The following is a 459800-nucleotide window of genomic DNA, read 5'->3' as shown; positions in this document are numbered from 1 at the left end:
ACGGTTTCTGCCAAAGGATAGTCGCTCTTCCAGTGCAAAAGATACAGGTCCAGATAGTCTGTCCCCAGCCGCTTCAAGCTGGCGGCCAGGCTTTTTTTCTGCTCTTGGGGGCTGGCGTGCCAGGGGTAGAACTTGGAGATGAGGAAGAGCTGGCTCCGGTCCAGGTCCTTAATAGCTGCACCGACCAGGCTTTCGGCCCGCCCTTCCCCGTACATTTCAGCGGTGTCGATCACGTTGACCCCAGCAGACAAGCCATACCTTATGGCCGCGGTTTCCTCCTCCCGCTTGCCGGCATTTTCTCCCATGTTCCAGGTGCCCAGGCCCAGCTGGCTTAGTTTTTCTCCTTTGACGGTCATGTATTTCATGCTCTTGCCTCCATATATTTCCTATTTTTCTGCTTTGCTTTATTGTTTCTTTCTATTTCTTTTTCCCTCTAAGCATAGTACAAGGGCGGCCATTTTTTTGAAAAAAGCACTTGGATTTTAGCAAGTTTTATTGGTCTATACCTTGACAAAAAATCTCCGCGGAACTAAAATGGACTATACCAATATGAGTGAGTAAAAAATCAAGGAGTCGTGATCATCATGAAAGTTATTGTTGTGAAAAACGCCAGTGAATTAGGCAAGCAGGCCTTTGACCTTTTGGCAAAGGCAGTTGGCGAAGGGGCAAAGACCTTGGGCTTGGCAACCGGGTCTTCACCGGTTGAGCTCTACCAGGAAATGGTGGCCAGCCAGCTCGACTTCAGTCAAATGACCAGCGTCAACTTGGATGAATACGTTGGCCTCAGCCCGGAAAATCCGCAAAGCTACCACTACTTCATGAACCAGCATCTCTTCCAGTACAAGCCATTCAAGCAGTCCTACCTGCCGGACGGCCAGGCAAAGGACATCCAGGCAGAGTGCGGCCGCTACAATCAGGTTTTAGCGGAAAACCCGGTAGACTTGCAGGTCTTAGGGATCGGGCAGAACGGACACATCGCCTTCAACGAACCAGGCACGCCCTTTGACAGCGTTACTCATGAAGTGGCTTTGACGGAAAGCACGATCAAGGCCAACGCCCGCTTCTTCGACAGCATTGATGAAGTGCCAAAGAGCGCCATCTGCATGGGGATTGCCAATATCATGGCGGCTAAGGAGATCATCCTTTTGGCCAAGGGAGAAAGCAAGGCTAAGGCTATTCAGGCCATGGTTGAAGGGCCAGTAACTACGGATGTCCCAGCCAGCGTCCTGCAAAAGCACCCGAACGTGACCGTGATTGCCGACCAGGCAGCCGCCAGCTTGCTTAAATAAGAAGTAAAACAGGAGGCTAATTAATTTACTTCGTAATTACAAAATACTAAAATGTAATTACGAGGTGATGGTAATGCAACATTCAATTGGGACGTCTAAACTGTTTAAATCCGGAAATTCGTATGGTTTCAGAGTGACAAAGCACGACAAGGAATTATTGTCTGCCAACGCTGGAGATGTTTTTGATAAAGAAATATCTCCCGATGGTCAAACAATTACTTTTAAAAAGAGAAAAAAGGTTAGTCCTGAAACACTTGCTTTAATTGATAAACTGTTTGACGAAAATCGCGAATTGATGGAGCGGCTGAAAGACGAATGAAATACTTAAGCGCTGAAGAGATAGTAGCGGTTAATAAACGAGTTCTAGAAAGACTAGGGCAGAAAGCAACAGACTTGCAATACCCTCAAGGTTTGTCTGTCGTAGTTGAGCAACCTCAGATGGTTGTTTTTGGCACAGAACTTTACCCGACTATTTGGCTGAAAGCTGCCTACATCATGCAAAAAATAACCAAGAAATATATTTTTGAAGATGGAAATAAACGCACGGCGTATATTAGTACGCTCTTATTTCTCCACAGAAATGGCTACCAATTAAGATTAACTACAGATGAAGCTGAAGCTCTGATCTTACAAATAACATTGTCAGACGATACTGAAGACGAAATGAAGAAAATTGCAACAGTTCTGGAAAGAAACAGCCTGGCTATTATTGATTGATCCGTTTTAAAGACTGTAAGCGAAAAGAAATGATGATATAATGGATAAGAGATATAGTTAACTTGCATAGCATTGGGAGTGATGAAAATGCCTTGGTTTACAATCATGACGGTCATCGTAGTCATTTTAGCAGTCTTTGGCCTAATTGCTTTGGCCAAGTATCTGATCAACTACTCTAAAAAAGGCCGCTAAACAGCATACGCAAAAGGATCTGCCTCAACAGAAGGCAGATATGACCCCCGAAATTAGGACACTAATTTCGGGGGTTATTTTCATGACTAAATACACTAAAGAAATCAAACTTGCTATCTACCACGAATGGGTAGACGACCACAGAAGAGGCACCTACCTCAGCCGAAAATATGGGATGTAGCGTGGAAGAATCCAATATTTGGTAGACTTGATCCAAAAGCATGGCGAAGCCATTTTGGATCGCCCTCAACAGAAATATACTGCTGATTTCAAGCTCGCTGCCATTGATAGAATTCTGCTAGGCGGTGAAGCTCTTAGCCAGGTTTCCTTAGACTTAGGGCTTACGAATCAAGGAATTCTTGCAAATTGGCTTCGCTCTTTCAAAGAAAACGGGTATACTGTCATTACCAAGAAGAAAGGTAGACCACCCAAGAATGCCCAAAAGCAAGGACAAACAGCGGATCAAAGAATTGGAAGAGCAGGTAAAGAGGCTTACAGTCGAGCTTGCATACATAAAAAAATTGGAGGCCTTAATTCAAGAACGGAAGAGCCAAGAAAAGAAGAATTAGCTCATGCAATCAATGAATTAAGGCAAGAATTGCGGCTTAGCGTTAAGTACATTATCGACGTTATCAATGCCAACCCTGGATTGCCTCATATCTCAAGAAGTAACTACTACTACCAAACCCATAAGCTTGATAAGGATTCTGGTAATCAGAAACTGATGGATAAAATCAAAGAGATCTTTCTTGAACACAGACAGCGCTATGGGTACCGGCGAATCTACGGACAGCTTCGCCGGGAAGACTATGAGGTCAACCATAAGAAGGTGCAGAGGCTCATGCAAAAGATGGGCTTGTTCGCCATCTCAATCCGCAAGAAACGCAAATACAGCAGCTATTACGGCGTTCAAGGCAAAATCAAGCCGCTCTGGCTAACAGAGGGATTGATCAGAGTATGTCCAGGTTGGGTAATTCTCTTGATGACGGCTTAATGGAAGGCTTCTTCGGCATTCTTAAGCGGGAGCAAGAACATAAATACACGGACTTAAATGAGCTTGAGCAAGCTATTCACAAATACATCGATTACTACAACAACGTGAGAATCAAGACAGGACGAAAAAACATGACCCCGATTGAATATCGGAATCATGTTTTAACAGCCTTAACGGCGTAATACTAAATTGTCCCAATTTTGGGGGTCACATCAATTTCTCGGAATTGTCTTTTGTTTTTTCTTTCTTTTCGTTTGGACCATTTTCGTTTTACCTCCTTTCCTAATAATTCATCCACTGGCCTTAGTGTTACTTGTTCGAAAAGTAATATAGATCACTGACTGTCTTTGGATTATTTCTATGATTTTAAGTTCTTCTACATTCTCGTACCTCTGAGAATTATTATATCACGCCCCACCGAACAGAATACGAACAAAAGGTAAAGAATTGATTTATTCTGTCAAAAGCAACAGTATGGACTAATTTGACTCAAAATCCTCCATCATATGAAAAAATCTTTTTGGACAAAAAGCTTGCTAAGGCACTATATCTTGCAATAAACTATTAGAGCAACGTAGATCTAGTATAGTATGAATAGAAAGAGTGTGATCACCGTTATTGTCTTAAGTGGCCCAATTGGAGCCGGCAAATCCAGTTTAACCAGTATCCTCGCCAAGCACCTTGGCTCAACAGCATATTATGAAGAGGTCAACAACAATCCGGTTCTGCCTTTGTACTACAAAGACATGAAGCGGTACACCTTCCTCTTGAACACCTACTTCCTGAACAAGCGGCTGGCTGAAATCAACGCTGCCGCCGGCAACCACAACGACGTTTTAGACCGGTCCATCTATGAAGACCTGCTCTTCTTCAACATGAACGTCGACAGCGGTGTGGCCGACCCGACTGAATACCAAATCTACCACGATTTGATGGACAACATGATGGAAGACGTGCCAGGCAATCCGCGCAAGAAGCCGGACCTCCTGATCTACATCCACGTCTCCCTTGACACCATGCTCAAGCGGATCGGCAAGCGGGGCCGGGAGTTCGAACAGCTCGACTCCGACCCGGGCTTGAAGGAATACTACCAGAACCTCCTGCGCTACTACGAGCCCTGGTATGAACAATATGACGTTTCACCAAAGATGATGATCGATGGTGACAAGTACGACTTTGTCGACAACATCGATGACCAGGATCTGGTTCTGGACATCATCGACAACAAGCTGCGCGAAATCGGTAATTTATAGTTAGTTGTTAGAAGGAACGTGATGACCGTTATTGTATTAAGTGGGCCCGTTGGAGCCGGTAAATCCAGCCTAACCGCAATTCTTTCCAAATATCTGGGGACCAAGCCTTTCTACGAAAGCGTCGACGACAACCCTGTCCTCCCGCTTTTCTACAAGGACCCCCTCAAGTACACCTACCTGCTGCAGCTCTTCTTCTTGAACACGCGCTTCCACAGCATTAAAAAAGCCCTCAGCGACGACAACAACGTCCTGGACCGGTCCATCTATGAAGATTCTCTTTTCTTCCATATGAATGCGGACATCGGCCGAGCCAATGACCTGGAAGTCCAGACCTACGATGAGCTGCTGGAAAGCATGATGAAGGAACTGGAGCGGATGCCTAAGCGCCATCCTGACCTCCTGGTCCACATCAATGTTTCCTATGAAACAATGATCAGCCGGATCCAGAAGCGGGGCCGGTCCTATGAGCAGCTCAGCTTCGACCCGACCCTGGAAGACTACTACAAGCGGATGCTCCGCTACTATGAGAAGTGGTACGACGACTACGACTACTCACCAAAGATGATGATCGACGGCGACCACTACGACTTCATGGCCAGCGAAAGCGACCGGACCGAAGTCCTGGACCAGATCACCCAGAAGCTCAAGCAGGTCGGCAAGCTGCCAAAGAACTGGCATGCTGGTGAGATTGCCACTGAATCAATTGAATTTTCTTCTTAAAAAGCTCCCCAAGCGGGGGCTTTTTTATTTAGGTCAAATTCCTTGTTTAGTTATTTTTTGGCCACTCAGAATGAATTATCTTAATTATTTTTGGGTTCTCACTTTAAAAAGGAAATTGGTACCGGTTGCTTTTGGCCGAAGATGAGCTGCATAAAATGAACCGTTTCTTAAAAACGTGATACAATATTGACAATCTGTTTTTTTAGCGAAAGAATTTATTTATGAAAAAGGGTGAAAAGATAATATGCATTTAAAGAAACTTCGCAAACTTCTCCTGCTACCGGTCAGCCTGCTGATCGCCGCGCTGTTCTTAACGGCGCCAAAGGCCCAGGCTGCCAGCAAGAAGACTTACATCATCGGTACCGACCAAACTTTCAAGCCCTTTGAAATCCAAGACAAGGATGGTACCTACAATGGCAAGAACCCGGGGATCGACATCGAAATCCTCCGGGAAATCGCCAAGCACGAAAAGTTCAAGTACGAGCTGAAGATCATGTCCTTCAACGCCGACGTCCAGGCCCTGCAGTCTGGCCAGATCGATGGGATGATCGCCGGCATGAGCGTGACCAGCGAAAGAAAGAAGACCATCGACTTCAGCAACTCCTACTACACTGACGGGGTCTGCCTGGCCGTGGCCAAGGACAGCAAGATCACCAGCTTAAAGGACCTCAAGGGCAAGACGGTCAACGTCAAAACCGGGACTACTTCTGCCATCTACGCCAAGTCCGTCCAGAAGAAGTACGGCTTCAAGCTGAAGTACTACACCAACTCCAACACTTCCTGGGCTGACGTCAAGGCCGGCAACGCTGACGCCTGCTTCGACGACGGTCCGTCCCTACGCTACGGGATTGCCAACGGGACTGGCCTGCGCATCGTCGGCAAGCAAGTGGCCAACGCCCCTCTGGCTTTTGCCGTCAAGAAGGGCAAGAACCAGGAACTCCTCAAGATGTTCAACGACGGTCTGGCCTGGCTGAAGAAGACTGGCCGCTTAAAGAAGATCGTCAACAAGTACACCAGCAAGAAGGCTGTTAAGAGCCAAGTCGTAACTGATACTTCAATTTTTGGCTTGATCAAGGACAACGCCGGTGCTCTTCTGCAGGGTCTGTGGATGACCATCGAACTCTCAATCGTCGGCATCCTGGCCGCCCTGGTCTTCGGTTTGATCCTCGGGATCATGGGGATTGCTGAGCACAAGTTCTGGCATGGCCTGGCCAACGTAATCATCTACATCTTCCGCGGGATCCCAATGATGGTTCTGGCCTTCTTCATCTACATCGGCATGCCGACCCTGCTGGGCCACAAGCTGCCCCTCTTTACTGCCGGCATTCTGACCTTGATGCTGGACGAAGGGGCCTATATCGGGGCTATCGTCCGCGGGGGCTTCGAATCAGTTGACGTGGGCCAGTGGGAAGCTGCCCGGTCCCTGGGTCTGCCTTACTACAAGGCCCTGTGGAAGGTTGTTGCCCCGCAAGGCTTCAAGCTGATGATTCCATCCCTGGTCAACCAGTTCATCATCACTCTTAAGGACACTTCCATCCTTTCCGCCATCGGGGTCATGGACCTGACGCAAACTGGTACCACCTTGATTGCCCAGAACTTCCAGGGCTTCAAGATGTGGCTGATCATCGCCGTAATGTACCTGATCATCATCACCCTGCTTACTTGGCTGTCCAACTACATTCAAAAGAAGATGCAACATTAGTTAAAAGGAGGCTTTTTCCATGGAAGAAAAATACAAGGTTCAGGTAACTGACCTGCACAAGAGCTACGATGGCGTTCACGAAGTCATCAAGGGCGCCAACTTGAACGTCCTGCCCAGCGAAGTAGTCTGCATCATCGGTCCCTCCGGCTCCGGGAAGAGCACCTTCCTGCGCTGCATCAACAAGCTGGAAGAATTCCAAAAGGGCCACATCCTCGTCGACGGGGCCGACCTGGCTGACCCCAAGGCCGACATCAACAAGATCCGGGAAAACATCGGCATGGTCTTCCAGCACTTCAACCTCTTCCCGAACATGACCGTTTTGGAAAACATCACCCTGGCTCCGGTCGAACTGGGCAAGATGGACAAGGAAACGGCCATCAAGGAAGCCCACAAGTACCTGCAGATGGTCAACATGGACGACAAGGCCGACGTCAAGCCGACCACCCTGTCCGGTGGCCAGCAGCAGCGGGTAGCCATCGCCCGGGCCCTGGCCATGAAGCCGGACGTCATGCTTTTTGACGAACCGACCAGTGCCCTGGACCCGGAAATGGTCGGCGACGTTTTGAACGTCATGAAGCAATTGGCCCAAGAAGGGATGACCATGATCGTGGTGACCCACGAAATGGGCTTTGCCAAGCAGGTGGCCGACAAGGTTGCCTTCTTCTACGGCGGCGTGATCAAGGAACTGGGTACTCCAGAAGAAATCTTCGACCACCCGCAGGAAGAAGAAACCAAGAACTTCTTGAACAAGGTTTTGAATATCTAAGCTGAGTTTAGATTTTTTAAAAACAAGTGGAAAATTAAAAGGAAAGCGCTTGAGTTGCCATGCCCAAGCGCTTTTTAGCCCCTTCATTCAGCGGAAGCATACTTTATAATCACTGATAAAATTATGATTCGTATTTACATCCAAGTTATTCCGTGATAAGGTAGAAATATCCCCCTCTGCCGAGGGAAATTCCGAACAATATCTATTGGAGGATCAAATGGAATTTATTAACAAGTATTTCGAGCTCGATAAGCTCGGTTCAAACCCTAAGCGGGAGTTCATCGCCGGTCTGACAACCTTCTTCGCGATGTGCTACATCCTTTTCGTCAACCCTAGCGTCTTGGGCGCCAGCGGGATGGACAAGGGCGCGGTCTTCACGGCAACTGCCCTGGCCAGCGCGCTTGGCTGTTTGATCATGGGTATTTTTGCCAACTACCCGATCGCTACTGCCCCGTCTTTGGGTCTTAACGCCTTCTTCGCCTACACTGTCTGCATCGGCATGAAGGTGAAGTGGCAGACTGCCCTGGCTGCTGTTTTCGTGGCCTCAATCATCTTCATTTTGATTACTGTCTTCAAGCTGCGGGAACTGATCGTTGACAGCATCCCTAACGACCTGAAATTTGCCATCTCCGCCGGGATCGGGATCTTCATCGCCTTCCTGGGCCTGCAAAACGGCAAGCTGGTCGTCAACAGTGCTTCTACTCTGGTAACTATCGGTTCCTTCAAGGACCCGGCTGCCTGGGTAACCATCTTCGGTTTGCTGGTCACCATCTTCTTGATGATCCGGCGGGTTCCAGGCGCGATCTTCATCGGGATCGTCCTGTCATCCATCTTCAGCATTATCGTTGGCCAAAGCAAGATGCCAACTTCTGTCGTTTCCCTGGCGCCAAGCTTGAAGCCAAGCTTCGGCCAAGCCATCTTCCACCTGGGCGACATCAACACGGTGCAGATGTGGACGGTCGTTTTGACCTTCCTCTTGGTGGCCTTCTTTGACACCACCGGTACCTTGATCGGTCTGGCTCACCAGGCTGGCCTGGTTGACAAGGACGGCAAGATGCCAAGAATCGGCAAGGCCATGGCGGCTGACTCAACGGCCATGATGGCTGGTTCCATCATCGGTACTTCACCGGTTGGCGCCTACGTTGAATCTTCATCCGGGATCGCTGCCGGCGGCCGGTCAGGTCTGACTGCCGTTTGGGTTGGTATCTTCTTCCTTTTGTCCATGTTCTTCAGCCCGCTTTTGAGCGTGGTAACGACTACGGTTACGGCCCCAGCCTTGATCATCGTCGGCGTTTTGATGGCGGCCAACCTGGCCAAGATCTCCTGGGACAAGCTGGAAATCGCTGTTCCAGCCTTCCTGATCGTGATCGGCATGGGCTTAACCTACTCCATCGCTGACGGGATGGCCCTGGGCTTGATCGTTTACCCGATCTCCATGACTGCTGCCAAGCGGACCAAGGAAGTCAGCCCAATGATGTGGATCCTGGCTGTAGTCTTCGTGATCTACTTCTTGATCTTGAACGTCTAAACGACAACAATAACAATTTTTGCCAAGCTAAAAAGCCTCGACTGCTGTCGAGGCTTTTTCTTATGCATTTTCAGCTTTACTCTTTGGCTTCCTGCAGGCTGGCCATCTTGTCATAGACCAGACCCCGCTGGTTTTCGTCGATTTCCAAGACTAAAAGGTCGCCGGCTAGCAGCTGGGTATTCCCGTCGGGGATAATGTCCTTTTGCCCCCGGTGGATGACTCTGACCAGGGTCCGGTCCGGCCAGGCGATTTCCTTAACCTGGTGGTCAGCCAGTTGGCTGCCTTCATAAATAGAAACGGTCAGCTGGTCTGCTTCACCGACATAGTCGTTGTCTTCTTTGGTCTGCATCCGGCCGGCCAGGCTTTCATAGATCGGCACCCCGCCCAGCAGTTCGTTGACGACATAAGCAGCAACTGAAACCACGGCCAAAGGCATGAGGTGCAGCAGTGACCCGACCATTTCCGCGATCAGCATGATGGCGGTAAAAGGCGAGCGGACGATGGCTGAAAAAAGCCCAGCCATGGAAAAAATGATCAAGTTGACGACTAATTTTTGGTCCAAAAGGCCCAGGTCAACCATGAACTGGCCATAAACTGCCCCTAAGAGGGCCCCCATGGTCAAGATCGGCAGGAAGATCCCGCCCGGCAGGCCAGAATCGTAAGACACGATGGAAAAACTGATCCGCAAGAGGAAGATCAAGACCAGGACATTTACGGCATGAATTTGGTTCAAGCTCAAAATCAAGTTGTTGCCCCCGCCGACATAGCCCGGGAAGTAGTACATGACCGGCACTAAGATAAGGGCCGGGATGATCCCGTGCAGCCAGCGCGGAAGGACAGTGATTTTTTGATAGACATGGCTGAAATTGAGCAGGCCCCACTGGTAGAAGCGGCCGATCAAGCCCAAAAAAGCCCCCAATAAGAGCAGCTGCCAGTACTGAAGGATGGGGAAACTGTGCTTGTAGTCGATCGCTAAGACTGGAGTCTGGCCAAAGACATTGGAAACCACGAAGTTGGCCATGATAGCTCCGGCTAAAGCGTTCAGCCAGACCCGGGGAGAAAAGTTGTGAAAGACTTCTTCAACGATGAACATGGCCCCGCCCAAAGGCGCGCCGAAGGCCGCGGACAAGCCGCTGGCCGCCCCGGTTGCCAGGAGGACCCGGGAGTCGCTTTTCGAGGCCTTGAAGCCCTGGGCTACCCCCTGGCCGACCGTTGAGCCCAATTGGATTGATGGACCTTCCCGGCCTAAAAAGAGGCCAGACCCGATCGACAGAACCCCGCCGATGAACTTCCGCCAAAGGATCGGCCACCAGGCCAGTTGCAGCTTGCCCTGCAGCTGGAGTTCTACTTCAGGGATCCCGGACCCGCCGGCATGGGGCTGCTGCTTGACTAAGAAGCCGGCTACAATCACGCTGACCAGAACGCCCCCAGCTAAGAGCCACAAGAGGGTTGGGTTAGCGTGCGCTGCCTGGTAGCCCTTTTGCCACATGGCCAGGGTTTGCCCGATCAGCCAGCGGAAGCTGCCGACAACGATGCCAGCCACCAGGCCCACGACCAGGGCTTCAAATAATAAGCGCAGGTTGGATTTGCGCGTTTGTCTGTCTTCACTCTCCATATATTGTTTGCCCACCTTTTTTTGCATATAAAAACAGCATAAACCTTTTAGGCGGACATGTAAAATCCACTTTCACCTGCTTTCCAAAGGCCGCAGCTGGTCTTCGACATAGGCCCGGTACTTCGGTAGCTGCTTGAGCAATTCTTCATGCCGGCCAGCTGCTTGAACTTGGCCTTGATCTAAGAAGTAGATTTTATCGGCATTGGCGATCGTCGACAGACGGTGGGCGATGATGATGACAATCTTTTCTTGGGCAATCCGGTCAACGGCCTGACTGACCTTGGCTTCTGACTCGGGGTCCAGGTTAGCCGTGGCTTCATCCAGGATCAGGCAAGGGGCATCCCGCAAGTAGGCCCGGGCAAGCTGCAGGCGCTGGCTTTGCCCCAAGGACAGCTTCCAGCCGCCCTCTCCTGTCCGGGTGTCCAAGTCCAGTTCCGGCCAAAGGTTGGCAACTTGCAGGGCCTGGATCATGTCCGACCGGCTGACGGATTTTTCCAAGCCAAAGAGCAAATTGTCGGCGACTGTACCGGCAAAAATATTGTTGTCCTGGGCAACCACGCTGAAGAGGTCCCGCCAGGCAGGCAAGCTGCAGCTTTTAGCTTCCAGGTCACCCAGCAGGATCTGCCCTTGATAGCCAGCTTCTAAGCGGGTCAAAAGGTTGATCAAGGTCGTCTTGCCGGCCCCAGATGGGCCAACTAAAGCTGTTTTCGCCCCTTCTTTAAAGTCCAGGGATAAGTCCCGTAAAACCGGGCTCTGGCTGCCTGGATAGGCAAAAGTCAGGTCGCGGACCTTGAGGTCAGCGGCTTTCTTAGGCAGCTCTTGGCCGGGATCAGCTTCATCCGCCTGGGCCAGGATTTCACTGATGGCTTTAAGGGAGCCCCGGGCTTCAGCGTAGCTCATGTAAAAGTTGCCCAAATTATTGATCGGGGAAATAATGCCGAACATGTACATGATAAATGAGCTCAGCATCCCCAAAGACAGGCTGCCATTAGCCAGGCGCTGGCTGCCGTAGAGCAGGATTAGGAGAAAGCCGGCCAGGGTCAAGACCGTCTGCAGGGGTCCAGTCACGCTGAAAACCGCGTCAGTTTTCCGGGACAGGGCAAACAAGTCCTGCAGGTCGCCGCGGAATTTTTGCAAAACGCCGGCTTGGGCATTGGTCAGTTTGATCAGCTTGATATTGGCCAGGTTTTCATCCAAATCAGCAGATACCCGGCTGAGCTTGGCCTGGTTTTGGTAGGCGAAGTGCTCATTGATTTTTCCTAAAGGAAAGGCGCTGCTGGCAATCAAGGCAAAAGTCAAAATGATCACCAAAGTCATTTTAACGTCCAGGCTGAACAAGATTCCCAGGCTGGCAACAACCGTCAAAAGGCTGACCAAGGCTGAAGGCAGAACGCTAACGGTAAAGTCCTTAACCACTGAGCTGTCGTTTAGGACGTGGCTGAGCAGGGAGCCGCGACTGTTTTCTTTATAGTAGTTCCAGGGCAGGCGGAGGAGTTTTTCCTGCAAAAGCAGGCGCAGATCTCTGATCCGCTCGTCTCCGGCCAGGCTGAGCAGGTACTGGCTGCCGGCTTCCAAGAGGCTGGAAATGAGCAGGCAGAAGCCGATCTGGCCCAGGCTGTTTGTCCAGGAAAGCATTTTTCCGCGATCGATCACTTGCTTTAGCAAGAGAGGAATTTTCAAGGACAGGGCCGTGGCCAGGCAGCTCAAGAGGATCGCCAGGACTTGCCGGCGGTCAAGGGAAAACAGGCGGATTTTTCCAGCTTTAATCATTGCTGTGGAAGCAGATGAAGCTGTATCTATGCTGTCTTCTGCGGTGCCGCTTGGCGCTTTTGCCGTCACGTTCCAGGATTTTTTCCATTTCCAAAATAAAATTGAACATTGTTTTTGCTCCTCATCTAATCAACTTACAAGGCAATTGTAGGCCAAGGAGCTGGCCGTAAACGAAAGCCGTCAAATTTGCCGCTTTTCGCGTCATTTTCGTCAGAAAACGGGCAAAAGAAAAAGAGCGAAGCTCACGGATGGAGTCTCGCTCTCTAGAGTTATATTCGCTTTTAGTAGTTGGTTACGGTTGCCTGGCCAACGCCGATGATCTTGAATTGGGCAGCTTGGCTGCTCTTCTTGCCAGCAACTGAGGCAACGACCTTGAAGTTCCCCTTCTTGCCCTTCAGTGACTTGGCTGAGAAGAAGACCTTTTGCTTGTCCTTGGTCAGCTTAGCCTTCTTGACCAGCTTGTTCTTGTAGTAGAAGTTCAAAGTAGTCTTCTTTTTGGCATCGGTCGTGAAGGTCAGCCCCTTCTTGGTCCGGTCAGCCTTGAGCAGGGTTGGCTTAGCGGCAGCGTAGCTGTCCTTGGCCAAAACGTAGGCCTTGGTTACGGCAGCCCCCTTGGCGTTCAAGCCAGTAAGAGTGAAGTCCTTGTAGCCGGTGAACTTGACGGTCGTCTTGAATTGGCCCTTCTTGCTTACCTTGACTGGCTTGAGTGCCTTGGCATTGTAGCTGACAGCCACCTTGCTTGCGCCCTTTGCCTTACCAGTGATCGTCAATGACTTGGTCTTGGCGCTATAGCTGGTCTTAACAGCAGTTACGGCTGGCGTGGTTGCCGCGTTTACATGACCGCTTTGGTCCAGGGTAAATGCCGGCAAAGCCAAAGCTACGACAGCAGCAGAAGTCAACAGTTTTCTCGTTTTCATAATTCCCCCTAAAAATCTGCTAACAGTTGTTTTCTTTTTGATTATAGCACTATAAGAAGTAAGCGGTTGAAATCTTTGCTTATCCGAGAAAAAGTTTGTTTTGTCAGCGTTTACCATTACGATGCAATCAAAAATATCGCCCTCTACTTAATATAAAAAGCAGCCCAGAACTAACGCAAGCGCTTCCCGAAAACGATATAATATTGGTAGAACAGTGTGTGTAATTTCGGAGGTTTTATCATGAAAAAGAAAGCTATGGTTATCGCCTCTGCCTACTTAGGCCTGCTGACCCTGGCTGCCTTCCCGCAGCCGGCAAGCGCGGCCAAGAAGAAAGGCACCATCAAGGTTACCAGCATGACTACAGTTAGGGACAAGAAGGGCAACAGTCTGGAAAAATACCGCGGAAAGAGCGCCAGCCTGCTTTTTGACGAGAAAGCCAAAACCGTCAACTACTACGGCATTCACTATGTCAAAGAAACTCACAAGAGAGTAAGAGCTTACTACTACATTGGCCATGGCGGCTATGTCCCGGCAGACTCTGTCATTTTGATCAACGGCAAGCCGGCAATTGCTTTAAACAGCAACAGCTACGTCTACAATTCAAAGCTGAAGCGGACCGGCAAGAAGTACAAGGTCTACCAGCCTTTGATCTACGCTGGAAAAGTTAAGTACAGCAGCAAAGAAGGCAAGAAGGACAAGTGGTCCTACTATAGCGGCAATACAAAGAAGCCGTATGCAATACCTAAGGTTTATAAGAAAAAGTACCTTAAAATTGGGAAAAACCGCTATATCAAAGCCGTTAACGTTTTCTCTATAAAAAGAGAAAAGTTGACCGTCAAGGGACCGATCACAGCTACGGTTAAAAAGAATATGTATTCCTTTGACTCCCGCTTATATGAAACCAACCATCTCTACAAGAAAGGTCAAAAGGTTAAGCTGGATAAGTGTATTAGTGCCGGCAGTGCCGATAATACCCTTTTCTACTATCGTGTTGCCAAGACCCATGAATACCTTCTTTGGGGTGATACGGATTATTGGGCTGAAACATACGAAGATAGTACCTTCTTCGATGACAGCAACCTGAAAATCAAGCAGCACATGGGTGCTGGCGACTTTTTACCAGGCAAGACCGAATATGCTGTAGCCAAAGACAGAAAAGCTAAGAAACTACAAACATACGATATGACCGGGACCGCCATCAAAGGCAAGAAGATTTTAAACTTATTTGTTCACGTGGATGGGCAAGCTTACCTGCTCAACCCGCAGACTAAGAAGATTGAGCTCTTCTACCACCTGCAAGACCAGCACCTGATCGGCGAGTTCTTCTGGTTTGAAACTCAAGCAGATGACGAAGATTTCAAGGCAACTGATCAATACAATGGCTTCTTAAAGGCCAGCGAATTTAAGAAAGCAAAGCTGCCGACTATCATTTCCAAGAAGGCGGCCAAGACAAGCGACCAGCCGGCCAGCGCAAGCCAGCTGGCAGCCTTGAAGAAGGAAATCGCCAAGGCTGAAGCCGTCCAGAAGAAGACGGTCTACAAGCTGTCATCTTCCTACCGCCGTGACTACCTGGACTACGCGCTCAGCAACGCGCAAAAGGCTCTTTCCGGCAATAAGGGTGAGGTAACTTTTGCCAAATGGCTCTTGGCCAACTCTGAGACTTACCTCAACGGGAAAAAGGCCCCAGTCACCAACATTAACAAGCTCAACAAGGCTGAGTACGAACGCGTGTGGAGAATCGTCTCGGATGCAACGCCAAATGGCTACATCCCGGCCGTTTACTACAAGCGGGCAGATGGCACTTGGCACAGAAGATACAGTTACACTTGGAACAACAAAACCTGCAAATTCGTTTATGTCAACAAGACGACCAAAGAAAAGAAATTCTTGAAGATCAGCGACTTCGCGAAGAACAGCAAGTAATAGTTTACAGATGAAAAGCAGTCAACTTTTTGAAAGCTGACTGCTTTTTTACTCGCTCATTTTTTCTTTAAGCCCGATATTTTGCCAGAATCAAGCGTAGCCACTTTAGTCAAGCTGCCCCTGTACTGATAAAGGCTGCCCTCGTCTGAAAGACCGGCATTGTATTTTAGAAAAGCATAGTAGTCATCGCCAAGCTTAAACAGGCTCAACATCGCGATAGCGTGCTTGCTCCTCTTGGCGATCAGCTTAGTTAGCTTGACCCAGTTTTCATCAGAAGAGACCTGTTTGTTTTTCCTCAGTACTTTCTCGTTTACCGTTAAGTAAATATTGTTTTTCTTGTTCGTATGCTCCACAAAAATTTGTGGAGCTACTTCAATAGGCTTAACAAACTGCTTGTTTTGGCTGGACCTGCTTTTTTCGACCTTCCCGTTATCATAGATGGTCGCGAAGCTAGTTCCAGAGCCATCGTCAGCCGTTATTCTAGCTTCCAAAATCGCGCTAGCGCTGTTGTCGACGTGCTTTAACAGCAACAATGTCCCAAGCAGCAGAACGACAATTAAGCCAGAAATAGCCAGTAGCCTTTTGTGAGATCGAATAAACTCCATAATATGCTCCCCCTACGCGTGGTGCTAGTTGAAGAAGTTGAGTCCATATCTCTGTAGGATGTAGCTGATATTGTAAGTTAGTACGATTATCTCGACGGTTTGTTGGAAACCGTCTGTACTTCTTGCAAGAATATTTTCAATTCCGTAGTACTTTAGTACAGAGAACACACTCTCGATCGTTCGGCGAATTGCCATTAGCTCTCTTTTGTTATGCTGCTTAGCACCTTTCATATTTTTCCGGTAAGGTGTCCACAGTATATAGCCGTTTATCTTGAGAGTATCGTGCAGCTGCTTGCCTATATAGCCTTCATCGCCTAAAATAAAGTGCCCTTCGGGATGGGTAGTGAGAATCAGCTCTTCTGCTTCTTTTGCATCGTGTATTGATGCTTGTGTGATTACATAGCCAAGAACATAACCGTCTTGAGCTACGGCAAAGTGGCCTTTAAAGCCGTAATAGTAAAACTGTTTGGTTGAGTTATAGCCAATGTTGGCAATTCCTTCAAACACTTTAGCTCTGCGGTTTCTGATTGGCTGACACAAAGGCATGGGTAGACTGTCAATGATCATGTACTGATCAGACAGATCGACTCTTGAGTTTAGTTCGTTGACGATCTGAACAGTGATGCCAAGAAGCGCTCTAGCTCTGCGATTGAAACGAGATCTGGAGAGCCCACAAAGTCCCCAACAGCGAGCAAATCTGCGCTGAGAAGATATACCTTCCTCAGCTTGCCAGACAAGTAATGCAATAATTTCGTAGTCTGGAACCTTTACCAGACTGGCATTGCGACGGTGAGTTAACCGAGATGGAGCGTACTTGTAATAAAGTTTCTTGCAGATTTTCGACAAAGTTCGAAATTCCACTTGCAAACGGTGACTATAACGTTTAATCTGTAGTTGGTTCAACATTGTAAGGACTCCTTTCTTTTTTCCAACTAGAGTCTACAATGTTGGACCTTTTTTGTTAAGAAATTGAAACTATATTTCAACTAGCACCACGCGTGCTCCCCCTATATTTTTTAACCGCTTTCAGTATATTTCTGGCAGATTTATTTGTCAACCATATATTTAACATCTATTTTATGAAAAGAACAGTATAAAATAGCCATGGTCAGTTTTTCATTCTAATTATGTAATAGCTTTCCTTAATCCATCTTTTCTGTATCCTGCTTCACTAGCTATGCAAACAAAAAGAGTGAAACTTTCCAACGAAGTTTCACTCTTTTCATCAATACCGTTTGTTATTTTTCTTCATACCATTCAGTGTGGTAAACGCCCTCGCGGTCGTTTCTGTAGTAAGTGTGCGCACCGAAGTAGTCTCTTTGTGCCTGAATCATGTTGGCCGGCAGGCTTGGGTTGAAGATTGATTCCAGGTAGTTCAGAGCCGCGCTGAAGCTTGGAGTTGGCACGCCAGCTTCTGCTGCCAGCTTAACAACCGCTCTCAAGGCTGGCAGGTTCTTTTCCATCACGCCCGCAAAGTATGGGTCTTGGAAAAGGTTGTCCAGTTGCTTGCCGTCAGCGTAAGCATCTTCAATATGATACAAGGTCTTGGCGTGGATGATGCATCCCGCTTCCCAGTTCTGCGCGATCGCCGGGTAGTTCAATTCCCAGTCGTAAGCCTTAGCCGCCATGGTCAACTGCTGGAAGCCTTGAGCGTAAGCCACGATCTGTGCCAGGTACATTGCCTTGCCCAAGTTGTCGATCAAGTCGCTGGCAACTTCGCCCTTGTAAACGACTTCCTTGCCTTCACGGGTCGTTGCCTTGGACATGAACCGAGCCAAAACGGCTTCAGCTACCACCGTAATTGGAGCGCCCAGCTTGATGGCGTCTTCCAGCATCCAGTTGCCAGTCCCCTTGTAGGAAGCAACGTTCAAGATGTGGTCGATCACGTCGTCGTCAGTCAAGTCATCCTTTTGCCGCAAAACTTGTGAAGCAATTTCAATCAAGTAGGCGTTCAAGTCCCCCTTGTTCCATTCGGCAAAAATATCTGCCATTTCCTTGTTGGACTTGTGGGCTACCTTGCGCATGATGTCGTAGACTTCAGAGATTTCCTGCATGATCGCGTATTCCATCCCGTTGTGGACCATCTTGACGTAGTGGCCCGCCCCTTCTGGCCCAATGTAGGACACGCAGGCACGGCCGTCTTCAGTCTTGGCGGCCATCGCGGTTAGGATTGGCGCAGCTTCTTCATAAGCTTCCTTGTCCCCGCCTGGCATCAAGGCCGGGCCGTTCAAGGCACCTTCTTCACCGCCGGACACGCCCATGCCGATAAAGTGCAGGCCGTGCTTCTTTAATTCGTGGTAGCGGCGGTTGGTGTCGTGGAAGTTGGAGTTCCCGCCGTCAATAATGATGTCGCCCTTGTCCAAAAGCGGGATCAGCTTCTGAATGGTTTGGTCAACCGGGTCACCAGCCATGATCTGCACCAGAATCTTGCGGGGCTTTTCCAAAGAATCAACGAATTCTTCCCAAGTGTAGCAAGGCTTCAGCTTGTCGTCCTCGTACTTGGCCAAAGCATCGACTTCCGGCTTGTCGATGGAGAAGCCGGAGACTGAAAAGCCATGATTTCTAACATTGAGGGCTAAGTTCTTGCCCATGACCGATAAACCGATCACACCAAATTGTTGCATTTATTTACCTCCTAGTATGTCTGCCTCTTTTATTATACTTGCAAGCAAGAAAAAAGCGAAACCAAAAGGTTTCGCTTTCTTCTTTATTTATATTTCTCTTAGTGAGAAGCACCTGAAGTAGTGTCTGGTGCGTTTTCAGGAACTGAAGCACTTGAAGTTGCTTGAACTTGCAAAGCGTCAGCCTTGTCTTCTGAGTGGCCGGAAGCACCTGAAGCCGCGTCGATTTCCAAACCAAACTTTTCAGCAAAGTATGAGAATGGGTGCAGAGCTTCTGCGTGGTAGTACTTCACGAATTCTGGGTCGTCCAGAGTGTTAAGTTCAGTTGAGTAAGCCATGTGCTTAGTGTACTTAACGTCGATGAAGGCTGGGCCGTCCATCTTCTTCCATTCTTCTACAGCTGCTTGGAATTCAGCCTTGTCGTGAACAGTGAAGGCCTTCATGTTCATACCTTCAGCAACCTTTGCCCAGTCGTTGTCTGGCAGGATAACACCTGACAGAGGTTGGTTTGATTCGTCACGTTGTTCTGCTTCGATGTAGCCCAAAGTTTCGTTAGTGAAGACAACAGTCAATACGTGCATGTTGTAGCGAGCCAAAGTCAGCAGTTCTTCACTCATCATAGCGAAGCCACCGTCACCGGCCAAGTGCCATACTTCACGGTCTGGGTAAGCAGTTGCGGCTGCAACAGCAGCTGGAGCGCCGTAGCCCATAGTTGCGTGCAAACCGGAAGTAGTCCAGCGTTGCTTGCCGTTCATGTTCAACAGACGTACGTGGTCCATGTTGACGTTACCAACGTCAATAGCGAAGACAGCGTTGTCTGCGGCTTCCTTGTTGATGACGTCCCAGATTGGTTCTTGGCGTACGCGGCCTTCGTCCTTCAAGTGGTCGTCAGCAAATGAAGCAGTCCATGCGTCCCATTCTTCACGGTCAGCCAAAGCAGCCTTGTAAAGTGGTGATTCTTCACGGGCTTCACCAGCGTCGATCAAAGCACGCAAGCTCTTCTTGGCGTCTGCCAGGATTGATACGTCAACTGAGTGACGCTTGCCTTGCTTTTCTGGGTCAACGTCGATTTGGATAACCTTGGCGTTCTTAGGGAACCACAATACTGAGAATGGTGAGTTGTTACCAACCCAAACAACCAGGTCAGTGTGGCCTTGAACTTCGTTAGGAGCCTTAGCGCCGATACGGCCGATCGTGCCAAGGTATGGCTTGAAGCTGTCTTCAACGATACCCTTGCCCAGGTATGAGGACATCATTGGCATCTTGAACTTGTCAGAGAATTCCTTCAATTCGTCAGCAGCGCCTGAAGCACCCAAACCGAAGTAAACAACTGGGTTCTTAGCTTCCTTGATCAACTTAGTTGCGGCTTCAATTGATTCAGCAGTTGGAGCAGCGTAGTTGTCAGCAACGTGGTTGCTTGCGGAAACGCGGTAGTTGTCTTCGATTTCTTGCCAACCGAAGTCCTTAGGAATTACCAAAACAGCTGGACCCTTCTTTGCGTATGCTTGACGGATAGCAGTGTCCATCAAAACTGGCAAAGCTTCCTTGGTCTTGGCTTGGTGTACCCAAACGGCAACGTCACGGAACCATGGCATTTCGTCAAAGGCTTGGAAGAAGTTGATGTCTTGACGAGGAGTTGGAACGTTGGCTACCAGGGCAACCATTGGGGTCTTGTCGTACTTAGCGTCGTACAAGCCGTTCATCAAGTGGATGGCACCAGGGCCGGCTGAACCCATGCAGACACCAAGCTTGCCAGTAAGCTTGTATTCTGCTGAGGCAGCCAAGGCACCGGCTTCTTCGTGACGAACTTCGATGAACTTGATCTTGTCTTGCATTTCGTAGATCGCGTTCATGGTTGAGTCAAAAGAACCACCTGGGAAACCGTAAAGGTGGTCAATGCCCCACTTGTACATAACATCTAAAACGGCGTTTGCGCCCTTAATTTTTGCCATAAGTGAATCTCCTTAAAAATTATTACTTACAGCCCTTTATTAAACCACATTTTTTCACTTTTGCAAGTGCTATCAAAACCTACTATAGCAAGGATTAGCCGCTTTTTAAGCTAGTTAATTCACAAACTTGCTTTTTCCGGATAAAAAGTTTGTGCTATCTTCCCTTTCTTTTTTGTGAAAAAGTAGCTAACTTACGGAGAATATTTTTAGGTAAAGTTTTTATTAATTTTTAAAAAAGTATAAAGGCAGTCGATTATTTCAAGTAAAAAAGCGGTCAAGCCCCTAGGGACTTGACCGCTTGACTACATGAACGTGATAAAATAATTCATTCCGCAAAAAGCAATAATAATGATCACTGCTCCGGCGATGCCGATGTTCCGCGCTGTCCGCCGGTAACCAGCTCTAGCAGCGATGGTCATGATTACGGCTGCAGCGACAATGAAGTTAACAATTATTGTAAAGAACTTAAACTTCCCACTTTTGCAAGTGGGAAGTTTAAGTAACAATGTATTTTTTAGAAGTAGGCGTCATGGAGGATAATCCTCCGTAGCTAATTAATAGATATACTACAGAGATCATACCAGAATTTAGCAACATTTTAAAAATATCAGTATGACGCTACACTAGTTTATAACCTGACTGCCCACTCCTGTATTCCAGTATTTATATAATGATATTGACACGTTCCTGCTCGCGTATTATTATACATATTATAAATAAGTTGTGTTATGAGGTAAAACTATGAAACTAAAAAATATCCTGATTTCTTGTCTAATTGCTCTCGTTCTTGCAACTGCTACTTCTGAAAGTATAACTAGTACTACAGAAATAGCCTTAGCTAAGAGTGAAAAAATTGAGCAGTACAGTTTTTCGAAAAAAGAGGAAAATGTATGCTAAATAAAATGGGTATGGGTGAACTTAAAAATCTAGCAAAAGTAATATTTAAACCTTTAACAGTTAAGTATTTAAAATCACACGCCTGGAAAAAGGCCTCTTCTATAATGGTACGCACAATAACTAAATATGCATCTAAGAAAGTAGCAAGCTTTGCCGTTAAGCGTCTTGCAAAACTTGCTATGCCTGGAATTGGTTGGGGATCTGTAGCTCTTTGGGGCGCCGAATGTGGTTGGGATGAATTTCATTAAAAAGTTAGTCAGTTGGCTTGGTGGATTAGTCTTGATCATTATATTTGGTCTAGTCTTAATCACCCTCTACAATGCCTATTACTGCTTCGGTCCCATGATTTTTGGTGAGCACCTCGCTAGTGCCAGCAGCCAATTCTGGTTTGCAGAGTTGCTGCTTGGCGGTGGCTACACCGTAGTCGTTTTGCTTATCGCTATCGGAACTAAGCTCACTAGAAAGAACAAAAACAATTGAGAATTACTCTCATTTTTTATCCACTCAAAAAAGCCATATGCATCCCCCCACAGCAAAAAAAGGCGAACCCCACCGGGTTCGCCTTTTAACTTACTTCTGAACCTTGGCGTATTTTCCGTTTTGCACGTAGACGCTCAAGATGGCCAAATCGGCCGGGTTGACCCCGGAGATTCTTTCCGCCTGGGCCAGGGTTTCCGGCCGGATCTTGGCGAACTTCTCCCGGGCTTCCGTAGCCAGGCCCTCGATCTGGTCATAGTCGATGTCCTTCGGGATCTTCTTGGCTTCCTGCCGGCGCAGGCGGGCCACTTGAATCTCCTGCTTCTTGATGTAGCCGGCATACTTGATGTCGATTTCCACCTGTTCCTTGACATAGCGGTCCCCGGCCAGTTTCTGCCCGGTCAGGCGCTCAACGTCTTCAACCGTCACCTTTGGCCGTCTGAGGAAGACATCTGCCTTGACCCCGCCGTTTAAGCCAGTTTCGCCTAAACCAGCCAGGTATTCGTTGACGGCAATGGTCGGGTGGACGGTGATCTCGCCCAGCCGGTCCAGGTCTTCCTGGATCAGTTCCTTCTTGGCCAAAAATTCAGCATAGCGATCATCGTCAATCAAGCCCAGGTCATGCCCCTTTTCCGTCAAGCGGAGGTCGGCATTGTCGTGACGGAGGAGCAGGCGGTATTCAGCCCGGCTGGTCAAGAGCCGGTAAGGTTCTTCCGTCCCCTTGGTTACCAGGTCATCGATCAAAACCCCGATGTAGGCTTCATCGCGCCCCAGGGTAAAGGCTGGCTTGCCTTCCGCGCTCAAGGCCGCGTTAATCCCGGCAATCAAGCCCTGGCCAGCGGCTTCTTCATAGCCGGAAGTCCCGTTCATCTGCCCGGCCGTATACAGGTGCTTGATCCGCTTGGTTTCTAAAGTGTGGGTCAACTGCCATGGGTCGACCACGTCGTATTCAATGGCGTAGCCCGGCCGCATCATTTCAACCTTTTCCAGGCCGGCGACCGTGTGCAGCATTTCCAGCTGGATTTCTTCCGGCATGGAGGTTGAAAAGTCCCCGACATAGATTTCTTCCGTCTTCCGCCCTTCCGGTTCCAGGAAGATCTGGTGCCGGTCCTTGTCAGCGAAACGGACGACCTTGGTTTCAATTGACGGGCAGTAGCGCGGCCCTACCCCGACGATGTCACCGGAGAACATCGGTGACCGGTCCAGGTTTTCATTGATGATTTCATGGGTCTTCGGGTTGGTGTAGGTCATCCAGCAGGAAGTCTGGTCAGTCAGGTAGTCTTCATCCTTGCTGGTAAAGGAGAAGTGGCGGGGTTCCTTGTCACCCGGCTCTTCTTCGGTCTTGGAGTAGTCGATGGTGTGCTTGTTGACCCGCGGCGGCGTCCCGGTCTTAAAGCGGCGCAGCTTGAAGCCCAGTCTCTCCAGGCTTTCTGACAGCTTGATGGCTGGAATCGTGTTGTTGGGGCCGGATGAGTAGTTCAGTTCCCCGATAAAAATCCGCCCTCTGGCCGCGGTCCCTGTCGTCAAGACCACGCTCTTGGCCCGGTAGCGGGCCCCGGTGTTGGTCACCACGCCCCGGCATTCCCCGTCTTCAACGATCAAGTCGTCAACGACCGCCTGGCGCAGGGTCAAATTAGGGGTGTTTTCGATGGTCCGCTTCATCTCTTCGTGGTAGTCCCACTTGTCAGCTTGGGCTCTTAATGCCCGGACAGCCGGCCCCTTGCCCGTGTTCAGCATCCGCATCTGGATGTAGGTCTTGTCGATGTTTTTGCCCATCTCCCCGCCTAAAGCGTCGATTTCTCTGACCACGGTCCCCTTGGCCGGGCCGCCGACTGACGGGTTGCAGGGCATAAAGGCCACCATGTCCAGGCCGATGGTCAAAAGCAGGGTCTTCTCCCCCATCCGGGCACTGGCCAGGGCTGCTTCGCAGCCCGCGTGGCCGGCGCCGACCACGATTACGTCATATTCGTTTGAAACATAAGTCTTCATCTTTTTCGTCTTCCTTGCCTTCCTCGCTATTTCCCTAAGCAGAACTGACTGAAGAGGTCATTGATCAATTCATCTGGCGCGCTATCTCCGGTGATTTCGCCCAGGCTTTCCCAGGCTCCGGTAAAGTCGATCTGGACCAGGTCGACCGGCATCCCGTCTTCAATCCCGCTGGCCACGTCGGCCAATTGCTGCTTGGCCTTGGCCAAAAGGCCCGCCTGCCGCTGGTTGGTCACCAGAACCTGGTCGTTGGAGTTTTCGATCCCCTTGAAGAACAGCTTCTTGATCAAGGCTTCCAATTCGTCCAGGTTTTCCTTCATCATGATCGAGGTGCTGATCACTTCACTGCCGCTTTCTTCAGCGATCTCAGACGCGGCCAGCTTCTGACCCAGGTCCGTTTTATTCAGCACGATGATCCGCTTTTTGCCATTTGTCAGATCCAAAAGCTGCCGGTCTTCTTCCGTTAATTCCTGGCTGCCGTCCAGCAAAAGCAGGATCAGGTCCGCCTGGGCAATGGCCTTCTTCGACCGCTCAACCCCGATTTTTTCCACCTGGTCCTCGGTATGGTGAATCCCGGCCGTGTCGATCAACTCCAGCGGCACCCCCTTGACGGACACGAACTCTTCCAGGGTGTCCCGGGTGGTTCCGGCCACATCCGTCACGATCGCCTTGTCGCTTTGGGTCAAGTAGTTCAAAAGAGAGGACTTGCCCACGTTAGGCCGGCCGACAATCGCCGTCTTCAAGCCGTTTCTGAGAATCTGCCCCTCCTGGGCCGTTTCCAAGAGGCGATCAATCTTGCCGCTAACATCTTCCGCGCAAGCCAGCATCTTTTGCGCCGTCACTTCTTCTTCATCGTATTCCGGGTAGTCGATATTGACCTCGACATTGGCCAAAACGTCCAGGATTTCCTGGCGCAGGGCCCGGATTTCCGTCAAGAGGCCGCCGGAGAGCTGCTTGACCGCCACCTGCCGGGCCTTGTCAGTCTTGGCCCGGATGATGTCCATCACGCTTTCAGCCTGGGTCAGGTCGATCCGGCCATTGACGAAGGCCCGCTTGGTAAATTCGCCCGGGTCAGCCATTCTGGCCCCATTGGCCAAGAGCAGCTGCAGGATGTCGTTAGTGACCACGATCCCCCCGTGGCAGTTGATTTCCACGATGTCTTCCTTGGTAAAAGTCTTCGGCGCCAGCATGACGGAGGCCATGACCTCGTCAATCACCTGCCCAGTCGCCGGATCCACGATGTGGCCGTAGTTGATCGTGTGGCTGGGAACTTTTTCCAAGTCCTTGCCCTTAAACAAGCGGTTGACAATGGCGACCGCATCTTCCCCGGAGACGCGGACGATGGAGATCCCGCCTTCTCCCAGCGGCGTTGAGATCGCCGCGATCGTATCAAATTCAGTTAAACGTTGAACCATCTCGTTACCTCGTTTTTTTCCAATAAAAAAAGCGCAATTTCCACCATGAAAAATGATGGATAAAGCACTTTCACTACTTTATCTAAAAAACTTTAGATGAATATTCAATTATTTCCGCTTGATCCGCTTGTAAGCCCGCCGCATCTTGCGCTGGCGCTCGCGTTCAGCTTCTTCCTTGGCTTCCTGTTCCCTGCGGTACTTGAATGGGTTCTGCAGGACCAGGGTCTGGCCAACCTGGAAGAGGTTGGAGATCACCCAGTAAAGGGAGATCGCGGACTGGAAGACGATGGCCCAGATCCCGACCATGATCGCCATGGCATAGCTCATGACCTTGGTCATCGTGGTCTGGGAAGACTTAGGCACCGACAGAGTCGCGATATATGAGGACAGGAAGGTAAATACCGCTGCCAAAACCGGCAGGATGTAGTATGGGTCTGGCTTGCCCAGGTCCATCCACAAGAATTTACCGTTCTGCAGCTCTGGCGTCCGCCAGATGGCCTGGTACAGGGCCCACATAACCGGCAGTTGGATGACCATCGGCAGGCAGCCGGCGTAAGGATTGACGCCCGCTTCCTTGTAAAGCTTCTGCGTTTCTTCATTCAGCTTGTTCCGGGTCTCCAGGTCCTTGCTGGAGTACTTCTCTTGCAGGGCCTTCAGTTCCGGCTGGATCTCCTGCATCTTTCTGGTGCTGTTGATCTGCACCGCGTTCAAAGGCAGGAGGATCACCCGGATGATAACCGTAAAGATGATGATGGCCCAGCCGTAGCTGCCCCCGCAGACTTTGGCAATCCAAAGCACGAACTGGGAGAGGTAGTAAACTACCCAGGCATCCCACCAGTTGCTGGAATTATGGGAGATCGGCGTTGGCTTCTGGGTGGTCTGCGAAGCGCAGCCGCTCAGAACAAGGGCAAAAACCGTCACCAGTGCCAGAGCGGCCAGAAGGCGCTTGGTACTCTTCTTCGATAAAATGTCCTTCACTATTTTTCCTCTTTATTTGGCTCTTCTTCAATGACGTGGGCCAGGTTCAGCGCGTGAAGCAGGTTTTCCCGCGTCTTTTCCCAATCAAAATCGCGAGCGTAGGGTCTGGCAATCACCAAGAAGTCCAGGTCCGGCTTAATCCGATCCCGGTTCTCGGTCAGCACCGCCCTGATGTAGCGCTTAAGACGGTTGCGCACGACGGCCGTGTGACCGACCTTCTTGCCGACAGAGATGCCGACGCGAAAATGCTTATTCTGCTTTCTAGGCAGGACATAGATCACAAAAGCCCGGTTGGCAACTGATTCGCCATTTTCAAAGACGGTCTGAAAATCCTGTTCAGATTTAACTCGATATGACTTTCTCAAAGCTCTTTACACTCTTGCAAATTAAAAAAACCACTGGGATTCAGTGGCTTAAGCAGATAATACTTTTCTACCCTTTGCACGGCGTCTAGCCAATACCTTACGGCCGTTGCTTGTAGCCATACGCTTCATGAAGCCGTGAACGCGTGAACGGTGACGCTTCTTAGGTTGGTAAGTTCTCTTAGTTGACATATATTTGCACCTCCATTTTTTAGTGCTACGTGCACAATTTCTTATCTAGAATAGCACGGAAATCAAAAAAAACCAAGCTTTTTCTTGCAAACTTGCCCGATTTTTTCCTTAGACTGCCTGAAGCTAATCCCCCGCCTGTGGACAGAAAGCAGACCGCGAAAAAATTTTTTTCCCGGCAATCAACAGGCTTTTTTGCAGACTTATCCACAGTCCACACCCTGTCAAAAACTTTTTCAACACCCTGTGGATATGTCTGGTCAAAAGTGGGCTCTCCTTTTGCCACTCTAAGAAAAGTTGTCCACAGGACTTATCCACTTTTGGCCGATTTTGATAAAATTATCAGCAGAGTTCACAGTCATCTTTTTATTTCTTGTCCACAGCCTGTGGATTCTGGATTTCTTTCTTCCACCTGTGGAAAACCTGGTCAGTAAATGCTAAAATAATTTTGCTAAAAAATTTTTTGGAGGGAATGTTTTTTGTTCGATTTAGAAAAATTCTGGGATAGCTTCAACGCTGAAATGCGGTCCGAATTTAACGAAGTATCCTATAATGCCTGGTTCAAAAACACCAAGCCCGTCTCCTTCAACAAGGACACCCATGAATTGGTAATCTCCGTCCAAACCCCCGTGGCAAAGGGGTATTGGGAGCAAAACATCTCCGCTAACCTGATCCAGTCGGCTTATGCCTACGCGGGAATCGACATCTACCCGGTTTTCGTCGTTAAGAACGGCCCGGCAGCCAGCAGCGAAAGAATGCTGGAGCCCCAGCCGCAGGCCAAGCCCGAGAAAGCCCGGCCGCAGGGCCGGGAATTCACCAAGGACCTGCGCTTAAACGAGAAGTACACCTTCGAAAACTTCATTCAAGGCGAGGGCAACAAACTGGCTGCCGGGGCCGCTTTGGCGGTTGCCGACAACCCGGGGACCTTCTACAACCCCTTGTTCATCTTCGGGGGCGTGGGCCTTGGTAAAACCCACTTGATGCAGGCGATCGGCCACCAGATGCTGGCGGAAAGACCAGATGCCAAGGTTGTCTACATTCAAAGTGAGACTTTTGTCAACGACTTCATCAATTCCATCAAGAACAAGACCCAGGACAAGTTCCGGGAGAAATACCGGACTGCTGACCTGCTCTTGGTCGACGACATCCAGTTCTTCGCCAAGAAGGAAGGGATTCAGGAAGAATTCTTCCATACTTTTGAGACTCTCTATAATGATCAAAAGCAGATCGTCATGACCAGTGACCGGCTGCCAACGGAAATTCCCGACCTGTCCGAGCGGCTGGTCTCGCGTTTTGCCTGGGGACTGCAGGTTGAAATCACCCCGCCAGACCTGGAAACCCGGATCGCCATCCTGCGCAAGAAGGCTGAATCCGAAGGCCTGGAGATCGATGAAAGCACCCTGGACTACGTGGCCAGTCAGGTCGATACTAATATCCGGGAGCTGGAAGGGGCCCTGGTCAAAGTCCAGGCCCAGGCCACCATTCAAAAGCAGGACATCAACATTGGCTTAGCCCGGTCGGCTTTAGCTGACCTCAAGCTGGTCCAGAAGAGCAGGGGACTGCAGATTTCCAAGATCCAGGAAGTCGTGGCCAACTACTTCCAGACCTCAGTGCCGGACCTTAAAGGAAAGAAGCGGGTAAGGCAGATCGTCATCCCACGCCAGATTGCCATGTACCTGTCCCGCGAGCTCACCGACGCCAGCCTGCCGAAAATCGGCCAGGAATTCGGGGGTAAGGACCACACGACCGTGATGCATGCCTGCGACAAAATCGCCCGGCAGATCAAAACGGACACTGAAATCAAGTCCGCTGTTTCCGACCTGCGGCAGATGCTGGAAAGATAGGTCCGTTGATAACTTGTGGACAAGTCCTTGATTTATCCACAACTTTTCAACTGGCAAAAGTCCGAATTACCGGGCTTCCGGTTAGTTATCAACAGAATTCACAGGACCTACTACTACAACTATCTATATAATAAATAATTAAATAAAGAGAGCAGCAAACTAACCAAGGAGGATCAGATGAAATTTACTGTACAGCGCAATCTTTTTATCAATGACTTGAATTCCGTTTTAAAGGCAGTTTCCTCAAGAGCCCAGATTCCAATTTTGAGTGGGATCAAGCTGGACTTGACCGAAACTGAATTGATCATGACAGGCAGCAATGCCGATATTTCCATTGAATTGAACCAGCCGGTTTCTGATGACCTGCGGGTTGAATCAACCGGCTCTATTGTCGTGACCGCCCACCTGTTCAGCGAAATTGTCCGCAAGTTGCCGGGCAGGGAATTTACTTTCGAAGTCAAGGAAGGCAACCAGATCCAGATCACCTCTGACAAGGCTGACTACACCATCAACGGCCTGGATGCCAGCGCCTACCCGCGCCTGCCGGAAATTGCCGGAACTTCCTTCAGTCTGCCGTCCAAGACCCTGCGGGAATTGATCACCCAGACTGTTTTCGCCGTATCTACCGAAGAAAGCCGGCCAACTCTGACCGGGGTCAACTTCAGCTTCAAGAACGGGCAGATCAAGGCCGTGGCTACTGACTCCCACCGCCTGTCCCAAAGAATCGTCGACGTTGAAGCCGGCCCAAGCGAAGACCTGTCCCTGATCATCCCGGGCAAGAACCTGCAGGAACTGGCTCAGATCATCGGCGACGCTGACCAGGACATCAAGGTTTACCTGGGCGACAGCCAGATCCGCTTTGAATTTGAAAACCTGTCCTTCTACACCCGCCTTTTGGAAGGAGCCTACCCGGACGTTGACCGACTTTTGCCAACTGAATCAACGACCAGCGTCCAGTTCAGAGTTTCTGACTTGATGCAGACTTTGAGCCGGGCCAGCCTCTTGACGCACGCCAACCGGACCAACGCTGTCCAAATGACGCTGAACGTGGCCGACCAAACCGTCCTGGTTTCCGGTAATTCACCAGAAGTAGGGAAGATTGAAGAAGAAGTCGGCTTCAGCAGCCTAACTGGCCGGGACTTGACCATTTCCTTCAACCCGGACTACATGGCCGCTGCCCTGCGGGCCTCAGTAACTGACTCGGTCATCATCAACTTCACGGAAAGCCTGCGGCCATTCACGGTCGTGCCAAATGACCAGTCAATCGAATTCGTCCAGCTGATCACTCCAATCCGAACTTTCTAAAACAGACTGCCAATAATTTACAAAAGCCACTCTCCGGAGTGGCTTTTTTTCGACCATTTTTTCATACAAGCGTTTTTTACGGCTTTTAGCCCAGAATACTTGCTTTATGTACCACGATACTAAATAGGCAAATGAGCGCTCAGAGGCCCTAAAAATGGCCTTCTTGATTGAGTTTCCTTGGAAAAAAGACTATAATTTATAAGTGGAATACTAGTTTTAGTTTTACATTGTTGAAGGTGAAGACTATCGAAACTTTTGCGATTAATGGTGAATTCATCACCCTCGGTCAATTTTTGAAAGATGAGTGTATCGTTTCCTCGGGCGGGCAGGCCAAGTGGTACCTCAAGGACAATCCAGCCCAAGTCAACGGGGAAGAAGACGACCGCCGGGGCAGGAAGCTCTATCCTGGTGACCGCTTGACCATTGCCGGCAAGGAATACGAGCTGGTTCAGGGGCTTTAATGTACCTGGGCCGGTTTAAGCAGAGCGGTTTCCGCAACCTGGCTCCCCTTGACCTGGAATTTGACCCGCACGTGAACGTTTTTTTGGGTGAAAATGCCCAGGGCAAGACCAACCTGCTGGAAGCAATCTACTTTCTGGCCCTCAGCCGGTCCCACCGGACCAGCAATGACCGGGAGATGATTGCATTCGGCCAGGACTTTGCCAGCCTGGCTGGCCGGGTCCACAAGCGCCAGCTGGACCTTGACCTGCGCATCGTCATCAGCAAGAAGGGCAAGAGCGCCTGGGTCAACCGGGTCGAGCAGGCCCGGCTGTCCAAGTATGTGGGCCACCTTAACGCCATCCTCTTTTCTCCGGAAGACCTGGAACTGGTGAAGGGGGCCCCTTCTTTGCGCCGGCGCTTCATGGACCTGGAATTCGGCCAGATCAACCCGGAATATCTCTATTTCGCCAGCCAGTACCGGCAGCTGCTCCAGCAGAGAAACAACTATCTCAAGCAGCTGGCTCGCCGGCAGGCCAGTGACCAGGTTCTGCTCGGGGTTTTGACTGAGCAGGTGGCCACCGCGGCCAGTGAATTGATCTGGCGGCGCTACCGCTATTTGGCTGACCTCAACCGCTACGCGGCCGAGGCCTACCGGGCCATCAGCGGGCAAAGAGAAGAGCTGCGGGTCCTTTACCGGCCTTCAGCCAAGGAGATTACGGATGAAGACCAGCCGGCCCAGATCAAGCAGAAGCTGCTGGACCGCTTTGCGGAGATTGCTGACGATGAGCTCAGACGGGCCACGACCCAGCTGGGTCCCCACCGCGACGACCTGGAATTCCAGCTGGACGGCAAGAATGCCCACCTGTTTGCCTCTCAGGGCCAGCAGCGGACCATTGCCCTCAGCCTGAAACTGGCGGAAATCCAGCTGATCAAGCAGCTGACGGGAGAAGAGCCGATCCTGCTTTTGGACGACGTGATGAGCGAACTGGACCAGAACCGCCAGGCAGCCCTGCTCAATTTCATCCATGGTCAAACCCAGACTTTTATTACGACAACCGATCTGGATGGTATTTCCCAGGAAATAGTCAAACAGCCGCGAATTTTTTACATCCATTCCGGCCAAATTATAGAAAAAGAGGAAGGATTAAATGGCAGACGAAGATAACAAATTGAAGAAGGCCAAGCAGTTTGAAAAAGAAGCTGACAAGTACAATGCCAGCCAGATTCAAGTCCTTGGCGGCCTGGAAGCCGTACGCAAGCGTCCGGGGATGTACATTGGCTCAACCAGCTCCCAAGGCTTGCACCACCTGGTCTGGGAAATCATCGACAACGGGATCGACGAAGCCCTGGCGGGCTTTGCGACCAAGATCGAAGTCACCGTCAACGAAGACAACAGCGTGACTGTTCAAGACGACGGGCGGGGGATCCCGGTCGACATCGAAAAGAAGACCGGCCGGCCAGCCGTTGAAACCGTTTATACGGTTCTGCACGCCGGTGGTAAGTTCGGCGGTGGCGGATACAAGGTTTCCGGTGGTCTGCACGGGGTCGGGGCTTCTGTTGTCAACGCCCTGTCCACCAAGCTGAACGTGACGGTTATGCGGGACGGCAAGAAGTACCACATTGCCTTTGACCACGGCCGGGTCGTTGAAGAGCTGAAGGAAGTCGGGACCGTGCCTTTGACTGAACACGGGACCATCGTCCACTTCTGGCCGGACCCGAACATCTTCACGGAAACCACGGTTTTTGACGACAAGATCTTGAAGAACCGGATCCGGGAACTGGCCTTCTTGAACAAGGGGCTGAAGCTGACCTTCACTGACAAGCGCAAGGATACGGCGGAAACCGACGTCTACCACTTCGAAGGCGGGATCAAGGAATACGTCTCCTTCCTCAACCGGGGCCAGGAGGTGCTTTTTGACGAGCCAATCTACGTGGAAGGCAAGTACGAGGGCATTGATGTTGAAGTCTCCCTGCAGTACACGACCGGCTACAAGACGACTTTGATGACTTTTGCCAACAACATCCACACCTATGAAGGCGGGATGCACGAGGCGGGCTTCAAGACAGCCTTGACCCGGGTGGTCAACGACTACGCCCACAAGGCCAAGATCTTGAAGGAAAATGACGACAACCTGTCTGGGGAAGACATCCGGGAAGGGATGACGGTCGTAATCTCCGTCAAGCACCCGAACCCGCAGTTTGAAGGGCAGACCAAGACCAAGCTGGGCAACTCCGACGCCAGAACCGCCGTTGACCGGGCCTTCTCTGAAACCTTCTCCACTTTCTTGATGGAAAACCCGCAGGTAGCCCGCAAGATCGTGGAAAAGGGGCAATTGGCCGAAAGAGCCAGAGTTGCCGCTAAGCGCGCCCGGGAAGTTACCCGGAAGAAGTCCGGCCTGGAAATCGCCAACCTGCCAGGCAAATTGGCCGACAACACTTCAAATGACCCGAACATCTCCGAACTCTTCATCGTCGAAGGTGACTCCGCCGGTGGCAGCGCCAAGCAAGGGCGGAGCCGGCTGACCCAGGCCATTCTGCCAATCCGGGGGAAGATCTTGAACGTGGAAAAGGCCTCAATGGACCGGATCCTGGCCAACCAGGAAATCCGGACCTTGTTTACGGCCCTGGGGACTGGCTTTGGGGCAGACTTTGACGTCTCCAAGGCCCGCTACCACAAGCTGATCATCATGACTGACGCCGATGTCGACGGGGCCCACATCCGGACTCTGCTCTTGACCCTCTTCTACCGCTACATGCGGCCGATGATCGACAAGGGCTACGTTTACATCGCCCGTCCGCCTCTGTACCAAGTGCGCCAGGGCAAGCTGATCAAGTACCTGGACACTGACGAAGAACTCCACGACTACCTTGGGTCATTGCAGCCAAGCCCGAAGCCAATCGTGCAGCGCTACAAGGGGCTGGGGGAAATGGACGCTGAACAATTGTGGGAGACGACCATGGACCCAGAAAACCGCCGCCTGGACCGGGTAGATCCGGAATACGCCAAGGACGCGGATGAAGTCTTTGAAATGCTGATGGGCAACGAAGTTGGCCCGCGGCGGAAGTTCATCGAAGACAATGCCCAATATGTTGAAAACTTGGATGCTTAATGGGAGGTAGGAATGGATAACGAAAATCAAGGACAAGACCGGCGGATCAGAAATGTCGATCTGACGCAAACGATGCGGAGCTCCTTTTTGGACTACGCCATGTCCGTCATCGTGGCGCGTGCCCTGCCGGACGTCCGCGACGGCTTGAAGCCGGTCCAGCGACGGATCCTGTACGGGATGAATGAGCTGGGCGTGACTCCAGACAAGCCTTACAAGAAGAGTGCCAGAATCGTCGGGGACGTCATGGGTAAGTACCACCCGCACGGCGACTCCTCCATTTACCTGGCCATGGCTCACATGGCCCAGGACTTCGCCTACCGCTACATGCTGGTAGACGGGCACGGCAACTTCGGTTCCGTCGACGGTGACCGGCCGGCCGCCATGCGTTACACCGAAGCCAGAATGAGCAAGATTGCCGTGGAAATGCTCCGCGACATCAACAAGAACACGGTTGACTGGCAGAGAAACTACGACGACACGGAAAACGAACCGACCGTCCTGCCAGCCAGAATTCCTAACCTTCTGGTCAACGGTTCCAGCGGTATCGCGGTTGGGATGACCACCAACATTCCGCCGCACAACCTGTCTGAAGTCATTTCCGGCATTCACATGCTGATGAAGAACCCGGACGTGACGACCAAGGAACTGATGAAGGCCATCCCAGGGCCGGACTTCCCAACCGGTGGGATCTTGATGGGCCGGGGCGGGGTCCTGCACGCTTATGAAACTGGCAAGGGCAATATCGTCGTCCGGGCCAAGACCGAAATCGAAACGGAAAAGAGCGGGCGGGAAAGAATCATCGTCAGCGAGATTCCTTACCTGGTCAACAAGGCTGAATTGGTTCAGAAGATTGCTGAACTGGCCCGCGACAAGGTGATCGACGGCATTACCGGGGTCCGGGATGAATCCGACCAGAGCGGGATGCGGATCACGATTGACGTGCGCCGGGATGCCAGCGCCAGCGTGGTTTTGAACAACCTCTTCAAGGAAACCCAGATGCAGTCCAACTTCGCCATGAACATGGTGGCGATCGTGGACGGGGCACCGAAGTTCCTGACCCTGAAGCAGATGCTGCAGTACTACCTGGCCCACCAGGAAGACGTCATCACCCGCCGGACCAAGTTCGACTTGGAAAAGGCTGAAGCCAGAGCCCACATCCTGGAAGGTTTGCGGGTAGCGCTGGATCATATCGACGAAATCGTCAGCCTGATCCGGAACTCTGAATCAAGCGACATCGCCAAGGCGGGCTTGATCAGCCGCTTTGACCTGGACGACCGCCAAGCCCAGGCTATCCTGGACATGCGTCTGGTCCGCCTGACTGGTTTGGAAAGAGACAAGGTCGAAGGCGAATACCAGGAGCTTTTGGTCAAGATTGCTGACTACAAGGACATTCTGGCCAAGCCGGAAAGAATCGACCAGATCATCTACGACGAGCTGCTGGATATCCAGAAGCGCTTTGGCGACAAGCGCCGGACCCAGATCACGGCCAGCGAAGTGGTCACGATCGAAGACGAAGACTTGATCGAAGAACAAGACGTCCTTTTGACCTTGACCCACCAGGGCTATGTCAAGCGGATGCTGATCGACGACTTCAAGACCCAGAACCGCGGCGGCAAGGGGATCAAGGGGATGGGCGTCCAAAAGGGCGACTTCATCGAGCACCTGCTCTACTCAAGCACCCACGACTACCTCTTCTTCTACACCAACAAGGGCAAGGTCTACATGAAGAAGGCCTACGAAATCCCGGAATATGGCAGAAGCGCCAAGGGCCTGCCAATCGTCAACCTCCTGCAGCTGGAGAAGGGCGAGCACATCCAGACCGTGGTCAGCGTGCCGCAAGGGCATGACGACGACTACGCCTTCTTCATCACCAAGCTGGGGACGGTCAAGCGGACCAAGATCAAGGAATTTGAAAACATCCGGACCAACGGTCTGATTGCCTTGACCTTGAAGGACGGCGACGAACTGTCCAACGTTCTGACTACTGACGGCCAGCAGAACATCTTGATTGCCACCCACCAGGGCTACGCCGTGACCTTCAATGAAGGCGACGTCCGGGCCATGGGCAGAAGCGCGGCCGGCGTCCGGGGGATCAACCTCCGCGAAGGCGACTACGTGGTTGGTTCCGGGATCTTAAAGCCGGAAGATGAAGTTCTGACCATCTCTGAAAAGGGCTACGGCAAGCGGACCGCGGCCAGCGAATACCCGGTCAAGGGCCGGGGCGGCAAGGGGATCCAGACCGCCAAGATCGGCGAAAAGAACGGTCCTCTGGCTGGCGTGGCCGTGGTTGACGGGCAAAGCGACATCATGCTGATCACCACTGACGGGATCATGATCCGCTTCAAGACCAGCGATGTCTCCCAGACTGGCCGGTCAACTATGGGCGTTCGCCTGATCAAGGTAGCTGACGGCAATGCCGTGGCAAGCATGGCAGTCGTACCGGCTGAAGACGAAGACGAAGCTGAAAGCGAGCCGGAAACGGAAGCCTAAGAAGCAAAAACAAAAAAGTAAGATAAAATAAAAAATTACCAGCATTTTTGGCGTAATAGTTAGTGGGAAGAAAATCCCGGATCACGTGTAAAAAATGTTTGGTAATTTTTTTATTTTGTGCTAAAATTAGGCATTGCGAGTAATTAGATCAATTACTCCTTGTTCTTGATTTTAGCAAGAACCATTTAGTCCAAAAGGAGGTGCAATAGTCTATGACAACCAAGTACGAAATTACTTACATCATCAAGCCAGACGTTGACGATGAAGCAAAGAAGGCCATTATTGACAAGTACACTAAGGTGATTGCTGACAATGGTGGTGAAATGGTTGAAGCTAAGGACTGGGGCAAGCGTCGTTTCGCATACGAAATCGAAAAGTATCGTGAAGGTAGTTACTACATCATGACCTTCACTGCTGATGACGCTGCTGCTGTCAACGAATTTGCCCGTTTGAGCAAGATCGACGACTCAGTTCTGCGTTCAATGACTGTCAAGTTAGACAAGTAATTGTAGTTTTCCGTAATACAGGAATAGGAAGGAAATAAGTATGATCAATAATGTTGTACTTGTTGGCCGTTTAACACGTGATCCTGAATTACGTACTACTGGGAGCGGCATCTCGGTTGCTACGTTCACTTTAGCCGTTGACCGGCAGTTTACCAATGCATCAGGCCAGAGAGAAGCGGACTTCATCAGCTGCGTGATTTGGCGCAAGGCTGCGGAGAATTTCTGCAACTTCACCAGCAAGGGCAGTTTGGTGGGCATCCAGGGCCGGATCCAGACCAGAAACTATGATAACAAGGACGGCCAAAGAGTTTACGTGACAGAAGTCCTCGTGGACAACTTCTCACTGCTCGAATCACGCCGCGAGCGTGAAAGCCGTCAGCAAAACGGCGGGTTTGGCGGCTACGGCCAAGGTCAAAGCCAAAACTCCGGCTTCAATTCCGGATTTGGCGGCGGCAGCGGCTATGCTGGCAATAACGCCTTCGGCAACCCAGCCCAGTCAAACGGGGCTGCTAATGCCGGATTCAATGAAGATAACAAGAAAGACGGCTTTGCCGGCGGAGATACGAACGCCAACCCGTTCGACAGCTCTGACGGTGCAATCAACGTCTCAAATGACGATCTTCCATTTTAAAATTACACAAGAAAGGATCTGAAGACATGCCTCAACAAAGAAGAGGTGGTCGTCGTCGCCGCAAGGTTGACTTCATCGCAGCCAACCACATCGACTACGTAGACTACAAGGATGTTGATCTGTTGAAACGTTTTATCTCAGAAAGAGGTAAAATCTTGCCACGTCGTGTCACTGGTACTAGCGCTAAGAACCAACGCAAGGTTGCTAACGCTATCAAGAGAGCCCGGATTATGGGCCTTCTGCCATTCGTAGCTGAAGACTAAGCAGCAGGATCAATAAGCAAATAAAGAGACCGAAAGGAGCTGGACTCCTCCCGGTCTCTTTTTCTTTTCTGTTTTGTGGCGGCCGGCAATAGGTTATAATGGAGATAGTTTAGTCTGCTTTAAAGATGTGGAAGAATTTTATGAAAAACTTTTTACGCAAACTTGAATTGCCAGAATTCGTCCGGGATTCCAGATTGATCATTGCCTTCTCAAGCGTCGCCTTCTTGACGGTGCTGAGCACGGTTGTGGCTTTCTTCATCAACCGGATCTTCGGGGTGGCGCTGTTGCTGGTCTTGATCGTGGATGTCTTTTGGGTCGTTTTCGGCGTTTACATTCTCGCGAAAAATACCAACAATTACGCGGCCAACCTCTCCTACCGGATCAAGCGGGGGGAGCAGGAGGCCATGATCAAGATGCCGCTGGGGATCCTCCTTTACGACGAATCCCGGCACATCCAATGGGTCAACCCCTACCTGCAGCTCTATCTGGGCGACAAGGACGCCATCGGCAAGACGATTACGGCAGTCGACCGGAAGCTGGGCAAGCTGGTTGAAGAAGCCCTTGAGGCCCAGACTTCTGAAAGCAAGGTGGTCAAGTGGGGGGACCACCAATTTGAAATGGTCGTCCAAGACAGCATCGGGGTCATCTACCTGCTCGACATTACCCGCTATGCTGATTTGGCTGACAAGTACCGGGCTGAGCGCCTGGCTATCGGGCAGATTTTTGTCGACAACTACGACGAGCTCAGCGAGCGGATGCACGACCAGGAACTGGCCAGAACCAGCACCTACCTGCAGACGACCTTGAACGACTATGCCAAGAAGTTCAAGGCCTACCTGAAGCGGATCGATGAGGACCACTTTTTGCTTCTGGCCCACTTGCAGGACCTGGAAGCCATGGAAGAAGACAAGTTTTCAGTTTTAGACAAGATCCGCCTGGAAACCAGCCGGAACAACACTCCTTTGACCTTGTCGGTCGGGATTGCCTACGGGGGCGAGTCGCTGAGAAAGATCGCCAACCAGGCCCAGGCCAACTTGGACCTGGCCTTAGGCCGGGGCGGGGACCAGGTGGTTCTTAGGGAACTGGGCCAGGTGGCCCGCTTCTACGGGGGCAAGTCCAACCCAATGGAAAAGCGCACCCGGGTCCGGGCCAGAATGGTTTCCCAGGCCTTGGGCGAGCTCTTCAAGGATGTTGACCAGGTCTTCGTCCAAGGGCACCAGCGGCCTGATATGGACTCTGTCGGCAGCGGGATCGGGGTCGTCAAGATCGCCCGTCTGCACGGGGTCAAGGCCCACTTTTTGCTGGACACTGCTCACTGCAACTATGACGTTGACCGCCTGGTCAAGAAGATGCAGGCGGCTGACCCCCAGCTGGACCTGTTTGTCAGCCCGGATGAGGCCAACGCGGTCGTGACGGACAACTCCCTTTTGGTCATGGTGGACCACTCCAAGTACTCCATTACTTATGACCAGAAGCTCTATGACCGCTTGAAGAACCGGATCGTGGTGATCGACCACCACCGGCGGGGGGAAGAATTCCCGGAGAACCCGATGCTGACCTACGTGGAGCCATATGCTTCCTCAGCCAGCGAACTGGTGACGGAAATGGTCGAATACCAGCAGCCGGCTGAGGACAACCGGGTCTTGACCAACCTGGAAGCCACGGCCATGCTGGCCGGGATCACGGTCGACTCCAAGGAATTCTCCCTCAGAACGGGGACCAGAACCTTTGACGCGGCCAGCTACCTGCGGTCGATCGGGGCGGACTCCTCGGTGGTCAGCGAGCTGTTGAAGGAAGACATTTCCAGCTTCCTGGTCAAGAGCCACCTGGTGGCCAGCCTGCAGATGCTGCGGCCGAAGATGGCGGTCATGCAGGGGCCGGAGGACAAGGTGATTGACCCGATCCTGACGGCCCAGGCAGCCGATACGGCCCTGGATTTGGAAGGGGTGTCGGCATCTTTTGCCATCACTAGAAGAAGCAGCGACAAGGTCGGGATTTCAGCCCGGTCGATGGGCCACATCAACGTCCAGGTGATCATGGAGAAGCTGGGCGGGGGCGGCCACTTGTCCAACGCTGCGACCCAGATCAAGGACGTGACGGTGGAAGAGGCCTGTCAGCGCTTGCTAGCGGCCATTGACGAATATCTGGAAGAAAACAGTTAAAGAAGAAAAGGAGCTATGAAAGATGAAAGTTATTTTTATGCAAGACGTTAAGGGCAGAGGCAAGCGGGGCCAGGTCAAGGACGTGCCGGACGGCTACGCGCAAAACTACCTGATCAAGCGGGGCCTGGCCAAGGAAGCCAACAAGGGCAACCTGAACACCCTGAAGCGGGTGGAAGCCAACGAAAAGGCTGAATACGAAGCACAAAAGGCAGCTGCCCAAGAGATCAAGAAGCAGCTGGAAGCTGATGAAACTGTAGTTGAACTGAAGTCCAAGGCCGGCAGCGACTCCCGCCTCTTCGGTTCAATCTCCAGCAAGAAGATCATCGAAGGCCTGGACAAGCAGTTCGGCATCAAGCTGGACAAGCACAAGCTGGAACTTCGGGAACCAATCAAGGTTCTGGGCTACACCAACGTGCCAGTCAAGCTCTTCAAGGGTGTTGAATCAAAGGTCCGGGTCCACGTTACCCAAGAAAATTAAGAAGCTGAAAGAAGCCGTGATTGATGGATAATCTTGTCACGCAGCAGATCCCGCATGATTCTGCTGCTGAAAAAGCCGTTTTAGGGGCGATTTTCATTGATCCCGAAGTCATCAACGAAGTCAGCTCGGTCTTAGAGCCGACTGATTTTTATGAACATGCCAACCGCCTGGTCTACAGCGCCCTTTTGGCCCTCTATGACGAGAGCAGGTCAATCGACCTGGTTACCCTGCAAGAGGAGCTCAAGCGGCGGGGACAATTGGAAGAACTGGGCGACATGGCCTACGTGTCAGAGCTTTTGCTGGCAACGCCAACTGCCTTTCACGCCAAGGACTATGCCCGCATCGTTCACCAGAAGGCCCAGCTGCGCAACCTGATCAACGCCAGCCAGAAGATCATCTCCAGTGCCATTCAAGGGTCTGACAGCGTGGATGAGATCCTCAGCAATGCTGAAAATGAGATCATGAACGTCTCCAATGAAAAGGGGAGCGGGGGTTTTCACCAGATTGAGGACCTGGTTGCCGGGGCCTTGGAGCAGATTTCAAATAATGCTCAGAACCAGGACGCGGTTACGGGTCTACGGACGGGGTTTGCCTACCTGGACGAGATGACGACGGGGCTGCATGATGACGAATTGATCATTTTGGCGGCCCGGCCGGGTGTCGGGAAGACCTCTTTTGCCATGAACATCGCCAAGAATGTGGGCGTTACTGAGAAAAAGCCGGTAGCGGTCTTCTCCCTGGAAATGTCTGGTGAGCAGCTGGTGCAGCGGATGCTGGCCTCAACGGGCCTGATCGACTCCCAGCACCTCAGAACGGGGATCCTGGACCAAAAGGAATGGAAACAGCTGGAAATGGCGGGGAATGTCTTGCGGCATGCTCCGATTTATATCGATGACACGCCGGGGATAAAGATCAGCGAAATCCGGGCCGAGTGCCTGGCCTTGCAAAAGGAGCGGGGCGACCTGGGCTTGGTCGTGATCGACTACCTGCAGCTGATTGAAGGGCCAAAGACTGAGTCCCGCCAGCAGGAAGTTTCCGCGATCTCCCGCCAGCTCAAGAAGATGGCCAAGGAATTGCACGTGCCGGTAATTTCCCTGTCGCAGTTGTCGCGGTCAGTTGAGCAGCGGCAGGACAAGCGGCCAATTTTATCAGACTTGCGGGAATCCGGGTCAATCGAACAGGACGCCGACATCGTTGGCTTCCTCTACCGGGACGACTACTACCGGGATGAGGATGACGACGGTGAGGAACCGAAGGACGATCCGGAAAACGTTGAAGTTGAAGTTATTATTGAAAAAAACCGGTCAGGCCGGCGGGGATCAGCCAAGCTGATGTTCTCCAAGCCTTACAACCGCTTCTCCAACCTGGACCCAGGCCATGAGGCCCAGGGGTAGGGGGAAAAGAAAAAGAAGTGCGCAAAAAACGCACTTCTTTTTTAAACTTGCAAAAATAAAAAGAAAACCCTCCGTGTTGAAGGGGGAGGAAATTCATGCCGCCTTAGCATGACCAGGTTTTACCTGCTGAGTGGTTAAATTCGCCATTTTGACATCGGCATAGCGTCGGGTATCGGGCGGCCCATCCTGCTTAGATAGCAGTTAATTAGAAGTCAGATTTGCCTCATTTGTTAACCTACATTTATTTTAGCACAGAGGATTTAAGATGGAAAACTTTAAGTTTAATAGCTATTATGGTGACATCAGAGATTTAGATATTCCTCGAAACTATCATCTTCCTAACAAGAAAGAAATAGATTTATTGAATAGATATTCTAAATCTATTCAAAAGGCAGTAAAATTCTATGATGCTATTTCTGGAAAGAATATGAGGGTAAACTATGCTTTTAAAGACGATAGAGGCATTTCAATTCTTCCAGTTCGCTTTAAAAAAGAGAATTTTGAGCATTTACTTGGACTAAAATATTTGAATATTTCAGCTAGTCAAGTTTTTAAGCGATTCAAAAAGGGTTATACGCCAAGGCGACCACTATGTCTCGAAAACTATGGTTATACATTTGAAAAGTTGGCAGTACTGGATAAGCTAGAGAAAATTACAGATGCAGATACCTTGATTATTACTGACTTGAGCAAAGTTGGACAAGCAAAGACGATCAACTTCAATCGAGCACTGAGGACAGAGGACCGGGATCTCATGCTCGCATTGAAGGATTTTCAAGTTAATCTGTACTCACCTAGAAGTCTGCTGAGCCTTGCTTCTGAACGGGCTAAAGAAAAGTACAGTCATGTTAGGGAAAAAGATTGTGTTATGGTATATAACTCTGAAAAGACCGATAGAGGGGTACGCACTAATGTTATTTCTACAAACCATAATGTGGAAATAGATTTGTCTAAAACAACTGAGTTGATGGTTGCAATCGCCCAACAAGCCGAAAAGGAATTTCAAGAAGAAAACCGGAATAGTTTAGCTAGACGTCGGAAGGGAATCTAGCGAAGACCGGATAGATGAAAGCAGAGGAGTCCTATTTGCGTTGCTTTTATGTACTTTTGTTTGATAAAATAGAGCAAATTTTCATATAAGGAGGAGCATGCAATGTATAACGGCATGATCACGGAGGAAAATCACGCGGCTATAACCAAGATGTTGGTTGAGGCCATGCAAGAAATGGCTTTGTCGCGGAATGACAGTATTGAAAGCCCCGTTTCTCTAAGCTTGTTTTTACTGGAAATGGGGGTTGATGATCCTACGGTAGAGGATAAGCTAGTGAAGAAGACGGTTGATATGGTCTTTTCAGCCGAAGATGCGATGAAGCGGACAACCCAGGACTTTCAAAAGGAATTTGCCAGAATCTCGCCGCTAATCGCGGATGAAGGATCAGTCAAGTATATTGTACGTTGGATCGGCATGTACTTTGTTCCAAAGGTCTATCCAGTATCTTTCAATTTGCTTTAGCCAGCAAAAAAGCGCGAATCGTTGCTGATTCGCGCTTTTTGTTATTCTTGCTTGATGTCGTAGGCCTCAAAGAAGATTGGCCCTTTCTTTGAGTCATTGAAATTAGGCCGGTCCTTGTAGGGATCCTCGCTTCTGTTGAAGGGCAGGGTAAGGCTCTGCCGGGTCGTTTCAATGATGTTGTTAAAAATCTGCCGGAAGATAGTCCGCATTTCCGGATCCATGGCAAAGTATGCCCGGCCAAAGCGGTAGGTGCCGGTAAAACCGCTGATCTGCTTGATCTTGGTGATGTCCAGGCTGCCAAAAGCCTCAAAAAGGGCGGACCACATCTGCCCTCTTTTTTCCGCGGGAATCTGGTGGTTGAAGGCGATCAGGGAGTGGCGGATCACCCGGGCGGTAGCCGTGAGGCCCTCTTGCGCCAAAACATAGCTGTCTCGGCCAACGCTCCAGGTTCTTGGGTCGTGCTGGTTGAGGGCTGGCTGGGTGCACTTGACGACCAAGACGCGCTCAGTATGGTCCAGCATGCAGCCGACAATGGAGCTTTCCGGGATGTAGGTCTTCATCTTTTTGATATTGTCTTGAAAGCCGCTGGTCCCGTAAATCTGGTGCCGGTAGCCAGGCCCGTCAAAACTGTAGGACTTGATGACCCGGGCTTGAATCTGCGGGTCAGCAAAGGCCAGGGCGTAGTGGGCGTAGTTGCCCCCCTTGGAGTGGCCGGTGATATAGATCCGGTCATTTGGGTAGGCCTGACCGATCTGGTTGAGATACTTAGCGGCCAGCTTCTGTCCGGTAATTTCTGGTGTATAATTCATGACCATGTCCTCGCTCCAGCCGATCATGGACTGGTCGGTGCCCCGGTAGGCGACCAGGATGGTCCGGTCGTCCAGGCGGAAGGCGCCAGCGTTGAACTGGATGGGTTCAGGCTCAATCTCCATCTTGTTGACCCAGTCCAGGACGGTCAAGTCAGCCAGGCGGGGAGACTTGGGCAAGAGCAGGAGTTCAGTTTTGTCCAAGCCCTGCCAGTCATGGCCCTCTCGCTGGTAGACGGACTGGCAGACCTCACCTAAGCTGTGGCCAACCGTGCTGCCGTCAAAGGGAAGGTAGGCCAGGGATGCCATTAAGGAAGCATCCAGGCTGTTGAAGGGACAGGTCTGAAAATCCAGATCGCCGCGCCAGCGCAGATAGTCTAATGTTGATGCCATCGCAAAAACCTCCTTAGCTAACATTGTACATTATTGCGCAAAAAGCGGGGCAGGGAAGGCTTTTTATTGATTTGATGTAATTCTTTATTTACAAAAAAGCTTTAAAGGTGTATGATTACGGCATAGAATGAAAAGGAGATGAGACGAATGAAAGTTGTAACAGTTAAGTCAATCTGGCTGACCTTGCTCACGGTCTTGAGCTTTGTCCTGCCATTTTGGGGCTGGCTGCCACTGGTGTACTTGTACAGCCAACGGCAGGATCCGGCCATGCAGGGGATGGAAAAGACACTTAAGCTCGCGGCCGGCGTACAAGTAGCGTACTTGGTGATTTTGGCGGTAATCTTCTACTTCTTTGCCCCGATTCACGGTTAAAAACAGATAATTTCAATTTTTTTGGTAAAAGCTCTGTCAATAACTTGGGATAATGTCCCGTAAAATTTAAATTATTAGCGGGGAATTTTCCCCGCTATTTTTATGTGAATCTGTGATATCTGTGCGCTTTTTTCTGCTGCTCAATGAACGAAGCACGCTTCCAAGGATGGGACATCGGTGGAATATACTTTTTCCGCGGTTTCTTCTTCTTGGTCTCGAAATCAAGATCTGGAGAGACCTTGGCATTCTTCGGAATCTCGGTCAAGGCGTACACTTTTTCGTCAACGGTGACCAATAACTGGCCATCTAACGCTTGGATAACCAGGCATTTAGTGCCTTTGGCAAAGCAAATAAGCTTGTTTGAGGCATCTGTGGCTTGATAATAGTGATTCTTGTAGGAGATAGCCGAGCCGCTGTCAAACGTACGTGGAGACAGTACTGCCAGCGTGTAGTTGATCTTCTCGCCATTAGGGCTGTCGGCGAAAGCTGACTCAAATTTGCGTACATCCTGCCCAAACTTCTCGTTGAATTTTGGTACAAAAACCTCCCGGAGATACTTGTTGGCACCTTCGATTGTTGTTATGTTGTGGAGCCTCAGTTCGGGCTTTAAACGGCTCTGTACGGTCTGATTCGCCCGTTCTACCATGCCTTTGGCCTGTGAGACGCTAGTGGTTACGATGTCTGTTCCGAGAGTCTTGCAGGCATAACCGAATTGCGTAAGTACATCTTTGTGCTCTGCCTTGGTCTTAGCCGTCTCGTAGTTGAAAACAGTCCGATTATCGGTCTTGAATCTAAGAGGGATACCGTAATCCACCAGAATCTGCTCGTAGACGTGATAGTATGCATTCAGAGTCTCCTGCCAGTCGAAGTAGGCGCCGACCAGGTTGCCTGTGGCGTTGTCTATGGCTAGGTGCAGGTGAGCCTTCTTATCGCCAAACCAGAGCAGGGAAGAGGCATCCATTTGAATTTCCTCACCGAAGTACTTACAGCGCTCGTGACGAGGGTGTGCGTCTTCTAAGGCTACCTGGTGGTCGATAACCTCTTCGGAAACTTTGGTTGCCTGCTTTGGGTGATCCCGGTACCACTTCTTTTTGGCCATTTTCCGCTTAGTTTGCCTCCAAGGCTTTGGCGAAAGGATGTAATTGTCCTTAAGCAGGTTATAGACCTTGGTGTAAGAAACAGAGATGTGCTCAATTTCATCAAGTAGCTCAACGAAGTGAGTCAAGTTGCAGTCTTGATATTTGGTGCGATATAGGGTTACAATTTGGTTGTTAATTTCTGTGGTGAGACAATTAACAGGTAAGCGGCCGGCGTTCCCATGAACAAAGGCCGCTTTTCCTTTGCTTCGATATTGGTTGATCCTTCTGTTCAGCTGTCTAACTGAGATCCCCAAGATAAGGGCAGCTCTCTTCTTGTTTCCGCCGTGATCAACCAGTTCTTTGATGATTCTGTATTGTTCTTCGTACTTCATAGTTAACCTAACTTTCTTCATTGTCCGTAACCTCCGATATATGGAGATTATGCCAGACATTTTCCTCTTTGGGACATTTTTCTCTGTTAACACTTAAGACATTATCACTTGTTAAACACAATAATTTCAATTTTTTTGGTAAAAGCTCTTGTCAAGGACACGTTTTTATGGTTTAATTAATAACTGTGTTAAGGCACAAGAGTCGCTGACTTAGCTCAGTTGGCAGAGCACTTCACTAGTAATGAAGGGGTCGGAGGTTCGAATCCTCTAGTCAGCATATATAAAGAAAATGACCTTGTTTAAGCAAGGTCATTTTTTGTTGCATTCAGTTTCAACATGACAGACCGCCGGCGACGGACGGCAACGGAATGGGCAATGCCTTGATCAAAATAGGCGATGCCCTTTTTTTCATCGTAATTTTGCACTGCATCCAGGTTTATCAAGCTTTGCCGGTCAGCTGGGACCAAGCTTGGATACCTTTTTTCATAATCCTTGAGGGTGCCCAGGCAATCGAAGACCTTATTTTTTGCATAAACCCGCAAGGTCTTGTACTTCTTCGGCTGAATACTGATGTAATAGAGGTCGGCAAGTGGAATCTTTTCAACGAAATTGCGGATCTTGCTGTAGGTAAAATAGCTTGTCTGCTTTGCCGAAGTCATGGTCAGCCGGTAGCGCTTATACGCGGTATCAACTGTTTCATAGATTCTGTGCTGGATTTGCGCGGGAGCCGCGTCTTTGGTGATATAGTCCAATGGCTCAACGTGCCGCTCAATGGTTAGCCGCAAGGCCGTCGCGTCGGCAGTAACAAAGACGATTTGGCTTAAAATACCGATATTTTTGATCCGGCTGGCGACTTCAATGCCGTCCAGACTGGTCTTCAGGTCAATATCCAAAAAAGCCAGGTAGTTCAGGTCTTGATGCTCCGCGATATAAGCCAATACGCTGTGAGGATCACCGGTACTCAAGACGACACGGGCATCATAAGCAGCAGGCGTCGGGTTGATCTGGATTCTGTTTTCAATCATTTGCTGAATGATTTCACGTTCAGCGGTATTGTCTTCCAAAATGATGATAGCTAGCATTTTTCTATCCCTTCTGAATAACTAGTTCAAATGAAATCTCACTGGCACTTTGTTCAATTTCCAAGGACAAATAAGGGTCACTGTTGACTATTTCGTTGACATTATCAAGTCCCAGGCCATCATGGTCCTGCTTGCTCGTTACCCTTGGCTTCAGAACTTGGGCAAGATTAACTGGCTGGGAAATCGTATTTTGCACGATCAAGGAGTAATTGTTGCCCGAGTATTTGGTCAGCAGGACGCTGATCTGTCCGTCTGTCTGTGATTGGCAGGCTTCAATCGCGTTGTCCAAAAAAATGCCAACGCAGCGGATGATGTTCACGATATTCACGGGCAAAGAGGCAATTGGCTTGTTGATTTCAACCCTGGTCTTGATGCCTTGGTCTTGGGCCTGCTGCAGCTTGTCGATGATCAAGTATTTCAGTTCCTTGATCTGCAGATTGGCTAGTTCCAAAGTCATTGAGTTGGCCGCTTCTTGCAGGCGGTTGCTGCCTGCGACCAGTTCTTCAAGGTACTTGCTGGCCCCGGCGACATCGTCGGTCAGCAGGTAGCCGTTTAGTGCCAGGAGGCTGTTTTTGTAATCATGCCGCGCCTTGCGCAGGGAGATATTCGCCTCTTCCAAGCGGGAGGAATATTCCTGGATCTGCTGGATTTCCGCTTTTTGAACCCGCGTGGCCATAATTTCCTGGTTCTCTTGAATCGCCTGGTAGAGATTGAAAAAGAGGACCGTGATCAGCAAAAGCACGATAGTCATCAAGCCCAGTTCCACCAAGGGGGCGATATTGAATACCTCAAGCATGACCCAAATCGCGTAGGTGACCAGCAGGAAGGACCAAATGATCCAAACCAGCAAGTTTAAAAACTTGGGATTGCCTTTGACGTCAGCAGCAGTTTTTTCCAGATTTAGGGCGAAGTGCTTTTTCAAAAAGTAAAAGAGCAGGCAGATCAAGATTTCCGGAAGGAAGCAAACTAAGTTGATAGCCACGTGATCAAGCAGGTGGTGAGTAAAAAAGTAGAAGAGCAGCTGGACGATCCAGCCGAAGAGCTCACCCAGGATGGGGTAAAGGATCAAGACCAAATAATAAAAGAAGAGTCTGCTCAGGATTTTACCTTGCCCGCGCGCGAAAAGCTGAGAGATTAATTGCACGGCAATGATTGCCGCCAGGACATATTGGTAGCCAAAGAGTACCGGGAGCAGCAGGAGAGGATAAAGGAGCAGGTCAGACCTTTTTAGGCGGGCAAGGGTAAAGGCTAGAAGGACTGAGAAAAGGTAAGGGTTGAAAGCTAGATTGTTGAACAGGCTGTTGATCATTTTTTCATTTCCTTGAAAATACACGTGTTACAGAACGGTTGTTATTTATCTTAAAGCAGCGTCTGGCAAAGTTCAACGCTGGCAACGCTCAAGGCTAAAAATTCGACGCTCAAAAATTATTTTTACGCGGGAGGCTGGAAAGGCATATAACAGGAGGCATAGATCTTAAGGGAGGAAATAACTATGAATACAGATACTCAAAATTTTCAAACAGAAAATAATCCAGCATTGAATTTACAAGGAATTGCTACAAGTCTTCGGGCTAAAAAGCGGCGAAGCACAAGAGGTGGCAGTCATAGCAATATTAGTATTCTGTGTGATCAGATCCATATCAATATTTGGCCTTAATGATTGAATTAGGACAGAGATTAGAGATCTTAAGGGAGTAAGTACTGATGGGAAATTATATATTGATGATCGAAAAAGAACTGAACCAGGCTTTCAAGGAATTGGAGCAGCCAAGAAGCAAGCATTGGAATTGGCACAATTCCTACAGCCACATCAGCATCATGTGCCCAAACAGCCACAGCCACTTTTCGTTTAAAATCCGTTAAGCCATGAAGCTGCTAAAGATCACGCTGCGCTTGCTCTGGGGCATCCTGCTGAGCATAATTGCCAGTTTGCTGAATTTGTATCTGCCCCTGCTGGTTCGTCATTTTATCAACCTTAAGCAATTTGCTTGGTCAGGCCTTTCTAAAAAAGTCTTGCTGCTGGGCGGGGCGATCCTTATTGGCAATCTTCTGGTCAGCACTATAAGCGACTACTTGATCAGCAGTGAAGGCGACCGCCAAGTCCGCCAGTTGCGCCTGCGTCTCCAAAAGCAGGTCCTGCGCCTGCCGCAGAAATATTTTGATCAGCAGATCAGTGGCAACTTGACCAGCCGGATCATCAACGATGTCAACGTGCTGAGAAGCTTTTTGACCGAAACGATCCCGGCGGTGGTTACGGGCTGCTTGACCATCTTGGGCACGATGCTTATCACCTTCTCTTTAGACTGGAAGCTGCCCCTGCTTATGCTGCTGGTCTTTCCTATTGACGGACTGGTGACCATTCCTTTAGGAAAAATCAGCGAAGTGATCGCTGACCAAACCCAAAGCAGCCTGGCGTCTTTGACCGGGGTCACCAGTGAGAGCATCAAGCAGATCAAGACCGTTAAATTAAATAAGGCGGAAGAAGACGTTTTTGCCAAAAATACCAGGGAGATCAACAAGCTCTACAGCCTGTCCCTTAAAAGCGACCGAATCGCGGCGGTGATTGGGCCCTTGCAGTCGCTGCTGTCTTTTTGCCTAATTATGGCCGTCGTTCTTTATGGGACACTGAGGGTAAAAAGCGGTTCTCTGTCAACTGGGACCCTGGGGGCCTTTATGATGTACTTTTTTCAAATCATCGGCCCGATCAACAATGTCGCGCTTTTTTATTCTGACAGAAAGCAAATGCTGGGCGCCACGCGCAAGATCAGTGAAATCATTAATGAAGCTGCTGAAGAAACGGCTGGCAAGGAGCAGCGGGCAGTCGCGCGAGGCGGCAGCCTGCTCAAGCTTGACCAGGTCAGTTTTGCCTACCAGGAGCTGCCAGTCTTGGAGAAGGTCGATTTGGAAATCAGAAGCGGTGAAAAAATCGCCCTGGTTGGCGCGACGGGGGCTGGAAAGACCACCTTGGCCAACGTCATCACGCGCTTGTATCCGGTCAACGCGGGCCGAATCAGCTTAAACGGCCAGGCAAGCACGGATTTTTCCCTGGAGCAATGGCGGGGCTTTTTCAGCGTCGTGCTGCAGGAAAACACGATTATCTCGGGGAGCATCCGTGATAATTTGACTTTGGGCTTAAACAGAAAAGTGACGGATCAGGAGCTTTGGGATGCTTTGGCCCTGGTGCGTTTGGAGGAATACGCGAAAAAATTGCCGAAAGGGTTAGACAGTCTGCTGGGAGAGAGCGGAAAGCAGCTGTCAGGCGGGCAAAGGCAGAGGCTGCAGATTGCCCGGGCCTGCCTGCGCGACTTTAAATTTTTGATTTTGGATGAGGCAACGTCGAATTTAGACGCGGATACTGAAAAAATCATCATGACCGCCTTGGACCAATTGAAGCGGACCAAGAACTGCGGCCAGATCACGATCGCGCACCGGCTGGCCACGATCGCCAACAGCGACCGGATCTATTTCATCAAGAATAAAACAGTTGTTGCCAGCGGCAGTCATGAGGAACTGCTGGAAAAAGTTCCCGACTACCGCCGTTATGTTCATGAACAGCAGCTCAAGGAAAAGAGGTAGGCAGGCATGTTGGAGGAGCAGATAAAGTATTTGGAGGCGGCCCGGAACAGAGGCAGCCTCTTTTACACCCGGCAAAAAGGGGAGGAAGAGCACTTTTTTACGCTTAAAGACCGGCCGGACGCGGCCTGGCTGGAGAAAAAGACCGCCAATTGGCATTACGTCCTGTATGAACCAGATGAATTGCCGGTTCAGGGCTGGAAGATTCACTTGAGTGCCACGGTTAAGCAGGCCCAGGGGATGCTGGATGCAGTAGCGCCGTGGCTGATCAAGCAGAAAGTTTCTTTCAAGTTTCAAAGCAGCCTGGAGCAATACGTTGAATCTAATTCCAAGTACGCTGACCGCGGCGAAAGCGGGAAGTTTATCACGGTTTACCCGCGCGGCGAGGAGGAATTTGCTTACCTGCTGGCAGAATTGCAAAAGCTGACGGAAACTTTTGCTCTAGGACCATATATTTTGAGCGATCAAAACTGGCGGGAAAGCAATGTTTATTTCCGTTACGGTGGTTTTAAGCCGCTTTATCTGGCCAACACGGCTGGCGAGCGGGTGCCGGCAATATATGACCCGGCTGGAAACAAAGTAGAAGACCGGCGGCTGCCTTATTACCAGAAACCTGATTTTGTCAAAGACCTGCCAATTTTTGGCAAAAATGCTTTTCCAAAGCAGGCAGCTTTCGCCCCTTTAGAGGAGTATCAAGTCAAAGAAGCCCTGCACTTCAGCAATGCTGGCGGGGTGTATTTGGCCTTGCATGAGGGGAAAAAAGTAGTCTTAAAGGAAGGGCGCCGGCAAGCAGGCCTGGATGCCAATCTGAAGGATGGCTTTGTCAGAGTTGAAAATGAAGCTGAAATCTTGCGGCAGTTGGCGGACCTGCCAGGCGTGGTGAATTATCTGGCCGATTTTACCTCATGGCGGCACCACTTTTTGGCCGAGGAATATATTGCCGGGCAAAGCCTGGAAGAGCTTCTGGCCACGGAATTTCCTTTTGTCGTTGGGGATCTTGAAAAAAAGGCCCGCTATAAGGCCAAGGCGAGCAAAATTTTAGAGCAGCTGAAGGAGCTGCTAAAGCAGATTCACGCCCGTGGTCTCGCCGTTGGCGACCTGTCCTTAAGCAATATCCTGGTTACAGAAGATGGGGACGTCCGCCTGATTGACCTTGAAAACGCGGGCAAGGCTAGGGAAAAGTATGTCCCGGGTCTGACGACGGTTGGCTTTGTTTCTCGGGCGGCCAAGACTTACGCGGAAGCTGACGATTTTGCCTTGGCGCGGATTGCCTACTATCTTTTCCTGCCGGTCATTCCAGTTGCTGATTTGGCGCCGGATATAATTGCCAAGCAGGAAAAATGGATTGGGGGCTATTTTGGCCAGGATGTAGTCCAATTTTTACGGAAAATTGCTGGAAACGTGCAGGCGTCCGTACCAATTTTTCTGGAAAAGCCCCTGACTATTCCAGAGAAAGATCTGAGCCGGCAGACCGTGGACTTTTTTAAAGAAGGCTTAACTAGGGGGATCCTGCGGCATTCGCGCTTTGATCAGGTAGGATTAGTGCCAAATTTATATGAGGAAAATGCTGATCCTATGGAGCTGTTGAACTTAGCTCATGGCGCCGCGGGCATTTTATGGGCAGTTGGCCAGAACACGGACCTGCAGGCTTGGGTAGCAAGAAATCAAGGGAAGATAATCAAGATTGCGGAAGAGTCTGCGGCAATTGGCTTGTTCAACGGCACAGCTGGTTTGGCAAGTGTCTTGGAAAAGCGGGATTTTCCGGACTTGGCTAAGCAGATGAGGCAAATCCTGCGACAAAAAGTTGATCTGAATATGGCGGATAATTCGCTGGCCACGGGCTTGACCGGGATTGCCCTGGCCTTGCTGGAAGAGGACCCGGAAGTAAGTAAAAAAATCGCGGAAGAGCTGGCCGGCAGATGGGAGCAGGTGGATTTTGCCAATTTCGCGGATGAGGATGTTGGCCTGCTGACAGGCTGGGGCGGCGTGAGCTGGCTTTTTTGGCAATTAGGGCAAAAAGAAACGGCGGAAGAAATCGTTTCGTGGATTTTGCGGGACCATGCTGAAGAAGCAGAGACTTTGACCATTAGCGATCAATCGCGCGGCTTTGCAAGGCTGCTTCCATATTTGGAAAACGGGAACTTCGGCCTGGCCCTGCTGATGCATAAATTCATGAGGGAGGATCCGGCTTTTAAGCAGAGATATCAGCTCTTGTTTGATAAGCTGAAAAAGTCTTGTTTGACCTATTGCACCTACATGGAGACGCTGGTATCGGGTTATAGCGGCGTGCTTCCGCTGGCCAAGAGTCTGGCTGGCGATGGTGACTATGCGCTGCTGGATTACGCTTTAGCTGCTTTGAACCAGTATTTGGTCGCGGGCAATGACGAAATTTTGGCGCCTGGAAAATATGGCTACAAGCTGAGCTTGGACTTTTCAACCGGGAGCGCGGGATTGTTGACCCTGCTGAAAGATCTGCGGCAAGGCGATGAGTTCAGCTGGTTGCCGCTTTGACAGGCAAGGAGACAGAAGCATGGACAATGTAATTTTGAATTTTGAAAAAATGGTTGAAAGAAATGCTAAGCGACTGTCCCGTAAAGAGATTACGCCTGCCAGCAGTCTCAGCATTCTTTGCACGGGGCATGACGTCAGCAATTTTGGGATCGGTGAGCTTCTTTTCAAGCTGTTTAAGTAGTGAATGAAACAAGATTATTTTTTTATTAAAAATTATTGACTTTCTCATTTTAGGGCGTTAGAATATCAACATAAATAGCAGTGAATAAAATCATTAGAAAGGAGATGTGAAAAATGAGCGTTGAATTTAGCAACAGTGATAGAATCGGTTGGCGTAAGGGCTGTGGTACAAGATAGCTTAGTTTTGAGGCGTCAAGCACTAATTGTGTTTGGCGCTTTTTGTATATGGAGGAGAAAGCATGGATTTACGTATAAAAAGGACCTTACAACCTCTGATCAATGGAGATCAAATTGTATTTGGTATCGGGAATAAAGGATTAATCAGAAAAGTGCCGGATACCGAATTGAATGAAAAAGTCATTAAATACTTAAACGGGGAACTGGACAGAAAAGACTTGAAGATTTCAGATCAAGAACTGATCAATATAATTGAGAAATTTCGGTCTTTAGGCTTAATTACTACTAATTCGTATAGCGATAACTCAAAATATTCCAGAAATATCAGCTTCTTTGAATGGATGGACACGTCGGACAATGTTGATCCAAATATATACCAAGAAAAATTGCAGAAAGCAAAAGTAGCTGTGTTTGGAGTTGGCGGGATTGGATCTGCAATGGCTGAATACCTGGTTAGAGCAGGAGTAAAGGACATAAAACTGGTTGATTTTGATACAGTGGAAGAATCAAATCTCACGAGACAAACTGCTTATGTGGAAAGCGATGTAAATAAAGCTAAGATACTGGCATGTTCAGATTACTTAAAGAAGATAGACAGCACTGTTAATGTGGAGACTGTACATTGTAAGATTACAGGTACGGATGATATCGAAGCGAATATTGATGCTGAAACTGATCTGATTGTAAATTCGATGGATCAACCAGCAGAATTAGACAGCTGGTTTGATGAAGTTGCTAATAAGACTAAAAAAGCTGTGATATTTAGCAGCTACGCTTCAACTGCAGCAAATGTGTATCCTAAAATTCCAGGTGTAACAAGAGATTACAGTGAATTTTTAGGTAAGGAACAGATTACAAAAGACTGCATAATTGACAACAGTTTTCCAATGGCTGCAATTTCATCTGTAACAGCAATGGCAGCGGGCATGGCTAGTTACTACGCAATTATGTTTCTAACTGGAATTCGAATTCCGAAAGATGCTATTCAGATAGATTTTGATGGATGGACAATCTTGAAGATTAATGTTTCTGTAGCGGGATAAGGAGGAGTAAATTGCTAAAATTGTGGCTGAAAGCTAATCGGCCGCGGGCAGCCGTATTGCTGGCGCTGAGCGTTTTGTTTCAAGCTGTGTCAGCCTACAGTCTGTACTTGATCAGCCCGCAGCTGAACAGCTTGATTGGTGGAAAATTTACTTGGCTTTTCGGCCTAGCCCTGCTTAAATTAGCTTTGGATTTGTTTGGCAACCTGCTTTTGGCGGTAAACAACTACTTGTTCAGCCAGCAGAGTCAAGCAGCGAGCGACAGCTACCGGCAAAATTTGCTGCAGGCCTACTATGGCAGCAATGATCAGTGGCCGACAGCTGATCTGCAGAATGACTTGGTCAATAATTTGCAGGTGATCAACCAAGATTATTGGCAAAGCATCTATTATTTCGTCAACAATGTGCTCTACGCCTTTTTTGTCAGTGTGGCAATTCTTTCCTTTAATTGGCAACTGGTTCTTTGTGCTTGGGCAATCGCTATTGTGGCTCTTTTTGTGCCGAAGCTCTTTGAAGAAAAAAGCAGCGCGGCAACTGAAGCCGTGGTTAACCGCAATCAAAAGTATCTGCAGGCACTGGACCAGTGGCTGGCAGCGATTGAGGAACTGCGGCGTTTTTCTTTAAAAAAGGTACTGTGCCGGCAGCTTGGTGAGGAAAGCCAAAAATTGGAGGACGCCCGGATCAAGCGGCAAGCTTGCCTGTCAGTCGCGGAATTCACGCAAGAAATAGTCGACAATATCGGGATCGTGGGAGTCCCTTTTCTGGCGGGAATACTGTACTTTAGAGGCCAGGTGGCTTTCGGGGCAATCATCGCTGCTGGTTATTTAGCCAATGGCGTTTTCAGTTCCCTGCAAGAAGCTTTTTCGGCGTATATTTCAGCAAAATCAACGACTAAGCTGAATGAAAACATGCTCCAGCATTTGCAAGTTCAAGCGACCACGAAGACTGAAGATCCCCAAACGATTGTCGGCCGGGGAATAGAAGCGAACTTGGGCGGGCAAGTGATCAAATATCCTGATTTTACGATCAAGGCAGGGGAGAAGGTCTTGCTTACCGGGCCGAGTGGCTGCGGGAAAAGCAGCTTGCTCAAACTCCTGCTTGGCCAAATTAAACCCAGCAAAGGCCAGTTGACATATTTGGATTCTGAAGGAAAGGAAATCCCAAATCCGGCCCGGTCTTTTGAATATCTGCCGCAGGCTGGCTGGATTTTTCCAGGAACGGTCGCTGACAATATCACCATGTATGATGGCAAAAAGCAAAGTGAATTGGCGGAGGTACTGCAAAAGGTTGGCTTAGACCGGGACTTTCCCAAGGCAGCTGACCTCGGCCGTGAAGTCGGTCCCCGGCAGGCAGACCTGTCCGGCGGGCAGAAGCAGAAGATTTTCCTGGCCCGCGGACTCTTGCGCCATAAAAAAGTATCTTTGATGGATGAACCGTTGAGTGCGCTTGACCAGGCCAGCCGGCAGAAAATTTTGCCACTTCTGCTGGCCCGGAAGCAGACTTTGATTTTTGTTGGGCATAATTTACCGCTCGAAGAGCGGGAGCGATTTGATCAAGTGATCAATCTGAAAGAAGGGGAAGATTTTGCAAATTAAAGATTTGTTTCGGCTAAATCCCGGCCGCTTTCCGGCATTATTGTTGGCCCGGGCATCGACGGCTTTGCTGACGGCATGGGCGGCTTTTGCCTTGACCTGGGAGTTCAGCGCGATAAAAGACCGGCATTTTCAGCAGTTTCTGCTGTTTGCAGCTCTGCAGCTCTGCTTGCTCCTGCTCGGCAGCCTGCTTGACCAAGTGACCGATTATTTCTGGGAACTTCACCTTGAAAAGTATTTTCATCAGATCCGGCAGGAGGTTCTTGCCCACGCTTATGCTGAAGCGGCTGGGACAAAGGAAAATCTGCAAAATGAATTGACTAATGACTTGGAAATGCTGAAGGAACAGTACGCTGATTCTATTGGCGGTATCGTTCATTCGGCCGTCTTGCTGGCCCTGGTTGCCGGTTCTCTGGCATCTTTCCGCTGGAGCCTGCTCTTACTGGTTATTGTCGTAAGCGTCTTGCAGATGTACTTGCCGCGCGTGCTTGATGAGCCGCTGCAAAAAGCTACTGACAAAATTTCGGCCAGCAACCGGAAATATTTGCAGACCCTAGCAGACTGGCTCAATGGCATTGATACTTTGCGCCGCTACGCGGTCGGGGAAAAATTCTTAAGCAGTATTCACGCTGACGCCCGTGAATTAGAGTCTGCTTATGTGAAGCAGCAGAAAGTTGACCAGGAACTGGAATACCTTAATCAAGCTATTTATTCTTTGGGGAACACGCTGATTTTCCTGCTGACTGCTTATCTGGTAGCGCGCGGGCAGCTCGAATTCGGCTTGATTGCCTCGGTAAATGACTTCAGCTTGTACCTGTTTGGCTCTTTGATGAACATTGCCAATTACCGGGGACAGCTGGTTGCCAGCCGCGGCTTGCAGGAAAAGATTCTGGACTTGCGGCAGCCACTGGCTCAAGCAGAAGAAAAGGGGACAGCGCCAGCAGCCTTCTCTGTAAAGGATCTTCGGCTGACTTTTGCCAATGGACATGAAATCAAGTATCCAGACATCCAAGTCAAGCCGGGTGAAAAAGTACTTTTGACCGGGGCCAACGGGACTGGTAAGTCGACGCTGTTTAAGCTTCTGGTAGGGGAAGCAGTCGCCAGCGGCGGCCAGATCAGCTTTTTTGACCAGGCTGGGAAAAGGGTGACGCCTGACCGGACTAAAATCGGCTACTTGCCACAGGAGGCAATTTTATTGCCAAGTAGCGTTATGAATAACATCACTATGTTTGATCCAGATCTTGAGTCAAAGGCAGAGGCCAGCGCGGCCGATGCCCAGCTGGCTGAGGCAGTTGATAGTTGGCCTCAAGGCCTGAAAACGCCAGTTGACTTGGCGGGGGACAATTTGTCTGGCGGACAGAAGCAGAAAGTGGTGATGGCCCGCGCGGAAGTTCATGACAGCCAGCTTCTCTTGATTGATGAAGGGACCAGCGCGATCGACCAAGCAGCTGGCCGGAAAATCCTAGACAAATTGCTTCAATCCAAGCAGACGGTGGTTTTGGTCGCGCACAATCTGACTAAGGAAGAGCGGGACCTGTTTGACCGGGAAATTAAACTGCCCGCCTAAAAAAATCAACTTTTTTCGCGAAAGCTCTTGTCAAGGACACGTTTTTATGGTTTAATTAATAACTGTGTTAAGGCACAAGAGTCGCTGACTTAGCTCAGTTGGCAGAGCACTTCACTAGTAATGAAGGGGTCGGAGGTTCGAATCCTCTAGTCAGCATATTTTAACCGTCACCTGCAGGGTGGCGGTTTTTTCTTGCCTAAAATCCTTCAAGCTTTTATAAAAAATGTTTCATCCGCTTTGGACTATAATGTAAATGTAGTATGAAAATTACAGAAATTAGGAGGAAGAAAATGGCACTCATTGAACTCAAGCAGGTGTCCTACCAGGCTGGTGACCAGAAAATCCTGCAAGACGTCTCCTTTGCGGTGGAGGAGGGGGACTACCTCACCTTGACCGGGCCGTCAGGCAGCGGGAAAAGCACGACTTTGAAGCTGATCGCGGGCTTGATCTCGCCTAATAAGGGGGAGATTTTTTACCAGGGGCAAAATCTTGATAACCTGGACCTGGTCCAGTACCGCCGGCAGGTGTCCTACTGCTTCCAGCAGCCAACCTTGTTCGACGAAACGGTTAAGGACAACCTGGCCCTGCCTTTTGCCATCCGCAAGCAGGACTTTGATGAAAAGCGGGCTAAGGTTGCCTTGCAGCAGGTGGATCTGCCAGCTGACTATCTGGACAAAAAGATTACCACCCAGTCTGGCGGGGAGAAGCAGCGGGTGGCTTTAATCCGCAACCTGCTTTTCCGGCCGGAGGTTCTCCTGTTGGACGAGGTGACGACAGGGCTGGATGAAGAGAGCAAGCAGATCGTCCACCAGCTGATCGCCCGGGTACACCAGGAGGGGACCACGATCGTGCAGGTGACCCACGACCAAGAGGAGCTGGCCGCTTCCAAGCAGCTCCTGCACATGGAAAAAGGAGGAGTGCTCAAATGAAATCAATGGCTGTCAGCGATCTGTCATTAATCTTGTCTTTTGCCCTGGTCCTGGTGTCCGTGGCGATTTCCTGGAAGGAAAAGCTGGGCTTGACCAAGGACATTTTTTATAGCGTGGGCCGGGCTATCGTCCAGCTGGTCATCGTCGGCTACGTCTTGAAGTTCATCATGCAGGTCAACAATGCCATTTTGACCCTCTTGATGACCCTGTTTATCATTTTTAACGCGGCCTGGAACGCTAACAAGCGGGATCCCAACCCGAACCGCCAGCTCTGGCAGTCAATCGTGGCTCTTTTGATCGGGACTTACATCACCCTAGGCGTGCTGCTGCTGACTCAGACGGTGAAGTTGAAGCCGATGCAGATCATTCCGATTACGGGGATGATCGCCGGCAATGAGATGGTGGCGATGGGCCTGTGCTATAAGGCTTTAGCCACGGGTTTCCATGACCAGCGCCAGCAGGTTTTGGAAAAAATTGCCCTCGGGGCTGACGTGAAGACGGCCAGTATGACCATCCTGCGGCGGAGCATCAAGACTGCCATGCAGCCGACGATCGACTCGGCTAAGACGGTGGGGCTGGTCAGCCTGCCGGGGATGATGTCAGGGTTGATTTTTGCCGGCGTGGACCCAGTTTACGCAATCAAGTACCAGATTATGGTCACTTTCATGCTTTTGTCAGCGACTGGCCTGGGCGCCGTGATCGCGGGCTACCTGTCCTACCGCAATTACTTCAACAAGCGGAGCCAGCTGCGGGAAGAGGAGTAGGAGCGATGAGTGCATGACTTGACGCGCATTCAGTAAGAAATATTATAGAGAAGAAAAGCTACATTAACTCACATCACACAGAGTGAGTTAATGTAGCTATTTGTTTAAAAAAATTAGTCGTGCCTTAGCTTCCGGCCAACGGTGCTTTTGGACATGCCAGTCAGAATTGCCATTTCCCGGATAGTGAAATTTTCTTTTTGCAGATCGTGAAGTTCTGGTGAGTGGCCGGTTACACTTTGGTAGATATTTTGCAGGTATTTAGCTGGATCTGCTTGGATGTTGCTGAAGGTTACGGCAGTTTCAACCATCTTTTTCAAGTCACCAGGGAGGGGGATCCTGTCTCCGTATAAAGCAATTATCTTCTTAAACAGCCGGATATTTTTCGCCAGACCCTGGTACTCTTGGTAAACGTTATTCATTATCGCGACAGCTACTTCGGTCAAGTCTTCCTGGCTGTACTGGTCAAAATTGACAATTAACTTAAAATGCAAGCTCAATGGCAGCTTGAAGGACTCAATCGAGTTTGCCGTGGCAATTATAGTAAATCCGGGCAGCAGGTTATCGAGTCCTTTTAGAAAAGCGTCCTGGTCTGAAGCAATTGCATCGATTCCCTCTAAAAGAACGATTATCTGGTTAGGGTAGGGATAGTTGTTGATCTCATAAAAGGCTTGAGCGAGATTTCTTGGAATTTGGCCAGTTTTTTCGCTGATTAAGGATTGGCAGTCAACTTTTAGCAACTTGCGGTTAAGGATCTTGGAGATTGTTTTGGCAGACGAATTTTTTCCAGTACCTGGCTGGCCTTTAAAAAGGAACTTGTTCACGTTCATACTGTTGTAGACCGCGTTAACGATCCATTCAAGCTTGTCAGCAACTTTTTCCGGTAAGGGCAGCTGGCCAACTGGAGTTGATGGAACTTCTTCTAGGAAAGTCAGAGAAGAAGTTTGCGGCACAAAAATATTGGCTTTGGCGACTAAAGTATCTATGTAGTTGCCGAGTTCTTCATCTCCTAATTTCCGAAAGTCATCGGCGATTTGCTGAGCTTTTTCGGTAAAGGCATAATCATTGCATTCTTCGTGATATTTGATTAGATCGACTATGTCCTTCTTCTTCATGTGTACCGCCTCTCGTCTTTGCTTGCTGAACCTATTATATCGCAGGCGGGACAAAAAACACTATTTTGGGACAAGGAGGCTGGAATACTTAAAGACGGTGTACCAAGTCATGACTAGAGTAAAATATGAAGTAGGATGGCAAGGGTAGATAAGTGTCATAGAGGAGTAGCATAATGAGCGATTCAAAGTCGACTTATTCAGAAGCTTCTGAGTATTATGTCAATGTTACCGTGCCGCAAAATGATATTGATCGGGATAGGTATCTCAGAAGCAAGGATCGGGAAAAGAAGTGGAACCAGGATTGGCTTAAGAACAAGGTCAATGTTAATGAGGTTGTAGATCGCTTTGTGCCTAAAGGAGATCCAAATAGGTCATTTCATACAGAGGGTGGAGTGAAATTTGATTTCGAGGGTACCAGATATAAAATCAAATGCGATAAGGTTGCCGGCTACTTGCGCATTTTTGACAAAAAAGTAGGAATGTTTTGTAAATTAGACGGAACACCATCAGATGATTTAAAGGTAACACACTTTAAAATTATTAAGAGAGAGGAAATGTAGAATGAGATTACAAGTTGCGTTGGATGACCGGGCTCTGAAGTACTACAAGGTGCATTATGTTGATGGCGAGCCATCAGTTGAGTATTACTTTGATGAGAAGACGGCTCAAGCTTTGGAAGATGATGGCTTCTTAACTGAGATGTGGCATAAGTTCGATGCCTTGTTTGACTGGGGGGATTACGACTTCTTTGAGCCCGACAAGTGTGTGAAATTTCGTGAATGGTTGCTTGACCGGATGAAGCGGCCAATGAACGATACGGTTCGTCCAGTGTACGAAAAAATGCTGGAGTATGCTAATTTGGCAATTAAATGCAATACCGGGATTGCTTTTAACTTTTAGGAGGCATCAGTGAAGAAGTCATACTCTTTGCTTACGATACATTTAGACCGGCTGCCGATGCCGGCTAAACCACTTCGTTTGGTGTCTAGCGAAACCGCGTCTGATGTTTAAGGGTTAGATAAGTGTCATAGAGGAGCAACATAATGAGTGATTCAAAATCGACGTATTCTGAAGCTTCTGAGTATTACGTCAATGTTACCGTGCCGCAAAATGATATTGATCGCGGCCGGTATATCAGGAGCAAAGATCGGGAAAAGGAATGGAACCAAGATTGGGTTAAGAACAAGGTAAATATTAATGAGGTTGTAGATCGTTTTGTACCTAAAGGAGATCCAAAGAGGTCATTTCATACAGAGGGTGGAGTGAAATTTGATTTCGAGGGTACCAGATATAAAATCAAATGCGATAAGGTTGCCGGCTACTTGCGTATTTTTGACAAAAAAGTAGAAATGTTTTGTAAATTAGATGGTACGCCATCTAGGAACTTAAAAGAGACTCACTTTAAAATTAAAAAGAGAGGAGAGATGTAACATGTGGTTGTTAGTTGCGTTAGATGATCGTGCATTAAAGTATGACGAAGCGTACAAAATCCATTATGTCGATGGTCAGCCAGCGGCTGAGTACTACTTTGATGAGAAGACTGCCCAGGCTTTGGAAGACGATGGCTTCTTGACTGAGATGTGGGATAAGTTTGATGCCATGTTTGACTGGGGGGATTTTGATTTCTTCGAGCCCGACAAGTGCGTGAAATTTCGAGAGTGGTTGCTTGACCGGATGAAGCGGCCGATGAATGATACGGTCCGTCCAGTTTATGAGAAGATGCTGGAATTTGCTAATCTGGCGATTAAGTGCAATACCGGCATTGCCTTTGACTTTTAGGAGGCATCAGTGAAGAAGTCATACTCTTTGCTTACAATACATTTAGACCGGCTGCCGATGCCGGCTAAACCACTTCGTTTGGTGTCTAGCGAAACTGTGTCTGATGTTTTAGAGTTAGGTTCTGTGTACTGTCTGTTTGATTATCCGGTTTGTCAAAGGAAGCTTTCTGCTTCAAAAATGTTGCAGACAGAAAGTTTGCTGAAACTGAGAAATTTGGTTGAAGTTCAGCCGGAATGTACAAATTTAGTTGTTGAGCTGGATCTTAATTGTTATTCAGAGATCATGAATTTGCTCTTTCTCAAACGTTGCGTTCAAGCTATACAGTATTTAAAGACAGAATTTCCTGCCTTGACAGTTTTGCTAGCTTGTCCTCACGAGGACATGAAAATGTGGTCGGATGTGATGGAACAGTTACTTCCGAAGCCATGACTTTTAGTTTTCTGTCTAAAAACTTGTGTAAATAGCCGGCAAAATTAACTCAATATGCTGCGATTAACCATAATCGATGCAATCGAAGCGCGACGATTAGCCATAATCGATGCAATCAAAGCGCGATGATTAGCGAAATCGATGCAATCGAAGTGCGACGATTAACGGAAATCGTGCTAAAATGAATGATATGATTAAGAGAAAAAGTGTCGTTTAAAGTGCTACGATTGGGGTGATATGGATGAAAGAAACACGGACGATGGAGTACAAGGAGAAGGTAACAAATACATTCTTGAAGACGGTCAGTGCTTACTCTAATTACGGAACTGGACAGATCGTCTTTGGCATTAATGACGCGGGTGAAGTAGTAGGCCTTGATGATCCGGAAAAGACCTGTCTGGATGTTGAAAACAAAATCAATGACAGCATTAGTCCAAAACCCAACTATACTTTGCAGGTTACCCCGGAAAAAACTGTTGTTTTAGAAGTAAAAGAGGGTTTGGATAAACCATACTTGTATCGTGGCAAGGCATATAAAAGAAATGATACTTCATCAATTGAAGTTTCCAGGGGAGAATTAAACCGCCTAACCTTGCAAGGGACAAATCAGAGTTTTGACGAGCAAACCAGTAGTGCTGATTCGTTGTCATTTGAGCAGCTGACGCGGGAGTTGCAAGAAAAGGTTGGTATTGAGGCGGTTACCAAGGATATTCTCAAAAGCCTGAATCTCTATTCTGACCGGCGCGGCTATAACCATGCTGCTGAATTGCTGGCAGATGAGAATACTTTTCCCGGCATCGACATGATTCGGTTTGGTAAAAGCATCAATGAAATCATGGATCGCCGCACGATTAAACACTGCTCCCTTTTGACTCAGTATCATGAGGCAATCAAAGAATTTCAAAAATACTATGAGTATGAAGTGATCGAGGGCAGCCAGCGGCAGGTCAAGTGGCTGATTCCGATGACCGCCTTCCGGGAAGCAGTAGCTAATGCCTTGGTTCATCGGGCTTGGGACGTGCCGGCTAACATCCAGATAGCTATGTTTGAGGACAGGATTGAATTGACTTCGCCAGGTGGTCTGCCCTTCGGTATCAATGAAGAAGAATATCTGGACGGCTATGTCTCCGTTCCGCGCAATCCAATTATTGCCAACGTTTTTTATCGCTTGAATTACATCGAGCTGTTCGGAACAGGAATCAGAAGAATTCAGCAAGCTTATGACCAACTGCCCATGCAGCCACGCTTTAAGGTCAGTGGCCAGTCAGTACGGGTCATCTTGCCGTTGGCTCAGCAAAATATGCAGCTTAGCCCAGATGAAGAACTAATTTTGCAAAGTCTGGAGCCTAACCAGCCCCTTGCCAAAAAAGAGCTGGCTGACATGACTGGGATCAACAGCAGCCGTTTGAGCCGCCTTTTGCGCAAGCTGACTGACCGGCATTTGCTGACTAAGGTTGGCGCTGGTCGGGGGACTAAGTATTACCGCTAATTTTCATCATAAAAAAAGCTCTAACTGCCTCTGTGGCAATTAGAGCTTTGTTTGTTTCTAAAATTAATTCGCGGTCCGGCTTACTTCACGTTGGCAGCCTTGATGTAACGGCCGACGTTGATCCGGTAGTAAGTCTTGCCAGCAATCTTCCGCTTGCCGCCGTAAGTGAAGACTTGCTTGCCCTTCTTCAAGGTAGCAACTGACTTCACCCGCTTGCCCTTGCTGTTGTAAGTCCAAGCATTGTGAACCAGCTTGCGGGCAGTACCGTCAACGTTGTTAGCCTTGATGTACTGGTTGGTCCCGATCTTGTAGTAGTTGCTGCTGCCGATCTTGACGATCCCGCCGATCACGTAAACGTAAGTGTACGCGCTCTTGTAAGCACCGGTTCTCTTGCCGGCGGAAGTGTAGACGTAAGACTTAGACATGATCTTCTTCTTAGTCTTGCTTACAGGTGCTTGACTGGCTGGCGTCTTAGATGAGCTGGAGCTTGATGAAGAACTGGATGATGAGCTTGAGCTGATTGACAGAGGCAGAACTGAGATGTTCCCGTCAACGTTCAGACCCTTCCAGTTTTCAGTGAACTGCCAGATGATGACCCCGTTCATTGACGGGAAGTATGAAAAGTCTGGCGCGTCGATCCGGCCTGAGCTGGTGTAGTAGGCTACCCACAGTGAGTTAGGGTAGCTTGCCGTAACCGTGCTCGTGTTGACCGCGTTGTTCAAAAGGTAAGAACCAGAGTAGAGCAATGGCTGGTAGCCGGCGGCCTTGATCTTCTTCATAAAGGCCATGATGGCGCTGGTGTTGGCACTCTTGCTCCCGCTGGTTGAGTTGCCGCTGCTGGTTTCCCAGTCACAAGCCAGGTATGAGCCTGCTGGCAGGCTGACAGCCTTGGCGCTGGCGATAGCGTAGTCCGCTTCGCTCTTGGCTCTGGATGAGCTGGAACCGAAGTTGGCGAAGTGGTAGGCCATTGGCAACAGGTTGTTGGCCTTGGCGCTGGCTACTTGTGCCTTGGCGTTTGGATTCCGGTAGCTGGTGCCTTCGCTGACTTTGACAATGACGAACTGGGCGCCCGCCTTGCTGTACTTGGTCGTGCTGGTTGGCTGGTAGCTTGACACGTCGACCCCATAAGAACGGCTGCTGGCGCTGGTCGTGCTGGCCTGTGCCAGGCCGGCAAAGCTCATGCTGACAGCTGCCGTCAATGTGGAGACTAATGCAAGCAGTTTAAGGTGTTTAAGCTTCATGTAAGGTACTCCCATTAAAAAATTGTGTTGGCTTCAAATGCTCAAAATAAGTGGTTTATTTTGCAACAATTCTCATTATATAACTGTAATGTTACAAAACCTTGACACAGACTTTTCTAATTTTTAAATAATGTTACAGCTTTTTGGTACTGAAAAGGCTTCACTTTAAGCAGATCGTTTGAGCTTGTCCGCCTGTTTATGTAAAATACCCTTTGTCGTTGTCATGAACCAGCAATATAGATAAGGAAGCGATAGGAAATGCAGATCAGAAAAGCAGAACTGAAAGATTTTGACCAAGTGATGGCGATCCTGCAGGACGGGCGCAACCAGTTGGCGGAAAGCGGGATTGACCAGTGGCAGGGGGACTACCCGAACCCTGACCACGTCCGCGAGGACATCGAGAACGGCTACGCTTACTTGGCCAAGGCCGACGATGGGGAAACCGTCGGGACTTTGACCATCATTCCAGCGCCGGACCACGCTTACGACCAGTTGGACGGCCACTGGCAAGTCGACACGAATGACTACGTCACTGTTCACCGGGTAGCTATCCACTCCGACCATACCGGCCACGGCTATGCCTCACAGCTCTACCAGGCCGTGATCAATTACTTTACCAGCGGCTTCAATGACGTCAAGTCCGTCAGAGTCGACACCCATGAGGACAACCTGCCGATGCAGCACTTGATCGAAAAGAGCGGCTTCAAGCGGGTGGGCACCCTGCACGGGGTCTACCGGGAAAGTGAAATCAGCTACGTCTACGAATTAGTCACGGCTTAAATTATACTTACTAAGTAATAAGTAAACAATATAAGCAAACAGTTTAAAAATAATAGTTGTTTTGAAATTCGTAAGGAAAAGATCATAATTCCATCACAACTATCTTGTATATTAGATTCGTAGCTTGAGGTTGTGGAGAGCCGCAAGTTGCAACATCCAAATTTCTTTTATTTTTCTTTCCTCAATGTAACATTGCATTGAATTTTATACATACACAACACATTCCTAACCAAAGTCAGCTGCTCTTCTAAGCAACTGGCTTTTCTTGTGCTCTGAAAATGAAAACGTGCGTGTTATACTAGTTATTACCAGATTAGAAAAAAGTCAGCACGAATTGCTTTCATATTTTTTAAGCAAGCATATAATAGAGCTTACTGAGCAACAAGGAGGGGCCAAAAGTGAAATCAGTCTTGATCAGTCAAGATCTATCCTGCGTTGGTCAAGTCTCGCTGGCGGTCGCCTTGCCCGTGTTAGGGGCCAGCGGCCTGCAGACCGCGGCTTTGCCAACGGCAATTTTGTCTACGCATACGGGCGGATTCGGGGAGAACACCTTCCTGGACCTGTCGGCCAGTCTGCCAGATATTTGGGCGCACTGGGACAAGGAAAATATCTCTTTTGACGCCATCTATTTGGGCTACCTGGGCCAGGCAGCCAGCCGGGTCTGGGAGAAGGGGCTGGAAGAATACAGCCGGCAGGGGAAACTGATCTTGCTGGACCCGGCCATGGCTGACCACGGCCGTCTCTACCGCGGCTTTGATGACAGCTATGTTGTCCAGATGCAGCGGCTGGCCCGGCAGGCAACGATTTTGACGCCGAACTTGACTGAAGCCTTGCTGCTCTTGAATGAGCCGGTCGACTTTACTGAGGTTGACAGCCACCGGGCCTGCGTGATTACCCAGCGCCTGGCCCAGAAGTTTGCCCTGTCCCAGGTGGTTTTGACCGGGGTGCCCCTGGCCGACAACCGGATTGGGGTTTACGGGCTCAGCCGGGGCGGCCGGGTTTGGGAAAGAACCCAGGACCGGATTCCGCGTAGCTATTTTGGTACCGGGGACCTTTTTGCCAGCTGCCTCTTGGCCGGCCTGCTTCACGGGCTGGACTTGGAGCAGGCGGCTGGCGTGGCCGGAGACTTCGTGGCCAAGGCAATCCTGGCGACTGATTTGGACCAGGACCAGCGCTTCGGCCCTAATTACGCGGCGGCCCTGCCTTGGCTCTTGCGGCAGTTGCAAAATTAGTGCATTGATCATCTATTTTTAGGAGGAGAAGAAAAATGCGCGATGAACAGAATTCTTTAAGAGCAGTCGTGATGACCGGCTTGTTCGCGGCCATGATTTATATCGGCATCTGGGTCCTGCGGATCCCGCTGCCGGCAGTCGTGGGCCGGCCTTTCATCCACTTCGGCAACACCTTGACGGCCGTGGCAATTCTCTACCTGGGCTTCCGCAATGGGGCCTTGGCGGGGATCATCGGCCTGGGCGGCTTTGACATTCTCAACGGCTACGCGGCTACCAGCTGGCTGACCATGCTGGAAGTCGTAGTCGTGGCTGCCGTTTTGTCAGCTGTCTACAAGGGCATGAAGTACAACGACAGCAAGAAGAACATCATTATTTTGGCGGTCATCGCCGGGGTAACCAAGATTTTTACCTCTTACGCGACGACGGTCGTGGAGGCCTTGATGGCCGGGACGGCTTTGCAGCCGGCCCTGGTAGCGGCCTTCTTGAGCCTGCTGGCCACGGTAATCAACTCCTGTTCAACCGCGGTTTGCACGCCAATTCTCTACTTTGCATTGAAAGATATTACCGTCCGCGTCATGAAGCGGGCACACTAAAAGGCTTCCCGGCTGGGAAGCCTTTTTAATTGCCAAAAAGCTGGTCGGCGATTTTGGCCGGCAGGGGATCAGGCAGGACCAGGTCCAGGCCAACCGCGCTCTTGCCCTTGAGCTTAACCTCGCGGACCGTGGCAGGATCAATTTTTGCCGAGCCCAGGTAGTAAAACTTCGGGCCGTAGGCATCAGCCCGCTTGACGAAGACTGGAATCCGGGTGACTTGCTGGCCGGATTCCGTGCCCCGCAAGAGCTGCTGGACTTCCGGAGAAGACAGGTGGCGGGGAGTTCTGGTGTACCAGGCCAGGCGCTGGCCGCGGGCTTGGTTGTCGTAGCGGGCGTTTCTTTGCTCCTGGTCAGTTTTTTGATAAGTGATAAAGACCGGGCAGACGTCACCGGTCAGCCGGTAGCCGTACATGGGCCGGCTGACATCTAGCGGCCAGTTGAGCAGGCGGCAGACCTCCTTGCGGTCGTAAGCCGCGTAAAGGGTGAAGTCTTGCGCTGGGTCTTTTTCTTTGGCGAGGAATAAGCCGGTTTTGACCGCGTCTTTAAAAAGGCGAAGGAAGTCCGGACTGCCTTGGACAATTTTGGAGTTTAAAGACCAGCAGCCGTCTTTTAAGCAGGCGACAGGCTCGCCGCCGTACTTGGCTTTTTGGGTAGTCGAACCGCTTTTGACATCATAAAAGTCCAAGGACAGGATGGCTGCTAGAGATTTTTCCAAGGCGGGTGAGTCGTAGGCCCCGTATTTTTGCAAAAGAGCTTGGAAATCAGTTTGCCTGATTTTGCCTTTTTGCAAAAGAACCTGCAAAAGCAAAAGCTCATGCGGCCGTTGACCCGGGGTCAGTTCCTTGGTAACGAAGGAGAGAAGCTGGCTTTCGTAAGAGGACAGCTGGCAGGGCTGACCCATTTTGGCCAGGAAGGCCCCGTAGTGGGGCAGGGACTTGCTGTCCAGCCAGAGGCGGGGCGAGACTTGGCCTTTTTTGGCAAAATCCAGCAAAAGGGGCGGCCGGCCTAGCTGCTGGGCAAGGTCACCGTAGGCTTCTCGCAGCTGCTTGAGTGAGTCCAGCTTGACCTTGTCCAGGGAGGCTAGGATCTCCTGGCTGGCGATCCGGCTGAAGTTGATGGTGGACAGGCCGGCAAAGCTGACGGTTTGCAGCTGGTATTTCAGCTGGTCGCGGGAGAGCTTTTTCCCGGCTAAGGCCAGGGGAATCAAATAGTTGTTTTGGTAGTTGCCGATGAAGTCCAGGACGGTGACGAAGTCTTGGCCCGGGTAGAGGCGCAGGCCCCGGCCCAGCTGCTGGATGAAGACCGTGGCTGACTGGGTGGCCCGGAGCATGACGATTTGGTTGAGGGCGGGAATGTCCACGCCTTCGTTGAAGAGGTCGACCGTTACCAAGTAGTGAAGGCGGCCGTTTTCCAGGTCCTTGACCGCCTGCCGGCGGACAGCTGGAGAATCCAGGTTGGTCAAGGCCTGGGCTGGCTGGCCCTGGTTCGTGAAAGCTTCTGCCAATTGCCGGGCTTCTTCCTGCCGGCTGCAGAAGACCAGGCCGCAGGGGCGGGGACCGCTATAGCCGTAGTAGTCCAGTTCTTTAAGCAGGTAATTGGCCCGCTCTTTTGTGCCCAGCCAGCGGAGGTCGCTGAAGTCATCAGAAGTCTGGCCGTCAATTTCGTAGTCGCGGATGCCGATATAGTGGAAGGGCGTGAGCATTTTGCTTTCCAGGGCATCGGCCAGGCGGATCTCGTAGGCTAAATTGTAGTCAAAGAGAGCAAAAATATCCTGCTGATCCATCCGCTCCGGCGTGGCCGTCAGGCCCAGGCAAAAGACCGGGCTGAAGTGGCTGAGGACTTTTTGATAGCTGGGGGCGGCGGACCGGTGGGCTTCATCGATCAAGATGTAGTCATAAAAATCAGCAGCCTGACTGGCCAGGAACTGGTCCTGGGAAACGGTCTGGATGGTCGCGAAGGTGTAGCGGGCCTGCTGGTGGCTGGTCCCAGTCAAAAGGGCGAAGTCGCTGTCCTTGCCGCCGATGACTTTTTTGAAGGTCTCCAGGGCCTTGCGGGCAATCTCTTCCCGGTGGACCAGGTAGAGGAAGCGGCGGGGGGCAAAGTCTTTGACCGCTAAAGCCGCCAGGTAGGTCTTGCCTGTCCCGGTAGCGGAAACCACCAGGGCCCGGCGGGCGCCGCTTTTGACTATGGCTTGGAGATTTTTTAGGGCGGCTGCCTGCATCTGGTTGGGAACGATCTTTTCTTGTTTCACGTGTAACACAGGCTTGGCTGGTGGCTGCCAGCTTTTTTCATAGTCGGCCAGCCAGAGGCGGGTCAAGGGCTGGCTTTTGGCCATCAAGTCTGCTAAAGCCGCGGCTAGTTGCTGGGTCAAAGCCGAATCGTTTTGAGAGTCGACCTTGAGGCACCATTCCTGGTTGGCCAGAAGGGCGGATCGGGTGAAGTTGGCGCTGCCGATGACGGCGGTCTGCCAGTCCCCGTGGTCAAAAAGATAGCCCTTGGCGTGGAAGGGGCCGTCTACGATCCGGACTTGTAGATTTGGAATTTTTAAGAGTTCGGCGAAAACCCGGGGCTGGTTGAAGGCCAGGTAGGTCCCGGTGATGATGGTGCCCTGGACTCCGCTGGCTTGCAGGTCTTCCATAACCAGTTTGAAAGCTGGCAGCATGTCGGCGGTAATGAAGGCCACGGTCCAAGTGAATGACTGGCAGGTCAGCAGCTGCCGGCGCAGGGTTTGCCAGATGTTTTCTTGCTGATTGCTGACGAGCCGGGGCGGGCTCAAAGGGGAAAGTTCCATGGAATCGACCTCACTGTGGAAAGATTTTTTACCATCATAACATACGCTGGCAGCAGGGCAGATAGGAAAAGAACTATGTTACATGTGAAACAATCAGCGCTATAATAATAGTGAAAATAATAAAAGCTTTTTTACAGAGGAGTGAACAATGAAAGCGAAGGAAATCCGGGCTTTGGCCCGGGAAAACTTGAAGCAGATCCCGAAGAAGGTCTATATGCCGATGGGTCTGCTGCTGATTGTGGCAAATATCATACCGAATGTCGTTGACCAGGCGACCGATTCCAAGTCGGGAGCCGGAGCCAATATCATCTTTTTCCTTTTGGAAATCGCGGCCGCGCTGTTGACGGATAACGGCTACATCTTCTTTGACCGCTGGCGGAATAAGATCCAAAAGGGCGGGGAAGAGCCGAATGCCTGGTGCGGCTTGACCGGCCAGCACATTGCTCGCTTGCTCATTTATGGGGTGATTGAAGCCTTGATCATCGGGACCGGGACCGTGGCAATCGCGGCCGCGGTAGTTGGGTCAGCCATTCCGCAAGTGCCGGTGGTGGCAGGCATCATTCTTTTGATCTTGCTGGTCGTTTTGCTGGTCTGGATCGAGCTGCGGCTGACCTATGTTGTCTACGTGATCGACGAAGACGTCCAGGCCGGGCAGAAGCGGTCAGTCTGGGCGGAAATCGGCGTTGGCTGGAAGCTGACCAAGGGCCGGGTCTGGAAGCTGCTCTGTTTGAACCTGTCCTTCTTGGGCTGGTACATTTTAACCGCCTTTACTCTGGGAATTTTGGGGATCTGGCTGATGCCATACTATAATTTGGCAATCGCGGAAACTTATGAGCTGAGCAAGGATGAGAAATATTAATATAGTTAGGACTGACTCAAAGACGCGCTATGGCGCGTCTTTTTTTACGGGCGGGGAAGAATAGCTTATAATTTTTATAGAAAGGACGTGAGGCAGATGGAACAAGCCCTATATATCAGCGAGGTGCACATGGACCTGAACGAGTACACCAGGATGGCCATGAAGGTGACGGAAAAAAGCCGGCGGCGGATCATCATGATCGCGGAAGCAATCTGGATCGCGGCCGGAGCGGTGGCTTTCGCCTTGAAACAGTACGACTTCACGGTCATGTTTGCCCTGGTGATTGCTTTTTACCCAGCGGCAATCGTCTACCTCTATAAGCGGCGGTTGAAGAAAATCTACGCGGGCATGCCGGCCATCAAGGATGACTACGTGCGCTACGAATTTTACCCGGACCACTTTTTGATTTTGACCAACCGGGGGGACGGGGAATACCGCTATGACCAGATCACCCGCTATATTGAAACTGACGAGGAAATCATCATGATGCCGGCTTCAGACCAAGGCATGCTGCTCTTGAAGAAGAACTGCAGCCCGGAACTGATCGATTTTTTGCGGGAGAAATGCCAGCAATAGTTTCACGTGTAACATGGCAAAAGTGGCAAATCCCGGAAAAAGCTGTTAAGATTAAGAAAACAGGCTTTTTAAAAAGGAGCTGGTAAGAAATGAAATTTTCCCATAAATTGAGCGACGCGGTCCACCTGCTGGCCTATATCGAGATTTTTCCCGATGGCGACCTGTCCAGCCGGGCGATCGCAAGCAGTATCGTGACCAATCCCAGCATGGTGCGGAGCCTGATGATGGACCTGCGCAAGGCAGGGCTGTTGAAGACCAAGCAGGGGAGTGCTGAGCCGGAATTGGCCAAGCAGCCGGAAGAAATCAGCCTCTATGATATTTTCGCGGCAGTCGACATGGATCACCACTTGCTGCACGTTGATGAAGACACGGAGCAGAAGTGCCCAGTTGGCGGCAACATTCAAGGGCCGCTGGCCAAGGCCTACGCGGAAGTGGAAGAGGCAGCTTTTGCCAAGATGCGGGAGATCAGCCTGCAGGAAATCGTCAAGCAGATAAAAGAAGAAGGGCAACTTGCCTAATTACGTCAGCGAAAGCTGGCGTTTTTTTATGGGAAAAGGTGTTGACTTTAAAAATACACGTGCTAGAATAATTGTAGATTTAAAAATAACAAGTAAACAAAACAGAGAAAAAAGAAAACTAACGGAGGCAATTATGAAGTACGCTATTTCAGCGGCTACTGGCAACTTTGGCCAGACCGCGGTCAAGAAGCTGGTCGAAGCAGTTGGGGCAGAAAATGTAGTGGCGATCGTCCGCGATGAAGAAAAGGGCAAGAAGCTTTTCCCGGGCGTGGAAATCCGCCAGGCCGACTACGGCGATGAAACAGCTGTAGAAAAGGCTTTGGACGGCGTGGACAAGTTTCTCTTCATTTCTTCTCAGCCAGGCGGGGCAGTAACTAGAGCTGACCAGCACAAGAACGTGGTAGAAGCTGCTAAGAAAGCCGGCGTTGGCTATGTGGCTTACACCAGCTTCCCGAAGGCCAGCGAAAGCGACAACTGGCTGGCAGCTGACCACAAGCTGACGGAAAAGCTGCTTAAGGAGAGCGGGATCAAGCACTCTTTCCTGCGCGACAACTGGTACTTGGAAAACGATCTGTCATTCCTGGCTCCAGGTCCAGCCAACCGTCTTTACTGGGCAAATAATTTTGCCGGCTGGGCACTGGAAAGAGAATACGCGGAAGCAGCGGTCAAGGTTTTGACTAGTGACGATCCAAAGGAAGTTTATGAATTTGCCGGCCCAAAACGGAGCTACGAGGATTTGGCAGCGGCTTTGAACGCGGCAACTGGTGAAGACACTGCAGCTAAGCAGGTCAGCCAGGACGAATACGTGCAGGTCTTGGAAGGCGTGGGCCTGGATCATGACACGGCGGCAATGTACGCCAGCTTCCAGCAGCCAATTGATGATGGCTCATTGACTGAAGAAAGCAGCGACCTGGAAGAAGTTCTGGGTGGCTTGACTCCACTGGACCAGGCAATCAAGGAACTTTTGGCAAAGTAGCTTTGGCGGGGTGCTTTTTCTGAAAAAGCAGGTATAATGTAGGAAAAGTTACTTGTTTTTGAAAAAAGGAGCAGAACAATGCCATTTGTACACATTGAACTCTTGGCTGGCCGTACGCCAGAACAACTGGAAAAGATGATGAAGGACGTGACCCGGGTGATCTCAGAAGACACTGGCGCGCCAAAGGAACACATCTCTGTTATTGTCAGCGAACTTGGCAAGCAGCAGCTGGCTCAAGGCGGCGAATGGAGAGAACCACAAGCCTAAGAATTTGGACTCACCCAGAGCGGGTGGGTCTTTTTTTCGGGAAAATAACAGGTGGGAAATAATGTGCAAAGTGAATCAAGAGAGGAAAAAGGCTAGAGAAACAAAAGGTGAGGGGACTTTTTTAGAAGAAAAAATCTTAGTAAAATTAGTATAAGAATCAACTAAACTAGATATAAGTTTTATGATAAGATAATAGATGAAAAGTGAGTAGAAAACAAAAACAGCGACTGAGGCGAAAGCGGAAGATAAAACGCAACACAGCACAGCGAAGCCAGCACTGACAAGGAAGGGTCAGGGCTGGCTTTTGTTTTCGGAAAGAAAAGAGGGCTGGCGGCTGCAGCGCTGCCGATTTTCCATTACGACTAAATCGTAATAAACAAGAAATCGCGCCAGACCGGCCTTTTAGCGCTGCCGGCTGCAAAAAAAGTTCGAGACACAGATAATGTGTCTCGAACGGAGGTAGTAAAAATGATTACCAGCATCAAACTTTTGGAAGCCAACCAGATCCTGGCCCAGGTCTTGGACAGCGAGAGGGGCAGTGAGATCAACGTCAAGAAGTTCTGCAAGCTGGCTGCCTGCTCCCGGCCAACCTTTTATGCCCACTATGGCAGCATGCGGCAGCTCAGCGCAGAATTACTATTAAAGAAGCTGGACCAGTACTTGTACTTTGCAAGTGGTGATTACGCCAGCGGCTTAAAGAGACTATTGACCTATATGGAAAAAGACCGTTGTTTCATTTTGAACTTGGTGGCCTTGATTGATGCGGAGAAGGGGAAAGCCAAGGGTAAGGAGTTTGCGGCCCGTTTTCCGCGGAAAGTAGAATGGCTGCTGCGAAAGAAGACAGTTTGCTACGTCGATGCCCATTCCTTAAGCGGGGACTATTCGATTAAGACTCTGAACAATGCAGCTCACATTATCTATGCGATCCTGTACGAGTGGCTGGCTGAAGGACTGCATCTAAGTGCGCGGGATGTTTATGACCGCTGTCAATTGGCAATTGAGATTGTCGAAGAACAGACAAATAAGAAAGCGCTTTTGTAATTCAAAAAAGAAAAAGCAAAAAACTTTTAGAAAAAATATCAGCCAAAAAATCACCTTTTTCCGAACAAAGAAAACAGAAAGAAAGCAAAAATGCCAACTACACTTGATATTGCCGAACGAGATCAGGCTCCACCTTATCACAACTCTGCCGGGTGTTCATAATGTAAACCGGATGAAAAGCTTGATTTGACCTTTCAAAAATAACGAGTATACTAATATTTGTTGTCGCGTGAGACAGGAAGTTCTCGCGGAGGCAAAAAAGAAAATATCGAAAACTTGTTGACAAGAATCAAACAAGCGAGTAAGATATAAAACGTTGCGTCACTTGACGCAAGTTGGTACTTTGAAAACTGAACAAAGTTTCGCAGTGTGCGGGTCAAACATTGTTTGATCCAAACAAATAAGCGAAGTCAATTCGCAAGCAAATAATCTGGAGCAGATTAAAAAGGCTCAATTTTCAAATTGAGAGTTTGATCCTGGCTCAGGACGAACGCTGGCGGCGTGCCTAATACATGCAAGTCGAGCGAGCTGAATTCAAAGATTCCTTCGGGATGATTTGTTGGACGCTAGCGGCGGATGGGTGAGTAACACGTGGGCAATCTGCCCTAAAGACTGGGATACCACTTGGAAACAGGTGCTAATACCGGATAACAACATGAATCGCATGATTCAAGTTTGAAAGGCGGCGCAAGCTGTCACTTTAGGATGAGCCCGCGGCGCATTAGCTAGTTGGTGGGGTAAAGGCCTACCAAGGCAATGATGCGTAGCCGAGTTGAGAGACTGATCGGCCACATTGGGACTGAGACACGGCCCAAACTCCTACGGGAGGCAGCAGTAGGGAATCTTCCACAATGGACGCAAGTCTGATGGAGCAACGCCGCGTGAGTGAAGAAGGTTTTCGGATCGTAAAGCTCTGTTGTTGGTGAAGAAGGATAGAGGCAGTAACTGGTCTTTATTTGACGGTAATCAACCAGAAAGTCACGGCTAACTACGTGCCAGCAGCCGCGGTAATACGTAGGTGGCAAGCGTTGTCCGGATTTATTGGGCGTAAAGCGAGCGCAGGCGGAATGATAAGTCTGATGTGAAAGCCCACGGCTCAACCGTGGAACTGCATCGGAAACTGTCATTCTTGAGTGCAGAAGAGGAGAGTGGAACTCCATGTGTAGCGGTGGAATGCGTAGATATATGGAAGAACACCAGTGGCGAAGGCGGCTCTCTGGTCTGCAACTGACGCTGAGGCTCGAAAGCATGGGTAGCGAACAGGATTAGATACCCTGGTAGTCCATGCCGTAAACGATGAGCGCTAGGTGTTGGGGACTTTCCGGTTCTCAGTGCCGCAGCAAACGCATTAAGCGCTCCGCCTGGGGAGTACGACCGCAAGGTTGAAACTCAAAGGAATTGACGGGGGCCCGCACAAGCGGTGGAGCATGTGGTTTAATTCGAAGCAACGCGAAGAACCTTACCAGGTCTTGACATCCTGTGACAAACTTAGAGATAAGTCTTTCCCTTCGGGGACGCAGTGACAGGTGGTGCATGGCTGTCGTCAGCTCGTGTCGTGAGATGTTGGGTTAAGTCCCGCAACGAGCGCAACCCTTGTCTTTAGTTGCCATCATTAAGTTGGGCACTCTAAAGAGACTGCCGGTGACAAACCGGAGGAAGGTGGGGATGACGTCAAGTCATCATGCCCCTTATGACCTGGGCTACACACGTGCTACAATGGGCAGTACAACGAGAAGCGAACCTGTGAAGGCAAGCGGATCTCTTAAAGCTGTTCTCAGTTCGGACTGCAGGCTGCAACTCGCCTGCACGAAGCTGGAATCGCTAGTAATCGCGGATCAGCACGCCGCGGTGAATACGTTCCCGGGCCTTGTACACACCGCCCGTCACACCATGGAAGTCTGCAATGCCCAAAGTCGGTGGGATAACCATTAGGAGTCAGCCGCCTAAGGCAGGGCAGATGACTGGGGTGAAGTCGTAACAAGGTAGCCGTAGGAGAACCTGCGGCTGGATCACCTCCTTTCTAAGGAAAGACACACAATCAGAGAGTGGGAACACTAATAGACGATTGTGAGTTACGGAAGCACACTGCAAAAGAAACTTTGTTCAGTTTTGAGAGTACCAACTCTCACTTGTACGTTGAAAACTGAATATCTTAATTCCAAGAAAAAACCGAGAATCATTGAGATCAATGAAAACATTGCAAAGCGACCGAGAGAGTTCGAAAGAACAAACTTGCAAGGTCAAGTGAAGAAGGGCGCACGGTGAATGCCTTGGCACTGGAAGCCGATGAAGGACGCGACTAACCGCGAAAGTCTTCGGGGAGCCGTAAGTAGGCTTTGATCCGGAGGTCTCCGAATGGGGGAACCCAGCATGTGCAGACATGCTATTCTTGTGTGAATACATAGCACAAGAAAGGAACACGCAGTGAACTGAAACATCTAAGTAGCTGCAGGAAGAGAAAGAAATATCGATTTCCCAAGTAGCGGCGAGCGAACAGGAAAGAGCCCAAACCGGCAGATTTATCTGCCGGGGTTGTAGGACTGAGACATGGCACTTCAGAGGATAGCAGAAGCGTTTGGGAAGACGCGCCAGAGAGGGTGAGAGCCCCGTAAGCGAAATCCAAAGAAGGCCTATCAGTATCCTGAGTAGGGCGGGACACGTGAAATCCCGTTTGAATCCGCGAGGACCATCTCGCAAGGCTAAATACTAACCAGTGACCGATAGTGAACCAGTACCGTGAGGGAAAGGTGAAAAGAACCCCGGGAGGGGAGTGAAAGAGAACCTGAAACCGTGTGCCTACAAGTAGTCAAAGCCCGTTAACGGGTAATGGCGTGCCTTTTGTAGAATGAACCGGCGAGTTGCGTTAGTCAGCAAGGTTAAGTCAGAAAAGACGGAGCCGCAGCGAAAGCGAGTCTGAAGAGGGCGAGCAGTTGGCTGACGCAGACCCGAAACCAAGTGACCTACCCATGACCAGGTTGAAGGCGCGGTAAAACGCGCTGGAGGACCGAACCCACGTAAGTTGAAAATTGCGGGGATGAGTTGTGGGTAGCGGTGAAATTCCAAACGAACTTGGAGATAGCTGGTTCTCTCCGAAATAGCTTTAGGGCTAGCCTCGCAAAGAGGATGCTGGAGGTAGAGCTCTGTTTGGACTAGGGGCCCGTCAAGGGTTACTGAATTCAGATAAACTGCGAATTCCAGACATTTATGTGCGGGAGTCAGACTGCGAGTGATAAGATCCGTAGTCGAAAGGGAAACAGCCCAGATCACCAGTTAAGGTCCCAAAATTCATGCTAAGTGGAAAAGGATGTGGAGTTGCGCAGACAACTAGGACGTTGGCTCAGAAGCAGCCATCATTCAAAGAGTGCGTAATAGCTCACTAGTCGAGTGACGCCGCGCCGAAAATTTACCGGGGCTAAGCATGATACCGAAACTGTGGATGTGCATTATGCACGTGGTAGGAGAGCGTTCTAGCGGCGGTGAAGCATGACCGAGAGGACATGTGGAGCTTCTAGAAGTGAGAATGCCGGTATGAGTAACGAAAGACAGGTGAGAATCCTGTCCGCCGCAAGACTAAGGTTTCCTGGGGCAGGCTCGTCCGCCCAGGGTAAGTCGGGACCTAAGGCGAGGCCGAGAGGCGTAGTCGATGGACAACAGGTTGAGATTCCTGTACTGCACCGAATCGTTATGAGCGATGGAGGGACGCAGGAGGCTAGCAGCGCGTGGTGCTGGATACCACGTTCAAGCGTCAAGTCTGAGAGCGAGTCAAATGCTTGCTCTCATAAGGACAAGGCGTGATGAGGAGCGAAATTAAAGTAGCGAAGGCTGCGACGTCACACTGCCGAGAAAAGCTTCTAGCCAGAGACGGTGCACCCGTACCGCAAACCGACACAGGTAGTCGAGGAGAGTATCCTCAGGTGAGCGAGAGAACTCTCGTTAAGGAACTCGGCAAAATGGCCCCGTAACTTCGGGAGAAGGGGCGCTGGTCGCAAGATCAGCCGCAGTGAAAAGGCCCAAGCAACTGTTTATCAAAAACACAGGCATCTGCAAAATCGTAAGATGAAGTATAGGTGCTGACACCTGCCCGGTGCTGGAAGGTTAAGAGGAGAGCTTAGCGCAAGCGAAGGTTTGAATTGAAGCCCCAGTAAACGGCGGCCGTAACTATAACGGTCCTAAGGTAGCGAAATTCCTTGTCGGGTAAGTTCCGACCTGCACGAAAGGTGTAATGATTTGGGCACTGTCTCAACGAGAGACTCGGTGAAATTATAATACCCGTGAAGATGCGGGTTACCCGCGACAGGACGGAAAGACCCCATGGAGCTTTACTGCAGTTTAATATTGGGTATCTGTCAAGCATGTACAGGATAGGTAGGAGCCGGAGAAGATAGGACGCCAGTCTTATCTGAGGCGCTGTTGGGATACTACCCTTGCTTGACGGATGCTCTAACTCAGGTCTGTGATCCAGGCCGAGGACAGTGTTTGACGGGCAGTTTGACTGGGGCGGTCGCCTCCTAAAGTGTAACGGAGGCGCCCAAAGGTTCCCTCAGAATGGTTGGAAATCATTCGCAGAGTGTAAAGGTAAAAGGGAGCTTGACTGCGAGAGAGACAACTCGAGCAGGTACGAAAGTAGGGCTTAGTGATCTGGTGGTACCGCATGGAAGGGCCATCACTCAACGGATAAAAGCTACCCTGGGGATAACAGGCTTATCTCCCCCAAGAGTTCACATCGACGGGGAGGTTTGGCACCTCGATGTCGGCTCGTCGCATCCTGGGGCTGAAGTCGGTCCCAAGGGTTGGGCTGTTCGCCCATTAAAGCGGCACGCGAGCTGGGTTCAGAACGTCGTGAGACAGTTCGGTCCCTATCCGTCGTGGGCGCAGGAAATTTGAGAGGAGCTGTCCTTAGTACGAGAGGACCGGGATGGACGCACCGCTGGTGTACCAGTTGTCTTGCCAAAGGCATCGCTGGGTAGCTATGTGCGGACGGGATAAGCGCTGAAAGCATCTAAGTGCGAAGCCCCCCTCAAGATGAGATTTCCCATTTCTTCAAGAAAGTAAGACACCTCAGAGACGATGAGGTAGATAGGCCGGGAGTGGAAGAAGCGTGAGCTTTGGAGCGGACCGGTACTAATCAGTCGAGGACTTGACCAAAAGAGCGAAGCAATGAGGTTTTGACTTGGAAGAGATATTCAGTTTTGAGCGTGCAAGCTCAAGCAAGAGTGCGGTGGCAATGGCAAGAAGGATACACCTGTTCCCATGCCGAACACAGCAGTTAAGCTTCTTAACGCCGAAAGTAGTTGGTGGGAAACTGCCTGCGAGGATAGGAAGCTGCCGCGCGAGACAAGAGTCAGACGGAAGTCTGGCTCTTTTTTGATATATTGAAAACTTTTTAACAAATTTCTGCTGACTTTTTGGCTCTTTTGCTGAATAATTGTTATAGTGGAAAATTAGTTGAGAAGACAAATTTTTTGATTCAAACCGTAAACAGGAGATGAAAGAAATGAGAGAGACCCCGAAATACGTCCTGATCGCCAACCAGCTTAGGCAGGAGATAGCTGAAGGCAAGTACGCTCCAGGCGACCAGTTGCCCCAGGAAATGGCCATTGCCAACGACTTTAACGTCAGCCGGATCACGGTCCGCAACGCCCTGCAGCAGCTGGAAAATGATGGCTTGATCTACCGCATTCAAGGGGCCGGGACCTTCGTCAAGGATTCTGAGACTAATACCGCCAGTCAGCTTGATTATGATGATTTTGAAATCATCGATTTTGACCGCTACCAGGTCAAGCTGCTGGACTTCCGGGTGGCTAAGCCAACCAAGGCCCTGCAGGACAGTCTGGAATTGACCAAGTTCGACCTTTGCTACCAAATCAAGCGGGCAATTTATTATCACAGCGACCTGGTCGGGATTCAGAAGCTGGCCATGCCGGTCAAGGTAGTCCAGGGATTGGGCATGGATGCCTTGACTCAGTCGATCTATACTGTCCTGGAAAATGAGCAGGACTTCAATATCAGCTCAGCTGAACGGGAATATACTCTCGTTGACGCCAATGAAGAACTGGCCAAGGATTTGTCTTGTTCTATCCATGACAAATTGCTGATGGTCGAGCAAAAATCCTACCTGGCCACCCAGCAGATCTTCGAGTATGCTCAAACTTACTTTAAGACCGCTGGTTTCAGCATCAAACGGATTCTCCGCTACAAGCCGACCAAGGCAAAAAGTTAAAGACAAATACAAGAATGCAGAAATTTGTATAACTCCTGCAAACCCTTGAAGGATCAGCCTTCAAGGGTATTTTTTTATCCCTTGGCAAAATATTTGTAATAACAAATCATAAAAGGTATTGACATTATGAAAGGGCTTGCTAGAATATAGAGTGTAAACGTTATCAAGAATTGAATTTGTTAGTACAAATGTTTTTTGGGAGGAATAAGTATTATGACTAAGAAGATTGCGCTTTTCTGCAGCGGTGGTTTTTCAACCAGTTTGGTAGCTAAGAAGATGCAGGACGTCTACACGGCTGAAGGTGCCGACGTCAAGGTTGATGCCTACGACCTGGGCATGGCTGACGAACTTGGCGACGACGTTGATGCAATCGTTCTGGCACCACAAGTTGCCTGGGACGAAGACTCAATGAAGAAGGAACACCCGGACACCAAGGTAGTTGCCTTGACTATGCAGCAATTCGGTTCAATGGATGGGGCAACGATCGTTAAGGCCTTGAAAGAAGAAGGGATCTAATAATGACTGGTTTACAAAAATTCCAGGCCAATTTTACCAAAGTAGCTGGTAAGATCGCGGCCAACAAATTTCTGCTGACCCTGCGTGACTCCTTTATCATCGTAGCGTCCACTTCCATGATCGCTGGTTTCGCGATTATGCTGCAAAACGTCTTCATTGACCCAATCAACGGGCTGATCTTCGGTAAGCAAGGCTTGCAATTGGGCCGGATGATTGCCGGCTCCTGGTCAGCTTGGGAAGCCAATGGCTTCTGCAAGGCTCTGCAGAACTTCGCCAACTTGATCGGCTTGGTCTCAAACGGTTCTTTGAACGTCTTCGCCCTTCTTTTGGTCGTGATCTTCGCCAACACTTTCTCAAGAAAGTACTACCCGAAGTCCAAGGAACACATGACGGACGTCCTCTACGCTTTAGGGGCCTTCTTCATCTGCCTGCCATGGCACTTCTCTTACACGCCAACCGGTTCGAAGAAGGCGATCGATGTTTTGAACTACATCGATACCTCATTCCTGGGTACTAAGGGTGTCTTCGCTGCCCTGCTGATCTCCGCTTCGGCGGTTTGGATCTACAACAAGATGCTGGCCAAGAATATCACCATCAAGATGCCGGACTCAGTTCCGCCAGCCGTTGCCCGCTCTTTTGAATCATTGATTCCGGGGACCGTGACTCTGGGCGTCTACATCATCTTGACTGGCCTTTCAACTACCCTGGCTGGGCAAACCATGCCAGAACTGCTTTTGACGCTTTTGCAAAAGCCGGCTATGGCCATCTCCTCAACTGGTGCCTTCGCCTTTGTTTCTCAAACTACCTGGAGCTTGCTCCAATGGTTCGGGATTCACCCGACTTCCATCTGGGGCCCGATCTTCGGTTTGACCTGGAACATCAATGACACGCAAAACATGCTGGGCCAGGCACACCACATCTACTCAACCCTGTTCATGAACTTCTCAACCATCGCGGCTGGTTCATGTTCAGTAGCCCCAGTTTTGGCCATCAAGCTCTTCTCCAAGAGAGTTGCCGCTAAGAAGATCTCCAACATCGCCTTGATGCCAGCCATCTTCAACATTTCTGAACCAATCACTTTCGGTTTGCCAATCATCATGAACCCGATCTACTTCGTTCCATGGCTGCTTTGCCAACCAGTAGCTTTCTACATCGGTATCTTCTTTACCAAGATCGGCTTCATCGCGCCAATCGTCAACAACGTTCCATGGACGGTGCCAACCCTGATCTCCGGCCTGCTCTACACCGGCAACATCAAGGGCTTGATCGTCCAAGCCATCATCCTCTTCGTATGTACCGCTCTCTACGTGCCATTCGTCAGAATGGACAACCGGCTGAATCCGGACGAGCCAATGGATGAAATGGCTAAGGCTGTTGCTGAATAAGCTAGGAATCAGGATTAATAGAAAAAGAATCAAGAAGGATTTTAATTATGGATGAAAAACAACTTGCCAAGGCAATGCAACTGATTTCTTTCGCCGGCGACTCCAAGTCGGCATCAATCCGGGCCATGAAGGCCGCCGAAGACGGCGACTTTGCCGCCGCTGAAGACTTTTTGAAGCAGGCTCATGACTCCCTGCACCAGGCCCACAACATTCAAACCGCCTGGATGTCAGCTGAAATGGGCGGCGAAGAAGTGGAAAAGTCACTCTTGCTGATCCACTCACAAGACCACTTTATGGCCGCGGACATCATGATGACTGTTGCTGAAAAGCAACTCAATTTGCAAAAAGAAGTCAAAGCTTTGCAGGAAAAACTGCAATAAGATTGCACTAGGTGAAGAAAAATGACGGGCAAACTTTTAGCGGATATTTTTCAAGACGGCATGGTCCTGCCAATTTACAAGGACTTCCGTTTAGGCGGGCAAACCGCCAGCGGAGCAGTAGTTACGGTCAATTTTGCCGGACGCCGCTACCAAGGCAAGGCCGATGAACAAGGCCACTGGCAGCTCCTTCTGCCGGCATATGACAAACAGGAACTGGCTGAACTGACGGTAGTCAGTCACGGGCAGACGCAGACTCTGAAAAATCTGCGCTTTGGCCGGGTGATCCTCCTCAGCGGCCAGTCCAATATCGAATACCGGCTGAAAGATGACGCGGAATTTGCCCAGGCTAAGGCCGCATTAGCAGCTGGAAGCCATCCGAACCTTTACTATTACAACTGCCCGCAGATCGACTACCGTGACCCGGAAACCGGGGCGGTAAAGCCGGATGTGGCTGAAGAAAAATGGCATGAAGTGAATGCCGAAACGGCCGGCGAAATGTCGGCCATCGGCTTTTACTGCCTGGCCAAACTGCAAGAGCTTGACCCAAGCCAAATTTACGCGGCAGTGGACTGCTTCAAAGGTGGTACCTCAGCCTCCAACTGGCTGCCGGTTGACCTTTTGAAGGAAGATCCGGAACTGAAGACGGCCTTTATCGACCCATATGAAGCAGCCGTCAAGGGCAAAAGCTGGGCTGATTTCGACGCTGAAACCGCCAAGTGGCAGGCGGCTGTCGACCAGCACAATGTGGACCTCAAGCAGTACCTGGACCAGCATCCGGAAAGCAGCTTGAGCCAGGCCAAGAATATCGTTGGCCACACGCCATGGCCGCCGCCAATGCGGCCGGACAGCTACCTGCGTCCAGGTGCTCTTTATGAGACGATGGTCAGCCAGATCCAGGATATTACCGTGACCGACTGGGTCTGGTACCAAGGGGAAAACGACACTGACCGGCCAAGATACTACTCCAAACTCCTCAACTTACTGCTTAACACTTGGCGCCGCGTGCTCGCTGACCCCTCTTTGCCAGTCAAGCTGATCCAGCTGCCTGGCTATGCCGACAATCCGGAAAACAGCGTGGCCATGATCCGGCAGACCCAGCTGGAAACAGCTGCCAGCCGACCATACGTTGACCTGGTTTCCATTGCCGACCTGGGCGAGGCCCACAATATTCACCCGACTCACAAGCGGGAAGCCGGCCAGCGGCTGGCCGCCTGCATGTCCGGGGCATCCTACCCGGCAACGCCAACGGCAGTTGCTTTTAAGAAAGAAGCTGGCCGGCTCAGCTTTAAAGTGATCAACAGCTTCCAGCTGGAAGTCACCGGCGAAGTCAAAGTCAGCTTTTTGACCAAGGACAATTGGCAGCCATATCAAACTGTCAAGGTCCAGGTTAAGGGGCAAGAAGTCAGCCTGGATTGCCCAGATGACGCGTTAGGTCTGCGTTATGGCTACGCCAACTATCCGGACTTGGCGGTCTATAATGAACTCGGTGCTCCTTTAGCACCATTTGAAACAAAACTATAAATAAACACTCTAAAACTTTTTCAAGCTAAAGATCCTCGAAAAAACAAAAGACATATTTTTTAAAACTACTAGACATACTCTTTACGCAAGCGTATAATGTGTTTTGTAAGCGATAACACATTATACGTGAAGAGAAGTTCTAGGAGGTAATTAGAATGGCTGAAAAGACGGTTATGCTTTGCTGCTCAGCAGGGATGAGTACCAGCATGCTGGTTAAGAAGATGCAAGAAGCTGCTAAGAAGGACGGCTTGGACTACGAAATCTTTGCTTGTCCAGCAGCTGAAGCTGATTCAAACTTGGAAAACAAGAACATCTCCTGCATCTTGCTTGGGCCGCAAGTCCGCTACATGCTGGCTGACTTCCAAAAGAAGGTTGAAGGCACCGATGTTCCGGTCGATGTCATTGACATGGCTGCTTACGGCATGATGGACGGAGAAAAGGTTGTTCAACAAGCTACTAAGGTAATGAGCAAGTAATGAGCTTTTGCGTTTGTAAATCGAGGAAAAAGTGATGAGTACAGAAACTACAAAGCAGGGTGGATTCAGTGCTTTTGTCAATCAAAAGATTCTGCCACCAATCATGAAGTTTGTTAACACGAAGGCTGTTAAGGCCATCCAAGACGGGATGGTCTACTCGCTGCCATTTATCATTATTGGGTCGATCTTCTTGATCATGTCCAACTTCCCAATTCCGGCAGTTTCCCAGGCCTTGTCAGACAGCGGCTGGTCAGCCTTCTTTAGCCAGGCTTACACGGCCAGTTTCGGGATGATTTCCGTTTGGTCAGTTGTCGGGATTGCCTATGTCTATGTCAAGAATGAAAAAGTTGAGCCTCTTCCGGCTGCTTTGACTGCCCTGTCAGCCTTCCTGCTTTTGCAATTCATGCAGGTTGACAGCCCACTGAAGGCCGCTGAAGCCAGCGGCATCAGCAACGCTGCCGGCAAGGTTGTTTTGTCAGGCTCAGCCGTGGCCCAGAACATCGACAAATTGCCGCATGCTCTGCAGACCTTCCTGGCTTCACCAGTCACTAATGTTTTGAACATTACCTGGTTTGGCGGCCAAGGGATGGTTGCTGCTATCATCATCGGCCTTTTGGTCGGCTGGAGCTACAGCGCCATGATGAAGAAGGGCTGGAAGATCAAGCTGCCAGAACAAGTGCCATCCAGCGTTTCCAAGCAGTTCTCAGCCATGATTCCAGCTGGTGTTGACTTGACTGCCTGCATGCTGCTGTTTGCTGCTTTCAAGACTTTTGGCAACACTGACATGCTGCAATGGATCTACCAAGTTCTGGAAATGCCGATGCAGGGTCTGTCTGACTCATGGGGCGGGGCCATCGTTATCGGTCTGGCCGTACCATTCTTCTGGTTCTTCGGCGTTCACGGCGGTTTGATCGTCGGTTCAGTTGCCGGTGCCTTCCTTCTGCCAAACACCGCGGCTAACGCTGCTTTGTACCACGCGGGCAAATTGTCTGTTGCCCAAGGGGCTCACGTTATTACCAACGAATTCTACAACAACTTCATCAACTTGACCGGTTCTGGTATCACTATCGGTTTGGTTGTCTTCACGGTTTGGTTCGCCAAGTCCCAGCAGATGAAGGCAATTGGTAAGATCGAACTCGTACCGTCAATCTTCAACATCAACGAACCATTCCTGTTCGGTTTGCCACTGGTTATGAACCCATTCCTGGCCGTGCCATTCTTCTGCGTGCCGCTGATCGTCAGCCTGTCAACTTATGGCTTGATCCGTTACGGCATCCTGCCACCGCTTAATGGTGTTGCGGCTCCATGGACCACACCAGCTGTTCTGTCCGGTTTCTTCATCGGCGGATGGAAGATTGCCATCTGGCAGTTCTGCGTTCTGGTAATTTCAACTTTGGTTTACTTCCCATTTGCCAAGCGTTACGACCAAGTTTTGCTGAAGCGGGAACAAGAAAACGCTGAAGCTGAAGCAAAGGCGTAAATCGACGATAATTTAGATTGAAAAAGGTTAAAAATAATGAGTGAAGAAGAACAAACTATGCAGTCCGTCATGGGCTTGATCGTCAACGCCGGCAATGCCCGGGCTTTTGCCAAGGAAGCCATTGACGCGGCTCACGAAGGTGATTTTGAAAAGGCACACGGCAAGCTTAAGGAAGCCAACAACGCCTTGGTAGATGCTCACAACTCGCAAACTGCCATGCTGACCAAGGAAGCCAGCGGTGAACATATCCAGCTGACCTTGCTGGTTGTGCACTCGCAAGACCACTTGATGACCGCGATTACTTACATCGACCTGGCAAATGAACTGGTTTCCGTCTACGAAAAGATGGCAGAAAAGAAGTAAATCCAGCTGGCGACAAGAACTGAAAACATGTGGCTCATAGTTGAAAGATGTCGTCCAAGCTGACCTGGTTAGGCCAGTCATTTAACAAACAAGGTGATCAAAGAATGAATTTAGCAGCAATCGACATTGGCGGCAGCACAATCAAGTTCGCGACCTGGGAAGACGGCCGCTTGCAAAAAGTGCACGCTCTGCCAACCCCGGACAATCTGGAAGACTTCTACAGCCTTTTGGGCGGAGAAGTGGCCAAGATCAAGGCGGAAAGCGCCGTGACCGGGGTAGCCATCTCCTCACCAGGTGCCGTGAACAAGCAAAGCGGGGTCATTGAAGGGGCCAGCGCTCTGCCTTACATCCATAATTTCCAGATCGTGCCGAAATTGGAAGAAATCTTCGGCCTGCCAGTAAGCATCGAAAATGACGCCAACTGCGCGGCTCTGGCTGAACTGGCTGACGGTGCCGGCAAAAACAATTCCTCCCTGGCCTTTATGGTCATCGGTACCGGCGTCGGCGGGGCCATCATCTTCAATCGGCAGATCTGGCATGGAGCCCACCTTTACGGGGGCGAGTTCGGCTACCAGACCACGGCTGAAGCCGGTATGACCTTGAGCCAGGCCGCTTCCCCGGTCCAAATGGCTGAACGTTACAGTGAGGCCAGCGGCCATGAAGCTTCCGGCAAGGAAGTCTACGACCTGGCCAAGGCCGGCGATCCTCTGGCTCTTAAGGAAAGAACCCGGTCGATCAAGGCTTTGGCAGCTGCTATTTTCAACCTGCAGCACGGCTTTGACCCGGAAAAGATCATCATCGGCGGGGCGATTTCCAACAACCCTGACCTGCTGGGCCTTTTGAATGAAGAAATTGAACGAATCCGCCAAGAGGTGGGCATTGCCACCGTCAAGCCGGACCTGGCCGTGTGTGAATACCGCGGTGAAGCCAACTTGCGCGGCTGCGTATATGATTTTGAACAAGAACATGGAGAAGAATAATGCTGAAGTTTCCAGATGATTTTGCCTGGGGGGCTGCCTGCTCAGGCCCGCAGACTGAAGGCCGCTTTAACAAGCGTCACCGTAACGTTTTTGACTATTGGTACGACACTGACCCGCAAGCTTTTTACAATGGGGTCGGGCCGGACACGGCGTCCAACTTTTACAATGACTACAAGAAGGACCTGCCTTTGATGAAGGAAGCCGGCATCAAGCACCTGCGGACTTCAATCCAGTGGTCCCGCTTGATCGCTGACTTTGAGACGGGCGAAGTTGACCCGGACGGGGCCAAGTTCTACAGCGACCTGATCGACTGCATGCTGGAAAACGGCATTGAACCTTACATGAACCTCTGCCACTTCGACATGCCTTATGAACTGCAAAAGAAGTACGGCGGCTGGGAAGACAAGCACGTCGGCGACTTGTTCGCCAAGTTTGCTGACAAGTGCTTCGAGCTCTACGGCGACCGGGTCAAGCACTGGTTCACCTTCAACGAGCCTAAGGTTATCGTTGACGGGGCTTACCTGTACAAGTTCCACTACCCGCTCAAAGTTGACGGCCCGCTGGCTGTCCAGGTAACTTACAACATCAACCTGGCTTCCGCCAAGGCTATTCAAAAGTTCCACACCCGCTTCAATGACGACGAGCACACGGTTGGGATCATCTTGAACCTGACCCCAGCTTACCCAAGATCAAACGAGCCAGCTGACCTGGAAGCAGCGGAATTTGCCAACCTTTGGTGCGTTGACCTTTGGCTTGAGGCCGCCATCAAGGGGACCTTCCCGGAAAAAATCGTCAAGATCCTGGCTGATGATGGCGTTCTCTGGGATGCTACTCAAGAAGAACTGGACTTGATCAAGGAAAGCACGATCGACCTGCTGGGCGTCAACTACTACCAGCCAATGCGGGTTCAAGCACCAGCCATCTCTCCAAAGAGCCTGCAAGACTGGATGCCGGACATCCACTTCGACAACTACGAGATGCCAGGCCGGATCATGAACGTCGACAAGGGCTGGGAAATCTACCCGAAGGCCCTCTACGACATCTCCGTCAACCTGCGTGAAAACTATGATAACTTCCCGTGGTTTGTTTCAGAAAACGGCATGGGTGTTTCCAGAGAAGAACGCTTCCTGGACGACAAGGGTGAAGTCCAAGACGACTACCGGATCAACTTTATCCGCGACCACTTGAAGTGGCTCCACAAGGGGATCAGCGAAGGCAGCAACTGCAAGGGCTACTTCCTCTGGACTGCCATTGACAACTGGTCCTGGATGAACGCCTACCGGAACCGCTACGGCTTGATCCGCGACGACATCCACACCCAAAAGAAGACTTTGAAGAAGTCCGCTTACTGGTACCGGAAGCTGAGCGATACTAACGAACTCGACGCTGATTAAGAAAGCGGTCGACAAGCCTTGCCGGAAAGGTTTACAATGGAAGCTGTAAAGAAAAAACATGTTTTTTAAGGAGAAGCAAAACAAATGGCAGAACCATTATTTTTGGAACCAGTTTTTCATGAAAAAATTTGGGGCGGCACTGGCTTAAAAGACGAATTTGGCTACCAGATTCCCAGTGACCACACCGGTGAAGCTTGGGCAATTTCCGCCCACCCGCACGGCCCGGCGACCATCAAGAACGGCCCTTACAAGGGGATGAAGCTGAATGAGCTTTGGGACCAGCACCGGGAACTTTTTGGCAATGCCAAAGGGGATGTCTTCCCGCTTCTGACCAAGATTTTGGATGCCAACCAAGACCTGTCCGTGCAAGTGCACCCGGACAATGAATACGCCAGAATCCACGAAGGGGAATTGGGCAAGACTGAATCCTGGTACGTGATCAAGGCCAAGCCAGGCGCTAAGCTCTACTACGGCCACAATGCCCAGACCCGGGAAGAATTCGCCGAAATGGTGAAAAACGGGGAATGGAAGAAGCTCTTGCGGACCGTTCCGGTGCACGAAGGTGACTTCTTCTACGTGCCGCATGGCATGGTGCACGCTGTCGGCAGCGGCATCATGGTTTTGGAAACCCAGCAGTCCAGCGACACCACCTACCGGATGTACGACTTTGACCGGGTGGACAAGAAGACCGGCAAGCTGCGGGAACTTCACCTGCAGCAGTCAATCGACACGGTGCAAGTGCCGTTTGAGATGCCAAAGCTCAACCATGAAGAATGGGATGTTGGCGACGTTCACGTGACCCAGTTCGTTATGGCGGAATACTTCGGCGTCTTCAAGCTGGATGTTCACGGCAAGGGCGACTTTGAGATCAAGGACGGCAAGTACCGCTTGCTGTCAGTTTTGGACGGAGCTTGCGACTTGACGGTCGACGGGCAGACTTACCCGCTGAAAAAAGGTGATCATCTGATTTTGCCAACGACGATTTCCTGTTATACTTTAGATGGTCAAGCAACGATTATCGCTTCCAAACCAGGCGATGAAGCTTAAAAGACAAAATCGAAAGTTAACAGAAGCATAGGTGAGAACATGACAGATACTTTTGTAGGCAGCATTGAAGCCGGCGGCACCAAGTTCATCTTAGGCGTGCAAAACGTGGAAACTGGGGAAACGACGGCAACCAAGCGGGTGCCAACCACGACTCCGGCGGAAACTTTGGCAGCCTGCCGGGACTTCTTCAAGGAGAACCCAGTCAAGGCCATCGGGATCGGCTCTTTTGGCCCGATCGACATCGACCCGAAGTCAGAGACTTTTGGCTACATTTCCAAGACCCCAAAGCCAGGCTGGTCAAATACTGAATTGAAGGGCTACTTTGAAAAGGAACTGGGCGTACCAGCCGTTTTGACGACTGACGTCAACGCTTCCTGCTACGGGGAATACATTGCCCGCGGCCGGGATGATGAAAAGACCTACCTTTACATCACCATCGGTACTGGCGTTGGGGCTGGTGCCATCCAGCAAGGCCACTTCATCGGCTACACCAACCACTCAGAAATGGGCCACATGCGCATTCCTAAGCGGGCGGACGACAAGTATGAAGGCGGTTGTCCTTTCCACCACGACGCCTGTGGGGAAGGCCTGACGGCTGGTCCGACCATCAAGGGCAGAACCGGGATTCCTGGTGAAGACCTGGACCGCAGCCACCCAGTCTTTGACTTGATTTCCTACTACGTGGCGGAGATGCTCTACAACATCTACCTGACCATCCGGCCAGACGTCATGGTTGTCGGCGGGTCAGTTTTGAACGAAGGCGACATGCCAACGGTCAGAAAGTACTTCGCGGAAATGAACAACGACTACGTTGCCTTGCCGGACTTGGACGAACTGATCGTGCGGCCAATCGTTGCCAACAACGGTTCAGCTACCCTGGGCTGCTTTGAAATGGCCAAGGACCTGCTTAAGTAAAAAGCGGAAAAACAAGATAATAGCACTAAAAAACCAGCTCAAGCGAAAGCTTGGGCTGGTTTTGTTATGGATTGATTTTTATTTCAGTTCCCCATTTTCCAGGGTCAAGGTCCGGTCATAGACTAGGCCGGGGATGTCATCGTGGCTGGCAACGACGACGGACTTGCCTTCAGTTTTCAGCCGCTCAAGCAGGTCGACAAACTGCTTGACCCCTTTCTTGTCGATGCCCCGGGTTGGTTCGTCCAAAAGAATGATGTTTTGGTCTTCCATGATAGCCTGGATGATGCCGACTTTCTGCCGCATGCCAATAGAGTATTTGCCAACGGCTTGCCGGCTGTCTGGGTCCAGGTCAAAGTCGGTGAGCAGCTTTTTGACCTTGTCTTCCTGGAACTTGTGGTGGACATTGGCCAAGAAACGCAGGTTGGCCCAGGCGGTTTCATATTCCAAAAAGCCCGGGTTTTCGATCAAGGCCCCGATCACGTCGCCGGAGTCCAGGCTGACCGTGCCGCTGTCGGCCTTAAGCAGACCAGTGATGATCTTGAATAAAGTTGACTTGCCGGATCCGTTGACCCCGACGATGTGGATCAATTCGCCCGGCTTGACAGTTAAAGAAACGTCTTTTAGGACGTCGACGTCTTTGAATTTTTTGCTGACATGAGTAACCTGTAACATTTTTCCTCCAAAAGCAAAAATCAGAAGTAGATATAGTGAGTGGCCCGGTATAAGGGGTCAAAGATAATACTGTACTTGGACAAAAGGGTGGACTGCTCCAGATTGTAGTGATAGAGCATGATCACGGCAATGGCGATGATGAAGATCAGCCAGGGGTGGCTGACTCTTAAGCTCAAAATCATGAAAAGGACACACAGGGTAAAGCAGAGCAGGTGCAAGAAGAGGAGCAGACTGCCCAAGGCCGGACTGCCCCATCTGAAGTAGTGGCGAACGCCCAGCAGGTAGGGGATGGCCAAGCCAACCGTCATGACCAGGATGTCCAGCAAAATCAGCTGGAGCAGCTTCTTTACCAGTCCAGTTTCAGCCTGGCGGATGCCAAGAAAGACAGCGATGGGGCGGACTTTAAGGATCTGGCTGAAAATGATCAAGAGGACAAAGGTCTGCAGATATAGGGAAAGCAGGTTGTTGTATAAGAAGAAGTAGACAATATCTCTTTCCTTTATAGCGTGCAGTGTATAGATGCTGGCAGCAGCAGACAGGATGAAGATCAAGGCCAGGCTAAGTTCGCGGAAGCGTTTAGTTTGTGGCAGAAGCTCGAGGTCAATATCAGCCATTTTGCACCTTCTTCAGATACCAGAATCTGATTAGGCCGGCAGCTATCAGCAGGCAAGTGGCCAGGGTCAAGAAGTAAAGACCATAGACATTGACGGGCTGGTGAGCATTTACGAATGATAACAGGCCTGGAGACATGATATTTGGCAGGAAAAACATATCTGACAAGATCAACAAAGGCCATCCCATAGCAACAAAAACCGTTGGCAACAAGATGCATAGTAGCATGATGATTGATCCACTTATCAGATACAGGCTGTTTTTCTTGATCCAAAGGCCCACTGCGAGGATAAGCAGAGAGAAGCTGCCCCAGCCGATGGCAGACATTGAGACATACAGAATTAAAGCTAGCAAGCTGTTCTGTGAAAGAGAAACGCTGGATTTGTCCCAAAGGTAAAAACTAGGATTTTGGTAGACAAAAGGACTGTAAAAGAGACTGATGATGATCATCTGATAGACGTTGATCAGAATAGCCAGACCAAAGCCAGTGACAAAGGCTCTTAGGCAGGCAGTTTTAAGATAGCCGTGATAGCCCGACCGCTGCTGGTAGTTTGAAAACGAATTGTTGTTTTTGGTAAAGACGGCGAGCGTTGATCCTATTACAGGTATCAGTGAAAATCCAAATAGGTATAAATAAAAGGGATCGTCTAATACGCCGCCAAACTGAATACCGAAAAACATATACAGAAAATTATCAGGATCAAAACGGACAATCTTATTTTGATTGATTTGGTAAAAAAGCTGGCCAGTTATCAATAACAGATAAAGACAAACCAGAGAGATAGCGATTTTTCTTGAACGACTCAATTTTTTGATTCCTTCCAAAAATAAAAGGGAGGCTGAGCGCCTCCCGTGCATTACTTGTAATCGGAACTAAAGTGCAACTTTACTCTGGTCGTACTTAGCTCATAACTTTGAGAACGAACGTCTGCGTAATAGTAATAGTTCTTTTTCCCGGAGTTGTTGCCTGCCCGTGTCGTTTGATTTAATTTCAATGGCACAGTGTTAGATCTAGTCGCGGCGTTGCTGTTGATCAAATGAACTTTATAACCAAAGGTAGCTGGCAAGGCATCTCCATTAAATGATGCATAATTAGAATTGGTCATTTTCTTGTTGGGACTGCCATAAGAGCTCCAGCGGCCATGGTCACTGACAGTTTCTTCACTGATAGTCCAGTAAGGCTTTCCAGAGGCTGAAACAACAGTAACGCCTAATGCAAAAATGGTGGTTAAAGGAACTAAAATTTTTACTAAAAGCTTATTCATTTCGAATATCCTTCCCTTTCATACAATTTGATGTTTTTTATGATAGCAATGTGAAAACGGTGTGTCAATAGAAATTTGACTTTTTCTTGACGATTTTGAAAAAAATGCAAAAAGACCAACCCAAGATGTCTTGAGTTGGTCTTTTAAAGAGTGTTATTTCAGTTCCCCGTTTTCCAGGGTCAAGGTCCGGTCATAGACTAGGCCGGGGATGTCATCGTGGCTGGCAACGACGACGGACTTGCCTTCAGTTTTCAGCCGCTCAAGCAGGTCGACAAACTGCTTGACCCCTTTTTTGTCGATGCCCCGGGTTGGTTCGTCCAAAAGAATGATGTTTTGGTCTTCCATGATGGCCTGGATGATGCCAACTTTCTGCCGCATGCCAATAGAGTATTTGCCAACGGCTTGCCGGCTGTCTGGGTCCAGGTCAAAGTCGGTGAGCAGCTTTCTGACCTTGTCTTCCTGGAACTTATGGTGGACATTGGCCAAGAAACGCAGATTGGCCCAGGCGGTTTCATATTCCAGAAAGCCCGGGTTTTCGATCAAGGCCCCGATCACATCGCCGGAGTCCAGACTGACCGTGCCGCTGTCGGCCTTAAGCAGTCCAGTGATGATCTTGAATAAAGTTGACTTGCCAGACCCGTTGACCCCAACGATGTGGATCAATTCGCCCGGCTTGACAGTTAAAGAAACATCTTTGAGAACGTCGGCGTCTTTAAATTTCTTGCTGACATGAGTAACCTGTAACATTTTTCCTCCAAAAGCAAAAATCAGAAGTAGATATAGTGAGTGGCCCGGTATAAGGGGTCAAAGATAATACTGTACTTGGACAAAAGGGTGGACTGCTCCAGATTGTAGTGATAGAGCATGATCACGGCAATGGCGATGATGAAGATCAGCCAGGGGTGGCTGACTCTTAAGCTCAAAATCATGAAAAGGACACACAGGGTAAAGCAGAGCAGGTGCAAGAAGAGGAGCAGACTGCCCAAGGCCGGACTGCCCCATCTGAAGTAGTGGCGAACGCCCAGCAGGTAGGGGATGGCCAAGCCAACCGTCATGACCAGGATGTCCAGCAAAATCAGCTGGAGCAGCTTCTTTACCAGTCCAGTTTCAGCCTGGCGGATGCCAAGAAAGACAGCGATGGGGCGGACTTTAAGGATCTGGCTGAAAATGATCAAGAGGACAAAGGTCTGCAGATATAGGGAAAGCAGGTTGTTGTATAAGAAGAAGTAGACAATATCTCTTTCCTTTATAGCGTGCAGTGTATAGATGCTGGCAGCAGCAGACAGGATGAAGATCAAGGCCAGGCTAAGTTCGCGGAAGCGTTTAGTTTGTGGCAGAAGCTCGAGGTCAATATCAGCCATTTTGCACCTTCTTCAGATACCAAAATCTGATTAGACCGGCAACTATCAGCAGGCAGGTGGCCAGGGTCAGGAAGTAAAGACCGTAGACATTGACAGGTTGGTGAGCATTCACGAATGATAACAGGCCTGGAGACATGATATTTGGCAGGAAGAACATATCTGACAAGATCAACAAAGGACCACTGTTGGCAGTTATAAGTGTAGGAGTTAAGATACAGATCAACATAATAATAGTACCGCTTACCAGATACAGGCTGTTTTTCTTGATCCAAAGGCCAACTGCAAGGATAAGTAAGGAAAAACTGCCCCAGCCGATGGCAGACATGAAAACGTATAAAACCAGTGCTACCAAGCTGTTCTGTGAAAGAGAAACGCCACCGGAATTGTCCCAAAGGAAAAAACTGGGATTTTGGTAGACAAAAGGACTGTAAAAGAGGCTGATAATAATCATCTGATAGATATTGATCAGAATAGCCAAACCAAAGCCAGTGCCAAAGGCTCTTAGGCAGGCAGTTTTAAGATAGCCGTGATAGCCCGACCGCTGCTGGTAATTTGAAAACGAATTATTGTTTTTGGTAAAGACGGCGAGCGCTGATCCTATTACAGGTATCAATGAAAATTCAAGTAGGTATAGAGAGAAGGCATCGTCTAACACGCCGCCAAACTGAATACCGAAAAACATATAAAGAAAATGATCGGGATCAAAACGTAACATCTTGTTTTGACCGATTTCATAAAAGATCTGCCAGGTTACCAATATTAGATAAAGGCAAACCAGAGAGATGGCGATTTTCCTTGAACGACTCAATTTATTACTCCTTCAAAAACAAAAGAGGGGCTGAACACCCCTCTTACATTATTTGTAGTCCGCGCTGAAGTGCAGCTTTACTCTGGTCGTATTTGGCTCATACTTTTTAGAGCGAACATCGGCGTAATAGTGGTAGCCCTTTTTCCCTGAATTATCATGAGCTCTAGTAGTATGATTCAGTTCCAATGGAACTGTACCAGATCTTGTGGCTGCCTTGTTATTGATCAAGTGGACGTAATAGCCAAAGCTTGCGGGTTGCGCATCACCGTTGAATGACGCGTAATTGGAGTTAGTCATCTTCTTGTTGGAACTACCGTAGGAGCTCCAACGACCATGATCGCTAACGGTTTCTGAACTGATTGTCCAGTATGCTTTGCCTGAGGCAGAAACAACAGTAACGCCCAATACAAAGACAGTGGCTAAAGGAACTAAGACTTTGAGTAAAAGCTTACTCAATCAAAACATCTTCTTTCTTAAAAAATAATTCTTTCCTAAAACCAACTCAATGGTAGCACGGTTGAATATTTTGTCAACCTTTATTGCATTTTTTATGGCGACTTTGAATTTTTAGCGAATAAAAAGACCAACCCAAGATGTCTTGAGTTGGTCATACTTTATTCTTGATAATGTTCCGACGTAACGATATACACGAATGAGCTATTTTCCTGACTGGCCAGCCAGCGCATTCTGATCTTGAATTCCAGGCCGCCGCTTTCATAACTGGCCGAAATTGCCCGGTCCTTCCCCTGGCAGCGGTCCATCTGCTCTAACAGGAATTTATCCACGGCCGGCAGCTTAGCAAGAGTCTCAGCCGAAACAGCTTGCCCGTTCTCTGCTATTGCCAGCAAACGTTTCAAGGCGTGGTTGAAGTAAAGGTAGCTTATGTTATCCCCGTCTTTTTCAATGATGGCCATCGGCACGTCGATATTTTCACCCAGGCTGGAATTCTGTTCTGCCAGGCTGTGGGTCGGGTTGGACAAAACGTTGACCCGGTCGATCTGGCTGTAGTAGTCGCTTAAGCTGATATCTTCAAGCTGGTCGCCAGCTTTGCCCAGGAACTGCCGCAATTCCTCCGGCTCCATGGAAGCCGCGAAGAGATAGCCCTGTTGGTACTGGCAGCCGATCTCCTTGAGGAAATCTGACTGGCTCCGGTTCTCGATCCCCTCGCATAAAGTCTCGATCCCCAGCCGTTTGGCCATGTCGACGATTTCTGAAATGATGATCTTGCTCTGGGAGTTTGCGGTAAAGTTTTCCAAAAAGCCCATGTCGATCTTCAGCAGGTCAAAGTCAAAGTCCTTCAAGTTGTTCATGCTGGAGTAGCCGCTGCCAAAGTCGTCCATCCAAATCTCATAGCCCAAATCATGCAGCTGGGCGATGATCTCCTTCAGCTGGTCCGGGGCACTGGCAATGACTGATTCCAAAACTTCAATCTTCAGATACTTGCTTGGAACCTGGTACTGGGTCCTGATTTTCTCGATTTCCGCGACAATATCACAGGAGTTGAAGTCAACTGGTGAGATGTTGACGGAAATCACCGGGATCGGCAGGCCCATCCGCTGGCAGCTCTGCTGCAGTTGGCAGACCTGGCGGAAAATCTCCAGATCCAGCAGGTGGATTTGCCGGGTCTCTTCCAGAATTCCAATGAACTGGTCGGGCGGAATTGCCCCCCGCTGACGGTCATTCCACCGGGCCAGGGCCTCAAAGCTGCGGATCTGCCCGGTCAAGCTGCGGATGACTGGCTGGAAGAAGGGCTTGATGTCGCCATTTTCCAAGGCCTGCTTGAAGTTGATCAAGACGAAGTCCCGGCTGTCGTAAACTGCCTGAACTTCCGGCCCATAAACGCAGTAGACCCGCTGGCGGTCGGACCCGATCAGGCGCATGGCCCGCCGGGCCCGGTCGACCGTGGCGATGACGTCCTCTTTGCCATCTTTGGTCTGGTAGATCCCGGCCTTGATCCCAATCGAATCAATTGCCGTTACCTTTTTGGAGATGTCCCGGATCTTTTGCTTGGCCTCAGTCAAGGGCGTGCAAGTTAAAAGGACGAAGTTGTCTTCCGTGTAGCGGACTAAGATGTCATCTTCCTGGTCAAAAAAGTCCCGCAAAACCCGGGAGACAGTCCGGAGCAGGTCGTCGCCGCCTTGGTAGCCAAAGCGGTCGTTGTAGCTGTGCATGCCGGAAATGTTGAACAGGATAACCAGGGGATGCTGGTCTTTTTTTGCCAGCTTCTTAAGGAAGTTTCCCGCGAAATTATGGAAGTAGTTGGCATTTGGCAGGCCGGTGATTTCGTCGGTAAAGAAGTTGGCTGCCCGGTCCCCGGTCTTCATGGCCTGCTTCTCAGCGTACATCTTGCTGTCAGCCTGTTTCAAGAGGTCAGCCAGGGGAGTTTTTTCTTTAGGCAGGTGGATGTAGCCGGTAGCTACTTGCGGGGCGGATTGCAGCTTGTCGACCTGACTGTAGTAGCTGATCCTTTCTCTGGTCAGCTGCACCAGCTTGTCAGCCTGCTTGTCGTCAGTGACCGTAATGACTGCCAAAAATTCGTCGCCCCCGTAACGGCAGACAATCCCATCATTGCCTGTCTGCAGGACGTCGTCCAGGGCCTGGCCGATGGCCCGGATGGCATGGTCGCCTTCCACGTGCCCGTAGACGTCGTTGACTGATTTAAGTCCGTTCATGTCAATCATGAAGAGGTAGTACTGGTCACTTGTACCCTGCTTCCAGATATCGTCGATGTATTCCCTGAGGTTTTCTCGGTTTCTCAAGCCCGTCAGACTGTCGATAGTTGCTTCCTTAATAGAGGAGTTCAGCTGGTAAAGGAAGTTGAAGGTGAAATAAAAAGTTACCGCGTAAGAGTAAAGGGGCAGGGCCGTGGACAGCATGACTTCGATGAAGCCGAAGACCGTCATCAGAACTGGATAGAAGGTCAAGACCAGGTAGTAGTGGCCCAGGCCGTTTTTCCGGTTGATTATGGCATTATAAGCCGTAATCACAAAGACGAAGGCAGAATAACTGATCGGCAGGAAAAGGAAAAGGCCTGAGAAAAATGGCGTAAAAGCATTGATATTATTGGTAGAGAACATCAGCTGGGGCGCGAAAATAGCGCAGATCAAGTCCACGGCTGAGATCGCGATCGGCAGGGCCAGGACGAACCGGCTTTGCCTTTTGTCAGTGGTCAAGGGCAGCTCAATCTTGTAAGCCACGAACATCAAAGTGGTATAGCTGAGGATGTTCAGAGTGATCGACAAACAAAGACTGGTAAAATTGACCAGAAATTGGTTGCTGGGCAGGATATGGTTCATCAACAGGGTCCGGGTTCCGTCTAAAAAGAGGTAAGCGGCCTGGAGGCCCAAACTGATATTGAACCAGTGATGCTGGCGGTTGTGCCGTTTGATTTGCAACGATGAGCGAAGCAGTAATGAGATTATAATGACACAGAAATATTCCGAGACCGCGTAGGCAAATGCTCGAGTAATTTGCATGGCATGCTCCCTATAAAATATGATATGTTCCTTAATTAACGCGTGGTGCTAGTTGAAGAAGTTGAGTCCATATCTCTGTAGGATGTAGCTGATATTGTAAGTTAGTACGATTATCTCGACGGTTTGTTGGAAACCGTCTGTACTTCTTGCAAGAATATTTTCAATTCCGTAGTACTTTAGTACAGAGAACACACTCTCGATCGTTCGGCGAATTGCCATTAGCTCTCTTTTGTTATGCTGCTTAGCACCTTTCATATTTTTCCGGTAAGGTGTCCACAGTATATAGCCGTTTATCTTGAGAGTATCGTGCAGCTGCTTGCCTATATAGCCTTCATCGCCTAAAATAAAGTGCCCTTCGGGATGGGTAGTGAGAATCAGCTCTTCTGCTTCTTTTGCATCGTGTATTGATGCTTGTGTGATTACATAGCCAAGAACATAACCGTCTTGAGCTACGGCAAAGTGGCCTTTAAAGCCGTAATAGTAAAACTGTTTGGTTGAGTTATAGCCAATGTTGGCAATTCCTTCAAACACTTTAGCTCTGCGGTTTCTGATTGGCTGACACAAAGGCATGGGTAGACTGTCAATGATCATGTACTGATCAGACAGATCGACTCTTGAGTTTAGTTCGTTGACGATCTGAACAGTGATGCCAAGAAGCGCTCTAGCTCTGCGATTGAAACGAGATCTGGAGAGCCCACAAAGTCCCCAACAGCGAGCAAATCTGCGCTGAGAAGATATACCTTCCTCAGCTTGCCAGACAAGTAATGCAATAATTTCGTAGTCTGGAACCTTTACCAGACTGGCATTGCGACGGTGAGTTAACCGAGATGGAGCGTACTTGTAATAAAGTTTCTTGCAGATTTTCGACAAAGTTCGAAATTCCACTTGCAAACGGTGACTATAACGTTTAATCTGTAGTTGGTTCAACATTGTAAGGACTCCTTTCTTTTTTCCAACTAGAGTCTACAATGTTGGACCTTTTTTGTTAAGAAATTGAAACTATATTTCAACTAGCACCACGCGTGTTCCTTAATTAATATAATAACTCATTTGCCTTAACAAAAGGGACTGGAGGGTTCAAAACAATTGATTAAAAAATTAGATGTTAGCGCTTTTAATTCACGCGCGAATATGTTATATTTTTAACTTGGAATGGATAGTCTTAATTCTTCATAATATAAGTATTATCCACAGTTAATCAGGATGTTTTGAATACAGGACAAGGAAAATGGGAGAAATTGAAGAGGCGCTTAAGCGGCAGCTGGCGGGCCGGGTTTGGTCTGCCGGCTTGCGCCGCCAGCTGGAAAGCAAGGATATTTGTTTAAGCGATTTGCTGCTGGACAAGCAAAGACTGAACGTAATCAAGTCAGCTGACGTCCCTTTAATCCGCCAGGCCCTGGACGAATTGCAACAGAATTTCCGCGAGGCAGTCAAGCAGGTTCTGCAAACTGAAATAGAAGCTGCTTCTGACGCGGACCGGCTGGCCTGGCTGCTCCTGCAGCTTTTTGCCAAGAAAAGGAAAAGAGTCCGGGACCTGACGGTTGACCAGCTGGCTCTCCTGCAGACTGAGGAAGCTGAGAAATACGTCTTTTTTCATGGGCCGCGGATCTATTTCCGCAACAACGCCTGCTTTTCGACTAATATTTTCCCGGCAGACCTGGTCCACATCAGTGAACTTGCCGGCCTAAAAAAGCAGCCAGCAGCTTTTTCCTGCCTGCTGCAGGGCGAAGAAGTGGACGGAGAAGAACTCAGAAGCTGGTTTGACCTTTTTGGCCCCCTGTATGAAGAAAAGTACTTCGGCAAACACTACGGCCCGGGCGTGGAACTGGCGGGATTTCAAATCTCTAGCGGGAGAAAAGATCCCCGGATCTATTATGTCCTGCGCTACCTGCTCAAGGATAAAGAGCCAGAGTCAAAAGCAAAAAGTCTGGCTGCAATTCCTTTAAAGACGATTCTAAGGCGGAATTTAATCTGCCATGAGGCCTTCAAATGATGACGGTCTACAGCCGGGAGTACTACCGGGCAGGATTAGCCGAAGGAAAAATCAAGGCCAAGAAGCTGGACAGCTACCGGCTGGGGCCGGACTTTGTTATGGCTTATGACCTGGGCCCGGCCGCCCCTTACCGGACCTTGCTGGTCGACCGGAAGCAGGGGGAGATCGTCTTAAAAGCCACGACCAAGACCCTGCTGGCTCACTTCGTCAACGAAGACCTGCCTGGCGGCTATCCTTTGCAGGAAAAGCTCTACCAGCTCCTGGAGATCCGGGAGCAGCACGTGATTTCAGCGGGGCACGGGGCGCTTTTTTCTCCGGAATCCTTTCACGCCGGCTTGGTCGATCTAATCGCCCTGCAGCGGATGCGGGGGATGGAAGCCTGCCAAGGCGGGATGCTCATGACCGATTTGGCCGGGGTCAACTGCTATTTCTTTCAGCTGAAGCGCGGCTATGCCAACGCCAGCCGGCAAGTGGAAGAAGCAGTTGAGCACAATGCCCTCTACTGCAGCCTTTTTCATGGTCTGGCTGGTCAAGTAGGCTGCCCGGTCTGCCGGCAAGGTGACTGGAACCTGCTCTACGGACCCAGCTACCAGCAGGCGGTTGAGGCAGACTTGGCCGGCAAGCTTCCGTCTTTAAGGCAGCTTTTGGCTGAGATCCGGGCAGAAGAAAGGCAGGCTTTTAAAAAGGTCCTGCTGGATGAACTCGGCCTGCCTGTTTTGCCAGACGATTTAGACTATGCCTTAAAGCAGGCAGAGAAAAAGTTCTTGTTCAGAATATAACGAAAAGCCCCCGCACTCGCGGGGGCTTTGCTTCCTTATAATAATTCAGACTAACTGCCGGCGGAGTTTCTCCAGGGCCTGCTTCTTGATCCGGCTGGCCGTCCGGTAGGGGATGTTCATCAAGTCGGCCGTTTCCTTAAGGCTGCGTCCAGCCAGGAGGTTCTGGCCTAAAAGCAGCTTTTCGCTAGTCGACAGCTTCTTCCAGGCTTCCTTAAGAAGCAGATTGTGCTGGTCGGCCTGGCCAACAAAGGCGGCGGCCAGCAGCGGTTCATCGTGGTCTCTTTGCCGCTTTCTCTGCCGGAGCAGGTCAAGGACCCGCCAGTAGACCTTGCGGAAGGCCAATTTGTCTGCTTCTTCCCGCGGCTGGTCAGCCATTTCCCGCAGGCATTGGGCGTAGACGATCAAGCCTTCTTGAAAAAGGTCCTCGTAATCGGCACACTTCCGGTAGACATGGGCCGTTTTCAAGGCTCCGGCAACTAATTTCCGGTTTTCCCAGGCTTGGTCCATTGCTTGATTGATTTGCATGTTCATTTTTTCGCACTCCTTAATTATTTTCTTGCTTGGCGCCTTGCAAGTATTAGCTTAAGGGCTTTGCCAAAGGAGTGCTGACCGGGAGCGAGGGGGCAAAAAGCCCGTTTTTCCGCTCTTTATACTTTGAAGGAAATGTAAGAACGGCTGTTTAAGGGCAAGTTTAGGGGTTGAATCCAGGTAAAAAATAAAACTTTTCCTAGGAGAAAAGCAAGAAAGTCGTCATAGATCATTCATACTTCCCCCGTATCATTTGAGCCATAGATCAAGAGATCTTGATCTATGATTCCATACCTTTTTTTATTCTTTCCAAGACAAGCAATTACGTGGCCTCCGGGCCGCATCTATATCTATTTTTTTACGCGAAAAAGCGCTGGACGTCGCGGTCCAGCGCTTTTTTCTTTTGTGTTCAGTATTCTTCTCTTCTCAAGAATTTAGCTTAATTAGAAAGTCAGCTTCAAGAAGTACTTGACGAACAGGGCAGCCAAAACGGCACCGGCAAATGGCGCGGTACCTGGCACGATCAAGCCGTATTGCCAGTCGTTGTTGGCCTTGTTCTTGATTGGCAGGATTTGGTAAGCCAGACGTGGCCCCAAGTCCCGGGCTTGGTTCATGGCGAAGCCAGTAGTACCGCCCAGGCCCATACCGATCGCCCAAACCAGCAGACCAACCAGAAGTGGAGTCCAGCCGAGCTTTTCAAACTTGGCAACGATAGCCAGGATACCGCTCAAGAAGATGGTAGTGGCGATCATTTCGACCATCCAGTTCCGTGGCAGGTTGCGCAGGTTAGGGTTGGTGGAGAAGATGTTCCGGGTGGCCACGCCGTCGATGGTGTCTTCGGAAGCCTTGAAGTGGTCAGCGTACATGAAGTAAGCCAGAAGAGCCCCGGCAAAGGCACCGGCGAATTCAGCCAGAGTGTAAGGGATGAAGCTGGACCATGGGATCAGACCCAGGATAGCCTGGCAGAGAGCCATGGCTGGGTTCATGCAGACGCCGCCGAAGATGAAGAGGCAGGCAGTGATCCCGAATGACCAGGTAGTAATGGCGAAAATGTGGCCTGAGCCGTGGTACTTGGTCTTGTTCAAAACGTCATCGCAGTGCACGCCAACACCGAAAAGAATCATGAGCCCGGTAGACAGGAACTCATTTAACAAGTTGTGCATCAAAATTCTGTTCTCCTTGCAGTAGATAATTTTTAAGGTACATAACAGCTAATAATTATATACCTATAGCCGGCAAAAAGATATAGGGAATCGTGATTTTTTGAACATGAATGCGCTTTTTTAGCTAGATTTAACAAACTTTCTAGGGAAAAGTAAGTGAATTGTTCACAAAACCGGGCCAGCTGCTGAAAAACAAAAGTGCCTGGTCTTTTTGCCGATGGAAATTTCACTGAAGGGAAGAATTAGCATCATAGTTTGTTCAAATTTACTGTGTACTATAAGAATCGTAGACGAGCTGAAAGAACTTGTCTATAACTCATATTTCTTATATTTTTCTTTCCCTGATATACACAACATACATATACACTACCTAAGAAGCAGCTAGCCATAAGCAGCTGCTTTTTTGGTGTCCAGGGATATTTTTTGTTTTCATAAGTCCAAAATGGCTGTTATGGCTTTTTCGTAATATATATGCGTAAAGCTTTTGAAAAAGGACATTAAAAGATGTTAAAAAGGCTTGCACATGAAAATGAAAATGATTATCCTAGAATTAGTGAAAGTTGTACCAGTTAGTAGTGGACTGGGTCAAGAGTGTATAATCCAGGCCATTTTTTGGAAATGAAAGGGAAAGAAAGAGAGATGCAAGAAGACAATAATAAACGCAAGCTTGAATACCAAGCTTTTTTGCCCTACGCCGCCCTGCTTTTGCTAGCGGCGTATTTCTGTTACCGGCAGATGCGGACGGGGAACGTCATCATCGGGTCGGATACGATTTTCCACTATAACCGCTTCTATGAAGCGGCTGAGCAGATCAAGCACGGCAACTTCAACTGGTTCATGACCATGTATGGTTTCAGCCACTCAGGCCGGGTGATCAACGCATTGTACGGGCCGCTTTTTGCTTATGCCAATGGCTTGCTCTTATTGCTTGTTAAAAGCTGGTACCGGTATCAGCTGGTCAGCTCCTTTATCGTCTACGCGGTTGGGGGGACCAGCATGTACTGGGCCCTGCGCCGCTTTGACAGCCGGCGGTCAGTTGCCACGCTTTTGGCCGCGTTTTACATGACGATCGGCTGGCTGCCCCGCTGGCAGGAAGGGACCAACTTCTCCGGCATTGGGGCGGCGATGATGCCTTACGCCATCTTGGTGGCCGCGGACATGATTCTGGACAAGGAAAAGCCAATTCACTGGGTCAAGCTGGGCCTTTTGATGGCTATCGCCTTGGAAGTGCACCTGCTGACGGCCGTGATGTACGTGGCCCTCTTGCTTCCAGCCTGGCTTTATGCCATGGTCCAAAACAAGTGGTCCCGCCAGCTTTGGCTGGAGACTTTTAAAGCGGTCGGCCTGGCCGTCTTGCTGTCTTTGAACACCCTGGCCCCGCTTCTCTGGATATCCAAGACCAATAAGCTGGCCGCCCCGTCGACGATGGACATGATGGATCAGTCCTTGCATCTCAGACACATTTATATCAGACACAATCCTTTAAACATCGTCAATTACAGTATGCGGGGCAGCCTGCCTTACTGGCTGGCCTACATCTTTATTGGCCAGCTGGTCTATGCCCTTTGGCGGCGGAAGGAAAACCGGCTCAACTGCTGGGTCAGCCTCTATGGCTGCTTCTGGCTGCTGGTCTCCTCCCGGATGCTGCCTTGGGGCCATATTTCCAACCGCTTGCCGGTCCTGGCCCGCTTCCTCCAGTTCCCGTCCCGCTTTATCTGCCTGGCTTATCCTTTGATTTTGCTGGGGATAGGGATGTCGGCGGAAATCATGCTGAAGAAGTCCAAGCACTTCGCCTGGCTGATCTACGGGCTGGCTGGCCTGTCTCTGGTCATCAGCGTGAACAGCCTGGTCTACTACATGAATGTTGATGCTTGGAATGGCTATTTGACCAATGTCGGTCACAATGCCATCACCAATTTTGGCCATGAAGTCACTGATCCGGGCAGGCACAAGATCAAGAAGACCAAGAAGGGCTTGATCGCTTTGACTCCCGCCCGCAAAGAGGCCATGCGGCAGGCTAACGCGGCCACGCACTCTAAAGACCTGCATAAGTTTTTGACCTTGACCAAAAAGCCAATCGCCGACTACCTGCCAGTTTACAAATTTGACCCTAAGCCGGTCATTACCGGCTGGTCAGATGCTTATAAGAACAAGCAATATTGGCAAGAGCAGACCGACAAGGCGGCCAGTTCCTACAATAAGACGGTTTTGAATCACAAGGTCAGAAAGCCGCTCAAGATCAAGGCCGTCAAGGGCGGAAAAATCAAGCTGACCTGGAAGAGCAAGGGCAAAAATAAGCGGCTGCCAGTCGTGACTTATGCCCAGTCCAAGCTGACGGTCAACGGCAAAGTTTTGCATAAGTATGAAAGAAGCCGGATCGGCGCTCCCTTGGTGGCCAGCCAAAAGGGCAAGAACGTGGCCTACCTGGAATTCGTGACTCCTTTCTGGATGAAGCTGCTTTTAGCAATTTCCCTGCTTTCCTGGCCTGGCTTTATTTGTGCCGGCTTAGGGGTTAAACTTAAGAGTAAGCAAGCAGAAAGGGAAGAAAAGAAGTAAAAACATGAAAAAGATTTCAATTATCGTGCCTTGCTACAACGAAGAAGCGGCTTTGCCCCTTTTTTATCCTGTAGCTCATGAGGTGCTGGAAAAACTGCCCGACGACTACGAGCTGATTTTTGTCAATGACGGGTCCAAGGACAAGACTTTGGACATCCTGCGCGACCTGGCCGCTAAGGATCCCCATGTCTTTTACATTTCATTTTCAAGAAACTTCGGCAAAGAATCCGCCATGTACGCGGGCTTTGTCAACGCCAGCGGGGACTACGTGGCTGTGATGGACGCCGACTTGCAGGATCCGCCGGCCCTTTTGCCGGAAATGATCAAGATTCTGGACTCCGGTGAATACGACAGCGTGGCCACCAGACGGGAGGACCGGAAGGGTGAGCCGCCGATCAGAAGCTGGTTTGCCCGCAAGTTCTACCAGATCATCAACAAGATCTCTGACGCTGATGTGGTCGACGGGGCCCGGGACTTCCGCTTGATGAAGCGGGATATGGTTGACGCGATCGTGGAAATGAGTGAGTACAACCGTTTCTCCAAGGGGATTTTTGGCTGGGTCGGCTTCAAGACCTACTGGCTCCCTTATGAAAACGTGGAAAGAGTGGCCGGGGAAAGCAAGTGGAACTTCTGGAAGCTGTTCAAGTACGCCATTGACGGGATTATCAACTTTTCTCTGGTGCCGCTGAACCTGTCTTCCTGGATGGGCTTCCTCATGACCGGGGTGTCCTTTATCATGCTGATCGTAATTGTTCTGCGCAAGTTGATCAAGGGCGACCCGGTAGCCGGCTGGGCCTCCTTGATCTGCGTGGTGATCTTTATCGGGGGTCTGGTCATGCTCAGCCTCGGCGTGATGGGTCAGTACCTGGCCAAGATTTACATGGAAAGCAAGCACCGGCCCCACTACATTTCCAGTGAATCAAATATTAAAGATGTTAAAAAGATCGACTAAGGTCGGTCTTTTATTTTTGCCTGTTTTTTAAAGTTATAATTCCATAGCAATTATTCTTTGGGATAAAAAGACCTTTCAGTGTTATTGTTATAACTTTTGTGTCATAATTAGTAACACTGAAAATAAGGAGCAGTTAATGAGCAGCAAGTACAAAATGCGCCGTGGGGATTACATCTTTTTAACGACCGTCTTTATCGGCTTGATTCTGGTGCTTTCTTCCATGGGAAAGTGGAGCTACCAGCAATTTAAGAGTACAGAGGAAAACCGGGCCCTGCAGACAGCTGAACTGGTGGGCAGGTCTTTTTCTCCAGCTCTGGAACAGGCTGAAGACTTTAGCCGGGAATTAGCACAGACGACTATTGATGACAATGGTCAGGTGACCAATTTTGCCAAAAGAAGCCGGGAAATATTGGCAACAGGTTATGTACAGGGCAGCTATCTGGTTACCGTGCAGGGAAACTGGCAGGCCAACCCCGGGCTGACGAATGAACTTAAGCAGGCTTATCAGCAGTTCAGCCGCGGACATTGCCGGGCATATGCCGTGAGCAAGAAGAAAACCATCATGCAAGGACCTGTCACCCTCAAGGGCGGAGAAAGCGGGATGATTTTTTACCGGCCGGTTTTCGTCAAAGGACAGCTGTGGGGCTTCGCGGTCGTAGCGGTCAATGCCAAGCAGCTGCTAAAGGCCAGTTTAGGCAATTTGAAGCATGGGGACTACAACTACCGCCTCTTGAGAAGTCCGGTTGACAGCAAGAAGTACAGTCTGATGTCCAGATCAAAGGCGGCTGTCGTCAGTCCAGTGGCATACAGCTTCAAGCCCAGCAGTTCAAGTGGCAGCTGGAAGATCTACGTTTCACCAAAAGGCGGTTGGACTTATGAGCAAAGAAGCAGCCGGGTGATGGTCTTATTCAGTTTGCTGGCGCTTGGGATCTTTTGCCTGGCGGTAGCCTTGGTCAGGCACCAGGCCCGCACGAGGCTGTTAAAAGAAGAAGCGACCGTTGACCCCTTGACCCAGATCAACAACCGCCTGGGCTTCAATGAGCAGCTGAAGCGCTGTTTAAAGGGGCAGGAAGGTGGCAAGTTTACCCTGGTCATGGTCGATGTTGACGACTTCAAGCTTTTCAACGACTTATACGGCCACCAGATCGGGGATGAAGTCTTGAAGCAGGTGGCCAGAGGGCTGCAAGAGGCTGTGGGAAGCCGCGGCGTGGTGGGCCGGACTGGCGGGGACGAATTCATGCTGGCCTTGCTGGGGCTGGACGCGGATGACTGCCAGACGGTGATCCAGCGGATTCTGACGGCCGACCATCAGATCACTTATTTTGGCCACAAAGTCAAGTACAGCTTGTCGATCGGCTACGCGGACAGCCCGCGGCAGGGGAAGAAGCTGGAAGGCTTGATCAGCCGGGCTGACGAAGCTCTCTATGAGGTCAAATTGAGCGGCAAGAGCGGGGCCCAGTACTATTCCGGGGAAACCAGCAAGCCCCTTAGATCCCAGCTGGGCTTCACCCTGCATGACATCGCGGCCAATATTCCTACTGCTCTGATGATCTACAAGCCGGAAAACGGCCATATTCTTTTCGTCAATCAAGGAACCCTGCGCCTTTTAGGCTATGACAATCTGTGGGACTTTTTTGGCCGGGTGAACACCCAAGCCGGACATGTCGTGGCTCCGCGGGACATGGATTTGGTCGAGGTTTGGCTGAAGAAATTTACGGCTGAAGCTGAGATTGGCGATATCCATAAGCTGAACTATCACGTCATCAGTCAGAGCGGGCAGGAAATTGCTGTCAAGTCCAACTTCAGCATGGTCGACAATCCCCATTACGGGAAGCTGGTCTACCAAACGCTGACAACGGCTTGAGGAGAGTAGGAGAAAACGATGCAAACAATGGTTGGCCGTGTCTCTCAAAAGGGACAAGTTGTTATTCCGGCTTCAATTCGAAAGGAATTGAACTTGACCAAAGGTAGTGAAGTCACCTTTGAGGTTCAAGATGATAAAATCATGATTAAAAAGCTGCCAAGTGCTTTAGATTGGGCCGATTTGATCGATCAAATTCCAGAAGAAGGCGTTGACTTTGACGAAAATGGCCATTATGATCCTAAGAAGTCACCAGAGTTTCATGACTGGATGGTTAATGGCTAATGCGTCCAATGAAAGTGTAAATCTGTTTGAATTTATTCAGAAAAATCAGAAGAAATAGTCAAAAGGACATCCCGGCGGATGTCCTTTTTTCGTGCTCTTTTACTTTTCTTCCTGGCCGGTAAACTGGGCGAAGTATTTGTCCAGGTAGACCTTGTAGCTGACGGTCATGATGACGTTGCGGAGCATGGTCTTGTATTCCCCGTGCTCGTGGCCGATGTCGGCCAGTTCGTCTTTAAAACCGAAGACGTAGGCCAGGACGTTTTCCAGCTCATCAACCATGTAGTTGTAGGCCGTCTCGGTGTCGTAGCTGGACCGCTGCAGCTTTAAGGCTTCGCGCAGGTCAGCCAGGGAGAGGACGTTTTTAGAAATGGCAATGAAAGTCAGCTCGGCAATCTGCTGGCGGCTGTAGAGCTTCTTTTTAGGCGAGGCAATCAAGTCGTGCTTGACATAGTTGCTGACCATGGAACTGGTCAGGTGGACGTTTTCCAAGGGGGCCAGGGCCTCATTGATATAGGTCGCGGTCTGCTCCAGGTACAGGCCCATCTGGGGCAAGTCTTGGTAGCGGGGCAGGTGCAGGCCGGCCAGGGAACGGGCAATTTTTTCCATAAAAACCTCCTGTCAGCTGATACAAAAGATACAGGCAAAATGAAATTCAATCATCCACATTATAGCAAATCGGCTTAGCGGTTTTCAAAAAACTTGACATAGGGACTTTCCTGCTATAGACTTAAGCAAAAGTTTTTAAGAAACCGATGACGAGGATTATAAAATATGACGATTAAGATAGTGACTGATTCCGGGGCCAACATGACGGCGGGGAATTTGGGCGGCTGCCAGTTGGAAGTAGCGGCCTTGAGCTTGATTCAAGGGGACAAGACCTGGGCGGACGACGCCAGCTTTGACCAGGTGGAATTCAATGAAAGGGCTAAAAGCGGGATCGCGGCTTCTTCAGCCTGTCCTAGTATCGCTGCCTGGCTGGATGCTTACGCCGGGGGCAGTGAAATCTATGTTTTGACCATCTCTTCAGTCTTGTCCGGCAGCTACAATTCTGCTGTCCAGGCGGCAAAGATCTACCAAGAAGAGCATCCAAACGTCTTGATTCACGTTTTTGACAGCAAAAGCGCGGGTCCGGCCCAGTTTTTGGCGGCAGAAAAGATCGCGGAACTGAAAGAAAAAGGGATGCAGTTTCCTAACCTGGTAGAGACCGTGAGCGACTACCTGGAAAACCATATCCGCCTCTTTTTCGCCTTAAAGTCGATGACCAACTTAGCCAATAACGGCCGGGTCAGTCCGGCAGTAGCCAAGATTGCCGGCCTTTTGAAAATATGGATCTACGGCTGGGCAGAGGAAGGCGAAATCAAGCCTTTGGGCAAGGCCAGAGGGGAGAAGAAGACCCTGGCTGCCCTGCTGAAAACTTTGGAAGAGAAAGGCTATACGGGCGGCCGGGTCAAGATTGACCACGCTGACAACTTCGACAGCGCGGCTGAGCTCCACGACCAGATCAGAAAAAAGCATCCAGAGGCCAAGGTTGACCTGGGCAACTGCCATGCTCTATGCAGCTTCTACGCTGAAGAGGGCGGGCTGATGATTGGGATTGAAATTTAGCAAGTAAAAACTCAGCACCGGTCCGGGTGCTGATATGACCCCCGAAATTAGGACACTAATTTCGGGGGTTATTTTCATGACTAAATACACTAAAGAAATCAAACTCGCTATTTACCACGAATGGGTAGACGATCATAGAAGAGGCACCTACCTCAGCCGAAAATATGGGATGGAGCGCGGAGGAATCCAATATTTGGTAGACTTGATCCAAAAGCATGGCGAAGACATTTTGGATCGCCCACAACAGAAATATACTGCTGATTTCAAGCTTGCTGCCATTGATAGAGTTCTGCTAGGTGGTGAAGCTCTTAGGCAGGTTTCCTTAGACTTAGGGCTTACAAATACAGGAATTCTTGCAAATTGGCTTCGCTCTTTCAAAGAAAACGGGTATACTGTCATTACCAAGAAGAAAGGTAGACCACCCAAGAATGCCCAAAAGCAAGGACAAACAACGGATCAAAGAGCTGGAAGAGCAGGTAAAGAGGCTTACAGTCGAGCTTGCATACATAAAAAAATTGGAGGCCTTAATTCAAGAACGGAAGAGCCAAGAAAAGAAGAATTAGCTCGTGCAATCACTGAATTAAGGCAAGAATTGCGGCTTAGCGTTAAGTACATTATCGACGTTATCAATGCCAACCCTGGATTGCCTCATATCTCAAGAAGTAACTACTACTACCAAATCCATAAGCCTGATAAGGATTCTGGTAACCAGAAGCTGATGGATAGAATCAAAGAGATCTTTCTTGAACACAGCCGACGCTATGGGTACCGGCGAATTTACGGACAGCTTCGCCGGGAAGGCTATGAGATCAACCATAAGAAGGTGCAGAGGCTCATGCAAAAGATGGGCTTATTCGCCATCGCAATCCGCAAGAAACGTAAATACAGCAGCTATTACGGCGTTCAAGGCAAGATCAAGCCAGACTTAATCAAGCGCAATTTTTACGCAATTATTCCGGACAGACATTGGTTTACCGACGTGACTGAATTCCATCTTAAAGATCAAAAGCTCTACCTTTCTCCAATTATCGATGGTTGTACCCAAGAAATCATCTCCTACAACATTTCTAGGCACCCAGACCTTAAGCAAGTGATGACTATGCTAGATGACGCATTTGAGAAGCACCCGGCTCTTAACGGGCTTATTTTCCACTCAGACCGTGGCTGGCAATATCAGCACCAAGCATATCAAGCGGCTCTGGCTAACAGAGGGATCGATCAGAGCATGTCCAGGTTGGGTAATTCTCTTGATGACGGCTTAATGGAGGGCTTCTTCGGCATTCTTAAGCGGGAGATGTTCTACGGCCAAGAACATAAATACAAGGACTTAAATGAGCTTGAACAAGCTATTCACAAATACATCGATTACTACAACAACGTAAGAATCAAGACAGGACGAAAAAACATGACCCCGATTGAATATCGGAATCATGTTTTAACAACCTTAACGGCGTAATACTAAATTGTCCCAATTTTGGGGGTCACATCATGCTGAGTTTTTACTTCTTGTCTTGTCTTGTCTTGTCTAAGTAATGGCCAAAGTTGTTGATCGCGCAGACGTACATGTCCCGGTCCTGGTAGTTGGCCAAATGGCGGACCTCGATAGAGCTGTAGTTGTCCAGCATGCCGTTGACGGCAGCCTTGGCCTTCTTGCTTCTGCCCATCAGATTGAGCAGGAGATTCTTATAAAAAGCCGAATCATTGACGATTTCCTGCCATTCTTCTTGATCCAGGTGGCGACGGGTCAATTCGTCCTTGTAGGCAAAATTGGTGAAGTAGTAGATCAGCTGGTCGCCGCTCCGCCGCTCGATCAAGGCCAGGGGCATTTCCAGGTGCTTTATTCCCTGGGAAATATGACTGACCATCGGGTTGACCAAAATGTTGGTTTCACCGATCGTATCATAGTAGTTGTTCATCTCTTGCGGCTCGTAGTGGTCCGCGCCATTCTTTTCGATCAAGGCCAGCATTTCTTCCTCTGGCAGGGGCTTGGAGAAGTGGAAACCCTGCAGGCGGTCGCAGCCGATGGCTTTGAGGAAGTCGGCCTGGTCTTTGGTCTCGACCCCTTCGCAAAGGGTATGGATGCCCAGATGCTTGGCCATGTCGACGATTTCCCGCAAAATAATATGGCTGCGGGAGTTGGTCTTGAAGTTCTTCAAAAAAATCATATCGATCTTCAAGAGGTCAAAGTCGAAGTCCTTCAAGTTGTTCAGACTGGAGTAGCCGCTGCCGAAGTCATCCATCCAGATCTGGTAGCCAGCAGCGTGGAACTTGTCCATAGCCTTGTGCAGCTGTTCCGGCACCGTGGTCAAGGTTGATTCCAGGATCTCGATCTTCAAGTAGGAGGTCGGGATCTTGTGCTTTCTCCTGATAGCATCGACTTCCGCAAAAATATCACAGACCTGGAAGTCGACCCGGGAGAGGTTGACAGAGACGGGCTGGATCGGGATCCCCCGCTTGTAGCAGGAGGACAGCATCTCACAAACTTGGTCGATGATCGACAAATCCAGGCGGTTGATCAAGTGGGTATCTTCCAGAATACCGATAAAAGTCGCCGGGCTGAGGACGCCTTCCTTAGGATCGATCCACCGGGCCAGGGCCTCATAGCCGCAAACCTTGCCGGTCAAGCTGCGGATTTCCATCTGGTAGTAAGGCTTGATCCAGCGCTTGTCCAGGGCTTCCTGGAAGTGGGTCAAGACGTAGTCGCGGTTGACGTACTTCTCCCGGACGCTTTCGTCAAAAACATGATACAGTTGGGTCAAGTCATCTCCGGTATACTGGAGGGCCTTCCTGGCCTTGTCGATGGCCGACTTGATGCTTTCTCTGGGATCAGTGTAGTAGCAGATTCCGGCCTTGATTCCGCCGACGGAGTAGTTGCGGAGAACGAATTTCTGCAGCTCTTTGATTTTGGCGATATAATCGGTATCGGTCGACAAAACCACGAAACGGTCGTCATTGTAGCGGATGACCAGGCCGTCGGGGAAGAGGTTTAAGAGTTGCTTGCTGATCTTGACCAAGAAGCGGTCGCCTGCCAGATAGCCGAAGTGCTCATTGTAGCCGTGCATCCCAATAACGTTAAAAAGAATGACCCTGGGCTGGTCGCCGGCCCGCAGCTTGCTGACCAGATAGTCCTTGCCGAAACTAGTCAAATAAGCCCCGTTGAGCAGACCGGTCAAATTGTCCTCATACTGTTCATTGGAAGGAATATGGCTGATTTGAATTGGCTGGGTGTCGACCGCATCTTCCCCAATGTTCAAATACTCCACGAAAAGCAGGCCTTGGCCGGAAAAATCCTGCCTGCTTAAGTGCAGGAGAACGGTTTGGTAGCTTTCGGTCAGCTTGATCCTGCAGGTCAAAAGATCTTGTTTGGCCTTGAGCATGTTGCTGGTGATGTAGCTGATGTCTCGCAGGTGGTTCAGCAGGTCTTCCCGGCTTAACTGGTAAAGCCGGCAAAGGCCGTCAGAAACCAGGAGGGGAATAAGCTTGCCTTCGTACTCTTGAAAGACGGCCAGGGCGAAATTCAGTTGTTCATAGCTTTCGCGGTTTGCCGCGGAAAAGTGGTAAAGTTCTGTCATGTCTCGATCCTCATGGAGCAACTGGCGGAATATAAATAAAAAACTGTACGATGATTTTTGTTAATTATAAGCTAAAAACTATAAACTAGGCTAGTACCATATTAGCACTCGTTCCCCTTGTTTGTTAAGCCTTTTCAGGGATTGCTTTCAAAATAATATTAGTGGTAAAAAATAACAAATGCTTTAATGGCATAGAAAGGTAAAAATGCGAATTATATTACTTGGCGACAGCATCTTCGCCCGAAAAGAAGGCCTGGACCAGCCCCGGATCAACTGGACCTTGAAAGAGAGAAAATCTGACCTGGAAATCGACAATACGGCGGTGTCCGGCATCAATTCCGGCGCCCTGCTGGCCTTATTAGGCGACCTGGCCTTAAAGCGGCCCCGGGCTGACCAGCTTTTCTTAATGGTGGGGATCAATGACGCGGCCAGCCATAAGCAAGTACCACTCAATCAGTACCGGCAGAACCTCCAGGCCATTGTCTCCGCCCTGGTCTGTTTTTATCCAGGGGTCAAAACTGTCCTGGTCTCCGGGCCGGCAGTAGATGAAAGCAAGCAGCGGGGGCGGACCAACGCAAAATTGGCAAAGTATGCTAAAGTAATGGGGGAAGTCGCGGCTGAATACCAGGTCGCCTACGCCGACTTTTTCACGGCCATGCTGAAGGAGGGGGACCTTGCAGACTTGTGCCGGGGAGAACTCGATGATGGCCTGCATTTTGGCTCGCGCGGTTATCAATTGCTGGCAGCGGAAATGATGAAGCAGCTGCCCAAGGAAGAGGTTGAACAATGAAGAAGATCTATGTGGTTCGCCATGGCCGGACCTATTTGAACAAGTACCAGCGCCTGCAGGGCTGGTCTGACGCCCCTTTGACTGAAGAAGGGATCGAAGGTGCCCACCAGCTGGGAAAGGCCTTGAAGGACCAGCATTTTGACCTGGTGGCCTCCAGTGACTTGAAGCGGGCCGCTGACACCCGGAAGATCATCGTTTCAGAAAATGACAACTGGGAGTCAACCAAGATGACCCAGACCGCTGACTTGCGGGAGCTCTTTTTCGGCTACTACGAGGCCTTCCATGACACGGAAGGGGTAGCGGCAGCCTTTAAGTCCACCAAGTACCCCCGCCTGGTCGACGCGGTCAAGGACGGCTACACCTGGCGGGAAATCGGGGACTTGTTCCACGCGGCTGACCCGGAAGGGGATGCTGAAAGCGGGAGCGAGTTTGAAGAGCGCCTGAAGCGCGGGATCGACTATCTGGTCAACTATGATGAGTCAGAACGGATCCTTTTGGTTGGCCATGCCTGCGTCATTCACTGCCTGGCCTGCATCTACGGGGGCAAGCACCTTAGAACGGAATTGCCTAAGCACAACGAGATGACGGTCTTGAATGTCGATGACAACGGCCAGGTCAGCCTGGAAGAATTTGGTCGGCCGATGTACTGATTTTTTGCCAGCAGGCCTATAATAGGATGTAGAAAAAACAGGGAAAGATCTATCGAAAATGGTAGGTGAGACAGATGATTAGTAAAGAAAACAAGTTGCTGATCCGGCGCTATCTTTACGCCATGATCAACATGTACGGCATTATTCCGCTCAGACACGCGTACCACATTTTCAGCCACCAGAACCCCTTGCTCAATATTGACGAGGACGACTTCTGGGAATTCACCATGCTGGACCAGAGCGACCAGGACTACAATATCGCTGGTGAAGGGGAGCTGCTGGTTGAAGACCGCGGCGAAGACGAGGATGAGGAATTCTACCTTTACGGCGACTGGGTCTTGATGGACCTGCCGCAGGATTTCAAGCAGATCAAAAAGCTCCAGCACAACCGCCTTTATTACGTGCCGGAGAAGGATGAATTTTTGCGCCGGGAAAATGAATGGTACTATGAACGGACCACGGCGACGGAAGAGTACCGCCAGTATCTGAAAGACAGCAATCCTGGCCTCAGCGACGACCGGCTGGAAGAAGCCTTCTTTGAGGCGCTGACCCAGCTGCACTCGGTCAGCTACGGCAAGACGGTGGAAGAGACCATCAACGCCGTGCCCCGGTCTTTGCGCTTGATCGGCTTTACTGTCACTGATGAGCAGGAAGACGAGCTGCGGGACCTGCTCAGACGGATGCTGGACGGGACCCGGCAGGAAGCTTTGCGAGGGAAGATGTACAAGTACCACAAGCTGCCGACTACCTTGGAAATCATCGAAACGGAAGGCTTGACGCCGGAAAACATCTCCCGGATCCACAGCGGGAAGATCGACGCCATGGAGTTGGTTCCACAGATCGAGCTCAAGCAGCCTGACCTGGCCCAGCAGCTGGTCACGCTTTACCAGCAGTAAGGCGAAATTGAAGAAAGTAAAAGACGAAGCTCTAAGAAGAACTTCGTCTTTTTGCATGCTTTCTGACAGCTTATTTTTGATAGCCGCGGCTGACCTTGCCGGCGTAAGTGGCAAAAATCGCTCGCAGGCGCGGGGCCAGGGCGACAACCAGGGCCAGTTTGGCCAAAGTCGTTGGCAAAAAAGGCCAGATAGCAGCGCTAGCCGCGGCCGTAAATGGTAAGTGGCTGATCCAGGCTAGCCAGGCCGCGCCCAAGAGCAGCTGCAAAAAGAGGGCAATCCCGGCAGCCAGGGTCAAATAAAATCTGTTTCCTTTAGCCAGACCCGTGATCAGGGCCAGGGGCAAGAAGCCCCAGAGAAAGCCCCCGTTAGGCCCGAAAAGAACGGCGATGCCGCCACTGGCCCCGCTGAAGACGGGGAGGCCGGTGGCTCCTAAGAGCAGGTAGAGGGCGACGGCGCCGGTTCCCAGCTGCCAGCCAAAGGCAGCCGCGATCAAAGGAATCACCAGGGTCTGCAGGGTAAAAGGGACCCCGCCCGGCAAGGGGACCGCCAGCTGGCTGCCGACAATGATCAGGGCCGTGGACAAGGCTAAAAGACAAAGCTGAAAAGTATTTTTTCTGGACATGTTTCTCCTCCAATCCAGTAAAACTATTGCTTACTTGATTAATATAGTTTTACTGGAGCTTTTTGTCAATAAGATATTTTATTGAGTACACGTATAGTAATTATTACGAGAAAACTAAGTCTAGTGGCTAAGTGCCGAGGATGCTACTAGATATACACAACTTCCACAGAAGTTATCCACAAGATATCGTAGTTGCTTGTCGGAGTAAGGCCCAAGATGTGGAAAAAGAAAAAATGGGGGTAAGATAAGTTGAAGACAATTTTTTGCACTGGCCCAGCTTTTTGTCTATAATGGAAACTTAATACGCCTAATAGAAACAAGTAATGTAACAGAAAATAAGGAGGCCACATGCGCTATCAGCAAATTATCCTGGACGTTGACGACACCTTGCTCGACACTGAAGCAACGGTGCACGATTCCCTGGTTCAGCTCTTTAAATCCCATGGCTGGGAGATCAGTGACGAATTTGAAAAAGAATTCCACGCCTATAACCAGGGTCTCTGGCGCCGGCTGGAAAAGGGCGAGCTGACCTTGGACCAGCTCTATGAGATCATGTTCCCGGACATTATTAAAAAGTATTGCGGGGTCGAAGTCGACGGGATGGAGACGGCTGACGAATTCCACAGTTACTTCCATACCGGCCACAAGCTCCTGCCTGGAGTCAAGGACACCCTCCGCTATGCCAAAAGACTGGGCTACAGCCTGGCGGTTTTGAGCAACGGGGAACAGTTTGGCCAGGAGCACCGGCTGGAATTAGCCGGGATTAGGCACTACTTTGACCTGGTCGTGACCAGCCAGGAAGCCGGGGTGCAGAAGCCAAACGCGGAAATTTTTGACTACTTTTTCGCCAGAAGCGGCTACAGCCCCAACCAGACGGTCTTCTTCGGCGATGGCCTGTCCTCTGACATCATGGGGGCGGAAAACTACGGCTTTGACAGCATCTGGTACAACCACCGCCACCGGCAAAAGACCCTGCCGGTCCATCCCCTCTTTGAGGTGGACAACTACGCCCAGTTCCAGCGGATCTTGAAAAAAGACTTCGCCCCGACCGCTTTGCGTTAGTTTCCGTGTATACTTAAAGTAAGTAAACTTTAAGAAGGACTTGGGGAAAAATGGAAAATTACTTTTTTGATTTCGACGGCACGATCTGCGAATCGCGCCACATCTACGCGGCCAGCGTGCAGAAGGCCTTTGAGGCCCGGGGAGTCAAGGTGCCAAGCACCGAAGATATTTACCAGGCCATGGGGATTCCGATCGATGTCTCAATTGCCCGCTGGGCCCAGGAAGGGCACAGAAGCGACCTGGCCCAGACCCTGTTTGAGGAAAGCATGGCGGAATATGCCCTGCTGGAGGACGACCAGGTCCGCCTTTTTCCAGGGATCGTGAAGACCTTGACCCAGCTGAAACTGGCCGGCAAGCAGCTCTTCGTCTGCTCCAGCAAGACCCACCCGGAAATTGCCCACAATCTGGAAAATCTGGGCCTGCTGGATCTGTTTGTTGATTTTGTCGGGGCCGATGAGGTGGTCAACCATAAGCCGGCCAGCGATGAGATCGACCTGTTGGCCAAGCGGCATGGCTTGGATTTGAAGGAATCGATTATGCTGGGGGATGCCAAGTACGACATTCGGATGGGAAAGAACGCCGGCTGCGCGACCTGTGCCTGCACCTGGGGCGCCTTTGACCCGGCCAGCCTCAAAAAAGAAAAGGCTGACTATACGGTCGACTATCCCCTGGAAATTTTGAATATTTAAGAAAAATAAAGCGTAAAAAGCAACAGAGAGTAAAGAAAAACAGAAAGTGAAGATAAAATGCGACTGATTTCTTGGAACATCGACTCATTGAACGCGGCCTTGACGGGGACCTCCCCGCGGGCGGAAATGACCCGGGGGGTCTTGAAGAACTTGCATGACCTGGATCCAGACGTCCTGGCCCTGCAGGAAACCAAGCTGCCAGCCAGCGGGCCAAGCAAGAAGCACCAGGCTGCCCTGGCTGACCTTTTCCCGGAATATGACTTCGTTTGGCGCTCCAGCGTGGAGCCAGCCCGGAAGGGTTACGCGGGCACGATGTTTTTATACAAAAAGGGCCTGGATCCGGTGGTGACCCGGCCGGAAATCGGGGCCCCGGAGCCGATGGACTTTGAGGGCCGGATCCTGACCCTGGAATTCCCGGACTTTTACGTGACCCAGGTCTACACGCCAAATGCCGGCAACGGCTTGGTCCGCTTGGGCGACCGGCAGGAATGGGATAAGTGCTACCGGGCCTACCTTGAAGAATTGGACAAAAAGAAGCCGGTTTTAGCCAGCGGGGACTTCAATGCCGCCTACCAGGAAATCGACTTGAAGCATCCGGAGTCAAACCACCATTCAGCCGGCTTTACGGATGAAGAAAGAGCCGGCTTTGGCCAGCTTTTAGCAGCGGGCTTCACGGATACCTTCCGCCAGATCCATGGCCAGGTTGAAGGGGTCTACTCCTGGTGGGCCCAGCGGGTGCGGACGGCCAAGGCCAATAATTCCGGCTGGAGAATCGACTACTGGCTGGTCTCCAACCGCCTGGCCGACCAGGTGGAGAAGTCGGAAATGATCGCGACTGGGGAAAGAGCGGATCATTGTCCAATTTTATTGGAAATTAATCTATAATTCGGTTACAATTAGAAGTTAGAGGATGAAAAAACAAAGAACTTTTAGCAAAGAATTTTAGTATTAGTATATGAGGCGTATGTGTATATGAAGAGATTAGAAAAAGGGGTCATCGGTCTGATCCTGGTCATTTTTGCCGGCACGGCGATTATGGCCTTCAGCAGCGGTGGCCAGAAAGCAGAAAGCAGTTCAGACGCCTTCGATACCTCAGAGTACCAGAAGGCAGTCAAGTCAACGGACAACCACCACTTCAAGAACTTGAAGGTGGAATTGACCGGCAAGAAGAGCAAGATTACTGGCATCCTGCCCAAGTCACCAACCACGATCAGCCTGCTCAAGCAGTGGAAGAAGAAGAAGGTTGACTTGAATTTCAAGGCCAGCAAGAAGGACGGCTTGCTCGTCAGCACGCAGAAGGTTAACCTGCCAACCCCTAAGGGGCAGGAATTGACCCATGCCATTACGGGCGAGATCGGCTATGATCCAGCCAGTGACAAGCTGCTGATTTTTGCCAGCGACAAGAACTACAGCCAGGGCTTCTACCCCCTGGGCCGCTTGAAGAGAAACGGCCCAAGCTCAGTATCTTTGAGCGCTGGCCAGGATCCGCTGGAATTCAGTTTTACAGATTAAGCAGAAGGACTTTCATTTTTATGGAAGTCCTTTTTCTTTTGCCGTGACTTTCTTTTCATAATTTTTAACCAGGTTCAAACTTTTTTAATTAAGTAAAGCTTGCACTTTGGCCAAACTTGTTTTATTGTTAATTATGAAAAAATAATTGACGATATATTAAAAAGCAAGGAGGAATCTTTGATGAGAAAAGTAGCAGTGATCGGCATGGGACACGTTGGGGCCACGGCGGCCTTTATTCTCTTTACGCACGGGGTAGCAGACGAATTGGTCTTGCTGGACAAGAATGAGACCAAGTGCCAGGCTGAATGGGGCGACCTGCGCGACACCCTGGGCAGAAATGACTTCTACGTCAACGTCAAGTGGGGCGACTGGAAGGAATTGGCGGACACCGACTTGATCATCACCGCTTTTGGTGACGTGGCGGCCTCAATCACGACTGGTGACCGTTTCGCGGAATTCCCGATCAACACCAAGAACGCGGTTGAAGTTGGCCAGAAGATCAAGGACAGCGGCTTCAAGGGCGTCATCATCAACATCTCCAATCCTTGCGACGTGGTAACTTCCATCTTGCAAAAGGTGACCGGCCTGCCAAAGAATCAGGTCTTTGGGACCGGGACCTTCCTGGATACTTCCAGAATGCAGCGGGTCGTCGGGGAAAAGTTGGGCCAGGACCCAAGAAACGTGTCCGGCTTCAACCTGGGCGAGCACGGGTCCAGCCAGTTTACGGCCTGGTCAACCGTCTGGGTCAACAACCGGCCAGCCAAGGACCTCTTCAATGAAGAAGAGAAAGAAGAAATGGACCGCTTGAGCAAGGACAATGCTTTCAAGGTTGGCAAGGGCAAGGGCTACACTTGCTACGCTGTTGCTACCTGCGCGGTTCGTTTGGCCAGAGCAGTCTTCTCTGACGCCAAGTTCTACGGCCCAACCAGCTGCTACGTTGAATCCTTGGGGACCTACATCGGCTACCCTTCAATCGTTGGCAAGCATGGGGTAGAAGAAGTACCAGTTTTGGATTTGCCAGCTGATGAACAGGCCAAATTGGAAGCTTCTGCCAAGAAGCTGAAGGACAGTCTGGCCAGCTTGGAATAAAAAAACAAAAACTTTAAAAGTAAAGTCAAGATGTTAGAAAATCCTCCCGCCAGGGAGGATTTTTGTTATAATAAACTAAATTACAAAAAGTAAGTAGCATGTTTGACAGGAGGCAAAAAATGACTTTGCACGGTTTGGAAGATACTTACGAATTGGCCAACGGGGTCAAAATTCCCGTGATTGGTTTCGGGACCTGGCAGACGCCAGATGGCGACGTGGCTCAAGAAGCAGTTGAAGCAGCCTTGAATGCCGGCTACCGGCATATCGACACGGCCGCGGCTTATGGCAATGAGGCGAGCGTGGGCCGGGCCATCAAGAAGAGCGGGGTTAAGAGGGGCGACTTGTTCGTGACCAGCAAGCTCTGGAACGGGTCCCACAGCTATGAAGGAGCCAAGGCCGCTATTGACGACAGCCTGCTCAAACTAGACACGGACTACCTGGACCTGTACTTGATCCACTGGCCAAATCCGGTTGCTGTCCGGGACCACTGGGCAGAAGCCAACGCGGAAGCCTGGCGGGCCATGGAAGAAGCTGTTCAGGCTGGCAAGATCCGGGCGATCGGTGTTTCCAACTTCCGCCGCCACCACCTGGAAGCCCTCTTGAAGACGGCAGAAATCAAGCCTGTGGTCAACCAGATCTGCCTTAACCCAAATGACCTGCAAGCGGAAGTAACGGCCGCTAACAAGGAATATGGCCTTTTGAGCGAGGCTTACAGTCCTTTAGGGACGGGTGGCCTTTTGGGCAATGAGACCATCAAGGCAGTTGGGGCCAAGTATGGCAAGTCCAGCGCCCAGGTTTTGATCCGCTGGTCCCTGCAGCATGGCTTCTTGCCGCTGCCAAAGTCAGTCCACCCGGACTACATCAAGGCTAACGCCGAAGTCTTTGACTTTGAACTTACCGAAGACGACATGACCAAGCTGGATGGCCTGCAAGGGATCGGGCAGCCAGTTTTGGATCCAGACCAGGCTGAATTTTAGCGAAAAACTGAAAATTTTTATGAAAAAGACTGCACAACGTACCAGAAACCTGTCTGGTATTTATGCAGTCTTTTTGTATATATTCGCAAAAGCCGAACGAAAATCGCTAAAAAATTTTTAAAAAAATTGTTCCGGCGGCTGAAGGCTTACGGGGCTTGAATTGAACCGACATACATTTTCTCGTGTTCGCCTGGTTACACGATACTAGATATTGTGTTTTACAAGAAGACTGCTAACATATGGAGTGCTTAGAAAATAATGTGACAAGCAGAAAGGATCTGAGAAGATGAGTGAAGAAATATCGCTCTCGGCTGAATTTGTCGACCGGGTGAAAAAGAGTGTAAAACCACACTGGGGCAAGCTGGGCTGGGTCACCTACAAGCGGACCTACGCCCGCTGGCTGCCGGAAAAGGGGCGGAGTGAAAACTGGGACGAAACCGTCAAGCGGGTGGTTGAAGGCAATATCAACCTGGATCCCCGGCTCAAGGACGCCCCAAGTCCGGAATTGAAGCAGAGCTTGACTGAAGAAGCTGAACGGCTCTACAAGCTGATCTACGGTTTGGGCGCGACGCCATCTGGCCGGAACTTGTGGATTTCCGGGACCGACTACCAAAGACGGACCGGGGATTCCTTGAACAACTGCTGGTTTGTGGCTATCCGCCCGCAAAAGTACGGGGACAGCAAGATTGTGCCCAGCTATCTTAGCAAGCAGGAAAAGGCTGTCTCCATGCCTTTCTCCTTCCTCTTTGACGAACTGATGAAGGGGGGCGGGGTTGGCTTCTCAGTTGCCAGATCCAACATCAGCCAGATCCCCCGGGTCGACTTTGCCATCGACCTGCAGCTGGTAATCGACGAGACCAGTGAATCTTACGATGCTTCCGTCAAGGTTGGGGCCGTTGGCAAAAATGAATTGGTCCAAGATTCTGACAGCATCTACTACCGCCTGCCGGACACCCGGGAAGGCTGGGTTTTGGCTAATGCCCTCTTGATCGACCTCCACTTTGCCCAGACCAACCCGGCCCGCAAGCAAAAGCTGATCCTGGACTTGTCTGACATCCGTCCTTACGGGGCAGAGATCCACGGCTTCGGCGGCACGGCTTCCGGCCCAATGCCTTTGATCTCCATGCTGCTGGACGTTAATGAAGTCTTGAACAATAAGGCTGGCGGCCGCCTTACGGCTGTTGATGCCACTGACATCTGCAACTTGATCGGCAAGGCAGTCGTGGCCGGCAATGTCCGCCGGTCAGCCGAACTGGCCCTGGGCTCAAACGACGACCAGGACTTCATTTCCATGAAGCAGGACCAGGAGAAGCTGATGCACCACCGCTGGGCATCAAACAACAGCGTGGCGGTTGATTCAGCCTTCAGCGGCTACCAGCCAATCGCTGCCGGGATCCGGGAAAACGGGGAGCCGGGGATCGTGAACCTGGACCTGTCCAAGAATTATGGCCGGATCATTGATGGCTACCAGGCCGGAATTGACGGGGACGTGGAAGGGACCAACCCTTGCGGGGAGATCTCCCTGGCCAACGGGGAACCCTGCAACCTCTTTGAAGTCTTCCCGCTGATCGCGGAAGAACAGGGCTGGGACCTGCAGGAAGTTTTTGCCTTGGCGGCCCGCTACACCAAGCGGGTAACTTTTAGTCCTTATGACTGGGAAATTTCCCGGGAAATAATTCAAAAGAACCGCCGGATCGGGATCTCCATGTCCGGGATCCAGGACTGGCTCTTGACCAGACTGGGCAACCGGGTGGTCACTGGCTTCAAGGATGACTTTGACCCGGAAACCCATGAAGCCATTAAGGTGCCAGTCTACGACAAACGGGCCATCAAGGCGGTTGATCACCTTTACAAGGCAGTGGTCAAGGCTGATCAGGCCTACAGCAAGACTTTGGGCTGCAATGAATCAATCAAGCACACCACGGTCAAGCCGTCAGGCACGGTGGCTAAGCTGGCCGGGGCCAGTGAAGGCATGCACTTCCACTACGGGGCTTACTTGATCCAGCGGATCCGTTTCCAGGATTCTGATCCGCTTTTGCCAGCCTTGAAGGCCTGCGGCTACCGGACGGAAGCAGATATCTACACGGAAAACACGACCTGCGTGGAATTTCCGATCAAGGCGGTAGGGGCGGACAACCCTAACTTTGCTTCAGCCGGCACGGTTTCAATCGCGGAACAATTTGCTACCCAGGCCTTCTTGCAGACTTACTGGTCGGACAACGCGGTTTCCTGCACGATTACTTTCCAGGATTCTGAAGCAGACCAGGTTGAATCCTTGCTCCGCCAGTACCGCTTCATCACCAAGTCGACCTCGCTTTTGCCATACTTTGGCGGATCACTCCAGCAAGCACCAAAGGAACCGATCGACAAGGAGACTTATGAAAAGCGCAGCCGGGAAATCACCGGCGACGTGGAAGAGGTCTTCAGCCAGCTGAATAGCGACGTCAAGGACCTGGAACTGGTCGACCAGACTGACTGTGAAGGCGGCGCCTGCCCAGTTAAGTAAGGCAGATAAAGAAAAAATAAAAGACAAAAATAAAACTGAAATAAAAAACGGGAGAAACAAAAGATGAAAAAGAAGATTTTAGCAGTCGTAGTTGCCTTGGCAGCCTTCGTGGGCCTTTTTGCCAGCCAGCCTGTCCAAAGGCAAAGCGTGCAAGCAGCTAAGACCACCAAGACGGCTAAGGCCAAGCAAATCAGCGTGACCTACACTTTGAAGGACACGACCAAGGCCAAGAACAAGCAGACTGTAGCCAAGAAGACCTTCAAGGTCAAGAAAGGGACGAGCGTCTTCACTGTTTTGAAAAAGGCCTGGAAGGTCAGCTACACTAAATCTTCATACGGCGTCTTCATCACCAAGATCAAGGGGCTGGGCGACGAAAAGAAGAAGCTCTACTGGACTTACACAGTTAACGGCAAGATGGCCAAGGTAGCGGCTGACAAGGACAAGCTGACCAAGAACAAGTCCAAGGTTGTCTTCACTCTGAAGCAATACTAAGATGCAGACCAAGGAACGCTATCAGCTGCAAAGGCTGACCCTGCTGGCCCTGCTAACGGCGATGTGCGTGGTTTTGCGGATCTTTAAAATTATCGATATCCCCAATGTCCAGCCAGTGACTGATATTATCATGCTGGCCACGCTGGAACTGGGGGCAGGGACAGGGATATTGCTGGCCATTTTGGTCATGGTGATCTCCAACATCTTCCTGGGCTTTGGAATTTGGACCTTGCCGCAGATTTTTGCCTACGCGGCCTGCGCCTTGACCGTGGCATTATTTGCCAGGCTTTTGCCACTGAAAAGCCGGAAATTCTTCTGGCTGCAGGAGCTCCTGGCCGGCTTTCTGGGCCTGGAATACGGCTTCTTCGTCAGCCTGGGCATGGCTGGCTGGGGCGGCTGGGCAGCTTTCATCGCCTACTGGGTCAGCGGCCTGACCTTTGACTTGTATCATGCCGCCGGCAACCTGGCCTTTTATCCTATCCTTTATCTGCCATTGATTTTGGGCCTGGACCGGTTTAAAAAGAAAGCAGGGTGGAAGCAAAATGCTCAAAGTCTACACTAAAGTCGGTGACCAGGGGCAAACCAAGCAGGTTACCGGCAAGATGGTTGCCAAATACGCCCCGCAGATCCAGACACTGGGAGCTCTCGATGAGCTGCAGTCCTGGCTGGGGGTTACGGTGGCCAATCTTTCTCCGGCCTGCCAGAGATTGGAAGAAAAGCTGATCAAGCTGGAGCGGGAACTGTATGAATTGCAGGCTGACCTGGTGGTCAAGCGGCACCATACGATTACTTCGGCTGAAGTGACTTACATGGAAGAGCAGATTGATGCCTGGACGGAAGAATTGCCGGAAATGAAGGAATTTATCTTGCCAGGCGGGTCAAAGACCAGCGCCAACCTCCAGTATGCCCGGGCACTGGCCCGGACCAGCGAGCGGGTCTGCGTGCTGTATGCGGACGAAAGCGGGGAGGTCAAGAGCGACAGCCTCAAGTACTTGAACCGCCTGTCAGACTACCTGTTCGTCATGGCCCGCTACGCCAACCTTTTAGAGGGCGTGGCTGACGTCAAGAGCAAGCCTGCCCGACGTCCGAAAAAATAAGCAAGCAAATTAAAAAGTGTTGGATGACTTAGAGAGCAAGCATCCAACACTTTTTCTTCAACAAATCAGCAAGCAAAAACCCGCGGGTGAGAAGGCCCCGCGGGTTTTCGTTTTAGCTTTTAATGGATAAGTTTAAAAGTATGTGTTTGTAAAGTAATGTAAGTAATTTTTAAGTAGATTGTTGTAAGAAAATCTGTAAGTTTTAAAAAAGGGATTTCTAAGCGGCTAGATTAGCCAACCTTAACTGGAGTTTCAGCTTCCTTGCCTTCAACCAATTCAAGGTTGTTGTCGAAGGCCTTAACTACCATGTTGCGAACAGCGTGAGTAGTGTAGAAAGCAGTGTGTGGAGTTACCAGAACGTTTGGACGAGCGATCAAGTCAGCCAAACGTGCGTCAGGGAATTCCTTGCCTTCCCAGTCTTCGTTGAAGACGCCAACTTCACCTTCGTAAACGTCCATTACGTAACCGAAGACCTTGCCTGAGTCCAAACCACGGATAACAGCGTCAGTGTCAACCAATGGACCACGTGATACGTTAACGATAACTACGTCTTGCTTCATTTCAGCAATTGACTTGTCGTTGATCATGTGAACGTTAGCTGGAACGTCAGGAACGTGCAGGGAAATAACGTCAGCTTGCTTGTACAGGTCGTCAAGTGAGTCTACGTAGTAGCCCTTCTTTTCCAATTCTGGGTTGCGGAAGATGTCGTAAGCGATAACCTTAGCGCCGAAGCCTTCCATGATTTGCATGAAGACTTGACCGATGTGGCCAGTACCTACAACACCAACAACTTGGTCGCGAACTTCACGGCCGATAGTTGGTGCCCAACGCAGGTCGTGACGGGCAACCTTTTCGTCCATGCGCTTGTCTTGACGCAAGATGCGGGCAGCTTGGATAGCAGCGTGTTCTGCGATGGCGTCTGGTGAGTAAACTGGAACGTTGGTGATTTGGAAGCCAAGTTCCTTAGCCTTAGCCATGTCGATGTTGTCAACACCAACGTTACGCAGGCTCATCTTAGTGATGCCGTTGTCTGCCAAAGCTTGCAGAGTTTCAGCGGTGTAGTCAAGTTGTTGGTAAACAACAACACCGTCAGCACCCTTTGCCAAAGCAGCAGTTTCTGGAGTCAAAAGCTTGTCAGTGTATTCAACTTCGACGTCCTTGTGAGCGTCTTCCCATTCCTTCAAGAATGGCTTTTCATCTTCACGAATTGCGTAAGCAAAAATTTTAGTCATTAATTGTCCCTCCGTTATTCTTGCTCTTACATTGATAATCTTAGCACAAAATCGCCGGGTAAAAAACTAAAATGTGAGTATTTGAGCAAATATTTTTATTGTAAGCGCTATACTAAGCGAATAGCTTGCCGCTAGTTCGTGAACGTGAACGTTTTTCACAAACTATATTTGTCAAAAAGCTCCAGACCCTTTAAACTGGTTTTAGCAAATAAAGGAGCAAGAAAAATGACAGTGCAAAAAATCATCCACGACCCCCTCCGTTTAAGTCAGCCGGCAGCTAAAGCAGCTGCCAGTGACCGGCAAGCGGCCCAGGACCTGCTGGACACCCTGCTGGCCCACCGGGAAAGCGTTGACGGCCTGCCGCCCGCCGCTGGCCTGGCTGCCAACATGATTGGGGTAAACAAGGCGATTATCGCGGTAAACGCCGGCTTTTTACCTATAGTTATGCTCAACCCTAAGATCGTTAAAAGATCCGGCCACTACCTGGCAAAAGAAGGCTGCCTGTCTTTGACGGGAGAGCGGTCAGTTGACCGCTATGAAGAAATCACGGTCAAGTACCAGGACATGGATTTAAAAGAGCATGGGCAGGCCTTTACAGGCTTTGTGGCGGAAACCATCCAACATGAAGTCGACCACTGCAAGGGCAAATTAATTTAATTAAGGCAGGAAAGCAAAAAGCTGGGCCAAACGGCTCAGCTTTTTTAATCGGTCAAGTAGGAAACCGGCTTGTTGACTTCGACCTTGGTGCCGGAGTATTTCTTGGCGATCCACTTCTGGATCTGCTTGTTATGGTAGAGCTTGCCCAGCTTCTTGTAAGCGGCATTGTTCTTGTTCTTTTTGGCAGTGGCCAGGACGTTGATGTTGTTCTTGGTGCTCTGGTCGATCTTTTCGTGGTAAAGGGAGTCCTTCAGCACGTTCAAGCCGCCGGAAAGGGCGATGGTGTTGCCGATGAGGACGGCGTCGACGGACTTGATGACCCGGGGGCCGGTGGTATCATCGATCAGCTTGAACTTGAACTTCTTGGGGTTGGACACAATGTCGTTGGTGTTGCCGCTGGCTGAGTCAAAGTTCTTCTTCAGCTTGATCAGGCCGGCGCTTTGCAAAAGCAGGAGCCCTCTGGCTTCGTTGGCGGCGTTGTTGGCCAGGGCAATGGTGGCGCCTTTAGGCAGGTCGGAGAGCTTCTTGTACTTGGATGAGTAGATGCCCATTGGCTCCAGGTAGGTCGTGGCCAGGGCTACTTGCTGGCCGGTGTTGCTCTTGGACTTGTTGTAGGCTTCCAGGTAGGCCCAGGAAGCAAAGGCACTGACGTTGATGCTGCCGTCGGAGGTTGCCCGCAGGAGGCTTGGCCCGTCAGTAAAAGCCTTCACCTTGATCTTAAGGCCCAGCTTTTTGGCCTGGCTGCTCTTGGCGATGTGCTGCCAGACTTGGACGTCGGGGCCGATGGAGCCGACAGTGACGGTAGTCGTCTGGCTCTTGGCCGTTTGCCGGGAAGAAGTCAGGCGCAGGGCGAAGAAGGCGGCAATGATGACGACGAGGGCGATGGCGGCGGCAATGAGCCGTTGCTGCTTTTTCTTTCTTCTCATGATTTTTGCTCCTAAAAATTAAAAACTAGTCTTCAACCACGTGGCGGTCAAATGGGTCGTCGCTGATGCCCTTCTTCAGGATATCATTGCACCATTCCTTGGCGCTGAAGAGGGAGTGGTCGCGGTAGTTGCCGCAGCTTTCGATGGTGGTGCCAGGCACGTCTTCCCAGGTGATGTCGTCTCTGATGGCCTTGAGAGAGTCGCGCAGGGCCTTGGCTACTTCAGTGGTGGTGTGTTCACCCCAGGTAATCAAGTGGAAGCCAGTCCGGCAGCCGAATGGGGAGCAGTCGATGACGCCGTCTAAGCGGTCGCGCAGGAGGCTGGCCAGGAGGTGTTCAATGGTGTGCAGGCCGCCGGTTGGGATGGCGTTTTCGTTAGGCTGCACCAGGCGGAGGTCGAAGTTGGAAATCTTGTCGCCCTTAGGGCCTTCTTCAACGGTGATCAAGCGGACGTAAGGTGCCTTAACTTTAGTGTGGTCCAATTCAAAACTTTCTACTTTAGCCATGATGATAATCTCCTTTTTTCTAAAAAATACTGATTGACTAAATTACTTGAAAAAACGTGACAAAAAAAGTCCCTGAACGAAATTGCTTTCGCTCAGGGACGTATTAGCGTGTTACCACCCATCTTCACGGCCCAAAGAGGCCGCCTTTAAGTACGCTCCGCCTGGGCGGAGTTATACTCGGGCGCGGTATCGGGCGCCTCCCGCGGGAAACTTGCCGGAGCTCGCCTCCCGTATGACTCAAAGACCATGTTCGCCGGGGCCTCTTCAGCGCTTTTCAGCTACCGCGCCTCTCTGAAAGAAGATTTGACCAGCTACTTATCTTTTCCTTGTCAACGTGTTTTCATTTTTTAATCATAATATAATAACGATAGCCACTTGTCAACCTTTCGCGGCAAAAATTGTCTAAGCCGGCTAATCGTCTTGTTTTTGCTTGCCGGAATTAAATTTTCGGTCCCGCAGATAGTCGGCAATTGTCGCGCCAATGAAGATCAAGTCAAAGGGGACCAAAAGGGCCAGGCCGGCAATATTCAGCATACTATAGGCCGCCGCGTTGGTAACTATGATAATTCCGATAGGAATCAGCATGTTCCAATAACCAATCCGGTAACGGAAGAAGTCTCTAATTTCTTGCAGTTTTGGCGCAAAAGGTACAGCCAAAATAAAGCCAAGCAGCAGCCCTGACGCGAAGATGCTGATTAACAAACTGTTTGGAACCATGATAATACCTCAAAAATTTACTTTCCTAGAAAACAACAAATACGGGATTAATACCTGGAATTATAGTTCTGTTTCTAACGGCATACAAGTGGAAATTATCCAAGCCAGCTAATCGTCTTGGCCGTGGTCCTGCTTGGCTTCTTCCTCGCGCTTGATCTTGAGGACTAAGGGGGTCAGTTTGATAACCAGGAACTTGGCAAAGTAGTAGGTAATCACGAAGAAGATGATGATGCCAACCAGTTGGGCAAGCAGGACTGGCCAGATGTTGTAAGCTACCTCAGCTAAAATCATTTTTTCTCACTCCATTTCAAAAAATATGTTTTTTACTTTTGACGTCAAGACAATTATAACTCTATATCTTAATTGTGTATAAGTTTTTCACACTATATATCAAAACAAAAAACGAAGCCGCTTTAATGTGCGGCTTCGTTTTTGAATGATTAAGCTTTTTCTTTCATCATCTGTAAGTACTTGGGTTGGTCAGACTTTGGAACGCCCAATGCATCCAAGGCCTGCTCAGCTGATACATTAAACTTTACCATTACGCTCAGAGCATCAGCTACTTTTGCTTTGTCAACACCTTCATCAATTCCTTGCTTGCGACCTTCATCAACTCCGAGCTTGTGCTCATGGCGTAAAGTTGTCTCGTATTCCAATCTGTTCGCCCTCCATTCTTGATTATGATTGTAGTAATCCATCTTCTTGGCGATGTCATTAATCAGAGCATTCTTGCGGTCAACTTGTCCATTCATCAGATCCAAGAACTTCTGCATGGTCGGACTGACTTTGCCGTTCACTCCCTTTGAGTTGACGTAGACGACGTGAGTGCCATCGCCAAGTGCCCGGTGTGTTTTCGGACAATACACGATGTAATCTGAAACACGCTCCTTGTCCCCGAACTGGTCAAAGGGAGAGAAGATAATTACGAACATCGGTGGCAAATCATCATAGTCAGTCCCGGCCAGCAAAGTGGTCATGTCAACCAAAGCCTTGTAATAGCGGCTCCGTTTTGGTTGAAAATCCCGCGACAGCTGCATTTCGATGTCGTAGATTCGCCCTTGTTCGTCAAAAGCCTGGATATCCAACCGGATAGCCTTATCTTCACGGCCACCCTTGATTTGTGACTGGGCTTTTGTCGTTACCTTTTTAATCTTGAGTTCTGGCAGCAATTCTTGCAAGAGCCGGGTGCAGATCTGTTCATCGCTCATCACCGCGAAAAACATAAAATCGTCAGTAATGCCAATCGGTTCGTACTGGTTCAAATTATTTTCCTTGCTCATATTATAAAACATCCTTTCACTAGTAAGCTATTTTTCCCCCTCCATTTACTAGTACGTTTTTTCGGCAAAAATTTTCTGACAAATTCAATTTATTTGAAGGAAATGGCGAAAAAGTCCCAAAACTCTTTACACTACTTGCTCAGAGTAAAGAAAAAACCGCCAGCCGCGGTTAAATACCAGCGGCTGGCGGTTATTAATTTTTAGCCCAAACGGTTGAGCAGTTCCTTCAAGAAGTCGTAAGTGCTGCCGACGTAGCGGTAGTCTGAGTCTTCGAAGACGATAGCGTTCGGGTTAGTGTTGACGGAGATGATGTTTTCAGCATGGTCAACAGTAAAGGTGTATTGCGGCGCGCCGGCAATCCCCAGGTTGATCAAAACTTGTGGCTTGATCTTGTGGCCGTTGACGCCGAGTTGCTGGCCACGGTTGAAGTCTGAGCCGACCATTGGTCTGGTAACCCCGATTTCAGCGCCCAGCTTTTCAGCTACTTGCTTGGCCAGAGCGATAGTTTCTGGTTGGTTGGCACCGCGGCCCAGAGCCAGAACGATCTTGGCCTTTGGCAGGCCGGCTGCTTGTGATGGGCTGCTTACCGCGTCAACCGCGCCGGCTGGAGTCTTGGCTGCTTCTAAAAGCGGCAGGATCTGGTCAAGGTCAGTCAAGTCAGCCTGCTTTCTTGCCACTTCCTGGCTTGGTACATCAGCCATTTCAGCATTGCTGATTTCCGTGTACATCTTTTCGATCGTGCCTTCAGCGATTTCCATGGCTCTGGCGTCTCTTACCAGGTGTTCTGGGGCAAATTCAGCGCTGTAGCCGTAGCCGCCCATGATTTGCAGGGTCAAGTCGCAGGATTCAACCGCTGCCTTGCTGCCGAAGCACTTGGCCATAGCGGATTGTTCCATGTATGGCAGGCCGGCATCCTTACGGCGGGCAGCTTCCTCGTAAACCAAACGGGTCAGTTCCTTGTTGGTTGCAATCTTGCTGATCTTGTATTGAGTAACTTGCATGTCCTTAAGCAGGGTATTGCCTGACTTGCGCTTAGCCGCGTAGTTTTTGGCAATATCAAGGGCGTGTTCCTGGATCCCAGTCAAAACGGCCCCCATCAAGTAGCGGGCATCATCGTGGGCGTTGTTGGCAATTTCCAAACCTTGCCCCCGCTTGCCCAGCATGTTTTCTGGACCAACTTCGATCTGGTTCATGACAACTTCACCGCAAGGAATCCCCCGCAAGCCGATAAACTTTTCAACATAGCCGAAGGAGAAGCCTGGCATCCCCTTGTCCACGATAAAGACAGAGTATTCGTCAGGACCGGTCTTCACATTGACTGAGTAGACTTGAGCCAGGGTCCCGTTGGTAATCATGACCTTGTCGCCGTTGATGATCCAGCGGCCGTCCTTTTCAACCGCGTAGGACTGGTGCTTGCTTGGGTCTGAGCCGCCTTCTGGTTCAGTGTTGGAGAAGCCAAGGATGGCTTGGGCACCCCAGGCAAAGTAGCGCTCCTTAGCAGCGTCAGTGCCGTACTTAGCCAGCTGGTCACAGCTCTTGTAGTGGCCTTCCAGCATTACGCCGACACTGGCGTTGGCCTTGGCCAGGATGTTGACGATCTTGCCGGCGGTCATGGCAGAGACGTCCAGTCCGCCATATTCCTTGGGAATTTTTGCCCGCAAAAGGCCCAGGTCAACGATCTTCTGGAAAAGGCCGTTTGGCAGCTTGGCCTGGCGGTCGATCTGCAGGTCAAAAGGCGCTACGTCCTTGTCTGCCAATTGCTGAACGGCTTGCAAAAGTTCGGTTTCGTTAGTCATGCTAGTATCCTCATCATTCTTTTATTATATAGAAAAGTAGTAATTTTTATTTTGTGCAGTCAAAATAAAGAAAACGCTTTTATAGTTAATATACTATCACGAACTAGTAGCAATGCGCAATAGGAGAATAAAAAAGGCTCACTTTCGTGAACCTTTCCAGGTTAATCAAGTTGAATTTCGCGGTCAAAAAGCTGGCGGCTTTCCGCGGTCAGATTGTGGGCGACGAACATGATCGTTTTATCCGTCTTGAGCAAGCGGGCAATAATCTCCCGCGTGGCGGCCTGGTCAATAGCGCTGGTGCCTTCATCGATCAAAAGCAGCTGGCTGTGGTAAAGATAGCTGCGGGCCAGAACGATTTTTTGCCGCTGGCCGCCAGAAACATTGCTGTTTTCTACGGCAACTCTTGTATCAAGCCCGGCCGGCCAAAGATGCAGGTCCTCACTTAAGTTCACCTGGTCTGCTGTTTGGCGGAGCAAGTCTTGATCGCTTAAATCTGGATTGAACATGGTCATGTTTTCGGCAACGCTGCCGGGGAAAAGCTGGGGATCCTGGGGGAGATAGCCGATTTGACTCAAGTTGGGCTGAATGGCCTGCCCCTTCTGGTCCAGATAGTGAATTTCTCCACTGGCTGCCTTGACTTCACCTAAGAGCAGCTTGAAAAAAGTACTTTTCCCCCGGCCGCTGGCGCCGGTCAGCAAAACTTTTTCTCCAGGCTGCAGCTTGATGGCCGGGTAAACCAGGGTGAGGCCGTTAAAGTCAACGGTTAAAGGACTGCTGGCAAAAGCAGCTGGAGCTTGGCCGGTCTCTTTTTTCTCCGGGACAGCTTCTCTTTGCTTAAGCAGGTCTTGCCGCAGCTGGCGGCTGCCGGAAATTTCGCCTAAGTAGTCAGCCGCGTTCTGCAGATTGCCAAAAAAGTCACTGTTAAAAGAAGCAATGCTGCTGAGCAGGCCAAAAGCCGTCCAGTGTTGGATGACCAAAAAGGCGGTCAAGAGCAGGATCAAGCTGCTGCCAAGAGAATATGCCAGCTGATTGAGGTAATCCAAGAGGGCAGAGACGGCGCTTTTGTGCACATGAGCATCTTCTAGCTCCTTGGCGGCCAGGCCGGCTTTTTCCTTAAACCAGGCTAAGGATAGGCAGCGGTGCAAGTCGCCAAGGCCGAGCAGCCAGTCGCCAAGAAGCTTGAGATAGGCCTGGTTCTGCGCGGCCAGTCTTTGATTGGCATGGTTGAGCTGGCGGTCAAGCAGGCGGGGAAGGTAGATCTGCATCAAGGCAAAGATGAGGCAGGCGATGAAGAGGCTCCAGTGAAAACTGAGCAGAGCGCCGCCGGCAGCCAGGACCGTCATGCCGGCCTTAAAGCTGCTGTAAATATTGCGAAGGTAGCTGACAGTTAGCAGGTCTCCTTCCTTAAGCAGCTGGTTTTGCGCCTGGGCTGGATCGTTTGCTTGGCCATCATTGAATATATGCAGGGCAAGCTCTTGCCGGATCTGCTGCAGGTAGCTTTGGATCAGCTTTTCCAGGGCCAGGTTGCCGTAGTAGGTGAGCAGGGCACTGAAGGCCAAGCAGGCCAGCTGCAGGGCCAGCATTTGGGCAAAAAGCACGGGCTGCCGGTTTCTTAAAGCATTGAATTCCAGGGTCAAGGCGTAAGAAGACCCGACCAGCAGCAAGGAGCTTAAAGCCGCGGCCAGGAAGAGCAGGCTGCTTTTGACTGGTTTGCGGAGGTAAAATTCTTTAAAAGTCATACATGCTTCTTTCTAGCTAAGCTGATTTCCCGGTCAAAGCGGGCTTTTTGTTCAGGGCTTAAATTGTGGGCAACGAAGATGACGGTTGCCGGCAATTGGCAAAGAGTCTGCAAGATTTGGTCCTGGCCAGTCCGGTCAACCGCGCTGAGTGACTCATCCAGCAAAAGCAGGGGAAAGTTATGGCTTAAAGTCCGGGCAAGAGCCAGTTTTTGCTTTTGACCGCCGGACAGGGTCAAATCGTCTGAAGTAATCTGGCGCTGGGGATCAAGCTTGAGGCCGACTTCTTCCAGGTAATCTTTTGGATCAGCACTTAGGCCAGGGGTATGCATGGTCACGTTTTCCGCCAAAGTCGCGGGGAACAGGACCAGGTCCTGGGCCAGATAGCCGATTGAGTAAGGATCCGGCTGGAAGGCTTGGCCAGCAGCGTCTTTAAAAACGATCTGGCCTCTTTCAGCTTGTAAATCACCTAAAAGCAGTTTTAGCAGGGTGCTTTTACCACTGCCGCTGTCGCCAGTGATGAGGATTTTTTCACCAGCATGGATGGTCAAATCGGGGTAGGACAGAAGCTGCTTGCTGCGGGTTAGGGAGACCTGGTTAATCTCGATTTGGGCCATCAAGCTGACCGGCTGCAGATTGTCATTTTTCTTGCTTTCCTGCAGGCGGCTAAGCCGCTGGCGCAGGCTTTTGGTCGAGTTCAGATAAGAATAGCTGCCGGCGATGTTTTCCAGGACGGAAAAAATACTGCTGGCGAAATAACCAGCCGCAATGACGCCGCCTAAGGACATTTGTCCTTTAAAGAAGAGGAAGCCGGCGATGAGGGGGATGCTGACTGTGCCTAAGGCGTTGCTAAGGCTTTGCAGGCACTGGATCTGGCTGTTGATCTTGCGGCGGCTGACTTGCCGGTCGGCCAGCTCTTGGCCGGACTTAAGCAAGGCTTTTTGATAAGGGCTTTTGGCAAAATAGCGGCGAAGTTCTGCCAGGCCGGCAGTCCATTGGGCAATAGTCGCTAAAAAGTGCTGGTTGGCAACTGACAATTGATCAGTGGCCTGGTTGCTGTATTTTTCCAATAAGCGGGCAATCGCGAAGGAAGTCACGGTAGTTAAGAGGCTGGCCAGGAGCAGGAGCCAGTGAAAAGACAAGAGGCTGGCGACAACCATAAGCGCGTTGATAACGTCACAGATCAAGTAAAAGAGAACAGTCGCGTAATCGTAAGTCAAGGTGTCAAGGTCTTGGCTAAAGTGGTTGGTCATTTCGGAGACGCCGGCAGGCTGTTGGTAATAGTGGTCAGCCAGTCTGTCTCTGACGCCGTGCAGATACTGCTGGGTCTGCTTGCTGAAGAGGTAGTTGGCCCCGTTGAAAGCCAAGTTCAGTACTAAGGCCAGGGCAAACTGAATCAGAAGCAGGCTACAAAAAATGTTAAAACGGCCGGCGGAAACTTGGTTGACCATTGGCGAGAACAGGTAAGTTGAAGTAACGTCGATGACCTGGGTCATGACCAGCAGGGCAAAGATTATGGCGAAGCGGCCCCGGTTGCTGTTGATTAGTTTACGTAAAGTCATGAGTAAAAATGGTGTAGTCTTTTTCTCCTAAAGGATCTTGGGATATGAGTTGCATAACGGTTTCGGCATCTTTTTTTAGACCTAGTTTTGCTAGAGAGGCTGCTAAGATTTGTTTCATTCTTTTTATACCTAAAACATCGCCCAACTGCCGGTATTCTGATAGAGCATCTATGCTGCCAGATATGGCAAGTGAAAAATCTTCGGTCTTGTAGTCAATATAAGCAGCTGTAGCAAATTCTTCAGCTAAATACTCACTGTTATACGCAGAAGTCAGTTTGATGCTGTTTTTTATGATTTCTTTGGCAAGATCATAGTTTTGCAACTCTAGTTCTAATTGAACTTGATTAATTGAAACTTGACTATAATAACGAACAAGCTCAGAAATCAATGTAGTGTTGGCAGCATCGCTTGTGGTAATACAGCTGCTTAGAATTGTACTGGCACTAAGCAACAGAAGACGGGCGTCTTGCAGATGCTGATAGTGATTATCGGCGGTAGAAATTAGAGCTAGCGCAAGTAAGTTGTCAATAAGAACTAAAGATTCCTCAGTTTGATCTTGAAGAATCATTTTAGAGGTCAAGACTGACATCGTTTTATAAAAATCCTCAGTATTATTAGTACGTTTTAGTTTTAAGACGCACAAGCGATGAAGTATCAGTCTTTGAATTTCAGGTTCCTCTGCTTTATCTAAAGCTAAGTTAAAAATTATTTCTGCTAATCTGGCATCCCTCTCAATACCGCAAAGCGTAGCGAGTTTTACCAAATCGGCTGGGGAATCTATCTGACATAATTCATCTTGCCGGAGTGTGACCACTGAGTGACAAGACGAATAGTAGCCGAGGATCATTACGATAGAATCAATCCAAGTTGCCAGGTCGAAGATATCAATTGTCATGAGCTGGGCTACGATCTCTTCTTCGGTTGGCAAAGTTATCCCAAGCTTTTTGCTGACTTGTTCAATAAAGTAGAATTGTGATGTCGATTTACGCAGCCCGAAGTCCGTTAAGAATTCAGGTGCTTTTAGACTTCTGCTGTGAGCGGGTTTGTTTTGTAAAACTGTTTCTTTTGCGTATTGTATTCTTTCAAACAAAACAGGAGATTCTTGCCATGAAGAATCTCCTGACTTGAAAGAACTTAAAAATGATTCAAATTTCATGCTCTTCCCTTAGTAATTACATTGTGATTCCATGAAAGCACGATATCTGAAAAATAAGAAATCGTGTTGTTGTCTAAATCTTCAATTACTTGTTCCAAATCCATTGTTATCACCTCTTTATCATTTTTTAGTAATTTTAATCCAATTCTATAGCCTGTTCAACCGGTATAAGCAGAAAACATTAACTATTTTCATTACTATTGCTTTTCACTTCTTGCTCATACTTTGTTAATTTCTTATAAGCTTTTTTGCTCCCGCGGTTCAAGTCCTTGTTAAATTTATATTCTTGCCAGTCGCTTATGAAGAGCAGGTCCAGGTTATAACCCTCTGGATAAAGGTCGGCAGCTTTTCGCCGTAATTTCAGCCGCTTAACGGGAACGACATAAAATTGTTTGTTGATAAAAATTTTGGCTAAGGTTCGGTCTGCTTCCAAAGCGTAGAAAATACCCTCTTTTTCCAGATTGCCCGCGTAGACCACGTCTCCTTTGCAAAAATGTGTTTTGACTATTTTGCCAGTGGCTTTTTCTTTCAAAACGACCGTGCTGCTGTTGAGTGGCAATTGACCGGCTAAAACTTTTTGCGCCTGGTCGATAATTTCTTTTGGCATCCCTACTTTTTGAGCGATCCAAAAAGCCCGGCTCTGGCCGACTTGGTCTAAGAGCAGACGGTATGTTGGGGTGAGAGTGTCAGCATTGAAGTCCATTGACGCGGTCCGGTAATTTGGATGCTTAACGGCATAGTCCTTGATCTTACTGTAGTGGGTCGTGGCTAAAACCAAGCATCCCTTAAGTTGCAGGGCTTGCAAGACGGAAATAGCAATAGCAGCTCCCTCATCAGGGTCAGTGCCACTTCCCAGTTCATCGAGCAAAACCAGACTGCGGCTTTGAGCGTGAGTGACAATTTCGGCAATATTGGTCATTTCTGCTGAGAAGGTCGACAGGGAGTTATCTAGGTCCTGTTGGTCACCAATTTGGCTGAAAATTTGCTGGCTGACAGGAATGTCGCAGATTTCCCGGCTAGGCAGATAAAGCCCAATCTCTGTCATCATGATAGCCAGGCCGCAGGTTTTTAAAGTGGCGGTTTTGCCACCGGCATTTGGTCCAGTAATGATCAAGCCGCGAACTGGTGACTCGATTTCCAGGTCAAGTGGAACGGGATTTTTAAGCAGGGGATGCCGCATCCCCCGTAAAAGCAGCTGATTTGTCTGATTTAATCTGGCCCGCTTGCCATTTAGCTCCCGGCTATACCGCGCCCGGGCCATAATTTGATCAATTGCCGCGACGATATCAATGTTACGTAATAGGCCGTGGCTTTCTTCATAGACGGCAGCGGTCAGTTGTCCGAGTATCATCGCTTCAATAGCTTCAATTTGTCCCTTGACAGCAATCTTTTCGCTGCTTAGTTGGTCCAGCTTGCGTGGAAGAATGAAGGCAGTCTGCCCATTGGCCGAATAAGCGATGATTCGTCCAGAGATTGCCTTTTTAAAGCTGCTTTTGACGGGCAGAGTCAAGTGGCCATCTTTTTCTACCAGCCGCTGTTCTTGCAAACTTTGGCTGACTTTCTTGCTTTGCAGCAACTTACCAGCGGCGTCTTTTATTTCCTGGTTCAGTTCCCGTTCTTGTCGCCGCAGCCGCCTCAAGTCGCGGTCAGCGCTGTCGGCAACTTGACCATGTTCTATTGACTGATAAATCTGTTCAACCAGTTTTGGAAAAAGCTGGAGCTCTTCACCATAGGAATTAAGGATTGGAACCAGATCTTTTTCTCTGCACAAAAAGCGTTGCAACAATTCACAGACCCGGAGATAATCAGCAACTTTTTCCAAATCATCTGCTGATAGAAGGAGTCCCCTCTGAGCGCGATTGATCAATGGCAAAAGGGAATCTGAAGAAACAAACGGCAGCTGCAAGCGCCGCTCTAAGAGCCGCGTACCTTCTTCTGTTTCGTCGAGTAAGTGGACAACGGCTGCCGGCTTGGTCAATGGCTGGGCTTGCAGAAGCAAGTTTTTAGCTTCGTGGGACTTGGCGTAAGACGCTACTTGGGTAAGGACTTGTACAAATTGCAATTGGTCGTTTTCAAAAAATTTAGTCATCTAATTTTCCTTTAATCTGATATGCGTAAAAAAACCGGTCTCCAAAAAAGTTGGAGACCGGTTGATATTATTCTGCTTTAATTAAGCAAAGTTTTCCTGCAGGTCCTTCACGCCGGCTTCTGACAGGGTGGTGTAGATTGAACCCTTAACGCCCTTGAAGGTTTCCAGGCTGAGGTCGATACTCTTTTCACCATTGCTGCCATCGCTGACTGCCACGCCCAAAAGCTTGTAGGCGGTTGAAGTCGGGTCTGGTGAGAAGTACAGGCGCTTCTTGCCGTCAGTTACTGACTTTTCAGTGTAGAAGTAAACCTTGGCCGGGCTGGACTTGACTGCCAGGTTGAGGTCGCTGGAGTCAACCTTGTTCAAGGTCAGCAATTCGTAGTGCTGAGCCAAGTGACCGCCAACGCTTTGGAAGACAGCCAGGAACTTTTCAGTTGCTTCAGGGTCAACTTCACCGAAGTCGATGTTGTCGTTTTCTTGTACCAATGACAAGATCAATAAGTGCTTAGTATCCTTGTCGTAGTATACGCTGAAGTTTTCAACGCCGCCTGGCCAAGGAGCCTTGCCCTTTTCATATTGGGTGAAGTAGACGCTTGAGTCGTTCTTGACAACCAGCTTGTTTGCGCCGTCAACGGTCTCCAGACTGATGATCGGCATTGGCGGAACATAGCTGTCCTTTTGACGCTGTGCCCACAGCTGGGATTGCTTCTTCTTTTCATTGCGGGAGTTGATGTAGGTACCGACGCAGATGATGATGATTAAAATTAAAAGTATCCAACCCATAGTTGTCTAAACCTCCAGTGTTGGCATTTCTTCCGAGCTGAAAAAATGCTTGATTAATGCTAAGTTAAAATTTATCTGGCTCAAAGCAAAACGCTAAGCCCGCTTATATCTTTTAATTTTACTACAAAATAGCCGTTTGGCAAACCTTGTATAGGCCGCAAAGTTATTTAAATTAAGCGGAGACGGGATTTTTTAAGAAAATAGCAGCTGACCCTTATTAGAAATAAATTAAGTTAGTTTTTAGCATTCTTTGCAATGCTTTCTCTTAAGTAGCCCAGGTACTTTTGCCCGATGGAAGAGAGCTGGTGCAGGCGGTTGGTCAGGTAGCCGATTTCAATGTATTCATCGCTGATCAAAGGCCGGGCGATGATGTCGTCCCCGTTTAAGTCAGCGTTGATGATCCCTGAAGAGATGGTATAGCCGTTTAAGCCGATTGCCAGGTTAAACAGGGTGGCCCGGTCGCTGACAATAATGGATTTTGGTGAGTGCTGGTCAGCCAGGGTTTCTTCCCAGTAATAGAAGGAATTGTGCTGGCCCTGGTCGTAGCTGAGCTTGGGGTAGGGCAAGAGGTCGGCTAAAGAGATAGATTTTTTGCCGGCCAGGGGATGGTTTCTGTATAAAAAGACGTGGGGGCGGGCCTTAAAAAGGGGGGTAAAGCTGAGCTCCTTTTCCTGGAAGCTGTTTTCCATGACCTGGCGGTTGTAGCGGCTGAGGTAGACGATGCCGATCTCGCTGTGGAGGTTGGCCACGTCTTCGATGACTTCATAGGTCCGCATTTCTTTGAGGCTGGCCTGGTAGTCGCTCTGGCCGATTTCTTTTAACAGCTGGACGAAGGCGTCAACGGCGAAAGCATAGTGCTGGGCTGCCACGGAAAAAATCTTTGGCGCGCTGGCCTGGTCACCGTAGCGGCGCTCAAGCAGCTGGACCTGGTCCAAGATCTGCTGGGCGTACTGCATGAACTCCCGGCCATCTTCAGTCAAGCTAACCCCTTTTTTGCCCCGGATCAGGATGGTGATCCCCATTTCTTTTTCCAGCTGCTTGATGGCGCTGGACAGGGTGGGCTGGGCGATGAAAAGCTCTTTGGCTGCCTCGGTCATGTTGCCGAGGGCGACGACTTTTTGCAGATAGAGCAGTTGCTGGATGCGCATGGTTGAACCTCTTGCTTTCTGGAATAAAAATAAAGATGACCTTTATGGGAGCTATTGGCGGTTACTTTGCCTTTGGCGGTGGTGACCACCGTTACGCGGAAGTGACAATCATCGATTTTGACGAAAACTGGCGGCACCACTCCACGAGGTTTGTCTAGCTGTTCGGGCCAGCTGATCCACTTTTGGACCGGCTGGCTCTTTCTTTTAGCTCTCCATAGTTTAAATCTATCGATACATGATAAAAATAGCTATTTTCAATCATAACGAGATCTGGCTATAATAACAAGCATTAAGAGCAAATTAAAAACACGATTTAAAAACTTCGGAGGTAATTCAGATGTCATTTCCACGTTACGATATTGTCGGCAGTTTCTTGCGTCCAGCAGCATTAAAGGAAGCCCGGGAAAAAATTGCCCGCGGCGAAATCAGCCAGGCCGAGCTTACGGCCGTAGAAGACCAGGAAATCAAGGCCCTGGTGCAAAAAGAAGTCGCTGCCGGCTTAAAGGTAGTTTCTGATGGGGAATTCCGCCGCAGCTATTGGCACTTGGATACCTTCTGGGGCTTTGGCGGGGTAGAACACGTGCGGGCTGATCATGGCTACTTCTTCCATGATGAAGAAACCCGGCCAGACGCGGCCAAGCTGGTTGGCAAATTGACTTATGAAGCCGGCCACCCGGACGTGGCAGCCTTTGACTTCCTCAAGCCTTTGGCGGATGCGGCTGGCGTTGAAGCCCGTCAGAGTATCCCAGCCCCGGCTCAGCTCTACTGTGAACTGATCTGCCGCAACGATGAATTGATCGCGGCTACTGATGCCGTTTACCCAGACCGGGCAGAACTGGCTAAGGACGTTTCCAAGGTCTACCGGGAATTGATTTTGGACTTGTACAAGCACGGTGCCCGCGACATCAAGCTGGACGACTGTACTTGGGGCGTCTTGGTCAACGACAGTTTCTGGCATGCTTTTGACGAAGGCCACCTCAAGCGCGAAGAAGTCCTGCAGCTTTACAAGGAAATCAATGAAAATGCCTTGGTTGACCTGCCAGAAGACTTGCGGATCACGACCCACATCTGCCGGGGCAACTACGACTCAACTTGGGCTTCAGAAGGCGGCTACGGCCCAGCTGCTCCTTATGTCTACAAGGAAAAAGGGGTGGACGCCTTCTACCTGGAATTTGACGACGACCGGTCAGGCGACTTCGCTCCTTTAGCTGAAGTGCCAGCCGACAAGGTAGTTGTTTTGGGCCTGGTAACCAGCAAGAAGCCGGAATTGGAAGACCCGGAAGCTTTGAAGGCCCGGATCAAGGAAGCCGGCCAGTACCATCCATTGGCTACCACGGCTCTCAGCACTCAGTGCGGCTTTGCCTCAACTGAAGAAGGCAACCACTTGACTGACGAAGAACAATGGGCCAAGATCAAGCTGGTCATCGACACGGCTAAGGAAGTTTGGCCAGATGCTGAATAATCAATAGGGATGCCTCCTTGCGCGGGGCATCTTTTTGATACTTGGAAAAAGTGTCACATGTCTGATAATTTTTTCAAAAAGTCAGCCGAAGCGCTTTCGCAAAGCTGAATTCTTCTTTATAATAGGACTAGCAAAAAGAGAACATTGAAGAAATGAGGCAACTACTTTGAAAAAATATGCATTTGGTGTTGACATCGGTGGTACCACTGTAAAGATTGGTTTGTTTGAAACCAACGGCGAATTGTCCGAAAAGTGGGAAATCCCAACCAGAAAAGAAGGCAACGGGGCCAAGATCCTGCCTGACATCGCGGCTTCTCTGAACGACAAGCTGAAGGAACTGGACATTCCTAAGGAAGAAGTAGCCGGGATCGGCATCGACGTGCCAGGTCCAATCCTGGACGACGAAATCGTTAACCGCTGCGTCAACCTGGGCTGGGGCGTCTTCAACGTGGCTGAAAAGGTCCGCAAGCTGACTGGCCTGGATGAAGTCAAGGTAGCCAACGACGCCAACGCTGCCGCTTTGGGTGAAATGTGGCAAGGCGGTGGTGAAAGCCACCAAAACGTTGTCATGGTTACCCTGGGTACCGGTGTCGGCGGCGGGATCATCTCTGAAGGCAAGATCGTTGCTGGTGCCTTCGGTGCTGCCGGGGAAATCGGCCACCTTTTGGTCAACAAGGATGAAACCCAGCTCTGCGGCTGCGGCAAGAAGGGCCACCTGGAACAATACGTTTCCGCGACTGGTATTGCCCGCAAGGCCAAGGAACTTTTGATGGAAAGCAATGAAGAATCCAGCCTGCGCGAAGTTGAAGAACTTGACGCCAAGGCCGTCTTTGACGCGGCTAAGGAAGGCGACAAGCTGGCTTTGGAAATCGTTGACTTTGTCGGCCAGACCCTGGGCGCGGCTTTGGCTTCCATCTCCTGCGTCTTTGACCCGGAAGTCTACGTTATCGGTGGCGGGGTCTCCAAGGCTGGTCAAATCTTGATCGACACGGTGCAAAAGTACTTCGTTGAAGCAGCCTTCCACGCTTCTGAAGGCACGGAAATTGCCCTGGCACAACTGGGCAACGATGCCGGCATGTACGGCGCCGTTAAGATGGTTTTGTAAGATTGAGTGTAGAAAAGGGATTTCTATGAATAAACTATTGGCGAAAGCTACTATTGCGTTGGCACTGGTTGCCACAACGGGATCATACGCCGTGAGCAAGAAAGTCTTTGCTGAGACCTATACTAGAACATACATTGATTCAGATGGTCTTGAGACTACAGAAACCAGTTCCGTGCCATTTACTGACGATACTGAGACGAACACAGAGAGTTCTGATAGCTCTGAAGCGACTAATACAGAGAAGAGTACTGTCCATAAAAAGGGCTGGTCAACTAATGAGTCAGGCGATAAAGTTTATTACTTGAGTAATGGCCAAAAGGCGACAGGCTACAAAACGATCAAAGGCAAAAGATATCACTTTGAAAAAGATGGTTCTGCAACTGTTGGTGTAAGCTTAAAGTACATTTATGGCCGTAATGGCCGTGTTTACCGTTACTCACGGTCAAAGCGGGGTAACCATACGGTAGCTGCCCAAAAGATTGCAAAAACTATCGTCAAAGCTGTTGGACATGAAAAAGGCGATACTGACCTTAAAAGGGCCGGACTCGCCGCCTACTATGTGTATTGCTTTTATCAGTTTGATGGATACTCGATGAAGAAGCCATATTACAATACGGCTTATGGCGTGTTTATCAATCGCTACTGCTCATGTGCCGGTACTGCTGATGCGACACAGATGGTTTTGAAGTACATGGGTATGAAGTCCAAACATGTTTACCGGAACAAGTTCCACCATCAATGGTGTACTCTTCGTTTAGACGGTAAGAAAGGCTGGGTTGACGGAATGATTGGTGCTGCCGGCTACGGATCCAAATGGGGCGAAAGAGCATATGACTCATGGTGGGATGGTATTAACAAAAAGGTTTAATGAAAGGGTACTGGATAGAAAATCCAGTACTTTTTTGTTGATATTTTTTCATAGCACGCAAAAAACGAGGCAAGCTTAGCGCTTGTCTCGTTTTTGATCGCTTAAATATTGTCAAGGATAAATTGCTTAGTATTGAAACCAGAAGCCAAAAGTCAGTCTTACTTGGACAGGAGGTCAGCGACGTGCTTGCCTGAGTAGAAGCAGTAGCCACCTTCAGTACCTGGCATGTTCGGGCCGTAAGTGTCGCCGATCAGCATGCCGGCAGCGTCGTTACCGATAGCGTACAGGCCTTCGATAGCTGCACCTTGTTGGTCAAGGACTTGGTTTTCCAAGTTGACCTTCAAGCCACCCATCGTACAGAAGGCACCGATACCTTGTTCAATAGCGTAGAATGGGCCTTCAGCAACTGGAATCATGAAGTCCTTGCTCTTGCCGAAGTCAACGTCTTCGCCCTTGGCTGCCAGTTCGTTGTAACGGTCAACAGTTGCCTTAAGTTCTGGCAGGTTCAGCTTTTCAGCCAGTTCTTCAATGCTGTCAGCCTTGGTCAAGAACTTAGCGTTCCGGCCCAAAGCTTCATCAAGTTCTGCTTGCAGGTGTGGAAGCTTGGTGTCGTGGTAGTCGTAAGTCCCCATTGCCTTGTAGAGGCCTTCGTTTTGCAGGTGGTCAATCGTCTTTTGGTCAACGATAGTGTAGAACTTGTTTTGGGTGAAGAGGGCGTTGCCGGCTTCTGAGAAGTTGTCAACAACTTCTTCGTTAACGAACCGTTGACCCTTTTCGTTGACCCAAAGCAGTGATTGCTGGTTGGCTGCCCCGTTCATTTCGTCGTAACGGTAGATGTAGCTTGGCTTGTCTGGGTCCTTGATGTAGCCACCAAACAGCATAGCCATACCCATAGCGTAACGTTGAGCGCCAACGTTCCAAGCCAATTCCAGGCCGTCACCAGTGTTCTTGCCTGAGTTGCATGGGATCAATTGGTCAGCGTTGTAGTTGGTGTACTTGGCGATCAAGTCCTTGTTGTTCAAGTAGCCGCCAGTTGCCAGGATGACGTTCTTGGCCTTGATGTCGCTAACGGTTTGGTCAGCCAGGTTCTTGACGCGGACGCCGACAACCTTGCCGCCTTCAGTCAAAAGTTCTTCGACTTCGTGTTGAGTAGCGATTTCCCCGCCAAGTTCCTGGAACTTAGGTGCCATAACTTGGTGGATGACAGCTTCACAGCGGCCGTCAAACAAGTGCCAGGTTCTTTCACCGCTGCCCAGTGGTTCAACGTCCAGCCACTTAACGCCCAAGTCGTCCAACCATTGGATGATGTCGGCTGAGCCGGCGATGTATTGCTTCCAGGTGTTGGTGTCAGCCTTGTAGTGGGAGTAGCTCAATTCTTCGTTCAAGGCGTCTTCTTCAGTCAGCTTGTAGTCGTCATGCTTCTTTTGCATGAATGAGTTGACCGCGAAAATACCTTCAACATGGTTACCGCTGCCGCCGATTGAGTGGCCCTTTTCCAGGATCACCGTGTCCAGGCCGTTGTGGGCTGCTTCATAACCTGCAGCGAAACCGGAAGCCCCGCCGCCGACAATTACCAAATCGTATTGCTTCTTCAAAGTCATCTGTATTTCCTCCTTCATGTTTTCGCTTACATTATAAGCCGGTCTCGTAGTACAATTGTAGGTGTAAATAGGTCGCCAGATGGACATTGAGGTACGGGTAAATGGATTTGAACCAATTGCAGATGTTTGTAAAAGTCGCCCAGGCAGGCAGCTTCGACCGCGTGGCAGAGGAGAATTACGTCAGCCAGCGGGCGGTTTCCCGCTTGATCAAGCGGCTGGAGGAGGAACTGGGGATGCAGCTTTTTTCCCGGGGCAGCAACCGGATCAAGCTCACCCCAGCCGGTGAATATTTTGCTAAAGAAGTGGAAGACTATTTGACCAGGTTTTCAGACATGGTGACTCTGGCCCAGAAGATCGGCCAAGAGCAGGTCAGCCACTTGAATATTGGCTTTTTCTCAGCTTTTGACGGGGTCTTGCTGCGTGAGCAGGTCTTGAATTACCAGAAAAAAGGCAAGGATGAGATCAAGTTCAATATCGTCGAGGAATCGGTGGAGCATATCTTGTCTGACCTGGCTTTGAAAAAGCTGGACTGCGGCTTCATCAACAACTATGGCCGCTACACCAAGCTCAACCGCCGCCTTTACGACTTTATCGATGTCTATCAAGGGGAGATGATGCTGGCGCTCAGCCGGCAGAACCCTTTGGCTAAAAAGCCTTATCTTGAGGAAAAAGATCTCGTGGGCAAGGACCTGCTTTACTACAGCAGTGAAAATTCCCAGTACATGCAGGATACTTTTTTGGCGACGCTGGGCAGCGATGTCGGCCAATACCAGATTAAGCGGGTCGCGTCTTTGGAAAACCTGCTTTTGGCTTGCTCCTTGGACCAGGGCCTGGCCTATCTGCCTAAGGACCTGCTGGACAAGTTCAGCCAGCCGGATGACAGCCTTGTCTTCAAGAGATTTCACTCGGCCCGGATCAGCCAGAACTATACTATGCAATTAGTCTTCAGAGCTGATGACCAGTCTCCGGCTTTGAAAAAGTTTACTGCCAGCATCGTCGCTGACCGGGAGAAAAAGAAAAAATAGCATGCAAAATAAAAAGCATGAAACAAGTTAAAACTTGCTTCATGCTTATTTTGTTATTTTAAAGAGTCCAGGGTAGCCTTCATCGTCGCGGCTGAGGCCTGCATCTTGGCCAATTCGCTATCATTTAACGGCAATTCCAGCACGTGGCTGATCCCTTGCCCGTTGATGATGGCCAGGGTGCCCAGGTAGATCTCATCCTTGATCCCGTATTCCCCGTGCAATGGAGCAGAAAGAGGCAGGGCCAGGTCGTTGTTTTCTAAAATGGCAGCTACGATCTTGGCCAGCATCATAGCTACGCCATAGTAGGTCGCGCCCTTTTTGCCGATGATCTCGCCGCCCTTTTCCCGGACGTGGGCTTCAATCTCATCCAAGGCTTCTTTCGTCATGCCCGGATAGTCAAGCAGGGGCTTGCCGTTGACCACGGCGCTTGAGAAGTTCTCAAAGCTGCTGTCGCCATGTTCGCCCAGAACCCAGGCATTGACTGATTCAATTGGCACTTGCAGCCGCTTGGCCAGCTCCACCCGCAAACGGGCTGAGTCCAGGGAAGTCCCGGTCCCGATGACCCGCTTCTTCGGGAAGCCGGACAATTTCTGGGTCAAAGTGGTCAAGATGTCGACCGGGTTGGCGGAAACGACGAAGATGCCGCTGAAGCCAGAAGCCACGACCGGATCAACGATGCTCTTCAAGATAGCAGCGTTCTTCTTGATCAAGTCAAGGCGGCTTTCACCTGGCTTGCGGGGCACGCCGGCCGTGATAACTACCACGTCAGCGTCAGCCGCGTCGCTGTAGTCGCCAGCTCTGAGCTTGGTTTGGCCCGTGAAGTAGGTCAAGTCTTCCAGGTCTAGGCAGTCGCCCGCGGCCCGGTCCTTATTCAAGTCGCAGATGACCAGTTCGTCCACCCGCGTCGTTTGCAATAAATCGTTGGCAAAGTTGGAGCCGACAGCACCATCGCCAACCAGCAGGACTTTTCTATTCATATTTGTTCCTCCCTCAAGGAAATTCGTTAACCTTATTATAACTGAATTCGGGTCAAATATTTCCTGGGAAATAAAAAACGCGGCCCAGAGGACTGCGTTTCTTAGAAATGTGATGTGATGTGATAAAACTTAAGCTTACTACGACAAAGTAGTTTGCTTGGCGGCGCCTGTTAGTGATAGGAGTAGTGGCGCCGCATGTGATGAGTAAGGAAAAAATAAGTTTGTCTGTCTGTAAGAGACAGGAACCGAAAAATGTTGAAATACATATCTGAGTTCAGAGCCGGCTCTTGCCTGTAAAAAACAAGTAACATAATAGAAAAGCAAAAGCATGGCAACAGCCGCTCCAGAACCTGTTAAGAGGTTTTACCAACCGGTGGCATGCTCGGATCGCCACCCGTCAGTAGTACCGAAAATTATAACGACTGAAGGAGAAAAAATGAGAAAAATAACTAGCCGCATAACTTTCGAAGAATATAGTACTACGGTTTATCTCAATAATCAAAAAAATTGCCTACTTTTTTGATTATTAAAAAAGCGGGCTTTTTGTAAGCGGTTGGGAGAAAAGAAAAACTGCAGATAATTAAGCTTGTGATCTGGTCAACTTTTCTAAAAGGTAGGTACCAAAAGAAAAACGGCTCCAGCAGGATGGGAGCCGTGACATGGTAGATATTCTAATTCTTGTTTGTTTTCTAGTTTTTTGCTTACTAGTTTTTGTATTTCCTGCCTTAAGCAGCCCGCTTCTTGGCCTGGATTTCTTTGAGGCCTGGCAGGGTGATCATGACCAGGAAACTGATGATGTAGAGGGCGGACAAGAAGCCCATAACCACGTACAGGTTGTAGTGGTCCATCAGGGCGCCGATGATGACGGAAGAGAAGCCCCCAATGGCCCGGCCGGTGTTCATGATCAAGTTGTTGGCCGTGGACCGGATTTCAGTCGGGTAGAGCTGGCTGATTACCGCCCCGTAGCCGCCGAACATCCCGTTGGAGAAGAAGCCAGTCAAGGCTCCGGCCAAAAGCATGGCCCAGTAGCTGGTTACATTGACGATGGCAAAGACCACGACCGCGCTGCCCAAAAGGAAGATGCCAAAGGCCCAGCGGGGACCGATCTTGTCCATGATTGTGCCGAAGACCAGCATCCCAATGCTCATGCCGATGATGGTAGCGATCATCCAGTAAGAAGAGCCGGAAACTGACAGGCCCTGCTTTTGCTGCACGATTGATGGCAGCCAGTTCATCAAGCCAAAGTAGCCGGCGATCTGTACGATCGTCATAACCATCAGGCCCAAGGTCTGCAAAGCCAGGCGGGGCGTTTCAAACAAACGGCCGAAGGAGATTTTTTCACTCATTTCTTCTGCCTTCTTGTGAGCGGCCAAAAATTCCTCGCTTTCCTTGACGTGGCGGCGGACGAAGTAGGTCAAGACAACCGGCACTATCCCAAAGAGGAAGAGAGTATTCCAGCCATATGCCGGAATGATCCAGGCAGCCAGAAGAGCAGCCACGATAGACCCGATTTGGCCTCCGATGGCCGCCACTGAGCTGGCCCGGCCGATTTGGTTAGCCTGGAAGTTTTCCGCGATCAAGGCAATCCCGACCCCGTATTCACCCCCGGCCCCGATCCCGGCCAAAAAGCGGAGGGCGTAGAGGGCGGTGATGTTGTGGGCAAAGTAGGTTAAGCCAGTCGCGATGGCAAAAAGAAAGATCGTATAGCTGAAAGTCTTGACCCGGCCGATACGATCTCCTAGCAGCCCAAAGAGCGCGCCACCGAAGAACATTCCGAGGTTGGTAAAAGTTCCGATCCAGCCGCCGGCCGCGGAGCTGATGTGCATCTGCGCGATGATTTCCGACAGGGAGAATGACAGGAACATGACGTCCATGTTTTCCAGCAAGAAGCCGGAAGACATGGAGGCCAAAACCCACTTTTGGTTAGTGGACATTGAGCTGGTATTATCCATTATTAACTTGTACCTCCAAAATTAATGCTCACGGACATTACTTATTTTGTATCGCTACCAATTATTTGCGTTTTTCTTAAGATTGTCAAGGGATATTGGAAAACAATAGTTATTTAATTATTTTCTGCCCGGTCGCTGATGGCCTTTGGCAGGGCGATATTGTGGTGGAGGCTGGGCCAAAGATGCCGGTCAGCTAAAGCAATCATCGGCCCGTTGACCAGGAGGCAAAGGAGGGTGCCAATATTGACAGCATAGATTTTGCCCGTAATAAGCCAGCAGATGCCAGTGAGCAAAAGCGGGACGCTGAAGTTGATCAGCTGGGCCCGGACGACCTTGTTTCTGCAATAGAGAAAGCGGAGAATGTTGGTCGTGTCGTCGTTGGGGTGCATGATCAAGTTTGCTCTTTGATAAAAGGAAATGGAGCAGCCTAAAGTCATGATGCCCAAAAGCCCGGCCGCCAGCCGCCAAGGCAAAGGAAGTCCCGGCAGGCCAAGGGCGGAAAAGAGGCTGGTGAACAAATTGATGAAGTAGCTGAAGCAGGCGATAAAGACGACCTCACCCAAAAAGCGGGGCAGGTCGAATCGCCGCAAGAGCAGCTGGTTGACCAGAGCTACCAGGCAGCCGGTCAAAAACATGGCCAGGGCAATGCTGGTATGGAAAATATGGGCCAGGTTGACCTCTGACGCCCCCCAGGGAGCCGTGCCGATATTGCTGGAAATGGTGATCCCGTTGCCAAAAGCGTTCAAGACCAGGCCGATCGCCAAAGCTGCCAGGCGGCGGGGTAGAGGGTCAAAGCCTTCACCTGTTTTTGGCTTAAAGGAAGACAAAAGAGTATGGAGAGAAAAGTGAGATTTGCTGATATCCAAAATATGCCTCAATGAAAAAAGATCTGATTTAGTATTAACAATTTTAGTCTATTGATTATCATATATCCAATAGAATTTATCTATAAAAACAAGTGCAAGCTTAGAAACATTTTCAATAGGACGAATCTATCAATAAAATAAAATTGCTTATTATTAAATGTAAGCGGTTTACGGTATACTGAAAAGTGAGAAAAACAACAAAAGGAGTGAAAGCTATGTCAGCTAAGAAGCACCGGTATGCCGCCACGGCAACGACCGTTTACTTTTCATACTTTATGATGGGGATTGGGATGTCCCTTCTGGCCCAGTTCAAGCCCCAGTTTGCCTCCCTCTGGCACTCTTCAATTTCCGGAGTCCTAAGCGTGGTCAGCGCTGTTGGGATCGGGGGGATCGTCTCCATCTTGATCACTGGCCCTATTTCAGACCACTTTGGCCGCCGGGCCTCAGCCGTCATCGGCCACTTGCTCTGGGCAGTCTACTACATCGGCCTGCTTTACGCTCCGAATTTTGCTGTTGCCTACATTATCGGGATTCTGGGCGGGATCGCCAATTCCTTCTTGAACGCGTCCAACTTCCCGGCCTTGATGGAAATTTTCCCAGAAAGCGCCTCAGTAGCGGGCCTGATGTCCAAGTTTGCCATCAATATCGGCCAATTCTGCCTGCCTTTAGCCATTTTGCTGGGGACGGCCCTGGGTTCGGGCTACCGGACCGTCTTCATGCTGGCTGGCATCTTGTACATCGTCATGGCCTTGATTTTGGCCTTTTCACCATATCCAGACCAGGTCAGCGGTCCAAAAAAGCAGGAAAAAGCCAAGCACGATTTCAACCTGGGCGTCTGGAGCCTGGTTCTGATGGGCTTTACCTCCACGGCTGCCTTCCTGCTCTGGATCAACACCTACCAGGAACTGGCCAAGTCCTACGGGATCGCCAACCCCAGCTCTTTGCAGTCAGTCTACGCGGTCGGGGCCTCAATTGCCGTCCTCTTCAACTCCTTTATCATTAAAAAAGGGGTCAAGGAAATCGACATTTTGATCTGGTACCCCCTGCTCAGCGCGGCTGGCCTGCTTTTGGCCTACTTCATCAAGGCCCCGCAGATTCTCTACCTGACCAGTCTGGCGGTAGGCTTCTTCGCGGCCAGCGGCCTTTATCAGCTGGGCCAAAGCGTCCTGGGGCAGATGTACCCGGACATGAAGGCAACTGTCCAGTCTTGGGGCGGCTTCTTCTCTGCCTTTGCCAATTTCGCCATCATCCAGCTGGCGGCTTCCATTACGGCCCGGACCGGCGCGGCTGCCCCGCGTTTGATCCTGCTTTTGAACGTGGCCAACATGCTGCTTGGCACGGCTTTGGCCTTCGTGGTTAAGCGGGTTGGGCAGAAAAAGCAGGGTAAGACTAATTAATATACCACTTTCAATAAAGATGATCTATTAATAAAAAGACCGGGACTTATTTTTTTAAGTTTCCGGTCTTTTTATAATGAAAGCGATTGTAGAAAAATGATTAGCAGGAGAAGATCTCATGAGCAAAGAAACACTTAAAGCGCAAGCACAAGGCCGTAACGGGGAAATCGACTTTGATATCGAAATCGAAAACCGAGAAATCGCCGATATCAAGGTAACCAAGAGTTCAGAAACCAAGGCTGTCTTCAACCAGGCCTTCGGCCAGCTCCGCGACAACGTTCTGGCTGCCAACAGCTTCAATGTTGACGCTGTTTCCGGGGCCACCATCATGACCAAGGCCATCTTGGAATCCGGACAAAAGGCGCTGGACGAAGCAGGTCTTGAGCCAGCTCCCCGGCCAGTTGACAGAAGCCACAAGGCTGTTACTTTGGACGTTGACGTGGCCGTTGTCGGCTCCGGTATGGCCGGCCTCATCGCTGCCTGCCGGGCCTTGTCCATGGGCAAGAAGGTCGTCGTTTTGGAAAAGAACGGCTATGTCGGCGGGGCTTCAATCTTAAACGGGTCCAACGTGACCGCTACCGGGTCAAAACTGGCCAAGAAAATCTTTGGCTCTTTAGCTGAAGAAGACTCAGCCCAGCGCCTTTTTGACGATATTACCAGAGAATGCCGGGGGACCAACTACCCGGAAATGTCCCATCTGCTGGCCGACAACATCGGCAAGGCCATCGACTTTATCACTGACTTTGCTGGCTTGACCTACCAAAAGGCGGAAACCCAGACCATTGAACACAGCGTCAACCGGCAAGTGGAAATGCCAAGCCAAAGTTCTTACGAAGTCGTAACCAAGGTGGCTGACGCCTTCAAGGCCAAGGGCGGGATCCTGTTGACCGACGCCCGGGTTGAAGAATTAAAGAAGAACCCTGCCGGCGTTTTGACCAGCCTGGTTGCTGAAGGCAAGCACCAAACCACCACGGTCAACTTCAAGTCTCTGGTTTTAGCAGCCGGTGGCTGGGGCGCCAAGGACTTCAAGGAACACAAGACTGATATTCCTTACTACGGGCCAATGACTTCAACCGGTGACTACTTCGGCTTTGCCAAGGGCATGAACCTGGTTACCCGGAACCTGGACTGGTACAAGGTCTACCCGCACGGCTTGGAAGTTGAACCTGGCATTGCCAAATTGACTACTTACTCAACCAAGGAAGCCAGCGACATGGGGGCAATTTTTGTCAACCGGGCCGGCAAGCGGGTAGTCAACGAAAGCCTGCCTTACACCCACTTCCGTGACGCGATCGCCAATGAAAAGGACAAGACTTGCTTTGTCTTGATGGACCAGCGGATTTGGGACCGCTACTACGAACTGATGCTTAAGTACGGCTTCACTGCTGAAGAAGTCCAAGGCTTCTTTGCCAATGATGGCAAAAAGAGCCCAGTTCTGGTCAAGGGTGACCTGGCCACTGTAGCGCAAAAGGCTGGCATCGACTACGGCAACTTGAAGGAAACCTTCGACCACTACCAGGAATACGCCAAGGCTGGCCGCGATCCGGAATTCGGCCGCGATGCCAAGTTCCTGCATGAACTTGAAGGCGACACTTACTACGTCATTGAACAAAAGCTCCGTTTCTGCACCACCATGGGCGGCTACGAAGCCACTAAGGATATGCAGCTTTTGGACAACGACTTTAAGCCAGTTGCCAACTTCTACGCTGCTGGTGAACTGGTTGGCGGGGCTAACGGCAAGGACTCAATGCCGTCAATGATGAACTCCTGGTCCTACGCTTCCGGTTTCGTTGCTGGTACGGCCGCAGCTGACAATGCCAACAACTACGTGCTTGACGCCGTGACCAGCGCCAGCCACGCTCCGGCTCCTAAGCCAGAAGCAACTTCCGGCGCCAGCCACTAGCATTGCTAACTATTCACAAATTTCCTCCTAAGGCAAAAAGGGGATATGTGAAAATATACACTTTGTCCTTTTTTGCCGCGGGAACCTTCTTCCTTACAAAAACTTGCTAAAAAAGCCCAAGCTGATGCTTGGGCTTTTTCTTGTTAAACGAGTTTATGTTCGTTATTGTAATGCTTCCGGCAGTAAGACTTGATAAATTGTTCGAATCTGGTTACGGCCGGGGTCAAGAAGTGGTCGGACTTTTTCACGACAAAGATCGGGTGAACGCCGACATTGTTTTCAATATGCAAAAGCTTGACCGTCTGCGGGTCCAGCTGGGGCAAATGCGGCACGATAGCTACCCCGTAGCCCCAGTGAACGAAGCCGATGATAGTGTGGTCTTCCATGGATTCCATGACGATCTTCGGCTTCACGCCGGCTTCAGCGAACATCTTGTCCAGGCGCTGGCGCAGGCCGCTTTGCTTGCTGTAGTAGATCATCGGGAACTTGGCCAAATCAGCCAGGGAGACAGAGTCCTTTTTGGCTAGAGGATTGGAGAAGGGGACGACAGCCAGCATTTCCTGGTCAACCAGGTGGGAGATGTCGACCTTGTCCTCCGGGCCAGGCAGGTCAGGAGCGGATGAGACGACCAGGTCCAGGTCATCATTGACCAGCTGTTCAACCAAATCGTCAGTTGTCCCCTGCACGAAGGAGAAGGAAATGTCCTTGGTGTCTTTTTCCTGCTTAAACTTGTAGATCAGCTGGGGAATCAAGTCCTGGCCCATGGTAAAGGTGAAGCCGACCCGGATATGACCCCGGTTGACGTCCAGCAATTCGGCAATGTATTCGCCGCCCCGGTCCAGGTCGCTTAAACCGCTCTTGACGTATTCCAGGTAGATCTTGCCATAGTTGGTTAAGCGGATGTTCCGGCCTTCTTTTTCAAAAAGGGGCACGCCAAGTTCTTCCTCAATGCTGCTGATGGCGTAGGAGAGGGAAGGCTGGGAGATGCCCAGCTTTTCAGCGGCCTTGGCCATGTGCTCCGTCTTGGCCAGCTCGACGAAGAAACGCAGATGTCGAATGTTCATATTTGCCTCCAAATCATCACAACAGTTTTTCCATGCCTATATTATACCGTTAAACAAGAACTGATAAAATGCTTTTATCAATAATTTTGCCTTGCCTTATTTATCACGAAAGCTGAAAACGATAACATAATAGTGAATTGAGAAAAAAGTAACTTGTTGTATAAGTTTAAAGGAGATTCCAGAAATGGCAGACGAAAGAAACAACGAGATTGAAGAAACGAAGATTCAAGGCGTTAACGGCCCAATCACCGGCTGGCTTGACGGGCACACGATCCTGGTAGGCTTGATGGCTTACCCGATCCGCCACACCATGTCACCAACCATGCACAACAATGCTTTTGCCAAGTTGGGCTTGAACGGGGCTTACCTTTGCTTTGAAATCGACAACGAAAAGCTGCCAGGCGCTATCGACGCTATCCGGACCTTGGACATGCGGGGGTCAAACGTCTCAATGCCAAACAAGAAGAAGGTCATCCCTTACCTGGACAAGCTGGACAAGACTTCACAAATGTGTGACGCCGTTAACACCATCGTCAACGAACACGGCGTTTTGACCGGCTACACCACTGACGGCATGGGCTGGCTGCGGGCCTTGAAGAAGGACGGCCAAGACGTTAAGGGCAAGGTTATCACTTTGGCTGGTGCCGGCGGTGCCGCTACTCCAATCGCTGTTACTGCTTCTCTGGAAGGCGCCAAGGAAATCCGCATCTTCAACCGGGACGACGACAAGTGGGCACAAGCAGTCAAGAACGTTGAAACCATCAACAAGGAAACTGACTGCGTGGCCAGCGTTCACCACCTGGAAGACAAGGAAGACTTCAAGAAGTCAATCGCTGAATCAGACATCTACTGCGATGCTACCAGCGTAGGGATGAACCCATTGCAAGACCAGACTTTGGTTGAAGACCCATCATGGTTCCACGAAGACATGGTTGTTTCCGACACTGTTTACGCACCACGCAAGACCAAGCTGATGGAAGTCGCTGAAAAGGCCGGCGTAAAGCACATCTACAACGGGATCGGCATGATGATCGAACAAGGTGCCGCTGCCTTTAAGCTGTGGACTGGCAAGGAAATGCCAACCGACTACATCCAGGAAATCATGGATGCCAACAAGTAATCTGTAATTTTTAACCTGCAAATTTAATAGAAATTGGTTTAAATCAATACCTTCTGCAGCTGAATACTCGCCGACAGAAGGTATTTTTGGAAGGACAAAATCATGAAAAAGAACAAATACATGATGACTGCCTTCATGCTGTACATGAACTACTTCGTGCACGGGATGGGCGTTATCATTATTTCGCAAAACGCCACCAACCTGGCCCACCAGTGGGGCACGACCGCGACCGGCGCCATTGCCGTAGTCTCCTCTTTGGGGGTTGGGAGAATCATCAACCTGCTGATTTCCGGGATCCTGTCTGACAAGTTCGGCAGAAAGCCGTTCGTGCAATTGGGGATCGTCTTCTACCTGATCTTCTTCGTCGGCCTGCTTTTCTCTAAGAGCGTGACTGTGGCCTACATTTTGGGGATCTGCGCCGGGATGGCCAACTCCTTCCTGGACACTGGTACTTACCCAGCCTTGATGGAAATCTTCCCAGATGCCAAGGGGACTTCCAACGTTGTTTTGAAGGCCTTCATCTCTGGCGCCCAGTTCCTCTTGCCATTCATCGTCAGCGGCCTGGCAAGTGCCGGCGCATGGTACGGCTGGTCAATCGTGATTCCAGCTGCCATCCTGGTTATCACCTTCATCTACTTCCTTAAGGGTGCCTTCCCAGACTCCAAGGCAGTTGCTGAAGCTGAAGAAAAGAAGGCTGAAGAAGCTGAAGCAGCGGCTGCTGCTGACAGCGACAAGCCGGCAGTCAAGTCCAACAAGTGGCTGGACGGTACCTTGTTCATCCTTTACGGCTACATTTCCCAAGCTACCTTCTACATGGTCAGCCAAATGCTGACCCAATACGGGCAACAAATCAGCCACATGAGCGACAGCGCTGCCCACGCCCTGGTTTCCTGGTACTCACTTGGTTCAATCTGCTGCGTTCTGTTTACTGCAGTGATCGGCCGCAAGTTCAAGGAAGTGCAATTGGTCCCAATCTACACTTTGGGTGCCTTTATCGCCATCTTCTTGATGTGGGCATACCCAGCCAGCGCCGTTTTGATGGGCATTCTGGCCTTCGCCGTTGGTTTCTTTGCCGCTGGTGGCGTAATGCAGCTGGGCTTGACGGTTATGGCCGACTTCTTCCCAGCTGGCAAGGGGACGGTTACTGGTTTCTTCTACACTGCCGGTTCAATCGCTTCCTTCACTATTCCTTTGGTCATCAACGCTTTGCCAGGGATGAGAGAAGTTATGTTCTTTGACGTGATCGTTGCCCTGCTGGGCTTCGTGGACACGACCATCATTGCTATCCGTTACAAGCACCTGTTTGGTTCACTGAAGAAGTAATTTTTTTAAAAAAGCAAAAAACATAAAAACAGAAGGTATTAATATGACTACTGTAAAAGTTAGAAACATTGTTTTGGGCGAAGGCCTGCCAAAAATTGCCGTGCCAAACGTCGGCGTGACTGAAGAAGAAATTCTGGCTTCAGCCAAGGAAATTGCGGCTGCCAAGCCTGACATCATGGAATGGCGGATCGACTACTACGAAGCCGGCATCAAGGACAATGAAAAGCTGATCGCTACGGCCAAGGCTTTGCGGGACGTAGTCGGCGAACTGCCAGTTCTGGTTACTTTCAGAACCAAGAACGAAGGCGGCGTCCTGGAACTGGGTGAAGACGAATACCTGGATCTGGTGGCTACTGTAGTAACCAACCGCTTGGGTGACGCGGTCGACATCGAACTTTTCCACGATGAAGAAAGAGTCAAGGACCTGGTTAAGCAAGCCCACAACTACAACGTGGTAGTTATCATGAGCAACCACGACTTTGAAAAGGTGCCAGCCAAGGATGTCATCGAATTCCGCTTGAAGAAGATGGCTGAATTGGGTGCTGACGTGCCAAAACTGGCCTGCATGCCGCACAGCGCTGACGACGTTTTGACCCTTTTGAGCGCGACTAACGACGCCCGCAAGGTACTCTCAACGCCAATCATCACCATGGCAATGGCTGACTTGGGCAAGGTCAGCCGGATTGCCGGCCAAGTCTTCGGCTCCTGCTTGTCATTCGGTGCCGTTGGCAAGACTTCAGCACCTGGTCAATTGTCAATCGAAGACTTGAGAAACGCTGAAAATTACTTGGAATTGCACTAATAACCAAGAGAAACGCTTTTCCTGAAAAGAAAGCTCCCGTATCAATCGCGATACGGGAGCTTTTTTGGTGGGGAGAGATTGTTATTTTTTTCTTAGGCTAATTGCTTAAATCTTCGCCGTCACTGGCGATAACCTTCTTGTACCAGTAGAAGGAGTCCTTTGGAATTCGCTTGAGACTGCCTTCGCCCTTGTCATCGCGGTCAACGTAGACAAAACCGTAGCGCTTGCGCATTTCACCGGTTCCGGCGGAAACCAGGTCGATGCAGCCCCACATTTCGTAGCCCATCAGGTTAACGCCGTCGAGGTTGATGGCGTCGCGCATGGAAGAGATGCACTGCTGCAGGTAGGAGATTCTTTCCGGGTCGTGGATCTTGCCGTCTTCACTGATCTGGTCCTTGACCCCGATGCCGTTTTCCACGATCCAGAGCGGCTTGTGGTAACGGTCCCAGAGCTGGTTCAAGGCGATCCGCAATACGTCCGGGTCGATCGTCCAGCCCCAGTCATTGGTCTTAAGGTAAGGGTTCTTGACCCCCATGGCCAGGTTGCCGCCAGCTGTGTCGTCAGTTTCATGGGTGGTTACAACGGATGAAGAGTAGCAGGAGAAGCTGAGGAAGTCAGCCGGGTACTGGGCCAGGAGCTCGTAGTCGCTGTCTTCGTCGTCCAGCTTGATCCCTTCAGCTTCGTACTTCTTCAAGATCCAGTTTGGGTAGCGGCCGCCGGTCTGGACATCACTGTAAAAGAGGGTGGCGTCGCTTTGCTTGAGGGCCTTCAATTGGTCCTTCGGGTCAGCCGTCAAGGCGTAGACCGGGCCGTAAGCCAGCATCTGGCCGACCTTGATTTCTGGGTCGATTTCCCGGGCCGCCTTGACCGTCAAAGCGCTGGCCACGAATTGGTTGTGGGCGCCTTGGGCCTTGCTTTGGGCATCATCGGTCAAAATACCGGCTGCCATGTAAGGGCTGAGGCTCATCATGTTGATTTCATTGAAGGTCAGGTAGTATTTAACCAGGCCCTTGTAGCGCTGCATGACCGTTTTGGCGTAGTTGACGAAGAAGTCGATCAGCTTGCGGCTGGTCCAGCCATTGTACTTGATAGAGAGATTAAGCGGAGTTTCATAGTGAGACAGGGTAACCAAAGGTTCAATGCCGTACTTGCGGCATTCCTGGAAAACTTTTTCGTAGAATTCCAAGCCCTTTTCGTTTGGCTGGTCATCATCGCCATTTGGAAAAATCCGGGCCCAGTTGATGGAGAGGCGGAAGCACTTGAAGCCCATCTCGCTCATCAGCTTGATATCTTCCTGGTAGTGGTGGTAGAAGTCAGTTGCCGTGTGGCTTGGGTAGTAGTAGCCGTCCAAAACAGCCGGTTCTGCTCCTTCCGGGAAGGTCATTGACTGGCCAAAGGCCATTGGCACATAGCCGCTTTCCCCGGTCTGCGGGTTCTTCCAGGTGATCTTTCTGGCTTCAGTGTGGGAGCCGTTGGTCATTACATCGGCCGTGCTGAGGCCCTTGCCGTCTTCTAAATAGGCGCCTTCATACTGATTGGCGGCAGTGGCCCCGCCCCAGAGGAAGTTTTTTGGAAATTTTGCCATGATTTATCTCCTTATCTGTTATTGCTTTTATTTTTACTAGCTATATTACCTGTGTTTAATGCACGAAAAGATTTGCCGGAGGCAAATCTTTCCATGAACGTTTTTGAGAGAAATATGTATTAGTGTTTTGCCGCTAGGACAGAGCCAGCAGCTGGTCGCCGGCCTTAACCGCGCTAAGTTTGCTGTCGCCAATTTCATGGTAGGACTTGGAATTGGTGATGATGACCGGCGTGGTCAGGTCGTAGCCCTTGGCCTTGATAGCGTCCAGGTCAAACTTGACCAGTGGCTGGCCGGCCTTGACTTCTTGGTCCTTGGAGACCAGGACTTCGAAGCCTTCGCCGTTAAGTTCAACCGTGTCCATGCCGATGTGGATCAAGATTTCCGCGCCGTTCTTGCTCTTCAGGCCAATAGCGTGGCCGGTTGGGAAGACCAGGCTGACCGTGCCGTCAACTGGTGACTTCAAAAGACCTTCGCTTGGCTTGATGGCAATGCCATCGCCCATAGCGCCGGAAGAGAAGACTTCGTCTTTTACTTCGCTTAACGGGCAAACTTCACCGGCAACTGGGGCCAGGATAGTTTCACCGGCAACAGTTACTGAAGGACCTTCTGCTGGAGCAGCAGTTTCAGTAGTTTGAGTAGTTTCTTCTTCCCCGTAAAGGCGAGGAACCTTGGTCATCATGGTCAAGGCAAAGCCAAGGATCAGTGAGATGACCGCGCAGATAGCCAGGTTGATCACACTGGCGAATGAACCAGTCTTAGGGTTGATGTATGAAGGGAAGGCGAAGATTCCCATACCACCCATGGCGTAACCAGTCACGTTGGTTAAGCCGCAGTAGATACCTTGGATGGCACCAGCGATACAAGTCATGATGAATGGCGTCTTCATCGGCAGGGTAACCCCGTAGATAGCCGGTTCAGTAACCCCGAAGATTGAGGAAATCAGGGCCGGGGTAGCAAGCTCCTTGACCTTCTTTTCCTTGGTCTTGATCATGATGGCAGCCAAAGCCCCAGTTTGGGCGAAGCAGACGGCAACTGACGGGTTCAGGAGAACTGACCAGCCCTTTTGGGCAAAGTCCATGATAGCCAGAGGAACCAGACCCCAGTGCAGGCCGAACATAACCAGTACTTGCCAGAGCCCACCAAGAACTGCCCCGTAAAGCATCGGGCTGAACTTGTAAATAGCCTGGAAGACAACCCCAACCCAGTTTGACAGGGTGTTGGCGATTGGCCCGATCAAGAGTATGGACAAAGGTACTGAGATCAGAAGGGTGAAGAATGGAACAGCGAACATCTTGATGTCAGTTGGCATCCATTTCTTCATCCGCTTTTCAACCAGGGAGGCAAACCAAACGGCCAGGATAATTGGAATCACCGTTTGGAAGTAGCCGCCGCTCGGCAATTTGATCGGCAGGCCGAAGAAGGTAGTAGTCGCCTTAACGGTCGTGCTCAAGGTCGGGTAGAGCATAGCCCCAGCCAGTGCCAGGCCAGTGAACTGGTCAAGCTTGAACTTCCGGGCAGCAGTCAAGGCCAGGAAGAATGGCAGGTATTGGAACATCCCATCGCCCATGGCATTGAAGATGATGTAAATACCGTTAGTAGAAGCCATCCCAGTAGCAGCCAGGAGGGCAGTTACGCCTTTAAGCATACCGGCGGCACAGAGGGCGCCCAGGAAAGGCTGGAAGATGCTGGAGATCAAGTCGACGAAGCGGTCGAAGAGGTTGCCCTTAGGCGCGTCTTCCGCGTCGTCTTCAGCGACTTCCCCAACCCCCTTGATGTGGGAGTTTTTGAGAACCGCGTCGTAAACGTCGGCGACTTCGTTGCCGATAACCACTTGGTATTGGCCGCCGGCTTTAGCAACGGTGATGACCCCGTCGCGCTTCTTCAGGTAGTCGGTGTCAGCCTTGGATTCGTCTTTTAACACAAAGCGCAGTCTGGTCACGCAGTGCTTGAGGGAGGAGACGTTCTCTTCCCCGCCGACGTGCGCGACGATGTCTTTGGCTAGTTCATCGTAATTTTTTGCCATAATCGTTATCCTCACTTTTACAATTTGTCAAAATAAAAACCCGCAAGCCAGGATTCTTCACGTGGAAAAGATAGAAAGAGTCCTGTATATGCTTGCGGGTTCATGCCTAGTCGAACTAGTAACACACCTGGTTTAAGCGAAAAAAAGAACCTATCGGTAAATCAAGTAAGACTGACAAATGATATTGCCAGCGGCTGATTTCGTGATAGGTTCATGCCTGATTTAACAGTAACACGCTTAAGACATTTATTATGATAACGCTTCATAAAAGCGCTGTCAACAGAAAATGCGGAATTTTTTATTTTTTAGCGGTGAGTCACCCGCCAGATGTGAAGAATCAAGTAGGTCTGGTCATCGGCTGACAGGGTCCAGTCATCTTCCCGCTTGAGATACTGGGCAATCCGGTCGACCGTGTCTTTTTCTTTTGGGTACTTGGCAACCATCAGCTGCAGGAGGGCAGGGTCCAGTTCGGCGCTATTTTCCTTGCCGGTCAAGTGGCGGATGATCAGGGCCCGGAGGTGGGTAATGAAGCGCTCGTAATTGAAGCTGTCGGTATCCAGGGTGATCCCGTATTGGTATTGGACAATATTGACAATCCCGCCCAAGTAGCGGGTCATCCGCATGGTGTCTTGCAGTTTGGAACCGTCGGATTCGGCATTGATGAAGTGGTAGGTTAAAGATACGGCTTCAGAACAGTCGAAGGTTAGGTGGACAGTGTCAGAGATGATCTTTAGGGCTTCTTTAGCCGCGGCGTATTCTTTTGGAAAGAGGGTCTTGGTTTCCCAGCTGCCGCTCATGGGGTTGAGTTCCGCTCCGTCCAGGGTCCGCTTGATCATGAAGTCGATGTGGTCAGCCAGGGCAAAGTACTGGTAGCCGGTAAAGGAGATGCCGTACTTGCTTTCCAGCATTTCGCAGACCTGGTCAGTGGCGGCAAAGGACTGGGGATCAATGCCCTTGACGATGTCCGGTTCGACCTGGTCGATTTCGTCTTGAGCTTTAAAGCGGCGTTCGATTTTGCTTTCATCGACAGGCATCCCTGGTTTAAGCCCAAAGCCAATCCCCTTGCCAATGACGACCCAGTCTTTGCCAGCTGAGTCTTTGACAAGGGCAGCGTTGTTGTTGTAGTTTTTGATAAATTCCATAGCAAGTCCTCGTTAACAAATCATAATCGCGTCATTATTCAATGTTAGCGTTAACAGAGATAATTTGTCAATCCGCTTTTTACATAGAGAGTTTAGTGGGTATTTTTGAAATTATTGGTAAAACAATAGAAAAAATAGATTGATAAAAGTGGCAGATTGCCTTTCTTTATAGAGTGGCAAGCGCTAGCATATTTTTTAGAGATAAAAACAAAGGACTGAAAAGATGACTGACGAAAGAAGCAATGACATTTTACCGGTAAAAATCAACGGGATTACCGGACCAGTAACCGGCTGGCTGGACGGGCACACCATCTTGTTGGGCCTGTTCGCGAATCCAATCAGACACTCAGTTTCACCGACCATGCACAACAATGCCATGGCTAAGCTGGGCTTGAATGGGGCTTACCTCTGCTTTGAAATCGGGCCGGACCGGATCGGGGACGCGGTCAAGGCCCTGCGGACTTTGGACATGCGGGGAGCCAACGTGTCCATGCCAAACAAGCAGGCGATCATTCCCTACCTGGACAAGCTGGACCCGGCAGCAAAAATCTGCGGGGCGGTCAACACGGTGGTCAATGACCATGGCTTTTTGACGGGCTATACCACTGACGGGACGGGCTGGCTGCGGTCTTTGCAAGAAGACGGCCAGGACGTGAAGGGGCAGGTCATGACTTTAGCCGGTGCCGGCGGGGCAGCGATTCCGATTGCTGTAGCCGCGGCTATGGGCGGAGCCAAGGAAATCAGAATTTTTAATATCCACGACCGCAACTGGGAACCAGCCAAAGGCAAGGTAGCCGCGATCAATGAAGCGACTGACTGTGTCTGCAGCTTGAACCCAATGGAAGACAAGGAAGCTTTCAAGCAGTCGATCGCTGAATCCAGGATCTACTGCGACGCGACCGGAGTAGGGATGCCGCCACTGGACGACCTGTCACTGGTGGAAGATCCATCTTGGCTGCATGCGGACATGGTTGTCAGCGACACGGTGTATGAACCGCGGGAGACCAAGTTGATGAAGATCGCCAAAGAGGCCGGCGTCAAGCACATCTATAACGGTCTGGGCATGGTGGTCGGCCAAGGAGCAGAGTCCTTCAAGCTCTGGACTGGCAAGGAGATGCCGGTTGACTACATCAAGGAAATCGTCGCTAAGGCGTAAGAAAAGCGGACAAGTTTGGCTTGTCCGCTTTTTTGCTGCTTACTTCTTCTTGAGCAGCTTCTTGTACATGGCCCGGTCTGCCTCGGGGATGCCCAGGAGGTCCATGGCTCCGTCTGGAGTTAAGTTGGTGGTGTTCAGAATGTTGATCAAGTGATCTCTAGTTACCTTCTCGGTCGTTTCTTTAGTCACTTCTTTAGTCACTTCTTTAGTGACTTCCTTGGTCACCTTTGCAGTCACTTCTTCAGTCGTTTCCTTCTTGGCCCGATCAAGCTTGACCTGGATAAATTGTGGCATTACTTCAGTCATGGTAGTCACCTCGTTCTTATCTCTTTTTTCCAATTCCTTGATTAACTCGTCAAAAGCATGCGTGCCCGACAGGGCATTCATCATGTCCAAAAGAAGCATGATATCTTCTACTGACAGCTTTTTGGCGCTTGGGTGGTATTCTTCCCCGGCATTGGTCTGGATGAAGTATTCTGCCAGGCAGAAGAAGGCACTCTTGAAGCGCTTATCCAGCTCTTGCGCATTTAAGTCGCTGATCCGGTAAAAAGCCTTGATCTCGTAATCGCTGATCAGTGGCCGAATCTCTTCGGGCAGCTTCTTCATATTGATGTTCCCCAGCAAATTTCGGCTGTAGTTCCAAGCTTCTTTCCCGTAGTATACCACCAGCGTGAGCACGGGGTAGAGCTTTTTGCTCTTAGTGAGCTGGTAGCGATAGGCCGCGGCATCATAGTTCATCACCCGGGCCGGCATGTTCTTGTCCGGACGGGTCTGGTTCTCAATGCCAATTAGCGAAATAACAAACTTCTTCTTCCCGATCGTCAGCAGCTTGGCCACGTCTCGGTCTTGGCTGTGAATTTTCCCGTTAGCCTTGTAGTAGCTAAGCGTGTTGGTGTTTGCCAGCATCTCTGGCTTGATGACCTGTTTTCCATTGAAGATGAAGCCGTTTAATACGTCAGCGAACACTTCATTCTTGTCCAGCAGAATTTTTTCAACCAGGTCATTAGTGCCATGAGGCTGGTGTGATTTTCTTTTTGACATGGTTCCTCCAATCTAGGAGGGTGATTTTTCCCTCCACTTACTAATACAAGAAAACACGTCAAAATTTTTTATTTTCTCCAAAAAATTTTTGATTTAGCTGATCTCTTCCTGCAGCTCGGCCGCTTGGAAGGCATTGATCAGGTCTTTTAAGGCTGGCGACAGGTCAGCGCCGCGGCGGACGCCGATAAAGTAGGTCAGCTTGATCTGCTTGGGATCAAGGGGGTAGAGGTTGATTGGCAGGTGCTCCAGCCGCTTCAAGATGCTGGCTGAGGAGACCGTAAAGCCGACCCCATTGACAGCCAGGTTGGTGGCGGTGATGACGCTGTTGGAGGTCATCCGGACATTTGGCTGCACGCGGAAATAATGAAAGAGCCCATTGACCTGGTGGCGGATGGCGGATTCGCCATTGCTCAGGACAAAAGGCTGCTGGAGCAGCTCTTTGGGATCATAAGTCCCGGGATCGAGGATGAAGCGGTCCTTGAGATAGTATTTGGAATTTTCCGGGATCACAATATAGTAGACCTCCCCGCCATTGATATAAGTGTCAATTCCTTGCGCGACAGTTTCCGGCGTTTGCCCCATATAGCAGTCGACATCCCCGCCCAGCAGCCGGTCTTCGCTGGTGTGGGGGAAGCCTTCAGCAATCTGGATCTTGACCTGGGGATGCTTGTCCAAAAAGGCGGGCAGGATCTTAGGCAAAAGGAAGGTGCCCAGGCTTTCCAGAACGGCGATCCGGATGACTTCTTCCTTGTGGTTGCTGAAGCGCTCCAGGGCGTTGGCCAGCTGGTGGCGCTGGGCAGAAATGTTTTCCAGGTACTGGTAGTAGATCTGGCCGGATTCAGTCAGGGTAAAGGGAACCTTGTCCCGGTTGATGATGGTGGTCCCCAGCTTCTTTTCCACCCGCTTGATCAGCTGGGTCAGGTAGGGCTGGGAAATATAGAGGCTTTCAGCGGCCCGGGTGAAGTTGCTTTCCTTGAGCAGGACTTCCAGGTAGTTGAGCATGATGTCGGGATCGTTCATTTTCTTTTGTCTCCATTTTTTGCTAAAAAAGTCTCGTTTTTACGATAACACAAATGTTATTGGTTGATAATATTTAAAGTCGTTCATTTTTTCCAGGAATAATATTAGAATTAAGCTATCAAGTAAAGAAAACGCTAACAAAAGCAAAGGAGCAAAATCATGTCAATGAAATCAGGTACTTACAAGGTTAAGGCCAAGGGCCACGGTTCATCATTCATGCCAATGGAAGTCACTATTGAAAACGACAAGGTGGCGGACATCACGGTTGACTCAGCCGGAGAAACCAGCGGGATCGCTGATGAAGTCTTCAAGCGCCTGCCAAAGGCCATCATCGACGGGCAAACCTTGAACGTCGATGCCGTTTCCGGGGCTTCAATCTCCTCGCAAGGGGTGATCGACGGGGTTGCCGAAGCGATCAATGAAGCCGGCGGGGATGCTGAAGAATGGAAGAAGCGCGACAAGCCAGCTTCTTCAGCGGCAAAGGATGAAGAATACGACACTGACGTGGTTGTCATCGGTGCTGGCGGGGCTGGTCTGGCCGCTGCTACCCGGTCTCTGCAACATGATAAGAAAGTTGTTATTCTGGAAAAGTTCCCGCAACTGGGCGGCAACACTGCCCGGGCCGGTGGTCCAATGAACGCGGCTGAACCTGAATGGCAAAAGGGCTTCAAGGCTCTGCCTGGTGAAAAGGAAACCTTACAGGAACTGGCTGAAACGCCAACCAGCGAAATCGACCCAGAATACGTGGAAGACTTCGAAAAGCTGCGTGACCAAATCAAGGCTTACCTTGACTCAGGTGAAGACTACCTCTTTGACTCAGTTTTGCTGCACGAAATTCAAACCTACCTCGGCGGCAAGCGGGTAGACCTCAAGGGCAACGAAATCCACGGCAAGTACGAATTGGTAACGACTTTGGTCAATAACGTTTTGGACTCAGTCAACTGGCTGACCGACTTGGGCGTGAAGTTTGACCGCAGCGACGTAACCATGCCAGTTGGTGCTTTATGGCGCAGAGGCCACAAGCCGGTTGAACCAATGGGCTTTGCCTTCATCCACGTTTTGGGCGACTGGGTCAAGGCACATGGGGCAACCGTTTTGACTGAAACCCGGGCCAAGCACTTGATCATTGAAGGCGGCAAGGTTACCGGCGTGATTGCCGAAAAGACTGACGGCTCCAAGGTAACTGTCCACGCCAAGAGCGTGATTTTGACTGCCGGCGGCTTCGGTGCCAACACCAAGATGGTGCAAAAGTACAACACTTACTGGAGCGAAATTGCTGATGACATCGCTACGACCAACTCACCAGCTATTACCGGTGACGGAATTGCTTTGGGCCAGGAAGCAGGTGCTGCTTTGACGGGGATGGGCTTCATTCAACTCATGCCAGTTTCTGACCCGGTAACCGGGGAACTTTTCACTGGCTTGCAAACTCCGCCTGAAAACTTCATCATGGTCAACCAAAAGGGTGAACGTTTCGTCAACGAATTTGCGGAACGTGACACTTTGGCTAAGGCAGCGATCGACAACGGCGGCCTCTTCTACTTGATCGCCGACGACAAGATCAAGGAAACTGCCTACAACACCACGCAAGAATCAATCGACGCGCAAGTTGAAGCCGGCACTTTGTTCAGAGCTGACACTCTGGAAGAACTGGCTGAAAAGGTGGGGATGGACCCAGCAGTTTTGACTGACACCATCAAGAAGTACAACTCTTACGTTGATGCCGGCCACGACCCGGAATTCGGCAAGAGTGCCTTCCACCTGAAGTGCGAAGTCGCACCATTCTACGCAACTCCGCGTAAGCCAGCCATCCACCACACTATGGGCGGTCTGGTCATCGATACCAAAGCCCACGTATTGGACGAAGAAGGCCACGTCATCGCGGGCTTGTACTCAGCTGGTGAAAACGCGGGCGGCCTGCACGCCGGCAACCGTTTGGGCGGGAACTCCCTGGCTGACATCTTTACCTTTGGCCGGATCGCTGCCGACACGGCCAACGAAGAAGCTCCAGCGGCTGACGCGGTCAGCGGGGCATCCCAGCACTAAGAGAAATAAACAAGAGAGAGTAATACTATGTTCTACAAAAGCCACTTTGGCACCATTTTGACTTCTGTATTGTCCATGTTCATGGGCCTGGTGATGGCCATCTTTATCATCATCTTGAACCACCTGCCATTCAACTGGGTTAACCTGTTTGAATTGACTGCGGAAATCAACTTGATTGTCTTTTTCTTCAGCTTGTTCATCCCTTACAACGCCTGGGGTGACTGGTTTGCCGGCCTCTTCCACTTAAAAGAAGGCACGGTTGCCTTCAAGCTGGTCCAAGGGATTATCCCTTCCGCCGTTTTGAACACGCTCAACACCTTTATCTGCACCGGTGCCAGCATCTTTTACAACGAGTCTATCCCTAAGGCAGCGCGGATGACCGCCTACCTTAACGGCTGCAAGGAAGCCTGGATTCCATGCTTTATCGTATCCTACGTTGCTTCTTTCGCGGCTGTCTGGCTGGGCAAGAAGGTTGCTGAAAAATACGTCAAGTAATTGCCGATAAAAAATAAGATCATGAAGGAGCAATTTTCCTTCATGATCTTTTTGTCTCTAGCAAAAATTATTCTCCCCGCCAGCCGGCAATATCCCAGCTGGTGAAGTCATAGTCCAGTTTCTTCTTGTAGATTCTTTCGTAGGCCTGGACCTTCAGCTTGTAATCTTCTTCCATCAAGCGGCTGGCATTCTCGCTGGCCGTCTTGGTCGGGTCCGGGTAAAGCACGTCCAGAACATGTACGGTGTACCGGGTCTGGTAGAAGTGCTCGTTCTTCTTTTCCAATTTTGGCAGGTCCTGGATTTCCACAAAAGTCGAAATCACCGGCACGTTGCACTTGGCCGCGAAGTAGTAGGCTCCGCGCTGCGGCTTGCGGGGCTTGCGGTAGTTCCACCACATCTCCTGCTCCGGGAAGATCAGGACCCAGTGATCCTGATTAAAGGCGTGGTTCAAGTGCTGGATGAATTCCCGGCCCAGGTAGTTGGGACTCTGGGTTAAAGGAATTGAACCCATATTGTTCATGATGTAGGAGAAGAAGCCCGGCAGCTTCAAGTTGGTTTCCTCAATCACGATGTCCATCCGCCGGTAGGCCTTTTGAGCCAGGCGGTTAACGGCCAAAGCATCGATCTGGTTGAAGTGGTTGGCGGTCACGATGGCCCCACCTTTTGGCAGGCCGTTCAGCTTATCTATACCAGTTACCTTGGTTGAACCAGAAATCGTCTTGGTCAAAGCCTGCAGCAGCTCGTGGCCCACGGCCCCGTCAAATTTTGTCTTGACCTTGTCCTGCTTTTGCCAAAAATCTTCCACCAGAGCCAGCTTTTCCTCGCTGGTCATCATTGGATCGCCGATTTCTGTCTTGGCGGTAAAGTTCCGTTCGTTCGCGGCCTGCTTGATATTGTGAATCACGTCCAGGCGCTTGTCACCGATAATCATCTTATTCTCCTTAGTTCCTTACAGGGTAACCTTGACTTTCTGTTTCACGTGGAACCAGTTTTGCGGATCATGCAAAATCTGGCCGACCATGTCGACCATGCCCTGCATCTTGGCCAGTTCGTCCTTCCGGTCCTGGTCAGTAAACTTGGCCAGCTGCTTTTGCAATTCTTCGTAAAAAGGCGTCTCCTTAGCAGCCTGCCAGAAGTAGCTGCCGTACTTGACTTCTTCAAAGTGCCAAGGCTTGTAGAAGAGGTTGTAGTGGATCAAGTAAGGATCAGCCATTTCCGGGTCAAAGTCGTTAGGCATGGCGTCCCAGCGCGGGTCCAGCAGCTTGATCCGGCCAGAGCAGATCTCGTTTAAGTAGTCCTGGTCAGGGGCAATCGAGTTGAACTGGTAGGTTGACAGGAGCTGCAGGAACTTGTCTAAAAAGCCTTCTTCCCGCATGGCCTGGCAGTTCATGACCAAAACGCCGGAATTGACGTATTTGTCTGGATCGATCCCCAGGCAGTCTCTGATGTAGGTCTGCAAGGGCTCGATGTAGTGGACCGACTGGTCATGGCAGGCAGCGACCAGGTTGTTTCCCAATTCCGTCTGGTAGAGGCCGGCGATGTCGGCGTTCACGACCGTGTCAGCATCGATATAAACCGCCTTGTCGTATTCCGGGAAGAGGTCCGGGATGAAAAGGCGGTAGAAGATCGACAGGGTGAAGAAGTCGGCCCGGAGATAGTTGCCTTTTTTATTTTGAATCTGGGCAAAAAGCTGGTCATCCAGCTGGCGGAAGATGATCTTGACATTGTCTTTTTCAAAAGCAGCCAGGGCTTGCTGGTTGGCTGGGCTCAGCCCCTGGTGCAGGATGATGATTGTGTAGTCGTTTTGACTTCCGGCGTTTTTCGCCAAAGAGCTCAAAGATACGGCCAGGTAGGGGGTAAAGTCGTCGCTGATGGTGTAAAAAATTGGAATCGTCATTTTTCTTTCCTCCGAAAGCAGTCTTGCTCTTTTTTGTCTTACAGCTGGTCCTTCAGCTGCAGGTATTCATTGAGCAGGTCGTCATATTCGTGCAGGTTGAGCACGCTGTGGACCCGTTTCACGTCCCAAGGCTTGACCGTCTGGGTTCTGAAGTAAGGGAAGAAGCGGAAGCTGGTGGTAAAGTGCTGGATGACCGTGTCGTCCTGGAGGGCGTATTGCTCATTGTACTTGCGGGGGGCAATCCGCTTTTCCTTGGCCAATTTATTGATGGCCGTCTGGTCGGGCAGGAACATCTTCTGGACCTGCATCAAGTGCCGGACCCGTTTAAAGAGGCCGGTCCGCTTGATTTCCGGCATGTTCAAAAGGAGGACCCCGGAATTTAGATAGTCAAAAAGCTTCTTTTGATTGTGGAAGAAGAAGCGGCCGAAGTAGTCCAGAACCCCAACCAGTTCCGTCCCGGTCAAGTCCTGGGTGTAGAACTGGTCAACCGGCCGGCGGATGATCACGTCGTCATCCAGGTAGAGAATGCGGTCTGGAATCTGCGGCAGCTCGTCGGCAAAAAGTCGGAGCATGGCATATGGGGTGAAGCGGGTGCCCATGTTGGCCGTCGGCGGCTCCTTGATGAAATTTTCGGTGCAGTCGATCAGTTCCAGGCTGCTGTTAGGATTGTCAGCCACGATGAGAGAACGGATGAAGTCAGCCGCGTGCTGGCTGAAGGGCTTAAAGGACCGGTGTTTGCTGTGGGCCTTCATGGTCAGGATGTAGACGTGAATTTCCTCGCCGCGCTCGGCTTTCAGCAGTGATAAGACGGCAATCAGCACGCCTCTTTCAGCGTTGTGGTCACCGCAAAAAAGAAAGTTCATGATTCTGCCTCCTTTTTAGTAGAAAAATTCTATTTCCTACTGTCAATTTTAACATACGAGCAATATTCGCAAGTGCTCAGTTTTGCCCGCTCCCGCATGCTTTGAGCAATTTCATCATGCAGCTTTTCCTGGGCCGCCTTCTTGCCCAGACTCTTGTCCGGGTAAAAGGGACCGTCGATGTAGACCGTGATTTTCGGCCGCTTGCGCCAGCGGCAGGGCTGGTAGGTGGTCGTCATGGCAAAAGCCGGGGCCTTTAAGCTGACCGGGAAGTTGAAGCTGGTCGCCGGGAAGGGGCGGATCTTGGTGTAGTAGGGCCAAAGGTGGGCTTCCGGGTAGATGACGATAGCCGCCTTCTTTTCTTCATAGGCGTACTTGACGTCCTTGAGCAGGCTGATGGACTGCTTGATGTTTTTGCCGACCGGCAGGCCGGCAACGGGAATTACGTACTTGCCTAAAAAAGGAATCCCCCAATTGGCCTGGGCAGCCAGGGCATAGTAGCGGTAGGGATTGACGATGGTCATGGGCGTGAAGGGGTCACCCAGCATCTGGGTGTGGTTGCCGTAGACAAAGTAGCCCTGCTTTTTAAAGGGGCGCAATTTTTCCTTGCCTTTGACTCTGACCAGCAAAAAGAGGCGGGAGTAGAGCCAGGCAAAGGCGCAGGCCAGGCTGCGGACTAAACCATTCCAGATTCGCCAGCCAAATCCCTTCCGGAAGACCTGGTAGTCGTCTGGTAATTGGAAGTCCTGCTGGGCGGAACTGACCAGGTCCTCGCTTTCGCTGTGGTAGTAGTAAGTCTTTTTACTCATAAAAAGTCCCCGCTTGCTGTAAAATAAAAAAAGCACTGCGAGTGCAGTGCTTAGGGATGATGGGTCGTCAGGGGATCGAACCCTGGACACCCGGATTAAGAGTCCGGTGCTCTGCCAGCTGAGCTAACGACCCGTGTCAACCAACACTTTTATTATGCCATAAATCTCAGCAAAAGCAATCTCCTTTTTTACATTAATTGTAATTTTTTTAATTTCGCGAACAAATCAAGTATAATAGGGACAGTGAAGGAGGTCTATGATGCCTAAAAAAATTCTCGTCGTTGACGACGAAAAGCCGATTTCCGATATCATCAAGTTTAACTTGACCAAAGAGGGTTTTGATGTAGAGACCGCTTATGACGGCGAGGAAGCTGTCGAGAAGGTTGAAGAATACAACCCTGACTTAATGATTTTAGACTTAATGCTTCCGAAGAAAGACGGGCTGGAAGTAGCCCGGGAAGTCCGCCAGACCCACGACATGCCGATCATCATGGTTACCGCCAAGGGCGGCGAGATCGACAAGGTCCTCGGCCTGGAAATGGGGGCGGACGACTACGTGACCAAGCCTTTCTCCAACCGTGAGCTGGTGGCCCGGGTCAAGGCTAATTTGCGCCGCCGGGACATCGTCAAGAAGGCAGTGGAAGTCAACCAGCAAAAGGAAAAAGAACAGGAAAGCAATGACATCCAGATCGGCAACCTGCTGATCAAGCCGGATGCCTACCTGGTCGAAAAGAACGGGGAAAAGATCGAACTGACCCACCGGGAGTTTGAATTGCTCTACTACATGGCCCAGCATATGGACCAGGTCATGACCAGAGAGCACCTCTTGCAGACGGTCTGGGGCTACGACTACTTCGGCGACGTCCGGACGGTCGATGTAACGGTTCACCGCTTGCGGGAAAAGATTGAGGACAACCCGGTCCGGCCGAAAATTTTGGTCACCCGGCGGGGTGTCGGCTACTTCGTCAAGCAGCAAACAGAAGAATAATTTTTCAGAGCCACTGTTTGAGGTGGCTTTCTTTATGTGGATGGATTAATGAAGAAAGATAAAAAAGCACGCAAAGAGAAAGTGAAGAGAGAGAAGACCCACCGGCTTAAACGCCTGGTCAGCTCGATTCAGACCAAGATCGCCATTATCTTCATGCTCCTGTTGCTGGCCACGATTGAAATCATCGGGGCCTACTTTACCCGGCAGATGGAGCAGACCAGCATTGACAACTTTCAAACTACGATTCAGCTGCAGTCGATCGTGACCGACCAGTTGACTACCCAGCTGGTCAAGAATGGCAAAAGCGCTGACCGGAAGATGAACCAGATCATCACCGACTACAGCAACGACGCGATTTCTGAGATCCAGGTCGTGGACAATAAAAACGTGATCCGGGCCGTGTCCAACCTAAATGACAAAAACCGGGTGGGGCAATTGTCCAACAATGGCGATATCCGGGAAGTGATCAACTCCGGCCAGCAGAAGACCCAGATCACTAGCGGCCAGAAGGGCAGCTTCATGGTCCAGATCGTGCCCCTGACCAGCGGGACCAACATCGTCGGGGCAGTCTATGTCCGGGCCAGCATGGCTGACGTCTTCAACAACTTGCGCAACGTCTCGATGATGTTTTTGACGGCCTCGCTTATTGCCGTAATCGTGGCGGCGATTGCCTCCATGTTTATTTCCCGGGCAATAACCCGGCCGATTGAAGAGCTCCGCCAGCAGGCCATCCAAGTGGCTGACGGGGACTATTCGACCCAGGTCAAGATCTACTCAAATGACGAACTGGGCCAGCTGGGGGCGGCCTTTAACACCCTCTCAGCCAAGATCGAGCGGTCCAATGAGCAGTCAGAATCTGAGCGCCGGCGGCTGGACAGTGTCCTGTCCCACATGACCGACGGGGTGATCGCGACTGACCGGCACGGGAACGTGTCGATCATGAACCAGATGGCCCAGGACTTCCTGGACATCAAGGCCGAAGACGCGATCAACAAGCCTATTTCCCAAGTTCTGGGCCTGGGGGACGAATACACTTCCCAGGACTTGATCTCCAACCAAAGCGACATGCAGGTCACGGTCAATGCCGGTACGGATGATGAAATGATCCTGCACGCCAGCTTTACCCTAATCAAGCGGGTCACGGGCTTTGTGTCCGGGGCCGTCTGCGTCTTGCACGACGTGACTGAGCAGATCAAAAATGAAGATGAGCAGCGGCAGTTCGTTTCCAACGTTTCCCATGAATTGCGGACTCCTTTGACCAGCGTCCGGGCTTATATTGAAGCCCTGAATGAGGGGGCCTGGAAGGATCCGGAGATTGCCCCGCAGTTTTTGGAAGTCACGCAAAAGGAAACTGAACGGATGATCCGGATGGTCAATGACCTTCTGGTTCTGTCCAGAATGGACCGGGGGGCCACCAAGCTGGAACCGGAATGGGTCAACTTTACCGACTTTGTTGCCCACCTGCTCAACCGCTTTGACATGATTGTCGAGCATGATCAGGGCGAGGCCCAAAGCGATACCAAGGAATACGTGATCAAGCGGGACCTGGGCAACCAGGCCCTGTGGGTGGAAATCGACACCGACCAGATGATGCGGGTAATCGACAATATCATGAACAACGCCATCAAGTATTCCCCTGACGGGGGGACCATTACGGTCCGCTTGACCCAGAACCAGAACCAGATCCTGCTTAGCATCAGCGACCAGGGGCTGGGGATTCCGAGAAAGGACCTGGGCAAGATCTTTGACCGCTTCTACCGGGCAGACAAGGCTCGGTCCCGGGCCCAAGGTGGGACCGGTTTGGGCCTGGCCATTGCCAAGGAAATCGTGACGGCCCATGGCGGCCGGATCTGGGCTGACAGCCGGGAAGGACATGGGTCAACCTTCTACATTGCCCTGCCATATGAACCAATGGATGAGGAGGATGAATGGGATGAAGTTTAAATTCAAGTTCAAATTCAATGATTTTCTCCTCCACCTGGCGACCTTGACCGTGATTTTGATCTCGATCGGCCTCTGGGTCACGGTGATGACCAGTGACCAGCGCTTCAGCCGGATCAGCAATGAGTCTTCATCGCAAAGTTCTGCTTCTTTGACGACCCACTACCGGAATATCCAGACTTTTTACGCTCCTGGCCAGACCTATGTCTTTCAAGACGGGGTCCGCTATCAAGTGCATGACGCCAAACGGAACCTGCCTTTGAAATTTGTCCAGTACCTGGAAAAGGTCAAGCTGGGGGTAATTGAGAAGGTATCGGATGATTCTGCCGATTACAAGAAACTGCTGGATGACCAGAACTATATCATGTTTGCCTACCCGGACCAGATCAATTTCACGGTGCTTTTAGGCAAGAAGCAAGCCAATTCCAGCCTGCAGTTCAACCGGGTCTTTGTCCCGGCCAAGAGCAAGATTCGCTATCTTTACTTTGGCAACGACAGCGGCAGCCGGGTTTACCGGGTGAAGATCAAGTCTGGCTCTTTTCAGCAGCTGGTCAAGTACGTAAAGAGTGCTCAAGACAAGCAGGAGGTCAGCTTCCTGCATTTGAAGAAGCTTTATGTGCCTTTTTATGCTCAAGCAGTTAAAGTTAAGGAATACAGCTACCTCATCAGCTACCAGTCCAGCAGCTATTATGCCTCCAGGCTTCTGGGCAGCAGCTATCGCAAGTCGGTGGCCAAGAATGGCCGCACGGTCTACACGGCTGGCTATTCCAAGCGCCTGCAGATTCCTAAGGAAGGCAAAGGCAGTGACCACCAGTATCTTTACCAAAACTATCTGACTGGCCAAGAGCGGACGGCCACTCAGCGAATGCTGGAAAGTGCCGCTTATGTCAAGCAGCTGGGCCTGGTTGAGCAGGATCTGCGCTTTTTTGAAAGCAGCGGCAAGACGGTGTCTTATATCAACTATATTGAAGGCTATCCGATTTTTGCCAATGACACCCTGGCCCAAACCCAGGTGACCATGGGAACGGAAACGGTCAGCGTGGCTTTCAGCAGCATGAACCTGCAGATCCCGATCCCTTATGACGGGCAGGCCAAGACCCTGCCTAAGACCGCGACCTTGCTTAAAGAGCTGGGCAGCATCGGCATCAAAGAAAGTGAAATCGAGAGGATCACCATCGGCTACCATATCAAGGCCGACAAGAAGCGCAGCGACTTGATCACTCTGGTGCCAACCTACTTTATCAAGGTAGGCGGCAGCTGGAACAGCCTGGCTGGCTGGAAGAAGGCTAAGGCCGAAAATGCTGATCTTTTGATTGACGGATCCAGCTCCAGCAGTTACTCGTCTTCAACTAGCTCCAGCCAGTCCAGCAGTGAGGCAAGCTCACCTTCCAGCTCAAGCGGCAGCCAAGCGGGCAGCCAGGCTCCGGAAAGCAGTCAGGAAGCGTCTTCCAGCAGCCGCAGCCAATCAGTGTCTGAATCCAGCTCCAGTTCCAGCAGCTCCAGCTCAAGTTCAGCCGTATCATCAAGTTCAGTCAGCTCAGAGGAGGAAGAAAACTAATGGATCATCGCAAAATTGAATGGCTTTTTCTGATCCTCTTCTGCCTGGTCGACATTTACCTTTTGATTGAGCTCTGGCGGGCACCGGTCACTTTGACTTCTTCAACCAGCTCAGTGACGACCTCGACCAGCTTGAAGGCTGAAATGAAGTCGGACAATATCACGGTTCCCTCCCTGTCCAGGAAGGGGGACTCGGGCTACTACCTGGCCACAAGAAGCAAGAGCGACTTGAAAGAAGCCGCCAAGAAGCTCAGCAGCGACGTGTCCACCAGCTATGCTGAAGGGGACAAGACCCTGTACGCGACTATGAAAAACGCGATTTCGCTGGAGCGGATGACGGTAAGTGAATTCAAGAATGACAAAAATTACGTGCTGCATGGCAAGCAGTATGTTTATGCCAAGAACCTTTCCAGCAACAGCAGCTACGTTTACGTGCAGAAGTCCCAGTACGGGCAGGTCTACAGCAGCCTGGCCCAGCTGGTGGTCAACGTCAAGGACAAGAAGATCACGGGCTACTACCAGACCTATTTGAGTGACTTGACCAGCGTGCGGGAATTGCAGGCTACCATCAGCCCCTGGCGGGCAGTCACCAACCTCTATACCACCCGGGAACTGGCCGACAACTCCCGGGTGATGCAGGTCAAGCTGGGCTACACCAAATTGACCGAGGTCCGGGGCAGCGTGATCTTTGTCCCGACCTGGCTGGTCTGGATCGAAAACAAGAGCAGCAAGAGCAGCAGTTTGAAGCGGGTCAACGCCTTTAATGGCCAGCTTTTGCAAAACAGTACATTGGATGATTAAGGGCAGGAAGGGAACAAATTTGCAATTCGCGGTATTATCAAGCGGATCAGCGGGCAACTGCAGCTTGCTGATGACTGACCAGCACAAGATTTTGATGGACGCCGGGCTTTCGGGCAAGAAGACTAAGGAGCTTTTAGCCAAGGTAGGCGTGGCGATTGAAGACTTGGACATGGTCTTTTTAAGCCACGACCATGGCGACCACAGCGGAGGAATGGGGGTCCTTATGCGCCGCTATCCCCAGCTGAACGCCTTCAGCAACACGGGAACCTGGAAGTACCTGGAGGAGACCGGCAAGATCGGCCGCCTGCCGGAAGAGCAGATCAATGTGATTGAGCCGGGCCAGACCAAGTGCTATGGGGACTTGGAAGTGACGGCTTTTGCCACCAGCCATGACGCGGCTCAGCCCCAGTACTACGTTTTTTCCAGCGGGGGCAAGCGCCTGGCCTGCTTGACGGACACGGGCTACGTGTCGGAAGAAGTCGAATATGAGATTCAAGACGCGGATGCCTATTTGCTCGAGTTCAACTATGACGACCTGATGCTGAGAAGCGGCCCCTATCCCTGGAGCCTGCAGCAGCGGGTCCGGTCAGATCATGGCCACCTGTCAAACGAGCAGGCGGCTGAGACTCTGGCCAGGGTTATCAGTTCTAAAACCAAGCATGTTTTCATGGCCCACCGCAGCCAGCAGAACAATTTGAATTATTTGGCCCGGGACGTGGCGGAGCAGGTTCTGGCGGAGAAAGATGCCGACGTCTCCAGTGACCTGGAATTGCACGATACCGAGCCGATGACGCCGAGTTCTTTAATTAATTTATAATACGAGGGCTTTAAAGCTTTTAATACGTTTTGTTCATATATACTTCAAAAAGCTTGGATATGATAATGACAACGATAAGGAGTGATAACCATGTCTGAAGAACAAGATAAGCAAAGAAACACGCGCAAGAAGGAAAATAACCGTTTGTTAACTAAAGCGGCCATCATTGGGGTCGTTGCCGGTCTTTTGGGCGGGGGGATTGCTTACGGCGGCTTGTCAGCAGCCAATTTGAATAGCAATTCTTCATCATCCACGGCCAGCTCAAGCACCAGCAGCAATACTGGTGAAACCGGGTCAGTGACGACTTCATCCAGCGGCACTACTAAGGTCAACAAGTCAACGACCACCAGCGGGACGATGACTTCCGCTTACAAGAAGGTCCAGAACGCGGTTGTTTCAGTCTTGAACTACAAGTACACTTCCAGTTCATCATCAAGCTCTGACATCTACAGCATGTTCGGCTATGGCGATTCAGATTCCAGCTCAGATTCATCCAGCTCCAAGAAGTCTTTGACTTTGTACTCTGAAGGTTCCGGGGTCATCTACACAACGGCAAACGGCAAGGGCTACATCGTCACTAACAACCACGTTATTTCCGGGGCAGCCAAGGTGAAGGTCATCCTGGCTTCCGGGAAGACGATTTCCGCTAAGGTTGTCGGCAAGGACTCAACCAGTGACTTGGCTGTCCTGTCAATCGACTCCAAGTACGTAACCCAGACCGCTTCATTTGGTGACTCCAGCAGCCTGCAGTCAGGGCAGACGGTGATTGCCATCGGTTCACCAGAAGGGTCTGAATACGCGTCTACGGTAACGCAAGGGATCATTTCCTCACCAAGCCGGACGATCACTTACAACTCCAACCAGATGACGGTCATCCAGACGGACGCGGCCATCAACTCCGGTAACTCCGGTGGTCCATTGGTCAACTCTGACGGCCAGGTTATCGGGATCAACTCCATGAAGCTGTCCAGCTCCAGCAGTGGCGACTCAGTTGAAGGGATGGGCTTCGCGATCCCGTCAAACGAAGTTGTGACGATCGTCAACCAATTGGTCAAGAAGGGGAAGATCACCCGGCCGCAATTGGGCATCAAGGTTGCGGCGATTGCTGAACTGAACAGCTACTACAAGAAGCAGCTGGGCATTTCAACCAGTCTGAAGAAGGGCCTGTACGTGGCTAGCGTAACTTCAGGCAGCGCGGCAGCCAGTGCCGGGATCAAGAAGGGCGACGTGATTACGGCTGCTGACGGCAAGACGGTCAACGACGTGGCCACCCTGCACAGCATCTTGTACAGCCACAATGTTGGCGACAAGGTCAAGATCACGGTTAACCGGAACGGCAAGACCATGACCTTCACGGTAACCCTGCAGGCAAGCAACTAATTTAAGAACAAATAATCCAGTGGATCAGCAGATCTGCTGGATTTTTTGCTTTTTTCAAAACAAAAGCAGGGTAAAGCCAAGGTAAAGTTCGGAAATATTTCTTGTCAAGGAAAATTTTTAGGGAGACTTTATCCCCAATCCTGTGGAAAAGACTGTGAATTGTGCAAAAAATGGGGTAAAAAGCTCCTGAAAAGTTGTGGATAAGCTGTGGATTGTGTGTAAGTTCCACGGGCAAAAGTCATGTTAAAACGTCTGTTCAAGGCGGCAGGCCGGGCTTTTTCGGTGATTGTTTGTGAAAATGTCCAGTCCACAGGCGGCTTGTGGAATGGTTACACGGGATTTTAGAAATTTTTTGGCAAAAAGCTAGACCTAGATAGAATTCTGCTCTAGTCCACTAGATCTAGAAAAGGCCTTTCCACAGCTGTGGAAAAAAGCGGTTGATAAACTGTTAATTGTGGGGATAGAAGCAAAAATGGTAAAATAGGTGCATTATGAATATCAAAATTGTTTGCGTTGGAAAATTAAAAGAGAAGTATTTTAAGGATGGGATCGCGGAGTACCAGAAGCGGCTGAGCCGCTTTGCCAAGGTAGAGATAGTGCAGGTGCCGGATGAGAAGGCGCCGGAAAGCCTCAGCCCGGCCCAGATGGAAGAAGTCAAGAAGCGGGAAGGCGAGCGGATCCTAAGCAAGATCAAGGACAAGGAATATGTCTACGTCCTGGCCATTAAGGGCAAAGAGCGGGCTAGTGAAGAGTTTGCCAAGGAACTGAAGGATCTGGGAACCTACGGGCATTCCGACATTACTTTCGTGATCGGGGGGAGTCTGGGGACCAGTGACGCGGTCAACAAGCGGGCTAACGACCTGTTTAGTTTCGGCAAGCTGACCATGCCCCACCAATTGATGCGGCTGGTTTTGATTGAGCAGATCTACCGGGCCTTCATGATCAACTCTGGCAGTCCTTACCACAAGTAGAATAGATTATTTAGCCTCTCCTGGGAAATATGCAGGAGAGGCTTTTTGTATACGAATTAGTCTAGTGCTAGAATCTAAGGTGAAAGTGTTTTATTAGGGGGAGCTGAATAGAAAAATGGAGATCTGTGATTTGCTCAAGCAGACCAGAATAGATTTGGGCCTAACCCAACAGGAAATGGCGGGAGAAGTCATGTCGGTGGCCCAGTACTCCCGGATTGAGAGCGGGGAGCAGCGGATCAAGGCCGAGGATCTGCTGGAGCTTTTGGAAAGCCACAACTATGATTTGGGCTACTTTTTCACCAAAATGATTTATAGCCGGCGAGAGGAAAAAGAGGCTGACTGGATCAATATCGAGTTCCGGGTGAAGAGCGCCTTTTATGATTGGAACTGGGAAAAGATGAGCTTTTTGAAAGAGCAGGCGGCCAATCTGACGGGGAAGACGGCCTTGCGAATCGGTAGTGACCTGGTGGCTTATCTGCTGGAGCCAGGTGATAAGGATCATGAGCAGCTGAAAAACGAGGTATCGGATTATTTCTTCAGTCTGGACAATTGGATGGACGATACGGAAGCAATTGTTGTTTTTGCCGCGGCGATTCAGTTGATGAAGTTTGATATTGCCTACTTTTGGCTGAGTGAACTGCTAGACAAGTATCAACAGATCGATAATTTTTCTAGAGACCAGCAGGAAGCGGTAGGCAAGGCCTGTGTCAGCTTCTGTCAGCGCTGCAGGAAAGAAGGCATTGCCAAGGCGGCCAAGCCGGCCATAGAAGTTCTAGGACAGCTGTCTCCTTGCCTGGAGTTTGTAGCCTACCGCTTGCTTGGCAAGTATTACGCGGGGCTTTTTTCAGGGCAAGATGAGGAGGCGGAAAGAATCAAGGGGATACTCAGAGAATCTGGACTGGAAAGATTTGTCGATCATTTTCTCTTGTGAAGATTTGCAGATCTGCAAATGCTGATTCATATCTGCAATTTTGCTCTCTAGCTGGAAAAAGCGATGTAGAATAGCCATGTAAACGGATTATGAGTCATGAAAGGGACGATTTAAATGACTAAAACAGAGCATTACATGTGGCTGGCTCCAGCAGCGGCTTGGGTGATTGGCGCCTGCCTTTTGCTGGGCCTTGTAATTGACCGGGTGGTAGGCCTGTATTTCGGCTTGACCTGGTACTGGACTTCGGCTGTTGTTGCTTTGGCGGTCAGTCTGGTTCTGGCCAGCTACCGCTGGCGGGGGAAGGCAGTCTTTAACTATTGGCTGGCCGGCATCCTCTTGGCCGTCAGCCTAATCAGCTGCGTGATGGCCTGGGTTGGGTAAAAACGAAGGTGACAGAGATGAAATTCTTAAAGATTTTAGTCAAAGTGGTTGATGTAATCTTACTATGCTTTTTGACTGTGGTAGTTTGCTCAAATCTAAAGGACTACATCAATGCCCTAAGAACGATCAAAGGGACTGATTTAAAGGTAACAGTTTTTGGCCATGTGATTTTAATTTTGGTCTTACTGACAGAATTAGCCTTAGCAGTATTTAGCCAAAAAATTCCCCGTAAGCCGTTCTTGATTATTGGCCTAGTTTGCATCGCCTTGACGTTGATAGGACTGATTACGCCAATCGCTTTTGGTCCGGGCAATTTACCACTTAACTTCTTGGCCTTAGTGTTATTGGCTGTTAGCCGCTTTTTGCAAGAAAACATAGCTCAGAAGAGAACGTTGTGAAGAGCAAAAGTTATTAAACTTAGCAAGAACCACGCGTTAACATACGCAAGTTTGGTAGGCGGATTTTTTAACAAAAGCAAAAAATGACGGCTGCCGCAAGAATCACTGCTCCAAAATTGAAATTGAACTTATAATATAAGTGAATAGTTTTCTGGAAATAGGAGCGTGATTATGATGAAAAACTTTGCAACTAAGCCAGCCGTTAAAACTGTCTTCTTGCTGGCCGGTATCTGTTTGGCCTTGTTTATGGCGGTTCAGTGGATCTTTGCCTTGGGCGACCCAGGTCCAGTTTCATGGACAATCGCTGGCATGATCGCGATCACCCTGCTGACCCTATTTCTGGGTCTCACGCCCTTGACCAAGCTCAGCCCGGCAGTAGGCTACGTAACTGCTGCAGCATTAGCGGTTATCGTCTTGATTTTTGTCTTCAATATTCATGAATACATCTCAATCGGCATTTTGTACCTAATCTACGCGGCCCTGGCCTGTGGCCTTTTACGGGCTAAAAAATAATAGATAGACAGAAAAATGGCTTCCGGGATTTTCTCCCAGAAGCCATTTTCATTATGCTGATTTGATTAAGCGAAGATTTCTTCAACTTCAACTACTACGGCAGCAGCAGTTTCCGGCTTGCCAACCTTAGCAGCGTATTCCTTGGCGAAGTCGTCGCCTTCGTGGATAGTCACGCTGCCGACCACGCGCACGTTAGTGTGGCTTGGCACGTCAGCAACTACGACAGCAACCTTGCTGCCGTTCTTGATGTTTTCCCACAAGTGTGAGAAGGTAACTTCACTCCAAACCAGGTGCTTGTCGTCCAAGGCAGTTACAGAACCCTTAGGACCAACTTGTGGGTTGCCGTCCTTGTCAACGGAAGCAACGAATGCCAAAGCGTCGTTAAAGAACTTTTGTTGGTCAGCAGTCAAAGTAGTAGCGTCTAATTTCTTCATAATGGTAATTTCCCTTCTTTTTACTTAAGTAGCAATTTTTTCTCTTGATACTTAGTATTATAGGACCTCCCCAGGCAAAAGAAATTGATCTAGGTCAATTTTATAACTTTTTTACTAAAATTTTTTTGCAACTTTTATGGCAGTAAAAAAGCCCCCAGATTCAAAAGAAGAATGGCAATAACAAAGAGCAGCCAGTCCTTACCAGTCAGCGGCACTTCAACGATCACAGACCGCGGGGCGCCTTCCCGGTAGCCATGGGACTCCATCCCCTGTGCCAGGTTGTCGGCACTGTTTAAAGCCACTAAAATCGCCTTAAAGTAGAGGACCGGAGACCAAAAGGAAAGATAGACTCCCCGCATCATCCCTGCCACCCGGATCTGCTTGACCGCGGCCTGCATGCGGGGAATGATGTTCAAAGCCGCCAAGGTCCCGTAGGCAAACTTGCTTGGCAAGTGCAGGTTCTGTTCCAGCGACCGGGCCATCTCTTCTGCCGTGGTTGAAATGGTCAGGCAAGCCGTGGTAAAGGTATACACGAGAACCCGGCTGGAAATGTCCAAAGCATACCAGAGGTCGCGGTGGTCACTGAAGATGTAGCCAGAAGAAAAGACGGTAATTGCCGCCAGGCCCGCCGCCAAAAGCATCCCGCCCAGGGCCTTGGGCTTGATCCGCCGGTACAAGAGGTAGGCAAAAGCCAGGACAATAACGATGATATTGCTGATGAGGCTGACCCTAAAAGATAACTCCAGTGAAATGATCAAGGTCAGCAAGAACTTCAAGCTGGGATTCATTTTGCTTTTAGTCATTTTCTCCTCCCCCTAGTCTTCTACAAAAGCCAGTTTTTTGTCAGCCAGGCGCAGGTGATAGTCGCACCAATCGCTGATTCCATAGAACTGGTGGCTGATCAGCAGAATCGTCTGCTTGCTCTTTTCCTGGCACTCTTGCAAAAGCTTCACGACTTGCTCAATCGACTTTTGGTCCAGGCCGCTCAAGGGCTCATCGATCAAAAGCACTTCCTGGCCCGACAGAAGCATCAAGAGGATCTGCAGCTTCTTTTTCTGCCCGCCCGACAAGGAGTAGACTACCTGGTCTAAGTGGTCGGCCAAACCCAGGTCAGCCAGGGCCTGGTCTAAAACTTCAGGTGTGAAGTAAGGCGAAGCGTGCTTTTTGCTCAAATCCAGCTCCTCTTTGACAGTAATCGCCATGAACTGGTCACTTGCATTTTGAAAAATCTGCGCCACATGCTGGAAGTAGGTCCGCTCCTTGAGCTTGGCCACTTCCTTGCCCTCCCAGGTTAAGGAGCCCTGGTAGTCCAGCAGCTTGGTCATGGCCTTAAACAGGGAGCTCTTCCCGCTGCCGTTTGGCCCTGTGATCAAGGTCACCTTCCCCTTGGGGATGGCTAATTCCTTTTGCTCAATTAAAGGCCGGCCCTGCTTGATGGTGAAATTTTTCATGACAAAAGCCGCTGGCTCGTTCTCTGGCAGGGGAAAGTGCAGGCCGATTGGCTCAGTAGCCAGGAGAAGGGCTTGTTCATCCTGGCTCAAGAGTTCCACCTGCCCGCCTTCAAAGCGGTAGACCCCGTCCACCTTGCCCTGGTAGTCGTCAAAAAGGTGGTCGGTAATGATGATGGTCTTGCCCTGTTCTTTCAGCTTGGCTAAGCGGCCGATCAAGAAGCGGCGGGCTGCTGGGTCCACGCTGGCAAAAGGCTCATCCAGCAAAAAGAGATCCACGTCCATGGCGACCAGGACAGCTAAGGCTACCCGCTGCTTTTCTCCGCCGGACATGGTCACGATCTTCTGGTCCAAAAGGGAATCGATTTCTGCGAACTCGCTGGCCTTTTTCAGCCGGTTTTCAAATTCTTCTTTATTTTTCCCCAGGTTTTCCATGGCAAAAATAATCTCTTCTCTGGGCGTGGCCATGGTAAACTGCTCGCCAGCTTCCTGGAACATCATGGCCTGACTCCGTCCGCCCAAATCGATCTGTCCGCTGGTCAGCTGGCCTCCGTATTTCGGGTAGAGGCCGGCCATGATCTTCAAGAGGGTCGACTTGCCGCAGCCAGTTGGCCCGATCAAGAGGGAAAAAGTCCCCGCCGGCAGGGTCAAGGACAGGTCGCGGATAACCTCCCGGTCCCCGTAGGAAAAAGTTAAGTGGTCAATTGTCAGTTCTGCTTGCAAAATAAAAAGTCACCTCAAAAGCAGGGTGACCAGAAGTAAAGTTTCATTTTCCCTTGCCAGCATTACCTGGCCAGGTTCCATGGGTATCATCTCAGCCTTCCGGCACCCCGTTGATTCGTCTAATTGATTCTTATTTTATTATATTGGATCTGCTAAAGCCTGTCTAATTCAAACTTTGTCCAAACTGATTGAAAAAGCCGATTTATAGCACTTTTCTTAAAATAATCTTGGAAGAAGCTTTTACTGGCAATTTTTTAGCTGTATCCTAAAATTAAGGACTTTTAGAATTTAGTGGGAGCGAAAAAATGTCAGATCAACGAAGACGAATAATTACCGTGGCCTTGATGCTGTCAAACGTCATGTCCGGTTTGGACAACACAATCATCAACACGGCCTTGCCGCGGATCATTGCCGACTTGCACGGGATTGAATATACCGGCTGGCTGGTAGCCATCTTCTTATTGGGGACGGCTGTCTCTACGCCTCTGTGGAGCAAGTTGGGCGAGCGGCGGGGGAATAAACTGGCCTACCAGTTGTCAGCTGCCTGCTTTTTGCTGGGGGCGCTTCTGCAGGGCTGTGCCCAGCAGATGTCCTTCCTTTTGACCTTCCGCCTTTTGGCCGGGATTGGCAACGGGGGAATGGTGTCGCTTCCTTATATTATCTACTCTGACCTTTATCCAAATGCCCACAAGCGCTTAAAGGTGCTGGGTATGGTGTCCGCCTTCTTCACCACGGCCACCATCTTAGGGCCGCTTTTCGGGGGCTGGATCGTTGACGTCTTGTCTTGGCGCTGGGTCTTTTACATCAATATCCCCTTTGCCTTGATTTCCATCGTCTTGATCCAGATCTTTTTCCAGGAAGAGGAAAAAAAGCGGTCAGTCCACAAGGTCGACTTGGGCGGGGCTATCTGCCTGTCCTTTGGGGTGGTGGCCCTTTTGCTCGGGACCCAGCTGGTAGAATCGGCGGGAATCGCCACGGCTCTGTTGATCTTCGCGGCGGCCTTGATTTTCATCGGCCTCTTGGTCATTATTGAGCGCCGGGCGGAAGACCCGATTATCCCAGGCCGTTTGTTTAAAAATATCCCCTTGGTCGTCGACTTTACCTTGTTTGTCTTGATCTGGGCCGCCATGTCTGCTTACAGCGTCTACGCGCCGATGTGGGCGGAAGGCTTGATGGCCACGACTGCCCTGGTCGGGGGGATGACCCAGATCCCTGGGGCCTTTACCGACATGCTGGGCTCCTTGTCAGTGGAAAAAATGCGCCGGCGCTGGTCGGCCTACCAGGTCATGCTGGCCACCTGCTGGATTTTGGCGGCGGGCTACCTGATGATGGCGGCGGCTCCGCGCTACTTCCCTTACTGGGGGATTTTAATCGCCGGGATGCTGCAGGGCTGGGGCAACGGGGTCATGTTCAACCAGCTTCAGGTTAAGGTGCAAGAAGACGCGGAAAGCAAGGACGTGCCGGTCGCGACTTCCTTCTCTTACTTGATCCGGATGCTGGCCATGGCTGTTTCCTCCAGCGTCTTCGGGGTCATTTTGAATGAGCACCTGGCTAAAGGGGTCAAGGCTAGCGGGGGCAAGATCACTTTGTCCATGCTCAACCACCTGTCAGACGCCAAGACCCGGGTCAATCTGCCTAAGCAGGACTTGGGCCAGATGGAGAACATCCTCTACGGGGCTATTCACGCGATTTTCTGGGCCGCCTTTATCCTGGTCTTCTTGTCTTTGCTTATCGCCATCTGGGCCCGCTGGCGGGAGAAAAAAATGGCCAAGTTACGGTGATTTTTTAGAAAGGAGAGAGCCGATGACTGAAATTGCCAAGCTGCGGAAAAAATTGCTGGAGGCAGGGGATGCCGCCCTGCCGCTGAACAAAGGAAAAGGTCAGACCGCTGATTGTCAGTTTGTTTTACTAGGCGACAAAGCTGAAGGCTGGAAGACTGACTCTTTGACTGCCTTGCTGCTGCTCGCGGGGACTGGCCGCTTCCGGGCTGGCCAGCAAAAGTGGCAGGTCAAGCCCGGTGATTGGTTTCTCCTGGCAGCTGGCCAATCTTGCCAGGCCAGTTTAAAAGAGGGGCTCTTGGTCCAGCTTGTCTTGCCAAAAGCTTTTGCCATGCAGGACTTGAAAAAGGAGCTCATGCTGGGAGAAGCTGAAGAAGTAGGGACTCACGGCCGGGTGGTGGTTGACGGGCCAGCTGGGGAGGCTTTCCTGGCGGCCTTGACTGAGTACCAGACCAGCGATTCTTTATCTTCAGTCTTGCTTAAAAGCCAGCTGCTGACTGCCTTGGCCCTGGCCCAGCGAGCACTAAATGAAGCGGGCAGCTTGAGTGAGCGGGAGATCCGCCGCTATATTAGTGAAAACTACGTCTCGACCAGCTTGAAGGCGGCCGCGGATTACTACCAGCTCAGTCCCAACTATTTTTCCGACCTGGTCAAAAAGAAGACCGGGCAGAGTTTTATTGAGCTGGTTGACGAGCAGAAGATGGAGGCGGCCGTCCGCCTTTTGGCCCGGCCAGACCTGTCGATCAAGCAGATCATCGGCCTGGTTGGCTACCGGGGCAAGTCCTTCTTTTATGAAAAATTCGGCAAGTACTATGGGATGTCACCGGCGGCCAAGCGCAAGGAGCTCTTCCGCCAGCAGGGCATCAATTTATAAAGAGAGAAAACCGCTGAACTGTAAGTTCAGCGGTTTTTGCATGAAAAGAAATAGAAATTTTCAAATATGAAAAGTAAGGATGCAGGAACAGTTTGAGTGTTAGAATATTAGACAATTATTAACTAAATATGAGGAGGAGAAAGAATGATTGAAATCAACCAGCTTTCTTTTGATTATCGGACTTTTAGCAAGGAACCGGGATTAAAGGGAGCTCTGCAGGATATCTTCCACCGGAAATACCAGCTGGTGCCTGCCTTGAAAGATCTGAATTTGACTATAAAAGATGGTGAAATTATTGGCTTGATTGGACCAAATGGAGCAGGGAAGACGACATTGACCAAACTGCTGACGGGGATTATTCAGCCAAGCAGTGGCAGCGTGAAAGTAGCTGGGCTTATTCCAGGAAGTCGTCAAAAGAAGCTGTTGCGGCAAATTGGGGTCATGTTTGGGCAAAAGTCGCAGCTGTCTTGGAACTTGCCTGCTGTTGACACTTTGAATATGCTGGCGGCCATTTATCAATTAAAGCCAGACCGTTATCAAGCCAGATTGCGGGAGTTGAGCGATTTACTGGATATTGGCGAGATCGTAAAAACGCCGGTCCGCAAATTGTCTTTGGGCCAGCGGATCCGCTGTGAACTTGCTTGTTCCTTGATCCATGAACCAAGCTACCTGTTTCTGGATGAACCAACCATTGGCCTGGACCTATTAACGCAGGAAAAAATCTACAATTTTTTAAAAACTGAAAACAGACTGCATCAGACGACGATTATTTTAACTTCGCACAATGTCCGTGATATTGAGGCCTTAGCCCAGCGTTTGCTGATTTTGAGCAAAGGAGAGTTGATTTTTAATGACAGCTTGAATAAGTTGCCTCTTCAGATCGATCAATCCGATAGCTATTGCTTGAAGTATTGGATCAATGACCAGACTGACGTGCGGGAAGAAATCATTCATGATCCTCAGCAGCTTTTTGTGAAGATGGAAAAATTCCAGCCGGAACAGATCATTTCTTTAAGCAAAAGTGGAATATCAGCCGAAGAGGTCATCTTGAAAATATATCAAAGAGAGAAACAATGAAAAGATATCTGCCTGTTTATTATCTTGGCTTGAAGAACAGTTTGATCTACCGGGCTAATATGATCATGAAGCTGGTCCTGCAATTGGCGAGTCTGCTGGTTACAGTTTTAATGTGGAAGTTTATCTTGGCAGAGTCCGGCAACTTTCAGCAAATGGCCCGTTATCTGCTGGCAACCAATTTGATTAGTTTAATTTTTACAACCGGGCCGGTTTTTCAATTCGCGGACATGGTCGAATCTGGGAATCTTTCCCTCTATTTAACGAGACCTTTATCCTTGTACTGGTACCTGTTCAATTACAATTTAGGCCTGCAGACGCCACTATTGCTGTTGTATTTTATCTTGCTTCTGTTCTTGGTAAAAAGCGCTGGACCAGTGTTTTTGCTCTTGATCTACCTTCTTTTGAGCAGTCTGATGTTTTTCAGTTTGATGATGGTCCTGGCTATGCTCAGCTTTTGGTTGATCAATATGTGGCCGCTTAGAAGCGGAATTAACGCAGTTTACCTCTTGCTAGGAGGATTATATTTTCCTTTGAATTTATTGGGCCCGGTTTACCAGTATTTGAAATACAACCCTTTTTCCTTGGTGACGGATTTTCCAGCGCGCTTGTTGACGGGAACAATAAGCCAGCGCGATTTTTTCGCAAATTGCCTAGCCGTTTGCTGCTGGCTGCTTCTTAGCGTGCTGCTAGGAAAAGCGTTGTTCAAAAAAGGCATTAAAACTTTTGAGGGGGCAGGAGCATGAGAAAGGTCAAGGCTATTTGGCGGCAAAGCTTAGCTGAGTTTATGATCTACCGTGGTACTAGCATTATTACTTTTCTTTTGGCAACTGTCTTTCTGTTGATTGAGCTGCTTGCGGGGCAAGTTTATTTTAGTCAGCGTGAGAACTTGGCTGGCTGGACAGCGAACCGCTACTACGTCATGATCAGTTTCATGAATAGCGCGACCTATCTTTACAATTTGTTTTTCATTTTAGGCCATGAAGGACTGGGTGAAGACATCCTTGAAGGTAATCTCGACTATCTGTTGGTTAGGCCCAGTTCGAGTTACTGGCTGGCAGTTGGCAGAAGTTTGGATATTCCAAGTTTTTTCAACTTGCTGCTTTCGCTTGGATTACTGGCTTATTACCTTACTCATGAAGGGGCAAGTTTTGGCCAGATCATGCTGATCAATTGCATGATCGTTTTACCCGCAGCCTTGATTTTCATTTTGAACCAATTGTGCTTAACTTTGCTTTTTTGGTTTGAGGGCTTAACGGCCTTGGGGGGTATTGTAGAGGACCTGGTCAGTTTGGCCGGACGGCCAAAACAGATTTTCCCCCGAGTTATTCAGCAGTTTTTTACATGGATCATTCCACTTTTGCTAGTCAGCAATTTGCCAGTGGACTGGCTGCTAGGACGGGGAAAAATCCTGCTCTTGTATCTGCTCGTTTTTTTGCCCATCCTTTACTGGCTCTCGGTTAAGTTTTGGCAGCGGGGGCTGAGGCGTTATTCATCGGCTAATTGAGAAATGATTATCTAGAAAGGAGGTGTTGCGATATGGGACGTACTAGAACTGAATTAACGAAAGGCGGACCATTTCTTGTGGAAGGCTTAAATGATGAAGAATTAAACTTCTTCAACGCTTTAATGAGCAGTCCGAAAGAATTATCTGACCAATTAAACAATGTTAAAACAGAAGTAGTTAAGTAGAGTAGAAAAGATCACGGCTAATGGCATCTTTTAGGAAAGCCAATATTGCGTGATCTTTTATTTTATGGAGGGAAAGATTTGCAAATTGAGAGAGAAGTGCCAGATACTGATGCACACACTAATTGGCTTGAGTTAATCAATCGACTGCATTTAACTGCTGACTATAGAATGTGGGTTTCTGCTAATCTAGCCTTGCAAACCGTTCAGTGTATTTTAAGGGACTCAAAAAAGAAACAAGTTTCCGTTGGAATGGGCAAAGGGATGAGTCATATGCCCGTATTAGGAGCTGAATTCGAGAGTATAGAGCATTTGTTTTATAACTCGCAGATACATTCGGCTAAGCAACGAGTGCTTGTGTCGCAGATTATGGAACAAGATCTTGATTTTTTGGATGATCCAGCTTTAAATCAGCTTTCAAAAAGCACAAAGCTGACAGTAGATTCTTTTGTCGATATCGAAAGCTCAAAAGAAGTCTATTATCCATCCTTTTTAAGCGACGTTAATTTCATAGACGATGGTGTTTCGATAAACAATCATGCCTACCAGTATGCTTCTGATAGTGGTTATGCAAGTGGATCAACTGTAAATGAAGCTTTGCTTCATTCCATTAACGAATTGATTGAAAGAGACAGTATTTCAAGGTTCATCATCAAGTATGGCTTAGGTCTTAAGGAAAACTCGGTAACTGCATTTAAGATAATTCCTAAATCCTTGCCTAAAGATTTGTATAAAATCTATCTAGGACTAAAAGATACGGCAGATACAGAAGTAATACTGGTAAAAGTAATTAATAGCTATCAAATACCGACCTATTTTACCGCTGTTCTATCTCAAGGTAGCGATATTCTCCCAATTTACGGTTCAGGGAGCTCAGTAGATGAGCGATACGCTATAATGAGATCGCTCACGGAGGCATACCAATTAGTATCCGTAAAAAAAGAAAGCGAAAGTCAACAATTACGGAAACGTTTGAACTTGATATGGTCTGAAATCTCTCCTATGAAGAAGATGCTGTCTCTAACTTTTACAAAAAAGTTGGCTAGCGTGAGATATCGTCAATATGATATATATGCAAAAGAAGTTGACCAGATGATCAGCTATGAGAGGGAGAGGCTTAAACAAGAAGGCAGGAAAATTTATTATCGAGTGGTGAAAGAAGATCCGGGCTTTGTACTCGTTCAGTCGTTAATACCTCATTTTGAACGCTTCAATCTGGTTTTTGAAGGTCAAATTGTAACGCCTAGGCTGAGTAGCAACGGCTATCAGTAAACGCTACCCCAATAATCCAATAGTTCACTTACCAAATTGCTTAAGCCAATTTCAGTTAGAGATTTTAAATAAGCATTGATTTCCCGGTCATCGCCGCTTTCCCGGTAAGCCAGCAATTTTTTTAAAAAAACGATTCTGATTTTAAAAGCGGCCATTTGCTGTGGCAAATCAATTGTCAGAAGCTGATTCAAAACGTGGCTTGCGACAGAGTTTTGTTTTTGTTGGATCAAGCTGAAAACAATATTGGTCAGAGCCGTCCAGGCATTCAAATACAGTTCATAGTCTACCTGTTCTAAGTGGTTGAGTTGGTGGATGATTTTACTGCTGTATGAAATGAGTAGGTCAGAGTCAAGCAAATAAACAGAATTCTCAAGAAAACGTAGGCTTTTGAAATCTAAGTACTCGCTATCAAGCAGTAAATCTTTAAAAATCTCTAGGTCAGCTTCTGTTAAACAATTTATTTTAGTCAAAGTAAAATAGCTGTTGGCCGCGGCGACTGCCTTTCCTAAAATATCTGGATCTTTTGTTTGATGAAAGCTGCTGATTTGCCGTAAAAAGATCTGATGAAGCCTCCGGCTGTCTTTTTGCTGGATGAGCAATTGCAGCTCATCATAGTAGGAGTTGTCTAGATATCCTTGGACTTCCGTATACGCAAAAAACTCCCGGGGGGTGACTCCCACCCGGTCTAATAAGGCTAAAAACTTTTTGAGCCGAATATCGTCGACATCATTTTCCCAGCGTGACAAGGCAGGGCTTGAAGTGATATCTTTCGCTGCTTTCTGCAGCGTCATCTTCTTATAATTCCGTAGCCTTTTAAAATATTGTCCGTACATTTTTTCTTTCATCTAATACACATTTTTGAAAAAGGTAGCAATTTAATACGTGCATTATAACAAATAGAAGACGGAAGATAAATATAACTTAAATTTAGGTAGAGCACAAAAGCTTCCAGAAAAATCTGGAAGCTTTTGTGTTGAAATTACATTTTTTCCAAGCGCTTGATCCGGTCAGCCGTTGGCGGGTGGGTGTCAAACAAGTGGCTTAAGCTGTGCCGTCTGATCGGGTCCTCGATGTACAAGGACGCGCTGGCGCTGCTGGCCGCCTGCATGGGCTGGCTGTTCTCAATCTTGGTCAAGGCGCTGATCAAACCGTGCGGGTTCCGGGTCAGCTCAACGGAACTGGCGTCAGCCAGGTATTCCCGGTTTCTGGATAAGGCCATCTGAGCCAGGCTGGCTGCCAAAGGCCCAAGGATCAGAACGAAAATAACCCCGATCACGCCGATGATCATCCCAAGCGTTCCGCCTTCCCGGTCATCGTCATCGTCTCTGTCAATGCCAAAGCCGAACCAGACCCAGTTTTGGGCAAAGTCGGCGATAAAGCTGATGGCGCTGACCAAAACCAGAGCCACCATGGACAGGCGAATGTCATAGTTGCGGATATGGGAAATCTCGTGGCCCAGAACTCCTTCCAGCTCTTCTCTGTTCATCATGTCTAAGAGACCCTGGGTGACAGCGATGGCTGACTTGTCCGGGGACAGGCCGGTCGCGAAAGCGTTGGGACTCTTGTCCGGAATCAAGTAGACCTCGGGCATGGGAATATTGGCCACTAAGGCCATGTCTTCTACGATGTGAAAAAGCTGGGGATTGTCCTCTTTATTTAAATGCTGGGCATGGTTCATGCTCATGACGACATTGACTGGATCCTGGAAGACCAGGAAAGAGTAAATCAAGGCAATGACGCCCGCGGTCAGGATGCCTGGCAGGGGCTTGTCCCACAGCAGCTGGCCTAACCCAGCGCCCACCAGGGCAAAGATCAAAACGAAAACGACCAGGACCCCGGCCGTTTTCCGCTTGTTTTGGGCAATTTGTTGATATAGCATGGCGATCCCTTAATCTTTAAAAGGATACCTTTGGTACCTTGGTTTCTTCTTCAGGGATGTCCAGGTAGTCAACCTTGGTGAAGTGGTGGATGTTGGCTACGATGTTGGATGGGAAGACCACCAGCATCTTGTTGTAGACAGCCGCGCTGGAGTTGAACAATTGCCGTGAGTAGGCAATCTTGTTTTCCGTGTTGGTCAACTCTTCCTGCAGGTTGGCGAAGTTGGTGTTGGCCTTCAGGTCCGGGTAGCTTTCAGACAAGGCGAAGATGGTCTTCAAGCTGTCAGTGATTTGGTTGGACAGCTGCATGGCCCCTTCGTGGTCGTCAGCCGGAATTTGGGTCAGCTGGTTTCTGAGTTCAACCACCTTGCTCAAAGTTTCCTTTTCGTGCTTGGCGTAGCCCTTGACGGTTTCCACTAGGTTAGGGATCAAGTCGTTCCGCCGCTTGAGCTGAACGCTGATCTGACTCCAGGCCTCTTCAGTGTTAACCTTGGCCTTTTGCAGGCCGTTGTAGGCTGAAATGTAAAAAATAACGATTAATACGACTAAAATAGCAATAATCCAGACTGCCATTTTTTGCCTCCCTTTCTAGGCCCCAGAGGGGCGTGAATTCACTTTGGCCAGATGCTTCCGGCCGTTTTAATAGATTATATATTAAAAGCTAACTGAGCACTAGTTTTTAAACAAAAAACGCCTCCAATAAGGAGACGCTTGAGAGATTTGAAATGTTGCTACAGGTTCAGCTTGACGATGACCCAGCCGATGAGGGAGAGGATGATCAAGCCGGCGATCTGGTAGCCCAGCCACTTCGGGAAGAACTTCTTCTTGGCATCCTTGGAAGCGTGGGCGTAGAAGGTCCGCATAACCAGCATGTTGGCCATGGACCCGATTGGTGACCCGAAGCCACCAATGTTGGAACCTAAAGTCAAGGCTTCAGCGTACTTGGAGAACTTGCCGACCAGGATGGTGGACGGGACGTTGCTCATGACCTGGCTGGACAAGATGGCCGTCCAGTAGGTGCTCATTTCAGTGCCGACCAGGCCGTGGATCAAGGTCACGACAAAAGGAATCTGCTGGATGTCGCTGATGAAGACGAAGAACAGGGTAAAGGTCAGCAAGAGTGAGTAGTCAATGTGGAGCAGGATCTTCCAGTTGACGATCAAGGCCCAGATGATGGAAGCCAGCATTGGCATCCAGATAGGAACGAACTTGAAGACGCCGACGAAGAAGAAGGCGAAGATGACCGTGGTGATCATCGTCATTGGCCAGCTGACGTCGATTTCAACCACTTCCTGGGTTGGGATGTCCTTCTTTGGAATAAAGAAGAAGACGCAGAGAAAGACAACCATGGCCGCAATCAAGTAAGGCAGGGTCCACTTAAAGAAGGTGGCTGGCATCAAGTGGTAGTTGGAGACCACGAAGATGTTGTGGGGGTTGCCCCATGGGGTGAAGGCCGCCCCGATGTTGGCCCCCATCCCGATCAAGGTGGCTGGCAGGATTTCCGGCAGCTTGTACTTCTTGGCGATGTTTAAGTACAGGGGAATCATAGTCAAGCAGGTGATGTCGTTGCCCAGGAACATGCCCGAGAAGACGGACAAGAGAGTAAAAAGGAGGATCAGTTTCCGGGTGGAGTCAGCGATCGCCGTCAGTTTATAGGCAATAATATCCAAGACGTGCAGGTAGCTGTAGACCTGGATCAAGACCAGCATGGTCGTGACAGACTCAATCGTGTGCCAGTTCATGTCGGCGCTGCGCGGCCGGGCAAAGAAGAGACTGACGATGGTGATCACGATGGTGATCTGCAGAATTCGGTCGCTAAAAATTTTCTTTAAGACGGTCAAAAAATTATTTGAACTTTTGCTTTTGGCGGCTTCCATATAAATTCCTCTACTCAGAATCATGCTTACAAAATTTACGTAAAGTTAACGAAAAGCGAAAACGGACTTTACTTTCGTGTAGTTCCATTGTCAACCATTTTTCGCTAAATCTCAATAGTTCAAAATTAACGAACAGATGTTATTGAAAGGATGTTGGCAAAACGCACTAGACCAAAAATCCGGCTTTTTTAGCTGCTTGAAAAAACAGAAAAGTTTTTGGAAAGCGATTTATTTACTGGTAATAAGGGATTTATGCCGGATGACAAAAAATGGACTTTGCTGCCTTTTTTAAGCGATTAAAACGTGTCGACTTTTTACAAGGCCACAAAAAAGTCAAAAGCGTGCTTTTGGTTTCTAAAATAATGTAAGCGGTGTCGAAAGCGAAAAAGAGAAGCAGTGAGCTGCTAAAAATCCGCCTTAGACGTTTTTGTTAAATCCATTTAACATTTCTGACTGAAGACAGCTCCGCAGTTTTTTGCCGAAAAAGGGCCTGGGGGGCAAAGAAATGCCGAAAAGGCTTGCCTAACATAGGGGAAGAGGGGTATAATTACTACTGATTTTCGAAAATCGATGAAAGGATGAAGAGACATGTCAAGAAATATCCACACGGGTATCAACCCACACCGTCGTCCACGTAACGCTTCTAACGCTAAGGAACGCGTTGCCCACGCAGCTGCAGTTGTAAACTACTTGAACCAAGCTGCTAAGGACGAAAACAAGTAATTTGTTTTTGAACAGACAATAAAGGCCCCGGCTTCGTGCTGGGGTCTTTTTTTCGCCCGCTTTTTGCCTTATGATAGGAAAAGCTAAGAGACAAGTAAGAAAAGAGGAGGTAATAATGAAGTTTCAGTGCAGCAGCTGCGGTTTAAGACTGGAATCCCTGCATTTCAAGCTGCCCGGCCTGGTCAACGACCGCCTGGCCAGCCTGTGTGACATCTGTCGGCAGCGGGGGCTGGACCCGGCAGCTTACCCCAATCCCGTGGTCAAGCTGTTCGCGGCCAACCTCCTCTATGCCTTTGTGGGCAAGGATGGGGAAGCTGCTGATGACTTTACCCTGCCGGATTTAAAAATCCGCCGGTCCTACGAGGCCCTCATGCAGGACTATGACGGCAATGTCCTGGCCAAGCAGCAGCTCTCCAGAGCAGACTTCAACCAGGCCGTGATCAAGGCAGAGGATGATCCCAGCTTCTTTTTGCCAGGGGCAATGCCTTTTGCCGAAAAACTCCAGGCTTTAGGCCTCAGCGTTGACTTCCAGTTAAACGAGGTTGACTACATCGACCGGGAGCGGATCCGGGCAAAGTACAAGTACCGCTGCCAGTATTGCGGCCGGCGGGGGCGGAGCGTGGACCATAAGGACCCTGTTTCTGTTTCACACGATAACAGCCTGGACAATCTGACCCTGTCTTGCAGCGAGTGCAACCGGATCAAGTCCAACATGCCCTATGACCTTTTCGTTAAGCTGAACGAAGAATTGCAGCCTTTAAACAAGAAGCTGGTTAAGTACGAGAATGCCCTAGACCCTTTGGAAAAAGAATTCCAGGACCGGCGGAATCTGCTGGCGGCCAAGGTGCATTTAAAGGGCGTGGTGAATGACCCGGAACTGGCCGCCATTCGCAAGCAAAACAAGCGCCTGCGGGATGCTATCGACAGCTTGGAGAGCGACTATGACGCGGCTCGCCACTTGCGCGAGGACCACTTCAAGTTGGGCTGGAAGCTCTATTTGGCTCAGCAGGACAAGGAAATCATCTAGTTTGGATAACTTAAGCCTTATGAAGAGAGCACTAAAAGTTAGACCGGAAAGCTTTTTGCAGAAAAAATCTCCAGAATGTACAGGCTTACAAAATTTACAAAAGCGCTACAGAACAACCCGCAGCGCTTTTTCGTTTTGTAATCAGACCGATACATTCTTGTAACAATTGAAAGTTATACTATAGATTGTTAGCAAACAAACCACATGTTAAAGGAGAAAAGAAGTTTCATGAAGAAAAAGAATCTGTTGATGACTGCTTTGGCAACGCTGAGTGCTTCCGGCGCCCTTTTGACCACGGGTGCCAACGCTTTGGCTGACAGCTACACTGTTGTTAAGAACGACACCCTGTGGGGCTTGTCAAAGAAGTACGGCGTTTCAGTAAGCGACTTGAAGAAGGCTAACGGCGTTTCCGGCCACTTGATCTACGTGGGCCAGAAGCTGCAGATCCCAGCCAAGTCAACTAAGGCGGTCAAGGCTGCCAAGACTAGCACGTCTGCTGCAACTAGCGTAAACACTACTGCAACTACCCACACGGTTGTAAAGGGCGACACTTTATGGAGCCTGGCTAAGAAGTACGGCGTTTCCGTGAGTGCCTTGATGAAGGCCAACAACTTATCAAGCAGCACCATCTTGATCGGCCAAAGCTTGAATTTGCGGGCCGGCATGACTACTTACGGGGTGGGCGGCGTAACTACTGGCTCAAGCTCAACTGCTGCAAGCACTAATACTGCATCAACCAGCACGACTGCTTCCAGCCAGGCGCCAAAGGCCAAGAAGACTACTACTAAGACGAAGAGCACCACTACTAACACCAGCACTAGTGCCAAGGCTCAAAGCCAGTCAACTGCTTCTAACACCAGTGCGTCTACCACGACCAACACTAATACTGCAGCATCAACTGCTTCAAGTACCACTTCAAGCACTAACACGGCAGCAACTACCAACACCGCGTCAAGCACTAACACGACGGCTTCAAATACCAATACTGCAGCAAGCAGCAGTCAAGCAGTCAGCCAGGCACCAACTGGTTCAACTTCTAGCTCAACTTCAACCGCATCAGCCAGTGCCAGCGCGATTACTTCATACGCTTTGACTTTCCTGGGCGTGCCTTACGTTTGGGGCGGGACCACGCCAAGTGGCTTTGACTGCTCTGGCTTGGTACAATACGTTTACAGCCACTTCGGCATCAACCTGGGCCGGACTACTTACACCCAGCAATACGCCGGCACCAAGATCAGCGTAGCCAGCGCCCAAGCTGGCGACCTCTACTTCTGGGGTTCATACGGTTCAGCCTACCACGTAGCCATCGCCTTGGGCGGCGGCCAATACGTCATGGCTCCAGCCCCTGGCCAAAACGTGATGGTCGGCAGCGTGTCCTCCTACACGCCAAGCTTTGCCGTTCGCGTTTTAGGCTAAAATACTCATCGATAGCAAACAGTTCTCAAGCAGCGTCAGCCAGCCGGCTGGCGTTGTTTTGTTTTCTGGGCCACAAGCAAGGGTGTACTATTTTATTTATAATTGTCAGCTTTTTAATTTTGTTTTTATTATAATATCTACTGAAACTTTTGAATAAAAGCTGCTATAACGGGATTTACACTGATAACAAAATAATTGTTCGGAAAACACTGCTAAAATTACTTTTATAACTAGATAGCGTTGTAGCTATAATTTAATAAGCTATCAGCTCAAAAAACTTTTTTTCAAGCAAATATGGGCTATAATCTAAAGGTAAAAAGGACAAATTAAGGTAGGCAACTTTTAGATTAAAGGGGATCGCGGGAAAATGACAAATACGGCTCTGCTTTACGCGCTGGGGGAATTCTTCTGCATGGCAATCATGCTGATCTTGACCGGCGCTTTAAAGCCAATTACGAACTATGGCAAAAGAGAAAAGTGGCTGGCGGTATCGCTGGTCAGTGAAACCCTTTATTTTTTAGGCGACGCCCTGGACAAGCTGCAAACGGGCGGGGTTCTGCCAGCCAGCCAGGCAGGTCTGCTTTTTACCGGGACGTATAAGCTGTGGATGCTGGACTTCGTCAGTCTGGCAGTCTTTTTCTACATCGATCAATGTGGGGAATTCAGCCTGGCCGACAGCCGGTCCAAGCGGATGCTGGTCTGCTCAGTTGCCCTGCTTAATGGGATCTTTGAACTGTTCGTTCTCTTGATCAACCCTGGCTGGCTCTTAACGGCCCAGCTTCAGCCAACCCTCCTTTACAACCTCCTGCTTTTGCTGGTTCCCCTCCTGTATTCTTTGGCCGCGATTGGTCTGGCCATCAATGGGATCCGGCAGAGCCCTTCCAAAAATATCCGGCAATTTTACCTGACCACGGCCAGCTGGCCGATGCTCCTGGTCATCTTCGGTGGCCTGGACATCTACGTCGATACCTTTCCATTTTACGCCTACGTAGCCACGGCTTGCCTCTTGTTCCTGGCGGTTTACCAGTTTAGAACTCTGGTTGACACCGTGTCTTTGGGCAGCTTGAGCAACATCAAGGGCCGGGAAAAGCTGAGAACCCACCTAAGAAGCATTCAAAGACGGGGAAGCAGCCGTGAATACTACCTGCTTTTAATCGATATGAACGGCCTCAGGTCGATCAATGACATCTATGGCCGGTCAGAAGGCGACCGGGTCTTGTTTGTGGTCAGCCAGGCGGTTGAGCAGCTGGCTGAGAAGATGCACGGCTTCAGCTGCCACTATGGCGGGGATGAATTTTTAGCCGTGGTGAAGCTGGCTGATGACGCCGCGGTCAAAAGCTTTTTTGACGACATGCAGGAAGAGGTCAAGCATCTGTCTGATGTGCATGGCCTGTCTGTTTCGCCCCAGCTGGTGACTTCTGCTGTCCGCTTGGACATGGCTGACGGGGATCTGGCGGCGCAATTGCGGATCGCGGAAGAAAAGGTCTACCACCAAAAGCGGGACCTGGATGGGGAAATCCGGGAAAACAACTTCTTCGTCGACAAGGTGACTGGCCTGCCTAACACCAACTACTTCCACAGTTTTGCCTGCTCCTATCTTAAGTCTTGCCTGGAAAAAGGGGACACACCTGCTGTTGTTTTGATCAACGTCAGCAACATGCAGGCCTACAACAACCGTTATGGCTTTGAGAAGGGCGACCAGCTTCTCTTGCAGATTGCCCAAATTCTGCAGAAGTTTTTTAAGGATGGAGTATTGGTCCGCTTCGCGGAAGACAACTTCCTCTTGGCCACGGACGCGCCCGACCTGGTAAAGAGCCTGGAAGAGGCGGCAGATGAGGTTAACAAGGAGACAGACGCCAGCATCCGGGCCGGGGTCTACCACTATAAAGACGTCAGCGAGGGTTTGATGACGGCGGTCGACAAGGCCAAGCGGGCTTTGCGCTACCTCAACAACAACCGGGCTGTTGTCTGCCAGGTCTACAACAGGGAAGTCCGGGAAGAATTTGAAAGACGGGGCTATGTCCTGGAGAACTTCCAAAAAGCCTTGGACGAGGGCTGGATCCGGCCTTACTTCCAGCTGGAGAGCCGCAGCTTGACCGGGCGGATCTGCGGGGCAGAAGCCCTGGCCCGCTGGGTTGACCCCAAGTACGGGGTTTTGGGACCGAATTTCTTTATTGAGGTTCTGGAAGAGGCCCACCTGGTGCACAAGCTGGACTTATCCATCATCCGCCAAGTCTGCGCTATGCTGGCCAGAAGAAGAGAGGAAAAGAAGCCTTTGGTGCCGATCTCGGTCAACCTCTCCCGGGTGGACTTCCAGGTCTGCGACATTTTTGCCGAGATTGAAAAAATCCGCCAGCAATTTAAGCTGCCATCCAGTCTGCTGAAAATCGAAATCCTGGAATCGACCGTGACCAGCAAACCGCAGGAATTGCGGCAGGCTATCGCTAATTTTCATAAGAGCGGTTATGAGGTCTGGATGGACGACTTCGGCAGCGGCTATTCCAACTTCAATAATTTGGATGAATATGATTTTGACCTTTTGAAGATCGATATGGTCTTTTTGCGGGACTTTAACAGCCGGTCCAAGGTCAAGACCTTGCTGGCCATTGTGGTTGACATGGCTAAAAAGCTGGGGATGCACACCCTTTGTGAAGGGGTGGAAACCCAGGAGCAGTCGGATTTCTTGCGGGAAATTGGCTGCGAGCGCCAGCAGGGCTACTTGTTCTCCAAGCCGATTCCGGAAGAAGAATTTTTGGCAAAGCTGGAGGCCGGCCAACTGGAGGATCCTTGCAGCAACCACTACTATGACCAGATCAGCCAGGTTAATGTGCTGTTTGACCCGATGATTGATCAGACCGGCCAGTCAGCTGTCGGCATCAAGTTGCCGATCTGCATCCTGGAGCGCGGCACTGACCAGAAGGTGCGGGCCAGCTTCATGAATGAGAGCTGCCGGCGGGCCTTGGGCCGCTATGGTGAACCGTCTGAAGGCGCCATTGAGCAACTCAGTCAGGATTATCCATTCAAGCAGACGCTTTTGGAACTGATGGATGAGAGCCTTAAAGAAAAAGAGCAAGTAGGCCGCGTCTATAACTTCAAGGGCAAGCAGTACTTGTTGGAGGTCCGCTACCTGGCCCACGACCAAAAGAGTCAGCGCGACGCCTTCGTCTACACCTTTGAAGGCTTGGCCAAGTAAGATAGAAAGAAGATAAGCAAAAGGCTTCCGCGGTAAGCGGAAGCCTTTTCTTGTATTTGTGATTTAGTTGTTAGTGCTACGATGGGTATGATCCAGAATTATCTCCTCCACGATTAGTAAACTTTTCAGTTAAGGCAAAAGCGAAAATAACTATGATAAAAAGCATGAACAGGTCAACAATAATGGCCCATCCTGGATCACTGTCGTACTCTAGCATCATAGTCCATGATGAGGTTAAACCCAGACAACCCAGTTCATTAATGATCAGCTGCAAAAACCAGATAATCTTCTGCCAACCTTGTTTTATCGTGTCTTGTTTGCACTCAAAGAACCAAGTCCAAAGAACGGCCACTGCAATCATTACCAGCAAAAGCAGGTAGACTAAAAAGAGCGGCCAAGAAATACTTTTGGCGACCCGGTCCATGAAGCCAAAAAAGCCATTGGCTGGTCCAGACAAGCGCCACTTAGCTGAATTATCTACAATCAACCGCAAAGGCCAAGTAGCAAAATACACGTTAACGATTAATTGCAGACCAAATACAATTTTTCTTTTCATCCTTTCCACCTCACAAAGTCCATCTTTCTCGTTAGTGTAATAGCACTACAGTGTTTTTAGTAATGAAGAAACGTGTACAAGAAACATATATCCCTATCATTCTTCAGCACTATCGCAGCAATACACTAGCACAACAAGAAAAGCTCATCATCTCACAAACCTTTCACATAGTTAATTATACTCTTAAAGTACTTTGATTTGGCATTGAAACATAAATTTAGCTATTTTTTCTTTGATTTTTATTTATTTGTTTAAAAAAGTTTTTTTTGAATTTTTTCGATGAACTTCGCAAGAATTTAAATCGCGTTATTTTCCGCAAACAGAAAAGCAGCCGTGAGGCTGCTTTTGTTTTGTGTTCGTTTAATCTATTAAATTTGCGGGCCACGGAAGTTGGCTAAGAACTTCTGGGTCTTTTCGCTTTGCGGATGGTTGAAGATTTCATCCGGGCTGCCTTGTTCAGCCACGTAACCATCGCTCATGAAGAGGACCTGGTCGGAAACTTCCTTGGCGAAGGCCATTTCGTGGGTAACCACGATCATGGTCAAACCGGTCTTGGCCAGCTTCTTCATGGTTTCCAAAACTTCTCCGACCATTTCCGGGTCAAGGGCACTAGTCGGTTCGTCGAAGAGGAGGATTTCCGGGTTCATGGAGATGGCTCTGGCAATCGCTACTCTCTGTTTCTGCCCACCAGACAATTGGCGGGGCTTAGCGTCGACGTAAGGGTCCATCCCAACGGTCTTCAGGTTCTCCAAGGCAATCTTCTTGGCTTCTTCCTTTGACCGCTTCAGAACCAGTTCCTGGCCGATCATGCAGTTTTGCAAGACGTTCTTGTTTTCAAAAAGCTCAAACTGCTGGAAAACCATGCCGACCTTGGACCGGTAGTGGGGGATGTTGAAGTTTTCATCCAGGATGTTTTGGTCATGGAAAAGAATTTTCCCGCCAGTTGGATCTTCCAGCAAGTTGATGCAGCGGAGCATGGTTGACTTACCGCCACCGGAAGGACCGATGACCGTCATAACCTCGCCCTTGTGGACTTCAAAGGAAATATCCTTCAAAACCTGGTGTTCACCGTAAGCCTTTTGCAGGTGCTGAACATTTAAAATAGTTTCATTGTCCTTGTAATCAGCCATCTTTTACTTGTCTCCTTCCTGCTTGCCGACTTGAACTTGGTTGGCCATCATATTGTAGTTTTCAGGACCTTCGATGTGCTTTTCAATCAAGTTGAAGATCCGGGTGATCGTAAAGGTCAAGAAGAGGTAGATGACCGAGATGACCAGGTAGGTTTGGAAGAACTGGAAGCTCTGGCTGGCAATCGTTGAACCAACGAAGAACAGTTCTGATACTGAAATGATGCTCAATACTGAAGTGTCCTTGATGTTGACGATAAATTCGTTGGTGATTGACGGCAGGCAGTTCCGGATGGCCTGCGGCAGGATGATGTTCCACATTCTCTGGTTGTGGGTCATCCCCAAAGCACTGGCGGCTTCAAACTGCCCCTTCGGCGTGGAGATGATCCCCCCGCGGATGACTTCGGCCAGGTAGGCCCCGGTGTTGATGGAGACGATGATCAAAGCGGCAACCGTTCTGTTCAAGTTGATGTGCCAGAACTGGGCAATCCCGTAGTAGATAACCGCGGCTTGAACCATCATTGGCGTACCGCGGAAGATTTCAACGTAGACTGACAAAAGCCACTTGCAGAAGGCTAAAAGGCCCTTCTTGAACTTGTTCTTTGGCTCTGGAATAGTCCGCACGATCCCGACCAATAAACCGATGAAGAAACCGGCAATGGTACCGATCAAGGAGATCAAGAGAGTCATCCCGATCCCTTCCAGGATCATCTGCCCGTAGTTCTTCAGCATGGAGACCAGCCAGTTTTCCTTCTTGGTGTTGGTCTGCGGCTGCTGCTGAACAGCTTCCTTCATCAGCTTGTTTCTTTCTGAAGTGGAAATGCCGGCCAAAACCTTGTTGACCTGGCTGAGCAGCTGGTCGTTGCCCTTCTTGACCCCGATGGAAACTTCAGCGTCAGAAGAGGAAACCTTGAAGCCCTTCATCTTGGACAGGTTGACCCCGGTGATGTTGGAGTCGACCATCTTGAAGGAGGTCAGTTCCGTGTCTTCAGCCACGTAACCGTCGATCGTACCTGCTTCCAGGGATTCCCGCATGGCGGCGAAGTCCTTGGAGGCTGGCTCACGCGTAGCGCCTGGCAGCTGCTTGATCAGGTCATAGTGCAGAGTCCCTTGCTGGGCGGTCAGCTTGGCCCCCTTGAAGTCAGTCAGGTACTTGGCCTTGGCGTACTTGCTCTGCTTGTTGACGATGACCACGAAGTTGGTGGTCCGGTATGGAGTGGTAAAGTTGATGGCCTTCCGTCTTTCAGCCGTCGGGCTCATCCCGGCAATGATCAAGTCGATCTTGCCACTGGTCAGGGCTGGCAAAAGCCCGTCCCACTGGGTCTTTTCCACGATGACCTTCTTGCCCAGCTTCTTGGCAATGATCTTGGCGATCTTGACGTCGTAACCATTGGCGTAGGAGCTGGTCCCGTCGATCTTGACCGCGCCGTTAGCGGACGTGGTCTGGGTCCAGTTGTATGGAGCGTAGTTGGCTTCCATCCCAATCTTCAAGGTGCCGCTGGCTTGCGCCGGCTGGCTCCAACTGACAGCTAAGACAAGCGTCAGGACCGCCGCCATTAAGGCGCTGATCCAGCTGCTGTGCTTTTTCATCTGAATAAACCTCCGATATGCTTTTTGCAAGTTATGAAATACAATAAAAAGCGGCAAAAAAGCCCCATTGCATGTACAATGAGGCTTGCTTTGTTTCTGTAAAATTCAGTATGAATACCAAAAATTATAGCGCTCCCTAGAAAACTAGGACAGTCTGCAGAATTTTCTCCTGCAGCCCAACCAACAGCGCGCACGACCACCCTGCTGATTTCGGCGATATCCCTTAGTGACAAGGCTCAGCACTGTCAGTGAGCTCCCCTTGCTTTTGTGAACGATCGCGACCTCTATTGTATTGGATAATTTTTTAACTACATTTAGGCTAAATTACTTTTAAGAAAAAGTCAAGAAAAAATTAGCTTTTTGAATTTTTGGCGATTGTCAGCGCTTTTCTTATTCACGCCCAGCCGTGATCTTCCGCCCAGTCCCGCTTCTTCATGCCAGAAACGTAGGGGTTGCCGGCCACGTAATAGCGAAGAGGCGCCTGGGCCCATTCCGGGTCAGCCTGGACGATCCCGATTCTAGGAGAAGCAATGATTTCTTTAGCCACTTTTTTCTCAGTCAAATCAATGGTGAAAGGACTGTCCGCCAAAGGGGCCAGGTCCCATTTTCTTGACTTGATACCCATGGCCTGCATTAATTTGGCTGGTCCGTTGGTCAAAAGGACCCCGTTTTTGCCGCCCCGGTTTTTGGTCATTTCGTCGATGCCCCAGACTGGCTCAATGGCCCGGATCAAGACTCCCTGGGGGTTGCCTTCCTCCTGGCAGGCCACGTCGAAAAAGACGTACTGTCGCTGGGAGTAAATATAGATGGTTCCGCCTGCCCGCCACAGGCCCTCGTTAGCCTGGCTTCTTCTTCCCCCAAAGGAGTGGGCGGCCCGGTCCTTTACCCCCAGGTAGGCTTCGGCTTCAACGATATAGCCGCCGATTTTTTCCCCGCCGGCTTGATAGTAAAAAGGGCGGCCGATCAAGTCCTGGCAGATTTCGCTGGTGGGCCGGCCGGTGAAAAAATTCCTGTAGTCCATTGCTTAATCAATCTTTCTAACTAAAATAAGAAATACAGTAAAAGCTGTAATAAAAAACATCTTTAAGAGAAAGCGTGCGCCTATGCCAACGATCAAAACTGTCCGTATCTATGCCAAAGAGCAGCCAGCCGGCTATCGGATCTTAGTCGACCGGCTCTGGCCTCGAGGGGTCAAAAAGGAAGTCGCCAATTTAGACGAGTGGGAGAAAGAGCTGGCTCCCAGCCGGGAACTGCGGAGCTGGTTCAAGCATGACCCGGACCGGTATCCGGACTTCCGTCAATATTACTTGGAAGAATTAGCGGACAATCCGGAATGGCCGGCTTTCGTGGAACATTTGCAAGAGCTCTTGCAAAAAGAAGATGTCCTCTTTTTGTACGGGGCTAAAGATGAAGAGCACAACCAGGCCATTGTCTTAAAAGAAGCAGCTGAAGCTGCTCTGGCTAAACTTCCTTAAAAACTTCCAAGGCGTCGCCGATCAGCTGCTTGATCCCTTGTGCCGGGATCTCAGTCAGGTTGACGGCCCAAATTTTGGCGTCTTTTGGCGCGTAGCCTAAGAGGCCGGCGAAGGGGTAGACGACGAAGCTGGTGCCGACGATCACGACCAGGTCACTTTGCCGCATTTCCAGGATGGACTGGTTGACATTGTCCGGGTTGATGCCTTCCCCGTAAAGGACGATGCCGGGCCGGATGATGCCGCCGCACTCGTGCTTGTAGCCCTTGGCGTATTCCTCATAGCTGACCTTTTGCTTGCACTTGGAGCAGTAGATGTCGTAGAGGTTGCCATGAAATTCGGTCACGTGCTGGTTGCCGGCCTGCCGGTCCAGGGTGTCGATGTTTTGGGTGATGAGGGCCCCTTTTTCATTGCAGATGGCCGCGATCTTTTGGTGGATCAGGTTCGGCTTGGCGTCCGGGAAGTACATGTTTTGCATGACGAAGTCGTAAAAAAGCTGGGGCCGGTCATAGAGGGTCTCCTCGCTCAAGATGACTTCCGGGGGCTCGCTGACCCCGTTGTAGATGCCAGTTTTGGACCGGTAGTCGGGGATGCCGGAGTGGGTTGACACGCCAGCCCCGGTCAAAAAGACGGGGTGCTTGGCCTTTTTCAAGTCTGCTTTAAATTCAGCAAGTTTTGCTTGGTCCATTTTTTTGCCTCTTTCTTAAGAAAAATCGGCTTAATGCCTTTTGATTCTATTATAAGCGCTTGATTTGCTATAATTAAGCTACTAGTTTCAGAAGATATTATATTTGAGGTGAATCCATGGACACGTTATTTTACTTGGTTGCCGACACCCTGCTGGCGGCCTATGCCGGCTACAGCTGGTACTGCCAGGCTTCGGTGATCATGCGGGCCCGCTGGCGGATGACGGCGGTGATCATGCCAATCCTGCTGGTCTGGCTGGGGGCCACCAGCTGGGGCTATTCGGACATGGGCACTCCTGGCTTTATCGTCTTCCTGGCCCTCTTTATTTTGACGGGGATTCTGGAAGCCACGTCTGGTTTGGCCGACAAGCGGGTCGTTTTGAGCGGCTACTTCCGCCGGACCTTGAAATACAGTGAAATCAGCCAGGTGATCCTGACCGCGGCGCCGCCGGAAGTAGGCGACCTGTCGATCGCGGCCCTGGAAACCAGCCGCCACCAGATCTACTACCTCCGCTTCAACAAGCAAGCCAGCGACGTGGTCTCTTTCTTGATGCAGCGCCTGGAACGCGGGGTAAATATTGACGTAAGAAAAATGGGCTAGTCAACTGACTAACCCGTTTTTATATGCTCTAAATTGTTCTTGTTTTATCTTCTCTTGTTTTCTTGTTTCTTATTTTTTACAGAATTGGTGATAAAAGGCGGGAGAAGTTCTGCAAGGCGTGCAGCCAGCGGGACTGCTTCTTGATTATTTCCGGCGTCAGAAGGGTCGACTGCTCCATGTCCTTTTCAAACTGGTCGGACATCTCCTTGTTGAAGGCCCGGTCATAAACGAAGACATTGTCTTCAAAATTGAGGTCATAAGACCGGTAGTCCTGGTTGACGCTGCCGACAGTCGCGTACTTGTCGTCGACGATGATGGTCTTGGCGTGCATGAAGCCGTTGTTGTAGGTATAGACCTTGACCCCGATCTTGACCAATTGGTTGGCGTACCACTGGGTTGCCCGGTAGATGAAGGGGTGGTCCGGCATGCAGGGGATCATGATCCTCAGATCAACCCCTGAGCTGGCCAGGATCTGCCAGGCGGCAATCATGGCTTCGTCTGGAATCAAGTAAGGGGTCTGGATCCAGACCCGCTTTCTGGCCAGCATCATCAAGCGGACCAGGCCGTTTCTCATGTATGGCTCGTCGTTGTCGGGGCCGTCAGAAACGACCTGGACGGCCATGTCGCCTTTAGAGATGTCATTTTCATCCAAATCGGGGAAGAGCTTCTCGTCAAAGCTGATCAGTTCTTCTTCCCGGACGGCGGAAGCGTTCCAGTCCATCACGAATCTTTCCTGCAAAAGCAGGGAGGCTGACCCGACCAGGCGGAGGTGGGTGTCCCGCCAGTAGCCGAATTTTTTCTTCCGGCCCAGGTACTGGTCGCCGACGTTGAAGCCCCCGGTCCAGGAGGTAACCCCGTCGATGACCACGATCTTCCGGTGGAGGTGGTAGTTGATCCGGTTCCGGGAAATCATGTTTCTTGAAGTAATGAAGGGTAAAACGTCCCCGCCGGCTTCAGTCAGCTGGTTGAACCAGCTCTTGGAGGCCCCGAATGACCCCCAGGCGTCGTAGAGAACCCGGACCTGGACCCCCTCTTGGGCTTTCTGGATCAAAAGCTTGAGGAATTCATTGCCGATGGCGTCGTTATAGATGGTGTAGTATTCAACGTTGATGCTGGACTTGGCTTGTCTGATGTCGGCAAAAAGGTCCCGGAACTTGGCATGCCCGTCAGTGTAAAGCTTAAGCTTGTTGTTTTTGGTGATGGGGGACTCTTGGTCCTTGTCCAGGTACTTGATCAAGATGTGGGCGCTGGGAGAGGTGTCATTTTGGTCAATTTTAGCCGGGGCCTCGGTGATCATTTTTTGCACGTTGGAGAGGCCGATGTGCTTTTGCCGGTTGATGGCAAAAAGGTTTTCCTGGGAAATCCCCCGGCCGACGAAGCCATAGATGATGAAGCCAACAACGGGCAGGATGATCAAGACGATCAGCCAGGCCCAAGAGGTAGCGACCGACCGTTTTCTGTGGAAGACGGTCCAGAGGGCCAGGATGGCGTTGGCGAAGAAGATGATGTGCCAAATATCGATCCAAGAGATGGCAGTCACTTTTAAATTCCTTTCTTGATTTTGTCTAAACCTAAAAAACGGTCCAGGATGCCAATGACGAAGGGCTCGTCATGCATCTGCGAGTGCTCGGCATTGTCGCCGCGGACCTCGACTTCCTGGTAGTAGACCGCGTCCGGGGCCAGGATATAGCGGATGCTTTTAGCGGAAACCACGGAGATGAAACGGTCGGAATTGGTCGTGTCCAGGACGTTGCCGTAAATGTTCAAAACCTGGATGCTGGGGCTGAAGTCGTGGCGGTGGCGGAGCATATAGGAATAGTGCGGGGTCATCACGCTTGGGCGGCCATTTTCAGTCAAGCGGTTGACATTGGGGATGTCGCCTAAATACATGACTCCGTTGAAGGGGCCGGCGATCAAAGCGCAGCTGGCCAGGTGGGGGAAGTTTTTCCGCTTGGCATAGCGCATTTCCGTAGCGACCACGCAAGGCGAGCCCAAAGAATGGGCCACGGCGCTGTAGCGGGTAAAGCCGTATTTTTTGCTCAGAAAAGGCAGGATGAAGCTGAGGTAGTAGTTGATGGCCTGGTAGCCGGCAATCCGGTCCTTGAAGGCCAGCTGGATGATTGGCTGCTTGTCGCCAGTGTAGCAGCCAGTCAGCTTGATCCGGCCGGTCAAGTCAGCTTCTACTTTCAAGAAGCGGGAGTCGCCTTTTTGCTTGAGGGCATCTTCAACCATCACTTTAGTGGTGTAGTCCCCGCCGCGGAAGCCATGGACGTAGATGATCGGAACCTGGTTAGAGCCGCTTGCCCGGTTTTCAGCCAGGTCGCTGACCCGCTTGCCCCGCAGTTTCAGCAAGATCCGGCAAGGCGGAAAGGTCGCCAGGATGCCTAAGAAGAACATCATGGCCAGGGAATGGTCCCGGGGGTCGGGATTTTTGCCGCGCTTTTTTTCAGTTTCTTCAGCATACTTTTTGGAATTAAAAAAGAGCACAGTTGTCCCGCCTTTCTCTGATACAATTGCTTTGTAAACATCATACCATTTTAGCAGAAGAGAGGGAGCAGATGAAATTTTACGTTGTTAAAAAAGGCTACCGGCCAGGAATCTACCACAGTTGGCCGGAGGCAGAGGAACAGGTCAAGGGCTTTTCCGGGGCGGAATACAAGTCCTTCAGCAATATGATGGAGGCCCTGGACTACCTGCAGATGGACCCGGAAGATTCGCTCAAGGCCCTGCAGGGGGCTGAGGACGACCTGCAGGCCGCTATTTCCCGGGTCAGACAGGGCGGAAGGCAAAATAAACAAGTTGAAAATAAAAACAAAAAAGAATTTACGTCAACTTCTAAGTACGCCGCCCATATTTTTACCGACGGGGGCTGCCGGAACAACGGAACCCATAAGGGCGGGCACGTGCAGGCAGATGACAAGGCAGCCTGGGCTTATTTGATCGAATATGGCGGCCAGAAATTGTCCGCCAGCGGCGGCCGCTTTGGGGCCACCAACAACGAAATGGAAATGACTGCTTTTTTGGAAAGCTTGAAGAAGCTGGAAGAACTGGGCTTAAATAACCAGCCCCTCTTGTTCTCTTTAGACTCCCAGTATGTCATCAAGGCCGTCAGTGACACAGAGCAAGGTCCGGCCTGGATCAAGAGCTGGCAGCGACGGGGCTGGAAGAAGGCAGATGGGTCGGCAGTTGCCAACCGCGAGCTCTGGCAGGAAATCGCCAGCGAAATGGCCAAGTTTGCCCAGCCGGAATTCGAATGGGTCAAGGGGCACGCCAACAGTGCCGGCAACAACTTTGTCGACGGCCTGCTCAACAAGTATATGGACCAGATGTAAGGCAGAGACAGAAAAAGCCCGCGCTTGGCGCGGGCTTTTTGCATGAATATTTTAATTTTTAGATATTGTCCAATTTTTATTGCTTCATTACTTGCCAAAACTGGAGAAGAGGCTGGTAAAGAAGTTGACGATGGCGTCCCAGAGCTTCTGCAGGGCGTTGCGGTTTTCGCTGGTATTCAGTTTGGCGAAGATCCCCTTGGCGCTCTTCTGGATAGCGCTCATGGCCTGGCTGGCCTGCTGCTTGAAGGAAGAGGAGTTGAGGGCACCAGAGTCGCGGATTTCAACCAGGATGTTGACGATCTGCTGCTTCTGTTCGTTGGTGATCACGTTGGTCAGATTGTTGTTTTTGATCTGGTTGTTGACGATCGTAACGATCTGGTTCTTCGTGATGCTTGAGCCCTTTTGGGCCATTTCCTTCTTGGCCCCGGCCACGGCATTGTTGAGCTGGGCGTCGGAGTAGCCGTCCTTGCCCTTGTTTTCCTTGGTGATGCCGCTTAAGGTGTTCAATTCGTCCTGGGCCGCGGTGATCTGCTTCTGGTTCAGCTTCTCCCCGCTCTTGGCGTAGGCCTTGTAGATCCCAGCCAGGGCGCCGGAACCGTCGATCGGGGTCGCGGAAGTGACGTAGATGTTGGCGTCAGTGATCCCGGCCGTTACCGCCGCGTTTCTGTACTGGTTGGCGGTAATGGTAGTGATGTTGTTTTGCCCGTTGTAGTTGAGGATGCGGACGTTGATCCCGCTGCCGGAGCTGGTTTTTTCAATGGCAGCGCTGGACCAGACTCCTGAAGAGGAGGTAAAGGAGCTGCCGGACGGGTTCAGGTAGGTAACCAGGTCGCTGCCCGTTACCGTCAAGGTGTTGTAGCTGCTGGAGTCGCTGAGGGCGCCCTTTAAAACGTCCAGGGTGCCTTGCTTTTGGCTTTCAGTTAATGACGTCCCCAGGGTAATGACCGGGGTGGTGTCTTCGGCGGCAGAGACCCTGCCAGCCGCTAGGCCCAGGCCCAGGAAGAGGGCGCAGGCCGTAATGATTTTCTTGATTTTCATGTTCATTTTGCTAAGTCTCCTTGTTTTTTATTTTCATGCTCCGCCTATAATTATACTAGAGTTTGTTTTGGGGATATCTCTCTTAGCAAAAATTTAAGCAGACCCCCGGCCAGCGGCAGATTCGCGGCGAAGATGATATAATGTAAAGGATAGATTTGGAGAGGGGGATGCGGCTTTGCCAGCAAATGCCGACTTGAAGCTGACAGTCATCATGACTGTCTACAACCAAGAGAAATACCTGGCTCGGGCCTTGGACTATTTGCTTGAGCAGAAGAACCAGCAGTTCAAACTGCTGGTCATTGACGATGGCTCGACTGATTCGACGGCGGAAATCGCGGCTAGCTACCAGGACCGCTTCCAGTATTTTGACCTGGTCAGCAAGGCTAATGAAGGGGTAGCTGCCGCCCGGAACCTGGGCCTGGACATGGTCGACACGCCGTATTTTATTTTTCACGATGGAGACGACTGGGTTGAGCCGGACTACACTGACTACTTTATCAAGGCTTTTGACCGCCATCCAGACGATGACATGGTGACCTGCGGCTACTACGTCGATCAAGCAGGGGAGCCGTCCGTGCCGATTACTAAGCCAGTTGAAGGTGAATTGACCCGGCTTGAGGCTGTTTTAAAGGTCTTGGGCAGTGCCCACTCGCCGGTGAAGGGCTATACCTGGAACAAGTGCTACAAGACCCAGCTGGTCCGCCGCCTGCACCTGCGCTTTAACGAAGACTTGGACCTAATGGAAGACCAGGTTTTCAATATTGACTATCTCATGCAGACTGAAGGCTGCTACTACAGCTCCGTGCCGCTTTACCATTACTGGCAAAGGGCCGACAGCGCGGTGCATACAGTCAGCTGGGATCACTTCTGGAGCATCGTGGGGGCCAACATTTCGATCTACAAGAGCATTTTTTCCCACTTGTGGAAGAAGCTCCTCAGCAAGCGGCCGCAGACTTCGGAATACCAAGGCAGTTATGTAAGGGAAAGGATCAAAGATGATCATCAAAGTTAATGGAGTCGATCTTTACTACCAAAAGCTCGGTCAAGGCCACCCCTTGATCCTGCTGCACGGCCACCACTTGGACGGGGGGATGTACAGCAAGGTGATCGCGCCTTTATCACTGTACTACACGGTCTATACCCTGGACATGCGGGGGCACGGCTTAAGCGGCGGCGACGGGGCTGAGCACTACCAGACTGAAGTTGAAGACCTGGCCGTCTTCATCAAAGAGCTCGGTTTGGAGCAGCCATACGTCTTTGGCTACGACTCTGGCGGTTTAGTGACCTTGATGCTGGCCAGCCAGCAGCCCGATATTTTGGGCAAGGCGATCGTGGCCGGGGTCTTCATTGATGGCCGGGGGATTCACAAGTATCACTATCTGACAGAAGGGGTCCGGCGTTTTCTCCGTTTTGACCGCGACAGCCGGGTGGAACTTACTGAATCTTATATGGAGCCGGAAAGCCTGGAGCAGATCAAGATTCCCGTTCTCTGCGTGGTCGGGGAAAACGACTGGGTCAAAGTCGAACATGTCCGCTGGTACAGCAGCTTGATTCCAAACGGCCGCTTGGCTTTGATGCCGCGGCAGACCCATGATTCCTACGTGGTGGACAGCTTGAAGATTTTGGACCTGATCAAAGATTTTTGCAAGGAATAATGAGAAAACGGCCGATCAAAGCCGAACCTTTGCTATAATGTTACTGTAGATACAATAGATTCAATTAATGAGAGTGTTTCTAAGGGGCTCATGATGACATCAATTACAAAAGAAGAAATTCATAAGCTGCTCAACCCGATGAAGCTGATCGGGCTCGGCGGCAATCCGCAATTGAACGAAAAGGTAGCCAGCACGCTGGGCGTTCCTTTGATCGAAACGACGGTGCACCACTTCAGCGACGGTGAAATCCAGGTCAACATCGCGGAAAGCGTCCGGGGCTGCGACGTCTTCGTCATCCAGTCAATTCAAGATCCGGTCAATGAAAACTTCATGGAACTGGAAATCGTCCTGGATGCCCTCCACCGGGCTTCAGCCCACACGGTCAACTGCGTGATCCCGTACCTGGCCTACTCTCGCTCTGACACCAAGACCCGGTCCCGGGAACCAATCACGGCCAAGCTGATTGCCAACCTGCTCCAGCTGACTGGGATCGACCGGGTATTGACCATCGACTTGCACGCTTCCCAAATCCAGGGCTTCTACAACGTGCCGGTTGACCACCTGCACGCGATGCCGCTTTTGGCTCAATACTTCCTGGACAACGGGATCGCGGCCAAGGATGACGACGACGTGGTCGTTGTTTCACCAGACCACAGCGGCACTAAGTTGGCCCGGGTCTTCGGCCAGTACTTCAACGCGCCGATCGCCATCGTCGACCAGCGCGGGGCCCGCTACGATGACAGCGTCCACGACATGATCGGTGACGTCAAGGGCAAGAAGTGCATCATCGTTGACGACTTGATCGACACTGGCACCCGCCTGGCTTCATCAACCCGGTCAGTTTTCGCTGCCGGCGCGACCAAGGTCTACGCGGCTGCCACCCACGCCTTGCTGTCACAAGACGCGATCAAGATCTTGAACGGCTTGCCGCTGGAACAAATCGTGGTTACGGATACCATCAAGCATGAAAAGTATCCTGACCGGATGGTCCGGATCTCAGTTGACCGCCTCCTGGCCAAGGGGATTGACCATATTTACAACGATCGCTCAATTCACGACATTTTTGATGAACAAAACCGCTTCACCAAAGACTAAGGCGCGATCAAACGGGAGACCGCTAGCGGTCTCCTTTTTTGTTTATGTTGATTTTTCTCTTGTTTTTTAGATTATTTTTAGGAATGTGACTGAAGAAAGTGGGAAAAATAACAGATTTGGGTAAAATCAAGCGTTATCGCTGTGATTAGGCAAGGAAATCTTGCTATAATTTTATTAACTTTACAGAGAGGATGAGATGATCGATGGCAAGAAGAAAGAACATGCAGAGACGGCGGGAGATTTTGGACAACACCTTCCGCTTGATCAGAGCCAATGGCTTTGACCATGTTTCCCTGCAGATGATCGCGGAGAACTCGGGTATTTCCAAGTCTCTGCTGCAGTCTTACTACCCCCACAAGGCCCGGTTGATGACAGACATCGTCAGAAACCTGTTCAACACCATGTGGGACCAGGTAGAAGCAAACTATCACGTGCCCAAGAAGAACCCCTTTGCCCGGGTGGACGCTTTGATCTACACGATCGCGACTTTGGGGATGACGGACAAGGGCCTGGACCGCGTAATTACGGAGGCCTTTACTGACCAGACTTCTTTGGACAACTGGAGCCGGATGCTGGATGAGTGGATGAAGTCCCACCATGCTTTTTCTGAATACAGCAACTACCAGGAAATCCGGACCGGGATTGCCTTTATCGTTACGGGGGTCGGCCGTTTGTACCGGGACCGGGAAAAGCACGGTCTTAACGCGACCCAGCTGGCCGACTACTCAACCAGTTCCCTGATGTACAGCTTTTTGCACGCGGATCCGGAAGAAATTACGGCCGTGCTGGAAGAAGGTCATGGAATCATTGACGACAGCAACATCGGTGAGGTCCACAACGAGATCGACACTATGTTTGACGAAGGCAAGGAAATTTACAGTTAGGAGCGAGCGCATGGCAGAAAGTTCCGGAACGCGCAGACGAAGGAACAACTATGAAATCGCGGACAACGCGTTAGAATACAAGCGTCCCTTGGCCTTTATAGCTTTCTTATTGCTCAGCTTATTGCTGGCCACGGGAACTTTTCTGAATCCTGCTTTCATGAAGGAAACCATCAAGACCGACAGCAATACGGTTGTGGTCAGTCAGCAGGTCAACAGTCACTTTAACCGCCTGGCCACGATCGTCAACGGGTCCAGTGATGAAAAGAACCTGATCTCTGACGATCAGGCCAGAGAAGTTGCCGACTTGATCATTGACTACAAGTACGGCTGGCACTTTATCCATACCAGCAATCTTGATCTGGCCAAGGATATCAAGGCCGTGATCTTGAAGAAGGAGCAGACGGACACTGACCAGGTGACCGCCATCCGCAAGAAGCTGAAGAAGCAGAGCAATTCTTCAGTCTATATCGTCAGCAACGCCTTTGACCTGGCCACGGTCATGCTGGAGGCCAACTTGATAACGATCATCCGGATCGTCAACCTGCTGGTGATCCTGCTCTGCCTGGTGGCATTAGTCTCGATTTTGCGGGAGGCTTTCGCCAGCCACACCAAGCGGGCGGTAATTCACGACATGACAGCCGGGCTGATGTGGACCGCCTTTTGGTTTATCCTGGTTTACGGGCTCTTGGCCATGGTGCCGATCTTTATGGATACTTCGGTGATTACCGTAGCCGACCTGGGCTACTGGCTGGAAATCGCCAGCGGGGTCTTCCTGGACTTCGTGATCGCCGGCGTCATTTTATATGTTGTCAGCGCCATTCCATGGCAGGCAACTTCAAATTAACATAGCAAAAAGGCAAAGCCAGCGGCTTTGCCTTTTAGTTTGCTATTTACTCTATTTGAGAATGGTGATCTGCTTGCCTTTGGCGGCGATGTAGCCATCCTTTTTTAATTTGGAGAACTCCCGGCTGAGAGTTTCGGGGGTGATGCCCAGCAGGCTGGCCAGGTCCTTCTTCTTCAAGGGCAGGGTGAAGGTGCTTGATCCCGCTTCATCAGCGTAGTCTTTCAGGCTGGCGTAGAGGCGGGGGCCGGCTTCCAGGCTGTTGCGGCGCATGGCATTCTTCTGGGCACTGACCAGGCGCTTGCCGAACTCGTTTAAGAGGTGCAGGGACAGCTCCGGTGACTTGAGCAGAAGGTCCTGGAAGTCGGAATAGTTGATGGAGCAGGCCGTGCTGTCTTCCAGGGCTTCGATGAAGAGGTCGTCATTTTCCGTGTCAAAGAGGTTTTCTTCCCCGTTGATGTCGCCCTTTTGCATTAAACTGAGGACCTGCTCATGGCCGTCGGGGCTGAGGCTGTAGACCTTGGCCCGGCCTGAGTCCAGGGACATGACCGACAAGCGGCCGTCGCCCGGGGCATGGATCAAGCTACCTTTTTTAAAAAACTGCTGGTGGGTCGAAATGTGAACCAAGTCCTGGCGCAGGTCCAGGGGGAGGTTCTTGAAAATCGGCACGTGGCTGATGCAATTTAACTCGTCGTGTTGCTGCATAGTTGTCTGTTTTGCTTTAATTTATACTCTTACTTGTTTACTTCTTCTTGCTGGATTTTTTAGCAGATTTCTTACTGGTCTTTTTAGCTTTAGACTTGGATTTCTTGCTAGATTTTTTAGATTTAGCCTTAGGCTTAGATTTCTTACCAGACTTTTTCGTGGATTTCTTACTAGACTTCTTGCTGGATTTCTTAGTAGTCTTCTTAGCCTTGCTGGTCTTCTTGACCGCCTTGGCATTGGTGATCTTCTTGTTCTTGACGGTGGAGATCTTCTTGCCGACCTTGTAGAGGTACTTGGCCAGGCCTTTGTTTTGCAGATCCTGCTGGCTGACCTTGTTCTTGCTTTGGGTGCTGGAAGAGGAGACCTTGCCGGAATAAGTTTGGCTGCTGCTCTGCTTGAAGAGCTTGAAGCTGTAAGTAGCCAGGTTGCCGGCTCTGACCGTATATTTGTGGCCGGCCGTCAGCTGCAGCTTGCTTGGGTAGTAGGTGATCACGGTCTGGAAGTTGCCGAAGCCGTATTCGCTGTAGTTGGCTACCTGGCTGGCCGTGACTGTCTTGCCGGTATCGTCGTCAGTGACGGTGATCTTCGGCGTTGAAGTCACGACCTTGTTTGAGAAGTACAAAGACCAGGCGATGTTTTGTCCATTTAAAAGCTCCAGGGGGAAGACCCCGGCGTTTGGATAGGCCACCATTTCCCGGCTGGCAGTTCTTGCGCTGTCGCCTACGTTCAAAACCTGGTTGACCGAGTAGCGGTAGCCATTGGTCCCATAAGCTGCCCCAACTGAGATCTTGCTGAGGCGGGTGGACAAAAGCCAAGCCCGGTGGCCGGTGTCAGAACCTGACAGGTTGTAGCGGTCGGTCAAGAGGTCGGTCACGACATCCCCGGCTGTCTGCGGGCTGGCATTGAAGTTAAGGTTGGCCGAGTTGGAAATATCCTGGGCCAAAAGCCAGTTCTTTTTTGAAATGTAGCTTGGCCGCTTCTCATTTGGCAGCCCGTGCTGGTTGACGAACGGGTTGGCATTGATGGCGGCCATGACGGCGGCTGTCGTCTGGGCATTCTTGTTGCCCTGGCTGGTCGCCTTGACGGCGGTTAAGCCGAAGAGGTCACGGTAGTAGTTGATGTAGGCGACTTGCTCGTTGATGTAGCTGGTCTTTAAGCTGCCCGCCTTGAACTTCTTCTTCAAGGAAGGCTTGCTGGCATAGATATTCTGCTGGGTGTAGACGGCCTTGCTCAAGGCCTGGTATTCTCTTTGAAAACGAAGCACCTCTGCCTGTTCCTGCGGCGTGAATTCCGCTGCCTGGACAGTCGTAGGCCCCACTGCCAAAAAGATTGCCGGCAGCAAAAACAGTACTGGTTTATGACGCATCTTCATCAACCCCTTTCTAGTTTATATTATAGCTGATTTTTTTCTTTTTTCGCCATTAAGCGCTTTCGCTAAAAAAGCTTAAAATTTGCCGGGAAAGTGCGCCAAAAGCCCGAGTTTTCGGTATAATACAGAGTTGATAAAAGGAGACGAAACAATGACGAAAAAAACACAAGTTGGTTTGATTTTTGGTGGGAACTCCTCCGAATACGAAGTTTCAATCACTTCAGCCGGCAACATCTACAAGGCAATCGACAAGGACAAGTTTGACGTGCACCCGATCTGGATCACGAACTCCGGCTATGTGGCCAGTGAAGCTGATTCATACAAGGTCCTGGAAGAGCCAGGCTACATGGTGGAAAAGACCGATAAGACGGCCAACCTTTCCAACTTGATCGAGCTGGCTTCCCGGCCGGAACTGGACGTGCTTTTCCCAATCGTCCACGGCAACCTGGGTGAAGACGGGGTTCTGCAAGGCCTCTTCCGCCTGATCGACAAGCCTTTCGTCGGGGTCGACGTTTTGGCGGCAGCCGTAACCATGGACAAGGAATTCACCAAGATCCTGGCCCAAAGAGCCGGCGTGCCGGTAGCCAAGTGGGTATCCATCAAGCGCTACGAATACGAAGACGCCAAGAACCAAAAGCTCAGCTACGACTGGGTCAGCGGCCAGCTGGGCACCAGCAACCTCTTCGTCAAGCCGTCCAACCAGGGTTCTTCCGTCGGCATCACCCACGTAGTTGACGACAGCAATTACGCTGAAGCTTTGGCTGAAGCCTTCAAGTACGATGACAAGGTTTTGGTTGAAGAAGGGATCGTCGGCACTGAAGTTGAAACTGCCGTTTTGGGCAATGACCACCCGGTAGTTTCCGGGGTCGGCCGGATCATCAACGCCGACAACACTTGGTACAGCTACGAAAACAAGTACAGCGAAGAATCAACCACGACCCTGCAGATCCCAGCCCAGATCCCTGCAGAAACCGCGGAAAAGGTCCGGGAAAACGCCTTGAAGATCTATCAGATCACTGAATGCAGCGGCATGGCCCGGGTTGACTCCATGCTTAGAGAAAGCGACGGGGAAGTCATCTTCAACGAATTGAACGCCCTGCCAGGCTTTACCAACATCAGCATGTACCCGAAGCTGTTTGAAGAAGCTGGGATTTCTTACCCAGACTTGATCACCCGCTTGATCAAGCTGGCTGAAGAGCGCTACGCCCACAAGAAGACCCTCCTGCACAAGCACGACTAATAAAAAAGTACATTGAAAATTTAGTTTTTTGCGAAAGAAAGTCAGAACATGAGTGAGATAAGTGAGCAGATGAAGACCAGTGAAGCCGCCCAGGCCCTTGGGGTCAGCGAAAACACCCTGCGCAAGTATTCGCAGGCGGTGGAAAAGGCCACATCACCCGCTTATTTTCCCCGGGTCAAGAATGCCCGCCGCTACCGGCCAGCAGACTTGGAAAAGCTGAAGCAAATGCAGGACCTGGTCAAGAAGGGCCAGAAGGTCGACCAAGCTGCCCGGGAACTTTTTGCCAGCGAAAAGAAAGAAGAGCCGGTAAAAACCGCCAGGGAAGACCAGCTGGAAGCCGCCCTGGCCGCTAAGGACCAGGAAATTGCCGAGCTGAAAGAGCAGCTGGCCAAACTGACTGAGGCTAAGGCAGAAAAAACTGCTGAAGAGCAGGCAGCCGACGATGTCTTGGACCTGCCCGATTTTGATGACGGCTTTTTGGAAGAAGAGCCGGTCACTCCGGAGCAGAAAAGGGCCCAGGTCGTGGCTGACATGGCCAAGAGCGACCAGGAAGTCCACCGGGAACTGCTCAGCCGGGCCCAGGAGAACGCGGCCAAAGGGGCACCAACTTACCGGACCCTGGCCGACATGCAACTGGCGCCTAAGAAGACTCCCTGGTGGAAGAAAATTTTTAAATAATGGCGCAAATTGCTAAATAAACTTAAAAATTAAAGGGGACCGCGAAAGCGGTCCTTTTTTTGCACTAAAATAAAAAGTGCTGAAAACTAAACAAAAAACAGAAAGGCAAATGCGAAGAGGATGGAAACGAAAAAGCAGCGCTTCTTGGCCGCCCTGGTTCTGCTGGCCGTGGGTCTGGGCCTGGCCGCGCTGACCTATTTTAAGACGACTGGCTACAAGAACCCAGTGGCGGTGATCACGGACACGAAGATCAAGGACCGGTTGCTGAAAAAAGAAACTGATATTTACGGCAATAAGGATGAAGAACGCCGGCAGTACCTCCATGTCCAGGTCTTAACCGGCAAGTACAAGGGGCAGACCTTTGAAACGGTCAATACCTACTATCCTTCCCAGCTGGTCACCCAGAAGTACCGGGCCGGCGAGCGGGTCTTCGTGACTGTAACCGACGGCAGCCTGGCCCTGGTTTCGCCAAAAAGAGACTGGATTCTGGTCATGACCTTGGCCATTACTTTGTCCTTGATGGTGGCCGTGGTCGGCCGGCGGAGCTGGCACTTGATCGTCTCCATGGCCATCAGCTGGATCCTGTTTTACTGCTTGATTCTCTGGGACGTGGCAGTCAACGGGGCGGGGATCATCTGGATGTTCTCTGTGGCTGATATCGTCTTCTCCTTCTTCAGCCTGGCGATCGTGCAGGGGATTAATAAAAAGATGCTGGTCACCTGGCTGGCGACCTTGCTCGGGGTCTTCGCCTCTTTTGCTCTCTGTTACGCCGTTATTAAACTGACCGGGGAGACCTACCTCAACTATGAAATGGGCGACTACGCTACCCAGGACACGCGGGGGATCTTCATGGCCCAGGCCCTGCTGGGGGTACTTGGGGCAGTGATGGATGAGGCGACGGACATTGTTTCCAGCCTCTATGAATTGATCCAGCACAAGCCCGATATCACCGTCAAGGAGCTTTTGGCCAGCGGACGGACGATGGGGCAGGAGATCATGGGGCCTTTGATCAACGTCTTGGTTTTGATCTTCATTTCTGAAGCCCTGCCGGAAAGCATCCTGTACTTCCGGGACAACAATACTATCGCGACGACTTTTAACTTCACCATGTCCTTGGGGGCAACGCAGAGCGCGGTTTCGGCGATCGGGATCGTTTTGACCATCGTTTTTGCCAGCCTCTGCAGCCTCCTCTTTTTAAAAAAGCCGGAGAAAGGAGGTAAGCAATAATGAGCAGCCTTGGTGCGTTAATCATTGTTTTGGCCATCTTGATGACTGTCATCGGCGGGGAGACCGGGATCCGCAGCTTCTTCAGCGTCTTGATCAACAGCCTCTTGCTGGTCCTGGTGGCCATGCTCATCTCCTGGGGCTTGAGCATCCCCGTTATCACCGCGATCTTCGTGCCCCTCAAGCTGGTCACGATCATCTTCCTGGGCACCCATGACTATACCGTGGCCAAAAATTCCTTCTATGCCTCTTTAATTGTCCTAGGCTTGGTCAGCGTTTTGATCTTAGGCATCCAATACCTGGCGCAAGCCGCCGGTCTGGGGCCGGAAGCCGGGGAAATTCTCTTGGGCCACTCCCAGATGCCGGGGATCAGCTACGGGCAGATCGCCGTTACCGTGGCCATTTTCTCAGCCCTTGGGGCGGTGGCGGAAGCTGCCGTATCGATGAGCTCGGGGATTTTGGAACTAAAAAAGGCCAAGCCGGAGATTACGGAAGAACAGCTGATGAAGAGCGGGGCAGCGATTGGCTACGACGTTTTGGGCACGGCCATGAACACCATCATCTACGGGATGTTTGGCAGTTTTTTGTCCCTCTTTTTATGGTATTACCGCCTGCACTATTCCTTTAGTGAGGTGATTAATGATAAACTTTTTGTAAACGAAGCACTAATTATCATGTATTCTCTGCTCGGTGTGCTGCTGACGGTTCCTTTGGCGACTTTTTTGCTGGCCAAGGGAATGAGCCGGCAAAGTGAGGCAAAAAATGGAAACGAAAAAACTAGAGATCAAGAACTTTAACGGCCGGACCTACAAGCTGCAGACCTATACGGTCAAAAGCAGCCACGCTCCCTTAAACAAGCTCCGCCCCCTGGCTATCGTGGTGCCGGGCGGCTCCTTCACCCACCTGTCAGTCAAGGAAGGTGAGCCGGTGGCTCTGGCCTATGTCAGCCGGGGCTTCAATGCCTGCGTGGTCAGCTACAATCTTTTGCAGGATGAAGGCAAGATCTACCCTGACGCCGGCCTGGATGTCCTCAGCACGGTCAGCTACTACCGCGAACGCGCTGCTGAATACCAGATTGACCCAGACAAGATCATGACCATCGGCTTTTCCGCCGGCGGCCATATCGTCAGCGCGGCCAATTACCTGGCTGACGAAGCTGAATACCAGGAAAAGTATGGCTATAAGGGGGACCAGGTCCGGCCAAATGCCACGATTCTGGGCTATCCTCTGACCGACGTCCACAAGGTGGCCTTTGAAATTGGCGGCCGGGCTGACGGGGCCTTGCCGGATGACCCGAAGTTGGTCGACACGGCCTTGGGGGTTACTCCTAAGACGCCGCCGACCTTCATCTTCCAGTCCTGGAATGACCCGATCTGCCTGCCAACCAATGCCATGGCCTACGAGGAAGCCTTGTTCAAAAACAAGGTCAAGTGCGAGGCCCACATGTTTGACATCGGCTATCACGGCTACTCCTTGGCCACGCCGGAACTGTCCACGGAAGACATCTTCTGGCAGGGCAATCCCCACACGGCCCGCTGGTTTAAATTGAGCCTGGAGTGGCTGGATCACCTTTTCTCCGGGATCAACTATGACGAAAACAAGGACAAGCTGACCCAGCTTTACCAATAGCACGATAATGTATTTATGAGAGCTGCCCTGGCAGCTCTTTTTCATTTGGTTAGCGGTAACTGCTTGCATCCGCGCCTGTTTTTCCTATACTAAACTTGTAGAAAAATGACAGCGCTTCAGCTGAATTTAGATGAGAGTTTGAGGAAATAAAATGACAGCAGAAAAGCAAGAACCATGGTGGAAGCAGGCCGTGATTTACCAGATTTATCCCAAGTCCTTCCAGGACACTAACGGTGACGGGGTCGGCGACTTGCAGGGGATCATCAAGCGACTGGACTACCTGCAAGGATTGGGCATCGATGCTATCTGGCTTTGCCCGGTCTACAAGTCACCAGGCGTTGATAATGGCTATGACATCGCCGACTACGAAGCGATTGATCCTAAGTACGGGACCATGGCGGACATGGATGAATTGATCAGTGAGGCCAAGAAGCGGGGGATCCGGATCGTGATGGACCTGGTGGTCAACCACACTTCTGACCAGCACCCTTGGTTTATTGAAGCCCGGAAAAATCCATCCTCCCCGGAACACGACTACTATGTCTGGGCGGACAAGGCCAATGAGCTCAAGTCGGCTTTTTCCGGCAGCGCCTGGGAATATGACGGCGAGGTCGGCCAGTACTACCTCCACCTTTTTGCCAAAGAGCAGCCGGATTTGAACTGGAAGAACCCGGCCCTGCGGCAGAAGGTCTACGACTTGATGAACTTCTGGATCGACAAGGGGATCGGGGGCTTCCGGATGGACGTAATCGAACTGATCGGCAAGGTGCCAGAAGAAGAGATCACCGCCAACGGCCCTAAGCTGCACGACTACCTGCAGGAGATGCACCGGGAGACTTTTGGCGACCGGGACTTTTTGACGGTCGGGGAAACCTGGGGAGCAACTTTGGCCAACGCTCCCCTTTACAGCGACCCGGACAGAAAAGAGCTGTCCATGGTCTTCCAGTTTGAATTCACGGAACTGGACAAGCAGGCCGGCAAGGAAAAGTGGGACACCAAGCCCCTTAATTACGGCGATTTGAAGAATGTCCTGGCTAAGTGGCAAAAGCTGGACTTTGACCACAGCTGGAACAGCCTCTTTTGGAACAATCACGACCTGCCGCGGATCGTGTCCCGCTTCGGCAATGACCAGCAGTACCGTGAGCGCAGCGCCAAGATGCTGGCCCTGCTCCTGCACGGCTTGCGGGGGACACCTTACATTTACCAGGGCGAGGAAATCGGGATGACCAACTGCCCGGTTTCTGCCATCGACGAGGTAGAAGACATCGAAGCTCGGCGGATGTATCAAGAGCGCTTGGCAGAGGGCTGGAAGAAGGAGGACCTGATCAAGGCCATCAATGCTCGCGGCCGGGACAATGCCCGGACCCCAATGCAGTGGGATGATTCAAGCTCGGCCGGCTTTACCAGTGGCCGGCCTTGGCTGGCGGTCAACCCCAACTACCAGAAAATAAACGTTCAAAATGCAGTGAATGATCCTGATTCAATTTATTATTTCTATAAGAAGCTGATTGCCCTCCGCCACCAGGAGCGGATCTTGACTGATGGGTCCTTTGAACTTTTGGACACGGCAGATGGCGTCATGGCCTACCACCGGGAAAACGCCGAAGACAAGTGGCTGCTGGTCTGCAACTTGACTGGCGAAGAGCAGGAAGTCTCCTTGCCGGATAAGGTCAAGGAAGTCCTCCTGGCCAACGTTCCCGTTCCGGAAGACCTGTCTAAGTCTCTGTTACCTCCTTACGCGGCCTTTCTTTGCCGGGTGGAAAAATAAGTCATTTATCTGATTAGTTGAATAGATAATCTAATTTTTTGAAAGCGAATTTTTAAACTTACAAAAAATATACTATTTTGTGTTAGAATCTAGCGTAGGAAGTGAAGAAGGAAAAAGTTAGACTATGAATCCTTGATGGGAGGAAATTTGCTTGAAGAGAACCGCTACTTTAGAAGATGTGGCTCGCAAGGCCCACGTGTCGAAAATGACCGTTTCGCGGGTGATCAACCACCCCGAACTGGTCGCCCCGGAACTGCAGGTGGTCGTTGAAGATGCCATGCACAAGTTGAACTACCACCCCAACAACGCTGCCCGGGCCCTGGCCAAGAACCAGACCAGCGTGGTGAAGTTCGTGATTTTGGAAGACATCGATGAGACCGATCCCTACTTTACCAATGTCTTGTTTGGCATGGCGACGGAATTGAAGAAGAAGAATTATTCCCTGCAGCTGCTCTTGAAGGGGAGCCAGCTGGACCAGGGGGCAGCCGACGGCTACGTGATCACCGGGGCCAGAACCAGTGACTACAGCATGCTCAATGAGCTCAAACAGCCCTTTGTTTTGTTTGGCGAGAACCGGGGCGGCTACGACTTCGTTGACACCAACAACCTGGCCGGCGAGACCATGGCGACCAAGTATGCCTTGAAGGCCGGCTACCGGAACGTGGTCTTTATCGGCATTGACGTCCGCGAGGCCTTTGAATTTTCCAGAGAAGCCGGCTATGTCAACACCATGCAGCAAAACAAGAAGATTCCCAGTGTCTTCCGGGTGGAAAACAGCTCAGCCGCGGCCCGCGAGTTTATCCAGGAACACTTGGGCGAATTTCCCAAGAACACCTGCTTTGCCTGCGCCAGCGACCGGATTGCCATGGGGGTCATCCAGGCCCTGGTAGAGGCAGAAGCAAAGATTCCGGAAGACTTTGGCGTAATCGGCTATGACGGGGTCCTTTTAGACCGGGTGTCATCGCCGACGATCACGACTGTCAAGCAGAACCTCTGGCTGATTGGCGAGAAGCTGGCGGAACTCATTTTAAGAAAAATTTCCCAAAATGGCGCTCCGCAAGGGGAGGTCTTTATCGAACCAAGCTTGAGCGAGGCCGAATCAACCAAATAGTGACTGAAGCATCCTTAGGGATGCTTTTTTCATTGCCTTTTGTTACCGATAACAGGCAGGCTATGCTTGTAAGCGCTACAACAAATTTGGTTAAATTTTTACTGGAGGAAAAAGAAACATGACTAAGCAGGATGCATGGCAAAAGAATGCCATTATTTACCAGATTTACCCGAAATCATTTCAAGACAGCAACGGCGACGGCATCGGTGACTTAAACGGCGTCCGCCAGCGGATTCCCTACTTAAAGCAGCTGGGCATCACCGCTGTCTGGCTCAACCCGATCTACCAGTCACCGGGCGTCGACAATGGCTATGACGTCAGCGACTACTACAAGATCGACCCGGTCATGGGGACCATGGCAGACTTTGAAGCACTTGTCACCGACCTGCACCAGGCCGGGATCAAGCTGATCATGGACTTTGTTTTGAACCACACCTCTGACCAGCACCCTTGGTTTAAGGCAGCGGTTAGTGATCCGGCCAGCCCTTACCGGGACTACTACATTTTTGCCGGTAAAGACGGGGTCCGGCCAAACAACTGGGGCAGCTTCTTTGGCGGCAGCTGCTGGGCAGCTGACCCGGCCGGAACGGGCCAGTCCTACTTCCACCTTTTTGCCAAGGAAATGCCAGATCTTAACTGGAAGAATCCGGCTGTCCGCGAGGAAATGTTCAAGGCGGCCGAGTTCTGGCTCAAGAAGGGGGTCGACGGCCTGCGCCTGGATGCCTTCATCCATATCGCCAAGGCCGACCTGCGCCAGTCCTACCCAAGTGAGGACGACAAGCCGGTCATCGCGGAAGACTTTTTCGCCAACCGGCCGGAAGTGCAGGAATGGCTGGCTCCTTTCTGTGCTCGCCTGCGGGAAGAATTTCCAGATCTCCTGCTTTTGGGGGAAGCGGCCAGCGCCAGCATCAACCTGGCGGCCGACTACACTGACCCTCAGCGGAATTTGATGGACTCAGTCATTACCTTCCGCTACTTTACGGAAAAAGAAGATTCCGTCAACCCCGACTTCAGCGGCCAATACCAGCCAAAAGAGTTTGACTGGCTGGCCTTCAAGCAAAACCAGACCGTCTGGCAGCAGACTTTGTCGGCCGCGCCGACCTTGTACTGGAGCAATCATGACATGGCCCGCCTGGCGACCCGGATCGCCAAGACTCCGGTCCAGCAGCGGTCTTTGGCCATGGCCATGTACCTGGAGCGGGGGATCCCGGTGATTTACTACGGGGAAGAATTAGGCCTGCACAACCTGGAATTTGACAATGTAGAGCAGTTTGCTGATGAAACAGTGGCTGATTTTGTCAAGGAAGCTGGCGAAGCCGGAGTCGATGAAAAGACGGCCCTGGAAATGGCCAGCCAGACCCACAAATTGCCGGCCCGGGGGCCAATGCCTTGGGACGACAGCCAGTATGGCGGCTTTAGCACTGCCAAGCCTTGGCTGACTGGCAGAAGCCGGGACAAGGTCAGCGTGGCCAGCGAAGATGCTGACCCATCCAGCATGCTCAACTTCTACCGGCAGCTGTTGAAATTGAAGCAGACCCCTTTGTTTACCAAGGGCGGCTACTACCTGCTGGATACCAAAGCAGACCTCTTGGTCTACCAGCGGGATTTAGGGGATGACCGGGCTTTAGTGGTCGTTTCTCTTAGCGCCAAGAAGGAGCACTTGACCCTGCCAGAAGAGATGACTTCCGTCTTGACGGCTGGCAGCATCAACCTGCAAGGCAAGGAACTGACTTTGATGCCTTTTGCCGGGGCAGTTTTGCAAAAGAAAAAATAAGCAATAAAGCAAGAAGCAAATAATAAACGTGATGATGATTTTTTAGCGAGGAAACAAAAATGCAAACAGCAGCAGTTAGACACAGACCTGAAAGCGAAGATTGCTACCTGGTGACGACGGAGACCCTGAAGCTGCGCCTGCACACGGGCCGCGACGTCAAGGCAGTCTACGTTCACTATTGTGACGTTCACGAACCCTTGACCAACTTGAAGAAGCAGGCCATGAACCTGGCCGGACGCGGCCAAGTAAACGACTACTGGGAAACGGAAGTGACTTTGCCTTTGCACCGGGCCCAGTACATCTTTGAAATTCACGGCGAAGACGGCGAGGAATGGGTTTACGGCGACCGGGGCTTTAGAAAGAACGAAAAGGAAACTTACGAGGACCCGAACAACTACTTCAAGCTCCCTTACTTCCATGCAGTCGACATGACCAAGAGCCCGGACTGGGTTAAGGAGACAGTTTGGTACCAGATCTTCCCGGAACGCTTTGCCAACGGGGACAAGAGCAATGACCCAGAAGGCGTCAAGGACTGGAACCCAAGCGACCACCCAGGCCGGGAAGACTACTACGGCGGTGACCTGCAAGGGGTGCTGGACCACTTGGACTACTTGCAGGAATTGGGGATCAACGGCCTGTACTTCTGCCCGATCTTCAAGGCCAGCTCCAACCATAAGTACGACACGATTGACTACCTGGAAATCGACCCGGACTTTGGGGACAAGCAGCTTTTTGCCCGCTTGGTCAACGAAGCCCACGCCCGGGGGATGAAGGTCATGCTGGATGCGGTCTTTAACCACATGGGCGATTCCTCCATGCAGTGGCAGGATGTTGTCAAAAATGGGCCTGATTCCCGCTTTGCCAGCTGGTTCCACATCAACCGCTTCCCGGTTGAACCATATGACCCGGCCGACCCAAGCTACGAGACTTTTGCCTTTGAAAAGCATATGCCGAAATTGAACACCGCCAACCCGGAAGTCGTGGACTACCTTTTGACGATCGCGACCTACTGGGTCAAGGAATTCGACATCGATGCCTGGCGGCTTGACGTGGCTGACGAAGTTGACCACCAATTCTGGAAGAAGTTCAAGGCAGCTGTTACGGCCATCAAGCCTGACTTCTACGTCCTGGGTGAATCCTGGCACTCCAGCCAGTCCTGGCTGAACGGGGATGAATTCTCCGGTACCATGAACTACCCATTCACTGGCCAGATTGCCGACCACTTCCTCAAGGGGACGCAAGATGCCAAGACCATGACTGAACTCTTGACTGACCAGCTCTTCCTCTACAGAGAGCAGAGCAACTCAGCCATGCTGAACGTTTTGGACTCACACGACACTGCCCGGATCAAGACGGTGGCCGGTGAAGATGAAGACAAGGCCCTGCAGGCTTTGGCCTTCACCTTCATTCAAACCGGTTCTCCATGCATCTACTACGGGACGGAAATGGGCATGAGCGGGGACAATGACCCTGACTGCCGCAAGCCAATGGACTGGAGCCAGGCGGGCAGTCCGGTCTGGCAGGCAGTTCAGGCGATCATCGCCTTCCGCCGCCAGCACTGGGAAAGCCTGAGCAAGGGGCAGACCTGGCTGGAAGTTGCCGAAAACGGTTTAATTCACGTCAAGCGGACCGGCAAGGAAACTATCGAAGGCTGGTTCAACACGACCGGCCAAGCTGTCAGCTTAAGCGCGGAAGCCGCTTTGAGCCGGGGCTTGGAAGCTGGCCAGCTGGCTGACAAGGGCTATGTTCTGAGTGTGAAATAGAAGCTGTTAACGGTAACATAAAAATAAAGCTTGTTAGCGTTTGCATGTTAGCTGATAATGATTACAGAATGATTTGAGCGAGGAAGAACAGCGATGAAAAGAATTTTTGAAATTGATCCCTGGAAATTGACCAGTCATACCTTTTCAAAAGAAGACAAGCGCCTTCAGGAAAGCATGACTTCAATCGGCAACGAATACATGGGTCTGCGCGGCAACTTTGAAGAAGGCTACAGCGGTGACAGTTTGAAGGGTACCTACTACGCCGGCGTCTGGTTCCCGGACAAGACCCGGGTCGGCTGGTGGAAGAACGGTTACCCGGACTACTTCGGCAAGACCTTGAACGCCCCAAGCTTCATTGATCTGCCGGTGACCATCAACGGTCACAAGCTGGACCTGGCAACTGATGAAATCAGTGATTTCAGTCTTAGCCTGGACATGCACCAAGGCCTGCTTACCAGAAGTTTTATTTATGAAGGCAAGGACTGCCGGGTTCAATTTACTTTCACCCGCTTCCTTAGCTCCGTCATCAAGGAAGCTGCTTTGATCAAGGTCAAGGCCACTGTCCTCAGCGGTGAAGCTGACCTGCAAATTGCCAGCCGCTTGAACGGGAACGTGGTCAACGAAGACAGCAACTACGAAGAAGGCTTCTGGGATGCCTTAAGCGAAGATGCTGCCGGCTGCAGCATCCAGCTGCGGACCAAGCCAAACAATTTCGGCACCCCGCAATTCACGGTTCTCTTGAAGGAAGTTACCCGGGAAGACGGTCAAATCCTTTCCGGCGACGTGACTACCGCCAGCGGCGAAGTCAGCGAGCACTTCGCCAAGACTTTGGCGGCCGGCCAAAGCTGGGAACTGGAAAAGGACGTCATCGTCATCACCAGCCGGGACGTGGCTGATGAAGAACAAGCAGCCAAGGCCGATGAACTGATGGCCAAATTGACCAGCAAGACTTTTGACCAGAACCTGGCCGACCATGAAGCTGTCTGGGAAAAGCGCTGGGCAAGCTGCGACGTGACGATTGAAGGTGATCCGGCTGCTCAGCAGGGGATCCGCTTCAACATCCTCCAGCTCTTCATGACCTACTACGGCCAAGACCCACGCCTTAACATCGGGCCGAAGGGCTTTACCGGTGAAAAGTACGGCGGTGCCACTTACTGGGACACTGAAGCCTTCATCGTGCCGATGTACCTGGCCGTTGCGCCTAAGGAAGTTACCAAGTCCCTCTTGGAATACCGGCATGAACAATTGCCAGGTGCCTTCCACAACGCCCGCCAGCAAGGCCTCAAGGGTGCCCTCTTCCCAATGGTTACCTTCAACGGGATTGAATGCCACAACGAATGGGAAATCACTTTTGAAGAAATCCACCGGAACGCGGACATTCCATTCGCTATTTACCAATACACCCGTTACACGGGTGATGACTCCTACGTCAAGGACGAAGGCATGGACGTCTTGGTTTCAACTGCCCGCTTCTGGGCTGACCGGGTCCACTTCTCCAAGCGCAAGGGCCAATACATGATCCACGGGGTAACCGGCCCGAACGAATACGAAAACAACGTCAACAACAACTGGTTCACCAACACCATGGCCAAGTGGCTTCTGGGCTACACGATCGAGCGCTGGCCATTGGCAACGGAAGCAGCCAAGAAGCGCCTGCAGGTAACTGACGAGGAACTGGCCAAGTGGCAAGACATTGTCGACCGGATGTACCTGCCAGAAGACAAGGAACTGGGCATCTTCGTCCAACATGACACTTACCTGGACAAGGACCTCAGAAGCAAGGACACCATCCCGGCTGACCAACTGCCGCTGAACCAGCACTGGTCCTGGGACAAGATCCTGCGGTCCCCATTCATCAAGCAAGCCGACGTTTTGCAAGGGATCTACTTCTTGAATGACCACTACACCAAGGAAGAGAAGGAAAGAAACTACGACTTCTACGAACCGATGACGGTTCACGAAAGTTCCCTGAGTCCGTCAATTCACGCCATTCTGGCTGCTGAACTGGGCAAGCAGGACAAGGCGGTTGAATTCTATGAACGGACTGCCCGCCTGGACCTGGACAACTACAACAACGACACGGTTGACGGCTTGCACATCACTTCCATGAGCGGGAGCTGGCTGGCCATCGTGCAAGGCTTTGCCGGCATGCGCTACAACGAAGACGGCATCAGCTTTGCCCCATTCCTGCCAAAGAAGTGGTCCAGCTACAGCTTCAAGATCAACTACCGCGGCCGCATCTTGGCTTTGGCAGTTGAAAAGGACAAGGAAGTCAAGCTGACCCTTCTGTCTGGTGAAGACTTGCCAGTCAAGGTTTGGGACCAGGGAGTAACTTTGAAAGAAGGACAAAGCCAATGCTTAAAGGATTAATTTTTGACCTGGACGGGGTCATCACTGACACGGCTGTCTACCACCTCAAGGCTTGGCAAGACCTGGCCCGCGGCATCGGGATTGAACTGCCGGAAGAATTCGGCGACAAGCTGCGCGGCTTGTCCAGAATGGATTCTTTGGAAATCATCCTGGAATACGGGCACAAGGAAAACGACTACAGCCAGGAAGAAAAAGAAGCCCTGGCGGCCAAGAAGAACGAGGCTTACGTGAACGCGGTCAAGGACATGACCCGGGCCGACATCTTGCCAAAGATGGACGACCTGCTCAAGCAGGCCAAGGCTCAAGGCTTAAAGATGGGCCTGGCCTCAGCTTCCAAGAACGCTCCTTTGATTTTGAAGCAGCTGGATTTGGAAGACATGTTTGACGCCCGGGTTGACCCGGCCACCCTCAAGCACGGCAAGCCGGATCCGGAAATCTACATCCGGGCCCAGGAACTGCTTGGTTTGGAGAAGAATGAAGTAATTTCTTTCGAAGACGCGCCAGCAGGCGTAGCGGCCATCAAGGCGGCCGGCCAGTTCGCGGTCGGGATTGGCGATCCGATCGTTTTGAAAGGGGCCGACTACATCGTTGGTTCAACCAGCGCCTTGGATTTGACCGAGATTGAGAAAGTTTTTGAAGCAGGGAATTAGGTAAGGAAAAATGGTAAAAATCAACTTAAATCACATCTACAAGAAGTATCCAAACGCTGACGACTACTCAGTGTCAGACTTCGACCTGCACATTGGCGATCACGAATTTATCGTCTTTGTCGGCCCGTCTGGCTGTGGTAAGTCAACGACCTTACGGATGGTTGCCGGCTTGGAAGACATCACTGAAGGGACTTTGGAAATCGGTGGCAAGGTCATGAACGACGTGGCTCCCCGCGACCGCCACATCGCCATGGTTTTCCAGAACTACGCCCTTTATCCGCACATGACGGTTTACGACAACATGGCCTTCAGCTTGAAGCTGCGCCACTATGACAAGAATGAAATCGACAAGCGGGTCAAGAATGCCGCTGAAGTCCTGGGCCTGGCCCACCTTTTGGAACGGCGCCCAGCCGACCTGTCCGGTGGGCAAAGACAGCGGGTTGCCTTGGGTAGAGCGATCGTGCGTGACGCCCCGATCTTCCTGATGGACGAGCCTCTGTCCAACCTTGACGCCAAGCTCCGTGTCTCCATGCGGGCGGAAATCGCCAAGCTGCACCAGAACTTGAAGACGACCACCATCTACGTTACCCACGACCAGACCGAAGCCATGACCTTGGCTGACCGGATCGTTGTCATGAACGCCGGCCGGATCCAGCAGATCGGCACGCCAAAGGAAGTCTACAACAAGCCAGCCAACCAGTTCGTTGCCGGCTTCATCGGGTCACCGCAGATGAACTTCTTCAACGTGACCTACAAGGACGGCTACATTGACGATGGTCAAGGCATCAAGCTTAAGGTGCCGGAAGGCCGGGCCAAGACGCTGGACGCCAAGGGCTACAACGGCAAGCCGGTCGTAATGGGCCTGCGGCCAGAAGACATCCACATGGAAGAAGCCTTCCTGGAAACCTGGCCGGAAGCGGTCGTTTCCGCCAAGGTTGTCGTTTCCGAATTGCTGGGTGCAACCAGCCAGCTGTACATGAACGTTGACAAGACCGAATTCGTCGGCGTTGTCAACGCCCGTGACTTCCATAAGCCAGGCGACAGCGTCAAGGCGGGCTTCAACTTGAACAACGCCCACTTCTTTGACAAGGAAACGCAAGTAACGATTACCGATTAATTCCATCAAATATCGGACGCTTAAGAATAATTAATTCAGCTAATCAACTTGCAGCTCGAGCTGCAAGATGATGAAAAAATAAACAATTGTTTGTTTAGGAGGAAAAAATGAGTTTCTTTAAGAAGGCTGCTTTGAGCAGCGCGGCAGTATTGGCTGCCTTGAGTTTGTCAGCATGCTCCAAGAGCAGCAACAGCAGTTCATCAACTGCCGACAAGAAGGCATCACTTACCTTGTGGGTAGACACTGAACAAGTATCATACTACAAGGACATTGTTAAGGACTTCCACAAGAAGTATCCAAACATTACTGTTAAGGTTACCCAAAGTCCTAACGGTTCAGCTAACGCCAAGACTGACGTTGGTAAGGACGCTTCCAAAGCAGCCGACGTCTTTGAAGTTCCAAACGACCAATTAGGCCAAATGGCAAACGCAGGTTACATCAACCCGCTGTCACCAAGTGACACTGCCAACATCAAGAAGAACTATGTCACCCAGGCATACAAGGGCGTTACCTGGAAGGGCAAGGTTTACGCTTACCCATACGCTCAACAAGCCGACACGATCTACTACAACAAGTCCAAGCTGTCAGCCAGCGATGTTAAGGACTGGGACACTTTGACTTCCAAGGGCGTTCTGGCAACTGACTTCACCAACGCTTACACCATGTGGCCAATCTTCTTCTCAGCTGGCACTACCCTGTACGGGGAAAACGGTGAAAGCTTGAAGGGGTCAACCTTCAACAGCCAAAACGGTGTCAACGCTTTGACCTGGATTGCCAAGCAAAAGAGCAACAAGGGTGTAATGCAGACTTCAAACGCTTTGAACCAGCTGAAGAAGGGCAATGCTGACGCCATCATGGACGGTCCATGGAACGCTGCCAACATCAAGAAGATCTTGGGCAAGAACTTTGCTGTTGCCAAGTACCCAACTGTAACTGTTGGCGGCAAGAAGAAGCAATTGGAAGCCTTCTTGGGTATCGAAGGGTTCGCGGTTAACTCCCACACTTCAAATGCCAAGGCCGCTTCACAACTGGCTGCTTACATCACCAACAAGAAGTCACAATTGATCGCCCACGAAAAGGCTGGTCAAATCCCAGTTTTGAAGAGCGCTGTTAACTCAAGTGCCGTACAAAACGACCCAGTTGCCAAGTCAGTTATCGAAATGGCGCAACCAGGCAACTCAGTTCTGCAGCCAAAGCTGCCACAAATGGCAACCTTCTGGGACGGTGCAGCTCCTCTGATCAGCGGTACTTACGACGGCAAGATCAAGGCCAGCCAATACAAGGCTCAACTTGCCAAGTTCTCAAAGAAGATTTCTCAAAAGTAATTTAATTAAGCAGCAACAACTTTAATTAAGCTTGAGAAGGAGAGTAATGAAAAATGTTTAAAAGAAAAGGACATGTTCCTCCGGCAGCCAGCTACAAAGAAGTCTGGTCCAAGGGGGACGCGGCTGACAAGCTGTCCTTCTTCTTCATGGGCGCCAGCGCCCTGAAGAATAAGCAGTGGGCCAAGGGCCTCAGCCTGCTGATCAGTGAAATTGTTTTCCTGGTCTGGTTCATCTTTAGCGGGGCCAGTGCCCTCAGCATGCTGAGCAACCTTGGGGAAAACAAGACCAAGAGAGTCGTCTTTGACCAAGCTCAAGGCGTTTACGTGACTAAACAGCCAGATAATTCAGTCCTGATCCTCCTCTTCGGGATTATGGCTCTCTTCTTGGTCATCGGTTTCATCTGCCTCTACATTACCAACTTGCGCTCAACCCGGGCCAACTACATCAAGAAGCGTGATGGCAAGCACATTGCCACCAACAAGGAAGAACTGGCCAGCCTGCTGGACTCCCGCCTGCACGCGACCTTAATGTTCGTACCTTTGCTGGGGATTATCCTCTTCACTGTTTTGCCAACTGTCTTCATGATTTCCATGGCCTTTACCAACTACGACCGCCAACACCCGATCGGCTTCTCCTGGACTGGTTTCCAAGCCTTCGGCAATGTTTTGAGCGGGGACCTGGCCGGGACCTTCTTCCCTGTCCTGGGCTGGACCTTGATCTGGGCCGTAGCTGCCACGGCAACCACTTTCTTAGGTGGGGTGCTCCTGGCCCTCTTGATTGAATCCAAGGGGATCAAGCACCGGAAAGTATGGCGGACGATCTTCATCATTGCTTACGCTGTACCGCAATTCGTTTCCTTGCTGTTGATCGCGCAATTCCTGGACGCGCAGGGGCCTTTGAACACCCTGCTGCAGAACTGGGGCTGGATTTCAGGACCGATTCACTTCATCGACAATGAAGCTGCCCCTTGGGTAGCCCGGCTGACGGTCATCATCGTCAACATGTGGATTGGTATTCCGGTTTCAATGCTGGTTTCCATGGCAATTATCCAAAACCTGCCACAAGACCAGATTGAAGCAGCGAGAATCGACGGGGCTAACTCCTTCCAGATTTTCCACAACATTACCTTCCCGCAGATCCTCTTTGTCATGGGTCCGTCCTTGATTCAGCAGTTCATCGGCAACATCAACAACTTCAACGTTATCTTCCTGTTGACTGGTGGTAAGCCAATGAACAACAACTACAACGGTGCCGGCTCAACCGACCTTCTGGTCAACTGGCTCTACAACTTGACCTTCGGTCAGCAGCAGCGCTACAACGCCTCAGCCGTTCTGGGCATCTTGATCTTCATCTTGAGTGCGACGATTTCCTTGATCGCTTACCGTCACACCACTGCGTTTAAGGAGGGATAAAATTGAAGTCTTACTCTAACCAGAGAAAAGTATCCCTTTTCTTCAGATATTTATTGCTGACGATTTTGGCAATCTTATGGCTGATCCCCATTCTTTGGATCGTTTTGGCCAGCTTCTCATACAATGACACTGGCTTTATCTCAACCTTCTTCCCTGAAAAATGGACTTTGCAGAACTACATCGGGATCTTTACCAACTCCCAGTTCCCGTACCTGCACTGGATTATCAACACTTTGATCGTAGCGATTATTTCCGCTACTCTGTCAACCTTTATCCAAATCTCAGTTGCTTACGTTCTGTCCCGCTTACGCTTTAAATTCCGCAAGCCATTCCTGCAGATTGCCCTGGTTTTGGGCATGTTCCCTGGCTTCATGTCCATGATCGCCCTTTACTACATCTTGAAGGGGCTGAACATGCTGAACCTGGGCGGCTTGATCCTGGTTTACGTCGGTGGTGCCGGCCTTGGCTTCTACGTTGCCAAGGGTTTCTTCGACACTATCCCGCGGTCACTGGATGAAGCAGCTGAACTGGATGGTGCAACCAAATGGCAGGTCTTCACCAAGATCGGCCTGCCGCTCTCCAAGCCAATGATCGTCTACACAGCTTTAACGACTTTCATGGCACCATGGGTAGACTTCATCTTCTCCGGGATCATCCTCTCTACTTCAGGTGACCCAAAGACCTACACGATCGCGTACGGTCTGTACAACATGCTTTCTTCTTCAAAGGGGAGCGCGACGACCTACTTCGCCCAATTCGTGGCTGGCTGTGTCATCATCGCTATCCCAATCACGATCCTCTTCATCATCATGCAGAAGTTTTACGTCAGTGGGATTACTGCAGGTGCTGACAAGGGTTAACACACAAACCCAAACAACATTTCATTCAATCCTTGCCTTCTCAGCGAAAAGAATCTGAGAATATCTCGGATTCGATTAAAGAAAAACAGTGGAAGCTTCATAGAGAAGCTTTCCACTGTTTTTTTGTCTAAAATTGTCTAAAAACTACTGCTTATTTAAGGGGCCGGTAGAAGTCGATGCCGCTGGCGGCAGCGTAATCACCGGTTGTTTCCAGGATGCTGAGGCGGACAGCCTTGGCGCTGACCCCTCTGAGACCGATGACCTTGTTCTTGCAGTCACTGTTGAACTGGTAGTCAGATCCGTAGCTGGTAAAGTTTTCACCGTCGGTGGAGATTTCAACCCGCATCTTCAAAGGCCGGCCATCCCGGCTGCTGGCTCTTGGCAGGTAGATCAGCTTGTTTAATTCCGTTTGGTCCGGGAAGCTGAAGGTCAAAGTCAGTGGCTGGTCCTCACTTGGCTTGCCCACGCTTTGCCAGTCGGTTGCCAGTCGCCGGTCCAGGAGGTTTTTCAGCTGGTGGCCACGTTCACTTTCTTGGCTGGAAGTGACTTTGACATTGGAAATGATAAAGTCCCGCGGGTCCCGCTTGGTCTTGACCTGCAAGAGGTCGGACCATTCGGATACCTTGTAGCCAGCTTCATAGCGGAGGCGCAGCCGGTAGCCAGTGTTGGCGGCCAGGTCGGTGAAGGTGAAGATGTTCCCGCTGATCCCGGTGTAGAGCAGGCCGTTCAATTCGATCTGGACACTAGGCGTCCGCTGGGCCCACTTGACCGTCAAAGAGTGAGCGCTGATTTTATCCCGGTCGACTTCTACCTTGCCCGGCAGGGGCAGGGCGGCATCGGTGATCTGGTGAACCAGTTGCTCATTGGCGAAGCGGAAGTTGTTGATCAGGATTTCCAGCTTTTCCTGCTTGATGTCCCGCTCCTGCAACTTGATGATCAAAGCTGGGCGAGGGGTTGAGCCCAAGTCCTTGAAGCCTTCCGGCCAGCAGAACTTGTTGTCGTAGTAGAAGCCTTCCTTGGCTCTTTGCAGGGTTTCCGGCGTGCCGTATTCGGTCAAGGTGATGACTTCATTGTCGCCGGCCCGGAGCTGGATTTCATCTGGGTGCTGGTCACAATATATATAAAGGAAGGTTTTCTCTTTAATGGCCATATTCGGGTAGTAGCCGGTGGTTGGTTCGATGATCACGCGCAGCTTGCTGTCGGCCACATGGGTGCGGACGACGGTTTGGGCGCTGTTGTGCTTGTAGTCGCTTTGGTCGTTGTCGCTGTAAGTGCTGATGGAGGCGTCGCCTTGCGGGTAGAGAACGAAGCGCCGGTTGCCCAGGTCAAAGATGCTGCCGCCTCTGACGAAGACGGGCAATTGCCAAAGAGGGTACTTGCGCCGGTTGTAGACTCGGCCGCCCATCAAACGGTCGCCGGTAAAGAGGTCGATCCAGACAGTCTGCTTGTCGGGCAGGTAGATCCGGTCGCGGACGCTCATGCCTTGATTGTCAGACTTGCCGTTGACGATTGGCGCGACAAGCAATTGGTCGCCCAGCATGAATTCATCGGCAAAGTCCCGGCCGTAGCCAACCTGTTCATGCGGAAAGGCCATCAAGAGCGGCCGGACCAGGGGCAAGCCGTCTTGGGCCTGGCGGCTGAGGGCATAAAGGTAAGGCTTCAGCTGCTCGCGCAGGCCGAGGTAGGCCTTCATGATCCGGGAGACCTTGTTGTTGAAGGCGAAAGGGGTCTTGCTGAGAGGACTTTGGTCGTCAATGACGAAGAAAAGCGGGGTAAAGGTCTTCCATTCCAGGTCGCGGACGGCGACTTGGGCGTTTTCTTGCCCATGCTTGCCACCAGCAGCGGCCCCGATGAAGGGCAGGCCGGACAAACCAGCACCTAATAAGGTAGAGATTTGCGTTTTGATGCTGGACCAGTCGCCGCTGACATCGCCGAAGGCCAGGACAGCCTGGCCTTGGTAAGGAAGGAGGCTGTCGCGGATTAGGGTGAGGGGCTTGGCTTTCGGATTTTCCTTAGCCAGGTCGGAATTGACGGCGGTCAAGTCGCTGCTTGGGTCGTCGACCGCGGCAAATTCGCTGTGCCGGGCTAAAGGCTGGCCTTTTTCACTCCAGAAGCCTGGATGGCAGTTGCGATTTTGGGCATAGCTGGCAAAGGCGGCAAAGTCATCAGGCTTGGCCGCGGTTTGGTTTTCATAGTTGGGGATGATCCAGGATAATGGGAAGCCCCAGCGCTGGTAGCGGTCCAACATGGCCCGGGCGGAGAACTGGTAGTCCTTTTCCCCGTTCAGGCTAGGCAGGCGGGCGCCGGTTTCAGCCTTTCTTGAGTAGTAGCGGTTGTCTTCAAAGCGGACTGCTTCATGGCCCTTGCCGTCAGCTTCTTGCCAGGAGCCATCAAGGAAGTTGCCGAGGTGGCCGAAGGAGAGGGCGTAGCTGGGCAGCATGAAGGGTTTGCCCGTCAAATAATAGAAGCTGGACAGCAATTCTTGCGGAGAGTTTCCTATTATATAGTAGCTGTCAAAGACCGGGGTCCGGTGGCTTAAGATGGTGAGCTGGGAATTTTGCCGGCCGAAGTCGTAGTGACCGGTCGCGGTCGTGTTGCGCAGTTCGGCAAAGCCGGCGTTGGTCCAGAAGAAAGGCACGGCAGCCAGAACGCCGTCAGCCCCGGTGATACCATCGGTCTTGATGGTGATTTTTTCGCCCTTGTGGCTGAAGTGGCCGTTTTGAACTCCGCCGCCGTAGTAGTATTCGTTTTGCCCTTGTTTCAGAATTTCGATGCTGTGCTTGCCGCTCAGTTCGAGGGCAGAAGCTTGGACCATCCGCGGCCGGTGGACGGACTCGTCAAAGATGCTGAAGGTGCCGGTTTTCTGCTGGAAAATCAACTTGCAGCTGCCAGCGGTGATGATGAACATGTCGCTGGTCGCGTGGGCCGTGGCCCGGGCGAAACATTGCGGGTCGGGCTCGATGCCTTTGACCAGCATGTCGTCAGTTTCGGCAAATTCTTGACTTGGATCCAGCCAGTAGCGGAAGATGCCACTTGCGATCAAGTAGACGCGGGCGATCTCGCCGGTCGCGTAATGAAGCTCATAGTAATTTTCACGCTTATTGACGCCAACCAGTCTTCCTAATTGATGTCTTGAATTTTGCAGGTCTGCAGTCATAATCTTTTTCCTTTATGTCATGAAATATCTAATCTAATTATAGCCAAAAAGCCGATAAATTGGAAAAAATAGCCTATACTAGTTTGGGTTGCCAGGATGGGTTGCCGGATAAGCTGCAGACATATTTTATTCATAAAAAAGGAAGTACCTGTCTAACAATATTTAGCAAAAAGCTGAAAATACTTAGCGCTTGTTAAGCATAATATATAACAAAAAACTCTTTTTCACATTGACGCAAAAAACAAATAATGATATAATCAAAAAGAAAAAATAGGTTATTTTTATAAAACAAGGAGGAAAATGTAATGAAAAAAGCAAAATTATTGACGGCAGGGTTAATTGCAATGTCACTATTATCAGTAACTGGGTTAGTTGGTGCTGCAACATGGACCGCTGGAACAACTGGAGTACCCGGCTGGGGGCAATGGGGTGTAACTCAAAAGTCAAATTTGAAGACAACTAATAGCCAGTACGCGTCATTTAATGGTGATGCTATGCCAAATTCTTTTGGCTATAAAGTTAAATTAGTGAATAATGTTGGTGAAACACGATCAGCGGAAACTAATTTGCAAAAAAATAAAACAACTAGAGGGGGCAATAACACTGGCGTGAAAAATAAGCATTATCGTGCGGCAGTGAGATCTTCTAATTTCGAACCCAACTACAGCAATGTAAGACTGCACTTTAGTGCGGATAAAAAGTAGGTGAAAGGGATGAACTTAGTAAAGAATCGCTATGTTTTCGGTGGATTAGCCTTATTGACACTGGTTGATGCACAGAACCAGCTTGGCGCTATTGAGGCAAATAAGATGCTTAAGCCTAGTGCGAATTTGGCTTGGCAACTGTTTTATAACTCGCAGCTCGCGGGTGGATATGAGTCGATAATTCACTTTGTATTATTTTTGGCCTTATTCCCAGCAATCGTCAGCTGGATGCTGATCTATCAAAAGAACAGCAACTTGGACAGCAGCGCTCTGACCCGTGTAAATAGGCGGAACTATTGGGCTAAACAGGGGCTGCAGCTTTTTGTGCTAGCTGCCGTGTACCGCTTATTGCTGACTGCTATGGAACTTTTGCTTGTATCAGTCAAGTTCGGATATCTGGATTTTTCTCTTACTTTTAAGCAATCAGAAACTTCTTTTACGCTTTTTAGCCAAAATGCCAGCTTACAATTTTTGATTTATACTGTTATTTCAGCACTGGGCTGGGGAATTTGGGCTTTATTGACTTATAGTACTTGTCTCTTTGTCAAACGGACGATTTTGGTGATTCCTGTAGCCTTGCTGGTCAGTTTTGCTGGTTCAGTTCTTCCAATAGTCATTGCTCAAACGAATATTCCGGTTCTCTATGATTTTGCATACGCGCTGCTTTTTGGCAATATACAGGCTCCAGGTGTCATGACTGTTAATGGAAAACTAATGGGAGTTACAATTGTATATCCGCTTGTCAGCCTGATTTTTTATGCTGGCCTTTCTGTTTTGTTTGCGCGTCTTTATATGCATAGAGCAGGGCAAGGACTGCTGGATTAATGAAGCTGATTTTTTGGAATCCGAAAGCCAAGACTGTCTGGGGGATGATGCTCTTTTTAGCGCTTATTGCTCCTGTCATCTCACCGATAAAAAATCTGTTTGGAATTGGTTTGGCGGGCTTTTACACCTACTTAATCCAGCTACCGGCTTGCTTGATCATTTTGGGCTATGACTTGGCTCTTAGAAAGAGCCGGGAGCTAGTCGAATTACGTCAGTCGCTTGCTAAGGTTTATGTAAAAATTCTTCAGTTTAATCTGCTGACTGCTAGTCTCTTTTATGTAAGCCAGCTTGCGATTTGTTATTTGTTTGGAGCCCGCATTGCAGGACCAGCTGAGTTTCGGCTGACGATCATCATTCTGCTGGCTAAGTTTTTGATTCTGCTGCTGACAATGTCCTTGTATGCCTATAGCTTTACGTTGCCAAATGGCTGGCCGCTATTAGCAGCAGCCACATTATTGCCACTTTTATATCACTACTTAATTGAGCTTGGGCCTCTTTATGGTGCGCTTAGAGCTATTGGCAGTTTGTAGGACGATTAAGCTGATAATTTTTGGAGGAAAGAAATGTTAGAAGTTGACCACTTGCAGATGTCTTTTCAAGGGCAGGAAGTAATTAAGGACGCGACCTTTACCCTTGAGCCAGGCGACCTGGCCCACATCACCGGGCCAAACGGTTGCGGGAAATCTACCTTATTCAAAGCAATTACCGGCATCTACCAGGCAACTGGCGGTAAGTGCACTTTGGGCGAAAAAGACGAAATCGGCGCCTTGATTGAAAACCCTGGCTTCTTGGAATTCGCTGACTTGAAGAGCAACTTGAGTTTTCTGGCCAAGCTCAAGCATGAATTTGACTATGACTACACGCAGACTTTTTGCCAAAGACTGGGCTTGGATTTAGCCAGCAAGCAGCGCATGAGCAAGTATTCAATTGGGATGCGGCAGAAGGCCGGGATCATCCAGGCCATCATGGAAAAGCAGAACGTGATTCTGCTGGATGAACCGTCAAGAGGCTTGGACGCGGATTCCCTTGTGGTTTTCGCGGATTTGGTCAATGACCTGGCTAAAGAAGGGCGGAGCGTGGTGATCGCGTCCCACGATCAAGTGCCAGGCATCAACTACAACAAGCATTATGTCTTAGAGCAAGGCGTGCTGACTCAAAATGAAAATTAACAAACGGTTTCTGCAATTAAGCGTGATTGTCAGTTTGCTGGAAGTCTGGCTTATAGAAGTCCAAGGACCGCACAAAGCAGCAGCGGCAGGGCAGATCAGCTACGGGATCTACTTGCTCACTCCGGTCACTATCTTGTTTGGCCTTGGCCTTTTGGCTATGCAGCTGTGGATCTTCGTTTCCTGCCAGCAAGACCTGCAGGAAGTGTGGGTCTTCATGAAGGTGCGGCGACTGTCAGCGAAAGAAGAAAACCGCGCCATCTGGCAATTGCTCAGTCCAGGTTTGGCAACAGCTTATTGGCCCAACCTCCTTATTTTATTCTTGGCCTTCAGCTGGCAGCTTTTGCTCGGATTGCTGGTGTATGTTGTGTTAACAGGCTTAGCCGCTTGGGCAGGGATGAAGCTGCAGAAGAGCTGGCTGATCATCCTGCTTTTAACTTTGATTCGGCTGGGCTTTTGCCTGTGTTTATCTTTGGGTTAGATGAAGACAGATTTAGGGGTAGAATTGTTGGAAAATAAACTAGATGATATTCTGGCTAAAGATGATGAAGAGAATGAAGGGAAATGGTATTACCTTGATTTCTTCCCTGTAACCTTTCAAGCTGGAAATGATAAATTTGATGAGTTTGAGTCATTTATTCAAGAAAAGTACTATAAATCTTTTTCTAAAAAGCTTTCTTTCATTATTTTGGGCCTGGTCAGCTATTATGACGCGGAAATCTATTTGCATGATGTAGATTACGGTGATGACTGGCTGAACTCCTTGCGTCATCAAGATCTTCTAAGCCAATTAGAATACCCGGACTTGAGCAAGCTCATCAAGCGTTTTTGCGTGAACGAAACACTTGGTTTAAAAATTGCCTTGCAGGATCATGATAATTTAGCATTGATGCTCTTTGAAGGCGGCTTGCGGCTAAGTTTTTACAATTTGACGGATGAGCAGAAGAAAGTTGCTGAAGACCTGGTCCGGTCGCAGGGCTTCTTCTTCAAAGAATCCAATAGCTGATCTTTAACTGCCTGAAACGGGCAGTTTTATTTTTGCTCAATTTTTAGCAAAGCATTGACTAAAAGGCTTACAGAGTTAAGAATAATAGAAGAAAAAGATTGTTTTACTAAGGAGAAAAAATGCGCTATTACATTCATGCTGATCAGTTTTACCTGTCAAATGGCCGGGGAAAAGGCGGCTATTTAGAGATTGTTGATGGTAAATTCGGGGCCTACCTGCCAGAAGGCAGCCAAGTGCCGGACGCGGTGGACTACACTGGCTTCAGTGTGGCACCGGGCTATGTCGATACTCACATCCACGGCTCTGTCAAAGAAGACGTGATGAAGAGCGACTGGGAGGGGATCAATCGCTTGTCTGAAGCCTTGCTGAGTGCCGGGGTAACCAGCTGGCTGCCAACGACAGTGACCGCGTCCAGTGAGCAATTGGCTGAAGTCTGCCGGATGCTGGCTGCTCACCAGGGAGAAGAAAGCGGAGCTAAGATTCAAGGGATTCACTTTGAAGGCCCATTTTTTACGGAAGAACACGCGGGGGCGGAAAATCCAAAATACATGATTGACCCAAGCCCGGCAGAACTGGACAAGTGGCTGGAAGCGTCAAAGGGGATGCTGAAGAAGATCTCTCTTGCGCCAGAACGTCCGGGAACGCCAGCTTTCGTAAGCTATGCTGTCAGCCGGGGAGTCAAGGTGGCCTTGGGTCACTCCAGTGCCAGCTACGACCAGACTAAGGCAGCTGCTCAGGCTGGGGCAACGATTTTTACCCACACCTTTAACGGGATGCCAGACTTCTCTCACAACCGGCCAAACATTGCCAACGCGGCCATGGCCTTAGAGAACATGGATAACGAACTGATTGCGGATGGTCACCACGTCACGCCTAGCGCCATCAAGGCCTTGCTGGCGGCTAAAGGCAAGGACCATATCGTTTTGATCACTGACTGCATGGAAGCCGGGATGATGCCGGATGGCGACTACATGCTGGGGGAACTGCCGGTATACGTCAAGGACGGGATGGCGCGCCTGAAGGAGGGCGACAATCTGGCCGGCAGCGTCTTGCAGCTGAAGGACGGGGTGAAGAACCTGGTTGACTGGGGGTTGGCTGGCAAGGAAGAGGCCGTGTTGATGGCCAGCTATAATCCGGCACGCAGCCAAGGCCTGCTGGATAAGTGCGGGGCAATTCGTCCGGGCCTGCCTGCTGACTTCTTGATTTTGAAGGATGACATGTCCCTGGCGAAGACCTACTTGAATGGAGAAATCCGCTGGGAAGAATAATAGCAAAGCTCGCTGCTGATCAGCGAGCTTTTTTGCTGCCATTCACCGGCGCAGATGACCATTCAACGGCATTTGCGGTTTTGGAACTTTTTTAGGGATAGAATTACGGTGTTGAAACAAAGGAGGATTAAATCAAATGAGAAGAAAATTGAAGAGAAATATTGTAGTTGCCCTAGGTGTTTTACTGTTGCTTCAATCCAAGGGTACTGTTAAAGCTGATGTTGGAACTAGTAATAGCGACAATGAATTTGTGAAAGCATATTCTATTGGGCGTAGTAAAGGAATTCTTACAGACGATAACATGACGGAATCAGAATTCGTCAACTTATGCAAGAATACAGTTTATCCACGATATCTAAAGTATTGCTATGAATATCCGGGTATATCTTTTGAAGATTACCTGGCTGAAGATAATTATGAAGTTCCTGTTCAAACAACTGAAGATAAACCTATTATTATCAATCACAAATCTTCAACGTCCTCAACTAATAAAATTAGGTTGGTGGGTGTATCCGCAAATAGAGATTATAAGATGAAGGCTGGCGATATCTTGGTTTGCTATGGGACTAGTTCTTCTAATAATTCAATTCCAAATCATGTTGGCCATGCCGCCATTGCTAGCTCTTCTAGCCATATTTTAGAGATGCCGAATATTTGGTCACATGCAACTCATGTGGGAAAGGCAAGCTGGTTCGCTAAGCATACAAAAGGAAAAGATTATGTTGCGGTTTACCGAGTGAAGAAGCATCCGCATTATGCTGAAGATGCAGCGGGATACGCATACCATGATATGTATATTAGCAATAATCCTAAATACCTACTTTCCCCTAATTTATATGATAGAACAACGAGCTACTGTTCCAAGTATGTCTACTGTGCATGGTATTATGGTGCAACTAAGGATTCTGTAAAGCATTACAATATAGGACATTATGTTTTGCCTCACAGTTTTATTGGTAATTGGAAAGGTTCTTTCGTAGCATCATATGTTTATAAGGTAACTGAGTACTAAGGTGACAAAAATGAAAAAGAGAAGTTTCTTACTTCAAAATGTTGTACTTGTTCTGATGAGTGTGTATTCAATTATGATGTCGATAGTGGCAATTAATAGCAATTATTATAATGGACAAAAGCTACTTAGCCTAGCGGCATATATACCATTGCTTTTATTTTTGCTTGTAGACATTACTGCCTTTTTTGAAGAAAAAATTTCTTTTAAATGGTTGTTTTTGTTGGTTATGTTAAATCTTATATCAGTATTTTGCTTTACCGGTGCAAAAATAAATAGCTTTTTCAACTCTCCGTCTTTACTTTCTTATTTAGTTAATAGCATTTTTATCTTTTGCTTATATTTGTTAGAAAAGCCAGCATATTTTGGAAATGATGGTAAAGCAAATTTACGATATATTTGTTGGTCAATACCTGTACTTGATCTGGTCATAAATATCTTTATTATCTGCTTTGGGTAGGAATCAAAAAAGCTCGCTGCTGGTCAGCGGGCTTTTTGTTGCCATTCACCGGCGCAGATGACCATTCATCGGCATTTGCGGTTTTGGAACTACTTTTAGGGATAGAATTACGGTGTTGAAACAAAGGGGGATTCAACATAATGAAGAAAAAGTTATTAGTAAGCACTGTGTTGGTCAGTGCGATTTCCTTTATGTCTGTATCACCGGCATTTGCAGCTACAGCTGTTGACAGCGATGTGATCAAGGAGAATATTTCAGTTGACAATGAGAATTGGACTCAAGGAATGGTTGAAGAGCAATGGACAGCAACTCATTCATCACCATTGTTCCCATCACTTTATTTGTCAATTGGTAAGCATGTTCGCTATCCCGCTGAAGGGGGGAAGTGGACATATGGATTTTGGAATGCAAAAGTACACTCTGAATACAAGGTAAACAAGAAGCATGGGTCAACAGTCGTGTATATTGATAGAAAAGGCAAAAAGCATGAACAGCGGTCAATTAATACGGCTGCTGGCAAAACATCCATTGCCGAAGTTTGGGCAATTAATCTGCCAAAGACCGTTGATCGATACTATTACCGAATAGTCAAATAGTAAAAGTCTGGAAGCATCTTCTTGAAGTAACTAGATGTTTCCAGTTTTTATTTAGGAGGATGTAGCGCGATGAAAGGAATAAGTGTTTCTGCCGATCAGATTACGGCGCAAACAGGAGACAAGCTGCTTTTTCAAGATTTATCTTTTCAAGCAAATGGCGGTCAAGCAGTTGCCCTGGTTGGCCGGTCCGGCGCTGGCAAAACTACTCTGCTCAACCTGCTCGGCTTGTTAAGCCTGCCAAGCAAGGGAAAAATTCTGATCAATGGCGAGAATGCCAGCAGCTGGCCGGAAGGGAAAAGGGAGAAATTTTGGCGGGAAAAGGCGGCCTTTCTCTATCAAGATGCTGGAATCATCGATGAAGAAAGCCTGCTGTACAACGTTTCTTTGACTAAGGCGAAAAAGAGCCAGGAACAAGCCTTGCATTGCTTGAAAATGCTTGGTTTAACGCAAGCTCATGAAAAAGCAGCCGTGCTTTCTGGCGGGGAAAAGCGGCGTCTGGGTCTGGCCCGCCTTTTATACAAACAGGGTCAGGTGATCTACGCGGATGAACCGACCGCTTCTTTGGATGCGGCCAACCGCCAGCTGGTCACTGATTTGCTTTTAAAACAGGCACAGGCAGGCGCGCTCGTCTTTATCGCCACCCACGATGAAGACCTGGCGCAAAAGTGTGACGCGCGAATTTGTCTGGGAGAATGACCATGCGTAATAGAATCAACATTGCCGCTTCCAGTTTGCTCTTCGCCCTTGTCTTTCTGTATTCTCTTGGACCCGGCCGCGATGCAGTAGACCGGCTGCCTTTGATCTGCAGCCTGCTTTTATACGTCACAAGCCTGCTTTTGCCTTTGCAGCTTGGCTATCGCAAAGATACTATTCGCCTGCTGGCCGGAATCAGCAGGTTGGAAATCTGTCTGGATAATTTTACCTGTCTCTTTGTTTGGAGCCTTGATGGCAGCCTGCTTGGTATTTTGTTGTTTGGTCTGATTTTTCGTGAAAAAAGTTTTTTAGGCAATTCTGCTCTTTTACTGTTGATTGAACTGGTCTTGATTTTCTGTTCACTGCTGCTGATGAAGCTGCCGGACAAATTTCGCGTCAGCCGCGGTTCTGGAAAAAATCAAGGAAAAATCGCCCTGCGTTGCCTGCAAGTATCAGCCTTGCTGCTGTTAGCCTGGTCCCTGCCGCAAGCGGCCTTACTGGCCAAGAGTGCCTATGAAAATTACCAGTCAAAGGAAAAATGGCAGCAAGTTCCAGCAGCCGTCAGTTTTGATGATGATGGCCGCTTGGACCAAAGAGATCATTACCCGGCTGAACTCGCGCTCATCAAAGATGAAGAGCGGCAAGGCAACGCGGTTTTGTCCCTAATCATGGATGACCAAATGCAAACGTCAAAAGCTGAATTAGGGGGATATGACCACATCGTTTTTGTCAATGACCAGGCTTTAAAGCTGGCCGGTATCAGCCGCCAGGACCTAAAGGAAGTTGCCCTGGCCGACTTGCCAGCAGAAAGCCGGAATTTCTTGCGCAGAATCTTGCCACTTAATACCGCAAAGCGGCAAACCGTGCCGAAAGGGATGCACTTGTTGACCAGCCGGAAAAAGCTGGTCGCTCTAAATGAAACGCAAGATTTTCAACTTTGCCGCAAGCCCTTGATCATCTACAGTAAACGGCCCAGCCAGATTTATGACATGCATGGCTTTTTATATCCAGCTTTGTCGACAGGCAATCTCTTCTTTATCCGGTCAGATAAGCTTATTCCTGCCTTAAAGCGGCGCGGCTTGACAAAAATTTACTCGCCAGAGCCTTTCCGCTTGAAGCAGCTCGCCCAAAGCAAGCTGGAGCTGGCCAAGCTCTACTTAAAGAGCTGCTTGTGGGAGCTGCTGAACTGCATCTTGCTCTTGCTTTTGCTGGCCAGCATCTTGAACTATCAAGCTGCTGCCTGGGTTCAGCTCAACCGGACCAAGGTTTTCGCCTTGTTTACCAGTGGGCACAAGTGGAGAATAATCTTCCCGCCTGCCGCGGTGGCGGCTGCCTTAGCGCTGCTTGTTTGTTTTCTGGTCACGGCTATCTTGCTTGTCCTTTACGCTGCAAGTCCTGCTGGGCTCTTGATCTGCCAGTTTTCCTTTATCCTGCTGTATACTTTGGTATATGGAAAGCTTTTGAGCAAAAAGAGCAAAACAGAAGTTAAACGGATGATTGGCCGGAAAGGGTAGAAGAGGATGAAAGAGGAACTGGGCCTGCGGATAGCGGTTTGCGACGATGAGGAAAAAGAACGCGCGAGTTTGCGGCAGTTGCTAGTCATGGAGTTAAACGCCGCACATGTCGACTGCTACGCGAGCGGGGATGACCTGCTTGAAGCAGGAAAAAAGTACAACTTGATCTTTCTGGACATCGAAATGCCTGGTACAAGCGGCATGGAGACGGCCCGTCGCCTGCGCCGTGACAAGCGCGGCGATTTGCTGGTCTTTTTAACTGCTTATGACCGCTATATGCCTTCCGCCTTCGAAGTGAAGGCCTTCCGCTACTTGCTCAAGCCCTGGAAGAAGGAGGATATTGCCTTGGTTTTGCGGGCTGCTTACCAGGAAATCCTGGCCAGGCAGCTCTTGGCAGTCCCTTTGCCGGACAAGGCAATGACTGCTCTGCCCTTAAATGAAATCCGTCTGCTGGAAAGTTTGGGAGACCAGAGCTGCATCTATACGGCTGACAAAAAAGTAATCAGCCCAGAACCCTTGAAGTATTGGGAAAAACAACTGGACAGCGCCTTGTTTGGCCGGGTGAGCAGGCAATACATCGTGGCTTACCAGCATATCAGTGATCTGAAGCATAATCAGCTCTACCTTGCCGGCCTTAAGCAGCCAATCCTGCTTCCCCGCCGCCAGGTCAAAGCTGTTGAAGCTGCCTGGCTTGACTACCTGCGCTTTTATGCCCAGCCGCTGTGATTTTGGAGCATAATATGAATTTGTCTATCGATGCCGTGACGCTTTTGAACACGGCTTTTATCCTGCTGCAGTTCAGCAAGCTTTATCTGGCTTTTGCCTATCTCTTTGCCGAGAAAATCAGGCCGGCCTGGTTGCTGGGGATTTACTTTTTTGGTTTGGTGGCCTACTGCCTGGCCGGTCCCCAGCTGGGACTTTTGAATGAAGCTTTGATCTATGCCCTGCTTGCTTTGGGCCGGACTTTGCTGGGGCCATTAAAGGAAAAAGACCTCAGCCAGCTGGGCAGCTATGCGGTTTTAAGCCTGCTGGATCTGAGTCTAAAGCAGCTGCTCCGCCGTCAAGAAGTGGGCGCGGCTGATCTTGTTTTTGAAGCTGCCATAGCTTTGACTTTCGTTTACCTGTTTTTGGCGCCTAAGGTCAAAAATGTTTTTGCCAGCTGGCCGGACAAGGCCAAGTGGCTGTTTGTTTTCCTGGAAATTCTGGCTTTGGGCGCGGCGAGTCTGACAGCAGGTCGCTTTCAAGCCTATCTTCGCTTGCAAAAGCAGCTGCCAGTGCTAGAGGCCTGCTTGGCTGGAGTTGCCGTCTGGCTGGACATGGCTCTTTTACAAGGACAGTTTAGGGTTTGGAAATTAAAAGGCGAGATGAGTGAACAAGAGCAGCTGCTCCAAGCTGAGGAAAACTATTATGAATCGCTTTTGGCCCGGGAGAAAGAAACCAAGAAGTTCCGCCACGATGCCCGCCAGCACTTGGTCAGCCTGCAGGGCCTGGCTCATGCCGGCCAGTATCAGGAACTGACTGCCTATATTGACGACTTGGTTGGTAGCAGCCAGATGACCCGGCAATTGATCGATACTGGTAACAGCGGAATCAATGCCGTGATTGGCGACCTGGCCGCCCGGTATCCGCAGGTTGAAATCAGCTGGACTGGGGTGATTCCCGGCAACTTAGCCTTGCGGCAGCTGGATCTGTGCATTATTGCCGGCAATCTTTTGAAAAATGCCTGCCAGGCAGCCTCACTGGCGGCAGACCACCAGGTTAAGGCAGTGCTGAAATTTTCCGGGAAAACCATGCTTTTGACCGTAGCCAATCAAACGGATAAGGGGGTCAAGGTCGGGCCAGAAGGGGATAGTGTTGCGGCGAACGGACGGACGGGGATTGGCTTAGGCAAGGTCAAATCCTTTTTGGAGCCTTACCACGGCCGCCTGCGGTTAACTTTTAGCCCGAAAACCGCGCTTGCCAGCGGCGGGGGAGAATTTAGAGCCGAAGTCTTTGTGCCAAATGCTTTAAAAGCCCCCCGGGAGTTTTAGAAAAGAGAAAAAGCCCGTCTTCCAAAATTGCGGAAGGCAGGCTTTTTGTTAGATGTAGCTTTTTTAATATACGGCACCTTCGTAGAAGTCGAAGCGCAGCTTGTTGAAGTTGAAGTCCTTCAGCTGGCTCATCTTGATTACGTTGTCGCTGACGCCCCAACTCATGAGGTTGATCGGCTTGCCGTAGTCTTCATCTGGGATAACCAAAAGGACGTACTTGCCTTGGCTCAAGGCATAACCCAGTTCCATGCCCAGGCCGACGTCTTCTTCGTCAGGAATGTAGACGCCCAGCATGACATCGTTGGTCTTGATCCCGTTCAAGTCGTTGTTGTAGGTGGCCGTAGCCCAAACCTTGTCGTGCAGGTATTCCGGGTGTTCGTCGACCCGGATGCCCTTGTACTGGTTGTCCAGGGGAACGTAGCTGTTTTCCAGGTCAATCGTTGGATTTTCCTTGAGGGCTTCCATGGCTTCCTTGTAGGCTTTGTTTTGGCGGTCAGTGAACCAGCCGGCACCGAAGTAGATCGTCTTTTTTGGCATATCTTGTATTCCTTTCATGTCTGTTGCGAGATATTGTGTTTCTTTTTCTAGAATAACTTTACCATTTTCCGCCCCGGCTGACTAGTCAAAAATTAAGCGCCAGTCAAGTTGGCCAGCGCTATATAGCTTATAATAAGGGTAGTTGTATTTTTAAAAAAGGGGTGGAAAAAGTGACTGAAGAACTCTTAAAAGCGGAAAGCTGTTTTGTTTTGCGGGCCGAAGACCGGGCCGACATGTTTGCCCAAGTCTACAAAAAGCTGCTGGAGCAGGGGCTGGTAGCGGCCGGCTTTTTAGACCAGGTGGTGGACAGGGAAGAGGATTTTCCGACTGGCCTGGCCAGCTGCAATCTGGCCCCGGGTCTTCCCAACCTGGCTTTTCCGCATACGGAAGGCTGCTTTGTCAAAGAGCAACGGGTCGTTCCCATTAAGCTGCTGGACCCGGTCAGCTTCAAGAGCGTGGTCGATCCCAGCCGTGAATTGCCAGTTGGCTTTTGCTTCATGCTGCTGGACCAAAAGGCGGACGGCCAAGCTGAACTTTTGGCCAGAACCATGACCTTCCTCAGCCAGGCTGAACCAGAAGCCCTCAGCCGGATTTTTGCCCAGACTGATCCTGCCGGCTTGTACTCTGCCCTGCGGGATGCGGGATTTTAATGCTGACTTTGGTCTAATTGCCCATCCGTCAAATGGTAAATTTTTTGCGGTAAATTCTGCAATAGCAGAGGATCATGACTAACCAAAAGGGTAGTCGTTCCTTGCTTTTGCATTTCTTTGATCAAAGAGATAAAAAGTTGGATAGCTTTAGCATCCAAACCATTCGTTGGTTCGTCCAGAAGCAGCAGATCAGGCTTCTCCATAACAGCTTGAATAATGGCCAGCTTTTGCCGCATGCCTAAGGAAAAGGACTTTACTTTAGAGTCCTTTTTTTGATCCAAGGCGAAAATCTTCATGCTTTCAATAATTTCAGCTTCACTGATGGTATTGTTGATGGCGGCGAGGTACTTTAGGTTCTCGAGTGCTGTCAAGTAAGGAATAAAATTTGGGGTTTCGATGATTGTGCCGCAGTTTACTGGCAACTGTTGATTAAAATGAACCGATTGCCCGGCTAGCTTGATTTCACCGCTAGTTTTGACAAAGCCTAAGATGGCGCGTAAAAGCATGGTTTTACCAGAACCGTTGTCGCCAGTGAAAGCAACAACTTCGCCTTTTTCGACAGACAAATTGATATCGTTTAAGACAGGCTGGCCCTTAATTGTCTTGGAAACATGGTTGAGAGTAAGGTATGACATATTTTTCCCTTTCGTTTGATTTACAGAAGTTCTGTTTGCAGGTTAATGTAATAAAGAACAGCAGCCAAGGTTAATATCACGATTAATTCTAAGAAGTAGGAAAAAGCAGCGATATTGGCGAGCAAAATTAAGTTTTTCTTACTTACAAGATCCAGGATAGCCAGTCCGCAGCCAATGACGACCGGCAGGGCATAGTCCCTGCCAAGCAGCAATAGACTGGTTAAGAGCAGGTTGAAAGCCAAAAGGCTCAAACTAGCTGGCGCCAAAATCCGCAAAAGCAGCATCCAAGCGGTAAAACCGAAACAGAACAGCAGGGCTAGTGAAAACAGGATATTGTAGCTAACTGTAAACAGCAGCATTTTAATTAGACTGGCTCGAAAAAGACGCCGTCGGTCAGCCTGCCTGACATAAACAAAAGGATTAAGTATCAGCAGGCTACTCTTCATTTCCGGCAAGAGCAGCAATTCAGCCAGGGCATAGTAGCAGATCCAAGCCAGATTAGCGCTGATAACGGTCAGATCGGGCAGCTGCATTACATCAAATGGATTGCGGTTGCCGGAAAATGGATTGGCTAAATTCCAGACTAGGCAGGCAAACAAAATGCCTGCCCAAAAGAGTTGCCGCCGCTTCAGATTATGAAAATGAAGTCTCATTTGATTTCCTCCTGGCTAAGCAGACAGTCAGCTAAGAACCATAGCAGCAAAATTACGCCCCAGACCAAGCAACTAAAGTAGAACAAAATTTGTGGCTGGCCAGCAAAGGCAGTTCCGGTCAACAGGCTCAGCCAGTTTTTGGAGAAGGCTGACATGAAGAAAAGCCAGGCTGCCAGATAGCATAGGCAAGTCAGCAGGTATAAATTGCCGTGTGGCATGAGCAGCCAGATGACAAGAACTATGCTTTGCGTTAAACAAAGATTTTGCAACAGCAGCCAGATGGAAAGCAGGCTGCTAGCTAATTCGATCTTGCCGCTACTGGAAAAAACAATGGCTGCCAGGAAGGCTGACCAAATTGCACAAGCAAATGATATGAGCAACTGCCAAGTCAGCTTCCAGGTCAGCCAGCGTTTAGGACTTTTCCAGCGAACCCGGGCCAATGGGTCATTTTTTGATGGGAAAAATGCTGCTGTTAAACCGCTGAATAAAGAAATTACTGGAAAAAGCAGGTTGGCTTCCAGTAGCTGAAGGCTGGCAGCAGAGCCGGCTGGTTCGGCAAACAGGAGGGCAAGCAGGAGAAGCGAAAAGACGGCCGCGATGATCAGCAGCCGCCTTTTTTGAATGATTAAGAGCTGTTTAATCAAGAACATCGTTTCTTTCCTTTATTAGGAAACCACCCCAAACTACAGCGAGGATTAAGATGGAATAAACAATAAGTCCAAAGACCGTGAAGGGATATTCATTGCTGAATGTTGGGGTGATAATGCTGGGAATAGAGAGCGGTTCAAAACCGCTGAAGTCGCGCAGAATACTGCTGGTCAGCGTGATGGCAAAAGGAACGATGACTTCCAATCCATTGCGCAGACCAAAAGCTGAAGCAATGAGTGATAGCTGACTCAAGAGACCTGCAAAAATGAAGACGATAAGCAAGCCAAGCAGCCAGAAAACAATTGGATGAGAGTAGAACAGACCTGCGCTCCAGCCGCCAGGGTTGATTGGCGTTAGTTCATATTTTCGGGATAAGGGAGCCAGGGAGTATTGACTAAAGAAAAAGATCCCCTCACAAATGAGTGGCAAAACCGCGATTAAACCAGCAAAAATAAAAGAACTTGCTGAACAGCTGGTAAAGTATTTATTTAATGGAAATCGGCTGAGCTGCATTTCGCGAAAGTGCTGCTTTTTATCTTCAGCAATGGTGCTGCCGGCGGCTAAGGCAGCAGTTAAAGGCAGAATAACATAGTAGCTGCGGCTGCCGAGCCCGGTATAGTCAAAACCAGTTAAATGGACATAGGCACTGTTGATAAAATACGCATTTGCAGATGAGATAGTCCGGGCCTGCAGAAAAATTATGGCAAAGCCAATGGCCAGGGCAAGCCAGCCCTGCCAGCGCTTGCTGAGCCGGATAAGCTGTTGTTTTATCATGTTGCTCCTCCTAAAAAAGCATCTGGCTTGCCAGATGCTTGGTAATTACTTCTTTTTTACCGAGTCAGGACTCCAGACACCACTGGCGTGAACATGGACCACATACCCTTCTCTACTTTCGATCGCTAAGCGAATCTTTGTTTTACCATAGATTTCGTATGCCCGGTTGTACATTAGCTGATATTGGCCAGCCTTAAGGGAATATTTTGGATTATCAATTTCTACGCCATCACTCTTTTGTGCCCAGACATTAACCATACCTTTGCCAACTTCTTTGACACGCACATAAGTACGAGATTTGTCAGTCTTATATCTGGCACCAGTGTAGTAGTTACCGCCATTCCTAGGCAGAATAGCATCCCAACTGGTGTCTGTATGATTATTACTTGCATGGACCAAACCAGCTGAGCCGACTGTAACAAGGGATAATGCAGCGATTACTAAGGACATACTTCTTTTTATCATTCTGATTCTCCAATACTGATATACATAAATGATTCAATTCATAAGCAAAAGAATAGCATTACGAAAGAAGTATGTCAATATTTTTCTTGAGTTATTTCTCCAGGTATATCGTCCGCAAATCCAACAGGTCAGCATTAGAGAGGCCGATCTGCTGGTGAAGGTAGGCATTGATGCTGCCATAGTCCCGGTTGATGACGTCCAGCAGGTACTTGAAGTAGGCCGGCTGCACGGTCTGCAAATCGTGGAAGGTCGCCAGGAGGCTGTCATCGGCTCCAGCGGCCTTTTCCTTGGCCAAAAGCTGGCTGACGAAGTCCTTGATTACTTCATTAGTGAAGAGGTAGTCTTTTTCAATGGTTTTCATCGGTACGCCCAAGGCCGTCAAGATCAGGATTGCCCCGAAACCGGTCCGGTCTTTCCCGGCCGTGCAGTGGAAAAGCACGCTCTCACCGTCTTTTTCATTAGCCAGGAGAACTTCAAACAAGTGCTGGTAGGCCTTGTTGGCGTTCTTCCCGGTCGCCATGTTCTTGTAGGCCCACAGCATCCGCTGGTAGCCCCAGCCTGGATCCTGGCTTTCTCTTGCCATGTCTGAAATACTCATGGTGGAGTTGGTCAAGTCCTCATCGAAAACGGGGTCGGCAAAGTACTCAACACCTGCGATCTTTCGGTCCGGCTGCTTGTTTCTTTCAAAACTGGTTCTGAGGTCGATATCGTACTTGAGTCCGTAGCGGCGCAAGTACTCCTGGTCTTCTGCCAGCAGGTCGGCCAAGTGCCCGCTCCGGATCAGCTTGTGCATTTTGATCTTTTTGCCGGAAACGGTCTGGTAGCCGCCCAGTTCACGGAAGTTCCGGCCGCCTTTAACGGCCAGCAATTGCTGCTTTAATGAAGTCATGGTTAAATCCTTTCTTATTTATATATATCTGTCTTTTCTGTTTTCTTTCAATTGTTTTTTAATTGACTGATTTTTTCATCCCGCTTAAAAAATGCTCCCTTGCAAGTTTAAGATGTAACAATTTTGCGAAAGCGCATTACTAAACCGTGACTTATGTTAAAATATAGATAAGCGAAATACGTAGATAGTACGGGAGATGAGCACTATGACTGAAGAAAAAATCAAAATTTTGGTACCTGTCGATGGATCTGAATCCGCTGAACGTGCTTTTGACAAGGCCGTGAAGATTGCCGCCAACAACGGCTACCACGTTGATGTTTTGAACGTGATCGACACCCGGCAGTTCATGGGCGAAATGCAGGACACCTTGATCTCAGGCGACACGATCTACCAAATGACCCAAGACTCAGAGGAATACCTCAAGAGCCTCAAGCAATGGGCCCACGACAACCTGGCCTTTGACGACCTTGACTACCACATCCGTTATGGCAGCCCGAAGAGAATCATCTCTTACGACTTCGTCAAGGACCACGGCAACAACTTGATCGTGATGGGCGCCACCGGTTTGAACGCTGTTGAGCGGATGCTGATGGGGTCAGTTACCGAATACGTCAACCAGCACGCCATGGCCGATGTCTTGATCGTCAGAACTGACGTCAACAACATGCCTGCCAAGTAAGCTGGCTGATAAAAGTATAGCTTAAAAAGAGGACGTTTGGAACAATTTCCAAACGTTCTTTTATTTCTTGTTTATTTAACTAGAATTTTACTTTTGTTCGGATTTCAGCCGATTAAGTTAGTAGTTTGTGTAATTTTTCGCTATTTCATTAACTTTTTGTTTACAAAATTGGACCGGATCAATTAGTTTGGGTAAAAAATCCGAAAAAAGCTTGCTAAAACCCGAATATTTCTGGTAGAATTGTTCCAGAACACAGAAGCGAGATTCGCCTAGCTGTCGTTCCGATGAGATGCATGAGCGTGAGAGCCACCGATAGAGGAAGCTTTTGTGTGTGCCTTCCTCTGGCTGCTTTCAGGCTCATCCCTTATGCTGCTGTTGTACTGTTTTAACTTTCATTAACCATTTTTCAGGGGGAAATAATGAAAAAGTTCAAGAAAGCATTGTTTGGTGCTTTAACTGTTGCTGCTGCCGTGCTGGCAACTGCTTGCTCTTCAAGCAAGTCATCATCTTCTTCATCAAAGGGCTACACTCCATCAAAGTCACACCCTTTGACGATCCAATTTGTTCCTAGTCAAGCTGCTTCCACTTTGGAAGCCAAGGCTAAGCCGCTTGAAAAGATCCTTTCCAAGAAGCTTGGCGTTCCGGTTAAGATCTCAATGTCAACCGACTACAACACGGTTGTCGAAGCCATGAAGTCAAAGAAGGTTGACGTTGGCTTCCTGCCACCGGATGGTTACGTTCTGGCCCACAAGCAAAAGGCTGCTGACGTTCTGCTGCAAGCTCTCCGTTACGGGGTAAAGCAACCAGGCGGTAAGGCAACCAACAAGCTGGTTAAGTTCTACCGGGCAGAAATCCTGGTTAAGAAGGGCTCAAAGATCAAGAGCTGGAAGGACTTGAAGGGCAAGAAGATTGCCGTTCAAAACGCTACTTCTTCAGCCGGCTACATCTTCCCAATCGCTGAATTGAAGGAAAAGGGCCTGGACTTGACTAAGAAGGGCAACGCCAACCTGGTAACTGTAACTGGCCACGACCAAGCCGTGCTTGACGTTCTTAACGGGGACGTCGACGCTGCCTTCACTTTCGAAGACGCACGTAACACTGTTTTGGCAGACCAACCAAACATCATGAAGAAGGTTGTTCCAATCTACTTCACTAAGGGCATCCCTAACGACACTATCTCAGTTCGTTCAGACATGAGCAGCTCCTTCCGCAAGAAGCTGTCCAAGGCCTTCGAATCTCTGCGCGATGACAAGAAGAGCTTGAAGATTATCGAAAGCATCTACAGCCACGAAGGCTACACCCCTTCAAAGGACTCAAACTTCGACATCGTCCGCAAGTACGACAAGATGGCTGCTACCAAGTAGTCATTGATATCACAAAGACTATCAACTGAATACTATAGTGAAATCGTGCCCCGCTTTACGTAGGACACGATTTTCAATGAAAAAGCAAATTTAGTTATTTAAGGAGTTATTATTCATGGCAGAACAGCCGATGATCGAAATGAAGAACGTTACCAAGGTCTACGACAATGGTACCGTTGGTTTGAAGAACATCAACCTGGAAATCAACAAGGGTGAGTTCGTGGTAATCGTTGGTCTTTCCGGTGCCGGCAAGTCTACTCTGCTCCGGGCCATCAACCGCCTGCACGACATTTCTGAAGGTGACATCTTGATTGACGGTGAGTCAATCACCAAGGCCAAGGGCAAGAACCTGCGCCTTATGCGGCGCAAGATCGGGATGATCTTCCAAAGCTTCAACCTGGTCAAGCGTTCCAGCGTTTTGCGGAACGTTTTGGCTGGCCGGCTGGCTTACTACCCAACCTGGAAGACGACTTTCAACCTCTTTACTGACGAAGACAAGCAAAGAGCTTATGAAGCCCTGCAAAGCGTTGGTATGGCTGAAAAGGTCTACTCTCGGGCTGACGAGTTGTCCGGTGGTCAGCAGCAGCGGGTGGCTATTGCCCGGGTTTTGACCCAAAGACCGGAAATTATTTTAGCCGACGAACCAACTGCTTCTTTGGACCCGAAGACTTCCCGCCAGGTTATGGAAGACTTGAAGATGCTGAACGAAAAGTATGACATGACGGTCGTGGCTAACCTGCACTCAATTGAATTGGCCAAGGAATTCGGCCACCGGGTCATCGGTGTCCGGGCCGGGGAAATCGTATATGACGGTAAGATGGAAGACACGCCGCAAAGCGTCTTCGACAACATCTACAATGGCGGCAAGGGTAAGGAGGAAGACTAACAATGTCAGCAACTGACCGCGACATGTTAAAACTTCCAAAAAAGAAGTTTAAGATGTGGAACTGGGTCTGGGTCATCTTGATGATCCTGGGTCTGGTTTTATCTGTTAACAACACGCAGACAAGTCTGCCGGAATTTTTCGCCAACTTTGACCAGTTCGCGGAAATCTTCGTGCAGATGGCTCAGCCGGACTGGTCATACGCCGGCACTGCCATTCCTTACCTGGTGGAAACGATCAAGATGGCCATCATCAGTACGGTTATCGGGTCCCTTTTGGCCTTCGTTTACTCACTCTTGATTGCCAGAAACATTGTCCACAACCGGGTAATTACCGGTGTTCTGCGTTTCATTATGAACATCATCAGAACTATCCCAGACCTGCTCTTGGGTTCAATCTTCGTTGCCATCGTTGGTATCGGCCCGGTTGCCGGTATCTTGGCCTTGATCGTCTTCACCTTCGGTGTTGTGGTCAAGCTCTTCTACGAAGCCATCGAAACCATTGATCCAGGTCCAAGTGAAGCCATCAAGGCAGTCGGGGGCAACGGGATGAACAACATCATGTTTGCCGTTATGCCGCAGATTTTGCCTTACTTCATCAGCTACGCCCTGTATGCTTTTGAAATCAACGTCCGGGCATCTACGATCCTCGGTTACATCGGTGCCGGTGGTATCGGTCTACAGCTGAAGAACACTTTGGACATGTTCAGCTACAACCAAACGGGGATGATCATCCTGGTTGTCTTCTTGGTTGTTTTGGTCATCGACTTTGTTTCAACTAAAGCAAGGGAGGCTTTGATGCGCTAATGGATACGACAATGAAGAAATTACCACCAAAACCAGTGACGGCCAAGTCCAGAGCAATTAAGTGGGGCGGCTGGATCATTTCCATCGCCATCATCATTTGGTCCTGCACGGGCATCGACTTCGGCGGGATCAAGCCAACTGCCGGCCAGATTACCGGGGCGATCTTCAATGGCCTTTTCCACCCGGACTGGTCATATGTTTATAACGGCAGCGGGGAAGACTTGGTTTCCCAATTGTGGCAGACCTTGTGTATTGCTTTCCTGGGTACTTTCATCTCCGCTATCATTTCAGTTCCTTTTGCTTTCTGGGCTGCCAACACCCGGCACAAGAAGTTCTGGGTATCTGAAAGCGGGAAGATTGTTTTGACTTTTATCAGATCCTTCCCGGAAATCGTTCTGGCCTTGATGTTCATTAAGGCCGTTGGTCCAGGCGCTCCAGCCGGTGCCCTGGCCTTGGGTTTCCACTCAGTCGGGATGCTGGCCATGCTGTTCTCAGAAGCGATTGAAAGTTTGGACGATGGTCCAGCTGAAGCTATTACGGCGGTCGGCGGGTCCAAGTTCAACGTTGCAGTTTTTGCAACCCTGCCTGACTTGATGCCAGCCATCGTTTCCAACACCCTTTACCGTTTTGACGTGTCCGTCCGGTCCGCTTCCGTTTTGGGTCTGGTTGGTGCCGGTGGTATCGGCTATCCTTTGATCATTGCCTTGAACTACCGGCAATGGAGCCGGGTCGGGATCATCCTTTTGGGGATCATCGTTATGGTTGTGGTCATCGACTGGATCTCTGGTGCTATCCGGAAGAAGCTGGTCTAAAAAATACTGAATAATAACTCTTTGAAAAGCTGTGGCGGTTGCCACGGCTTTTTTTATTGTAAAAATGGCAAGTAATTTTTTTAGATAAGCAATTTGCGCTATATCAACTCTTTGCATAATTAATTGATATTTAGGAGCTGACGACTATAATTATAGTTGTAAACAATAGTTGTATACGCGTGGTGCTAGTTGAAATATAGTTTCAATTTCTTAACAAAAAAGGTCCAACATTGTAGACTCTAGTTGGAAAAAAGAAAGGAGTCCTTACAATGTTGAACCAACTACAGATTAAACGTTATAGTCACCGTTTGCAAGTGGAATTTCGAACTTTGTCGAAAATCTGCAAGAAACTTTATTACAAGTACGCTCCATCTCGGTTAACTCACCGTCGCAATGCCAGTCTGGTAAAGGTTCCAGACTACGAAATTATTGCATTACTTGTCTGGCAAGCTGAGGAAGGTATATCTTCTCAGCGCAGATTTGCTCGCTGTTGGGGACTTTGTGGGCTCTCCAGATCTCGTTTCAATCGCAGAGCTAGAGCGCTTCTTGGCATCACTGTTCAGATCGTCAACGAACTAAACTCAAGAGTCGATCTGTCTGATCAGTACATGATCATTGACAGTCTACCCATGCCTTTGTGTCAGCCAATCAGAAACCGCAGAGCTAAAGTGTTTGAAGGAATTGCCAACATTGGCTATAACTCAACCAAACAGTTTTACTATTACGGCTTTAAAGGCCACTTTGCCGTAGCTCAAGACGGTTATGTTCTTGGCTATGTAATCACACAAGCATCAATACACGATGCAAAAGAAGCAGAAGAGCTGATTCTCACTACCCATCCCGAAGGGCACTTTATTTTAGGCGATGAAGGCTATATAGGCAAGCAGCTGCACGATACTCTCAAGATAAACGGCTATATACTGTGGACACCTTACCGGAAAAATATGAAAGGTGCTAAGCAGCATAACAAAAGAGAGCTAATGGCAATTCGCCGAACGATCGAGAGTGTGTTCTCTGTACTAAAGTACTACGGAATTGAAAATATTCTTGCAAGAAGTACAGACGGTTTCCAACAAACCGTCGAGATAATCGTACTAACTTACAATATCAGCTACATCCTACAGAGATATGGACTCAACTTCTTCAACTAGCACCACGCGTAGTTGTATGTTTTGAGAGGTAACCAAAATGAAAAAGTTGTTAATTTCATTATTATCCGTTACCATGCTTGCAACTGTAGGTTTAGGTGTAGGCAATACATATATGCCTGCCGAAGCTGCAACTCGTAGCGCGGTAAAGTCATATCATTTTGATAGAAATAAATTTACTGGTAATGAGTCACACTTTACTCATTATAAGTATGTGAAGGTTCCTAGCTGGTCACGGCAAATCGGCTATCAAAACCAACAAATTGGTTCTGGTTGGAACTACATTCGCTATATCCACGTTAATTTCTATCAAGGTGGATATTAATTAAAAAGGCAATATTCACATTGCCTTCTTGGAGGGAAACAAAATGTTGAAGCTGCAGAATTTGACTCTGCAAACCAGGCAGCCGATCCTGACCAACTGTGACTATAGTTTTGCTGATGGAGCCTTCTATCAGATTACGGCTGAAAATGGGGCTGGTAAAACTAGTTTGCTGAGAGCGATGACAAATCTGATTCCTTTTCAAGGGCAGATTGAATTTGATGGTCGGCCTTACGAGCAGGTCCGCGACCAGGTCTTCTTTTTTGAGAGCAATGACTGGCTGAATCCTAGCTTGAATGCCCTGGACTACTTAAAACTGGTGCAGAAGAAGTGGCATTCTAACGTTGATTTAGCAAAAGAATTGGACTTTATGGGCGTGGGTGCGTTTGTCAAACTGCCAATCAAGAAATACTCTCTCGGTATGAAGCAAAAGTTGCTGATTGCGATGTATTTTACCAGCGGGGCCAAATACCTGCTGATGGATGAAATATCCAATGGTTTGGATGAAGCCAGCCGCCAGCAGCTCTACCAACGCTTGGCCCAGGAAGCTGAGCAGGGAAAGACAATTCTGCTGACTTCCCACTATGCAAGTGAGGTTCGTGCTTTTCAAAGTCAGCGCCTGCAGCTGATGAATGGAAGCTTGAAAGAAGTTGAGTCTGATGTCGTACATGATTTTTAGACTGCAGAAGGCAGTTAAAAGCAACTTGACCCTAATCTGCATGACTTTGGCTCTGGCCCTGTCTTTTGGCGTCTTGTATCTGAATGCCAGAAATTCACGGACACTGACTTTGGAGGCACAGACAGCTGAAAGCATTGCTCAAGGAAACAATATTGTGAGCAAACAGCAAAAGAGTCTAGAAAAATCTGCGAAATCAAGTGCTAAATATCGGCAGATTAAGGGAGACATAACAGTAAACCAGCAAAAGATTCGTCGAAATCAAGAGCTGATGAGCTTGCTCAAAGAGAAAAAATGGCAGCAAGTTTATGAACATAAACTTGTTGATGTACAAGAAATTAAGCAATCTGTGGATTCGGATCAAGGACAAGATCAAGAGCTAATTGCAGAACTAAATAAGGAAACTCTCTTGTTTTCCTATTTAAAGAAGCATCCCCAGCCTTATCAGACTGAGCAGCCTTCAAAAGGCATTCAGTTCCTGTTTAACTTGAACGAAACCTACTTGCCAATCGTTTTTGCCTTGATTGGTGTCTTTATCTTGTCTCAGCTGGCGACTGATTCTTACCGGCAGAGATATGATTTGACCAGCCTTTTGCCAGGTAGCCGCTTGGCCGGCCTGGGTGAAAAAATTACTGCCAACTTCTTGACCTTGCTTGGCATGTTTTTGCTGATCAACCTTCTGGCTTTTATTCTGGCCAGCCTCTTCTATGGCTTGGGCAGCTGGGATTACCCATACTTGGTCTACCACTGGCATGGCGGAAAAAGCTATCCGGCTTACATTGCCAGCTGGCGCTTGCTGGCTCCATCTCTTTGCCTGCAACTCTTGCTGCTCCTCCAACTGGCCAGCTTGACGGAACTTATTGCCAAAATCATCCGCGACAAGTTCCCAACTTTACTGATCGTGCTCTTGTTGACGGTCGGTTTGAACCTGTGTGTATATGTTATTGTGCCAGTGACTAAAGTTGCTCAATGGCTGCCAAGCACCTATCTTAACTGCTTGAGCGTCAGCTCAAACAGCCTGGCCCAGCAGGTAAACAATCAAGCCATCGACTTTAATCATGGTGTTATTACTTTAACAGTGACAATCATCATTACTTGCTTCTTACTATTGTTGCCTTCCTTAGGCAAAAGAAAGAGAGCTACTAATTAGTAACAAGTAATATAGAACTATATCGAAAAATATAGCGTAATGTTCTTGCGAAAAAAACGAATCTATTCAAATAGAAATTAAGTGTGTTGCACCTATGATTTTAATCAAAAGATGCAACGCATTTTTTGGCTCTTTTTCAAACGTATGTTTGGAAAAGAGCTGGGATACGTGCTAAAATATGCTTGTCGAAAAGAGGTGAAGACAAATGGCAACCAAAAGGACTCACGTATATCGTTTATATCCAGATACTACTATGGCTCACGTCTTGGACCAGTGGTGTGACTATCGCCGTTATTGCTACAATAAGGCTCTAGAATTGTGGAATGCGACCTATTCGGAATACCGTATGCTAGTCAGTTCAGAGATTCTGGCGGAATTCAAGAAGCCGAAAGAAGAACGGCAATTTACTGAAGAGCAGAAGTTATTTATATCTAGATACTATCCAACCGCAGCACTGATTCAGAAAAAGCTTACAGCAAGCAAACAGTCATGGGAAAGGCAGATCTCTTCTCGTATCCTGCAGCAAGCATGTGCTGACTTGGGCAAATCGTTCAAGAAGTTTGCCAAAGATAAGGCACTCAAAGTTAAAAGAGGTGCCGGACACCCCGTTTTTCAATCCAAGAAAGCCAAACGCCAAGGCTTTAAATTGAATCAAGGCGTGGTGCTTGCAAAGGAAGGCAATCACGGAAAGCTGACCTTACCTGTTCCAGCACCTTATAAGGGTGAGTGGCATAGCATAAGATTTTCTGAAATCCCCAAAAATGCCGAATTTGGGACGATAAGCTTTTACCGTGAACACGGCCATTACTACATGGCGGTTCCTTACAAGTATGAAATGCCACCATACATTCACAAGCATACGGGTAAGAAAACAGGGATCGATGTCAATGTCAGCCATTTCAATGATGCAGAGGGAGAACACTATTTTCTGCACAAAGGAAACAATGGCGCTGTCAATCTTGAGAGAGTCTATGAGAACATCAAGCATCAGCAGCGGATTCTGGCAAGAAAGCTGGAAGAAAATGGCCAGATTGCCGGGAAGCGCTCAAAAAGCTATCAAAAAGCGAGAATCAAGCTTCAGAAGCTTTACGAGCGTGCTCACCGCATGCAGGATGATGCAATGCACAAGTACACGACTCACCTTGTCAGAGAATATGATGCAATCTGCATTGAGGATCTGGACGTCAAGGGCATGCTTATGAGCCATGTCGCTTCAAAAGGCGTGCACCGTGCACTGTTTGGACGCTTTCGCAGCTATCTTGAATACAAGTGTAAGTCTGCCGGGGTTAAGCTGGTGATTGCCAATCGCTTTTATCCAAGCACCCAGCGCTGTGCAGCGTGCGGCAACGTCAAGAAGGACGATGAGAAGATTACTCTTTCTGGCAATAAAAAGCACGGCACCAAGCACAATGAATATGTGTGCTACAACAAAAAATGCCCGAACTACAACAAGGTTGTAGATCGGGACATGAATGCGATGATGAATCTTACTTTTTTGATTGATCATCCAAGATACAATAAAGCATTGTAAAAAATTAAGGGATCCGCAAGGATCCATGCGGGCAGGCTAATGGCCGGAATGCCATCTGTTACTTAGGCAGTTGCGTAAGTGGCTGTTTCGGTGCAGATGGCTCACCGGACGGGAAACCGATAAGTTGTTTTGGCAACGAATCGGTTTCTACGACCGCGCATGCGATTCCTCAAATGGAAGAACGTGCGAGAAGCGAGTTCAGAACTCGTGAGACAGTTCGGTTGCTCATCTTCGGATAAAGGCATTATCTGCGGCTTCGGCCGTACAGGTGATGTGAGCATATCGAGTGCAGAGATCGCCCACGCTGTCAATGCGAAAGCTTGGCAATGAACGCTCGTGAGAGAAATGGAAGCCGGCAGAGTCCTATGTTATGTGCTGGGTATGTTCCAGCCAGGCATGTCGGTGCTGGAAGTAGAGATATCGATAATGTGATAGTCACAAAGTTGAATATCTTGACCATAATGTGAACCAGCCGGTATCAAGCGCACATTCTTCCACATTTCTTATAGCACTCGCGTAACGCGAGCCTCTTTTCTTTGTTTCTAGTCTGTTGTCTGTTATCTGTTGTTTGTTGTGCTATTGCTGCTTGTTACTTCAGGTAAGCGTACTTGAAGCTGTAGTTTGCCCCGGCGCCGTTGTAGATCACGCCCTTAACGCTTGGCTTGACCATCCAGGCTTCGATTGGGTGGTAGAGTGGGGTAACCCCTTGTTCTTCCAGCAGAACTTGTTCAGCCTTGGCCAGGTCCTTGAAGCGGTCAGCATCTGAACCAGTCGTCTTAGAAGCAGCCACGTACTTGTCGTAAGTCTTGTTTGACCACTTGCCGTAGTTGTATGAAGCACCAGTAGTCTGCAGGTCAAGGAAGGAAATTGGGTCGGAGAAGTCGGCGTTCCAGCCAGTTGAAACAACGTCAAAGTTGCCGCTCATCATTCTGGTCAGCCGGGTCTTCTTCGGGATGCTTTGAACTTGCACGTCGATGCCCAGGTTGTTTTCCAGCTGGCTTTGGACGAATTCCGCTGCCTTCTTAGCCGTGTCGTCGTCGTCGCCAAGGAGGGTGAAGGAGATCTTCTTCTTGCCGGTTTCCTTCAAAGCTTGCTTGTAGAGCTTCTTGGCTTCAGTGACATTGTAAGTCGTTGCCTTTTCAGTAGCGGCGTTCTTGACCGTGTCAGTGTAGTCCTTGCCGTTAACAGTCGTCATGCCTTCTGGGTCAAAAGTCGTCGCCGGAGTAGCTGCCCCGCCCAGAGTTGAAGCCAGTTCCTTCCGGTTGATGGCCATGGAAATAGCCAAGCGGAGATTCTTGTTCTTGAATTCCGGGTGCTTCTTGGTGTTGTAGGACAGGTACTGGGTCGTGGACATCTTGCGCTGGGTGTAGCCGGTCTTGCCCTTCAAAGACTTGGTGGCTTGGGCATCCAGGAAGGCGGCGTCAAGCTTGCCACTTTGGTAAAGATTGTAGTCAGTTGAAGGAGTCTTCTGCACGCTGAACTTGACCGTGTCGAGTTTAACGCTCTTCTTGTCCCAGTACTTGTCGTTCTTGACCAGTTTCCAGGTCAGGTTGGACCCAGTCCAGCCGACTTGCTTGTATGGCCCGTTGTAGATCATGTACTTGGATGAGGTTGCGTACTTAGAGCCGGCCTTTTCAATGAACTTCTGGTTTTGCGGGAAGAAGAGCGGGAAGGCCATCAGCAATTTGAAGTAAGGAATCCGCTTTTCCAAAGTAACCGTCAGCTTGTACTTGCCGTCAGCCTTGATCCCCAAAGCAGTTGGCTTCTTCTTGCCAGCCGCGATCGCGTCAGCGTTCTTGATGCCGGAGAACAAATAGGCATATTCAGACGCGGTCTTCGGGTCGATGGTTCTGCGCCAGGAATAGACGAAGTCCTGGGCCGTAACCGGGTCCCCGTTGGACCACTTGGCGTTCTTCCTCAAAGTAAAGGTCCAGGTCTTCCCGTCAGCGCTGTTCTTGGTGGAAGTGGCCAGGGCGTTTTGCACCTTGGCATTCTTGCCCAAAAGGTAGAGCCCTTCTTCAACGTTGTTGATTTGTTCATAAGATGCTTGGTCGGTTGCCTTGGAGGCGTCCAAAGTCGCCATTTCCGCGGTGTTCATCCAAGTAAGGGTCTGCTTCTTGGCGCTGGTTTGTGAGCTGTTTGACCCGCAGGCGGCTAAGGTGGCCGCGCTGGCTAAGATTACGGCTGAGCTGGCTAAAAGTTTCTTGCTTCTCATGTTTTTTGCCTTCTTTTTCTTATAAAACTCATATATTACGACACAGCCAGATAGATGCAGCTAAACTACTGATCTAAGAGATATTACTAATTATAGCAAATAACTTAAAAAATACCAGATGGACTTTAATTTTTTTGTCATTATTTTTAGGAAACTCTTTTTATCCTTAAAAAAGCGCTTTGCCCAAGTAAAAAAAGCTATTCCAGACCGACTTTTTGCTATAATTAGGGTAAGATTGCAAGGAGGACAACATGGAAAAATTAACTACCATGGAGCTGGCTGACGAGTTGGCTGAAGCTCAAGACAAGATTCTTAACGGTGAAGCAAAGCTGGATACCGGCCGGGTTTACCAGGCCATCGATGATTTGGGCGTCTTGAACGATCCCATCAGCAATTACTTCGACCGGACCGAAGATGAATACTATGAAACTGAAAGTGACCACTACCTGGCCTTGACTAATCTGACCGGCAAGCTGGGCGACCTGCATGACCGCATCTTGACCAACCACGTGGATGGTTTCGTTGACAAGGACGAAATCAACCTGACCTACAACCACGAAAACGTTTATGTCGAAGGCAACTACGTGCCAAGAACCGACATGCACGTTTTGGTCTACGGACTCAAGGTCATCGGGGCGGTTGAAGCCATCGCCGCTGCCGACCTGCGCAACGTCTTGTCTAAGGATGCCGTGCTTTCCCTGGGCTTGGCGGCACACGCTTTAGCAGAAAATCTATAATTGAGAGCCGGGGGAGGCCCGGCTTTTTGTGATTTTAGGCTTTTTGGAAGGGTAGAAATGGACCTGTTTAAATACACAAAGGGAATTATTGACAAGGCAGTTGGGGCTTCCAAATTGCGCGCCGTGCAAAAGAATGGCGGCGAGCTCCTGGATCCCATGCAGAAGTATCTGACGGTAGGGGAGTACCATGTCGATGCTCGCGACGCAACGCCTGACGGCCGGCCGTTTACCTTGACGGTCTACCAAGATGACCAGGGCATCCTGCACCAGGCGCTCAGTCCGGAAAACACCGACAGCCTGGCTGCTGAATACGACCGGAAATTCGTGCCGGAACTGAATCGCTTCAAGGCTTTCCGCAGCCGGGAAACGGGCCGGCGCTATGTCGTGGAAGACTACTTGACCCGCTTTGTCTCCGACGTGAAAAAGGAAATCAGGGAAGGCGACGACTCCGTCAATATCGGGGTCATTACCGACACCCACTTCAAGAATGTCGACAGCCTGGACTTCTATGGCTGGAACGGCTTGATGCATGTCAGAGAGTTTTCCTACCTGGACCAGCTGGACATCCTGGACCTCAAATGCCACTTGGGCGACTGGATCGACGGTTCTGATGCCGGCCTCATCAGCGAAAGCGAGCTGATGAAGCTGCGGGACTCCTTTAAGTCCAGCCAGGTGCCTTACCTCATGATCAAGGGCAACCATGATGAAAACGACAAGTTTGACGAGCACCATGACTTAAAGGCCAGCTTCCCGGAGCGGGAGTTTGAGAAGATCATGTGGCCGGAGATGTACCGGCAGCGGGAATTGGGCTATGTTTCCCGCCAGCACGGGGTGGCCTGGTTTGACCAGGGCCATGTCCGGGTGATCAGTCTGAACACGTCAGACATTCCCTACATTTTGGATGAAAAAGGACAGAAAAAGTACGACGTCAAATTGACCCTGGGGGTACGGGAAGACCAAGTGCAGGAATTGATCGAAATCCTGCAGCAGTCAAGCGGCAAGCAGGTCATCCTGCTCAGCCACGCCAACCCGATCAACCGGAAGGGCGGCAATGCCTTGAAGTACAACGGACGGTCCCTGCATGAGCTCTTAGTGGCCTTCAACCAGAAGGAAAAGGGCCGGATGCACTCCAGCAAGGACGTGCCAGCGGAATTCCGCTTAAGCAATGACTTTGACTTCACCAAGGTCAAGGATGCCCGGATCATTGCCTACTTCTGCGGCCACCGGCATGTGGAAGACCAGTACCGGATCAACGGCATCCAGTATGTCCTGTTCAACTGCTCAGCCTTGATGGGCCCAAGCCATCAGCTGACGACCAAGTATAACAAGAACTTAAACCGGAAGATGGACCACCAGAATGAATTTGCGGGCTACATCGTCAACGTGGACCTTTTCCGGCGGCGGATCAAGGTCTTTGGCTATGGGGCCGCGACCAGACGGAGAATTTTTTTCATTTAAGTAAAGATTGACAAGGACTCTGTAAACATTAGAGCCCTTGTTTTATAATAAGAAGTTGACTTTATAGAAACTAACTAGAATTAAGGAAGAGAAAATATGTGCGGAATTGTCGCCTTTTACGATCCAGAAATCAATGACAAGCAGGCGGCCATCGGCAAGATGATGGCTACCATTGAACACCGGGGACCAAGCAGCGATGGGATGTACACCAACGACAAGGTGGCCCTGGGCTTCAGAAGACTGTCGATTATCGACCTGCGGGGCGGTAGTCAGCCAATCTACAACGAAGACCGCAGCCGGGCGATCATTTTCAACGGGGAAATCTACAACTTCAAGCCTTTGAGAGAAGAACTGATCAAGGCGGGCCACACCTTTACCACCAAGGCCGACACTGAAGTCATCCTGCACGGCTATGAAGAATGGGGGATGGACGGGATCCTCAAGCGGGTCCGGGGGATGTTCGCCTTCATCATCTGGGACGGCAACACCCAGACCATGTACGGGGCCCGGGACTTCTTCGGGATCAAGCCGATGTACTACCAGGACGTGGACGGCCACCTCTTGGTCGGCTCAGAACTGAAGAGCTTTTTGGCCTTCCCTCATTTTAAAAAGGAACTGAACACCGAAGCCGTCAAGCCATACCTGATGAACCAGTACAACGACCTCAAGGAGACCTTCTTCAAGGGCGTCTACCGCTTCCAGCCAGGTCACTGGTTTGAATACAAGGACGGCAAGATGAAGACCCACCAGTACTGGGATGCCGAATACAAGGACAACAACCTTTCCTTTGAAGAAACGGTCAAGAAGATCAACGAAGACTTGAAGGAAACGGTTGACCTTTACCGCAACGCCGACGTTAAGGTCGGGGCCTTCCTCAGCGAAGGGGTTGACTCCAGCTTCTTGACGGCCCTTTTGGACCCGGACGAAGTCTTCTCCATCGGCTTTGACGACAACACCTACGACGAAGCCTCCAAGGCCAAGGCCCTGGCGGACATCAACGGCTGGCACTTCTACGCCGACAAGGTCTACTCAGAAGAAGCCATGCGGGACTTCCCGGAAATGCAGTATCACATGGACGAACCAGACGCCAACCCGTCAATCATTCCTTTGTGGTACCTGTGCAAACTGGCCAGAAAGCACGTGACCGTTGCCCTGTCTGGGGAAGGGGCCGATGAACTTTTTGCCGGCTACGTAAACTACGGGATGCACACCCACAACAATGTCATCAAGGTCTTTACCGACAAGCTGAAGAAGCTGCCAAAGGGCAAGCGGGTCAAGCTGGCTCACAAGATCAAGAAGATGCCGAACTTCCCGGGCAAGGTGCACCTTTACACCAACCTGGCTGAACCAAGTGAATTCTACGTGGGCCAGTCAGTCATCTACGACATGGACTACCCGACCATCTTCACTTCCAAGGATGCTAACGCCGTCTTGCAGCCAAGCTACCGGAACAAATTGACGGTCAACGGCAACTACCAGGAAGACTTCAAGAAGGTCAAGGACCTGGACAATGTCAAGCAGATGCAGTACATTGACCTGCACCACTTCATGCTCAACGACATCGAGCAGAAGGCCGACAAGATTTCCATGGCCCACTCCCTGGAACTCCGGGTGCCTTACCTGGACGTGAAGATTGCCGAACTGGCCAACTCCATTCCAAGCAAGTACCTGGTCAACAAGTACGACACCAAGTATGCCCTGCGCAAGGCCTCAGAACAGGTTCTGCCGGATGAATGGGCCAAGCGGCCGAAGCTGGGCTTCCCGACGCCAATCAAGCAGTGGCTGCAGGAAGAGCGTTTCTACAAGCAGGTCAGAGACCTCTTCAGCGAAGATTTCGTCAATGATATTTTTGAACAAAAGAAGATCCTGGACCTGCTGGACGAGAACTACAATGGGGACGGTTCTCACCGCCGGCAGATCTGGGCAATTTACACCTTCCTGGTTTGGTACAAGCTCTTCTTCGTTGACTACGAGGGAACTGTGCGCAAGTACCAACACGTGCAGCCAGAAGTGGCCAGCCTGATTGCTCAAGGCAAGCTGCTCTAATCCAAAAAGAAGAGAGAGAGAATTTAATTACTAATGGCTAAATTTACACCAATTTTGCTGGGCAGCGACATCAACGTCTATGGGATGGCGCGGTCTTTTAACGAAGCTTACGGCATCAAGGTCCAGGCTTGGGCGGCAACGCAATTGGCGGCAACCCGCTACTCCAAGATCGTGGACGTTGAAGTGCACCCTGGTTTTTCCGAAGACCCGGGCTTCATGGAAGTCATGCAGGAAAAAATCAAGGAATACCAGAATCATGAAGAGCCAGTCATTCTGATTGCCTGTGGGGACGGCTACGCGGAACTGCTGGCTAAGCACAAGCAAGAGCTGGAAGGGACCTTCGTTGTTCCTTACATCGACTACCAGCTTTTGGAAAAGCTGATCTCCAAGGAAGGCTTCTACGAGGTCTGTGAAGAATACGGCCTGCCTTACCCGAAGACCAAGATCATCAAGCTGGCTGACTACCAGGACGGCTCATACGCCGACGTGCCTTTTGCCTTTCCGGTTGCCTTAAAGCCGGAAGACCCGGTTTCTTGGCTGGACGTCCAGTTTGAAGGTCGGAAGAAGGCTTTTGTCATCAAGGACCTGGATGAATTCAAGGACATCGTGGGCAAGATCTACACCAACGGCTACAAGGAAGACTTGATCCTGCAGGACTTCATCCCGGGCGATGACTCCAACATGCGGGTCTTGAACGCCTATGTGGACAAGCACCACCAGGTTAAGATGATGTGCCTGGGCCACCCGCTCTTGGAAGACCCGACTCCGCAGTCAATCGGGAATTACATGGCTATTTTGCCGGCCTATGATGAAAAGCTCTACGAGACCGTCCAGACCTTCCTAGAGAAGATCAACTATGTCGGCATGGCCAACTTCGACATCAAGTACGATGCCCGCGACGGCCAGTACAAGTTCTTTGAAATCAACCTCCGCCAGGGCCGGTCCAGCTTTTACGTGACCTTGAACGGTTACAACCTGGCCAAGTGGTACGTGGAAGACTACGCTGAAGACTCCTTGGCCGGCCAGGAGACCGTCTACGCTAACAAGCTGGAAAGCAGCCACATGCTTTGGCTGGGCGTGCCGGAGAAGATCTTCAAGGAGTACGCCGTTGACAACGAGGCCAAGCAGGCGGCCTTGAAATTGATCGATGCCGGCCAGGTAGGGACGACCGTCTTCTACGACCAGGACAGCTCCTTTAAGCGCTGGCTTTTGATGAAGTACATGTTCCACAACTACTACAAGCGCTTCAAGACCTACTTCCAGGTCAACAAGGGCCAGTACTTCGACAAATAAGAAATGATGTTACAAGAGTCTGGAGAAAAAGACTCTAACGAATAAAAATATTAGCTGTCCAGCAAGCAAAAAAGGTGAAGCTCGAAATATTACATCGAGTTTCACCTTTTTTATTTATCTAGAGCCTAGTTTTTCCCAGACTCATACCGCGATTGCTCTTTTCATTACCGATTATTCAATTTATCTTCCAACCAGACCAATTGATTTTCTTGCCGGCTGATCGCGCGAGTTAAAATCAAATAATGTCCATATTGTTGATCAATCTGTTCTTGGCTGCTGAATAATGCTTGCTGACGCTTGCGCAGATGATTAAGACTGTCGCTGACCAATTGAATCTGGTGGTCAAACAGTTTTTCTAGTCTCGGATCATTACAGTCATTGATGAAAAATATCTTTAAGGAAAATAGGTCTTTGGATACCGGCAACTTATCAACAGGTTCCATCAACCAACTATTAATAACTTCATAACCTTTAGCTGTTAAATGATAATGTATCTCTTTATCATTACCTTTCATTGAATAGCTTTCAATCCAATGATCTTGTTCCATGCGTTTTAGCTCTGGATAAACCTGACTATGTGATGATTGCCAGAATTCTCCAATGTCAAAGCGAAACTCATCCATAATCTGCTTTCCGGTACAGTCCTTATTAAGCAGAATCCCCATAATAACATAAGGGAGTATCCTTTTTTGCGGCATTTTGCAGCATCCTTTCCGATCTGATTCTGCAAAATATTATATAACAAGCTATTTAGCCAAGCGATGATAATTTTCATCAAAGAAGCTACCATTGCGGATATCGTCGGTCATACCGGCATAAGGAGCTTCGTTGATAACTTCATCATTATCTTGACCAGCATCGCCCATATAGGTAATTGTTGCAAATTCAGGAACCACCAATTTTGGATAAGTCTCATACTTTTCACGTGATTCATGCATTAAATCAATATGTTCATTTTGGAAGCAGACCGTAATCTCTGGATGTTCTTGTACCCATTTTGGAAAGAAGATCGTACCGTTAAGCTTATGTTCATTAGGAACGAAATCCAAGGCAACATCGGTTCCCGTTGGCTCGGTCCAAGCAACTTTATAAATGCCCTCAGTTAATTGATGAATATGCGCAGGCTGATCCTTAACCCAACGTCCAGCAACCATTCCGCCATGAATTCGATAATCGACCGTGTGATCATTCTTAGCGTACCACTCATATTCCCAGCCATTATCATACGTATAAATGAAATGCGTTCCTAAAAAGTCATCCAATGTTTTGAATTGCTTGTCCATGTGATTTAAATTTGCCATAATTATTTTCCACCTTTCATAAATGTTGTTATCGACATAAAACAGATTATCACTTTATGTCGTTATTGTCAAATATTGCCACTTAAAAAAGATTGCCCGCCAGTCTCAAAAAATTTGAGGATGAGGGTACTATACAAAAAAATAGTCTATACGGACTCACTGCGAAAGTCTCCCGCGGTGAGAGACTTTCGTTTGCTAATCGACTGTGTTGAAATATCTAAGACTCTGCTGGCTCAGTTGGCGAAACATAGAACAGTTGTATTCTGGAATTTCTTGATTTTCTCTAGACGTTTTTTTATCTTTTTGAAATTTTCGAAGGACTTTGGCAAAAGGACAAAAATATTTGTCCGAACAAAATATTCTTTTTTTAAAAATATACGGGCCCAAAGTCCCGTGGCAACTGAATTCTGCTCTGTCATTTAACACAAATGCGTCTTTGTATAGACCACAAGATCTGGTATTTTGTGCTATGCTTATCTCATAAACAAAACAAGATGTGGTGGTTATCCACACTTAATCCACAAGATAGTCTACTGCTTGTGGGTAACTCGCTTAACCGGCCCCAGGGGCTGGATGTAAAAAATGTAAAGTATTTTTGAGAGATAAGAGGTTGATTGTCATGTTAAAGCCAGCAGCAGAAGCCGTGAGCCTGGATTTTGCCAATGCGCCAAAGAAGTTCATCAAGCGCGACGGTGCCCCATTTAAATTTGAGCAGTTCAAGCTGGAAATGGTTCTGGACGAACTTGGCCTGGAAGACAGCGAAATCAAGGCTGCCGTTTTGAGCAAGGTTTACGCCAAGCTGGCCGCCTACACGGTTGATGCCGTACAGGTCCACGATGCTTTTAAAGCCAGCTTGAATGAGCTGGGCTACTTGAATGAAGCCAAGGAATACGAAGCCAAGCGGCAGGAAGACGAAGCTGAATGGCGGGCGGAAACTGACACCAAGCAGCGCCTGGCCAAGCTGGTCGACAAGGACCCAAGCATCGTCCACGAAAATGCCAACAAGGACTCTGACGTTTTTGCCACCCAGCGTGACCTGACTGCCGGGACTGTGGGCAAGACGGTTGGTTTGACCTTGATGCCTCAGCACATCGCCAAGGCCCACCTGCGCGGGGACATCCACTGGCACGACCTGGACTACACGCCCCTTTCACCAATGTCCAACTGCTGTCTGATCGACTTTGACTACATGCTCAACCACGGCTTCAAGATCGGCAATGCCTTCGTGGAAGTGCCGAACTCCATCCGGGTGGCCACCAGCCAGGTAGCTCAGATCATCACCAGCGTGGCTTCCAGCCAATACGGCGGCTGCTCCTTTGACCGCTGCGACGAAGTTCTGGCGCCTTTTGCCGAAAAGAACTACGAAAAGCACCTGGAAGAAGGGCGCGAATTTATCGACGACGAAGACAAGGTGCAGGCTTTTGCCAAGAAGCGGACCCAAAAGGACATCTACGACGCTATGCAGAGCCTGGAATACGAGATCAACACCATGTTCTCCAGCCAGGGGCAGACGCCTTTTACCACCTTGGGCTTCGGTCTGGGGACCAACTGGATTGAAAAGGAAATCCAAAAGGACATCCTGAAGGTCCGCATCGAAGGCCTGGGCCGGGAACACCGGACGGCCATCTTCCCGAAGCTGGTCTTCACTTTGAAGAAGGGGCTGAACCTGCACCCAGGCGACCCGAACTACGACGTTAAGGAATTGGCCCTGGAATGTGCTACCAAGCGGATGTACCCGGACGTTTTGAGCTATGACAAGATCATCGACATCACCGGCTCCTTCAAGGCCCCAATGGGCTGCCGGTCCTTCCTGCAGGGCTGGAAGGATGAAAATGGCCAGGAAGTCAACTCCGGGCGGATGAACCTGGGCGTGGTTACCTTGAACCTGCCAAGAATCGCCATGGAAAGCCAGGGCGACATGGACCGCTTCTGGGAAATCTTCAATGACCGCCTGGAACTGGGCCGGCAAGCCTGCGAATACAAGGCCAAGAAGGTTACTGAAGCTAAGCCGGTCAACGCTCCGACCCTGTACGAATACGGTGCCTTTGGCAAAGGTGTTGGCGATGACGGTGACGTCAACGACTTCTTCAAGAACGGCCGGGCCACGGTTTCCCTGGGCTACATCGGCCTTTACGAAGTCGGCACGGTCTTCTACGGGCCAAACTGGGAAAAGAACCCGGAAGCCAAGGCCTTCACTTTGGAAGTGGTCAAGAAGCTGCACGATGCCTGCGCCAAGTGGGAAAAGGAAGACCCGAACCACTACCACTACAGCGTCTACTCCACGCCAAGCGAAAGTCTGACTGACCGCTTCTGCCGCCTGGACACGGAAAAGTTCGGCAAGGTCAAGGACATCACGGACAAGGAATACTACACCAACTCCTTCCACTACGATGTCCGCAAGCACCCGACCCCATTTGAAAAGCTGGACTTTGAAAAGGACTACCCATACTACGCTGCTGGTGGCTTCATCCACTACTGCGAATACCCGAACCTGAAGCAAAACCCGGCCGCCCTGGAAGCTGTCTGGGACTGGGCCTACGACAGAGTCGGCTACCTGGGTACCAACACGCCAATCGACAAGTGCTACGAATGCGGCTTTGCCGGCGAGTTCAAGTCAACCGCCAAGGGCTTTGAATGCCCGCAATGCGGCAACCACAACCCGGAAACCTGTGACTGCGTCAAGCGGACCTGCGGCTACCTGGGCAATCCTTTGAAGCGGCCAATGGTTCACGGCCGGCACGAAGAAATCGCCCACCGGGCCAAGCACATGAGCTTGGGCATGGTCAGCGAGGAAGCCAGCCTGGAAAAGCAGAAGAACAGCCAATACTAAACGAAAAGAATTATACTAATAGGCAGGAATCTTTCCTGCCTATTTTTTATCGAGAGCAAAGGAGAAGCAGATGCCAGAGAAAGACAAGAATCAGCAAGAAGGCCCTGACGTCCGGGACAACCTGATCCGGATCAGCGTCGGCGGGGAAACGGTCTTTGTGGACGCCAACCAGTACAAGGCTAAAAATGCCGGCCAGACGGCCAAGCCCCGGAAGATGAAGCGCCAGCCCAAGAATCCCAAGCCGGGCGAATGGATCTCAGAAGACTACAGCAAGCACAAGATTGCTGACTACAAGCCCTTCAACTTCGTTGACGGGGAAGGGGTCCGCTGCTCCTTGTACGTGTCCGGCTGCCTCTTTGACTGCCCGGGCTGCTACAACCTGGCCGCCCAGAACTTCAACTACGGCCGGCCTTACACCCAGGAATTGGAAGATCAGATCATTGCAGACATCGGCCAGTCCTATGTCCAAGGGCTGACCTTGCTTGGCGGGGAACCCTTTTTGAACACCTGGGTCTGCAACCGGATCATTGACCGGGTCCGGGCTGAATACGGCCACAGCAAGGACATCTGGTCCTGGTCCGGCTATACCTGGGAGGAACTCTTAAAGGAGACGCCGGACAAGGTGGAAATGCTCAAGAAGCTGGACATCCTGGTCGACGGCCGCTTCATGGACAACTTGAAGGACCTGACCCTGCAGTTCAGAGGGTCCAGCAACCAGCGGATCATCGACGTGCAGAAGTCCCTCAAGACCCCGGACCTGCACCCGGTCATCTGGGACAAGCTGCAGAGATAGTTTTTTAGCGAGGAAAAAATGGACGAAGAAAAACGCGCTTTGGTTAACCAGGTTATCGGCCAGCTGCAGACCGTCATCGATCCGGAGCTCCTGGTCAATGTGGTCGACCTGGGCCTTATCTACGGAGTCGACATCGATGATGAGGGCAACTGCCTGGTGACCATGACCTTGACGACGGCCGGCTGCCCCTTAAACGACTACCTCAACCGGGAAATCCGCCAGGCCGTAGGCCAGCTGGACGCCATCAAGCAGGTGGACATCAAGCTGGTCTGGTACCCGGTCTGGACCCCGGACCGCTTAAGCGAGCAAGCGAAAAAGCAGCTGGGCATCAAGGAAGAGCCGGCTCCGGCGGCTAAGGAGATCAACCTCCACCAGCCGATCAAGACTTTCGCTGACCAGTATCCGGAATTTATTGAGGACATGGCTGAGATTGGCTTCAACCGGATCAAGATTCCAGGCATGCTGGACACGGTGGGCCGGCTGATGACCCTGCCAATGGGTTGCCGGGCCATGGGCTTTGACTTGGAAGAGGTCAAGGAGAAGCTGCGCTTGAAGGGATACGAGGTGACTGAGTAATGACCATGTCTTTAAAAGAGCGGCAGGAGAAGCTGCTGGAGATCTTGCGCCTTTTGCAGGAAAAAGGGGACTTTGACCAGGCCAAGGCTATGTTCAATGAAGCTTTTTCCTCAGTCTCGGTCAAGGAAATCACGGAAGCTGAGCGGGCCTTGATCGCCGGCGGCCTCAACCCCCAGGAAATCCAGAACTTGTGCACGGTTCACGCGGAAGTCTTCCGGGGGTCGATCGGCGAGCAGGAAGTGGGGGATGCCTTTGCCCGGCCCGGCCACCCGGTCCAGACCTTGAAGCAGGAGAATGTCGTTTTGACCTCTTTGGTCAACGATGCCCTTTTGCCGGATCTGGCCAAGTATGAAGAGAAGGAAGAGCCGGAACTTTTGGCAAAAATCAAGCAGGAGCTGGCTGACCTGGCCCAAGTGGACAAGCACTACACCAGAAAAGAAATCTCCATGTTTCCCTTGATGACCAAGTACGGCATTACCGCCCCGCCCCAGGTCATGTGGGGGGTAGACGACGACATCCGGGGCTGGATCAAGGAGGCCCGGCAGGCGGCGGAAGCAGGTGATCCAAAATTTTTGGCCAAAAAGGTCAAACAGGCGGCTAAGGAAGTCACCGAAATGATCTTTAAGGAAGAGGCAATCATGCTGCCGCTCTTGACAGAAGTGGCGACGCCGGCCGATTGGCTCAGAGTCAAGGAAGACGAGGTCCGGGTAGGCTACTGCCTAATCCCTGATCCGCCAGCCTGGCGGCCGTCGGCTGCTGAACTTGCTGAGAAAAAGGAAGCTGACCCGGCAGCGATCGCCAAATGGAACGACCAGATCGGGGCTTTTGCCGGCCAGCTGGGCGGCAATGAAGCCGAAAACTACCAAAAGATGGTTGAGGTCAGCCGGCCGGAAGAAAAAGACCGGCCGGCCTTGACTGACTCTTTCATTGAGTTCGCGGAAGGCGGCCTCAGCTATGAGCAGCTTTCTGCCGTCCTGGATCTTTTGCCCCTGGACCTGGTCTTTGTGGACAAGGACGATGTCATCCGCTACTTTGGCGGCAGCTGCGGCTTTTATCCCCACTCTAAAAATGACCTGGGGATGAACCTTTTTAGCATTCACATGCCAAAAAGCGTGCCTAAGGTCAAGGCCATCGTGGACGACCTCAGAAGCGGGAGAAAAGACAAGCATGCCTTCTGGTTTGAAGTCCGGGGCCGCTTTGTCTACATCCAATACTTGGCGGTCAGAAATAAGGCCGGGGAGTATCTGGGCGTTTTGGAAGTCCTGCAGGATATTACCGACCTGCGCGCCTTGCAAGGAAAGAAGAAAGAGTTGTAGAATTGTAATAAAGAGAGAAGCCATGACTTGCTGAGTCGTGGTTTTCTTATTGCCTGGAGAATTTTTACTGTTATTTTTTGCTGAATGTAGGGAGGTAATGGAAAAATGAAAACTAAACACGGACAGAGCCAGTTGCCGGAAATCGCGCTGCCCTGGCTGGTCGTGGCCGAACTGGCTACTTGGATCGGGGCCAGCTTCATTTGGCCACTGACTTCCGTTTACTTGAACAAGCGGCTGGGGATCAGCCTGTCGGTAATCGGGATCGTCCTCTTCTGCAACTGCGCGGCCAACATGTTGGGGTCAACCATCAGCGGCCGGCTCTTTGACCGCCTTAACCCTTATCCTTTGATCACGGGCGGGATGCTGCTGGATGCTTTGGTTCTTTTAGCCATGGCCTTCTTCCACGGCTGGCCGATCTACTGGTTCTGGCTGATCTGTACGGGCTTTTTAGGGGGCTGGAACGGGGCCCTGGTCAATTCCATCGCCACCAGCCTGCGCAAGTATCCTGGCCGCTATGTCTTCAACATTCTTTACTTCTCCCAGAACCTTGGGGTGGTTATCGGGACCTTGATCGTCGGCTACCTCTATGACTATTCAATTGAGCTGCTCTTTATCATTGCCAGCTGCCTGTTCCTGATCGGGGCCTTGGTTGCCTTTTTCAAGTTCAAGCCAATCGTGGCCTACCATGCTCGCCGGCTGGAACAAAAGGAGACCGGCCAGGCGCCGCTGAAGGCGGAAAAGATGCCGAAGGCCAACTTCTGGATGACCATGGGCTTCTTCATCACCTTGGGGGTGACCTGGCTGATGTACATGAACTGGGAGTCCAACCTGTCCGTCTACATGGTCAGCCTGGGGATTCCTTTCCACCTCTACTCAACCCTGTGGACGATCAACGCCAGCATCATCGTGGTTGTCCAGCTCATCCTGGCCCGCTTCCCGCGGATCTTCAAGAGCATCTACCAGCAGATCTATTTTGGGATTTTCATGTTTGCCGTGTCCTGGCTGACCTTGATTTTTGCCAAGACCTACCCGGGCTTTGTCTTGTCCATGTCGATCTTGACCTTGGGTGAATCAACGGCCTTTTCCGCTATCCCGGCCTATGTCAATGACATGTCGCCGTATTCCAGCAAGGGCAAGTACCAGGGGATGACCCTGGTGGCCAGCGGGGTCGGCCGGGCCTTTGGTCCGCTTTTCGGCGGGACCCTGATCGACCTCTTCGGCTACAAGACCATGTTCGTGGTCGCCAGCTGCGGCATCTTCCTGTGCCTTTTGGCTCTCTTGCCCTTGAGAGCCAAGCTGAAGGACCAGGTGCGGTTCTTCAAGTAGGATATTTTTAGCATTTTTGAAAAATAAGGCAGGTTTTGCCAACCAGCCTTATTTTTTTGCACTTTGATTGAACAGGGAAGCAGTTAATGTGTAAAATAAGAAGATAGTGAGAAAAGGAGGAAAAAACATGCTTAAAGTTTACGGGACAAAGATCTGTCCAGACTGCATCGCCTGTGAGGCCAGTTTTAAAAAGTATGGCATTGACTACGAATTTATCAATATTTTCGCCACCATGCCGGATTTCAAGGAATTTTTGCGCTTGCGGGATGCCAGTCCCGCCTTTGCTCACGCCAAAGAGCAGGGCAACGCGGGGATTCCGGCCTGCGTCAAGGAAGACGGGGAAATTTTTACTGACTGGGAAGGCTTCTTAAAGGACCAGGGCTTAGAGCCAATCTGGCCGGAAGCAGCCGACCAGGCCAAGGCAGAAATCAAGGCCCAGTGCGACCTGCGTCAGCACAACTGCTAGCTGAAAAACAAGGAGGAAAAAATATTGAACAATAAATTTGCCGTCCGCGGCGGCAGTGGCGACACGACCGTTGTTGACAAGACTGCCCGCCCGCAGGACAACCTGTATTTGGCCGTTAACTCTGACTACCTGGCCAAGCTGGAAATCCCGGCTGACCGGTCCCGGATGGGGAGCTTTGACCAAATCGCTGAAAACGTTGAAAAGAGCCTGATGGCTGACTTCGCGGCTTTTGCCAGCGGGGAAAAGGAAGTCCCGGCCGTGCCGAACCTGGCCAAGGCTGTTGAACTCTACAAGCTGGCCAAGGACTTTGACAAGCGGAACGCTGACGGGGCCAAGCCAATCCAGGCTGACTTAAAGAAGCTGGAAGGTCTGGAGGATTGGGCTGACCTGCAAGGCGCGGCAGCTGATTTGGCCAAGGAAGGCTTTGACCTGCCATTCTCCTTCTCCGTTGACGCGGACATGAAGAACACCAAGGTCAACACGGTCTACTTCGGCGGTCCCCACATCTTTTTGCCAGACACGACCACTTACGAAAGCCCGGACGCGGAAAAATTGCTGGGCGTTTTAAAAGAGCAATCCCTCAAGCTCTTCCAAATGGCCGGGGTCAGCGAAGAAAAAGCAAACGAATACGTGGACGGGGCCCTGGCTTACGACCAGCGCCTGGCCAAGGTGGTTAAGTCCAGCGAAGAATGGGCTGACTACCCGGCTATGTACAACCCGATTTCCCTGGCTGACTTCAAGAGCAAGTTTACCAGCTTTGACATGGGCCAGTTCTTGGAAGAGTTCCTGGGCGAAGAACCAGAAGTTTTGATCAACACTGAGCCCCGCTACCTGGACCAGGCGGAAGGTCTTTTAAACGAAGCAAGCTTCAGCGAAATCAAGGGCTGGATGCTGGTTAAGTTCATCAACGACGTGGCTTCATCCCTGTCCCAAGAATTCAGAGAAGCTGCCTTCCCATTCAGCCAGGCTTTGACCGGCCAGCCGCAACTGGCCAGCGGGATCAAGCAGGCTTACCGGATTGCCAACAGCACTTTCAGTGAAGTTGTCGGCGTCTACTACGGGCAGACCTACTTCGGGGCAGCTGCCAAGGAAGACGTTTTGGGCATGATCAAGCGGATGTTGAAGGTCTACGAGGACCGACTGGCCAAGAACGACTGGCTCTCCCAGGCGACTAAGGACAAGGCCATCACCAAGCTGCAGGCTTTGATCTTGAAGGTCGGCTATCCGGACAAGATTGAAGACATCTACAACCGCCTCCAGGTTACCCCGGCTTCAGCCGGCGGCAGCCTTTACAGCAACCTGCAGGCCGCCAGCCGGGAAAGCATCAAGTACAGCCTGGAGAAGCTCCACCAGCCGGTTGACCGGACCGTTTGGCTGATGCCAGGCAACTTGGTCAACGCCTGCTACGACCCGCAAAGAAACGACATCACCTTCCCAGCGGCTATCCTGCAGGCACCGTTCTACAGTGCTGACCAGAGCCGGGCAGCCAACTACGGCGGGATCGGGGCCGTGATTGCCCACGAAGTTTCCCACGCCTTCGACAACAACGGGGCCCAGTTCGACGAATTCGGCAACATGAAGAACTGGTGGACCGAAGCTGACTACAAGGAATTTGCTGACCGGACCAAGGCGGAAATCGCCCTTTTTGACGGGCTCAAGTTCGGCCCGACCACTCTTAACGGCAAGCAGATCGTGTCAGAAAACATCGCTGACCAGGGCGGCTTGACCGCGGCCATGACCGCCTGCAAGGAAGAAGGCCAGGGCCTGGAAGACTTCTACGCCAACTGGGCCAGAGTCTGGGCACAAAAGTCCCTGGAAGCAGCCATCAAGATGATCGTTTCAGTTGACGTGCACGCACCGGGCCCGCTGCGGGCAAATGTCCAGGCCCAGTGCCAGGACGAATTCTACGAGACCTTCGACGTCAAGCCAGGCGACGGGATGTATCTGGCTCCGGAAGACCGGGTCAAGATCTGGTAGTTTTTCATAAAATTTCATAAGCAACAAAAAAGCAGTCATTCCATCAATGACTGCTTTTCTGCTGCTGTGTGTTTGTCTAATATATGTGTGTGTAAAAGAGGAAAAGAAAAAGAAAAATTAATTCCTATAGGAGAAGCAATTTCTTGCTTCTGACTATGGTTATATAATAACGGCCCTTTGTAAAAAAGCTGTGATCAATCTGCTTTGCTTCAATGAAAAAAAGTTTGTAATTTTCTAGAGTATTTAAGACTTTCTAAAAGCAAAAACGGCAAGCTTTCGAGCCTTGCCGTTTCTTTATTTGCTTATTTACTTGTTCTTTTCTTTCTTCGTTTTGCCCGCGTTCTTGTTCAGCATGGTCTTGCTGTAGTCGACTGGGGCAACCCGCTTGATTCTTTCAGGCTCTTGCTTGCCCAGGATCAAAGGCACGCGTTCGATAACCGTGTCCGCGAATTCCAGGCCGAACCATTGAGCCGGGTTAGGCGACAGGTTCTGCAGCTGGACCCGGGCCTTGACCAGCCACTTCTTGTAAGAAGACAGGGTGGTCGAAGGTGAGATGACGTCGTTGACGATGACGAACTTGAAGTCGCCGACATCCCGGCCAGGAGTAGTCGTGTATTCCTGTGGCTGGGCCTCGATCGTGTTGTCCTTGATCAAGTCGTGGACGATCTGGCGCAGGTAGACGTTGACGCTGGTTTGCTTCTTGAAACCGAGGTAGAGCTGGATGTTGATCACGTTCTTGGTGCCAAAAGTGTTGACCGCGTATTCAGCGGTAAACGGCTCGTTGGTCACGTTGACCGTGACGAACCAGTAAGCCCGGGCCCGCTTAGGCCGCTTGTCCAGAATTGAGTAGAGGACTTCACGCTTGATGAACTTGTTGTACTTGACGTTGGCCATGTAAACCAAGTTGTCGGCGTAAGTCGGGTAGTTGTCGTCGTGGCTGAGGTCGGTCAGCATGTCCGTGTATTCATCCAAGCGGACATAGGCATTGCCGGCTTCGTTTTGGTCCCGGACCTTGTTGCCGAAGTACCAAACAACCATGACTGAAGCGATCAAGAGGGTGATCAAAAGTGATACGTAACCGCCGTGGGTGAACTTGCTCAGACTTGACCCCATGAAGAGGATGTTGATCGTGCTGAAGAAGATCACGAAGAGCAGGTTGGCCAGGTTGTGGCCCTGCTTGAGCACCAGCCATTCGTAAAGCAGGATAGTGGTCGTCAGCATGGAAATCGTGATTGACAGACCGTAGGCTGCTTCCATGTGGGCTGAGGTTCTGAAGAAGAGAACCAGGGCGATGGTAGTAATGCCCAGCATTCTGTTGATAGCCGGGATGTAGATCTGCCCTCTTTCATCAGATGGGTAGAGGATGTTCATCCGCGGCAGAAACTTCAGGTTGATTGATTCAGCCACCAGGGTGAAGGAACCCGTGATCAAGGCCTGGGAAGCGATGATCGCGGCCAGGGTGGCCAGAACGATTGAGGCCAGCCGGATGTTTTCCGGAATCATGGCGTAGAAGGGGTTGATTTCAGTGGCTGAGTGCATGTTGGTGTTGTTTAAGATCCAAACCCCTTGCCCGAAGTAGTTCAGGGAGAGGCAGACGAAAACAAATGGCCAGGAGCCAATGATGTTCCCCTTGCCGACGTGGCCAACGTCGGAGTAGAGGGCTTCAGCACCAGTAGTGGCCAGGAAGATGGACCCTAAGATCGCGAAGCCCGCCTTGTTGTAAGGACTAAAGAGCAATTTGATCGCGTAGTAAGGGTTCAAGGACTGGAGAATCCACCAGTTGCCGCCGATGTTGATCAAACCCATGGCGCCCAGGAAGGCGAACCAGATAAACATAACCGGGCCGAAAGCCTTCCCGATGATGCTGGTCCCCATCCGCTGGATGGAGAAAAGCACCAGCAAAATAACAATAGTAATGATTAAGACTGTGGTCTGGTTGCTGACCGGGACATTGCCCTTGCCAAATTCCAGGCCCTTCAGCCCTTCAATGGCGGTCGTAACCGTCACGGCAGGAGTCAGAGTCCCGTCGGCCAGGATGGCGGCCCCGCCGATCAAAGCCGGCCAGACCAGCCAGGCAGCCTTCTTTCTGATCAAGGCGTAGAGGGCGAAGATACCACCTTCGCCGTGGTTGGTCGCCTTCAAGGCAATAATCACGGTCTGCACCGTCGTGAGTACAGTCACGGTCCACAGGATCAAGGAAATGGTCCCGATGATCAAGTCGCGGCTGACCGTGTTGATACCGCCGTTGCCGGCGATTACGGATTTCATGACATAGAGGGGACTGGTCCCGATGTCGCCGTAAACAATCCCAATCGCGATCAAGAGGCCGGCGGCCGTCATGCGATTGCGTTTATTTTCTGCTTCCATAGCAATTAAATACTCCTCAAACTTTAAAAAAGCCTGTGATACACTAAAAAACAAATTTAAAGCTGTGCTTAAATTTAACAAGTAAAAAAAGAATGCCAGGAGACATTCTTTTTACTGTAATTTTCTTATATTTAGAGTAAAGTTTCAAGTCTTTTAGGACAAACTGCTTTCGATCGTCGCGCGAATGCCTTCGTACCAGTTGCTCCAGTCTTCGTAAGTGGTCATTGCTTCCGGGTCAACGCCGGTTTCTTCGCTCATCTTGTCGAGGATGGCTTGGAAATTGTGGGCGTGGTCGATCAGCACGTGCTTGACCAGGTTCTTGCGGGAGAATGGCTGGTTAAGCAGGAGGTAGTGGTTGATGTTGACCATGTTGTGGTCTTCGTCAAATTCACTGATGATTTCCAGGTCGTCGCGTTCGAAAGAAGAAACGTAGAAGTTGGCGAAGTTGACCAGGTAAGCCGGCTGGTCGGCAACTTCGCGTGCTGGCATGGTTACGCGTTCTGGTTCAGGCATCACGATCTTGAACATGTCTTCATTGCTGCGGTGTTTCTTTTCTTCTTCTGCCAAAGTTGTAGCTCCTTTTTAAATAAAAGTCCATAAAGTCAATAGTAATTTTAACGGCTTTAAGGCCAGAAAGCAAGCGCCAGGCCCCCATAAATCAAGACCTGGCGCTGAATTATTTCTTATTTGCCTGACTTCAGGTAGCCTTCGACGTCATCCTTGGTGATGGAGTCGATGGTGGTGTGGCCCTGCTGGTAGGCGTAGTTGAACAGGTTGATCAAGTCCTGCGGGCTCCAGCCGGCCGTGCTTTCGCCCAGGTTGTCCAGTTGGTTTCTGATCTGTTGGACGTCCCGGCTGGTCACGGTGCTGCCGCCGACCTTGTCGTTGTTGCTGGTCCCGGACCCTTCAGCTTGGTTGCTGGAAGAGCTGGATGAACTGGAAGCAGCAGAAGATGAGCTGGAACTGGATTCCTGGCTGCTGGACTTGCTGGAAGAGTCAGAAGAGCTGGATGAGCTTGAGCTTTCAGAACTGGAACTGGAGTCAGCCTGCTTGCTCTTGGCTTCCTTGAGCAGGTCCTTGACGTTAGACCGGACCTTGGCGTAGTAAGCCCCGTTGATGTAAGGCAGGTCTAAGATGCTGCTGTAGGTGGAAACGGCACTGTCGTAATCGCCGTCTTCCATGGCCTGGGCGGCCTTCTTTAAGAGCGGTTTGATTTCACTGTCGTAGTTGTCCTTGACGGCCTTAAGCTTCTTGACCAGCTTCTTGGCCTGGCTGGTCATGACGCTGTAGCCGCCATTTTGTTCCTGGGCCTTTTGGGCCAGGTTCAAGGCGCTGGCATACTTGACGGTCGTCTTGGCTAACTTGATGGAGTCGGCCAGGTTCTCCGCTTGGGCCTTGTAGTTTTTGGCTTGGGCAGTTGCCTTAGCCTGGTAGGCCTGGTCAAATTCATCAGCGGCCTGGCTGTATTTCTTGGCCTTTACGGCCTCTTTGCCGGCCTGCATGTGGCTGGAGTAGCTGGAACTTGCCGTCTGCTCCTGGCTCTGCTTTTGCTGGCTGGAGTAGAAGTAGACGCCAGCCCCGCCCAAGGCGAGCACGGCCACCACGATGATGGACCAGATAGTCGATTTTTTCATAAATAACCTCCTCGTTAATATCCTCAATTATACCAGAATCGCCCCTCCCTTTAGCCAGCTGGTCCAACTTGTAATTGTTCTTTAACAAAAAGTGGCCGACTTGAGCCTCCTAAAACGTTAGTATCAGTGCAGGCCCGAGGCGCCGGGGCCGGCCGGAGCGAAGCCCGCAGCTTCGCGGAAAGATTGGATTTTTTAACAGAAACAGGAGAGAAAAAATGAACTTTACTTTAGCTGATCAAAGCATTCAATACACCTTCAAGGCCGACAAGTACGACAAGGGACAGATGCAGCGCAGCCTGCAAAACGTCAAGAAAGATGCCAGCCCGGAAAGCCTGGTCAAGGTGGGCCAGGCCATCAGCAAGCTGCAGGGCGACGAACTGGCTGCCTTGACCCTGGTCCAAAAGCACAATTTGACCTTGGCCTAACTCTTTGACGCGGAAACTGACAGAAAAAGAATTTTTGAGTAAGAAACAGGAGAAAAAATCATGACTACGACTACCGAATTGCAATTAACCTTTAAGTCCAGTGCCGGCAAAAAGAAGAGCCTGAACCTGCCATACGCGGTCAAGGGCTTGAGCGCGGACGTGGTCCGGGAGGCCGCGGCAGCCATCGCCGGCGAGGGCGTGTTCGTCAAGGAAGGGGAGGTCCTTTATGCTCAGCCGCTGGCTGCAAACTATATTGAACGTACTGTTACGGGTGTGTTTGACGATAGTAATCATTAAGCAGATCTGGCCTCTTTAGCCGGCTGCAAAATTTGTACCCGAGAGGCGGCCTTGGCCGCCTCTTTTATTTTTCGTTTTTGCTTGTTTTCGTGTTTTTATTCACATAATACATGTTTTTTGTTCTTTGCTTTTTAAGGCAAAAGCTTTGGAAAAAGCGGTTTTTTCCTTTAAAAAATGTAATTGCTTAAGTAAATTGTTACTTTTGCTTTACAGAATATGCGTTCGATTGTAACTAGAGCGCTGAGCACATACAATAGAGGTTACGATTGAAATTATTAGGAGGAAATTAATGAAGAGAAGATTTTTGACTGGACTTGCTACCGCAGCGATGCTGACTTCCGTCGCCGTTCCAGTGACCAACAACATGTTTCTCTCAAATCAGGCAGTTCAGGCATCAGCCACCAGTGATGCCTTTTTAAGCAAGGTCAGCCTGCAGGCGCAGAAGACGTCCAAGAAGTACGGCGTCTACGCCTCTTTGATGCTGGCCCAGGCTGCTCTGGAATCCGGCTGGGGGACTTCAACTCTGTCCACTCAGGCCAACAACTTCTTTGGGATGAAGGCTGCTAACACCTGGACTGGGGCAACTTACAGCGTTAAGACGGCTGAACAGGACTCAAAGGGCAAGACTTATTACATCACGGCTGCCTTCAGAAAGTACAGCAGCTACCAGGCCTCTTTTGACGACTACGGCTTGAAGATGCGGACGACTTTGGGCAACGGGGGTCTGCGCTACAGCAAGACCTGGCTGGAAAATGCCTCAAGTGCTTCAGCTGCCGCTAAGGCCATCAAGGCTGCCGGCTACGCGACCGACAAGAATTACGCGACCAAGCTGATCAACCACATCGCGACCTACAACTTGACCAAGTATGACCCGGTTTACTCCGGCACTACTTATACGGCCAAGGTAGCCAAGTCCGGGGCAACCTACCTTTACCCAACTGACCACTCTGTTTCACCGAAGAAGTCTTACGTGACTGCCGGGCAAAGCGTAACGGTTACCAAGACCTACACTTACTACAATGGCAAGAAGCGGATGTACCTCAAGGGCCTGGGTTGGATCAACGGCGAAGACTTGAACACTGGCACTTCTCAAGCGCCAAGTGCGGACAATGCCGCTAGCGTTTCCGGGCAAATGAAGGTGTTGATGCACTCAGCTGCTGTCTACACTAGCACTGGGGAGAGAAGCACGGCCAAGTCTGTCAAGGCCGGCAAGAGCGTGACGACTTACGGGTCAGTCACGATCAACGGGGCTAAGTACTACCGGGTTAACTCAGCCAGCGCTGACCAGTTCATCAAGGCAAGCAACTTTGACGGCGCAAGCCGCAAGCTCAAGCACAACGCCTACATCTACAACAACGCGGGCAAGCGGGTTGGCAAGACCAAGTGGCTCAAGGGCAGCACCCACACCGTCTATGGCGGCAGCGTGAAGATCAAGGGCAAGCAGTACTACATTGTTGGCCTGAACCAGTATGTCAAGAAGGGCAACTTTTAAGGAGACGGGGAAGAAAACTGAATGAGATTTAGAAGATTTTTTGCCGCGGCGGCGGCAACCGCGGCTTTCGGCCTGGCCTTTACTTTTGGCCAAGGGCAGGCAGCCCAAGCTTCAATCAACAGTGATGCCAAGAAGACGACTTACAGCGGCACCAAGTCACTGGAAACCTTGCTCAAGGCAGCAGGCTTGTCTTACAACCAGTTCAACAGCGTGGCCAACGGCAAGAAATATGGCAGCCGCTTTGGCTACCGGAACGGGGTCGGCAAACCAGAAGGGATCGTTGTTCACGAAACAGCGACTCCAGGGGCTACGGCCTGGGATGAAGGGCGCTACTTCAACAACAACTGGACCAGTGTCTACTCTTACGTCCACGCTGTGGTTGACAACAGCCAGACCATCCAGCTGATGTCGACCGACTATGGTACCTGGGGGGCAGGCCCAATCGCCAACGTCCGCTACATCCAGATCGAGCTCTGTGAAGTCTCAAGCCGGTCCCAGTTCGTGCAGAGCGTGGCCAACGATGCTTACTACATCGCCACTCTTTTGCACCAATACAACTTGACTCCATCCCGGGCAAGCAAGGACGGGTCAGGCACCATTTGGTCCCACAACGAAGTTTCCCAGTACCTGGGCGGGACCGACCACGGGGACCCGGACAGCTACTTTGCTAAATGGGGCTACTCCATGAGCGACTTCTACAGTTTGATCACTTACTACTACAACAAGCTGGGAACCAGCAGCAACACTAGCAATAATACAAACAACAGTGGCTCAAGCAGCTCAAGCCAAGCACCAGCTACCCAGCCGGTATCAACCAAGACGGTCAAGTTGATGCGCAACTCCTACAGCTATGACGCTTCTGGCAAGAAATTGTCAATCGCGGCGCTGAAGGCTGGCTCTTCTTTGAAGGTTTATGGTTCAGCCGTAACGATTGGCAACGCCAAGTACTACAAGTACGCAGATGGCAAGTATGTCAAGGCCGGCAACATTGACGGGACTAGCCGGACTTTGACGGCCAATGCTTGGACTTACACCAGCACTGGCAGCCGGGAGACATCAACGGCCAAGCTGCTTAAGGGGACCAAGGTGACGACTTACGGCGGCCAGGTCAAGATCAAGGGCAAGGCCTACTACATGACTGGCTTTACCAGCAAGAACGTGGCTAAGTACGTTAAGGCAAGCAATTTCCAAGCCAAGCCAGTGGAAACTACCACGACCAAGCGCTTGATGCGGAACTCCTACAGCTACGATGCTTCTGGTAAAAAGTTGTCAAACGCCAAGCTGACCGCGGGTACTTACCTTAAGGTCTACGGTTCAGCTGTAACGATCGGCAATGCCAAGTACTACAAGTACGGTACTAACAAGTACGTGAAGGCTGGCAACATCGACGGGACAAGCCGGACTTTGACCCACAACGCTTACGTGTACACGGTCAAGGGAGCCCGGAACTGGAATGAAGCCAAGCGCCTTAAAGGCACGGCCGTCGTAACTTACGGCAGCCGGGTCAAGCTTGGCGGCAAATACTACTACATGGTCGGCTTTTCCGGCCAAACCGCCCTTTACCTCAAGGCCGGCAACTTTTAATTGAATACAGGGAACGGATTCAGGTTTAGCCTGGGTCCGTTTTTCTTTCTTAATCTGGCGATTATTGTATAATTAGAAAAACTGTAATTAGTGAGGAGATACTTTTTTAGCATGGAAGGACTATCACTGTTTTTAACGGTCTTCTTGGCCCTGGTGATTCCGATCGTCATGGCCCGCCTGCGGGTGACCACGGTGCCGACTGCCGTGGCCGAGATTATTGTCGGGATCCTAATGGGCAAGAGCTGCCTAAACCTGATCACCCAGACTTCTCAGTTGACTTTTTTGTCCAACCTGGGGGTCATCGTCTTGATGTTTTTGTCAGGGATGGAAATCGATTTTGACTTGCTCAGCCCGAAAAAGCACACCCGGGCCCGGAAGTCAGAGAGCGGCAAGCAGGTCAAGCCCATGGTTGTGGCTGCCGTCGCCTTTGGCGGGATAGCGGTGGCCTCAGTTTTGCTGGCTTTGGGGATGAAGGTCCTGGGCCTCTTTAACGATGTGGCCCTGGCTTCGATCATCTTTATGACCGTGGCCTTGGGCGTGGTCATCGCTACTTTAAAGGAAAAAGAAATCCTGGGCCGGCCGATCGGGCAGACGATTTTGCTGACGGCGGTCATGGGAGAAGTTATTCCCCTGCTTTTATTGACTATCTATTCTTCCGTTAACGGCGGGGATGCCGGTAAGCTCTGGCTGATCATCCTCTTGTTTGTGGCCGCGATTATCCTTTTGCGGCGCTTCAAGCGGCCTTACCTGTGGTTTGCCAAGATCACCAAGGCCACGACCCAGCTGGACGTCCGCCTGGCCTTCTTCTTGATTTTTGCTCTGGTGACGGTGGCGGAACAGGTTGGGGCGGAAAACATCCTGGGGGCCTTCTTGGCTGGGATGGTCATGAAGCTGCTGGAGCCAACCCAAGCCACCAAGGACAAGCTGACTTCCATCGGCTACGGCTTCTTTATCCCGATCTTCTTCATCCGGACCGGGGTCAACCTCAACTTGAAGCTGCTCTTTGCCAACCCGCAAGCCCTGATGTTGCTGCCGGTTTTGGTCATCTGCTTCTTCTTAGCCAAGCTGCCGGTTACCTTGACCTACATGCGGGCTTTTAACAAGCGGAATGCTTTTGCCGGGGGCTTCCTGACGGCAACGACGATTACGATCGTTCTGCCAACCCTGCAGGTAGCTCGGAAGTTGAACGCAATTACGGCTACCCAGTCCAGTGCCTTCATCTTGGCGGCGGTCATCGTCTGCATCGCCTGTCCAATCGTCTTCAATTCAACTTTTGCCTTGACGCCAGAAGACAAGATCAAGGAAAAAGTCGTGATCTTCGGCCTCAATGCCGTAACGATGACGGTCTACCAGGACCTGCACGACTCCTGGTACTCAGTCCAGGTCTTGACCTGCCGGAAGGAAAAATACGACACCTACAAGAGCAAGGTCAAGAATCTGAAGCTGCTGCCGGATAAAAAACTGGATACTTTGGAAGAAGCCGGGGCCTTTGATACTGACATCTTCGTGGCCACCTTCACTGATGACCAGGCCAATTTGGAGGTCGGCCGGGCAGCTAAAAAGGCCGGGGTCAAACGGGTCATCGTCAGCCAGAGCCAGGTCGTGGCCGACACGGTCGACCAGCTCAGAGAGGAAGGCATCGAGCTTTTTGCCTTCAACAACTTGCATGGGGCCATGCTCCGGGCCTTGATCGAATCGCCGGCCGTCTACCGGATCATCACGGACACCAACAATGCCCTCTACGACGTGGTGGTCAGAAATTCAGCCTACACCGGCCGCCAGCTGATGGACTGGGACTTCGTCGACCAGATCACCGTTTCCCGGATCCGGCGGGGGGACAAGTGGATTTCCCCGCACGGGTCAACCGTGATCGAGCCGGGCGACGAACTGATCTACAGCGGTCCTTGGCGGGAAGCTGACCGGATCCACCAGCTTTTGAGCCGGGAATAGAAAAAAGATGATATGCCAAAAAATCGCTCTGCCAAACGGCAAAGCGATTTTTCTTGTTTAGTGCTCTAGTTCTTTATTTTTTTCTGTTTTTGCTTTTTTGCTTAAGGCAGGCAGTCCCTGGCGGCTTCCAGGACGGCGATGACCTGCAAGCTGTGGGCGAAGGCCCGGTCAGCGGCGGTCTTGTCTTTTTGGTCAAAGATCCGGATGAATTCGGTAAATTCCGGGATCATCCGGTGCAGGTCTTGGTCAAAGTCCTTGTCAGTCTGCCCGCCTGCTGTTTCCAGCCGGTAGCTTCTGAGGTCACCTGGGCTGCCGCTAAAGCTGATGGCCCCTTTTTCCCCGGCAATCATTGACGGATTGTGGGCAAAAGCCTGGGAGTCCTTGGCCGCGGTCAAGCTGGCCTGCTTGTCGTCGTAGCCCAGGACCAAAACGCCAGAAGTGTCGACGCCTTTTTGCAGGTTAGGGAAGTAATGGACATCCAAAGGCGCCCCGAAAAGGCTGACGGCTAAGTGGATATTGTAGACGTTCAAGTCCAAAAGGGCCCCGCCGCCCAGGCGCGGATTGAAGGCCGGAGCTATGTCGCCGGCTAAGAAGCGGTCGTAGCGGGAAGAATACTGGGTGTAGTTGAGGCTGACTACGTGAACCGGGCCTAAAAGCTGTAAGTCGCCTGCCAAAGACTTAAAGGCTGGCAGGTAGCGGTTGGTGATGGCCTCAGTGATAAGGCAGCCTTTTTGGTCGGCTAATTGCTTGAGCTCCAAGGCTTCTTCAGTAGTGAAGACAAAGGGCTTTTCACAGATCACGTTTTTGCCGGCTTCCAGGGAATCCAGGCACATCTGATAGTGCATGGAAGAAGGAGTAGCCACGTAAACCGTGTCGACCTGGTCGTCTTTGAGCATGGCCAGGTAGTCGTCGTAGACCCGGCTGATGCCGTATTGCTCAGCCAAGGCCTGGCCGGTGGCTAGCGACCGCTTGGTCGTAGCGATAGCGGCTAAACTTAAGCCGGGCAGGGGAAGGGCAGTGAGGAAATCTTTGACGATCTTGCCGCTGCCAATGATTCCGAGTTGCATTTTTTGCCTCCTTATTTATTCAGCTTGCTGACATCAACGGAATTCTTGCTGACCGTCTTGGGAATGGCCAGCTTCTTTTGCTGGTTGACCTTGAGCATGGACAGCTTGGTTGAGCTGGTCTGCCCCTTGACCTTGTATTTGGCGTAAATCGCCAGGCCGGTCAGCTGCTTTTTCTGATTGAGATCGATGGTCATTTTAATCTGCTGGAGCTTGGCCTTGGCCATCTGGCTGTCGTTTGACAGGCTGGCCAGGCCGTTAGTTTCCGTGATCTCTTTCCATAAGCGCTGGCTCTTGCCCGTGTAGCTGAGCCGCCAGCCGCTTTTGGCCTGGCTGACGGTGAAGAGCTTGGCACTCTTTTGGCTGAGGGTCAGGGTGTCCATGTCCTTGACCACTTGCTGGAAGTGGGAGATGGTCGTGAACTGGCTGAGCTTGGCCTTGTACCAAGCAGCCTGCTGGCCTTTATAGAACTTGACGTAGGCATAGCGCTGGCCTACCCACATCTTGACATTCTGGTCCCCGCTCTGGGTCAAGTCGGTCTGCATGACGAAAGGAGACCGCTGGTAATTGATCTGGCCGTAGAAACGGACCGGCTTGGCGTTCTCGTAATAGCGCTCGTCGACCTTCAGCTGGAAATTGCTGATCTTGCTCTGCTGGGCCTTTTTGATCAGGCTCTGGGGGCTGGGTTTGGAGCAGGCAGCTAGAAAAATGCTGACCAGGGTCAGGAGGGCGAGCAGGTGAAATTTCTTTTTCTTTGACGGCATAGTATGAATCACATCCTTATTCTTCAATTCTAACAAATCACTGATTAATTGTTAGCGATTGCACTCAGAAAAAGTGCTTTTTTTGCCTTTAGGACTTTGAAAAGGCCGCGAGAGGCCGTATAATAATTAGTGAAACGTTTAATTTGCTAAAGGAGATTTTTTAATGTCTAAATTAGTTTTAATCCGTCACGGTCAAAGTGAATGGAACCTTTCAAACCAATTTACTGGCTGGGTTGACGTTAACTTGTCAGACAAGGGTGTTGAAGAAGCCAAGAAGGCTGGTCGTTTGATCAAGGAAGCCGGCTTGGAATTTGACCAAGCTTACACTTCAGTTTTGACCCGTGCGATCAAGACTTTGCACTTCGCTTTGGAAGAAAGCGGCCAACTCTGGGTTCCAGAAACTAAGACCTGGAGACTGAACGAACGTCACTACGGCGCTTTGCAAGGCTTGAACAAGGCTGAAACTGCTGAAAAGTACGGCGACGAACAAGTTCACATTTGGCGTCGTTCATACGACGTTTTGCCACCAGTTTTGGCTGACGACTCAGAATTCAGCCAAGCTAACGACCGTCGTTACGCAAACTTGGACCCACACATCGTTCCTAAGGCAGAAAACCTGAAGGTTACTCTGGACAGAGTTATGCCATTCTGGGAAGACCACATTGCTCCAGACCTGCTGGCTGGCAAGAACGTGATCATCGCTGCCCACGGCAACTCACTGCGTGCCTTGACTAAGTACATCGAAAACATCTCTGACGAAGACATCATGGATGTTGAAATGAAGACTGGTGAACCAGTTGTTTACACTTTCGACGACAAGTTGAACGTTGTAAGCAAGGAAAAGCTGGACTAAGTCCTCTTTCCTTAATTAAAGCGAAGCTCCGGCTTCGCTTTTTTTGTTGAACTGATTAAGGATTGACAGATGACTTGCTAAGATGATAGCTTAGATAGGAAAGTTGTGCACAGGGATACTTACCGGAAAATATCGTAAGCCTGCTCTACTGAAAATGCCGGCTGATTTTTTACAATTTCAATAAGAAAAAACAGCAGGCAAAAGTTGGCGGGGCTTTTTTGCTATAATACAGACTAATGTGATTTTTTAAGTGGGTATCAACTATATGAAGAAAGAAGACAAACGGGCCTTGCCCGAAACTCGGCAACATGCCAGAAAGCGCAAGCAAAAGACGGTCCGCAACTGGATCATCGGCGTTTTGGCGGTCGTTTGCGCGATTGCTGCCGGAGTGGGCTTGTACGCGGCACATCTGTACAAAACGGCTGAGCAGGCGGCCAACAAGGCTTATGACTCGGAAAACGCCGTCAAGACGACTTATGGCGAATTCAACGGCAAGAAGCCTTTTGCCGTCATGCTCTTAGGGACCGACACCGGGGCTTTGAACAGAACTGAAAAGCGCGGAAATACGGACACGATCATCGTTGTCGTAGTCAACCCTAAGAAGAAGAACTACACGATGGTCTCGATCCCGCGGGATACTATGGCTGACATGGTTGGCGATGATTCCAATGACGTGCAGAAGATCAACGCGGCTTATTCGATTGGCGGGGCTAAGATGGCCATGAAGACTGTCTCTAACCTCTTGAACATTCCGGTTAAGTACTACGCCTTGGTCAACATGGGCGGGCTGATGAAGCTGGTTGATTATGTTGGCGGGATTTACGTGACGCCGCCATTGTCATTTACTTACAATACAATAGTCTTCAAAAAGGGAGTCCGCCAGCACTTAAACGGGCAGGCCGCTCTGGCCTACAGCCGGATGCGCTATGATGACCCGCAAGGCGACTACGGCCGGCAGAAGCGGCAAAGAGAAGTCATCACCAAGCTGGTCCAGAAATTGGCCACGGCAGATTCACTGACGAACTTCAGCAAGATCGCCAATAACCTGTCGACCAACGTGAAGACTAACTTGAGCTTCCAGGCTTTGAAGTCAATCCTGGCTAACTACTCAGACTGTACTTCTTCCAGTGACAGCGACTACCTGCATGGCTATAGTGCTTATGTTGGCGACGCGGCCTACCAGATCGCGTCAACCAGTGAACTGCAGCGGATTTCCAACAAGATTAGAAAATTGCTGGGCCTCAAGACGGCTACTGTTTCCAACCGGGAAACTGAGCTGAATACCTTGAACGAGGCCAGCGGCTTCAAGTTTGGCAGCGGCGAGACCCAGAATTATACGATCTATGATCCCGGCACGACGACTGACAGCGTCAAGAGCGGCAAGACCAGCTCCAAGTCCAGCAGCCAGACTTCCAGCAGTAATACTGCTTACAGCACAAATTCCAGCACGAACTACGATACGACTTATAGTTACAGTTATAACTACAATACCAATCCGTTTTCAGGGGGCTATTAAAGGTGCTTAACAAATTTTTGGCAGTAGTCATTGGCTATTTGTTTGGCAACTTCATCAGTGCCATGTTCGTGGGCAAGTATTACCTGCACAAGGATCCGACCAAGTACGGGTCGGGCAACCCAGGTACGGCCAATATGGGGGCGGTTTTTGGCAAGAAGGCGGGGATTTTGACCTGCATCGGCGACCTGCTTAAAACCCTGCTGGCCATTGGCCTGGTCTATGCCATCTACCATCAGCACCTGCTGACAGCCTACACGGGCTTAGGCGTGGTTTTAGGCCACTGTTTCCCGGTCTTCAACCACTTTAAGGGGGGCAAGGCGGTGGCAGTCATGGCCATGACTACGGTTCTCTACGACTGGCGGGCCGGTCTTATCACCTTGCTGGTGGCCTTGGTTTTGACCTGCATCATGCAGAATCTGACTATCCCGCCGCTGGTTTTCATGCTGTCTTTCAGCATTTATGAAATAACCAAGTCGCTGGAAGCTGGCGTGATCTTCTTGATTATCACGGGGATCATGGCCTTCAAGTTCCGCTACGATATCCGGGACTTTTTCACAGGTCATGGCAAACGGGTCGATATTTTGTATACGATCAAGAAGAAATTGGGAATTTTGAAATAATTTCTTGGCCTTTTTTTAAAAAAAGCTGGGTATAATGGATAATGAATTTGCAAAAGAAAGAGAATTATTCCGATATCGATGAGTGAACAAACACAATCCAGAAAAACTCATAATCTGCTGAAGTACGGCTTTCTCGTACTGGCGGCTCTGGTGCTTTTGCTGCAGATGTTTAATTTCAAAACCAGCATGCTGAAAAGCTCAATTACCTATCTGCGCCACCTGCCGCTAATCGTGGAAAGCGTGACCTATTGGTTTATTCCAATGGTCTTCGGGGCAGTTTACAGCAAGCGCAAGCTGCGTTTTAACCAAGGCTTTAAGGCCTGGGCCATTATGGAAGTGACCCTCCTGGTCTACTACCTTGTCTTCTTCATCTCCAAGCCATGGCACTTAAATGCCTGGCGTTTCTGGGGCATCCTTTTCCCGATTTTGACCTCGACTTCCGTTTTGATGACGGGCCTGGTTTTCAGTTTGCTGGTGCAGCCGGTCATCTATGACTGGCAGGAGAAGTTCAGCAAGAAGCAGAGTTTGATCATTTTGATCGCCTTGACTTTGCTGGGCTTTACCCTGTCGGCTGGGACTTTCGAGATGAATTACTCCATCTATGGTCTCTACCTGGCCCTGCCATTTGCCTGGGGGATGTTCTTAGGGAAGGTTGACTTCTCTGTCAAGCAAACGGTCATCTTTATTGTGGCCGGCATTCTCTCCTTGGGGATGGTAATTGTCGGGGTAGCCGGCTTTAACGCCGTTTATTGGTCACAGATCATGTCTTGGCGGGCCAACCCGTCATCATGGAACTACCAGTTCCTGATCAACGTGACCTCACCATTCATCTTCATCATTGCCTTGGCGGCCTTTGCTTTTGCCCGGCCGGCGATCAAGGCTTTGGAAGAAAGGGACCTGGACTTCCTGGTTCCGCTGATCGTCTTCATGCAGGTACCAGACGCCAACTCCTTCATGTCGTCCTTTAAATACGGTACCGGCAGCCGGCAATTGAACCGGATGATCACGATTTTGATCATGCTGGCCATCGCCATTGTCTGGCACTGGCTGATTGAGCGCTACTTGTGGCGCTTCAAGCCGGTTAAGCGGGCTAACCGTTTCTTGTACGAAAGCAAGAGCTTCGGGGCAGCGGCTGAAGGGGCCTTTAACCGCCTGTGGGGCTGGATGAAGTACCACCGGACCAACCTTTTGACTTGGACCTTCTTCTTTATCCTGTCCTTTGCCTCCTTCTTGATCGAATCCGACAACATGCGGATCCAGATCACGACTGCTTCCAACGTTAACGCCGTAGTCTGGCTGGTTGGGACCAAGCTTGGGGCCTTGATTTTGACGACGATCTTTATCGACGCCTTCTTCACGATCCTTTACTTCGTCACGACCAGATACTGGGTTTCACTTATTACGACTTCCACGGTCGTTATCGGCTGGGCGGTTGCCAACAAGATCAAGCTTGACCTCCGGGGCGAGCCGATCTACCCGAGTGAACTGTCTGAAGTAACCAACGCTGACAGTCTGTTGAGCATGATCGGGGGACAGAAGACCTTGATCATGATCCTGCTGGCTTTAGCTGCTGTTATTGCCTTGATGGTCTTCTGTGAGATCAAGTTCAAGGTCAAGAAGCGCGGCAATTGGAAGCGGCGGGGGATGTGGGCCCTGGCCAGCCTGGCCCTCTTCATGACGCCAATGTGGTTCAACCACCAGGGGTCAGCCATCTACCGCTTGAACCGGGCTTTTGACAACAAGCAGTCCTTCCGGAACCCGGAAAGAGACATCCAGGTCAATGGGCCGATCTTGAACTTCCTCAACTACATCGACCTGCAGATCATGGACAAGCCAAGCAACTACTCCAAGAGCCAGATTCAAAAGCTCTATGAGAAGTACCAAAAGGTGGCTGACCAGATCAACAAGACCCGGACCAACGACCTGTCCAAGCAGACCGTCATCTTTAACTTGAGTGAAAGTTTTATCGATCCGACTACTTTCCCGACGATCAAGTTCGCCAAGGGGACCAAGGACCCGATTCCTTACATTCACTCATTGCAGAAGACTACCACTTACGGCAGCATGCTGAGTGCCGGCTACGGCGGTGGTACGGCCAACATGGAATGGGAATCACTGACTGGCTTCAACATGGGGGCCTTCAGCACTACTTTGACGCCTTATGTTCAAGTCGTTCCGCAATACCAGTACTACCCGACTATTGGGGCTAACTTCAACTACTCTTCAGCAGTTCACCCGTTCATCGGGACTTACTACTCAAGAATTGAAGACTACAAGCGTTTCAAGTTCAACAAGTTCGTTTACTTGGGTTCCAAGTACAAGATCGTGGACCAAAAGAAGCTGGGGACCAGTTCCTACAACTCTGACTTCACGACTTACGCCAACGGCTTGCGGCAGATCAACTCCCGCAAGGGCGGCCAGTTCATCAACCTGATTTCAATTCAGAACCACATGCCGTACAACAACTGGTACCCGAAGAACTACTATGCCGGCAAGATTTCCGGTGATCTTTTTGACGACGGCAGTATCAGAACGCAAGCGGCAACCTACATTATGGGGACCCACTACACTGACCAGGCGGTCAAGAAGTTCATCAAGCAGATCGACAAGATCAAGAAGCCAATTACCCTGGTCTTCTACGGTGACCACTACCCGTCAATCGTTTCCCAGTCATACACGTCTAAGTACCCGGTTCAAATGCACTCGACCCGCTACTTCATCTACTCTAACAAGTACGCTCGTCAGCATGGGGCTAAGGCTAAATTGACTTCCAAGACCAACTACGTCAACACCAGTGACTTCATCGCCATGATGCTGGAACAGACCAACAGCAAGGTGACGGCTTACCAGGCACTTTTGACTGAAGTGCACAAGAAGCTGCCAGCCTTGACTATCAGCTACAGCGATGACACCGGCTTTACCCTGGTCGACCAAAAGGGCAAGGAAGTTGACCCGAAGACCTTGACCAGCTCACAGCAAGCTCTGCTCAAGGACTACGAAATGATCCAATACGACATGACGGCTGGTTCAGCCTATGCCTTGAAGATCAAGGGCTTCTATACCATGAAGAAATAGTTTAAACAGCCAGAATACCTGGCAAAAGCAGACTAACTTAGCAGGTTAGCCTGCTTTTTTGTTAAAACGTATTTGATTGGTATGTTACAATTTTTCTAGCTCTTGAAAAAAATAGAGGATTGTAAATATAAAACTAATGAAAAAACAAGTAAAAAATCTTTGGGCTTATCTTTGGCCGCTTTTGGCAGTTGCTTTGGTAACAACGGTGGTTATTTGGCCGCAGCTGCAGGCTAAAAGGGTAATTATTGCTGGAGATGCCCGCTTTCACTTTGGCCGCTTTTATGATGCGGCCATGCAGATTAAGACTGGCCATTACAGCTTTTTTCAAACAAACTATGGTTTCCAGCAAAGCGGCCGGATCATTAACGCCTGCTATGGGCCATTGTTTGCCTATTTTAATGGTGCCTTGCTTCTGCTGTGCGGAAATTGGTTTACTTTTCAAATCATCAGTATTTACCTGCTTTGCCTGTTAGCCGCGGGAAATATGATGCATCTTTTACGCTATAGCGGCGTCAGCAAAATCGCCAGTTTGCTCTTAAGCTTGGTGTACATCAATATCGGCATGATACCCGCTTTTATCAACGCCAGTTCCTTTAGCGGCTGGGGGCAGGCCTTCATGCCCTTGGTCCTGCTTAATGGGGTGCGAATGGTTAAAGACCAGGAAAAGCCGATCGATTGGGTCATCCTTGGGGCAACGATGGGTTTGCTTTTGCAGGTTCACCTGCTCAGCGCCCTATTGGCATGCGTGCTTTTGGCCCCGTTTTTCTTGCTGGCGCTTTTTAAAAAGAGAAATGTTTGGAAAGACTTCTTTAAGGCAGTTGCATTGGCCAGCGCATTGGGCTTGAATACGATTGTTGCAGTTTTTTGGCTGGCTGCCAGCAACAAGATGGCCCACTTGGATGCCTATAATATGGCAGTAAGCGGCTTGAAGCTGGGAAGTTACCAAAACGACCTGGGAAGCAGCTATGGACAGTTGATGCCGATGTTTTTGGCCATAATTCTTTTGAATTTCCTGTACATCTTTTTTAACCGGGCTGCCAAAAGCGTGGAAAAGCTTTTGGCAATATGGTCTTTAGTACTTATGCTCATTGCATCCAACCGTTTTCCTTGGGGATATGTGCAAAATAAGTGGCCAGTTCTGGCCAGCAACTTTCAGTTTCCATTCCGTTTGGTGGTTATAATCTACCCAATGGTGATTCTGTCTTTTGGCTTAAGTATCCAGAAACTTGCAGCTAAAGGCGGGAAGCCGTTCTTGCTGCTTTTATCGCTGGCTTTGCTGCTAGATACGGCTGTCCCGGTAGCGGAAAGCCATCGGAAAAATACTTTTCACGCTAATGGAACGCCTGAAATGGCCCAGGTAGTGGGCAAAGGGCTTAAACCCTTGATTTCTGTGATGAGTTATGGCAATCAGCCGGATTATTTGCCCGTTGTTGGGAAAGAAGACAACTTAGGCCACAAATACCATATGCTGGTAATTAAACGCTGGAAGAAGTTTGACCACCAGGTAATGACTGGCGGCAGGCTTAAATTAAGCTGGACAAGTACTGGCGGCAAAATAACCTTGCCACTTGTTGCATACTCGCAGACAGAATTAACGCTCAATGGCCGCAAGATCCATAATCTAAAAAGAAAAAGCGGCGGATTCCCGGTTGTGCGGGCTAGAATGGGCAAGAATACCGTGATTATGACCTTTAAACAGCCTTTATGGTGCAGCTTGCTGATTAACCTGTGCTGGTTTTCCTGGCTGCTGCTCCTCCTGCTGCTTTTTAAAAAGGCGCTTGACCCCGGGGCGAAATCATGTTATTTTTATAAAAACGCGACAGCGAAGTAGCTGCCTGGTTCAGCGTTCAGAGAACTAGCGGTTGGTGCGAGCTAGACAGGCCAGGCAGACGAAATACAGCGCGGGGAGGAGAGCCCCGTTAAGAAGCTCCAAAGAGGCACTTTGTGCGAACGTGGGTGGTACCACGGCTAAGACAGAATTTAGTCGTCCCTGGATCTTTTGATCCAGGGACTTTTTTTATCCGGAGGCAGAAATGGCAAATTTTGACATTTTGGAAGATTTGAAATGGCGCGGCGCCATCAACCAGGAAACTGACGAGGAAGGCTTGCGGGATTACCTGGCCAAGCATGACGACCTGGCTCTTTACTGCGGGACTGACCCGACTGGTGACTCCCTGCACATCGGTCACTTGATTCCTTTCATGATCTTGAAGAGATTCCAACTGGCCGGCTACAAGCCAGTCATCGTTATCGGCGGGGGTACCGGGTCAATCGGCGACCCATCTGGCCGGTCAACTGAACGGGTCCTGCAGTCTGAAGAAACGATCAAGCACAATGAAGAAGCGCTGACGGCGCAGATGGTCAAGCTTTTTGGCACGGAAAACTTCCGCATCGTCAACAACCGCGACTGGCTGGGCAAGATGACCCTGCTGGAATTCCTCCGCGACTACGGCAAGCTCTTCCAGGTCAACAACATGCTGAACAAGGAAGTCGTTGCCAGCCGGCTGGAAAACGGGATCTCCTTCACTGAATTCTCCTACCAGATTCTGCAGGCCATCGACTTCTACATCTTGAACCGGGACCACGGCGTTCAAATGCAGATCGGCGGGGCTGACCAATGGGGCAACATCACGGCCGGGATCGACTTGATCCATCGTTTGGAAGGGGCAGACCGGCCAGCCTTTGGCTTAACTATCCCATTGATGCTGAAGGCTGATGGGACCAAGTTCGGCAAGTCTGCCGGCGGCGCTGTCTGGCTGGACCCGGAAAAGACCAGTCCTTACGAATTCTACCAATTCTGGATCAACCAGGATGACCGGGACGTCATCAAGTACCTCAAGTACTTCACCTTCCTCAGCCATGAAGAAATCGACGCCTTGGAAGAAAAGGTCAAGACTGAACCTTGGAAGCGGGAAGCCCAAAAGCGGCTGGCGGAAGAAGTGACTAAGTTCGTTCACGGCGAAAGCGGCTTGAAGGAAGCCCAAACGGTCACTGAGGCCCTCTTCTCCGGCAACGTGAAGGACTTGACCACCAAGCAGGTAGAAATCGCCCTGGCCAAGGCGCCAAGTGCTGAGAGCGGGGCAGAAAAGAAGAATCTGGTGGACTTCCTGGTTGACACCAAGATCGAATCATCCAAGCGGCAGGCCAGAGAAGACGTTAACAACGGTGCCATCTACGTCAACGGCGACCGGATCCAGGACACTGACTTTGAAGTTGACCCGGCAGCTGCTTTTGACGGCAAGTTCGTCATCATCCGCAAGGGCAAGAAGAAGTACACCTTGGTGCACATCAAGGGCTAATAGATGTTTAAGAAAGTTTCCAAACTGGAAGCTTTCTTTTTCTTTTTTCTCGCTTTTATCTTTTTGCCGAAAAGAAGCCGGCATGTTACAATTAAGGCGCTGCTGTAGCTCAGGAGGTAGAGCACCGCCGTGGTAAGGAGGAGGTCGCCAGTTCAAATCTGGCTAGCAGCTTATGATCAGCAAAAGTGATTAAATTATTTGCATCGCTCTTCAAAATACTGATATACTAAGAATTATTAGTCAATTGTTATTTTGGAGGGGATCGCATGCAGAAATTTTCGACCCGGCTCTTGGTCATTCGGCGGCGATTCGCCAATTTTGCCAATACGACGGCCATTGTCCTGGTTATTTTTACAGTTGCTTTAGCCGCGATAGAAACCCGGTCACGGGACTTCATAGCTGATGACGGGAAGTTTTACCTGCTGGACGGGAAATACTTGCTGGCCCATCTTTTGATCGCTGGGCTGCTGACGGCTTTGCTGGTTTTGCTCCGCTATTTTTTGCAAAGGCAGAAGCAGCTGGAATACATGTCCAGCCGGGACGACTTGACCACCCTTTTGAACCGGGCGGCCTTTGATGACCGGGTCAATGACTACCTTCGCCAGCATCCGGCTGCCCAGGGCAGCTTCGTCATGCTGGACATCGACAATTTCAAGCTGATCAATGACGTCCATGGTCACAATGTGGGTGACCAGGTTCTGGTGACTTTGGCCCTCAACATGGAGAGTACCCTGGGCAGCGAGGCAATCATTTGCCGCAACGGGGGTGATGAATTCTGCGCGTTCGTTCCGGGCACAAGCGACGACCAGGTCGCCAATCTGGCCAAGCTGGACCAGGTTTTTTCCGCTAAAGAGCAGCAGTATCCTTTTTCCATTTCCCTGGGCTATGTTCACTACCCCCAGCAGGCCGTCTCGGTGGCTGATGCCCTGGCTAAGGCAGACCTGGCCCTTTACGTGGTCAAGGACGATGGCAAGCATGGCTGGCGGGAGTACAACGATGCAATGACGCGGACTGACCGGAAGCAGTTTGGCTTTACCTTAAGGGAGGTGGCCGACAACCTGCCGGTTTCTTTCTTCATTTGCCAGGCAGAAGGGGAGAGGGAAATTCTTTTTGCCAACCAGTCCCTTCTGGACATGCTGGGCTTCAAGGGTTTCGCGGATTTAATTGCCTTTACGGCTGGCAAGCTGCTGGGTTTAATCTACCCTTCTGACCGGGCATTGCTTGACTTGGTGGCCGGTGAGGATGCAAGACGGGTACCTGACCGGCCGCGCTGCTTGTCTTGCCGCCTGCTAACCAAGGATGGCGGCTGCGAGAAGGTCTTCAGCAAGACCCGGCTAGTTGAAGACGCCCGCTATGGCAAGGTCTTTTATATCACCTTGTCATTGCAGAATGATTATAAGATTCTAAAAGAGAACTAGGAACTCTAGTTCTCTTTTTTGCTTGCATTTTTAGAGCCATCCGCTATAATTGAAAAAATAATTAAAGCAAACACGGAGGTAAAAATGGAACGGAAACTGATCGCGGATTTTGTCAAAGAAAACCTGGCCGAAGAAAGAACGGGGCATGATTACTACCACGGCCAGCGGGTGGCGGTTTTAGCTGAAAGAATGCTGCTGGCTGATCACCCGGAGTCTAGCCAAAAGAGCCGGGACATCGCTTATACGGCGGGCTTTGTTCACGATACGATCGATGAAAAGGTCTGCCCAAACCCAAGTGAAGTTTTGGCCAAATTACGGGAAGTCTTCACGGCAGCCGGCTTAAGCCGAGAGGACCAGGAAAACGTCTTTTTCACGATCGAGCACATGTCTTTTTCCAAAAACATTGACCGCCACTACCAACTTTCTTTAGAAGGAGAGTACGTCCAGGATGCCGACCGGCTGGAGTCTCTGGGGGCGATGGGAATTGCCCGGGCTTTCGTTTACAGCGGCAAGCACGATGACAAGATCTACGACCCGGAAATTCCGCCGATGGAATTGGTCAGTCATGATCAATACCGGAATCATGAAGAAACTACGATCAATCATTTTTATGAAAAGCTTTTTAAGCTGGAAGGGCTGATGAACAGCCAGGCCGCCCAAAAGGAAGCCCGCCGGCGGACAGAATACATGCGGGATTTTGTCCAGGAATTTAAGCAGGAGTGGTATTTAAATTAGAGGAAATTAACAAACTGGCCAGGTGATGACATCTTTTTAGCTTTTTATGGGCAAAAATTTATTTTTCTTTAAGTTAGCCCTTGAAAAGAGTCTAACTTAGAATTATAATCAATTTATCATGTTGACTGAGAGACGGCTTAAAGCTGTGTTGGCCATCTTTTCAGCGCAAACAAATATGTGTTATAAGGAGAAAAAAGATGAAGTTATCTAAGACTTTGAGCGTTGGTGCAACTGTGCTGGCATCAGCTGCTCTCTTGGCTGCCTGCGGCGGCAACAGCAGTAAGGAATCCTCTTCTTCAAAGAAGACTTTGAACTGGACGGTTGCTTCTGAAATCCCAACCATGGACATGTCCAAAGCCACTGACGCTACTTCCTTCAACCAGTTGTCAAACACTATGGAAGGTCTGTACCGTTTGGGCAAGAACTCCAAGTTGGAAAAGGCTTTGGCAACCAGCGAAAAGGTTTCTAAGGACGGGAAGACCTACACTTACACTCTGCGCAAGTCCAAGTGGAGCGACGGCAGCGACGTTACTGCCCAAGACTTCGTCTACTCATGGCGCAGAACTATTGACCCAAAGACTGCTTCACAATATTCCTACCTCTTCTCCGGGATCAAGAACGCTGACGCGATCGTAGCCGGCAAGAAGAAGGCCAACACTTTGGGCGTTAAGGCTGTTGGCAAGTACAAGCTGGTTGTTACTTTGGAACGCCGGATCGCTTACTTTGACAAGCTGATGGGCTTTGCCGTCTTCTTCCCACAATCAGAAAAGGCCGTAACCAAGTACGGTTCTAAGTACGGTACTGCTTCTAAGTACATGCTTTACAACGGTCCGTTCAAGCAAACCGGCTGGACTGGCTCAAACCTGTCCTGGAAGATGGTCAAGAACCCATACTACTGGGACAAGAAGAACGTCAAGCTTGACACTATCACTTGGAGCGTACAAAAGACTCCATCAACTTCTTACAACCTTTACCAATCAAACAAGCTGGACTACACTGGCCTGGACGCTTCACAAACCAAGCAATTGAAGAACCAGAAGGGCTACGTAACCTTGAACCAAGGTGCAACCTTCTACATGCAGTTCAACCAAGCCAAGAACAAGTACCTGGCCAACACCAACGTCCGTAAGGCCCTGTCACTGGCTATTGACCGTAAGGGCTTGACTTCATCACTTGGCGGCAACAGTGTTCCAGCCAACACTTTGACTCCAACTCAATTGACTGAAGTTAACGGTGAAGACTACACCAAGCGGATCTCCAAGTCTGCTGAAAGCTACTACCCAGCTTCAACCAACAAGAAGGAAGCTGTCAAGTACATGAACAAGGGCTTGAAGGAACTGGGCGTAAGCAAGTTCAGCTTCAAGATCTTGTCCGACGACACTGACTCAGGCAAGAAGACTACTGAATTCCTGCAATCAGTCTTTGAATCAACCTTCGGCAGCAAGGTCAGCGTTTCAGTTCAAAACCTGCCATTCAAGACCCGTCTGTCACGGTCAACTGCAGGTAACTTCGATGTCGTAATCTCCGGCTGGAGTGCCGACTTCGCAGACCCGATCTCCTTCTTGGACCTGTTCACTTCAACTAACCCAGAAAACAACGGTAAGTGGAAGAACTCAAGCTACGACAAGCTGATCGCTGACTCCAAGACTACTGCTTCAACCAGCAAGCGTTGGGACGACCTGACTAAGGCAGAAGACATCCTGCTGAACAATGTCGGTGTTGCTCCACTTTACTACAACACTAATGCTGCTTTGATCCGTCCAACTGTTAAGGACGTCTACCAAAACCGCGGTACTTGGAACTTCAAGGACACTTACATCAAGTAATCAAGCAAAAAGAAGAGGCTCTGCCTCTTCTTTTTTGTCTGCTTATTTTGATATATGTTTAATTGACTTGTATTTGCTTTGGTATATTTAGATTGATGAAATAATATGACATTTTTTCTTAAAAACGCTTGAAGCTGATCAAGCAGAGAATTATAATGAAAATATCATTAAAGACTGCTGTGGAGTCTTAACTAGCATAGGCGCTGGAACAGTCAGTAAAAGCAAGGAGAAAAAGATGAAATTATCTAAGAGTTTAAGCCTGGGAGCCACGGTTTTGGCTTCAGCAGCATTGCTTGCTGCTTGTGGCAGCAATAGCAGTTCTTCATCATCCAGCAGCAAGAAGACCTTGACCTGGATGGATTCAGCCGAAATTCCAACGATGGACCTTTCAAAGGCCACCGACGCGGCTTCCTTCAACCAGATTTCCAACACGATGGAAGGTTTGTACCGTTTAGGCAAGAACTCCAAGCTGGAAAAGGGCTTGGCAACCAGCGAAAAGGTTTCTAAGGACGGGAAGACTTACACTTATACCTTGCGCAAGTCTAAGTGGAGCGACGGCAGTGAATTGACCGCCAAGGACTTTGTTTACTCCTGGCGCCGGACTGTTAACCCAAAGACCGCTTCCCAATATTCCTACCTCTTCTCCGGGATCAAGAATGCTGATGCCATCGTAGCTGGCAAGAAGCCAGTCAGCTCCTTGGGGATCAAGGCAGTTGGCAAGTACAAGCTGGTCGTGACTTTGGAACGGCGGATCTCATACTTTGACAAGCTGATGGGCTTTGCCGTCTTCTTCCCGCAGTCAGAAAAGGCTGTAACCAAGTACGGTTCCAAGTACGGCACAGCTTCTAAGTACATGCTCTACAACGGTCCGTTCAAGCACGTTGGCTGGACCGGGTCCAACCTGTCTTGGAAGATGGTTAAGAACCCATACTACTGGGACAAGAAGAGCGTCAAGCTCGACACCATCAAGTGGACTGTTCAAAAGACTCCATCAACCGCCTACAACCTTTACCAGTCAAACAAGCTGGACGCTACGGCCCTGGACTCTTCACAAACCAAGCAATTGAAGAACCAAAAGGGTTATACCGAACTTAACCAAGGTGCTACCTTCTACCTGCAATTCAACATTGCCAAGAACAAGTACCTGGCCAACGCCAACGTCCGCAAGGCCTTGTCACTGGCGGTCAACCGGAAGGGCTTGACCACCACTTTGGGCGGCAACAACCAACCGGCCAACACTTTGACTCCAACCCAATTGACTAGCGTCAACGGGGAAGATTACACCAAGCTGATCCCAAGCTCAGCTGAAACTCTGTACCCAGCTAACCCGAACAAGAAGGAAGCTGTGAAGTACATGAACAAGGGCTTGAAGGAACTTGGCGTAAGCAAGTTCAGCTTCAAGATCCTGTCTGACGACACTGACGCCGGCAACAAGACCACTGAAGCCCTGCAGTCCAACTTTGAATCAACCTTCGGCGACAAGGTCAGCGTCAGCGTGCAAAACCTGCCGTTCAAGACCCGTCTGTCCCGGTCAACTGCCGGCAACTTCGACATCGTTGTTTCCGGCTGGAGCGCCGACTTCGCCGACCCAATCTCCTTCCTGGACCTGTTCACTTCAACCAACTCTGAAAACAACGGTAAGTGGAAGAACGCAACTTACGACAAGCTGGTTGCCGACTCCAAGACCACTGCTTCCGCAAGCAAGCGCTGGAGCGATCTGAGCAAGGCTGAAACTATCCTGCTGAAGGATGCCGGGATCTCACCATTGTACTACGACACTAATGTTTGGATGATCCGTCCAAGCGTCAAGAACGTCATCCAAAACCGTGGTACTTGGAACTTCAAGGACGCCTACATCAAGTAAAAACAAGCAAGTTAAAGCTTAGAAGAGAACGCCGGAAGGCGTTTTCTTTTTTGTCTGCTTTTATTTTTAAAAAAAAGGTTGAAAATTAAAAAATCCCCGTTATAATTAGACTTAAGTTATAGCTTTTAATTCTAGTCTAATTTATGTTTGTTTTTTAATTAAACGAGGTGCAATTATGAGAAAAGAGAAGTTATTCGCTACCGGCTCAGTTTTGCTCGCCTCAGCTGCGCTTTTGGCAGCCTGTGGCAGCTCATCAAGCAAGTCAAGCTCATCATCCAAGGCGCAAAAGCTGTCCTGGACCGAAGCTGCCGAACTGACGACCATGGACCCGTCCAAGGCCACCGACCGTTACGACGCTGACCAATTCAACAACGTCATGGAAGGCTTGATCAGGCTTAGCAACAATGCCAAGGCCACTCCAGGCATCGCCAAGAGCTGGAAGGAAAGCTCTGACGGCAAGACCTGGACCTTCAACCTCCGCAAGGGCGCTAAATGGGCCAACGGGGATGAAGTTACCGCCCAGGACTTCGTCTACTCCTGGAGAAGAACGGTCAATCCAAAGACTGCTTCTGAATACGCCTACCTTTTCTCAGGCATCAAGAACGCTGACGCGATCGTTGCCGGCAAGAAGGCAGTCAACACTTTGGGCATCAAGGCTGACAGCAAGTACAAGCTGACGGTGACCCTGGACCGGAGAATCCCATACTTCAAGCTGCTGATGGGCTTCTACATCTTCTTCCCACAAAACCAAAAGTTCGTGGAAAAGTGCGGGGACAAGTACGGTACGGCTGCCAAGTACGTTCTGTCCAACGGTCCATTCAAGATGACCGGGTGGACTGGGACCAACCTCTCCTGGAAGCTGGTTAAGAACAACAGCTACTGGGACAAGAAGAACGTCAAGCTGGACCAGATCAGCATGAGCGTCCAAAAGACCCAGTCAACCAGCTACAACCTCTACCAAAGCGGCAAGCTGGACGAAACCAACTTGAACGCCCAGCAAAGCAAGCAGCTTAAGGGTTCAACCGGCTGGACTGTAAGAAAGTTTGCTTCAACCAAGTACCTGCAATACAATATCGCCAAGGACAAGAACTTAGCTAACGCCAACCTGCGTAAGGCCATCTCCCTGGCTATCAACAAGAAGGAACTGGCAACGACTGTTGGTGCCGCCAACAACCCGGCTGTTTCCTTCACGGCTGCCGGCATTACTGACTCAAGCACTGGCAAGGACTTCTCAAGCGAAGTGCAAACCGCTGCTACTAAGGCAGTTCAAGGCTACGACAAGGCCAAGGCCAAGGAATACTACAAGAAGGCTCTGAAGGAACTGGGCAAGAAGCAGATCACGATCAACCTGCTTGGGGATGACACTGATGACGCCAAGAAGGTTACCGAATTCATCCAAAGTGCCCTGGAATCAACCCTGGGCATGAAGGTCGAAGTTTCCAACGTGCCATTCAAGACCCGTCTGTCCCGGGTATCAAGTCTGAAGTTCGACGTTGTGGCTACTGGCTGGACGGCTGACTTCTCAGACCCGATCTCCTTCCTGGACCTCTTGACCAAGGGCAACGCCTACAACTACGGCAAGTGGGAATCAACTGCCTACAACAAGAACGTTTCCCTGTCCAAGACGACCGGGTCAACCGCAGCCCGCTGGAAGGCAATGGTGGCTGCTGAACGGGCCCTGCTGGAAGACCAAGGGGTTACTCCACTGTACTACACTAACGAAGCTACCCTGGTTAAGACTAGCGTCAAGGGCGTTGTCTTCAACGGTGCCGGTGCTCCTTACAACTTTAAGGAAGCCTACATCAAGTAGTTTAAGTAGTCTGGAAATTACAAAAATAAGTTGACAGATTTTTACGAAAACGGAGCTCCGGCTCCGTTTTCTTTTTTCCCTATATGTTATTTTGGCTATTTCCTGTTTTTTATATTTTTTGATTTGTCACAGGGTGGGAAATATTTTATAATGAGAGAATGATTAGATGCTGATGAATTGCTAAAAGATGTGTTTTACAACAAGTTTTTGACTAAGAGAGAGGATAAGACAGTGAGTAATTTTAAAAAGCTTCTGACGGCAACTGTTGCCGTATCCGGCGCCTTCTTGCTGGCGGCCTGCAGCAAGACCGCGACCAAGTCAGCCAAGCCCGTGTCCAGCAGCGGCTATGAAAAGTCGATCAACTGGATGACGACTTCTGAACTGCAGAGCTTGGACCCGGCCAAAGCCGACGACACGGCCAGTGAGGAACAGATCGCCAACACTTATGAAGGCCTCTACCGGCTGGGCAAGGACTCCAAGACTATTCCAGGCGTGGCCACCAAGAGCGAGACCTCTAAAGACGGTCTGACCTGGACCTTTTACTTGAGAAAGAATGCCAAGTGGTCAAACGGGGACCCGGTAACGGCAGAAGACTTTGTTTACGCCTGGCGCCGGCAGGTTGACCCCAAGACCGCTTCCGGCCAGGTCAACAACTATGAGGGTATCAAGAACGCCATCAAGATCTCTGAAGGCAAGAAGAAGCCGTCTAGCCTGGGCGTCAAGGCCGAAGGCAAGTACAAGCTGGTCGTGACTTTTGAAAAGAAGATTCCTTATTTTAAGGTCGTTACGGCCATCAGCTTGAAGCCCCTGGACTCCAAGGCTGTCAAGAAGTACGGCAAGCGCTACGGGACCAAATCCGCCTACGCCGTCTATAACGGGCCTTTCAAGTCCGTGGGCTGGACTGGGTCCAACCTGACCTGGAAGCTGGCTAAGAACCCGTATTACTGGGACAAGAAGGCAGTCAAGCTGGAGACCATCAACTACAGCGTCCAGAAGACCCCATCAACTGACTACAACCTCTACCAGACCGGGAAGCTGGACGCGGCCATCCTGGACACCCAGGCGGCAAAAAGCATGAAAGGCAAGAAGGGCTACCGGGTTCTGACTTTGGGTAACACCACTTACCTCTGCTACAACTACAAGAAGAAAAAGATCTTCCGCAACGCCAACCTGCGCCGGGCCATCTCCATGGCCATCAACCGCAAGCAGCTCCTGTCCACGATCGGTACCTACAACACCCAGGCCAAGACCTTCTCAGCCACCAATGTGGTCTTAGACGGGAAGAATTTTGCCCAGGAAGCTGAAAGTGCCAACTCCAGCGTGAACAAGCACGTGGAATACGACCTCAAGTCCGCCCGCAGCTACTTCAAGAAGGCCTTGAAGGAATTAGGCGTCAAGAAGGTTTCCTTCACTTTGATGGCGGATGACGACGACAGCTACAAGAAGCAGACTGAGTTCATCCAGAGCGCCTTGACTGAGGCTTTTGGCGGCAAGATGACCGTTTCCGTCAACAACCTGCCAAAGACGACCCGGGTTTCCCGGCAAATTGCCAATAATTTTGACGTCGTTTTAGGCGGTTTGACCAGCGACTTCCCAGACCCATACCACTTCCTGGCTTACATGCAGTCAGGGCAGACTTACAACTTCGGCAAGTGGAAGAACAAGGAATACGACAAGGCCGTCCAAGCGTCTTTGACCATGGACAAGACCAAGCGCCGCAAGGCCTTGCTCAAGGCTGAAAAGATCCTGATCGACCAGGAAGCCATCAGCCCGCTTTACCACATGGGCCAGGCTTGGATGATCAGACCAACTATCAAGAACCTGGTCTTCAATGGCGAATACCCTGACTTTAAGACGACTTACGCGGTGAAAAATTAAAATTTAACCGTGGTATAATTGAAAGTTGAGATGTTAGCAATAACGCTCAACTTTTTCTTTATTTCGGGATTTATGTCCGGGAATAGAAAATTTTTGACTAAAAGGAGGGGAGCAGGCGAGGGGCTTCTGGAACAAAAAGTTAAGAAAATTAGCTTTTTGCAGAAAAAAGACTAACATTATTATCTTAGCCGAACACTTATTTTAAAAAGCACAGTCTAAGTTCCAGATAGACTCAAAAAAGAAAAAAGCAAAGTTTAAGTTAGTTGCCAAATGATGGAAAAAACGGACAAAAAGCCCGTAGTGCTTGACTTTTAGGGGCACAGTTTTATATCATCGTATGGTAATTTCTTTATTTTTTGGTATAATAAGAAAAACATTAAAAATGTAATGCTGATTAAAGCGAAAAAGTGTAAGGAGCAATACTATGGCTAAATACTTACTAAAACGTATTTTCTACATGATCCTCACTTTGTTCCTCGTTGCGACGATTACCTTCTTCTTAATGAAGATGATGCCAGGTTCTCCGTACGCCAACGAAGCAAAGATGACGGCTACCCAAAAGGCGATTATGAACAAGCAATACGGCTTGGACAAACCTGTTATCCAACAATACATTACCTACTTGGCAGGCGCCGCCCATGGTGACTTTGGGATTTCCTTCCAATACAGCAACCAGCCTGTTTCTACTCTGATCGGGGCTCGTTTGGGTGCTTCAGCTCAACTGGGTCTGCAGGCTCTGGTTGTCGGGGTTATCCTGGGGATCATCATCGGCTCAATCGCTGCCATGAACCAAGGGACTTGGATCGACTCAACCGCGACGATCGTTTCCATCATCGGTAAGTCTGTTCCTAACTTCGTTCTGGCGGTATTGCTTCAATACTACATCGGCTTGAAGCTCGGCTGGTTCCCAATCGCCGGCTGGGGTGAAGTATCACAGACGATCATGCCGACCATTGCCCTCTCGGTAGGGCCGCTGGCCGAAACAGCCAGATTTATCAGAACGGAAATGGTCGATACCTTGAGTTCTGACTACGTTGAACTGGGCAAGGCCAAGGGCCTCAGCCGGATCGAAGTCATCAGAAAGCACACCCTGCGTAACTCAATGATTCCATTGGTTACCTTGATCGGGCCATACGCAGTTGCTTTGATGACTGGTTCAATGGTTATCGAAAACATCTTCAACATTCCTGGGATCGGGGAACAGTTCACCAAGTCAATCTTGACTAACGACTACCCAACCATCATGGGCGTAAGTATGGTTTACTGCTTCGGCCTGGTGGTAATCCTGCTGATTACTGACATCGTCTACAGTCTGATCGACCCACGGATCAGACTGACTGATTAATGGAAAGCGAGGTTAAAATCAATGGATCAAGACGCAAGCAACGTAAAGATCACACCTGAATCCTTTGAACACGTGGAAAAGGGTGACACGCAAAGCGCGGAACACATTTCAGGTCCCTCACTTTCTTTCATGCAGAACGTGTGGATCAGATTCAAGAGCAACAAGGCAGCCGTGATTTCAGCCGTAATCATCATCGTGATGGTGGTTATCGCCTTCGGCTCCAGCTTCTGGATCAACAACTCCAGCTTGGTTAAGTCAGCTCCGCAATATGCCAACCTGCCTGCCAAGTGGAAGGGCTTTGACTGGCTCAACGGCTTGAACGGTAAGATCAAGCAAAACGGCGTTTGGACTGACGCTTACGCATCAGTGCCAGCTGGCAAGTACTTCGTTGCCGGGACCGACTACCTGGGCCGGTCACTGGCACAAAGAATCATCTATGGTACCAAGATTTCCTTGATTGTTGCCATTGTCGCTGCCTTCTTTGACCTGGCCATCGGTGTTACCTACGGGATCATCTCTGGCTGGAAGGGCGGCATGACTGACAACATCATGCAACGGATCATCGAAATCATTTCTTCAATTCCAACCCTGGTTATCGTTGTTTTGATGCTGGTTGTTTTGAAGCCTGGTATCACTTCCATCATCTTGGCCCTGGCTATTTCATCCTGGACCACGATGGCCCGGCAGATTCGTGCCGAGACACTGTCTTTGAAGAATGAAGAATACGTTCTGGCAGCCCGGTCCTTGGGTGAATCAACCTTTAAGATCGCTACCAAGCACCTGATTCCAAACCTGTCCAGTATCATCATCATTCAAACCATGTACACCATCCCGAGTGCCATCTTCTTCGAAGCCTTCCTGAGTTTCATCGGTATCGGTATTTCCGCTCCTGAAACTTCTCTGGGTGTGCTTTTGAACGAAGGGCAGAAGAACTTCCAGTTCCTGCCATACCAAATGTGGTACCCAGCTGCAGTCCTCTGCGTTTTGATGATTGCCTTCAACCTGCTCGGCGACGGTCTGCGTGATGCCTTCGACCCTAAGGGCCAAAGATAAGGGAGACGAACATATGGCAAATAGAATTTTAGACGTTAAAAACTTAAAGATCGACTTCCACACTTACGCTGGTGAAGTTAAGGCCATTCGTGACGTTTCATTCCACCTTGATGAAGGTGAAACTTTAGCGATCGTTGGCGAATCCGGTTCAGGCAAGTCTGTTACCACCCGGAGCATCATCGGCCTTTTGGCCAAGAACTCCCAGATCATGGGCGGGCAAATCCTCTTCCACGGCAAGGACCTGCTGAAGATTTCCGAAAAGGAATGGCAGCAAATCCGTGGTAACCAGATCGCCATGATCTTCCAGGACCCAATGACTTCTTTGGACCCGACCATGAAGATTGGCCAGCAGATCGCTGAACCATTGATCAAGCACAAGGGTGCTTCCAAGAAGGAAGCCTGGGCCAAGGCCTTGGAAATGATGAAGGCCGTTGGTATTCCGAACGCTGAAGAAAGAATCAACCAATACCCGCACCAATTCTCTGGTGGTATGCGGCAAAGAATCGTTATCGCCATTGCTTTGATCTGTGAACCGGAAATCCTTTTGGCCGACGAACCAACCACTGCCTTGGACGTTACTGTTCAAGCGGAAATCCTGGACTTGATGAAGGACTTGCAAAAGAGAGTCAAGACTTCTATCATCTTCATCACCCACGACTTGGGTGTCGTTGCCGGGATGGCTGACCGCGTTAACGTTATGTACGCTGGGGAATTTTTGGAAAAGGGGACGGTTGACGAAATCTTCTACAATCCGCAACACCCTTACACTTGGGGCTTGATCAACTCCATGCCGACCCTGACCAGTGAAAAGCTGGAATCAATTCCAGGGACCCCGCCAGACTTGCTTGATCCGCCAAAGGGCGACCCATTTGCCCCGAGAAACAAGTACGCGATGAAGATCGACGCGCAAATGAAGCCGCCGTTCTTCAAGGTTTCAGAAACCCACCAAGCTGCTACCTGGCTCCTGCACCCAGACGCGCCAAAGGTTACTCCGCCTGATGAAATCGTGCGTCGCTGGGAACACTACAAGGAACTGCAAGCAGCTGACAAGGATTAAAGGAGAAGCAGAATATGCCAGAAGAAAGAAAAAAGATTTTAGAGGTCAAGCACTTGAAGCAATACTTCAAGAACGGGCGCACCGTCACCAAGGGTGTCGACGACGTCAGCTTCGACATCTATGAAGGTGAAGTCTTCGGCCTGGTTGGTGAATCAGGTTCTGGTAAGACCACCACTGGCCGGTCAATTTTGCAGCTGTACAAGCCAACGGCCGGTGAAGTCCTCTTTGAAGGCAAGGATGTGACCAAGCTGCATGGCCGCGAGGAACAATTGGCTTTCCGCCGCGACGCGCAGATGATCTTCCAGGACCCATACGCTTCCCTTAACCCAAGAATGACGGTTGAAGACATTATCGCGGAAGGGCTGGACATCCACCACTTGGTCAAGGACAAGGCAGAACGGCGCAAGCGGGTCGAAGACCTGCTGGAAACGGTTGGTTTGAACCGTAACCACGCTTCCCGTTTTCCACACGAATTCTCCGGTGGTCAGCGGCAAAGAATCGGGATCGCCCGGGCCTTGGCCGTTGAACCGAAGTTTATCGTGGCCGACGAACCTATTTCAGCCTTGGACGTGTCCATTCAAGCCCAGGTTGTCAACTTGATGATCGACTTGAAGAAGCAGCGTGACTTGACTTACCTCTTCATCGCCCACGACTTGTCCATGGTTAAGTTCATTTCTGACCGGATCGGGGTTATGCACTATGGTAAGCTGCTGGAAGTCGGCAGCGCTGACGAAGTTTACGACCACCCACTGCACGACTACACCAAGAGTTTGATCTCAGCCGTGCCGCAGCCGGACCCAGAAATTGAACGGTCACGCAAGCGGATCGACTACGAATATGGCAAGTTCGAAGGCGACGGCAAGGACGACCAACGGTCCATGCATGAAATCCGTCCAGGCCACTTTGTTAAGTGTACTGACGATGAAGTTGCCTACTACGAAAAGGTTGCCCAAAGCTACGAAAAGTAGTTTGATAAAGCAGATAAAGAAAGAGAGCTCTAGCGAGCTCTCTTTTTGTCTTTCGTCTATTTTTTGTCCATTTTTGTCTTTTTAACTGATAAGGATATCCTTGCTATGATATAATTATGACAAGATAACAGCGCTGCCTAAAGGGCAGCTTTCGAATTCGGGGGTATTTATGATGGAAAATGCAAATGTAACAATTGACCGCCCGGCCTTGAAGGCCGCGGCCAAGCAAAAGCTGAAGGGCAAGTGGGGCTGGGCAGTTGGTCTGACTTTCATGACCGCTGTCTTCTCCGGGATTTTTAACGGGGTACCAGCTGGCTTCACGGCCGTGCAGGGGAGTAACATCAGTGCCGTCTCAGTGAGCACGAGCGTAGTCGGCTCTCTTTTAAGTGCCTTGATCATTGCGGGGGTAACTTATACCTACCTGCACCTGGTCGACAAGGAAGAGAAGACTAATATCTTTACCGGGATTTTTTCCGGTTTTACCAACAGCCGCTTTTTGCCGACCTTTTTAACCACCTTCTTGACCATGTTCTTTACGGCCATGTGGACTCTGTTGCTGGTAATTCCCGGGATTATCAAGGGCCTCAGCTACTCCATGGCGCCATATATCTTGAAGGACATGCTGGATGCCGGCAAGGAGCCAGAGCCAACTGAAGCTATTAGCAAGAGCAAGGAATTGATGAACGGGCACAAGTGGGAACTGTTTGTTTTTGACTTGAGCTTTATCGGCTGGGACATTCTAGCCGTCCTGTCCTTTGGGATCGGCTTCCTCTGGCTGGTGCCTTACTACAACGCGGCTCATGCTGAGTTCTACCGGTCTTTGGCCGGCGACCAGTTTAAGAGCAAGGATTAAGTCCAAAGTAAAAACCGCTCAAGTTCTGTTAGAGAACTGAGCGGTTTTTTCGTGCTTAAAGAGCTAGTATTAGGCTAATGAGTCCCAAGGAGCAAGTTCAACAGGAGTTGAAGAGAGCAGTTCCTTCTGGTCCTTGGTCAGGTATTTCTTGTGGACAACGACTTCGTAGACGTATTCCTTAAACCAGTTGTGGCTCATAACGAAGAATCCCTTTTCCCCGGACTTGTCGCCCCAGGAGTTTTCCACCTTCCATTGGCGGATGTCGCCATTGTCTTCATCAACCCCGACCAGGGTCATGGCGTGGGAAACTTCACCAACGCCGGTAGCCAGGCGGTCAGCCTTGGACAAGCTGAGGTCAACGTCAAAGAGGTCATCCAACTTGTAGAGGTCAGTGTCCAGGTAGCCGGTCTTGCGGTCCATTTGCCGCAGGACGTCGTTGCCGAACCAGACAGCTTCCCCGTCCTTTAATTGGGCCACAGCGGCTTGCTCCAGGTATTCCATTGGCACGTTCAAGAAGAGGATCGGGCTGCCGCCTTCGACGTTGTCTTCAGCGCCCAGGTGGTAGAGCTTGCCGTATTCATGGTCTGGCGCGTTGGTCAAGACCACGTAGTCGTCCAAGTCGACGTCAAAGTACTTGTTGAAGAAGGAGACTGGAGTCAGGTTCTTTTCCAGGTGGTAGTTCTTGTCGTCGTCTCTGAATTCCAAATCAAAGGTCTTAGGCGGCTCACCAACGGCGATGGCGACCATCCGGTAGATTTCGTTTAAGAAGGTCTTGCGGGCCTTTTCCAGCCCTTCCTGGTCACCAGCTTGAGCCAGGCGACGCAAGGCCAGGGCGTCTTTTCTTTCCTTGTCAGCCAAGGCGCTGGCTAGGCCGGCCGTAGCGGAAGTGTTGAAGCTTTCTGGCATGACGTAGCTTGGCACGACACCGTACTTCTTGACCAAAGAGATGGCCATGTGCCATTGGCCGCCGTCGTGGCCAGCGAAGTCGAAGTAGCTGCGGACTTCCCGGTCGTCTAATGGCTTATCAGCGGTTTCGATCACTTTTTCATAGAAGAGGTTGGCTCTTTCCAGCTTGTCCCAGAAGAAGTTGTAGCTTTGGGACAGGGTGAAATTCTTGGCCTTGTGCTTGGCGCCGAAGTTGTGGCGCAAGATGTTCATGGTTGAAAAAAGCCAGCAGCGGCCGGACTGCTTTTGGTTGGTAACGTTGTCCGTTGGCAATTCAGTTGAAAAGACCCTGGTCAGGCGGCCAGCCACGCGTTCGTTGTAGGAAGCTTCCAGAACCCCGCTTCTGGCGGCAGCGCGGGCGATGACTTGGTTCTTCGGGTCAGCATTGAAATTGGCGCTGAATTCCGCCAATTCCTGCAGAGTTAATTCATGACTCATGTGTTTTTTCTCCTTTTTGTCTGTGATACTGCTATCTTACCGTGAAATGGGGGATAATACAATTTTTATCGCGCTTAAATATCCGCGGATAGGAAAAACGATGAGAAATATAAAAACTATCTGTATATACTGAAAGTAATATTATGATGCACCTTTACTTTTAAAAAACATTGTGATAATATTTTTTAAGTAGACGTTTACTTAATTAATGTTTTTTTGTTTGTTATAAGGGGGACTGAGATGAATAAAAAGCTCACTAGTAAAAGTAGAAAACTTATGTTTTCACTAGTAGCTGTTGCAAGTTTTATGGCAGCTGCTACGCCTGTATTAGCACAAACAGTCCATTATAAGAACACTGCAGTTTATTGGAATCATGGCCGCACAGCTGGATTATGGGGCTGGTCTGAAGTTCAGAGTCATGTGTATACTCACAGCACGACTGTTAATGGCGAATGGTCGGGTTGGAAAAAGAGGGGAACATTAGCTTCGGTCAATAAGTACATTGGTAAGAATACGCTGGAAGCGTACTGGGACTGTAAATAAAATTTACAAAGCATGCTTTTTCCTAAGAGCATGCTTTGTTCATTGTTACGCTTCTGATTGGATAGATATGAGGGATAAAATATGAGAAAGATTCTCAAAAAAAGAAGCTATTTTTTCGGCTATTTCTTACTGCTAGTGCAAAGTATCCTTTTTATTACAATTGCCATTTGGTTTCTTGGCAAACAATATCGCGATAACGTTCAAAGTTATTTTGAAGATTCAGAATATCGGTTCAGCTTAACCAGTGTTAGCTATTCTGATCGCGATTCTGTGGCGAGTTTTCTGAATCGATATGGAGCCGAAAACCATCTTTTAATTAGCAGAACCGATACGAGCAATTCTAGGATCAAGATTGGTCTTGCAGGCCAGGCTAAGCAAACGACACCTTCATTAAAGATCGCGGGACAAGAAGCTCTCGGTTGGAAAGACTTGAATAAGCTTCTGACTGCTAAAAATTCGCAATCCACAATTGGCTTGGGAAATGGCTCAATTAATCAGATTAAAGAGCTGCCGTCGTTCCCCTTGAGTGTTCCCGTAACGATCTATAAATTGGAAACTTTGACTGACTTGCTTGGCTCTGTCAATGGTACTTATCAAATTCACGGAATTAAGAACAGAGCTCAATATCAGAAATTGCTGACGGCTGTGGCTAATGAAACTGGTGAAAAAACGTCAACTTTGCGGAATGTTGCAGGTGGTAGTAGTTATACTGATGAAGGAATCTTGATTGATGCATTGCTGCTTGCTGCAGGATTGACAATTATTATCGAAATCAGTTACTTTATTATCTTGCTTGTCAGAGACTTGAAGTCATTTGGGGTGAAAACTCTGCTTGGCTGGACGAAGATTACGCTTCTTCAACAAGAATTTCGCCCATTGGAAAAAGCCGCGTTGATTATTGCGGTGCTTACTTCCTTCGTGACCGGCTTTGTTGCCATGCCGCACAATTATTATCTGGCGACTTTGCTTCCCCTGCTTGCCAGTCAATTAGTCCTGCTTGTGACGTTCATTATCTCAGCAGCTATGGCCAGTTTATTCTTGGCCTTTGAAAAAAATATCGTAAGCACCCAATAGCAGAGTATATTAAAATCCCATCCTAGCAATGCTAAGATGGGATTAATCAGTTTATGGGACTTTACTTGCAGTGGAGCTGAACATTCTCAGCCCATGGTAAATAGGCTTCCAGACGTTGATTGTCTAATAATGACAGCTCATTGGGCAGCTTGTCTAGAAGATAGTTGATATATTTGAATTGATCCAAGCCATTTTGCTTGGCAGTTTCGAGTATGCTCATAATGATAGCCATGGACTTGGCGCCGGAACTGCTCTGTGAAAAGAGCCAGTTCTTGCGTCCCATGACGATCTCTTTGACTGCTCGTTCTGCTCTGTTGTTGGACAGTTCAAGGCGACCATCTTTTAGAACGTTCATGAACTTGTCCATGTGCTTTATGCAATACTGGAAGGCCGTCCCCAGCTTGCCGGAAGGCAACACGGAGATTGATTTCTTGGAGCACCAGTCGGAAAACTTCTCTAGCAGAGGCTTTAATTCAGACTGACGCTTCTCGTATCTCTCTTCAGCGGAAAGATCTTCCCAAGCGTGCTCCAGGCTAAACATTTGATTACAGTAGTGGATCCCTTGATTAGCCACTGAAGTTGCGTCTGATTCTCTAGCCTTGTCTTTAGGCAAGGAATCATGGAATTTGCGTCTTGCATGAGCCATACAGCCTACAAGAGTCACATCCTGTTGGCTTAATCGTAAATAGCCAGGATATTGATCACAATGAAGGTATCCGCTGAAGCCTGTGAGGAAATCCCACGCTTCGGCACCTTTTCGTGATCCATGGTGATACAGGACAATCGGCTTCTCGGCATGCTTGCCTGATAAGAAGGTCCAGACGTAGTCTTTAGCTCTTTCGCTGTCTAAGACTCGATATGGCGTCTCATCTGCGTGAATGACATCCAGCTTTAGCAGCTCTTTTCTCAAGAGCTCGTAAAGGCTGGAGAGGTAGTACTCGCAGACTTTGATATGCCAATTCGAAACCGTCTTGTGATCAAGCGGAAGGCCCATGCGCCGCAAGTCTTTCTCTTGCCGGTAGGCAGGAACCTTGAGGACATACTTCTGATAGATCGTATCAGCGATCAAAGAAGCTGAGCCAAGACTGTTGGTTAATGGTGCCTTGGGTACAGGTGCTTTGATAATCTTGTCAGCTGGTGCCTCATCACTGCAGTGCTGGCACTTGTAAGAGTGCTGGATGTGATCGATTCGTTTAACCTGGGCTGGAATATAGAGCAGCTCTTTTCTAGCACAGAAGCTGCCGATCTCTTTCAGCTCGTGCTGGCAGTCTGGACAGGTAAGATCATCCAAACGATGATGAACTTCCTCGCCCGGCAGAGAATCTAAGATATCTTGCTTTCTGCCGACTTGCTTGCGTCTCTTATAGGTAATAGTTTCGGTAACGCGAGGGTAAGTCCTCGTCATCTTGAGAGGCATTGTCTTCCTCGAAAAGGCTCAGTTGATCTGGGTTGACAGCTCTCTTTTCGGAAGACTTGCCGTAAAGCTTATTAGTCAAATAAGCAACTTGTTCAGTAAGAAGGGCAACCTGCTTGAGCAATTCTTCGTTATTTGCTTTGAGCGCTTCGATATTAGCTTTAAGCGTTTCAATTAAAGCTAAAGTTTCTTTTTCGGTCATGATCGCTGTCCCTCCTTGATTCATAATCATAAGAATACCAGAAAAGCTCGTGAAATCAATAGAATTCACGAGCTCTTGCGGTATTAATTTTAGGATCAATGGTAAAGCCTTGCATCAAGCGCATGACTTGTTCATCAGACAACTCTCGAACTTCGTCTTCATTGTTTGGCCAGGCCAGCTTCCCGTTCTCAAAGCGTTTATAGAGCAGCCAGAATCCCTGGCCGTCCCAATATAGTGCCTTGAAGCGATCTCTTCGGCTGCCGCAGAAGAGAAAGACGCATCCAGAGAAGGGATCGAGATTGAAGCTCTTCTTAACTATGTAAGCAAGCGAATCAATTCCCCGGCGCATGTCGGTCTTACCGCAAACAATGAACACTCGACCTAATTCAGCCAGATTAATCATGGCTCAAGAACCTGTCCACGACTTCGAGCATAAGCTCGTTAGTGGCATCACTGTAAAATGACAGCTCAACTCCATTGGACTTCAGATTGAGAACGAGCCTGTTCTTTGGAAGCTTATTCCTAGGTCTGAGTTTGCCCTTCGGAAGCTCGAGCGGTACGATTGGATGTTCAGTCATAATATCGTGTTCCTCCGTATTCAATTGTTAAGAACAGTATATGACTATTGCCCGGGGGTTGATAGATACCGCGCTATTGGGTGCTTACAAAATATCGATTTGATCAAACAGCGCTTTCCAGTTAAATTGATTTCGTTTTATGCAGTGCTTCTATATTTAGTGATCAGTGCTGGCCTCGTTGCCGCGTCACTGTATCTGGATCAACCGGCTAAATCCATTGCCAATAACGCTAAGCAAGCCCAGCAATGGGAGAGGGTAGCAAATTATCAAATTTTGTCCGGCACAAGTTCTGGTAATGATGGCGACAGAGCTTTTAGTGATACAGGGTCTGACTTAAACCGCGGTGCTTACCGCTTGTATAAAGAACTGGAAGGTAAGCAGGGGGCTTACTTGATAAGCAGTGATTACCATAGCCCTGCTTGGTTAAAAGACGCTAAGAGTTATCATTACTACAAGAGCCTGCCTGATCAGCCATTCTGGCTCATGACGCTTTCGCCTAATTATTTGAGGAAGATTAATTTTAACGTCTCGAGTCAAGCCATTAAACTAGCTAAAAACGGGGTCAGGGTTTATTTGGTACCTGATGATATAGCAATGGACAAGGCCAGCGCGTACCTTAAGGAAGCATCGCAAGATGGCATTAGTAAAGCAGACATACAGACAGCTTTTGTTAAAGAAAGAAAGTTCAAATTTATCAAGTATCATCCTAGGAACGAGCTTTTTACCTGGAATGATAATCCAGCTTATCCTACTAACAGCAAGAATCCGATCATTCTAATTTCCACTTCTGCTAACATGAACTATGTTGAAATTGGAAACCTATTGGTTTCCGGCTTAGGTGGTAGCTTGAAATTTGCCAATCAAAAGGTTAGAAAAAGACTGGTTACTAAGAAGATACTTGCTAAATATGGCTTAGCCGATAATGATTTTAGATATGCCTCAGTCAAACAATATATTGATGGTCTGCAAAAGAGTTTGCGGCAGACAATCAGCTGGTTTGGGATGGTGATCGCTGTTGGCTGCTTGGTCCTGCTTTTGATTCTGGCAATTATTTTGTCAATTTACCAGTTGAGCAAGCAAGAAGTATTGGCTGTCCAAAGCTTTTTGGGCTATTCTAAGCTGCAGATGTACAGATTGCCATTTACTTTGATCAGCTGTGTCAATTTGCTTGAACTAGCAGTCGTATTATTTTACCGGAGCAAAATTGGTCTTGTACTGGTAGTCGCGATTTATGTATTGCAGCTAATAACCTTTATGTTGTTGGTTAAAAAGAATCAAGCACTGAAAATAACGGGGAAATAGAATGAAAGCATTAGAAGTAAGCCATTTGAACAAATCCTTTGGGAAACGAAAGGTTATTGACAACTTGTCCTTTGATGTTGAAGAAGGAGAATTTGTTGCCATTATTGGTCCGTCTGGGTCGGGAAAATCAACGGTCTTGAATATGGTCGGACTTTTAGAGACAACCGACAGCGGAAGAATTAAGATCTTTGGTCAAGCACTTCCGCGGATTAATAGCCGCCATGCTACCATGTTGCGGCGAAATGAAATTAACTATCTGTTCCAATCATTTGCTTTGGTTTCAGAGATCAGTGTAAAAGATAACCTGTTGATGGGGATGAACTTCGTTAAGAAGAGCAAGGCCGATAAATTAAAAATGATCAAACAGGTATTGCGAGATTTAGACATTGCCTATTTAGAAGATGCCATGGTCAACACGCTCTCTGGTGGTGAGCAGCAGCGGGTATCACTAGCTAGAGCAATTTTGAAGCCAGGTCATCTTGTCTTAGCGGATGAACCAACTGGAGCACTTGACCCGCAGCATGCTGAAGTTGCTTTCCAGGAAATTAAAAGATTACAGACTGAGTACGGTAAGACGATCATTATGGTGACTCATAATATAAAAGAGGCAAGGCAAGCAGACCGGGTAATTGAACTTAAAAATCAGATGACCGTAAACTAAAAAAGTTGTTAGAACTAATTTGCGGTTCTAACAACTTTTTGCTTTGATTTGGAATTCAGTTCTTTATAAGTCAAAATTGTTGTGAATACCGTGAATACCGTTTATACTTAAGGCAGAGGTGATAACAATGGTTGTCAAAGCAAGACATCAAGGTAATTCGTTGGTTTTAACAATCCCTAAGAGTATTAATGCCCAGGCTGATACGGAATACGAAGTTTTCCAAGATGCCAATGGCAATATTGTATATAAGCCAATCAAGAAAGAGATTAAGTACGATATCTGGTCAGATTCTAGCTACGATAATCTGGACTATGATCAGTTGATTGCGGAAGAATATCACGATTTAGGCTATAACCCTCGTGAATTAAAGCCGGTTGGAAGGGAATTACCGAAGGATGATTGACGTTCATCAAGGAGATATAATCATCATCGATGCTGAACCACATGCAGGACATGAAATGGGCGGGCATGATCCACAAAAAGGTAACATTAGGCGGCGCTTTCTGATAGTCAGTCGTGATGTCTATAATGCAAGATCAGGTTTAGTAATTGGTTTGGCACTCACGCATGTACATCGGGAGGATCCCTTTAGGTTTCCAGTAGTTGACTTTGCAAGTAGAACCAATGGTGATGCTTTATTGTTGCAGCTATTATCGTATGACTTCTTAGCTAGAAAAGGCAAAGTTATAGGTCATATCCATGATATGGCTCAATTTGATAATATTCTCACGCAAGTTCAAAATATATTTAAGAAAGAATAATTGAAATCGACCAGTAAAAAAGTTGTTAGAACTAATTTGCAGTTCTAACAACTTTTTGCTTATTTAAATCAAAGAATCCCAAGGATCAAGTTCGATCGGCTGACTCTTGAGCAGGTCCAGAATTTCAGCTGGCACGTGCTTCTTTTGCACGGCAACCTCGTAGGTGTATTCTCTGAACCAGTCAGCGCTCATGGTGAAGTAACCCTTTTCCCCGGACTTGTCGCCCCAGGAGTTTTCTACCTTCCACTTGCGGATGTGGCCGCCATCAATGTCGGCACCGACAATAGCCATGTCGTGAGAAGATTCGCCGATCCCGGTCCGCAGGCGGTCAGCCTTGGACAAGTGGGTGTCAATGCCAAGCAAAGCGTCATATTGGTAAAGCTTTAGGTCCATCATCCCGGTCTTCCGGTCCATTTGCCGGAGGACGTCATTGCCAAACCAGACTGCTTCGCCGCCCTTTAACTGCTCAACCGTGGCCTGTTCCAGGTATTCCATCGGCACATTGATGAAGAGGTTTGGGTAGCCGCCTTGGATGTTGTCTTCAAAGCCCAGGTGGAGGACCCGGTTTAGCGGGTGGTCAGGGGCGTTGGCCAAGACAACGTAGTCATCTAAGTCGGTGTCACAGTATTTTTGGTAAAAGGCAAGGGGAGTGAGGTCCTTGTCTAGGTGGTAATTTTGGTCATCGTCCCGAAATTCCAGGTCAAAGGTCTTAGGAGGCTCTCCCAAGGCCGTAGCCATGATTTGGTAGATATCGCCAAGGAAACGCACCCGGGCAGCTTCTAGGGCCTCTTGATCGTCTTTTTGGGCTAATTCGCGCAAGGCTAGGGCATCTTTACGTTCCTTGTCAGCTAGGATTTGGTCTAAGACGGCGGAGTGTTCGCTATTGAAGCTTTCCGGCATGGCGTAAGTTGGGACGACGCCGTACTTTTTAATTAGGGAGGCGGCCATGTGCCACTGGCCACCGTCGGTTTGGCACCAGTCAAAGTAGCCGCGCACTGTCTGGTCGTCTAAGGGGCGGTCAGCGGTCTTGATGATCCGGTCGTAGAAGTAGTTGGCCCGTTCAATCTTATCCCAGAAGAAGTTGTAGCTTTGGGAAAAAGTGAAGTTCTTGGCCTTGTTCTTCTTGCCAAAGTTGTGGCGGACAACATTTAAGGTTGAAAAGAGCCAGCAGCGGCCGGACTGCTTTTGGTTGGTGACATTGTCAGTGTCCAGCTCTAAAGAAAAGGTGTGGTTGTGCTCAGCGGCAGAGTTGTAGGCCGCTTCTTGGAGGCCCGACCGGCTAACAGCCCGGCTGATGACTTGTTTTTTGGGGTCGGCGTTAAATTGCCGGCTAAATTGGTCCAGCAATTCGGAATTTAATTCGTGCTTAGTCATATATTTTCCTTTCTATTTCTTAGTCAATCTTCTTCAATCTTACGGGAAATATTGCGTATTTTCAATGATTGCTAAATAGTAAAAAAGCACTTCAAGACTTGGAGTGCGTTCATTTCTATGAATTTTTAATTAGGTTGTAGTAGTAACCGTGTTGGTCAAGTAAGTCGTTAGGCTTACCTTGCTCTACGATTTCGCCCTGGTGTAGTACTATGATTCGATCTGATTGTTGTGCGGTAGAAAGATGGTGTGCAATAAAGATAATTGTTTTATCTGGAATTTGGAGTAGATTTCTAACAATTTTAGATTCAGTAATGGTATCAAGGCCACTCGTGATTTCATCAAAAATTAAAACAGTAGCTGATGATAAAAGCGCACGCGCAATTGCAATGCGTTGCTTCTGCCCACCGGATAGCATTTTTCCTTGTTCGTCAAGTTGAGTATCAAACTTAAGAGGCAGGTTATCAATATCTTGAAAGATTTCAGCAACTTTACAAGCATCTATTAATTGTTGCTCTGAGATTGAATTAGGTGAACCGAGTAGAAGGTTGTCTCTAATTGTTCCCGAAAAAATGTTAGAGTTTTGAGGAGTATAGTTAATATAATTGCGGAGTAAGTGATGTTCAATTTTCCTGATAGGGTAATGATTAAATGTCAATTTGCCCTTGCTTGGATAATCAAAGCCAACGAGCAGCTTAGCCAATGTAGATTTACCTGAGCCACTCATTCCAACAATTGTAATTTTTTCGCCCTTTTCAATTTGGAAGTTGATATTTCTCAAGGTATCCTTATTAAAATTGTAGTGATAGAAAACGTCTTGGAGCTGAATAGTTCCATCAATTTGATCGCGGGCAGTAATTGTTGTTGGAGTAAAATTTTCTGGTTTTACAGCATAAACTTCATTTAACCTCTTTTGGGCTACTTGAGCTGATTGGATTGTAGGCTGAAGACCTATAATGTTTTTGATAGACTCGAAAAAATAAATTAGTAGAGAGTTGAAAGCTATTAGCTGACCGATTGACATTGAATGACCGATGATGTCTCTTGAGCCAAACCATAAAATTAGCAGAGTTAAAGAAGTTTCGATAAAAGTTTTTATGGTATTTTGATAAGCAGCCATTTTTCCATATTCAAAATTCTTTTGAAGATAATGAAGGTATTTATCGCTGAGATTTTTCAAATATTGTTGCTCTCCATTAAAGGCTTTGATTGTCTCCATCCCCTCGATACTTTCAATAATTGCAGATGAAACTTCCGAATTGCTCTCCATTTGTTCATTATTGAGTCGATCAAATCTTTTACTAAAGCAGATAATGGCTATCAAAAATAGTGGGATTGAAAGAATAGCCAAAATGAAAAGATGTCTATTCTGAAAGAATAGGATAAAGCTGACAGTAATGATGATGGTTAAGTCGAGAAGGAAGGAGACGGTCAAATTAGCTAAAGCTTCAACGATATGTCCAGTGTCAGAAAAACGTGAAGTGATTTCACCGGTCTTTCGAGTAGTAAAAAAGTTTATTGGTAATTGGAAAAGGTGCTCTAGGTATTTGAAATTTAGCTTGTTAGATAATTTTTGCTCTAGCCGAATTAATAGAAGATTTTGCTCAAAAGAAAAAATAGAACTGGCTATATAAGCTGTTAACAAACTACAAGAAAAGATAGTAATTAAATTGGAATTTCCTCTTGGAATAAGAGTATCAATCAGTTCTTGTAAAAAAAAGAGTTGATAATATCAATTATGGTCACCAGTAGAGATACGGTGATCAACTTAAAAATTAAACTACTTTCTTTTTTATATAATGATGGAAGAAGAGACCAAATGGTAGTGCTTTTTTCGTGCACTTCTTTAAAAGTAGATTGCGGTTTAAAAAGAAGGGCAACTCCAGTCCATTCCTGACTAAATTTTGTTTTAGTAATTTCAATAATTCCGATATTTGGGTCTGGATCAGCAATTAATAATTTTGAGCCCAAATCTTTTAAAACAGTATAGTAATGAAGGAGCTCGTTATCTTTAATTACGTGCACAATTAGTGGATATGTGGTATTTCTAGAATGGAATAATGATAAATCTGCTTTAACAGCAGTAACATCTAAATATAGCTGTTCTGCTGCTTTTACCAAACCAAGTGCAGTGGTACCTTCAATATTTGTTTTGGCTAGATGTCGTAAATGGGCTAAAGTTACATCTGAATGGTAGCTTTTTAAAACCATTGCTAAACAAGCTATTCCACAATCAGTTTCTTCCAATTGAGATATATACGATTTGTGATACTTAATAGAATTAAATAGGCTGATCATTTTGAAAAATATTTTCTAAGCATATGACTGTTTTTTCGTGAATAGTATTGAATATCACCGTTAGGGAAGGTGATTTTGTGCGACTGATAATCAATTTCAGCTTTTTTAGGATTAATTAAGCATGATTGACTGATTTGCAAGAGATAAGGTGCCGTTTCCGCAATTTTGCTGATACTACCGATAAACTGACTAATTCCGTTGGTATGAACAAGTTCTAATTTATGGGAGTTGCCAGTAGTTGAAATATAGTAAATATTATCTGCAGCAATTTTCTTTACTTCATATCCAGCTTTATAAGTAAAGAAGTTTGCAGATTCTGAGCTTGAGTTTTCAAAATAATTAATGGCTGATTTTAAGGTGTCTGAAATACGCGTAGTTAACTCTGCTACATTAGAGCTTTTTACTATATAATCGATAGGCCCCAATCGTCTTTGATAAGTGATGATAGAAAGGTCGGCATGACTTGTAACGAAAATAATCTGAGCTTTTGGATCGTTTTGCTTAATGTATTCTGCTAAGTCAAATCCGTTATCTTTACCAATATTTTTACCAAGCTCAACATCTAGGAAATAGATTCCACCGGTAGGTATTGTCTTCTGTAAAATATTGATAGCACTTTTGTATGTTGTCGCTTGCCCAAATACGTTAAAAGTTACCGAATCGTTATCAGATAATCGAAAAGCAGCGATTAATAGCATGTGCTTAAGCTGACCAATTGTATCTTGATTGTCATCACAAATAAATACTTGATACTTCATAGCTAGTCTATTACCTCATCTATTGGCAGGATGGTTAGATTGAAAATAAACCAAGTATCCTTGATATGATAGTCAATTATGACATTGTCGTATTTTTGAGAAAATTGCTTAACGTTTGCTAATCCGAGGCCAGGATGTTGCTTTTTAGTCGTGTATCCTTTTTCAGTTAACTGACTCAAAGTAATATCAGAATTAGGAATTCGATTTCTGATCATAAACTCAAAGTCGTCATGATCTTGATAATACATGGCTTCAATTCGTAAGTCTTGTTTCTGAAGGAAATTGGAGTTAAAATAACCCGTTTCTGCCTCAATTGCGTTGTCAAAAGTAATACCAATCACTCTCACCAAATCAAGTAAATCGATATTTTGGGGAATTTCATAAATTTCGGATTCACATCCAAAGCTATATAAAATTCCTAAATTGTACATTTGTGTCAGTTTGCTAAATACTATACTTTTAAGTTCTTTTATATGAATATGATTTAAGTTTTTGTACTTTCGTAATGCTTCTTCGTTAAAATGACTATTTGTATATTCACTTAATTTGTCAATAACGCCTTTGACATTGCCTTCTTGAGCGTCAATTTTTAAGCTATTAAGAATGTTTTGATAATCATGCTTAAACCTGCGAAGATCATCCTCGTTTTGATCTAGATAAGATGAGTATTCTTCTAGTTCCTGCTTTTCCTGGAGCAGTTCTTTTTGTTGAGTATGGGAAAGCAACTTCTTTTGTATTTCGACTAAAGAAATATACATGATCAAAATAAAAATCGATTGCAAAAACAATAAAGCTAAAGATACAATGATGACCTCGGTTGGTTTGGTATCGCTTAAAACATACGCGTTAAGAACCATCGAACTAATATATATATACGCCAAAACACCAATAAAAACTTTTTTATTGGTGCTAGTTAGGTTAGTAATGATTTTGGGAATAATTTTAAGGAGTAGTAGGTAACTAATAATAATAATCGCAATATTAGTAAAAAAATCTAAATTACTAGAGTCCAAAATGGGAAAGAGAAAAAGAATTAAGTTAGAAAGGATGATAGTAATGGAGTCAAAAATTCCTAGGAAAAGCGCAGCACCTAGAATTAGAAATTTATCTTTTGTGTTTCTTAAACCAAGTAGTGTGAAGAAAAGAATTTCTACAATTGTAATCGAAATATTGACGACTACATTAGACGGGATTAATACGGAGGCTATAAAGCAAAAAATATAAAAAGCAGTGACAAGAATTTTCTGGGATGACGTAAACTTGACCATAGATATTTTGGTAAAAATAGATAAATCTACAATCAAACTTAGTATAATATTGGCAAGTATGCTAAATAATTCAAATGTATTGTTCATTGATATTTACTCATTGCTTTCTAAAAGCTTTAACTAAACTCTTGTATAATTGGTGGCTTTTCTTATCAGTATTAAAGCCCCGTATGTTAATAAAGTTGGTAGTAATATAAGCAGAAAGCTGAGATTGTGTAGTACCGCCCTTAATTTTTCGAAGCTCTGTTTTATCTAATTTTTTCATAAAAAGATTCCTCACTCTAATAAAAAATAGCGTTACCTAGGTAGTTACCTAAATAATACTATTAATGATCAATTTATAGCATTGAAATTACAGAAACAATAATTAAAATAGCGCCAACTAGTGACAAGATGCCTGCTCCAATATATCCACTCCATAGAGCAAATCCCCACCATTGATCATTAGAATAATTGCTACTATTTGTTTTTAACTCAAGATACTTCTTAGTTTGTTTAAAAGCAAAAGCACCACCTACAATAAGTAGCAAGCCAACTACTAACAGAATTACATATTCCATAACCGTGTTCTCCTATTTACAATAGAAAATCTATTTCACTATCTAATAACTCTTTATACTCTGGATTATCAATATTTTCAACAAGATTTTTGGCGCTAGAATACTCGCCAATGTTAATTAGTAATTTTATTAAAGCAGGTATTACTGAATCTTCGGTTCCCTGAGATTCTTCCTCTACCTTGTCAAGATTTGATTCATATTGTCTTAGACACTTGTTGACGAATTTTAAGGTAGACCTGTTTCTGGTTTCATTTAATATATTGCTTGCAGAGATAAATATTGCTAAAAAGTTCGCATCATAGGGAAATTTCTTCATAGCCGCCTTTGAGCATTCTATAGATTCGTTAAGTTTCCCATCTGACATCAGTAAAAGAGCGTATCTTGCCAAAAGATATTTTAGCCATTTGCTGCCTTGAATGTTGCTATCTGAAAAGTTATCTGCTTCGTTACTAAATATAAACTTTTTAAGATGCTTTATATAATATTTTTTAGATATAAATCCAAGCTCAATGTAGTCTTGAGAGATCATTGCAACCCAACGTGGATTATTGGGTTCTTGGTCTATCTGATGCAATAGTAGTTTTGAGTATCTTTCAGCCTTATTAAATCTTACGATTTCTTGAGGGCTGTTTCCCTTGTTTACTATGCAAAGATTGGAGTCAACGATATCTAATTTACCTTTTATGGTTATTAGCTCTTCATGTACGCAACCATGATACCTTATAAAGTCATCCTTTTTGAATAGAACCTTTTTCCTCACAAAGGAATTGCCATTGTATGATTTTATTTTTATAGTACAAACAGGTGCTGAACTAGTTTGATCTAGATAGTATAGAAAATCTTTTAATTCATGACTAGTACAGAGTGAATTATCGAACACTTCGTCAGAATCAATGATAAAAGTCCAGCCTGCTGGAATGAACTTTAAGCATTCGTTTCTCATATAAGCATAGTTTTCTCGCCAAGGAACTTGATAAAGATGAGCTTTAGAGAAATTTTCTTTAACGACCTGAATAGTATTATCAGTAGATCCTGTGTCTACAACTACAATAGAGTCACAGTAATTGTCTATTGATCTTAGTGCCTCTAGAATGTTGTGCTCCTGATTTTTAGTCATTATTAAACCTGTTAAATGAAGATTGTATTCAGAATTGGTTTGATAGAACTCTGTATAATTGTTGGATTCAGGTCTCTTAAATTTGATCATATTATTATTAGTGGTGGTGCTTCCAGTTAATTGAACCTGGCTCTGCTAGTTCACCAATTAGTCCACTGATTCCGTTGGACCACTTTACCCAACTTGGTTGCTTTTTCTTACCGCCCTTGACTTGTTTTAATTCGTTTTCGGACATTATTTTTAGTAACTTTTCCATAGTTAAACCCTCCCGGTCACAAATTGAATTTGGATGATCTTCTGATCACAATTGTTATTATAATGCGATTAATTGAGAAGAAACCAAATTTGCCTAAGCGGTCAATTTTGATGCTTAAATGGCATCTTTTCACAATTTCACAAGTTTTATACTGAAATTTTTAGCAAAAAAAGAAGCCCTCGCGGGCTTCTCTAAGCGCTCTGGGCTTATTCGATAGTAATCGTGTCTTCGTTTTCTTCTGGAGCACTCTTTGGCAGGGTAACCGTCAAAACGCCTCCGTCAAGCTTGGCGCTGATGCCTTTCTTGTCAACGTTCGGCAGGCTGAAGCTTCTGGAAACTGACCCTTCGCTGCGTTCCTGGCGCAGGAGGTTCTTCTTCTTGTCGCTGTCATCCTTGAAAGTGCTGCGGTGGCCGGAAATCGTCAAAATCCCGTCAGTGTAGGAGAGGTGGATGTCATCCTTGCTCATCCCCGGCACGTCGACCTTGACGGTGTATTCGTGCTCATCTTCAGCAACGTCTGATTGCAAAATGTTTCTGAAAGCGTGGCTGTCCAAGAAGTCCTTGGAGTTGTCGAGCCAGCCGCCCATGTGATCGAACAAGTCGTTGTAACGGTTCATTAAATCATTAGTCATAATCTAAAACTTCCCTTCAACAAATTATTCTATTCAAACTGCTTTTTACAAACAGAGGCAGGAAGAGAAGCGGTGGATCCGCTTTCTTTCCCGACAACTATATTATAGTCCCTTTTTGGAAAAATGGAGCAATTAGCACTCAACTTTTTTGACTGCTAAATAAATTTTTTTGGCAAAAAGACCTGGGCGGGCTATAATGATTTAAAAATAGAAGTGAAAGGCGACTGGCTAGCATGGTATATTATCAGAAAATGACCCCCGAGGGCTACAAGCAGATTGAAGACGAGATCGCGGCCTTGAAGGCTGACCGGCCCCGCCGGGTGCAGAACCTAAAGGAGGCCCGGGCCCTGGGCGACTTGTCCGAAAACACTGAATATTCAACCGCTAAAAGAGAACTCCGCCACCTGGACAGCCGGGTCCGCTACTTGAACAAGCAGCTGAAATACGCGGAAGTAATTGAGGTGGTCAATGACGGCAAGGTCAACCTGGGAAAAAATGTCACCATCCGCTATGAAGACGATGGGGAAGAGGAAAGCTACAAGATCGTGGGCCGGATGGAAGAGGCTGTAGGCGATGGCAAGCTGCCCTTTGACAGTCCTTTGGGCCACGCCCTCATGCACCGCAAGGCTGGGGATGTGGTGACGGTTGAAGCGCCGATGGGAGACTACCAAGTCACCATCCTCAGTGTGGAAAATTAAAATGGAAAACCGTCTAGCTCTAAGCTAGACGGTTTTTGCGTGTTATTTTTTGTTGAGCTTGTAGAAGAAGTAGATAGAGTCAATAAAGAAAACGATCCCAATAAGAGCTACTTCCCAAATGTCTTTAGCAAGAAAACCATATTTTTTCCACAACATAATGTCAGTTGTGGTAATGCCGGTTGCAAAACTAGCAATGAAGGCACAAAGGCTAGTAGCAATTTTACCTTCTAGAATTTCTTTCAGCTTTTTCATAGTACTTTCTTGTACACCCACTTTACAGATTGCAAATGTTTTCTAGCTGAATCCTTATAAGTGTAAGTCTTCCAAGCATAGTATTCATAACCCTTGGTACAGTAAATCTTTACTGTATACCACTTCTCTTTTGGTCTCTTTCCAAAATTAATAACATATAATTCACGTAAGAAATTGATTCCTTCGACATAAGGCCCTACTCCTGGAATTAGGGTTAACAACGTAGATAGTATGAACTTTCCACTCTCAGTTATTTTTCTTACGGATTCGCTATTATATTTCTGAGTATCTAGATAGTAGTATTTTCTTCCAGCATGTCTAAAAGCAACTTTGCCATTTGCGTAGCTGAAGTTGATAAACGGGCTGAAAATACTGCTACTTTGAGAAGACGGTACCTGGCTATTGTTGATATCGATAGAGCAAACTTCATCGCCATCTAAATAGATGGTGTAGATCCCATCTGCATTGGTAATTTTGTAAGAGTGTTCCTCACCGTTGTATCTTACCTTGCCGCTCATTCTTGAAGGATCATCTGGCAAGATTTGCATTGTTTCTCCTGATTTTGTGGTTATGTTTTGCCATTTGTTGTCTGATGATCCCTATGAAGAATTGTTAGTTGAACTAGTAACTTGCACACTGCTTGTTGTAGTAGATGCATTTACCACGGTTGGAATTGTTGCTTGCAAAAGAGTTGTAGCAGAAAGGCCAGTTGCTAGTCCAATTGCGATTAATTTGCTTAGTTTTTTCACTTTTTACCTCCGAAAAATTACATTTCCAACAAATATAGTATAGCACTTACATTGCGGAAAGGAAGCGCTCTTTTGGAAAGGATATTTTGGAAAAAGTAGGCAATCATCCCAGTGTGGATAACTAAAGTGGAAAACCCGTCTGGCTTAGAGCTAGACGGGTTTTGTGTGTTATTTTTTGTTGAGCTTGTAGAATTCTTCAATTGAAAAGCCAAAAGAGAAAATGGCGATTATGGCCAATTCAATGGTTGGATCATAATTGCTTGTGCTTCTATTCCAAAAGGCGATAGCCCCAACTGCAAAGCCAGCAAATAAAGAATCAGAAAACGCAATAATTCTCAAACTTCCCTTTCCAGTTAAAATATTCCACAATCTCTCTCTAAATTTATTAGTAGTCAACTTGACTTTTACCTTGTTTAACTTGTAGAGCTTGTATGTGCCATAGATACCATAGAACAAGAGGATAAGTCCGCAGATAATAGCTTCGGCTATGGAGCTGTTATGATAACCGCCCTTGAGCCCTAAGGCAACAGTCGCTGCCGCAAAACCAGCTATGAAGGTAGTAGAAAAGGTAAAGATACTTAGAGCGATTTTACCATTTAGTACATCCTTTACGGATTGAAAAAGATTTTTGCTTTTCATGATAAAAACATCTCTTCCAAATAATATTATTTACGCCTCTATGGTAGCACTTTCTTCAAGTAAAACAAGATAAAACATTTTTTGCCAAAATAAAGAACCCCGTCAAAGACGAGGCACTTAGTAGATATTAATTTTTTACAAAGTCCATGGGTCTTGCAAAACGATGGTTTGTTCCCGGTCAGGACCAACAGAAACAGTCACAACTGGTACGCCAGTGATTTCACTGATCCGCTTGACGAAGGCCTGAGCCTTTTCTGGCAGGTCTTCCCAGCTCTTGGCGCCGGTGATGTCTTCTTCCCAGGCTGGCAGTTCTTCGTAAACTGGCTGGCAAGCTTCAACTTCCTTCAAGTTGGCTGGGTAGTAGTCGATTTGCTTGCCGTTCAAGTCGTAGGCCACGCAGATCTTAATCTTGTCAAAGCCGCTGAAGACGTCTAACAGGTTCAAGCTCAAGGCGTTGATGCCGGCTACGCGCTTAGCGTGACGGAGGGCAACTGAGTCAAACCAGCCAACCCGGCGCGGACGGCCAGTAACAGTGCCGTATTCGTGGGCGATGTCCCGGATCTTGTCGCCGGTTTCATCGTGCAGTTCAGTTGGGAATGGGCCGGCACCAACTCTGGTAGTGTAGGCCTTGCAGATGCCCAGGACAGTCTTGATCCGGTTGGCCCCGATCCCGCTGCCGGAAGCGATCCCGCCGGAAACTGAGTTAGAAGAACTTACGAATGGGTAGGTACCCTGGTCGATGTCCAACATGATCCCTTGGGCACCTTCAAAGAGGACCTTTTCGTCCTTGTCCAGGGCGTCGTTGACGTAGAGGGAAGTGTCGCAAACGTACTTGGCGATCCGCTTGCCGTATTCAACGTACTTGTTGTAGATTTCGTCAAAGTCCATGGCTGGCTTGCCGTAAACCTTGGTGAAGAGGGCGTTCTTGCTTTCCAGGTTGAAGCGGAGCTTTTCAGCAAAAGTTTCCGGATCGATCAAGTCGCAAACCCGGATGCCGATTCTGGAAGCCTTGTCCATGTAAGTTGGCCCGATCCCGTTCTTGGTGGTGCCGACCTTCAGGCTGCCCTTGGCTTCTTCTTCATAAGTGTCTTGCATTACGTGGTAAGGCATGATGACGTGAGCGCGGTTGGAGATCTTCAAGTTGCTGGTGTCGATCCCGCTCTTTTCCAAGTTGTCCAGTTCGCCCAAGAGGACTTCAGGGTTGATAACCACCCCGTTGCCGATCACGGCGCCCAATTTAGCCGCGAAGATCCCGGATGGAATCAAGCGCATCTTGAATTCCTTGCCGTCAAAGTCGATCGTGTGGCCAGCGTTGTTGCCGCCGTTGGCGCGAACTGACAGGTCTGCCGTCGTCCCTAAAAAGTCTGTAATCTTACCCTTGCCTTCGTCGCCCCATTGGCTGCCGACAACTGCGATTGATGTCATTTTTTCACCTCAAAAAAATATCTCGTAGAACTTACGTTAGAAAGGTTAGCATTAACTTGGCAATTAGTCAACAAAAATCCGAATAATATTTTCAGAATGTTCGTGAATGGTTCGAATAAGCCTTGACTTTTAAGGCAAATGTCAGTAAAGTATCAAAGGTACTTTAAAAAAGGAGCTGGCAAAAAATGAGCAATTATTTCAGCATGGAAGCTTTTGACTATGATGATATCCAACTGGTGCCCAACAAGGCCATCGTGAAGAGCCGGAAGGAATGTGACACGAGCGTCAAGTTTGGAAACCGAACTTTCAAGATCCCAGTCGTTCCCGCCAATATGGAAAGCGTCATTGACGAAGACCTGGCGGTCTGGCTGGCCCAAAACGGCTATTACTATGTCATGCACCGCTTCCAGCCCGAAAAGCGGGCCGACTTCATCAAGATGATGCATGAGAAGGGACTTTTTGCATCGATTTCCGTCGGCATCAAAGACGATGAATATGACTTTATCGACGAACTGGTGGAAAAGGACTTAATCCCGGAATACACCACGATCGACGTGGCCCACGGGCACTCAGTCTACGTGATCGACATGATCAAGTACATTAAGGAAAAAATGCCGGACACCTTCCTTACGGCCGGCAACGTGGCAACGCCAGAAGCCGTCCGGGAACTGGAAAATGCCGGCGCTGACGCTACCAAGGTCGGGGTTGGCCCGGGCAAGGCCTGCATCACCAAGCTCAAGACCGGTTTCGGGACTGGCGGCTGGCAGCTGGCTGCTCTCAGAATGTGCAGCAAGGTGGCCAGAAAGCCTTTGATCGCTGACGGGGGGATCCGCCACAACGGCGACATCGCCAAGTCTGTCCGCTTCGGGGCCAGCATGGTCATGATCGGGTCAATGCTGGCCGGGCATGAAGAATCCCCGGGCAACGTGATCAAGATCGACGGCAAGACCTACAAGCAGTACTGGGGTTCAGCCAGTGAAGTGCAAAAGGGTGCCTACCGCAACGTTGAAGGCAAGCAAATGCTGGTCCCTTACCGGGGCAGCATCGCTGACACCTTGGAAGAAATGAAGGAAGACCTGCAGTCTTCTATCTCTTATGCCGGCGGCCGGGACCTGGAATCAATCAAGCGGGTCGACTACGTCATCGTGAAGAACACGATCATGAACGGCGACTATTAAACTGAATTTTTTGAAAAGAGGCTAAGGCCTCTTTTTATTTTTGGTTTTATTTTCTGTTCGCTTGCTTTTTAGAACAAAGGTTCGATATAATTCTATTAGAACAAACGTTCAAGTAAGGAAGTGGATTTTGATGTACGATTACCGCTATGAGCCCCACCGGGTTATTTTCATGATCGACAACAAATCTTTCTATGCCTCCTGCGAGGCTCTGCGCCTGGGGCTGAACCCGATGGAAGTCGCTTTAGCCGTCGTGTCTCAGCAGCCGGGGACTGACTGGGGCAGCGGCCTAATCATGGCTGCCTCGCCTTTGGCCAAGAAAAAGTATGGCCTGAGCAATGTCATGCGGGCCAGAGACCTGCCGCCTAAAGACCAGGCACCGGACCTGATGCTGGTTGAGCCGCATATGAATCTTTATATCAAGCGGAGCATGGAGGTTTTGCAGATTTTCCGCAAGTACGCGGCGGATGAGGACATCCATGTCTATTCGATTGATGAAAGCATGATCGACATGACCGAGTCCTGGCACTTGTTTGGGGATGATCCTTATTTGGTGGCCCGCAAGATCCAAAAAGACATTCACGACAGCCTGGGCCTGTACACGACTTGCGGGATTGGAGAGAACCCGCTTTTGGCCAAACTGGCCATGGATATTTCCGCCAAGCACCGGACTTCAATGATTGCCTGCTGGCATTATATCGACGTGCCCGATACCATCTGGAAGATTCCCAAGCTGGAAGATGTCTGGGGGATCAATGTCCGGACGGCCAACCGCCTGCGCCGGCTGGGGATCAACAATATGTACGACCTGGCCCACAGCGATCCGGCAGTTTTGAAGAAGGAGTTCGGGCTGATCGGCGAGCAGCTTTTTGCCATGAGCTGGGGGGTGGACCGGAGCATTATCAAGCAGAAGTACCGGCCCAAAAGCAAAAGCTACGGAAACTCCCAAATCTTGAACCGGGACTATGAGGACCAGCGGGAAATCGAGATCGTCATCCAAGAAATCGGTGACCAGGTCGCGGCCAGAATTAGGGCTCACCATCTGCTGGCGGGCCGGGTCAGCCTCTATGTCGGTTACGCTGACTATGAAGCCGATCCAGTTGGCTTCAGCATTCAAGAGAAGATCACACCGACTGATATTTCCAGCGATTTGGTGGCCAAGCTCTGGGCCCTTTTTAGAAAAAAGTGGCGGGGGCAGGCCGTCAGACGGCTAGGGGTGACCTACAGCAATTTAGCGCCGGCCGGCTGCCAGCAGCTGACTTTTTTTCTGCCTCCAGCCGAGCAGATCAAGCAGCAGAAGCGGGACCAGGTAGTCGACAAATTACGGAAGAAGTACGGCTTTGCCAGTGTCGTCAGAGCCTCCAGCCTTTTGCCAGGGGCCACGGCAATCGCCAGAAGCCGCCTGGTCGGCGGTCACAATGGGGGCAACGCCTATGAGTAAGGAGTTTGACCAGCGGGTGACGGATTTTTTTGCTCATTATCAGGACCGGGGGATGAAGAAGTGGGCGGGCTTTTTCCTAAGCGACCACACGGCCATGATCAATAAAGAGACGCGGGAACGGATTGTTCCAGAACGGGCAGAGATGAGCCGGGAAGAGTGTGGGAAGGTGCTGGGCCTGGCTTTTAGCCGCCAGCAGGCGGTGATTGTTCAGCTAAAAGAAGTAGATGAAAACGGGAAGCGGCCAGAAGAAATAGTTGGTTTTGTCCGGGGCTATACGGAAGACAAGGTCGTTATCGATGAACATGTCATTGCTTTAGACGACTTGCGCTGCGTCCTGCTTTTAGGCGATTAAGGATAAGATAAAAAGCCTCTTCACTTGTTTGGTGAAGAAGCTTTTAGTCTGATTATCAGCAAAAGTTAGTTTTCGTCCAGGCCCTTTTTGCCCTTGAAGACCAAGTTCAAAAGGACGGAAGAGATTGAGGCGATGACGATCCCGTTTTCCAGGAAGAGCTGCAGTTCGCTTGGCAGAGCCTGGAAGATGGTTGGGTAAACGGAGACGCCTAAGCCCAGACCCAGGGAGATAGCCACGATCAAAAGGTTGTGGTTGTCGCTGAAGTCGACCTTGAGCAGCATCTTGATCCCCTGTACGGCGATGGAGGAGAACATGACCACCATGGCCCCGCCCAATACGGCCGTTGGCATGATGGTGACCAGGGCGCCGACTTTTGGCAAAAGGCCCATGGCCATCAAGAGGCCGGCTGCCCAGTAGATCGGTCGCTTGGACCGGATGCCGGACAATTGCAGCAGGCCGACGTTTTGGGAGAAGGTGGTGTAAGGGAAGGTGTTGAAGAGGCCGCCGAAGATTTGGGCCAACCCTTCAGCCCGGTAGCCCCGCTTGAGGTCATCTTCCGTGATGTCTTTGCCCAAAAGGTCGCCTAAGGCGAAGAAGACCCCGGTTGATTCAACCATGGAGACCAAGGCGATGATCATCATAGTCAAGCTGGATGACCATTCAAACTTTGGCAAGCCAAAGTAGAAGAATTGCGGGAAGTGCAGCCAGGCTGCCTGGGAAACTGGGGTAAGGGAAACCATACCAAGGCAGGCAGCCAGGAGAGTGCCAACGATGAGGCCGATCAAGACGGAAATTGAGGCGATGAAGCCCTTGGCGAAGGCTTGCAGGGCCACGATCACTAAGATAGTGACGAAGCCGACCAGGAGGTTCTTGGGGTCACCGAAGTCCTTGGCAGTGACGGACCCGCCGCCCAGGTTCTGGATGCCGACTGGAATCAAGGTCAGACCGATCGTGGTGATCAAGGTCCCGGTGACAACTGGCGGGAAGAGCTTTTTGATTTTTGAAAAGACCCCGGCGATGAGGAAGACGAAGACCCCGGCCACGATGATCGACCCGTACATGGTGCCGATGGAGTACTTCTGCCCGATCATTTCCAAAGGAGCAACAGCCTGGATGGCGCAGCCTAAAACGACTGGCAGGCCGATCCCGAAGTAGCGGTTGCGCATCAGCTGCAAGAGGGTAGCCAGGCCGCACATGAAGATGTCGATGGAGACCAGGTAGGTCAATTGCTCTGAGTTAAAGTGCAGGGCATTGCCGATCAAGATCGGGACAGCCACAGCCCCGGAGTACATGGCCAAAAGGTGCTGCAGGCCCAGGACGAAAGAGCGGCCTTGTGAAGGTTCTTGTGTTTGATCCATTTTTATTTGATAACTCCCACTGTCAAAAATTAGTTGAAAATGACTTGCCCGTCGGCGAATTCCTTGATGCTGGCCAAAGCTTCCAGGTGGTAGCCGTGGTTGACCAGCCAGTCATGGCCGCCCTGGAAGGCCTTTTCCACGACAACGCCCACGCCGACTACTTCAGCGCCGGCTTGTTCAGCCAGGGAGATCAAGCCCTTGGCTGCTTCGCCGTTGGCCAGGAAGTCATCGATAACCAGGATGCGGTCATTTGCGTCAAGGAACTTGGCTTCAACGGAAATGGTGTTGGTAACTTGCTTGGTGTAGGAGAAGACTTCCGCGGTGTAGACTTCGTCAGTGACGGTTGAAGGCTTCTTCTTTCTGGCAAAGACCATCGGCACGCCCAAGCAGTAGGCTGCCATGATGCCGGGAGCGATCCCGCTGGCTTCAGCGGTGAGGACCCGGGTGACGCCAGCGTCCTTGAAGAGGCGGGCAAATTCCTGGCCCAGGGTCATCATCAATTGTGGATCGATCTGGTGGTTCAAGAATGAGTTGACCTTCAAGACGTCGCCTGGTAAAACGACGCCATCCTTCTTAATGCGTTCTTCTAAAAGTTCCATGTGACTCCTTCCAAAACAAAAAAGAAAAAGGCTCCTTTTACCAAAACTAGGCAAAAGAAGCCGCGCCGGCAATAGCCGGCCCTTCTTTACCTATAGTCCGGAGTTTACGGCTCCGGGTAGAGACTGCTGCCCGTATCGCAGCGATATATAAGTAGAAACATTTGTTAAGTTATTGCTAAATCTTACAGCAAAAACCGAATTAATTCAATCAGATTCGCTGAAAAATTGTTAATTTGGCTCAAAAAGTCCTAAAAGATTAAAAAAATAAGTGAATGATTCGCTTTTTGTTGACCTGGCGGCGAAAAACGTGTAAAGTTGATTAATTAAAAAGTATCAACGATTGTTTGAAAGGATGAAATCATGTCTTTGTGGGAAACCAAATTTGCTAAAGAAGGTATTACTTTTGACGACGTGCTCTTGATTCCAGCTGAAAGTCACGTTCTGCCGAACGAAGTCGACTTGTCAACCCAGCTGGCACCAAACTTGAAGCTGAACATTCCTTTGATCTCCGCTGGGATGGACACGGTGACCGAAGGCAAGATGGCGGCAGCCATGGCTAAGATGGGCGGCCTTGGGGTAGTCCACAAGAACCTTTCAATTCAAGCGCAAGCCGATGAAGTTCGTCTGGCCAAGAACACTCCGGTAACTGCCGAAGACACTCACGCTGCCGTTGACAAGGATGGCAAGCTCTTGGTAGCAGCTGCTGTCGGCGTAACCAGCGACACTTTTGAAAGAGCAGAAGCCCTGTTTGAAGCCGGTGCTGACGCGATCGTTATCGACACGGCCCACGGCCACTCAGCCGGCGTTTTGCGCAAGATCAAGGAAATCCGCGACCACTTCCCGCACAACACTTTGATTGCCGGTAACGTGGCAACTGGTGAAGGTACCCGGGCCTTGTTTGAAGCTGGTGTTGACGTAGTCAAGGTTGGTATCGGGCCTGGCTCAATCTGCACCACCAGAGTGGTTGCTGGTGTCGGCGTGCCGCAATTGACTGCTATTTACGACGCGGCTGACGTAGCCCGGGAATTTGGCAAGCCAATCATCGCTGACGGCGGGATCAAGTACTCAGGTGACGTGGTTAAGGCTTTGGCAGCCGGCGGCAACGCGGTTATGCTGGGCTCCATGCTGTCAGGTACTGAAGAAGCTCCAGGGGACGTGCAGCAAGGCGCTGACGGCCGTCTGGTTAAGTCCTACCGGGGTATGGGGTCAGTTGGCGCCATGTCCCAGCAGCACGGCTCAAGCGACCGCTACTTCCAAGGAGGGATCAACGAAGCCAACAAGCTGGTGCCAGAAGGCATCGAAGCTGTTGTTTCCTACAAGGGTACGGTAAGCAACGTTGTTTACCAGATCCTTGGGGGCCTGCGGTCCGGTATGGGCTACTGCGGGGCTGAAAACATCGACAAGCTGATTGAAACCGCCCAATTCGTCCGCATCTCAAACGCCGGCCTGCGTGAATCTCACCCGCACGACGTTATGATGAGCAAGGCCGCACCTAACTACGGAGGTATCGACTTCTAATGGCAAAAATCGACTTAAGCAATTTTGACAAGATCATCGTCCTGGACTTCGGCAGCCAGTACAACCAATTGATCACCCGCCGGATCCGTGACTTTGGCATCTACTCAGAACTGTTGCCGCACACGATTACGGCAGAAGAAGTGAAGAAGATCGCTCCTAAGGGGATCATCTTCTCCGGTGGCCCGAACTCAGTTTATGATGAAAACGCCCTGGATGTTGATCCGGAAATTTTTGAACTGGGGATTCCAATCTTGGGCATCTGCTACGGGATGCAATTGATGACCCAGAAGCTGGGCGGGACGGTGGAAAAGGCCGGTGAAGCTGAATACGGCTCAGCCCACATTGAAGTCAAGGAAGCTGACAGCCCGCTTTACAAGGGCCTGCCAGAAAAGCAGGTTGTCTGGATGAGCCACGGGGACTTGGTAACCAAGGTGCCGGAAGGCTTTGAAGTTCTGGCTTCAAGCAAGAACTGCCCGATCGCTTCCATGGCTGACCCAGCCCGGAAGTTCTACGCCATCCAGTTCCACGCAGAAGTCCGTAACTCAGAATACGGCCTGGACATCTTGCGCCGCTTTGCCTTTGACGTTTGCGGGGCCAAGGACAACTGGACCATGGACGACTTTATCAAGCTGTCTGTTGACTCAATCAGAGAAGAAGTCGGCGACGCTAACGTGATCCTTGGGATCTCCGGCGGGGTTGACTCCAGCGTTACGGCTACCCTTTTGCACAAGGCAATTGGCAGCCAATTGACGGCGATTTTTGTCGACCACGGCCTGCTGAGAAAGAACGAAAGCGATGAAGTTATGGCCGCCCTCAAGGAAGGGTTGGGCGTGAACATCGTCAGAGTTGATGCCAAGGACCGCTTCATGTCCAAGCTGGCCGGGGTAACCGACCCTGAAAAGAAGCGGAAGATCATCGGCAACGAATTCGTGCAGGTCTTCAACGATGAAGCCAAGAAGATCAAGGACGCCAAGTTCCTGGCCCAAGGGACCTTGTATACTGACGTTATTGAATCAGGGACCGACACGGCCCACACGATCAAGAGCCACCACAATGTCGGGGGCTTGCCGGAAGACATGCAGTTCAAGCTGATTGAACCGCTGCGGCAATTGTTCAAGGACGAAGTCCGGGTCTTGGGTGAAAAGCTGGGCCTGCCACACGACTTGGTATGGCGGCAGCCGTTCCCAGGTCCTGGTCTGGCTATCCGGGTGATCGGGGAGATCACTGAAGAGAAGCTGCGGATCGTCCGGGACGCGGACGCGATCTTGCGGGAAGAAGTCAAGAACGCTGGCCTGCAGGAAAGCATTTGGCAATACTTTGTTGCTCTGCCAGGGATGCGGAGCGTCGGGGTTATGGGCGACGGCCGGACTTACGACTACGCCGTCTGCATCCGGGCTGTTACGTCAATTGACGGGATGACGGCTGACTTTGCCCAGATTCCATGGGATGTTCTGCAGAAGATCTCAGTGCGGATCGTCAACGAAGTCAAGCAGGTTAACCGCGTACTGTACGACGTGACGAGCAAGCCGCCGGCAACTATCGAATACGAATAAAATAAGCGGAATTTTCTCCGCCGTGGAAACTACCTGGTTATTGCCGGGTAGTTTTTTGTTGGAAAAATGAAAAAATGTACTTAACCTTTTTTATTTTTTAATATATACTTAACACATGAAAACATGGGGGAGAATTCTTTAAAAAGGTTGTGAGTGTTTTGTATTATTCAGATTTTATCAAGGGCAATCGAGTTAGGTTTATCGCGATTATTCTTTTAGTTATTGGCGGCAGCGCGCTTCTTGCCGGCAACAATGCCTTGCTGACGCTGCTGGGGGACAGCTTGCGCAAAGGAAACCTGCTGCTTTTCGTGTCAATTATCGGGATCAATTTTGTGGTTGATGCTATCGGCAGCGGCCTGTCTTATAGAGCCAATTATTTGTATGATAAACAGACCCAAGAGTATTTCCACAAGCTTCGGTCTGCTGAAGTGGAAAAAATCTACAACAGTGGTAACAAGGCACCGAAAGTTTCTAGCGTTCAAAACAGTTTGACCCAAGATTTAAATATGCTGGGGGAAAATTTTCTGGCTCCATGGCTGAAAATTGCCGCTTGTGGATTGGATGTAGTCCTTTCCTCAATCATCGTCTTTACCTACAGCTGGCTTTTATTGCTGGTAATTCTGCTTCTTGCAGTCTTGATGTTTTTTATGCCACGTTTTTTATCTCCAGCTTTGCAAAAGGCTACCGATGATATTTCTAATGAAAACAAGCGTTATCTCGATATGCTGGAAAAATGGTTTAGCGGTTTGAGCGTTTTGCAGAGATATCATGTCAAGCAGAAGCTTTTGGCAGTGACGACAGCTCAAGGAAAGCAACTTGAAGATGCCAATGTCAGACGGTCTGGCCAGATGCAATTTGCCAGCGGCGTCAACAATGCCGCAAACATGCTGTCACAAGCTTTAATTTTGCTGGTGTCAGGTGTCTTGATTATTACTGGCCGGATGAATTTCGGTGTCTTCTTTAGCATTGGCAACTTTGCCAGCACGATTTTTACTGAACTGGGGGTAGTGGTCAACCAATATACTGTTTTGCAGTCAAGCAAAACTTTAAACGCCAAGCTCAGAGAGCAGCTTGCAGTCCAGACTGACCACTCAGAAAAGATAGAAAGTTTGGATCACTTTCAGTCATTGTCAGTTCAAGCCTTGTCTGTAGCTTTTAGCAATGAAGAAAAAATCACTTATCCGGATTTTCAAATCAAGCGGGGAGAAAAAATCTTATTGTCAGGGGACAGTGGGACTGGAAAATCTACGCTTTTTAAACTGATCCTGCAGGAGTTGCCATTGGCAACTGGAAAGATTTGTTTTAAAAACGAAGCTGGTCAGGAAATCAAACAGCCAGACCTGTCTCAAATCGGCTATGTTCCGCAAGATCCGGTTCTCTTTCCGGGTACAATCAAGGAAAATATTACAATGTTCAACTCCAAGCTGAATGACCGGGTAATGCACTTTGTTAAGCAGGTGAATTTGGAAAAAGATCTGGCTAAATTCCCGGCAGGAGTAGATACGGAACTCGATCAAGGCAAGCATGCCCTGTCTGGCGGCCAGCGGCAAAAAGTGGTTTTGGCCAGAGCACAAATCCATGACAGCCAGCTGATTTTCATTGATGAAGGCACTTCAGCCATTGATGCGCATAATGGCTTGGAAATTTTGCAGAATCTGCTGCAAACGGACGCAACGATTATTTTTATCGCGCACAACTTGACTGAAGAGATGCGGCAGTTATTTGACCGGGAGATTCATTTAAGCAATACTGCAGGTTAAACAAAAAGCGGGCAAGTTTGGCTTGCCCGTTTTTTCATTCATTGAAATATTTGCTGAAGGCCTTGCGATATTGGCTGGGGGTCATTTCTTTCCAGGCTTTAAAATTGCGTTCCAAAACTTTGGCCGAAGAAAAGCCGCAGTAATTGGCAATGTAGGCGACGGAATAGTTCGTGCTCAGCAAGAGGTATCTGGCATGCATGAGCCGGACTTGCTTTAAGTATTTGCCTAAAGGAAGTTTTGTCACTTGGCTCAATTCTTTATTTAAAGTCACTTGCGAAACCCTAAAATGTTCAGCGATGCTTTGGGCCGTGATATTGGTGGAAGAGTTGTTGGCGATGTAGGCGATCACCGTGTCAGCCAATGATTGGTTGGGCGGGGTGGTGATGTCCGTTTTTTCAGTATATTCGCTGTCGATCAGGGCTATCATTTGAAAAAATTCGCTCAAAATTAAAAAACGGATGCTGTCACTGATCGGTTGGTCGACGAGTTCAGCGATGGCAATCAGATTTTTTCTCAATTGCCGGTAGCTGGCAGTATCGCGGCTGATATGGCCCATTTTGATCCGCCAATTCTTACTGGAAGGATATTCTTTTTCTAAAAAGTTATTGTCAATAATCATCCCCATAACATAATAAGACCGGTCTTTGTGCCCCGTCGCGGCATGAATCTGTGAGCGGTCAATAGCCCAGATATCACCGGAATTGTAATGGTGGGTCTGGCCGGCAATGACAACTTTGAAGTCTTCCCCAGATACCAGATAATCAATTTCGATCCCGGTATGCCAGTGGGTGGGTGATTTAGGCGCATAACTTGATTTTTTAAAAAATTTGAAGGGGAGGCGGGTGAGGTTGTCGACTTCTTCGTAAGCAATGGGCATGTTTTTCTCCTTTATAAATCGTCCCTAAGTGCTTTAAGAAATGGGGCGTAATCGCTTTCTCCTATGATACCATACTGCTTGTAGGAAAAATATTTAGACGGCAATAAACCTGAACTTACAATTTAGGAGGAAAAAATAATGGCTCATTTCAGAAAAGACTTTTTGTGGGGCGGCGCGGTAGCGGCCAACCAGGTTGAAGGTGGATACAACGAAGGCGGCAAGGGCTTGTCAGTGACTGACATCACCACGGCCGGCTCTCTGGAAAGCCCGCGCTACTTGACTTATACCCTGGATGGCAAGGACGGCAAGGTAGCCGGGATGTTTGCCAGCTCCTTGCCAAAGGGCGCCAAGGGTAAGATTTTTGACAATGAATACTACCCGAACCATGTAGCGATTGATTTTTACCACCACTACAAGGAAGACATCAAGATGTTTGCCGACATGGGCTTTAAGGTATTCAGAACCTCCATTGCCTGGACGCGGATTTTCCCAACTGGCGAAGAAGACAAGCCAAACCAGGAAGGCCTTGACTTCTACCGCAGAGTCTTTGAAGAACTGAAGAAGAACGGGATTGAACCATTAGTTACTATTTCCCACTATGAAGACCCATTGGCTTTAGGTGAAAAGTACAACGACTGGCAAGACCGCAAGATGATTGACCTCTATGTCAAGTACGCAACGACCTTGTTCAAGGAATACAAGGACCTGGTTAAGTACTGGCTGACCTTCAACGAAATCAACTCATCCTTGATGTTCTTGAAGATGGTGGGCGATGGCAACGCATCTGATGAAGATTACCAAAAGGCTTACCAAAAGCTGCACCACCAATTCGTTGCTTCTGCCAAGGCAGTTGTTGCAGGCCACAAGATCAACCCAGACTTCATGATCGGGAACATGATCGCCGGTTCTGTCTACTACCCAGGCACGCCTGACCCAAAGGATGCTATAGCTGCCCGCTACGAAGAAGAATTGGCCCAGCTTTACTGTGCTGACGCGCAAGCTAAGGGTGAATACCCAAGTTTTGCCAAGCGCTTATGGGATGAACACAATGTTCACTTGAAGATTGAAGATGGCGACCTTGAAATCATGAAGGAAGGTAAAGTTGACATGTACACCTTCTCATACTACATGTCAAACATGGTTACCACCCATGATGTTGGCGAAAAGGCTAAGGGTAACTTCGCTGCTGGCGCTAAGAACCCATATCTTGAATACTCTGAATGGGGCTGGTCAACTGACCCAGACGGCCTGCAACTGTACTTGGAAAAGATGTATGACCGTTATGGCATCCCGATGATGGTTGTTGAAAATGGTCTTGGTGCCGTTGACAAGCTGGAAGATGGTACTGTTCATGACGATTACCGGATTGACTACTTGAGAAAGCACATCAAGGCGATGGACAAGGCGGTTGAACATGGGGTTGACCTGCGTGCCTACACGACCTGGGGCTGCATTGACTGCGTTTCTGCCGGGACTGGTCAAATGTCCAAGCGGTATGGCTTCATCTATGTTGACCGTGATGACAAGGGCGAAGGTACGCTTAAGCGTCTTCCTAAGGATTCATACTACTGGTACCAAAAGGTTATCGCTTCAAACGGCGATGAATTATAAAATAAATGCGTAAGAAAAGCGGACAAGGCAAACTTGTCCGCTTTTTTGCTTACTTCTTCTTGAGCAGCTTCTTGTACATCGGCCGGTCTGCCTCGGGGATGCCCAGGAGGTCCATGGCTCCGTCTGGAGTTAAGTTGGTGGTGTTCAAAATGTTGCGCAAGTAGTCTTGCGTTACCTTCTCGGTCGTTTCCTTAGTCACTTCTTCAGTCGTTTCCTTCTTGGCCTGGTCAAGCTTGACCTGGATAAATTGTGGCATTACTTCAGTCATGGTAGTCACCTCGTTCTTATCTCTTTTTTCCAGTTCCTTGATTAAATCATCAAAAGCATGCGTGCCCGACAGGGCATTCATCATGTCCAAAAGAAGCATGATATCTTCTACTGACAGCTTTTTGGCGCTTGGGTGGTATTCTTCACCAGCATTGGTCTGGATGAAGTATTCTGCCAGGCAGAAGAAGGCACTCTTGAAGCGCTTGTCCAGCTCTTGCGCAGACAAATCACTGATCCGGTAAAAAGCTTTGATCTCGTAATCGCTGATCAGTGGCCGAATCTCTTCGGGCAGCTTCTTCATATTGATGTTCCCCAGCAAATTTCGGCTGTAGTTCCAAGCTTCTTTCCCGTAGTATACCACCAGTGTGAGCACGGGGTAGAGCCTTTTGCTTTTGGTGAGCTGGTAGCGGTAGGCCGCGGCATCATAATTCATCACCCGCGCCGGCATGTTCTTGTCCGGCCGGGTCTGGTTCTCAATGCCAATTAGCGAAATAACAAACTTCTTCTTACCGATCGTCAGCAGCTTGGCCACATCTCGGTCTTGGCTGTGAATCTTCCCGCTAGCTTTGTAGTAGCTAAGCGTGTTGGTGTTTGCCAGCATCCCTGGCTTGATGACCTGCTTACCATTAAAAATGAAGCCATTTAATACGTCAGCGAACACTTCATTCTTGTCCAGCAGAATTTTTTCAACCAGGTCATTGGTGCCATGAGTCTGCTGTGATTTTCTTTTTGCCATGGTTTCTCCTTAACTAGGAGGTCAGTTTTTCCCTCCACTTACTAATACAAGAAAAAGTGCCAAATTTTTTATTTTGCAGATTACACTTTTGTTTTTAAGATATAATTGATGACTAAAGAGGCAAAAAATAAACAGGCGTCCAAGTTAATGGACACCTGTTAAGCAGAGATTTTAAATAATTGCCGCTGGTTGAGAATGAGCAGTACCGCTAAGGCGGCGACTTCCAAGGCCAGCAGGCTGATAATTGCCCAGGCCAGGTTGATGCTGGAAATGCTTGTGATCAGAGTGGTGATCAAGGGACTGGCGGCCATTAAAATAGTGTTCAATAGGCCAACGGTTGAAGCCAAAATCTGCCGGTCGACGCTGGTCACCAGCCATTGGGTCATTTTAATGGAAACAGCACTGGCTAAAGCGGCCAAGAGTCCGAAAAGAAGAGCGGTCAACCAGCCGTTTTGGCAAAACAAACTCAGCGTTGTCAGTAGGCTGCACAAGGCAGTCCAGCTGGCTAAAGGGAAAATGCTGATAGAGTGGAATACTTTTTGGCCAAAAAGGCTCCCGCTGGCCGCTCCAATTGCCGCGGCCACATTGGTCAAGGCCAGGGTAAAGCTGTAGCTGGAGATGACCATGCTGCTTTTATGAGCAGCCAGAGTGATTGAAAACAGGGGCTCAATCGCGGTTAAAGAAGCATTGATTACTGCTAATACAAGGACTACGGTTAAGAGTCCTGTCTGCTTTTTGGCTTGCTGGTAGGCCTGCCGCATGGCTGGCCAAAAAGCTGGAGTTTCAGCTGTTTCGGTTTGAACCGGGGCGGCTTGCCGGCCAACTAAGGCAAAAAGGATGGCGGCCAGCAAAAAGGTCAGCGAGTTGATCCAGGCTAAAGCAGCGTAGGAAAGGACCAAAATGAGGCCCGCGCCGGCAAACTGGGCCAGAATGTCGATGATCTGCTTGCAGCCACTGACAAAGCCTTCAGCTTCACCAAAGTCATCTTCTCCGACCAGGTCGACCACAAGCGGAACTATGAGCCCTGAAGAGTAGGAGCCGCAAAGGTCAGACAAAAAGTTGATGGTGATGATGGCCAGCAGGAGCTTCCATTGGTCAGCCCTGGAAGCCAGCAAGAGGGCAGCCAGGGCGTAAAAGAGGCAGCGGAAAAGCGCGGTCAGCACGATATTGCGGAACTTGTGCCGGGTCTTGTCTGCCAGGTATCCGGCAAAGATTTCCAGAAATTTTGGCACGGCTTCAGAAATGGCAATCAGTGAGATGGCCAGGGAGTAATTGCGCAGCTGACTGGCGTAAGTCATGAAGGCAAGGTAGAAGAAGACATCGCCAGCGGCAGACAGAAGACCACCTGTAGCGAAGCGGCGGAAATTTTTATTTTTGAGAAAAGAATTCATCGTTGAACCAGCTTTCGTAAATAGTTTTTTACCAATGATAGGGGACTGGCGGCTGGGCAACGGAAAATGGCATATTTGACTTTGGAGGAAAAAGATGAAAATCGGGGAATTATTGCAAAAATACCGGCTGGAGCAGGGGAAAACGCAGAAGGCATGGGCGGGAGAGGTGATCAGTCCTTCTTTTTATTCAAAAGTTGAGAAGGGCTTGAACCGGATTAGCGCGGAAGACCTGTTGAAATTGCTGGAGGCGAACCAGATTCCCTTGTGGGAGTTCTTTAGTCACCTGGAGGTAGAAGCCGGCCGGCAGAAGAAGTGGGAGAAGGACCTCCGGGCCAGGCTGATGCAGGCTTACTACCACGGCAGCCAGGCCGATTTTCAGGAACTGTTTCAAGAGGTGCAAGCCAGCAATTTCCCGGACAAGGAAGAGCAGCTTTTGATCGTCGCGGGCTGGATGGAAACGGTGAAAGACGATAAAGATGGTGATGAAGCCCTGCGGCAAAGAATTAAGGAGAAGATTTTTAACATCGCCAGCTTTGATAAAAAGAAGCTGATGCTCTACTGCAATTTCATGGATTTCTATGACTTGGACAGCAATCGTTATCTCAGCCGGCAAATTGTGGAAAAGTACCGGCAGACCAGGGATGTGGATATCCAGGTAGCGCTATTGGCGATCATCGACAATCTCTTGTCTGATTTCGCGGACCTGCGGCAGTCCAGTGGGGCGGAGTACTTTATCGAGGCCGGCAAGCAGATTCCGACCAGGCCGGAGCTGTTTTTCTATAAGAACTCCCTGCTATTTTTTGAAAATCTGCTGGCTTACCAAGCGGAGCCTAAGGAAGAAAGGCTGGAAAATTGCCGGCTGGCTGTTAAAAACTGCTACTTGCTGGGGATGCCGGAGTACGGGCAGGAAGTTGAGAAGTTTTTACAGGAACATATGTGAGAAAGTCAGATTTGCAATTTCACTTGCAGATCTGACTTTTTGCTTATATGTCTTTTCTAGCTGGCTATACTAAAATACAAAAGTTGATAAAGAAGAGGTGGTTCTTGAATGAATAGAATTGTATTTGGAGATGAAGTTTGGCGGCATTAACAAGCAGATAAATAGCTTAGGAGGTGAGTTTTATGAGTATTCAAGGCAGAATCAAGATTCATATTGACATTGAGTTTTAATTGCAAAAATAATGTGCCACAGGCTGTTGCTTAAAAAAGATAAGCAGCGGCCTGTTTTTTTGCCTTAAAAAGCGTCGGCAGATTATGATAATAACTTTTAGATAATCAAACCGCTGTTGTATCCGGTTTATCTCATTAGTTTTAAATAATAATTTTCAGCTAATAGTTATAGTGGGCCTGTAAATGCAACTTTTAAGATTATGGTTATAGTGATAACTTGACGGTTTTGCTGGTTAGAAAATGTGTTAGGTTAATCATTATATTTTTGATAAGTTTAAACTAATTAGAAATATTCAAAAATAAATCTTGCATCCCTTTACATTGGCTTTAAATCAGTGCTTTAGAGCAGCTGGATAAGTTAGTGGGCTTAAAGTTTGATAAATCAACGGTTATAGATTCTTGAATACTGAGAAAGAAGCTTTATTTTTACACTGATAAGTAAAAGCTTATAAAAATTACCAAGAAACTATAACTTTTTCCTTAAAACCCTGCTATAATTCTAGTTGAAAGATAAGAGATAACTAATAGCAGAAATTAAGTGGAAATAGGTGATCTATTATGAGAAAGCAAATCACAGTTTTAGCAGCTCTGGCAGCCCTCCTCGGGCTGGCAACCACGACCACGAATCCGGTTTACGCTAAGACCACTACCAAGAAGGTTACCCGGACCATCAAGGTTTACAAGCCAGGCAAGTACAGCCAGGTTAAGCAAACTGCTACTTTAAAGAAGAAGGGCCGCAAGTGGACCACTTCCAGCTGGAAGTCTTACAAGGCACCTAAGGCTGCTGGCTACAAGGCCAGCACCAAGACTGTCAAGGCAGTCAAGGTAACTTCAAAGACTAAGAGCCAGACTGTTAACATCACCTACAAGGCTAACAACACCAAGAAGGCAGCCGTTAAGGCCAGCACCGACAGCAGTCTGAGCAGCCAAAGCCAACTCCGTCAGGCAGCTTTGAACGTTGTCAACAGCTTCCGGGCTAAGGCAGGCGTCAAGGCAGTCAAGATGAGCTCCAAGTACAACGCCGTTCTTGACAAGCGGGCTACCGAAAAGGCAAAGCAGTACGTTACTACCGGGACTTACGACCACTCCGGCTACAACTCCCTGCCAAGCTACCTCAACACTTACCCGATCGTTAACGGCAAGATCATCTACCACGGCGGCGAAACCCTGCACGCTTGCTACTACAACGCGCAAAGCGGCGACGCTACGGCTGAAATGAAGTCCAGCCTGACCAGCACTTTCACTGAAAACATGCAGGCAGAAAAGGATGACTACCAAGCCATCGTCGTTAAGAAGACTAGAAAGAACATCACCAACATCAGCGGTACTTACGAACACTACACGATGATGGTCGACTCCGGCAACCACACTGCCTACATCGGCGTAGGCCACTACGGCACTGGCAGCAACGCTATGGTTTGCATCGTAATCGAATTCCACGCTTAGTCATCATCTCAACTTAATCTCTGCATCCAAAAAGGAGCCAGTTCCAAACCGGAACTGACTCCTTTCTTTTGGCAAAAATTTGCTATACTTTAACTTGCTTAGACTGGAAAGGACTAGATTATGATCGAGAAAAATGAATTGCCGATTTTGGAATACGACCCAGTTTCCCAGGAGGTTCTGAAGCCGGGCCATGATAATGAAGGCGTAAGGCTGCCGGAAAAATGCCTCTTTGCCTTCTTAGGAGACGAAGTCGATAAGTATGCCGAGCAGGTCAACGCAACTGTAGCTGACCACTTTATTACGATTGACCGCCTGCGGCCGATCTATGTCATTGAGAACCAAGGCGAGCAGCTGTGCTTATGCCGGGCGCCATTAGGCGGTCCCGCGGCCGCTCAGTTCATGGATGCCTTGATCGCCCTTGGCTGCCGGAAGTTTCTGGCTGTTGGCTCCTGTGGGACCTTGGTGGACATCAAGGAAAACGACTTTTTGATCCCGACCCGGGCTTTAAGAGATGAAGGCACTTCCTACAAGTACCTTCCAGCCAGCCGCTATGTGGACCTTGATCCAGCAGCTGTTGAAAAAATAGGCCAAGGCTTAAAAGAGCAGGGACTGCCCTTTGAGCACTGCACGACCTGGACGACTGACGGCTTTTTCCGGGAAACCAAGGACATGGTCGAGTACCGTCGCGGGGAAGGCTGCCAGGTGGTAGAGATGGAGTGTGCCTCAATGGCCGCTGTTAGCGCCAAACGCGGCGTTGAATTCGGCCAGCTGCTTTACACGGCTGATTCCCTGGCTAACGTAGAGGCCTATGATGACCGCGATTGGGGCCAAGATTCCCAAGCGAAAGCCCTGCACATCTGCCTACGGATTATCCACAACTTTTAAACAGGACAGAAAAATATCATGCAAAAAAGAGGAAACTCAAGTGAGCTTCCTCTTTTTCTTGTGCATAAGTTTATGCTTCTTACTTCTTTTTCTCGAAGTACTGCTCTTTATTGACCTTGAAGTACTTCTGGTAATCCTTGTAGTAGTTGTGGTACATGTGCTTCATCAAGAGCCAGCGCTTGACGTTCATGTCCGGTTTATAGAAGACCGTGGTGCCCACTCTGCCGGCCCGGAGAAGCGCCAAGGCTTCCTTTTTGGCCAGGGAGTCGACCGCGTATTGTTCAAAAATCTTAGCTGGCACGCCTAACCAGAGCTTGTGCTTGGCCGGATCCTGGTTGCCGTAAACAACTGGCTGGTCTTTAAGTGAGTCTTCCACATAGTCATCCACGTACCACTTGGCCAGGTTGTAGCCGTTCAAAGTGACGTAGAAGCTGGACCGGCCCTGGCGGAGGTTGATCTCAAAGAACTTGTACTGGCCGTCGCGGACGTCGTACTTGATGTCGAAGTTGGCCATGCCCGTGTAGTTGATCTTTTCCAAAAAGGCCTGGACAGTCTGGTAGAGCTTCTCGTCATAGTCCGGCGCGATCACCATGTAGTTGCCGATAGCGATCGGGTCCGGGTCTTCCAAGAGCGGGTGGCCCAAGCACATCATCTTGACCTTGTGGTTTTTATCCACATAAGCATTCAAGACCCGCATGTTGGAGTCGTCGCCTGGGATAAAGTCCTGCAGGATCAAGTCTGCTTTATAGCCATTCTTGTAGATCTTGCCCACAATATCCTTGAATTCCGCCATGTCCTTGATGACAAAAGCCTTCTTCCGCCCTTCAAACTGGACGTCCAGCCAGGAAACCGGGTCCTCCGGCTTTAAAGCGACCGGGAAGGGGAAAGGCACGTCGGCGTAAGAACCGTCCTTGTAAGCGGCCATAGTGATGATCTTGGTCTTCGGGTAAGGCAGGCTGTATTCTTCACAGACCTCGTAGAAGCCCTCCTTAGAGATCAGCTTCTCTAAGAGGGGGTAGTCGATATAAGGAACGATGAAGGCCTCTTCCAGCTCCTGCTTGTGCTTGGCTAAAAGCTCTGAGTAGCCGTCCCCGCAAGAGATCAAGATCACCGGTTCGGGGTGATTCTTGTATTCCTTGATCTTCTCGCGCATGACCTTGATGAATTCCGGGTCTTCAGTAAAGCCGGGGTGAACCTCGATGTCAACGATCTTTGAATACCGGGTCGGGGCCAAAGTGGACGCGCCCCAGGCCTGGACCTTGATCCCGTAAGCCTCATGGAAGGACCGGGCCATCCCGTAAACGTTGATGTCGCTGCCTAAAAGAATCGGAGTAAATTGTTGCATGATTATTGCCAGATTTCTATATGGATTGTAATTTTTTGGATGAAAAAAGTCCCTACCTATGTTAGCACGTTTAGGCAGGAACTGAACTGTTTGCTTAGGAATTTTCGCTGATTCGGTAGCGGATGGCCTTGGCCTTGCCCCGCTTGAGGACCAAGCCGCTGTTTTCCATCTGCCGCAAGAGCCGGGTCGCCGTAGCCGGGCTGACCCCTAAGAGCTCCTCAATGTCGCTTCTGATAAATTCTCCATGCTCTTTGCCAAAAGCCAAAACGGCTTCTTCATTGCCGGTTGCCCGGGCCTTTGGCTTGGGAGCTGGGCTAGGGGAGGGGGCAGGCCCAGCCGCCTTTTTAACCGGCTTAGGGGCTGCTTTAACAGCCGCCTCGTAATGGGGCAGGACTACCTTAAAAGAGCTGGGAGCGGCCAAAATCTGGGGCGCAAGGTGGCTGCCCTTATAGGCACTCTTGATTCTGGCTAACCCTGTTCCGTAAGATTCCACCAGCTTCAGCTGGTAAAAGAGGTCAGCCAGGCGCTTGTTCCGGCAAACTGACAGGCCCAGCTGGATGTCTTCCAGGGTAATCCCGGGCATGAGGCCACCAAAAGAAATGAATTCCACCCGGTCTGTGTATAAGTTGATCAGACTGCTGGCCGGATTGCTGTAGTCCCTGTGGATAATTGCGTTCATCAAGGCTTCTCTTAAGGCTTGCTTGGGGTAGGCTGGCCGGTCTTCCCGGTAAAGGCCCTTGATCTGGCTCTCTACGGGGTTGTGCTTTTCCAAAAAAGCGTAGACCTGCTGGAATTGGGCCGCCAGGGACCCGGTAAACTCCTGCCGGTCCAGGAATTCGTCCTGGTCCGTTCCCTTAAAAACAGCGCACTTGATCGTATAAGGGCACTGGTCAGAGACCAGGAGGTCGAAATTACTGAACTGGAGGATGCCAAACTGGCTGGACGGCGGGGTAAAGGGCAGACCCTGCTGGTCAAAAAGGGCCTGCAGGGAGTTAAAGGTCAAGTCCTGCCGGGGAGAAAGCTGGTTTTCAAAGCTGCTGGAATCGTTTGGTGTAAGCATGGCGGTCCTCCTTCTTGCTAGTTTGAATCTAATCATATTTTAGCGAATCTCGTCAATCTCGTCAATGATGTGATTTGATTAGATTTGATTCGATTGATTTGATTTGATTCGATTCCCCGGGCAAAAAGAAAAGCGCCCGAAGGCGCTCTGTTAAAGGCTGGTCTGCTTTTTCTCCTGATACTTGGCATAGAAATGGTGGGCGACATAGCAGAAGATGACGAAAGGAATCGTCGCGTACAAGGCTACCCTCTGGGAAGGGTCAAACCAGATCAAAAGGCAGGGGGCCAGGCTGGCGATAAAGGCAAACCAGGGCGTGAAGGGATAGAGAGGAGTCTTGAACTTGAGCTCGTTCTCCGTATGCCCTTCTTTCAGCCACTTCTGCCGGAACTTGAGCTGGCACAGGGCGATCGCCATCCAGACGAAGACCACCGCCAAGCCGGAGATGGAAACCAGGACCAGGTAGATCGTGTCAGCCGCGTAGACGCTGGTCAAAAGGGAGAAGACCCCGCCCAGCATGCTTACCAGCAAGGCGATAGCCGGGATCCCTCTTTTGTTGGTCTTGGCGAAAACAACTGGGATAGTCCCCTCATTGCCCAAGGACCAGAGCATTCTGGTTGAGGCGTAGAGGCCGGAATTGCCGGCGGAGATGATGGCCGTCAAAACGACGAAGTTCATCAAATCGCTGGCAAAAGGAATTCCCATCATGTTAAAGACGTGGACGAAGGGACTTTCGGTAACGCCGGCCTGCTTGTAGGGGATAAGACAGGCCATGATGAAGATGGAACCGATAAAGAAGATGATCAGCCGCCACAAGGTGGTGTGGATGGCCTTAGGCAGAGTCTTTTCCGGCTCCTTGGCTTCCCCGGCCGTGATCCCGATCAGTTCTGTCCCTGAGAAGGCGAAGTTGACCGTGAGCATGGTGGTAAAAACTCCACCAAAACCAGTCGGAAACCAGCCATCTTTAGTCAGGTTGGTCAAGCCTGGCGCCCCCTGGCTGCCTTTTAAAGGAATAACCCCAACGACTGCCAGTCCCCCTAAAATGATAAAAGCGACGATGGCGGTTACCTTGACGGCCGCGAACCAAAACTCGCTCTCAGCGAAAATCTTGACCGAGAAGAAGTTGGAGAAGAAAATCAAAATCATGAAGACTAAGCTCCAGATCCAGACGGGGACGCTTGGAAACCAGTGCCGCATGATGATCCCCGCCGCGGTGAACTCGCTGCCCAGGGCAATGGTCCAGGTCAGCCAGTAGAGAATGGCGACCGTGAAGCCGGTGGCCGGGTTAAGCAGATTTTTAGCGTAGACGTGGAAGGAACCCGTGTAGGGCATGGCCACTGACAATTCACCTAAGCAGAGCATGACGGCGTAAACCAGGATCGCTCCGAAGAAATAGGCAATAATCGTGCCGATGGGGCCAGCCTGGCTGATGGTATAGCCCGAGCTTAAGAAGAGACCGGTTCCGATGACCCCGCCTAGGGAGATCATCTGAATGTGCCGGGCCTCCATCTTCCGCTCGAGGTGGTCGACTTTTTCTTGTTGAGCCATAAAAATACCTCTTCAAAACAGATTAGTTTTTTATTAAAATAAACAGTAACATGATAGCACATGATGGAGGAAAAAACGATGGCAGATTTACCAACTCTTCTGGCCCAAGGCCCGGTGACTTTGGACGGGTCCATGTCCACGCCCTTAGAAGCCTGGGGCGAAGACACCAATTCTGATCTCTGGACCGCCCGGGCTCTACAGGACAATCCCGACCTGGTCTACCGGGTCCACCAGGAGTACTTCAAGGCCGGTGCCCGGGTCACGATTACCGACAGCTACCAGGCCAGCCTGCCGGCCTTCATGAAGCACGGATTAAGTGAGGACGCGGCTCGCGCCCTAATCAGGAAGTCAGCTGCCATAGCCATTAAAGCCAGAGACGACTTTGAGAAAGAGACCGGCATCCATAACTACGTGGCCGGTTCAGTCGGCCCTTACGGAGCCTACCTGGCTGACGGCAGTGAATACCGGGGGGACTACGACTTAAGCCATGAGGAATACGTGGACTTCCATGCCCCGCGAATTGAAGAACTGGTTGCCGGCGGGGTGGACTGCCTGGCCATTGAGACCCAGCCCAAGCTGAGCGAAGTCAGAGCCATTCTGGACTATCTGGCGGCTAAGTACCCGGACCTGCCGGTCTACGTCAGCTTTTCCTTAAAAGACCCGGCCACTATCAGCGAGGGCCTGCCTTTAGCTGAAGCGGTCCAGGAAGTTGGCAGCTATCCTCAAGTCTTCGCGGCCGGAGCCAACTGCTTCAAGCTGGCCTGGACTGTCGATGTGGTGAAAAATCTCCGCGCTTCCAAATTGCCAATCGTCGTTTACCCTAATTCCGGGGCGGAATACGATCCTTCTGTTAAAAAGTGGGTCTACCCGCCAGAAGCCGCGGACTTTGGCCAGGCAGGGAGTGACTGGCTGGCTGCCGGGGCGAAACTGGTCGGGGGATGCTGCACGACGATGCCGGAAGATATCGCCGGGCTTGCCGCCGCGGTCAAAAAGGTTTATACTGCTTTTTAAAATATTTCTAATCTTAGATTCATCAGCTTTTTGAGCAGAGAAAGCAGGTTAAACAATGGCAGTTGAAAGAGTAAAAGATTTTTTCAAAGATACTGACGTTAAGGTAATTGAACTTCCCGAGTCTTCAGCCACCGTGGCTTTGGCCGCCCAGGCTCTGGATACCGAACCGGACCAGATCGCCAAGACCCTGTCCTTTTTGGTCGACGATGCCCCGATCTTAGTCGTTATGGCGGGGGAAGCCAGGACTGACAACCACAAGTACAAGGCCACCTTCCACAAGAAGGCCAAGATGATTCCTTTTGACCAGGTGGAAGACTATATCGGCCACGCTCCAGGCGGGGTTTGCCCCTTTGCCGTTAAGCCAGGCGTCAAGGTCTACTTGGACGAGTCCCTCAAGCGCCACGCCGAGGTCTACCCGGCAGCTGGCTCAAGCAACAGCGCTGTCCGCTTGACTATCCCGGCTCTGGAAAAATACTCCGACTACACGGCCTGGGTGGACGTGACCAAGACAGCTTAAAAGACAAAGAAACAGAGAAACAAAAAACGCGAACCGGCTGGTTCGCGTTCTCTGTGATGTGAAAAATTACACTGATAACAATAACAATTTACCACAGATAAAGTTCAGCGTTTGGTGTGACGCTCAACCTAATCGTAATTTTTTCATCTTTATGATAATACTTTCATTTTATCTCGTAAAGTACTAAGGGTGCTTTTTTTAAAAATACTTGGAAAATAGGGGACTTTTGAGGAAAAACGATGGTAGATTTAAGCAAGCTGCGAGAGCAAATCGACCAGGCGGATCAAGACCTGGTCAAGGCTCTGGTCAAAAGATACGACCTGGTCATGGAAGTTGGCCGGCTCAAGCGGGAAAAGGGGCAGGCGGTTTTTGACCCGAAAAGAGAAGCACAGGTTTTAGACAAGGTGATGGGCCTGGCCCAGCGGCCGGAATATGAAGCAGCCTTAAGGGCGGTCTACCAGGAGATTATGGACCAGGCCAAGCGGCTGGAAGAGGATTTTTAACCGGCAAAAATGGTAAAATAGGCTCTTAGGTATCGTTGGTAGATTAGGAGCCGAGTAAACGATGGATTTAGGGTTAAGAGTCAAGAAGATCAATGATTTGATGGCCAAAAGGGGCAACTGCGAGCTCAAGAAGCTGGGCTTGACCTTCTCACAGTTTCACTGCCTGGTTTATCTGGACAAATGTGAAGGCCGCCAGGCGCCTTTAAAGCAGCTGGAAAACCACTTTGAAGTGGCCCAGGCCACCATGGCCGGGATTGTCGGCCGCCTGGAAGGCAAGGGCTATGTCAGAAGCCATCTGGCTGAATGCGACAAGCGGGTGAAGATCGTCTGCTTGACCGAGGAAGGCCGGCAGATCTGCATGAGCGCTAAAAAAGGGATGCACAAGCTGCAGGAAAAGGTGGAGCGGCTCTACAGCCGGCAGGAATTAAGCCAGCTGGAAAAGTACCTGGACCGTTTGTATGAGCTTTTGGCTGAGGAAGACCGCGAAGCAAGTGAGGAAAAAGATGACCAATAAGAAAATTTTGCTGCTGTCGACTGGGGGGACAATCGCGTCCGTAGCGTCAGAAGAGGGGCTGATTCCAGGCCAGTCAGGGGCGGAGCTGCTCCATACCCTGGGCGGTCTGCCTTATGAAGTCGAGGTCAAGGACATTTTGTCTTTGGACTCTTCCAATATCCAGCCGGAAGAGTGGGCTTTTATCGCCGAACAGATTTACAAATTGCGCCGGGGCTTTGATGGCATTGTCGTCTCCCACGGGACTGACACCATGGCTTACACGGCGTCTATGCTCACCTTTATGCTGCAAGGGATCGACCTGCCGGTTGTTTTGACCGGGAGCCAGGTGCCCATGCAGGCCATCTTAAGCGACGCGCCAGACAACCTCCGGGTTGCTTTTGCCGCGGCGGCAACCTGCAAGCCGGGGATCTATATTGCCTTTAACCGGCAGATCATGCGGGGCTGCCGCTGCGTTAAGATCCGGACGACCGGTTTTGACGCTTTCAAGAGCATCAATGTCGACCCGGTAGCCATGGTGACCTCAGACGGCATCGACATCAAGCACAAAGACTTTGAATACGTGCCAAGTGAGCACGCCATCTGCACTTTGAACACCAAGGTGGAGACCCAGGTGGCCATGATCAAGCTTTTCCCAGGCTTTGACCCGGCCGTTTTGTCCGCCATGGTTGACAGCGGGGTCAAGGGGATCGTCATCGAAGCCTATGGCCTCGGCGGCATGAACTACATGCGGCGGAACATGGTTAAGGCGATTGGCGAGATCATCAAGCGGGGAGTGCCCGTGGTGGCCTGCAGCCAGTGCCTGTACGAACGGACTGACCTGACCAAGTACGAGGTTGGCCGGGCAGCCATGCTAGAAGGGGCGATCAGCGGCCGGGACATGACCAGTGAAAGTGCCGTGACAAAGCTGATGTGGGCCCTGGGCCAGGGGATGGACTTAGACGACGTCCGGGCATTTTTCAACAAGGATATTGCCGGTGAGGTAACCATCACCGATTAAGCTGCTGTAAAGCAGCTTTTTATTTTCTCTTTCCATTTTCTTTTTCATTTTTCTTTTTATTTTGCTCCTAAAAACGCTATCATAGTGGTAGAGAAAAGATGAGTCAGGAGGAAAAAATGATGATCAAATTGATTGCCAGCGACTTAGATGAGACCTTGCTTGGGCCGGGCAACCGGGTAGTGGAGGAAAACCTGCGGGCTATTAAAAAGTGCCAGGAACTGGGCATCAAGTTCGTGCCCGCTACAGGCCGGGGCTTTTACTCATTAAAGCAGACCTTGGCAGAACTGGGCCAGACGGACCAGGCCGGCCAGTACACGATTTGTTACAACGGCGGGGCGGTTTTTGAAAACAAGGGGCCGCGCCTGATCTCTTTTACCGGGATGGACGGGGATCTGGTCGAGGAAATCTTCAAGCAGGGGCAGGAATTAGGCCTGGGGATGCATATCTACACTGAGGACCAGGTTTACGGCTACCGGCTTACGCAAGAAGAGATCGATTTTTGCCAGGGCCGGGCAGACTTCGCTTCTTTGCCGGGCGGGGACTTGACGGCCTTGCGGGCAAGCGGGGCTCGTTTCGCCAAGATCCTCTACGTCGACACTGATTTTCCCCGCTTGAAAAAATTGCGGGGAGACCTGGCGGATTTTGAAAAGGTCAGTGAGATGAGTTTTTCCTCCAACCGCTATCTGGAATTCAACCCGCCGAAAGTGAACAAGGGACTGGGCCTCAAGACCTTGTGCCAGGAGCTGGGCTATTCACTGGATGAGACCATGGCGATCGGGGACAGCTTCAACGACCTGGCCATGATCAAGGCAGCCGGCACCGGCGTTGGGGTGGCCAATGTCAGCCCGGAAATGCGGGCAGACTGCGACAAAATAACAGAGAAGACGTTCGACCAGGGGGCAGTAGCCGAAGCAATTGACCGTTGGGTTTTGCCGGATTATGAGTAAGAAAATAACTGTTAATTGTTCCCTAAGAATGCTATAATTGGTTCGCTAATTAATATAAGTGCTAAATTATATTTGGGAGTAAAAAATGCCAAAGCGAATTAATTTGCCAGACGGCCAGCAGGCTGTCGAATCTACCAAGGGCTTCTTCGGGGAGTTCAAGGCCTTTATCTCTAAGGGCAACGTGATGGATATGGCCGTCGGTATCATCATCGGCGGTGCTTTCACCACCATCGTCAAGTCCCTGGTAAGTGACATCATCAGTCCTCTTTTAGGTTTGGTCGGCGGGATGAATTTTGACCAGTTCTCACTGAAATTTGCCGGGGTGACCCTGGCTTACGGGAAGTTCTTGACCGCGGTCATCAACTTCTTGATGATGGCCTTCGTCCTGTTCTTGATCGTCAAGGCCTTCAACCGGGCCGGGTCCTTGATCAAGAAGGAAGAGGAAGCTGAAGAAGAAGCAACGACCAAGGTCTGCCCTTACTGCAAGAGCGAGATCGATATCGAAGCCAGCCGTTGCCCGATGTGTACGTCACAATTGGAAGAAAAACTGGCTGAACAATAAAATAAAAGGCAAAAGAAAACGAAGCTGCTCGAGCAACTTCGTTTTTTGCTTATTCAATTGAACTGGTGACTTACTTAAGCTTGTGGTCCTTGATCATCTTGGCCTGTAGGTCAGCCAGGGCAGGAGTCAGGTAGACCGGGTAGCGGTCCGGGTTAAGCAGTCTTTGAGTTTCTTCTGGCAGTTCAGCCAGCTTTTCGTACATGTGCTTTTGGATCTTGAAGGTGTCAGTTTCGATTGACTTGGCCTTTGGGCCGACAACGACCTGGGTTAAGAGAACGGCGTCGAAGTCCTTCAAGTCAGCTTCAGTTTCAGTCATCATTGGGTCCATGTTAATGCCAGTGAATTCTTCTGGCAATTCTTCATCAGCCAGGGCGATGACGTCCGCGAAGGCGTTCTTGGTCCCCTTGTGGTAGAGGCGGTAGGCCTTCTTTTCACCAGGCAGGGTAACCTTTTCCTTGGAGTTGGACAGCTTGATCTTTGGCTGCCATTCCCCGTCGCCAATCTTCAAAGCGGCCAGCTTGAAGACCCCGCTCAGAACTGGTGAGCTAGAGCTGGTGATCAGTTGTTCACCAACGCCGAAGCTGTCAAGCGGCGCGCCTTCTTGGAGAAGGGAGTGGATGACGTTTTCGTTCAAGGCGTTGGAAGCAGTGATGGTTGCTTCCGGGAAACCGGCGTCGTCCATCATCTTGCGGGCCTTGCGGGACAACTTGGCGATGTCGCCGGAGTCGATCCGGATACCGAACTTCTTGTGACCCTTGGCGCGGAGCTGCTTGAAGACCTTGATGGCGTTAGGTACGCCGCTGGTTAAGACGTCGTAAGTGTCGACCAAAAGCAGGGCGTTGTCCGGGTAGACTTCAGCCCACTTTTCGAAGGCTTCAAGTTCAGTTGGGTAGCTTTGAACCCAGGCGTGGGCCATGGTGCCGGCAACTGGAATGTTGTACTTGGCTGCTGACAAGACGTTGCTGGTTGACCCGCAGCCGCCGATAACGGCAGCTCTGGCGCCAAGAACGGAAGCGTCTGGCCCTTGGGCCCGGCGGGCACCAAATTCCATGACTGGCCGGCCAGCGGCGGCCAGGTTGATCCGGCGGGACTTGGTGGCGATCAGGGACTGGTGGTTGATCAGGTTCAAAACGAAGGTTTCCAGCAATTGGCATTGAATCAGCGGCCCCTTGACCGTCAGGATTGGCACCCGCGGGAAGACCGGGGTGCCTTCTGGAATCGCGTAAACGACGCAGTCGAAGGTCATGGTTTCCAGGTAGGAAATGAATTCATCGCTGAAGAGCTTGAGGGACTTCAAGTAGTCGATGTCTTCCTTGGTGTAGTGGAAGCCCCGCAGCTGTTCAACGACTTGTTCCAGGCCGGCGGAGACGACGAAGCTGCCGTTGTCCGGAACAGTCCGGTAAAAGACGTCGAAGACGGCTTCGGTATCTCTAGGCAGGGTTTCAAAGTAGCCGTTTGCCATTGAGAATTCGTACAGGTCGGTAATTAACGCGTGTGATAAAGACATAGTGTAAAAATCTGCTTTCTCAAAAATATAACTGTTAAAAGTAAAAATAAAAACTTAAACGGTAAAGGTTAGTCGACGACTTCAGCGCCCAGGCAGGACTTGAAGTGGTTCAGTGCCCATTCCTGTCCCGCGTCGTTTAAAGCGGCAACTGCCTTTTCGTGCACCGTGATGTCGTAGCCATGGTTGTAGGCGTCCATGGCGGTGTGCAGGACGCAGATGTCCGTGCAGACCCCGGCCAGGTGAACCCGGCGAACCTGGCGCTCACGGAGGAACAGGTCCAGGCCGGTAGCGCAGAAGGCAGAGTAGCGTGACTTGTCCAAGACAAGGACGTGCTCGTCGTCTTGATGTTTATTATACCAAGTTTGCAGGGGACCGTAGAACTCCCGGCCCCAAGTATTTGGCAGGTTGTGCGGCGGGAAGAGCTTGGTTTCCGGGTGGTAGGGGTTGCCCTTAAAGTGCTTGTCGGTTGGCAGGATGACCCACTTGCCGGCGGACAAAAACTGGTCGGCCAAGCTGACGATCTGGTCAGCCAGGGCTTGAGCAGGTGCCCCGCAGGTCAAGGCGCCTTTGTCATCTACAAAGTCATTGGTATAGTCAATGATCAAGAGTGCTTCATTTTCCATCTTTTTCTTCCTTTTTGTTAAAAGTATAACTTACCTAAAATAGGATAAAAATAAAAAGTAAAATAAACTTTTACTCGCTTGACGTAAACTTTACTCCATAAAAGATTATTTTGCAAGTTTTCTCAGACAATTTACGAGGAATAAACAATTTTTAACCGGGGAAAACGGAACTTTCTTTATAAAAGCCGGGCTAAGATCTATAATTAGGGGTGAAAAGCAGGATAATTATTGATAAAGAAAGAGTGTAAAAAATGAAGAAGAACAGGAAAAATTTGGCCCTGCTTCTGCTGGCGACAAGCTTGCTTGCCGGTTGCGCGGGCCAAAGTCAAAGTGAGCAGCAGTCCAGTCAATCCAGCCAGGCTAAGAGCGAGAAGAAGGCGGGAAATAAGGCCAGCTCTAAGTCGGCGGCTAAATCTGCGGCCAGTTCTGCCGTTAGTTCAGCAAAATCCTCCTCAAGCCAGGCCAGTTCTAAGTCCGCGGCTTCCAGCAGCCAAAGTCAAAGTACAAGTACAGACACAAACCGGATAGGGACTTTAACTAGTCAATTAAGGGTCAAGCTGCCGGGGATGCTTTTGCCCGCGGCTGACGGCTTAGGCCAGGGCAGCAGCAACTTGAATATCCGCTACACCAGCTCAAGCAGCCAGAATGTTGTCTACTACAGCGTCGGAAATAGCCCGCTGGCCTTAAACGACAGCCGGATTGCCAGTGAAAAGCCATATGCCGTTTTAACGGAAAATAAGAATGTGGCTGACGCCAGCAGCTTAATCAATTACCAAGAGCCCAAGACCGGCCTGCCGGTAGTTAAGATTGCTGGTAACGTGACTGGGACAGAAGAAGGGGCGGCTGGGTCGACTTATCTGCAGTTCAACCAGGGCCAGTGGTCCTTTGTCGTCCGGGCAAGCAATGTGGAGGGGCAAAAGCCGCTGCCAACGGCGCAAAAGCTGCTATCGCTCTACCAGCAATATGGCCTGCCGGATGTGACGGCAAAGTCCAGCGTACAGGTTGATGTTGGTGAAAGCCTGGGTTCTTTGAACACGGTAATCACCTGGGCCAAAGGGTCCAGCGTTTACCAGCTCAAGGCCCACAGCACGGAGACCGCCTTTAAGATGCTTAAGAGCCTTAGCTAAGCTTTAAAAGCAGATAAGTAGCAATAGCCCAGAGGATAAAGCCGGTAAGGACTGCTAAATAGAAGTAGGACTTGCGGACTTTGTGGTGAAAGAGCAGCATGCCCAGGCCGGACCCGGCGGGGGCCAGCAGGGAGCAGGTAAGCAGCAGCCGTTCGGGGATGCGCCAGGCGTGCATCCGGGCTTTAGCCTTGTCGATGCCGTAGAGGGCAAAGGCGATTAAGTTGATAAGCAGCAGGCTGCTTTGCCAAAAGTGATTCATGTCGTCTCCTAGTTATTTTTAATAGAATTAGAGGCCACCTTGCTTAGGCAGGGTGGCTTTTTGCAAAATAAAAGCAAGGCAGTTAGCCTTGCTTGTCGTTAGCCTTGCCCCAGAGGATATTGTTTTGCGTTTCTTTAAGGCGATAGATCTTTGGGGGCCGCCCGCTCTTATGGTAATTTTTTTGCACGCCCAGCTCGGTAAAGAGGGAGCCGTGGGTTTTGCGGAAGTTGGAGTTGTCGATCTCATCGACTGTAGTCTGGAAGAAGGGGGCGTAGACCTCGCGGGCTTCGCGGAGGGTGAATTCGGGGCCAAGGATCTGCAGGATGCTGGGCTGGTAGTCCAGTTTGTTGCGGATGCGCTGGATGGCCACGGCGATGATTTCGTCATGGTCAAAGGCCAGGGCGTGGGAATTTTCCGCTAATTCAAAGGTCAGGTCCTTGTCAGCGGAAAAAAGCTCATACTTGTGGCCGAAATTTTCAAAGGCGAACCAGGCAACATCGCTGGCTCCGTAACCGGGCCGCAGGTTTGGCATGGCGGGCAGGTAGGTCATGTAGGTTAGGGCCAGGGCCCGCTCGCCAGGCGTCCGGTGGGGTGAGGTAAAGGTGGCCAGTTGCTCGGTGGAAGATTCCGGCAGGTCAAGGCCGATTTTTTCTTTGATCAAGCGCACGGCAGCCTGGTCGGCACTTTCGTTTTCCCGAAGAAGGGTTTCCGGCAGGGCCCAGCGGTCCACGAAAGGTTCGTCCTTGCGCTTGACTAAAAGCAGCTGAACCCGGTGGGTTTCCTTGTTAAAGCTCCAGATCAGGTTGGTGATGGTGATCAAGGGGCGTTCGACTATCTTTTCTAATTCAGGCATCAAAACGGCTCCTTTCAGTTTTATTACTATTATATCATTGCTGGGAGGATTAACTGGATGTGGAAGAGGAATGAAAAGATGTGCAGCTTTTTGAAAGAATAATCAACTTTCCTCTTCCACTGATTACAAACAGTGCTAGAATGTAAGCGAAAAAAATTGTTTGATTTTTCATTTATAAGAGGCTGTACGATGTTTTTTAACAAGAAAGAAAACGAAGCAGAAGAAGCATTTAAGAAGCAATTGGAAACTGTCGCAAATGACCCGGCAGTCAAGGCAAACGCGGCTTTGAGCAAGCTACTTGAAGCAGCTGTTAAGAAGGCTGAAAAGTCAGAATCAATCCGCTCAATTGCGTCTAACCTGGACACTCAATTGCGGTCTAACTTCGCTGAAAACGAACTGCCAAAGGCCGTTACTAGCTTGCAACTGGACTTGGCCCGCTACTCTGCAGTTGGTGCTAATGGCGTAGTTCTGAAGTAATCTACTGAAAACTTAATCATATTAAAATAAGTGCTGCTGAAGCTTGGTATTCCTTCTTCAACAGCACTTATTAATTTATTTTGAACGAAAAGTGAAAAAAAGAGCTACGCTTTGCTCATGATTGGTGCTACAATTGTCGCAAATGATACAGCGTAGTGTTAGCTGTAGTAATCTTTTTTCATAGACTTATGGGAGGAGAAGTAATATGACTATTACAAAAAAGGTAAGCAAAATACTACTATTTAGCTTTGGATTAATTGAGATTTTACTTAATTGTAAAACAGTGAATGCAGCTACCAATGCTGATAGCTCCACAGAGGTTGTTGCAAACTATGAGTTGTCTTCGATTCCTGCAGATACTTTAAAAGAAATGAAAGAAATAGCCAAAGAAGATAGTCTTGTTGATTTTATACAAAAAGGGAATACGGTTACTGTGGAAATATTATTTCCGAACGACAAGGATATAAGAAAAGATGGGACAACGGTAAAAACACCGTTTACAACTTCTTTTATCAGACTACCATCACAGCCTAAACCAAAAGTTATAGACTTTAAGTCTTGGATTGGCTCAATGGATAAGGATAATGGTCAGTCTTCTGTCAGATCAGGAACCATGTTTATCGCTGTTCCTTCGAGCGGTGGTGGATATTCGGGCCAAAATAATGGTGATCGAGTAAAAACTGGTGCACATGTGCATTGTAATAGATTTAATGGGCCGAATAGTGACCATAGATATTGGAAGAAGACAGATCCGCGATCCTGGACAGATTTCTATAGAAGTGACTGCTATTACCATTGGAGTAAATATGGTTGTTCAGATCTAGGGACAATGACTAAGTGCGATGGGCTTGATAGACGCGGAAAAGGCGTTAAAGATTGCTCCTCGTGGTCTGGTGACCCAAAACACAAGAATTGGCCAAAGACTTGTTGGTATCGTTAAAGAAAGGAAGATGATTACGTATGTACCAAGCTTCACGACTTCCACTTTGGGAACGTGTTTTCCATATTGTCGGTGACAGCACGATTATCTGGTTGTGGCACCACCTCTTAATCGTGGCTCTAGGCCTTTTAACCTTGCTTGGCTTGGTGATCTATCTGGTTGTCAGTGGCATCCGGCAAAAAAACGTCGCTAAAGCTGTCTGGCCAGTCATCATTTTCTGTTCCTGCCTGAGCCTGGTCTACTTTGCCATGAGCTGCGCGATTATGGACTAAAATAGAAAAAGAAAAGTGCTGCTAAAGCCTAAATATCCGGCTTTGGCGGCACTTTTTTCTGTTATCTATAGTTTGTTTAGGCATAAATAATACCCCCAAAATTGAAATATGATTTTGGGGGTATGTCAATTTAGGTTACAATTCTTGTTTGATTAACGAGATAACATATTCAAGCCTCGTCCCGCATTCTCTGTGAGTAAATCCAGGTAGTACATTAACTTTGAATTTCTTCATGAATGGTAGCACTAAAAATTGCTGATAGGGAACTCTTGAATCTCTAGAGCCGTTTATAAAAATAGTTTGAGTATTTATTTTATTGTCCCGACATAGAGCGTAAAAATCAAGTGCATTTTCTGAAAGATAGTCCTTAAGCCAAGACCGCTCAGATGAAAACAACTCTTGATAATCAATACTGGTAAACGCACTTATCGCTATAATTTTTCTGAATATATATTCGGCTGCAAACAGACTGGCTAGGTACCCGCCGTAGCTTTCTCCTAGTAAAATCATTTCTGTATTTGGATGTTCTCTTTTATACTTCAAAAAATACTCTTTTAAAAATTGGTAATCACTAATGCCACCGTTGCCATAAATAATGGGGTAGTTTAGCAAAATAAAATTCCGTTGTTCATTGTAGAGCATTGTTGCGAAAGGGTCTTCTTGCCAATTCCTAAGGGTAAAAAAAGGACCTCCATGCAGATAAAAATAGACTTTCTCACAGTCACGACAGAAAATATATTCGACCATTTTTCGCATACTATCTTTCAGCCAGACTTAATGGCATTCTACGTAAAATTATCTGGGCAAAAATAATCATTATAATTGTAAGTGCTAGAGCAATCAATAAATCTTTAATGTCAAATATGCCAAAGGCTACAGTTCTAAGTGCCTTTAATTGGTAGGATAGCGGATTGATATAGGCCAACACTTTAATGATCAGTGGTGAATTATCGCTGAAGACATAAAGCGTTGGCGCGGCATATGCAACTGGTGAAAAGATTAGGGTCATAATGATATCGCGTTGCTGATAGGAAGAAATCCGCGTGCTAATAACGATTCCCAAAGTGGACCAGAACTCAAGTGAGATGATTAATACAAGCAGAGATAGTAACAATAATCCTAAATTGTACACACCACCTGTAGCAAGTCCAAGAACAATCAATACAGCGCTTTGAAATATGAGACCGGCAATTGGGAAGAAGCTCATTCCAGTCAAGTAGTGCCATGGCTGAACACCATTCGTAAATTTAATAGCTAGTAAACCATATTCTTTATCAACTGTCGCCCGGTACATCGCTTGCGACATCTGAGTGGTCATGAAGAAACTCAAAACACCGGTCAATGCATACTGCTTGTAGGGCAAAATTAGTGATTCGTAGTGAACGGAAGCTAAATTTTGATTCAATGCCATGACCAACAAGCCGTAAGTAATAAGCGGTTGCATGAACATTGATAAGAGCAAGCCTTTATTATGCACGAAAGCCCGCCACTCATTGTTGGCGACAATTCTGATCGACCGTAATCCTAAAGATATATTTCTAAAATGTTGCGGATTCATTTTTCTATCGCCTTCCGTTCGTTAAGGTATTTTTCTCGCAAACTCGTACCACTGTCCAAAAAATCAGTAAGTGGACCAAAGTATTTTTGTTCATGATCGTCTAAGAAAAGAACGTGACTCGCGTAGCTTTCCAGCAGAGTTAAGTCATGTGAAGAAGTTAATACAATACTTCCGGCATCAACTTTTTGCTTTAAGTAGGTAAATAAGTTTTCCGAAGTTTCCACATCGAGCCCGGTTGTGGGCTCATCTAGTATATAGACTTGTGGCTCACGAGCAATTTCTCTGGCGATTTGTACTCGTTGCTGCTGGCCACCAGAAATATGATCAACCGGCTTAGCACTTAAATCACTAATATCCAAGAGTTTTAAGGCCTGCTTGGTTGCTTTTTGGGCTTCCTTGGGCTTAAAGCCGGCGAGAAGCGGTCCTTGATACACATTGTCATAGACACTGGTATACCAATCGATCAGCTGGCTTTGGGGACTGAAGCCAACATCGTTGAAAGGATTAACCCGATCAGTTTTCAGTTTCCATGAAATTTGACCTGACACTGGTGGAATGACGCCAATCAAGCTGTTAATCAAGGTGGATTTCCCAGCACCGTTAGCTCCAATTAAAGCGATAAACATTCCTTTATCTAGGTAGAAAGATAAATCGTGAACAACGACTTTATCTTTATAACCAATATTTAAATTATTAGCACTAATCATTGTTTATTTCCTTAAAGTTAGACCGATTTTATGCAAAGTTAGATTGATTATGTTTTTAATAAATGATAAAGTTGCTTCATGAAAAACTAATGCAAAGCACATTTTAGAGAGGAGACATACTTATGTCAATAGAATTCCAAAAATTAATTCAAAAACTTCAGAGTGATCCAATTACTATTGGTAATTTTTTAGCAGATCCAGAGGAATTTTTAAAGTCCACAAAGTTAACAAATCAAGAAAAGAAGACCCTCCTTGCTAGAGATGTAGAGGCACTAAATGACTTAGGTCTTACAACAGGTCAAGCAGTAGGTGCTTTGTCTGGAGCCCACAGCCAACGATGCCCAACTAATCATCCTGCAAGAGGTTAAAAAAATAGATTATATCAAGAGATCGCCGGATGAGAGACTAAAAAAATATTTTAGCCGCTTTATTAAAAGCTATACTAATGAAAAAGACGTCAGTATTGGTTCAGCATCATATTATTTATATTCAAGGTTTATAATTGAGTCGTATAAACTCTCTGTCGAGAACAGATATAGTATTTCGGAAATAGCTAGAAAATTAAAGCAAGCTAATTTTGAGAAAGCAGTAGTAAATTATTTAGTTGTTCGCTATTTAGATGGAATGTACTTGTTGGCTCAGCTTCAATCTAAGGAAGAAAAATTTTGGCCATGAATAAAGAAGATATTGCAATTCAATTTGAATTGTTGCTCAAAGAATACTCAGTCGCTAGGTATGAAGATAGTATATGGGCCTTTCCTAATTATCCGCACCATATAAAGAGTAACTACGGATGGAAAATTCATATTAGTGCTATCCTAACGAATGCTATCCAAATTGCTCGAAAATTTTTAACTCTTAACCAAAAGTATCATTTTGATTTTAAAATTATTTCTTCCATACCGTATTTAGAGCAAATAAATATGGGCTATTTTGGGAATAGTCAAGTTGGCAAATTTATAACAATATATCCAGATCAAAGTGCAGTAACAGAGACTCTAGAACTTCTATATTATTATTTTCATGATGATGTGGGAATTCGAGTGGGCTCAGATACTTCATATAAACAAGGCCTTAATGTCTATTATAGATATGGAACTTTGCTTGATGATGTTGAGAATATTGACAAAAGAGATAAAAAATTAAAACCTAGCTCAAACGTGGAAAGAATTTATGATTATCGTCTCGAGCGTTACAATAGTCTACCCACTAGATATCTTATCTTAAAGGTAATAAAGCAAAACGGTCCTTCAGGAGTATTTTTAGCACTTGATTTACAAACTAAGGTGAAGGTAATTATTAGGTATGCAGAGAAATACTATAATGTTGAGTGTGCCGGAATTGATGAACGAGATCGGTTGATAAGCGCCAGTAGTTTGCTAGAAAAGGATTTTGTGCGAAACAGTAACTTCTTTGAAACAGTAGTAGATGCTTTTTACGTGAACGATGCTTTCTTTGTTGTTACGGAGTACGCTTCGGGCTGTAATCTTGATGAGTTAGCGAAAAGTGGGAAACTTGGCTCATATTCATTGCCAGAACGTCTTGAGATTTTTAGAAATGTTTTAAGAGGGATCTATGTATTAAATGATAATCTGATAATCTTCAGAGACTTATCCTTTAGTAATGTGATTTTATGTCCAAATCATACTATAAAAATTATCGACTTTGGGTATGCAATCTCTCTTTCTGGACTTTCCAGTTTTGCTGGCCTAACTCTTAATTCTGCAGGTACTTATGGCTTTTTTGACCCAGAAGTGGCAATTGGTAAAAAGCAGTTAGACCTGTATAGCTTAGGAAAATTCTTATATTACATTGTTTTTCCACAGTCATATTTAAACTATACGAGTAAAATAAATAGTGATTCAACATACTGGCAAATAAAAGAATATGTATCTGAATCTGAGCAGTGTCAACTGCCTAAAAGAATTGCTGAACTTTATCGTCTTTTAATCAAAGGTGAAAAGATACAGGAGTCGGATCTTAATTATTTAATACAGCACTTTCAATAATTTTTTGCTGGATATAAAAGTCTACTACAAGAAAAAATATATCATAGCATCTGACTAAATTCAGATACAATCATAAGCAAAGTGCTGCTAAAGCCTAAACACCCGGCTTTAGCGGCACTTTTTTCATCCCTCCACGTAAAAAGCATGAAACATTGTAAGGCAAAAGTAACCAAAAATATTCATACAAAGGCCAAAAAGGGCCCAATTTCTTTGGTATAATAAGATAATTACAAATGTTTCACGGAGGAGTGAGTGGAATAAGATGAATACGCCACGATCACGCGAAGGTAACCTTGTCCGTTATCTCGTTTATTTTGTAGTTTTTGTTTTCACGGCCCTGGCCGACAACCTAGCCATCAAGAGCCCGTCTATCAGCATCTGGAACGTGATCCTGTTCCTGGTTCTGGCGGCCATGTGCCTGCTTTTTTACATTTACCGCTACAACCGTGAACAGCGCTTCTTCGACTCACGCTTCAACATCCCCTGGCTGAGCAGCTTCAACTTCACCTTGCTCTTAAGCTTCATAGTTGCCGCCGGCCGGATCGGGATCTCCTACCTGCAGCTCTACAAGGGCTTCCCGGCTTCTGGTCTGCAGCTGACTTACGCCTCTCATTCCACCAGTGCCTTATACTGGTTCATGATGCTGGCCAATGGGGTGGTCCTGCCGATCCTGGAAGAGTACCTCTGCACGGGTTTCTTGTTCAACTACTGGTTCAGGACTGAGAAAAAGGGCGTGGCTTACGCCGGCATAATCTGCTCTGGCCTCTTTTACGCCATCTTGACCTTCCAGTTCACTCCAGCAATCTTTGCCTTCAACTTTGCCTTTGGCATGCTTTTCGCCTGGAGCTACCTCAGCACCCAGACCATCTGGCTGCCCCTTTACCTGGCAGCCTTAAACGGGGTCTTGACGGTTGTGACCATCGCCGTTTAACTGAAGAGAGTAAAAAATAAGCGGGGCCGTGTGGCCTCGCTTATTTCTTTGCTAATTTATGGTATAAAAAAGCGGATAGAGTGAATCGAACCCTCATCTCCAGCTTGGGAAGCTAGCGTTCTACCATTAAACTATACCCGCAAGATGTTTTAAGTATAGCATGTAAAAAAACTTTCGCCAAGTCTTTTTGGAAACTTTTTTCAAAAAGTGTGTTTAACAAGTGATAATGTCTTAAGTATTAACAGAGAAAAATGTCCCAAAAAGGTAAATGTCTGAGATAATCTCCATATATCGGAGGTTACGGACAATGAAGAAAGTTAGGTTAACTATGAAGTACGAAGAACAATACAGAATCATCAAAGAGCTGGTTGATCATGGCGGAAACAAGAAAAGAGCTGCCCTTATCTTGGGGATCTCTGTCAGACAGCTGAACAGAAGAATCAACCAGTATCGAAGCAAAGGAAAAGCGGCCTTTGTTCATGGGAACGCCGGTCGCTTACCTGTTAATTGTCTCACCACAGAAATTAACAAACAAATTGTAACTCTATATCGCACCAAATATCAAGACTGCAACTTGACTCACTTCGTTGAGCTACTTGAAGAAATCGAGCACATCTCTGTTTCTTACACCAAGGTCTATAACCTGCTTAAGGACAATTACATCCTTTCGCCAAAGCCTTGGAGGCAAACTAAGCGGAAAATGGCCAAAAAGAAGTGGTACCGGGATCACCCAAAGCAGACAACCAAAGTTTCCGAAGAGGTTATCGACCACCAGGTAGCCTTGGAAGACGCACATCCTCGCCACGAGCGCTGTAAGTACTTCGGTGAGGAAATTCAAATGGATGCCTCTTCCCTGCTCTGGTTTGGCGATAAGAAGGCTCACCTGCACCTAGCCATAGACAACGCCACAGGTAACCTGGTCGGCGCCTACTTCGACTGGCAGGAGACTCTGAATGCATACTACCACGTCTATGAGCAGATTCTCGTGGATTACGGTATCCCTCTTAGATTCAAGACCGATAATCGGACTGTTTTCAACTACGAGACGGCTAAGACCAAGGCAGAGCACAAAGATGTACTTACGCAATTTGGTTATGCCTGCAAGACCCTCGGAACAGATATCGTAACCACTAGCGTCTCACAGGCCAAAGGCATGGTAGAACGGGCGAATCAGACCGTACAGAGCCGTTTGAAGCCCGAACTGAGGCTTCACAATATTACTACAATCGAAGATGCCAACAAGTATCTCCGGGAGGTTTTTGTGCCAAAATTCAACGAGAAGTTTGGACAAGATGTAGGCAAATTTGAATCAGCTTTCGACGACAGCCCTGATGGCGAGAAGATCAACTACACGCTGGCAGTACTATCTCCACGCACGTTTGACAGCGGCTCGGCTATCTCCTACAAGAATCACTATTATCAAGCCACAGATGCCTCAAACAAGCTTATTTGCTTTGCCAAAGGCACTAAATGCCTGGTTATCCAAGCGTTAGATGGCCAGTTGTTGGTCACCGTTGACGAGAAAGTGTATGCTTTAACCGAGATTCCGAAGAATGCCAAGGTCTCTCCGGATCTCGACTTTGAGACCAAGAAGAAGAAACCGCGGAAAAAGTATATTCCACCGATGTCCCATCCTTGGAAGCGGGCTTCGTTCATTGAGCAGCAGGAAAAAGCGCACAAGTATCACAGATTCACATAAAAATAGCGGGGAAAATTCCCCGCTAATAATTTAAATTTTACGGGACATTATCCCAAGTTATTGACAGTCTTTTTGGAAACTTTTTTCAAAAAGATTCTTCCGGCCCGGCGGGAGTGGTTTAATCTATTTGTTATTTTTGCTAGAATGATAATAATAACGCTGAAATAAATTGAATTAACAAGAAACTAGTACTAGTAAAGGAAAGCGAAAAATGACGAAAGAAATTATTTTGACTGGCGACCGCCCAACCGGCAAGCTGCACATCGGACACTACATCGGCTCCTTGAAGAACCGGGTCAAGCTCCAAAACACTGGCAAGTATGATTCCTACATTATGATTGCCGACACCCAGGCTTTGACTGACAACGCCCGTAACCCTGAAAAGATCCGCAACTCCTTGATCGAAGTTGCCCTGGACTACCTGGCTGTTGGCCTGGACCCGGAAAAGTCTACCATCTTTGTCCAGTCCCAAATCCCGGCCCTGTTTGAACTGACTACTGACTACATGGACCTGGTAACCCTGTCCCGGCTGGAAAGAAACCCAACTGTCAAAGCTGAAATCAAGCAAAAGGGCTTTGGCGACTCCCTGCCAGTCGGCTTCTTGACCTACCCGGTTGCCCAAGCCGCTGACATCACTGCCTTCAAGGCTACTTTGGTACCAGTTGGCGATGACCAGGAGCCAATGTTGGAACAAACCCGGGAAATCGTCCGCAGCTTCAACCGGACCTACAATGTCGACGTCTTAGTTGAACCAAAGGGCTACTTCCCGCCTAAGGGCCAGGGCCGCCTGCCAGGCTTGGACGGCAACGCCAAGATGTCCAAGTCCCTGGGCAACTGCATCTACCTGTCTGATGACGCGGAAACGGTCAAGAAGAAGGTTATGTCCATGTACACCGACCCTAACCACATCCACGTGGAAGACCCAGGCCAGGTTGAAGGCAACACCGTCTTCACTTACCTGGACGTTTTTGACCCGGACAAGGACACCGTTGCCCAACTTAAGGAAGACTACCAAAAGGGCGGGTTAGGTGACGTCAAGATCAAGCGCTACTTAAACAAGGTCCTGGAAGCTGAACTGGCTCCAATCAGAGAACGCCGGCAAAAGTACGCTGAAAACCTGGATGCCGTTTACGACATGCTCTACCAAGGGTCACAAAAGGCCAACCAGGTGGCTGACCAGACCCTGCAGGAAGTCCGTGACGCGATCGGCTTCAACTACTTCAAGAACCGAGGCTAATATGACGCGCAAGCGAATTCCCTGGAAACAGTACTTTATGATGCAGGCCCTGGTCATCGCCCAGCGGTCAACCTGTGACCGGGCCCTGGTCGGCAGCGTCCTGGTCAAGGACAAGCGGATCCTCAGCACCGGCTACAACGGGTCAGTTTCCGGCCAGGACCACTGCGATGACGTGGGCCACCAGCTGGTCGACGGCCACTGCGTGCGAACGATTCACTCTGAGATGAACAGTCTGATTTCCTGCGCGAAAAACGGGGTCTCAACCGACAACACGGAAATCTACGTGACCCACTTCCCGTGCTACAACTGCACCAAGCACCTGCTGCAGGCCGGGGTGACCAAGATCAACTATTACTATGATTATCACGACAGTCCTTTGGCCATTCAGCTGCTGCGTGATAGTGGAGTACCTTATGAACAAATTAAGCTTGACCGCCAATTCGTCGAAGAACTGGCACACAAACTTGAAGACGGCAGCGACTAGGCTGGCCTGGCTCCTGGCCTTAGTCTGCCTTTTTCCCCTGGTAACCGGGGCCAGCAGCTTTTTCGTCCAGGACAATGCCGGCATCATCAATTCCGATACCCGGAAAATGGTTGACCAAAAGAATGCCAAGTACCAAAAGTCTGACCAGCACCCGATCGTGATCGTCGAGACCCTGCAGGATGCCAAAAAGACCCAGCCAGATGGCCTGAGCAAGGCGACCAGAACCCTCTATATCGTGATCAACGTGCAAAAAGACGGGACCAAGAAGGCCTACCTTTACAGCAGCAGCGACCTGCACAGTCAGTTCACGGCCCAGGTCCGGTCCAATATCCTCAGCCACACGGCTTCCAAGATCACGGCTGATGACCCGATCGCCTTCAATGAAGGGGTGCAGGAGCTCTTCAAGATTTCTGTGACCTTGATTGACCAGAGCCTTGGCTTTAAAAAGGACTCCCTTGACCTGTCCAGCGAAGAAGTGAACCGAGTGATCAAGCCGGCCGACCTCAGGGTTCCGATCATGTGCGCCTTGCTGGTCTTGATCGTGGCCGTGATCATTTTCCTCCGCTATACGATAAGACGGCAGGCAAGAAAGTAAGACTTTTTCACAGAAAAAACTAAATAACAAGGTAAATTTTACACAAAAGTGGTTTACAAGCTTGCTTTAAGCGTGTATAGTCTTTTATGTAAAGTTGAAAAGAGAGCAAATGAACTGTTAGGTGAGACTCCTACGTGAACACACGCTATCGCCCAGAAACATCCAGAGATGCCAACGGGTTAAATAGAAATTGTCGAAATAAGGCACTTTCCAGGTAGCTAGCATGTGCTTACGTCACGTAGTGTTAAAGCTGAGCGATTAGTCAATAGCGTGGCCTTATTTGGCAAGGTCCCCCTTACGGTTTGTAAGGGGGACTTTTTTGTTCGTTTGCGAAGTTGTCATAGAGGGGAGAACTATTATGCTCAACAAGACAATGAACAAAGCTGCCAGCGAAGACGCAAAGCGGGTTGCAAGAATTGCCCTGGAAAAGCGGAGCGTGACCTTGGCCCAGCTGCATACCAACAGCAACGGCCTCAGCACTGAAGAAGCAGCCAATGTCCGGGAAAAGACCGGGACCAACGAGATCGCGAGCAACAACCAAGCCAGCAAGCTGCACTTTCTGGCCGAAGCTTTCCTGACCCCGTTCACCCTGGTCCTGCTCATCTTGGCGACGATGTCCTTGTTTACCAACTACATCTTCGTCCCGCAAAGTGAAAAGGACCTCAGCACCGTCATCATCATGGTGGTCATGGTGCTGGTTTCCGGGATTACTTCCTTTGTCCAGAACGTCCGCACTTCCAACGCCGTCCAGTCCCTTTTGAAGATGGTCTCAGTCACGACTAACGTGCGCCGGGACGGCAAGGACCAGGAAATCCCGACCAAGGACGTGGTGGTCGGCGACATCATCAACGTCTCAGCCGGGGACATGGTTCCAGCTGACATGAAGCTTTTGTCCAGTACCGACCTGTTCTGTTCAGCCAGTTCCTTGAACGGGGAATCAACGCCAACAGAAAAGAACGCCAACTTCGTCCCAACTCCGGACAAGATGGAAAACTACCTGGACTACCCAAACATCCTGTTTGAAGGTACGACTATCGTTTCCGGCTCAGGCCGCGGGGTGGTCTTCGCCACTGGCGGCCACACCATGTTCGGCAAGATGGCGGCCCAAATCGCCGACACTGAAATGAAGGAGACGACTTTTGACACCGGGATCAAGAACATCTCCAAGCTGCTTTTGACCATGACGGCCATCATCGCGCCCTTGGTCTTCATCGTTAACGGCTTGACCAAGGGCAACTGGACTGATGCCTTGATCTTCGCCATCGCTACGGCGGTGGGGCTGACGCCGGAAATGCTGCCGGTCATCGTGACCACCAACCTGGTCAAGGGCAGCGTGGAAATGAGCAAGCACCAGACCATCGTCAAGAAGATGAACTCCATCCAGAACTTCGGTTCAGCTGACATTCTCTGCACCGACAAGACCGGGACCTTGACCCAGGGCCAGGTCATCCTGGAAAAGCACTACAACCTGGAAATGCGGGAAACTGACCGGGTTTTGAAGATGGCCTACCTAAACTCTTACTACCAGACCGGGATGAAGGACTTGATCGACCAGGCAGTCATCGACGTGGCTGACGACGACCTGGATACCAGCGAAATCCAGCGGGACTACCACAAGATCGATGAAATTCCTTTTGACTTCCAGCGCCGGCGGATGAGCGTGGTGGTTGCCAACTCTGACCAAAAGCACGGCGAGCACCTCCTGGTTACCAAGGGGGCGGCCGAAGAAATGCTGGCAGTATCCAGCCAGGTGGAAATCGGCGGCCAGACCCTGCCTTTGACTGAAGAAAGAAAAAAGCAGATTTTTAAAGACATCGACGACTTGAACAGCGACGGGATGCGGGTTATCGTCTTGGCCTACAAGGTTGACCCGTCTCCAGTCGGTGAATTCACGGTAGAAGATGAAAGCGACTTGATCGTAATCGGCTTCCTGACCTTCCTTGATCCGCCGAAGGAAAGCGCCAAAAATGCCCTGGCCAGCCTCAACCGGGACGGCATTACCGTTAAGATTTTGACTGGGGACAACGAAGCTGTTACCCGGGCCGTGGCCTTGAAGGTTGGCCTTAACATCGACACGGTTTACGGGCAAAAGGACTTGATCGGCAAGAGTGATGAAGAACTGGCCAAGATCGTTGAAGAATGCGATATCTTCGTCAAGCTGTCACCGGAATGGAAGACCAAGATCATCGCTACTTTGCAAAAGAATGGCCACACGGTCGGCTACATGGGTGACGGGATCAACGATGCCCCGGCCATGAAGCAGGCGGACGTCTCCATCTCTGTTGACTCGGCTGTCGACGTGGCCAAGGAATCAGCTGACATCATCCTCTTGCAAAAGGACTTGGGTGTTTTGGAGCATGCCGTCCGCATCGGCCGCAAGACCTTGACCAACACCATGAAGTACATCAAGATCACCCTGTCTTCCAACTTCGGGAACATCTTGTCCATCATGGTCGCCTCGATCTTCCTGCCATTCTTGCCAATGCTGCCGCTGCAGCTCTTGATTTTGGACCTGCTCTACGGGACCAGCTGCCTGGCTCTGCCATTTGACAGCGTGTCTGAAGACTACCTGCATGTGCCGCGGGAATGGTCAACCAAGAACATGCCGAAGTTCATGTTCTACTTTGGACCGGCATCATCAATTTTTGACGTCATCACCTTTGCCGTCCTCTTCTTTGTAATCTGCCCGGCTTTGACCGGCGGCAGCTACGCTTCCTTAGGACCGGCAGGGCAGCTGGCCTTCATGACCATCTTCCACACTGGCTGGTTCGTGGAATCCCTCTGGACCCAGGAAATGGTCATCCACGCTCTGCGCGACGAACGCCTGCCATTCATCCAGCAACGGGCTTCCAGCCCAGTCATGCTGGCTACCTTTGGGGCTGCCATCTTCGGCACGGTTCTGCCATTTTCAAAATTGGCCGGGGCCATGAAGTTTGGCCAATTGAACGAAGAATTCCTGTGGATTGTGGCTGGCCTCTTGGTTTGCTACCTGCTTTTGACGACAGTCGTCAAGCACTTCTACATGAAGAAGGAAAAATTCCTGATTTAACTGAAAAAAGAACGGTGCTATAAGAAATGTGGAAGAATGTGCGCTTGATACCGGCTGGTTCACATTATGGTCAAGATATTCAATTTTGCGACTATCGCATCATCGATATCTTTACTTCCGACGCCGACATGCCTGGCTGGAACATACCCAGCACATAATATAAGCCTCTGTAGGCTTCCATTTCTCTCACGAGCGTTCACTGCCAAGCTTTCGCATTGACAGCGTGGGCGATCTCTGCACTCGATATGCTCACATCACCTGTACGGCCGAAGCCGCAGACAATGCCTTTATCCGAAGATGAGCAACCGAACTGTCTCACGAGTTCTGAACTCGCTTCTCGCATGTTCTTCCATTTGAGGAATTGCATGCGCGGTCGTAGAAACCGATTCGCTGCCAAAACAACTTATCGGCTTCCCGTCCGGTGAGCCATCTGCACCGAAACAGCCACTTACGCAACTGTTCAAGTAACAGATGGCATTCCGGCCATTAGCCTGCCCGCATGGATCCTTGCGGATCCTTTGATTTTTTACAATGCTTTATTGTATCTTGGATGATCAATCAAAAAAGTAAGATTCATCATCGCGTTCATGTCCCGATCTACAACTTTGTTGTAGTTCGGGCATTTTTTGTTGTAGCACACGTATTCATTGTGCTTGGTGCCGTGCTTCTTATTGCCAGAAAGGGTGATCTTTTCGTCATTTTTCTTGATGTTGCCACAGACTGCACAGCGCTGGGTGCTTGGATAAAAGCGGTTGGCAATCACCAATTTGACCCCGGCTGACTTGCACTTGTATTCAAGATAGCTGCGAAAGCGTCCAAACAGTGCACGGTGCACGCCTTTTGAAGCGACATGGCTCATAAGCATGCCCTTGACGTCCAGATCCTCAATGCAGATTGCATCATATTCTCTGACAAGGTGAGTCGTGTACTTGTGCATCGCGTCATCCTGCATGCGGTGAGCACGCTCGTAAAGCTTCTGAAGCTTGATTCTCGCTTTTTGATAGCTTTTTGAACGCTTCCCGGCAATCTGGCCATTTTCTTCCAGCTTTCTTGCCAGAATCCGCTGCTGGTGCTTGATGTTCTCATAGACTCTTGCCAGCTTGACGGCGCCATTGTTTCCTTTGTGCAGAAAATAGTGTTCTCCTTCTGCATCATTGAAATGGCTGACATTGACGTCAATTCCTGTCTTCTTACCCGTATGCTTGTGAATGTATGGTGGCGTCTCATACTTGTAAGGAACCGCCATGTAGTAATGGCCGTGTTCACGGTAAAAGCTTATCGTCCCAAATTCGGTATTTTTGGGGATTTCAGAAAATCTTATGCTATGCCACTCACCCTTATAAGGTGCTGGGACAGGCAAGGTCAGCTTTCCGTGGTTGCCTTCCTTCGCGAGCACCACGCCTTGATTCAACTTAAAGCCTTGACGTTTGGCTTTCTTAGATTGAAAAACGGGGTGCCCGGCACCATTTTTTACTTTGAGTGCCTTATCTTTGGCAAACTTCTTGAACGATTTGCCCAAGTCAGCACATGCTTGCTGCAGGATACGCGAAGAAATCTGCCTTTCCCATGACTGTTTGCTTGCCGTAAGCTTTTTCTGAATCAGTGCTGCGGTTGGGTAGTAATTGGAAATAAACAGCTCCTGCTCTTCAGTAAATTGCCGTTCTTCTTTTGGCTTCTTGAATTCCGCCAGAATCTCTGGACTAACCAGCATACGATATTCCGAATAGGTAGAATTCCAAAGTTCTAGGGCCTTATTGTAGCAATAACGGCGATAGTCACACCACTGGTCCAAGACGTGAGCCATAGTAGCATCTGGATATAAACGATATACGTGAGTCCTTTTGGTTGCCATTTGTCTTCACCTCTTTTCGACAAGCATATTTTAGCACGTATCCCAGCTCTTTTCCAAACATATGTTTGAAAAAGAGTCGAAAATATGTGTTGCATCTTTTGATTAAAATCATAGGCGCAACACACTTAACTTCTATTAAGATAGAATTGATTTTCTTTCGCAAGCACATTAAGCTATATTTTTCGATATAGTTCTATATTACTTGTTACTAATTAGTAGCTCTTTAGTAAAAAGGCCGTTCTTTTTTGCCCCAAAGCCCGTTAAATCGCCGATCCGCTTTATAAGGTAAGGCTTTTTGTTGTATGATAGAGAGTATAGAATTTTTGAGGAGATCAAGCACTATGGCAGATAACAAGAAAACTTTTTACATTACCACGCCAATCTACTATCCGTCTGGCCGTTTGACCATCGGCAACGCCTACACGACGGTAGCAGCGGACACCATGGCCCGCTACAAGAAGTCCCGCGGCTATGACACCTTCTTCTTGACCGGGACTGACGAACACGGCCTGAAGATCGAACAAAAGGCTGAAAAGCTGGGCATGAAGCCTAAGGCCTACCTGGACGGCATGGTCAAGGACATCAAGGAACTGTGGAAGAAGCTGGACATCAACTACGACAAGTTCATCCGGACCACTGATGAAGAACACGTCAAGGCTGTCCAGAAGATTTTTGAAAAGCTGAAGGCCTCAGGCGACATCTACCTGGGTGAATACACCGGCTGGTACTCAGTTGAAGATGAAGAATACTTCACTGAATCCCAGCTTAAGGAAGTCTTCAGAGACGACAAAGGCAACGTTGTCGGCGGGATCGCCCCATCTGGCCACGAAGTTCAATTGGTTAAGGAACCATCCTACTTCTTCAAGATGAGCAAGTACGCTGACCGGCTTCTCCAGTACTACAAGGACCACCCGGAATTCATCCAGCCAAACTCCCGGGAAAAGGAAATGGTGAACAACTTCATCAAGCCTGGTCTGGAAGACTTGTCAGTTACCCGGACCACGGTTGACTGGGGGATCCCGGTGCCAAGCGACCCGAAGCACGTTGTTTACGTTTGGATCGACGCCTTGGCCAACTATATCACTGCCTTGGGCTACGGGTCAGAAGACGACTCCCTCTTCAAGAAGTACTGGCCAGCTGACGTCCACCTGGTTGGCAAGGAAATCGTCCGTTTCCACACTATTTACTGGCCAATCATGCTGATGGCCCTGGACTTGCCACTGCCTAAGCAGGTCTTCGGCCACGGCTGGGTCTTGATCTACAAGGACAAGATGTCCAAGTCCAAGGGTAATGCCGTTTATCCGGAATCCTTGATTTCTCGCTACGGCCTGGACCCGGTCCGCTACTACTTGATGCGGGCTATCCCGTTTGGGGCTGACGGTTCCTTTACTCCAGAAGACTTCGTTGAACGGACCAACTTTGACCTGGCCAACGACCTGGGCAACCTTTTGAACCGGACTGTTTCCATGATCAACCAGTACCAAAAGGGCCTGGTTGCCCCAGTTGACCAGGAACAGGACAAGTACGGCAAAGACCTGGCTGCCGTTGCCGCCAAGGCGATCAGCGACTACTACGACAACATGGACAAGATGCACTTCTCCAACGCTTTGGAAAACGTCTGGCAGCTGATTTCCCGGGCCAACAAGTACATCGATGAAACTACCCCATGGGTTTTGAACAAGGAAGGCAAGACTGAAGAACTTTCCAGAGTCATGAGCAACCTGGCTGAAAGCCTCCGTCTGGTCGCCATCATGATCGCTCCAGTCATGACTGAAACTCCAGCCAAGATGTTCAGCCAGCTGGGCCTGGACTGGGAAGACGAAAGCCAAAAGGACTTGAAGTTCGGCGGCTTTGCCTGGGATGTGAACGTCGTTGCCAAGCCAACCCCAATCTTCCCACGCTTGAAGAATGATGAAGAAGTGGCCTACATCAAGGAAGAAATGAAGAAGGCCAAGCCAAAGAAGCAGTCAAGAAGAGAACAAAAGCAGGAAGAAAAGCAGATCACGATCGATGATTTTGACAAGGTCAAGATCCAGGTCGGCAAGATCCTGTCCGTTGAACCAGTTCAAGGGTCAAGCAAGCTCTTGCTGTTCAAGCTGGACTTCGGCAAGACCGGCGAGCGGCAGATCTTGAGCGGGATCCGCAAGTTCTACCCGGATGAAAGCATCCTTTTGGGCAAGAAGGTTCTGGCCGTAACCAACCTGAAGCCGCGCAAGATGCTGGGCCATGAAAGCCAGGGCATGCTCTTGTCCAGTGAAGCTGACGGTGATGTCAAGCTGGCCCTGGTCGGCGATGAACACCCGGTGGGGGCTGAACTGGGCTAATGAAGATCTACGACAACCATACCCACTTAAACGACAAACCTTTTGCCGGAAAAGAAGCCGAGTACATTCAAAAGGCAAAGGATTTGGACGTGGTTGGGATGAACTGCGTGGGCCAGGACCCAGAAATGAACCTGGGCGCCCTGGAATTAGCCAAGCGCTTTGCCAATGTCAGGGCTATCATCGGCTACTGCCCGGACGTGGCTAAGGACTATGACCAGGCAGCCGAAGACTTGCTGGTTGAGCAGGCTAAAAGCGGCCAGGTAGTTGCCATTGGGGAAATCGGCCTGGACTACTACTGGGACGAGTCGCCCCGGGATGTGCAAAGGGAAGTTTTTGCCCGGCAGATTGAAGTTGCCCACGCTTTGAAATTGCCGGTAAACATCCACACCAGGGATGCCTTTGAAGACTGCTGGAAGATCTTGCGAGAAGCCAATTTGGAATACGGGGCGGTTTTGCACAGCTACAACGGAGGCCCGGAATGGACGGAAAAGTTCCTGGACTTGAACGTGAACTTTTCTTTCTCCGGGGTCGTTTCCTTCAAGAAGGCTACTGAAGTGCATGAGTCAGCCAAGATGGTTCCCCTGGACCGACTTTTGGTTGAAACTGACGCGCCATTTTTGACCCCGGTGCCTTACCGGGGCCGGCAAAACGAGCCTGGCTATGTCCGCTACGTCGCCCAGGCGGTCGCGGACTTGAAGGGGCTGGACCTGGCCGAAGTAGCTGAGGCAACTTATGCTAATACAATGAGGATTTACGGATTAAATGCAGAAGAATTTTAACGCCGTCGTTGTCGTGGAAGGCAAGGACGATACGATTCGCTTAAAGCAGTTTTTTCCAGGAATTGAGACGGTCGAGACGAATGGCTCGGCCGTTTCTGATGCGGTCCTGGCCAAGCTGAAGAAGCTGGCCCAAAGCCGCGAGATTATCGTTTTTACCGATCCTGACGTCAACGGCGAGCGGATCCGCCGGATAGTGACCGAAGCCGTGCCAACGGCCAAGCAGGCCTTTATTACCCGCAAGGAAGGCGAGCCTAAGAAACAGGGCAGTCTGGGGGTAGAGCACGCGTCAAAGGAAGCTTTAGAGCGGGCCTTGAGCGATTTGCGCGAGGTCCAAGCGGAAAAGGCTGACTTTGACTACGGCGACTATGTCGACTTGGGCCTGGCTATGGGCCGCCAGTCCCGTCAATTGCGGGAGGCAGTCGGGATCAAGCTGGGGATCGGCTATGCCAATTCCAAGCGTTTTTACCAGCGCCTGCGGACTTTTGGCATCAGCTTAGCTGAACTCAAGCAGGCAGTAGAGGAGGCGGAAAATGACCAACAGAATTCCAATCGCTAGTCCGGTAAGGACGGCGGCCATCGTCAACCGTTACTTTGTGCACGCCAAGAAGAACCTGGGCCAGAACTTCCTGGTTGACCTGGATGCTGTCCAGGGGATCGTTAGGGCCGCTGGGATTGAGCCCGGCGACCAGGTAGTAGAAGTCGGCCCGGGGATCGGCTCTTTGACTGAACAGCTGCTTTTAGCCGGGGGCAAGGTGGCGGCTTATGAAGTCGACCAGAGCCTGCCGGAAATCCTGGCTAACGAACTGCCGGAAAAGGTGGACGGCGAAGACCTGGACCAGCGCTTCAAGCTGATCATGAAGGATGTTTTGAAGGCAGACTTTGCAAATGATCTGGCGGGATTTTTTGACTTAAGCAAGCCCGTCAAAGTCGTGGCCAACCTGCCTTACTACATCACCACGCCGATTATTTTCAACCTGCTGGAATCCAGCCTGGACTTCACCAGCCTGACCTTGATGATGCAAAAAGAAGTCGCTGAGCGCCTGGCTGCCCAGCCGGGCTCTAAGGCCTATGGCCCCTTGTCCATTGCCGTGCAGACTCAAATGAGCGTGGACCTGGCCTTGGAAGTAGGGCATGCTTCCTTCATGCCCCAGCCAAAGGTTGACTCAGCTGTGGTTGTTTTAACGCCGCTGGAAAATCCGGCAGACGTTGGCGACCGCAAGCAGTTCAACCGGGTGGTTAAGCTCTGTTTTGCCCAGCGGCGCAAGACCCTGGCCAACAACTTGAAGGCTTTGGTTCCGGACAAGGAAGACCGGGAAAAGCTGCTGGCTGACCTGGATCTGGACCCGCGGCAGCGGCCGGAACAACTGGCCATCGGCGACTTCATCAGAATCAGCCAGGCGGTAGCGGAACTGAATAAATAATTCAATCTTGATTTGAATAGGAAATTATGTTACAATATTCTGATAAAGGAGTGTCATAATTGCCAATCAATATTCAAGACATTAAGCAGAAGTTAGATGCCCACCTAGGCGAAGAGCTGACAATCGTTGCCCAAGCGGGCCGCAAGAAGGTAACCAGACGCCGCGGCGTTTTGAAGAACACGTTTCCTGCCGTGTTCGTAGTGGCTCTGGACCAGGACAGTAATAATTTTGAACACGCATCATACAGCTACACTGATGTTTTGACCAAGAACATCCTGCTGGAATTTGATGACGAAAGCGATGCAGAGTAAAAATACGAATTTTTGCACTAACATTTCTTGAAAATGTTAGTGATTTTTTTTGCCCTTTAGAGTATATTAGTATAAGTACAAAAACAGACATTAGGAAGGAAAGAGAATGAAACGTTCTGAAAGATTAGTAGACATGACCAAGTTTTTGATGGAGCGCCCGCATACCTTGATTGCTCTGCCTTTTTTTGCCAAGCGCTACGGGGCAGCGAAGTCATCGATCTCTGAAGACCTGGCCATTCTGAAGCACACCCTGGCCAGCAACGAGGATGGGATCCTGGAGACCGTTGCCGGGGCAGCCGGCGGGGTCCGCTATATCCCTTTTTTGGGCCAGAAGCCGGCTGAGAAGTACCTCAAGGACCTGGCAGGCCGCATCCAGGACTCCAGCCGGATTCTGCCGGGTGGCTTTGTCTACCTGTCAGACATTTTGGGCGGGCCATATGATTTGGAGATGATCGGCAAGCTGATCGCCACCCGCTATGCTTACGCTAATATCGAAGCTGTCATGACGGTGGAAACCAAGGGGATTTCTTTGGCCAACGCCGTGGCCAGCTACTTGAACGTCCCAGCGGTAACCGCCCGCAAGCGGTCCAAGGTGACGGAAGGGGCTACTGTGTCCGTTAACTACATGTCCTCATCAACTTCCCGGGTAGCCAAGATGGAATTGCCGACCCGGGCCCTGGACAAGGATACGAACGTTCTGATTGTGGATGACTTCATGAAGGGCGGCGGCACCCTGGACGGGATGCGGCAACTGGTCAAGGAATTTGACTGCCAGGTTGCCGGCGTCTGCGTCCTTTGCGAAACTGAATACGAAGAGGAACGCAAGATCAAGGACTACGTTTCCCTGGTCAACATTGACCAGATCGACAGCGAAAAGGAAATCATCCTGGCTCAGCCGGGCAACTTTTTGACTAGAACTAACTTCGACCGTTTCTAAATGTTACAATATAAGCTAGCCAGGAAGGCTAGCTTATTTTGATTGAGAAGGTTACAAAACAGATGGAAAAATATGTCGTAGTTTTGGCTGCCGGCAAGGGCACCAGAATGAAATCCAAGCTTTACAAGGTTTTGCACCAGGTTTGCGGCAAGGCCATGGTTGAACATGTCGTTGACGCGGCCAGAGCGGTCAAGCCAAGCAAGATCGTGACTATTGTCGGCCACGGGGCAGAAGACGTGGAGAAAGTCTTGGCAGGCAAGTCTGAATTTGCCATGCAGGAAAAGCAGCTGGGTACCGGCCACGCGGTTATGCAGGCTGAAGGCCAGCTGGCTAATTTGGAAGGGGCAACGCTGGTTGTAACCGGGGACACCCCGCTTTTTACCAGTGAAACTTTTGAAAAGCTCTTTGCCTACCATGAAGAAGAAGGCAACGCGGCCACGGTTTTGACTGCTGAAGCCCCGGATCCTTTTGGCTACGGGCGGATCATCAGAGACGACCAGGGCAATGTTTTGCGGATCGTGGAACAAAAAGACGGCAAGCCGGAAGAACTGAAGGTCAAGGAAATCAACACCGGGGTCTTCTGCTTTGACAACCAGGACCTGTGGGCTGCTTTGAAGCAAGTCGGCAACGACAACTCTCAAGGCGAGTACTACTTGACTGACGTTTTGGAAATTTTGCGCAAGGCCGGCAAGAAGGTCGGGGCTTACAAGATGCCTGACTTCAGCGAAAGCCTGGGGGTAAACGACCGGATCGCCTTGGCTGAAGCAACCCGGATCATGCAAAGAAGAATCAATGAAGGGCACATGCGGGATGGGGTTACCTTTATCGACCCAACCACGGCTTACATTGACGCTGACGTGGAAATCGGCAATGACACGGTGATTGAAGGCGGCGTGACGATCAAGGGCCACACCGTGATCGGGTCTGACTGCTTGATCACTTCCGGGTCAAGAATCGTTGACAGCAAGATTGGCAATGGCGTGACGGTAACTTCTTCCACGATTGAAGAATCAATCATGGAAGACAACACGGACATCGGGCCAAATTCCCACTTGCGGCCAAAGGCTTTGATCAAGCGGGGAGCCCACCTGGGCAACTTCGTGGAAGTCAAGAAGGCGGAAATTGGCGAGAACACCAAGGTCGGTCACTTGACTTACGTTGGGGATGCTACTTTGGGCAAGGACATCAATGTCGGCTGCGGGGTCATCTTCTCCAACTTTGACGGGGTCAAGAAGTTCCACACGACGGTTGGCGACAAGTCCTTCATCGGGGCCGGGTCAACCTTGGTTTCCCCAATTAAGGTGGCTGACCACGCCTTTATCGCGGCTGACTCAACCATTACCAAGGACGTTGGCAAGTATGAAATGGCCATCGCCCGGGGCCGGCAGGTCAACAAGGAAGACTACTGGCACAAGCTGCCTTTGTCTGAAGACGAAGAATGGAAATAATCTCGAAAAGGAGCTCCGGCTCCTTTTTTAATAAGCAAAATGCATCCGCTTACAGTTGACTTAAGAAAAAATTGCCTTTCTTTTGAGAACTTTAATAAGCAATTTTTAAACAGAGGGTGTATAATCTAGGCAATGTACAAAAAGAAGCAAGAAAGGTTTGCATATCGATGAAGTTTACTAAGAAAATTGCTTTTGCATCAGCATCATTGGCTTTGACTCTGGCTACTCCAGCAGCACTGCTTACTCAAAACGCGGCTTTTGCCAAGACTACCACGGTTAAGCAGGCAACCAAGGTTAAGGTAACTAAGAAGACCACTCCTTTTTACCACAAGGACGGTTCTAAGTTCACCAAGAAGAAGCCTTACGTTTACGGCGACTGGAAGAGCACTGTAGCTTACAAGAACACCAGCTACAACGTAGTTAAGACTGTAACCATCAAGGGTGCTAAGTACTACTACATCGGCAACGACGCTTATTTGAAGGCCAGCGACGTCAAGGTAACCGCAACTAAGACGGTTAAGTCCAGCTCAACTTCAAGCTCAAAGAAGGCAAGCACTACTTCAAGCAAGACTAGTTCCAAGAAGACCAGCTCAAGTTCAAGCTCAAAGAAGACTAGTTCTACTTCAAGCAGCTCAACTTCAAGCTCAAGCACTTCTTCCAAGAAGTCCAGCTCAAAGAAGACTGTAACTCAAGTTCAAGTAACTAAGAAGACCACTCCTTTCTACCACAAGGACGGTTCCAAGTTCACTAAGAAGAGCCCATACGTTTACAACGGTTGGAAGAGCACTGTAGCTTACAAGGGCACTAAGTACAAGGTTTCAAAGACCATCACCATCAAGAACAAGAAGTACTACTACGTTGGCAACAGCGCCTACCTTAAGGCCAGCGACGTTAAGGTAATCGCAAGCAAGTAATTAAGAAAAAGCTTTGACGGAAGTCAGAGCTTTTTTCTTTGGAAAACAGACGATTTTTTCTATCTACTAAAAAATAAAAGGCTTTCTTGCTTTTTTTCAGGTCAAAACAGGAGTAAGAGGAATTTTTTGCTTAAAAACTGAACACAAATGCCTTTTTTCCAACAAAAGAATGCCGGATTTTGTTAGAATAGAACTGGTAAATGCTGTTTTTTTCGGAGGGAATTATGTCTTACAAGGACAACATCAAGCTTTTTGCGCTTAACTCAAACAAACCGTTGGCAGAAAAGATCGCTAAGCGGATGGGGGTAAAGCTTTCAACTTCAAGCGTCGTTCGCTTCAGCGACGGTGAAATTCAAGTCAACATCGACGATTCTGTCCGTGGCAAGGATGTCTTCTTGATCCAATCCACCAGCGCGCCGGTCAACGACAACCTTATGGAACTTTTGATCATGATCGACGCTGTCCGCCGGGCCAGTGCCGCTTCCGTAAACATCGTCCTGCCTTACTACGGCTACGCACGTCAAGACCGGAAGACCCGGGCCAGAGAGCCAATCACTGCTAAACTGGTCGCAGACATGATTCAAGCTGCCGGGGCTGACCGCGTCCTCTCACTGGACCTGCACGCTCCGCAAATTCAAGGTTTCTTCGACATCCCTGTCGACAACCTGATGGGCGCTCCTTTATTGGCTGACTACTTCCTGAGCAATCACCTGGAAGAAGACGCTGTTGTCGTTTCTCCAGACCACGGTGGCGTTACCCGGGCAAGAAAATTAGCTGAATTCCTGGGCACTTCAATTGCCATCGTCGACAAGCGCCGGCCAAAGGCCAACGTTGCCGAAGTCATGAACATCATCGGTGACGTCAAGGGCAAGCGGGCCATCTTGATCGACGACATGATCGACACTGCCGGCACTATCACTTTGGCTGCCCAAGCCTTGAAAGACGCCGGTGCTACTGAAGTCTACGCCTGCGCTACCCACGCCGTTTTGTCCGGCCCAGCCGTTGACCGCTTGAACAATTCCGTAATCAAGAGCCTGGTTTTGACCGACTCAATCCAACAGCCAGCCGAAAAGAACCTCGACAAGATGATTCTCGTTTCCGTTGGGCCTTTGATGGGTGACGCCATCAAGCTGATCATGGAACACAAGCCAATGAGTCCGCTCTTTGACACTCGTTACGACGCTAACAAGTACAAGGACAAGTAAGGATTCGACTATACGAAAAACAACCGTTGCATGTGCAGCGGTTGTTTTCTTTTGCAAATTATTCTTTTGCTTTTATTTTTTCGTGAGCAATTCCCCGTTTTTCAGGTACTGCTGAAAATCCGCCTGCTTGAGCATGGCGACCGGGAAGAAGAAGCGCTCATCGCCCTGCAGGGTCCCGTTTAAGGCCTTGACCAGGGGGCTGAGCTGGGACAGCTCGATTAAGCTGCCGTCTTCCTGCATGATCTCAATTTGGCTGTTGGCGTTCTTGCCACTTGGCTTATAAGCGTCATATGGCTCGTCAAAAGCTGACCCCACCCCGGTGTAGTAGTCAGGGTCAAAGCCGGCATCTTTGATCAAGTCCTTTAATTGCGGCAAAAGCTGCTTGCTTTCTTCGTTGATCTTCACGCTGGCTAAAGGCCGCCGGAAGAGGTAGCGCTTGGTTAAGTCCGCCAAAACCGGGTCGCTGGATTCAGTCCACATGCTGAAGTTGGTTTCCATGACCCCGTCATCCATCTTCAAGTAGTCCTGCAAGTCCCAGGTCCCCGCCAAAAATCTGGCTAAGCTTGGCGTAACCGGCAATTCTTTTTCCTGGTAAAGGTACTGGGCCCGCTTTAGCAGGTGGTGAAGGATGACCTCCATGGACCGGTTGACCCGGTGGTAGTAGATCTGCTGGTACATCTGATAGCGGGAGACGATATAGTCTTCAACGGCATGCATCCCGTTAGCCGTAAAGCAAACCCCTGCTTCATAAGGGCGGATGACCCGCAAAATCCGGGACAGGTCGAACTCCCCATAAGAGGCACCCGTAAAGTAGGCATCCCGCAAAAGGTAGTCCATCCGGTCAGCGTCAGCCTGGCTGGAAATGAGCTTGACCACCTGGGGGTTAGGGTAGGTCTTGGCGATCACGCTGGCCACCGCCTTTGGGAAGTCCGGGTCGACCTTGCTCAAAGCCTGGTTGACCTCAGTGGAAGGATCCAGAATGATCTGCTGGCCGATCTGCTCATGGTTGGTGCCGAAAAGGTGCTCAAAGGTGTGCGAGTACGGGCCGTGGCCGATGTCATGCAAAAGGCCGGCCATCTGCACCAGCAGGTTCTCTTCGGGGGCCCAGAGCCCGTCGCCGGTACTTTGACTAGGGTATTTGTCAGTAAAAAGGTTGCTGATCCGGCGGGCCAGTTCATAGACGCCCAGGTTGTGCTCAAAGCGGGTGTGGGTGGCACCGGGGAAGACGAAGGCTGTCGGGCCCAGCTGCTTGATCCGCCGCATCCGCTGGAATTCTTTCGAGCGGACGACTTCCAGGGCCACTTGGGTGTCCAGGTGGATATAGCCGTGGACCGGGTCACGGACGACGACTTCGCGGGCCAGTTTAGGACTGTCAAATTTTGTCAAAAGTAGATCCTCCATTCTTATTGTTTTATATTTTTGCCGAAACATAGTAAGATATGCTTGACTAGCTATAGAAAATTATAGCAAAAGTTGCCAGGGGCCGCTGCTTGTGGCCATTGTAAGGAGAATTATTTTTTTAAAAGATGAGCAAAATTAAAATCGATTTGACGAGCAAGATCACCCAGGGCGAGCAAACGGAAACCATCCGCCAGCAGGCAGAAGGTGAATTGCGGGAAGACGGCGCGGTTAAAAGAATTTTTTACGAGGCAGAAAAGGTGCCGGTCAAGATGCTCTTAAAAGAACAGGAACTCTTGATCCGGCGGGGGACTGACCACAGCAACTTCTCCCAAATGCATTTTGTCTTGGGCGAAAAAGGGCAGTGCAAGTACGTGGTTGAGGGCCGGCAGCTGGATCTTTTGTCGGAAACCAAGCGCCTGGAATTGAAAGAAAATGCCGCTGGCCAGCAACTTGAAGTTGAATATGACCTCTTTAGTGGTGTAGACTTAATTGGTAGTTATGCCGTCTCGTTGATTTTTGCTTAAATGACGTGTAAAATAGACAAGATTGAATAGAGAGGACGTTCAACTGTGGGATTAGCTGATTTTAAAGACGTGGATCGCAACGAATTGTCAATGATTGAAGTTGCGCACGCAATTTTGGAAGACCGTGGCGAAAGAATGGCTTTTGCCGATATCGTTAACGAAGTGCAAAAGTACTTGAACAAGAGCGACGAAGAAATTCGCCAGCGCCTGCCGCAATTTTACACGGACATGAACACCGATGGCCGCTTCATTTCCATGGGTGAAAATGTCTGGGCCCTGCGGACCTGGTTCAAGTTCGAAGCTGTCGATGAAGAAGTCGACCACCCAGAAGACGATGGCGACGAAGCATCAACTCGCAAGCACCACAAGAAGGTCAACGCCTTCCTGGCCACGACTGAAGGCGACGACGTGATCGACTACGAAAACGACGACCCAGAAGACGAAGACTTGTCCGACGACAGTGACGCTGACGAAGATGACGATGACGACAACTCCGGCGACGATTACGACTACGATGACGATTACGACGACAATGAAGACGACGAAGATGACGACTCATTGCCAGACGGGATCGAAGGCCAGCTGTCACAAATGGATGACGACGACCTTGATGACGATGAAGACGAAGAATAGGATTTTGTCCTTGACTTGCGGCTGAAAAGTCGTTATTATTTTGCTTGGGCACCCTATGTGCGTTTAGCTCCCTAATTGCTAGGGAGCTTTTTTATTATTTTTCAAAGGAGAGCTCAATGACCAAATATATCTTTGTGACTGGCGGCGTTGTTTCATCATTGGGGAAAGGGATTACTGCATCAAGCATTGGTCGCTTGCTGAAGAACCGCGGCTTGAAAGTTACCATGCAAAAGTTCGACCCATACATCAACATCGACCCCGGCACGATGAACCCTTACCAACACGGTGAAGTTTTCGTGACTGACGACGGTACGGAAGCTGACCTTGACTTGGGCCACTATGAAAGATTGGTCGACGTTAGAACCAGCAAGTACTCTAACGTGACGACTGGCAAGATCTACCAGGAAGTCCTGCAGCGTGAACGGCGCGGCGACTACCACGGCGGCACTGTACAGGTGATCCCGCACGTAACCAACATGATCAAGGAAAAGGTCATGCGGGCAGCGCAAATGACCGACACTGATGTGGTTATTTCTGAAATCGGCGGTACGGTCGGCGACATGGAATCAACTCCGTTCATGGAAGCCATCCGGCAAATGCGGCGGGAAGTCGGCTCAGAAAACGTCATGTACGTGCACGTTACCTTCGTTCCTTACCTGCGGGCAGCCAAGGAATTGAAGAGCAAGCCGACCCAGCAGTCAGTTTCCATGCTGCGGTCAATCGGGATCCAGCCAAACATGCTGGTTCTCCGCTCAGAAATGCCAGTTCCGCAGGAAATGAAGGACAAGATATCCACTTTCACCGACGTTCCAGTCGACTACATCGTGGAATCCTTGGACGCGCCATCTCTGTTTGACGTGCCGCTGTCCTACCAGGAACAAGGCGTTGACCAGAAGGTCGTTGACTTCCTCCACATCGACAGCCCGAAGCCGGTTGCCGACATGGATGAATGGCGCCGGATGGACGAACGGGCCAAGAGCTTGAAGTACAAGACCAAGATCACCCTGGTTGGCAAGTACGTTGAACTGGAAGATGCCTACATCTCCGTAACTGACGCTTTGCAGCACGCCGGTTACCTGTACAACAGCAAGATCGAAGTTGAAAAGATCCAGGCTGAAGACATCACTGAAGACAATGTGGCAGAACTTTTGAAGGACACCCAGGGCTTGATCGTGCCAGGCGGTTTCGGCACCCGGGGTCTGGAAGGGATGATCACTTCCATCAAGTACGCCCGCGAACACGATATTCCATTCCTGGGGATCTGCCTGGGGATGCAGATGGCCAGCGTGGAATTCGCCCGCAATGTCCTGCACTTGGAAGATGCCAACTCAGCTGAAGCAGAACCAAACTGCAAGAACAACATCATTGACTTGATGGCTGACCAGCGTGACCAGGAAAAGATCGGCGGTACCTTGCGTCTGGGCCTGTACCCAGCCATGCTGAAGGCCGGCACCAAGACCCGGGAATGCTACGACGGCCAGGAAGTTATCCAGGAACGTCACCGTCACCGCTACGAATTCAACAACAAGTACCGGGAAGCCTTTGAAAAGGCCGGCATGACCTTCTCAGGCGTTTCACCGGACAACCACCTGGTGGAAATCGTTGAAATCACGGACAAGAAGTTCTTTGTTGCCGCTCAATACCACCCAGAATTCTTGAGCCGGCCAAACCGGCCAGAAGGGCTCTTCAAGGGCTTTATTGGGGCAGCCAGCGGTTTGCAGGTCGACAAGTTCTAAATTTTGTACGATAATAATAGATAGTGACAAGAGAAGAGAAACCTCTTCTCTTGTTTTTTTGACGAAGATCTATTAACATTATTATGATAATTTGACAAAAGAAAAGGACTACTTTCCCAAATGAAGCAAATGATAATTCACGGAGGGAAACCCCTGCAAGGCGACATCTGGATTGGCGGCGCGAAGAACTCAACGGTAGCGCTGATTCCGGCCTCAATCCTGTCGAGAACGCCGGTGACCCTGGAATCAGTTCCGCGGATTGCCGACGTTGACAATTTGATGGACTTGTTGAGCGAAATGGACGTGCACTGCGATTTCCGCGAAACGACCCTGCAAATTGATCCGACTGAAATCAAGATGAGTCCCCTGCCAGCTGGGAAGATTAAGAGCTTGCGCGCGTCTTACTACTTTATGGGCGCTTTGCTCGGTCGTTTTGGCAAGGCGGTTGTAGGTTTTCCTGGTGGCGATGACATTGGCCCTCGGCCGATTGACCAGCACATTATGGGCTTTCAATCCCTCGGCGCCGACGTTAGATATGAAAATGAGCAGATTGTAATTACCGCGCCTGATGAAGGGTTGAAAGGGGCCCAGATTCACCTGAAGATGGCTTCAGTTGGGGCAACGATGAATATCATCATGGCCTCAGTCACGGCCAGCGGCCGGACGGTGATCGAGAACGCGGCCAAGGAGCCGGAAATCATCGACCTGGCTACCTTCTTGAACAACATGGGGGCCAAGATCCGCGGGGCGGGGACTGACACCATCAGAATCGACGGGGTTGACCGCCTGGAGGCTAAGGTGCCGCACACGATCATCCCTGACCGGATCGAAGCCGGGACCTACATTTCCATGGCAGCCTGCATCGGCAACGGGATCCGGATTCACAATATCATCGCTGAACACCTTGACGCCTTTTTGGCCAAGGTGGAAGAAATGGGCGTGGTGATCGACACTGATGAAGACTCTCTCTTCGTTTACCCGGCTGGTGACCTGCGCATGGTTCAAGTCAAGACCGGGACCTACCCGGGCTTCGCGACTGACCTGCAGCAGCCAATCACGCCGCTTTTACTGACGGCCAAGACTGGTGAAGGGGTCATCATCGACCCGATCTACCCGAAGCGGACCCGGCACGTGCCGGAACTGCAGAAGATGGGGGCTTCCATCACTGTCGTTAACAACATCATCTTAGTTCACCCAGGCAGCCGCCTGCATGGGTCTGTGGTTCACGCTGACGAAATCCGGGCCGGGGCCTGCTTGATGCTTACTGGTCTGATGGTTGACGGCGAAACAGTAATCAACAACGCCGGCAACATCCTGCGCGGCTACGACCGGGTGGAAGAAAAGCTGCGCCAGCTGGGAGCTGACGTGGTCATCCGTGACGTGGAAGATTAACTTGAGCCCTTGTCAAACGGGCTGGATAGTGGTACTATGTTAGAGTTAATCGATTAATCTATGGCCTGCAGAGGGCTATGGCAAAGGAGTTTTAGAATTATGAAACAAGGTATTCACCCAGATTATCAAGAAGTTTGCTTCATGGACTCAGCAACTGGTTTTAAGTTTGTTGCCGGCTCAACTTTGAAGTCATCAGAAACTGTTGAATTCGAAGGCAACACTTACCCATTGATCCGTGTTGAAATCTCATCAGATTCCCACCCATTCTACACTGGCAAGCAAAAGTTTGCCGCAGCCGATGGTCGAATCGAACGTTTCAACAAGAAGTACGGCTTCAACAAGAAGAACTAATCGTTCTCTTTACTTTAAAAGCAGCCCGCTTGGGTTGCTTTTTTTATTGCGAAGAGCGCCAAACAACGTATAATATACTAAGTGTTAATTTATTCTCAAGGAGCAGTATTGGAATGAAAATGCAGTTGGCAGAAATCGCCCAAGCCTTAAATACCAGTTGTGAAGGGGATGCGGAAACGGTCATTACCTCAGTAGCCTTTGACTCAAGAAAGATCAGCCAGGGCGCCCTCTTTGTCCCGATCAAGGGGGAAAGAGACGGCCATGACTTTGTGGGTTCAGCTATTGCAGCCGGCGCCAGCGCCACTTTGTGGGAGGCAGGCCACCCGGGCAAGCCGGAAGGCATCGCGGTTCTGGAAGTTACCGACACTTTGAAGGCCATGCAGGATCTGGCCCGCTACTACTTGCAGAAGGTCAACCCGACTGTTGTTGGTATCACCGGCTCAAACGGCAAGACCACGACCAAGGACATGGTGGCGGCGGTTTTGGCCAAGCGCTTCAACGTTTACAAGACCCAGGCCAACTTCAACAATGAAATCGGCGTGCCGATGACCATTTTGGAAATGAAGCCGATCACTGAGATTCTGGTTTTGGAAATGGGGATGGACCGGGCTGGCCAATTGCATGAACTGAGCCAATTGGCCCGGCCGGACGTAGCCGTGATCACCATGATCGGGGAAGCCCACATCGAATTCTTCGGCAGCCGGGACAAGATCGCTGACGCCAAGATGGAAATCACGGACTTTTTGCAAGAAGACGGTGAATTCATCTACAACGGTGATGAACCCCTCCTGGCGGAAAGAGCTGCCAAGCTTTCCCAGGACAAGTCCACTTTTGGCTTTGCTGACTCTGACACCATTCATGCCAGTGACCTCCGCAGCACCATGCACCATTCCTTCTTCAAGGTCAACGGGACTGACCGGGAATTCTCAATTCCGATGATCGGCCGCCACAACGTGGCTAACGCCATGGCCGCGATCCTGGTTGGCCGCCACTTCGGGGAAAGCGACGAGGAAATCGCCGCTGGCCTGGCCAACTTCGTGCCAACGGCCAACCGGATGGAATGGGAAAAGGGCGACTGCGGCGAAGACATCATGAGCGATATCTACAACTCCAACCCAACGGCCGTTAAGGCCGTGACTGCCTCCTTTGGCCAGGTTCCAGTAAGTGAAGGCGGCCGCCGCATCGCGGTTTTGGCCGACATGCTGGAACTGGGCAGCCGGTCAGCCGACCTGCACAAGGGCCTGGCTGCCTGCCTTGACCCGGAAAAGATCAACGTCCTTTACCTTTACGGGCCGGAGATGAACCACCTTTACCAAGCCCTGCTGGACAAGTATGACCAGCAGAATCTGCACTACTACCCAGAAGATGAGATGAGCCACTTAATCGATGATTTAAAGAGCGACATCCACAGCCAGGACATCGTTTTGCTGAAGGGGTCCCACGGGATGCACCTGGAACGAGTCCTCGACAGACTGAAATAGGAGAACAATTTGAAATTTACTGAACTAGGATTGAACGACAATATCTTAAAGGCAATCAAGCGGTCAGGCTTTGAAGAAGCCACCCCGATCCAGGCCCAGACCATTCCCTTGGCTCTGGCTGGCCAGGACGTGATCGGCCAGGCCCAAACCGGGACGGGGAAGACGGCTGCCTTTGGTCTGCCAATCCTGCAAAAGCTGGACAAGCAGGACCACGCTATCCAGGCCATCGTAATTGAACCGACCAGAGAACTGGCCATCCAGACCCAGGAAGAACTTTTCCGCCTGGGCAGGGATGAAAAGGCCAAGGTCCAGGTCGTTTACGGCGGGGCTGATATTGGCCGGCAGATCCGGGCCTTGAAGAAGGTGCCGGAAATCCTGGTCGGGACTCCTGGCCGGCTTTTGGACCACTTAAAGCGCAAGACCATCAAGCTGGACGGCGTCAAGACGGTTGTTTTGGACGAAGCTGACGAAATGCTGGACATGGGCTTTATCCAGGACATCGAAAGCATCTTGACCTATGCTGAAAACCGGGACCAGACCCTCTTGTTCAGCGCGACCATGCCAAAGCCGATCCAGGCTTTGGGCGAAAAGTTCATGCATGACCCGCAGGTCGTGAAGATCAAGGCCAAGGAACTGACGGCTGATTTGATCGACCAGTACTTCGTCCGCGTCCGCGAAAACGAAAAGTTCGACACCATGTGCCGGCTGATCGACGTGGAAAATCCAGACCTGGCCGTGGTCTTTGGCCGGACCAAGCGCCGGGTTGACGAACTGACCCGGGGCCTGGTTGCCCGGGGCTACAACGCGGCCGGCATCCACGGCGACCTGACCCAGGCCCGCCGGATGCAGGTGCTCAAGCGCTTCAAGGAAGGGCAACTGGACATTCTGGTGGCTACTGACGTAGCTGCCCGGGGCCTGGATATTTCCGGGGTTACTCATGTTTACAACTACGACATTCCGCAAGACCCGGACTCCTACGTCCACAGAATCGGCCGGACCGGCCGGGCAGGCAAGAGCGGGATGAGCGTGACCTTCGTGACGCCGAACGAGATCGGCTACATGCGGACCATCGAAGATTTGACCAAGAAGAAGATGTCTCCTCTGCGTCCGCCGACAGACGCACAAGCCTTTGCCGGGCAGATGAAGCAGGCGGTCTTGAAGGTAGACGACCTTTTGAGCGGGGATCTCAGCAAGTACGACGACGCGGCGGAAAAGCTGCTGGAAAACTACTCAGCTGAAGATATCGCTGCTGCTTTGCTGAAAGAACTGTCCAACGACAGCGAGGTTAAGGTTACCATCACTCCTGAAAAGCCCCTTCCATACCGGGGCAAGCACTCAAGCGGCCGGGGCCGGAATGGCCACAGCCGGGGCGGAAACAAGAACTTCAAGGGCAAGCGTAATTTTGACAAGAAGAAGCGCAAGCCTGGTTTCAAGATCCACGGCCGGAAAGGCTAATTTTTTAAAAAAGTAAAAAAGACCGGGCTTTTGACCCGGCCTTTTTCTATCTGTGCTATTATTTAAACAGCGTGAGGTGGAAAGATGATCAAAAATATCGGCGTGGATCAGATTGAGGTGGACCGGATCGCCAAGGTCGTTGACCGGGGGGACGGTTTTGCCAGAAAGGTTCTGACCGACCGGGAATTTGCCCAGTACCAGGAATTGACCCATAAGCGGAAGATTGAGTACCTGGGCGGCCGCTTCGCCGTCAAGGAAGCCTTCTCCAAGGCCTGGGGAACCGGGATTGGCCAGGCAGTTTCCTTTGAAGACGTGGAAACTTTGAGGACCGAGTCAGGAGCGCCTGTAACGACGTCGCGGATTTTTACGGGGCGGATTTTTTCCAGCATCGCGCATGATGATCACGAGATCGTCGCCGTGGTCGTGCTTGAAGAGCCGGCCGGCTGGCGCCGCGCGATCGGCAAACTATCGCACCTGTTATCTGGGAGGAAAAAATGATCACAGCAGTTAATCGACCAGCAGCCCTGCACATCAACGTGGCTGCTATCAAGGAAAACACCCGCCAGGCCAAGGCTCACTTGAAGCCGGGCCAGAAGCTCTTTTGCGTGGTTAAGGCCAATGCCTACGGGCATGGGGCAGCGCGCCTGGCGCCAGTGATGGAAGAAGCCGGAGCAGACGGCTTCTGCGTGGCCATGCTGGATGAAGGGCTGGAACTGCGCCGGGCACAAGTCGTCAAGCCAATTCTGGTCTTGGGCCTGCAGCCGGCTGAAGAAGCCGCCCTGGCCGCGGCCAACGACATTTCTTTGCCAGTCTCCAGCCTGGACTGGCTCAAGGAAGCGGAAAAGGTCCTCCGCAAGGAAGGTCTGCAGCTGAAGATCCACCTGGCCATCGACTCAGGGATGGGCCGGATCGGCTTTAGTGAAGACGAGGACTTCAAGGCAGTCAACGAATATCTGCAAGGCAACGACGCCTTCTTCGTGGAAGGGATGTTCACTCACTTTGCTTCAGCTGACTCCGCTGATTCCAGCTACTTTGACTACCAGGTCAAGCGCTTCAAGCACATGGAAAGCCTGCTGACGGTCAAGCCTAAGTGGATTCATGTGGATAACACGGCTGCCAGCCTCTTTGACAAGGACGTGGACAGCGACATCGTCCGTTTTGGGATTGGCCTTTACGGGCTCAACCCGTCTTCAGCCCCAGGCAGCCAGGACTTAGAGCCGGCCTTTGCCCTCAAGCCGGCCATGTCATTTGTCAGCGAACTGACCTATGTCAAGCAGATCCACAAGGGCTACGGGGTCGGCTACGGGTCAACCCACATCGCTGAAGAAGACGAATGGATCGGGACCGTGCCGGTTGGCTACGCTGACGGCTGGATCCGCAAGTTCCAGGGCTTCAAGGTCAAGGTCGGGGACACTTACTGCCCGATCGTCGGCCGGGTCTGCATGGACCAGTTCATGGTTCTCTTGCCAAAGGAAGTGCCGGCTGGCACGCCAGTTGAATTGATCTCAGCTGATCCGGCAGCGCCAAACAGCCTGCGCCGGGCAGCTGACTGGCTGGACACCATTCACTATGAAGTGGCCTGCCAGTTCAATGACCGTCTGGACCGGATTTACGACAACGAATAAAAGCAAGAAAAAACCTCCGAATTTTGCTTCGGAGGTTTTTAATATGCTTTTGCTTATTCTTCGTTCAAGAAGACGCCTGGCTTTTCTTCGCTCATGATGTTCATGCCGGCAGCCAGGTCTTCAACGGCAACGACAGGGAAGCCCTTGGCCTTGAGCTTCTTGCAGATGGCCTTCAGTTCAGTTTCCGTGGTCCCTTGCGGCAGGGTGAAGAGGGTCCGACGGACGTACTTGCCATCAAATTCGCTGGCTGGCGCGTCCAGAGTCATGGCCCCGGCCAGGTTGACGTACTTGGAGATGATCTTGGTCATCTTGGTCAAGTTGCCGCTGTCGTTGGTTGACAAGACAGTCAGGACGTAGGCCCCGGTCTTGACGTTCCAGGCTGAAGACAGCATGTCCAAGAGGCGGGCGTGGGTCAAGATGCCGTAGAAGGTGTTGTCAGTGTCCAAAACGGCAATGTAAGGCAAGTCCTTGATGGTAAAGAAGACTTGGAAGAATGGCGCGTTGATCTTGATGGTCTTGGTGGCGTTCTTCAAGAGGTAGGTTACCGGCAGGCTCATGTCCCCGCCTTGGGACTTGTGGCGGTAAATGTGCATCTTGTAGATGTTGCCGCGGAAGATCTTGCCGCTGTCATCCAGGATTGGCACGCAGCGGTAGCCGGAGCTTTCCAGTACCTTCAAGGCTTCTTCCAGGGTGGCGTGTTCGTTGACAGTCGTCAGGTAGTCTTTCTTGATGACCAGTGATTTGATTAACATAGGAGAACCTCCGTTATGTAGCTTTACATGTAAATGTTTTCTTGTCTCATACTTTCACATTATAGCATGCAGAAAATAGAAATTAAAGTTGGCTTAAAAGGCGGGAAAGCGTAAGATTTTTGCCAGTTGTGCTAAAATTATTAAGATACAGCAAGTGAGGAGACTTTTGATGAAATTAATCGTTGCTTTGGGCAATCCCGGCCTTAAATATGAAAAAACCAAGCACAATACCGGCTTCATGGCCCTGGACCACTACTTAGAAGAAAAGGGCCTGCGCCTGGACCGCGACAAGTTCACGGCCCTCTACGCCAAGGAGAAAGTGGCAGGCGAGGACGTGATCTTCATGGAACCGCAGACTTATATGAATGAATCCGGCAGGGCCGTAGGCGCGGCTGCCAAGTTCTTCAAGATTGATCCTAGCGATATTCTGGTCATTCACGACGACATGGACATGCCAATCGCCAAGCTGCGGATTCGTGCCGGCGGCAAGTCGGGCGGCCACAATGGGATCAAGAGCATTATTGCCTGCCTGGGGACTGAGAAGTTTAACCGCCTTAAGATCGGGATCCGCCACCCAGACAAGCAGAGCGTGGTTTCCTGGGTCTTGACCCCTTTTAACCCCGACCAGCAAAAAGAACTAGAGGCCAGTTTTGCCAAGGTCGACCAGATCATTGACGACTTTATCGCCGGCAAAGACGCCCAGTACTTAATGAACCGTTACAACTAAAGACAAGCACACGAACATGCAAGTAATTGATTTTTTGAAAAAAGATCAGGCAGTGACTGCTTTTATCGCGAAAACGTCCCGGATCAAGAACTCCCTGCTCACAGGAGTCGAACGGGGCGCTTTTGCTGTCCTCATCCAGGCTTATTTAGCCCAGGTGGGCCAGCCCCTGCTCTTGATCGAAGAGAATGAATACAAGGCCCAGGAGCGCTACAACGACTTGAGCCGGCTTTTGGCCGATGATGACTTGGAGCTTTTTGCCCTGGATGGAAACCTGGCCACGCAGACGGCGGTCAGTTCACCGGATGAGTTAAGCAGCCGGGTTCAGTGCTTGAACCTGCTCTTAAGCGGCCGGCCTGGCGTCGTGATCGCGACCCCGCAGGGCCTGCAGTATCCTTTAAGTGACCCGGCCCTGTTTAAAAAGGGGCAGAAGCATTTTGCCGTTGGGGATGAAATTGCCTTGCCCGACCTGGCCCAGTGGCTGAACCAGGCCGGCTACCACCGGGAAAACCTAGTCGTTAAGCCGGGCGAGTTTGCCATGCGGGGGGACATCGTCGATCTTTATCCTTTGGACCGGGAAAGCCCCCTGCGCCTGGAATTTTTCGGCGACGAAATTGACACGATCAAGACCTTTGACCTGACCAGCCAGCGCAGCCTGGAGGAATTGCCGGAAGTAACCGTGCCGGCAGCCAGTGACCACGTCTTTACGGCCCAAGACTTGGACCGGGCGGGCCGGGATTTGGCAAGCGACCTGCCAAAAGAAGCGGCTGCCAGCCTGGAAATGGCCCAGGAGGCCTTGGCTGACGGGCAATTGCCGGATGACTATGACCGCTACCTGGACTACCTTTTGCCTAAATCTTTCAGTCTGCTGGACTACCTGCCGGCTAAAGGTCTGCTTTTGTTCAACGACTGGCAGCTGATTGCTGAAAGCGTCAAGAATATGGGCGCTATCAACGATGACTACCTGGCCAGCCAGATCGCCAGCAAGATGATGACCAGCCGGCAGAAGCTGCGCCTGGATTTTGAGGCGGTGCTAAAGGCAGATGGCCACCACCGCCTCTATGTCAGCTTGATGGCCCACTCCATGGGCCGGCTGCGTTTTGGCCAGCATTTGGCCTGGGACAGCCGGGAAGCGCAGCAGTTTTTCAGCCAGATGGAGCTTTTGAAAACGGAGCTGGACTCTTATGCCAAAAAGGGGCAGACCGTGGTCTTGCAATTGTCCAGCCGCCGGCAGGCTGAGGAATTCAGCCGGAGCTGCCATGACTATGACATCTACCTGCCTTTGGCGGAAGCAGACGGCTTAAAAGAAGGCCGGGCCCAGCTGGTTATCAGTGGCTATGCCAGCGGTTTTGTCTTGCCCGACAGCGACCTAGTCTATCTGACCGAAAGGGAGCTTTTTAACCAAAGCAAGCGGCCGAAGAAGCGGATCAAGACTCTGGAAAACGCCCAGCGTCTGCGCAGCTATACAGAACTCAAGCCTGGCGACTATGTAGTCCACGTCAACCATGGTATCGGCCGCTTTGAAGGCATCCAGACCCTGGAGACCGATGGGAAAAAGCGGGACTACATCACCATCACTTACCAAAAAGGTGACCAGCTCTTTGTTCCAGCTGACCAGCTCAGCTTGGTGCAAAAGTACGTGGCTTCAGAAGGCAAGCAGCCCCATGTCAACAAGCTGGGCGGCAGCGAGTGGGCCAAGACCAAGAAGCGGGTTGCCGCCAGAGTCGAGGATATCGCTGACGACTTGATCGACCTGTACTCAAAAAGAGAGGCGGAAAAGGGCTTTGCCTTTTCCCCGGATGGATCAGACCAGGCCGCCTTTGAAGCTGCCTTTCCTTACGAGCCAACCCCTGACCAATTGCGGGCTACGGCGGAAATCAAGGCTGATATGGAAAAGGCCAAGCCGATGGACCGGCTTTTGGTCGGGGATGTCGGCTTCGGGAAAACTGAAGTAGCCATGCGGGCTGCTTTTAAAGCCATCTGCGACGGCAAGCAGGTCGCCTTCCTGGTGCCGACGACCATCCTGGCCCAGCAGCACTACCAGACCATTAAAGACCGCTTTAAGGGCTTTCCGGTGGAAATTGCCAGCCTCTCCCGTTTCCAAGGCCAGGCCGAAAGCAAGAAGATCGTGGCTGGCTTGAAAGACGGCAGCATTGACTTGGTAGTCGGCACCCACCGGATTTTGTCCAAGGACGTCCAGTTCAAGGACCTGGGTCTGCTCATCATCGATGAAGAACAGCGCTTTGGGGTAGCCCACAAGGAAAAGCTCAAGCAGCTGAAGACCAATATCGACGTTTTGACTCTGACGGCCACTCCGATTCCGCGGACTCTGCACATGTCCATGATCGGGATCAGAGACCTGTCAGTCATGGAAACGCCGCCCCAAAACCGGTATCCGATCCAGACCTACGTCCTGGAGCAGTTGCCGGGTACGGTCAAGGAGGCCTGCCAAAGGGAAATGCAGCGGGGCGGGCAGGTCTTTTACCTGCACAACCGGGTTGGCGACATCGAGGAAACAGTGGCCCGCTTGGAGCAGCTTATGCCTCAGGCCCGGATCGCCTATGCCCACGGGCAGATGAGCGAAAACCAATTGGAAGACATCTTGAGCCGCTTTTTGGACCGGGAATTCGACATTTTGGTCACCACGACCATTATTGAAACCGGGATTGACATGCCTAACGTCAACACCATGATCATTGAAGATGCCGACCACTACGGCCTAAGCCAGCTCTACCAATTGCGGGGCCGGATCGGCCGGTCAGCCCGCCTGGCTTACGCCTACTTCCTCTATCAGCCAAACAAGGTTCTGACGGAAGTGGGGGAAAAGCGGCTGGACGCCATCCGGGACTTTACCGAGCTGGGGGCGGGCTTCAAGATCGCCATGCGGGACTTGTCCATCCGCGGGGCCGGCAACATGCTGGGGGCCCAGCAGCACGGCTTCATCGACAGCGTCGGCTACGACCTCTACTCCCAGATGCTGGCTGACGCCATCAAGGAGCGGCAGGGGAAGAAGCCGGTCAAAAAGAGCAATGCCGAGATCGACCTGGGCCTGGAAGCCTATATTCCAGAAGATTACATCGCCGATCAGGAGCAGAAGATCGAATTTTACAAGAAGATCAAGGGCATCGGCAGCCTGCAGGACCGGGAAGACATCGAAGACGAACTCCTGGACCGCTTTGGCGACTATCCAGCTGCTGTTGAGAACCTGCTCAACGTGGCCAGCTTGAAGGCCAGCTGCGACTTGGCTCAGATTTTGACCCTGGTCAAGGAAAAGGACCAGATCCGGGTCATTTTCAGCGATTCCGGCAGCCGGGAAATGGAAGGGCCAAACATCTTCAAGGCCCTGGAACACGTGTCTTGGAAGGCCCGGATCGCTCTTGGGGCCAAAAAGCGCCTGGTGGTTACCCTGCTTTTGCCAGACAAGCTGACCCGGCGGGCCATGTTCGCGGAACTGGGCACTTTTGCCAAGGACGCGGCGGAGATCATCCAGCGGTAATTTTTTAAGAGTAAAAAGCTAAGTATTAACAGACAGGAGACAAATATGAGAATCGACAAATTTTTGAAAATTTCCCGCCTGGTCAAGCGGAGAACGGTGGCAAAGGAAATGGCTGACCAGGGCCGGGTAAGCGTGAACGGCAAGACTGTCAAGTCCAGCTACAACGTGGTTGTCGGCGACGTGATCGCCGTAGCATACGGGACTAGGGTAATCAAGGCCCGGGTTCTGGACTTGCGGGAAACGACCAAAAAGGCGGAAGCCGGGGACTTGTACGAATTAGTCGACTAATGACTTTTTCCACCAAAGCTGATATACTAAATCTATTATATGATTTTAGGATAAGGGTAGACAGTGATGGGGAACAACAGAGGAAATCAGCAAAACGTAACGCCGCTGCGGCCGGACCAGGATGTCCGCCGCCTGAAGAAGCGGCAAATCAAGTTCAGAGAAGTGCACCGGGTCCGGCGCAACCGGATCGTGGCTTTGATCCTGCTGGTCTTTGCAGTGCTGGGCTTCCAGCTGGCCATGACCAAGGCCCGGACGGCCAAGATCCAGAAGCAGGTCAGTCAGAACCAGGCAACTTTGACCAAGATCAAGAAGAACAAGGAAAAGCTGACCAACGAGCGCGACGACATGAAAGACAGCGACTACGTGGCCAAGGTGATCCGCTACAAATACAAGTACACTAAAGATGGCGAGCGGGTCTACAACATCAAGGAAAAGGGCGATAACTGATGAACTACAAAGTTGGCCAGCGCCTTGACGGTGTAATCAACAATGTGACAGACCTGGGCATCTTCGTGACCCTGCCCAAGCATAAGAGCGGCTTGGTTCACCGCAATGACTTTGGCAGCGACTGGCCAAGAGAGCGCCAGCGCTGGCAGGTGGGCGACCAGGTCAGAGTGGTGGTCCAGAACCTGCGCAAGGGCCGGCTGGACTTGTCCATCCGCCGGGTCAACGATCCGGAACTGATCGATCCGGCCAACCAGTTCAGCCAGTTGCAGGCCGGCGACTTTGACCGGGTCCTCAACCAGGTTGACCAGGAGGCGCGAGCAGAAATAAAGCAGCTGGAAGCTGCCTTGAAATAAGAACGGCCCTAGGGGCCGTTTTTTGCTTGGATCTGTAGTTTTTAATCTGGAATCTTTTCTTTTTGCCAAGAAGAGGGAGTGATGGCTCATGGACATTGAAAAAAGACTGGCAGCCTTTTTTGCCGAAGAAGGCCTGCCTTTGGAAGGAAATTTCCTGGTCGCGGCCAGCGGCGGTCCGGACTCAATGGCGCTGCTTGATTTGATGCGGCGCTTGCCGGGAAATTTTAAGCTCTACGCGGCCCATCTTGACCACCAGATCAGGCCAGACAGCCAAAAAGAAAGCCAGGTGTTAAGGGCTTACTGTCATAAGTACCGGCTCCCTCTGTATGAAAGCGTCTGGCCCAAGTCCCTTCATCCAGAAAACGGCCTGGAAGCAGCAGCCCGGGACTACCGCTACGACTTCTTGTTTGAAGTGGCCCGGCAGGTTAAGGCTGACTACCTGCTGACAGCCCACCACGGCGATGACTTGCTGGAAAATATCCTGCTCAAGCTGGTCCGGTCAGGTATTCCCCGGGAAATGAACAGCCTCAAACCTGTCAGCCAGCGGGGGAAGGTCAAGCTGGTCCGGCCGCTTCTGGCTGCCAGCAAGGCTGATCTGTTGGCTTATGTCAAAGAAAGAGGACTGGAATATGTCGAAGACGGGACCAACTTTGAGGGCATTACGGCCCGCAACCGCCTGCGCCAGGAAGTAGTCCCGCTTTTGAAAAAGGAGAGCCCAGATCTTTTGGAAAATGCCTGGCGCTTCAGCCGGGAAATGACGGCGGAAGAAGACTGTTTTGCCCAGGCAGCCGGCAAATTGCCTGAGCCGGAATTTCTCTTTGGCGGCTGGCGGATCCCCCAGGCAGCCGGGCAGGCGGAAACCGAGCTCTTCAAGGTCTACCTGGAGAATTTTATCCAAAAAAAGTACAATAAAAGAGTCCAGCTGGACCGGGTTTTACTGGCGAAAGGGCAAGGCCAGGAAAAAGGGGGGCTCCACCTCTGCTTTTACCAAGGGCATTACTGGCTTTACCCGGCCGAGCAGCCAGCTCCCAGTCCCCTAAGGCAAGTTGAAGTCGGCCAGCCTTTCTTTTTCAGAGGCCGCTGCTACTTGCTAAGCGAGGAAAAAAAGGCAGAAAGTCCCTTGGCGGAAATATCATTTCCCGGGAAATTATTTGCTGGCAGTCTGCCGGCTGGCCAGCGCCTGCTTTTAAAAGACGGCCGCCATGCCAAGAGCAAGAAGCTTTTCGCGGCGGCGGGGATTCCGCTGGCCTTGCGGGGCAACTGCCTTGGCCTCTTTGCTGGACAAGAAGCGGTTTATGTTGAGGGCTGCTACCAGCAGCCAGTCAAAGAAGAAAAAAGGCCGCTGTATTTGCAGCAAGTGAAAACATGCAAGAAAGACAGGTAAAAGTTTCGATAGTTGCCGGCTTTTATGTTAAAATTTGGGGAGTAATTCTTCGATCTGACGGAGGTCATTTATGAAAAATAATCGGAATCGACTATTTAGCAATGGTCTATTCTACATAGTCGTATTTTTGCTTCTCCTCTGGGGAATCAATTGGGCCCTTGGCGGCAGCAGCAATTCCGGAGCAACTGAAACCATCAGCTACACGGAATTCGTGAAGAAGCTGCGCAATGGCGAAATCAAGGACTTTAACGTGCAGCCGTCCAACGGGGTTTACTCCGTAACCGGTAGCTACAAGTCAAGTCAAACTAAGTCATCCTCAAGCTCAGATATTTTTGGCGGCAGCAGCTCCTCCAAGGTGACTGGCTTCTCAACCACGATGCTGGAAAACGACTCCAGCGTCAAGAAGGTCCAGGACCTGGCCCAGTCTGAGAACGTCAAGATGAGCACCCAGGGTGAATCACAGTCCAGCAACTGGATCTCAACGATCATCATGCTGGTGCCAACCGTCCTCTTCATTGTCTTGATGGTCATGATGATGAACCAAGGCGGCAGCCGCGGCCAAGGCGGCGGCATCATGAACTTCGGCCGCTCCAACGTCAAGCCGCAGGACCCTAAGAAGAACAAGGTCCGCTTTGACGACGTGGCCGGTGAAGAAGAAGAAAAGCAGGAACTGGTGGAAGTTGTTGAATTCTTGAAGAATCCGGCAAGATACACCAAGCTGGGGGCAAGAATCCCGTCTGGTGTCCTGCTTGAGGGGCCTCCGGGTACTGGTAAGACCTTGCTGGCCAAGGCCGTTGCCGGTGAAGCGGGCGTGCCATTCTTCTCCATCTCTGGTTCAGACTTCGTTGAAATGTTCGTCGGGGTCGGGGCCAGCCGTGTCCGTGACCTGTTCACCAACGCCAAGAAGAACGCGCCAAGCATTATCTTCATCGACGAAATCGATGCCATCGGCCGCCAGCGTGGCAATGGCCAAGGCGGCGGCAACGATGAACGTGAACAGACCTTGAACCAGCTGCTGGTTGAAATGGACGGTTTTGAAGGTGACGAAGGCGTTATCGTCATGGCCGCTACCAACCGGTCTGACGTTCTTGACCCGGCTTTGACCCGGCCAGGCCGTTTTGACCGGAAGGTCCTGGTTGGTCGTCCGGACGTCAAGGGCCGTGAAGCCATCCTGCGCGTTCACGCCAAGAACAAGCCGCTGGCTGACGATGTTGACTTGAAGGAAGTTGCCCGCCAGACTCCTGGTTTTGTCGGGGCTGACCTTGAAAACGTCCTTAACGAAGCTGCCCTGGTAGCCGCCCGCCGCAACGGGACCAAGATTACCGCGGCCGACATCGATGAAGCTGAAGACCGGGTAATTGCTGGTCCTGCCAAGAAGGACCGGATGATTTCCAAGAAGGAACGCGAACGCGTGGCCTTCCACGAAGCCGGTCACTCAATCTGTGGTCTGGTCTTGAGTGACTCAAGAACGGTCCGCAAGGTTACCATCGTGCCTCGTGGCCGGGCAGGCGGTTACAACATCATGCTGCCTAAGGACGACCAGTTCATCTTGACCAAGAAGCAGCTCTTTGAGCAAATCGTTGGTTTGATGGGTGGCCGGGCCGGTGAAGAAGTCGTGGTTGGCGACCAGTCAACTGGGGCCTCAAACGACTTTGAACAAGCTACGGCAATCGCCCACAGCATGGTGGTCAACTACGGGATGACCGATGAACTGGGCATGGTTGAACTGGAAAAGGAAGGCGAAGGCATTCCTTACGGCTTCAAGCCTTACAGTGAAGCAACCGCCGCCAAGATCGACGAAGCAGTCAAGAAGATTTTGGACGAAGCCCACGCCAAAGCGGTTGAAATTGTTGAAAACAACCGGGAAAAGCACCGGATCATCGCTGAAGCCCTGCTGAAGTACGAAACTCTGGATGAAAAGCAGATCTACTCACTCTACAAGACTGGGAAGATGCCTGAAAAGTCCAGCGAAGAGTTCCCATCTGAAGCCAAGGCCTTGAGCTATGAAGAAGCCAAGGAAGCTGCTCAGAAGCGGGCAGAAGAAAAGGCTGAGGAGAAGGCGGAAGAAGACATTGCTGAAAAGCAAGCTCTGGCAACGCCAAGCGAAGACGCGGTCAAGCCGGAAACCGACGCCGCCAAGCTCGCTGAGCCAGATGATTCAGCGAGTCAGGAAGACTCTGCTGATGCTCTGCCGACGCCAAGCGAAAGCGACCTGTCAAAGGATCCTGAAAAGGACAAGAATGACGCTCCTAGTCAGAAGACTGAACAAACAGACGATTCAGACAAGGATGAATAGAAGAAATAGAGCCGGCAACGGCTCTATTTTTATGGAGGAAAATCATGAACGACTACTTAATCAAAGCAATCAATGCCAGCAAGGACCTGCGTCTTTTGACCATTAACGGCAAGGACCTGGTCGCTGAAGCGCAAAAGCGGCACGACACCTGGTCAGCTTCTTCAGCTGTTTTGGGCCGGAGCCTCTTGGGTACGCTGCTTTTGGCTGGGGCAGAATTAAAAGGTGACCAGGAACTGACTTTGCGCCTGTTGGGCGATGGCCCGGTTGGGGCAACCGTGGTTACGGCCAAGTCAGATTTGACTGTTAAGGGCTATGTCCAAAACAACCACGTGGCCTTGCCGGCCAGAGAAGACGGCCATATCGACGTTAAGAAGGCTGTCGGCAAGGGCTGGCTGCAGGTAACCAAGGACCTGGGCTTGAAGCAGCCTTACACTGGCGAAGTGCCGATCGTATCTGGGGAAATTGCTGAAGACTTGACCTACTACCTGGCTAAGTCAGAACAGATCCCGTCAGCTGTCGGCCTGTCAGTTTTCGTCAACCCGAACGACACTATTGGGGCCGCGGGCGGCTTTTTGCTCCAGGCACTGCCAGGGGCCAGCGAAGAACTGCTGAAGGAAACGGAAGACCGGATCAAGGCCTTGCCGCAGCTTTCATCCGCCTTTTTGGACGGGATGACGCCAGAAGACTTGTCCAAGAAGATCCTGGGCGATGACTGCAAGATCTTGGAAAAAGACGAGGTCTCCTACCACTGCGACTGCTCCAAGGAAAAGTATGCCGGCATGCTGGAAACCTTGAAGGGCAGCCAGCTCAAGGAAATGATCGAAGAAGACCATGGGGCTGAACTGGTCTGCAACTTCTGCGGGGACAAGTACAATTTCACTGAAGCAGAACTGCAAGCCATTTTGGACAAAAAGCTGCAAAAATAAGTTTTTGTCCCTTGACGAAAAGTAAAAATTACTTTATGCTCTAATTATAGTTAAATTAAGTAAAGCTTAAGAAGATGAGTAGTCAGGGGAAGCCTCTACAGAGAACTGTTGGTGCTGAGAAACAGGGGGCGAAAGCTGGCGAAGATGGTCTTGTGTTGGCATGGTCCCGGCGAGTCGCTGATAAGCCGGACCCGCTTAACGCCCGTTAGCGCGTTCAGATCTTCTGACTGGAAGACTTTAAGGGCCCTGGCCGTGAGGCGGGGCTGAATAAAGGGTGGTAACGCGCGAAGACGTCCCTTGGCCTCTGGGCCAAGAGGCGTCTTTTTTTCTGGCAGAGCATCTGCTGAGGAAGCATTTTTTGCTTTGAACGATGGGTGGTAACACGCTATTAGCGTCCCTGAGAGTTGATCTCAGGGGCGTTTTTCTTTTTAAGCTGAGCTAAGCAGTGATGTTAATAGTTGTTGTTTTTAGTAAAAACGGAGGAAATCATGACCTTGAAGAAAATTACCGCTGCCGGTCTTTTGACCGCCTCAGCCCTCGTTTTAGCCGCCTGCGGCCAGCAAAAGAGCTCCCAGTCCCAAACCAAGCAAGTCCTCAACTGGACCGAAAGTGCCCAGATCTCAACCCAGGACCCGTCACTGACGACTGACTCCACTTCCTTCCAGGCTCTTTTGAACACCCAGGAAGGGCTCTACCGCTTGGACAAAAAACAAAAGCCCCAGCTGGCCCTGGCCAAGAGTGCCAAGGTTACTGACGGGGGCAAGACCTATACTTTTGTCCTCAGAAACGCCAAGTGGTCCAATGGACAGGCAATCACGGCCAATGACTTTGTCTACTCTTTCAGAAGAACCTTGAACCCGAAGACCAAGTCTTCCATGGCTTTTTACCTCTACCAAATTGTAAATGCCGAAGCCATCAATGCCGGCAAGAAGTCTGTGACCAGCCTGGGCGTCAAGGCCTTGAGCAAAAACAAGCTGCAGATCAAGCTGGTCCGGCCGGTCTCTTACTTTAAGCTTTTGCTGGCCTTCCCGCTTTTCTTCCCGGAAAACCAGCAGTTTATTGAAAAAGCCGGCAGCAAGTACGGGACGGCGGCCAAGTACACCATTTCTTCCGGTCCTTTCAAGCTGACCAAGTGGACCGGGTCCAACAAGCAGTTTACCCTGGTTAAGAACCAAAACTACTGGGACAAGAAGAACGTGAAGCTGGACAAGGTCAACGAAACCATCAGCGAAACTTCTTCAACTGCCTACAACCTCTACCAGGCTGGCAAGCTGGACGAAACTTACCTGACTGGTGAACAAGTCAAGGCCAACAAGGGCAGGTCCACCTTCTACGACCGGCCGGCTTCCGCTATCCAGCGTCTGGAATTAAACCGCAATAAGGTCAAGGCTTTTAATAACTTCAACATCCGCCGGGCCCTGTCCTTGGCCATTGACCGGGGCAGCCTGGCTAAGGTCTTGAGCGATGGGTCAGTTGCGGCAAAGGGCTTCGTCCCATCCGGCATGGGGAACAACCCAACGACCGGGGAAGCTTTTTACAAGGAAGCCTATGTCAAGGAAGCAGTCAGCTACAACTTGAAGGAAGCCAAGAAGTACCTGGCCAAGGGCTACAAGGAACTGGGGATCAAGTCCCTTAACCTCAACTTGACGGTCAGCGACACTGACTCTGCCAAGCAGGTGGGCGAATTCCTGCAAAGCAAGCTGGGCGAACTGCCAGGCGTGAAGATCACCGTGACGACCCTGCCGTACACGACCTTAATCGCCCGGCAAAGCGCCGGCAACTACCAATTGACCATCAAGAACTGGCAGGCTATCTTAGGTGACCCGATCAACTTCCTGGACGTCTTTGAAAAGGACTCCAGCTACAACACCAGCGGTTTTGCCAGCAGCAAGTACGACCAGCTGCTCAATGAAGCCGAAAACGTCTACGGCAACAAGCCGGTTCAGCGCTGGAAGCGGCTGGTGGCAGCTGAAAAGCTGTTGATGAATGAACAGGGGACTATCCCGCTGATCCAGACGGCTCACCCGCAGCTGGTGCAAAGCTACGTCAAGAACGTATCCTACAACCCGCTGGGCATCCCTTACGACTTCAAGCTTGTTTACATCAAGAAATAGGAGGCAGGCATGGCTTTTTCCGATCTTGATTTTTTAGAAAAAAACTTCATCCACTACGCTAAAGAAGACACCCAGTCCAAATATGCCAATAAAGACCAGGTCCCGACCACGCCTAATCAGGTCAAGATGATGAAGGAACTGGCTGACCAGGTCAAAGACTATGGCCTGGAGTCTTATTACAATGAAAAAACTGCCTTTGCAATCGGCCGCTTGGCGGCTAATACAGAGGGCGTTGCCCCAATTGGCTTTTTCGCCCATGTCGACACGGTTGAATACGATGACCGCTTCCCCATCCGCCCTCAAGTCCACCGGGACTACCAGGGGCAAAAGCTGGTCTTGGATGAGGCAAACGGGATTTTCCTGGACCCGGAAGAATTTCCGGACCTGCTGAACTTAAAGGGGCAGACCTTGATCACTAGCGACGGGAAAACCATCCTGGGCACTGACGACAAGGCCGGGGTGGCTGGCCTGCTGGCAGCACTCAAGTACCTCCATGAGCACCCGGAAGTTGAACATGGCGATATCTATGTGGCTTTTGGCCCGGATGAAGAAATCGGTTTGGGCGGCCAGCGCTTTGACCCGGCTGATTTTCCAGGAGTGGGATTTGCCTATACTTTGGACAATGGCCGGCCAGGCGACTTTGAATACGAGACCTTCAACGCCTCAGCCGCCGATTTGACGATCAAGGGGACCGTGGTCCACCCGGGTGAAGCCTACGGGCTGATGGTCAACGCCACGACGATCATGACGGAATTTCTGGCGGCTTTGCCCAAAGACCAGGTGCCGGAAAAGTCCCGGGGCCACGAGGGCTTCATCATGGTCACGGATGCCCAGAGCAGCGTCGATTCAGCTCACGTCGGCTTGATTATCCGCGACTTTGACTGGGATGAATTTTTGGCGAAAGAAGACCTGGTCAAAAAGCTCGTCGCTTCCTTAGGGGAAAAATACGGGTCAGACCGCTTCAAGCTGGACCTGCGCCGTCAGTACGAGAACATCTACAACGGGGTTAAGGACCGGCCTTATGTGGTCAACCTGGCCTTAGACAGCTATGAAAAAGCGGGCCTTACGCCAAATGTGCAGACCTTCAGAGGGGGAACCGACGGGAATTTCATCACCAAAAAGGGAATCCCGACGCCCAACCTCTTCAATGGCGGCGGCAACTACCATGGCCGCTACGAATACGTGACGGTTGAGCAGATGGACAAACTGGCCGAGGTCTTAGTGACGATCGCGGCTGAGCATGCCCGCCAGAGTAAAGAGGGGCAAGACGACCGACCCCTGGAAAAATACTGGTAAAGATAAGAAGAGCATCCTCTTTTAACGGGGGATGCTCTTTTCGCGGGCTTTTGGTTTGTTCTTTGGGCATAATCTTGTTATGATATAAAGTTGTAGTTATTGAAAGGAAAAAGGTGGCAATGGACACTACTTGGAAGATACGCGAAATCGAAATCCCCAACCGGGTAATGGTAGCGCCGATGGCCGGCGTTTCCAACATGGCTTTTAGAAAAGTCTGCAAGGAATTCGGCGCCGGCATGGTTGTCTGCGAAATGATTTCCGACCATGGGATCATTTACGGCAACAAGAAAACCTTGAGCATGCTGGACGTCGACCCGGGCGAGCACCCGATGAGCATCCAGATCTTTGGGGGGACGGAAGACAGCCTTTTGCAGGCGGCCCAGTACATCGACCAGCACACCGATGCCGACATCATCGACATCAACATGGGCTGCCCGGTACCAAAGGTGACCAAGACTGACGCGGGTTCCAAGTGGCTTTTGGACTCAAACAAGATCTACCAGATGGTCCACAAGGTTGTCCAAAACGTGGAAAAGCCAGTTTCCGTCAAGATGCGGATCGGCTGGGACCGCAAGCACATTTTTGCCGTCGAAAACGCCCTGGCTGCCCAGGAAGCCGGTGCTTCCATGCTGGCCATGCACGGCCGGACCAGAAAGCAGATGTACCAAGGCGAAGCTGACTGGGAAACCCTGCATGAAGTAGCCCAGGTCATGGATATTCCTTTCGTGGCCAACGGGGACATTACGACTCCGCAGCTGGCCAAGAAGGCCCTGGACGAGATCGGCTGCACGGCCGTCATGGTTGGCCGGGCCGCTCTGGGCAATCCTTGGATCTTAAAGGAAATGACCCACTACCTGGCAACGGGCGAAGAGCTGCCAAAGCAGACCGTCCGGGAAAAGGTGGAGACCGCCAAGCACCAGCTCGACGGCCTGGTTCAGCTGCATGGGGAAAAACGGGCCGTGCCGGAATTTCGCCAGCAGGCAGCATATTATTTGAAGGGAATTCCCCGTTCAGCCCGGACTCGTGCTAAAATAAATGAAGTCTGGACGCGTCAGGAGGTTTATGACCTGCTTGACGAATTCGTCGAAACTTACGAAAAACGCGCGCGGCAGAAGCGTGACCGCGCTGCTGATACCCAATCTATGTAAATGGAGGAAAAACACGTTGGCAAAGAACGAAATTAACGACCAATTGCTTGTTCGTCGGCAAAAGCTTGAAGAACTTAAGGAGATGGGGATTGAACCCTTCGGCCGCAAATATGACCGGGAAGCCCTGGCCCGCGACCTGGACGAAAAGTACTTGGGCCTTGACAAGGACGAACTAAACGCAGATATGCCTAAGACCAAGATCGCCGGCCGGATGCTGGCCAAGCGGGGCAAGGGCAAGGTCGGCTTTGCGGACCTCTATGACCGTAGCGGCAAGATCCAGATCTACGTCCGCAAGGACATGGTCGGTGAAGAAAACTACCAGATCTTCAAGAAGGCCGACCTCGGCGACTTCCTGGGCGTTGAAGGCGAAGTCTTCAAGACTGACTCAGGCGAACTGTCTGTCCGGGCCCAGCACGTGACCTTCCTGTCCAAGGCTCTGCGGCCACTGCCTGACAAGTACCACGGCCTGAAGGACGTGGAATCCATTTACCGCCAGCGTTACCTGGACTTGATCACCAATCACGAAAGCTACCAGCGTTTCGTTAACCGGACCAAGATCATCCAGGCTATCCGTGACTACTTGAACGGGCAGGACTTCCTGGAAGTTGAAACTCCGGTTCTGCACAACATCCCAGGCGGGGCTGAAGCTCGTCCGTTCATTACCCACCACAACGCCCTGGACATCAACCTTTACATGCGGATCGCTTTGGAATTGCCACTGAAGCGTTTGATCGTCGGTGACATGGAACGGGTTTACGAAATCGGCCGGGTCTTCAGAAATGAAGGGATGGACCTGAAGCACAACCCTGAATTTACTGAACTGGAAACTTACGCTGCTTACTACGACTTCCACGATGTCATGGATGAAGCTGAAGGCATCATCCGGGCAGCTGCCAAGGTTGTTTCAGAAGATGGCAAGATCAACTACCAAGGCACTGACTTGGACTTGGGCAAGCCATTCCGTCGGGTGCACATGGTTGACCTGATCAAGGAATTAACTGGCGTTGACTTCTGGCAGCCAATGACTCTGGAAGAAGCCCGGAAGGTTGCCGCTGAACACCATGTTGAAGTTGAACCTTACTGGCAAGTTGGTCACATCATCAACGCCTTCTTCGAAGAATTTGGTGAAAAATCAATCGTTGACCCAACCTTCGTTTACGGCCACCCGGTTGAAGTTTCACCGCTGGCCAAGAAGAACGCGGATGATCCACGCTTCACTGACCGTTTCGAAATCTTCATCATGGGCAATGAATACGGCAACGCCTTCTCAGAACTGAACGACCCGCTTGACCAGCGGGAACGGTTCGAAGCCCAAATGGCTGAACGTGACGCCGGCAACGACGAAGCCGACATCATCGACGAAGACTACCTGCGGGCCATGGAATACGGTATGCCGCCTACGGGTGGTCTGGGCATCGGGATCGACCGTCTGGTCATGCTTTTGACCAACGCGGCTTCAATCCGCGACGTCCTGCTTTTCCCAACCATGCGGCCGGAAAAGATCGTCGACGACGAAAAGAACATTAAGCTGGACAAGTAGTCCAGATCGCTAAATTTAACTCTCCGGGCTTGGCCTGGGGAGTTTTTTATTGAAAAAATAAAACGAATCGTTTTCAAGATATAAATGTTAAGGCATTTTTGCTAGAATAAAGGCAATTAACTTGAGAGTTGCTTTTAGAAAAGGTGAATTTTTGCCAATCTACAGATACTTATTGTCGATTTTAACCACCATCTCCGCCTTGGCTGGGGCCTTTTTGGCTGCCAGCAGCGGCTTAGCGGCTTATTTGGCCAGCCAGCCAGTCAAGGCGGGGATTTTTGCCGTGCTCTGCCTTTTAGAGGGGCTTAGCGCCTACTTCCTCTGGCGGCCGGGGAAGCGGGTATTAGATATTTTAAATAGTGGCTTGCTGGCGTCAGCCCTGCTCCTCTTTTGGCAGGGAGAGGGACTGGCGGCTGGAGCTGCTCTGTCTTTATTGGCGATCAACTATCTGCTGAAAAAAGAAGAGACTTGGGCCTTGACTCTGGCTTTGGTCTTGAACCTGGTCTTTGCCGCTTTGACCATGTTGCCCCACCAGTTCATGTCTTTCCCGGCAGCTTAGTTTTCACGAAAGAAAAAATAGAATGAATTTGGATAAGATCAATTATTACGGGTTCAGCCGGGCGGGGGGCAATGTTTTGCTGGCCCGGTCTTGACTTTGGACGAAAAGCTCGTATACTTTAAATACAGATTAAGTTTTGCTGGGAAAGTGCTTTCAGCGGCTTAGTTTGGTGAATAGGACGATCAACCAGGGAATCACTGCCATGATTTCCTGGTTTTTGTTTGCAGACTTTTTAGCAAAAAAGAATTGACTTTCAGCTGGTAGCTGATATACTTAAAAGCGAATTAAGGATTAATGAAGAAAGGAGAACCACCATGGAATTCGCTGCTAAGAATTGTCAAATGCAAGTCATGTCAATGAACATGCTGATGTACAGCATGCCTTTTAGCGTAGAAACGAATACCTGTGGTTCACCATCCTAAGATCGTTACTGTATTGAAGATAGTAAAGGCCGCCTGAACTACTGGTTAGTTGGGCGGCTTTTTTACGAGGTAAGGTTCATGTGCAGGAAACGATATCAACAGACGAAACGCTGGCTGATCCTCTGGCGGGGAGCGGCGATTGGGGCCAGCTACATGTGCCGCTTGTGTTTTTAACAGCAATATTTCAGCAATCTAATCATTTCCAACAACTAAAAAATATTACACAGCAACAACACAAGCGAGGTAAAAAAACATGAGTAAAGAAGCTATCAGCAACGAAGGTTTGTCATTTGAAACTTTGCAGGTCCACGCCGGTCAGCCAATTGACGAAACTGGCGCCCGGGCAGTGCCAATCTACCAAACCACGTCCTATGTCTTTGACGACGCTGACCAGGCAGCTGGCCGTTTTGCCTTGACCGATGCCGGCAACATCTACACCCGTTTGACCAACCCGACCACGGCGGTTTTTGAAAACCGGGTAGCAGCCCTTGAAGGCGGCACGGGTGGCGTGGCCCTGGCAACGGGGGCGGCAGCGATCACCGCGGCTATCTTGAACGTAGCTGGGGCGGGCGACGAAATCGTGGCTGCTTCCACTATTTACGGCGGGACCTACGACCTTTTTGCCCAGACTTTGCCGCCATTGGGCATCAAGACCCACTTCGTTGACCCAAGTGATCCGGCCAATTTTGAAAAAGAAATCAACGACCATACCAAGGTGGTTTACGCTGAAACCATCGGCAACCCTAACGCCAACTTGATCGACATTGACGCGGTAGCAGAAGTGGCTCACAAGCACGGCGTTTTGGTCATTATCGACAACACCTTTGCTACCCCTTACCTCTACCGGCCATTTGAACATGGGGCCGACGTGGTTGTCCACTCAGCTACCAAGTTCTTCGGCGGCCACGGGACGACCATGGGCGGGGTAGTCGTGGAAAGCGGCAAGTTCGACTATGAAAAGTCCGGCCGCTACCCAAGCTTCACTAACCCTGACCCGTCTTACAAGGATGTGACTTGGGCCAAGCTGGGGGCACAAGCATTTACGACCAAGATCCGGGCAACGGTTCTGCGTGACACCGGGGCCAGCCTCAGCCCATTCAACGCCTTCCTGCTTTTGCAAGGCCTGGAAAGCTTGTCCTTGCGGGTTGAACGCCACGTCTACAACGCTCAAAGAGTGGCTGAATACCTAAGCAAGCATCCAAAGGTTGCCTGGGTCCGCTACCCGGGTCTGGTTGACAGCCCGGACCATGCCTTGGCTGAACGGGACTTCCCGAAGGGGGTCGGCTCAATCTTCACCTTTGGCTTGAAGGGCGGGGAAGAAGCCGGCAAGCAGCTGATTGCCAACTTGAAGCTCTTCTCCCTTTTGGCCAACGTGGCTGATGCCAAGTCCTTGATCATTCAGCCAGCTTCCACCACCCACGCCCAGCTGAATGTCGAAGAACTGGCCAGCGTCGGGATTACCCCGGACTTGATCAGAATCTCTGTTGGGGTGGAAAATATCGACGACCTTTTGGCCGACCTGGACCAGGCCCTGGCCAAGCTGTAATTTTTGAAAAATCTCCTTATACTAAAAAACGTTTCCTGCTAGAGGAAACGTTTTTTTGCGTCTACATCTTTTTGATGGTCTCCATATAGTTTAATCGAACTTGCCGCAGAGAAAAATGCTATTTTTATAAAAAAGCCCTTGCCAAGACCCGGCTTTTAGATTATCCTAATAGATGTGTTGCGGAAGTAGTTCAGTGGTAGAACATCACCTTGCCATGGTGGGGGTCGCGGGTTCGAATCCCGTCTTCCGCTTCTTCGGGAATTAGCTCAGTTTGGTAGAGCGCTACGTTCGGGACGTAGAGGTCACAGGTTCAAATCCTGCATTCCCGATTAGCCAATGTGTGATCAAAGCGTTGCTTTTTATAGCGGCGCTTTTTTCTCATTTATGGGCAAAAAAAGACTTGCAAAAGAGAAATTTTTTGGTAAACTAATAAATGTATCGCGGAAGTAGTTCAGTGGTAGAACATCACCTTGCCATGGTGGGGGTCGCGGGTTCGAATCCCGTCTTCCGCTTCATCAAAGACTCGCTAGTTTAGCGGGTCTTTTCTTTTTGCCTTATAATAGATCTGCAGGGCACCTGGCTTGTCGAAAAGATCGGGAAATGTTATGCTTGCAAGCATAGCAATTTTTGCCTTTTTACCTATTATTTGGCAGACGCGAAGGAGGAAATCATGGCAGCAGCAAGTCAGGCGGAGTACGAGTTATTGCTTGAGCAGGCCAAGGCCTTGACGGCCGGGGAGAGCGACTGGATCGCCAATACCGGCAATGTTTCGGCCCTTTTGAAAGCAGGAATGAAAAACGTCAATTTTGCCGGGGTTTACCGCTTTGAAAAAGGGGAATTGATCCTGGGGCCCTTCCAGGGGATGCCGGCCTGCGTGCACATCCAGCTGGGCAAGGGGGTCTGCGGGAAAGCCGCCTTGGAAAAGAAGACGCAGATTGTGGCCAATGTCCATGACTTCCCAGGCCATATCGCCTGCGACAGTGCCTCCAATTCAGAAATCGTCGTGCCGATTTTTGACCGGAGCGGCAATTTCTGGGGCGTGTACGACTTTGACTCGACTAATTTGAACAATTTTGATGATTTGGACCAGAAGTACTTAGAGCAGATCGCGGCAGTAGCTTTAGGCAACTAGGTCCGGTGTGAGGCGATTTTTATATGCAAAATTCATACAGTAAAAGCAGCAGACAGGTCTTGGAAATTGCCCAGGAACAAGCCAAGGAGTTTCACCACCGCCTAATCGGGACTGAGCATGTCCTTTTGGCCCTGGTAATCGAAGCTGACGGCAAGGCCGGCAAGATCCTGCGGACCATGAACGTGACGCCGGCCGGGGTCAGGGAAGAAATCGAGCGCTACACGGGCTACGGCTCAGCGGCCCCAACCAGCTATATGGAGTTTTCTCCCCGGCTGACTTTGGCGCTGGACTACGCCAAGCGGAATTCTGAACTCCGGTCCAGCAAGGAAATTGAAACGACGGACATTCTTCAAGCTTTGGTTTCCAGCGAGCAGATCTTGTCAGCCATGATCCTGCGCAACCTGGACGTGGACCTGGACAACTTGAAAGACGAACTGGATGATGCCAACCAGGTGACCGGGGAAAGCAGCCAGGCCAGCCGGCCAGCCGTTGGGGCAAGCCAGTCACAGACGCCGATTTTGGACCGGTTTGGGATCGACTTGAACCGGCGGGCTAAAGAAGGCGACATTGACCCGGTGATCGGCCGCCAGCGGGAACTGGACCGGGTGATTCAGATCCTTTCCCGGCGGACCAAGAACAACCCCCTTTTGGTCGGTGAGCCTGGGGTCGGCAAGACCGCGGTCGCTGAAGCTTTGGCCAGCGCGATCGTTGATAAAAAAGTTCCCCGGGATCTGGCTGACAAGCGGGTGGTTTCACTGGACGTCAACAGCATGGTGGCCGGTACCCGCTACCGGGGTGAATTTGAAGAGCGGATGGACCGCTTGATCAAGGAAGTTACTGCCAGCAAGAATGTCATTCTTTTTGTCGACGAAATTCACTCTTTGGTCAAGGCCGGGGACGCGGAAGGGGCGATGAGCGCCTCTAACACCTTGAAGCCGGCATTGGCCCGCGGGGATATTCAATTGATCGGGGCCACGACTTTTGAAGAATACCGCAAGCACATGGAAAAAGACTCTGCCTTTGTCCGCCGCTTCCAGCTGGTCCGCCTGGCTGAGCCAAATGAAGAAGAAACCCTGCGGATTTTGCATGGGATCAAGGACAAGTACGAGGACTACCACCGGGTAGCCTTGTCAGAAGAAGCCTTGCAGGCAGCAGTTGACTTGTCCAGCCGCTACATCGCCGACCGCTACCAGCCAGACAAGGCCATCGACTTGATCGATGAAGCCAGCGCGGCGGTTAAACTGGCCAATGACACTGGCGAAGACAAGGACCTGGCTGAAATCGATTTGGAAATCAGCCGGACTCTCAAGCAAAAGAACGATGAAGCAGCCAAGCAGAACTTTGCCCAAGCGGCCAAGCTGCGCGACCAGGAAGTCGCCTTGCGGCAAAAGCGCAGCGTGATTGCTAAGAAGCTGGCCGGCAAGGATGAAAAGAGGTCAGTCGTTGGTGCTGAAGACGTGGCCAAGGTGGTCTCCATCTGGACCGGGGTTCCGGTAACCCAGCTCAAGACCAGTGAAAACAAGCGCCTGGCCCGCCTGGAAGGGATCTTGCATGAAAGAGTCATCGGCCAAGACGATGCCGTCAAGGCTGTGGCTAATGCCATCCGCCGGTCAAGAAGCGGCTTGAAGGATGAGAACCGGCCAATCGGTTCCTTCCTCTTCCTAGGCCCAACCGGGGTCGGCAAGACTGAACTGGCCAAGGCCGTGGCTGAGGCAGTTTTTGGCTCAGAAGACAACATCATCAGAGTCGACATGTCAGAGTACATGGACCGGGAATCTTCCTCCAAGCTGATCGGGTCAGCACCTGGCTACGTCGGCTATGAAGAGGGGGGGCAGCTCTCCAACAAGGTCCGGGAACATCCTTACTCAGTCGTTCTTTTTGACGAAGTGGAAAAGGCCAATCCGGAAATCTTCAACGTCTTGCTGCGGGTGCTGGATGAAGGCTTCATGACTGACTCCTTGGGCCGGAAGGTCGACTTCAGAAACACGATTATCATCATGACTTCCAACCTTGGTTCCAGAAGCCTGGAAGCTGACAGCCACGTGGGCTTCTCAGCCAGCCAGGAAGACCAGGGCAAGCTGATCACGGAAAAGGTAACCAAGGCTACCAAGGACTTCTTCCGGCCGGAATTTTTGAACCGGATCGACGAAAAGATCGTCTTCAAGCCGCTGGATGCCAAGCAGCTGCGGGAAATCGTGACGCTTCTGACCCGGAAACTGGTCAAGCGGCTGGCGGAAAAAGACATTACTTTGCGCCTGTCGCCAGCTGCCTTGGATCAATTGGCCAAGGACGGCTACAATCCGGAAATGGGGGCCCGGCCATTGCGGCGGACCATCCAGGATGAAGTTGAAGACGAATTAGCCCAGGACCTGGTCAGCGAAAAGCTGCAGGCCGGCGACACGGTCAAGATTGGCGCCCGGGGCGGCAAGCTGCGCTTTGAAATCGTCAAGGCCAAGTCCGGCGAAAAGGTCAAGGGATAATGAATAGATAATTTTTGGAGGCAGATTATGTTTGGCAAGAAGAAAAAAGCTGAAGCCGCTAAGGCAGAACAAGAAGCAAGCAAGAAGACTGACGGGCGGATCCTGCTTTACAGCGACATCATCGACGCTCTTTACGACGAAATGCCAAGAGAAGAGCGGGAGGCGTTGCTGGAAGCTAAGCAGCAGCTGGAACAGAAGGTCTACCTGGGCAAGGTGATGCGAGACTTGCGGATCGCTTTAGAGCCGGTTGCAATCAAGTCCCAGCTTAGCCCCCAAGGCAAGCAGATTTTCTGGAATATCACGGCTGGCGGCTACCAGCTCACCGGGGTTGGTCTGGCCAGCCAGGCGGCCATGCTTTTTAGCGGCCGCTAGGGCTTGCTTTGCTTTAAAATTAGTGGTACAATATTGGGCGATTTAAAAGGCTGAAGTTCAGGATTTTACTGATATATTGTCCAGTAAAATGATAAAGACAAAAACGACTGGTTCGTTTTTGTCTTTTTTATGCCCAAAATCCCGGCCTTTTTAAAATGTAACACAAATGTAATATTTGCTCTCTTCAACAGGATAGAAAGGATGTTTTCCTTGCTAAACGGACACGTAGTAAATTACGGACAACACCGGACAAGACGCAGCTTCTCACGGATTAAGGAAATCCTGCCGCTGCCAAACTTGACCGACGTACAGACTGAATCATACAAGTGGTTCCTTGACGAAGGCGTTAAGGAAGTTTTCGACGACATTCTGCCAATCAGCGACACCTCTGGCCGCTTGACCCTGGAATACGTCGACTACAAGCTGCAAGAACCTAAGTATACTGTCGATGAATCACGCAAGCACGACGCGACTTACTCCGCTCCAATGCACGTGACTCTGAAATTGACCAACCACGAAACTGGCGAAATCAAGACCCAAGACGTCTTCTTCGGCGACTTGCCGCTGATGACCAAGTCCGGCTCCTTCATCGTTAACGGGGCGGAAAGAGTTATCGTTTCCCAGCTGGTTAGATCACCTGGTGTCTACTACAGTGGCGAATTCGACAAGAACGGCCGGCAAATCTTCGGCACGACCGTCATCCCTAACCGCGGGGCTTGGCTGGAATTCGAAACTGACGCCAAGAACATTTCCTACGTCCGGGTTGACCGGACCCGGAAGCTTCCTTTATCTGTCCTAGTCCGGGCCCTGGGCTTTGGCTCCGACAGTGAAATCAAGGAAATCTTCGGCGACAGCGACACTTTGGACCTGACTTTGGACAAGGATGTTCACAAGAACCCAGCAGACAGCCGGGTAGCAGAAGCTTTGAAGGACATCTACGACCGTCTGCGTCCAGGTGAACCTAAGACTACCGACTCATCCCGGAGCCTTTTGGTTTCCCGCTTCTTTGACCCGCGCCGCTACGACCTGGCTGCTGTTGGCCGCTACAAGGTCAACAAGAAGCTGAGCTTGAAGAACCGGCTTTTGGGCTACACTTTGGCTGAAACCCTGGCTGACCCTGACACTGGGGAAGTTCTGGCTGCCAAGGGGACGGTTGTCAACAACGAAGTCATGGACGTTCTGAAGGACTACCTGGACCGCGACGACTTCAAGACTGTTACCTACACTCCATCTGACGAAGGCGCGATTCCAGAACCTGTAACTGTTCAGGAAATCAAGGTCTTCTCCCGTGAAATTCCAGACCGGGAAATCAAGCTGATCTCCAACGGTCACATTGACGAAGACGTTAAGTGCATCACTCCAGCCGACATCATCGCTGCTGTCAACTACTTCCTGGAACTCCAAGAAGGCGTCGGCAACATCGACGACATCGACCACTTGGGCAACCGCCGCATTCGCCGGGTTGGCGAATTGCTGCAAAACCAGATGCGGATCGGTTTGGCCCGGATGGAACGGGTTGTCCGCGAACGTATGTCAATTCAAGACGCGGCTACGGTTACTCCGCAGCAATTGATCAACATCCGGCCAATCGTTGGTTCAATCAAGGAATTCTTCGGTTCATCCCAGCTTTCTCAATTCATGGACCAAAACAACCCGCTGGGTGAATTGACCCACAAGCGGCGTATGTCCGCCTTGGGGCCTGGTGGTCTGTCCCGTGACCGGGCCGGCTACGAAGTCCGTGACGTTCACTACACCCACTACGGCCGTCTGTGCCCAATCGAAACGCCAGAAGGTCCTAACATCGGTTTGATCAACTCCATGGCCACTTACGCCATCATCAACAAGTACGGCTTCCTGGAAACTCCATACCGGCGCGTTTCTTGGGCAACCCACAAGGTTACCGACAAGATCGACTACTTGACTGCCGATGTAGAAGACAACTACATCATCGCCGGGGCCAACACTCCTTTGAACGAAGACGGCTCCTTCGTTGATGACGTGATTCTTTGCCGGCACCGGGAAGACAACGTCGAAGTAAGTCCAGACCGGATCGACTACATGGACGTTATTCCAAAGCAGGTTGTTTCCGTAACTTCCGCATGTATTCCATTCCTGGAAAACGACGACTCCAACCGGGCCTTGATGGGGGCCAACCACCAACGTCAGGCTGTTCCTTTGATCAACCCGCATGGTCCGCTTGTGGCTACTGGTATGGAATACCGGGCAGGTCACGACTCCGGTGACGCTTTGCTGGCTGAAGCAGACGGTGAAGTTGAATACGTGGACGCAAACGAAATCCGCGTCCGCCGCGAAGACCAGACTTTGGATACTTACACCCTTGAAAAGTACCGCCGGTCAAACGCGACTAAGAACTACAACCAGACGCCAAACGTCAAGCGCGGCGACAAGGTTGTTGACGGCCAGGTAATTGCCAACGGTCCGTCAATGGCTGACGGCGAACTTGCTCTGGGTCAAAACCCGGTTATCGCCTTCACCACTTGGAACATGTACAACTTCGAAGACGCCATCATGCTGAGCGAACGCCTGGTTAAGGAAGACGTCTACACTTCAATCCACATTGAAGACTACGACTCAGAAGCCCGTGACACCAAGCTGGGGCCGGAAGAAATCACCCGGGAAATCCCTAACGTTGGTGAAGATGCCTTGAAGGACCTGGACGAAAACGGGATCATCCGGATCGGTGCCGAAGTTCACGACGGCGATATCCTGGTCGGCAAGGTTACCCCTAAGGGGATCACTGAACTGAGCGCTGAAGAAAGACTGCTGCACGCCATCTTTGGTGAAAAGGCCCGTGAAGTCCGTGATACTTCATTGAAGGTACCTCACGGCGGTGGCGGTGTGGTTCAAGACGTTCAAGTCTTCACCCGCGAAGCCGGCGACGAACTGGCACCAGGCGTCAACACCCTGGTCCGGGTCTACATCGTGCAAAAGAGAAAGATTCAAGTCGGGGACAAGATGTCCGGTCGTCACGGTAACAAGGGTACGGTTGCCTTGGTTGCTCCAGTTGAAGACATGCCTTACCTGCCAGACGGTACTCCAGTCGACATCTGCTTGAACCCAATGGGTGTGCCATCACGTATGAACATCGGGCAGCTGCTTGAAATCCACTTGGGCCGGGCAGCCCGGGCCTTGGGTATCCACGTGGCTACTCCAGTATTCGACGGGGCCAGCGAAGATGACGTTTGGGACTTTGTCCGCGAAGCCGGCGTTGACTCAGACGGTAAGACTGTCCTTTACGATGGCCGGACCGGTGAACCATTCCACAACCGGGTTTCAGTCGGGGTTATGTACTACCTAAAGCTGACTCACATGGTCGACGACAAGATCCACGCGCGGTCAATCGGGCCTTACTCACTTGTTACCCAACAGCCTTTGGGTGGTAAGGCGCAATTCGGTGGCCAGCGTTTCGGTGAAATGGAAGTCTGGGCTTTGGAAGCCTACGGTGCAGCCTACACCCTGCAAGAAATCCTGACCTACAAGTCTGACGACGTTGTCGGCCGTGTCAAGGCCTACGAAGCGATCGTCAAGGGCGAAAGAATTCCTAAGCCAGGCGTGCCTGAATCATTCCGCGTTTTGGTCAAGGAACTGCAATCATTGGGCCTGGATCTGCGCGTTTTGGACAGCGACGAAAACGAAGTCGAACTGCGCGACATGGACGAAGACTCAAATGAACACGTAAACATCGATACTTTATCTCGCCTTGCGGAAGCGCAAGAAAAGAAGAAGTTGGCCGAAGAAGAGGCCGAAATCGCCGCGGAAGCTGAAGCAGAAGGTGCAGATGCAGCTGAAGCAGATGCTGATGCAAATGAAGCTGAAACTGCTGACGACGACAAGGCTTCAAAGTAATTGGGAGGTTAAACTTTGATCGACGTAAATAAGTTTGAAAGCATGCAGATTGGTTTGGCTTCACCAAACAAGATCAGAAGTTGGTCTTACGGGGAAGTTAAGAAGCCGGAAACCATCAACTACCGGACTTTGAAGCCAGAAAAAGACGGTCTGTTCGATGAACGGATCTTCGGGCCGACCAAGGACTACGCTTGTGCCTGTGGCAAGTACAAGGGCGTTCGCTACAAGGGGATCGTCTGTGACCGGTGCGGGGTTGAAGTAACGACCTCTCACGTGCGCCGGGAACGGATGGGCCACATCGAATTGGCTGCTCCTGTAACCCACATTTGGTACTTCAAGGGTATTCCGTCAAGAATGGGGCTGGTTTTGGACGTATCTCCAAAGCAATTGGAAGAAGTCATCTACTTCGCGGCCTACATTGTCATCGATCCAGGTGACACTGGCCTGGAAGCCAAGCAGCTCTTGACTGAAGCTGAATACCGGGAAGAAAAGGCCAAGTACGGCAACCGCTTCGTAGCCAAGATGGGTGCCGAAGCTATCCGCGACCTGCTTAAGCAGGTTGACCTGGACAAGGAAGTTACTGCCCTTAAGGCAGAACTGCAAACCTTGAAGGGGCAAAAGCGGACCCGGGCCATCCGCCGGCTGGACATCCTTGATGCCTTCAGAAACAGCGGCAACAAGCCTGAATGGATGGTTATGGAAACTGTTCCGGTTATTCCGCCGGACTTGCGGCCAATGGTTCAACTGGAAGGTGGCCGTTTCGCCACTTCAGACTTGAACGACCTTTACCGCCGGGTTATCAACCGTAACAACCGGTTGAAGAAGCTGCTGGACATGCACGCTCCTGGCTTGATCGTGCAAAACGAAGAGCGGATGCTGCAAGAAGCAGTTGACGCTTTGATCGACAACGGCCGCCGGGGCCGCCCAGTTGTTGGGCCAGGCAACCGGCCACTGAAGTCTATCTCACACATGCTGAAGGGTAAGCAAGGGCGTTTCCGTCAAAACTTGCTTGGTAAGCGTGTTGACTACTCCGGCCGTTCAGTTATCGACGTTTCTCCAAAGCTGAAGCTTTACCAATGCGGTGTTCCGCGTCCAATGGCTCTGGAATTGTTCAAGCCATTCGTTATGCGGGAACTTGTCCGTCGGGGTATTGCTTCCAACATCAAGAACGCCAAGCGCAAGATCGACCGTGAAGACGACGACATCTGGGACGTATTGGAATACGTCATTAAGGAACGTCCAGTTCTTTTGAACCGGGCACCTACCCTGCACCGTCTGTCAATCCAGGCCTTTGAACCAGTTTTGGTCCCAGGCAAGGCCCTGCGTTTGCACCCACTGGCTTGTGAAGCATACAACGCCGACTTCGACGGTGACCAGATGGCCATCCACGTGCCGCTGTCAGACGAAGCTGTAGCTGAATCCCGCCTCTTGATGCTGGCTGCCCACCACATTTTGACTCCTAAGGACGGTACGCCAATCGTTACTCCGTCCCAGGACATCGTTTTGGGTAACTACTGGCTGACCCAGGCTGAAATCGGCCGGGAAGGCGAAGGCATGATGTTTGCTACTCCAGAAGAAGCAACCATTGCCTACAACAACGGCGACATTCACTACCACACCATCATCGGTGTGTCAGCAGCTTCAATGCCGAAGAAGGACTGGGGCGCGGGCCACGAAGACAGCATTTTCGTAACTACTTACGGCCGCTTGGTCTTCAACTCCCTCTTCCCAGACGACTACTTCTACATCAACGAACCAACCCAGGACAACTTGAAGCAGCCAATGGCTGACAAGTACTTCCTGGAAGACGGCCAGGATATCCACGACAAGATTGCTGAAGTTGGCCAGGACCTGGTGGCTACCCCATTTAAGAAGGGCTTCCTGGGTGACACTATTTCTGAAATCTACAAGCGCTACCGGGTACAAAGAACTTCTGAATACCTGGACGACTTGAAGGAAATGGGCTACTCAGCTTCAACTATCTCCGGCTTGACTATCGGTATGGCCGACGTTCCGGAAACCAAGACCAAGGATGCCTTGGTTGCTGAAGCCCGCAAGCAGGTTAAGCAGGTATCCAAGATGTTCCGCCGGGGCAAGCTGTCCGACAAGGAACGTCACGACAACATCATCAAGATCTGGACTGACTGTAAGGATGCCGTTCAACAGGAAATTGCCGAATTCAAGGACCAAAAGAACCCAATCTCCGTCATGCAGCAGTCTGGTGCCCGTGGTAACATCTCCAACTTTACCCAGCTGGCTGGTATGCGTGGTTTGATGGCCACTCCAAGTGGTGAATTGTTCGAAATCCCGGTTATCTCCAACTTCAAGGAAGGTCTGACCGTTCTGGAACTGTTCATGTCCACTCACGGCGCCCGGAAGGGGATGACTGACACGGCCTTGAAGACCGCCCAGTCTGGTTACCTGACCCGTCGTCTGGTAGACGTTGCCCAGGACGTTATCATCCGTGAAGACGACTGTGGCACTGACCGCGGCATTACTGCCAAGGCCATCGTTGACAAGGATGCCGGCTTGATCGAATCACTTTACGACCGTCTGGTAGGCCGCTTTACCAATCGGACTGTCCGTGACCCGCAAACCGGTGAAGTCATCTGCCCTAAGGGCGTCCTGATGGATGAACAAATGGCGCAGAAGATCGTTGATGCTGGCGTGCAGGAAGTCCAAATCCGGTCAATCCTGACTTGCAACACTTCCCACGGTATCTGCCGGAAGTGCTACGGCCGGAACCTGGCCACTGCCGAAGAAGTTGAAATCGGTGAAGCAGTTGGTACGGTTGCCGCTCAGTCAATCGGTGAACCAGGTACCCAGCTGACCCTGCGTACTTTCCACACCGGTGGTGTTGCCGGCGCAGAAGACATCACTCAAGGTCTGCCTCGTGTGCAAGAATTGTTCGAAGCCCGCAACCCTAAGGGTCGCGCGGTCATCTCTGAAGTTGACGGTGTTGTTGACAAGATCGAAAGCAACGCGGCTGAACACTTGCAGGAAATCACCGTTAAGGGCAAGATCGACACCAGAGTCTACACCATTCCTTACACTGCTAAGCCAGCAGTTCAGGAAGGTGATGAAATCCACCGTGGTGACAAGCTGATCCCTGGTTCTATCGACCCTAAGGAATTGATCAAGGTAACTGACACCTTGACGACTGAAGAATACATCCTGGCTGAAGTCCAGAAGTCATACCGGACTCAGGGTGTTGACCTGGCCGACAAGCACGCCGAAGTCTTGACCAGACAGATGCTGCAGAAGGTCCGGGTTCTTGACCCAGGTGAAACCGACATCTTGCCAGGTGAAGTCATGGACATCGCTGAATTCCGCGACAGAAACCGTGACGTCATCATCAGCGGCGGGATCCCGGCTACTGCCCAGGCTGACATTCTGGGTATCACCAAGGCTGCCTTGGAAACCAACAGTTTCCTGTCAGCTGCTTCCTTCCAGGAAACTACCCGTGTTCTTACCGACGCGTCAATCCGCGGCAAGAACGACCCGCTTCTTGGTTTGAAGGAAAACGTCATCATCGGGAAGATCATCCCAGCTGGTACTGGTATGCCAATTTACCGCGACCAAGTGCCAAAGGCCGATGTTCAACAACCAGACTCAGTTTACTCAATCGCTGACCTGGAAAAGAAGATGGAAGACGAAAACAAGGAAACTGAAAGCAAGTAATTCAGTTTGATTAACAAAAAACGTTCGAATGGCTCAAAGTCATCCGAACGTTTTTTGTTTTGCCCTAAAGGAAAAATTGGAGGTTGAGGCCCCAGAATAAGTAGGGCAGGAAGGCGAAGGGTTCTTTACCTGGCCGCTTTTGCCAAAGCGCGTGGGCGATGGCGAGCAGGGAGGCAAGCAAGAAACTCTTTAGGGCAACAAGGCCAGAGAAGTTTAGGACCGTAATTATATAAAACCAGACGTCCCCGCTGCCCATTTTCCCTGTAAAAGCAAGCCAGACCAAGACTGCCAGAAAAAAGGCAGCCTGCCCCAGGCCTTCAGTATTTGGTGCCTGAAAAAACTGTATCAGCCCGGTGACCAGCGGCACGACGAGCAGGTAAGTGTCAAAAGACTGTTCATGCAGGTCGCTGACGACCATTAAAAATAAGTTGATTAGAAACGGTAGGAAAATGCCAAAATCTTCAAAATTGGAGTCAGTATGAACCGATAAATTGCCGGCCAGGATGATGTAAGGCAGGTCATCCGCCGGCCAGCTTTTACACTCAAGAAAGGTATTATAACGGTAGCGGTCGGCAATGAGAGCTGCCAAAAGACCGCAAGATAAAGATATGATTTTGCTGAGCATATTTTTCCCTCCAATTACTATTACACCTTTTTGGCCAATATTTTTTTAAAAGGCAAAAAATTTAGATGGTAGGGAAAATCAGTTTTAATTGTTCAGCACGAATTTTTCCAAAGCCTGGGCAATCCCGTCTTTATCATTGCTTGCGGTCACATAGTCAGCAGCTTGCTTGACCAAGTCATTGCCGTTGCCCATGGCTATGCTGGTGCCGGCAAAAGCAAACATGTCTAAGTCGTTTCTCTCATCGCCGATGGCCATGACTTCTTCTGGCGCGATTTCCAGCCGGCCGCAGAGTTCTTTCAGTCCTTGGCCTTTATTAACCTTGGGATTGAGCAATTCAAGGAAGCGGGCGTCAGTCCGCAGAACGTTGAAGTCCTGTCCCCAGTCTTCCTTGACCTGGTCTTCAACTCTGTCCAAAAGAGCTTCGCTGCCGACAAAGCAGGCCTTGGCGATAGCCTGGCCCTTTTCCGGGAAGTCTTCGACATTTCTGACGTAAAGGACGGCCTGGTTTTCGTAAGCCTGCTGGTAAACCATCGGGTCAATGTCGTGGTTAGGTGTGATGATCCGGGATTCAAAGTCAACGATATTGAAGGGAAGCTTTAAAGACAGGGCGTAGGCCGTCAGCTGCCGGTAAACTGAGTTGGCGATCAAGTCGCTGGTCATGATTTCCCCGCTGGCCTTGCGGCTGATTGCCCCGTTTAAAGTCACGGCGTACTGGTCTTCGCCCTTAATCCCCAGCTCATCCATGTAAGGGGCCAAGCCGGCAATTGGCCGGCCGGAGCAAAGGACGACCTTAACGCCGCGTTCAAGTGCCTTAGAGATGGCTTCTTTGCTGCTGGACTGGATTTGCCCTTGTGAGTTGAGCAGGGTGCCGTCAGTATCGATTGCAATTAATTTGATCATTTTTTACCTCATTTTTTCATTTCTACTAACTGCAAATTAATATTTTTCGTCTAAAACCAATCTTAGCATAGATGGAAAACGCTGTCATCGCGTGAAGAAGCGCAGCTTTTTCCAGACAGGAAATTCTTGAAAAAAAGCTTTGCATTGGCTGGCAAATGGAGTATACTAACAGATGTATGTTTTGAAGATTACTCCGCGAGGCAAAAAAGAAACTCCCGGATATGTGAACAAAATGATATATAAATTTAGGAGGAACTAGTTAATGCCAACCATTAATCAATTGGTTAGAAAAGGCCGTCACTCAAAGACTACTAAGTCAAAGTCACCAGCCTTGAACTACAGCTACAACAGCATGAAGAAGGAACAAGTCTTCAACCCAGCACCACAAATGCGTGGGGTTGCGACTCGTGTCGGTACTATGACGCCAAAGAAGCCTAACTCAGCTTTGCGTAAGTACGCCCGTGTACGTCTTTCAAACTTGACTGAAGTTACTGCCTACATCCCAGGTGAAGGCCACAACTTGCAAGAACACTCAGTTGTCCTGATCCGTGGGGGCCGTGTAAAGGACCTTCCTGGTGTACGTTACCACATCGTTCGTGGTGCCCTTGACACTGCTGGTGTTGACGGCAGAAAGCAAGCTCGTTCCAAGTACGGTGCTAAGAAGGGTTAAAGGAGGACTTAAATAATGCCAAGAAAAGGTCATGTTTCAAAGAGAGACGTTTTAGCAGACCCAGTTTACAACTCAAAGCTGGTTACTAAGCTGATCAACCACTTGATGAAGGATGGTAAGAGAGCTCAAGCTTCATCAATCTTGTACGATGCTTTTGACATCATCAAGGACAAGACTGGCAAGGAACCAATGGACGTCTTTGAAGAAGCCATGAACAACGTTAAGCCAGTTTTGGAAGTTAAGGCTCGCCGTATCGGTGGTTCTAACTACCAAGTTCCTGTAGAAGTTCGTCCAGAAAGACAAACTACTTTGGCATTGCGTTGGCTTGTTTCATACTCCCGCCTGCGTAACGAACACACTATGGATGAACGTCTGGCAAACGAATTGATCGATGCCTCAAACAACACTGGTTCAGCCGTTAAGAAGCGTGAAGACGTGCACCGTATGGCAGAAGCCAACCGTGCCTTCGCTCACTACCGTTTCTAATCTAGTGCTCGTTATCTAAGGAGATAGAAAATTATGGCTAACAAACGTGAATTCTCATTAGAGAAGACTCGCAACATCGGTATCATGGCCCACATCGACGCCGGTAAGACTACTACTACTGAACGTATCCTTTACTACACTGGTAAGATCCACAAGATTGGTGAAACTCACGAAGGTGACTCCCAAATGGACTGGATGGAAGAAGAAAAGGAACGTGGGATCACGATCACTTCCGCAGCCACTACTGCGCAATGGAAGGACCACCGGATCAACATCATCGACACCCCAGGACACGTCGACTTCACTATCGAAGTTGAACGTTCCCTGCGTGTCCTTGACGGCGCCGTAACTGTTCTGGACGCTCAATCAGGTGTTGAACCACAAACTGAAAACGTTTGGCGTCAAGCTGAAAACTACGGTGTTCCGCGGATCGTCTTCGTTAACAAGATGGACAAGATCGGTGCCAACTTCGACTTCTCAGTTAAGAGTCTGCACGAACGTTTGAACGCTAACGCTATCGCCGTTCAAATGCCTATCGGTGCTGAAGACCAATTCGAAGGCGTTATCGACTTGTTCGACATGGTTGCCGACGTCTACGACGAAGACAAGCTGGGCGCAAACTGGGAAACTATTCCAGTTCCAGACGAATACAAGGAAGAAGCCGAAAGCCGTCGTGAAGAAATGATCGAAGAGATCGCTGAAGTTGACGACGACATCATGGAAAAGTTCCTTGGCGGTGAAGAAATTACCAACGAAGAACTTAAGGCTGCTTTGCGTCGGGCAACTTTGGATTTGAAGGCCTTCCCAGTATTTGCTGGTTCAGCCTTCAAGAACAAGGGTGTGCAAATGATGCTTGACGGTGTTGTTGACTACCTGCCATCACCACTTGACGTTAAGCCTTACATCGCCCACGACAAGGACGGCAACGAAGTTGAACTGCTGGCTGACGACAACAAGCCATTCGCAGCTTTGGCCTTCAAGATCGCTACTGACCCATTTGTTGGTCGTTTGACTTTCATCCGTGTCTACACTGGTTCATTGGAATCAGGTTCTTACGTATTGAACGCGTCAAAGAACCAACGTGAACGTGTTGGTCGTTTGCTGCAAATGCACGCCAACTCACGTACTGAAATCCCAGAAGTCTTCTCAGGTGACATCGCTGGTGCCATCGGTTTGAAGAACACCACTACTGGTGACTCTTTGACTGACCCAGCTCACCCATTGATTCTGGAAAGCCTGGACATCCCAGCTCCAGTTATCCAAGTTTCAGTTGAACCTAAGTCAAAGGCTGACCGGGACAAGATGGACGTCGCTTTGCAAAAGCTGACTGAAGAAGACCCAACTTTCCGGGCTGAAACCAACCCAGAAACTGGTGAAACTTTGATCTCCGGGATGGGTGAACTTCACCTGGACATCATGGTTGAACGTATGAAGCGTGAATTCAACGTTGAAGCAACCATCGGTGAACCACAAGTTGCCTACCGTGAAACCTTCACTGTACCGACTCAAGCTCAAGGTAAGTTTGTTCGTCAGTCCGGTGGTAAGGGTCAATACGGTGACGTTTGGATCGAATTTACTCCAAACGAAGGCAAAGGCTACGAATTCGAAGACGCCATTGTCGGTGGTGTAGTTCCTCGTGAATACATCCCATCAGTTGACGCTGGTCTGCAAGAAGCCATGAAGAACGGTGTTCTGGCTGGCTACCCATTGATCGACGTTAAGGCTAAGCTGTACGACGGTTCATACCACGAAGTCGACTCAAGTGAAGCTGCCTTCAAGGTTGCCGCATCATTGGCTTTGAAGAACGCTGCTGCAAAGGCCGGCGCTGTTATCCTTGAACCAATCATGAAGGTTCAAGTCATCGCTCCAGAAGAATACCTTGGTGACGTTATGGGCTCAATCACTGCTCGTCGTGGCCAAATGGAAGGTATGGAAGACCGGGCAGGTGCCAAGGTTATCAACGCGATGGTTCCATTGTCAGAAATGTTTGGTTACGCAACTACCCTGCGTTCATCCACTCAAGGCCGTGGTACCTTCACGATGGTTATGGACCACTACTCACCATGTCCTAAGTCAATCCAAGCTGAAATCATCAAGAAGCGCGGCGGCAACGCTTAATGTTTCCTAGCATGATCTAAGCCTTGATTTAGACCAAAACAGAAATCCTAGCAAAGATATTCTATGTCTGCGCTAGGATTTTTTGTATTTTTCAAGAAAAAATTCTCTTCTGGAAATATTTTAAAAAGGAAAGAAAAAATTTCTCCGCAAAACGAAAGCAATTCCAGGAAACTTTTTCTAAAAAAATCGGGCTAAACCCTTGCTATTTAAGGCTTAAGGCCTTATACTAGATAAAGTGCTTTTGAGAGGGAAGATGCCCTCTGAGTACAAATTGTAGTTAGCTTCGACGCGGAAGGTTGCGGCACACCAGGCTGCATTGCCACAGTGGTTGTGCAGGGAATTTTCGCCGAGCTAGTCATCTTTTAAAGAAGACGTATAGGAGGTAATTAGATGGCAAATGAAAAGATTCGTATTAGATTAAAGTCTTACGAACACAGCATTCTCGATGAATCAGCTGCTAAGATTGTGGACACTGCAAAGAGAACTGGCGCTGAAATCTCAGGTCCAGTTCCGCTTCCAACTGAAAGAACTTTGTTCACTGTTCTGCGTTCACCACACAAGAACAAGGACTCACGTGAACAATTCGAAATGCGGACCCACAAGCGCCTGATCGACATCTTGAACCCAACCCCTAAGACGGTTGACTCATTGATGAAGCTCGATCTGCCAAGCGGCGTAGACATCGAAATCAAGCTTTAATTTTTAGATAGAAAGAGGTGTAATCATGACCAAAGGAATCTTAGGAAGAAAAGTTGGCATGACTCAAATCTTCACTAAAGATGGTGTTCTTGTACCAGTAACTGTTATTGAAGCAACTCCAAACGTTGTTATGCAAGTTAAGACTGTAGAAAACGACGGTTACGAAGCTGTACAATTGGGCTACCAAGACAAGCGTGAAGTTTTGAGCAACAAGCCAGAAAAAGGTCATGCTGATAAGGCAAAGACTTCACCTAAGCGCTTCATTCGTGAACTCCGCGGAGTAGAGCTTAGTGACTACGAAGTCGGCTCAGAAGTTACTGTGGAGACGTTCAAGGAAGGTGACGTTGTCAACGTTACTGGTACTTCAAGAGGTCATGGCTACCAAGGTAACATCAAGCGCCACCACCAATCACGTGGTCCTGAAACTCACGGTTCCCGTTACCACAGAATTCCAGGTTCAATGGGTTCAATCATCAACCGCGTGCCAAAGGGCAAGAAGTTGCCAGGTCACATGGGTGTGAAGACTGTTACTATTGAAAACTTAGTAGTAGAAAAAGTTGTTGCAGACAAGAACGTCTTGATGATCAAGGGTAACGTGCCAGGTGCCAAGAACTCATTGATCGTTGTTAAGTCATCTGCAAAGGCTAGCAAGTAGGAAGGAGGACTCAAATGGCTAATTTCAAACTTATGGATCAAAACGGCAACAACGCTGGTGAAGTAACTTTAAACGACAACGTATTTAGCGTTGAACCAAACGAAGCTGTTGTCTTTGATGCAATCATCAGACAAAGAGCTGGCAAGCGTCAGGGTACCTCTAAGGTGAAGAACAGATCTGCCGTTCGCGGTGGTGGTAAGAAGCCTTGGAGACAAAAGGGTACTGGTCGTGCTCGTCAAGGTTCAATCCGTGCTCCACAATGGCGCGGCGGTGGTGTTGTCTTTGGGCCTACTCCACGTTCCTACGCTTACAGCATGCCAAGAAAGCAACGCCGTCTGGCTATCAAGTCTGTCTTGTCACAAAAGCTCCTTGACCAAAACTTGGTAGTTCTGGACAAGCTGACTCTGGACGCTCCTAAGACTAAGGACTTCGTTGCAATCTTGAACGGCTTGAAGCTTGAAGGCAAGGTTCTGGTTGTTTCAGACGACAAGAACGTACAACTTTCAGCTAAGAACCTGCCAAAGGTTAAGGTTGTTCCAGTTAACGGCTTGAACGTTGAAGACGCTGTTAACTACGACAAGCTCGTTTTGACTCAAGACGACGTTAAGAAGATTGAGGAGGTATTGGCTTAATGGACGCACGCGACATTATCTTAAGACCTGTTATCACTGAAAAGTCAGCCGACTTGATGGACAGCAAGAAGTACACTTTCGACGTGGCCTTAACTGCTACCAAGCTTCAAGTTCGCGACGCTATTGAAGAAATCTTCGATGTTAAGGTTAAGAGCGTGAACATCATGAACGTTCGCGGCAAGGAAAAGCGCGTTGGCCGCTACACTGGCAAGACTGCCCGTCGCAGAAAGGCTATCGTTGCTTTAACTGAAGATTCAAACGACATCAAGATTTTCAAAGACGAAAACAACGAATAAATCAAGTAATTAGGAGGTCAGTCAATTGGCTATTAAAGTTTACAAGCCAACATCAAACGGTCGTCGTAATATGACTTCTTCTGACTTTGCAGAAATCACTAAGTCAAAGCCTGAAAAGACTTTGCTTGCTTCTAAGTCAAAGACTGCAGGTCGTAACTCATACGGTCACATTACTGTAAGACACCGTGGCGGCGGTCACAAGCAACAATACCGTATCATCGATTTCAAGCGTACTAAGGACAACGTTAAGGCTAAGGTTGTCGCAATCGAATACGATCCAAACCGTTCAGCAAACATCGCCTTGCTGCACTACACTGATGGTACTAAGGCTTACATCTTGGCTCCTAAGGGCTTGACTGTAGGTTCATGGGTAGAATCAGGCGCAGATGCCGACATCAAGGTTGGTAACGCATTGCCACTGAAGAACATCCCAACTGGTACTGAAGTTCACAACATCGAACTGAAGCCAGGCAAGGGTGGCCAAATCGCACGTAGTGCTGGTACTTCAGCTCAAGTTTTGGGTGTTGACGGCAAGTACACTCAAGTTCGTCTGCAATCCGGCGAAGTTCGTGAAATCCTTTCAGAATGCCGTGCTACTGTTGGTGCTGTCGGCAACGAACAACACTCCCTGATCAACATCGGTAAGGCTGGTCGTTCACGCTGGATGGGCAAGCGTCCACAATCCCGTGGTTCCGTAATGAACCCTAACGATCACCCACATGGTGGTGGTGAAGGTAAGGCACCTGTCGGCCGTCCACAGCCAATGACTCCATGGGGCAAGAAGTCACGTGGTGTTAAGACTAGAGACAGCAAGAAGGCTAGTGAAAAGTTAATCATCCGTCACCGTAAGGGTCGTAAGTAAGAGAAGGGGGTAATTAAATGAGCCGTAGTATTAAAAAGGGTCCTTTTGCAGACGCCCACCTTTTGAAGAAGGTTGACGAACAACAAGCTGCAGAAAAGAAGCAAGTTATCAAGACTTGGTCACGTCGTTCAACTATTTTCCCTTCTTTCGTAGGGTTGACTATCGCTGTTTACGACGGTAGAAAGCACGTTCCAGTTTTCGTAACTGAAGACATGGTTGGTCACAAGCTGGGCGAATTCGTACCTACTAGAACCTTCCGCGGCCACAAGGCTGACGACAAGGCATCCAAGTAATAAGGAAGGAGAAACAATTAAATGGCAGAACAAATTAGTTCAGCTAGAGCTGAAGCAAGAACTGTTCGTATCGCCCCAAGAAAAGCTCGTCTCGTTGTAGACTTGATCCGGGGTAAGAGCGTTGCTGAAGCATTGGCGATTTTACAGTTTACGCCAAAAGCTGCTTCCCCAATCGTTGAAAAGGTTTTGCGTTCAGCAGTTGCCAACGCAGAACACAACTACGATCTTGAAAGTGCAAACCTTTACGTATCAGAAGCATACGTAAACGAAGGTGCTACTTTGAAGAGATTCCGTCCACGTGCCAAGGGTTCAGCTTCTCCAATCATGAAGAGAACCAGCCACGTAGTTGTTGTTGTTTCAGAATTGAACGATTAAGGGAGGTATTTGAATGGGTTCAAAGATTAACCCAATTGGTTTCCGTCTTGGTGTTAACCGCGACTGGGAAGCTAAATGGTACGCTGCTAGAGGCTACAAGGAAACTTTAAACGAAGACCTTCGGATCAGAAAGTTCCTCGATGAAAAGTTGAAGGATGCCTCCGTATCCACTGTTGAAATCGAACGTGCTGCTAACCGTGTAAACATCGCTATCCACACTGCTCGTCCAGGTATGGTTATCGGTAAGGGCGGCGCTGAAGTTGAAGCCTTGAACAAGGAAATCAACGCTTTGACTAACAAGCAAGTTCACATTAACATTGTTGAAATCAAGAAGCCTGATCTTGACGCCAAGCTTGTTGCTGACGGCATCGCTCGTCAACTTGAAGCTCGTATCGCTTTCCGTCGTGCCAGCCGTCAAGCTGCACAACGTTCAATGCGTGCCGGCGCCAAGGGTATCAAGGTACAAACTGCAGGCCGTTTGAACGGTGCTGACATGGCTCGCCGTGAATGGCACACTGAAGGCAGTGTTCCACTTCATACTTTAAGAGCTGACATCGACTACGCATGGGTAAACGCATTTACTACCTACGGCGAAATCGGTGTTAAGGTTTGGATCAACCGTGGCGAAATTTTGCCAGGTCGCAAGAATCAACCTGCAAAGCGTTCAAAGGGAGGTAAGAAGTAATGCCTTTAGTACCAAAGCGTGTAAAACACCGTCGTGAATTCCGTGGTAAGATGCGTGGTGCTGCCAAGGGTGGCAAGACTGTAGCATTTGGTGAATACGGTCTTGAAGCACTTGAATCCCACTGGATTACCAACCGTCAAATCGAAGCTGCCCGTGTTGCGATGACTCGTTACATGAAGCGTGGTGGTAAGGTTTGGATCAGAATCTTCCCTCAAAAGTCCTACACTGCTAAGGGTGTTGGTGTACGTATGGGTTCCGGTAAGGGTGCACCAGCAGGTTGGGTAGCTGTAGTTAAGAGAGAAAAGATCATGTTCGAAATTGGTGGCGTTTCAGAAGAAACTGCTCGTGAAGCAATGCGCCTCGCAGCAAGCAAGCTTCCAATTAAGTGCAAGTTCGTGAAGAGAGAAGACCAGGAAGCAGGTGGCGCAACTAATGAAGACTAAGGAAATCAGATCATTATCAACTGATGAATTGTTGGCAAAGGAAAAGCAATACAAGGAAGAATTGTTCAACTTGCGTTTCCAACAAGCTACCGGTCAATTAGAAAACACCGCTCGCTTGAGCCAAGTCCGTAAGAACATCGCTCGGATCAAGACTATCTTGAGCGAAAAAGAATTAGAACAAAACTAGTGGAAGGGAGATACTAACTTGAGCGAATCAATCGAAAGAAACCGCCGCCACGTTTACCAAGGCCGTGTTGTTTCCGACAAGATGGACAAGACTATCGTTGTTGTAGTTGATACTTACAAGAACCACCCAGTTTACAGCAAGCGTACTCGTTACTCAAAGAAGTACTACGCTATGGATGAAAATAACGAAGCCAAGGTAGGCGACATCGTTCGTATCATGGAAACCCGTCCATTATCACGTACTAAGCGTTTCCGTTTAGTTGACATTGTTAAGAAATCTGTTTAATTTACGGATTAGCTAAGGGAGGATTTAATAGTGATTCAAACTGAAACTCGTTTGAAGGTAGCTGACAACTCCGGTGCACGTGAATTGCTTGTTATCCGCGTTATGGGCGGGTCAAAGCGCAAGACCGGTAACATCGGTGACATCGTTGTCGCAGCTGTTAAACAAGCAACGCCAGGTGGTGTTGTAAAGAAGGGTGACGTCGTTAAGGCTGTTATCGTAAGAACCAAGTCAGGCGCTCGTCGTGAAGACGGTTCATACATCAAGTTTGACGAAAACGCAGCTGTTATTATCAACGCTGACAAGAGCCCTCGTGGTACTCGTATTTTCGGGCCAGTTGCACGTGAACTCCGTGAAGGGGACTTCATGAAGATCGTTTCACTTGCCCCTGAAGTATTGTAAAAGGAGAGTTGCGCGAATGTTCGTTAAAACTGGTGACAAGGTAAAAGTTATTGCCGGCTCAGAAAAAGGCAAGGAAGGCACTGTCCTTTCTGTAAACGTTAAGAAGAACCGCGTTGTTGTTAAGGGCGTTAACATGATCAAGAAGGCTACCAAGGCTTCAGCTGCTAACGCTAACGGCGGTGTGGTTGAAACTGAAGGCTCAATCCACGCTTCTAACGTTAAGGTTATTGCTAAAGCTGAAAGCAACAAAGATTAATTAGGGAAGGAGGACACTAATGGCTAATAGTTTTGCAACTAAGTACAACGAAGAAATCGTTCCTGCATTGACTAAGAAGTTTAACTACACTTCAAGCATGCAAGTACCAAAGATCGACAAGATCGTTTTGAACATGGGTGTTGGTGACGCCGTTGCCAACGCTAAGAACCTGGACGAAGCTGTTGAAGAATTGACTCTGATCTCTGGCCAAAAGCCAATGATTACCAAGGCCAAGAAGTCAATCGCCAACTTCCGTTTGCGTGAAGGTATGTCTATCGGTGCTAAGGTTACCCTTAGAGGCGACAGAATGTACGACTTCCTGAGCAAGCTGATCAACGTATCTCTTCCACGTGTTCGTGACTTCCGTGGTGTTTCAACTCGTTCATTTGACGGCCGGGGCAACTACACTCTGGGTGTTAAGGAACAATTGATCTTCCCAGAAATCGACTTCGATAAGGTTAACCGCACTAGAGGTTTGGATATCGTTATCGTAACTACTGCTCAAACTGATGAAGAAGCTCGTGAACTTTTGACTCAATTTGGCATGCCATTTGCTAAGTAATTTGGAGGACATACATGGCTAAGACATCACAAAAGGTAAGAAATCACCGTCCTGCAAAGTTTTCTTCACGTGAATACACTCGCTGCGAACGTTGTGGGCGTCCACACTCTGTTTACCGCAAGTTTGGTTTGTGCCGCATTTGCCTGAAGGAATTGGGACACAAAGGTCAAATTCCTGGTCTTAAGAAGGCCAGCTGGTAAATCGGTAAGGAGGATAGCATAGATGGTATTGACTGACCCAATCGCAGACTTTTTGACTAGAATCAGAAACGCCAACATGGCTAAGCACGATTCAGTAGAAATTCCTGCATCAAACATTAAGAAGTCACTTGCAGAAATCTTGAAGCAAGAAGGTTTCATCCGTGACTACGAAGTAACTGAAGACGGTAAGCAAGGCGTAATCAAGGTTACCTTGAAGTACGGTCCAAACGGTGAACGTGTTATCTCCGGTTTGAAGCGTATCTCCAAGCCAGGCTTGAGAAACTACGTTTCAGCTGACAACCTGCCAAAGGTTTTGAATGGCTTAGGTATCGCTATTGTTTCAACTTCAGCTGGTATCCTTACCGACAAGGAAGCTAGAGAAAAGAACGTCGGCGGCGAAGTTATCGCTTACGTTTGGTAATTCTGACAGGAAGGAGAACAATTAATGAGCCGTATTGGTTTAAAGGTAATTAAAGTCCCTGAAAGTGTCACTGTTACCAAGAATGGTAATGAAATTACTGTTAAGGGCCCAAAGGGTGAATTGACTAGAGAATTCGACCCACGCATCAAGTTCGAACAAGAAAACGGTGAAATCCGCTTCACTCGTTCAAACGAAAATGACAAGGCTATCCACGGCACTATGAGAGCCAACCTGGCTAACATGATCGAAGGTGTCGTAACTGGCTACAAGAAGGAATTGAAGCTGATCGGTGTTGGTTACCGTGCAGTTGCCAAGAACAACGTCTTGACTCTGAACGTTGGCTACTCACACCCAGTTGAAATGAAGGCCCCAGAAGGCGTTACTGTGACTACCTCATCAGCAACTGACGTTACTGTTGAAGGTATCTCAAAGCAAGTAGTCGGCCAATTTGCTGCGGAAATTCGCGCCGTACGTTCACCTGAACCTTACAAGGGCAAGGGTATCCGTTACGCTGACGAAGTTGTTCGCCGCAAGGAAGGTAAGACTGGTAAGTAATAGAAAATAATTTTGAGGTGAAATTGTGATTTCAAAACCAGATAAAAACAAGTTGCGCTTAAAGCGCCACAGACGTGTTCGCGGTAAGATTTCTGGTACTGCTGAGCGCCCACGCTTGAGTGTTTTCCGTTCAAACACTAACATCTACGCTCAATTGATTGATGACGTAGCGGGTGTCACGCTTGCAAGTGCCTCAAGTTTAGACAAGTCCGTTTCAAAGGATGCTACCAAGGTAGAACAAGCTCAAGCAGTTGGCAAGGCCATTGCTGAAGCTGGTAAGGCCAAGGGCATCACTGAAGTTGTCTTCGACAGAGGTGGTTACATCTACCACGGTCGTGTAGAAGCTTTGGCTGACGCAGCTCGTGAAAACGGCTTAGAATTCTAGGAAAGGAGATTAACACATGGCAAACCGCAACGATTCAAGAAATCGTAGAAACAAGGACGACATCGAAGATCAACTGGTCGCTATCAACCGGATTACCAAGGTTGTTAAGGGTGGTCGCCGTCAAAGATTTGCTGCCTTAGTTGTCGTTGGTGACAAGAAGGGTCACGTTGGCTTTGGTACTGGTAAGGCAACTGAAGTTCCAGAAGCTATCCGCAAAGCAGTCGAAGCCGGCAAGAAGAACATGATCTCAGTTCCAACTGTTGGTACTACTATTCCTCACGAAGTACTTGGCCACTACGGCTCAGGTAACGTTCTGCTTAAGCCAGCTGAAGCCGGTTCTGGTATTGCAGCTGGTGGTGCCGTACGTATCGTTATGGACATGGCTGGTATCGGCGACGTTACTTCCAAGTCTTTGGGTTCAAACACTCCAATCAACGTTATCCGGGCCACTATCGATGGTCTGCAAAAGTTGAAGACTCGCGAAGACGTTCTGAAGCTTCGTGAATCAGCTAAGAGCTTGCAAGATTAGGGAGATTATAGATGACAGATTTAAAGATTACTTTAATTAGAAGTGTTGCCCACCGTCTGCCTGAACAAAGAAAAGTTGTTAAAGCTCTCGGCTTAGGCAAGATCAACAGTACTGTTGTCCAACCAGACAACGCTGCAACTCGTGGCGCGCTGATGAAAATCGCTCACTTAATTTCTGTTGAAGAAGTTAACAAATAAATCAAGGAGGGTCCAATTTAATGAAACTTAATGAATTACACCCATCCGAAGGTTCACGCCACGCTAGAAAGCGTGTCGGCCGTGGTACTTCAAGTGGCTTCGGTAAGACTTCAGGTCGTGGTCAAAAGGGTCAACACGCACGTTCCGGCGGTAACACCCGCTTAGGTTTTGAAGGTGGTCAAATGCCATTGTTCAGAACTATGCCTAAGCGTGGTTTCAAGAACATCAACCGTAAGGAATACGCAATCGTTAACCTTGCAGATTTGAACAAGTTCGAAGAAGGCAGCGTAGTTGACTTCGAAGCTTTGAAGGCTAAGGGCTTGGTTAAGAAGCAATTGTCAGGTGTCAAGGTACTTGGCAACGGCGAATTGAACGTTAAGTTGACTGTAAAGGTTAACAAGGTTTCAGAAGCTGCTAAGAGCGCGATCGAAGCAGCTGGTGGCACTGTAGAGGTGATCTAATGTTTTCAACCTTGAAGAACGCCTTCAAGGATAAGGAAATTAGAAATAAGCTTTTCTATACTTTGTTTATCCTTGTAATTTACCGACTCGGTGCAAATATTACAGTTCCGGGGATAAATGCGAAGGCTCTGACGACTGTTGCTAATACGGGACTTGTTTCCGTGTTAGATACGGTTTCCGGTGGTGGCTTGGACAACTACTCCATCTTTTCTTTGGGGGTATCGCCATACATCACCGCGCAAATCGTTATCCAACTGTTGCAGATGGACATCGTACCAACGCTTGTCGAATGGGGCAAGCAAGGGGAAGTTGGCCGGCGCAAAACCAATCAGGTTACCCGGTATTTAACGCTGTTTGTTGCTTTTGTCCAGAGTGTGGGGATTACATTAGGTTTTAACGCCTTGTCTTCCTTCGGTCTGGTTAAGACTCAAACTTGGCAAACCTACTTCGAAATCGGTATGATCATGACAGCCGGTACCTTCCTGTTAACTTGGCTGGGTGATGAAATTACCGACAAGGGTTTAGGCAATGGGGTTTCAGTAATTATCTTTGCTGGGATCATTGCCCGCCTGCCAGGCGGACTTTACCAAGTCTTCCAAGATCAGGTGATCAACAACAGTGCAAGTGATCGCTGGCAAGGGGTTGCGTTCTTCGTTGCGCTTATTGTCGCAATTTTATTGGTAACGAAATTCGTTACCTGGGTTGAACAAGCTGATCGTCGTATTCCTATCCAATATACGAGAAGAGCGACGACCAGTGGATCAGAAAGTTTTCTACCATTAAAGGTTAACGTCTCCGGCGTTATTCCAGTTATCTTCGCCAGTTCGTTCATCGTTACGCCAGCCACGATTTTGATGGCTTTCCAAGGCAAGTACGGCGACACGACTTGGTATCAGGTCTTATCGAATATCTTTAGCTTGCAGACGACTCCTGGGGCAATTATCTACACCCTTTTGATCATTCTATTTACTTTCTTCTATGCCTTCGTTCAGGTAAATCCTGAGAAGCTGGCGGAAAACTTACAAAAGCAGGGTGCATATATTCCTAGCGTGTGGCCAGGTAAGGACACTGAGAAATATATGAGTTCAATGTTGCTGAAGCTTTCAACGGTCGGGTCCGTATATCTGGGTTTGGTTGCTTTGCTTCCACAGCTTGCAACCAACATCTGGGACCTGCCAAGTTCAATTGGCTTGGGTGGGACCAGTTTGTTGATCGTTATCGGGGTTGTTCTGGAATTGTCACGGCAAATCAACGGTTTGTTGATGAAGCGTGAATATGCCGGATTTATTAGATAGGTGAAAAAAACATGATTAATTTGATTCTTCTTGGTCTGCCAGGCGCAGGCAAGGGTACTGCATCTGAACAAATCGTTGACAAGTATCACTTGGCTCACATTTCAACCGGTGATATGTTTAGAGAAGCTATGGCTAACAAGACTCCAGTAGGCTTGGAAGCCAAGTCTTACATCGACAAGGGCGATTTGGTTCCAGACGAAGTAACTGCTAAGTTGGTTGAAGAACGTCTCGGGCAAGACGACGTTAAGAATGGCTTCATTCTTGACGGTTTCCCGAGAACGACCAATCAGGCAGAATTGCTCGACGAAATCACTACCCGCTTGAACAAGCAGCTGACCAACGTCATCGCAATCGATGTCAAGGAAGAGACTTTAATCGATCGTTTATCAGCACGGTTCATGTGCAAGAATTGCGGCGCAACTTACAACAAGTTCTCAAAGAAGCCTAAGGTCGAAGGGACTTGCGACCGCTGCGGCGGCCACGAGTTCTATCAACGTGAAGACGACAAGCCTGAAGTTGTCAAGAACCGGCTGGAAGTTAACGAAAAGATGAACGCTCCATTGAAGGAGTACTATGACAAGAAGGGCTTGCTCGCTACTGTAAACGGCGAACAAGCACCTGAAAAAGTTTTTGCAGATATTGACGCTATCCTGAGTAAGGATTAACCGAAAGAATTTGCAAATTTTTTCGAACGTGTTATAATTTCGAAGTATGACTGTTTTGATTGCGGAGGGGCAACTTTGGCAAAAGATGATGTCATTGAAGTAGAAGGTAAGGTAGTTGATACCTTACCTAATGCTATGTTTAAAGTCGAATTGGAAAACGGTGCCACTATTTTGGCCCACGTTTCCGGCAAGATCAGAATGCACTACATTCGGATCCTGCCTGGCGACCGGGTTACTGTGGAGCTGTCTCCATACGACTTGACTAAAGGTAGAATTACGTATCGGTTTATTAAATAAAAACGGAGGCAAACATGAAGGTTAGACCATCTGTTAAGCCAATGTGCGAACATTGCAAGGTCATTAAGAGACATGGTCGTGTTATGGTTATTTGCCCTGCAAATCCAAAGCACAAGCAACGTCAAGGTTAATTTTAGAAAGTAGGAGGTGCATTCTATGGCACGTATCGCTGGTGTTGACTTACCAAGAGATAAAAGAGTTGTTATCGCTTTAACTTACATTTACGGTATCGGTGAACACACTGCACAAGAAATCTGTGCAGCAGCCGGTGTATCTGAAGACGTTCGTTCTAAGGACTTGACCCCAGAACAACAAGAAAAGCTTCGTGCAGAAGTCGACAAGTACCGTGTTGAAGGTGACTTGCGTCGTGAAGTAAGCATGAACATTAAGCGTCTTGTTGATATCGGTTCATACCGTGGTATCCGTCACCGTCGCGGTCTTCCAGTTCGTGGTCAAAACACCAAGAACAACGCACGTACTCGCAAGGGTGCTAAGAGAAGCCGTTAATCCAAAAAATAATATAAGGAGGTTTATTGATGCCTGCAAAGAAAACTGCTCGTAAGCGTCGTGTGAAGAAGCACGTTGAAAGTGGCGTGGCTCACATTCACTCAACGTTTAACAACACTTTAGTTATGATTACTGACGTTCAAGGTAACGCCGTTGCCTGGTCTTCAGCTGGTGCTTTGGGTTTCAAGGGTAGCCGTAAGTCTACTCCATTTGCTGCGCAAATGGCTGCTGAAGCTGCTGCTAAGAGCGCAATTGACCAAGGTATGAACCACATCGAAGTATCAGTTAAGGGCCCAGGTTCTGGTCGTGAATCAGCAATCCGTGCTCTGCAAGCTGCTGGTCTGGAAATCACTTCAATCCGTGACGTTACTCCAGTACCTCACAACGGTTCTAGACCACCAAAGCGTCGTCGTGTTTAATAAAATCTTACTTTGAGACGTGCGTTTTGAAAGGGGCCCAGTAATGATTGAATTTAAAAAACCAAATATTACCGTCGTGGATCAAGAAGACAGTTACGGTAAGTTTGTCGTTGAACCGCTGGAGCGTGGGTTTGGTACTACCTTAGGTAATTCACTGCGTCGGGTTTTGCTGACTTCTGTTCCAGGGACCGGTTTGGTGAAGGTGAAGATCGATGGTGTCTTGCACGAATTCACTACTGTTCCCGGTGTTAAAGAAGACGTAACCAAGATCATCTTGAACCTGAAGAAGCTTGAACTCAGAGCCTACACTGAAGAAGTAAAGACGATCGAACTCGACGTTGAAGGTCCAGCTACGGTAACTGCTGAAGATTTAAAGGCTGATGCTGATGTTGAAGTCTTGAATCCTGACCAATACATTTGTACCATCGCTCAAGGTGGCCACCTGCACATGTGGATTGATGTCTGCAACGGCCGGGGCTACGTACCAGCCAGCGAAAACAAGACTGCTGAAATGTCTATC

The 459800-nt window shown here is 49.8% G+C and carries 435 protein-coding genes, 8 tRNA genes, 3 rRNA genes, 3 pseudogenes and 3 riboswitches (2 of these 452 cut by a window edge); of the genes and pseudogenes, 314 read left to right on the top strand and 135 right to left on the bottom strand.

Translation table 11 applies throughout. The features are described 5' to 3' along the window. Positions 1-365, bottom strand: partial view of an aldo/keto reductase gene (locus ACYVUV_RS11020; protein WP_439775213.1) — the start only. Its footprint begins 478 nt before the window's first position; only the first 365 of its 843 coding nucleotides appear in the window; the start codon lies at positions 363-365; the stop codon falls past the left edge of the window. Positions 366-584: 219 nt separating this feature from the next. On the opposite strand from ACYVUV_RS11020, the gene nagB reads away from it, so the two are divergent. The 9 genes and pseudogenes from nagB (at position 585) to ACYVUV_RS10975 (ending at position 9161) form a co-directional block, all read left to right on the top strand. Further along, positions 585-1289 carry a glucosamine-6-phosphate deaminase gene (gene nagB, locus ACYVUV_RS11015; protein ID WP_439775214.1) on the top strand — a complete coding sequence of 235 codons (705 nt, stop codon included), beginning with the start codon at positions 585-587 and terminating at the stop codon, positions 1287-1289. Positions 1290-1362: 73 nt separating this feature from the next. Further along, positions 1363-1608, top strand: coding sequence for an AbrB/MazE/SpoVT family DNA-binding domain-containing protein (locus ACYVUV_RS11010; protein WP_302188485.1), 246 nt, complete (start codon positions 1363-1365; stop codon positions 1606-1608). Then, positions 1605-2006 (top strand): type II toxin-antitoxin system death-on-curing family toxin, encoded by a 402-nt coding sequence (locus ACYVUV_RS11005; protein ID WP_439775215.1) that lies wholly within the window; start codon positions 1605-1607, stop codon positions 2004-2006. Before ACYVUV_RS11010 ends, ACYVUV_RS11005 begins: the two co-directional genes overlap by 4 nt. A 391-nt stretch (positions 2007-2397) precedes the next feature. Continuing rightward, positions 2398-3374: pseudogene (locus ACYVUV_RS11000) on the top strand (IS3 family transposase). A 423-nt stretch (positions 3375-3797) separates the two neighbouring features. Next, positions 3798-4445 (top strand): deoxynucleoside kinase, encoded by a 648-nt coding sequence (locus ACYVUV_RS10995; RefSeq protein WP_260268679.1) that lies wholly within the window; start codon positions 3798-3800, stop codon positions 4443-4445. A 21-nt stretch (positions 4446-4466) separates the two neighbouring features. Next, positions 4467-5165, top strand: a complete 699-nt coding sequence (locus ACYVUV_RS10990; RefSeq protein ID WP_270448896.1) for a deoxynucleoside kinase — start codon at positions 4467-4469, stop codon at positions 5163-5165. A gap of 244 nt (positions 5166-5409) precedes the next feature. Then, positions 5410-6867, top strand: a complete 1458-nt coding sequence (locus ACYVUV_RS10985) for an ABC transporter substrate-binding protein/permease (protein ID WP_439774827.1) — start codon at positions 5410-5412, stop codon at positions 6865-6867. A gap of 19 nt (positions 6868-6886) precedes the next feature. Next, positions 6887-7633 (top strand): amino acid ABC transporter ATP-binding protein, encoded by a 747-nt coding sequence (locus tag ACYVUV_RS10980; protein ID WP_439774828.1) that lies wholly within the window; start codon positions 6887-6889, stop codon positions 7631-7633. A 217-nt stretch (positions 7634-7850) separates the two neighbouring features. After that, on the top strand, positions 7851-9161 hold the full coding sequence (locus ACYVUV_RS10975; protein ID WP_439774829.1) for an NCS2 family permease: 1311 nt from the start codon (positions 7851-7853) through the stop codon (positions 9159-9161). 76 nt (positions 9162-9237) lie between these two features. Here the strand turns inward: ACYVUV_RS10975 and ACYVUV_RS10970 are convergent, their stop codons facing one another. The 3 genes from ACYVUV_RS10970 to ACYVUV_RS10960 all read right to left on the bottom strand — a co-directional run bounded on the left by ACYVUV_RS10970 (position 9238) and on the right by ACYVUV_RS10960 (position 13463). Continuing rightward, positions 9238-10776 carry a ClC family H(+)/Cl(-) exchange transporter gene (locus ACYVUV_RS10970; protein WP_439774830.1) on the bottom strand — a complete coding sequence of 513 codons (1539 nt, stop codon included), beginning with the start codon at positions 10774-10776 and terminating at the stop codon, positions 9238-9240. 72 nt (positions 10777-10848) lie between these two features. After that, the gene (locus tag ACYVUV_RS10965) at positions 10849-12546 is read right to left on the bottom strand and encodes an ABC transporter ATP-binding protein (RefSeq protein ID WP_439774831.1); all 1698 of its coding nucleotides are present in this window, start codon (positions 12544-12546) and stop codon (positions 10849-10851) included. A gap of 281 nt (positions 12547-12827) precedes the next feature. Next, the gene (locus ACYVUV_RS10960) at positions 12828-13463 is read right to left on the bottom strand and encodes a zinc metalloproteinase (RefSeq protein ID WP_439774832.1); all 636 of its coding nucleotides are present in this window, start codon (positions 13461-13463) and stop codon (positions 12828-12830) included. Positions 13464-13703: 240 nt separating this feature from the next. Here ACYVUV_RS10960 and ACYVUV_RS10955 point away from each other — a divergent pair, with 240 nt between their 5' ends. Beyond that, complete coding sequence (locus ACYVUV_RS10955) at positions 13704-15386, top strand: hypothetical protein (RefSeq protein ID WP_439774833.1); 1683 nt, start codon at positions 13704-13706, stop codon at positions 15384-15386. A 56-nt stretch (positions 15387-15442) separates the two neighbouring features. Here the strand turns inward: ACYVUV_RS10955 and ACYVUV_RS10950 are convergent, their stop codons facing one another. From ACYVUV_RS10950 to spxB, 4 genes are all read right to left on the bottom strand, one after another. Beyond that, positions 15443-15991 (bottom strand): hypothetical protein, encoded by a 549-nt coding sequence (locus tag ACYVUV_RS10950; protein ID WP_439774834.1) that lies wholly within the window; start codon positions 15989-15991, stop codon positions 15443-15445. Positions 15992-16015: 24 nt separating this feature from the next. Beyond that, positions 16016-16894 (bottom strand): IS982 family transposase, encoded by an 879-nt coding sequence (locus ACYVUV_RS10945; protein WP_484499368.1) that lies wholly within the window; start codon positions 16892-16894, stop codon positions 16016-16018. A gap of 335 nt (positions 16895-17229) precedes the next feature. Then, positions 17230-18615: an NADP-dependent phosphogluconate dehydrogenase gene (gndA, locus tag ACYVUV_RS10940; protein WP_439775695.1), complete on the bottom strand. Its 1386-nt coding sequence runs from the start codon at positions 18613-18615 to the stop codon at positions 17230-17232. Between the two features lie 98 nt (positions 18616-18713). After that, a complete protein-coding gene (gene spxB / locus ACYVUV_RS10935) occupies positions 18714-20564 on the bottom strand; it encodes a pyruvate oxidase (protein ID WP_484499356.1) in 1851 nt (616 codons plus the stop codon). 890 nt (positions 20565-21454) lie between these two features. On the opposite strand from spxB, the gene ACYVUV_RS10930 reads away from it, so the two are divergent. Together ACYVUV_RS10930 and ACYVUV_RS10925 are read left to right on the top strand one after the other, a co-directional pair. Further along, a complete protein-coding gene (locus ACYVUV_RS10930; RefSeq protein WP_439775008.1) occupies positions 21455-21709 on the top strand; it encodes a hypothetical protein in 255 nt (84 codons plus the stop codon). Continuing rightward, positions 21696-21941, top strand: a complete 246-nt coding sequence (locus tag ACYVUV_RS10925) for a hypothetical protein (protein WP_373868171.1) — start codon at positions 21696-21698, stop codon at positions 21939-21941. Before ACYVUV_RS10930 ends, ACYVUV_RS10925 begins: the two co-directional genes overlap by 14 nt. Positions 21942-22031: 90 nt before the next feature. Here the strand turns inward: ACYVUV_RS10925 and mnmG are convergent, their stop codons facing one another. The 5 genes from mnmG to rpmH form a co-directional block, all read right to left on the bottom strand. Then, on the bottom strand, positions 22032-23927 hold the full coding sequence (mnmG, locus tag ACYVUV_RS10920; RefSeq protein ID WP_439775009.1) for a tRNA uridine-5-carboxymethylaminomethyl(34) synthesis enzyme MnmG: 1896 nt from the start codon (positions 23925-23927) through the stop codon (positions 22032-22034). A 26-nt stretch (positions 23928-23953) separates the two neighbouring features. Further along, a complete protein-coding gene (mnmE, locus tag ACYVUV_RS10915; protein ID WP_439775010.1) occupies positions 23954-25339 on the bottom strand; it encodes a tRNA uridine-5-carboxymethylaminomethyl(34) synthesis GTPase MnmE in 1386 nt (461 codons plus the stop codon). Positions 25340-25447: 108 nt separating this feature from the next. Beyond that, entirely contained in the window at positions 25448-26317 is an 870-nt protein-coding gene (locus tag ACYVUV_RS10910; protein ID WP_439775011.1) for a membrane protein insertase YidC, read from the bottom strand. Then, positions 26317-26682: a ribonuclease P protein component gene (gene rnpA, locus ACYVUV_RS10905; protein ID WP_439775012.1), complete on the bottom strand. Its 366-nt coding sequence runs from the start codon at positions 26680-26682 to the stop codon at positions 26317-26319. Before rnpA ends, ACYVUV_RS10910 begins: the two co-directional genes overlap by 1 nt. 48 nt (positions 26683-26730) lie before the next feature. After that, positions 26731-26871, bottom strand: a complete 141-nt coding sequence (rpmH, locus tag ACYVUV_RS10900) for a 50S ribosomal protein L34 (RefSeq protein ID WP_008459582.1) — start codon at positions 26869-26871, stop codon at positions 26731-26733. Positions 26872-27347: 476 nt separating this feature from the next. Between rpmH and dnaA the strand changes: the two genes are divergently transcribed. The 14 genes from dnaA to ACYVUV_RS10830 all read left to right on the top strand — a co-directional run bounded on the left by dnaA (position 27348) and on the right by ACYVUV_RS10830 (position 43005). Further along, positions 27348-28712 (top strand): chromosomal replication initiator protein DnaA, encoded by a 1365-nt coding sequence (gene dnaA, locus ACYVUV_RS10895; RefSeq protein WP_439775013.1) that lies wholly within the window; start codon positions 27348-27350, stop codon positions 28710-28712. A gap of 177 nt (positions 28713-28889) precedes the next feature. Then, on the top strand, positions 28890-30017 hold the full coding sequence (gene dnaN, locus ACYVUV_RS10890; protein ID WP_439775014.1) for a DNA polymerase III subunit beta: 1128 nt from the start codon (positions 28890-28892) through the stop codon (positions 30015-30017). Positions 30018-30247: 230 nt separating this feature from the next. Then, positions 30248-30478 (top strand): S4 domain-containing protein YaaA, encoded by a 231-nt coding sequence (yaaA, locus tag ACYVUV_RS10885; RefSeq protein ID WP_439775015.1) that lies wholly within the window; start codon positions 30248-30250, stop codon positions 30476-30478. Beyond that, positions 30478-31623: a DNA replication/repair protein RecF gene (recF, locus tag ACYVUV_RS10880; RefSeq protein ID WP_484499355.1), complete on the top strand. Its 1146-nt coding sequence runs from the start codon at positions 30478-30480 to the stop codon at positions 31621-31623. Before yaaA ends, recF begins: the two co-directional genes overlap by 1 nt. Next, positions 31607-33568 carry a DNA topoisomerase (ATP-hydrolyzing) subunit B gene (gene gyrB / locus ACYVUV_RS10875; RefSeq protein WP_484499354.1) on the top strand — a complete coding sequence of 654 codons (1962 nt, stop codon included), beginning with the start codon at positions 31607-31609 and terminating at the stop codon, positions 33566-33568. Before recF ends, gyrB begins: the two co-directional genes overlap by 17 nt. Before the next feature lie 12 nt (positions 33569-33580). Beyond that, a complete protein-coding gene (gene gyrA, locus ACYVUV_RS10870) occupies positions 33581-36058 on the top strand; it encodes a DNA gyrase subunit A (protein WP_484499353.1) in 2478 nt (825 codons plus the stop codon). A 212-nt stretch (positions 36059-36270) separates the two neighbouring features. Beyond that, positions 36271-36564, top strand: coding sequence for a 30S ribosomal protein S6 (rpsF, locus tag ACYVUV_RS10865; protein WP_412136694.1), 294 nt, complete (start codon positions 36271-36273; stop codon positions 36562-36564). A gap of 40 nt (positions 36565-36604) precedes the next feature. Next, positions 36605-37195, top strand: coding sequence for a single-stranded DNA-binding protein (ssb, locus tag ACYVUV_RS10860; RefSeq protein WP_439775018.1), 591 nt, complete (start codon positions 36605-36607; stop codon positions 37193-37195). Positions 37196-37221: 26 nt separating this feature from the next. Continuing rightward, on the top strand, positions 37222-37458 hold the full coding sequence (rpsR, locus tag ACYVUV_RS10855) for a 30S ribosomal protein S18 (RefSeq protein WP_003612635.1): 237 nt from the start codon (positions 37222-37224) through the stop codon (positions 37456-37458). A 140-nt stretch (positions 37459-37598) separates the two neighbouring features. Beyond that, positions 37599-39620, top strand: coding sequence for a DHH family phosphoesterase (locus tag ACYVUV_RS10850; protein WP_484499352.1), 2022 nt, complete (start codon positions 37599-37601; stop codon positions 39618-39620). A 22-nt stretch (positions 39621-39642) separates the two neighbouring features. Continuing rightward, positions 39643-40098: a 50S ribosomal protein L9 gene (rplI, locus tag ACYVUV_RS10845; protein WP_003612605.1), complete on the top strand. Its 456-nt coding sequence runs from the start codon at positions 39643-39645 to the stop codon at positions 40096-40098. A 23-nt stretch (positions 40099-40121) separates the two neighbouring features. Continuing rightward, positions 40122-41492, top strand: a complete 1371-nt coding sequence (dnaB, locus tag ACYVUV_RS10840) for a replicative DNA helicase (RefSeq protein WP_439775021.1) — start codon at positions 40122-40124, stop codon at positions 41490-41492. 265 nt (positions 41493-41757) lie between these two features. Continuing rightward, positions 41758-42543: a PBECR4 domain-containing protein gene (locus tag ACYVUV_RS10835; protein WP_439775022.1), complete on the top strand. Its 786-nt coding sequence runs from the start codon at positions 41758-41760 to the stop codon at positions 42541-42543. Between the two features lie 102 nt (positions 42544-42645). Beyond that, complete coding sequence (locus ACYVUV_RS10830) at positions 42646-43005, top strand: hypothetical protein (RefSeq protein ID WP_484499351.1); 360 nt, start codon at positions 42646-42648, stop codon at positions 43003-43005. 41 nt (positions 43006-43046) lie between these two features. Here the strand turns inward: ACYVUV_RS10830 and ACYVUV_RS10825 are convergent, their stop codons facing one another. Beyond that, entirely contained in the window at positions 43047-44204 is a 1158-nt protein-coding gene (locus ACYVUV_RS10825) for a DUF2974 domain-containing protein (protein WP_484499350.1), read from the bottom strand. A 147-nt stretch (positions 44205-44351) separates the two neighbouring features. Between ACYVUV_RS10825 and ACYVUV_RS10820 the strand changes: the two genes are divergently transcribed. Next, on the top strand, positions 44352-44576 hold the full coding sequence (locus ACYVUV_RS10820) for a hypothetical protein (protein WP_003616378.1): 225 nt from the start codon (positions 44352-44354) through the stop codon (positions 44574-44576). A gap of 100 nt (positions 44577-44676) precedes the next feature. Here the strand turns inward: ACYVUV_RS10820 and ACYVUV_RS10815 are convergent, their stop codons facing one another. After that, positions 44677-46068, bottom strand: a complete 1392-nt coding sequence (locus ACYVUV_RS10815; protein ID WP_484499230.1) for an ISNCY family transposase — start codon at positions 46066-46068, stop codon at positions 44677-44679. 183 nt (positions 46069-46251) lie between these two features. Here ACYVUV_RS10815 and ACYVUV_RS10810 point away from each other — a divergent pair. After that, positions 46252-46324, top strand: a tRNA-Thr gene (locus tag ACYVUV_RS10810). A 22-nt stretch (positions 46325-46346) separates the two neighbouring features. Here the strand turns inward: ACYVUV_RS10810 and ACYVUV_RS10805 are convergent. Both ACYVUV_RS10805 and ACYVUV_RS10800 read right to left on the bottom strand, forming a co-directional pair. Continuing rightward, a complete protein-coding gene (locus ACYVUV_RS10805; RefSeq protein ID WP_484499349.1) occupies positions 46347-47129 on the bottom strand; it encodes an autolysis-associated response regulator transcription factor in 783 nt (260 codons plus the stop codon). A 4-nt stretch (positions 47130-47133) separates the two neighbouring features. Beyond that, positions 47134-48438, bottom strand: coding sequence for an autolysis-associated sensor histidine kinase (locus tag ACYVUV_RS10800; RefSeq protein ID WP_484499348.1), 1305 nt, complete (start codon positions 48436-48438; stop codon positions 47134-47136). A gap of 183 nt (positions 48439-48621) precedes the next feature. On the opposite strand from ACYVUV_RS10800, the gene ACYVUV_RS10795 reads away from it, so the two are divergent. The 11 genes from ACYVUV_RS10795 to ACYVUV_RS10745 all read left to right on the top strand — a co-directional run bounded on the left by ACYVUV_RS10795 (position 48622) and on the right by ACYVUV_RS10745 (position 59462). Next, positions 48622-48786, top strand: a complete 165-nt coding sequence (locus ACYVUV_RS10795; RefSeq protein ID WP_439775027.1) for a hypothetical protein — start codon at positions 48622-48624, stop codon at positions 48784-48786. Positions 48787-48833: 47 nt separating this feature from the next. Beyond that, complete coding sequence (locus ACYVUV_RS10790; RefSeq protein WP_439775028.1) at positions 48834-48992, top strand: hypothetical protein; 159 nt, start codon at positions 48834-48836, stop codon at positions 48990-48992. Between the two features lie 3 nt (positions 48993-48995). Further along, complete coding sequence (locus ACYVUV_RS10785) at positions 48996-50705, top strand: ABC transporter ATP-binding protein (RefSeq protein WP_484499347.1); 1710 nt, start codon at positions 48996-48998, stop codon at positions 50703-50705. A gap of 6 nt (positions 50706-50711) precedes the next feature. Beyond that, positions 50712-53213 (top strand): class III lanthionine synthetase LanKC, encoded by a 2502-nt coding sequence (gene lanKC / locus ACYVUV_RS10780; RefSeq protein WP_484499346.1) that lies wholly within the window; start codon positions 50712-50714, stop codon positions 53211-53213. A gap of 19 nt (positions 53214-53232) precedes the next feature. After that, positions 53233-53394, top strand: coding sequence for a hypothetical protein (locus ACYVUV_RS10775; protein WP_439775031.1), 162 nt, complete (start codon positions 53233-53235; stop codon positions 53392-53394). Positions 53395-53632: 238 nt separating this feature from the next. Continuing rightward, on the top strand, positions 53633-54613 hold the full coding sequence (locus tag ACYVUV_RS10770; protein WP_439775032.1) for a ThiF family adenylyltransferase: 981 nt from the start codon (positions 53633-53635) through the stop codon (positions 54611-54613). A gap of 11 nt (positions 54614-54624) precedes the next feature. Then, a complete protein-coding gene (locus ACYVUV_RS10765) occupies positions 54625-56205 on the top strand; it encodes an ATP-binding cassette domain-containing protein (protein ID WP_439775033.1) in 1581 nt (526 codons plus the stop codon). Further along, positions 56195-57769, top strand: coding sequence for an ATP-binding cassette domain-containing protein (locus tag ACYVUV_RS10760; RefSeq protein WP_439775034.1), 1575 nt, complete (start codon positions 56195-56197; stop codon positions 57767-57769). The genes ACYVUV_RS10765 and ACYVUV_RS10760 overlap by 11 nt, the downstream gene beginning before the upstream one ends. Positions 57770-57852: 83 nt before the next feature. Then, a tRNA-Thr gene (locus ACYVUV_RS10755) sits at positions 57853-57925 on the top strand. Positions 57926-58059: 134 nt separating this feature from the next. After that, positions 58060-58698 (top strand): ABC transporter ATP-binding protein, encoded by a 639-nt coding sequence (locus ACYVUV_RS10750; protein WP_484499345.1) that lies wholly within the window; start codon positions 58060-58062, stop codon positions 58696-58698. Continuing rightward, the gene (locus ACYVUV_RS10745; protein WP_404540362.1) at positions 58695-59462 is read left to right on the top strand and encodes an ABC transporter permease; all 768 of its coding nucleotides are present in this window, start codon (positions 58695-58697) and stop codon (positions 59460-59462) included. The genes ACYVUV_RS10750 and ACYVUV_RS10745 overlap by 4 nt, the downstream gene beginning before the upstream one ends. Before the next feature lie 113 nt (positions 59463-59575). Here the strand turns inward: ACYVUV_RS10745 and ACYVUV_RS10740 are convergent, their stop codons facing one another. Further along, complete coding sequence (locus tag ACYVUV_RS10740) at positions 59576-60574, bottom strand: AAA family ATPase (RefSeq protein WP_439775036.1); 999 nt, start codon at positions 60572-60574, stop codon at positions 59576-59578. Positions 60575-60747: 173 nt separating this feature from the next. Here ACYVUV_RS10740 and ACYVUV_RS10735 point away from each other — a divergent pair, with 173 nt between their 5' ends. From ACYVUV_RS10735 to ACYVUV_RS10710, 6 genes are all read left to right on the top strand, one after another. Continuing rightward, the gene (locus ACYVUV_RS10735; protein ID WP_439775037.1) at positions 60748-61134 is read left to right on the top strand and encodes a hypothetical protein; all 387 of its coding nucleotides are present in this window, start codon (positions 60748-60750) and stop codon (positions 61132-61134) included. Between the two features lies 1 nt (position 61135). Continuing rightward, on the top strand, positions 61136-61474 hold the full coding sequence (locus tag ACYVUV_RS10730) for a hypothetical protein (RefSeq protein WP_439775038.1): 339 nt from the start codon (positions 61136-61138) through the stop codon (positions 61472-61474). Between the two features lie 143 nt (positions 61475-61617). Next, on the top strand, positions 61618-62004 hold the full coding sequence (locus ACYVUV_RS10725; RefSeq protein ID WP_439775039.1) for a hypothetical protein: 387 nt from the start codon (positions 61618-61620) through the stop codon (positions 62002-62004). Position 62005: 1 nt separating this feature from the next. Beyond that, positions 62006-62353 carry a hypothetical protein gene (locus ACYVUV_RS10720; RefSeq protein ID WP_412136719.1) on the top strand — a complete coding sequence of 116 codons (348 nt, stop codon included), beginning with the start codon at positions 62006-62008 and terminating at the stop codon, positions 62351-62353. 9 nt (positions 62354-62362) lie between these two features. Further along, the gene (locus tag ACYVUV_RS10715) at positions 62363-62782 is read left to right on the top strand and encodes a hypothetical protein (RefSeq protein ID WP_439775040.1); all 420 of its coding nucleotides are present in this window, start codon (positions 62363-62365) and stop codon (positions 62780-62782) included. Positions 62783-63023: 241 nt separating this feature from the next. Beyond that, positions 63024-64271 (top strand): ATP-binding protein, encoded by a 1248-nt coding sequence (locus ACYVUV_RS10710; RefSeq protein WP_439775041.1) that lies wholly within the window; start codon positions 63024-63026, stop codon positions 64269-64271. An 80-nt stretch (positions 64272-64351) separates the two neighbouring features. On the opposite strand, the gene ACYVUV_RS10705 is transcribed toward ACYVUV_RS10710, so the two are convergent. After that, on the bottom strand, positions 64352-65512 hold the full coding sequence (locus ACYVUV_RS10705) for an SLAP domain-containing protein (RefSeq protein ID WP_484499344.1): 1161 nt from the start codon (positions 65510-65512) through the stop codon (positions 64352-64354). A 258-nt stretch (positions 65513-65770) separates the two neighbouring features. Between ACYVUV_RS10705 and ACYVUV_RS10700 the strand changes: the two genes are divergently transcribed. From ACYVUV_RS10700 to ACYVUV_RS10690, 3 genes are all read left to right on the top strand, one after another. Then, positions 65771-66292 carry a GNAT family N-acetyltransferase gene (locus tag ACYVUV_RS10700; RefSeq protein ID WP_484499343.1) on the top strand — a complete coding sequence of 174 codons (522 nt, stop codon included), beginning with the start codon at positions 65771-65773 and terminating at the stop codon, positions 66290-66292. A 398-nt stretch (positions 66293-66690) separates the two neighbouring features. Beyond that, entirely contained in the window at positions 66691-67524 is an 834-nt protein-coding gene (locus tag ACYVUV_RS10695) for a pyridoxamine kinase (RefSeq protein ID WP_484499342.1), read from the top strand. A gap of 35 nt (positions 67525-67559) precedes the next feature. Beyond that, positions 67560-68117 carry an ECF transporter S component gene (locus tag ACYVUV_RS10690; protein WP_439775045.1) on the top strand — a complete coding sequence of 186 codons (558 nt, stop codon included), beginning with the start codon at positions 67560-67562 and terminating at the stop codon, positions 68115-68117. A gap of 25 nt (positions 68118-68142) precedes the next feature. Here ACYVUV_RS10690 and ACYVUV_RS10685 read toward each other — a convergent pair whose 3' ends face one another. Further along, the gene (locus ACYVUV_RS10685) at positions 68143-70908 is read right to left on the bottom strand and encodes a DEAD/DEAH box helicase (RefSeq protein WP_484499341.1); all 2766 of its coding nucleotides are present in this window, start codon (positions 70906-70908) and stop codon (positions 68143-68145) included. 148 nt (positions 70909-71056) lie between these two features. Between ACYVUV_RS10685 and ACYVUV_RS10680 the strand changes: the two genes are divergently transcribed. From ACYVUV_RS10680 to ACYVUV_RS10580, 21 genes and pseudogenes are all read left to right on the top strand, one after another. Then, a complete protein-coding gene (locus tag ACYVUV_RS10680; protein WP_484499340.1) occupies positions 71057-71767 on the top strand; it encodes a DUF975 family protein in 711 nt (236 codons plus the stop codon). Between the two features lie 96 nt (positions 71768-71863). Further along, positions 71864-72343, top strand: a complete 480-nt coding sequence (locus ACYVUV_RS10675; protein WP_439775737.1) for a YcxB family protein — start codon at positions 71864-71866, stop codon at positions 72341-72343. An 89-nt stretch (positions 72344-72432) separates the two neighbouring features. Continuing rightward, positions 72433-72861, top strand: a complete 429-nt coding sequence (locus tag ACYVUV_RS10670) for an Rrf2 family transcriptional regulator (protein ID WP_439775736.1) — start codon at positions 72433-72435, stop codon at positions 72859-72861. A 133-nt stretch (positions 72862-72994) separates the two neighbouring features. After that, positions 72995-73837 carry an NAD(P)H-binding protein gene (locus ACYVUV_RS10665; RefSeq protein ID WP_484499339.1) on the top strand — a complete coding sequence of 281 codons (843 nt, stop codon included), beginning with the start codon at positions 72995-72997 and terminating at the stop codon, positions 73835-73837. Between the two features lie 75 nt (positions 73838-73912). Then, positions 73913-74104: pseudogene (locus ACYVUV_RS10660) on the top strand (2-hydroxymuconate tautomerase); the annotation flags it as partial. A gap of 468 nt (positions 74105-74572) precedes the next feature. Further along, positions 74573-75145, top strand: a complete 573-nt coding sequence (locus tag ACYVUV_RS10655) for a hypothetical protein (protein WP_484499338.1) — start codon at positions 74573-74575, stop codon at positions 75143-75145. A 458-nt stretch (positions 75146-75603) separates the two neighbouring features. Then, positions 75604-77165 (top strand): 16S ribosomal RNA (locus ACYVUV_RS10650). Positions 77166-77383: 218 nt separating this feature from the next. Next, positions 77384-80290, top strand: a 23S ribosomal RNA gene (locus ACYVUV_RS10645). A gap of 69 nt (positions 80291-80359) precedes the next feature. Then, positions 80360-80476: ribosomal RNA gene (rrf, locus tag ACYVUV_RS10640) — 5S ribosomal RNA — on the top strand. The 16S, 23S and 5S rRNA genes sit together here, the layout of an rRNA operon. Before the next feature lie 163 nt (positions 80477-80639). Continuing rightward, a complete protein-coding gene (locus ACYVUV_RS10635) occupies positions 80640-81365 on the top strand; it encodes a GntR family transcriptional regulator (RefSeq protein ID WP_439776307.1) in 726 nt (241 codons plus the stop codon). A 213-nt stretch (positions 81366-81578) separates the two neighbouring features. Further along, on the top strand, positions 81579-81881 hold the full coding sequence (locus tag ACYVUV_RS10630; protein WP_439776308.1) for a PTS sugar transporter subunit IIB: 303 nt from the start codon (positions 81579-81581) through the stop codon (positions 81879-81881). A gap of 2 nt (positions 81882-81883) precedes the next feature. Beyond that, entirely contained in the window at positions 81884-83266 is a 1383-nt protein-coding gene (locus tag ACYVUV_RS10625) for a PTS sugar transporter subunit IIC (protein WP_439776309.1), read from the top strand. A gap of 47 nt (positions 83267-83313) precedes the next feature. Continuing rightward, a complete protein-coding gene (locus tag ACYVUV_RS10620; RefSeq protein WP_439776310.1) occupies positions 83314-83646 on the top strand; it encodes a PTS lactose/cellobiose transporter subunit IIA in 333 nt (110 codons plus the stop codon). A 21-nt stretch (positions 83647-83667) separates the two neighbouring features. Then, complete coding sequence (locus ACYVUV_RS10615; protein ID WP_439776311.1) at positions 83668-85167, top strand: sialate O-acetylesterase; 1500 nt, start codon at positions 83668-83670, stop codon at positions 85165-85167. 155 nt (positions 85168-85322) lie between these two features. Beyond that, positions 85323-85643 (top strand): PTS sugar transporter subunit IIB, encoded by a 321-nt coding sequence (locus tag ACYVUV_RS10610; protein WP_484499337.1) that lies wholly within the window; start codon positions 85323-85325, stop codon positions 85641-85643. 34 nt (positions 85644-85677) lie between these two features. Continuing rightward, positions 85678-87123 (top strand): PTS sugar transporter subunit IIC, encoded by a 1446-nt coding sequence (locus tag ACYVUV_RS10605; RefSeq protein ID WP_484499336.1) that lies wholly within the window; start codon positions 85678-85680, stop codon positions 87121-87123. 36 nt (positions 87124-87159) lie between these two features. Continuing rightward, positions 87160-87486: a PTS lactose/cellobiose transporter subunit IIA gene (locus ACYVUV_RS10600; protein WP_439776289.1), complete on the top strand. Its 327-nt coding sequence runs from the start codon at positions 87160-87162 to the stop codon at positions 87484-87486. A gap of 104 nt (positions 87487-87590) precedes the next feature. Continuing rightward, positions 87591-88466 (top strand): ROK family protein, encoded by an 876-nt coding sequence (locus tag ACYVUV_RS10595; protein WP_484499335.1) that lies wholly within the window; start codon positions 87591-87593, stop codon positions 88464-88466. Continuing rightward, the gene (locus ACYVUV_RS10590; RefSeq protein ID WP_484499334.1) at positions 88466-89860 is read left to right on the top strand and encodes a glycoside hydrolase family 1 protein; all 1395 of its coding nucleotides are present in this window, start codon (positions 88466-88468) and stop codon (positions 89858-89860) included. Before ACYVUV_RS10595 ends, ACYVUV_RS10590 begins: the two co-directional genes overlap by 1 nt. Before the next feature lie 84 nt (positions 89861-89944). Continuing rightward, entirely contained in the window at positions 89945-90907 is a 963-nt protein-coding gene (gene manA / locus ACYVUV_RS10585; RefSeq protein WP_484499333.1) for a mannose-6-phosphate isomerase, class I, read from the top strand. Between the two features lie 39 nt (positions 90908-90946). Beyond that, positions 90947-91822 carry an ROK family protein gene (locus tag ACYVUV_RS10580; RefSeq protein ID WP_484499332.1) on the top strand — a complete coding sequence of 292 codons (876 nt, stop codon included), beginning with the start codon at positions 90947-90949 and terminating at the stop codon, positions 91820-91822. A gap of 78 nt (positions 91823-91900) precedes the next feature. Here ACYVUV_RS10580 and ACYVUV_RS10575 read toward each other — a convergent pair whose 3' ends face one another. The 10 genes from ACYVUV_RS10575 to ACYVUV_RS10530 all read right to left on the bottom strand — a co-directional run bounded on the left by ACYVUV_RS10575 (position 91901) and on the right by ACYVUV_RS10530 (position 100943). Continuing rightward, entirely contained in the window at positions 91901-92494 is a 594-nt protein-coding gene (locus ACYVUV_RS10575) for an ABC transporter ATP-binding protein (protein WP_484499331.1), read from the bottom strand. Positions 92495-92514: 20 nt separating this feature from the next. Then, a complete protein-coding gene (locus ACYVUV_RS10570) occupies positions 92515-93108 on the bottom strand; it encodes a hypothetical protein (RefSeq protein ID WP_484499327.1) in 594 nt (197 codons plus the stop codon). Beyond that, the gene (locus ACYVUV_RS10565; RefSeq protein WP_484499330.1) at positions 93101-93787 is read right to left on the bottom strand and encodes a hypothetical protein; all 687 of its coding nucleotides are present in this window, start codon (positions 93785-93787) and stop codon (positions 93101-93103) included. Before ACYVUV_RS10565 ends, ACYVUV_RS10570 begins: the two co-directional genes overlap by 8 nt. A gap of 176 nt (positions 93788-93963) precedes the next feature. Further along, the gene (locus ACYVUV_RS10560; RefSeq protein WP_484499329.1) at positions 93964-94371 is read right to left on the bottom strand and encodes a choline-binding protein; all 408 of its coding nucleotides are present in this window, start codon (positions 94369-94371) and stop codon (positions 93964-93966) included. A gap of 153 nt (positions 94372-94524) precedes the next feature. Continuing rightward, the gene (locus ACYVUV_RS10555) at positions 94525-95118 is read right to left on the bottom strand and encodes an ABC transporter ATP-binding protein (RefSeq protein ID WP_484499328.1); all 594 of its coding nucleotides are present in this window, start codon (positions 95116-95118) and stop codon (positions 94525-94527) included. Positions 95119-95138: 20 nt separating this feature from the next. Then, positions 95139-95732 (bottom strand): hypothetical protein, encoded by a 594-nt coding sequence (locus tag ACYVUV_RS10550; RefSeq protein WP_484499327.1) that lies wholly within the window; start codon positions 95730-95732, stop codon positions 95139-95141. Further along, complete coding sequence (locus ACYVUV_RS10545; RefSeq protein ID WP_484499326.1) at positions 95725-96540, bottom strand: hypothetical protein; 816 nt, start codon at positions 96538-96540, stop codon at positions 95725-95727. The genes ACYVUV_RS10550 and ACYVUV_RS10545 overlap by 8 nt, the downstream gene beginning before the upstream one ends. A gap of 48 nt (positions 96541-96588) precedes the next feature. After that, the gene (locus ACYVUV_RS10540; RefSeq protein WP_484499325.1) at positions 96589-96996 is read right to left on the bottom strand and encodes a choline-binding protein; all 408 of its coding nucleotides are present in this window, start codon (positions 96994-96996) and stop codon (positions 96589-96591) included. 158 nt (positions 96997-97154) lie between these two features. Then, complete coding sequence (locus ACYVUV_RS10535) at positions 97155-100016, bottom strand: bifunctional diguanylate cyclase/phosphodiesterase (protein ID WP_484499324.1); 2862 nt, start codon at positions 100014-100016, stop codon at positions 97155-97157. A 48-nt stretch (positions 100017-100064) separates the two neighbouring features. Continuing rightward, positions 100065-100943, bottom strand: a complete 879-nt coding sequence (locus ACYVUV_RS10530; RefSeq protein WP_484499368.1) for an IS982 family transposase — start codon at positions 100941-100943, stop codon at positions 100065-100067. 301 nt (positions 100944-101244) lie between these two features. Here ACYVUV_RS10530 and ACYVUV_RS10525 point away from each other — a divergent pair, with 301 nt between their 5' ends. Together ACYVUV_RS10525 and ACYVUV_RS10520 are read left to right on the top strand one after the other, a co-directional pair. Then, positions 101245-102009: a hypothetical protein gene (locus ACYVUV_RS10525; protein ID WP_439775252.1), complete on the top strand. Its 765-nt coding sequence runs from the start codon at positions 101245-101247 to the stop codon at positions 102007-102009. Continuing rightward, positions 102006-102788 carry a hypothetical protein gene (locus ACYVUV_RS10520; RefSeq protein ID WP_439775251.1) on the top strand — a complete coding sequence of 261 codons (783 nt, stop codon included), beginning with the start codon at positions 102006-102008 and terminating at the stop codon, positions 102786-102788. Before ACYVUV_RS10525 ends, ACYVUV_RS10520 begins: the two co-directional genes overlap by 4 nt. A 45-nt stretch (positions 102789-102833) precedes the next feature. Here the strand turns inward: ACYVUV_RS10520 and ACYVUV_RS10515 are convergent, their stop codons facing one another. Both ACYVUV_RS10515 and larD read right to left on the bottom strand, forming a co-directional pair. Then, the gene (locus tag ACYVUV_RS10515; RefSeq protein WP_439775250.1) at positions 102834-103319 is read right to left on the bottom strand and encodes a sigma-70 family RNA polymerase sigma factor; all 486 of its coding nucleotides are present in this window, start codon (positions 103317-103319) and stop codon (positions 102834-102836) included. A gap of 440 nt (positions 103320-103759) precedes the next feature. Continuing rightward, complete coding sequence (gene larD, locus ACYVUV_RS10510) at positions 103760-104482, bottom strand: D/L-lactic acid transporter LarD (protein WP_439775249.1); 723 nt, start codon at positions 104480-104482, stop codon at positions 103760-103762. 636 nt (positions 104483-105118) lie between these two features. On the opposite strand from larD, the gene ACYVUV_RS10505 reads away from it, so the two are divergent. The 4 genes from ACYVUV_RS10505 to ACYVUV_RS10490 all read left to right on the top strand — a co-directional run bounded on the left by ACYVUV_RS10505 (position 105119) and on the right by ACYVUV_RS10490 (position 110133). Beyond that, a complete protein-coding gene (locus ACYVUV_RS10505) occupies positions 105119-107035 on the top strand; it encodes a hypothetical protein (RefSeq protein WP_439775248.1) in 1917 nt (638 codons plus the stop codon). Positions 107036-107039: 4 nt separating this feature from the next. After that, complete coding sequence (locus ACYVUV_RS10500) at positions 107040-107987, top strand: glycosyltransferase family 2 protein (protein ID WP_439775247.1); 948 nt, start codon at positions 107040-107042, stop codon at positions 107985-107987. Between the two features lie 136 nt (positions 107988-108123). Beyond that, positions 108124-109851 carry a sensor domain-containing diguanylate cyclase gene (locus tag ACYVUV_RS10495; protein WP_484499323.1) on the top strand — a complete coding sequence of 576 codons (1728 nt, stop codon included), beginning with the start codon at positions 108124-108126 and terminating at the stop codon, positions 109849-109851. A gap of 18 nt (positions 109852-109869) precedes the next feature. Then, complete coding sequence (locus ACYVUV_RS10490; protein ID WP_439775245.1) at positions 109870-110133, top strand: AbrB/MazE/SpoVT family DNA-binding domain-containing protein; 264 nt, start codon at positions 109870-109872, stop codon at positions 110131-110133. A 99-nt stretch (positions 110134-110232) separates the two neighbouring features. On the opposite strand, the gene ACYVUV_RS10485 is transcribed toward ACYVUV_RS10490, so the two are convergent. Continuing rightward, positions 110233-110739, bottom strand: coding sequence for a DUF1836 domain-containing protein (locus tag ACYVUV_RS10485; RefSeq protein WP_439775244.1), 507 nt, complete (start codon positions 110737-110739; stop codon positions 110233-110235). 165 nt (positions 110740-110904) lie between these two features. On the opposite strand from ACYVUV_RS10485, the gene ACYVUV_RS10480 reads away from it, so the two are divergent. Continuing rightward, on the top strand, positions 110905-111738 hold the full coding sequence (locus tag ACYVUV_RS10480) for a DegV family protein (RefSeq protein WP_439775243.1): 834 nt from the start codon (positions 110905-110907) through the stop codon (positions 111736-111738). Positions 111739-111814: 76 nt separating this feature from the next. Beyond that, positions 111815-113194 (top strand): IS3 family transposase, encoded by a 1380-nt coding sequence (locus ACYVUV_RS10475; RefSeq protein ID WP_484498894.1) that lies wholly within the window; start codon positions 111815-111817, stop codon positions 113192-113194. Between the two features lie 43 nt (positions 113195-113237). Here ACYVUV_RS10475 and ACYVUV_RS10470 read toward each other — a convergent pair whose 3' ends face one another. Then, positions 113238-115310, bottom strand: coding sequence for an EAL domain-containing protein (locus tag ACYVUV_RS10470; RefSeq protein ID WP_484499322.1), 2073 nt, complete (start codon positions 115308-115310; stop codon positions 113238-113240). A gap of 205 nt (positions 115311-115515) precedes the next feature. Here ACYVUV_RS10470 and ACYVUV_RS10465 point away from each other — a divergent pair, with 205 nt between their 5' ends. The 3 genes from ACYVUV_RS10465 (at position 115516) to ACYVUV_RS10455 (ending at position 117646) form a co-directional block, all read left to right on the top strand. After that, positions 115516-116100 (top strand): SGNH/GDSL hydrolase family protein, encoded by a 585-nt coding sequence (locus ACYVUV_RS10465; protein ID WP_439775241.1) that lies wholly within the window; start codon positions 115516-115518, stop codon positions 116098-116100. Beyond that, complete coding sequence (locus tag ACYVUV_RS10460) at positions 116097-116750, top strand: histidine phosphatase family protein (RefSeq protein ID WP_439775240.1); 654 nt, start codon at positions 116097-116099, stop codon at positions 116748-116750. The genes ACYVUV_RS10465 and ACYVUV_RS10460 overlap by 4 nt, the downstream gene beginning before the upstream one ends. A 74-nt stretch (positions 116751-116824) precedes the next feature. Further along, positions 116825-117646 (top strand): hypothetical protein, encoded by an 822-nt coding sequence (locus ACYVUV_RS10455; RefSeq protein WP_439775239.1) that lies wholly within the window; start codon positions 116825-116827, stop codon positions 117644-117646. Positions 117647-117716: 70 nt separating this feature from the next. Here ACYVUV_RS10455 and ACYVUV_RS10450 read toward each other — a convergent pair whose 3' ends face one another. Continuing rightward, the gene (locus ACYVUV_RS10450; protein WP_439775238.1) at positions 117717-118268 is read right to left on the bottom strand and encodes a biotin transporter BioY; all 552 of its coding nucleotides are present in this window, start codon (positions 118266-118268) and stop codon (positions 117717-117719) included. Positions 118269-118616: 348 nt separating this feature from the next. Here ACYVUV_RS10450 and ACYVUV_RS10445 point away from each other — a divergent pair, with 348 nt between their 5' ends. From ACYVUV_RS10445 to ACYVUV_RS10400, 10 genes are all read left to right on the top strand, one after another. Beyond that, positions 118617-119330 carry a YjjG family noncanonical pyrimidine nucleotidase gene (locus tag ACYVUV_RS10445; protein WP_439775237.1) on the top strand — a complete coding sequence of 238 codons (714 nt, stop codon included), beginning with the start codon at positions 118617-118619 and terminating at the stop codon, positions 119328-119330. 50 nt (positions 119331-119380) lie between these two features. Beyond that, positions 119381-120019, top strand: a complete 639-nt coding sequence (locus tag ACYVUV_RS10440) for an HAD family hydrolase (RefSeq protein WP_484499321.1) — start codon at positions 119381-119383, stop codon at positions 120017-120019. Positions 120020-120076: 57 nt separating this feature from the next. Beyond that, positions 120077-120904 carry an exodeoxyribonuclease III gene (locus tag ACYVUV_RS10435; protein WP_484499320.1) on the top strand — a complete coding sequence of 276 codons (828 nt, stop codon included), beginning with the start codon at positions 120077-120079 and terminating at the stop codon, positions 120902-120904. Between the two features lie 87 nt (positions 120905-120991). Then, a complete protein-coding gene (locus ACYVUV_RS10430; protein ID WP_484499319.1) occupies positions 120992-121531 on the top strand; it encodes a hypothetical protein in 540 nt (179 codons plus the stop codon). A gap of 180 nt (positions 121532-121711) precedes the next feature. Then, the gene (locus ACYVUV_RS10425; protein ID WP_439775233.1) at positions 121712-122620 is read left to right on the top strand and encodes an L-lactate dehydrogenase; all 909 of its coding nucleotides are present in this window, start codon (positions 121712-121714) and stop codon (positions 122618-122620) included. Between the two features lie 119 nt (positions 122621-122739). After that, a complete protein-coding gene (locus tag ACYVUV_RS10420; RefSeq protein ID WP_484499318.1) occupies positions 122740-123597 on the top strand; it encodes an aldo/keto reductase in 858 nt (285 codons plus the stop codon). A gap of 286 nt (positions 123598-123883) precedes the next feature. Beyond that, the gene (nrdJ, locus tag ACYVUV_RS10415) at positions 123884-126103 is read left to right on the top strand and encodes a ribonucleoside-triphosphate reductase, adenosylcobalamin-dependent (RefSeq protein ID WP_439775231.1); all 2220 of its coding nucleotides are present in this window, start codon (positions 123884-123886) and stop codon (positions 126101-126103) included. Between the two features lie 63 nt (positions 126104-126166). Further along, positions 126167-126595 (top strand): DUF4430 domain-containing protein, encoded by a 429-nt coding sequence (locus ACYVUV_RS10410; protein ID WP_439775230.1) that lies wholly within the window; start codon positions 126167-126169, stop codon positions 126593-126595. Between the two features lies 1 nt (position 126596). Continuing rightward, a complete protein-coding gene (locus ACYVUV_RS10405; RefSeq protein ID WP_439775229.1) occupies positions 126597-127157 on the top strand; it encodes an ECF transporter S component in 561 nt (186 codons plus the stop codon). Further along, the gene (locus tag ACYVUV_RS10400) at positions 127138-127692 is read left to right on the top strand and encodes a cob(I)yrinic acid a,c-diamide adenosyltransferase (RefSeq protein ID WP_439775228.1); all 555 of its coding nucleotides are present in this window, start codon (positions 127138-127140) and stop codon (positions 127690-127692) included. Before ACYVUV_RS10405 ends, ACYVUV_RS10400 begins: the two co-directional genes overlap by 20 nt. Positions 127693-127922: 230 nt before the next feature. Here ACYVUV_RS10400 and ACYVUV_RS10395 read toward each other — a convergent pair whose 3' ends face one another. Further along, positions 127923-128924: a D-2-hydroxyacid dehydrogenase gene (locus tag ACYVUV_RS10395; protein WP_439775227.1), complete on the bottom strand. Its 1002-nt coding sequence runs from the start codon at positions 128922-128924 to the stop codon at positions 127923-127925. Between the two features lie 225 nt (positions 128925-129149). Between ACYVUV_RS10395 and ACYVUV_RS10390 the strand changes: the two genes are divergently transcribed. After that, positions 129150-129581 carry a peptide deformylase gene (locus tag ACYVUV_RS10390; RefSeq protein ID WP_484499317.1) on the top strand — a complete coding sequence of 144 codons (432 nt, stop codon included), beginning with the start codon at positions 129150-129152 and terminating at the stop codon, positions 129579-129581. 44 nt (positions 129582-129625) lie between these two features. On the opposite strand, the gene ACYVUV_RS10385 is transcribed toward ACYVUV_RS10390, so the two are convergent. From ACYVUV_RS10385 to ACYVUV_RS10330, 12 genes are all read right to left on the bottom strand, one after another. After that, positions 129626-130507 (bottom strand): MetQ/NlpA family ABC transporter substrate-binding protein, encoded by an 882-nt coding sequence (locus tag ACYVUV_RS10385; protein ID WP_484499316.1) that lies wholly within the window; start codon positions 130505-130507, stop codon positions 129626-129628. 25 nt (positions 130508-130532) lie between these two features. Beyond that, positions 130533-131012 (bottom strand): S-ribosylhomocysteine lyase, encoded by a 480-nt coding sequence (locus ACYVUV_RS10380; RefSeq protein WP_296227374.1) that lies wholly within the window; start codon positions 131010-131012, stop codon positions 130533-130535. Positions 131013-131423: 411 nt separating this feature from the next. Then, the gene (locus ACYVUV_RS10375) at positions 131424-131729 is read right to left on the bottom strand and encodes a hypothetical protein (RefSeq protein ID WP_231535829.1); all 306 of its coding nucleotides are present in this window, start codon (positions 131727-131729) and stop codon (positions 131424-131426) included. 108 nt (positions 131730-131837) lie between these two features. Further along, positions 131838-132020 (bottom strand): hypothetical protein, encoded by a 183-nt coding sequence (locus ACYVUV_RS10370; RefSeq protein WP_484499315.1) that lies wholly within the window; start codon positions 132018-132020, stop codon positions 131838-131840. 149 nt (positions 132021-132169) lie between these two features. Continuing rightward, positions 132170-133009: an Rpn family recombination-promoting nuclease/putative transposase gene (locus tag ACYVUV_RS10365; protein WP_484499314.1), complete on the bottom strand. Its 840-nt coding sequence runs from the start codon at positions 133007-133009 to the stop codon at positions 132170-132172. A 200-nt stretch (positions 133010-133209) separates the two neighbouring features. After that, on the bottom strand, positions 133210-134805 hold the full coding sequence (locus ACYVUV_RS10360; RefSeq protein ID WP_439775219.1) for an acyl-CoA dehydrogenase family protein: 1596 nt from the start codon (positions 134803-134805) through the stop codon (positions 133210-133212). A gap of 161 nt (positions 134806-134966) precedes the next feature. Further along, positions 134967-136544: an ATP-binding cassette domain-containing protein gene (locus ACYVUV_RS10355; protein WP_439775218.1), complete on the bottom strand. Its 1578-nt coding sequence runs from the start codon at positions 136542-136544 to the stop codon at positions 134967-134969. Next, positions 136541-138103, bottom strand: coding sequence for an ATP-binding cassette domain-containing protein (locus ACYVUV_RS10350; RefSeq protein WP_484499313.1), 1563 nt, complete (start codon positions 138101-138103; stop codon positions 136541-136543). The genes ACYVUV_RS10355 and ACYVUV_RS10350 overlap by 4 nt, the downstream gene beginning before the upstream one ends. Then, positions 138090-139259, bottom strand: coding sequence for a hypothetical protein (locus tag ACYVUV_RS10345; protein WP_484499312.1), 1170 nt, complete (start codon positions 139257-139259; stop codon positions 138090-138092). The genes ACYVUV_RS10350 and ACYVUV_RS10345 overlap by 14 nt, the downstream gene beginning before the upstream one ends. 181 nt (positions 139260-139440) lie before the next feature. Next, a complete protein-coding gene (locus ACYVUV_RS10340) occupies positions 139441-141348 on the bottom strand; it encodes an endonuclease MutS2 (protein ID WP_439775100.1) in 1908 nt (635 codons plus the stop codon). An 81-nt stretch (positions 141349-141429) separates the two neighbouring features. Beyond that, positions 141430-142131 (bottom strand): hypothetical protein, encoded by a 702-nt coding sequence (locus ACYVUV_RS10335; RefSeq protein WP_439775099.1) that lies wholly within the window; start codon positions 142129-142131, stop codon positions 141430-141432. A gap of 233 nt (positions 142132-142364) precedes the next feature. Continuing rightward, on the bottom strand, positions 142365-143279 hold the full coding sequence (locus tag ACYVUV_RS10330) for a LysR family transcriptional regulator (protein WP_439775098.1): 915 nt from the start codon (positions 143277-143279) through the stop codon (positions 142365-142367). Between the two features lie 337 nt (positions 143280-143616). Here ACYVUV_RS10330 and ACYVUV_RS10325 point away from each other — a divergent pair, with 337 nt between their 5' ends. From ACYVUV_RS10325 to ACYVUV_RS10315, 3 genes are all read left to right on the top strand, one after another. Then, a complete protein-coding gene (locus ACYVUV_RS10325) occupies positions 143617-144741 on the top strand; it encodes a 5-methyltetrahydropteroyltriglutamate--homocysteine S-methyltransferase (protein WP_439775097.1) in 1125 nt (374 codons plus the stop codon). A 166-nt stretch (positions 144742-144907) separates the two neighbouring features. After that, positions 144908-145846 carry an ROK family glucokinase gene (locus ACYVUV_RS10320; RefSeq protein ID WP_201330023.1) on the top strand — a complete coding sequence of 313 codons (939 nt, stop codon included), beginning with the start codon at positions 144908-144910 and terminating at the stop codon, positions 145844-145846. Between the two features lie 25 nt (positions 145847-145871). Then, positions 145872-146714 (top strand): hypothetical protein, encoded by an 843-nt coding sequence (locus ACYVUV_RS10315; protein ID WP_439775096.1) that lies wholly within the window; start codon positions 145872-145874, stop codon positions 146712-146714. 158 nt (positions 146715-146872) lie between these two features. Here ACYVUV_RS10315 and vprA read toward each other — a convergent pair whose 3' ends face one another. Beyond that, positions 146873-148315, bottom strand: coding sequence for a vinyl phenol reductase (gene vprA / locus ACYVUV_RS10310; RefSeq protein ID WP_439775095.1), 1443 nt, complete (start codon positions 148313-148315; stop codon positions 146873-146875). Positions 148316-148416: 101 nt separating this feature from the next. Here vprA and ACYVUV_RS10305 point away from each other — a divergent pair, with 101 nt between their 5' ends. Then, positions 148417-149340, top strand: coding sequence for a LysR family transcriptional regulator (locus tag ACYVUV_RS10305; protein ID WP_439775094.1), 924 nt, complete (start codon positions 148417-148419; stop codon positions 149338-149340). 53 nt (positions 149341-149393) lie between these two features. Here ACYVUV_RS10305 and ACYVUV_RS10300 read toward each other — a convergent pair whose 3' ends face one another. The 3 genes from ACYVUV_RS10300 to ACYVUV_RS10290 form a co-directional block, all read right to left on the bottom strand. Continuing rightward, the gene (locus ACYVUV_RS10300) at positions 149394-150317 is read right to left on the bottom strand and encodes an L-lactate dehydrogenase (protein ID WP_484499311.1); all 924 of its coding nucleotides are present in this window, start codon (positions 150315-150317) and stop codon (positions 149394-149396) included. Between the two features lie 725 nt (positions 150318-151042). After that, positions 151043-152269 carry an MFS transporter gene (locus ACYVUV_RS10295; protein ID WP_439774685.1) on the bottom strand — a complete coding sequence of 409 codons (1227 nt, stop codon included), beginning with the start codon at positions 152267-152269 and terminating at the stop codon, positions 151043-151045. Positions 152270-152382: 113 nt separating this feature from the next. Next, positions 152383-153135 (bottom strand): YczE/YyaS/YitT family protein, encoded by a 753-nt coding sequence (locus ACYVUV_RS10290; protein ID WP_484499310.1) that lies wholly within the window; start codon positions 153133-153135, stop codon positions 152383-152385. Positions 153136-153350: 215 nt separating this feature from the next. Here ACYVUV_RS10290 and ACYVUV_RS10285 point away from each other — a divergent pair, with 215 nt between their 5' ends. Together ACYVUV_RS10285 and ACYVUV_RS10280 are read left to right on the top strand one after the other, a co-directional pair. Continuing rightward, the gene (locus ACYVUV_RS10285; RefSeq protein ID WP_484499309.1) at positions 153351-154532 is read left to right on the top strand and encodes an MFS transporter; all 1182 of its coding nucleotides are present in this window, start codon (positions 153351-153353) and stop codon (positions 154530-154532) included. Between the two features lie 118 nt (positions 154533-154650). After that, positions 154651-156435: an FAD-dependent oxidoreductase gene (locus ACYVUV_RS10280; RefSeq protein ID WP_439774688.1), complete on the top strand. Its 1785-nt coding sequence runs from the start codon at positions 154651-154653 to the stop codon at positions 156433-156435. 143 nt (positions 156436-156578) lie between these two features. Here ACYVUV_RS10280 and ACYVUV_RS10275 read toward each other — a convergent pair whose 3' ends face one another. Continuing rightward, positions 156579-157499: a LysR family transcriptional regulator gene (locus ACYVUV_RS10275; protein WP_439774689.1), complete on the bottom strand. Its 921-nt coding sequence runs from the start codon at positions 157497-157499 to the stop codon at positions 156579-156581. A gap of 184 nt (positions 157500-157683) precedes the next feature. Here ACYVUV_RS10275 and ACYVUV_RS10270 point away from each other — a divergent pair, with 184 nt between their 5' ends. The 3 genes from ACYVUV_RS10270 to aroD all read left to right on the top strand — a co-directional run bounded on the left by ACYVUV_RS10270 (position 157684) and on the right by aroD (position 160744). Then, positions 157684-158619, top strand: coding sequence for a shikimate dehydrogenase (locus ACYVUV_RS10270; RefSeq protein WP_484499308.1), 936 nt, complete (start codon positions 157684-157686; stop codon positions 158617-158619). Positions 158620-158721: 102 nt separating this feature from the next. After that, positions 158722-159942 (top strand): MFS transporter, encoded by a 1221-nt coding sequence (locus tag ACYVUV_RS10265; RefSeq protein WP_439774691.1) that lies wholly within the window; start codon positions 158722-158724, stop codon positions 159940-159942. Between the two features lie 43 nt (positions 159943-159985). Continuing rightward, positions 159986-160744 (top strand): type I 3-dehydroquinate dehydratase, encoded by a 759-nt coding sequence (gene aroD / locus ACYVUV_RS10260; RefSeq protein WP_439774692.1) that lies wholly within the window; start codon positions 159986-159988, stop codon positions 160742-160744. 97 nt (positions 160745-160841) lie between these two features. Here the strand turns inward: aroD and ACYVUV_RS10255 are convergent, their stop codons facing one another. The 3 genes from ACYVUV_RS10255 to ACYVUV_RS10245 all read right to left on the bottom strand — a co-directional run bounded on the left by ACYVUV_RS10255 (position 160842) and on the right by ACYVUV_RS10245 (position 165494). After that, positions 160842-162329 carry a glycoside hydrolase family 1 protein gene (locus tag ACYVUV_RS10255; protein WP_439774693.1) on the bottom strand — a complete coding sequence of 496 codons (1488 nt, stop codon included), beginning with the start codon at positions 162327-162329 and terminating at the stop codon, positions 160842-160844. 133 nt (positions 162330-162462) lie between these two features. Next, a complete protein-coding gene (locus ACYVUV_RS10250; protein ID WP_439774694.1) occupies positions 162463-164352 on the bottom strand; it encodes a beta-glucoside-specific PTS transporter subunit IIABC in 1890 nt (629 codons plus the stop codon). A gap of 305 nt (positions 164353-164657) precedes the next feature. After that, positions 164658-165494, bottom strand: coding sequence for a PRD domain-containing protein (locus tag ACYVUV_RS10245; protein WP_439774695.1), 837 nt, complete (start codon positions 165492-165494; stop codon positions 164658-164660). 223 nt (positions 165495-165717) lie between these two features. Between ACYVUV_RS10245 and ACYVUV_RS10240 the strand changes: the two genes are divergently transcribed. After that, on the top strand, positions 165718-166650 hold the full coding sequence (locus tag ACYVUV_RS10240) for a shikimate dehydrogenase (RefSeq protein ID WP_439774696.1): 933 nt from the start codon (positions 165718-165720) through the stop codon (positions 166648-166650). A 39-nt stretch (positions 166651-166689) separates the two neighbouring features. On the opposite strand, the gene ACYVUV_RS10235 is transcribed toward ACYVUV_RS10240, so the two are convergent. Together ACYVUV_RS10235 and ACYVUV_RS10230 are read right to left on the bottom strand one after the other, a co-directional pair. Next, on the bottom strand, positions 166690-167691 hold the full coding sequence (locus tag ACYVUV_RS10235; RefSeq protein WP_484499307.1) for an Rpn family recombination-promoting nuclease/putative transposase: 1002 nt from the start codon (positions 167689-167691) through the stop codon (positions 166690-166692). A gap of 93 nt (positions 167692-167784) precedes the next feature. Then, a complete protein-coding gene (locus tag ACYVUV_RS10230) occupies positions 167785-168711 on the bottom strand; it encodes a LysR family transcriptional regulator (protein ID WP_439776161.1) in 927 nt (308 codons plus the stop codon). 165 nt (positions 168712-168876) lie between these two features. On the opposite strand from ACYVUV_RS10230, the gene ACYVUV_RS10225 reads away from it, so the two are divergent. Then, a complete protein-coding gene (locus tag ACYVUV_RS10225) occupies positions 168877-170757 on the top strand; it encodes a flavocytochrome c (RefSeq protein WP_439776164.1) in 1881 nt (626 codons plus the stop codon). A gap of 27 nt (positions 170758-170784) precedes the next feature. After that, positions 170785-171252: a hypothetical protein gene (locus ACYVUV_RS10220; protein WP_439776160.1), complete on the top strand. Its 468-nt coding sequence runs from the start codon at positions 170785-170787 to the stop codon at positions 171250-171252. A gap of 67 nt (positions 171253-171319) precedes the next feature. Here ACYVUV_RS10220 and ACYVUV_RS10215 read toward each other — a convergent pair whose 3' ends face one another. The 5 genes from ACYVUV_RS10215 to ACYVUV_RS10195 all read right to left on the bottom strand — a co-directional run bounded on the left by ACYVUV_RS10215 (position 171320) and on the right by ACYVUV_RS10195 (position 174951). After that, positions 171320-172183 carry a lysophospholipid acyltransferase family protein gene (locus ACYVUV_RS10215; protein ID WP_439776159.1) on the bottom strand — a complete coding sequence of 288 codons (864 nt, stop codon included), beginning with the start codon at positions 172181-172183 and terminating at the stop codon, positions 171320-171322. Positions 172184-172201: 18 nt separating this feature from the next. Beyond that, on the bottom strand, positions 172202-173149 hold the full coding sequence (locus tag ACYVUV_RS10210; protein ID WP_439776158.1) for a glycosyltransferase family 8 protein: 948 nt from the start codon (positions 173147-173149) through the stop codon (positions 172202-172204). 38 nt (positions 173150-173187) lie between these two features. Continuing rightward, complete coding sequence (locus ACYVUV_RS10205; RefSeq protein ID WP_439776157.1) at positions 173188-174012, bottom strand: glycosyltransferase; 825 nt, start codon at positions 174010-174012, stop codon at positions 173188-173190. Between the two features lie 29 nt (positions 174013-174041). Beyond that, the gene (locus ACYVUV_RS10200; RefSeq protein WP_439776156.1) at positions 174042-174818 is read right to left on the bottom strand and encodes a lysophospholipid acyltransferase family protein; all 777 of its coding nucleotides are present in this window, start codon (positions 174816-174818) and stop codon (positions 174042-174044) included. Between the two features lie 60 nt (positions 174819-174878). Further along, a tRNA-Lys gene (locus ACYVUV_RS10195) sits at positions 174879-174951 on the bottom strand. 126 nt (positions 174952-175077) lie between these two features. Between ACYVUV_RS10195 and yycF the strand changes: the two genes are divergently transcribed. The 11 genes from yycF to ACYVUV_RS10140 all read left to right on the top strand — a co-directional run bounded on the left by yycF (position 175078) and on the right by ACYVUV_RS10140 (position 185496). Continuing rightward, the gene (yycF, locus tag ACYVUV_RS10190) at positions 175078-175806 is read left to right on the top strand and encodes a response regulator YycF (protein WP_270448343.1); all 729 of its coding nucleotides are present in this window, start codon (positions 175078-175080) and stop codon (positions 175804-175806) included. 48 nt (positions 175807-175854) lie between these two features. Next, the gene (gene walK, locus ACYVUV_RS10185) at positions 175855-177750 is read left to right on the top strand and encodes a cell wall metabolism sensor histidine kinase WalK (RefSeq protein WP_439776155.1); all 1896 of its coding nucleotides are present in this window, start codon (positions 175855-175857) and stop codon (positions 177748-177750) included. Next, positions 177740-179305: a two-component system activity regulator YycH gene (gene yycH, locus ACYVUV_RS10180; protein WP_439776154.1), complete on the top strand. Its 1566-nt coding sequence runs from the start codon at positions 177740-177742 to the stop codon at positions 179303-179305. The genes walK and yycH overlap by 11 nt, the downstream gene beginning before the upstream one ends. Then, entirely contained in the window at positions 179305-180105 is an 801-nt protein-coding gene (locus tag ACYVUV_RS10175; protein WP_439776153.1) for a two-component system regulatory protein YycI, read from the top strand. The genes yycH and ACYVUV_RS10175 overlap by 1 nt, the downstream gene beginning before the upstream one ends. A 19-nt stretch (positions 180106-180124) precedes the next feature. Beyond that, the gene (locus ACYVUV_RS10170; protein WP_439776163.1) at positions 180125-180922 is read left to right on the top strand and encodes an MBL fold metallo-hydrolase; all 798 of its coding nucleotides are present in this window, start codon (positions 180125-180127) and stop codon (positions 180920-180922) included. Positions 180923-181012: 90 nt separating this feature from the next. Beyond that, a complete protein-coding gene (locus tag ACYVUV_RS10165) occupies positions 181013-182302 on the top strand; it encodes a S1C family serine protease (RefSeq protein WP_439776152.1) in 1290 nt (429 codons plus the stop codon). A 491-nt stretch (positions 182303-182793) separates the two neighbouring features. After that, complete coding sequence (rlmH, locus tag ACYVUV_RS10160; protein ID WP_003620648.1) at positions 182794-183273, top strand: 23S rRNA (pseudouridine(1915)-N(3))-methyltransferase RlmH; 480 nt, start codon at positions 182794-182796, stop codon at positions 183271-183273. A gap of 115 nt (positions 183274-183388) precedes the next feature. Next, positions 183389-184204, top strand: coding sequence for a helix-turn-helix domain-containing protein (locus ACYVUV_RS10155; RefSeq protein ID WP_439776151.1), 816 nt, complete (start codon positions 183389-183391; stop codon positions 184202-184204). Between the two features lie 114 nt (positions 184205-184318). Next, positions 184319-184585 carry a hypothetical protein gene (locus ACYVUV_RS10150; RefSeq protein WP_439776150.1) on the top strand — a complete coding sequence of 89 codons (267 nt, stop codon included), beginning with the start codon at positions 184319-184321 and terminating at the stop codon, positions 184583-184585. Positions 184586-184602: 17 nt separating this feature from the next. Next, complete coding sequence (locus ACYVUV_RS10145) at positions 184603-184983, top strand: hypothetical protein (protein WP_439776149.1); 381 nt, start codon at positions 184603-184605, stop codon at positions 184981-184983. Between the two features lie 171 nt (positions 184984-185154). Then, on the top strand, positions 185155-185496 hold the full coding sequence (locus ACYVUV_RS10140) for a hypothetical protein (RefSeq protein ID WP_439776148.1): 342 nt from the start codon (positions 185155-185157) through the stop codon (positions 185494-185496). 65 nt (positions 185497-185561) lie between these two features. On the opposite strand, the gene ACYVUV_RS10135 is transcribed toward ACYVUV_RS10140, so the two are convergent. The 3 genes from ACYVUV_RS10135 to ACYVUV_RS10125 form a co-directional block, all read right to left on the bottom strand. Then, positions 185562-185930: a pyridoxamine 5'-phosphate oxidase family protein gene (locus ACYVUV_RS10135; RefSeq protein ID WP_439776147.1), complete on the bottom strand. Its 369-nt coding sequence runs from the start codon at positions 185928-185930 to the stop codon at positions 185562-185564. A gap of 134 nt (positions 185931-186064) precedes the next feature. Beyond that, entirely contained in the window at positions 186065-186733 is a 669-nt protein-coding gene (locus tag ACYVUV_RS10130) for an energy-coupling factor transporter transmembrane component T family protein (protein WP_484499306.1), read from the bottom strand. 12 nt (positions 186734-186745) lie between these two features. Beyond that, positions 186746-188101 carry an ATP-binding cassette domain-containing protein gene (locus tag ACYVUV_RS10125; RefSeq protein ID WP_484499305.1) on the bottom strand — a complete coding sequence of 452 codons (1356 nt, stop codon included), beginning with the start codon at positions 188099-188101 and terminating at the stop codon, positions 186746-186748. 305 nt (positions 188102-188406) lie between these two features. Here ACYVUV_RS10125 and ACYVUV_RS10120 point away from each other — a divergent pair, with 305 nt between their 5' ends. The 7 genes from ACYVUV_RS10120 (at position 188407) to ACYVUV_RS10090 (ending at position 194788) form a co-directional block, all read left to right on the top strand. Then, positions 188407-189882 (top strand): MFS transporter, encoded by a 1476-nt coding sequence (locus tag ACYVUV_RS10120; protein ID WP_439776144.1) that lies wholly within the window; start codon positions 188407-188409, stop codon positions 189880-189882. 22 nt (positions 189883-189904) lie between these two features. Next, on the top strand, positions 189905-190753 hold the full coding sequence (locus ACYVUV_RS10115) for a helix-turn-helix domain-containing protein (RefSeq protein ID WP_439776143.1): 849 nt from the start codon (positions 189905-189907) through the stop codon (positions 190751-190753). Between the two features lie 144 nt (positions 190754-190897). Next, the gene (locus ACYVUV_RS10110) at positions 190898-191830 is read left to right on the top strand and encodes an ABC transporter ATP-binding protein (RefSeq protein ID WP_439776142.1); all 933 of its coding nucleotides are present in this window, start codon (positions 190898-190900) and stop codon (positions 191828-191830) included. Next, on the top strand, positions 191827-192573 hold the full coding sequence (locus tag ACYVUV_RS10105; RefSeq protein ID WP_439776141.1) for an ABC-2 family transporter protein: 747 nt from the start codon (positions 191827-191829) through the stop codon (positions 192571-192573). Before ACYVUV_RS10110 ends, ACYVUV_RS10105 begins: the two co-directional genes overlap by 4 nt. After that, positions 192570-193334 (top strand): ABC-2 family transporter protein, encoded by a 765-nt coding sequence (locus ACYVUV_RS10100; protein ID WP_439776140.1) that lies wholly within the window; start codon positions 192570-192572, stop codon positions 193332-193334. The genes ACYVUV_RS10105 and ACYVUV_RS10100 overlap by 4 nt, the downstream gene beginning before the upstream one ends. A gap of 32 nt (positions 193335-193366) precedes the next feature. Beyond that, the gene (locus ACYVUV_RS10095) at positions 193367-193519 is read left to right on the top strand and encodes a hypothetical protein (protein ID WP_296227086.1); all 153 of its coding nucleotides are present in this window, start codon (positions 193367-193369) and stop codon (positions 193517-193519) included. A gap of 45 nt (positions 193520-193564) precedes the next feature. Further along, positions 193565-194788: a YcaO-like family protein gene (locus ACYVUV_RS10090; protein ID WP_439776139.1), complete on the top strand. Its 1224-nt coding sequence runs from the start codon at positions 193565-193567 to the stop codon at positions 194786-194788. On the opposite strand, the gene ACYVUV_RS10085 is transcribed toward ACYVUV_RS10090, so the two are convergent. The 4 genes from ACYVUV_RS10085 to ACYVUV_RS10070 form a co-directional block, all read right to left on the bottom strand. Further along, positions 194782-195633 carry an Rgg/GadR/MutR family transcriptional regulator gene (locus tag ACYVUV_RS10085; RefSeq protein WP_484499304.1) on the bottom strand — a complete coding sequence of 284 codons (852 nt, stop codon included), beginning with the start codon at positions 195631-195633 and terminating at the stop codon, positions 194782-194784. The genes ACYVUV_RS10090 and ACYVUV_RS10085 overlap by 7 nt on opposite strands. A gap of 134 nt (positions 195634-195767) precedes the next feature. Continuing rightward, the gene (gene htpX / locus ACYVUV_RS10080) at positions 195768-196667 is read right to left on the bottom strand and encodes a zinc metalloprotease HtpX (RefSeq protein ID WP_439776137.1); all 900 of its coding nucleotides are present in this window, start codon (positions 196665-196667) and stop codon (positions 195768-195770) included. 16 nt (positions 196668-196683) lie between these two features. Beyond that, positions 196684-197238 (bottom strand): LemA family protein, encoded by a 555-nt coding sequence (locus ACYVUV_RS10075; RefSeq protein WP_439776136.1) that lies wholly within the window; start codon positions 197236-197238, stop codon positions 196684-196686. A 158-nt stretch (positions 197239-197396) separates the two neighbouring features. Continuing rightward, positions 197397-198542: an SLC13 family permease gene (locus ACYVUV_RS10070; RefSeq protein WP_439776135.1), complete on the bottom strand. Its 1146-nt coding sequence runs from the start codon at positions 198540-198542 to the stop codon at positions 197397-197399. A gap of 588 nt (positions 198543-199130) precedes the next feature. Here ACYVUV_RS10070 and ACYVUV_RS10065 point away from each other — a divergent pair. From ACYVUV_RS10065 to ACYVUV_RS10050, 4 genes are all read left to right on the top strand, one after another. Further along, complete coding sequence (locus tag ACYVUV_RS10065) at positions 199131-199265, top strand: hypothetical protein (protein ID WP_270448365.1); 135 nt, start codon at positions 199131-199133, stop codon at positions 199263-199265. 115 nt (positions 199266-199380) lie between these two features. Beyond that, complete coding sequence (locus tag ACYVUV_RS10060) at positions 199381-200292, top strand: HNH endonuclease (RefSeq protein WP_439776134.1); 912 nt, start codon at positions 199381-199383, stop codon at positions 200290-200292. A 228-nt stretch (positions 200293-200520) separates the two neighbouring features. Next, positions 200521-201708: a C40 family peptidase gene (locus ACYVUV_RS10055; RefSeq protein WP_484499303.1), complete on the top strand. Its 1188-nt coding sequence runs from the start codon at positions 200521-200523 to the stop codon at positions 201706-201708. Between the two features lie 367 nt (positions 201709-202075). After that, entirely contained in the window at positions 202076-204901 is a 2826-nt protein-coding gene (locus ACYVUV_RS10050) for an EAL domain-containing protein (RefSeq protein ID WP_439776131.1), read from the top strand. A 76-nt stretch (positions 204902-204977) separates the two neighbouring features. On the opposite strand, the gene ACYVUV_RS10045 is transcribed toward ACYVUV_RS10050, so the two are convergent. The 4 genes from ACYVUV_RS10045 to ACYVUV_RS10030 all read right to left on the bottom strand — a co-directional run bounded on the left by ACYVUV_RS10045 (position 204978) and on the right by ACYVUV_RS10030 (position 209195). Continuing rightward, positions 204978-205457 carry a hypothetical protein gene (locus tag ACYVUV_RS10045; protein ID WP_439776130.1) on the bottom strand — a complete coding sequence of 160 codons (480 nt, stop codon included), beginning with the start codon at positions 205455-205457 and terminating at the stop codon, positions 204978-204980. A gap of 368 nt (positions 205458-205825) precedes the next feature. Continuing rightward, the gene (locus tag ACYVUV_RS10040) at positions 205826-206587 is read right to left on the bottom strand and encodes an amino acid ABC transporter ATP-binding protein (RefSeq protein ID WP_439776129.1); all 762 of its coding nucleotides are present in this window, start codon (positions 206585-206587) and stop codon (positions 205826-205828) included. A 3-nt stretch (positions 206588-206590) separates the two neighbouring features. Next, a complete protein-coding gene (locus ACYVUV_RS10035) occupies positions 206591-208174 on the bottom strand; it encodes an ABC transporter substrate-binding protein/permease (RefSeq protein ID WP_439776128.1) in 1584 nt (527 codons plus the stop codon). 119 nt (positions 208175-208293) lie between these two features. Next, positions 208294-208469, bottom strand: a riboswitch (Lysine riboswitch). 99 nt (positions 208470-208568) lie between these two features. After that, the gene (locus tag ACYVUV_RS10030) at positions 208569-209195 is read right to left on the bottom strand and encodes a DNA-3-methyladenine glycosylase (RefSeq protein ID WP_439776127.1); all 627 of its coding nucleotides are present in this window, start codon (positions 209193-209195) and stop codon (positions 208569-208571) included. An 82-nt stretch (positions 209196-209277) separates the two neighbouring features. Between ACYVUV_RS10030 and ACYVUV_RS10025 the strand changes: the two genes are divergently transcribed. Next, positions 209278-209649, top strand: a complete 372-nt coding sequence (locus ACYVUV_RS10025; protein ID WP_439776126.1) for a DUF488 domain-containing protein — start codon at positions 209278-209280, stop codon at positions 209647-209649. Here the strand turns inward: ACYVUV_RS10025 and ACYVUV_RS10020 are convergent. Continuing rightward, positions 209636-210334 carry an NAD-dependent protein deacylase gene (locus tag ACYVUV_RS10020; RefSeq protein ID WP_439776125.1) on the bottom strand — a complete coding sequence of 233 codons (699 nt, stop codon included), beginning with the start codon at positions 210332-210334 and terminating at the stop codon, positions 209636-209638. The genes ACYVUV_RS10025 and ACYVUV_RS10020 overlap by 14 nt on opposite strands. Before the next feature lie 116 nt (positions 210335-210450). On the opposite strand from ACYVUV_RS10020, the gene ACYVUV_RS10015 reads away from it, so the two are divergent. Beyond that, positions 210451-210933: a hypothetical protein gene (locus tag ACYVUV_RS10015; protein WP_439776124.1), complete on the top strand. Its 483-nt coding sequence runs from the start codon at positions 210451-210453 to the stop codon at positions 210931-210933. 76 nt (positions 210934-211009) lie between these two features. Here ACYVUV_RS10015 and cls read toward each other — a convergent pair whose 3' ends face one another. Together cls and ACYVUV_RS10005 are read right to left on the bottom strand one after the other, a co-directional pair. Beyond that, positions 211010-212473: a cardiolipin synthase gene (cls, locus tag ACYVUV_RS10010; protein WP_439776123.1), complete on the bottom strand. Its 1464-nt coding sequence runs from the start codon at positions 212471-212473 to the stop codon at positions 211010-211012. 2 nt (positions 212474-212475) lie between these two features. Beyond that, positions 212476-213420: an alpha/beta hydrolase gene (locus tag ACYVUV_RS10005; protein ID WP_484499302.1), complete on the bottom strand. Its 945-nt coding sequence runs from the start codon at positions 213418-213420 to the stop codon at positions 212476-212478. A gap of 71 nt (positions 213421-213491) precedes the next feature. Between ACYVUV_RS10005 and ACYVUV_RS10000 the strand changes: the two genes are divergently transcribed. Then, on the top strand, positions 213492-214265 hold the full coding sequence (locus ACYVUV_RS10000; protein ID WP_439776121.1) for a ribonuclease H family protein: 774 nt from the start codon (positions 213492-213494) through the stop codon (positions 214263-214265). Positions 214266-214352: 87 nt separating this feature from the next. Here the strand turns inward: ACYVUV_RS10000 and ACYVUV_RS09995 are convergent, their stop codons facing one another. After that, positions 214353-215309 carry a DUF1002 domain-containing protein gene (locus tag ACYVUV_RS09995; RefSeq protein ID WP_439776120.1) on the bottom strand — a complete coding sequence of 319 codons (957 nt, stop codon included), beginning with the start codon at positions 215307-215309 and terminating at the stop codon, positions 214353-214355. 205 nt (positions 215310-215514) lie between these two features. Here ACYVUV_RS09995 and ACYVUV_RS09990 point away from each other — a divergent pair, with 205 nt between their 5' ends. The 5 genes from ACYVUV_RS09990 to ACYVUV_RS09970 all read left to right on the top strand — a co-directional run bounded on the left by ACYVUV_RS09990 (position 215515) and on the right by ACYVUV_RS09970 (position 219781). Beyond that, positions 215515-216315, top strand: coding sequence for a glycosyltransferase family 2 protein (locus tag ACYVUV_RS09990; RefSeq protein ID WP_439776162.1), 801 nt, complete (start codon positions 215515-215517; stop codon positions 216313-216315). Next, positions 216299-216958 (top strand): alpha/beta fold hydrolase, encoded by a 660-nt coding sequence (locus ACYVUV_RS09985; RefSeq protein ID WP_439776119.1) that lies wholly within the window; start codon positions 216299-216301, stop codon positions 216956-216958. The genes ACYVUV_RS09990 and ACYVUV_RS09985 overlap by 17 nt, the downstream gene beginning before the upstream one ends. Positions 216959-217051: 93 nt before the next feature. After that, the gene (locus ACYVUV_RS09980; RefSeq protein ID WP_439776118.1) at positions 217052-218053 is read left to right on the top strand and encodes a ribose-phosphate diphosphokinase; all 1002 of its coding nucleotides are present in this window, start codon (positions 217052-217054) and stop codon (positions 218051-218053) included. A gap of 203 nt (positions 218054-218256) precedes the next feature. Beyond that, positions 218257-218937: a TetR/AcrR family transcriptional regulator gene (locus ACYVUV_RS09975; protein ID WP_439776117.1), complete on the top strand. Its 681-nt coding sequence runs from the start codon at positions 218257-218259 to the stop codon at positions 218935-218937. 10 nt (positions 218938-218947) lie between these two features. Beyond that, entirely contained in the window at positions 218948-219781 is an 834-nt protein-coding gene (locus ACYVUV_RS09970) for a hypothetical protein (protein WP_439776116.1), read from the top strand. A gap of 51 nt (positions 219782-219832) precedes the next feature. On the opposite strand, the gene ACYVUV_RS09965 is transcribed toward ACYVUV_RS09970, so the two are convergent. Together ACYVUV_RS09965 and ACYVUV_RS09960 are read right to left on the bottom strand one after the other, a co-directional pair. Then, complete coding sequence (locus ACYVUV_RS09965; RefSeq protein WP_439776115.1) at positions 219833-220483, bottom strand: Crp/Fnr family transcriptional regulator; 651 nt, start codon at positions 220481-220483, stop codon at positions 219833-219835. A gap of 37 nt (positions 220484-220520) precedes the next feature. Further along, a complete protein-coding gene (locus ACYVUV_RS09960) occupies positions 220521-221855 on the bottom strand; it encodes a CAP domain-containing protein (RefSeq protein WP_439776114.1) in 1335 nt (444 codons plus the stop codon). Positions 221856-222003: 148 nt separating this feature from the next. Between ACYVUV_RS09960 and ACYVUV_RS09955 the strand changes: the two genes are divergently transcribed. From ACYVUV_RS09955 to ACYVUV_RS09885, 15 genes are all read left to right on the top strand, one after another. Beyond that, the gene (locus ACYVUV_RS09955; protein ID WP_439776113.1) at positions 222004-223092 is read left to right on the top strand and encodes a D-alanine--D-alanine ligase family protein; all 1089 of its coding nucleotides are present in this window, start codon (positions 222004-222006) and stop codon (positions 223090-223092) included. A gap of 48 nt (positions 223093-223140) precedes the next feature. After that, a complete protein-coding gene (locus ACYVUV_RS09950) occupies positions 223141-223770 on the top strand; it encodes a helix-turn-helix domain-containing protein (protein WP_439776112.1) in 630 nt (209 codons plus the stop codon). Positions 223771-223890: 120 nt separating this feature from the next. Beyond that, positions 223891-224997, top strand: a complete 1107-nt coding sequence (locus tag ACYVUV_RS09945) for a YibE/F family protein (protein ID WP_439776111.1) — start codon at positions 223891-223893, stop codon at positions 224995-224997. After that, positions 224997-225791 (top strand): YibE/F family protein, encoded by a 795-nt coding sequence (locus ACYVUV_RS09940; RefSeq protein ID WP_439776110.1) that lies wholly within the window; start codon positions 224997-224999, stop codon positions 225789-225791. Before ACYVUV_RS09945 ends, ACYVUV_RS09940 begins: the two co-directional genes overlap by 1 nt. Continuing rightward, a complete protein-coding gene (locus tag ACYVUV_RS09935; protein ID WP_439776109.1) occupies positions 225757-226623 on the top strand; it encodes an alpha/beta hydrolase in 867 nt (288 codons plus the stop codon). Before ACYVUV_RS09940 ends, ACYVUV_RS09935 begins: the two co-directional genes overlap by 35 nt. A gap of 151 nt (positions 226624-226774) precedes the next feature. After that, complete coding sequence (locus tag ACYVUV_RS09930; protein WP_484499301.1) at positions 226775-228391, top strand: alpha-glucosidase; 1617 nt, start codon at positions 226775-226777, stop codon at positions 228389-228391. Positions 228392-228542: 151 nt separating this feature from the next. Beyond that, positions 228543-229502 (top strand): LacI family DNA-binding transcriptional regulator, encoded by a 960-nt coding sequence (locus ACYVUV_RS09925; RefSeq protein WP_439776107.1) that lies wholly within the window; start codon positions 228543-228545, stop codon positions 229500-229502. 118 nt (positions 229503-229620) lie between these two features. Beyond that, entirely contained in the window at positions 229621-231276 is a 1656-nt protein-coding gene (locus ACYVUV_RS09920; protein WP_439776106.1) for an alpha-glucosidase, read from the top strand. A 59-nt stretch (positions 231277-231335) separates the two neighbouring features. Next, a complete protein-coding gene (locus ACYVUV_RS09915; protein ID WP_484499300.1) occupies positions 231336-233039 on the top strand; it encodes a glycoside hydrolase family 13 protein in 1704 nt (567 codons plus the stop codon). A 93-nt stretch (positions 233040-233132) separates the two neighbouring features. Further along, positions 233133-235409 (top strand): glycoside hydrolase family 65 protein, encoded by a 2277-nt coding sequence (locus ACYVUV_RS09910; RefSeq protein WP_484499299.1) that lies wholly within the window; start codon positions 233133-233135, stop codon positions 235407-235409. Continuing rightward, positions 235394-236059, top strand: coding sequence for a beta-phosphoglucomutase (pgmB, locus tag ACYVUV_RS09905; protein WP_439776103.1), 666 nt, complete (start codon positions 235394-235396; stop codon positions 236057-236059). The genes ACYVUV_RS09910 and pgmB overlap by 16 nt, the downstream gene beginning before the upstream one ends. A 10-nt stretch (positions 236060-236069) precedes the next feature. Then, positions 236070-237176 (top strand): ABC transporter ATP-binding protein, encoded by a 1107-nt coding sequence (locus ACYVUV_RS09900; protein ID WP_439776102.1) that lies wholly within the window; start codon positions 236070-236072, stop codon positions 237174-237176. A gap of 107 nt (positions 237177-237283) precedes the next feature. After that, the gene (locus tag ACYVUV_RS09895; RefSeq protein WP_439776101.1) at positions 237284-238501 is read left to right on the top strand and encodes an extracellular solute-binding protein; all 1218 of its coding nucleotides are present in this window, start codon (positions 237284-237286) and stop codon (positions 238499-238501) included. A gap of 53 nt (positions 238502-238554) precedes the next feature. Continuing rightward, positions 238555-239913: a carbohydrate ABC transporter permease gene (locus ACYVUV_RS09890; RefSeq protein WP_439776100.1), complete on the top strand. Its 1359-nt coding sequence runs from the start codon at positions 238555-238557 to the stop codon at positions 239911-239913. A 2-nt stretch (positions 239914-239915) separates the two neighbouring features. Next, positions 239916-240773 carry a sugar ABC transporter permease gene (locus tag ACYVUV_RS09885; RefSeq protein WP_439776099.1) on the top strand — a complete coding sequence of 286 codons (858 nt, stop codon included), beginning with the start codon at positions 239916-239918 and terminating at the stop codon, positions 240771-240773. 151 nt (positions 240774-240924) lie between these two features. Here the strand turns inward: ACYVUV_RS09885 and ACYVUV_RS09880 are convergent, their stop codons facing one another. Then, a complete protein-coding gene (locus tag ACYVUV_RS09880; protein WP_439776098.1) occupies positions 240925-243930 on the bottom strand; it encodes a TIM-barrel domain-containing protein in 3006 nt (1001 codons plus the stop codon). A 305-nt stretch (positions 243931-244235) separates the two neighbouring features. Between ACYVUV_RS09880 and ACYVUV_RS09875 the strand changes: the two genes are divergently transcribed. From ACYVUV_RS09875 to ACYVUV_RS09810, 14 genes are all read left to right on the top strand, one after another. Beyond that, positions 244236-244634, top strand: a complete 399-nt coding sequence (locus ACYVUV_RS09875) for a choline-binding protein (RefSeq protein ID WP_439776097.1) — start codon at positions 244236-244238, stop codon at positions 244632-244634. A 9-nt stretch (positions 244635-244643) separates the two neighbouring features. Further along, positions 244644-245459 carry a hypothetical protein gene (locus tag ACYVUV_RS09870; RefSeq protein ID WP_439776096.1) on the top strand — a complete coding sequence of 272 codons (816 nt, stop codon included), beginning with the start codon at positions 244644-244646 and terminating at the stop codon, positions 245457-245459. Continuing rightward, entirely contained in the window at positions 245459-245989 is a 531-nt protein-coding gene (locus ACYVUV_RS09865; RefSeq protein WP_439776095.1) for a hypothetical protein, read from the top strand. Before ACYVUV_RS09870 ends, ACYVUV_RS09865 begins: the two co-directional genes overlap by 1 nt. 33 nt (positions 245990-246022) lie before the next feature. Then, the gene (locus ACYVUV_RS09860; RefSeq protein WP_439776094.1) at positions 246023-246628 is read left to right on the top strand and encodes an ATP-binding cassette domain-containing protein; all 606 of its coding nucleotides are present in this window, start codon (positions 246023-246025) and stop codon (positions 246626-246628) included. Next, positions 246618-247106 carry a hypothetical protein gene (locus ACYVUV_RS09855; RefSeq protein ID WP_484499298.1) on the top strand — a complete coding sequence of 163 codons (489 nt, stop codon included), beginning with the start codon at positions 246618-246620 and terminating at the stop codon, positions 247104-247106. Before ACYVUV_RS09860 ends, ACYVUV_RS09855 begins: the two co-directional genes overlap by 11 nt. A 27-nt stretch (positions 247107-247133) precedes the next feature. Beyond that, positions 247134-247631 carry a hypothetical protein gene (locus ACYVUV_RS09850; RefSeq protein ID WP_439774981.1) on the top strand — a complete coding sequence of 166 codons (498 nt, stop codon included), beginning with the start codon at positions 247134-247136 and terminating at the stop codon, positions 247629-247631. A 119-nt stretch (positions 247632-247750) separates the two neighbouring features. Then, positions 247751-248899: an N-acetylglucosamine-6-phosphate deacetylase gene (gene nagA, locus ACYVUV_RS09845; protein ID WP_439774980.1), complete on the top strand. Its 1149-nt coding sequence runs from the start codon at positions 247751-247753 to the stop codon at positions 248897-248899. Between the two features lie 136 nt (positions 248900-249035). Continuing rightward, on the top strand, positions 249036-249911 hold the full coding sequence (locus ACYVUV_RS09840; protein ID WP_439774979.1) for a hypothetical protein: 876 nt from the start codon (positions 249036-249038) through the stop codon (positions 249909-249911). 10 nt (positions 249912-249921) lie between these two features. Then, the gene (locus ACYVUV_RS09835) at positions 249922-250368 is read left to right on the top strand and encodes a hypothetical protein (protein ID WP_439774978.1); all 447 of its coding nucleotides are present in this window, start codon (positions 249922-249924) and stop codon (positions 250366-250368) included. Positions 250369-250508: 140 nt separating this feature from the next. Continuing rightward, a complete protein-coding gene (locus ACYVUV_RS09830; protein WP_439774977.1) occupies positions 250509-250964 on the top strand; it encodes a lactococcin 972 family bacteriocin in 456 nt (151 codons plus the stop codon). A 69-nt stretch (positions 250965-251033) separates the two neighbouring features. Continuing rightward, positions 251034-251660 carry an ATP-binding cassette domain-containing protein gene (locus tag ACYVUV_RS09825; protein ID WP_439774976.1) on the top strand — a complete coding sequence of 209 codons (627 nt, stop codon included), beginning with the start codon at positions 251034-251036 and terminating at the stop codon, positions 251658-251660. Positions 251661-251662: 2 nt separating this feature from the next. Beyond that, on the top strand, positions 251663-253171 hold the full coding sequence (locus ACYVUV_RS09820) for a hypothetical protein (RefSeq protein ID WP_439774975.1): 1509 nt from the start codon (positions 251663-251665) through the stop codon (positions 253169-253171). Positions 253172-253177: 6 nt separating this feature from the next. Beyond that, positions 253178-253897, top strand: coding sequence for a LytR/AlgR family response regulator transcription factor (locus ACYVUV_RS09815; protein WP_439774974.1), 720 nt, complete (start codon positions 253178-253180; stop codon positions 253895-253897). 14 nt (positions 253898-253911) lie between these two features. After that, positions 253912-255201 carry a GHKL domain-containing protein gene (locus tag ACYVUV_RS09810; protein WP_439774973.1) on the top strand — a complete coding sequence of 430 codons (1290 nt, stop codon included), beginning with the start codon at positions 253912-253914 and terminating at the stop codon, positions 255199-255201. 63 nt (positions 255202-255264) lie between these two features. Here the strand turns inward: ACYVUV_RS09810 and ACYVUV_RS09805 are convergent, their stop codons facing one another. Beyond that, entirely contained in the window at positions 255265-255738 is a 474-nt protein-coding gene (locus ACYVUV_RS09805; RefSeq protein WP_201330142.1) for a nucleoside 2-deoxyribosyltransferase, read from the bottom strand. Between the two features lie 170 nt (positions 255739-255908). Between ACYVUV_RS09805 and ACYVUV_RS09800 the strand changes: the two genes are divergently transcribed. Continuing rightward, the gene (locus tag ACYVUV_RS09800) at positions 255909-256388 is read left to right on the top strand and encodes a PTS sugar transporter subunit IIA (protein WP_439774972.1); all 480 of its coding nucleotides are present in this window, start codon (positions 255909-255911) and stop codon (positions 256386-256388) included. Here ACYVUV_RS09800 and ACYVUV_RS09795 read toward each other — a convergent pair. The 6 genes from ACYVUV_RS09795 to ACYVUV_RS09770 form a co-directional block, all read right to left on the bottom strand. Next, positions 256385-257023 carry an ABC transporter ATP-binding protein gene (locus ACYVUV_RS09795; RefSeq protein ID WP_439774971.1) on the bottom strand — a complete coding sequence of 213 codons (639 nt, stop codon included), beginning with the start codon at positions 257021-257023 and terminating at the stop codon, positions 256385-256387. The genes ACYVUV_RS09800 and ACYVUV_RS09795 overlap by 4 nt on opposite strands. 20 nt (positions 257024-257043) lie before the next feature. Further along, the gene (locus ACYVUV_RS09790) at positions 257044-257676 is read right to left on the bottom strand and encodes a hypothetical protein (protein ID WP_439774970.1); all 633 of its coding nucleotides are present in this window, start codon (positions 257674-257676) and stop codon (positions 257044-257046) included. Next, positions 257673-258326 carry a hypothetical protein gene (locus ACYVUV_RS09785; RefSeq protein WP_439774969.1) on the bottom strand — a complete coding sequence of 218 codons (654 nt, stop codon included), beginning with the start codon at positions 258324-258326 and terminating at the stop codon, positions 257673-257675. The genes ACYVUV_RS09790 and ACYVUV_RS09785 overlap by 4 nt, the downstream gene beginning before the upstream one ends. Further along, positions 258313-259098 (bottom strand): hypothetical protein, encoded by a 786-nt coding sequence (locus ACYVUV_RS09780; RefSeq protein WP_484499297.1) that lies wholly within the window; start codon positions 259096-259098, stop codon positions 258313-258315. The genes ACYVUV_RS09785 and ACYVUV_RS09780 overlap by 14 nt, the downstream gene beginning before the upstream one ends. Positions 259099-259143: 45 nt before the next feature. Then, positions 259144-259563, bottom strand: a complete 420-nt coding sequence (locus ACYVUV_RS09775; protein WP_484499296.1) for a hypothetical protein — start codon at positions 259561-259563, stop codon at positions 259144-259146. A 91-nt stretch (positions 259564-259654) separates the two neighbouring features. Next, the gene (locus ACYVUV_RS09770) at positions 259655-260452 is read right to left on the bottom strand and encodes a tyrosine-protein phosphatase (protein ID WP_439776187.1); all 798 of its coding nucleotides are present in this window, start codon (positions 260450-260452) and stop codon (positions 259655-259657) included. 205 nt (positions 260453-260657) lie between these two features. Here ACYVUV_RS09770 and ACYVUV_RS09765 point away from each other — a divergent pair, with 205 nt between their 5' ends. The 10 genes from ACYVUV_RS09765 to ACYVUV_RS09720 all read left to right on the top strand — a co-directional run bounded on the left by ACYVUV_RS09765 (position 260658) and on the right by ACYVUV_RS09720 (position 269823). Continuing rightward, positions 260658-261131: a universal stress protein gene (locus ACYVUV_RS09765; protein WP_439776188.1), complete on the top strand. Its 474-nt coding sequence runs from the start codon at positions 260658-260660 to the stop codon at positions 261129-261131. A gap of 419 nt (positions 261132-261550) precedes the next feature. Further along, positions 261551-262495, top strand: a complete 945-nt coding sequence (locus tag ACYVUV_RS09760; RefSeq protein ID WP_439776189.1) for a phosphate/phosphite/phosphonate ABC transporter substrate-binding protein — start codon at positions 261551-261553, stop codon at positions 262493-262495. Positions 262496-262610: 115 nt separating this feature from the next. Next, entirely contained in the window at positions 262611-263381 is a 771-nt protein-coding gene (gene phnC, locus ACYVUV_RS09755; protein ID WP_484499295.1) for a phosphonate ABC transporter ATP-binding protein, read from the top strand. 2 nt (positions 263382-263383) lie between these two features. Further along, complete coding sequence (gene phnE, locus ACYVUV_RS09750) at positions 263384-264184, top strand: phosphonate ABC transporter, permease protein PhnE (RefSeq protein WP_439776191.1); 801 nt, start codon at positions 263384-263386, stop codon at positions 264182-264184. Next, positions 264184-264996, top strand: coding sequence for a phosphonate ABC transporter, permease protein PhnE (gene phnE, locus ACYVUV_RS09745; RefSeq protein ID WP_439776192.1), 813 nt, complete (start codon positions 264184-264186; stop codon positions 264994-264996). Before phnE (ACYVUV_RS09750) ends, phnE (ACYVUV_RS09745) begins: the two co-directional genes overlap by 1 nt. 272 nt (positions 264997-265268) lie before the next feature. After that, entirely contained in the window at positions 265269-266147 is an 879-nt protein-coding gene (locus tag ACYVUV_RS09740; RefSeq protein ID WP_484499368.1) for an IS982 family transposase, read from the top strand. Between the two features lie 37 nt (positions 266148-266184). After that, positions 266185-266469, top strand: coding sequence for a hypothetical protein (locus tag ACYVUV_RS09735; protein WP_484499294.1), 285 nt, complete (start codon positions 266185-266187; stop codon positions 266467-266469). Between the two features lie 43 nt (positions 266470-266512). Beyond that, positions 266513-267145: an ABC transporter ATP-binding protein gene (locus ACYVUV_RS09730; protein ID WP_484499293.1), complete on the top strand. Its 633-nt coding sequence runs from the start codon at positions 266513-266515 to the stop codon at positions 267143-267145. 406 nt (positions 267146-267551) lie between these two features. Beyond that, the gene (locus ACYVUV_RS09725; protein ID WP_484499292.1) at positions 267552-268292 is read left to right on the top strand and encodes a hypothetical protein; all 741 of its coding nucleotides are present in this window, start codon (positions 267552-267554) and stop codon (positions 268290-268292) included. Positions 268293-268497: 205 nt separating this feature from the next. Further along, a complete protein-coding gene (locus tag ACYVUV_RS09720; protein WP_484499291.1) occupies positions 268498-269823 on the top strand; it encodes an RNA-guided endonuclease InsQ/TnpB family protein in 1326 nt (441 codons plus the stop codon). Between the two features lie 589 nt (positions 269824-270412). On the opposite strand, the gene ACYVUV_RS09715 is transcribed toward ACYVUV_RS09720, so the two are convergent. Then, the gene (locus tag ACYVUV_RS09715) at positions 270413-272038 is read right to left on the bottom strand and encodes a peptide ABC transporter substrate-binding protein (RefSeq protein WP_439774782.1); all 1626 of its coding nucleotides are present in this window, start codon (positions 272036-272038) and stop codon (positions 270413-270415) included. A 251-nt stretch (positions 272039-272289) separates the two neighbouring features. Between ACYVUV_RS09715 and ACYVUV_RS09710 the strand changes: the two genes are divergently transcribed. The 4 genes from ACYVUV_RS09710 (at position 272290) to ACYVUV_RS09695 (ending at position 277572) form a co-directional block, all read left to right on the top strand. Further along, complete coding sequence (locus ACYVUV_RS09710; protein WP_416721351.1) at positions 272290-272775, top strand: hypothetical protein; 486 nt, start codon at positions 272290-272292, stop codon at positions 272773-272775. 57 nt (positions 272776-272832) lie between these two features. Next, a complete protein-coding gene (locus tag ACYVUV_RS09705) occupies positions 272833-274233 on the top strand; it encodes a metallophosphoesterase family protein (RefSeq protein ID WP_439774781.1) in 1401 nt (466 codons plus the stop codon). Between the two features lie 96 nt (positions 274234-274329). Next, a complete protein-coding gene (asnB, locus tag ACYVUV_RS09700) occupies positions 274330-276279 on the top strand; it encodes an asparagine synthase (glutamine-hydrolyzing) (RefSeq protein WP_439774780.1) in 1950 nt (649 codons plus the stop codon). A 33-nt stretch (positions 276280-276312) separates the two neighbouring features. Continuing rightward, positions 276313-277572 carry a carboxylate--amine ligase gene (locus ACYVUV_RS09695; RefSeq protein WP_439774779.1) on the top strand — a complete coding sequence of 420 codons (1260 nt, stop codon included), beginning with the start codon at positions 276313-276315 and terminating at the stop codon, positions 277570-277572. 164 nt (positions 277573-277736) lie between these two features. On the opposite strand, the gene ACYVUV_RS09690 is transcribed toward ACYVUV_RS09695, so the two are convergent. Together ACYVUV_RS09690 and ACYVUV_RS09685 are read right to left on the bottom strand one after the other, a co-directional pair. Next, complete coding sequence (locus tag ACYVUV_RS09690; protein WP_439774778.1) at positions 277737-278270, bottom strand: PadR family transcriptional regulator; 534 nt, start codon at positions 278268-278270, stop codon at positions 277737-277739. A gap of 48 nt (positions 278271-278318) precedes the next feature. Continuing rightward, positions 278319-278855, bottom strand: coding sequence for a phenolic acid decarboxylase (locus tag ACYVUV_RS09685; RefSeq protein WP_274606154.1), 537 nt, complete (start codon positions 278853-278855; stop codon positions 278319-278321). Between the two features lie 637 nt (positions 278856-279492). Between ACYVUV_RS09685 and nrdD the strand changes: the two genes are divergently transcribed. The 7 genes from nrdD to ACYVUV_RS09650 all read left to right on the top strand — a co-directional run bounded on the left by nrdD (position 279493) and on the right by ACYVUV_RS09650 (position 288157). After that, positions 279493-281703 (top strand): anaerobic ribonucleoside-triphosphate reductase, encoded by a 2211-nt coding sequence (nrdD, locus tag ACYVUV_RS09680; RefSeq protein ID WP_439774777.1) that lies wholly within the window; start codon positions 279493-279495, stop codon positions 281701-281703. A 70-nt stretch (positions 281704-281773) separates the two neighbouring features. Further along, positions 281774-282496 (top strand): anaerobic ribonucleoside-triphosphate reductase activating protein, encoded by a 723-nt coding sequence (gene nrdG / locus ACYVUV_RS09675; protein ID WP_003614463.1) that lies wholly within the window; start codon positions 281774-281776, stop codon positions 282494-282496. An 18-nt stretch (positions 282497-282514) separates the two neighbouring features. Continuing rightward, positions 282515-283072 (top strand): iron-sulfur cluster assembly protein, encoded by a 558-nt coding sequence (locus ACYVUV_RS09670; RefSeq protein WP_439774776.1) that lies wholly within the window; start codon positions 282515-282517, stop codon positions 283070-283072. Further along, positions 283072-284388, top strand: coding sequence for a DUF438 domain-containing protein (locus ACYVUV_RS09665; protein ID WP_439774775.1), 1317 nt, complete (start codon positions 283072-283074; stop codon positions 284386-284388). Before ACYVUV_RS09670 ends, ACYVUV_RS09665 begins: the two co-directional genes overlap by 1 nt. A gap of 105 nt (positions 284389-284493) precedes the next feature. Beyond that, positions 284494-285714, top strand: coding sequence for an MDR family MFS transporter (locus tag ACYVUV_RS09660; protein ID WP_484499290.1), 1221 nt, complete (start codon positions 284494-284496; stop codon positions 285712-285714). Between the two features lie 127 nt (positions 285715-285841). Beyond that, the gene (locus ACYVUV_RS09655; protein WP_439776261.1) at positions 285842-286180 is read left to right on the top strand and encodes a glutaredoxin; all 339 of its coding nucleotides are present in this window, start codon (positions 285842-285844) and stop codon (positions 286178-286180) included. A gap of 24 nt (positions 286181-286204) precedes the next feature. Next, on the top strand, positions 286205-288157 hold the full coding sequence (locus tag ACYVUV_RS09650; RefSeq protein WP_439776262.1) for a M13 family metallopeptidase: 1953 nt from the start codon (positions 286205-286207) through the stop codon (positions 288155-288157). 306 nt (positions 288158-288463) lie between these two features. Here ACYVUV_RS09650 and ACYVUV_RS09645 read toward each other — a convergent pair whose 3' ends face one another. The 3 genes from ACYVUV_RS09645 to ACYVUV_RS09635 form a co-directional block, all read right to left on the bottom strand. Continuing rightward, positions 288464-290524, bottom strand: a complete 2061-nt coding sequence (locus tag ACYVUV_RS09645) for a KUP/HAK/KT family potassium transporter (protein ID WP_439776263.1) — start codon at positions 290522-290524, stop codon at positions 288464-288466. A 153-nt stretch (positions 290525-290677) separates the two neighbouring features. Beyond that, the gene (locus tag ACYVUV_RS09640; RefSeq protein WP_439776264.1) at positions 290678-291091 is read right to left on the bottom strand and encodes a hypothetical protein; all 414 of its coding nucleotides are present in this window, start codon (positions 291089-291091) and stop codon (positions 290678-290680) included. Positions 291092-291207: 116 nt separating this feature from the next. After that, the gene (locus ACYVUV_RS09635; protein ID WP_439776265.1) at positions 291208-292158 is read right to left on the bottom strand and encodes a hypothetical protein; all 951 of its coding nucleotides are present in this window, start codon (positions 292156-292158) and stop codon (positions 291208-291210) included. Between the two features lie 215 nt (positions 292159-292373). Between ACYVUV_RS09635 and ACYVUV_RS09630 the strand changes: the two genes are divergently transcribed. From ACYVUV_RS09630 to ACYVUV_RS09610, 5 genes are all read left to right on the top strand, one after another. Then, positions 292374-292583 (top strand): DUF1659 domain-containing protein, encoded by a 210-nt coding sequence (locus ACYVUV_RS09630; RefSeq protein ID WP_439776266.1) that lies wholly within the window; start codon positions 292374-292376, stop codon positions 292581-292583. Positions 292584-292643: 60 nt separating this feature from the next. After that, the gene (locus tag ACYVUV_RS09625) at positions 292644-292880 is read left to right on the top strand and encodes a DUF2922 domain-containing protein (protein ID WP_439776267.1); all 237 of its coding nucleotides are present in this window, start codon (positions 292644-292646) and stop codon (positions 292878-292880) included. A gap of 289 nt (positions 292881-293169) precedes the next feature. After that, the gene (locus tag ACYVUV_RS09620) at positions 293170-294372 is read left to right on the top strand and encodes an SLAP domain-containing protein (protein ID WP_439776268.1); all 1203 of its coding nucleotides are present in this window, start codon (positions 293170-293172) and stop codon (positions 294370-294372) included. 21 nt (positions 294373-294393) lie between these two features. Beyond that, the gene (locus ACYVUV_RS09615) at positions 294394-295956 is read left to right on the top strand and encodes an SLAP domain-containing protein (RefSeq protein ID WP_484499289.1); all 1563 of its coding nucleotides are present in this window, start codon (positions 294394-294396) and stop codon (positions 295954-295956) included. Positions 295957-296067: 111 nt separating this feature from the next. Further along, positions 296068-297906, top strand: coding sequence for a monovalent cation:proton antiporter family protein (locus tag ACYVUV_RS09610; protein WP_439776270.1), 1839 nt, complete (start codon positions 296068-296070; stop codon positions 297904-297906). A 101-nt stretch (positions 297907-298007) separates the two neighbouring features. Here ACYVUV_RS09610 and ACYVUV_RS09605 read toward each other — a convergent pair whose 3' ends face one another. Together ACYVUV_RS09605 and ACYVUV_RS09600 are read right to left on the bottom strand one after the other, a co-directional pair. After that, a complete protein-coding gene (locus ACYVUV_RS09605; RefSeq protein ID WP_439776271.1) occupies positions 298008-298973 on the bottom strand; it encodes a Gfo/Idh/MocA family protein in 966 nt (321 codons plus the stop codon). An 11-nt stretch (positions 298974-298984) separates the two neighbouring features. Next, the gene (locus tag ACYVUV_RS09600; protein ID WP_439776272.1) at positions 298985-299734 is read right to left on the bottom strand and encodes a hypothetical protein; all 750 of its coding nucleotides are present in this window, start codon (positions 299732-299734) and stop codon (positions 298985-298987) included. A gap of 163 nt (positions 299735-299897) precedes the next feature. Between ACYVUV_RS09600 and ACYVUV_RS09595 the strand changes: the two genes are divergently transcribed. The 18 genes from ACYVUV_RS09595 (at position 299898) to ACYVUV_RS09510 (ending at position 323904) form a co-directional block, all read left to right on the top strand. Next, complete coding sequence (locus ACYVUV_RS09595) at positions 299898-300587, top strand: 2,3-diphosphoglycerate-dependent phosphoglycerate mutase (protein ID WP_008461910.1); 690 nt, start codon at positions 299898-299900, stop codon at positions 300585-300587. 265 nt (positions 300588-300852) lie between these two features. Beyond that, complete coding sequence (locus ACYVUV_RS09590; RefSeq protein WP_439776273.1) at positions 300853-302103, top strand: LCP family glycopolymer transferase; 1251 nt, start codon at positions 300853-300855, stop codon at positions 302101-302103. A 2-nt stretch (positions 302104-302105) separates the two neighbouring features. Then, positions 302106-302723, top strand: a complete 618-nt coding sequence (locus ACYVUV_RS09585; RefSeq protein ID WP_439776274.1) for a glycerol-3-phosphate acyltransferase — start codon at positions 302106-302108, stop codon at positions 302721-302723. 78 nt (positions 302724-302801) lie between these two features. Continuing rightward, positions 302802-305798, top strand: coding sequence for an LTA synthase family protein (locus ACYVUV_RS09580; RefSeq protein WP_484499288.1), 2997 nt, complete (start codon positions 302802-302804; stop codon positions 305796-305798). A gap of 382 nt (positions 305799-306180) precedes the next feature. Further along, positions 306181-307629, top strand: coding sequence for a hypothetical protein (locus ACYVUV_RS09575; RefSeq protein ID WP_484499287.1), 1449 nt, complete (start codon positions 306181-306183; stop codon positions 307627-307629). A gap of 202 nt (positions 307630-307831) precedes the next feature. Next, positions 307832-309097 (top strand): tyrosine--tRNA ligase, encoded by a 1266-nt coding sequence (gene tyrS, locus ACYVUV_RS09570; RefSeq protein ID WP_439775481.1) that lies wholly within the window; start codon positions 307832-307834, stop codon positions 309095-309097. A gap of 98 nt (positions 309098-309195) precedes the next feature. Then, positions 309196-309268: transfer RNA gene (locus tag ACYVUV_RS09565), tRNA-Thr, on the top strand. Positions 309269-309363: 95 nt separating this feature from the next. Beyond that, a complete protein-coding gene (locus ACYVUV_RS09560; protein ID WP_439775480.1) occupies positions 309364-310515 on the top strand; it encodes a diguanylate cyclase domain-containing protein in 1152 nt (383 codons plus the stop codon). Between the two features lie 84 nt (positions 310516-310599). Continuing rightward, the gene (locus tag ACYVUV_RS09555; RefSeq protein ID WP_439775479.1) at positions 310600-311250 is read left to right on the top strand and encodes an HD domain-containing protein; all 651 of its coding nucleotides are present in this window, start codon (positions 310600-310602) and stop codon (positions 311248-311250) included. A gap of 197 nt (positions 311251-311447) precedes the next feature. Next, entirely contained in the window at positions 311448-313076 is a 1629-nt protein-coding gene (locus ACYVUV_RS09550) for a peptide ABC transporter substrate-binding protein (RefSeq protein WP_484499286.1), read from the top strand. Positions 313077-313311: 235 nt separating this feature from the next. Next, positions 313312-314940, top strand: coding sequence for a peptide ABC transporter substrate-binding protein (locus ACYVUV_RS09545; RefSeq protein WP_484499285.1), 1629 nt, complete (start codon positions 313312-313314; stop codon positions 314938-314940). Positions 314941-315115: 175 nt separating this feature from the next. Continuing rightward, on the top strand, positions 315116-316750 hold the full coding sequence (locus tag ACYVUV_RS09540) for a peptide ABC transporter substrate-binding protein (protein WP_439775257.1): 1635 nt from the start codon (positions 315116-315118) through the stop codon (positions 316748-316750). A 231-nt stretch (positions 316751-316981) separates the two neighbouring features. Further along, complete coding sequence (locus ACYVUV_RS09535; protein ID WP_439775258.1) at positions 316982-318628, top strand: peptide ABC transporter substrate-binding protein; 1647 nt, start codon at positions 316982-316984, stop codon at positions 318626-318628. 424 nt (positions 318629-319052) lie between these two features. Next, positions 319053-319973 carry an oligopeptide ABC transporter permease gene (gene opp3b / locus ACYVUV_RS09530; protein ID WP_439775259.1) on the top strand — a complete coding sequence of 307 codons (921 nt, stop codon included), beginning with the start codon at positions 319053-319055 and terminating at the stop codon, positions 319971-319973. 21 nt (positions 319974-319994) lie between these two features. Further along, positions 319995-321026, top strand: coding sequence for an ABC transporter permease (locus tag ACYVUV_RS09525; RefSeq protein WP_439775260.1), 1032 nt, complete (start codon positions 319995-319997; stop codon positions 321024-321026). A 13-nt stretch (positions 321027-321039) separates the two neighbouring features. Next, a complete protein-coding gene (locus ACYVUV_RS09520; protein WP_270447167.1) occupies positions 321040-322083 on the top strand; it encodes an ABC transporter ATP-binding protein in 1044 nt (347 codons plus the stop codon). A 14-nt stretch (positions 322084-322097) separates the two neighbouring features. Next, positions 322098-323051: an ABC transporter ATP-binding protein gene (locus ACYVUV_RS09515; RefSeq protein WP_439775261.1), complete on the top strand. Its 954-nt coding sequence runs from the start codon at positions 322098-322100 to the stop codon at positions 323049-323051. A gap of 169 nt (positions 323052-323220) precedes the next feature. Beyond that, entirely contained in the window at positions 323221-323904 is a 684-nt protein-coding gene (locus tag ACYVUV_RS09510) for a DUF975 family protein (RefSeq protein WP_439775262.1), read from the top strand. 69 nt (positions 323905-323973) lie between these two features. Here the strand turns inward: ACYVUV_RS09510 and ACYVUV_RS09505 are convergent, their stop codons facing one another. After that, a complete protein-coding gene (locus ACYVUV_RS09505) occupies positions 323974-325287 on the bottom strand; it encodes a C1 family peptidase (protein WP_439775263.1) in 1314 nt (437 codons plus the stop codon). 240 nt (positions 325288-325527) lie between these two features. Here ACYVUV_RS09505 and ACYVUV_RS09500 point away from each other — a divergent pair, with 240 nt between their 5' ends. Both ACYVUV_RS09500 and ACYVUV_RS09495 read left to right on the top strand, forming a co-directional pair. Continuing rightward, positions 325528-325830 carry a hypothetical protein gene (locus tag ACYVUV_RS09500; RefSeq protein WP_439775264.1) on the top strand — a complete coding sequence of 101 codons (303 nt, stop codon included), beginning with the start codon at positions 325528-325530 and terminating at the stop codon, positions 325828-325830. Between the two features lie 81 nt (positions 325831-325911). Then, positions 325912-326904 carry a hypothetical protein gene (locus ACYVUV_RS09495; RefSeq protein WP_484499284.1) on the top strand — a complete coding sequence of 331 codons (993 nt, stop codon included), beginning with the start codon at positions 325912-325914 and terminating at the stop codon, positions 326902-326904. Positions 326905-326965: 61 nt separating this feature from the next. Here the strand turns inward: ACYVUV_RS09495 and ACYVUV_RS09490 are convergent, their stop codons facing one another. The 4 genes from ACYVUV_RS09490 to ACYVUV_RS09475 are packed head-to-tail and all read right to left on the bottom strand — an operon-like array spanning position 326966 to position 329098. Next, positions 326966-328309, bottom strand: a complete 1344-nt coding sequence (locus ACYVUV_RS09490; RefSeq protein ID WP_484499283.1) for an IS66-like element short variant transposase — start codon at positions 328307-328309, stop codon at positions 326966-326968. After that, complete coding sequence (locus tag ACYVUV_RS09485; RefSeq protein ID WP_484499045.1) at positions 328266-328520, bottom strand: transposase domain-containing protein; 255 nt, start codon at positions 328518-328520, stop codon at positions 328266-328268. The genes ACYVUV_RS09490 and ACYVUV_RS09485 overlap by 44 nt, the downstream gene beginning before the upstream one ends. A 55-nt stretch (positions 328521-328575) precedes the next feature. Further along, positions 328576-328923, bottom strand: a complete 348-nt coding sequence (gene tnpB, locus ACYVUV_RS09480; protein ID WP_041811714.1) for an IS66 family insertion sequence element accessory protein TnpB — start codon at positions 328921-328923, stop codon at positions 328576-328578. Then, positions 328916-329098: a hypothetical protein gene (locus tag ACYVUV_RS09475; RefSeq protein ID WP_484499282.1), complete on the bottom strand. Its 183-nt coding sequence runs from the start codon at positions 329096-329098 to the stop codon at positions 328916-328918. Before ACYVUV_RS09475 ends, tnpB begins: the two co-directional genes overlap by 8 nt. On the opposite strand from ACYVUV_RS09475, the gene ACYVUV_RS09470 reads away from it, so the two are divergent. The 4 genes from ACYVUV_RS09470 (at position 329087) to ACYVUV_RS09455 (ending at position 331822) form a co-directional block, all read left to right on the top strand. Next, positions 329087-330400 carry a hypothetical protein gene (locus ACYVUV_RS09470; RefSeq protein ID WP_484499281.1) on the top strand — a complete coding sequence of 438 codons (1314 nt, stop codon included), beginning with the start codon at positions 329087-329089 and terminating at the stop codon, positions 330398-330400. The two genes, ACYVUV_RS09475 and ACYVUV_RS09470, sit on opposite strands and share 12 nt — an antisense overlap. Before the next feature lies 1 nt (position 330401). Then, entirely contained in the window at positions 330402-331061 is a 660-nt protein-coding gene (locus ACYVUV_RS09465) for an ABC transporter ATP-binding protein (protein ID WP_439775266.1), read from the top strand. 127 nt (positions 331062-331188) lie between these two features. After that, positions 331189-331464, top strand: coding sequence for a type II toxin-antitoxin system PemI/MazE family antitoxin (gene mazE / locus ACYVUV_RS09460; protein WP_279199392.1), 276 nt, complete (start codon positions 331189-331191; stop codon positions 331462-331464). Next, a complete protein-coding gene (locus ACYVUV_RS09455) occupies positions 331457-331822 on the top strand; it encodes a type II toxin-antitoxin system PemK/MazF family toxin (RefSeq protein WP_439775267.1) in 366 nt (121 codons plus the stop codon). The genes mazE and ACYVUV_RS09455 overlap by 8 nt, the downstream gene beginning before the upstream one ends. 63 nt (positions 331823-331885) lie before the next feature. On the opposite strand, the gene ACYVUV_RS09450 is transcribed toward ACYVUV_RS09455, so the two are convergent. The 9 genes and pseudogenes from ACYVUV_RS09450 to ACYVUV_RS09410 all read right to left on the bottom strand — a co-directional run bounded on the left by ACYVUV_RS09450 (position 331886) and on the right by ACYVUV_RS09410 (position 340082). Continuing rightward, on the bottom strand, positions 331886-333196 hold the full coding sequence (locus ACYVUV_RS09450) for a C1 family peptidase (RefSeq protein WP_439775268.1): 1311 nt from the start codon (positions 333194-333196) through the stop codon (positions 331886-331888). A 115-nt stretch (positions 333197-333311) separates the two neighbouring features. Beyond that, positions 333312-335491: pseudogene (locus tag ACYVUV_RS09445) on the bottom strand (peptide cleavage/export ABC transporter). Further along, positions 335488-336249, bottom strand: a complete 762-nt coding sequence (locus ACYVUV_RS09440) for a LytR/AlgR family response regulator transcription factor (RefSeq protein ID WP_439775269.1) — start codon at positions 336247-336249, stop codon at positions 335488-335490. Before ACYVUV_RS09440 ends, ACYVUV_RS09445 begins: the two are co-directional and overlap by 4 nt. A 2-nt stretch (positions 336250-336251) precedes the next feature. Then, positions 336252-337604 carry a GHKL domain-containing protein gene (locus ACYVUV_RS09435; protein ID WP_484499280.1) on the bottom strand — a complete coding sequence of 451 codons (1353 nt, stop codon included), beginning with the start codon at positions 337602-337604 and terminating at the stop codon, positions 336252-336254. Between the two features lie 10 nt (positions 337605-337614). Beyond that, positions 337615-337782: a hypothetical protein gene (locus ACYVUV_RS09430; RefSeq protein ID WP_484499279.1), complete on the bottom strand. Its 168-nt coding sequence runs from the start codon at positions 337780-337782 to the stop codon at positions 337615-337617. A 73-nt stretch (positions 337783-337855) separates the two neighbouring features. Continuing rightward, complete coding sequence (locus ACYVUV_RS09425) at positions 337856-338077, bottom strand: hypothetical protein (RefSeq protein ID WP_439775271.1); 222 nt, start codon at positions 338075-338077, stop codon at positions 337856-337858. A 16-nt stretch (positions 338078-338093) separates the two neighbouring features. Then, positions 338094-339194, bottom strand: coding sequence for a glycosyltransferase (locus ACYVUV_RS09420; RefSeq protein ID WP_484499278.1), 1101 nt, complete (start codon positions 339192-339194; stop codon positions 338094-338096). 97 nt (positions 339195-339291) lie between these two features. Continuing rightward, positions 339292-339450, bottom strand: a complete 159-nt coding sequence (locus ACYVUV_RS09415) for a bacteriocin (RefSeq protein ID WP_439775273.1) — start codon at positions 339448-339450, stop codon at positions 339292-339294. A 206-nt stretch (positions 339451-339656) separates the two neighbouring features. Further along, a complete protein-coding gene (locus tag ACYVUV_RS09410; protein ID WP_439775274.1) occupies positions 339657-340082 on the bottom strand; it encodes an Hsp20/alpha crystallin family protein in 426 nt (141 codons plus the stop codon). A gap of 233 nt (positions 340083-340315) precedes the next feature. Here ACYVUV_RS09410 and greA point away from each other — a divergent pair, with 233 nt between their 5' ends. Beyond that, positions 340316-340780: a transcription elongation factor GreA gene (greA, locus tag ACYVUV_RS09405; protein ID WP_439775275.1), complete on the top strand. Its 465-nt coding sequence runs from the start codon at positions 340316-340318 to the stop codon at positions 340778-340780. Positions 340781-340822: 42 nt separating this feature from the next. On the opposite strand, the gene ACYVUV_RS09400 is transcribed toward greA, so the two are convergent. From ACYVUV_RS09400 to ACYVUV_RS09385, 4 genes are all read right to left on the bottom strand, one after another. Continuing rightward, positions 340823-341032, bottom strand: coding sequence for a hypothetical protein (locus tag ACYVUV_RS09400; protein WP_439775276.1), 210 nt, complete (start codon positions 341030-341032; stop codon positions 340823-340825). Continuing rightward, positions 341029-341580, bottom strand: coding sequence for a hypothetical protein (locus tag ACYVUV_RS09395; RefSeq protein ID WP_484499277.1), 552 nt, complete (start codon positions 341578-341580; stop codon positions 341029-341031). Before ACYVUV_RS09395 ends, ACYVUV_RS09400 begins: the two co-directional genes overlap by 4 nt. A gap of 369 nt (positions 341581-341949) precedes the next feature. Beyond that, on the bottom strand, positions 341950-342420 hold the full coding sequence (locus ACYVUV_RS09390) for a hypothetical protein (RefSeq protein ID WP_439775278.1): 471 nt from the start codon (positions 342418-342420) through the stop codon (positions 341950-341952). A 135-nt stretch (positions 342421-342555) separates the two neighbouring features. Further along, positions 342556-343845 (bottom strand): adenylosuccinate synthase, encoded by a 1290-nt coding sequence (locus ACYVUV_RS09385; protein WP_439775279.1) that lies wholly within the window; start codon positions 343843-343845, stop codon positions 342556-342558. Between the two features lie 185 nt (positions 343846-344030). Between ACYVUV_RS09385 and ACYVUV_RS09380 the strand changes: the two genes are divergently transcribed. From ACYVUV_RS09380 to ACYVUV_RS09370, 3 genes are all read left to right on the top strand, one after another. Beyond that, on the top strand, positions 344031-345023 hold the full coding sequence (locus ACYVUV_RS09380) for a GMP reductase (RefSeq protein WP_439775280.1): 993 nt from the start codon (positions 344031-344033) through the stop codon (positions 345021-345023). Positions 345024-345153: 130 nt separating this feature from the next. Continuing rightward, complete coding sequence (locus tag ACYVUV_RS09375; RefSeq protein WP_439775281.1) at positions 345154-346461, top strand: Y-family DNA polymerase; 1308 nt, start codon at positions 345154-345156, stop codon at positions 346459-346461. Then, the gene (locus ACYVUV_RS09370; protein WP_439775282.1) at positions 346454-346813 is read left to right on the top strand and encodes a hypothetical protein; all 360 of its coding nucleotides are present in this window, start codon (positions 346454-346456) and stop codon (positions 346811-346813) included. Before ACYVUV_RS09375 ends, ACYVUV_RS09370 begins: the two co-directional genes overlap by 8 nt. 65 nt (positions 346814-346878) lie before the next feature. Here the strand turns inward: ACYVUV_RS09370 and ACYVUV_RS09365 are convergent, their stop codons facing one another. Continuing rightward, positions 346879-348171 carry a nucleobase:cation symporter-2 family protein gene (locus tag ACYVUV_RS09365; RefSeq protein WP_439775283.1) on the bottom strand — a complete coding sequence of 431 codons (1293 nt, stop codon included), beginning with the start codon at positions 348169-348171 and terminating at the stop codon, positions 346879-346881. Positions 348172-348200: 29 nt separating this feature from the next. Continuing rightward, the gene (locus ACYVUV_RS09360; RefSeq protein ID WP_439775284.1) at positions 348201-348770 is read right to left on the bottom strand and encodes a xanthine phosphoribosyltransferase; all 570 of its coding nucleotides are present in this window, start codon (positions 348768-348770) and stop codon (positions 348201-348203) included. Positions 348771-348843: 73 nt separating this feature from the next. Beyond that, positions 348844-348941: riboswitch (purine riboswitch) on the bottom strand. Between the two features lie 189 nt (positions 348942-349130). On the opposite strand from ACYVUV_RS09360, the gene guaB reads away from it, so the two are divergent. From guaB to ACYVUV_RS09345, 3 genes are all read left to right on the top strand, one after another. Beyond that, positions 349131-350288, top strand: a complete 1158-nt coding sequence (gene guaB / locus ACYVUV_RS09355) for an IMP dehydrogenase (protein WP_439775285.1) — start codon at positions 349131-349133, stop codon at positions 350286-350288. After that, a complete protein-coding gene (gene guaA / locus ACYVUV_RS09350; RefSeq protein ID WP_416724746.1) occupies positions 350288-351841 on the top strand; it encodes a glutamine-hydrolyzing GMP synthase in 1554 nt (517 codons plus the stop codon). The genes guaB and guaA overlap by 1 nt, the downstream gene beginning before the upstream one ends. Before the next feature lie 149 nt (positions 351842-351990). Further along, positions 351991-353601, top strand: a complete 1611-nt coding sequence (locus ACYVUV_RS09345) for an ATP-binding cassette domain-containing protein (RefSeq protein WP_439775286.1) — start codon at positions 351991-351993, stop codon at positions 353599-353601. A 34-nt stretch (positions 353602-353635) separates the two neighbouring features. On the opposite strand, the gene ACYVUV_RS09340 is transcribed toward ACYVUV_RS09345, so the two are convergent. Further along, positions 353636-354478 (bottom strand): helix-turn-helix domain-containing protein, encoded by an 843-nt coding sequence (locus ACYVUV_RS09340; RefSeq protein WP_439775287.1) that lies wholly within the window; start codon positions 354476-354478, stop codon positions 353636-353638. 138 nt (positions 354479-354616) lie between these two features. On the opposite strand from ACYVUV_RS09340, the gene ACYVUV_RS09335 reads away from it, so the two are divergent. Beyond that, positions 354617-356089, top strand: coding sequence for a glycoside hydrolase family 1 protein (locus tag ACYVUV_RS09335; protein ID WP_484499276.1), 1473 nt, complete (start codon positions 354617-354619; stop codon positions 356087-356089). Between the two features lie 49 nt (positions 356090-356138). On the opposite strand, the gene ACYVUV_RS09330 is transcribed toward ACYVUV_RS09335, so the two are convergent. Together ACYVUV_RS09330 and ACYVUV_RS09325 are read right to left on the bottom strand one after the other, a co-directional pair. Then, positions 356139-357092, bottom strand: coding sequence for an Rpn family recombination-promoting nuclease/putative transposase (locus ACYVUV_RS09330; RefSeq protein WP_484499275.1), 954 nt, complete (start codon positions 357090-357092; stop codon positions 356139-356141). Positions 357093-357250: 158 nt separating this feature from the next. Continuing rightward, positions 357251-358483 carry an MFS transporter gene (locus ACYVUV_RS09325; RefSeq protein WP_439776004.1) on the bottom strand — a complete coding sequence of 411 codons (1233 nt, stop codon included), beginning with the start codon at positions 358481-358483 and terminating at the stop codon, positions 357251-357253. Positions 358484-358577: 94 nt separating this feature from the next. On the opposite strand from ACYVUV_RS09325, the gene ACYVUV_RS09320 reads away from it, so the two are divergent. From ACYVUV_RS09320 to ACYVUV_RS09310, 3 genes are all read left to right on the top strand, one after another. After that, positions 358578-359423, top strand: coding sequence for a helix-turn-helix domain-containing protein (locus ACYVUV_RS09320; RefSeq protein ID WP_439776005.1), 846 nt, complete (start codon positions 358578-358580; stop codon positions 359421-359423). A 788-nt stretch (positions 359424-360211) separates the two neighbouring features. Then, complete coding sequence (locus tag ACYVUV_RS09315) at positions 360212-361099, top strand: mucin-binding protein (protein ID WP_439776006.1); 888 nt, start codon at positions 360212-360214, stop codon at positions 361097-361099. Between the two features lie 120 nt (positions 361100-361219). Then, on the top strand, positions 361220-361984 hold the full coding sequence (locus ACYVUV_RS09310; protein WP_439776007.1) for a nucleoside phosphorylase: 765 nt from the start codon (positions 361220-361222) through the stop codon (positions 361982-361984). 79 nt (positions 361985-362063) lie between these two features. Here ACYVUV_RS09310 and ACYVUV_RS09305 read toward each other — a convergent pair whose 3' ends face one another. The 3 genes from ACYVUV_RS09305 to ACYVUV_RS09295 all read right to left on the bottom strand — a co-directional run bounded on the left by ACYVUV_RS09305 (position 362064) and on the right by ACYVUV_RS09295 (position 365934). Beyond that, positions 362064-363329, bottom strand: a complete 1266-nt coding sequence (locus ACYVUV_RS09305; RefSeq protein ID WP_484499274.1) for a carboxylate--amine ligase — start codon at positions 363327-363329, stop codon at positions 362064-362066. 94 nt (positions 363330-363423) lie between these two features. After that, entirely contained in the window at positions 363424-364389 is a 966-nt protein-coding gene (locus ACYVUV_RS09300) for an ATP-binding protein (protein WP_439776009.1), read from the bottom strand. A 150-nt stretch (positions 364390-364539) separates the two neighbouring features. Further along, positions 364540-365934 carry an amino acid permease gene (locus ACYVUV_RS09295; RefSeq protein ID WP_439776010.1) on the bottom strand — a complete coding sequence of 465 codons (1395 nt, stop codon included), beginning with the start codon at positions 365932-365934 and terminating at the stop codon, positions 364540-364542. A 78-nt stretch (positions 365935-366012) separates the two neighbouring features. Between ACYVUV_RS09295 and mmuM the strand changes: the two genes are divergently transcribed. The 7 genes from mmuM to mscL all read left to right on the top strand — a co-directional run bounded on the left by mmuM (position 366013) and on the right by mscL (position 370985). Beyond that, positions 366013-366945 (top strand): homocysteine S-methyltransferase, encoded by a 933-nt coding sequence (mmuM, locus tag ACYVUV_RS09290; protein ID WP_439776011.1) that lies wholly within the window; start codon positions 366013-366015, stop codon positions 366943-366945. 55 nt (positions 366946-367000) lie between these two features. Further along, positions 367001-367462, top strand: a complete 462-nt coding sequence (locus ACYVUV_RS09285) for a YbaK/EbsC family protein (RefSeq protein WP_439776012.1) — start codon at positions 367001-367003, stop codon at positions 367460-367462. A 239-nt stretch (positions 367463-367701) separates the two neighbouring features. Further along, positions 367702-367965 carry a chorismate mutase gene (locus tag ACYVUV_RS09280; protein ID WP_439776013.1) on the top strand — a complete coding sequence of 88 codons (264 nt, stop codon included), beginning with the start codon at positions 367702-367704 and terminating at the stop codon, positions 367963-367965. A 61-nt stretch (positions 367966-368026) separates the two neighbouring features. Next, entirely contained in the window at positions 368027-368479 is a 453-nt protein-coding gene (locus ACYVUV_RS09275) for a MarR family winged helix-turn-helix transcriptional regulator (protein WP_439776014.1), read from the top strand. Beyond that, entirely contained in the window at positions 368469-369476 is a 1008-nt protein-coding gene (locus ACYVUV_RS09270) for an asparaginase (protein ID WP_439776015.1), read from the top strand. Before ACYVUV_RS09275 ends, ACYVUV_RS09270 begins: the two co-directional genes overlap by 11 nt. A 116-nt stretch (positions 369477-369592) precedes the next feature. Further along, positions 369593-370423: a Cof-type HAD-IIB family hydrolase gene (locus ACYVUV_RS09265; protein ID WP_439776016.1), complete on the top strand. Its 831-nt coding sequence runs from the start codon at positions 369593-369595 to the stop codon at positions 370421-370423. Between the two features lie 85 nt (positions 370424-370508). Continuing rightward, positions 370509-370985, top strand: a complete 477-nt coding sequence (gene mscL, locus ACYVUV_RS09260; protein WP_439776017.1) for a large conductance mechanosensitive channel protein MscL — start codon at positions 370509-370511, stop codon at positions 370983-370985. Between the two features lie 70 nt (positions 370986-371055). Here mscL and ACYVUV_RS09255 read toward each other — a convergent pair whose 3' ends face one another. Both ACYVUV_RS09255 and ACYVUV_RS09250 read right to left on the bottom strand, forming a co-directional pair. Further along, entirely contained in the window at positions 371056-372492 is a 1437-nt protein-coding gene (locus ACYVUV_RS09255) for a nicotinate phosphoribosyltransferase (protein WP_439776018.1), read from the bottom strand. Between the two features lie 68 nt (positions 372493-372560). Continuing rightward, positions 372561-373115, bottom strand: a complete 555-nt coding sequence (locus ACYVUV_RS09250) for a cysteine hydrolase family protein (protein WP_439776019.1) — start codon at positions 373113-373115, stop codon at positions 372561-372563. Between the two features lie 251 nt (positions 373116-373366). On the opposite strand from ACYVUV_RS09250, the gene ACYVUV_RS09245 reads away from it, so the two are divergent. Next, positions 373367-374242: a hypothetical protein gene (locus ACYVUV_RS09245; RefSeq protein WP_439776020.1), complete on the top strand. Its 876-nt coding sequence runs from the start codon at positions 373367-373369 to the stop codon at positions 374240-374242. Here ACYVUV_RS09245 and ACYVUV_RS09240 read toward each other — a convergent pair. Next, on the bottom strand, positions 374235-374501 hold the full coding sequence (locus ACYVUV_RS09240) for a DUF1294 domain-containing protein (RefSeq protein ID WP_439776021.1): 267 nt from the start codon (positions 374499-374501) through the stop codon (positions 374235-374237). The genes ACYVUV_RS09245 and ACYVUV_RS09240 overlap by 8 nt on opposite strands. Positions 374502-374583: 82 nt before the next feature. Further along, a complete protein-coding gene (locus ACYVUV_RS09235; RefSeq protein ID WP_439776022.1) occupies positions 374584-375354 on the bottom strand; it encodes an NUDIX hydrolase in 771 nt (256 codons plus the stop codon). Between the two features lie 189 nt (positions 375355-375543). Between ACYVUV_RS09235 and ACYVUV_RS09230 the strand changes: the two genes are divergently transcribed. The 3 genes from ACYVUV_RS09230 (at position 375544) to ACYVUV_RS09220 (ending at position 377043) form a co-directional block, all read left to right on the top strand. Next, a complete protein-coding gene (locus ACYVUV_RS09230) occupies positions 375544-375831 on the top strand; it encodes a bacteriocin immunity protein (protein WP_050952047.1) in 288 nt (95 codons plus the stop codon). 205 nt (positions 375832-376036) lie between these two features. Beyond that, the gene (locus ACYVUV_RS09225) at positions 376037-376771 is read left to right on the top strand and encodes a hypothetical protein (RefSeq protein ID WP_439776023.1); all 735 of its coding nucleotides are present in this window, start codon (positions 376037-376039) and stop codon (positions 376769-376771) included. A gap of 20 nt (positions 376772-376791) precedes the next feature. After that, complete coding sequence (locus tag ACYVUV_RS09220; RefSeq protein WP_439776024.1) at positions 376792-377043, top strand: hypothetical protein; 252 nt, start codon at positions 376792-376794, stop codon at positions 377041-377043. Positions 377044-377178: 135 nt separating this feature from the next. Here the strand turns inward: ACYVUV_RS09220 and ACYVUV_RS09215 are convergent, their stop codons facing one another. From ACYVUV_RS09215 to ACYVUV_RS09205, 3 genes are all read right to left on the bottom strand, one after another. After that, positions 377179-377685: an alpha/beta hydrolase family protein gene (locus ACYVUV_RS09215; RefSeq protein ID WP_484499273.1), complete on the bottom strand. Its 507-nt coding sequence runs from the start codon at positions 377683-377685 to the stop codon at positions 377179-377181. Between the two features lie 115 nt (positions 377686-377800). Next, complete coding sequence (locus tag ACYVUV_RS09210) at positions 377801-378601, bottom strand: ABC transporter permease (RefSeq protein WP_439776026.1); 801 nt, start codon at positions 378599-378601, stop codon at positions 377801-377803. After that, positions 378598-379308, bottom strand: coding sequence for a metal ABC transporter ATP-binding protein (locus ACYVUV_RS09205; protein WP_439776027.1), 711 nt, complete (start codon positions 379306-379308; stop codon positions 378598-378600). Before ACYVUV_RS09205 ends, ACYVUV_RS09210 begins: the two co-directional genes overlap by 4 nt. Before the next feature lie 122 nt (positions 379309-379430). Between ACYVUV_RS09205 and ACYVUV_RS09200 the strand changes: the two genes are divergently transcribed. From ACYVUV_RS09200 to ACYVUV_RS09190, 3 genes are all read left to right on the top strand, one after another. Continuing rightward, positions 379431-379676, top strand: coding sequence for an arginine deiminase (locus ACYVUV_RS09200; protein WP_439776028.1), 246 nt, complete (start codon positions 379431-379433; stop codon positions 379674-379676). A gap of 303 nt (positions 379677-379979) precedes the next feature. Continuing rightward, complete coding sequence (locus ACYVUV_RS09195; RefSeq protein ID WP_484499272.1) at positions 379980-381317, top strand: class III lanthionine synthetase LanKC N-terminal domain-containing protein; 1338 nt, start codon at positions 379980-379982, stop codon at positions 381315-381317. A gap of 262 nt (positions 381318-381579) precedes the next feature. Beyond that, a complete protein-coding gene (locus ACYVUV_RS09190; protein WP_484499271.1) occupies positions 381580-382248 on the top strand; it encodes a CPBP family intramembrane glutamic endopeptidase in 669 nt (222 codons plus the stop codon). A 70-nt stretch (positions 382249-382318) separates the two neighbouring features. Here the strand turns inward: ACYVUV_RS09190 and ACYVUV_RS09185 are convergent. Further along, a tRNA-Gly gene (locus ACYVUV_RS09185) sits at positions 382319-382389 on the bottom strand. Positions 382390-382555: 166 nt separating this feature from the next. Between ACYVUV_RS09185 and ACYVUV_RS09180 the strand changes: the two genes are divergently transcribed. The 5 genes from ACYVUV_RS09180 to mgtA all read left to right on the top strand — a co-directional run bounded on the left by ACYVUV_RS09180 (position 382556) and on the right by mgtA (position 389312). Continuing rightward, a complete protein-coding gene (locus tag ACYVUV_RS09180) occupies positions 382556-383947 on the top strand; it encodes an ISNCY family transposase (RefSeq protein WP_484499051.1) in 1392 nt (463 codons plus the stop codon). A gap of 211 nt (positions 383948-384158) precedes the next feature. Continuing rightward, on the top strand, positions 384159-385184 hold the full coding sequence (gene trpS / locus ACYVUV_RS09175; RefSeq protein WP_439776244.1) for a tryptophan--tRNA ligase: 1026 nt from the start codon (positions 384159-384161) through the stop codon (positions 385182-385184). Between the two features lies 1 nt (position 385185). Next, positions 385186-385668 (top strand): deoxycytidylate deaminase, encoded by a 483-nt coding sequence (locus ACYVUV_RS09170; protein WP_003616872.1) that lies wholly within the window; start codon positions 385186-385188, stop codon positions 385666-385668. Beyond that, entirely contained in the window at positions 385649-386263 is a 615-nt protein-coding gene (locus ACYVUV_RS09165; RefSeq protein WP_439776246.1) for a methanol dehydrogenase, read from the top strand. The genes ACYVUV_RS09170 and ACYVUV_RS09165 overlap by 20 nt, the downstream gene beginning before the upstream one ends. A 106-nt stretch (positions 386264-386369) precedes the next feature. After that, positions 386370-386533: riboswitch (M-box (ykoK) riboswitch) on the top strand. A gap of 88 nt (positions 386534-386621) precedes the next feature. Next, positions 386622-389312 (top strand): magnesium-translocating P-type ATPase, encoded by a 2691-nt coding sequence (gene mgtA / locus ACYVUV_RS09160; RefSeq protein WP_439776245.1) that lies wholly within the window; start codon positions 386622-386624, stop codon positions 389310-389312. A 526-nt stretch (positions 389313-389838) separates the two neighbouring features. Here the strand turns inward: mgtA and ACYVUV_RS09155 are convergent. Beyond that, positions 389839-391164 carry an RNA-guided endonuclease InsQ/TnpB family protein gene (locus tag ACYVUV_RS09155; RefSeq protein WP_484499270.1) on the bottom strand — a complete coding sequence of 442 codons (1326 nt, stop codon included), beginning with the start codon at positions 391162-391164 and terminating at the stop codon, positions 389839-389841. Between the two features lie 341 nt (positions 391165-391505). On the opposite strand from ACYVUV_RS09155, the gene metG reads away from it, so the two are divergent. The 9 genes from metG (at position 391506) to ACYVUV_RS09110 (ending at position 400503) form a co-directional block, all read left to right on the top strand. Then, positions 391506-393488, top strand: a complete 1983-nt coding sequence (gene metG, locus ACYVUV_RS09150; RefSeq protein WP_439774856.1) for a methionine--tRNA ligase — start codon at positions 391506-391508, stop codon at positions 393486-393488. Then, positions 393488-394267, top strand: coding sequence for a TatD family hydrolase (locus tag ACYVUV_RS09145; RefSeq protein ID WP_439774855.1), 780 nt, complete (start codon positions 393488-393490; stop codon positions 394265-394267). The genes metG and ACYVUV_RS09145 overlap by 1 nt, the downstream gene beginning before the upstream one ends. Then, positions 394251-394823: a ribonuclease M5 gene (gene rnmV / locus ACYVUV_RS09140; protein ID WP_484499269.1), complete on the top strand. Its 573-nt coding sequence runs from the start codon at positions 394251-394253 to the stop codon at positions 394821-394823. The genes ACYVUV_RS09145 and rnmV overlap by 17 nt, the downstream gene beginning before the upstream one ends. Then, the gene (gene rsmA, locus ACYVUV_RS09135) at positions 394798-395688 is read left to right on the top strand and encodes a 16S rRNA (adenine(1518)-N(6)/adenine(1519)-N(6))-dimethyltransferase RsmA (RefSeq protein ID WP_439775675.1); all 891 of its coding nucleotides are present in this window, start codon (positions 394798-394800) and stop codon (positions 395686-395688) included. Before rnmV ends, rsmA begins: the two co-directional genes overlap by 26 nt. 59 nt (positions 395689-395747) lie before the next feature. Continuing rightward, positions 395748-395999, top strand: coding sequence for a Veg family protein (locus ACYVUV_RS09130; protein WP_439775674.1), 252 nt, complete (start codon positions 395748-395750; stop codon positions 395997-395999). 106 nt (positions 396000-396105) lie between these two features. Beyond that, positions 396106-396936 carry a pur operon repressor gene (gene purR, locus ACYVUV_RS09125; RefSeq protein ID WP_003612830.1) on the top strand — a complete coding sequence of 277 codons (831 nt, stop codon included), beginning with the start codon at positions 396106-396108 and terminating at the stop codon, positions 396934-396936. A 62-nt stretch (positions 396937-396998) separates the two neighbouring features. Then, a complete protein-coding gene (gene glmU, locus ACYVUV_RS09120) occupies positions 396999-398384 on the top strand; it encodes a bifunctional UDP-N-acetylglucosamine diphosphorylase/glucosamine-1-phosphate N-acetyltransferase GlmU (RefSeq protein ID WP_439775871.1) in 1386 nt (461 codons plus the stop codon). Between the two features lie 167 nt (positions 398385-398551). Further along, positions 398552-399298 (top strand): hypothetical protein, encoded by a 747-nt coding sequence (locus ACYVUV_RS09115; protein ID WP_439775872.1) that lies wholly within the window; start codon positions 398552-398554, stop codon positions 399296-399298. 224 nt (positions 399299-399522) lie between these two features. Further along, a complete protein-coding gene (locus ACYVUV_RS09110; protein WP_439775873.1) occupies positions 399523-400503 on the top strand; it encodes a ribose-phosphate diphosphokinase in 981 nt (326 codons plus the stop codon). Positions 400504-400575: 72 nt separating this feature from the next. Here ACYVUV_RS09110 and ACYVUV_RS09105 read toward each other — a convergent pair whose 3' ends face one another. Next, entirely contained in the window at positions 400576-401889 is a 1314-nt protein-coding gene (locus tag ACYVUV_RS09105) for an HD domain-containing protein (protein WP_439775874.1), read from the bottom strand. A 140-nt stretch (positions 401890-402029) separates the two neighbouring features. Between ACYVUV_RS09105 and ACYVUV_RS09100 the strand changes: the two genes are divergently transcribed. From ACYVUV_RS09100 to alr, 9 genes are all read left to right on the top strand, one after another. Next, a complete protein-coding gene (locus ACYVUV_RS09100) occupies positions 402030-402428 on the top strand; it encodes a YwiB family protein (protein WP_439775875.1) in 399 nt (132 codons plus the stop codon). A gap of 45 nt (positions 402429-402473) precedes the next feature. Beyond that, a complete protein-coding gene (gene rpoE / locus ACYVUV_RS09095; protein WP_439775876.1) occupies positions 402474-403061 on the top strand; it encodes a DNA-directed RNA polymerase subunit delta in 588 nt (195 codons plus the stop codon). Between the two features lie 116 nt (positions 403062-403177). Next, the gene (pyrG, locus tag ACYVUV_RS09090; RefSeq protein ID WP_439775877.1) at positions 403178-404797 is read left to right on the top strand and encodes a CTP synthase; all 1620 of its coding nucleotides are present in this window, start codon (positions 403178-403180) and stop codon (positions 404795-404797) included. Positions 404798-404917: 120 nt separating this feature from the next. Continuing rightward, positions 404918-406189: a UDP-N-acetylglucosamine 1-carboxyvinyltransferase gene (locus tag ACYVUV_RS09085; RefSeq protein ID WP_439775878.1), complete on the top strand. Its 1272-nt coding sequence runs from the start codon at positions 404918-404920 to the stop codon at positions 406187-406189. 99 nt (positions 406190-406288) lie between these two features. Further along, positions 406289-406540: a type B 50S ribosomal protein L31 gene (locus ACYVUV_RS09080; protein WP_003612793.1), complete on the top strand. Its 252-nt coding sequence runs from the start codon at positions 406289-406291 to the stop codon at positions 406538-406540. A 113-nt stretch (positions 406541-406653) separates the two neighbouring features. After that, on the top strand, positions 406654-408021 hold the full coding sequence (locus ACYVUV_RS09075; protein WP_439775879.1) for a UDP-N-acetylmuramoyl-tripeptide--D-alanyl-D-alanine ligase: 1368 nt from the start codon (positions 406654-406656) through the stop codon (positions 408019-408021). A 9-nt stretch (positions 408022-408030) separates the two neighbouring features. Beyond that, entirely contained in the window at positions 408031-409476 is a 1446-nt protein-coding gene (cshA, locus tag ACYVUV_RS09070; RefSeq protein WP_439775880.1) for a degradosome RNA helicase CshA, read from the top strand. An 84-nt stretch (positions 409477-409560) separates the two neighbouring features. Continuing rightward, positions 409561-409974, top strand: a complete 414-nt coding sequence (gene acpS / locus ACYVUV_RS09065; protein WP_439775881.1) for a holo-ACP synthase — start codon at positions 409561-409563, stop codon at positions 409972-409974. Continuing rightward, complete coding sequence (gene alr, locus ACYVUV_RS09060; RefSeq protein ID WP_439775882.1) at positions 409971-411101, top strand: alanine racemase; 1131 nt, start codon at positions 409971-409973, stop codon at positions 411099-411101. The genes acpS and alr overlap by 4 nt, the downstream gene beginning before the upstream one ends. A gap of 53 nt (positions 411102-411154) precedes the next feature. On the opposite strand, the gene cbpA is transcribed toward alr, so the two are convergent. After that, the gene (gene cbpA, locus ACYVUV_RS09055) at positions 411155-411853 is read right to left on the bottom strand and encodes a cyclic di-AMP binding protein CbpA (protein WP_439775883.1); all 699 of its coding nucleotides are present in this window, start codon (positions 411851-411853) and stop codon (positions 411155-411157) included. Positions 411854-412022: 169 nt separating this feature from the next. Between cbpA and pth the strand changes: the two genes are divergently transcribed. The 22 genes from pth (at position 412023) to rpoC (ending at position 441921) form a co-directional block, all read left to right on the top strand. Beyond that, positions 412023-412580 (top strand): aminoacyl-tRNA hydrolase, encoded by a 558-nt coding sequence (gene pth / locus ACYVUV_RS09050; RefSeq protein ID WP_439775884.1) that lies wholly within the window; start codon positions 412023-412025, stop codon positions 412578-412580. 16 nt (positions 412581-412596) lie between these two features. Further along, positions 412597-416073 carry a transcription-repair coupling factor gene (gene mfd / locus ACYVUV_RS09045; RefSeq protein ID WP_439775885.1) on the top strand — a complete coding sequence of 1159 codons (3477 nt, stop codon included), beginning with the start codon at positions 412597-412599 and terminating at the stop codon, positions 416071-416073. A 45-nt stretch (positions 416074-416118) separates the two neighbouring features. Further along, on the top strand, positions 416119-416361 hold the full coding sequence (locus ACYVUV_RS09040; RefSeq protein ID WP_002878680.1) for an RNA-binding S4 domain-containing protein: 243 nt from the start codon (positions 416119-416121) through the stop codon (positions 416359-416361). 66 nt (positions 416362-416427) lie between these two features. Next, positions 416428-416808, top strand: a complete 381-nt coding sequence (locus ACYVUV_RS09035) for an FtsB family cell division protein (protein ID WP_439775886.1) — start codon at positions 416428-416430, stop codon at positions 416806-416808. After that, positions 416808-417161, top strand: a complete 354-nt coding sequence (locus ACYVUV_RS09030) for a S1 RNA-binding domain-containing protein (protein ID WP_439775887.1) — start codon at positions 416808-416810, stop codon at positions 417159-417161. The genes ACYVUV_RS09035 and ACYVUV_RS09030 overlap by 1 nt, the downstream gene beginning before the upstream one ends. A gap of 88 nt (positions 417162-417249) precedes the next feature. Next, positions 417250-418545 carry a tRNA lysidine(34) synthetase TilS gene (gene tilS, locus ACYVUV_RS09025; protein WP_439775888.1) on the top strand — a complete coding sequence of 432 codons (1296 nt, stop codon included), beginning with the start codon at positions 417250-417252 and terminating at the stop codon, positions 418543-418545. A gap of 70 nt (positions 418546-418615) precedes the next feature. Beyond that, positions 418616-420841, top strand: a complete 2226-nt coding sequence (ftsH, locus tag ACYVUV_RS09020) for an ATP-dependent zinc metalloprotease FtsH (protein WP_439775889.1) — start codon at positions 418616-418618, stop codon at positions 420839-420841. A 44-nt stretch (positions 420842-420885) separates the two neighbouring features. Next, positions 420886-421767, top strand: a complete 882-nt coding sequence (gene hslO / locus ACYVUV_RS09015) for an Hsp33 family molecular chaperone HslO (RefSeq protein ID WP_439775890.1) — start codon at positions 420886-420888, stop codon at positions 421765-421767. Between the two features lie 488 nt (positions 421768-422255). Further along, positions 422256-423881: a peptide ABC transporter substrate-binding protein gene (locus ACYVUV_RS09010; protein ID WP_484499268.1), complete on the top strand. Its 1626-nt coding sequence runs from the start codon at positions 422256-422258 to the stop codon at positions 423879-423881. A gap of 9 nt (positions 423882-423890) precedes the next feature. Beyond that, entirely contained in the window at positions 423891-425177 is a 1287-nt protein-coding gene (gene pepT, locus ACYVUV_RS09005) for a peptidase T (RefSeq protein WP_439774772.1), read from the top strand. 119 nt (positions 425178-425296) lie between these two features. Then, entirely contained in the window at positions 425297-426325 is a 1029-nt protein-coding gene (gene dusB, locus ACYVUV_RS09000) for a tRNA dihydrouridine synthase DusB (protein ID WP_439774771.1), read from the top strand. Positions 426326-426341: 16 nt separating this feature from the next. Beyond that, positions 426342-427865, top strand: a complete 1524-nt coding sequence (lysS, locus tag ACYVUV_RS08995) for a lysine--tRNA ligase (protein WP_484499267.1) — start codon at positions 426342-426344, stop codon at positions 427863-427865. A 151-nt stretch (positions 427866-428016) separates the two neighbouring features. Beyond that, positions 428017-428421, top strand: coding sequence for a hypothetical protein (locus ACYVUV_RS08990; protein WP_439775768.1), 405 nt, complete (start codon positions 428017-428019; stop codon positions 428419-428421). A gap of 675 nt (positions 428422-429096) precedes the next feature. Then, positions 429097-430389, top strand: coding sequence for an O-acetylhomoserine aminocarboxypropyltransferase/cysteine synthase family protein (locus tag ACYVUV_RS08985; protein ID WP_439775515.1), 1293 nt, complete (start codon positions 429097-429099; stop codon positions 430387-430389). 179 nt (positions 430390-430568) lie between these two features. Then, positions 430569-430640 (top strand) — tRNA-Gly (locus tag ACYVUV_RS08980). A 4-nt stretch (positions 430641-430644) separates the two neighbouring features. Further along, positions 430645-430718: transfer RNA gene (locus tag ACYVUV_RS08975), tRNA-Pro, on the top strand. Between the two features lie 111 nt (positions 430719-430829). Next, positions 430830-430901: transfer RNA gene (locus tag ACYVUV_RS08970), tRNA-Gly, on the top strand. A gap of 158 nt (positions 430902-431059) precedes the next feature. After that, complete coding sequence (locus tag ACYVUV_RS08965; RefSeq protein ID WP_439774794.1) at positions 431060-431521, top strand: GAF domain-containing protein; 462 nt, start codon at positions 431060-431062, stop codon at positions 431519-431521. Between the two features lie 23 nt (positions 431522-431544). Continuing rightward, on the top strand, positions 431545-434001 hold the full coding sequence (locus ACYVUV_RS08960) for an ATP-dependent Clp protease ATP-binding subunit (protein WP_439774793.1): 2457 nt from the start codon (positions 431545-431547) through the stop codon (positions 433999-434001). 27 nt (positions 434002-434028) lie between these two features. After that, positions 434029-434373, top strand: coding sequence for a bacteriocin immunity family protein (locus ACYVUV_RS08955; protein WP_484499266.1), 345 nt, complete (start codon positions 434029-434031; stop codon positions 434371-434373). A gap of 201 nt (positions 434374-434574) precedes the next feature. Continuing rightward, entirely contained in the window at positions 434575-438240 is a 3666-nt protein-coding gene (gene rpoB / locus ACYVUV_RS08950; RefSeq protein ID WP_439774791.1) for a DNA-directed RNA polymerase subunit beta, read from the top strand. A 15-nt stretch (positions 438241-438255) separates the two neighbouring features. After that, the gene (gene rpoC, locus ACYVUV_RS08945) at positions 438256-441921 is read left to right on the top strand and encodes a DNA-directed RNA polymerase subunit beta' (protein ID WP_439774790.1); all 3666 of its coding nucleotides are present in this window, start codon (positions 438256-438258) and stop codon (positions 441919-441921) included. 64 nt (positions 441922-441985) lie between these two features. On the opposite strand, the gene ACYVUV_RS08940 is transcribed toward rpoC, so the two are convergent. Then, a complete protein-coding gene (locus ACYVUV_RS08940; RefSeq protein ID WP_439774789.1) occupies positions 441986-442546 on the bottom strand; it encodes a hypothetical protein in 561 nt (186 codons plus the stop codon). A gap of 84 nt (positions 442547-442630) precedes the next feature. After that, the gene (locus tag ACYVUV_RS08935; RefSeq protein ID WP_439774788.1) at positions 442631-443446 is read right to left on the bottom strand and encodes a Cof-type HAD-IIB family hydrolase; all 816 of its coding nucleotides are present in this window, start codon (positions 443444-443446) and stop codon (positions 442631-442633) included. 262 nt (positions 443447-443708) lie between these two features. On the opposite strand from ACYVUV_RS08935, the gene rpsL reads away from it, so the two are divergent. The 31 genes from rpsL to ACYVUV_RS08780 all read left to right on the top strand — a co-directional run. Continuing rightward, positions 443709-444116, top strand: a complete 408-nt coding sequence (rpsL, locus tag ACYVUV_RS08930) for a 30S ribosomal protein S12 (protein WP_003613306.1) — start codon at positions 443709-443711, stop codon at positions 444114-444116. Positions 444117-444131: 15 nt separating this feature from the next. Next, positions 444132-444602, top strand: a complete 471-nt coding sequence (gene rpsG, locus ACYVUV_RS08925; protein WP_002878218.1) for a 30S ribosomal protein S7 — start codon at positions 444132-444134, stop codon at positions 444600-444602. 33 nt (positions 444603-444635) lie between these two features. Then, positions 444636-446720 (top strand): elongation factor G, encoded by a 2085-nt coding sequence (gene fusA / locus ACYVUV_RS08920; protein WP_484499265.1) that lies wholly within the window; start codon positions 444636-444638, stop codon positions 446718-446720. A gap of 390 nt (positions 446721-447110) precedes the next feature. Continuing rightward, entirely contained in the window at positions 447111-447419 is a 309-nt protein-coding gene (rpsJ, locus tag ACYVUV_RS08915) for a 30S ribosomal protein S10 (protein WP_008460094.1), read from the top strand. A 25-nt stretch (positions 447420-447444) separates the two neighbouring features. Further along, entirely contained in the window at positions 447445-448074 is a 630-nt protein-coding gene (gene rplC / locus ACYVUV_RS08910; protein WP_002878214.1) for a 50S ribosomal protein L3, read from the top strand. A 14-nt stretch (positions 448075-448088) separates the two neighbouring features. Further along, complete coding sequence (gene rplD, locus ACYVUV_RS08905; RefSeq protein ID WP_002878213.1) at positions 448089-448706, top strand: 50S ribosomal protein L4; 618 nt, start codon at positions 448089-448091, stop codon at positions 448704-448706. Further along, entirely contained in the window at positions 448706-449002 is a 297-nt protein-coding gene (rplW, locus tag ACYVUV_RS08900; protein ID WP_002878211.1) for a 50S ribosomal protein L23, read from the top strand. Before rplD ends, rplW begins: the two co-directional genes overlap by 1 nt. Positions 449003-449027: 25 nt before the next feature. Further along, positions 449028-449864 carry a 50S ribosomal protein L2 gene (rplB, locus tag ACYVUV_RS08895; RefSeq protein ID WP_484499264.1) on the top strand — a complete coding sequence of 279 codons (837 nt, stop codon included), beginning with the start codon at positions 449028-449030 and terminating at the stop codon, positions 449862-449864. 17 nt (positions 449865-449881) lie between these two features. Further along, positions 449882-450157: a 30S ribosomal protein S19 gene (rpsS, locus tag ACYVUV_RS08890; RefSeq protein ID WP_003620834.1), complete on the top strand. Its 276-nt coding sequence runs from the start codon at positions 449882-449884 to the stop codon at positions 450155-450157. 21 nt (positions 450158-450178) lie between these two features. Next, positions 450179-450532, top strand: coding sequence for a 50S ribosomal protein L22 (rplV, locus tag ACYVUV_RS08885; RefSeq protein ID WP_201330233.1), 354 nt, complete (start codon positions 450179-450181; stop codon positions 450530-450532). 13 nt (positions 450533-450545) lie between these two features. Continuing rightward, the gene (rpsC, locus tag ACYVUV_RS08880) at positions 450546-451217 is read left to right on the top strand and encodes a 30S ribosomal protein S3 (RefSeq protein WP_260264692.1); all 672 of its coding nucleotides are present in this window, start codon (positions 450546-450548) and stop codon (positions 451215-451217) included. Then, entirely contained in the window at positions 451217-451660 is a 444-nt protein-coding gene (gene rplP / locus ACYVUV_RS08875; RefSeq protein WP_002878205.1) for a 50S ribosomal protein L16, read from the top strand. The genes rpsC and rplP overlap by 1 nt, the downstream gene beginning before the upstream one ends. Next, on the top strand, positions 451650-451847 hold the full coding sequence (rpmC, locus tag ACYVUV_RS08870; RefSeq protein ID WP_002878201.1) for a 50S ribosomal protein L29: 198 nt from the start codon (positions 451650-451652) through the stop codon (positions 451845-451847). The genes rplP and rpmC overlap by 11 nt, the downstream gene beginning before the upstream one ends. An 18-nt stretch (positions 451848-451865) precedes the next feature. Next, complete coding sequence (gene rpsQ / locus ACYVUV_RS08865; RefSeq protein ID WP_002878196.1) at positions 451866-452132, top strand: 30S ribosomal protein S17; 267 nt, start codon at positions 451866-451868, stop codon at positions 452130-452132. Positions 452133-452162: 30 nt separating this feature from the next. After that, entirely contained in the window at positions 452163-452531 is a 369-nt protein-coding gene (rplN, locus tag ACYVUV_RS08860) for a 50S ribosomal protein L14 (RefSeq protein WP_002878195.1), read from the top strand. A gap of 16 nt (positions 452532-452547) precedes the next feature. Further along, positions 452548-452787 carry a 50S ribosomal protein L24 gene (gene rplX, locus ACYVUV_RS08855; RefSeq protein WP_050889557.1) on the top strand — a complete coding sequence of 80 codons (240 nt, stop codon included), beginning with the start codon at positions 452548-452550 and terminating at the stop codon, positions 452785-452787. A gap of 19 nt (positions 452788-452806) precedes the next feature. Next, on the top strand, positions 452807-453349 hold the full coding sequence (rplE, locus tag ACYVUV_RS08850) for a 50S ribosomal protein L5 (RefSeq protein WP_003620844.1): 543 nt from the start codon (positions 452807-452809) through the stop codon (positions 453347-453349). A 14-nt stretch (positions 453350-453363) separates the two neighbouring features. Then, positions 453364-453549, top strand: a complete 186-nt coding sequence (locus ACYVUV_RS08845; protein WP_002878192.1) for a type Z 30S ribosomal protein S14 — start codon at positions 453364-453366, stop codon at positions 453547-453549. A 22-nt stretch (positions 453550-453571) separates the two neighbouring features. After that, positions 453572-453970 carry a 30S ribosomal protein S8 gene (gene rpsH / locus ACYVUV_RS08840; protein ID WP_270447282.1) on the top strand — a complete coding sequence of 133 codons (399 nt, stop codon included), beginning with the start codon at positions 453572-453574 and terminating at the stop codon, positions 453968-453970. A gap of 24 nt (positions 453971-453994) precedes the next feature. Further along, a complete protein-coding gene (rplF, locus tag ACYVUV_RS08835) occupies positions 453995-454525 on the top strand; it encodes a 50S ribosomal protein L6 (RefSeq protein ID WP_484499263.1) in 531 nt (176 codons plus the stop codon). Between the two features lie 25 nt (positions 454526-454550). Continuing rightward, positions 454551-454910, top strand: coding sequence for a 50S ribosomal protein L18 (rplR, locus tag ACYVUV_RS08830; RefSeq protein ID WP_270447284.1), 360 nt, complete (start codon positions 454551-454553; stop codon positions 454908-454910). Between the two features lie 16 nt (positions 454911-454926). Next, positions 454927-455439 (top strand): 30S ribosomal protein S5, encoded by a 513-nt coding sequence (gene rpsE / locus ACYVUV_RS08825; RefSeq protein ID WP_270447286.1) that lies wholly within the window; start codon positions 454927-454929, stop codon positions 455437-455439. A gap of 11 nt (positions 455440-455450) precedes the next feature. Next, entirely contained in the window at positions 455451-455636 is a 186-nt protein-coding gene (gene rpmD / locus ACYVUV_RS08820; protein ID WP_002878183.1) for a 50S ribosomal protein L30, read from the top strand. Between the two features lie 20 nt (positions 455637-455656). After that, entirely contained in the window at positions 455657-456097 is a 441-nt protein-coding gene (gene rplO / locus ACYVUV_RS08815) for a 50S ribosomal protein L15 (protein WP_296227863.1), read from the top strand. Continuing rightward, positions 456097-457392 carry a preprotein translocase subunit SecY gene (secY, locus tag ACYVUV_RS08810; protein WP_003620853.1) on the top strand — a complete coding sequence of 432 codons (1296 nt, stop codon included), beginning with the start codon at positions 456097-456099 and terminating at the stop codon, positions 457390-457392. Before rplO ends, secY begins: the two co-directional genes overlap by 1 nt. Positions 457393-457403: 11 nt before the next feature. Then, positions 457404-458057, top strand: coding sequence for an adenylate kinase (locus ACYVUV_RS08805; protein WP_002878179.1), 654 nt, complete (start codon positions 457404-457406; stop codon positions 458055-458057). Between the two features lie 75 nt (positions 458058-458132). Continuing rightward, on the top strand, positions 458133-458354 hold the full coding sequence (gene infA, locus ACYVUV_RS08800; RefSeq protein ID WP_002878178.1) for a translation initiation factor IF-1: 222 nt from the start codon (positions 458133-458135) through the stop codon (positions 458352-458354). A 14-nt stretch (positions 458355-458368) separates the two neighbouring features. After that, positions 458369-458485: a 50S ribosomal protein L36 gene (rpmJ, locus tag ACYVUV_RS08795; protein WP_002878160.1), complete on the top strand. Its 117-nt coding sequence runs from the start codon at positions 458369-458371 to the stop codon at positions 458483-458485. Between the two features lie 25 nt (positions 458486-458510). Beyond that, entirely contained in the window at positions 458511-458861 is a 351-nt protein-coding gene (rpsM, locus tag ACYVUV_RS08790) for a 30S ribosomal protein S13 (protein WP_003613363.1), read from the top strand. Positions 458862-458890: 29 nt separating this feature from the next. Beyond that, positions 458891-459280: a 30S ribosomal protein S11 gene (gene rpsK, locus ACYVUV_RS08785; RefSeq protein ID WP_201330222.1), complete on the top strand. Its 390-nt coding sequence runs from the start codon at positions 458891-458893 to the stop codon at positions 459278-459280. A gap of 43 nt (positions 459281-459323) precedes the next feature. Next, a protein-coding gene (locus ACYVUV_RS08780; RefSeq protein WP_270447288.1) for a DNA-directed RNA polymerase subunit alpha crosses the window boundary here: on the top strand, positions 459324-459800 show its 5' portion. It continues 462 nt past the right edge of the window; 477 of the gene's 939 nt are visible here — the first part of the coding sequence; the start codon lies at positions 459324-459326; the stop codon falls past the right edge of the window.

It is taken from the genome of Lactobacillus sp. WILCCON 0149, from assembly GCF_057197965.1.
The sequence above is the reverse complement of the archived record's forward strand: the minus strand, read 5'-3'. Positions and strand labels throughout refer to the sequence as shown.

Coding starts and splice junctions, on each gene's coding strand:
- nagB (WP_439775214.1), top strand. CDS start 585: ATGAAAGTTATTGTTGTGAAAAACGCCAGTGAATTAGGCAAGCAGGCC.
- ACYVUV_RS11010 (WP_302188485.1), top strand. CDS start 1,363: ATGCAACATTCAATTGGGACGTCTAAACTGTTTAAATCCGGAAATTCG.
- ACYVUV_RS11005 (WP_439775215.1), top strand. CDS start 1,605: ATGAAATACTTAAGCGCTGAAGAGATAGTAGCGGTTAATAAACGAGTT.
- ACYVUV_RS10990 (WP_270448896.1), top strand. CDS start 4,467: ATGACCGTTATTGTATTAAGTGGGCCCGTTGGAGCCGGTAAATCCAGC.
- ACYVUV_RS10985 (WP_439774827.1), top strand. CDS start 5,410: ATGCATTTAAAGAAACTTCGCAAACTTCTCCTGCTACCGGTCAGCCTG.
- ACYVUV_RS10980 (WP_439774828.1), top strand. CDS start 6,887: ATGGAAGAAAAATACAAGGTTCAGGTAACTGACCTGCACAAGAGCTAC.
- ACYVUV_RS10975 (WP_439774829.1), top strand. CDS start 7,851: ATGGAATTTATTAACAAGTATTTCGAGCTCGATAAGCTCGGTTCAAAC.
- ACYVUV_RS10970 (WP_439774830.1), bottom strand. CDS start 10,776: ATGGAGAGTGAAGACAGACAAACGCGCAAATCCAACCTGCGCTTATTA.
- ACYVUV_RS10965 (WP_439774831.1), bottom strand. CDS start 12,546: ATGATTAAAGCTGGAAAAATCCGCCTGTTTTCCCTTGACCGCCGGCAA.
- ACYVUV_RS10960 (WP_439774832.1), bottom strand. CDS start 13,463: ATGAAAACGAGAAAACTGTTGACTTCTGCTGCTGTCGTAGCTTTGGCT.
- ACYVUV_RS10955 (WP_439774833.1), top strand. CDS start 13,704: ATGAAAAAGAAAGCTATGGTTATCGCCTCTGCCTACTTAGGCCTGCTG.
- ACYVUV_RS10950 (WP_439774834.1), bottom strand. CDS start 15,991: ATGGAGTTTATTCGATCTCACAAAAGGCTACTGGCTATTTCTGGCTTA.
- gndA (WP_439775695.1), bottom strand. CDS start 18,615: ATGCAACAATTTGGTGTGATCGGTTTATCGGTCATGGGCAAGAACTTA.
- spxB (WP_484499356.1), bottom strand. CDS start 20,564: ATGGCAAAAATTAAGGGCGCAAACGCCGTTTTAGATGTTATGTACAAG.
- ACYVUV_RS10930 (WP_439775008.1), top strand. CDS start 21,455: ATGCTAAATAAAATGGGTATGGGTGAACTTAAAAATCTAGCAAAAGTA.
- ACYVUV_RS10925 (WP_373868171.1), top strand. CDS start 21,696: ATGAATTTCATTAAAAAGTTAGTCAGTTGGCTTGGTGGATTAGTCTTG.
- mnmG (WP_439775009.1), bottom strand. CDS start 23,927: ATGAAGACTTATGTTTCAAACGAATATGACGTAATCGTGGTCGGCGCC.
- mnmE (WP_439775010.1), bottom strand. CDS start 25,339: ATGGTTCAACGTTTAACTGAATTTGATACGATCGCGGCGATCTCAACG.
- rpmH (WP_008459582.1), bottom strand. CDS start 26,871: ATGTCAACTAAGAGAACTTACCAACCTAAGAAGCGTCACCGTTCACGC.
- dnaN (WP_439775014.1), top strand. CDS start 28,890: ATGAAATTTACTGTACAGCGCAATCTTTTTATCAATGACTTGAATTCC.
- recF (WP_484499355.1), top strand. CDS start 30,478: ATGTACCTGGGCCGGTTTAAGCAGAGCGGTTTCCGCAACCTGGCTCCC.
- gyrB (WP_484499354.1), top strand. CDS start 31,607: ATGGCAGACGAAGATAACAAATTGAAGAAGGCCAAGCAGTTTGAAAAA.
- gyrA (WP_484499353.1), top strand. CDS start 33,581: ATGGATAACGAAAATCAAGGACAAGACCGGCGGATCAGAAATGTCGAT.
- rpsF (WP_412136694.1), top strand. CDS start 36,271: ATGACAACCAAGTACGAAATTACTTACATCATCAAGCCAGACGTTGAC.
- ssb (WP_439775018.1), top strand. CDS start 36,605: ATGATCAATAATGTTGTACTTGTTGGCCGTTTAACACGTGATCCTGAA.
- rpsR (WP_003612635.1), top strand. CDS start 37,222: ATGCCTCAACAAAGAAGAGGTGGTCGTCGTCGCCGCAAGGTTGACTTC.
- ACYVUV_RS10850 (WP_484499352.1), top strand. CDS start 37,599: ATGAAAAACTTTTTACGCAAACTTGAATTGCCAGAATTCGTCCGGGAT.
- rplI (WP_003612605.1), top strand. CDS start 39,643: ATGAAAGTTATTTTTATGCAAGACGTTAAGGGCAGAGGCAAGCGGGGC.
- dnaB (WP_439775021.1), top strand. CDS start 40,122: ATGGATAATCTTGTCACGCAGCAGATCCCGCATGATTCTGCTGCTGAA.
- ACYVUV_RS10835 (WP_439775022.1), top strand. CDS start 41,758: ATGGAAAACTTTAAGTTTAATAGCTATTATGGTGACATCAGAGATTTA.
- ACYVUV_RS10830 (WP_484499351.1), top strand. CDS start 42,646: ATGTATAACGGCATGATCACGGAGGAAAATCACGCGGCTATAACCAAG.
- ACYVUV_RS10825 (WP_484499350.1), bottom strand. CDS start 44,204: ATGGCATCAACATTAGACTATCTGCGCTGGCGCGGCGATCTGGATTTT.
- ACYVUV_RS10820 (WP_003616378.1), top strand. CDS start 44,352: ATGAAAGTTGTAACAGTTAAGTCAATCTGGCTGACCTTGCTCACGGTC.
- ACYVUV_RS10815 (WP_484499230.1), bottom strand. CDS start 46,068: ATGAAGAAAGTTAGGTTAACTATGAAGTACGAAGAACAATACAGAATC.
- ACYVUV_RS10805 (WP_484499349.1), bottom strand. CDS start 47,129: ATGCTAGCTATCATCATTTTGGAAGACAATACCGCTGAACGTGAAATC.
- ACYVUV_RS10800 (WP_484499348.1), bottom strand. CDS start 48,438: ATGATCAACAGCCTGTTCAACAATCTAGCTTTCAACCCTTACCTTTTC.
- ACYVUV_RS10795 (WP_439775027.1), top strand. CDS start 48,622: ATGAATACAGATACTCAAAATTTTCAAACAGAAAATAATCCAGCATTG.
- ACYVUV_RS10790 (WP_439775028.1), top strand. CDS start 48,834: ATGGGAAATTATATATTGATGATCGAAAAAGAACTGAACCAGGCTTTC.
- ACYVUV_RS10785 (WP_484499347.1), top strand. CDS start 48,996: ATGAAGCTGCTAAAGATCACGCTGCGCTTGCTCTGGGGCATCCTGCTG.
- lanKC (WP_484499346.1), top strand. CDS start 50,712: ATGTTGGAGGAGCAGATAAAGTATTTGGAGGCGGCCCGGAACAGAGGC.
- ACYVUV_RS10775 (WP_439775031.1), top strand. CDS start 53,233: ATGGACAATGTAATTTTGAATTTTGAAAAAATGGTTGAAAGAAATGCT.
- ACYVUV_RS10770 (WP_439775032.1), top strand. CDS start 53,633: ATGGATTTACGTATAAAAAGGACCTTACAACCTCTGATCAATGGAGAT.
- ACYVUV_RS10750 (WP_484499345.1), top strand. CDS start 58,060: ATGGCACTCATTGAACTCAAGCAGGTGTCCTACCAGGCTGGTGACCAG.
- ACYVUV_RS10745 (WP_404540362.1), top strand. CDS start 58,695: ATGAAATCAATGGCTGTCAGCGATCTGTCATTAATCTTGTCTTTTGCC.
- ACYVUV_RS10740 (WP_439775036.1), bottom strand. CDS start 60,574: ATGAAGAAGAAGGACATAGTCGATCTAATCAAATATCACGAAGAATGC.
- ACYVUV_RS10735 (WP_439775037.1), top strand. CDS start 60,748: ATGAGCGATTCAAAGTCGACTTATTCAGAAGCTTCTGAGTATTATGTC.
- ACYVUV_RS10730 (WP_439775038.1), top strand. CDS start 61,136: ATGAGATTACAAGTTGCGTTGGATGACCGGGCTCTGAAGTACTACAAG.
- ACYVUV_RS10725 (WP_439775039.1), top strand. CDS start 61,618: ATGAGTGATTCAAAATCGACGTATTCTGAAGCTTCTGAGTATTACGTC.
- ACYVUV_RS10720 (WP_412136719.1), top strand. CDS start 62,006: ATGTGGTTGTTAGTTGCGTTAGATGATCGTGCATTAAAGTATGACGAA.
- ACYVUV_RS10710 (WP_439775041.1), top strand. CDS start 63,024: ATGAAAGAAACACGGACGATGGAGTACAAGGAGAAGGTAACAAATACA.
- ACYVUV_RS10705 (WP_484499344.1), bottom strand. CDS start 65,512: ATGAAGCTTAAACACCTTAAACTGCTTGCATTAGTCTCCACATTGACG.
- ACYVUV_RS10700 (WP_484499343.1), top strand. CDS start 65,771: ATGCAGATCAGAAAAGCAGAACTGAAAGATTTTGACCAAGTGATGGCG.
- ACYVUV_RS10690 (WP_439775045.1), top strand. CDS start 67,560: ATGCGCGATGAACAGAATTCTTTAAGAGCAGTCGTGATGACCGGCTTG.
- ACYVUV_RS10685 (WP_484499341.1), bottom strand. CDS start 70,908: ATGGAACTTTCCCCTTTGAGCCCGCCCCGGCTCGTCAGCAATCAGCAA.
- ACYVUV_RS10680 (WP_484499340.1), top strand. CDS start 71,057: ATGAAAGCGAAGGAAATCCGGGCTTTGGCCCGGGAAAACTTGAAGCAG.
- ACYVUV_RS10675 (WP_439775737.1), top strand. CDS start 71,864: ATGGAACAAGCCCTATATATCAGCGAGGTGCACATGGACCTGAACGAG.
- ACYVUV_RS10670 (WP_439775736.1), top strand. CDS start 72,433: ATGAAATTTTCCCATAAATTGAGCGACGCGGTCCACCTGCTGGCCTAT.
- ACYVUV_RS10665 (WP_484499339.1), top strand. CDS start 72,995: ATGAAGTACGCTATTTCAGCGGCTACTGGCAACTTTGGCCAGACCGCG.
- ACYVUV_RS10655 (WP_484499338.1), top strand. CDS start 74,573: ATGATTACCAGCATCAAACTTTTGGAAGCCAACCAGATCCTGGCCCAG.
- ACYVUV_RS10635 (WP_439776307.1), top strand. CDS start 80,640: ATGAGAGAGACCCCGAAATACGTCCTGATCGCCAACCAGCTTAGGCAG.
- ACYVUV_RS10630 (WP_439776308.1), top strand. CDS start 81,579: ATGACTAAGAAGATTGCGCTTTTCTGCAGCGGTGGTTTTTCAACCAGT.
- ACYVUV_RS10625 (WP_439776309.1), top strand. CDS start 81,884: ATGACTGGTTTACAAAAATTCCAGGCCAATTTTACCAAAGTAGCTGGT.
- ACYVUV_RS10620 (WP_439776310.1), top strand. CDS start 83,314: ATGGATGAAAAACAACTTGCCAAGGCAATGCAACTGATTTCTTTCGCC.
- ACYVUV_RS10615 (WP_439776311.1), top strand. CDS start 83,668: ATGACGGGCAAACTTTTAGCGGATATTTTTCAAGACGGCATGGTCCTG.
- ACYVUV_RS10610 (WP_484499337.1), top strand. CDS start 85,323: ATGGCTGAAAAGACGGTTATGCTTTGCTGCTCAGCAGGGATGAGTACC.
- ACYVUV_RS10605 (WP_484499336.1), top strand. CDS start 85,678: ATGAGTACAGAAACTACAAAGCAGGGTGGATTCAGTGCTTTTGTCAAT.
- ACYVUV_RS10600 (WP_439776289.1), top strand. CDS start 87,160: ATGAGTGAAGAAGAACAAACTATGCAGTCCGTCATGGGCTTGATCGTC.
- ACYVUV_RS10595 (WP_484499335.1), top strand. CDS start 87,591: ATGAATTTAGCAGCAATCGACATTGGCGGCAGCACAATCAAGTTCGCG.
- ACYVUV_RS10590 (WP_484499334.1), top strand. CDS start 88,466: ATGCTGAAGTTTCCAGATGATTTTGCCTGGGGGGCTGCCTGCTCAGGC.
- manA (WP_484499333.1), top strand. CDS start 89,945: ATGGCAGAACCATTATTTTTGGAACCAGTTTTTCATGAAAAAATTTGG.
- ACYVUV_RS10580 (WP_484499332.1), top strand. CDS start 90,947: ATGACAGATACTTTTGTAGGCAGCATTGAAGCCGGCGGCACCAAGTTC.
- ACYVUV_RS10575 (WP_484499331.1), bottom strand. CDS start 92,494: ATGTTACAGGTTACTCATGTCAGCAAAAAATTCAAAGACGTCGACGTC.
- ACYVUV_RS10570 (WP_484499327.1), bottom strand. CDS start 93,108: ATGGCTGATATTGACCTCGAGCTTCTGCCACAAACTAAACGCTTCCGC.
- ACYVUV_RS10565 (WP_484499330.1), bottom strand. CDS start 93,787: ATGTTTTTCGGTATTCAGTTTGGCGGCGTATTAGACGATCCCTTTTAT.
- ACYVUV_RS10560 (WP_484499329.1), bottom strand. CDS start 94,371: ATGAATAAGCTTTTAGTAAAAATTTTAGTTCCTTTAACCACCATTTTT.
- ACYVUV_RS10555 (WP_484499328.1), bottom strand. CDS start 95,118: ATGTTACAGGTTACTCATGTCAGCAAGAAATTTAAAGACGCCGACGTT.
- ACYVUV_RS10550 (WP_484499327.1), bottom strand. CDS start 95,732: ATGGCTGATATTGACCTCGAGCTTCTGCCACAAACTAAACGCTTCCGC.
- ACYVUV_RS10535 (WP_484499324.1), bottom strand. CDS start 100,016: ATGCAAATTACTCGAGCATTTGCCTACGCGGTCTCGGAATATTTCTGT.
- ACYVUV_RS10525 (WP_439775252.1), top strand. CDS start 101,245: ATGGGAGAAATTGAAGAGGCGCTTAAGCGGCAGCTGGCGGGCCGGGTT.
- ACYVUV_RS10520 (WP_439775251.1), top strand. CDS start 102,006: ATGATGACGGTCTACAGCCGGGAGTACTACCGGGCAGGATTAGCCGAA.
- ACYVUV_RS10515 (WP_439775250.1), bottom strand. CDS start 103,319: ATGAACATGCAAATCAATCAAGCAATGGACCAAGCCTGGGAAAACCGG.
- ACYVUV_RS10505 (WP_439775248.1), top strand. CDS start 105,119: ATGCAAGAAGACAATAATAAACGCAAGCTTGAATACCAAGCTTTTTTG.
- ACYVUV_RS10500 (WP_439775247.1), top strand. CDS start 107,040: ATGAAAAAGATTTCAATTATCGTGCCTTGCTACAACGAAGAAGCGGCT.
- ACYVUV_RS10495 (WP_484499323.1), top strand. CDS start 108,124: ATGAGCAGCAAGTACAAAATGCGCCGTGGGGATTACATCTTTTTAACG.
- ACYVUV_RS10490 (WP_439775245.1), top strand. CDS start 109,870: ATGCAAACAATGGTTGGCCGTGTCTCTCAAAAGGGACAAGTTGTTATT.
- ACYVUV_RS10485 (WP_439775244.1), bottom strand. CDS start 110,739: ATGGAAAAAATTGCCCGTTCCCTGGCCGGCCTGCACCTGCCCCGCTAC.
- ACYVUV_RS10480 (WP_439775243.1), top strand. CDS start 110,905: ATGACGATTAAGATAGTGACTGATTCCGGGGCCAACATGACGGCGGGG.
- ACYVUV_RS10475 (WP_484498894.1), top strand. CDS start 111,815: ATGACTAAATACACTAAAGAAATCAAACTCGCTATTTACCACGAATGG.
- ACYVUV_RS10470 (WP_484499322.1), bottom strand. CDS start 115,310: ATGACAGAACTTTACCACTTTTCCGCGGCAAACCGCGAAAGCTATGAA.
- ACYVUV_RS10465 (WP_439775241.1), top strand. CDS start 115,516: ATGCGAATTATATTACTTGGCGACAGCATCTTCGCCCGAAAAGAAGGC.
- ACYVUV_RS10460 (WP_439775240.1), top strand. CDS start 116,097: ATGAAGAAGATCTATGTGGTTCGCCATGGCCGGACCTATTTGAACAAG.
- ACYVUV_RS10455 (WP_439775239.1), top strand. CDS start 116,825: ATGATTAGTAAAGAAAACAAGTTGCTGATCCGGCGCTATCTTTACGCC.
- ACYVUV_RS10450 (WP_439775238.1), bottom strand. CDS start 118,268: ATGTCCAGAAAAAATACTTTTCAGCTTTGTCTTTTAGCCTTGTCCACG.
- ACYVUV_RS10445 (WP_439775237.1), top strand. CDS start 118,617: ATGCGCTATCAGCAAATTATCCTGGACGTTGACGACACCTTGCTCGAC.
- ACYVUV_RS10440 (WP_484499321.1), top strand. CDS start 119,381: ATGGAAAATTACTTTTTTGATTTCGACGGCACGATCTGCGAATCGCGC.
- ACYVUV_RS10435 (WP_484499320.1), top strand. CDS start 120,077: ATGCGACTGATTTCTTGGAACATCGACTCATTGAACGCGGCCTTGACG.
- ACYVUV_RS10430 (WP_484499319.1), top strand. CDS start 120,992: ATGAAGAGATTAGAAAAAGGGGTCATCGGTCTGATCCTGGTCATTTTT.
- ACYVUV_RS10425 (WP_439775233.1), top strand. CDS start 121,712: ATGAGAAAAGTAGCAGTGATCGGCATGGGACACGTTGGGGCCACGGCG.
- ACYVUV_RS10420 (WP_484499318.1), top strand. CDS start 122,740: ATGACTTTGCACGGTTTGGAAGATACTTACGAATTGGCCAACGGGGTC.
- nrdJ (WP_439775231.1), top strand. CDS start 123,884: ATGAGTGAAGAAATATCGCTCTCGGCTGAATTTGTCGACCGGGTGAAA.
- ACYVUV_RS10410 (WP_439775230.1), top strand. CDS start 126,167: ATGAAAAAGAAGATTTTAGCAGTCGTAGTTGCCTTGGCAGCCTTCGTG.
- ACYVUV_RS10405 (WP_439775229.1), top strand. CDS start 126,597: ATGCAGACCAAGGAACGCTATCAGCTGCAAAGGCTGACCCTGCTGGCC.
- ACYVUV_RS10400 (WP_439775228.1), top strand. CDS start 127,138: ATGCTCAAAGTCTACACTAAAGTCGGTGACCAGGGGCAAACCAAGCAG.
- ACYVUV_RS10395 (WP_439775227.1), bottom strand. CDS start 128,924: ATGACTAAAATTTTTGCTTACGCAATTCGTGAAGATGAAAAGCCATTC.
- ACYVUV_RS10390 (WP_484499317.1), top strand. CDS start 129,150: ATGACAGTGCAAAAAATCATCCACGACCCCCTCCGTTTAAGTCAGCCG.
- ACYVUV_RS10385 (WP_484499316.1), bottom strand. CDS start 130,507: ATGAGAAGAAAGAAAAAGCAGCAACGGCTCATTGCCGCCGCCATCGCC.
- ACYVUV_RS10380 (WP_296227374.1), bottom strand. CDS start 131,012: ATGGCTAAAGTAGAAAGTTTTGAATTGGACCACACTAAAGTTAAGGCA.
- ACYVUV_RS10375 (WP_231535829.1), bottom strand. CDS start 131,729: ATGGTTCCAAACAGTTTGTTAATCAGCATCTTCGCGTCAGGGCTGCTG.
- ACYVUV_RS10370 (WP_484499315.1), bottom strand. CDS start 132,020: ATGATTTTAGCTGAGGTAGCTTACAACATCTGGCCAGTCCTGCTTGCC.
- ACYVUV_RS10365 (WP_484499314.1), bottom strand. CDS start 133,009: ATGAGCAAGGAAAATAATTTGAACCAGTACGAACCGATTGGCATTACT.
- ACYVUV_RS10360 (WP_439775219.1), bottom strand. CDS start 134,805: ATGACTAACGAAACCGAACTTTTGCAAGCCGTTCAGCAATTGGCAGAC.
- ACYVUV_RS10355 (WP_439775218.1), bottom strand. CDS start 136,544: ATGACTTTTAAAGAATTTTACCTCCGCAAACCAGTCAAAAGCAGCCTG.
- ACYVUV_RS10350 (WP_484499313.1), bottom strand. CDS start 138,103: ATGACTTTACGTAAACTAATCAACAGCAACCGGGGCCGCTTCGCCATA.
- ACYVUV_RS10345 (WP_484499312.1), bottom strand. CDS start 139,259: ATGAAATTTGAATCATTTTTAAGTTCTTTCAAGTCAGGAGATTCTTCA.
- ACYVUV_RS10340 (WP_439775100.1), bottom strand. CDS start 141,348: ATGACTAAATTTTTTGAAAACGACCAATTGCAATTTGTACAAGTCCTT.
- ACYVUV_RS10335 (WP_439775099.1), bottom strand. CDS start 142,131: ATGGGTTGGATACTTTTAATTTTAATCATCATCATCTGCGTCGGTACC.
- ACYVUV_RS10330 (WP_439775098.1), bottom strand. CDS start 143,279: ATGCGCATCCAGCAACTGCTCTATCTGCAAAAAGTCGTCGCCCTCGGC.
- ACYVUV_RS10325 (WP_439775097.1), top strand. CDS start 143,617: ATGTCATTTCCACGTTACGATATTGTCGGCAGTTTCTTGCGTCCAGCA.
- ACYVUV_RS10315 (WP_439775096.1), top strand. CDS start 145,872: ATGAATAAACTATTGGCGAAAGCTACTATTGCGTTGGCACTGGTTGCC.
- vprA (WP_439775095.1), bottom strand. CDS start 148,315: ATGACTTTGAAGAAGCAATACGATTTGGTAATTGTCGGCGGCGGGGCT.
- ACYVUV_RS10305 (WP_439775094.1), top strand. CDS start 148,417: ATGGATTTGAACCAATTGCAGATGTTTGTAAAAGTCGCCCAGGCAGGC.
- ACYVUV_RS10300 (WP_484499311.1), bottom strand. CDS start 150,317: ATGAATAGAAAAGTCCTGCTGGTTGGCGATGGTGCTGTCGGCTCCAAC.
- ACYVUV_RS10295 (WP_439774685.1), bottom strand. CDS start 152,269: ATGGATAATACCAGCTCAATGTCCACTAACCAAAAGTGGGTTTTGGCC.
- ACYVUV_RS10285 (WP_484499309.1), top strand. CDS start 153,351: ATGTCAGCTAAGAAGCACCGGTATGCCGCCACGGCAACGACCGTTTAC.
- ACYVUV_RS10280 (WP_439774688.1), top strand. CDS start 154,651: ATGAGCAAAGAAACACTTAAAGCGCAAGCACAAGGCCGTAACGGGGAA.
- ACYVUV_RS10275 (WP_439774689.1), bottom strand. CDS start 157,499: ATGAACATTCGACATCTGCGTTTCTTCGTCGAGCTGGCCAAGACGGAG.
- ACYVUV_RS10270 (WP_484499308.1), top strand. CDS start 157,684: ATGGCAGACGAAAGAAACAACGAGATTGAAGAAACGAAGATTCAAGGC.
- ACYVUV_RS10265 (WP_439774691.1), top strand. CDS start 158,722: ATGAAAAAGAACAAATACATGATGACTGCCTTCATGCTGTACATGAAC.
- aroD (WP_439774692.1), top strand. CDS start 159,986: ATGACTACTGTAAAAGTTAGAAACATTGTTTTGGGCGAAGGCCTGCCA.
- ACYVUV_RS10255 (WP_439774693.1), bottom strand. CDS start 162,329: ATGGCAAAATTTCCAAAAAACTTCCTCTGGGGCGGGGCCACTGCCGCC.
- ACYVUV_RS10250 (WP_439774694.1), bottom strand. CDS start 164,352: ATGGCAAAAAATTACGATGAACTAGCCAAAGACATCGTCGCGCACGTC.
- ACYVUV_RS10245 (WP_439774695.1), bottom strand. CDS start 165,494: ATGGAATTTATCAAAAACTACAACAACAACGCTGCCCTTGTCAAAGAC.
- ACYVUV_RS10240 (WP_439774696.1), top strand. CDS start 165,718: ATGACTGACGAAAGAAGCAATGACATTTTACCGGTAAAAATCAACGGG.
- ACYVUV_RS10235 (WP_484499307.1), bottom strand. CDS start 167,691: ATGTCAAAAAGAAAATCACACCAGCCTCATGGCACTAATGACCTGGTT.
- ACYVUV_RS10230 (WP_439776161.1), bottom strand. CDS start 168,711: ATGAACGATCCCGACATCATGCTCAACTACCTGGAAGTCCTGCTCAAG.
- ACYVUV_RS10225 (WP_439776164.1), top strand. CDS start 168,877: ATGAAATCAGGTACTTACAAGGTTAAGGCCAAGGGCCACGGTTCATCA.
- ACYVUV_RS10220 (WP_439776160.1), top strand. CDS start 170,785: ATGTTCTACAAAAGCCACTTTGGCACCATTTTGACTTCTGTATTGTCC.
- ACYVUV_RS10215 (WP_439776159.1), bottom strand. CDS start 172,183: ATGATTATCGGTGACAAGCGCCTGGACGTGATTCACAATATCAAGCAG.
- ACYVUV_RS10210 (WP_439776158.1), bottom strand. CDS start 173,149: ATGACGATTCCAATTTTTTACACCATCAGCGACGACTTTACCCCCTAC.
- ACYVUV_RS10205 (WP_439776157.1), bottom strand. CDS start 174,012: ATGAACTTTCTTTTTTGCGGTGACCACAACGCTGAAAGAGGCGTGCTG.
- ACYVUV_RS10200 (WP_439776156.1), bottom strand. CDS start 174,818: ATGAGTAAAAAGACTTACTACTACCACAGCGAAAGCGAGGACCTGGTC.
- yycF (WP_270448343.1), top strand. CDS start 175,078: ATGCCTAAAAAAATTCTCGTCGTTGACGACGAAAAGCCGATTTCCGAT.
- walK (WP_439776155.1), top strand. CDS start 175,855: ATGAAGAAAGATAAAAAAGCACGCAAAGAGAAAGTGAAGAGAGAGAAG.
- yycH (WP_439776154.1), top strand. CDS start 177,740: ATGAAGTTTAAATTCAAGTTCAAATTCAATGATTTTCTCCTCCACCTG.
- ACYVUV_RS10175 (WP_439776153.1), top strand. CDS start 179,305: ATGGATCATCGCAAAATTGAATGGCTTTTTCTGATCCTCTTCTGCCTG.
- ACYVUV_RS10165 (WP_439776152.1), top strand. CDS start 181,013: ATGTCTGAAGAACAAGATAAGCAAAGAAACACGCGCAAGAAGGAAAAT.
- rlmH (WP_003620648.1), top strand. CDS start 182,794: ATGAATATCAAAATTGTTTGCGTTGGAAAATTAAAAGAGAAGTATTTT.
- ACYVUV_RS10155 (WP_439776151.1), top strand. CDS start 183,389: ATGGAGATCTGTGATTTGCTCAAGCAGACCAGAATAGATTTGGGCCTA.
- ACYVUV_RS10150 (WP_439776150.1), top strand. CDS start 184,319: ATGACTAAAACAGAGCATTACATGTGGCTGGCTCCAGCAGCGGCTTGG.
- ACYVUV_RS10145 (WP_439776149.1), top strand. CDS start 184,603: ATGAAATTCTTAAAGATTTTAGTCAAAGTGGTTGATGTAATCTTACTA.
- ACYVUV_RS10140 (WP_439776148.1), top strand. CDS start 185,155: ATGATGAAAAACTTTGCAACTAAGCCAGCCGTTAAAACTGTCTTCTTG.
- ACYVUV_RS10135 (WP_439776147.1), bottom strand. CDS start 185,930: ATGAAGAAATTAGACGCTACTACTTTGACTGCTGACCAACAAAAGTTC.
- ACYVUV_RS10130 (WP_484499306.1), bottom strand. CDS start 186,733: ATGACTAAAAGCAAAATGAATCCCAGCTTGAAGTTCTTGCTGACCTTG.
- ACYVUV_RS10120 (WP_439776144.1), top strand. CDS start 188,407: ATGTCAGATCAACGAAGACGAATAATTACCGTGGCCTTGATGCTGTCA.
- ACYVUV_RS10115 (WP_439776143.1), top strand. CDS start 189,905: ATGACTGAAATTGCCAAGCTGCGGAAAAAATTGCTGGAGGCAGGGGAT.
- ACYVUV_RS10110 (WP_439776142.1), top strand. CDS start 190,898: ATGATTGAAATCAACCAGCTTTCTTTTGATTATCGGACTTTTAGCAAG.
- ACYVUV_RS10105 (WP_439776141.1), top strand. CDS start 191,827: ATGAAAAGATATCTGCCTGTTTATTATCTTGGCTTGAAGAACAGTTTG.
- ACYVUV_RS10100 (WP_439776140.1), top strand. CDS start 192,570: ATGAGAAAGGTCAAGGCTATTTGGCGGCAAAGCTTAGCTGAGTTTATG.
- ACYVUV_RS10095 (WP_296227086.1), top strand. CDS start 193,367: ATGGGACGTACTAGAACTGAATTAACGAAAGGCGGACCATTTCTTGTG.
- ACYVUV_RS10085 (WP_484499304.1), bottom strand. CDS start 195,633: ATGAAAGAAAAAATGTACGGACAATATTTTAAAAGGCTACGGAATTAT.
- htpX (WP_439776137.1), bottom strand. CDS start 196,667: ATGCTATATCAACAAATTGCCCAAAACAAGCGGAAAACGGCCGGGGTC.
- ACYVUV_RS10075 (WP_439776136.1), bottom strand. CDS start 197,238: ATGGCAGTCTGGATTATTGCTATTTTAGTCGTATTAATCGTTATTTTT.
- ACYVUV_RS10070 (WP_439776135.1), bottom strand. CDS start 198,542: ATGGAAGCCGCCAAAAGCAAAAGTTCAAATAATTTTTTGACCGTCTTA.
- ACYVUV_RS10065 (WP_270448365.1), top strand. CDS start 199,131: ATGTCAAGAAATATCCACACGGGTATCAACCCACACCGTCGTCCACGT.
- ACYVUV_RS10060 (WP_439776134.1), top strand. CDS start 199,381: ATGAAGTTTCAGTGCAGCAGCTGCGGTTTAAGACTGGAATCCCTGCAT.
- ACYVUV_RS10055 (WP_484499303.1), top strand. CDS start 200,521: ATGAAGAAAAAGAATCTGTTGATGACTGCTTTGGCAACGCTGAGTGCT.
- ACYVUV_RS10050 (WP_439776131.1), top strand. CDS start 202,076: ATGACAAATACGGCTCTGCTTTACGCGCTGGGGGAATTCTTCTGCATG.
- ACYVUV_RS10045 (WP_439776130.1), bottom strand. CDS start 205,457: ATGAAAAGAAAAATTGTATTTGGTCTGCAATTAATCGTTAACGTGTAT.
- ACYVUV_RS10040 (WP_439776129.1), bottom strand. CDS start 206,587: ATGGCTGATTACAAGGACAATGAAACTATTTTAAATGTTCAGCACCTG.
- ACYVUV_RS10035 (WP_439776128.1), bottom strand. CDS start 208,174: ATGAAAAAGCACAGCAGCTGGATCAGCGCCTTAATGGCGGCGGTCCTG.
- ACYVUV_RS10030 (WP_439776127.1), bottom strand. CDS start 209,195: ATGGACTACAGGAATTTTTTCACCGGCCGGCCCACCAGCGAAATCTGC.
- ACYVUV_RS10025 (WP_439776126.1), top strand. CDS start 209,278: ATGCCAACGATCAAAACTGTCCGTATCTATGCCAAAGAGCAGCCAGCC.
- ACYVUV_RS10020 (WP_439776125.1), bottom strand. CDS start 210,334: ATGGACCAAGCAAAACTTGCTGAATTTAAAGCAGACTTGAAAAAGGCC.
- ACYVUV_RS10015 (WP_439776124.1), top strand. CDS start 210,451: ATGGACACGTTATTTTACTTGGTTGCCGACACCCTGCTGGCGGCCTAT.
- ACYVUV_RS10000 (WP_439776121.1), top strand. CDS start 213,492: ATGAAATTTTACGTTGTTAAAAAAGGCTACCGGCCAGGAATCTACCAC.
- ACYVUV_RS09995 (WP_439776120.1), bottom strand. CDS start 215,309: ATGAACATGAAAATCAAGAAAATCATTACGGCCTGCGCCCTCTTCCTG.
- ACYVUV_RS09990 (WP_439776162.1), top strand. CDS start 215,515: ATGACTGTCTACAACCAAGAGAAATACCTGGCTCGGGCCTTGGACTAT.
- ACYVUV_RS09985 (WP_439776119.1), top strand. CDS start 216,299: ATGATCATCAAAGTTAATGGAGTCGATCTTTACTACCAAAAGCTCGGT.
- ACYVUV_RS09980 (WP_439776118.1), top strand. CDS start 217,052: ATGACATCAATTACAAAAGAAGAAATTCATAAGCTGCTCAACCCGATG.
- ACYVUV_RS09975 (WP_439776117.1), top strand. CDS start 218,257: ATGGCAAGAAGAAAGAACATGCAGAGACGGCGGGAGATTTTGGACAAC.
- ACYVUV_RS09970 (WP_439776116.1), top strand. CDS start 218,948: ATGGCAGAAAGTTCCGGAACGCGCAGACGAAGGAACAACTATGAAATC.
- ACYVUV_RS09965 (WP_439776115.1), bottom strand. CDS start 220,483: ATGCAGCAACACGACGAGTTAAATTGCATCAGCCACGTGCCGATTTTC.
- ACYVUV_RS09960 (WP_439776114.1), bottom strand. CDS start 221,855: ATGAAGATGCGTCATAAACCAGTACTGTTTTTGCTGCCGGCAATCTTT.
- ACYVUV_RS09955 (WP_439776113.1), top strand. CDS start 222,004: ATGACGAAAAAAACACAAGTTGGTTTGATTTTTGGTGGGAACTCCTCC.
- ACYVUV_RS09950 (WP_439776112.1), top strand. CDS start 223,141: ATGAGTGAGATAAGTGAGCAGATGAAGACCAGTGAAGCCGCCCAGGCC.
- ACYVUV_RS09945 (WP_439776111.1), top strand. CDS start 223,891: ATGGAAACGAAAAAGCAGCGCTTCTTGGCCGCCCTGGTTCTGCTGGCC.
- ACYVUV_RS09940 (WP_439776110.1), top strand. CDS start 224,997: ATGAGCAGCCTTGGTGCGTTAATCATTGTTTTGGCCATCTTGATGACT.
- ACYVUV_RS09935 (WP_439776109.1), top strand. CDS start 225,757: ATGGAAACGAAAAAACTAGAGATCAAGAACTTTAACGGCCGGACCTAC.
- ACYVUV_RS09930 (WP_484499301.1), top strand. CDS start 226,775: ATGACAGCAGAAAAGCAAGAACCATGGTGGAAGCAGGCCGTGATTTAC.
- ACYVUV_RS09920 (WP_439776106.1), top strand. CDS start 229,621: ATGACTAAGCAGGATGCATGGCAAAAGAATGCCATTATTTACCAGATT.
- ACYVUV_RS09915 (WP_484499300.1), top strand. CDS start 231,336: ATGCAAACAGCAGCAGTTAGACACAGACCTGAAAGCGAAGATTGCTAC.
- ACYVUV_RS09910 (WP_484499299.1), top strand. CDS start 233,133: ATGAAAAGAATTTTTGAAATTGATCCCTGGAAATTGACCAGTCATACC.
- pgmB (WP_439776103.1), top strand. CDS start 235,394: ATGCTTAAAGGATTAATTTTTGACCTGGACGGGGTCATCACTGACACG.
- ACYVUV_RS09900 (WP_439776102.1), top strand. CDS start 236,070: ATGGTAAAAATCAACTTAAATCACATCTACAAGAAGTATCCAAACGCT.
- ACYVUV_RS09895 (WP_439776101.1), top strand. CDS start 237,284: ATGAGTTTCTTTAAGAAGGCTGCTTTGAGCAGCGCGGCAGTATTGGCT.
- ACYVUV_RS09890 (WP_439776100.1), top strand. CDS start 238,555: ATGTTTAAAAGAAAAGGACATGTTCCTCCGGCAGCCAGCTACAAAGAA.
- ACYVUV_RS09880 (WP_439776098.1), bottom strand. CDS start 243,930: ATGACTGCAGACCTGCAAAATTCAAGACATCAATTAGGAAGACTGGTT.
- ACYVUV_RS09875 (WP_439776097.1), top strand. CDS start 244,236: ATGAAAAAAGCAAAATTATTGACGGCAGGGTTAATTGCAATGTCACTA.
- ACYVUV_RS09870 (WP_439776096.1), top strand. CDS start 244,644: ATGAACTTAGTAAAGAATCGCTATGTTTTCGGTGGATTAGCCTTATTG.
- ACYVUV_RS09865 (WP_439776095.1), top strand. CDS start 245,459: ATGAAGCTGATTTTTTGGAATCCGAAAGCCAAGACTGTCTGGGGGATG.
- ACYVUV_RS09860 (WP_439776094.1), top strand. CDS start 246,023: ATGTTAGAAGTTGACCACTTGCAGATGTCTTTTCAAGGGCAGGAAGTA.
- ACYVUV_RS09855 (WP_484499298.1), top strand. CDS start 246,618: ATGAAAATTAACAAACGGTTTCTGCAATTAAGCGTGATTGTCAGTTTG.
- nagA (WP_439774980.1), top strand. CDS start 247,751: ATGCGCTATTACATTCATGCTGATCAGTTTTACCTGTCAAATGGCCGG.
- ACYVUV_RS09840 (WP_439774979.1), top strand. CDS start 249,036: ATGAGAAGAAAATTGAAGAGAAATATTGTAGTTGCCCTAGGTGTTTTA.
- ACYVUV_RS09835 (WP_439774978.1), top strand. CDS start 249,922: ATGAAAAAGAGAAGTTTCTTACTTCAAAATGTTGTACTTGTTCTGATG.
- ACYVUV_RS09830 (WP_439774977.1), top strand. CDS start 250,509: ATGAAGAAAAAGTTATTAGTAAGCACTGTGTTGGTCAGTGCGATTTCC.
- ACYVUV_RS09825 (WP_439774976.1), top strand. CDS start 251,034: ATGAAAGGAATAAGTGTTTCTGCCGATCAGATTACGGCGCAAACAGGA.
- ACYVUV_RS09820 (WP_439774975.1), top strand. CDS start 251,663: ATGCGTAATAGAATCAACATTGCCGCTTCCAGTTTGCTCTTCGCCCTT.
- ACYVUV_RS09815 (WP_439774974.1), top strand. CDS start 253,178: ATGAAAGAGGAACTGGGCCTGCGGATAGCGGTTTGCGACGATGAGGAA.
- ACYVUV_RS09810 (WP_439774973.1), top strand. CDS start 253,912: ATGAATTTGTCTATCGATGCCGTGACGCTTTTGAACACGGCTTTTATC.
- ACYVUV_RS09805 (WP_201330142.1), bottom strand. CDS start 255,738: ATGCCAAAAAAGACGATCTACTTCGGTGCCGGCTGGTTCACTGACCGC.
- ACYVUV_RS09795 (WP_439774971.1), bottom strand. CDS start 257,023: ATGTCATACCTTACTCTCAACCATGTTTCCAAGACAATTAAGGGCCAG.
- ACYVUV_RS09790 (WP_439774970.1), bottom strand. CDS start 257,676: ATGAGACTTCATTTTCATAATCTGAAGCGGCGGCAACTCTTTTGGGCA.
- ACYVUV_RS09785 (WP_439774969.1), bottom strand. CDS start 258,326: ATGTTCTTGATTAAACAGCTCTTAATCATTCAAAAAAGGCGGCTGCTG.
- ACYVUV_RS09780 (WP_484499297.1), bottom strand. CDS start 259,098: ATGATAAAACAACAGCTTATCCGGCTCAGCAAGCGCTGGCAGGGCTGG.
- ACYVUV_RS09775 (WP_484499296.1), bottom strand. CDS start 259,563: ATGATAAAAAGAAGTATGTCCTTAGTAATCGCTGCATTATCCCTTGTT.
- ACYVUV_RS09770 (WP_439776187.1), bottom strand. CDS start 260,452: ATGACTTCATTAAAGCAGCAATTGCTGGCCGTTAAAGGCGGCCGGAAC.
- ACYVUV_RS09765 (WP_439776188.1), top strand. CDS start 260,658: ATGACTGAAGAAAAAATCAAAATTTTGGTACCTGTCGATGGATCTGAA.
- ACYVUV_RS09760 (WP_439776189.1), top strand. CDS start 261,551: ATGAAAAAGTTCAAGAAAGCATTGTTTGGTGCTTTAACTGTTGCTGCT.
- phnC (WP_484499295.1), top strand. CDS start 262,611: ATGGCAGAACAGCCGATGATCGAAATGAAGAACGTTACCAAGGTCTAC.
- phnE (WP_439776191.1), top strand. CDS start 263,384: ATGTCAGCAACTGACCGCGACATGTTAAAACTTCCAAAAAAGAAGTTT.
- phnE (WP_439776192.1), top strand. CDS start 264,184: ATGGATACGACAATGAAGAAATTACCACCAAAACCAGTGACGGCCAAG.
- ACYVUV_RS09735 (WP_484499294.1), top strand. CDS start 266,185: ATGAAAAAGTTGTTAATTTCATTATTATCCGTTACCATGCTTGCAACT.
- ACYVUV_RS09730 (WP_484499293.1), top strand. CDS start 266,513: ATGTTGAAGCTGCAGAATTTGACTCTGCAAACCAGGCAGCCGATCCTG.
- ACYVUV_RS09720 (WP_484499291.1), top strand. CDS start 268,498: ATGGCAACCAAAAGGACTCACGTATATCGTTTATATCCAGATACTACT.
- ACYVUV_RS09715 (WP_439774782.1), bottom strand. CDS start 272,038: ATGAGAAGCAAGAAACTTTTAGCCAGCTCAGCCGTAATCTTAGCCAGC.
- ACYVUV_RS09710 (WP_416721351.1), top strand. CDS start 272,290: ATGGAAAAATTAACTACCATGGAGCTGGCTGACGAGTTGGCTGAAGCT.
- ACYVUV_RS09705 (WP_439774781.1), top strand. CDS start 272,833: ATGGACCTGTTTAAATACACAAAGGGAATTATTGACAAGGCAGTTGGG.
- asnB (WP_439774780.1), top strand. CDS start 274,330: ATGTGCGGAATTGTCGCCTTTTACGATCCAGAAATCAATGACAAGCAG.
- ACYVUV_RS09695 (WP_439774779.1), top strand. CDS start 276,313: ATGGCTAAATTTACACCAATTTTGCTGGGCAGCGACATCAACGTCTAT.
- ACYVUV_RS09690 (WP_439774778.1), bottom strand. CDS start 278,270: ATGCCGCAAAAAAGGATACTCCCTTATGTTATTATGGGGATTCTGCTT.
- ACYVUV_RS09685 (WP_274606154.1), bottom strand. CDS start 278,855: ATGGACAAGCAATTCAAAACATTGGATGACTTTTTAGGAACGCATTTC.
- nrdD (WP_439774777.1), top strand. CDS start 279,493: ATGTTAAAGCCAGCAGCAGAAGCCGTGAGCCTGGATTTTGCCAATGCG.
- nrdG (WP_003614463.1), top strand. CDS start 281,774: ATGCCAGAGAAAGACAAGAATCAGCAAGAAGGCCCTGACGTCCGGGAC.
- ACYVUV_RS09670 (WP_439774776.1), top strand. CDS start 282,515: ATGGACGAAGAAAAACGCGCTTTGGTTAACCAGGTTATCGGCCAGCTG.
- ACYVUV_RS09665 (WP_439774775.1), top strand. CDS start 283,072: ATGACCATGTCTTTAAAAGAGCGGCAGGAGAAGCTGCTGGAGATCTTG.
- ACYVUV_RS09660 (WP_484499290.1), top strand. CDS start 284,494: ATGAAAACTAAACACGGACAGAGCCAGTTGCCGGAAATCGCGCTGCCC.
- ACYVUV_RS09655 (WP_439776261.1), top strand. CDS start 285,842: ATGCTTAAAGTTTACGGGACAAAGATCTGTCCAGACTGCATCGCCTGT.
- ACYVUV_RS09645 (WP_439776263.1), bottom strand. CDS start 290,524: ATGGAAGCAGAAAATAAACGCAATCGCATGACGGCCGCCGGCCTCTTG.
- ACYVUV_RS09635 (WP_439776265.1), bottom strand. CDS start 292,158: ATGAAAAAATCGACTATCTGGTCCATCATCGTGGTGGCCGTGCTCGCC.
- ACYVUV_RS09630 (WP_439776266.1), top strand. CDS start 292,374: ATGAACTTTACTTTAGCTGATCAAAGCATTCAATACACCTTCAAGGCC.
- ACYVUV_RS09625 (WP_439776267.1), top strand. CDS start 292,644: ATGACTACGACTACCGAATTGCAATTAACCTTTAAGTCCAGTGCCGGC.
- ACYVUV_RS09620 (WP_439776268.1), top strand. CDS start 293,170: ATGAAGAGAAGATTTTTGACTGGACTTGCTACCGCAGCGATGCTGACT.
- ACYVUV_RS09615 (WP_484499289.1), top strand. CDS start 294,394: ATGAGATTTAGAAGATTTTTTGCCGCGGCGGCGGCAACCGCGGCTTTC.
- ACYVUV_RS09610 (WP_439776270.1), top strand. CDS start 296,068: ATGGAAGGACTATCACTGTTTTTAACGGTCTTCTTGGCCCTGGTGATT.
- ACYVUV_RS09605 (WP_439776271.1), bottom strand. CDS start 298,973: ATGCAACTCGGAATCATTGGCAGCGGCAAGATCGTCAAAGATTTCCTC.
- ACYVUV_RS09600 (WP_439776272.1), bottom strand. CDS start 299,734: ATGCCGTCAAAGAAAAAGAAATTTCACCTGCTCGCCCTCCTGACCCTG.
- ACYVUV_RS09595 (WP_008461910.1), top strand. CDS start 299,898: ATGTCTAAATTAGTTTTAATCCGTCACGGTCAAAGTGAATGGAACCTT.
- ACYVUV_RS09590 (WP_439776273.1), top strand. CDS start 300,853: ATGAAGAAAGAAGACAAACGGGCCTTGCCCGAAACTCGGCAACATGCC.
- ACYVUV_RS09580 (WP_484499288.1), top strand. CDS start 302,802: ATGAGTGAACAAACACAATCCAGAAAAACTCATAATCTGCTGAAGTAC.
- tyrS (WP_439775481.1), top strand. CDS start 307,832: ATGGCAAATTTTGACATTTTGGAAGATTTGAAATGGCGCGGCGCCATC.
- ACYVUV_RS09560 (WP_439775480.1), top strand. CDS start 309,364: ATGCAGAAATTTTCGACCCGGCTCTTGGTCATTCGGCGGCGATTCGCC.
- ACYVUV_RS09555 (WP_439775479.1), top strand. CDS start 310,600: ATGGAACGGAAACTGATCGCGGATTTTGTCAAAGAAAACCTGGCCGAA.
- ACYVUV_RS09550 (WP_484499286.1), top strand. CDS start 311,448: ATGAAGTTATCTAAGACTTTGAGCGTTGGTGCAACTGTGCTGGCATCA.
- ACYVUV_RS09545 (WP_484499285.1), top strand. CDS start 313,312: ATGAAATTATCTAAGAGTTTAAGCCTGGGAGCCACGGTTTTGGCTTCA.
- ACYVUV_RS09540 (WP_439775257.1), top strand. CDS start 315,116: ATGAGAAAAGAGAAGTTATTCGCTACCGGCTCAGTTTTGCTCGCCTCA.
- opp3b (WP_439775259.1), top strand. CDS start 319,053: ATGGCTAAATACTTACTAAAACGTATTTTCTACATGATCCTCACTTTG.
- ACYVUV_RS09525 (WP_439775260.1), top strand. CDS start 319,995: ATGGATCAAGACGCAAGCAACGTAAAGATCACACCTGAATCCTTTGAA.
- ACYVUV_RS09520 (WP_270447167.1), top strand. CDS start 321,040: ATGGCAAATAGAATTTTAGACGTTAAAAACTTAAAGATCGACTTCCAC.
- ACYVUV_RS09515 (WP_439775261.1), top strand. CDS start 322,098: ATGCCAGAAGAAAGAAAAAAGATTTTAGAGGTCAAGCACTTGAAGCAA.
- ACYVUV_RS09510 (WP_439775262.1), top strand. CDS start 323,221: ATGATGGAAAATGCAAATGTAACAATTGACCGCCCGGCCTTGAAGGCC.
- ACYVUV_RS09505 (WP_439775263.1), bottom strand. CDS start 325,287: ATGAGTCATGAATTAACTCTGCAGGAATTGGCGGAATTCAGCGCCAAT.
- ACYVUV_RS09500 (WP_439775264.1), top strand. CDS start 325,528: ATGAATAAAAAGCTCACTAGTAAAAGTAGAAAACTTATGTTTTCACTA.
- ACYVUV_RS09495 (WP_484499284.1), top strand. CDS start 325,912: ATGAGAAAGATTCTCAAAAAAAGAAGCTATTTTTTCGGCTATTTCTTA.
- ACYVUV_RS09490 (WP_484499283.1), bottom strand. CDS start 328,309: ATGACGAGGACTTACCCTCGCGTTACCGAAACTATTACCTATAAGAGA.
- ACYVUV_RS09485 (WP_484499045.1), bottom strand. CDS start 328,520: ATGACCGAAAAAGAAACTTTAGCTTTAATTGAAACGCTTAAAGCTAAT.
- tnpB (WP_041811714.1), bottom strand. CDS start 328,923: ATGATTAATCTGGCTGAATTAGGTCGAGTGTTCATTGTTTGCGGTAAG.
- ACYVUV_RS09470 (WP_484499281.1), top strand. CDS start 329,087: ATGTTCAGTCATAATATCGTGTTCCTCCGTATTCAATTGTTAAGAACA.
- ACYVUV_RS09475 (WP_484499282.1), bottom strand. CDS start 329,098: ATGACTGAACATCCAATCGTACCGCTCGAGCTTCCGAAGGGCAAACTC.
- ACYVUV_RS09465 (WP_439775266.1), top strand. CDS start 330,402: ATGAAAGCATTAGAAGTAAGCCATTTGAACAAATCCTTTGGGAAACGA.
- mazE (WP_279199392.1), top strand. CDS start 331,189: ATGGTTGTCAAAGCAAGACATCAAGGTAATTCGTTGGTTTTAACAATC.
- ACYVUV_RS09455 (WP_439775267.1), top strand. CDS start 331,457: ATGATTGACGTTCATCAAGGAGATATAATCATCATCGATGCTGAACCA.
- ACYVUV_RS09450 (WP_439775268.1), bottom strand. CDS start 333,196: ATGACTAAGCACGAATTAAATTCCGAATTGCTGGACCAATTTAGCCGG.
- ACYVUV_RS09440 (WP_439775269.1), bottom strand. CDS start 336,249: ATGAAGTATCAAGTATTTATTTGTGATGACAATCAAGATACAATTGGT.
- ACYVUV_RS09435 (WP_484499280.1), bottom strand. CDS start 337,604: ATGAACAATACATTTGAATTATTTAGCATACTTGCCAATATTATACTA.
- ACYVUV_RS09430 (WP_484499279.1), bottom strand. CDS start 337,782: ATGAAAAAATTAGATAAAACAGAGCTTCGAAAAATTAAGGGCGGTACT.
- ACYVUV_RS09425 (WP_439775271.1), bottom strand. CDS start 338,077: ATGGAATATGTAATTCTGTTAGTAGTTGGCTTGCTACTTATTGTAGGT.
- ACYVUV_RS09420 (WP_484499278.1), bottom strand. CDS start 339,194: ATGACTAAAAATCAGGAGCACAACATTCTAGAGGCACTAAGATCAATA.
- ACYVUV_RS09415 (WP_439775273.1), bottom strand. CDS start 339,450: ATGGAAAAGTTACTAAAAATAATGTCCGAAAACGAATTAAAACAAGTC.
- ACYVUV_RS09410 (WP_439775274.1), bottom strand. CDS start 340,082: ATGACTAATGATTTAATGAACCGTTACAACGACTTGTTCGATCACATG.
- greA (WP_439775275.1), top strand. CDS start 340,316: ATGGTATATTATCAGAAAATGACCCCCGAGGGCTACAAGCAGATTGAA.
- ACYVUV_RS09400 (WP_439775276.1), bottom strand. CDS start 341,032: ATGAAAAAGCTGAAAGAAATTCTAGAAGGTAAAATTGCTACTAGCCTT.
- ACYVUV_RS09395 (WP_484499277.1), bottom strand. CDS start 341,580: ATGCAAATCTTGCCAGATGATCCTTCAAGAATGAGCGGCAAGGTAAGA.
- ACYVUV_RS09390 (WP_439775278.1), bottom strand. CDS start 342,420: ATGAAAAGCAAAAATCTTTTTCAATCCGTAAAGGATGTACTAAATGGT.
- ACYVUV_RS09385 (WP_439775279.1), bottom strand. CDS start 343,845: ATGACATCAATCGCAGTTGTCGGCAGCCAATGGGGCGACGAAGGCAAG.
- ACYVUV_RS09380 (WP_439775280.1), top strand. CDS start 344,031: ATGAGCAATTATTTCAGCATGGAAGCTTTTGACTATGATGATATCCAA.
- ACYVUV_RS09375 (WP_439775281.1), top strand. CDS start 345,154: ATGTACGATTACCGCTATGAGCCCCACCGGGTTATTTTCATGATCGAC.
- ACYVUV_RS09370 (WP_439775282.1), top strand. CDS start 346,454: ATGAGTAAGGAGTTTGACCAGCGGGTGACGGATTTTTTTGCTCATTAT.
- ACYVUV_RS09365 (WP_439775283.1), bottom strand. CDS start 348,171: ATGGATCAAACACAAGAACCTTCACAAGGCCGCTCTTTCGTCCTGGGC.
- ACYVUV_RS09360 (WP_439775284.1), bottom strand. CDS start 348,770: ATGGAACTTTTAGAAGAACGCATTAAGAAGGATGGCGTCGTTTTACCA.
- guaB (WP_439775285.1), top strand. CDS start 349,131: ATGTCTTTGTGGGAAACCAAATTTGCTAAAGAAGGTATTACTTTTGAC.
- guaA (WP_416724746.1), top strand. CDS start 350,288: ATGGCAAAAATCGACTTAAGCAATTTTGACAAGATCATCGTCCTGGAC.
- ACYVUV_RS09340 (WP_439775287.1), bottom strand. CDS start 354,478: ATGCCCATTGCTTACGAAGAAGTCGACAACCTCACCCGCCTCCCCTTC.
- ACYVUV_RS09335 (WP_484499276.1), top strand. CDS start 354,617: ATGGCTCATTTCAGAAAAGACTTTTTGTGGGGCGGCGCGGTAGCGGCC.
- ACYVUV_RS09330 (WP_484499275.1), bottom strand. CDS start 357,092: ATGGCAAAAAGAAAATCACAGCAGACTCATGGCACCAATGACCTGGTT.
- ACYVUV_RS09325 (WP_439776004.1), bottom strand. CDS start 358,483: ATGAATTCTTTTCTCAAAAATAAAAATTTCCGCCGCTTCGCTACAGGT.
- ACYVUV_RS09320 (WP_439776005.1), top strand. CDS start 358,578: ATGAAAATCGGGGAATTATTGCAAAAATACCGGCTGGAGCAGGGGAAA.
- ACYVUV_RS09315 (WP_439776006.1), top strand. CDS start 360,212: ATGAGAAAGCAAATCACAGTTTTAGCAGCTCTGGCAGCCCTCCTCGGG.
- ACYVUV_RS09310 (WP_439776007.1), top strand. CDS start 361,220: ATGATCGAGAAAAATGAATTGCCGATTTTGGAATACGACCCAGTTTCC.
- ACYVUV_RS09305 (WP_484499274.1), bottom strand. CDS start 363,329: ATGCAACAATTTACTCCGATTCTTTTAGGCAGCGACATCAACGTTTAC.
- ACYVUV_RS09300 (WP_439776009.1), bottom strand. CDS start 364,389: ATGCTTACACCAAACGATTCCAGCAGCTTTGAAAACCAGCTTTCTCCC.
- ACYVUV_RS09295 (WP_439776010.1), bottom strand. CDS start 365,934: ATGGCTCAACAAGAAAAAGTCGACCACCTCGAGCGGAAGATGGAGGCC.
- mmuM (WP_439776011.1), top strand. CDS start 366,013: ATGGCAGATTTACCAACTCTTCTGGCCCAAGGCCCGGTGACTTTGGAC.
- ACYVUV_RS09285 (WP_439776012.1), top strand. CDS start 367,001: ATGGCAGTTGAAAGAGTAAAAGATTTTTTCAAAGATACTGACGTTAAG.
- ACYVUV_RS09280 (WP_439776013.1), top strand. CDS start 367,702: ATGGTAGATTTAAGCAAGCTGCGAGAGCAAATCGACCAGGCGGATCAA.
- ACYVUV_RS09275 (WP_439776014.1), top strand. CDS start 368,027: ATGGATTTAGGGTTAAGAGTCAAGAAGATCAATGATTTGATGGCCAAA.
- ACYVUV_RS09270 (WP_439776015.1), top strand. CDS start 368,469: ATGACCAATAAGAAAATTTTGCTGCTGTCGACTGGGGGGACAATCGCG.
- ACYVUV_RS09265 (WP_439776016.1), top strand. CDS start 369,593: ATGATGATCAAATTGATTGCCAGCGACTTAGATGAGACCTTGCTTGGG.
- mscL (WP_439776017.1), top strand. CDS start 370,509: ATGCCAAAGCGAATTAATTTGCCAGACGGCCAGCAGGCTGTCGAATCT.
- ACYVUV_RS09255 (WP_439776018.1), bottom strand. CDS start 372,492: ATGTCTTTATCACACGCGTTAATTACCGACCTGTACGAATTCTCAATG.
- ACYVUV_RS09250 (WP_439776019.1), bottom strand. CDS start 373,115: ATGGAAAATGAAGCACTCTTGATCATTGACTATACCAATGACTTTGTA.
- ACYVUV_RS09245 (WP_439776020.1), top strand. CDS start 373,367: ATGAAGAAGAACAGGAAAAATTTGGCCCTGCTTCTGCTGGCGACAAGC.
- ACYVUV_RS09240 (WP_439776021.1), bottom strand. CDS start 374,501: ATGAATCACTTTTGGCAAAGCAGCCTGCTGCTTATCAACTTAATCGCC.
- ACYVUV_RS09235 (WP_439776022.1), bottom strand. CDS start 375,354: ATGCCTGAATTAGAAAAGATAGTCGAACGCCCCTTGATCACCATCACC.
- ACYVUV_RS09230 (WP_050952047.1), top strand. CDS start 375,544: ATGTTTTTTAACAAGAAAGAAAACGAAGCAGAAGAAGCATTTAAGAAG.
- ACYVUV_RS09225 (WP_439776023.1), top strand. CDS start 376,037: ATGACTATTACAAAAAAGGTAAGCAAAATACTACTATTTAGCTTTGGA.
- ACYVUV_RS09220 (WP_439776024.1), top strand. CDS start 376,792: ATGTACCAAGCTTCACGACTTCCACTTTGGGAACGTGTTTTCCATATT.
- ACYVUV_RS09215 (WP_484499273.1), bottom strand. CDS start 377,685: ATGCTCTACAATGAACAACGGAATTTTATTTTGCTAAACTACCCCATT.
- ACYVUV_RS09210 (WP_439776026.1), bottom strand. CDS start 378,601: ATGAATCCGCAACATTTTAGAAATATATCTTTAGGATTACGGTCGATC.
- ACYVUV_RS09205 (WP_439776027.1), bottom strand. CDS start 379,308: ATGATTAGTGCTAATAATTTAAATATTGGTTATAAAGATAAAGTCGTT.
- ACYVUV_RS09200 (WP_439776028.1), top strand. CDS start 379,431: ATGTCAATAGAATTCCAAAAATTAATTCAAAAACTTCAGAGTGATCCA.
- ACYVUV_RS09195 (WP_484499272.1), top strand. CDS start 379,980: ATGAATAAAGAAGATATTGCAATTCAATTTGAATTGTTGCTCAAAGAA.
- ACYVUV_RS09190 (WP_484499271.1), top strand. CDS start 381,580: ATGAATACGCCACGATCACGCGAAGGTAACCTTGTCCGTTATCTCGTT.
- ACYVUV_RS09180 (WP_484499051.1), top strand. CDS start 382,556: ATGAAGAAAGTTAGGTTAACTATGAAGTACGAAGAACAATACAGAATC.
- trpS (WP_439776244.1), top strand. CDS start 384,159: ATGACGAAAGAAATTATTTTGACTGGCGACCGCCCAACCGGCAAGCTG.
- ACYVUV_RS09170 (WP_003616872.1), top strand. CDS start 385,186: ATGACGCGCAAGCGAATTCCCTGGAAACAGTACTTTATGATGCAGGCC.
- mgtA (WP_439776245.1), top strand. CDS start 386,622: ATGCTCAACAAGACAATGAACAAAGCTGCCAGCGAAGACGCAAAGCGG.
- ACYVUV_RS09155 (WP_484499270.1), bottom strand. CDS start 391,164: ATGGCAACCAAAAGGACTCACGTATATCGTTTATATCCAGATGCTACT.
- metG (WP_439774856.1), top strand. CDS start 391,506: ATGGCAGATAACAAGAAAACTTTTTACATTACCACGCCAATCTACTAT.
- ACYVUV_RS09145 (WP_439774855.1), top strand. CDS start 393,488: ATGAAGATCTACGACAACCATACCCACTTAAACGACAAACCTTTTGCC.
- rnmV (WP_484499269.1), top strand. CDS start 394,251: ATGCAGAAGAATTTTAACGCCGTCGTTGTCGTGGAAGGCAAGGACGAT.
- rsmA (WP_439775675.1), top strand. CDS start 394,798: ATGACCAACAGAATTCCAATCGCTAGTCCGGTAAGGACGGCGGCCATC.
- purR (WP_003612830.1), top strand. CDS start 396,106: ATGAAACGTTCTGAAAGATTAGTAGACATGACCAAGTTTTTGATGGAG.
- glmU (WP_439775871.1), top strand. CDS start 396,999: ATGGAAAAATATGTCGTAGTTTTGGCTGCCGGCAAGGGCACCAGAATG.
- ACYVUV_RS09115 (WP_439775872.1), top strand. CDS start 398,552: ATGAAGTTTACTAAGAAAATTGCTTTTGCATCAGCATCATTGGCTTTG.
- ACYVUV_RS09110 (WP_439775873.1), top strand. CDS start 399,523: ATGTCTTACAAGGACAACATCAAGCTTTTTGCGCTTAACTCAAACAAA.
- ACYVUV_RS09100 (WP_439775875.1), top strand. CDS start 402,030: ATGAGCAAAATTAAAATCGATTTGACGAGCAAGATCACCCAGGGCGAG.
- pyrG (WP_439775877.1), top strand. CDS start 403,178: ATGACCAAATATATCTTTGTGACTGGCGGCGTTGTTTCATCATTGGGG.
- ACYVUV_RS09085 (WP_439775878.1), top strand. CDS start 404,918: ATGAAGCAAATGATAATTCACGGAGGGAAACCCCTGCAAGGCGACATC.
- ACYVUV_RS09080 (WP_003612793.1), top strand. CDS start 406,289: ATGAAACAAGGTATTCACCCAGATTATCAAGAAGTTTGCTTCATGGAC.
- ACYVUV_RS09075 (WP_439775879.1), top strand. CDS start 406,654: ATGAAAATGCAGTTGGCAGAAATCGCCCAAGCCTTAAATACCAGTTGT.
- acpS (WP_439775881.1), top strand. CDS start 409,561: ATGATCAAAAATATCGGCGTGGATCAGATTGAGGTGGACCGGATCGCC.
- alr (WP_439775882.1), top strand. CDS start 409,971: ATGATCACAGCAGTTAATCGACCAGCAGCCCTGCACATCAACGTGGCT.
- cbpA (WP_439775883.1), bottom strand. CDS start 411,853: ATGTTAATCAAATCACTGGTCATCAAGAAAGACTACCTGACGACTGTC.
- pth (WP_439775884.1), top strand. CDS start 412,023: ATGAAATTAATCGTTGCTTTGGGCAATCCCGGCCTTAAATATGAAAAA.
- mfd (WP_439775885.1), top strand. CDS start 412,597: ATGCAAGTAATTGATTTTTTGAAAAAAGATCAGGCAGTGACTGCTTTT.
- ACYVUV_RS09040 (WP_002878680.1), top strand. CDS start 416,119: ATGAGAATCGACAAATTTTTGAAAATTTCCCGCCTGGTCAAGCGGAGA.
- ACYVUV_RS09035 (WP_439775886.1), top strand. CDS start 416,428: ATGGGGAACAACAGAGGAAATCAGCAAAACGTAACGCCGCTGCGGCCG.
- ACYVUV_RS09030 (WP_439775887.1), top strand. CDS start 416,808: ATGAACTACAAAGTTGGCCAGCGCCTTGACGGTGTAATCAACAATGTG.
- tilS (WP_439775888.1), top strand. CDS start 417,250: ATGGACATTGAAAAAAGACTGGCAGCCTTTTTTGCCGAAGAAGGCCTG.
- ftsH (WP_439775889.1), top strand. CDS start 418,616: ATGAAAAATAATCGGAATCGACTATTTAGCAATGGTCTATTCTACATA.
- hslO (WP_439775890.1), top strand. CDS start 420,886: ATGAACGACTACTTAATCAAAGCAATCAATGCCAGCAAGGACCTGCGT.
- ACYVUV_RS09010 (WP_484499268.1), top strand. CDS start 422,256: ATGACCTTGAAGAAAATTACCGCTGCCGGTCTTTTGACCGCCTCAGCC.
- pepT (WP_439774772.1), top strand. CDS start 423,891: ATGGCTTTTTCCGATCTTGATTTTTTAGAAAAAAACTTCATCCACTAC.
- dusB (WP_439774771.1), top strand. CDS start 425,297: ATGGACACTACTTGGAAGATACGCGAAATCGAAATCCCCAACCGGGTA.
- ACYVUV_RS08985 (WP_439775515.1), top strand. CDS start 429,097: ATGAGTAAAGAAGCTATCAGCAACGAAGGTTTGTCATTTGAAACTTTG.
- ACYVUV_RS08965 (WP_439774794.1), top strand. CDS start 431,060: ATGGCAGCAGCAAGTCAGGCGGAGTACGAGTTATTGCTTGAGCAGGCC.
- ACYVUV_RS08960 (WP_439774793.1), top strand. CDS start 431,545: ATGCAAAATTCATACAGTAAAAGCAGCAGACAGGTCTTGGAAATTGCC.
- ACYVUV_RS08955 (WP_484499266.1), top strand. CDS start 434,029: ATGTTTGGCAAGAAGAAAAAAGCTGAAGCCGCTAAGGCAGAACAAGAA.
- rpoB (WP_439774791.1), top strand. CDS start 434,575: ATGTTTTCCTTGCTAAACGGACACGTAGTAAATTACGGACAACACCGG.
- ACYVUV_RS08940 (WP_439774789.1), bottom strand. CDS start 442,546: ATGCTCAGCAAAATCATATCTTTATCTTGCGGTCTTTTGGCAGCTCTC.
- ACYVUV_RS08935 (WP_439774788.1), bottom strand. CDS start 443,446: ATGATCAAATTAATTGCAATCGATACTGACGGCACCCTGCTCAACTCA.
- rpsL (WP_003613306.1), top strand. CDS start 443,709: ATGCCAACCATTAATCAATTGGTTAGAAAAGGCCGTCACTCAAAGACT.
- rpsG (WP_002878218.1), top strand. CDS start 444,132: ATGCCAAGAAAAGGTCATGTTTCAAAGAGAGACGTTTTAGCAGACCCA.
- fusA (WP_484499265.1), top strand. CDS start 444,636: ATGGCTAACAAACGTGAATTCTCATTAGAGAAGACTCGCAACATCGGT.
- rpsJ (WP_008460094.1), top strand. CDS start 447,111: ATGGCAAATGAAAAGATTCGTATTAGATTAAAGTCTTACGAACACAGC.
- rplC (WP_002878214.1), top strand. CDS start 447,445: ATGACCAAAGGAATCTTAGGAAGAAAAGTTGGCATGACTCAAATCTTC.
- rplD (WP_002878213.1), top strand. CDS start 448,089: ATGGCTAATTTCAAACTTATGGATCAAAACGGCAACAACGCTGGTGAA.
- rplW (WP_002878211.1), top strand. CDS start 448,706: ATGGACGCACGCGACATTATCTTAAGACCTGTTATCACTGAAAAGTCA.
- rpsS (WP_003620834.1), top strand. CDS start 449,882: ATGAGCCGTAGTATTAAAAAGGGTCCTTTTGCAGACGCCCACCTTTTG.
- rplV (WP_201330233.1), top strand. CDS start 450,179: ATGGCAGAACAAATTAGTTCAGCTAGAGCTGAAGCAAGAACTGTTCGT.
- rpsC (WP_260264692.1), top strand. CDS start 450,546: ATGGGTTCAAAGATTAACCCAATTGGTTTCCGTCTTGGTGTTAACCGC.
- rplP (WP_002878205.1), top strand. CDS start 451,217: ATGCCTTTAGTACCAAAGCGTGTAAAACACCGTCGTGAATTCCGTGGT.
- rpmC (WP_002878201.1), top strand. CDS start 451,650: ATGAAGACTAAGGAAATCAGATCATTATCAACTGATGAATTGTTGGCA.
- rplX (WP_050889557.1), top strand. CDS start 452,548: ATGTTCGTTAAAACTGGTGACAAGGTAAAAGTTATTGCCGGCTCAGAA.
- rplE (WP_003620844.1), top strand. CDS start 452,807: ATGGCTAATAGTTTTGCAACTAAGTACAACGAAGAAATCGTTCCTGCA.
- ACYVUV_RS08845 (WP_002878192.1), top strand. CDS start 453,364: ATGGCTAAGACATCACAAAAGGTAAGAAATCACCGTCCTGCAAAGTTT.
- rpsH (WP_270447282.1), top strand. CDS start 453,572: ATGGTATTGACTGACCCAATCGCAGACTTTTTGACTAGAATCAGAAAC.
- rplF (WP_484499263.1), top strand. CDS start 453,995: ATGAGCCGTATTGGTTTAAAGGTAATTAAAGTCCCTGAAAGTGTCACT.
- rpsE (WP_270447286.1), top strand. CDS start 454,927: ATGGCAAACCGCAACGATTCAAGAAATCGTAGAAACAAGGACGACATC.
- rpmD (WP_002878183.1), top strand. CDS start 455,451: ATGACAGATTTAAAGATTACTTTAATTAGAAGTGTTGCCCACCGTCTG.
- rplO (WP_296227863.1), top strand. CDS start 455,657: ATGAAACTTAATGAATTACACCCATCCGAAGGTTCACGCCACGCTAGA.
- secY (WP_003620853.1), top strand. CDS start 456,097: ATGTTTTCAACCTTGAAGAACGCCTTCAAGGATAAGGAAATTAGAAAT.
- ACYVUV_RS08805 (WP_002878179.1), top strand. CDS start 457,404: ATGATTAATTTGATTCTTCTTGGTCTGCCAGGCGCAGGCAAGGGTACT.
- rpmJ (WP_002878160.1), top strand. CDS start 458,369: ATGAAGGTTAGACCATCTGTTAAGCCAATGTGCGAACATTGCAAGGTC.
- rpsM (WP_003613363.1), top strand. CDS start 458,511: ATGGCACGTATCGCTGGTGTTGACTTACCAAGAGATAAAAGAGTTGTT.
- rpsK (WP_201330222.1), top strand. CDS start 458,891: ATGCCTGCAAAGAAAACTGCTCGTAAGCGTCGTGTGAAGAAGCACGTT.